General features: G+C 63.3%; 393 protein-coding genes, 6 tRNA genes, 7 pseudogenes and 1 riboswitch (2 of these 407 running past the window's edge). Of the genes and pseudogenes, 210 read left to right on the top strand and 196 right to left on the bottom strand.

The window, feature by feature from the left end:
• The 9 genes from M2361_RS25610 to M2361_RS25570 form a co-directional block, all read left to right on the top strand.
• A protein-coding gene (locus tag M2361_RS25610) for a phenylacetate--CoA ligase family protein (RefSeq protein ID WP_259252581.1) crosses the window boundary here: on the top strand, window positions 1–1,197 show its 3' portion. The gene continues 183 nt to the left of window position 1, outside the view; the window shows 1,197 of its 1,380 coding nt (coding positions 184–1,380); its start codon lies beyond the left edge, outside the window; its stop codon occupies window positions 1,195–1,197.
• Window positions 1,194–2,267 carry an Ldh family oxidoreductase gene (locus M2361_RS25605; RefSeq protein ID WP_259252580.1) on the top strand — a complete coding sequence of 358 codons (1,074 nt, stop codon included), beginning with the start codon at window positions 1,194–1,196 and terminating at the stop codon, window positions 2,265–2,267. Before M2361_RS25610 ends, M2361_RS25605 begins: the two co-directional genes overlap by 4 nt.
• Window positions 2,264–3,043 (top strand): HpcH/HpaI aldolase/citrate lyase family protein, encoded by a 780-nt coding sequence (locus M2361_RS25600; protein WP_259252579.1) that lies wholly within the window; start codon window positions 2,264–2,266, stop codon window positions 3,041–3,043. Before M2361_RS25605 ends, M2361_RS25600 begins: the two co-directional genes overlap by 4 nt.
• Window positions 3,044–3,108: 65 nt before the next feature.
• A tRNA-Thr gene (locus M2361_RS25595) sits at window positions 3,109–3,182 on the top strand.
• 132 nt (window positions 3,183–3,314) lie between these two features.
• Entirely contained in the window at window positions 3,315–4,844 is a 1,530-nt protein-coding gene (locus tag M2361_RS25590) for a hypothetical protein (RefSeq protein ID WP_259252578.1), read from the top strand.
• A 63-nt stretch (window positions 4,845–4,907) separates the two neighbouring features.
• Window positions 4,908–6,107: an aminoacyl--tRNA ligase-related protein gene (locus M2361_RS25585; protein ID WP_259252577.1), complete on the top strand. Its 1,200-nt coding sequence runs from the start codon at window positions 4,908–4,910 to the stop codon at window positions 6,105–6,107.
• Between the two features lie 79 nt (window positions 6,108–6,186).
• Window positions 6,187–7,413 carry an acetyl-CoA carboxylase biotin carboxylase subunit family protein gene (locus tag M2361_RS25580; RefSeq protein ID WP_259252576.1) on the top strand — a complete coding sequence of 409 codons (1,227 nt, stop codon included), beginning with the start codon at window positions 6,187–6,189 and terminating at the stop codon, window positions 7,411–7,413.
• On the top strand, window positions 7,413–8,177 hold the full coding sequence (locus tag M2361_RS25575) for an aspartate/glutamate racemase family protein (protein ID WP_259252575.1): 765 nt from the start codon (window positions 7,413–7,415) through the stop codon (window positions 8,175–8,177). Before M2361_RS25580 ends, M2361_RS25575 begins: the two co-directional genes overlap by 1 nt.
• A gap of 27 nt (window positions 8,178–8,204) precedes the next feature.
• On the top strand, window positions 8,205–9,413 hold the full coding sequence (locus tag M2361_RS25570) for a multidrug effflux MFS transporter (RefSeq protein ID WP_259252574.1): 1,209 nt from the start codon (window positions 8,205–8,207) through the stop codon (window positions 9,411–9,413).
• Window positions 9,414–9,433: 20 nt separating this feature from the next.
• Here M2361_RS25570 and M2361_RS25565 read toward each other — a convergent pair whose 3' ends face one another.
• Window positions 9,434–10,132, bottom strand: coding sequence for a peptidase E (locus M2361_RS25565; protein ID WP_259252573.1), 699 nt, complete (start codon window positions 10,130–10,132; stop codon window positions 9,434–9,436).
• A gap of 312 nt (window positions 10,133–10,444) precedes the next feature.
• Here M2361_RS25565 and M2361_RS25560 point away from each other — a divergent pair, with 312 nt between their 5' ends.
• Window positions 10,445–11,290: a MurR/RpiR family transcriptional regulator gene (locus tag M2361_RS25560; RefSeq protein WP_259252572.1), complete on the top strand. Its 846-nt coding sequence runs from the start codon at window positions 10,445–10,447 to the stop codon at window positions 11,288–11,290.
• Between the two features lie 4 nt (window positions 11,291–11,294).
• Here the strand turns inward: M2361_RS25560 and M2361_RS25555 are convergent, their stop codons facing one another.
• The 5 genes and pseudogenes from M2361_RS25555 to M2361_RS25535 all read right to left on the bottom strand — a co-directional run.
• Complete coding sequence (locus M2361_RS25555) at window positions 11,295–12,029, bottom strand: aspartate/glutamate racemase family protein (RefSeq protein WP_259252673.1); 735 nt, start codon at window positions 12,027–12,029, stop codon at window positions 11,295–11,297.
• A 116-nt stretch (window positions 12,030–12,145) separates the two neighbouring features.
• Window positions 12,146–13,504, bottom strand: a complete 1,359-nt coding sequence (locus M2361_RS25550) for an ATP-grasp domain-containing protein (RefSeq protein WP_259252571.1) — start codon at window positions 13,502–13,504, stop codon at window positions 12,146–12,148.
• A gap of 30 nt (window positions 13,505–13,534) precedes the next feature.
• Window positions 13,535–14,749, bottom strand: coding sequence for an MFS transporter (locus M2361_RS25545; protein WP_259252570.1), 1,215 nt, complete (start codon window positions 14,747–14,749; stop codon window positions 13,535–13,537).
• Window positions 14,746–15,264, bottom strand: a complete 519-nt coding sequence (locus tag M2361_RS25540) for a hypothetical protein (RefSeq protein WP_259252569.1) — start codon at window positions 15,262–15,264, stop codon at window positions 14,746–14,748. Before M2361_RS25540 ends, M2361_RS25545 begins: the two co-directional genes overlap by 4 nt.
• A 959-nt stretch (window positions 15,265–16,223) precedes the next feature.
• Window positions 16,224–16,454: pseudogene (locus M2361_RS25535) on the bottom strand (IS30 family transposase); the annotation flags it as partial.
• Here M2361_RS25535 and gmhB (M2361_RS25530) point away from each other — a divergent pair.
• Window positions 16,453–16,896: pseudogene (gmhB, locus tag M2361_RS25530) on the top strand (D-glycero-beta-D-manno-heptose 1,7-bisphosphate 7-phosphatase); the annotation flags it as partial. The pseudogenes M2361_RS25535 and gmhB (M2361_RS25530) sit on opposite strands and share 2 nt — an antisense overlap.
• 4 nt (window positions 16,897–16,900) lie before the next feature.
• A pseudogene (locus tag M2361_RS25525) lies at window positions 16,901–17,452 on the top strand (lysophospholipid acyltransferase family protein); the annotation flags it as partial.
• Window positions 17,453–17,457: 5 nt separating this feature from the next.
• Here the strand turns inward: M2361_RS25525 and M2361_RS25520 are convergent.
• The 5 genes from M2361_RS25520 to M2361_RS25500 all read right to left on the bottom strand — a co-directional run bounded on the left by M2361_RS25520 (window position 17,458) and on the right by M2361_RS25500 (window position 21,964).
• Entirely contained in the window at window positions 17,458–18,084 is a 627-nt protein-coding gene (locus tag M2361_RS25520) for a tyrosine-type recombinase/integrase (RefSeq protein WP_175185077.1), read from the bottom strand.
• Between the two features lie 729 nt (window positions 18,085–18,813).
• Complete coding sequence (locus M2361_RS25515; RefSeq protein WP_259252568.1) at window positions 18,814–19,194, bottom strand: hypothetical protein; 381 nt, start codon at window positions 19,192–19,194, stop codon at window positions 18,814–18,816.
• Window positions 19,195–19,905: 711 nt separating this feature from the next.
• The gene (locus M2361_RS25510) at window positions 19,906–20,829 is read right to left on the bottom strand and encodes an alpha/beta fold hydrolase (RefSeq protein WP_259252567.1); all 924 of its coding nucleotides are present in this window, start codon (window positions 20,827–20,829) and stop codon (window positions 19,906–19,908) included.
• Window positions 20,816–21,121, bottom strand: coding sequence for a helix-turn-helix transcriptional regulator (locus M2361_RS25505; protein WP_127184404.1), 306 nt, complete (start codon window positions 21,119–21,121; stop codon window positions 20,816–20,818). Before M2361_RS25505 ends, M2361_RS25510 begins: the two co-directional genes overlap by 14 nt.
• A gap of 687 nt (window positions 21,122–21,808) precedes the next feature.
• Entirely contained in the window at window positions 21,809–21,964 is a 156-nt protein-coding gene (locus tag M2361_RS25500) for a hypothetical protein (protein ID WP_259252566.1), read from the bottom strand.
• Between the two features lie 158 nt (window positions 21,965–22,122).
• Here M2361_RS25500 and M2361_RS29020 point away from each other — a divergent pair, with 158 nt between their 5' ends.
• Entirely contained in the window at window positions 22,123–22,389 is a 267-nt protein-coding gene (locus M2361_RS29020) for a CrpP-related protein (RefSeq protein WP_310508929.1), read from the top strand.
• Window positions 22,390–22,676: 287 nt separating this feature from the next.
• Here the strand turns inward: M2361_RS29020 and M2361_RS25495 are convergent, their stop codons facing one another.
• Together M2361_RS25495 and M2361_RS25490 are read right to left on the bottom strand one after the other, a co-directional pair.
• Complete coding sequence (locus tag M2361_RS25495) at window positions 22,677–23,339, bottom strand: SOS response-associated peptidase (protein WP_259252565.1); 663 nt, start codon at window positions 23,337–23,339, stop codon at window positions 22,677–22,679.
• 63 nt (window positions 23,340–23,402) lie between these two features.
• Entirely contained in the window at window positions 23,403–23,777 is a 375-nt protein-coding gene (locus M2361_RS25490) for a hypothetical protein (protein WP_259252564.1), read from the bottom strand.
• Window positions 23,778–24,332: 555 nt separating this feature from the next.
• Between M2361_RS25490 and M2361_RS25485 the strand changes: the two genes are divergently transcribed.
• The 4 genes from M2361_RS25485 (at window position 24,333) to M2361_RS25470 (ending at window position 27,350) form a co-directional block, all read left to right on the top strand.
• On the top strand, window positions 24,333–24,743 hold the full coding sequence (locus M2361_RS25485; RefSeq protein WP_259252563.1) for an antirestriction protein: 411 nt from the start codon (window positions 24,333–24,335) through the stop codon (window positions 24,741–24,743).
• A 308-nt stretch (window positions 24,744–25,051) separates the two neighbouring features.
• A complete protein-coding gene (locus M2361_RS25480) occupies window positions 25,052–25,951 on the top strand; it encodes an SAM-dependent methyltransferase (RefSeq protein ID WP_259252562.1) in 900 nt (299 codons plus the stop codon).
• Window positions 25,952–26,250: 299 nt separating this feature from the next.
• The gene (locus M2361_RS25475) at window positions 26,251–26,898 is read left to right on the top strand and encodes a DNA methyltransferase (RefSeq protein ID WP_259252561.1); all 648 of its coding nucleotides are present in this window, start codon (window positions 26,251–26,253) and stop codon (window positions 26,896–26,898) included.
• Window positions 26,895–27,350 carry a DUF6900 domain-containing protein gene (locus M2361_RS25470; RefSeq protein ID WP_259252560.1) on the top strand — a complete coding sequence of 152 codons (456 nt, stop codon included), beginning with the start codon at window positions 26,895–26,897 and terminating at the stop codon, window positions 27,348–27,350. The genes M2361_RS25475 and M2361_RS25470 overlap by 4 nt, the downstream gene beginning before the upstream one ends.
• Before the next feature lie 101 nt (window positions 27,351–27,451).
• Here M2361_RS25470 and M2361_RS25465 read toward each other — a convergent pair whose 3' ends face one another.
• On the bottom strand, window positions 27,452–27,658 hold the full coding sequence (locus M2361_RS25465) for a hypothetical protein (RefSeq protein WP_259252559.1): 207 nt from the start codon (window positions 27,656–27,658) through the stop codon (window positions 27,452–27,454).
• Window positions 27,659–27,798: 140 nt separating this feature from the next.
• Here M2361_RS25465 and M2361_RS29095 point away from each other — a divergent pair, with 140 nt between their 5' ends.
• The 10 genes and pseudogenes from M2361_RS29095 to M2361_RS25415 all read left to right on the top strand — a co-directional run.
• Window positions 27,799–28,134 (top strand): ClpX C4-type zinc finger protein, encoded by a 336-nt coding sequence (locus M2361_RS29095; RefSeq protein WP_370641303.1) that lies wholly within the window; start codon window positions 27,799–27,801, stop codon window positions 28,132–28,134.
• 453 nt (window positions 28,135–28,587) lie between these two features.
• A complete protein-coding gene (locus M2361_RS25455) occupies window positions 28,588–29,019 on the top strand; it encodes a hypothetical protein (RefSeq protein ID WP_259252558.1) in 432 nt (143 codons plus the stop codon).
• 13 nt (window positions 29,020–29,032) lie between these two features.
• Window positions 29,033–29,263, top strand: coding sequence for a hypothetical protein (locus M2361_RS25450; RefSeq protein WP_259252557.1), 231 nt, complete (start codon window positions 29,033–29,035; stop codon window positions 29,261–29,263).
• Between the two features lie 19 nt (window positions 29,264–29,282).
• Window positions 29,283–29,705: a hypothetical protein gene (locus M2361_RS25445; RefSeq protein WP_259252556.1), complete on the top strand. Its 423-nt coding sequence runs from the start codon at window positions 29,283–29,285 to the stop codon at window positions 29,703–29,705.
• 72 nt (window positions 29,706–29,777) lie between these two features.
• Window positions 29,778–29,927 carry a hypothetical protein gene (locus tag M2361_RS25440; protein WP_164741215.1) on the top strand — a complete coding sequence of 50 codons (150 nt, stop codon included), beginning with the start codon at window positions 29,778–29,780 and terminating at the stop codon, window positions 29,925–29,927.
• 30 nt (window positions 29,928–29,957) lie between these two features.
• Window positions 29,958–31,943 carry a ParB/RepB/Spo0J family partition protein gene (locus M2361_RS25435; protein ID WP_259252555.1) on the top strand — a complete coding sequence of 662 codons (1,986 nt, stop codon included), beginning with the start codon at window positions 29,958–29,960 and terminating at the stop codon, window positions 31,941–31,943.
• Between the two features lie 86 nt (window positions 31,944–32,029).
• Window positions 32,030–32,341: a hypothetical protein gene (locus tag M2361_RS25430; RefSeq protein ID WP_056560124.1), complete on the top strand. Its 312-nt coding sequence runs from the start codon at window positions 32,030–32,032 to the stop codon at window positions 32,339–32,341.
• Window positions 32,334–32,615, top strand: coding sequence for a BrnA antitoxin family protein (locus tag M2361_RS25425; protein WP_056560122.1), 282 nt, complete (start codon window positions 32,334–32,336; stop codon window positions 32,613–32,615). The genes M2361_RS25430 and M2361_RS25425 overlap by 8 nt, the downstream gene beginning before the upstream one ends.
• Before the next feature lie 228 nt (window positions 32,616–32,843).
• A complete protein-coding gene (locus M2361_RS25420) occupies window positions 32,844–33,275 on the top strand; it encodes a GNAT family N-acetyltransferase (RefSeq protein WP_259252554.1) in 432 nt (143 codons plus the stop codon).
• Window positions 33,276–33,960: 685 nt separating this feature from the next.
• Window positions 33,961–34,530, top strand: a pseudogene (locus M2361_RS25415) (helix-turn-helix domain-containing protein); the annotation flags it as partial.
• Window positions 34,531–34,691: 161 nt separating this feature from the next.
• Here the strand turns inward: M2361_RS25415 and M2361_RS25410 are convergent.
• A complete protein-coding gene (locus M2361_RS25410; RefSeq protein WP_259252553.1) occupies window positions 34,692–35,345 on the bottom strand; it encodes a DUF1120 domain-containing protein in 654 nt (217 codons plus the stop codon).
• 1,764 nt (window positions 35,346–37,109) lie between these two features.
• On the opposite strand from M2361_RS25410, the gene M2361_RS25405 reads away from it, so the two are divergent.
• The gene (locus M2361_RS25405; protein WP_259252552.1) at window positions 37,110–37,913 is read left to right on the top strand and encodes a DUF1120 domain-containing protein; all 804 of its coding nucleotides are present in this window, start codon (window positions 37,110–37,112) and stop codon (window positions 37,911–37,913) included.
• Window positions 37,914–39,467: 1,554 nt separating this feature from the next.
• On the opposite strand, the gene M2361_RS29090 is transcribed toward M2361_RS25405, so the two are convergent.
• Window positions 39,468–39,908 (bottom strand): DUF3455 domain-containing protein, encoded by a 441-nt coding sequence (locus M2361_RS29090; protein WP_404976452.1) that lies wholly within the window; start codon window positions 39,906–39,908, stop codon window positions 39,468–39,470.
• Between the two features lie 475 nt (window positions 39,909–40,383).
• Here M2361_RS29090 and M2361_RS25400 point away from each other — a divergent pair, with 475 nt between their 5' ends.
• Genes M2361_RS25400 through M2361_RS25385 form a run of 4 tightly spaced genes read left to right on the top strand, consistent with a single transcriptional unit; the run spans window position 40,384 to window position 45,792 of the window.
• Window positions 40,384–41,784 carry a glutamate decarboxylase gene (locus M2361_RS25400; protein WP_259252551.1) on the top strand — a complete coding sequence of 467 codons (1,401 nt, stop codon included), beginning with the start codon at window positions 40,384–40,386 and terminating at the stop codon, window positions 41,782–41,784.
• Window positions 41,785–41,842: 58 nt separating this feature from the next.
• The gene (gadC, locus tag M2361_RS25395) at window positions 41,843–43,411 is read left to right on the top strand and encodes a putative glutamine/gamma-aminobutyrate antiporter GadC (protein WP_259252550.1); all 1,569 of its coding nucleotides are present in this window, start codon (window positions 41,843–41,845) and stop codon (window positions 43,409–43,411) included.
• A 56-nt stretch (window positions 43,412–43,467) separates the two neighbouring features.
• Window positions 43,468–44,403 (top strand): glutaminase A, encoded by a 936-nt coding sequence (gene glsA, locus M2361_RS25390; RefSeq protein WP_259252549.1) that lies wholly within the window; start codon window positions 43,468–43,470, stop codon window positions 44,401–44,403.
• A gap of 30 nt (window positions 44,404–44,433) precedes the next feature.
• The gene (locus M2361_RS25385) at window positions 44,434–45,792 is read left to right on the top strand and encodes an MFS transporter (RefSeq protein ID WP_259252548.1); all 1,359 of its coding nucleotides are present in this window, start codon (window positions 44,434–44,436) and stop codon (window positions 45,790–45,792) included.
• Window positions 45,793–45,873: 81 nt separating this feature from the next.
• Here the strand turns inward: M2361_RS25385 and hdeA are convergent, their stop codons facing one another.
• The gene (gene hdeA, locus M2361_RS25380) at window positions 45,874–46,176 is read right to left on the bottom strand and encodes an acid-activated periplasmic chaperone HdeA (RefSeq protein ID WP_259252547.1); all 303 of its coding nucleotides are present in this window, start codon (window positions 46,174–46,176) and stop codon (window positions 45,874–45,876) included.
• Window positions 46,177–46,607: 431 nt separating this feature from the next.
• Here hdeA and M2361_RS25375 point away from each other — a divergent pair, with 431 nt between their 5' ends.
• The 18 genes from M2361_RS25375 (at window position 46,608) to M2361_RS25290 (ending at window position 67,618) form a co-directional block, all read left to right on the top strand.
• Window positions 46,608–47,255 carry a response regulator transcription factor gene (locus M2361_RS25375; protein WP_259252546.1) on the top strand — a complete coding sequence of 216 codons (648 nt, stop codon included), beginning with the start codon at window positions 46,608–46,610 and terminating at the stop codon, window positions 47,253–47,255.
• A 443-nt stretch (window positions 47,256–47,698) separates the two neighbouring features.
• On the top strand, window positions 47,699–49,102 hold the full coding sequence (locus tag M2361_RS25370; protein ID WP_259252545.1) for an amino acid permease: 1,404 nt from the start codon (window positions 47,699–47,701) through the stop codon (window positions 49,100–49,102).
• Between the two features lie 225 nt (window positions 49,103–49,327).
• Complete coding sequence (locus M2361_RS25365) at window positions 49,328–49,726, top strand: hypothetical protein (RefSeq protein ID WP_259252544.1); 399 nt, start codon at window positions 49,328–49,330, stop codon at window positions 49,724–49,726.
• Window positions 49,727–49,790: 64 nt separating this feature from the next.
• The gene (locus tag M2361_RS25360) at window positions 49,791–50,321 is read left to right on the top strand and encodes a fimbrial protein (RefSeq protein WP_259252543.1); all 531 of its coding nucleotides are present in this window, start codon (window positions 49,791–49,793) and stop codon (window positions 50,319–50,321) included.
• A 227-nt stretch (window positions 50,322–50,548) separates the two neighbouring features.
• Window positions 50,549–51,088, top strand: coding sequence for a fimbrial protein (locus tag M2361_RS25355; RefSeq protein WP_259252542.1), 540 nt, complete (start codon window positions 50,549–50,551; stop codon window positions 51,086–51,088).
• A gap of 99 nt (window positions 51,089–51,187) precedes the next feature.
• On the top strand, window positions 51,188–51,937 hold the full coding sequence (locus tag M2361_RS25350; RefSeq protein ID WP_259252672.1) for a molecular chaperone: 750 nt from the start codon (window positions 51,188–51,190) through the stop codon (window positions 51,935–51,937).
• 35 nt (window positions 51,938–51,972) lie between these two features.
• Window positions 51,973–54,447 carry a fimbria/pilus outer membrane usher protein gene (locus M2361_RS25345; protein ID WP_404976444.1) on the top strand — a complete coding sequence of 825 codons (2,475 nt, stop codon included), beginning with the start codon at window positions 51,973–51,975 and terminating at the stop codon, window positions 54,445–54,447.
• Window positions 54,438–55,613, top strand: a complete 1,176-nt coding sequence (locus M2361_RS25340) for a fimbrial protein (protein WP_259252541.1) — start codon at window positions 54,438–54,440, stop codon at window positions 55,611–55,613. Before M2361_RS25345 ends, M2361_RS25340 begins: the two co-directional genes overlap by 10 nt.
• A gap of 160 nt (window positions 55,614–55,773) precedes the next feature.
• The gene (locus tag M2361_RS25335) at window positions 55,774–56,187 is read left to right on the top strand and encodes an acyl carrier protein (protein WP_259252540.1); all 414 of its coding nucleotides are present in this window, start codon (window positions 55,774–55,776) and stop codon (window positions 56,185–56,187) included.
• Window positions 56,177–57,403, top strand: coding sequence for a beta-ketoacyl synthase (locus M2361_RS25330; protein ID WP_259252539.1), 1,227 nt, complete (start codon window positions 56,177–56,179; stop codon window positions 57,401–57,403). The genes M2361_RS25335 and M2361_RS25330 overlap by 11 nt, the downstream gene beginning before the upstream one ends.
• 118 nt (window positions 57,404–57,521) lie before the next feature.
• Window positions 57,522–59,156: a Na+/H+ antiporter gene (locus M2361_RS25325; protein WP_404976443.1), complete on the top strand. Its 1,635-nt coding sequence runs from the start codon at window positions 57,522–57,524 to the stop codon at window positions 59,154–59,156.
• 64 nt (window positions 59,157–59,220) lie between these two features.
• The gene (locus tag M2361_RS25320) at window positions 59,221–59,490 is read left to right on the top strand and encodes a YtcA family lipoprotein (RefSeq protein ID WP_259252538.1); all 270 of its coding nucleotides are present in this window, start codon (window positions 59,221–59,223) and stop codon (window positions 59,488–59,490) included.
• Between the two features lie 2 nt (window positions 59,491–59,492).
• Window positions 59,493–60,542 (top strand): multidrug transporter subunit MdtN, encoded by a 1,050-nt coding sequence (mdtN, locus tag M2361_RS25315; RefSeq protein WP_259252537.1) that lies wholly within the window; start codon window positions 59,493–59,495, stop codon window positions 60,540–60,542.
• A gap of 10 nt (window positions 60,543–60,552) precedes the next feature.
• A complete protein-coding gene (locus M2361_RS25310; protein ID WP_259252536.1) occupies window positions 60,553–62,388 on the top strand; it encodes an FUSC family protein in 1,836 nt (611 codons plus the stop codon).
• Window positions 62,375–63,895, top strand: coding sequence for a TolC family protein (locus M2361_RS25305; protein ID WP_259252535.1), 1,521 nt, complete (start codon window positions 62,375–62,377; stop codon window positions 63,893–63,895). Before M2361_RS25310 ends, M2361_RS25305 begins: the two co-directional genes overlap by 14 nt.
• A gap of 36 nt (window positions 63,896–63,931) precedes the next feature.
• Window positions 63,932–65,407, top strand: a complete 1,476-nt coding sequence (locus M2361_RS25300) for an amidohydrolase family protein (RefSeq protein ID WP_259252534.1) — start codon at window positions 63,932–63,934, stop codon at window positions 65,405–65,407.
• 171 nt (window positions 65,408–65,578) lie between these two features.
• On the top strand, window positions 65,579–66,274 hold the full coding sequence (locus M2361_RS25295; RefSeq protein ID WP_259252533.1) for a response regulator transcription factor: 696 nt from the start codon (window positions 65,579–65,581) through the stop codon (window positions 66,272–66,274).
• 249 nt (window positions 66,275–66,523) lie between these two features.
• Window positions 66,524–67,618, top strand: coding sequence for an EAL domain-containing protein (locus M2361_RS25290; RefSeq protein ID WP_259252532.1), 1,095 nt, complete (start codon window positions 66,524–66,526; stop codon window positions 67,616–67,618).
• Between the two features lie 469 nt (window positions 67,619–68,087).
• On the opposite strand, the gene M2361_RS25285 is transcribed toward M2361_RS25290, so the two are convergent.
• Complete coding sequence (locus tag M2361_RS25285) at window positions 68,088–68,750, bottom strand: response regulator transcription factor (RefSeq protein ID WP_259252531.1); 663 nt, start codon at window positions 68,748–68,750, stop codon at window positions 68,088–68,090.
• 267 nt (window positions 68,751–69,017) lie between these two features.
• Here M2361_RS25285 and M2361_RS25280 point away from each other — a divergent pair, with 267 nt between their 5' ends.
• The 6 genes and pseudogenes from M2361_RS25280 (at window position 69,018) to M2361_RS25265 (ending at window position 78,740) form a co-directional block, all read left to right on the top strand.
• A complete protein-coding gene (locus tag M2361_RS25280) occupies window positions 69,018–71,738 on the top strand; it encodes a hybrid sensor histidine kinase/response regulator (protein ID WP_259252530.1) in 2,721 nt (906 codons plus the stop codon).
• Window positions 71,739–71,813: 75 nt separating this feature from the next.
• Window positions 71,814–75,167, top strand: a complete 3,354-nt coding sequence (locus M2361_RS25275; RefSeq protein WP_259252529.1) for an ATP-binding protein — start codon at window positions 71,814–71,816, stop codon at window positions 75,165–75,167.
• 704 nt (window positions 75,168–75,871) lie between these two features.
• Complete coding sequence (locus tag M2361_RS29015; protein ID WP_310508928.1) at window positions 75,872–76,249, top strand: transposase; 378 nt, start codon at window positions 75,872–75,874, stop codon at window positions 76,247–76,249.
• Window positions 76,134–76,580, top strand: a complete 447-nt coding sequence (tnpB, locus tag M2361_RS29085) for an IS66 family insertion sequence element accessory protein TnpB (RefSeq protein WP_404976442.1) — start codon at window positions 76,134–76,136, stop codon at window positions 76,578–76,580. The genes M2361_RS29015 and tnpB overlap by 116 nt, the downstream gene beginning before the upstream one ends.
• Before the next feature lie 82 nt (window positions 76,581–76,662).
• Window positions 76,663–77,082: a hypothetical protein gene (locus tag M2361_RS25270; RefSeq protein WP_259252528.1), complete on the top strand. Its 420-nt coding sequence runs from the start codon at window positions 76,663–76,665 to the stop codon at window positions 77,080–77,082.
• A gap of 197 nt (window positions 77,083–77,279) precedes the next feature.
• A pseudogene (locus M2361_RS25265) lies at window positions 77,280–78,740 on the top strand (IS1182 family transposase).
• Window positions 78,741–79,038: 298 nt separating this feature from the next.
• On the opposite strand, the gene M2361_RS25260 reads toward M2361_RS25265, so the two are convergent.
• The 4 genes from M2361_RS25260 to M2361_RS25245 form a co-directional block, all read right to left on the bottom strand.
• Complete coding sequence (locus tag M2361_RS25260) at window positions 79,039–79,662, bottom strand: hypothetical protein (RefSeq protein WP_259252527.1); 624 nt, start codon at window positions 79,660–79,662, stop codon at window positions 79,039–79,041.
• Entirely contained in the window at window positions 79,622–81,952 is a 2,331-nt protein-coding gene (locus M2361_RS25255) for a fimbrial biogenesis usher protein (protein ID WP_259252669.1), read from the bottom strand. Before M2361_RS25255 ends, M2361_RS25260 begins: the two co-directional genes overlap by 41 nt.
• Window positions 81,953–82,511: 559 nt before the next feature.
• The gene (locus tag M2361_RS25250; RefSeq protein WP_259252526.1) at window positions 82,512–83,165 is read right to left on the bottom strand and encodes a DUF1120 domain-containing protein; all 654 of its coding nucleotides are present in this window, start codon (window positions 83,163–83,165) and stop codon (window positions 82,512–82,514) included.
• 203 nt (window positions 83,166–83,368) lie between these two features.
• Window positions 83,369–84,085 (bottom strand): fimbria/pilus chaperone family protein, encoded by a 717-nt coding sequence (locus M2361_RS25245; protein ID WP_259252525.1) that lies wholly within the window; start codon window positions 84,083–84,085, stop codon window positions 83,369–83,371.
• A 343-nt stretch (window positions 84,086–84,428) separates the two neighbouring features.
• Here M2361_RS25245 and M2361_RS25240 point away from each other — a divergent pair.
• A pseudogene (locus tag M2361_RS25240) lies at window positions 84,429–84,848 on the top strand (transposase); the annotation flags it as partial.
• Window positions 84,849–85,198: 350 nt separating this feature from the next.
• Here the strand turns inward: M2361_RS25240 and mobF are convergent.
• From mobF to M2361_RS25060, 37 genes and pseudogenes are all read right to left on the bottom strand, one after another.
• Window positions 85,199–88,072, bottom strand: coding sequence for a MobF family relaxase (gene mobF / locus M2361_RS25235; RefSeq protein WP_259252524.1), 2,874 nt, complete (start codon window positions 88,070–88,072; stop codon window positions 85,199–85,201).
• A 56-nt stretch (window positions 88,073–88,128) separates the two neighbouring features.
• Complete coding sequence (locus tag M2361_RS25230; protein ID WP_259252523.1) at window positions 88,129–89,757, bottom strand: type IV secretion system DNA-binding domain-containing protein; 1,629 nt, start codon at window positions 89,755–89,757, stop codon at window positions 88,129–88,131.
• A 479-nt stretch (window positions 89,758–90,236) separates the two neighbouring features.
• The gene (gene stbB, locus M2361_RS25225; protein ID WP_259252522.1) at window positions 90,237–90,944 is read right to left on the bottom strand and encodes a StbB family protein; all 708 of its coding nucleotides are present in this window, start codon (window positions 90,942–90,944) and stop codon (window positions 90,237–90,239) included.
• A gap of 9 nt (window positions 90,945–90,953) precedes the next feature.
• The gene (locus M2361_RS25220) at window positions 90,954–91,382 is read right to left on the bottom strand and encodes a hypothetical protein (protein ID WP_259252521.1); all 429 of its coding nucleotides are present in this window, start codon (window positions 91,380–91,382) and stop codon (window positions 90,954–90,956) included.
• 44 nt (window positions 91,383–91,426) lie between these two features.
• The gene (locus tag M2361_RS25215) at window positions 91,427–92,323 is read right to left on the bottom strand and encodes a hypothetical protein (RefSeq protein ID WP_259252520.1); all 897 of its coding nucleotides are present in this window, start codon (window positions 92,321–92,323) and stop codon (window positions 91,427–91,429) included.
• Between the two features lie 734 nt (window positions 92,324–93,057).
• Entirely contained in the window at window positions 93,058–94,107 is a 1,050-nt protein-coding gene (locus M2361_RS25210) for a helix-turn-helix domain-containing protein (RefSeq protein ID WP_259252519.1), read from the bottom strand.
• Between the two features lie 64 nt (window positions 94,108–94,171).
• The gene (locus tag M2361_RS25205; protein WP_046804256.1) at window positions 94,172–94,441 is read right to left on the bottom strand and encodes a hypothetical protein; all 270 of its coding nucleotides are present in this window, start codon (window positions 94,439–94,441) and stop codon (window positions 94,172–94,174) included.
• A 293-nt stretch (window positions 94,442–94,734) separates the two neighbouring features.
• Window positions 94,735–95,754, bottom strand: a complete 1,020-nt coding sequence (gene virB11 / locus M2361_RS25200) for a P-type DNA transfer ATPase VirB11 (RefSeq protein ID WP_259252518.1) — start codon at window positions 95,752–95,754, stop codon at window positions 94,735–94,737.
• 115 nt (window positions 95,755–95,869) lie between these two features.
• Window positions 95,870–97,033 carry a type IV secretion system protein VirB10 gene (gene virB10, locus M2361_RS25195; protein ID WP_259252517.1) on the bottom strand — a complete coding sequence of 388 codons (1,164 nt, stop codon included), beginning with the start codon at window positions 97,031–97,033 and terminating at the stop codon, window positions 95,870–95,872.
• Window positions 97,030–97,848 (bottom strand): TrbG/VirB9 family P-type conjugative transfer protein, encoded by an 819-nt coding sequence (locus tag M2361_RS25190; protein WP_259252516.1) that lies wholly within the window; start codon window positions 97,846–97,848, stop codon window positions 97,030–97,032. Before M2361_RS25190 ends, virB10 begins: the two co-directional genes overlap by 4 nt.
• Entirely contained in the window at window positions 97,845–98,432 is a 588-nt protein-coding gene (locus M2361_RS25185; RefSeq protein ID WP_120156626.1) for a hypothetical protein, read from the bottom strand. Before M2361_RS25185 ends, M2361_RS25190 begins: the two co-directional genes overlap by 4 nt.
• A 5-nt stretch (window positions 98,433–98,437) precedes the next feature.
• The gene (locus tag M2361_RS25180) at window positions 98,438–99,133 is read right to left on the bottom strand and encodes a virB8 family protein (protein WP_259252515.1); all 696 of its coding nucleotides are present in this window, start codon (window positions 99,131–99,133) and stop codon (window positions 98,438–98,440) included.
• Between the two features lie 624 nt (window positions 99,134–99,757).
• Window positions 99,758–100,651, bottom strand: coding sequence for a type IV secretion system protein (locus tag M2361_RS25175; protein WP_127183532.1), 894 nt, complete (start codon window positions 100,649–100,651; stop codon window positions 99,758–99,760).
• A complete protein-coding gene (virB5, locus tag M2361_RS25170; protein ID WP_259252514.1) occupies window positions 100,651–101,400 on the bottom strand; it encodes a P-type DNA transfer protein VirB5 in 750 nt (249 codons plus the stop codon). The genes M2361_RS25175 and virB5 overlap by 1 nt, the downstream gene beginning before the upstream one ends.
• Before the next feature lie 2 nt (window positions 101,401–101,402).
• On the bottom strand, window positions 101,403–103,889 hold the full coding sequence (locus tag M2361_RS25165) for a VirB4 family type IV secretion/conjugal transfer ATPase (RefSeq protein WP_259252513.1): 2,487 nt from the start codon (window positions 103,887–103,889) through the stop codon (window positions 101,403–101,405).
• The gene (locus tag M2361_RS25160) at window positions 103,886–104,287 is read right to left on the bottom strand and encodes a type IV secretion system protein VirB3 (RefSeq protein WP_259252512.1); all 402 of its coding nucleotides are present in this window, start codon (window positions 104,285–104,287) and stop codon (window positions 103,886–103,888) included. The genes M2361_RS25165 and M2361_RS25160 overlap by 4 nt, the downstream gene beginning before the upstream one ends.
• Entirely contained in the window at window positions 104,287–104,616 is a 330-nt protein-coding gene (locus M2361_RS25155; protein ID WP_259252511.1) for a TrbC/VirB2 family protein, read from the bottom strand. The genes M2361_RS25160 and M2361_RS25155 overlap by 1 nt, the downstream gene beginning before the upstream one ends.
• A 108-nt stretch (window positions 104,617–104,724) precedes the next feature.
• On the bottom strand, window positions 104,725–105,390 hold the full coding sequence (locus M2361_RS25150; RefSeq protein ID WP_259252510.1) for a lytic transglycosylase domain-containing protein: 666 nt from the start codon (window positions 105,388–105,390) through the stop codon (window positions 104,725–104,727).
• Window positions 105,391–105,393: 3 nt separating this feature from the next.
• Window positions 105,394–106,017 (bottom strand): TrbM/KikA/MpfK family conjugal transfer protein, encoded by a 624-nt coding sequence (locus M2361_RS25145; protein ID WP_259252509.1) that lies wholly within the window; start codon window positions 106,015–106,017, stop codon window positions 105,394–105,396.
• Between the two features lie 16 nt (window positions 106,018–106,033).
• On the bottom strand, window positions 106,034–106,864 hold the full coding sequence (locus M2361_RS25140) for a hypothetical protein (protein ID WP_259252508.1): 831 nt from the start codon (window positions 106,862–106,864) through the stop codon (window positions 106,034–106,036).
• Window positions 106,865–106,925: 61 nt separating this feature from the next.
• Window positions 106,926–107,879 (bottom strand): hypothetical protein, encoded by a 954-nt coding sequence (locus M2361_RS25135; protein ID WP_259252507.1) that lies wholly within the window; start codon window positions 107,877–107,879, stop codon window positions 106,926–106,928.
• A gap of 222 nt (window positions 107,880–108,101) precedes the next feature.
• Window positions 108,102–108,203 (bottom strand): annotated as a pseudogene (locus M2361_RS29080) (prepilin-type N-terminal cleavage/methylation domain-containing protein); the annotation flags it as partial.
• A gap of 66 nt (window positions 108,204–108,269) precedes the next feature.
• The gene (locus tag M2361_RS25130; RefSeq protein ID WP_259252506.1) at window positions 108,270–108,893 is read right to left on the bottom strand and encodes a type II secretion system protein; all 624 of its coding nucleotides are present in this window, start codon (window positions 108,891–108,893) and stop codon (window positions 108,270–108,272) included.
• Between the two features lie 78 nt (window positions 108,894–108,971).
• A complete protein-coding gene (locus tag M2361_RS25125; protein WP_259252505.1) occupies window positions 108,972–110,072 on the bottom strand; it encodes a hypothetical protein in 1,101 nt (366 codons plus the stop codon).
• The gene (locus tag M2361_RS25120) at window positions 110,069–111,862 is read right to left on the bottom strand and encodes an ATPase, T2SS/T4P/T4SS family (protein WP_259252504.1); all 1,794 of its coding nucleotides are present in this window, start codon (window positions 111,860–111,862) and stop codon (window positions 110,069–110,071) included. The genes M2361_RS25125 and M2361_RS25120 overlap by 4 nt, the downstream gene beginning before the upstream one ends.
• Window positions 111,859–112,395 carry a hypothetical protein gene (locus tag M2361_RS25115; protein ID WP_259252503.1) on the bottom strand — a complete coding sequence of 179 codons (537 nt, stop codon included), beginning with the start codon at window positions 112,393–112,395 and terminating at the stop codon, window positions 111,859–111,861. The genes M2361_RS25120 and M2361_RS25115 overlap by 4 nt, the downstream gene beginning before the upstream one ends.
• The gene (locus M2361_RS25110; RefSeq protein ID WP_259252502.1) at window positions 112,379–113,740 is read right to left on the bottom strand and encodes a type 4b pilus protein PilO2; all 1,362 of its coding nucleotides are present in this window, start codon (window positions 113,738–113,740) and stop codon (window positions 112,379–112,381) included. The genes M2361_RS25115 and M2361_RS25110 overlap by 17 nt, the downstream gene beginning before the upstream one ends.
• A 2-nt stretch (window positions 113,741–113,742) precedes the next feature.
• Window positions 113,743–115,434: a type II secretion system protein GspD gene (locus M2361_RS25105; RefSeq protein ID WP_259252501.1), complete on the bottom strand. Its 1,692-nt coding sequence runs from the start codon at window positions 115,432–115,434 to the stop codon at window positions 113,743–113,745.
• A gap of 24 nt (window positions 115,435–115,458) precedes the next feature.
• Window positions 115,459–116,196 carry a toxin co-regulated pilus biosynthesis Q family protein gene (locus M2361_RS25100; protein WP_259252500.1) on the bottom strand — a complete coding sequence of 246 codons (738 nt, stop codon included), beginning with the start codon at window positions 116,194–116,196 and terminating at the stop codon, window positions 115,459–115,461.
• A gap of 15 nt (window positions 116,197–116,211) precedes the next feature.
• Complete coding sequence (locus M2361_RS25095; RefSeq protein ID WP_259252499.1) at window positions 116,212–116,538, bottom strand: hypothetical protein; 327 nt, start codon at window positions 116,536–116,538, stop codon at window positions 116,212–116,214.
• Between the two features lie 743 nt (window positions 116,539–117,281).
• Window positions 117,282–120,206, bottom strand: a complete 2,925-nt coding sequence (locus M2361_RS25090) for an autotransporter outer membrane beta-barrel domain-containing protein (protein WP_259252498.1) — start codon at window positions 120,204–120,206, stop codon at window positions 117,282–117,284.
• 373 nt (window positions 120,207–120,579) lie between these two features.
• The gene (locus M2361_RS25085; protein ID WP_259252497.1) at window positions 120,580–123,276 is read right to left on the bottom strand and encodes an autotransporter domain-containing protein; all 2,697 of its coding nucleotides are present in this window, start codon (window positions 123,274–123,276) and stop codon (window positions 120,580–120,582) included.
• Between the two features lie 491 nt (window positions 123,277–123,767).
• On the bottom strand, window positions 123,768–124,055 hold the full coding sequence (locus M2361_RS25080) for a ClpX C4-type zinc finger protein (RefSeq protein WP_259252496.1): 288 nt from the start codon (window positions 124,053–124,055) through the stop codon (window positions 123,768–123,770).
• A gap of 149 nt (window positions 124,056–124,204) precedes the next feature.
• Window positions 124,205–125,815, bottom strand: coding sequence for a methyl-accepting chemotaxis protein (locus M2361_RS25075; RefSeq protein ID WP_259252495.1), 1,611 nt, complete (start codon window positions 125,813–125,815; stop codon window positions 124,205–124,207).
• Between the two features lie 214 nt (window positions 125,816–126,029).
• Window positions 126,030–126,941: a LysR family transcriptional regulator gene (locus M2361_RS25070; RefSeq protein WP_259252494.1), complete on the bottom strand. Its 912-nt coding sequence runs from the start codon at window positions 126,939–126,941 to the stop codon at window positions 126,030–126,032.
• Window positions 126,942–127,246: 305 nt separating this feature from the next.
• Window positions 127,247–127,666 (bottom strand): hypothetical protein, encoded by a 420-nt coding sequence (locus tag M2361_RS25065; protein WP_259252493.1) that lies wholly within the window; start codon window positions 127,664–127,666, stop codon window positions 127,247–127,249.
• The gene (locus tag M2361_RS25060) at window positions 127,663–128,103 is read right to left on the bottom strand and encodes a Fur family transcriptional regulator (RefSeq protein ID WP_100853081.1); all 441 of its coding nucleotides are present in this window, start codon (window positions 128,101–128,103) and stop codon (window positions 127,663–127,665) included. The genes M2361_RS25065 and M2361_RS25060 overlap by 4 nt, the downstream gene beginning before the upstream one ends.
• A gap of 108 nt (window positions 128,104–128,211) precedes the next feature.
• On the opposite strand from M2361_RS25060, the gene M2361_RS25055 reads away from it, so the two are divergent.
• Window positions 128,212–128,997, top strand: coding sequence for an AraC family transcriptional regulator (locus M2361_RS25055; RefSeq protein WP_259252668.1), 786 nt, complete (start codon window positions 128,212–128,214; stop codon window positions 128,995–128,997).
• A 30-nt stretch (window positions 128,998–129,027) separates the two neighbouring features.
• On the opposite strand, the gene M2361_RS25050 is transcribed toward M2361_RS25055, so the two are convergent.
• Window positions 129,028–129,489, bottom strand: coding sequence for a YkgJ family cysteine cluster protein (locus M2361_RS25050; RefSeq protein WP_259252492.1), 462 nt, complete (start codon window positions 129,487–129,489; stop codon window positions 129,028–129,030).
• 204 nt (window positions 129,490–129,693) lie between these two features.
• Between M2361_RS25050 and M2361_RS25045 the strand changes: the two genes are divergently transcribed.
• Window positions 129,694–130,299 carry a DNA-3-methyladenine glycosylase I gene (locus tag M2361_RS25045; protein ID WP_259252491.1) on the top strand — a complete coding sequence of 202 codons (606 nt, stop codon included), beginning with the start codon at window positions 129,694–129,696 and terminating at the stop codon, window positions 130,297–130,299.
• 72 nt (window positions 130,300–130,371) lie between these two features.
• On the opposite strand, the gene M2361_RS25040 is transcribed toward M2361_RS25045, so the two are convergent.
• The gene (locus M2361_RS25040; RefSeq protein ID WP_259252490.1) at window positions 130,372–132,294 is read right to left on the bottom strand and encodes an LTA synthase family protein; all 1,923 of its coding nucleotides are present in this window, start codon (window positions 132,292–132,294) and stop codon (window positions 130,372–130,374) included.
• Window positions 132,295–132,565: 271 nt separating this feature from the next.
• Here M2361_RS25040 and M2361_RS25035 point away from each other — a divergent pair, with 271 nt between their 5' ends.
• Window positions 132,566–134,641 (top strand): AsmA family protein, encoded by a 2,076-nt coding sequence (locus tag M2361_RS25035; RefSeq protein WP_259252489.1) that lies wholly within the window; start codon window positions 132,566–132,568, stop codon window positions 134,639–134,641.
• Between the two features lie 82 nt (window positions 134,642–134,723).
• Here M2361_RS25035 and M2361_RS25030 read toward each other — a convergent pair whose 3' ends face one another.
• Complete coding sequence (locus M2361_RS25030) at window positions 134,724–136,322, bottom strand: sensor domain-containing diguanylate cyclase (protein WP_259252488.1); 1,599 nt, start codon at window positions 136,320–136,322, stop codon at window positions 134,724–134,726.
• 11 nt (window positions 136,323–136,333) lie between these two features.
• On the bottom strand, window positions 136,334–136,981 hold the full coding sequence (locus tag M2361_RS25025) for a TetR/AcrR family transcriptional regulator (protein WP_259252487.1): 648 nt from the start codon (window positions 136,979–136,981) through the stop codon (window positions 136,334–136,336).
• Between the two features lie 115 nt (window positions 136,982–137,096).
• Between M2361_RS25025 and M2361_RS25020 the strand changes: the two genes are divergently transcribed.
• Window positions 137,097–137,843: a 3-oxoacyl-ACP reductase family protein gene (locus tag M2361_RS25020; protein ID WP_259252486.1), complete on the top strand. Its 747-nt coding sequence runs from the start codon at window positions 137,097–137,099 to the stop codon at window positions 137,841–137,843.
• A gap of 176 nt (window positions 137,844–138,019) precedes the next feature.
• Window positions 138,020–138,095: transfer RNA gene (locus M2361_RS25015), tRNA-Lys, on the top strand.
• A 158-nt stretch (window positions 138,096–138,253) separates the two neighbouring features.
• On the opposite strand, the gene M2361_RS25010 is transcribed toward M2361_RS25015, so the two are convergent.
• Entirely contained in the window at window positions 138,254–139,246 is a 993-nt protein-coding gene (locus M2361_RS25010) for a polysaccharide pyruvyl transferase family protein (protein ID WP_259252485.1), read from the bottom strand.
• A gap of 164 nt (window positions 139,247–139,410) precedes the next feature.
• Here M2361_RS25010 and M2361_RS25005 point away from each other — a divergent pair, with 164 nt between their 5' ends.
• Both M2361_RS25005 and M2361_RS25000 read left to right on the top strand, forming a co-directional pair.
• Entirely contained in the window at window positions 139,411–139,776 is a 366-nt protein-coding gene (locus tag M2361_RS25005; RefSeq protein WP_259252484.1) for a type II toxin-antitoxin system RelE/ParE family toxin, read from the top strand.
• Window positions 139,769–140,083 carry a helix-turn-helix domain-containing protein gene (locus M2361_RS25000; RefSeq protein WP_259252483.1) on the top strand — a complete coding sequence of 105 codons (315 nt, stop codon included), beginning with the start codon at window positions 139,769–139,771 and terminating at the stop codon, window positions 140,081–140,083. The genes M2361_RS25005 and M2361_RS25000 overlap by 8 nt, the downstream gene beginning before the upstream one ends.
• A 55-nt stretch (window positions 140,084–140,138) precedes the next feature.
• Here the strand turns inward: M2361_RS25000 and M2361_RS24995 are convergent, their stop codons facing one another.
• From M2361_RS24995 to M2361_RS24980, 4 genes are all read right to left on the bottom strand, one after another.
• Window positions 140,139–140,924 (bottom strand): slipin family protein, encoded by a 786-nt coding sequence (locus M2361_RS24995; RefSeq protein ID WP_259252482.1) that lies wholly within the window; start codon window positions 140,922–140,924, stop codon window positions 140,139–140,141.
• Between the two features lie 39 nt (window positions 140,925–140,963).
• Window positions 140,964–142,475 carry a nodulation protein NfeD gene (locus M2361_RS24990; RefSeq protein WP_259252481.1) on the bottom strand — a complete coding sequence of 504 codons (1,512 nt, stop codon included), beginning with the start codon at window positions 142,473–142,475 and terminating at the stop codon, window positions 140,964–140,966.
• 152 nt (window positions 142,476–142,627) lie between these two features.
• Window positions 142,628–142,897, bottom strand: a complete 270-nt coding sequence (locus M2361_RS24985; RefSeq protein WP_259252480.1) for a PAAR domain-containing protein — start codon at window positions 142,895–142,897, stop codon at window positions 142,628–142,630.
• Window positions 142,898–142,966: 69 nt separating this feature from the next.
• Complete coding sequence (locus M2361_RS24980) at window positions 142,967–143,221, bottom strand: hypothetical protein (RefSeq protein ID WP_259252479.1); 255 nt, start codon at window positions 143,219–143,221, stop codon at window positions 142,967–142,969.
• Window positions 143,222–143,412: 191 nt separating this feature from the next.
• Between M2361_RS24980 and tssA the strand changes: the two genes are divergently transcribed.
• Window positions 143,413–144,561 (top strand): type VI secretion system protein TssA, encoded by a 1,149-nt coding sequence (gene tssA, locus M2361_RS24975; RefSeq protein WP_259252478.1) that lies wholly within the window; start codon window positions 143,413–143,415, stop codon window positions 144,559–144,561.
• A 93-nt stretch (window positions 144,562–144,654) separates the two neighbouring features.
• Here tssA and M2361_RS24970 read toward each other — a convergent pair whose 3' ends face one another.
• The 5 genes from M2361_RS24970 to M2361_RS24950 all read right to left on the bottom strand — a co-directional run bounded on the left by M2361_RS24970 (window position 144,655) and on the right by M2361_RS24950 (window position 152,552).
• Window positions 144,655–145,449 (bottom strand): OmpA family protein, encoded by a 795-nt coding sequence (locus tag M2361_RS24970; RefSeq protein WP_100853066.1) that lies wholly within the window; start codon window positions 145,447–145,449, stop codon window positions 144,655–144,657.
• Between the two features lie 3 nt (window positions 145,450–145,452).
• Entirely contained in the window at window positions 145,453–146,436 is a 984-nt protein-coding gene (gene tagF, locus M2361_RS24965; protein WP_259252477.1) for a type VI secretion system-associated protein TagF, read from the bottom strand.
• Window positions 146,433–150,230: a type VI secretion system membrane subunit TssM gene (gene tssM, locus M2361_RS24960; RefSeq protein ID WP_259252476.1), complete on the bottom strand. Its 3,798-nt coding sequence runs from the start codon at window positions 150,228–150,230 to the stop codon at window positions 146,433–146,435. Before tssM ends, tagF begins: the two co-directional genes overlap by 4 nt.
• Before the next feature lie 65 nt (window positions 150,231–150,295).
• Window positions 150,296–151,699, bottom strand: a complete 1,404-nt coding sequence (locus M2361_RS24955; RefSeq protein WP_259252475.1) for a hypothetical protein — start codon at window positions 151,697–151,699, stop codon at window positions 150,296–150,298.
• A 10-nt stretch (window positions 151,700–151,709) separates the two neighbouring features.
• Complete coding sequence (locus M2361_RS24950) at window positions 151,710–152,552, bottom strand: M15 family metallopeptidase (RefSeq protein WP_404976451.1); 843 nt, start codon at window positions 152,550–152,552, stop codon at window positions 151,710–151,712.
• Between the two features lie 192 nt (window positions 152,553–152,744).
• Here M2361_RS24950 and M2361_RS24945 point away from each other — a divergent pair, with 192 nt between their 5' ends.
• The 12 genes from M2361_RS24945 (at window position 152,745) to M2361_RS24890 (ending at window position 166,654) form a co-directional block, all read left to right on the top strand.
• On the top strand, window positions 152,745–153,620 hold the full coding sequence (locus tag M2361_RS24945) for a hypothetical protein (protein ID WP_259252474.1): 876 nt from the start codon (window positions 152,745–152,747) through the stop codon (window positions 153,618–153,620).
• Window positions 153,621–153,693: 73 nt separating this feature from the next.
• Window positions 153,694–156,642 (top strand): type VI secretion system Vgr family protein, encoded by a 2,949-nt coding sequence (locus M2361_RS24940; protein WP_259252473.1) that lies wholly within the window; start codon window positions 153,694–153,696, stop codon window positions 156,640–156,642.
• Window positions 156,643–156,647: 5 nt separating this feature from the next.
• Window positions 156,648–157,628, top strand: a complete 981-nt coding sequence (locus tag M2361_RS24935) for a DUF4123 domain-containing protein (RefSeq protein ID WP_259252472.1) — start codon at window positions 156,648–156,650, stop codon at window positions 157,626–157,628.
• 62 nt (window positions 157,629–157,690) lie between these two features.
• The gene (locus tag M2361_RS24930; RefSeq protein ID WP_259252471.1) at window positions 157,691–158,470 is read left to right on the top strand and encodes a DUF3304 domain-containing protein; all 780 of its coding nucleotides are present in this window, start codon (window positions 157,691–157,693) and stop codon (window positions 158,468–158,470) included.
• The gene (locus tag M2361_RS24925) at window positions 158,463–160,781 is read left to right on the top strand and encodes a DUF2235 domain-containing protein (protein WP_259252470.1); all 2,319 of its coding nucleotides are present in this window, start codon (window positions 158,463–158,465) and stop codon (window positions 160,779–160,781) included. Before M2361_RS24930 ends, M2361_RS24925 begins: the two co-directional genes overlap by 8 nt.
• A 95-nt stretch (window positions 160,782–160,876) precedes the next feature.
• Window positions 160,877–161,578: a DUF3304 domain-containing protein gene (locus tag M2361_RS24920; RefSeq protein WP_259252469.1), complete on the top strand. Its 702-nt coding sequence runs from the start codon at window positions 160,877–160,879 to the stop codon at window positions 161,576–161,578.
• Window positions 161,571–162,350, top strand: a complete 780-nt coding sequence (locus M2361_RS24915; protein ID WP_259252468.1) for a hypothetical protein — start codon at window positions 161,571–161,573, stop codon at window positions 162,348–162,350. The genes M2361_RS24920 and M2361_RS24915 overlap by 8 nt, the downstream gene beginning before the upstream one ends.
• Before the next feature lie 63 nt (window positions 162,351–162,413).
• Window positions 162,414–163,193: a hypothetical protein gene (locus M2361_RS24910; protein WP_259252467.1), complete on the top strand. Its 780-nt coding sequence runs from the start codon at window positions 162,414–162,416 to the stop codon at window positions 163,191–163,193.
• Window positions 163,194–163,258: 65 nt separating this feature from the next.
• The gene (locus M2361_RS24905) at window positions 163,259–164,038 is read left to right on the top strand and encodes a hypothetical protein (protein ID WP_259252466.1); all 780 of its coding nucleotides are present in this window, start codon (window positions 163,259–163,261) and stop codon (window positions 164,036–164,038) included.
• Between the two features lie 65 nt (window positions 164,039–164,103).
• Window positions 164,104–164,964: a hypothetical protein gene (locus M2361_RS24900; protein WP_259252465.1), complete on the top strand. Its 861-nt coding sequence runs from the start codon at window positions 164,104–164,106 to the stop codon at window positions 164,962–164,964.
• The gene (locus M2361_RS24895; protein WP_259252464.1) at window positions 164,949–165,809 is read left to right on the top strand and encodes a hypothetical protein; all 861 of its coding nucleotides are present in this window, start codon (window positions 164,949–164,951) and stop codon (window positions 165,807–165,809) included. Before M2361_RS24900 ends, M2361_RS24895 begins: the two co-directional genes overlap by 16 nt.
• Window positions 165,794–166,654 (top strand): DUF3304 domain-containing protein, encoded by an 861-nt coding sequence (locus M2361_RS24890; protein ID WP_259252463.1) that lies wholly within the window; start codon window positions 165,794–165,796, stop codon window positions 166,652–166,654. The genes M2361_RS24895 and M2361_RS24890 overlap by 16 nt, the downstream gene beginning before the upstream one ends.
• Window positions 166,655–166,726: 72 nt before the next feature.
• Here the strand turns inward: M2361_RS24890 and M2361_RS24885 are convergent, their stop codons facing one another.
• From M2361_RS24885 to tssJ, 5 genes are all read right to left on the bottom strand, one after another.
• Window positions 166,727–167,227, bottom strand: a complete 501-nt coding sequence (locus tag M2361_RS24885) for a hypothetical protein (RefSeq protein ID WP_259252462.1) — start codon at window positions 167,225–167,227, stop codon at window positions 166,727–166,729.
• Window positions 167,228–167,251: 24 nt separating this feature from the next.
• Window positions 167,252–175,936, bottom strand: coding sequence for a type VI secretion system tip protein TssI/VgrG (tssI, locus tag M2361_RS24880; protein ID WP_259252461.1), 8,685 nt, complete (start codon window positions 175,934–175,936; stop codon window positions 167,252–167,254).
• A complete protein-coding gene (icmH, locus tag M2361_RS24875; protein ID WP_100853056.1) occupies window positions 175,933–176,712 on the bottom strand; it encodes a type IVB secretion system protein IcmH/DotU in 780 nt (259 codons plus the stop codon). Before icmH ends, tssI begins: the two co-directional genes overlap by 4 nt.
• A 16-nt stretch (window positions 176,713–176,728) precedes the next feature.
• Window positions 176,729–178,075, bottom strand: a complete 1,347-nt coding sequence (gene tssK, locus M2361_RS24870; protein ID WP_259252460.1) for a type VI secretion system baseplate subunit TssK — start codon at window positions 178,073–178,075, stop codon at window positions 176,729–176,731.
• Between the two features lie 64 nt (window positions 178,076–178,139).
• Window positions 178,140–178,757 carry a type VI secretion system lipoprotein TssJ gene (tssJ, locus tag M2361_RS24865; protein ID WP_259252459.1) on the bottom strand — a complete coding sequence of 206 codons (618 nt, stop codon included), beginning with the start codon at window positions 178,755–178,757 and terminating at the stop codon, window positions 178,140–178,142.
• 156 nt (window positions 178,758–178,913) lie between these two features.
• On the opposite strand from tssJ, the gene M2361_RS24860 reads away from it, so the two are divergent.
• The 14 genes from M2361_RS24860 (at window position 178,914) to M2361_RS24795 (ending at window position 197,171) form a co-directional block, all read left to right on the top strand.
• Complete coding sequence (locus M2361_RS24860; RefSeq protein ID WP_259252458.1) at window positions 178,914–179,609, top strand: hypothetical protein; 696 nt, start codon at window positions 178,914–178,916, stop codon at window positions 179,607–179,609.
• A gap of 73 nt (window positions 179,610–179,682) precedes the next feature.
• A complete protein-coding gene (tssB, locus tag M2361_RS24855; RefSeq protein WP_006226593.1) occupies window positions 179,683–180,198 on the top strand; it encodes a type VI secretion system contractile sheath small subunit in 516 nt (171 codons plus the stop codon).
• Window positions 180,191–181,705 (top strand): type VI secretion system contractile sheath large subunit, encoded by a 1,515-nt coding sequence (gene tssC / locus M2361_RS24850; protein ID WP_259252457.1) that lies wholly within the window; start codon window positions 180,191–180,193, stop codon window positions 181,703–181,705. The genes tssB and tssC overlap by 8 nt, the downstream gene beginning before the upstream one ends.
• Window positions 181,706–181,750: 45 nt before the next feature.
• Window positions 181,751–182,254 carry an Hcp family type VI secretion system effector gene (locus M2361_RS24845; RefSeq protein ID WP_006226591.1) on the top strand — a complete coding sequence of 168 codons (504 nt, stop codon included), beginning with the start codon at window positions 181,751–181,753 and terminating at the stop codon, window positions 182,252–182,254.
• Window positions 182,255–182,321: 67 nt separating this feature from the next.
• Window positions 182,322–182,807 (top strand): type VI secretion system baseplate subunit TssE, encoded by a 486-nt coding sequence (tssE, locus tag M2361_RS24840; protein ID WP_100853052.1) that lies wholly within the window; start codon window positions 182,322–182,324, stop codon window positions 182,805–182,807.
• A gap of 52 nt (window positions 182,808–182,859) precedes the next feature.
• The gene (tssF, locus tag M2361_RS24835; RefSeq protein WP_259252456.1) at window positions 182,860–184,698 is read left to right on the top strand and encodes a type VI secretion system baseplate subunit TssF; all 1,839 of its coding nucleotides are present in this window, start codon (window positions 182,860–182,862) and stop codon (window positions 184,696–184,698) included.
• Window positions 184,662–185,753: a type VI secretion system baseplate subunit TssG gene (gene tssG / locus M2361_RS24830; RefSeq protein WP_259252455.1), complete on the top strand. Its 1,092-nt coding sequence runs from the start codon at window positions 184,662–184,664 to the stop codon at window positions 185,751–185,753. The genes tssF and tssG overlap by 37 nt, the downstream gene beginning before the upstream one ends.
• 22 nt (window positions 185,754–185,775) lie before the next feature.
• Window positions 185,776–188,490 carry a type VI secretion system ATPase TssH gene (gene tssH / locus M2361_RS24825; protein ID WP_259252454.1) on the top strand — a complete coding sequence of 905 codons (2,715 nt, stop codon included), beginning with the start codon at window positions 185,776–185,778 and terminating at the stop codon, window positions 188,488–188,490.
• Between the two features lie 16 nt (window positions 188,491–188,506).
• Window positions 188,507–191,236, top strand: coding sequence for a type VI secretion system Vgr family protein (locus M2361_RS24820; protein ID WP_259252453.1), 2,730 nt, complete (start codon window positions 188,507–188,509; stop codon window positions 191,234–191,236).
• Entirely contained in the window at window positions 191,233–192,243 is a 1,011-nt protein-coding gene (locus tag M2361_RS24815) for a DUF4123 domain-containing protein (RefSeq protein WP_259252452.1), read from the top strand. Before M2361_RS24820 ends, M2361_RS24815 begins: the two co-directional genes overlap by 4 nt.
• A complete protein-coding gene (locus M2361_RS24810; protein ID WP_259252451.1) occupies window positions 192,240–195,404 on the top strand; it encodes a T6SS effector BTH_I2691 family protein in 3,165 nt (1,054 codons plus the stop codon). Before M2361_RS24815 ends, M2361_RS24810 begins: the two co-directional genes overlap by 4 nt.
• A 12-nt stretch (window positions 195,405–195,416) precedes the next feature.
• Window positions 195,417–196,025 carry a hypothetical protein gene (locus M2361_RS24805; protein WP_259252450.1) on the top strand — a complete coding sequence of 203 codons (609 nt, stop codon included), beginning with the start codon at window positions 195,417–195,419 and terminating at the stop codon, window positions 196,023–196,025.
• 162 nt (window positions 196,026–196,187) lie between these two features.
• Window positions 196,188–196,835 (top strand): OmpA family protein, encoded by a 648-nt coding sequence (locus tag M2361_RS24800; protein WP_100853044.1) that lies wholly within the window; start codon window positions 196,188–196,190, stop codon window positions 196,833–196,835.
• A gap of 9 nt (window positions 196,836–196,844) precedes the next feature.
• Window positions 196,845–197,171, top strand: a complete 327-nt coding sequence (locus tag M2361_RS24795; RefSeq protein WP_050447524.1) for a 4a-hydroxytetrahydrobiopterin dehydratase — start codon at window positions 196,845–196,847, stop codon at window positions 197,169–197,171.
• On the opposite strand, the gene M2361_RS24790 is transcribed toward M2361_RS24795, so the two are convergent.
• The 6 genes from M2361_RS24790 to M2361_RS24765 form a co-directional block, all read right to left on the bottom strand.
• The gene (locus M2361_RS24790; RefSeq protein WP_259252449.1) at window positions 197,168–197,617 is read right to left on the bottom strand and encodes a MarR family winged helix-turn-helix transcriptional regulator; all 450 of its coding nucleotides are present in this window, start codon (window positions 197,615–197,617) and stop codon (window positions 197,168–197,170) included. The two genes, M2361_RS24795 and M2361_RS24790, sit on opposite strands and share 4 nt — an antisense overlap.
• A complete protein-coding gene (locus M2361_RS24785; protein WP_050447522.1) occupies window positions 197,614–197,841 on the bottom strand; it encodes a hypothetical protein in 228 nt (75 codons plus the stop codon). The genes M2361_RS24790 and M2361_RS24785 overlap by 4 nt, the downstream gene beginning before the upstream one ends.
• Complete coding sequence (locus M2361_RS24780) at window positions 197,838–199,466, bottom strand: FAD-dependent monooxygenase (RefSeq protein ID WP_259252448.1); 1,629 nt, start codon at window positions 199,464–199,466, stop codon at window positions 197,838–197,840. The genes M2361_RS24785 and M2361_RS24780 overlap by 4 nt, the downstream gene beginning before the upstream one ends.
• Before the next feature lie 119 nt (window positions 199,467–199,585).
• Window positions 199,586–200,284 carry a DUF6776 family protein gene (locus tag M2361_RS24775; protein ID WP_100853040.1) on the bottom strand — a complete coding sequence of 233 codons (699 nt, stop codon included), beginning with the start codon at window positions 200,282–200,284 and terminating at the stop codon, window positions 199,586–199,588.
• A 153-nt stretch (window positions 200,285–200,437) separates the two neighbouring features.
• Window positions 200,438–201,124, bottom strand: coding sequence for an N-acetylmuramate alpha-1-phosphate uridylyltransferase MurU (murU, locus tag M2361_RS24770; protein ID WP_259252447.1), 687 nt, complete (start codon window positions 201,122–201,124; stop codon window positions 200,438–200,440).
• Entirely contained in the window at window positions 201,124–202,164 is a 1,041-nt protein-coding gene (locus tag M2361_RS24765) for an aminoglycoside phosphotransferase family protein (protein WP_259252446.1), read from the bottom strand. Before M2361_RS24765 ends, murU begins: the two co-directional genes overlap by 1 nt.
• A gap of 168 nt (window positions 202,165–202,332) precedes the next feature.
• Between M2361_RS24765 and M2361_RS24760 the strand changes: the two genes are divergently transcribed.
• Genes M2361_RS24760 through rsmA form a run of 3 tightly spaced genes read left to right on the top strand, consistent with a single transcriptional unit; the run spans window position 202,333 to window position 207,098 of the window.
• Window positions 202,333–204,732 (top strand): LPS-assembly protein LptD, encoded by a 2,400-nt coding sequence (locus M2361_RS24760; protein ID WP_259252445.1) that lies wholly within the window; start codon window positions 202,333–202,335, stop codon window positions 204,730–204,732.
• Window positions 204,729–206,294 carry a peptidylprolyl isomerase gene (locus tag M2361_RS24755; RefSeq protein WP_259252444.1) on the top strand — a complete coding sequence of 522 codons (1,566 nt, stop codon included), beginning with the start codon at window positions 204,729–204,731 and terminating at the stop codon, window positions 206,292–206,294. Before M2361_RS24760 ends, M2361_RS24755 begins: the two co-directional genes overlap by 4 nt.
• A gap of 18 nt (window positions 206,295–206,312) precedes the next feature.
• Window positions 206,313–207,098, top strand: a complete 786-nt coding sequence (rsmA, locus tag M2361_RS24750; RefSeq protein ID WP_259252443.1) for a 16S rRNA (adenine(1518)-N(6)/adenine(1519)-N(6))-dimethyltransferase RsmA — start codon at window positions 206,313–206,315, stop codon at window positions 207,096–207,098.
• A 705-nt stretch (window positions 207,099–207,803) separates the two neighbouring features.
• Here the strand turns inward: rsmA and M2361_RS24745 are convergent.
• Window positions 207,804–208,946 carry a glycerate kinase gene (locus tag M2361_RS24745; protein ID WP_259252442.1) on the bottom strand — a complete coding sequence of 381 codons (1,143 nt, stop codon included), beginning with the start codon at window positions 208,944–208,946 and terminating at the stop codon, window positions 207,804–207,806.
• 105 nt (window positions 208,947–209,051) lie between these two features.
• On the opposite strand from M2361_RS24745, the gene pyk reads away from it, so the two are divergent.
• Complete coding sequence (gene pyk, locus M2361_RS24740) at window positions 209,052–210,494, top strand: pyruvate kinase (RefSeq protein ID WP_259252441.1); 1,443 nt, start codon at window positions 209,052–209,054, stop codon at window positions 210,492–210,494.
• Between the two features lie 40 nt (window positions 210,495–210,534).
• Here pyk and M2361_RS24735 read toward each other — a convergent pair whose 3' ends face one another.
• Entirely contained in the window at window positions 210,535–211,764 is a 1,230-nt protein-coding gene (locus tag M2361_RS24735) for a nucleoside recognition domain-containing protein (RefSeq protein WP_259252440.1), read from the bottom strand.
• 148 nt (window positions 211,765–211,912) lie between these two features.
• Here M2361_RS24735 and M2361_RS24730 point away from each other — a divergent pair, with 148 nt between their 5' ends.
• The gene (locus M2361_RS24730; protein ID WP_259252439.1) at window positions 211,913–214,291 is read left to right on the top strand and encodes an acyl-CoA dehydrogenase; all 2,379 of its coding nucleotides are present in this window, start codon (window positions 211,913–211,915) and stop codon (window positions 214,289–214,291) included.
• On the opposite strand, the gene def is transcribed toward M2361_RS24730, so the two are convergent.
• From def to glyQ, 7 genes are all read right to left on the bottom strand, one after another.
• Entirely contained in the window at window positions 214,288–214,821 is a 534-nt protein-coding gene (gene def / locus M2361_RS24725) for a peptide deformylase (RefSeq protein ID WP_259252438.1), read from the bottom strand. The two genes, M2361_RS24730 and def, sit on opposite strands and share 4 nt — an antisense overlap.
• A 15-nt stretch (window positions 214,822–214,836) precedes the next feature.
• Window positions 214,837–215,232, bottom strand: coding sequence for a lactoylglutathione lyase (gene gloA, locus M2361_RS24720; RefSeq protein WP_006217551.1), 396 nt, complete (start codon window positions 215,230–215,232; stop codon window positions 214,837–214,839).
• A 75-nt stretch (window positions 215,233–215,307) separates the two neighbouring features.
• Window positions 215,308–216,345 (bottom strand): M48 family metallopeptidase, encoded by a 1,038-nt coding sequence (locus tag M2361_RS24715; RefSeq protein WP_259252437.1) that lies wholly within the window; start codon window positions 216,343–216,345, stop codon window positions 215,308–215,310.
• The gene (locus M2361_RS24710) at window positions 216,338–217,060 is read right to left on the bottom strand and encodes a 1-acyl-sn-glycerol-3-phosphate acyltransferase (RefSeq protein ID WP_259252436.1); all 723 of its coding nucleotides are present in this window, start codon (window positions 217,058–217,060) and stop codon (window positions 216,338–216,340) included. Before M2361_RS24710 ends, M2361_RS24715 begins: the two co-directional genes overlap by 8 nt.
• A gap of 4 nt (window positions 217,061–217,064) precedes the next feature.
• The gene (gene gmhB, locus M2361_RS24705; protein WP_259252435.1) at window positions 217,065–217,604 is read right to left on the bottom strand and encodes a D-glycero-beta-D-manno-heptose 1,7-bisphosphate 7-phosphatase; all 540 of its coding nucleotides are present in this window, start codon (window positions 217,602–217,604) and stop codon (window positions 217,065–217,067) included.
• Window positions 217,601–219,739 (bottom strand): glycine--tRNA ligase subunit beta, encoded by a 2,139-nt coding sequence (gene glyS / locus M2361_RS24700; protein ID WP_259252434.1) that lies wholly within the window; start codon window positions 219,737–219,739, stop codon window positions 217,601–217,603. The genes gmhB (M2361_RS24705) and glyS overlap by 4 nt, the downstream gene beginning before the upstream one ends.
• Window positions 219,740–220,651 (bottom strand): glycine--tRNA ligase subunit alpha, encoded by a 912-nt coding sequence (gene glyQ, locus M2361_RS24695; RefSeq protein ID WP_259252433.1) that lies wholly within the window; start codon window positions 220,649–220,651, stop codon window positions 219,740–219,742. It abuts the gene before it with no gap.
• A 279-nt stretch (window positions 220,652–220,930) separates the two neighbouring features.
• Between glyQ and M2361_RS24690 the strand changes: the two genes are divergently transcribed.
• Both M2361_RS24690 and M2361_RS24685 read left to right on the top strand, forming a co-directional pair.
• Window positions 220,931–221,698, top strand: coding sequence for a crotonase/enoyl-CoA hydratase family protein (locus tag M2361_RS24690; RefSeq protein WP_127183572.1), 768 nt, complete (start codon window positions 220,931–220,933; stop codon window positions 221,696–221,698).
• Window positions 221,699–221,822: 124 nt separating this feature from the next.
• Entirely contained in the window at window positions 221,823–223,346 is a 1,524-nt protein-coding gene (locus M2361_RS24685) for a fumarate hydratase (RefSeq protein ID WP_050447499.1), read from the top strand.
• Window positions 223,347–223,588: 242 nt separating this feature from the next.
• On the opposite strand, the gene M2361_RS24680 is transcribed toward M2361_RS24685, so the two are convergent.
• From M2361_RS24680 to M2361_RS24670, 3 genes are read right to left on the bottom strand one after another with little or no spacing between them, the layout of a single operon-like run.
• On the bottom strand, window positions 223,589–224,821 hold the full coding sequence (locus M2361_RS24680) for a CaiB/BaiF CoA-transferase family protein (RefSeq protein WP_100853025.1): 1,233 nt from the start codon (window positions 224,819–224,821) through the stop codon (window positions 223,589–223,591).
• Window positions 224,818–225,678 carry a MaoC/PaaZ C-terminal domain-containing protein gene (locus tag M2361_RS24675; RefSeq protein ID WP_259252432.1) on the bottom strand — a complete coding sequence of 287 codons (861 nt, stop codon included), beginning with the start codon at window positions 225,676–225,678 and terminating at the stop codon, window positions 224,818–224,820. Before M2361_RS24675 ends, M2361_RS24680 begins: the two co-directional genes overlap by 4 nt.
• A 7-nt stretch (window positions 225,679–225,685) precedes the next feature.
• Complete coding sequence (locus tag M2361_RS24670; RefSeq protein WP_100853023.1) at window positions 225,686–226,600, bottom strand: SDR family NAD(P)-dependent oxidoreductase; 915 nt, start codon at window positions 226,598–226,600, stop codon at window positions 225,686–225,688.
• A 151-nt stretch (window positions 226,601–226,751) separates the two neighbouring features.
• Here M2361_RS24670 and M2361_RS24665 point away from each other — a divergent pair, with 151 nt between their 5' ends.
• From M2361_RS24665 to M2361_RS24645, 5 genes are all read left to right on the top strand, one after another.
• Window positions 226,752–227,651, top strand: coding sequence for a LysR substrate-binding domain-containing protein (locus tag M2361_RS24665; RefSeq protein WP_100853022.1), 900 nt, complete (start codon window positions 226,752–226,754; stop codon window positions 227,649–227,651).
• A 256-nt stretch (window positions 227,652–227,907) separates the two neighbouring features.
• On the top strand, window positions 227,908–228,903 hold the full coding sequence (locus M2361_RS24660) for a tripartite tricarboxylate transporter substrate binding protein (RefSeq protein WP_259252431.1): 996 nt from the start codon (window positions 227,908–227,910) through the stop codon (window positions 228,901–228,903).
• Between the two features lie 177 nt (window positions 228,904–229,080).
• Window positions 229,081–231,591 carry a type VI secretion system Vgr family protein gene (locus tag M2361_RS24655; protein ID WP_259252430.1) on the top strand — a complete coding sequence of 837 codons (2,511 nt, stop codon included), beginning with the start codon at window positions 229,081–229,083 and terminating at the stop codon, window positions 231,589–231,591.
• A gap of 73 nt (window positions 231,592–231,664) precedes the next feature.
• Window positions 231,665–234,016, top strand: a complete 2,352-nt coding sequence (locus M2361_RS24650; RefSeq protein ID WP_259252429.1) for a DUF3274 domain-containing protein — start codon at window positions 231,665–231,667, stop codon at window positions 234,014–234,016.
• Between the two features lie 176 nt (window positions 234,017–234,192).
• Window positions 234,193–235,659: a DUF2875 family protein gene (locus tag M2361_RS24645; protein WP_259252428.1), complete on the top strand. Its 1,467-nt coding sequence runs from the start codon at window positions 234,193–234,195 to the stop codon at window positions 235,657–235,659.
• 15 nt (window positions 235,660–235,674) lie between these two features.
• Here M2361_RS24645 and M2361_RS24640 read toward each other — a convergent pair whose 3' ends face one another.
• Genes M2361_RS24640 through M2361_RS24620 form a run of 5 tightly spaced genes read right to left on the bottom strand, consistent with a single transcriptional unit; the run spans window position 235,675 to window position 240,819 of the window.
• Window positions 235,675–236,643 carry a nitronate monooxygenase family protein gene (locus tag M2361_RS24640; RefSeq protein ID WP_259252427.1) on the bottom strand — a complete coding sequence of 323 codons (969 nt, stop codon included), beginning with the start codon at window positions 236,641–236,643 and terminating at the stop codon, window positions 235,675–235,677.
• A gap of 19 nt (window positions 236,644–236,662) precedes the next feature.
• On the bottom strand, window positions 236,663–237,637 hold the full coding sequence (locus M2361_RS24635) for a tripartite tricarboxylate transporter substrate binding protein (RefSeq protein ID WP_259252426.1): 975 nt from the start codon (window positions 237,635–237,637) through the stop codon (window positions 236,663–236,665).
• A gap of 58 nt (window positions 237,638–237,695) precedes the next feature.
• Window positions 237,696–239,216, bottom strand: a complete 1,521-nt coding sequence (locus tag M2361_RS24630; protein WP_259252425.1) for a class I adenylate-forming enzyme family protein — start codon at window positions 239,214–239,216, stop codon at window positions 237,696–237,698.
• Window positions 239,217–239,245: 29 nt separating this feature from the next.
• A complete protein-coding gene (locus M2361_RS24625; RefSeq protein WP_259252424.1) occupies window positions 239,246–240,418 on the bottom strand; it encodes a thiolase in 1,173 nt (390 codons plus the stop codon).
• On the bottom strand, window positions 240,415–240,819 hold the full coding sequence (locus M2361_RS24620) for a Zn-ribbon domain-containing OB-fold protein (RefSeq protein WP_259252423.1): 405 nt from the start codon (window positions 240,817–240,819) through the stop codon (window positions 240,415–240,417). The genes M2361_RS24625 and M2361_RS24620 overlap by 4 nt, the downstream gene beginning before the upstream one ends.
• Window positions 240,820–241,027: 208 nt before the next feature.
• Here M2361_RS24620 and M2361_RS24615 point away from each other — a divergent pair, with 208 nt between their 5' ends.
• The 3 genes from M2361_RS24615 to paaG are packed head-to-tail and all read left to right on the top strand — an operon-like array spanning window position 241,028 to window position 244,193.
• The gene (locus M2361_RS24615) at window positions 241,028–242,218 is read left to right on the top strand and encodes an acyl-CoA dehydrogenase family protein (RefSeq protein ID WP_259252422.1); all 1,191 of its coding nucleotides are present in this window, start codon (window positions 241,028–241,030) and stop codon (window positions 242,216–242,218) included.
• 29 nt (window positions 242,219–242,247) lie between these two features.
• A complete protein-coding gene (locus tag M2361_RS24610; RefSeq protein ID WP_259252421.1) occupies window positions 242,248–243,378 on the top strand; it encodes an acyl-CoA dehydrogenase family protein in 1,131 nt (376 codons plus the stop codon).
• Window positions 243,375–244,193: a 2-(1,2-epoxy-1,2-dihydrophenyl)acetyl-CoA isomerase PaaG gene (gene paaG, locus M2361_RS24605; protein WP_259252420.1), complete on the top strand. Its 819-nt coding sequence runs from the start codon at window positions 243,375–243,377 to the stop codon at window positions 244,191–244,193. The genes M2361_RS24610 and paaG overlap by 4 nt, the downstream gene beginning before the upstream one ends.
• Window positions 244,194–244,222: 29 nt before the next feature.
• Here the strand turns inward: paaG and M2361_RS24600 are convergent, their stop codons facing one another.
• Window positions 244,223–245,116 carry a LysR family transcriptional regulator gene (locus tag M2361_RS24600; RefSeq protein WP_259252419.1) on the bottom strand — a complete coding sequence of 298 codons (894 nt, stop codon included), beginning with the start codon at window positions 245,114–245,116 and terminating at the stop codon, window positions 244,223–244,225.
• Window positions 245,117–245,280: 164 nt separating this feature from the next.
• On the opposite strand from M2361_RS24600, the gene M2361_RS24595 reads away from it, so the two are divergent.
• The 4 genes from M2361_RS24595 to M2361_RS24580 are packed head-to-tail and all read left to right on the top strand — an operon-like array spanning window position 245,281 to window position 249,024.
• A complete protein-coding gene (locus M2361_RS24595) occupies window positions 245,281–246,111 on the top strand; it encodes a MaoC family dehydratase N-terminal domain-containing protein (RefSeq protein WP_259252418.1) in 831 nt (276 codons plus the stop codon).
• Window positions 246,108–247,301 carry a CaiB/BaiF CoA-transferase family protein gene (locus M2361_RS24590; RefSeq protein ID WP_259252417.1) on the top strand — a complete coding sequence of 398 codons (1,194 nt, stop codon included), beginning with the start codon at window positions 246,108–246,110 and terminating at the stop codon, window positions 247,299–247,301. Before M2361_RS24595 ends, M2361_RS24590 begins: the two co-directional genes overlap by 4 nt.
• Window positions 247,298–248,131: a CoA ester lyase gene (locus M2361_RS24585; protein ID WP_259252416.1), complete on the top strand. Its 834-nt coding sequence runs from the start codon at window positions 247,298–247,300 to the stop codon at window positions 248,129–248,131. Before M2361_RS24590 ends, M2361_RS24585 begins: the two co-directional genes overlap by 4 nt.
• The gene (locus M2361_RS24580; RefSeq protein WP_100853009.1) at window positions 248,128–249,024 is read left to right on the top strand and encodes a sugar kinase; all 897 of its coding nucleotides are present in this window, start codon (window positions 248,128–248,130) and stop codon (window positions 249,022–249,024) included. Before M2361_RS24585 ends, M2361_RS24580 begins: the two co-directional genes overlap by 4 nt.
• Before the next feature lie 208 nt (window positions 249,025–249,232).
• On the opposite strand, the gene M2361_RS24575 is transcribed toward M2361_RS24580, so the two are convergent.
• Genes M2361_RS24575 through hda form a run of 4 tightly spaced genes read right to left on the bottom strand, consistent with a single transcriptional unit; the run spans window position 249,233 to window position 252,505 of the window.
• Entirely contained in the window at window positions 249,233–249,721 is a 489-nt protein-coding gene (locus M2361_RS24575) for a 2-amino-4-hydroxy-6-hydroxymethyldihydropteridine diphosphokinase (RefSeq protein ID WP_259252415.1), read from the bottom strand.
• Between the two features lie 4 nt (window positions 249,722–249,725).
• Entirely contained in the window at window positions 249,726–251,108 is a 1,383-nt protein-coding gene (pcnB, locus tag M2361_RS24570) for a polynucleotide adenylyltransferase PcnB (RefSeq protein ID WP_259252414.1), read from the bottom strand.
• A complete protein-coding gene (locus M2361_RS24565) occupies window positions 251,109–251,807 on the bottom strand; it encodes an HAD family phosphatase (protein ID WP_259252413.1) in 699 nt (232 codons plus the stop codon).
• Complete coding sequence (gene hda / locus M2361_RS24560; protein WP_259252412.1) at window positions 251,804–252,505, bottom strand: DnaA regulatory inactivator Hda; 702 nt, start codon at window positions 252,503–252,505, stop codon at window positions 251,804–251,806. Before hda ends, M2361_RS24565 begins: the two co-directional genes overlap by 4 nt.
• A 392-nt stretch (window positions 252,506–252,897) precedes the next feature.
• Between hda and purM the strand changes: the two genes are divergently transcribed.
• Complete coding sequence (gene purM / locus M2361_RS24555; protein ID WP_259252411.1) at window positions 252,898–253,947, top strand: phosphoribosylformylglycinamidine cyclo-ligase; 1,050 nt, start codon at window positions 252,898–252,900, stop codon at window positions 253,945–253,947.
• A gap of 76 nt (window positions 253,948–254,023) precedes the next feature.
• Here the strand turns inward: purM and miaA are convergent, their stop codons facing one another.
• Together miaA and mutL are read right to left on the bottom strand one after the other, a co-directional pair.
• Window positions 254,024–254,965, bottom strand: coding sequence for a tRNA (adenosine(37)-N6)-dimethylallyltransferase MiaA (gene miaA, locus M2361_RS24550; RefSeq protein WP_259252667.1), 942 nt, complete (start codon window positions 254,963–254,965; stop codon window positions 254,024–254,026).
• Between the two features lie 26 nt (window positions 254,966–254,991).
• Window positions 254,992–257,007: a DNA mismatch repair endonuclease MutL gene (mutL, locus tag M2361_RS24545; RefSeq protein ID WP_259252410.1), complete on the bottom strand. Its 2,016-nt coding sequence runs from the start codon at window positions 257,005–257,007 to the stop codon at window positions 254,992–254,994.
• A gap of 100 nt (window positions 257,008–257,107) precedes the next feature.
• Here mutL and M2361_RS24540 point away from each other — a divergent pair, with 100 nt between their 5' ends.
• On the top strand, window positions 257,108–257,740 hold the full coding sequence (locus tag M2361_RS24540) for a VTT domain-containing protein (protein WP_259252409.1): 633 nt from the start codon (window positions 257,108–257,110) through the stop codon (window positions 257,738–257,740).
• A gap of 128 nt (window positions 257,741–257,868) precedes the next feature.
• On the opposite strand, the gene M2361_RS24535 is transcribed toward M2361_RS24540, so the two are convergent.
• Both M2361_RS24535 and tsaE read right to left on the bottom strand, forming a co-directional pair.
• Window positions 257,869–259,242, bottom strand: a complete 1,374-nt coding sequence (locus tag M2361_RS24535; RefSeq protein ID WP_259252408.1) for an N-acetylmuramoyl-L-alanine amidase — start codon at window positions 259,240–259,242, stop codon at window positions 257,869–257,871.
• The gene (tsaE, locus tag M2361_RS24530; RefSeq protein WP_259252407.1) at window positions 259,170–259,709 is read right to left on the bottom strand and encodes a tRNA (adenosine(37)-N6)-threonylcarbamoyltransferase complex ATPase subunit type 1 TsaE; all 540 of its coding nucleotides are present in this window, start codon (window positions 259,707–259,709) and stop codon (window positions 259,170–259,172) included. Before tsaE ends, M2361_RS24535 begins: the two co-directional genes overlap by 73 nt.
• Before the next feature lie 161 nt (window positions 259,710–259,870).
• On the opposite strand from tsaE, the gene fumC reads away from it, so the two are divergent.
• Complete coding sequence (gene fumC / locus M2361_RS24525) at window positions 259,871–261,265, top strand: class II fumarate hydratase (RefSeq protein WP_259252406.1); 1,395 nt, start codon at window positions 259,871–259,873, stop codon at window positions 261,263–261,265.
• A gap of 137 nt (window positions 261,266–261,402) precedes the next feature.
• Here fumC and M2361_RS24520 read toward each other — a convergent pair whose 3' ends face one another.
• The gene (locus M2361_RS24520; protein WP_259252405.1) at window positions 261,403–262,296 is read right to left on the bottom strand and encodes an AEC family transporter; all 894 of its coding nucleotides are present in this window, start codon (window positions 262,294–262,296) and stop codon (window positions 261,403–261,405) included.
• 244 nt (window positions 262,297–262,540) lie between these two features.
• On the opposite strand from M2361_RS24520, the gene M2361_RS24515 reads away from it, so the two are divergent.
• The gene (locus M2361_RS24515) at window positions 262,541–263,533 is read left to right on the top strand and encodes a tripartite tricarboxylate transporter substrate binding protein BugE (protein WP_100852998.1); all 993 of its coding nucleotides are present in this window, start codon (window positions 262,541–262,543) and stop codon (window positions 263,531–263,533) included.
• A 114-nt stretch (window positions 263,534–263,647) separates the two neighbouring features.
• On the opposite strand, the gene M2361_RS24510 is transcribed toward M2361_RS24515, so the two are convergent.
• Window positions 263,648–264,553 (bottom strand): LysR family transcriptional regulator, encoded by a 906-nt coding sequence (locus M2361_RS24510; protein ID WP_259252404.1) that lies wholly within the window; start codon window positions 264,551–264,553, stop codon window positions 263,648–263,650.
• Between the two features lie 114 nt (window positions 264,554–264,667).
• On the opposite strand from M2361_RS24510, the gene ggt reads away from it, so the two are divergent.
• Entirely contained in the window at window positions 264,668–266,425 is a 1,758-nt protein-coding gene (ggt, locus tag M2361_RS24505; protein WP_404976441.1) for a gamma-glutamyltransferase, read from the top strand.
• A 9-nt stretch (window positions 266,426–266,434) separates the two neighbouring features.
• Here the strand turns inward: ggt and M2361_RS24500 are convergent, their stop codons facing one another.
• The 4 genes from M2361_RS24500 to M2361_RS24485 form a co-directional block, all read right to left on the bottom strand.
• Window positions 266,435–267,841, bottom strand: a complete 1,407-nt coding sequence (locus tag M2361_RS24500) for an APC family permease (RefSeq protein ID WP_259252403.1) — start codon at window positions 267,839–267,841, stop codon at window positions 266,435–266,437.
• A 634-nt stretch (window positions 267,842–268,475) separates the two neighbouring features.
• On the bottom strand, window positions 268,476–269,588 hold the full coding sequence (locus tag M2361_RS24495) for a CaiB/BaiF CoA-transferase family protein (RefSeq protein ID WP_259252402.1): 1,113 nt from the start codon (window positions 269,586–269,588) through the stop codon (window positions 268,476–268,478).
• A gap of 12 nt (window positions 269,589–269,600) precedes the next feature.
• Window positions 269,601–270,584: a tripartite tricarboxylate transporter substrate binding protein gene (locus tag M2361_RS24490; RefSeq protein WP_259252401.1), complete on the bottom strand. Its 984-nt coding sequence runs from the start codon at window positions 270,582–270,584 to the stop codon at window positions 269,601–269,603.
• 50 nt (window positions 270,585–270,634) lie between these two features.
• Window positions 270,635–272,335 (bottom strand): acyl-CoA dehydrogenase family protein, encoded by a 1,701-nt coding sequence (locus M2361_RS24485; protein ID WP_259252400.1) that lies wholly within the window; start codon window positions 272,333–272,335, stop codon window positions 270,635–270,637.
• A 114-nt stretch (window positions 272,336–272,449) separates the two neighbouring features.
• On the opposite strand from M2361_RS24485, the gene M2361_RS24480 reads away from it, so the two are divergent.
• Window positions 272,450–273,361 carry a LysR family transcriptional regulator gene (locus M2361_RS24480; RefSeq protein ID WP_259252399.1) on the top strand — a complete coding sequence of 304 codons (912 nt, stop codon included), beginning with the start codon at window positions 272,450–272,452 and terminating at the stop codon, window positions 273,359–273,361.
• An 11-nt stretch (window positions 273,362–273,372) separates the two neighbouring features.
• On the opposite strand, the gene purU is transcribed toward M2361_RS24480, so the two are convergent.
• The 6 genes from purU to M2361_RS24450 all read right to left on the bottom strand — a co-directional run bounded on the left by purU (window position 273,373) and on the right by M2361_RS24450 (window position 278,567).
• Window positions 273,373–274,227 (bottom strand): formyltetrahydrofolate deformylase, encoded by an 855-nt coding sequence (gene purU, locus M2361_RS24475; protein WP_259252398.1) that lies wholly within the window; start codon window positions 274,225–274,227, stop codon window positions 273,373–273,375.
• Window positions 274,228–274,274: 47 nt separating this feature from the next.
• On the bottom strand, window positions 274,275–275,384 hold the full coding sequence (locus M2361_RS24470; RefSeq protein ID WP_259252397.1) for an NAD(P)/FAD-dependent oxidoreductase: 1,110 nt from the start codon (window positions 275,382–275,384) through the stop codon (window positions 274,275–274,277).
• The gene (locus M2361_RS24465; protein WP_050448957.1) at window positions 275,381–275,905 is read right to left on the bottom strand and encodes a flavin reductase family protein; all 525 of its coding nucleotides are present in this window, start codon (window positions 275,903–275,905) and stop codon (window positions 275,381–275,383) included. The genes M2361_RS24470 and M2361_RS24465 overlap by 4 nt, the downstream gene beginning before the upstream one ends.
• A 39-nt stretch (window positions 275,906–275,944) precedes the next feature.
• The gene (pdxH, locus tag M2361_RS24460) at window positions 275,945–276,574 is read right to left on the bottom strand and encodes a pyridoxamine 5'-phosphate oxidase (RefSeq protein WP_259252396.1); all 630 of its coding nucleotides are present in this window, start codon (window positions 276,572–276,574) and stop codon (window positions 275,945–275,947) included.
• Between the two features lie 117 nt (window positions 276,575–276,691).
• Entirely contained in the window at window positions 276,692–277,354 is a 663-nt protein-coding gene (locus M2361_RS24455; protein WP_404976440.1) for a gamma-glutamylcyclotransferase, read from the bottom strand.
• Between the two features lie 4 nt (window positions 277,355–277,358).
• Window positions 277,359–278,567, bottom strand: coding sequence for an MFS transporter (locus M2361_RS24450; protein ID WP_259252665.1), 1,209 nt, complete (start codon window positions 278,565–278,567; stop codon window positions 277,359–277,361).
• Window positions 278,568–278,948: 381 nt separating this feature from the next.
• Here M2361_RS24450 and M2361_RS24445 point away from each other — a divergent pair, with 381 nt between their 5' ends.
• The 4 genes from M2361_RS24445 to M2361_RS24430 are packed head-to-tail and all read left to right on the top strand — an operon-like array spanning window position 278,949 to window position 284,429.
• Window positions 278,949–280,154 (top strand): efflux RND transporter periplasmic adaptor subunit, encoded by a 1,206-nt coding sequence (locus tag M2361_RS24445; protein ID WP_259252394.1) that lies wholly within the window; start codon window positions 278,949–278,951, stop codon window positions 280,152–280,154.
• A gap of 1 nt (window position 280,155) precedes the next feature.
• Complete coding sequence (locus M2361_RS24440; protein ID WP_259252393.1) at window positions 280,156–282,114, top strand: MacB family efflux pump subunit; 1,959 nt, start codon at window positions 280,156–280,158, stop codon at window positions 282,112–282,114.
• Window positions 282,115–282,119: 5 nt separating this feature from the next.
• Window positions 282,120–283,541, top strand: a complete 1,422-nt coding sequence (locus tag M2361_RS24435; RefSeq protein ID WP_259252392.1) for an efflux transporter outer membrane subunit — start codon at window positions 282,120–282,122, stop codon at window positions 283,539–283,541.
• Between the two features lie 48 nt (window positions 283,542–283,589).
• Window positions 283,590–284,429, top strand: a complete 840-nt coding sequence (locus M2361_RS24430) for a tRNA threonylcarbamoyladenosine dehydratase (protein WP_259252391.1) — start codon at window positions 283,590–283,592, stop codon at window positions 284,427–284,429.
• Window positions 284,430–284,496: 67 nt separating this feature from the next.
• Here M2361_RS24430 and M2361_RS24425 read toward each other — a convergent pair whose 3' ends face one another.
• From M2361_RS24425 to M2361_RS24415, 3 genes are read right to left on the bottom strand one after another with little or no spacing between them, the layout of a single operon-like run.
• Entirely contained in the window at window positions 284,497–284,808 is a 312-nt protein-coding gene (locus tag M2361_RS24425; RefSeq protein ID WP_259252664.1) for a non-heme iron oxygenase ferredoxin subunit, read from the bottom strand.
• Window positions 284,809–284,833: 25 nt separating this feature from the next.
• Window positions 284,834–285,307: an aromatic-ring-hydroxylating dioxygenase subunit beta gene (locus M2361_RS24420; RefSeq protein WP_259252390.1), complete on the bottom strand. Its 474-nt coding sequence runs from the start codon at window positions 285,305–285,307 to the stop codon at window positions 284,834–284,836.
• Between the two features lie 2 nt (window positions 285,308–285,309).
• Window positions 285,310–286,548 (bottom strand): aromatic ring-hydroxylating dioxygenase subunit alpha, encoded by a 1,239-nt coding sequence (locus tag M2361_RS24415; protein ID WP_259252389.1) that lies wholly within the window; start codon window positions 286,546–286,548, stop codon window positions 285,310–285,312.
• Between the two features lie 112 nt (window positions 286,549–286,660).
• Here M2361_RS24415 and M2361_RS24410 point away from each other — a divergent pair, with 112 nt between their 5' ends.
• Complete coding sequence (locus M2361_RS24410) at window positions 286,661–287,599, top strand: LysR family transcriptional regulator (RefSeq protein ID WP_259252388.1); 939 nt, start codon at window positions 286,661–286,663, stop codon at window positions 287,597–287,599.
• 90 nt (window positions 287,600–287,689) lie between these two features.
• On the opposite strand, the gene M2361_RS24405 is transcribed toward M2361_RS24410, so the two are convergent.
• The 3 genes from M2361_RS24405 to uvrA form a co-directional block, all read right to left on the bottom strand.
• Window positions 287,690–288,322 (bottom strand): aminotransferase class IV family protein, encoded by a 633-nt coding sequence (locus M2361_RS24405; RefSeq protein ID WP_259252387.1) that lies wholly within the window; start codon window positions 288,320–288,322, stop codon window positions 287,690–287,692.
• 376 nt (window positions 288,323–288,698) lie between these two features.
• Window positions 288,699–289,835: an aminodeoxychorismate synthase component I gene (locus M2361_RS24400; protein WP_259252386.1), complete on the bottom strand. Its 1,137-nt coding sequence runs from the start codon at window positions 289,833–289,835 to the stop codon at window positions 288,699–288,701.
• 5 nt (window positions 289,836–289,840) lie between these two features.
• Entirely contained in the window at window positions 289,841–295,621 is a 5,781-nt protein-coding gene (gene uvrA / locus M2361_RS24395) for an excinuclease ABC subunit UvrA (protein ID WP_259252385.1), read from the bottom strand.
• 254 nt (window positions 295,622–295,875) lie between these two features.
• On the opposite strand from uvrA, the gene M2361_RS24390 reads away from it, so the two are divergent.
• The 3 genes from M2361_RS24390 to M2361_RS24380 are packed head-to-tail and all read left to right on the top strand — an operon-like array spanning window position 295,876 to window position 298,262.
• The gene (locus tag M2361_RS24390; protein ID WP_259252384.1) at window positions 295,876–296,661 is read left to right on the top strand and encodes an IclR family transcriptional regulator; all 786 of its coding nucleotides are present in this window, start codon (window positions 295,876–295,878) and stop codon (window positions 296,659–296,661) included.
• 22 nt (window positions 296,662–296,683) lie between these two features.
• Entirely contained in the window at window positions 296,684–297,331 is a 648-nt protein-coding gene (locus tag M2361_RS24385) for a bifunctional 4-hydroxy-2-oxoglutarate aldolase/2-dehydro-3-deoxy-phosphogluconate aldolase (protein ID WP_100852978.1), read from the top strand.
• Window positions 297,324–298,262: a sugar kinase gene (locus M2361_RS24380; protein WP_259252383.1), complete on the top strand. Its 939-nt coding sequence runs from the start codon at window positions 297,324–297,326 to the stop codon at window positions 298,260–298,262. Before M2361_RS24385 ends, M2361_RS24380 begins: the two co-directional genes overlap by 8 nt.
• A gap of 24 nt (window positions 298,263–298,286) precedes the next feature.
• On the opposite strand, the gene M2361_RS24375 is transcribed toward M2361_RS24380, so the two are convergent.
• Window positions 298,287–298,451, bottom strand: coding sequence for a hypothetical protein (locus M2361_RS24375; protein ID WP_259252382.1), 165 nt, complete (start codon window positions 298,449–298,451; stop codon window positions 298,287–298,289).
• Between M2361_RS24375 and M2361_RS24370 the strand changes: the two genes are divergently transcribed.
• Entirely contained in the window at window positions 298,450–298,578 is a 129-nt protein-coding gene (locus tag M2361_RS24370) for a hypothetical protein (protein ID WP_006226408.1), read from the top strand. The two genes, M2361_RS24375 and M2361_RS24370, sit on opposite strands and share 2 nt — an antisense overlap.
• A 106-nt stretch (window positions 298,579–298,684) precedes the next feature.
• Here the strand turns inward: M2361_RS24370 and M2361_RS24365 are convergent, their stop codons facing one another.
• Window positions 298,685–299,650, bottom strand: a complete 966-nt coding sequence (locus M2361_RS24365) for a LysR family transcriptional regulator (protein WP_259252381.1) — start codon at window positions 299,648–299,650, stop codon at window positions 298,685–298,687.
• Between the two features lie 224 nt (window positions 299,651–299,874).
• Between M2361_RS24365 and M2361_RS24360 the strand changes: the two genes are divergently transcribed.
• Window positions 299,875–300,810 (top strand): glycosyltransferase family A protein, encoded by a 936-nt coding sequence (locus M2361_RS24360; protein ID WP_259252380.1) that lies wholly within the window; start codon window positions 299,875–299,877, stop codon window positions 300,808–300,810.
• On the opposite strand, the gene M2361_RS24355 is transcribed toward M2361_RS24360, so the two are convergent.
• From M2361_RS24355 to M2361_RS24290, 14 genes are all read right to left on the bottom strand, one after another.
• Window positions 300,807–301,592, bottom strand: coding sequence for an ABC transporter ATP-binding protein (locus M2361_RS24355; RefSeq protein WP_259252379.1), 786 nt, complete (start codon window positions 301,590–301,592; stop codon window positions 300,807–300,809). The genes M2361_RS24360 and M2361_RS24355 overlap by 4 nt on opposite strands.
• Window positions 301,592–303,385: a branched-chain amino acid ABC transporter ATP-binding protein/permease gene (locus M2361_RS24350; protein WP_259252378.1), complete on the bottom strand. Its 1,794-nt coding sequence runs from the start codon at window positions 303,383–303,385 to the stop codon at window positions 301,592–301,594. The genes M2361_RS24355 and M2361_RS24350 overlap by 1 nt, the downstream gene beginning before the upstream one ends.
• On the bottom strand, window positions 303,382–304,422 hold the full coding sequence (locus tag M2361_RS24345; protein ID WP_100852972.1) for a branched-chain amino acid ABC transporter permease: 1,041 nt from the start codon (window positions 304,420–304,422) through the stop codon (window positions 303,382–303,384). The genes M2361_RS24350 and M2361_RS24345 overlap by 4 nt, the downstream gene beginning before the upstream one ends.
• Window positions 304,423–304,440: 18 nt before the next feature.
• Complete coding sequence (locus M2361_RS24340) at window positions 304,441–305,592, bottom strand: ABC transporter substrate-binding protein (protein WP_259252377.1); 1,152 nt, start codon at window positions 305,590–305,592, stop codon at window positions 304,441–304,443.
• 186 nt (window positions 305,593–305,778) lie between these two features.
• Complete coding sequence (locus M2361_RS24335) at window positions 305,779–306,507, bottom strand: SDR family NAD(P)-dependent oxidoreductase (protein ID WP_259252376.1); 729 nt, start codon at window positions 306,505–306,507, stop codon at window positions 305,779–305,781.
• Between the two features lie 35 nt (window positions 306,508–306,542).
• Window positions 306,543–307,328 carry a cyclase family protein gene (locus M2361_RS24330; RefSeq protein ID WP_100852969.1) on the bottom strand — a complete coding sequence of 262 codons (786 nt, stop codon included), beginning with the start codon at window positions 307,326–307,328 and terminating at the stop codon, window positions 306,543–306,545.
• Between the two features lie 92 nt (window positions 307,329–307,420).
• Window positions 307,421–308,662 carry an SDR family NAD(P)-dependent oxidoreductase gene (locus tag M2361_RS24325; protein ID WP_259252375.1) on the bottom strand — a complete coding sequence of 414 codons (1,242 nt, stop codon included), beginning with the start codon at window positions 308,660–308,662 and terminating at the stop codon, window positions 307,421–307,423.
• Entirely contained in the window at window positions 308,659–309,828 is a 1,170-nt protein-coding gene (locus tag M2361_RS24320; protein ID WP_259252374.1) for a thiolase family protein, read from the bottom strand. The genes M2361_RS24325 and M2361_RS24320 overlap by 4 nt, the downstream gene beginning before the upstream one ends.
• Entirely contained in the window at window positions 309,825–311,474 is a 1,650-nt protein-coding gene (locus M2361_RS24315; protein WP_259252373.1) for an AMP-binding protein, read from the bottom strand. The genes M2361_RS24320 and M2361_RS24315 overlap by 4 nt, the downstream gene beginning before the upstream one ends.
• A gap of 9 nt (window positions 311,475–311,483) precedes the next feature.
• Window positions 311,484–311,975 (bottom strand): aromatic-ring-hydroxylating dioxygenase subunit beta, encoded by a 492-nt coding sequence (locus tag M2361_RS24310; RefSeq protein ID WP_050448931.1) that lies wholly within the window; start codon window positions 311,973–311,975, stop codon window positions 311,484–311,486.
• Window positions 311,972–313,291, bottom strand: coding sequence for an aromatic ring-hydroxylating dioxygenase subunit alpha (locus M2361_RS24305; protein ID WP_259252372.1), 1,320 nt, complete (start codon window positions 313,289–313,291; stop codon window positions 311,972–311,974). Before M2361_RS24305 ends, M2361_RS24310 begins: the two co-directional genes overlap by 4 nt.
• 30 nt (window positions 313,292–313,321) lie before the next feature.
• Window positions 313,322–314,299 carry a PDR/VanB family oxidoreductase gene (locus M2361_RS24300; RefSeq protein WP_259252371.1) on the bottom strand — a complete coding sequence of 326 codons (978 nt, stop codon included), beginning with the start codon at window positions 314,297–314,299 and terminating at the stop codon, window positions 313,322–313,324.
• Window positions 314,300–314,333: 34 nt separating this feature from the next.
• The gene (locus M2361_RS24295) at window positions 314,334–315,878 is read right to left on the bottom strand and encodes an indolepyruvate oxidoreductase subunit beta family protein (RefSeq protein WP_259252370.1); all 1,545 of its coding nucleotides are present in this window, start codon (window positions 315,876–315,878) and stop codon (window positions 314,334–314,336) included.
• Window positions 315,879–315,891: 13 nt separating this feature from the next.
• Window positions 315,892–318,138, bottom strand: coding sequence for an indolepyruvate ferredoxin oxidoreductase subunit alpha (locus tag M2361_RS24290; RefSeq protein WP_259252369.1), 2,247 nt, complete (start codon window positions 318,136–318,138; stop codon window positions 315,892–315,894).
• 369 nt (window positions 318,139–318,507) lie between these two features.
• Here M2361_RS24290 and M2361_RS24285 point away from each other — a divergent pair, with 369 nt between their 5' ends.
• From M2361_RS24285 to M2361_RS24260, 6 genes are all read left to right on the top strand, one after another.
• Window positions 318,508–319,014 (top strand): MarR family winged helix-turn-helix transcriptional regulator, encoded by a 507-nt coding sequence (locus tag M2361_RS24285; RefSeq protein WP_259252368.1) that lies wholly within the window; start codon window positions 318,508–318,510, stop codon window positions 319,012–319,014.
• A gap of 201 nt (window positions 319,015–319,215) precedes the next feature.
• Window positions 319,216–320,787: an ABC transporter substrate-binding protein gene (locus M2361_RS24280; RefSeq protein WP_259252366.1), complete on the top strand. Its 1,572-nt coding sequence runs from the start codon at window positions 319,216–319,218 to the stop codon at window positions 320,785–320,787.
• 67 nt (window positions 320,788–320,854) lie between these two features.
• Window positions 320,855–321,844 (top strand): ABC transporter permease, encoded by a 990-nt coding sequence (locus M2361_RS24275; RefSeq protein WP_100852959.1) that lies wholly within the window; start codon window positions 320,855–320,857, stop codon window positions 321,842–321,844.
• Entirely contained in the window at window positions 321,844–322,758 is a 915-nt protein-coding gene (locus tag M2361_RS24270) for an ABC transporter permease (protein ID WP_259252364.1), read from the top strand. The genes M2361_RS24275 and M2361_RS24270 overlap by 1 nt, the downstream gene beginning before the upstream one ends.
• Before the next feature lie 7 nt (window positions 322,759–322,765).
• Window positions 322,766–323,746: an ABC transporter ATP-binding protein gene (locus tag M2361_RS24265; protein ID WP_259252362.1), complete on the top strand. Its 981-nt coding sequence runs from the start codon at window positions 322,766–322,768 to the stop codon at window positions 323,744–323,746.
• Window positions 323,743–324,732, top strand: coding sequence for an ABC transporter ATP-binding protein (locus tag M2361_RS24260; RefSeq protein ID WP_259252360.1), 990 nt, complete (start codon window positions 323,743–323,745; stop codon window positions 324,730–324,732). Before M2361_RS24265 ends, M2361_RS24260 begins: the two co-directional genes overlap by 4 nt.
• 96 nt (window positions 324,733–324,828) lie before the next feature.
• On the opposite strand, the gene M2361_RS24255 is transcribed toward M2361_RS24260, so the two are convergent.
• Window positions 324,829–325,350 carry a hypothetical protein gene (locus M2361_RS24255; protein WP_259252357.1) on the bottom strand — a complete coding sequence of 174 codons (522 nt, stop codon included), beginning with the start codon at window positions 325,348–325,350 and terminating at the stop codon, window positions 324,829–324,831.
• A gap of 316 nt (window positions 325,351–325,666) precedes the next feature.
• On the opposite strand from M2361_RS24255, the gene M2361_RS24250 reads away from it, so the two are divergent.
• The 4 genes from M2361_RS24250 to M2361_RS24235 all read left to right on the top strand — a co-directional run bounded on the left by M2361_RS24250 (window position 325,667) and on the right by M2361_RS24235 (window position 329,627).
• Entirely contained in the window at window positions 325,667–326,593 is a 927-nt protein-coding gene (locus M2361_RS24250) for a DMT family transporter (protein WP_259252356.1), read from the top strand.
• A gap of 86 nt (window positions 326,594–326,679) precedes the next feature.
• Window positions 326,680–328,353, top strand: coding sequence for an energy-dependent translational throttle protein EttA (gene ettA, locus M2361_RS24245; RefSeq protein WP_100852953.1), 1,674 nt, complete (start codon window positions 326,680–326,682; stop codon window positions 328,351–328,353).
• A 326-nt stretch (window positions 328,354–328,679) separates the two neighbouring features.
• Entirely contained in the window at window positions 328,680–329,213 is a 534-nt protein-coding gene (locus M2361_RS24240; protein WP_259252352.1) for an isochorismatase family protein, read from the top strand.
• Between the two features lie 189 nt (window positions 329,214–329,402).
• Entirely contained in the window at window positions 329,403–329,627 is a 225-nt protein-coding gene (locus M2361_RS24235; protein ID WP_259252350.1) for a glycine zipper 2TM domain-containing protein, read from the top strand.
• Between the two features lie 73 nt (window positions 329,628–329,700).
• On the opposite strand, the gene minE is transcribed toward M2361_RS24235, so the two are convergent.
• From minE to M2361_RS24215, 4 genes are all read right to left on the bottom strand, one after another.
• Complete coding sequence (gene minE / locus M2361_RS24230; protein ID WP_259252348.1) at window positions 329,701–329,961, bottom strand: cell division topological specificity factor MinE; 261 nt, start codon at window positions 329,959–329,961, stop codon at window positions 329,701–329,703.
• Window positions 329,962–329,964: 3 nt separating this feature from the next.
• Window positions 329,965–330,780, bottom strand: coding sequence for a septum site-determining protein MinD (gene minD / locus M2361_RS24225; protein ID WP_100852948.1), 816 nt, complete (start codon window positions 330,778–330,780; stop codon window positions 329,965–329,967).
• A 153-nt stretch (window positions 330,781–330,933) separates the two neighbouring features.
• Window positions 330,934–331,827 (bottom strand): septum site-determining protein MinC, encoded by an 894-nt coding sequence (minC, locus tag M2361_RS24220; RefSeq protein ID WP_259252345.1) that lies wholly within the window; start codon window positions 331,825–331,827, stop codon window positions 330,934–330,936.
• A gap of 158 nt (window positions 331,828–331,985) precedes the next feature.
• Window positions 331,986–333,755 (bottom strand): glutamine--tRNA ligase/YqeY domain fusion protein, encoded by a 1,770-nt coding sequence (locus M2361_RS24215; RefSeq protein WP_259252343.1) that lies wholly within the window; start codon window positions 333,753–333,755, stop codon window positions 331,986–331,988.
• 136 nt (window positions 333,756–333,891) lie between these two features.
• Between M2361_RS24215 and M2361_RS24210 the strand changes: the two genes are divergently transcribed.
• Window positions 333,892–335,235, top strand: a complete 1,344-nt coding sequence (locus M2361_RS24210; RefSeq protein WP_259252339.1) for a cytochrome ubiquinol oxidase subunit I — start codon at window positions 333,892–333,894, stop codon at window positions 335,233–335,235.
• Window positions 335,232–336,287, top strand: coding sequence for a cytochrome d ubiquinol oxidase subunit II (locus tag M2361_RS24205; RefSeq protein WP_259252337.1), 1,056 nt, complete (start codon window positions 335,232–335,234; stop codon window positions 336,285–336,287). Before M2361_RS24210 ends, M2361_RS24205 begins: the two co-directional genes overlap by 4 nt.
• A 430-nt stretch (window positions 336,288–336,717) precedes the next feature.
• Here M2361_RS24205 and recQ read toward each other — a convergent pair whose 3' ends face one another.
• Window positions 336,718–338,547: a DNA helicase RecQ gene (gene recQ, locus M2361_RS24200; protein WP_100852943.1), complete on the bottom strand. Its 1,830-nt coding sequence runs from the start codon at window positions 338,545–338,547 to the stop codon at window positions 336,718–336,720.
• 134 nt (window positions 338,548–338,681) lie between these two features.
• On the bottom strand, window positions 338,682–339,980 hold the full coding sequence (locus M2361_RS24195) for a fimbrial protein (RefSeq protein WP_259252331.1): 1,299 nt from the start codon (window positions 339,978–339,980) through the stop codon (window positions 338,682–338,684).
• Between the two features lie 227 nt (window positions 339,981–340,207).
• Between M2361_RS24195 and M2361_RS24190 the strand changes: the two genes are divergently transcribed.
• The 5 genes from M2361_RS24190 (at window position 340,208) to M2361_RS24170 (ending at window position 345,737) form a co-directional block, all read left to right on the top strand.
• Window positions 340,208–340,909: a response regulator gene (locus tag M2361_RS24190; RefSeq protein WP_259252330.1), complete on the top strand. Its 702-nt coding sequence runs from the start codon at window positions 340,208–340,210 to the stop codon at window positions 340,907–340,909.
• On the top strand, window positions 340,909–342,498 hold the full coding sequence (locus M2361_RS24185) for an ATP-binding protein (RefSeq protein WP_259252325.1): 1,590 nt from the start codon (window positions 340,909–340,911) through the stop codon (window positions 342,496–342,498). The genes M2361_RS24190 and M2361_RS24185 overlap by 1 nt, the downstream gene beginning before the upstream one ends.
• A 53-nt stretch (window positions 342,499–342,551) precedes the next feature.
• Window positions 342,552–343,625, top strand: a complete 1,074-nt coding sequence (gene ruvB / locus M2361_RS24180) for a Holliday junction branch migration DNA helicase RuvB (protein WP_100852941.1) — start codon at window positions 342,552–342,554, stop codon at window positions 343,623–343,625.
• A 90-nt stretch (window positions 343,626–343,715) separates the two neighbouring features.
• Complete coding sequence (locus M2361_RS24175; RefSeq protein ID WP_259252323.1) at window positions 343,716–344,681, top strand: threo-3-hydroxy-L-aspartate ammonia-lyase; 966 nt, start codon at window positions 343,716–343,718, stop codon at window positions 344,679–344,681.
• 129 nt (window positions 344,682–344,810) lie between these two features.
• A complete protein-coding gene (locus M2361_RS24170) occupies window positions 344,811–345,737 on the top strand; it encodes a complex I NDUFA9 subunit family protein (protein WP_259252321.1) in 927 nt (308 codons plus the stop codon).
• On the opposite strand, the gene ruvA is transcribed toward M2361_RS24170, so the two are convergent.
• From ruvA to M2361_RS24140, 6 genes are all read right to left on the bottom strand, one after another.
• Window positions 345,734–346,306 (bottom strand): Holliday junction branch migration protein RuvA, encoded by a 573-nt coding sequence (gene ruvA / locus M2361_RS24165; protein WP_100852938.1) that lies wholly within the window; start codon window positions 346,304–346,306, stop codon window positions 345,734–345,736. The two genes, M2361_RS24170 and ruvA, sit on opposite strands and share 4 nt — an antisense overlap.
• A gap of 140 nt (window positions 346,307–346,446) precedes the next feature.
• Window positions 346,447–346,995: a crossover junction endodeoxyribonuclease RuvC gene (gene ruvC, locus M2361_RS24160; protein ID WP_046803487.1), complete on the bottom strand. Its 549-nt coding sequence runs from the start codon at window positions 346,993–346,995 to the stop codon at window positions 346,447–346,449.
• A complete protein-coding gene (purH, locus tag M2361_RS24155; protein ID WP_259252317.1) occupies window positions 346,995–348,584 on the bottom strand; it encodes a bifunctional phosphoribosylaminoimidazolecarboxamide formyltransferase/IMP cyclohydrolase in 1,590 nt (529 codons plus the stop codon). Before purH ends, ruvC begins: the two co-directional genes overlap by 1 nt.
• A gap of 105 nt (window positions 348,585–348,689) precedes the next feature.
• Entirely contained in the window at window positions 348,690–348,929 is a 240-nt protein-coding gene (locus M2361_RS24150) for a helix-turn-helix domain-containing protein (protein WP_006217670.1), read from the bottom strand.
• Between the two features lie 36 nt (window positions 348,930–348,965).
• Window positions 348,966–349,991, bottom strand: coding sequence for a tRNA dihydrouridine synthase DusB (gene dusB, locus M2361_RS24145; RefSeq protein ID WP_259252663.1), 1,026 nt, complete (start codon window positions 349,989–349,991; stop codon window positions 348,966–348,968).
• 152 nt (window positions 349,992–350,143) lie between these two features.
• Window positions 350,144–351,313, bottom strand: coding sequence for a UbiH/UbiF/VisC/COQ6 family ubiquinone biosynthesis hydroxylase (locus tag M2361_RS24140; RefSeq protein WP_259252311.1), 1,170 nt, complete (start codon window positions 351,311–351,313; stop codon window positions 350,144–350,146).
• A 90-nt stretch (window positions 351,314–351,403) separates the two neighbouring features.
• Here M2361_RS24140 and M2361_RS24135 point away from each other — a divergent pair, with 90 nt between their 5' ends.
• Window positions 351,404–351,868: a TM2 domain-containing protein gene (locus tag M2361_RS24135; RefSeq protein ID WP_259252309.1), complete on the top strand. Its 465-nt coding sequence runs from the start codon at window positions 351,404–351,406 to the stop codon at window positions 351,866–351,868.
• 7 nt (window positions 351,869–351,875) lie between these two features.
• On the opposite strand, the gene M2361_RS24130 is transcribed toward M2361_RS24135, so the two are convergent.
• Window positions 351,876–353,219: an aminopeptidase P N-terminal domain-containing protein gene (locus M2361_RS24130; protein WP_259252307.1), complete on the bottom strand. Its 1,344-nt coding sequence runs from the start codon at window positions 353,217–353,219 to the stop codon at window positions 351,876–351,878.
• A gap of 135 nt (window positions 353,220–353,354) precedes the next feature.
• Window positions 353,355–353,597: riboswitch (yybP-ykoY riboswitch) on the top strand.
• Window positions 353,598–353,599: 2 nt separating this feature from the next.
• Here M2361_RS24130 and M2361_RS24125 point away from each other — a divergent pair.
• From M2361_RS24125 to M2361_RS24105, 5 genes are all read left to right on the top strand, one after another.
• Entirely contained in the window at window positions 353,600–354,607 is a 1,008-nt protein-coding gene (locus M2361_RS24125) for a sodium:calcium antiporter (RefSeq protein WP_259252306.1), read from the top strand.
• 458 nt (window positions 354,608–355,065) lie between these two features.
• The gene (locus M2361_RS24120) at window positions 355,066–355,404 is read left to right on the top strand and encodes a hypothetical protein (RefSeq protein WP_050447311.1); all 339 of its coding nucleotides are present in this window, start codon (window positions 355,066–355,068) and stop codon (window positions 355,402–355,404) included.
• 434 nt (window positions 355,405–355,838) lie between these two features.
• Window positions 355,839–358,643 (top strand): magnesium-translocating P-type ATPase, encoded by a 2,805-nt coding sequence (gene mgtA / locus M2361_RS24115; RefSeq protein WP_259252304.1) that lies wholly within the window; start codon window positions 355,839–355,841, stop codon window positions 358,641–358,643.
• 62 nt (window positions 358,644–358,705) lie between these two features.
• Window positions 358,706–359,812, top strand: coding sequence for a porin (locus tag M2361_RS24110; protein WP_404976439.1), 1,107 nt, complete (start codon window positions 358,706–358,708; stop codon window positions 359,810–359,812).
• Window positions 359,813–359,910: 98 nt separating this feature from the next.
• The gene (locus M2361_RS24105; RefSeq protein ID WP_127183631.1) at window positions 359,911–360,783 is read left to right on the top strand and encodes a cytochrome c oxidase assembly protein; all 873 of its coding nucleotides are present in this window, start codon (window positions 359,911–359,913) and stop codon (window positions 360,781–360,783) included.
• 19 nt (window positions 360,784–360,802) lie between these two features.
• Here the strand turns inward: M2361_RS24105 and galU are convergent, their stop codons facing one another.
• Complete coding sequence (gene galU, locus M2361_RS24100; RefSeq protein WP_100852926.1) at window positions 360,803–361,654, bottom strand: UTP--glucose-1-phosphate uridylyltransferase GalU; 852 nt, start codon at window positions 361,652–361,654, stop codon at window positions 360,803–360,805.
• A gap of 57 nt (window positions 361,655–361,711) precedes the next feature.
• Between galU and M2361_RS24095 the strand changes: the two genes are divergently transcribed.
• Complete coding sequence (locus tag M2361_RS24095) at window positions 361,712–363,235, top strand: M48 family metalloprotease (protein ID WP_310508927.1); 1,524 nt, start codon at window positions 361,712–361,714, stop codon at window positions 363,233–363,235.
• 42 nt (window positions 363,236–363,277) lie between these two features.
• Here M2361_RS24095 and M2361_RS24090 read toward each other — a convergent pair whose 3' ends face one another.
• From M2361_RS24090 to M2361_RS24080, 3 genes are read right to left on the bottom strand one after another with little or no spacing between them, the layout of a single operon-like run.
• Window positions 363,278–364,378 (bottom strand): YheT family hydrolase, encoded by a 1,101-nt coding sequence (locus M2361_RS24090; protein ID WP_259252299.1) that lies wholly within the window; start codon window positions 364,376–364,378, stop codon window positions 363,278–363,280.
• A 17-nt stretch (window positions 364,379–364,395) separates the two neighbouring features.
• The gene (locus tag M2361_RS24085; RefSeq protein ID WP_050447305.1) at window positions 364,396–364,818 is read right to left on the bottom strand and encodes a nuclear transport factor 2 family protein; all 423 of its coding nucleotides are present in this window, start codon (window positions 364,816–364,818) and stop codon (window positions 364,396–364,398) included.
• 46 nt (window positions 364,819–364,864) lie between these two features.
• On the bottom strand, window positions 364,865–365,083 hold the full coding sequence (locus M2361_RS24080) for a zinc-finger domain-containing protein (protein ID WP_100852924.1): 219 nt from the start codon (window positions 365,081–365,083) through the stop codon (window positions 364,865–364,867).
• Window positions 365,084–365,392: 309 nt separating this feature from the next.
• Between M2361_RS24080 and M2361_RS24075 the strand changes: the two genes are divergently transcribed.
• From M2361_RS24075 to M2361_RS24065, 3 genes are all read left to right on the top strand, one after another.
• Complete coding sequence (locus M2361_RS24075) at window positions 365,393–366,142, top strand: AzlC family ABC transporter permease (RefSeq protein ID WP_167400933.1); 750 nt, start codon at window positions 365,393–365,395, stop codon at window positions 366,140–366,142.
• Entirely contained in the window at window positions 366,139–366,474 is a 336-nt protein-coding gene (locus M2361_RS24070) for an AzlD domain-containing protein (protein ID WP_100852923.1), read from the top strand. Before M2361_RS24075 ends, M2361_RS24070 begins: the two co-directional genes overlap by 4 nt.
• A 382-nt stretch (window positions 366,475–366,856) precedes the next feature.
• Window positions 366,857–368,353 carry a DEAD/DEAH box helicase gene (locus M2361_RS24065; protein ID WP_259252298.1) on the top strand — a complete coding sequence of 499 codons (1,497 nt, stop codon included), beginning with the start codon at window positions 366,857–366,859 and terminating at the stop codon, window positions 368,351–368,353.
• Between the two features lie 73 nt (window positions 368,354–368,426).
• On the opposite strand, the gene M2361_RS24060 is transcribed toward M2361_RS24065, so the two are convergent.
• Window positions 368,427–368,810, bottom strand: a complete 384-nt coding sequence (locus tag M2361_RS24060; RefSeq protein ID WP_259252294.1) for a thioredoxin family protein — start codon at window positions 368,808–368,810, stop codon at window positions 368,427–368,429.
• 63 nt (window positions 368,811–368,873) lie between these two features.
• Between M2361_RS24060 and M2361_RS24055 the strand changes: the two genes are divergently transcribed.
• The 3 genes from M2361_RS24055 (at window position 368,874) to M2361_RS24045 (ending at window position 371,517) form a co-directional block, all read left to right on the top strand.
• On the top strand, window positions 368,874–369,683 hold the full coding sequence (locus M2361_RS24055) for an EI24 domain-containing protein (RefSeq protein ID WP_259252292.1): 810 nt from the start codon (window positions 368,874–368,876) through the stop codon (window positions 369,681–369,683).
• Between the two features lie 31 nt (window positions 369,684–369,714).
• The gene (locus M2361_RS24050) at window positions 369,715–370,530 is read left to right on the top strand and encodes a molybdopterin-binding protein (protein WP_259252288.1); all 816 of its coding nucleotides are present in this window, start codon (window positions 369,715–369,717) and stop codon (window positions 370,528–370,530) included.
• A 123-nt stretch (window positions 370,531–370,653) separates the two neighbouring features.
• Complete coding sequence (locus M2361_RS24045) at window positions 370,654–371,517, top strand: IclR family transcriptional regulator (RefSeq protein ID WP_100852918.1); 864 nt, start codon at window positions 370,654–370,656, stop codon at window positions 371,515–371,517.
• 73 nt (window positions 371,518–371,590) lie between these two features.
• Here M2361_RS24045 and M2361_RS24040 read toward each other — a convergent pair whose 3' ends face one another.
• Window positions 371,591–372,568, bottom strand: a complete 978-nt coding sequence (locus M2361_RS24040) for a tripartite tricarboxylate transporter substrate binding protein BugD (protein ID WP_259252286.1) — start codon at window positions 372,566–372,568, stop codon at window positions 371,591–371,593.
• A 383-nt stretch (window positions 372,569–372,951) separates the two neighbouring features.
• On the opposite strand from M2361_RS24040, the gene M2361_RS24035 reads away from it, so the two are divergent.
• Window positions 372,952–373,530: a phasin family protein gene (locus M2361_RS24035; protein WP_100852916.1), complete on the top strand. Its 579-nt coding sequence runs from the start codon at window positions 372,952–372,954 to the stop codon at window positions 373,528–373,530.
• Between the two features lie 205 nt (window positions 373,531–373,735).
• On the opposite strand, the gene M2361_RS24030 is transcribed toward M2361_RS24035, so the two are convergent.
• From M2361_RS24030 to M2361_RS24010, 5 genes are all read right to left on the bottom strand, one after another.
• Window positions 373,736–374,779 carry a quinone-dependent dihydroorotate dehydrogenase gene (locus tag M2361_RS24030; RefSeq protein ID WP_259252282.1) on the bottom strand — a complete coding sequence of 348 codons (1,044 nt, stop codon included), beginning with the start codon at window positions 374,777–374,779 and terminating at the stop codon, window positions 373,736–373,738.
• A gap of 64 nt (window positions 374,780–374,843) precedes the next feature.
• A complete protein-coding gene (locus M2361_RS24025; RefSeq protein ID WP_259252281.1) occupies window positions 374,844–375,578 on the bottom strand; it encodes an arginyltransferase in 735 nt (244 codons plus the stop codon).
• Between the two features lie 40 nt (window positions 375,579–375,618).
• Complete coding sequence (gene aat / locus M2361_RS24020; RefSeq protein ID WP_259252277.1) at window positions 375,619–376,392, bottom strand: leucyl/phenylalanyl-tRNA--protein transferase; 774 nt, start codon at window positions 376,390–376,392, stop codon at window positions 375,619–375,621.
• Window positions 376,389–376,970, bottom strand: coding sequence for an NUDIX hydrolase (locus M2361_RS24015; RefSeq protein ID WP_100852912.1), 582 nt, complete (start codon window positions 376,968–376,970; stop codon window positions 376,389–376,391). The genes aat and M2361_RS24015 overlap by 4 nt, the downstream gene beginning before the upstream one ends.
• A gap of 10 nt (window positions 376,971–376,980) precedes the next feature.
• Window positions 376,981–377,913, bottom strand: a complete 933-nt coding sequence (locus tag M2361_RS24010; RefSeq protein ID WP_259252269.1) for a LysR family transcriptional regulator — start codon at window positions 377,911–377,913, stop codon at window positions 376,981–376,983.
• Between the two features lie 128 nt (window positions 377,914–378,041).
• On the opposite strand from M2361_RS24010, the gene M2361_RS24005 reads away from it, so the two are divergent.
• Window positions 378,042–378,443, top strand: coding sequence for a DoxX family protein (locus M2361_RS24005; RefSeq protein ID WP_259252268.1), 402 nt, complete (start codon window positions 378,042–378,044; stop codon window positions 378,441–378,443).
• Window positions 378,444–378,462: 19 nt separating this feature from the next.
• Here M2361_RS24005 and M2361_RS24000 read toward each other — a convergent pair whose 3' ends face one another.
• The 5 genes from M2361_RS24000 to M2361_RS23980 all read right to left on the bottom strand — a co-directional run bounded on the left by M2361_RS24000 (window position 378,463) and on the right by M2361_RS23980 (window position 381,007).
• Window positions 378,463–379,053 carry a DUF2946 family protein gene (locus tag M2361_RS24000; protein ID WP_259252266.1) on the bottom strand — a complete coding sequence of 197 codons (591 nt, stop codon included), beginning with the start codon at window positions 379,051–379,053 and terminating at the stop codon, window positions 378,463–378,465.
• A 2-nt stretch (window positions 379,054–379,055) separates the two neighbouring features.
• A complete protein-coding gene (locus tag M2361_RS23995) occupies window positions 379,056–379,376 on the bottom strand; it encodes a hypothetical protein (protein WP_259252660.1) in 321 nt (106 codons plus the stop codon).
• A gap of 162 nt (window positions 379,377–379,538) precedes the next feature.
• Window positions 379,539–379,612, bottom strand: a tRNA-Cys gene (locus M2361_RS23990).
• Window positions 379,613–379,667: 55 nt separating this feature from the next.
• Window positions 379,668–379,743 (bottom strand) — tRNA-Gly (locus M2361_RS23985).
• Between the two features lie 136 nt (window positions 379,744–379,879).
• A complete protein-coding gene (locus tag M2361_RS23980) occupies window positions 379,880–381,007 on the bottom strand; it encodes a GlxA family transcriptional regulator (RefSeq protein WP_259252264.1) in 1,128 nt (375 codons plus the stop codon).
• Window positions 381,008–381,298: 291 nt separating this feature from the next.
• On the opposite strand from M2361_RS23980, the gene M2361_RS23975 reads away from it, so the two are divergent.
• Genes M2361_RS23975 through M2361_RS23930 form a run of 10 tightly spaced genes read left to right on the top strand, consistent with a single transcriptional unit; the run spans window position 381,299 to window position 393,438 of the window.
• Window positions 381,299–382,576 (top strand): serine hydroxymethyltransferase, encoded by a 1,278-nt coding sequence (locus tag M2361_RS23975; protein ID WP_259252262.1) that lies wholly within the window; start codon window positions 381,299–381,301, stop codon window positions 382,574–382,576.
• 27 nt (window positions 382,577–382,603) lie between these two features.
• Window positions 382,604–383,590: a dipeptidase gene (locus M2361_RS23970; RefSeq protein ID WP_259252259.1), complete on the top strand. Its 987-nt coding sequence runs from the start codon at window positions 382,604–382,606 to the stop codon at window positions 383,588–383,590.
• Between the two features lie 12 nt (window positions 383,591–383,602).
• Complete coding sequence (locus M2361_RS23965; protein ID WP_259252258.1) at window positions 383,603–384,124, top strand: 4-vinyl reductase; 522 nt, start codon at window positions 383,603–383,605, stop codon at window positions 384,122–384,124.
• 8 nt (window positions 384,125–384,132) lie between these two features.
• A complete protein-coding gene (locus tag M2361_RS23960; RefSeq protein ID WP_259252257.1) occupies window positions 384,133–386,196 on the top strand; it encodes an NADH:flavin oxidoreductase in 2,064 nt (687 codons plus the stop codon).
• A 2-nt stretch (window positions 386,197–386,198) separates the two neighbouring features.
• Window positions 386,199–388,097 (top strand): (Fe-S)-binding protein, encoded by a 1,899-nt coding sequence (locus M2361_RS23955; RefSeq protein WP_259252255.1) that lies wholly within the window; start codon window positions 386,199–386,201, stop codon window positions 388,095–388,097.
• Window positions 388,097–389,203, top strand: coding sequence for an electron transfer flavoprotein subunit alpha/FixB family protein (locus M2361_RS23950; protein ID WP_310508935.1), 1,107 nt, complete (start codon window positions 388,097–388,099; stop codon window positions 389,201–389,203). Before M2361_RS23955 ends, M2361_RS23950 begins: the two co-directional genes overlap by 1 nt.
• Window positions 389,196–389,957 (top strand): electron transfer flavoprotein subunit beta/FixA family protein, encoded by a 762-nt coding sequence (locus M2361_RS23945; protein ID WP_259252253.1) that lies wholly within the window; start codon window positions 389,196–389,198, stop codon window positions 389,955–389,957. The genes M2361_RS23950 and M2361_RS23945 overlap by 8 nt, the downstream gene beginning before the upstream one ends.
• Window positions 389,958–389,966: 9 nt before the next feature.
• Window positions 389,967–391,244: an aromatic ring-hydroxylating dioxygenase subunit alpha gene (locus M2361_RS23940; protein ID WP_259252249.1), complete on the top strand. Its 1,278-nt coding sequence runs from the start codon at window positions 389,967–389,969 to the stop codon at window positions 391,242–391,244.
• Window positions 391,245–391,253: 9 nt separating this feature from the next.
• A complete protein-coding gene (locus M2361_RS23935) occupies window positions 391,254–392,369 on the top strand; it encodes a hybrid-cluster NAD(P)-dependent oxidoreductase (protein WP_259252248.1) in 1,116 nt (371 codons plus the stop codon).
• 16 nt (window positions 392,370–392,385) lie between these two features.
• Window positions 392,386–393,438: a GlxA family transcriptional regulator gene (locus M2361_RS23930; protein WP_259252247.1), complete on the top strand. Its 1,053-nt coding sequence runs from the start codon at window positions 392,386–392,388 to the stop codon at window positions 393,436–393,438.
• 21 nt (window positions 393,439–393,459) lie between these two features.
• On the opposite strand, the gene fdhA is transcribed toward M2361_RS23930, so the two are convergent.
• Complete coding sequence (fdhA, locus tag M2361_RS23925; RefSeq protein ID WP_259252246.1) at window positions 393,460–394,656, bottom strand: formaldehyde dehydrogenase, glutathione-independent; 1,197 nt, start codon at window positions 394,654–394,656, stop codon at window positions 393,460–393,462.
• A gap of 231 nt (window positions 394,657–394,887) precedes the next feature.
• Between fdhA and M2361_RS23920 the strand changes: the two genes are divergently transcribed.
• The 6 genes from M2361_RS23920 (at window position 394,888) to M2361_RS23895 (ending at window position 401,895) form a co-directional block, all read left to right on the top strand.
• A complete protein-coding gene (locus tag M2361_RS23920) occupies window positions 394,888–396,132 on the top strand; it encodes a sarcosine oxidase subunit beta family protein (protein WP_259252245.1) in 1,245 nt (414 codons plus the stop codon).
• A gap of 15 nt (window positions 396,133–396,147) precedes the next feature.
• A complete protein-coding gene (locus M2361_RS23915) occupies window positions 396,148–396,426 on the top strand; it encodes a sarcosine oxidase subunit delta (protein ID WP_259252243.1) in 279 nt (92 codons plus the stop codon).
• On the top strand, window positions 396,423–399,443 hold the full coding sequence (locus tag M2361_RS23910; protein ID WP_259252241.1) for a sarcosine oxidase subunit alpha family protein: 3,021 nt from the start codon (window positions 396,423–396,425) through the stop codon (window positions 399,441–399,443). Before M2361_RS23915 ends, M2361_RS23910 begins: the two co-directional genes overlap by 4 nt.
• Window positions 399,433–400,038, top strand: a complete 606-nt coding sequence (locus M2361_RS23905) for a sarcosine oxidase subunit gamma (protein ID WP_259252240.1) — start codon at window positions 399,433–399,435, stop codon at window positions 400,036–400,038. The genes M2361_RS23910 and M2361_RS23905 overlap by 11 nt, the downstream gene beginning before the upstream one ends.
• A 165-nt stretch (window positions 400,039–400,203) precedes the next feature.
• A complete protein-coding gene (locus M2361_RS23900; protein ID WP_259252237.1) occupies window positions 400,204–400,545 on the top strand; it encodes a helix-turn-helix domain-containing protein in 342 nt (113 codons plus the stop codon).
• 33 nt (window positions 400,546–400,578) lie between these two features.
• A complete protein-coding gene (locus tag M2361_RS23895) occupies window positions 400,579–401,895 on the top strand; it encodes a type II toxin-antitoxin system HipA family toxin (RefSeq protein WP_259252236.1) in 1,317 nt (438 codons plus the stop codon).
• A 102-nt stretch (window positions 401,896–401,997) separates the two neighbouring features.
• On the opposite strand, the gene M2361_RS23890 is transcribed toward M2361_RS23895, so the two are convergent.
• Window positions 401,998–402,073: transfer RNA gene (locus M2361_RS23890), tRNA-Gly, on the bottom strand.
• A gap of 78 nt (window positions 402,074–402,151) precedes the next feature.
• A complete protein-coding gene (locus M2361_RS23885; protein WP_259252234.1) occupies window positions 402,152–402,805 on the bottom strand; it encodes a cytochrome b in 654 nt (217 codons plus the stop codon).
• 339 nt (window positions 402,806–403,144) lie between these two features.
• Here M2361_RS23885 and gspG point away from each other — a divergent pair, with 339 nt between their 5' ends.
• The 17 genes from gspG (at window position 403,145) to M2361_RS23800 (ending at window position 420,946) form a co-directional block, all read left to right on the top strand.
• Complete coding sequence (gene gspG, locus M2361_RS23880; RefSeq protein WP_046803437.1) at window positions 403,145–403,573, top strand: type II secretion system major pseudopilin GspG; 429 nt, start codon at window positions 403,145–403,147, stop codon at window positions 403,571–403,573.
• Complete coding sequence (locus M2361_RS23875) at window positions 403,551–404,045, top strand: lytic transglycosylase domain-containing protein (RefSeq protein ID WP_259252230.1); 495 nt, start codon at window positions 403,551–403,553, stop codon at window positions 404,043–404,045. Before gspG ends, M2361_RS23875 begins: the two co-directional genes overlap by 23 nt.
• 1 nt (window position 404,046) lies before the next feature.
• Window positions 404,047–405,240, top strand: coding sequence for a type II secretion system F family protein (locus M2361_RS23870; protein ID WP_259252229.1), 1,194 nt, complete (start codon window positions 404,047–404,049; stop codon window positions 405,238–405,240).
• 41 nt (window positions 405,241–405,281) lie between these two features.
• Entirely contained in the window at window positions 405,282–406,880 is a 1,599-nt protein-coding gene (locus tag M2361_RS23865; protein WP_259252227.1) for a GspE/PulE family protein, read from the top strand.
• Window positions 406,861–407,616: a hypothetical protein gene (locus tag M2361_RS23860; protein ID WP_259252226.1), complete on the top strand. Its 756-nt coding sequence runs from the start codon at window positions 406,861–406,863 to the stop codon at window positions 407,614–407,616. Before M2361_RS23865 ends, M2361_RS23860 begins: the two co-directional genes overlap by 20 nt.
• On the top strand, window positions 407,604–408,131 hold the full coding sequence (locus M2361_RS23855; RefSeq protein ID WP_259252225.1) for a hypothetical protein: 528 nt from the start codon (window positions 407,604–407,606) through the stop codon (window positions 408,129–408,131). Before M2361_RS23860 ends, M2361_RS23855 begins: the two co-directional genes overlap by 13 nt.
• Window positions 408,128–408,700: a hypothetical protein gene (locus M2361_RS23850; protein WP_259252223.1), complete on the top strand. Its 573-nt coding sequence runs from the start codon at window positions 408,128–408,130 to the stop codon at window positions 408,698–408,700. The genes M2361_RS23855 and M2361_RS23850 overlap by 4 nt, the downstream gene beginning before the upstream one ends.
• Before the next feature lie 11 nt (window positions 408,701–408,711).
• Window positions 408,712–409,167 carry a hypothetical protein gene (locus M2361_RS23845; protein WP_259252221.1) on the top strand — a complete coding sequence of 152 codons (456 nt, stop codon included), beginning with the start codon at window positions 408,712–408,714 and terminating at the stop codon, window positions 409,165–409,167.
• Window positions 409,168–409,216: 49 nt separating this feature from the next.
• The gene (locus M2361_RS23840; RefSeq protein WP_259252219.1) at window positions 409,217–411,052 is read left to right on the top strand and encodes a secretin N-terminal domain-containing protein; all 1,836 of its coding nucleotides are present in this window, start codon (window positions 409,217–409,219) and stop codon (window positions 411,050–411,052) included.
• A gap of 9 nt (window positions 411,053–411,061) precedes the next feature.
• A complete protein-coding gene (locus M2361_RS23835; RefSeq protein ID WP_259252217.1) occupies window positions 411,062–411,538 on the top strand; it encodes a type II secretion system protein in 477 nt (158 codons plus the stop codon).
• Window positions 411,513–411,902 (top strand): type II secretion system protein, encoded by a 390-nt coding sequence (locus tag M2361_RS23830; protein ID WP_100852870.1) that lies wholly within the window; start codon window positions 411,513–411,515, stop codon window positions 411,900–411,902. Before M2361_RS23835 ends, M2361_RS23830 begins: the two co-directional genes overlap by 26 nt.
• A complete protein-coding gene (locus M2361_RS23825; RefSeq protein ID WP_259252216.1) occupies window positions 411,877–412,368 on the top strand; it encodes a type II secretion system protein in 492 nt (163 codons plus the stop codon). Before M2361_RS23830 ends, M2361_RS23825 begins: the two co-directional genes overlap by 26 nt.
• A 267-nt stretch (window positions 412,369–412,635) precedes the next feature.
• Window positions 412,636–413,322 (top strand): response regulator transcription factor, encoded by a 687-nt coding sequence (locus tag M2361_RS23820; protein ID WP_259252215.1) that lies wholly within the window; start codon window positions 412,636–412,638, stop codon window positions 413,320–413,322.
• Window positions 413,323–413,477: 155 nt separating this feature from the next.
• Window positions 413,478–414,650 carry a HAMP domain-containing sensor histidine kinase gene (locus tag M2361_RS23815; protein WP_259252211.1) on the top strand — a complete coding sequence of 391 codons (1,173 nt, stop codon included), beginning with the start codon at window positions 413,478–413,480 and terminating at the stop codon, window positions 414,648–414,650.
• Between the two features lie 214 nt (window positions 414,651–414,864).
• On the top strand, window positions 414,865–416,409 hold the full coding sequence (locus tag M2361_RS23810) for a lytic polysaccharide monooxygenase (protein WP_259252208.1): 1,545 nt from the start codon (window positions 414,865–414,867) through the stop codon (window positions 416,407–416,409).
• A 272-nt stretch (window positions 416,410–416,681) separates the two neighbouring features.
• Window positions 416,682–418,187 (top strand): lytic polysaccharide monooxygenase, encoded by a 1,506-nt coding sequence (locus M2361_RS23805; protein ID WP_259252205.1) that lies wholly within the window; start codon window positions 416,682–416,684, stop codon window positions 418,185–418,187.
• 134 nt (window positions 418,188–418,321) lie between these two features.
• Entirely contained in the window at window positions 418,322–420,946 is a 2,625-nt protein-coding gene (locus tag M2361_RS23800; RefSeq protein ID WP_259252197.1) for a S8 family serine peptidase, read from the top strand.
• A 224-nt stretch (window positions 420,947–421,170) separates the two neighbouring features.
• Here the strand turns inward: M2361_RS23800 and M2361_RS23795 are convergent.
• Window positions 421,171–421,246 (bottom strand) — tRNA-Gly (locus M2361_RS23795).
• A gap of 210 nt (window positions 421,247–421,456) precedes the next feature.
• Between M2361_RS23795 and murB the strand changes: the two genes are divergently transcribed.
• A complete protein-coding gene (gene murB, locus M2361_RS23790) occupies window positions 421,457–422,503 on the top strand; it encodes a UDP-N-acetylmuramate dehydrogenase (RefSeq protein WP_259252193.1) in 1,047 nt (348 codons plus the stop codon).
• A gap of 66 nt (window positions 422,504–422,569) precedes the next feature.
• Here the strand turns inward: murB and dapB are convergent, their stop codons facing one another.
• Window positions 422,570–423,361, bottom strand: coding sequence for a 4-hydroxy-tetrahydrodipicolinate reductase (dapB, locus tag M2361_RS23785; protein ID WP_259252187.1), 792 nt, complete (start codon window positions 423,359–423,361; stop codon window positions 422,570–422,572).
• 17 nt (window positions 423,362–423,378) lie between these two features.
• The gene (locus M2361_RS23780; RefSeq protein ID WP_259252183.1) at window positions 423,379–423,915 is read right to left on the bottom strand and encodes an outer membrane protein assembly factor BamE; all 537 of its coding nucleotides are present in this window, start codon (window positions 423,913–423,915) and stop codon (window positions 423,379–423,381) included.
• A gap of 156 nt (window positions 423,916–424,071) precedes the next feature.
• Between M2361_RS23780 and fur the strand changes: the two genes are divergently transcribed.
• Window positions 424,072–424,491, top strand: coding sequence for a ferric iron uptake transcriptional regulator (gene fur, locus M2361_RS23775; RefSeq protein ID WP_259252181.1), 420 nt, complete (start codon window positions 424,072–424,074; stop codon window positions 424,489–424,491).
• A gap of 154 nt (window positions 424,492–424,645) precedes the next feature.
• Here fur and recN read toward each other — a convergent pair whose 3' ends face one another.
• Both recN and M2361_RS23765 read right to left on the bottom strand, forming a co-directional pair.
• Complete coding sequence (gene recN, locus M2361_RS23770; protein WP_259252178.1) at window positions 424,646–426,307, bottom strand: DNA repair protein RecN; 1,662 nt, start codon at window positions 426,305–426,307, stop codon at window positions 424,646–424,648.
• Between the two features lie 13 nt (window positions 426,308–426,320).
• Window positions 426,321–427,220: an NAD kinase gene (locus tag M2361_RS23765; protein WP_100852855.1), complete on the bottom strand. Its 900-nt coding sequence runs from the start codon at window positions 427,218–427,220 to the stop codon at window positions 426,321–426,323.
• A 141-nt stretch (window positions 427,221–427,361) separates the two neighbouring features.
• Between M2361_RS23765 and hrcA the strand changes: the two genes are divergently transcribed.
• The 7 genes from hrcA to dnaJ all read left to right on the top strand — a co-directional run bounded on the left by hrcA (window position 427,362) and on the right by dnaJ (window position 434,111).
• Entirely contained in the window at window positions 427,362–428,366 is a 1,005-nt protein-coding gene (hrcA, locus tag M2361_RS23760) for a heat-inducible transcriptional repressor HrcA (RefSeq protein WP_050447240.1), read from the top strand.
• Between the two features lie 45 nt (window positions 428,367–428,411).
• Window positions 428,412–429,536, top strand: a complete 1,125-nt coding sequence (gene hemH / locus M2361_RS23755) for a ferrochelatase (protein WP_259252173.1) — start codon at window positions 428,412–428,414, stop codon at window positions 429,534–429,536.
• A complete protein-coding gene (locus M2361_RS23750) occupies window positions 429,526–429,762 on the top strand; it encodes a hypothetical protein (protein ID WP_259252169.1) in 237 nt (78 codons plus the stop codon). The genes hemH and M2361_RS23750 overlap by 11 nt, the downstream gene beginning before the upstream one ends.
• A gap of 123 nt (window positions 429,763–429,885) precedes the next feature.
• Window positions 429,886–430,443, top strand: a complete 558-nt coding sequence (gene grpE / locus M2361_RS23745) for a nucleotide exchange factor GrpE (protein WP_050447236.1) — start codon at window positions 429,886–429,888, stop codon at window positions 430,441–430,443.
• Between the two features lie 17 nt (window positions 430,444–430,460).
• A complete protein-coding gene (locus tag M2361_RS23740; RefSeq protein ID WP_259252168.1) occupies window positions 430,461–430,865 on the top strand; it encodes a thioredoxin family protein in 405 nt (134 codons plus the stop codon).
• 80 nt (window positions 430,866–430,945) lie between these two features.
• Entirely contained in the window at window positions 430,946–432,871 is a 1,926-nt protein-coding gene (gene dnaK / locus M2361_RS23735) for a molecular chaperone DnaK (RefSeq protein ID WP_050447234.1), read from the top strand.
• 109 nt (window positions 432,872–432,980) lie between these two features.
• Entirely contained in the window at window positions 432,981–434,111 is a 1,131-nt protein-coding gene (gene dnaJ / locus M2361_RS23730) for a molecular chaperone DnaJ (RefSeq protein WP_259252165.1), read from the top strand.
• Window positions 434,112–434,457: 346 nt separating this feature from the next.
• Here dnaJ and M2361_RS23725 read toward each other — a convergent pair whose 3' ends face one another.
• Both M2361_RS23725 and M2361_RS23720 read right to left on the bottom strand, forming a co-directional pair.
• Window positions 434,458–434,847 (bottom strand): DUF4148 domain-containing protein, encoded by a 390-nt coding sequence (locus tag M2361_RS23725; protein WP_259252162.1) that lies wholly within the window; start codon window positions 434,845–434,847, stop codon window positions 434,458–434,460.
• A gap of 284 nt (window positions 434,848–435,131) precedes the next feature.
• Window positions 435,132–437,888 carry a pitrilysin family protein gene (locus tag M2361_RS23720; RefSeq protein WP_259252659.1) on the bottom strand — a complete coding sequence of 919 codons (2,757 nt, stop codon included), beginning with the start codon at window positions 437,886–437,888 and terminating at the stop codon, window positions 435,132–435,134.
• Window positions 437,889–437,987: 99 nt separating this feature from the next.
• Here M2361_RS23720 and M2361_RS23715 point away from each other — a divergent pair, with 99 nt between their 5' ends.
• From M2361_RS23715 to M2361_RS23705, 3 genes are all read left to right on the top strand, one after another.
• Window positions 437,988–438,587, top strand: coding sequence for a GNAT family N-acetyltransferase (locus M2361_RS23715; RefSeq protein WP_259252160.1), 600 nt, complete (start codon window positions 437,988–437,990; stop codon window positions 438,585–438,587).
• Window positions 438,588–438,837: 250 nt separating this feature from the next.
• Window positions 438,838–439,215 (top strand): hypothetical protein, encoded by a 378-nt coding sequence (locus tag M2361_RS23710; RefSeq protein WP_259252159.1) that lies wholly within the window; start codon window positions 438,838–438,840, stop codon window positions 439,213–439,215.
• A 113-nt stretch (window positions 439,216–439,328) separates the two neighbouring features.
• Window positions 439,329–439,886 (top strand): GNAT family N-acetyltransferase, encoded by a 558-nt coding sequence (locus M2361_RS23705; protein ID WP_259252158.1) that lies wholly within the window; start codon window positions 439,329–439,331, stop codon window positions 439,884–439,886.
• Between the two features lie 3 nt (window positions 439,887–439,889).
• On the opposite strand, the gene M2361_RS23700 is transcribed toward M2361_RS23705, so the two are convergent.
• Complete coding sequence (locus tag M2361_RS23700) at window positions 439,890–441,062, bottom strand: VWA domain-containing protein (RefSeq protein ID WP_100852847.1); 1,173 nt, start codon at window positions 441,060–441,062, stop codon at window positions 439,890–439,892.
• A gap of 25 nt (window positions 441,063–441,087) precedes the next feature.
• Window positions 441,088–441,969 (bottom strand): MoxR family ATPase, encoded by an 882-nt coding sequence (locus M2361_RS23695; RefSeq protein WP_100852846.1) that lies wholly within the window; start codon window positions 441,967–441,969, stop codon window positions 441,088–441,090.
• Window positions 441,970–442,145: 176 nt separating this feature from the next.
• Between M2361_RS23695 and M2361_RS23690 the strand changes: the two genes are divergently transcribed.
• On the top strand, window positions 442,146–442,499 hold the full coding sequence (locus M2361_RS23690; RefSeq protein WP_100852845.1) for a cytochrome c: 354 nt from the start codon (window positions 442,146–442,148) through the stop codon (window positions 442,497–442,499).
• 10 nt (window positions 442,500–442,509) lie between these two features.
• Window positions 442,510–442,872 (top strand): cytochrome c, encoded by a 363-nt coding sequence (locus M2361_RS23685; protein ID WP_259252155.1) that lies wholly within the window; start codon window positions 442,510–442,512, stop codon window positions 442,870–442,872.
• Window positions 442,873–442,879: 7 nt separating this feature from the next.
• Here the strand turns inward: M2361_RS23685 and M2361_RS23680 are convergent, their stop codons facing one another.
• Window positions 442,880–443,305 (bottom strand): DUF1841 family protein, encoded by a 426-nt coding sequence (locus tag M2361_RS23680; RefSeq protein ID WP_259252154.1) that lies wholly within the window; start codon window positions 443,303–443,305, stop codon window positions 442,880–442,882.
• 201 nt (window positions 443,306–443,506) lie between these two features.
• Here M2361_RS23680 and icd point away from each other — a divergent pair, with 201 nt between their 5' ends.
• From icd to M2361_RS23665, 3 genes are all read left to right on the top strand, one after another.
• Complete coding sequence (icd, locus tag M2361_RS23675; RefSeq protein WP_050447222.1) at window positions 443,507–444,763, top strand: NADP-dependent isocitrate dehydrogenase; 1,257 nt, start codon at window positions 443,507–443,509, stop codon at window positions 444,761–444,763.
• A 121-nt stretch (window positions 444,764–444,884) separates the two neighbouring features.
• Window positions 444,885–446,150 (top strand): O-antigen ligase family protein, encoded by a 1,266-nt coding sequence (locus M2361_RS23670; protein ID WP_404976438.1) that lies wholly within the window; start codon window positions 444,885–444,887, stop codon window positions 446,148–446,150.
• A gap of 218 nt (window positions 446,151–446,368) precedes the next feature.
• The gene (locus M2361_RS23665; RefSeq protein ID WP_259252149.1) at window positions 446,369–447,910 is read left to right on the top strand and encodes a methyl-accepting chemotaxis protein; all 1,542 of its coding nucleotides are present in this window, start codon (window positions 446,369–446,371) and stop codon (window positions 447,908–447,910) included.
• On the opposite strand, the gene M2361_RS23660 is transcribed toward M2361_RS23665, so the two are convergent.
• The 9 genes from M2361_RS23660 to kdpF form a co-directional block, all read right to left on the bottom strand.
• Window positions 447,888–448,856: a 4-hydroxy-tetrahydrodipicolinate synthase gene (locus M2361_RS23660; RefSeq protein ID WP_259252143.1), complete on the bottom strand. Its 969-nt coding sequence runs from the start codon at window positions 448,854–448,856 to the stop codon at window positions 447,888–447,890. The genes M2361_RS23665 and M2361_RS23660 overlap by 23 nt on opposite strands.
• Before the next feature lie 9 nt (window positions 448,857–448,865).
• Window positions 448,866–449,186: a hypothetical protein gene (locus tag M2361_RS23655; protein WP_259252142.1), complete on the bottom strand. Its 321-nt coding sequence runs from the start codon at window positions 449,184–449,186 to the stop codon at window positions 448,866–448,868.
• A 143-nt stretch (window positions 449,187–449,329) separates the two neighbouring features.
• Window positions 449,330–450,097, bottom strand: a complete 768-nt coding sequence (locus M2361_RS23650; RefSeq protein WP_259252141.1) for a TorF family putative porin — start codon at window positions 450,095–450,097, stop codon at window positions 449,330–449,332.
• A 126-nt stretch (window positions 450,098–450,223) separates the two neighbouring features.
• A complete protein-coding gene (gene kdpE, locus M2361_RS23645) occupies window positions 450,224–450,916 on the bottom strand; it encodes a two-component system response regulator KdpE (protein ID WP_259252138.1) in 693 nt (230 codons plus the stop codon).
• Between the two features lie 13 nt (window positions 450,917–450,929).
• Window positions 450,930–453,728, bottom strand: coding sequence for a sensor histidine kinase KdpD (locus M2361_RS23640; protein ID WP_259252135.1), 2,799 nt, complete (start codon window positions 453,726–453,728; stop codon window positions 450,930–450,932).
• Window positions 453,729–453,779: 51 nt separating this feature from the next.
• On the bottom strand, window positions 453,780–454,400 hold the full coding sequence (gene kdpC / locus M2361_RS23635) for a potassium-transporting ATPase subunit KdpC (protein ID WP_259252133.1): 621 nt from the start codon (window positions 454,398–454,400) through the stop codon (window positions 453,780–453,782).
• A 58-nt stretch (window positions 454,401–454,458) separates the two neighbouring features.
• Window positions 454,459–456,618 carry a potassium-transporting ATPase subunit KdpB gene (kdpB, locus tag M2361_RS23630; RefSeq protein ID WP_310508926.1) on the bottom strand — a complete coding sequence of 720 codons (2,160 nt, stop codon included), beginning with the start codon at window positions 456,616–456,618 and terminating at the stop codon, window positions 454,459–454,461.
• A 22-nt stretch (window positions 456,619–456,640) separates the two neighbouring features.
• Window positions 456,641–458,437, bottom strand: a complete 1,797-nt coding sequence (gene kdpA / locus M2361_RS23625) for a potassium-transporting ATPase subunit KdpA (protein ID WP_259252130.1) — start codon at window positions 458,435–458,437, stop codon at window positions 456,641–456,643.
• Window positions 458,437–458,526 (bottom strand): K(+)-transporting ATPase subunit F, encoded by a 90-nt coding sequence (gene kdpF / locus M2361_RS23620; protein ID WP_050447213.1) that lies wholly within the window; start codon window positions 458,524–458,526, stop codon window positions 458,437–458,439. Before kdpF ends, kdpA begins: the two co-directional genes overlap by 1 nt.
• A gap of 742 nt (window positions 458,527–459,268) precedes the next feature.
• On the opposite strand from kdpF, the gene M2361_RS23615 reads away from it, so the two are divergent.
• The gene (locus tag M2361_RS23615) at window positions 459,269–459,559 is read left to right on the top strand and encodes a DUF4212 domain-containing protein (protein ID WP_259252657.1); all 291 of its coding nucleotides are present in this window, start codon (window positions 459,269–459,271) and stop codon (window positions 459,557–459,559) included.
• Window positions 459,559–461,373, top strand: the 5' portion of a protein-coding gene (locus M2361_RS23610; RefSeq protein ID WP_259252127.1) for a sodium:solute symporter family protein. The gene runs 276 nt beyond the window's last position; only the first 1,815 of its 2,091 coding nucleotides appear in the window; its start codon is at window positions 459,559–459,561; its stop codon lies beyond the right edge, outside the window. The genes M2361_RS23615 and M2361_RS23610 overlap by 1 nt, the downstream gene beginning before the upstream one ends.

Here is a 461,373-nt window from a genome sequence, read left to right as displayed (position 1 = left end):
CAGCGCGTTTTTGCGGAAAGAGGGTTGACCCCCGGAGACATCACGGAAATCCCGCACTTGCAAAAGCTGCCAACCCTCGATCGCAGTACCCTGCTGTCCGAGCAGGGCTCCTTGATAGCCGAAAACGCGGATTTCGCCACCCTCACCGAGAATTTCAGCTCCGGCACTACAGGGCGTAGGGCTTCTTTCAAGCAGGACGAGAACTTTCGGCTCTGGATGCGCGCCCATCAGCTACGTACCTACAAGTGGTGCGGTGGTTGGAAGGTAGGTGAGCGATTTGCGCTGCTGTGGGGCTCGGAAATGTACTGGAAGATGAAGAGCGCGACGGACCGGTTCTTGAACCTTCTGAGCAACCGCAAAGAATTCAATACATTCCGTCTCTCCGGGGATTTCATCTCAAAGGTCGTCGATTCACTCGAGAGGTTCGACCCCGTCTTGATCAGCTCCTATTCAAATGCGCTCCATCTGGTTTCGCGAGAGCTGGAGCGCAAGGGCATAAGGCTCAACTCGACTAGGGCGGTTCAGGCGACCTCTGAGGCTATCACACCGGAAATGAGGGAGCGCCTAAAGCGAACCTTCAATTGCGAGGTGTATGACAAGTACGGCTCGCGTGAAACCAATATCATCGCGCACGAAAGCCCCGACCACGACGGAATGTTCGTTCAGTCCGAGAACGTGGTCGTTGAAATCTTGCGGGATGACGATACGCCAGCGGCGCCTGGTGAGACGGGCCGCCTCGTTGTGACGACGCTGAATAATTTTTCCATGCCGCTCATTCGGTATGAGATGAACGATATGGCGAGTTGGATTCTCGGTCACAGCGACACCAGCTTCCAATTTCCGCGCATCAGCGAGGTCGCCGGGCGGCTGCAGGACCTCGTCGTCACCCCTGACGGCGAATTCCTCGACGCCTATTTTTTCTCTTTCCTATTTATGCGCCTGCCCGCAGTGGATTGGTTCCAGGTTATTCAGGAAAGCATCGACGAATTGCGTATCCTTGTTGTCGCGCGGGATGGTCTTCAAGAAGATTGGCAAAGGCAAGTGCGCGAGCGGATCGGTCATCACACGAAATGCAGTTTTAGAATCCGATTCGAAGTTCTAAAGCAGATGCCCGAATCGACTAACGGGAAGTTCCGCCTGTGCGTCTCCGAGGTCGATAAGGCGCAATTCGTGCGCAAGGCTGTGGAGGGGGCATGACCACAGTCCACGCCTCGGTCGGGAGGCTGATTGCCGCTGCGACCTCTCTGCTCGTTCAAGCCGGAGCATCCGATGCCACGGCGTCACTTGTGGCGCTTCAGTTAATAAAGAACGACTTGGATGGCTACCCGTCTCATGGATTGCAGCGGCTGCCCGATTATTTGGCCGACATTAAGAAGGGATTTTTAGATCCTACGGCCACTCCGAGGGCTTCACGCACGGGACGGACCGAACTGACTATCGACGCTGGCCGAACATTCGGGGCTCTCGTCGTACCAGCGATAACCGAAGGTCTACGAGAAATTGTCAGCGAACACGGCGCTGGGATCGTTCTCTTGCGAAATTCCCACCATCTTGGCCGCTTGTCCTCCATCGGATTCTCCGCAAGCGCCCATGCGTCTCCATATGTTTTGATAGGCTTTTGCAATTTTGCAGGCTGCGGTGCTCGCGTGGCCTACCCCGGGACATCTAGCGCAACCTTATGCACCAATCCACTTTTGATCTCCATTCCCATACCTGGAGAAGATCCTTTCGTCCTGGATATGAGCACGACGACCGTGGCAGAAGGAAAGGTCCGCGCCGCTGTCAACGCCGATCTGCCGATTCCCACGGGATGGCTGATTGATCGCGACGGCAATAGCGTTACTGATCCTACCGCGCTCTATGCCGATGAAAACAAGGCAACAATGACGCCGCTGGGTTGGCCGAGCGCCGCCCACAAGGGATTTCATCTTGGACTGGCCGCCGAAATGCTGGTTGGCGCTTACGCAGGTGCGGGAAATATCCATAACCCCAGTTCGCCGGGCAACGGGGCGCTTTTCGTGGGGTTCCAAACCTCAATAGGACAACGCAGCGGCGGCGCCGAAAATGCTGTATCTATCGTTGCCGCGGCCACCGGCGGAGCGAGGTATCCCGGCTCTACAGCCGGAACGACCGCGTCTGTCGAGGAGATTCGACGGTCCTGTTCAGGCAACGTGCAGATCACCGAGTCGCTAGAACGCTTCTTGGACTCAGCAGTCAACTACGGTGCCCTATCCAAGGGTTCTTCGCAAGGAGTACGGCGCGCATGAATACTCGACACCCACTGCTTAATCGGACGGACTTCCGGGATCGACTCCTGAGCGAGACGTCGTATGGAATCTTTATTGTTTCCGGTTCTGCCATCATGGCGGAGGCATGCTCGACACGCGCGCTCGACTTTATCGTACTGGATATGGAGTCCTCTCCTTTAAACCGGGAGACTCTCACATATAGTTTGCAGGCGCTGACCGGAACGTCCGTGGCCGCACTGGTCAGGGTAGCGACCGGTGAGCGGTTCAACATAGAAAGTGCATTGGATGCGGGCGCTCTCGGAATCATCGTCCCAAAAGTGTCAACTGGAAGAGAAGCCAAGGCGGTGGTCAGTGCGGCTAGCTACCCGCCAGAAGGCACGCGAGGTCTGAATCCCATTCGCTGCTCGGGATACTTCTCCGCTTTGGCGGACTATCTCGCCTCGGCCAATTCGCGCGTGATTAAGGCGATCCAGATAGAAACTGCCGAGGGGCTCGACAACATCGAAGAGATCGCGAGTGTGGAAGGAATCGATTTGATTTTCGTTGGGTGCGGAGACCTTTCGGCGGAACTGGGCTGCATGGGAAACATGACCAGTCCCCAAATGCTGGAAGCCGTCGCGACGGTGCTAGATTCCTGCCGCAGGCACGGCAAGATTCCGGGGATCTTTGCGTATTCGGATGAGTTGGCAAAGCAGTACGCGAACATGGGGTACAGGTTCATCTCGTTCAGCAACGATGTGAAGCTCTTGATGTCATCGCTGGAGCGGACACTGGCGCATATCCGTCCGCGCTGATCCACTCATATTTGCGGCTTTGTAATGGGCCGCTCTGTTGTCTAGGTTTTGGCTGTGTCAAGCATGGCGGGTTAGTTCTAAAGCAAAACACCTGTCCCGTATTCAGGAGATGCAGGCTCGCAACCTGCACCCGCCTCCATCGACACCATGGTTGGTAAAGCTGCAATGAGATTTATCTTTTCACAGGACGCGCATGACTAGCCCGCTCCCAGAACCATGTGAGCCCGATGCGCTGCGTCGTACGTTGCCGACGGACGAGCCGAGCATCGCCATGCCTGACGACCGGATGCGGCATGCCATGCTTTTTGATGTCAATGACATACTAAGGCCCGGCGTTGCCAGCATGGCGGGCACGGCAAACGATTGGCAGGAGCCACGGCTCGAGCCGGATCGTATCCAGCCCACGATGCAATCCTTCAACGCTTGGCTAGCGCTAGCGGATATTGCCGACATAGATGCGGTAGATGTGCCAGGCGCTTATGTTCTTTTGCCATGGGGCGTTCGCTTGGCCGAACATTTTGCCGTGCTGGTCCGGGCATTGGCAGCGTCGGAGAACTATCCTGAGGTGGCGTTTCCGCATGTGGTCCGCGCGCACGTGTTCGACCCCGTTTCTGATTTGGTGGACACCGAAAGGGCATTGCTGAAAGTTGGAAATTCAGCGGGTCGGGAGCGTTTGGTTCTGTCGCCGACGGGCGAGCAGCAGGTTTATACGTATTGGGCCAGATCCTTGCGCGCGCGAGAGCATTATCCTGCGCGGGTTTTCCAGCGAACGAGATATTTTAGGCCGACGTCGTCCCATCGTAGGTCTGGCGGCGGCGTCTTCAAGTCGCTGGAGGCCGTGGATGTGTTCGAGTTTCACGGCTGCGATCTGGCAGAAGCGGTCGCGGAGTCCGCGAGTGAGCTGTTGAGTCTCCGCCTAGCTGGGTTCTGCGCACGCGTTGGTGTGCCCATGATATGGAGCGCGCGACCACCGTGGACCAATAATGGGCATCTTTACAGCTGGTGCGCGGGCGGCGACGCGCTCCTGCCGTCGGGTCAGACCGTGCAGGTTTCGGGGGCATATTTCCAAGCTCAGAAATACTCTCGCAGATTTGACATTGGGGTTGGCCGTCAACCCTCGCGCGATTATGCATGGCAGCACTGCGGCTTTGTTACCCGACGACTGATGTGGGCGGCACTATTTAATGCAGCCGCGCGTGGAACCTGCCTCCACCCAATCATCGCTCCTGTGGAGGCGGTTGTGTTGGCCACCAATCTCTCTAGCACTGAGGCCGGGCTAATTTCATCCGCAATTGCAGACACAGGACTTGCCGGAAGACGGGTGCACGCCGAATTGCGCTTAAACAGGCAACAGCTGAATAGACAGCTCAAGCTTTGGACGCAAAGAAAGACCCCTCTGGTGATCCTGATCTTCGGTTCCGGAGCAGGACGTCATGACGTCAGCCGTTGTGTAGCGATGCGAGGGGATTCTGGGCGGGAGTTACAGATGCAGGACTTAACGCAAATTGGCCATTTCATTCCTTCGGTTTTGGACGAAATTGCAGCCACACTCGAGCGCGGGGGCCGGGTAGAAGTGCGCGACGCTTGCGCTTGGGCGCAGAGCCTGCGACAGGTTGCGCGCACACGCGACGACGCCAAAATTGCGGTTGCGCCGATCGTAGGGAACGAGCGCTGCATTCGGGCTCTCGAATCCGAGGTTCGAGGGGAGATTTTGGGATTGACGGCGAGCCTAGACGACCAGGCCTGTGTGGTAAGTGGAGAGCTGTCCCGTTTGCGCGCCATCATCGCTCCGCGCCTCTGAATTTCGCCCTCCATGGTCAATGGATCTGGGCGCCACGAAGTACCCTTCTAGGAAAGGTCGGCTGTGTCAAGCAAAGCTACGCTCGCAAAGCTAATTGAAATGAACTGGGTCAGGAAGGCACCCCTGGCGGCGCGCGGTCAATATCACTTATTGCCCGATGGCGCGCTGGTCTTCCGCGTGTTGGCGGACTTTCTAATGGAGTGGATAAGCTACAACCTGGACGCTCGAGAAATCCGCACGCCGCTGGCATACAACTGGGCTGCAGAACCCATTAGAGGGCACTCGGGGCAGTTTGAGCAGCGCCTATTTATAGCTGGTTCTGATGGCGGTGAAGTCGTATTCCGGCCTGGCGGAGACTTCGGGGTGATGAGTATGCTGCAGACGGAGCAGCTCAGCGCGAAACGGCTGCCCATGACGTTCCTCGAACTGTGTCCAAGCCTGAGACACGGTATGCGTGGTGAACTAGATGGCATCAGCCGTGCCCGTTACTTCACATTGATCGACCTGCATACCCTGGCGTTGGGTGAGTCGTCGGCCTTGGAATGCTATTTGTCAATTGTGCGGGCGCAGCACCGCCTGGGTTTGCTGTTCGGGTTCAAAAGTGTCTTGACCTGGCAGGTGCCGAAGGTGCTACCCGACACGATGAATCGGGTCGTCGAGAAGGCGAGTGCAGACCTTGGCGATGCCGTGTTGTTCGATACCTACGACCAACAGAAAAATTATTGGACGATTCAGCATCACTTTCACACGGAGGATGGCATTGGCTATGCCGATGGTCAGTTTGATATGGAGACGCCGCAAACCTTTCATCTGCGGGCCGTTGGCATGAATCCTGACGAGCAACGCATGTATCTATTGCACGGCGCGTTCGATTCCGTCGAGCGCTGGATCGTTAACTTGGCGACGCGTTGCCTTAACGGACGGGGCGACTTTCCCCTTTGGCTGTGTCCTGTGCAGGTCAGATTGCTTGTGTTGCACGATAACGCTTGGAACTCCGCTCGTCGGCTTGACCGCTTTGCAGCTCGGTCAGGAGTTCGCCTACGCGCCGAGATGTGCGGGGACTCGGTTGCCAAACGCATCAACCGTTCAATCGAAGATTGGACGCCGTTCACGGTGGTCTTTGGGAGCCGTGAGGCCACGCCGAATGCATTGACCGACGTTTACGGCCGGGGAGGGGAAAAATTCCAATCCACGATTGAGGATCTTGTGATGCGAATCGCCCGCGAGACTGAACCCTGGCGTACGCCAGCTATTGATCACTAGAGCTTGACGTCGTTCGTATTTCTTAGCCTCGAACCACTGCCACCGAACAATGGGTGGCTTTCATAACAGGACCGGACAAATGTGCATCGTTATCCTCAACCGCTGGGGCCATGTGGCTGAAGACTATGCGAAGTGGCTTGCTGGGACGAAGTCGAACATTCGAATGATCGCTCCCACCGCCATCGCTCAGAGCCTGCGCGATAGTCCGCTGTACGCAAGTGTCCACGGAGTGGAGGATTATGAAGGGGACGTTGACATCGAGCAGACCTGCCAGAGCATTGCGGCTCGTGAGCCGATCACCTACATAGTTGCTTTGCAGGAGTCCGATCTTTACAAAGCGGCGCGTTTGCGCGAGTTCTTCGACCTGCCTGGGCAAGATCCGGAAAGCGTCGAGGCATTTCGTGACAAGGTCCGGATGAAGCAGTGTCTCAAGGCCGCCGACATTGAGGTCGATCTCTTCCAGCCGGTAGGTAGTTATAGCGAAGCGCTGGCGTTTTCCTCCCGGGTGGGATATCCGGTGGTCCTGAAGCCGCGTGATTCCGCGGGGTCCGTTGATGTACAGATAGTGGCGTCGGCCGACCAATTGGGGCCTGCCATTCACAACATGAAGACCTGCCGGCTAGGTCTCAGATCGAATGTGATGATTGAACGCTTCATCGCTGGGAAGCTGTTTCATGTGGACGGTTTCGTGCTCGATGGCGACCTCTTGTATGCCCAAGCGTTTCGATTCTTCGGATCGCAGCTGAAATTCGATGAAAGCAATCCGCGTGGCAGTGTCGCCATGGACCCATCCTCATTGCGCACCGAGCTGGAGCGATTTGCCCACCGTGCGGCCATGGCGCTCCCGCACCCGAAATCCTTTGCTTTCCATGCAGAGGTTTTTGTTCGTCCGAACGGGACCCTCGTCCTGGGCGAGATTGCTAGCCGAGTTGGCGGCACGGGGATCGCACGCGCCGTTCATCTCGCGTGCGGATACTCCCCAAATGAGATCTACAGCCGCGTGCAGGCCGAGCTGAGCGTGACGTCAAGCATGAAGCACTCGACTGGCAAGACCGTCGCATGGGGGCTAATCGCCAGGCGTCAAGGGCTGATCGCGAGTCTGCCTCACGAACTGCCATTTGACTGGGTGACGGATTACGTTTGCATTGTCCAAGAGGGTCAGGTGATGCAGGCCTCCACCAACTACTTCGCTGAATTCCTGGCGATCCTGCATGTTCAGGGAGACAACGAGCAGCAGGCGATGGATCGCTTTCAAATCGCTGCGGCCTGGATCCAGGATCATGTGGTCATGACGCAGGTGCAGTAATGGCCAGCTCCTCATCGCAAGACTCAGCTGCCCTGTTAGGGCAGCGGGCCGTCGGCATCGTCGGCGGCATGGGGCCCGCCGCTGGCGCAGACTTCTTGAGGCTTTTCCTTGATGCTTGCACGTTGACCATTGCGCGCAGTGGTCGGCCACTTCGGGATCAGTCTTATCCGGAACATTGGCTCGCCCAAGTTCCGGTGCCCGACCGTCAGGAGATCCAACCCGGGGGCACGCCCCCACAAGGAAGGATCCTAGAGACGCTCGGCCGCATGCAACGCGCGGGAATTCGGACGGTGGCCATCGCGTGCAATACGGCGCATGCATGGCATGGGGAGTTCGAGCGCGCGCTCCCAACCCTCGAAATACTGCACATCGCACGCGAAGCCATGGTCGCTTTGGCACGCGATGGCGCGCGCCGCGTCGGTGTGATGGCGACTTTGGGGACGCACCAATCATTAATATACGAGACGGCGGGGTCGGCATGCGGGATAGAGTGTTTTGCCCCCCCGGAGCATGATCAGGCGTTAGTAATGCGTGGAGTCTTCGAGGGCGTCAAGAAGGGGAATTTCGGACTAGGAAAGCAGTGCTTTGAGACTGTGGCTCGTAGGTTGATTGAGTCCCAGAGGTTGGACGCGGTCCTATGCGCCTGCACGGAAATTCCCTTGGCAGTCGGTGCCGACCAAATCGACAGCGTTCCTTATGTCAATCCCGCACAGGCTCTGGCCGTCGCACTGGCCCAGCGCGCGCTGGGCGCCGTACATCAGTAGATCGGCGCAATTTGACAGGAGGCGAGGATGACCACGTCGATGGCTAGAAAAATTTGGATTGGCCCGACGTGGGCCTTAGCGGTCTTGTTATCCTCGCTCAGCATGTTGGGCCCGTTCGCGGTGGATACTTACATTCCCGCGTTCGCCCCCATGATGGCGGATCTCAGTGCATCGCCAGTTCAGTTGCAACAAACGCTGTCCGTGTATTTGGTGGGTTTCGCTGTAATGAACCTGTTTCACGGTGCTATTTCGGATAGTCTAGGCCGTAGGCGCGTTGTGTTGTGGGGCCTGGTAGTTTTCTCGCTAGCTTCGCTGGGCTGCGCCAACGCACGGTCTATTGAGTTTTTAATCTTCTTTCGCGCTTTACAGGGGATGGTGACAGGAGCGGGAATAGTAGTGGGGAGGGCCATACTGCGCGATATCCTCGCGCCCGAGGATGCGCAACGGGCCATGAACCAGGTTACGATATTCTTCGGAATTGCTCCGGCGTTAGCACCTATGCTCGGCGGGCTAATATCGGAATATTTTGGCTGGCGAGTGATTTTCCTCTTTCTCGCTGGTTTGGGCCTAATGCTCTGGGCGCTCAACTATCGCTTTCTACCAGAAAGCCTGCAAAGGCCACAACGTCAGCCTTTCAGCATGTCAAATTTGCTGTCAGGATATGGAACGCTGTTTACGGATCGGCGAGTCGTCCTGCTGTCTTTGGCTAGCGGGCTGCCCTTCACCAGCATGTTCCTGTACATATTGGCCGCGCCTGCTTTCCTGGGAGAGCATCTGCAGTGGCCAACCACTGATTTTTACCTGTTTTTTTTGCTGACGATCAGTGGGGTCATGCTTGGCGCGTGGGCAAACGGCTTCGCTGCCGGAAAGCTCAGCCGGGGCAAGCAGATCGGAATAGGATTTTCCTTGATGTTCTTGGGCGCTGCGCTAAATGTGGGTTTTAACCTTTACGGCACTATGCAGCTCAGCCTGCTGCTGTTCCCCATTTGGCTACTCTCATTCGGATGGGCTCAAACGGTGCCGTTGCTGACAATAATGCTGCTAGACTTGCATCCGAATCGGCGCGGCATGGCTTCGTCGGCGCAATCCTTCGTCGGTTCGATCGCGAACGCAGTTGCAGCTGGTGTTGTCGCGCCTGTGGCAATGGGTTCAGTGTTGGGCTTAGCGACGGCTTCGACGGCATTGCTCCTTTGCGGGTTGCTCACTTGGATGATGGTGCGGCGCTGCATAGTGTGAGCCCGTCAGGGCCTGTTCGCTCACATAGTGCATATTCGTGGGGTCGATGGGGGCGTTGATGTGCTTGGTTTTGCTGCAAGCAGCTGGCCCGTCGCTCCTTCCAACACATAGGCGTCGCCGTCTCGCATAGCTATGTACGGCAGGCGTTCTGCTTTCATGAAGGCGACCGCCTGGTCTGCTAAATGACTTTCCGGATGATCCGAGGCGAAGTGCGGCACTATGGAGAAGTCGACCAGCCCCAAACCGTCCCACACGATCTCACGATCATATCGATCGGCTAACTGGGAGGGATCGTCCATTAGATCTACCCCTCTCAAGTGCGGGGTGGCGGCAATCGCACCAGCGCTGAACCCACCATAGGCAACTTGATCTCTTCGCAACAGTTCCCGGATGACTGTAGTGAACCCGCTTTGTCGCATGGCGCGCACCAACAGGAAAGCATTGCCACCGAGCACCCAGACTAGTCCGAACTTTCTAAGATCCTGCGCCAAATCGTCCTGGCGGCCAAAGTACTCGCGCAGATCCAACTCCTGTGCTTCGAGTCCAAGGGTGTTGAATTCGGCCGAAGGACTATAGACGTTTGATTCGTACTCCTGTCTGGCATCGAGCGGGATGAAATCCAGTGCATTTCCTATTATCGCGACCTTGCCATTACGACAAAAATCGGTAACTTTCTCGGCATGGTCGCCGAGTCGGTATGAAGACAGATAAAGTCGCATGCGTGGATCCTCTACATAGGCCATCCGGGGCGGGAAAAAAAAGCCCCGCAGATTGGGCGGGGTGGGTTGAACGGGTTCTTTTTAAAGTACTAAGACCATATCCCACACCTTCGGGCGAGGGTTGTGATCGGCGAGCAGGTCGAACGGATCGTCATGCTTTGACTTTGTCACACGCCACGTTCGCTGTCAATGCGCTCGCGGGGTTAATTTCTGGTGTTGAAAATATTGTCGTTGATTCAGGGATGTCCGTAGTAATCTTACGCGTCGCAGTCCTATCAAATAATGGCGTGCCTCCGGACAAGGCACTCCTAAATGGAGGATTCTCAATTGGAATCAAGCGCATGTTTGCCGGTCAACCCGACCGGCAGCATAGTGGCTCGACGTATTGGCGAAAAAAAAGAATGCATGCCAACAAGCCATCGGGCGTTAGCCGCAATTTGCCTTCAGCGACCGCTACGCGTCGCGTTCATGACCATTGGAGAACTGGCCCGGGAGGCCGGCACTTCTATTGCCACAGTCACGAGATTCGCCAGAGCGCTGGATTTTGAAGGATACAGCGACTTGAGAGCATGCTTGCTGCGAGAGGCTGAAATCGCTGCGGGCGCATTCCCAGCAGCGCCCGGGCCTTCTCTGTCGTACCCGACGGACCAGAGCACGGCAATACACACGTTGATGCAGCAACTACCCGGGTACGGCCAGTTGGAAGCGCTGGTGGATCAGATTAGAAGTGCAGCGCATATAAGTATTATCGGCCTCAACGCGCCGCATAGTTTCGTGGATTTGCTGTATGAAACCTTGATCGCACGCCGGCTAGGGGTTTACCGCCTTGGTCCAGCACAGCTTTCCAAACATATGACTGGGGACCTGCCGCCGCCTGCCGCTGACGGTCTGTATATCTTTCTAGGTCCTTGTGGTGCGCCGGGGGAGGTACAAACGTTGATAACGCTTATTCAAGCGAGTAGAGGAACGGCGGCTTATCTATCGGCGGGTCGAATGGATTGTCCAAAACTGCCTTGGGACGTTTACGTCGCTCCTGGATCCGCCGTGCCTCGGGACGAGGGTGATGCCGCATTCCTCCTGGTGATGTACATGTTGATCCACTGCTGGCAGTCCAAACGGATAGAAGCCCCCCCGTCCGTATCCGCCACCGTTCAATAGCGGGCTACCGGACGTTGTGGGCTGCAGACATAGAAAACTGCTGGTCGATCACTCGCGCGCGGTCAGGCCGGTGGGTGATGGCGGCGCGCGCCAAGGCATCGATGGAATCGGCTATTGGGACGGCTGTTCTGCGATATTGGTCAGGCACCGCCAGCGGCAACTCGGTGCATCCGAGCACCACTGCTCTGGCGCCTTGCCGGCACATGTCGTCTATGGCCTGTTGTGCTGGCCGTATGGCTAAATCGGGTCGATTCGCTTTGACCGCGAGAATGGCCGTCGAGCAGGCATGATGGGTCTGTGCAGAATCCGGTAGCAAACATGTGTAGCCTCGGCGCGCTAAATGCTCTTGATACAGGCCCAGCGCTAGCGTGGCGGGCGTGCCCAGGATTCCCACCGGGCCAGAGGTTATGCCCTGACGGGCAAGCTCGTCGGCGACCGCGTCCACGATGTGAAGGATTGGGACCGATACAGCAGCGGCCAATTCGTCGTACCAAAAGTGCGCGGTATTGCAGGGAATGACTATCACGCCCGCACCTGCGGTTTGCAGTGCGTACACGCCCTGCAACATTGAGGCCAGTGGCGACTCTCCATCCGCGATCTTGGCTTGGCTTCGATCCGGAATGCGGGGATCGTTTCGCAGTAGTGTCGGGATGTGGGCTTGGTCAGCGCACGCTGGGGTCAACGCTACCAGGCGCATAACGAACGCGGCGCCGGCCATAGGCCCCATACCTCCAAGCACCCCGAGGTACGAGCCAGCAAGCGATGGACGTTGCTGTTCCTGCTCGTCTAGTTTGGTCCACGGGGAAGCGATGCGCGCTCCTCCCGCCGGCGCCGTAGTAGGCTGTTGGTCGCCAATCATACGCCAACCTCTTGCCTTGCGTTTATCGTGTGCAACGAGCGGGTCGGTTGTTGCTCAGCAGTCGTGCGAAAGGTGGCCAAATCCTTATCCGAACTGAGCGGCCCGGGCTGCAAATCCAGTTGCGCGTAGAAGCGCTTTTCGACGTCGCGCAGTACGCCGTAATCCCGCCATAGATCGTCTCGCGACCGCGCATACAGAAACACCACTCCCGGTGAGGATGGCATATCACGGGTGACGTGAATTGGGCCGCCGCGGTCGAGTCGTCGATACGAACTGAGATATGAGGGGATGTGTGTGAAGCATGCCCAATCGGGCTCATTGATGATTGTCCCGGAGAAGTTTGAAACCAAAGTCACTTTTAGTCCATAGCCCCGTCTTGTCACTGGCTGATTCCAATGATCAGGCTTCTTCGCGGCGCAGAAGGATCGGGCCAGCTCCTCTACTTGATTGGTGCCCAGGCACATACGAGGCAAGGTCTGGTCCAAAGTCCCATGGCATCGCGCATTGAGTTCGACGATATGGGGCTCGCCATGAGCATCGACGATGACTTCGGTGTGAGCAGGTCCAAATCGATATTGGCAACTGTCGAGTACGGAGGCGACGTAGTCGCTGACGACGTCGAATTCCGGTTCTCCTGGTGCGATCAGCTCCTGTACGTAGGCAAACGGGGCCGCTCCCTTGTCCCGCGTTGCGCGCCACATGCAAAGAAAACGGTGGTGGCCGTCAAAACTCATTGAATCGATCGCGTATTCCGTGCCGCTCAGATACGACTGCACCAACGCTTGTGCATTGAGCGTCTTGTAGCGGTCTTCGTGGTCAACCACGCGCTCAAAGCCGGTTTTCAGGTCGGCAAGGTTGTGGCACACCGTCACGCAATCAGTGCCGGCACTGTTACGTGGTTTCACAACGACCGAACGCTGTCCGGCCCCCTCGAACCACCGCTGGACTTCATCCCAGCAGCCCGACAAGAGTTGTCTTGGCGTCGCGATGCCGTTCTGACTCAACCATTCGATAAGCTCATATTTGTCGTGCCGAATGGAGGAAAGGGCGATGTCGTTGGCGAGGGGCAACCCCAAATGATGGGCAAGTTCATCTGCGAGGCGCAGCCCGAGATGTGATCCTGCCACCACGAACTTGAACTTGCCGACATCGGCAAGCTGTTCGCCCATTGCCGCTAAATCTCCTGAGTAGTCGAAAACGCTGGAAAAGTCCTCGCGTTTGAATAGATGAGAAAGATCCGCCGCATACTCCGATGTCCGAATGGCCACACTATCGAGGCCGTGGGCGCGAAAGCTAGAGGCAAACAAGGAACCCGTCGAAATGGGGTCGACTATCAGGCAACGCTCTTGGATCATGGCTAACTCAGAAAGGGTGAGAAACTCAGACTAAAGCTTGAGATCATCGCTCGCGGGTCGCTGGATCAACCTGCCGCTGCGCGACCGTGGAAGCACGGCTTTGCCGTGAAGTATGAACAGGGAGAGCGCCGATGCTACGGCCATTGAGACGAAGAGGCCTGCCGGCCCGAGGACAGTAGCGGCGGTGCTAAACAGTAGCGGTGTGCCTGCGCCGGCCGAATTTATCGCCGCGGAACGGATCGCCAGAGCAGATCCGAACCTCTCTTTCGGCGCCAGATCATGGAGCACGGTCATTATGTAGGGCTGAGTCACTCCCAAAGCTGCGCCCGTCATAAATACAAGCACTATGAGAAAAATAGGGGAACTCGCGAACGCGTATAGGGGAAATGCGACAACCGTATAAAGCAGCACAAATTCATTGGTTTTGGCGCGCAAAAGCAGAGGTGCTAGACGCGGCAGCACCAAGCGCACGCACACGACGGCCATTGAAAATGCGCCTAGGGCGATTCCGGTCGTTGCGGAAGGCCAGCCGAAATGATGCCCAAGCAAAGGTATGGCAAAGTCATGCACGTCCCAACAAGCATTCAAAACGAGGTTTGTAGCGAGCAATCGGGACAAGCCAGGTAGTCTCAGGGTGTCGAGCAAACGGCCGTGTTGAGCGTTCACCGCGCCGGGGTGTGGCGGTTGGCGGCTGGCGGCTTTACTGAAGACTAGGGCAAGGACAGGAAAGATAGCGAACGAAGCGAATGCGGTAGCAAAGCCAAGGCGATCAATCGCCAGCCCCATAAGAACTGGGCCGACGGCGCTCGCCGCCGCCGGCGCTATGCTAAGCCAGCCGAAAAGGCTCATGCGGAGTTCACGAGAGGAGGCGTTCGTCGCAATCAACCGCTGCGAGGTCACTAACCCTACATTGGCGCCCCCACCTATCAGAAGTGCGGCTCCGATGGTTGCGACCACCTGATGCGAAGAGCCTTCTCGCGTTCCCGCTGCCACCGCGAGGCCAAGGACAATCATGGTTGCAGCTAGCGCCGCTGAGCTGCGAAAAGAGGCGCGCGCGGCAAGACTAGCGCTTATGGGAAGCCACAGCGCTGCTGCCAACGCGAATGCCGCGACCAGCAATCCCGCTCCGATCCCCCCGGATCCGTTTTGCAACGCATATAGAAGCGTGGCAAAGCGTGATCCGGCCAAGGATGCCTGGAAACAAAACAGAGCGGCCAAAACTCCACCCAGCCGCAGGGATGTCATGAGTTAGCGTTGTCAAGGAGACGCCGGTTTCTGATTCCATCCAGCAGCTCGGAGAAATATCCAGTCATGCGTGATTTGCCATAGCCGGTGAGGCAAACCAAGGTCCTGCGGCCGTCGAGCGGGTCCGGGTAACGCGATATCCACCCGCTTTCCTCAAGATCGTCTATTCGCCGCAATGCTGTGCTGATCGGAACTTCAGGGATTTGGTAGAGCGAAGATACCGAAACGGGCCTGTCCAGCAGATCATTTTCAAATAAGTCGAGCAGCATCGACCAAATCGGCTCCACAAACATCCGTTCACCGAAATGTCCTAGTCGGATGCGATGGAGTTCAACCAGCCTGCGCAGTTCTTGCCGCTCTCGCGTCGACGCTTTCGACGACGGAATCAACCCGGCGCCATCATGCGTTGGAACGTCATCAACGGCCGCTATTGGGACATTAGAACGTCCCCGTGACAAGAGCTCGATTTGGTGAATGACCGGCTGTTGCCTTAGCATCGCCTTCAATTCGTGCATCCTTGAACTCCTAACAAATAGTTTTCAATGTGCCGGCAGGAAAACTCTATGTGCTGCTGTAGCCTCAGCGCCTGCAAATCGCTGGGCTACACAGATTCCACAGCGTCACCTCGAACGGGCGATTCAATGTGGGGGTAAGGAGGAGCTTCGGTATCATGCCAAACCAATTGCGATTCAATGGACGACTTTGTACTAGAGAGTCATAAGGGAGTGATCAACCAGAGGTTGTGCACGCTCGCGTATATTTGATCTCCGTCGAATCGTCGACTGGTCCCAGTTGATATGGACTGCGATCTTGCTGTGCGACCATGAAGAAAACACCCCGGCGCTCTAGAAAATTCGCAGTAAAAGACTGTCTGTCTTGTAGGCCTTGAGTCGATATTTGTTCGGGTGTATTAATTGTCGCGGCCATCAGAAGGTTTGACTCGCATGTTCCGAATAAAAATATCGTATCAAGGCCGGCCCAGGAGATGCTATGAGAATTACTGTCAAATTGGCAGGAAAAATATGCGACACTCACGCCCAGCGGTTACGCCGTTACTGGCCTGCTGAATTTTTAGTCTTCAGGCACCGCTGGGCGAGGCTTCTTTCTACACGAGCATGGGACGCAGCGCGTCGGCTGGCCGGTTCATCTGATAAGTCGCACCCACGGGGATACGCTCGAGAGACCGGGCGGCTATTCCTGTACAAGGCACCGCTATGCTGTTTGTCGGCACGAAGTCGCCCGCTATTCATGGAACATCTAACCTCGTCGCAAAGCCTCCGAGCACAATGGCTTAGGCAAACAGGCTTCTCGTTGTCCGGGCGCGACTCGCGTTGCGATTGAGCACGTGTACAGCTGAACCAACCTCACTTCGGGATTGATGTAGAGGTTGATTAAGAGGGCTTAGACCTAAGGGGAAAGAGGTCAGAGAGCAGGTGACCCTAACCCAGTTTTTAGTACCTGTGGATTCAGACGGTCAGTGCAACATTGCGTCCAGCGCTTCAGCCGGGGTCTTGAATCCCAACGTTTTTCTGGGCCGGGAGTTTAGCTTGGCGGCAACTGCATCAAGCTCGCACTGCGTATAGTTTGCCAAGCCTGTTCTTTTTGGGAAGTACTGGCGTAGCAGGCCATTCGTATTTTCGTTGGTGCCTCGCTGCCAGGGGCTGCCCGGATCGCAGAAGTAAACGACCATATTGGTGGCAATACTGCAAGCCATTGCCCGGCTGACGCAGGCCGACTGGAAGGTGGTGGTTGCCAGCAACCAGTCCGGCTTGGCGCGCGGCCTGTTCGACATGGACACGCTGACCGCCATCCACACCAAGATGCGGCGTGAACTGGCCGCCGTGGGCGGCGCGATCGACGCGGTGTTCCTGTGCCCGCACGGGCCGGATGACAACTGCACCTGCCGCAAGCCGCGTCCCGGGCTGTTTGAACAGATCGGACACCGCTACGACATCAACCTGGCCGGCGTGCCGGCGGTGGGCGATTCGCTGCGCGATCTGCAGGCGTCGTCCGCCGTGGGTTGCGCGCCGTGGCTGGTGCAAACCGGCAACGGCAAGAAGACGCTGGCCAAGGGCGGCCTGCCCGAGAACACCCGCGTGTGCGAAGACCTGTCGGCCGTGGTCGACATTCTGCTTCAGGACAATTGATTCAATGGCCCGGCTACGTTCGCTGCTGTATTTCCTGTTCCTGGCCATCACGGTCATCCCCTACGCCTTCCTCTGCATCCTGTGGGCGCCGCTGCCGCCGCACTGGCGTTACAAGCTGACGGTGGGCTGGCCGCGCCTGGCTATCTGGGGCGCCAAGGTGTTCTGCGGTATCCGCTGGCAGGTCAAGGGCTGGGAAAACCTGCCCGAGGGCCCAGCGGTGATCCTGTCCAAGCACCAATCGGCCTGGGAAACCCTGTTCTTCCCGGCGCACATGCCGCGCGAGGTGTGCTTCGTCTACAAGAAAGAACTACACATGGTGCCGTTCTTCGGCTGGGGCCTGGCGCTGCTGCGCATGATTGCCATTGACCGCTCCAAGGGTCGTGACGCTTTCGAGCAGGTGGTCAAGCAAGGCCAGACGCGCATGGACGAAGGCCGCTGGCCGCTGCTGTTTCCCGAAGGCACGCGCGTGCCGCCGGGCAAGACGGCGCGCTTCAAGATGGGCGGGGCGCTGCTGGCGTCGCGCACCGGCGCGGTCGTCATTCCCGTGGCGCATAACATGCATCAAACCTCTGTTTGTTCAGCCATCTCAAGAGCATCGTCTACCTCGATGCCAAGGTAGCGAACTGTGCTTTCCAGCTTCGTATGCCCGAGCAGCAGCTGTACAGCCCGAAGATTCTTCGTCCGGCGGTAGATCAGCGAGGCTTTTGTACGGCGCATAGTGTGGGTTCCATATGCGGTATCGTCGAGGCCGATCGATGCGACCCAGCGATGCACAATCCGGGCGTACTGCCGCGTCGACAGATGCGGCGACGTATGCAACCGGCTCGGAAACAGAAAATCCGACGCCTTTAGCCCTCGCGCTTCGATCCATGCTTCAAGGCTCTCACGGGTTTGCTCCGTAATCTCGAATTGGACCGGACGCTGGGTCTTCTGTTGCATGACGGTAGCTCTCGCGGCTACGTGGCTTCCGTGACGGATGTCCTGCACCTGCAATCGCGTGAGATCGCACGCTCGAAGCTTGCTATCAATTGCGAGATTGAACATCGCGAGTTCTCGGGTGTTCGAAGCCATCTGAAGTCTCATTCGAATTGCCCAAATTTCTCGGAGCTTTAGGGGCGGCTTCTGCCCGGTGAGCTTTCCCTTGTTCCATGGCACACGACGGTCAACGGCGGCATTCGCGGATTCCATGACAATCTCCTTTTGAGTAAAGGGAGATTCAGTGTGCTCCTACGGAGGGGCGCTATCCGACCCGTTGCAGCCCTCCAATCCGCGTAAGCCTGTGCCTACAGCGTGGTGAAATCGGTCATTCATAGTCAGCTGCTTCTGACACACTCCCGACATGGGCTAGCGCCAAATAAAAAGGAATTAGTAGGCGCGCGGGTCTGCCCCAAAGCACATACCTGTCAATTAACTCCAAACTTCGCCGCGCGGTATTGGTCATTCCACCAGCGCACTAGTTCAATATGCTGCGGGTGAGAAAGCCAAGTCACATTGTCGTCGGCTTGCGGATCTCCCCCGAAAACTAGCGGCTTTATGAGCCACCGTACCTTCCCGCAAAGGCCGGGGTCCGACTCAAGTTCCTGACTGGTAGGCGGTTCGAATCGGGAGAGATACTTGGCATCGAGCGGGACAGTAGGAATCGTAAATGTAGTCCCCGACAAGTCTCTGACAATGAAGTCCTGCCATCCGCGCAACCCTACAAGCGAAAAGCCGGGCAAAGTCGAATCAAGCTCGCAAGTTTTTGCGAAAGCCTGCGCTTGGTCGAGTGAAAAAAAGACTACGTAGTCGTCGCCGTACCAACCCTCCTGCATGCATGTCCTCATATCTAAACTAACTACATCCGGTTTTAACCGGGCTTTTCCCTCAATACTCTGGGGTGCTGCTGCGGCTGCGCCTGGCCGCAGGCAGCCAATTGGGTTAGCTCGCTGATTTGCGCTCAATGCGAATCACCTGGGGGTCAACGGCATCCATGAACATGTAGCAGCGGCCAAAGAGAGCCGCCTTTCCCTGGTCGTCAAACACATTCGGCCCGGCGCCGGTAATCAGAACCTCATCAGTGGCCAGGGCGTCCAGATGCCGCGTCTGAATTTCTGCCCAATGGTCGTCAACCAGCTCCCTAAGGACGACCGTCGCGACGTCGTGGTTGTAGTGAACAACGATGTTGCCGTCCCTCATTGCGACCGGATTCATGTCAATGTGAGCGTGAAAAACGCTTCTAAGGGCGGCCAACGCATGCGCCTCGGCGCCAGTGTCGGACAGCCCGTCCGGCAGTATGGAAATGGTGCCCTCGCGAAACACAGCGAAATCTCGTAATCCGTTGCAGTACGTGTGGGTTCTATCCACGACCCTATTGATGGGTATCGGGCAGGTCGGCCGCCACGCGGAAACCGGAGGAAACTGCCTATCCGCAGGCGCTTGTGGCGGGCTCAACCGAGGGGCGTGACGCGGCTCGCTAGCCTTCTTCTTGAATGGCCAAATCATGCTATCTGTTCGATTCAATACATGGTGGTGGACAGCCAACACTATAGATCGAGCGGCAGTTCCTGCCGTCTGCTCCTGGCCGAAAACGGGCCCAGACCGACGTCCGAGTTCGACCCGGAGCGGAGCCGCTCTCGATCCGAAGTCGATCGATGCGATCGTTCTGGGCTTTATCCGCTGGTATCAGAAAAGCGTTAAGCGCCAGTCCCTGAATCCGGCAAGCATTCGAATATTTCGCCACTTGCTGCAATCCGTAGAAACTCTAGCTGATCGCTTCCGACCCGCGCCGCTGGGGAGTTTCCGTATTTATCCGGAGGTGCCGTGAGAAAAGTGAGTGCCCGTCGAGCCGCAGCAGAAAATGCGGCTCGCTCTTCTGTCATCATTTCCTCTAGATATGCTGGAATTACCTGACACAAGCTGGAGGCATCGTCAGGGTCAAGTGGACCCTCAAAAATGAGTAAGCAAAAATGGTCAATGGCGATATCGGCAAGAGTGTTCACGGAACTTCCAAGGAAAAGTTGAACGGCCGATTTAGGCCGATATCTGTCCTTCGGTAAGGAAGGGGCGGAGCGCGGTTAAGGCTTCGTGGGGGGCCTCTTCCGGAATGAAGTGACCGCTTGGCATGGACGCAAAGCGAGCGTCCTCGCACCACGCGTTCCAAATCGTTTCAAGGTCGAAATGGCGTCCAGTCACGCCCGCGTCGCCCCAAAGGACAAGCGTGGGGCAGCCAATCTTGCGGCCCGCAGCCCGGTCCGCCGCGTCATGCTCTCTGTCGATGCCAAAGCCCGCGCGGAAGCACTCGCACATCGCGAAGATGGAAGCTGGTTCCGTGGACCTTTCTAAATACACCGCTAGCGCGTCCTCGTTGTAGGGCACTGGCTTGTCACCGAGCCCAAAAAGGATCTGGCGCTGAAACGCCTCTGCGTCGCCTTCGATCAGACGGTCGGGTTGCGGGTAAGGCTGGGTCAGGAAATAGAAATAAAAATAGTCCTGCGCGATCTCGGCCGTCGCGTTTTCGTAGAAGTCCAGTGCGGGCACAATGTCCATGACGCAGAGGCGTTCGATGGCGTGGGGATAATCCAGGGCCATGCGACGGGCAACCCGTGCTCCGCGGTCGTGGCCGACCAGCGAAAACCGCTCGAAACCCAATTCACGCATGACAGCTATCTGTTCAGCGGCCATGGTGCGCTTCGCAAAAGGGTTTGGCGACTGTCCTGCTTTTGGCTTGTGGCTCTCGCCCCGACCCCGAATGTCGGTCAGCACGACCGTGAAGCGGTCGGTCAGACTCGGTGCGATATCGTGCCAGCAGAGATGAGTCTGTGGATCGCCGTGCAACATCAGAAGGCCCGGGCCGGACCCGCCGACAAGTGCCAGGATTTTGTTGCCATCGATCTCGACGAACTGTCGTTTGAATCCAGGTAGTAGCTTTGCATCGGCCGCCTCAGAGATGTTCACGGAGCCACTCCTTGTAAGCGGCAATGGCCGCCTCGTTGCGTTTGAAAAAGGCCCACCGGCCGATGCGATGGACCGTCACGAACTCCGCCCGGCGGAGCAACTCGAGATGGCGGCTGACAGTGGGCTGCGCCATGCCCAGCTTCTCGGTCAGTAACGTGACGCAGACCCCGATCTCGCGTGGATCGCCGGTGACCTGATGGGAGAAGTGCTCGTGCGGCGTTCGCAACCAGTCGAGAATCGCCACACGAGATTCGTTGGCAAGTGCCTTGGATTGTTCTATGGGATCTGTCATGCCGTACATTAAATAGTAATATAGCTATATGTCAATATTTTACGGTAAATTTGAGTCGGGATGCTGGATCAGGAAATGTCAGGGGGCCATCATTGTTGCGACACGGGCGCCGTGCAACTGCAGGCCAATAAGGAGGCCCGGACCGCGAGGTCAGGGCCGTTCAGCGCAAAGACGCACGCTGTCTGAGACATGCATCTTACGGACAGTCCTAGCAAGTGATCATGGCGTCCGAGCTGTGCCGCGCGAGAAGCGAGCGGCACAATCGGTTTGGTTCAGCAGTTGAACCCTGTCCGAGCCCGTGGCTCGGCGGATGCCATCCGCAGGTACAACCGGCCTCTGGCCGTCCTCACTTCCACGCAGACCTTGGCGAGTGCCCGGTCATGACCGATTGCAGACCTTTCGGTCTGTTTAGCCGCTAAACACCCCATTCAAAACACGTTTATCCGGACCCGTGGATATGTGGATGATCGCTTCGCGACCGCCCGGCTCGCTGTGCTCGGCCCGTGGACAACCGCTGATGGACAAACGGTGGACAGGCGCCGCCTGACCACGCGCTTGACCACAGGGTATGCCCACCGGCTACCCAGGCTTCTCCCACATACCCACCGGCCCCCATCGACCATCAATTGGAACTAAAAGTCGAAACCGGCTCCGGCGAGGTATTGAGCGCTACGTATTTCGCGCCGATCACGGGCGGCCTGCCGCGTCGGCCTGAAGCCCGTGCAGTTCATCGGCGATTTCGTCCAGTCTCGTGCGCAGCGCCGCCAGCTCAGGGGAAGCAAGATAGGCCGAATCTAACGACTGCGTTTTGAGCGCACACGCCGTCGTAAGGAGAATATTCATTAGCTCCTCCGCATCTCGGGCGGCAACTCTGGTCCAGAGCTTCGGTGACGGAAATGCCACGCCAACCAATTTGTCAGTTACGCCGCAAAATGTTGCATCCGTTGACCCAAGCGCGCTGAATTCGGGAAACTGAGCGAACCGTCTATCGGAGAACCATCATGCATAGCGTTATGGAACTGGGCGCGATGGCCGCGCGCCGAGGCGAGTCGATATTGTCTTGCCCCTTCTTGAAGGCCCACAACATGCCGGGGCATAGCGGGCAGCCAATTCATGAGTGGCAGGCAGCTGTGGACGCTTGGGAAGCGGGGTGGCTATCCGCTCAGGATGTTCGCGGTTCGCAGCCGGCGTCACGTGTCCTTGATGATGTCCTTCCGATAGTCTTCCGCACGCGCCAGCGTTCGATAGAACATCGCGCCGACGTCTAATAGGCGGTCGAGTTCTTCGGCGTCTAGCTTCCCACTGCATTTTTCTAGGCAGAAGGCGTATTCATTTAGGATGTCCACCCAATCCCCGAAATGGCGTGGAGGTGTGGAGCGAAGGACATCTTTGCAAGATATTCATCTGAGTTCATCGTCATCTCTTCCGCGCGCTGACGCTGTTTAGCCAATGATGTATCTCTGCAAAGCGCGTTCCAGCCTAGATGCTGGAAGTTGTTCAGCCGCTAAACTCGGGGCGGACTACAAGTCGGGGACGCAACGAACCGCTGGCGCCGTTATATTGGTTCAATAGCGTCCGGAAGCTGATATTTCGAATTTCCCACCTCTTGTCGCACCGGATGCCAGGTGAAGGCGTCTTCAGGCACGCTTTCGTTCAATAGCGACCGGGCGTCGGGCGTAGGGTAGGACGGATCGACCCATCGCCGAGCGACATCCGGCGGCAGCGCCACAGGCCGTCTGGCGTGGACATCCACCATCCCGCCCCGGGCGTCGTTTGTCACGATAGCGAACCCATGCGCGGCATCGAGCTCAGCGCCCGGTTCCCACGCCGTGAGCGCCGCAAAGTAGAGCGGGGCTTCGCCATGTATGTAATACGGTTGTTTGTTGCCGTCCGGCTGCACGGGCCATTCATACCACCCATCGGCAGGCACCAAAATTCGACCGGCGCCGATCAGGAAGCGCCAGGGCCACCCGTTCTTCAAGATGGTCTCCAGCTTCGCGTTGCTCATAAAGTGCTTGGAGTCGGGGGGCTTATAGCCCCAGGGCAGGCGTTCCATCGCTTCCGCTCCCTCGGCCAGGCGATGCAAAGCGAGCGGGCGTGTGCCCGGGGGTATGTTGAATCGCGGCCCCGTTGGGTCCGCGAAGATCTGGCCCAAATTGGTAAAGATCCGCTCGACGTAATCCAGCGGACCCGACTTCTGGACAATTCGACCGCACATCGCTGACCTCGTCGGAAGGAGCTGTCAGTTCAGTATAGGCCGGGCTCTTTTAGGCCCCCGCCTCTAGCCCTCTCCCGGCCCCAAAGATTCCGCGATCCCTTCTTGCACATCGAGCAGGAAAGCGCTGGATTCGGGCGTCTGGATCATTGATGGCACGGCGAGTTCAACTAGGCAAGTGAGCAACTCAGTGAACCACCATTTCACATCGACTCCAACTGGAGCGACATGGGTATAGGTCAGGTAGCTGACCGCACGTGTGACTATGTTGGGATCTCGACCGCATTCGATCACGTCAGCGACTTGCGTAGCTACGATTCGCATGAATTCGCCCGCAAGCTTCGCCACGGCAATCTCGGGTGTTCCCTGTTCTGACCATAGGGCGCCTCTCGCCAAATTCCGGCAGGCGATCTGCAATGCAGCAAGGTCAACGTCTTTCAAAGGCCTTCCTTGCAGGTTTGGTGTGACATGACCGAGAGTGGCCTGATTCTGGCGGCTGACAGTACTTGTATTCCGCCCAGCAAATTCCGGCAAGTGATTGTTTAGGCCGAAGAAAATCGGCGGGCAGGGGCGATATGCGGCATAGACAGCGCACCCAAACGATTCCACGTCTGGCGCGCACGTGGCAAGCAGAGTAGCTTCCGTCTCGGGCTAGATTTGTTGGTGCGACTCGCTCACAACCTCCTCGGAAGAAGGGATCGCCCGCCACAACGACGATCACGTTCCGCCTCTCAACCGCCGAACTTGCTGTCATTCGGACGCTATCCGATTCGGAGAAGGCGGACGGCATGGTGCTGGGAACGGGACCAGCCTGGGTGTCAGGCCCGGGCGCATCTTGGCCCTGCGTGCGCCAGGCTCAAGGGGCTTTCGCGGCATATAGCCGCTCGCTACGCGCGCTTTATATTCCACGTCCCCTTGCCCCCGGCGCTTGTTCCGCAGGGCGCCAGTGCTCCCGTCCCGCCACCCCGGCTGGGGCCCTCTTCCAAGGAGCACTACATGACGCACTCCACCCTCGCTGAAGCCCGCCTGGTTCCCGATCACGATCGTCTGGCCTTCTTGCCCAAACACTTCGGCATCCGCCTGATGCTGCGCGGAGAAATCTCCGTCTACAACTGGCTGGATCGCCTGTCGCAGGAGTACAGCGGCGGCTTCTGGCACTACTACGAAATCCCGAACGGCTTCTACATGGCGCCGGCCGACTACGAGACGCTTCACATCGTATGGCCCATGAACTGGTGCGACCGGACCATGTCGGCGGACGCCGCCGGCATCGTGGCAACGCTGTACGCCCTGTGCGAACTGTGCAGCCAGTACCGCAGCGACGACCTGGCCGAGAAGTACCACGCCCTGCGCGACTTCGCCGGCGAACACGCCGAGGCAAATGCCATCTTCGCGGCGATCGATTGACGCCATTCCGGCCCGCTTCGGCGGGCCTTTCTTCTTCTGAGCACCATCAGGCCATCGTGGCTCAGCCCCTGCTAAGTGACGCTGCAGGGGAACGCCTGCGCTTTGAAGTTGGACCGTTGAAAGCCATACGGGGTGGCGGGTCTGCATTCCCGGTCAGTGTGCCACGGCGTTCTCGCGTTCAAGTGCGGCGCGGCGCCGGCTGCGCCGGCGCCACTTGCGGCCGTTGGCCGTCTTCGACACTTGAGCGCTGCGCTGCGCCGTGCCTCTCAAGTTCCGGGCATTCCCGCCCTGGCAACCGGAGAGACCACATGGCCAAAACCTCAAATGCACAACAACGCCGTTTCCTGAACAGCGCCGACGCCCATCAGAAGGAAATCGTCAGCCTCATTCGGCAGGTCGCGCGTACACGCGGCATCGACCGCGTGTGGAGCGATTGGGTAGAGATCTGCGCGATCGCATTGGCCCGTGCCGATCTCGCGCAGCGCGACGCACGCGAGCAGCGCTACCTGCAGGTGATCGCTCAGTACGAGCGATCTGAACTCGACCAGCTCGTCCAAGCGTTCTCGCACCTGGTCATGGCCTACGAGGTCCGGGTTCAGGCAGCAGACTTTGGCGACGTGCTGGGGAGCACGTTCATGATGCTAGACATGGGCAACGCCGGCACCGGCCAGTTCTTTACGCCCTATGAGGTGTCGCGCCTGATGGGCAACATGATGATGGGCAATGGCCAGGATCTGGTCGACAAGACGAGCGCGCAGGAGTTCGTCCGCGTACTGGAGCCGGCGTGCGGCGCCGGCGGTATGTTGATCGCGGCGGCGCACGCGATGCACGATGCGCAGCTGAACTATCAGCAGTGCATGCACGCGACTGCAATCGACATCGATCAGCGGTGCGTGCATATGACATTCATTCAGCTGGCGCTCTTGCACCTGCCGGCCGTGGTGATTCATGGCAACGGCCTCACGGGCGAGTGCCGGGAGCAGTGGTTTACGCCCGCACATATCCTGGGCGGCTGGGGCGCGCGGCTTCGCCATCGCGAAGCGGAAGAGGGCGCTCGAGCGCTCCTGCAGGCGCCGGCGGCCGCAGACCAGGGCCAAGTCGACGAGACCATCGCCGGGGATATTTCATCTGAGGTTGAGCAGCCGCTGCAGGCCATTCCGAAAGCCATTCGCCAAGCAGCCGCCGGTGGCCAGATGTCGCTCTTCTAGCAAGGTGCGATGGCCCCTTTCGGGGCCTGGCGCGCTAGCCACGCGCCAACTGCCGACCATGTAGAGCCACAAGCACTGCACGGAGCATACAGTCGCATCCCACTCCCGCACGGACGCTAGGGCCGCTGCGCGCGGCTTTGTAGCCGCGGCCCCATCTTCAAGGGCTTTCGCGGCATAAACCGCTCACTGCGTTCACTATTTATTCCACGTCCCTTGACCGCGCTTTCGTGGGCTGCGCCCGCCTGCCCCGTGCAGTGCAATGCAGATCGGCTGACATTGCTGCACGCAAGGAGCCAACCATGAGTCGTGTTGTCCTGGGCGATTGCCTGTCCGTTCTTCCCACCTTGCCGGATCGCTGTGTTGACCTGGTGTTGACCGATCCGCCGTACCTCGTCAATTACGTGGACCGCTCCGGCCGGAGTATTGCCAACGACCGCACCGATGAATGGATGACGCCGGCGTTCGCACAGATGTTCCGCGTGCTTCGCGACGACGCGTTTTGCATTTCGTTCTACGGCTGGAACCGCGTTGATCGGTTCTTTGCCGCCTGGCGGGCGGCGGGCTTTCGTGTCGTCGGCCACATGGTATTCGCCAAGCAATACCAATCCAAGGCGCGGTTCTTGGCGTACCAGCACGAGTCGGCCTATCTGCTGGCCAAGGGCCAGCCGGCCGTGCCGGCCACGCCCTTGCCCGACGTGATGCCGTGGAAGTACAGCGGCAATCGCCATCATCCGACCCAAAAGCCGGTCGAATGCTTGGCGCCGCTGATCGAAACCTTCAGCCGCCCGCGCGACATAGTTCTAGACCCGTTCGCAGGCTCCGGCTCGACGTGCGTGGCCGCCCGCCAGACCGGCCGGCGCTTCTACGGGATCGAAATGGACCCGAAGTATCACGACGCCGCCGTGCGGCGCCTGGCGCTGGCCAACCAAGAAAGGATTGCAGCATGAGCCGGGATGAAAGCGAAATGAAGCGGGGGCTGATTGCATACCTGCAAGGCTACGGCGGCAACAACCTGGCCGGCTTGTCCGCGATCGCTGCCTGCGGCGCCTGGCCGGCGCTGGCGGCGCGGGAAAGCGAGCGGCGCATGGCGCAGTTCCTCGAATCCTTGCCTCTGGACGAGGTGCAAGCTATCGCCCAGTCGAAGATCAACCTCAACGAGCTGGCCAGCATGGTGCTGGGCCAGCAGAACACGGAGTCACCACCCATGGCAATGCCGCAACTATCCGAGGCCGCAGAGCAGGCCATCGAGAACATAGGGCTTGAGATCCTGGACGTTGAATCGTTCGAACTTCGGCGGATCCGTTCGAAGGACTATCGCGAAATACCGGTGTGGACTCTTTGGAGGGCATTGCGGGCGGCGTACCTGGCAGGCATGGTCGACCACTATCGCCAAGAGTGAAAAACGCAGGCGCCGGCTGGGCGGCCGGCGCAGCGCTTGCGTGGTAGCGAGCGAAGCTCGCTACCATCATTCTGTTCCCTCGCGCTTAGACTTCCAAAGCCTCATATCTCGACGATACGGCCGCCCAGCGGCGATAGCTCGTGCAAAAGGTCATCAAGGTACTCGGCTAGGTCCTCCGCAGCGATGTCCGGCGGAATGACGATGTCGGTTTCCGGCACGCGCTTGCCGGCGCTATTCCGGTACACAACCCACCCATTGGGGGTTTGCGTCACTTCCAGCGAGAATTTTCCGTAAACATCAAACTTCATGATGTCACCAATGAACGCCAGGATTTCAATGAGAAAAGTAGCCGGATACTAGGAAAAACACCCATCCGGGCTGTTGGGCCTTGTGCTAGATTTCGCACCTACTCTGACCTAGCGACGCGTTGACGCGGACCCTGCGCCCAATGGACGAAAACAATAAAAAGAGCCCTCGGCGAAAAAAGCAGCCGACCGTGCTGCATTGCGCATTTTGCGATAAGTCCCAGGACGAAGTCCACAAGCTGATCGCGCGGGAAAACGGCCCTGGCGCCAGCGCGCTCACGATCTGCGACGAGTGTGTTGAATTGTGCAACGAGATCATCAACGAGCAAGGTTTGGTCGAGGCCGAAAATAGCCCCAAAGCGCTGTACAAGTACATCGTTCGGCAAAATCAAATCATCGACGACGCACGAGATAGGGCGAATAAGGCCCTGGATTTGCTGAATGTCTCGATGCCGCCCGGATCCCAATCTCAGCACTGATTTTTTGATCACGACTCCCCATTGGGCGTGCCCCTGCGGCTGCGCCTACGGGTCGGGCCATCGCGCTTCGCGTTGAGCCTGGCCAACCCCCGCCAGTCTCACCCCCTTGCGGGGCTTCAGTCCTACCCTCCCTACGGTCGGCTCACGCAGGCCGCCTTGCGGCCAGGTTGACCCGCGCTGCGCGCGGGTAGGGGCGCTCGGCGCGCGCCTGGCTTTGGTGTCGCCGCCCTGTCTCTCGCAATGCATCCATTCCCGCGAGCCCTGTCCTAAAACGCCGACCGTACCACTGCGTTCCTCCCTCCAAGGGTCCGGTGCTCACCCGTTCGGTGCTCGCCTTCGGCTGCGCTCCGCATGCGGCCTCTGCTCCGGCCCTTTCCAGTCGTCACTACGTGGCCACGGACGGCACGGACAGGCCTCACAGGAACGGATGCGAATAACGCGGAGGGAAAGACCATGAACAACCAAATCCAACAAACCTACGCTCGGACGACTTCTTCAGGATCGGTCAGCGCTTCAAAAACGCTCTTGAATGTAAAGGAAATAACCATGGCAAACACTGTTCAGACAATCGCAACGCCGAAGCCCGCAGTGGTGTTCCTTCGCGGCCTGGACGCCCGCGTCGCTCGCACCAAAGCAGCAGGGATGTTCGATGAAGACAGCCGTTTCTTGGAGCTTGATCACGCGCAAATCCTCGCTCACGTTCAAGGCCGGGAAGACTTCACCCGTGGCCGTGACGCCGACGACGTACCGCCGTTGCTGGCCGATGTTGCCGAACTGGCAAGCGCATGGGTGGACGGCTGGGACGCAGCAGAAGAGTCCGTAGTGATGGCGGCGTGTTCGGGTTGCAACGATGGTTCTGGCAATCCTTGCCCGCACCACGGCTGAGAGGGGAACCCAGATGCTTATCAAGTACGTAACGGACCAGATGGAAGGCGAGCCGGACATTCTGACCGCACTGCGCCACCAGCCTTTGCTCCTGCGCGGCCTGGATGGGTCGACCCTGCACGTCCAGCAGGCACCGGCACACGGCTGGACACATGAGGGGCTTTGCGCTGTGCAACCTGAATCGGCCGTGATCGGCTGCGATGCGTTCCTGGGCACGTCCTGGGTCGGTTCAACCGAAGTCTAGTCAAACAAGGAAATCCGCCATGTCTTGCGACGTCGTTCTGTACACCCACCTGGCTTGCGTCCAGTGCGAGCTTTCCAAGGATGATCTTGCCGCGCGCGGCATCGACTTCACCGAACGCAGCGCTGCCGAATTCGCTCAAGCGCTCGCGGCAAAAGGCTATGACACCGCGCCGGTCTTGGCCGTCGCCATCGAAAACGAGTTGGTCGCATGGCAAGGCCACAGGCCCGACATGATTGAACTGCTCGCGGACCTATTCGATCTCGGGCCGGTTTCGGCCCGGGGCCTGCGCGATAGGGAATCGGCGGATGAAGCCGTGGTGACGCGCATCCAGGTCATGGAAGAAATCGGTAGGCATCAATTGAACGCTCAAGAGTTCTTTGCCGACTGCGGCAATCACCCGCTGTATCGCGGCCACGTGCTGCTGGAATGGCTTGGCTATTAAACGAAAAAGCCCCTGATCGGCGGCAACCGACAGGGGCTTGCACCTCGACCCACCCTTCGAAGGAGAACCGTGATGAACCACGACTTTATCAGATTGGCGAACGACATGCGCCGCGCCCACGTGCTGGGCCTTTCCTACCGCCTTCCGGCGATGACGGTGCGCGACCTTGCCACCCTCATCGCCGCGATGCAGGACGCGCCGGTCACTGCACAGCTGCACTAATTCCGATAAATCGAAGCAAGAGCACACACCATGAAGATCGACTCCAAAGAACTCGCCGCCATTCACGCCGCAAGCACCCGCACGGAGATCCCGCATTCCCAACTGCGCCTGAGCGAAAGCTATCAGGCTCGTCGTCCGCTGGATCCGAAGAAAGATCCTGAACTTTCGGAACTGAAGGCCACGATCAAGGCCATGGGCGGGCTGTTGCAAAACCTCGTGGTCGTTGCGTGCGCCGATGGCTTCTACGAAGTCTGCGCGGGCGGTCGGCGCTGGGCAGCGCTGGGGCTGTTGATCGAAGACGCCGTGTTCCCGGCAGACTACAGCGTTTCGTGCCTCGTGATTCCGGCCGAATACGCCCACCACGCCAGCCTGATCGAAAACATCGCCCGCAAGGCTATGCACCCGGCAGACGTGTATGAATCGTATGCCCGTATGCGCGCGGAGAAAAACTGGACCATCGAAGCCATCGCGGCCGCGCACGGCGCAACGGAATCCGCCGTAAAAAAGCTGCTGGCTCTCGGCGCTGTTTCGCCCAAGCTCATGCAGCTATTCCGCGATGGCAAGATTGAAGTTGCCGATATGCAGGCGTTGGCGTCGGTTTCGGACCACGCCCGCCAGGAAGCGGCATGGAAGGCGGCGCAGTCGGAACACTGGAACCGCGACGTTCATATCCGCAACCTCCTGGCGGAAACGGAAATGCTGGGCGACTCGGCCGTTGCCCGCTACGTGACAGTTGCTGCGTATGAGAAGGCGGGTGGAGAAGTGCGCCGCGACCTGTTCGAGAACGACACCTATCTGGCTGATCCGGATATGGCGCGAACGATGGCCCTGGCGAAGATGCAACGGTCCAAGCTTTTCAAGGCGATATCGACCGAAGGCTGGCTGTGGGTGGAATGCCGGGTGTCTTTCGCATACGACGACAAGAAGCAATTCGGGGAAATCCAACGCGCCCACCTGGACCCGAGCAAGGCCCAGGCCAAGCAGATCGACGGACTGCAAAAGAAGATGGAAGCGGCGCGGACAAAGCTTGCTGAATTGCAAGAGTCCGAAGGCCACGACGCGGCAAACCTGGACAAGGCTCGCGGCGTGATTCGCGGCTACGAAGGGCAGATTCGTGAAATCCGGGCCGAGCTTTACGACTACCCGGCCGACCTGAAAGCCCTGTGCGGCGCGATTGTGCACCTGGACTATCAAGGCGACTTGACCGTCACTCGGGGCCTGATCCGCCAGGACGAGCGCGACGCCGTGGCACAAGCCACGCGAAGCAACGACGCAGATGGCCAGAAAACGGCGGGCGTAGACTTGCCCCCCGTTATGACGCGGCCCGTGCATTCTGAGGCGCTGACCAACCGGCTCCAAGCACAGCGCGTCATTGCGCTCCAAGCCGAAATCATGGTGCGCCCGACGCTCGCCCTCTGCCTGCTTATCGAACAAATGCTGGGGGATTTCGACAGAAGCCGCCGCAGCAGCGCAGGAGATACCTTCGATTTTTCGTTGCGGACAGCGCACGACGAGCTGGCGAAGACGGACGAAGGCATCAAGGACAGTTCGGCATGGGCAGCGGTGCACGCGCACATTGAAGCCGTCACGAAGCAGATTCCAGATGACGGCGTGGCGGTGCTGCCCTGGTTGCTGGAGCAGCCGCACGCGGACCTAATCGAGCTGCTGGCCGTGCTGACGGGCGCTTCGATCTACCGCCGCAAAAGCAATTCCTACGGTGAAGAGCCCCGGCACCTTGATCGCTTGGGCGAACTGGTCGGGGTGGACATGAGCAAATGGTGGAAGCCCACGGCGCAGTCCTACCTCGCACACGTGTCCAAGGACCGAATCGCGGGTGTCGTTACCGATGCGGTCGGTGCCGAACAGGCCAAACCCCTGCTGGCGATGAAGAAGGCCCAGGCCGCCGCCGCAGCCGAGCAACTGCTGGACGGCAGGGGCTGGGTGCCGGAACTGATGCGCGGCAAGCCTCTACTGACCAATTCCGAGCCGGAAAGTAAGGACGAAGCGATGGAGTAAAGGCGCGGAGCCAGCCCGGGGGATCACTGGCTGGCGGCCCACTAAAACATCTTGCCCCACCAATAAAATGTTAGTACAATTAATTCATGCTAACCGTTATCGAAACTGATGAATTCAGCACCTGGGCCGCGAAGGTCTGGAGCGACTCCGAACGGGAGGCATTCGTAGACTGGATCGCGGCGAACCCGGAAGCAGGGGATGTTATCCCTGGCTCGGGCGGATGCAGAAAGGTGCGCTGGTCGCGCGCCGGTATGGGAAAGCGGGGCGGGGCGCGTGTGATCTATTACCTTCGGTTGGCCAGCGGCGAGGTGGTGTTGCTGATCGTATACGCCAAAGCCAAGTTCGATAACCTGCCGGCGTCGTTTCTCGCCAAACTCAAGGAGTGCTTTGATGCCTAAGAAACCAGATGCTGAGATGGCTGAGTTTGAAGCTGCGCTGTTGCGCAGTGCCAAACAGGCTGTTGACGGTCAATATGCCCGAGTGCATACGCCCGATGAGATCGTGCGGCGGCGTGGTCGGCCCGTTGGTAGTACCGCCGCTGTGCGTAAATCTGCTACTACCATCCGCCTGGATGAAGAGGTTTTGGCTGCTTTCAAGGCAACCGGCCAGGGGTGGCAGACCCGTATGAACAATGCGTTGAAGGACTGGCTGAAGACTCACCAGATGACCTGACCGCCTTCCACGTCTCCCTGCACAGCGATTGTGAATCGCGTCGTCCAGTTTCCCTTGGCTGCGCGTCCGAATCCCGGGGCGGACATTGGTCGGAACCGGCCGCTTCCGACCGAGGCTGTCAGCGGTCGTCGACGCTGGCGGTTTTCGAGCCAATGCGGACTTAGCATTCTTTCACACGATAGACTCACCGTTCTTCCCTTCTGATGCGCGGCGGCTTTGCTTTCCGATATGAACGTTCGACTAGCCTCTCGTCAAGACATCGACTCGATCATTGAACTGGACCCGCTAGCCAAGCGAGAACAGGGCCGGAGTGCATTTATCACCAAAGCGGTGGCCGCTGGCCAATGCTGGGTCGCGGTAGAGGCGGGGGATGCTAAGGCGCTGATCGGTTACGGGGTACTGAATAAGTCCTTTTTCGAGAACAACTTCGTCCCGCTGGTTGTCGTCAAGATCACGGCACGGCGTCGGGGGGTGGCTACAGCGATCATGACAACGCTGGAGTCGCAATGCGCGGGAAAATTGTTCACGTCCACAAATACTTCGAACTTCGCGATGCGCCGATTGCTGATGCGCCTAGGCTTTGTCGAAAGCGGTCAGATTGAAAATCTGGATGACAACGACCCCGAACTTGTGTTTGTAAAGCTTCGTTCATCTTTTTGATTTCTCCATAGGCTGGAGATGTCGGGGCAGTCCGCCGGGTGGGTGGCCCGGGGCTGCCTCCGCCAAGCAAAGGGCCGCCCTAGGGGCGGCCCTTTGCTTTGGATGTACGGCGTCTTGGATCGGGGCGTCCAGTCCCACCGGCTGCGCCGGCGGGGCCGTCCTTCGGACTTCGTGAGCGTCCCCCGGACGCTCACAGGTGCCCTTAAGGCCCCCGCCGCCAGGGCGGCGGCGTGTCCCTTAAAGCCACCACACAGGACGCACCCTCCGGGTGGGTTCATCTCCTTGATTTTTTTGGGTTTTCGTTGCGGCAAGGTTGTTATCTTTTGTCTGACAACTGACCGCCAACAAATAGTATGGGCCGCCAGAGTCGCTGTTTTGCGCGGGTTTCCGCCGTATACATCTGTCCGATTTTCAGCAGTTTCGGAGTTCGGCGCCCCGCGTCGAGACATCAATGAGACACAAGTGAGACACAAATGAGATATACATAAGACAGGTGTGAGACAACATTCACACAACATTGGGACAACGTTGAAACCAACCCGTTGCCGAAGTTCATTCAACTGGAAATTTGGCTCACTGACTGTTGATTGCAGGCAGAGTTGACCCACTTTTACGTTTAATTTGCATCCAATCCTGACCCACCTCGTGAACACTATCCTGCGCGGTACCCGTGCAGCAGACAGGAGTGATCGACGTGGCTCTTCTCAGCATTATTCGCCGTTGGGATTTGCGTGATCATGTCTCTTTACGAGAGATTGCCAAGCGACTTGGCATATCGCGCAACACGGTGCGACGCTATCTGCGCTCGGGCACCATTGAACCAACCTACAGCCGTGCGGCTGGGCCTATCGTTCTAGACGGCTATGCGGAGAAGCTTTCGGCATGGCTTAAGGCCGAGGCCAACCGCACACGCAAGCAGCGACGCTCGCTATTGCAGCTGCGCCAGGTCTCTGCGCTCTAGGCTACACGGGGTCTTACGACCGCGTTGCCGCTTTCGCTTGATGATAGCGACAGGAACAAGGAGCGGTCTCAGACTTCAGGACGGGGCACCTTCGTGCCATTGGCGTTCGCAGCGGGCGACGCCTTTCATTTTGACTGGAGCGAGGAGAGCGCGGTGATCAACGGCGAGCGCACCAAGTTCCAAATCGCGTAGTTCAAGCTTTGCCACAGCCGCGCCTTCTTCCTGCGCGCCTGTTGGCTCCAGACGCACGAGATGCTGTTCGATGCTCACCATCATGCTTTTGTGGCGTGGGGGAGGCACAAGTCGTTGCTCGTGCAGGCGCGCCCGCGGTTGAGGGGTCGCGGCAGCAATGAACGTTGCGATGGAAGGTTCCTTGGTGAAACCCATAGGTCGGTATTTGGTGAACGGGAGTGAGAACCCCGGCGTACATGCGTAACGCCGAGGTTGGATTCGCCTTAGAGGTAGACCATTTCCAAAGTGGCGAGGCCATCCAACTGGATCTCGTCCTTCAAAGGCAACCCTTCGGCTTTGTTGATCGCTGCGGTGATGGCCAGAGTGCCGGCCAAGGTGGTAAAGGCGACAGGCGTGCCACCGGACTTCAACGACCAGGATCGGAGCTGGTTCTTTTGCAGGCGTCCTTTACCGGAGTTCAACCAAGTTGCGCCGTTGTCGGTACTGGCCGTCGTGAACGCAGCACTACCATCCGCAGTGAACGTGCCCTGCTCCATGTCCAGGACATAGCCCCCGATCTTCGCTTCGCCAGCCTTGCCAAGACCAAAGTTGTTGGCGTCGTCTGCTGCCAGGATGCCCGTGACGATGCTATCGGCGCGGTTGTCGACGACGGCGACTGCGACTTGGGTCGGCGCGTCGCAAGTGATGGAGAACGGCACGCTCTTCTTGGGGAGTTCCGTGAAAGATGTGACGTTCAGCGAGGCAGCCGGGATCACGCCAAAGTCGACCACACCCCCGCCCGCAATGGTGGGAGTGCAAGCGGCAGGGGTAATGGTGCCAATGACGCGCACGTCGATGGATTGGGCATGAACCCCAGCCGCGGCGGTGAGGGCGGTGGAGAGGAAAGCTGCAATCGAGAGTTTCTTGGTGAAAGCCATTTTTTGAGTGCTAGAAGTTTGAAGGCACGCCTTCGTTGGTAAACCGCTCGGACGCGAAAGCCCTGCGGGAAGAACATGCATCCCGATAGTTATGGTGGAATGTTTGCAAGAAGGGGATGCGCGATCCGTCACGAGCGCGTATCTGTTAAGCCGCGCACCCATAGCGAACGGCCCCCTTCACAAGGATGATTACTATTTCGCGGACAGCGCCAAAGGCGCGTCGTAGGAACCGACCGCGTATCCATAGACGGTGGCGGGTCGAACCGTGACGGTCAAAGCTAAGCTCGCGCTGAATAGCGTGGCATGTTCGCATTTCTTTAGTAAATAGTTCATTAAATCCTGTCGCTATGTAAGCCCTGAACAACGCAACGGGCGGCTGAGAATGGCTTATTGGTTAACGGAGTGAATTGTGAGGCCTAGAGTAGAAGACGTTTATCAGACTAGTTCTAAAGAAGCTCAAGAATTGTAAATCTTGTCTGATTTTTCGCGGGACGGGTCCAGTCAGGCGTTGTCTTCGATAGGCCCTCAACCTATTTATCCGAGCCGATCCGTAAATGCGAGCTTCGTAGCGGCTCATTTCGGCTCGAGACCGATGCAAAGACCTTTGCTTTTCGCTCTAACGGAGCCCATATCGCGAGGCAACGCCGGTGCGGGCAAAGCCCCTCGCAGGCATGGGCGCTTCGCGCCCCGGGGGAGCGCCTTGCACACCTGCGTCCGCAAAGTTAAACAGACCTCGCGTTGGTTGCGCATTTCCACCTGAAAAACGTGTCAGTGCTCAAAAATTCCGACTGCGCGCCGGAGAAGTCCGGCGCGGAGGGATTGTCTTCCCTGCTGTGTCGGCGTTTTATCAAGTAGCCTCGGCGCCGGCGATGCCAGATGCCTCCGATACAAGACTGGAAGAGTTACCCGGCCAGCCACTGACGCTGAGACTCGGTTGGCCATTGATAGTGAGTGCGCCAAAAGCGGCGCACGATTGGAGGTGCTGTCATGACGACTCACAGCAGCGCGCTTGTGGTTTTCGCGACCGATGCTTCGGTCGGAGGAATCGGCGCCCGGCTCAACGGCTATGGAGCTGCTCCGTCTCACGGTGGAAGTCAACGGACGCTCCTACGTTGGTTGCAGTGTTTGTAGTGAAGAGTTGCCTTCCTTGAGGGATTTTTAGAACTGGTCCTATTCGCATGGCTCCGCCAAAAATCCATAATTTATCTATTCAAACCCGCGCCGTGTCTGCAAGTAGGTGAATTAGGCTCGCATTCACAACCCGGAACCACGGGCGAATTTATATCGCAAAAGAACCTTCACACGCTGTGGCGGGGGAGGCTTTTCGCTTCAGCGTAAGTGCGCGCCGCGCCGAATATGCCGCACGAAACCAAGTGTCATCCCTAATAATCCAGACGGCGGAACTCTCATCAACAACTAGACCGCGGGCAAGCAGGCAAATTTTTTTACGATGACGGCACTCAACAAAATAAAGTACCCCACTCGCGGTTTCTTTCCTGAATTGCGCAAGTGGTCCGGCGGCCTGGGGCGCAAGCGTGATCATTGGGCCCGGAAGAGGGAAGGTTCGCTCGGCAAATGTTTTGTTTGAAAAACACGTGCTGCCTGGTAAAACGCCTTCCATTCCGGTGGAGGGACGAATGGCGACAATACCGTCGGAGGGTGCGGCCGTGTAGGCTACACCGTCGGCTCCCACGAACGCTATTAGGACGCAAACCAAGTATTCGTTTGCGAATTCGCGCGGTCTGCGTCGACGGCGCGCCGACAATGCTGCCTCGCGCTCTTAAATTCGCTGATGCCATCGGGCATGCCCATCGGCTAAGTACCGCTGACACCGGCGTTCTTCCGCGCGGGCTAATGCCGGCCGCGCGCTTTTTCAACGAAGGCTCGCCTTCATTTCTGTTAATTCACAACTATATGTCTCTCACCAAGAAACTCTCAACCGTGGCCTTTACCGTTGGTGCTATTGCCGCAGTTGCGGGGGCATACGCCCAGTCAATCGATGTGCGGATCATCGGCACGATCACACCTGCGGCGTGCATTCCGGTCATTGGCGGCGGCGGCGTCGTTGATTTCGGCTTGATTCCAGCCGCGTCGCTTAATTTAACCGCCACTACCGAGTTGCCGAAAAGGCGCGTGCCGTTCGCGATCACCTGTGAGGCACCCACGCGAGTAGCAATTTCCGTCGTTGACAACCGCGCCGGCAGCCAGATTCCCAACATCATTGCACCAACTCCCGGCGCCGTGTTTGGTCTTGGCAGTGCCAATGGCGCCAACATTGGTGGGTATGTCATGGACATGGAGCAGGGTTCATTTACCGCTGACGGCACGCCGGCGTTTACCGTAGGTAGTCAAACCAATGGCGAAATCTGGCTTGCATCAACTTTTGGGCGCCTACAAGGTGGGCAATTGCGTTCTTGGTCGCTGACGGCCACCGGCGCACCGGTGGCCTTTACTAACCTATCTGGCATCCTCGCCGTAACTGCTGCAATCAACGAAGCGCAAAAATTGCCACTGAAGGACGAAATCCGGCTCGATGGTCTTGCTACCTTGGAAATGGTCTATCTGTAACAGAGTGACATTTACGGGGCGACGTCTGTCGCCCTGTGCTGCGGCTTTGCACAAAGAGCAAAGGATGTCAGATGTGAGTCCACACAGCCTGCCGTCGGGCAAAACGCGACACGCTCAAGCTAAATCGAACGACGTACGAGATATGGCTCACAACCTTCGACCTTTGCATGAGCATAGATCAGTCCTGCTCGATAAGCTCACTGTGGTGCCGCGTTAGAGGAGGCGGTCGCGTTGAGCGAGCACGTGTTCAGGAGGACATTCACCCGCCCATGGCCGAGAATGTCGCTACATCCGGCCGGTCCTGGGTCAGCGCAATTCGAACACATCGGATATGTAGATTAGCAAAGATCGGCGAGAAATAGAGTAATCATATGAGCTCCAATCTCACCAGGAGCCAGTCTCCAAACCGCGTCTTCGCCGGGAGGGCACTCCGTCCACTCCGCGCCATTTTTTTAAATCCTCTCGGAAGCCGTTGGACCGTTCTAGGCGCAGGGCGCGAGGGATTTTGGCTGCGGTTGTTCAATTCAAGTGCGTAGCTGTCCTGCTGCTCTTGACATATGCAGTTAGAAGGCTGCGTTTCCTGCTATTGCGAACATGGCGTGGGCTATGAACGCTCCCGGTCCGGTAGCCAAAGAGGAATGCCGAGGCAGCGCGACGGCTCATGTGCGGGATATCACATTGTCGGAGGGGCGGGGAGCGGCCGAACTGGCTGCGCCGGGCGGCAATAATTGAGAGGTAGTTCCCGCGCCCGCTGACGTGGAGGGCTGCGGAAGATCGGATGTGCTCCCGAAGTCACCCCAATGGTTGAATGACGCACACCAATTTCCTGATCTTTAACAGCTGTCCCGCCTGTCCGGTATTTTAATCTTCGAGGCTGCTTCGTAGTTGGGACTATGCACCGGGGCGGCTGCAAACACATCCGAAGGCCGGTGGCCTCCAACCTCCTTAGCTAGGGCGTTCCTCTTCCTTGGTATTGGGACTGGCTCGCCCACGTCTTTAGAAATGATACACACCTCTGGAATTGGAGAATGCAATATGAGCAGAAGGTCACCGTGGCAGCCGAAGGCAAGAAGTCAATGCCGGTCATGGCCTCATTGGTTAAACCGTGGGCTTCCGGGAGTAGGACAATGATGGAGTCCGCTGCGTGCGGTGTCCAAGGTCCGAAAAAAAATATCTGCGCGGCTTCGATCTCAAGATCGCGATTGACCTGATCCACTCGAAGGCGTTCCCAGTACCGCGGCGCGCCAATCTGCAAAACACGACGGCCAGAATGGGTGGCGGTATCAATCATGCGGGGCGAGCACCATACTCGCGGGTGCCGCGGTGGCGCTCACGTTATCGCCAAGATGCGCGACATCGACTGAAACTGGCGCATGTCTATGGTCTGAGCGAAGCATGCGGCCCCCCCCCCGCCCCGGAACGTCAGGGAAAGGCGGTGTAATAAATTGGCCGCGAAGGCTCGGCGAGCGCCATAAATCAAGCTGCTCGATAAATGACAGCTCTTCCAACCGTTCAAGTCGCGCGCCAAAATACGTTCGCCCCTCCTGCTTGGCTCTATTCCGGCTTCCAAAACACATAATTCGCCTGAAAGGCCACCTGCTCCATGCTGCCGAGGTTGGAGAACGTGCAGGGCCGCGTCGGAAGGCCGCCTCCACTTATAACCAGCCTTTGAATATACGTGACGCCAGTTAGAATACCGGGCCCTATCGCCGGATTCGCTAGCACTAATTGGTCATAAAGCTGATCATTTGCAGAGGACACGTGTGCGATTTCCATACCAGTCACCTGTGACCCGTCCGCGCTCTTCCACGTCTCCGGGGGACTTGCGTATGTGCCCCTAGGACCGCCGCTGGCCTGATTGCCTAGGGATGCCGACGCTGAAGACATCTTCCATCTTTGTTTGGCTCCGTCTGTATGAATCGTCTGGCAAACATAAGTGATGTGACCCGAGGTCGGAGCATCCCACACGATGTAGTTGCCAGCAGGAACTCGCATTAATGGCGGTTGCTTACTCTCAGCTGAGGCTCCGAGGGCAAATGTTGTCAAACTCACAAACATGACGACGATAGGCGCACACAGCTTATGCAATTGGCAAATCTTCATTGTGATATTGATCCATGGTCAAGATTGGGTGATCAATCGTTAAACAGAGGGTAATGTCAATCGACCTGCTCGGCGATTCGTCCAAACGGACGTAAAGCTTACCCAAGGAATGTTGTTTATGCGAGGACGTACGTTTTGGAACGATTGTATGACAAAGACACACAATAGTTCTTTAAGGAGGCGAAGAGTATCTAGAATGTGTTGTAACGCGCGTCCACCCGATGTTACTTGTTACACCATTTGTTTGAATACGCACTCCTTGTTGTCGCCATTGCAGAGCACCGCATGACCCATACACGTTCTCCACTCCCTAGTCTTTCAGGAGCGGGGTGAGGTCGTCAGACCCAGTTCATTAGAGAGGTAAGTTATGCAAGACAAGCCAGCCTTTACCAGATCGCCCGACGCGCTTGATTCCCGTTTCGGTGCAGAAGTCATGGGCCATGTCGCGGAATCAATGGTCTTCCCCAAGGGTCAAATGCGGGAAGACGTTGCGTATCAGATGATTACTGACGAATTGTTTCTGGACGGCAACGCCCGTCAGAATCTGGCGACCTTCTGCCAGACGTGGGACGACGAGAACGTCCACAAATTAATGGATTTGTCGATCAACAAGAATTGGATCGATAAAGAAGAATATCCGCAGTCCGCCGCCATCGATTTGCGGTGCGTGAACATGATGGCCGACCTCTGGAATGCGCCCAAGCCGGAAAACGGCCAAGCGGTCGGCACCAATACCATCGGCTCTTCCGAGGCCTGCATGCTGGGCGGGATGGCCATGAAATGGCGCTGGCGCAAGCGTATGGAGGCGGCTGGCAAGCCTACCGACAAGCCGAATTTCGTCTGCGGTCCTGTTCAAGTGTGCTGGCACAAGTTTGCCCGCTATTGGGACGTCGAGATCCGTGAAATTCCGATGGAGCCCGGCAAGCTCTTCATGGACGCCGAGCGCATGATTGCCGCTTGTGACGAAAACACGATCGGGGTCGTCCCCACGTTCGGTGTGACATACACCGGCAACTACGAGTTTCCGTTGGCCTTGCACGACGCCTTGGACAAGCTGCACAAGGAAAAGGGTTGGGACATCGATATGCATATCGATGCGGCAAGCGGCGGCTTTCTTGCCCCGTTTGTGGCACCTGAAATTGTTTGGGATTTCCGGCTTCCCCGAGTCAAATCGATCAGCTCGTCGGGCCACAAGTTCGGGCTGGCTCCTTTGGGATGTGGCTGGGTCATCTGGCGCGATGCCGCGGCGCTGCCTAACGAACTGGTGTTCAACGTCGATTACCTGGGCGGGCAAGTTGGCACTTTCGCCATCAATTTTTCCCGCCCCGCTGGGCAAGTCATTGCTCAGTACTACGAATTTCTGCGCTTGGGCCGGGAGGGCTATACCCATGTGCAGACCGCGCTATACCAGGTTGCTGGCTACATCGCGGAAGAAGTCGCCAAGCTCGGTCCCTACGAGATGATTTGCAGCGGCGATCCCAAGCAGGGTATTCCCGCCGTCTGCTTCAAAATCAAGGAAGGCGCAAAGGTTGGGTACACGCTGTACGACTTGTCCGAACGTCTACGGCTTCGAGGCTGGCAAGTGCCGGCGTTCGCACTGAACGGAAAGATGTCTGACACGGTCGTGATGCGCATCATGTGCCGGCGTGGATTCGAGATGGACTTCGCAGCGCTGCTGATCGATGACATGAAGGGCGCGCTCGCCTATCTGGCCGAGCACCCGTCGTTGCACGGCATTGCGAGTGAAGAGGGCTTCAACCACACCTGAACGGTGGTTTGAAACCAGCCAACCCGATCAATAGATCTCCATCCTGGGGGAATGATCTATGCCTGACTCGCTTCCAAACAAATCGGTAAGTAAGCCGTCGCTCAAAAAGCTGGGCATTGGCACCGTCGCGATCATGAACATCGTCGCGGTGGTTAGTCTGCGCGGCTTGCCGGCAGAAGCCGAATACGGCTTGAGTTCTATTTTTTACTACTTGTTTGCCGCGGTGTTTTTTCTGATTCCCGTCTCGCTGGTCGCTGCTGAACTGGCGACGGGCTGGTCCGAGAAAGGCGGGATCTTCCGCTGGGTGGGGGAGGCATTCGGGCCGCGCCTGGCGTTCCTGGCCATGTTCATGCTGTGGGTCGAAGTAACGGTCTGGTTTCCCACCGCGCTGACATTCGGCGCCGTTTCCTTGGCGTTTATCGGGCCCGATCAACGCTGGGACGAGGCGCTTTCCGCCAACAAGTATTTCATCCTGGTCATCGTGCTGGGCATTTATTGGCTAGCCACATTTATTGCATTCCGTGGCGTGGAGACCTTTGCCAAGGTATCCAAATGGGGCGGGGTGGTCGGCACGATCATTCCCGCGATCATCCTGATCGTGCTGGGGTTCTCTTACCTGTTTGCCGGCAACACCCCGCAAATCACGTTGTCATGGGGTGAAGTCGTGCCCGACTTCACCAACTTTGACAACATCGTGTTGGCGGCAAGCATTTTCCTCTTTTATGCCGGCATGGAAATGAACGCCATCCACGTGCAGGAAGTGGACAACCCGAAGCGGAACTACCCCATCGCCATCATGTTGTCGGCCGTGGGCACGGTGTTGATTTTCGTGTTGGGCACATTGGCAATCGCATTTGTCATTCCCCAGTCGGACATCAATCTGACGCAGAGTTTGCTGGTGGCCTACAACGACATGTTCAAGTGGGCCGGCCTGGGATGGTTGGCGCCCATCGTCGCCGTGGCCTTGGCCATCGGGGTGCTCGCGGGAGTGGTGACTTGGGTTGCGGGTCCTTCTTCGGGTTTGTTGGTGGTTGCCAAGGCGGGTTACCTGCCGCGTTGGTGGCAGCACACCAACAAGCACGGCATGGCCACGCACATCCTGCTCCTGCAGGCGGTCATTGTCAGCCTGTTGGCAGTGCTGTTTGTGGTGCTGCCTTCGGTGCAGGCCGTGTACCAGATGCTGAGCCAGCTTACGGTCATCCTGTATCTGGTGATGTATCTGTTGATGTTCTCCGCGGCAATCTATTTGCGCCGTAGCCAGCCGGATCGTCCTCGGCCCTACCGCATACCCGGAGGCGATTTTGGCATGTGGATCATTGGCGGCGCTGGGTTCATTGGATCGTTGCTGGCATTTGTCTTCAGCTTCATTCCGCCCAGCCAGATCTCCGTTGGCAGCCCAACCACCTATGTCGAAATACTGGTTGGCCTGACCATATTGTTCTGCATTATTCCGTTCTTGATCTACCTGGTGCGCAAGCCTGGCTGGCGTGACGAGAACAGCGATTTCGCTCCCTTCACCTGGCAAGAAAAGGCCGCTTCACCCAGCGGCACGGCCTCGCCCTCGGGCACGACGGGCACCTTGCCAGGCGCGAGCGCGTCAGCCCGCTCACCTTCCGCCAGATCCTGATACGCGGACCCGGGAAACTCCCTTGATGGATTTCCCGGGTGCTGCCGGAGACATTCATGGCTATTGATCTCAATGCGCTCAGGGCGGCGGTTGATGCTGCCTACGCTGAACACCACGCCGCAGTAGGCGGCGCGAACGCCGACTACATTCCCTATCTGGCCAAAGTGCCGTCCGAGCTCTCGGGCATCGCCGTGGTGACTGTCGACGGCGACATCTTCGCCGCCGGAGACAAGGACTATCCCTTCGCCATCGAGTCAATTTCCAAAGTCTGCACGCTGGCGCTGGCCTTGGAAGATGTGGGACCGCAAGCCGTGCAGGAAAAGATAGGCGCGGATCCGACCGGGCTGCCGTTCAATTCAGTCATCGCTTTGGAGTTGCACGGCGATAAGCCGCTGTCTCCCTTGGTCAACGCTGGCGCGATGGCGACGACCAGCGTAATCAAAGCGAGCTCCGTAGAGGAACGCTGGACACGCATTCTGGACATGCAGTCACGGCTTGCCGGCGCAAAGCTCGAGATGTCGCACGACGTCAATCAGTCTGAACAAAGCACGAATTTCCATAATCGCGCCATCGCCTGGCTGCTGTTTTCCGCCGACGCCATGTATTGCGATCCCATGGAAGCGTGCGACGTCTATACGCGCCAGTGCTCGACGCTGGTATCGACCGTGCAATTGGCGACGATGGGGGCCACATTCGCCGGCAGGGGTGTCAATCCCGTTACCAAGGAATCTGTACTGACTGCGTCCAACACGCCATTTCTGCTTGCGGAAATGACGATGGAAGGCATGTATGGCAGCTCGGGCGATTGGGCCTATACGGTTGGACTTCCCGCCAAAAGCGGGGTCGGCGGCGGCATCCTGGCGATCGTTCCCGGGAAGATGGGAATTGCGGCGTTCTCGCCACCTTTGGATCCGGTGGGAAACAGCGTCAGGGGGCAACTGATGGTGGCCGCGGTTGCCAAGGCCATGGGATACAACCTTTACGCCGCCTGAGCCAACCCTTTCCGGTGAATGAGGCTGCCCATGACCGATAGCACGCGAAATTCGCCGTCGAGTGACGGGATACTCGTCATCGTCTGCGCGGCGGCGGCCACATATGTTGGCGCGTCCATGGGCGGGGCGGTGAGCCTGGCGCTGCCCCGTATCGCATCCGACTTGCACTTTAGCGCGGAACAAATCCAGTGGATTATTGCGGGCTATCTGCTGGCGCGGATTGCCGGTTTGCGTCCAGGCGGCGCCTTGTGCGACCGCCTTGGAGCGCGCCGCATATTTCTCTTGAGCATGATTGGCTTTGCCGTGGCCTCAATTTTCTGTGCGCTGGTTAGCTCGGAGTCGCTCATGATCGGCCTGCGCTTCGTTCAGGGGGCTTTCGCCGCCCTGATGTCGCCATCCGCGCTGGTGCTGCTGCGATCGAAGACACCCGCGGACAAACTTGCGTCGGCGATGAGCGTTTGGTCAGCGGCTGGCATGGCGGGATTCGGGCTGTCGCCTGTGCTCGGAGGCATTTTGCTGGACGCTTGGGGCTGGAAAGCGATCTTTATCGTTACTGCCATCGCCGCCATTCCCGTCGTCATTCTCGGCTTCTGCCTGCGTAAAGATGCAGTGCCGCAAAGCTCTGGCCGCAAACCGCCGATCTCAGGGGAATTGGCGGTGGCCGCCGTCTTGGCAGCCCTGGCGTATTTTGTCGGTCAGCATGACTGGACCAGACTGTTCTATGGCGCCGCCTCGGCGCTACTTGCTTGGCTGCTTATCAAGCGCGGCGCCGCATTGCAGCGCGACACGTGGGCGCGCGGGCTGGCGATCGCGCCACAAATATGCGTTGGCGTGTTCAGCTTTGCGGCGATTGTCGGTGCGATGGTGTGGGCGTCGTACTTCGTCCAGGTCGACTTGCGTGAAAGTGGGCTGGTTTATGGATTGGGTTGCCTGCCCATGGCGGCGGCTGGCTTTATCGCGTGCTTCATCACGGAGCCGCTGCTGGCTTCCAAAAAATCAAATCTCGCCTTTCTACTTGCCGGTCTTTCGATTGTTGGCTTGGGAGGCGTGGCCTACCTGGCTGAACGCAATGGCTCGGCATCGTGGGCTTTCACCGCGCTGGCGTTCGCCGGCATGTGCTACGGATTTTCCAATGCATCCGTTACCGCAGTCATCATGAGCGCTTTCCCTGCTTCGCAATCCGGAGATGCATCTTCGATCGCAACGCTGTCTAAACAATTTGGGCAATTGCTGGGCATTACCGTGGTGGCGTCGTTCCGGGACTTGTCGGGAAAAGGAGGAGGATCCGATCCTACCTTTTTTTACTTCCTGGTGGCATGTGGATTGGCCGTCATAGCTTGTTCAAAATTGGGCGCGGTGCAGTCGCGTCGGCTGGCAAGCCGGGCATAACAAACAAAAGAGGCCAAAAAAGGGCCTGATGGAAAAGGACTGCCCACTTAAGAGGATTGTCTTAAGTGGGGCTGATACGGATTACTGCTTGTTCATGCCGACAAGTGCGTCACGCAGCTTGATTTTGGGGTTTTCGGTGCAGTGCTTGACCAAAAGCGGGGTCTTTGTGGTGATGCCAGCGATGTCGAGAACGGCATCTTCCGGCTTGTTCTTGTTGTTAAGGGCTTCAGCGTAGCTGACGACGATGGGCCGATAGGATTCCTGGACGCCAAGAAAATCCTGGCACTCCCAGAGGGCGAGAGGCTTCTTTGCATCGGCCGCAACGCTGATTCCCGAAAATGCCAACGATCCGATAAGGCCAATTATCAACAACGGCTTCTTCATGGTCGAGCTCCTAGTCGTAATGCAAGCATCAGATTAACGTGGGAAGCAATGTGAGCTTAAGCTCACTCTAGGAAGCTTACTTAATGGGTCGGACGCAGTCAATGATCACCCATGGGTTTTAAGTAAACGTGCTCGTTGCGTGTTGACCATCGTGGCAGGCGGCGTGCCGGACAGGGTTAAATTCGTCGATGTTAGTCAGTCCCATGCCTGCTGTGCGAAGTTCGTTCGAGTCCGATTGTCGTGCTGCCGAATCGTGGATAGGCTCCCCATAATTTCTTTAATTGACCATCAGGAATTGAGATGCGCGACATAGCGGGCGTTCTGCTTATCAAGACTATGCTTAACCCTGGCGTTGCGTGTTCAGAGGCGACAGCCGCTGCCTGGTGCGAAGGACTCCGCCTCATCGATGGCCTCGGAAAGTGAACGGCGCAATGCGAGACCGCGTCCGTGTCGTTTTGGCAGATGGTCATCCGGTATGCGTCAAAGGTGTGCAAATGGAACTGTCCCTTGCAGGGGGTGCTACGGTGGTGGGTTGCGCCTTCAACTCGACCGAGCTGTTTGACGTTCTCGACAACCACAATTGCGACGTGCTCGTCAGCGACTACGTGATACAAGGCGAGGATTTCGGCGATGGCCTTGGCCTGTTTACTCGTTTACGAGGGCGGTATCCCAGAGTGAATGTGGTGGTGTTGACCTCTATCGTCAATTGCAACGTATTGGACGCACTGGAAAACCTTGGGGTGAGTGCAATTGTCAGTAAGGCGGATAGCTCCGAACACCTCCGTCGAGCCGTGCAGGCCGTCGGCGGCGGAAAGCTTTACCTGTCGCCGCAGATTCAACACGCGTTTGATAGGCGCGTCCGAGAGCCGTGCAGCGAACGGCTCGGTTCCTTGAGCATGTACGAAATGGAGGTGCTGCGTCTATTCCTGTCCGGTCTTTCATTGAGCGAAATCGCGGCGAAATTCAACGTAAGCAAAAAAACCATTGGCGGACAAAAGCGCGCAGCGATGCGCAAGCTGAATGTTATCAATGATATTGACTTGGTTCGTTATGGCGTCGGCTCCGGACTGGCCGCGTGAATTATCGCATCCGTATGCTGTGCTCATTCGGAGTCTTCAATAATACTAAGTTTGCTCAACAGCAACGCTTATGTCACGGCGCTGCCTGTAGCTCGCGATTTATTAGCTCGGCGCCATGAGGCATGGCGATCCACCCGACCGGGCGCCAGCACCGCCCTTGCTGTGCCCGTGGGACGGTGATTGCAGAGTGTCAGCGGAGAATGTCGGACCGTCCGGGGCTATCGTGGCCATCCTGTGCTGCATGGGTAGCAAAGAAACCGTTGAAAATGTGCCGGCATGAGCGGGTCTTTCTGAGCCAACGTTGAGCGACTCGGCGCAGCCACTACGCACCGGCCCGCGCCGCAGCATTATGCATCGTACCCGTCTTATTGCATGTGTCTACTGGATGCTGCAAGCTCTCCCGCATCCTGTTCTGCTGGCTGCGGCTGCACTCTCCTCCTGCCGTGTCGCGCCTCGCCGACCGCAAGGAATATCGTTACCTTGGCTGCGCACGCGCCCAAACTTCCCTCTTCATGAGAATCGATCATATTATTAGCCGTGAGTCCGGCATGCCGGCAGTATTTTCACGTGGGCAGTTGACGGTTATCGCCCTGGGCGCCGTTATCAGTCAAGGCATTATTTCCGGCAGCGGTTTCCCTATCACGGTTGCAGGGCCTGCAGCAGTGTTGAGCTATGGTGCGGCTGCCATTGTTGCCATGCTGTTGATGCGCTGTCTGTCGGAACTGGCGACCGCGCACCCAACCCCGGGCGCGTTTGGTTCCTATGCCGAAGCATTTCTGGGCCGGCGTGTCGGCTTTGTCGTTCGCAGCGCCTATGTTCTGTCTGTCTCGGGGATTGTCGGCACGGAGGTCGTCATGCTGGAATCAACTTTGGCATGGTGGCGCACGCCGCTACCGCCTGCGGTCATGGCGGTGGGCGTCTTAGCAGGCATAAACCTGGTGCACTTGGCGGGTGAGCGAATGTTTGCATGGCTGGAGATCGCCTGTGTCGTGATCAAGACACAGGCGCTGCTTGCGTTGATTGCGTTCGCTTGTCATCACGCGTTTGGCGCGGCCGACTTTTCTTCCGGGGCCGTGCGCTACGCCGCCGAAACGTTCATACAGGGCGTGCAGGCTTCCACCGTTTGGCAGGCTTTCTCTATTGCGACGATGGGCTTCATCGGCCTGGAGGTTCTGTCTATCGCCGCATCGCAAACTCGTGCCAGCCGTGCTTGCATCGGCCGTAGCATGCGCATTGCAACTCGTCTGGTCGGTCTGCTCGTGGCGGCCAGTGTAGCGGCTTCTGCGTGGTTCCTGGCATATACAGACGTGCCGCTCTCAAATACCCCCTTTTTGTTCCTACTTGAGGTCTCTCAGGTGCAGGGCTCTAAATTGGCATTCGAGGCGTTGTCGACCGTGACTGTTGTATCCGTCTTGAACTGTCAGATCTATGGCGGCTCTCGCATATTGTTTAGCATGGCTAGGGCAGGTCAAGCCCCGGTGATGCTTGCTCAGCCGGGCAAGCTCGGAGCGGCGAGCTCGGTTGTGACGTTGCTCGCAATTCTTGTCTACGCCGCATATAAAGCGTGCCCGAACGTGGTGTACGTCGCAGTGTCGTCCATCGCAATCACTGCGCTACTCGCGATATGGGCGTCCATTTTTCTGGCCTATTTCCAATTCCGACGCGTATCTGGCGACGTGCCCAGAGGCAAGGGTAGCTGGCGTGGGGCCGTTGGCGTCACTGTGGTCGCTGCGATCGCGCTCTCGACACTGCGTATGGACGCATTTGCGCCCACCCTGTTTTACGGAATCCCTTTTTTGTCTTTGCTGGCCTTCTGCTACCCGCCGCATTGCAACGTTCGGAGCTAGGAGCGAGCGGGACGCGATGTCAGATAGACCGACGCGAGGTTCATGGATGATCAAAACACGTGCCGTGTGCGCTATTTACTAGGACTGGTACTAGTGTTTCATCGATCTTCATGTCATTTTCGTTTTTGAATGATGTTAATCGCCCTTTATGGCGTCTAAGATTTAACTTCGCTCAGAATGTTGAGCGAAAAGCGTTTCGTTAAATCACTACATCGAATGCATCGAATGAGCAAAATTGGCATCTGGGTCGATTATCAGCAGAAAATTGTTTGTGCTGAACTGCGACGCCACGGGAAAATTTCTACGTCCGAGTGGGCCCGCGACGCGATGGATTGCTCTAGACGCTTTTCTTTGGTGTCCTACATGGGATACCGCCTGTGGGCAGTACCCTGTGTGCTCTTGATGCGCAAATATCCGTTGTTGTCTCGTGTTCTGGCGGTTGCAGTCCGCGGGATGGTCGCCGATATTAAATATCAGGCCGGGGACAGTGACAAAATGCACCTTGTGGGTCTGCTCATTCGGCGTGGATTGTTTTGGCCTGCAAACCATTTATTGGGAAGTTTGGCGATTATTATGCGCGCTAGCAGGGCTTCAGTCGTGACCGTATTTTTGTCTTTCACCTGATTTCGGTAGTGGTTAGCGGACATGCATCCATTTTACGAGTTACCTAAACAAGGCTAAAAAAACGATGACCAAGATTCTACTGAGCACTTTGCTCGGCGCGTCTTTTGTGGTGGGGGCCAGCACGGCCGTCGCAGACTCCGGCACGATCTCATTTCAGGGTGATATCACCCAGTCGGCTTGCTCGATCGGGGGCGGTCAGCAGGGTGCCGACATGATAGTGAAAATGGGCAGCATCTCCACCAATATGTTCTCTGGAGTCGGGTCCAAAGGCCCGGAGACAAATTTCACGATTGCGCTGATCGGGTGCGATCCTACTGTGTCCACGGCGGCTGCGATCGCTTTCCGCCCCGGTGCGGGCAGCGTGATCAGCAACCGTCTACTGGGCTTGGAAAACGGCAGCGGAGCGAAGGGCGTGGCTGTGGGGCTTGTAACTGAAGACGGTACTGCGATAAACGTGGGTGGGGCAGGCGTGTCGTACGGTTTGGTCAAGGGCACCAATAACTTTAAATTCAAAGCCTTCTACGAAGCAATCGAAAAGGAAGTGGCTGGCGGCAAGGCCAATGCTCAAGCTCTGTTTGAAGTTCAATACTCGTAAGTGGCGTGCGGGGGCGAATTTCAAGCCCATTTGCGAAATTTTTTAGAAACTGCTTCCTCCTTCACCATATGGCGAGATGTTTGCGCATTGGCACGTTCTACAGTGCAGCGCTTCAATTTTCCCGATCGATGAAGGCAACGGGCCGGGTTTTGCTCCTTTTGACGTCATTACACGCGCGTTCGGCATCTTGTGATGCCGGAAACGCGCGGGTGCTATTACGTGTGTTTATGAAAATTAATCTTAGATTCTGTCTAGCTGTAGCTGCACTATGCACGGCCGCAGGCGGCGCCGAGGCCCAGACTGCTACGTTAAGCATCACCGGGAAAATCACAAATACGCCCTGCACAATTGCGGCAGATGTCGTTAACCTCGGCGATGTTCCAATCAGCGAATTTGTCAGCACCCTAGCGCCAGAGAAATACCGAAAGACGTTCAACATCACCCTGAGTGGCTGCGAACTTAGTACGTTGAGTACAGCCTCGCTCAAATTCAATGGAACGACGACCGGAGGCGCTGTAACTACCCTTGCGCTCACGCCAGGAGCGGCGTCAGCGCAAGGGTTTGGCGTCATGATGGTCGCTAACGACTCCACGCACTCGCCGGGTGCTACCGCCGTCAAATTCGATGGAAGCAGTTCCCACAGCTTCAATATCGCCTCGAACAAAAGGACATACGCCTTTCAAGCTTTTTATATGAAGGTAGTCGGTTCGACGCAACGGCCTGGCACGGCCAATGCCACTGCCACGGTGACACTGACGTTCGCCTGACGGTGTTTCCCCATCCTAACGCATTTTAGCGTGCAGCTTGTCCTGCTATTTTGCCAATGCGCGCGAACGTGCGTGTACTCGCTGGATCCTGCTCTGACCATGTATTTAAAATTAAGCCTACGAACTTGTGTGGCGGTTTTCTGTGTGTTCGCTGGTGGGTCCGCCACTGCAGCCATCCAGTTGTCCAGTACTCGCGCAGTAATGAACGAGAAAGATCGAAACGTTGCGGTCTTTGCCCGAAACCTGACGAATGCGCCATTCGTTGTACAGGCTTGGATCGACGGAGATAGCGAGGAAATGGAGACGCCATTTTTCATTACACCTCCGTTAAGCCGCTTCGATCCATCTAGCGAACGTAGCCTGAATATCACACGTGTCGGCGAACATTTCCCGAAGGATCGCGAGTCGTACTATTGGATCAACGTTCTGGAAATTCCACAAAAATCGGACGCGTCTGACAATAGCCTGACGTTGGCCACGCGCACGCGTATAAAGCTCTTCTATCGCCCCGAAGCTATTCAAAAGCTGCCCCGCGGAGCCGAGCAGTCTAAATGGTATTGGGCTCGCGACGGCAAGAACTGCCGTTTGGCGATTCACAACACGTCGGCCTACAACGTGAACCTTGCTCGTATCGAAGTGCCGGGGGAGCCTGAAGACCTCGCCAAAGGGGTCGTCGCCAAACCGTTCGCCACGACTTTCATACCGCTCGAGAAATGCCCCGCAGATGCAGTAAGTGTTACTCCGCAGGTGGTGAACGATTACGGCGTCATTGAAGCGTGGCCCGTAATCTCCGCTGGCGAAGCGGGGGTGCCCGAAACCGCCGAGATTGCGGCGGGAGGTGGCAGGTGATAGCTAGGCGTAGGCTGCTGCATCGCTACTTGCTAATGGGTGCGGCGGCCGTCTTAGGCGTAACGGGAGACCGGTCCATATGTGCAGCCCGATCGCCGGCAACAGCGACGGCATTCGATAACAGCTTTCTGCACAGGGGTAAAAACCAAGACGAAGTGGATTTGTCGGTGTTCGCATTTTCGAACCGGGTGCTGCCTGGAATGAAGGCCGTTTTGTTGCGCGTGAACAGCGAGATCCATGGCGTGAAGGAGATCGAGTTTCTGAAGGTGCGTGACAAGGAGGACGCGCAGCCGTGTCTACCCGCGTCTTTACTGGAAGAGATTGGGATCAATATGATCGCGTTCTCGCTGCTGGCGCAGGCGGAAGATGCCGACTGCACGCGGCGCCTGGAGCGCCTTCCATCAGCTTTGGCTTCTTTCGATGCCGACAAAAACGTGTTGGTTCTTTCTGTGCCGCAAGCTGCGCTAGCCCGCAACGCTCGGGGTGTGGTATCGCGAGATCTTTGGGATTGGGGTGAGACGGCGTTCTGGTCGTCCTACCGTGTCTCGTACAACGACCTGCGCGGCTCCGGAAGTGTCGATAGGTCTAGCAACCGCAGCAGTTTTGTCAGCTTACGCAATGGACTCAATATAGACGCTTGGCGACTGCGCGCGAACGGCACGTATTTTCAAAGCGAAGGTGCATCCAAATGGGACTGGAGCGATTTTTACGCCGAGCGTGACTTAGCCGAATGGCGCGGCTGGCTCCGCGTAGGTGATGGCTCGACTTCGGGTAACGTATTCACGTCGACCCGGCTTCGCGGCGTTCAATTGCGATCCGATGAAGGCATGCTGCCCGATAGCATGCGTGGATATGCTCCTGTCGTACGAGGAGTCGCCCCCGGCAATGCCAAGGTTACCATTCGGCAGAACGGACATGTCATTTATTCTACTTTCGTGGCGGCGGGCCCATTCCTCATCGATGACTTGTATTCAACGCCGGGAGCGGGCGACCTGCAGGTCGAAGTCGAAGAACTTGGTGGCCGCACGACGCGGTTCTTTCAGCCGTTTTCCGAGTTGCCTGCAATGATGCGAGAGGGCATTTGGAACTACAACTTCGCAGCGGGACAGTATCGACCGAACTATGGCGAAGATAAGCCCATCTTGGGTCAGATCACACTTGCCTATGGCCTGCCGTACGGGTTGACGGCATTCGGCGGCTGGACGAGCGCACAGCGTGGTTATCATGCCGGCGCGGTGGGTGTGGCTATGAACATGGAGTCCCTGGGTGCGGTATCAGTGGATACAACTAGCTCACGCTCACGTCAGGCCGATGGTAATGTGTTGGTGGGCACGGCGGCCCGCATTCAGTACGCGAAGTCTTTCCCGGGCAGTGGCACCGATTTCACGCTGGCTGCCTATCGCTATAACTCGAATGGTTTTCGCAGCTTGGATGATTCCATCCGCGATCGTACTGCGAGCGGTATCTTTGACCGGTACATGCGCCAGCATGAATTTCAGCTATCGCTGTCGCAGCGGATCGGCAATTTTGGGTCTTTGTCGTTCAACTATTTCGGCGTTGGTTATCGGAATATCTCGCGCAAAGCGTCGTACGCGCAGTTTGGGTTCTCGAGCGCATTCGGTAGGGTGGGCTATTCCGTGAACGTTGGCATGAACAAGGGTCCCTGGCAGGTAGGGCAATCCACCGTCATGTTTACATTGAGCGTGCCGTTGGGTGCCTCCCACACGGCGAGCTATTCAATGAACCGCAGTTCTGGGCAAGGAAGCAGCCAAGATGTCAATCTGAGCGGCGCCTTGAACGACGATTATTCGGCGACCTATGCTTTGCAGGCGGGGGTAAGCAGGGGCGGCGGTGATAACGGCTCCCACGCCTACGCGTCAGTCGGCTATGCCTCGACGGCGGGCCAAGGAAACCTGAGCCATGCCTATTCGCGCCGTAACTCCAACACTAACCTCGATTTCAGCGGCGCCTTCGTGGTGGACAGGAAGGGTGTTCTTTTGGGGCAATCGCTCGGCGACACGGCCATTGTAGTCGACGCGCCCGGGGCAGTCGGGGTCCAAGTGGACTCCTATCCTGGCGTGCGTACCGACAGTTCGGGGCGGGCGCTGATTCCCTACGCAAGTCCGTACCGTGAGAACCGCATTTCACTCACGCCCAGCCATGACGATCAATCTGCCACGATCAAACAGAACGTGCGTACTGTCGTACCGACGCGGGGAGCCATCGCGGTGGCGCGCTTTGACACAGCAATCGGACACCGACTTATCGTGACATTACGCGCGTCGGATGACCAGAATCTGCCTTTCGGCGCCGCCATCTACGATGAGGAAGGAGAGCAACGCGGAGTCGTGGGACCCGTAGGTCGTGCGTGGCTGACTGGCCTTCAAGGGGCCAGTCGCTTTACGGTTAAGTGGGGCCTCCAACTGGAGCGGCACTGTGCGTTTGTAGTTGATGTATCCGCGAATGATTGGAGGTCGGAGGAAGTGGAAAAGGAGTTGGTATGCAACTAATCACAGGCCTCTACCGCGCGGCGGGTTGCCGCTTGCCGCCAATTATGACTCGTGTGTCCTCGACATTGGCTTTAAGCTTGACGGTCTTCATTAGCAGCATATTTTCGGGTGCGAGCGCCGGCCCCTTGGATACGCGGGCAGTGGCATGTACAGTGAACAGCGGTGGGACGACCAGTAAAGGAAACAAGTATCTGGCTTACTTGTCTGTCAGCAACAATTACATGCTCTCGCCCATTCGGACTGAGCAGCCATTGCCCACGTCTGCGATCCGCGGCGACGTATTGTTCTCAACTTCCGAGCGAACCTATCAAACGCTGGAAGGAGAGTCACAAGGATTAGCCGCACCACTCTATAATTGCCCGCCGGGTACCATGGAATCCTTCACTGGCAGCGGTGCTTATGATTCGGCGTCACGCAGCTACGCCACCGGCCTCCAGGGTATCGGCTACCGTGTATATTATTACATCGGCGGTGGTGAGGAGTTGGCGGCGCCGCAACAGTTTAGTAATCCATACGCACTGGGGGCGTTAGTATTTCCTTTTTCATCAAGCGCGCGGGGAAACTACCGGACGCGAATAGATTTTGTGGCAACTGGTGAAGTGATTAAGCCCGGAACTATCTATGCGAATAGAGTTTACGGTGCCGCGTCGGTTTCGGCGGCGATAAGTGGGATGCCGAGCCTATTCAGAGTGGGACTGGAGCGAAATATCCACGTTAGTACACCGACCTGTACCGTAAAGAACCCCGGGAATCTGGTTCTCAGCCTGGGCGACGTGAGTGTTGTGGATCTGAACGCCGGCCTGGGTGAGAAAAAGATATTCGAGACCGAGTTACAGGTAGCTTGCTCCGCAGCCAGTCAGGTGTCGCCCACAGTAAGGCTCTCGTCGGGTTACATGGCGGGCGCGACTTATCCGGGCGCATTATTAAACCAGGAGCCCAATGGCGCAAAAGGTGTTGGGATTCGGTTGTGGCTTTATGACCCGGCCATCGGCCAACATCGTGCGGCGACGTTTAATAACACCGATGCTAATCGTGGCACCGCAATCGGAGCAAAGCCGACATCGACGTGGTCCTTTAAATTCGGCGCGTCGTATCTACGCGTAGGTGGTATGGTCAACGCTGGAACGTTCAAGTCTACAGCGACTGTGACCTTTACATACAGCTGACACCATTGTAGAAAAGGGCTTCGCGCGACAACGGTAACCGCAAATCCTCACTTTTGGTTAGTTTGCAGCTTTCAGGCGGGCCTGGCAGGAGCCGTATGTCATTCGGTGCATCAAGATAATCCCACGCGAGTTAATAGAGATACAAAGTGATGGTGTTGCAGTGCTAACCCTGCCTGATATTCCTCCCTTGCCAAGTGACGCCCAGCTTCGGAAGAAGCTGGCGACGATCGTCTCGTCGATTGGCCGCTGCAATCGCGACGCACTGATCGAGGGCAAGCTTTTTTCACAAGTGATAAGTGATTTCGACTCCATCCTCGTTCTGGAGATCCTGCTGGAGATAGAAACAGAGTTTCATATCACTACCGACGACATGCTGCCCACGGGTGGCGCCTATAAGCCCCAGGAAATTACGAATGCGTTCCCTGAAGACCTGAATGGTCTGATGGCCTATATGCACTCGGTCATCGCGCGCATCGAAACTGCGAAAAAAGAGGCGGGTTCTTCCCTTGAATCCATGCCTCCTGCGGCGGCTGAGCCGCAAGCGCTAGACTCGGGAGCCCACGATGCCACGTAGAAGAGTCTTCATCACCGCCATCGGCATGGTCTCGCCGCTGGGCGACACAGCGGCAGGAACATTCGATGCGCTCCTCGCTGGCCGCTGCGGCGTTGGCAAGCATCCGGATGCTGCGGTCGACAAACAGGTTGGCGTCATCCGCGAGCCGCTCGTCGTTGACGCCACGCCCAGTCAACTTCGGTCCATGGACCGGGTTGCGTTACTGGCGCAGTATGCGGCCGGCCGTGCTTTGGCCGATGCGGCGCTCACCACGGACCAGCAACGAGAATGCGGCGTGTTCGTCGGAACCGGGATCGGGGGCGTATCTTCCTTGACTGAAGCCGTCGAAATCCATCATGGCCTTGCACCCCGGCATACGTTCCTGGTGGTGCCGTCCGTCATGCCCAACGCCGCTGCCGCGCAAATCGCCCAGACCTTGAGGTCCACGGCCGAGGCGCAGACATACGCCACGGCCTGTTCGGCCGGGGCCGTAGCCATCGGCGAAGCATTTCGGCGGATCCGCGACGGCTACCTGGATGTGGCCATCGCGGGCGGGACGGAATCCATGCTGACTGAGATCATCCTCAGGGCGTGGAAGCAGCTGCATGTGCTGTGCGCGGATATGACAGATGATGCCAGCGCGGGCGGTTGCCGCCCATTCAGTGCCCGGCGTACCGGGTTCGCGTTGGCGGAAGGCGCGGCCATGCTGGTGCTTGAATCGGAAGCGCATGCGCGCGTGCGCAATGCCGTGGCGATTGCCGAGGTGGTGGGCTATGGCGTCAGCAATGACGGCACGCACCCGTTGCGGCCCGACGATGTCGGGCAGGCTCTGGCCATGGCCCGATGTTTGGCAGATGCGGGATTGACGCCCAGCGATATCGGATACATCAATGCGCACGGTACGGGGACCTATGTGGGCGACCGCATCGAAACCACCGCCATCAAGCGTGTATTCGGCGATCGGGTGGGCGCCGTGCCCGTTAGCAGCATCAAGGGCGCTTTGGGGCATACAATCGGCGCCGCCGGCGCCATTGAGGCGGCGGTCACCGCTTTGTCCGTACAGCAGGCGGTGGTGCCACCCACGCTGTTTTTCGAAGCCGGCGATGATCAGTGCGACCTGGATTATGTGCCAGACGCCGCAAGGCCATTGCCGGAGCTGGAGGCAGCGATAAGCAATTCGTTCGGCATGGGGGGCAACAACGCCGTGCTGGCCTTCAGGAAGGCTCGCTTGCGTTAGGCGTCCCGCTTATCCGCGCAAGCGAGGTTGTATTACAACGTCTGACATTGCGTGGCGGTCTTGGCAAGAGTAAGGTCGCATCGTCAGCACCGACGGTGTCCGCTTTTGGGAGTAAACATTGGGGACTTTTACTGTGGTCATGGCGATGCTGGTCGCCGTCTTGCTCAGTGGCGTTCTGGTTCGCCTGATTCCCCTTGCCGTCCCTTTGCCCTTCGTGCAGATTGCACTGGGTTTTTTGATCGCCGCCGTGTTTCAGCGCGGAGTATTGATCGAACCCGACATTTTCTTTTTGTTGTTCCTTCCGCCCTTGTTGTTCCTGGACGGCTGGCGGGTGTCCAAGCTGGCGGTGCTGCGCGAATCTTCGTCCATCCTGCAGTTGGCGTTCGGTTTGGTGTTCCTGACAGTGATCGGCGTGGGGTGTCTGATCCATTGGATGATCCCCGAGGTGCCCTTGCCGGTGGCGTTCGCCATCGCGGCCATCGTCTCGCCCACCGATCCGGTGGCGGTCGAGGCGATCTCGCGTCGGGTCCACATTCCGCGGCGCATGATGGCCATTTTGGAAGGCGAGGCGTTGTTCAACGACGCCAGCGGCCTGGTTGCGTTTCGCTTTGCCGTGGCGGCGGCCGCGACCGGTACGTTTTCGCTGTCGCAGGCGACGCTTTCCTTTTTGTGGGTGTCTATTGCCGGGCTGTCGATCGGCGCCGGGCTGACATGGCTGGTCATGCGGATAAGGACGTTTGTCACGCGAAGGCTGGGGGAAGAGCCGGGCGCCGAGGTGCTGCTAAGCCTGTTGACGCCCTTCTTTGTCTACTTCGTTGCCGAGCACGCCAATGCCTCCGGCATTCTGGCGGCGGTCGCGGCCGGGGTCATGATGAGCTATTCCGAGCTCTCAGGCCGGGCGCTTGCCGCCACGCGCATGGAGCGTCGGGCTGTTTGGGATATGGTGCAGTTCACGCTTAACGGCATGATCTTCGTGTTGTTGGGCGAGCAGTTCCCCACCATCCTGGCCGGCTTGTCGCGCGCCGCGGGCGAGGCCGGTGGCCAGTCGCTTTACTGGCTGCCAATCTACGGCCTGGTAGTGTGCCTGGGCCTGGTCTTCTGCCGACTGCTTTGGGTGACTGTGTCGCTCAAGCTCAGTGCGATGGCCGCCCGGCGGCGCGGAGCGACGACGCCCGAGGTCGGCTTGCGGGTAATTCTGGCTGTGTCGGTGGCGGGGGTGCGCGGCGCGGTGACGCTGGCCGGAGTCATGACGCTGCCCTTCGCACTGGACAGTGGGGCACCTTTTCCCGCAAGGGACCTGGCGGTGTCGCTGGCGGCCATGGTGATTGTGTTTTCGCTGTTGCTGGCCAGTGTGACCCTTCCCGGCCTGATGCGCGGGTTGCACTTCCCGGCCAACAGCCGTGTGCAGCGCGAGGCCTCGCTGGCGCAGGAAGCCATGCTTCAGGCGGCGTTGGACAGCGTGGCGCAAGGCGCCAAGCAGCGCGTCGCAGAGCAGCCAGACCAGGCGTCTCTGTATCTGGAAGTCGCCGATAGCTTGATGGCCACGTTGCGGCGTCAGGCCGGGGAGGCGCCAGACGGGGCGTCGGCCGAAGCATTGGCCAAACAGGCCGCGGTTGAACGGCAGTTGCGGCTGGATGCGATAGCCGCCTCGCGGGAAGCCGTGTTCCAACTGGCCCGCACGCACCGAATTTCAGACGCATTGGCACGCGAACAGGTCCGCTTGCTGGATTTGCATGAAGCGCAACTGCGCTAGCCCCTAGCACTCCAGCGCGAATCCCGATTGGCTGTAAGTCTATATAAGGCGCTAGAAAAGGAACATGGCTCGACTCCTGATGCATTGGCCTGCCGCCGCGACTGGCTTGCTGGCGGGCTGCTCCCCGCGCAGCGCGCCGTACGTCACGGTGTTCGATTCGTATTTTCCCGCTTGGATCCTTTGCGCCGTGATCGGCATGGTGGGCGCATCGCTTGCGCGGGTGCTGTTGGTGCGCTGGGGCATCGACGAGGTGCTGCCTTGGCGCGTGCTGGTGTATCTGTGCCTGGCTGCCGCGCTGATGTTCCTGACTTCGCTCGTCTTTTTCACACGTTGATCATGCCCCCTACACAGTCTGTCCTGAAGCAGCGGCGCATCGCGGTGGCGCTTGCCGTTCTTATCGTGGGGCTGGCCGTTGTGGCCGGCCTGGCGTATGTGGGCCGCATCGGCGCCAAGCCGCTGTCCGAGGATGCGGTGCTCACTACGGATGTGGCGCGTGTCGCCGCGGCAGTGCCGGGCCGCGTCGTGGTCTTGAACGTGCGCGAAAACAGTCAGGTAAGCCGAGGCCAGGTACTGTTCTCGATCGATCCCGAGTTCTATCGGTTGCAGGTTGAGCAGGCCGCGGCCGGCCTGCAAATGGCCGAGGCCGCGTTGAGCTCGCGCGACCGCTCCGTTGTGGCCGAGCACTCCAATGCGTCGATCGCGGCAGAGCAAGTCGCCCGGGCGCAAGCCAATGCGCAACTGTCGGCGCAAACGTGGGAACGGCTCAATGCGCTGTTGCCCAAGGGCTATGTGACCCGGCAGCAGGTGGACGAAGCGGCTACGCTCAAACGCAATGCCCAGACCAGCCTGAAGGAGGCCCAGGCGCAACTGGCGGCCGCGCAAGCGCTGATCGGGAACGCCAAGGGGGCGCAAGCGTTGGTGGCGGAGCGGCGCGCGGCGCTGGCCATCGCCGAACGCCAGCTCCGCGAGACCGAGGTCAAGGCGCCTTTCGATGGCCGGGTTGCCGGCCTGTCAATCACTGTCGGCGACTACATGATTCCGGCACAGTCGGCGTTCTCACTGATCGACACGACCCGCTGGTTTGCGACAGCGACGTTTCTCGAAACCGAATTGCCCTCGATCAAACCCGGCGATTGTGCGACCGTGTACGCCGCGGCCGACCGGCGCCAGGCGCTCAAGGGCGTCGTGGAGTCGACCGGTTGGGGCGTCAGCGACGAAGACCTGATCAATTTGCCTCGCCGCCTGCCCTATGTGCCCAAATCCTTGAACTGGGTGCGCGTGGGCCAGCGCTTTCCAGTCAGGGTCAAGCTCGACGACCCGCCGGCCGAGCTGATGCGGGTTGGCGCCTCGGCAGTCGTGATGGTCGAGCATGAAAAGCGTTGTTGATAACAGCTGGTTGAGCCTGTTGGCGCCGTTTCCGGGCAGGGCGGCGATGGCCTGGCGGATCGCGCTCGTGTGCGCGTTGACCGCGATGGTCGCCATGATCTACGGCATTCCAGAATCGGCGATCAGTTGCTACCTGGTGTTCTTCGTCATGAAGCCAGATGCCGCGGAAAGCTCGCTGCTGGCGGTGGCCTTGTCGGTGCTGGTGGCGATCGTCGTGGTGGTGCTGGTCGTGTTGACCAACCTGACGCTGGACCTGCCACCCATGCGAATCGTCACGTTGGCGTTGTCATCGCTACTTCTGCTTTTCCTGGCCTCGGCCAGCAAGCTGGGTCCCTTGGGTGGGATCATCGCGTTGGTGCTTGCCTTTGCGATGACGCTGCTAGGTTATGTGCCGTTCGGCGAGGCAGCCACTCGCGGCATCCTCTACGCCTGGTTGATGGCTTCCATGCCGATGGCCCTGGTGCTCATCGTCAGCCTGACGGTAGGACGGCGGCCGTTGGATCTGCTGCGGGGGACTTTGCGCGACCGACTCGATGCCATTGCTCGCTATCTGGAAAGCGGTGGACGGGCAGAGCGCGCCCGCCTGCGCGACATGATGGGAGAGGGGCAGGAAGAGTCCATGAAGCGCTGGGGGCTGCTACGAGGACTGGCGCTGGCGCGCCGCGATGAGACGCGCCGCCTGGGGGTGGCCTTGCAGGAGTCTTATCGCATGGTGTTCGCGGCGCTGGCGATGCGAGAGGGCGGGCAGCCCCAGCAGAGGGCGGAGCTGGCGGCGCGAACGCGCGAGGTCGGCCAGGCTCTTTCAGCCGGGCGGCCGGCGCCCGCCGTCATGGTTCCCGACACGGACAGTCCGGCTGCCGAGCAGGCTTGGCGGGCGCTATCGGCCATGGCCGGCGGACCCGACGTGGCGCCCGCCGCGCAACCCGCCGAACCCTTTATGTCGCCGGATGCGTGGCGCAATCCGGAGCACGTGCGCTACGCCGTCAAGACGACGGCGGCGGCGCTGATCTGCTATCTGATCTATTCAGCGCTGGATTGGCAGGATATCCATACCGCCATGATCACCTGCTATGTCGCGGCGTTGGGCTCCGTGGCGCAAACCACGCAAAAGCTCATGCTGCGCATCATCGGCTGCCTGATCGGAGCGGCAATGGGCGTGGGGGCCATCCTGTTCTTGATACCGCATATGAGCAGCGTGGGCAGTCTGATGCTGCTGGTGTTCGCCGGGTCCTTCGTGGCGGCGTGGGTGGCGGTCGGGTCGGAGCGGGTCGCCTATGCGGGCGTACAGATCGCCTTGGCCTTTTTGATGACGGTGCTGCAGGGGTTCGGTCCCAGTATTGACATGTCTGTCGCCTTGGATCGCGTGATCGGAATTCTGCTTGGCAATGTGGTGCTGTATGTGGTGTTCACGCAGCTCTGGCCGGTCAGTGTCGGTCACCGGGTGCGCGGCGACCTCGGGCTGGCGCTGCAAGGCCTGGCGCGCATGGCGCGGTTAGGCGAAGGCGGGCGGGACAAGGCGGTGGCCGAGGCCAGCGTCGTTGCGGGCCGCCTGGCGGGCGTGCGCAGCGCTCTAGGTTTGACTGCGCTTGAGCCGCGTGGACTTCGGCTGGACAGTGAGCGCTTGCGCGAACTCGTTGCGGTCACGCAATCCGTACAGGCGCTGTGTATGCGATTGTTGATTGAACCTCCCGTCTCGGACCCCGCGCTTGCGGTCAGGTTGGAGACGTTAGCGCGCGTGGTGACGAATGACGAGCGGGCCAACGCGCGACGGCCGCCGGTCGCGCGTTCGGCTCCCGAGCGGGTAGGGAGCATCGAGCATCTGAGTCAACTGATTGAAGGACGATGAGATGGAAGGATGGGGCGACGTGGCTTTGCGCACGATGGCACGTGGGATGTTCTTCGTCATGGGGCCGGCCATGCTGACGGCATGCGTGGCAACGGGAGACAAGAACGCGCCCGCATCGGCGCAGCGGCAGTGGCAGTCTTCAGGCGCGCCTGCCGAATGGCGCGCGCTGGCCGTGTCAGGAGCCGGGGTGGGCGGGTATGCGAACACGTCCGCGGCGCAGCCACCGCTTCAGCAGGACCGGGAATACGATCTGCCCGAGCTTATTGACCTTGCCCAGCGCAACAGCCCCGACACCCGGCTGGCATGGAGCCAGGCACGGCAGGCTGCGTCGGCCGTGGGCATTGTGGATGCTACGTTCCTGCCGATGCTGTCGGCGCACGTGGTGGGCGGCTACGTGTCGACTCGCAATCAATTGCCCGAGATTCTTGGGCAGCGTTTTCACGTGGATACCCGTTCCAGTGGCGTGGTGCCGTTGGCGACGCTGCAATGGCTGTTGTTTGACTTCGGGCAGCGTAGCGCGTTGCGCGACAGCGCGCACAGTCTGTCGCTGGGGGCAAATTTCCTCTACAACGGCGCGCATCAAAAGCTGATCTATAGCGTCATGAACGCTTATTACGAACATGATGCGGCGCGTCAGCGCTACGAGATCGCGCAAGCTTCCCTGGGCAACAGCGAAGCCGTTCTGGCTGCGGTCGAGGCGCGGCGCCGCAATGGCCTGGCGACCACCATTGAACTGGCGCAAGTGCGCCAATTAGTGGCGCAGGCACGCTTGCGGGTGGTGACCACCCGCGGCCTGGAACGCAACGCCTACCAGGCGCTGGCGGCGGCGATCGGCGTGGACCCCACGGCGGCGTTGCGCGTGGCGCCCATGGCCCGACGGCCATTGCCGCCCGCCACGGATGTCTCCAGCCAGGAAGTCTTGCGCCAGGCGTTGGCTGACCGTCCCGACGTGATGGCCAGCGTGGCAGCACTGAAGGCGGCCGAGCATTCGGTGGAGGCCGCCAAGGCGGATTTTTTGCCTAAGGTGTATCTGGCGGGATTCGCGGCGGCGGGCAGCCGGAACCTGGATGTGGGCAACTTGCCGGTGCTGGCAGGCCAGTCGAACGCCAACGGGGTGATCGTGGGTATCAGCCTGCCGATTTTCGACGGGGGCTTGCGCGGCGCGCGTTTGCAGGACGCGAACGACAGGGTGCAGGCCTCTCAGGCCGCGCTGGCCAAGATACGCATGGAGGCAATGCGTCAAATCGTGGTGGCGTCCACTACATTGGAATCCGCCTTGCAGGCCAATGAGGCAGCAGTCAGCCTGGAGGCAGCGGCGTTGGTGACCTACGACGCCGCGCTGGATGCGTATCGTCAGGGCGCGGGTACGGTCACCGCCGCCACGGAGGCCGCCAACGGGCTGCTGGCGGCGCGTGGTGCGCGGGCCGATGCCTATTCAGCGGCCATGACCGGCGCCGCCACGCTTGCGTTTTCGCTAGGCCGCATCAATGCCGAAAGCGGCCAATAAGCATTTAACAACGAGTGAAACTCTGGAGAAGTCGCCATGTTCGATGTGGATTCCACGTCCATCAACCGTCTGAGCGCCGTTAATTGCGGCTGCCACAACCCCGCGGCTGCGCGTATCAATGCCCTGTACGCCATTCATGAAGCGACGTCGGGATCAATCGCGACGGCGGGCGCAGCCGTGAAAGCCGCACCGGCCAACACGCACGCCGGGGCCGTGTCGCACGCCGCCACCGCGCCGGCCGAGGTGGGGAGCGGGCCGCTCGCATTCGTCAATGTGCGCATCTTTGATGGCGTGTCGGATCAACTGCTGACCGGGATGCGGGTGGTGGTGCAAGGGCGGCAGATCAAGTCCGTGGAACCGCAATCGTTGCCGTTGCCCGAAGGTTGCCAGTTGATTGATGGCAAGGGTGGGGTGCTGATACCGGGTCTGATCGATGCGCATTGGCATTCGATCCTGGCGCGGCCCAGCATACTGATGGCCATGACGTCGGACTTCAACTACGTGCATACGATGGCGGTAGTGGAGGCCGGGGCAACACTGATGCGCGGTTTCACCACGGTGCGGGACATGGGCGGGCCAGCCTTCGGCCTGAAGCGGGCCATCGACGAGGGCCTGACGCCAGGGCCGCGCATTTACCCGTCCGGCGCTTTCTTGAGTCAAACCTCCGGCCATGGCGATTTCCGCATGCTGTCCGATTTGCCCCGGTCTCCCGATGCCGGCCTGACCTACGCCGAAAAAGTGGGCGTCACCGCAATTTGCGATGGGGCGGATCAGGTCCTCTTGCGCGCCCGCGAGCAACTGATGCGCGGCGCGACCCAATTGAAGTACATGGCGGGCGGCGGAGTGATGTCATCGTTTGACGGACTGGACGTCACCGAAGGATCGCTGCAAGAGCTGAAGGCGGCTGTCACGGCCGCCGAGAACTGGGGCACTTATGTCACGGTGCACGCTTACACGTCGCGCGCGGTCGGCATGGCGCTGGACGCCGGCGTCCGCTGCATCGAGCACGGCCATTTGATCGACGAGGACACCGCGCGACGCATGGCAGACCTTGGAGTGTGGTGGTGCTTGCAACCGTTTCTAGACGACGAGGATGCGGTTCCGACCCAATCGCCTGCCTCGCGGCAAAAGCAATTGACCATGGTGGCCGGGACGGACCGGGCCTATGAGATGGCGCAGCGTCTGGGTATCAAGACGGCGTGGGGCACTGATACTTTGTTCGACGCCCGGCTTGCCACCCGCCAAGGGGCACAGCTGGCGAAGATGGTCCGTTGGTATGGCGCCGCCGAAGTATTGCGAATGGCCACGAGCGTTAATGGCGAACTGTGCGCGTTATCGGGCCCGCGCAATCCCTACCCGGGCAAGCTGGGCGTAGTGCAGAGCGGCGCTATGGCCGACTTGTTGCTCGTCGATGGCAACCCGCTGGAGGACCTTCAGTTGCTTGCCCGACCCGAGCAGAGTTTGTCGCTGGTTATGAAGGGAGGCAAGATCTGCAAACAACGTACGGCATAAGGGGCCGACTCGCGGCGCCAGGAAGCGGCGTCGCTCCATCCCCCCCCCCAATTCTCCCCGCTTTCGTACTTGTCAGTATTGTCTTATCAAAGATAAGGACAAGTACGAGATAAATCCAGGGGGGCGAACACTACATTGGCTGCTCTGACCAAATCGGGAAGCTGATCCGCCATGAAAATATCCCTCATCATCGCCGATGATCATCCCGCCCTCATCACCGGCGTCAAACATGAACTAGTAGGGTTCCACACTATCTCGATTGTAGGAACCGCCAGCAACTCCACGGAGATCGTTGAGCTGTTGGCGAAATCGCACTGCGATGTCTTGGTTACGGACTACGTCATGCCGGGCGGCGATTTCGGCGACGGTTTGACCATGCTGTCTTTCATGCGCCGCCGCTACCCATTCTTGAAGATCATCGTCTTCACAACGATCGATAACCGGGCGATGGTGGGCGAGATGGTTAACGTCGGCGCGCATGCGGTGTTGAGTAAAGTGGATGTGATCGGCCACCTGATTTCCGCCATTCACGCGGTGTACGCCGGTGCCACGTACTTTTCCCCAAAGTTCAGATCGCCGTCCGCGGTGGGCCAGCTTGCGCAAATCGACCCGGTGCAGAAACTCACCCGACGCGAATCGGAGGTGGTCCGCCTCTACGTCTCTGGCGTATCAATCAACGAGATCGCGAGACAATTGAACCGCAGCAAGCAGACTATTAGTTCGCAAAAAGTCAGTGCGATGCGCAAGCTGGGTATCGAACGGGACGTCGAGCTGTTTCGCTTTGCCTATGAAATGGGGCTGTTAACAGAAGGGGGCACGCAGACCGAAAACTCCATTACTGCCGACGAGCTCTTGAGGCAGGGCTAGCATCCCGACGGTTTTGGTACTAGTCCGATTGTTCGTCATAAGTGGTCGGATCATAATGGGTCCATTATGCGAGACCTCAATTTGAATTTTCCTCCCCACGCCCCATCGTCAAGGCCTGTGCCCGGGATGGCCGTGCTTACGCTTGGTCCCGCCACCTCATCTTCAGATGCGTTGAACACGCTTCTGACCAGCGGTGTGTTGCGGGAGGTACGAACTTGTTGGGGGCTGGGTTCCCTAACAGAAGTACTGTTGCAGCAGGACGTAGATGTGGTGGTGTGCGAAGTGCGAGGCGTTCCTTGTGAAGGACTGTCATTGCCCGCTCGCCTTCAACGAGAATTCGAGGCGGGGCGCCTGCGACGTCTGCCCGCCGTGTTGTGGATCAGCGATCTGCCGCGAAGCATTTTGGAGGCGTGCGCCGACCCCTTCCGCACGATAGGCGGGGCCCTCGAAACGGTCACGACAGCCATCGGCGTAGCCTCGTTTCTTACCAGCCTTGGTCAAGGGGGCGACGCGGTTGCACTAAATGCGGACGGAGCCCAATTCAATGACAAGGACCTGGTCCTTGCGCTCTGCGCCGAGGATGGTCTTCGCGTGGTGTTGCAGCCACAAGTGGACCTGACTACTGGACAGATCCTGGGCGCTGAAGCTCTGATTCGTTGGCGGCATCCGCAGGTCGGTGAAGTACCTGCCTTTGAGGTGGTCGAGGCGATTAGCCGCCTTTCGATGGATCCACGGCTGTTTCACGTCGTCACCGAACGGGTGCTCGACCTGCTGGCGCATCTTGCCACGAAAGGCACTTCCACGCGAATTTCGGTTAATGCGGCCGCGCCCACGCTGACAGTGCCCGGCGTTGCACACTGTCTATGGGAACGCACGCTGCGGCGAGGCATTTCCCCCGATAAAATTACGATTGAGCTCACAGAGAGCGAAACCACTCAGAATAAGACAGCATTGGTGGCCGAGCTCCGGCGGCTGCGTGCGTTCGGGTTCGGTGTCAGCATGGACGATTTTGGAACGGGCGCGTCTACGCTGGAGCGCTTAAGCCACCTCCCGTTTTCCGAGATCAAAGTGGACCAAACGTTTGTTCAACGGTTCCATTCCGAGTCGGCCGCGCGCGCCATCGTGGCCGCTGCAATTGAGTTGGGACGGGCGATGGATCTGGTGGTCGTTGCCGAGGGCGTCGAAACGCCAGAGCAGGCAGCCCTGTTGCGATCGCTGGGCTGTCGGATCGGCCAGGGATTCGGTTTGGCCCAGCCTATGGAAGTTGCCGCATTCGTAGAAAGGTTGCTCGCAACGCCTTCAAATATCGCGAGGCGGCTGCATTGTCAGAAGGGGTTTTTGTGAGCGATGCGCGGTGTCATCGCCTCATGGAGCGTGGTAATTATCCCGCTATGCGTGGTGCTCACACGTACGTACGTTGCCGCCCGGCTGATGGCGAGAGACCTAAGCAATGTCGTGGAATTAGGAGCGACCGCCTGCCTTACCACCTCCGCGTTGTCATCACCCGGCTTGTGGGCCGCGGAATTCGCCTGCCTTTACCTTGCTGGCGAGGCCGCTTGTGCTGCGCTATTGATCGTTGGCGCTTTCACCCGTAGCACGTGCGCGGCGTTGCTAATGTTCAATGTGATGACGCTGTATGTGGATCCGTCGATCTTGAATCTGTCGCGGCCAGAACCGTTTCTTTTTCTAATGTATTCGTCGGCCTGCCTTCTCGTGCTGACCGCCTATGGGCCAGGCCCGCTATCCTGGGATGCCCAACGCAGGCACGCCGGAGGGCGGTAGTGCATTGAACGCCCGTACCGTAGAACAATGGTTAACTCCCGTTTCTGGCGTCTGGCGTGGCCGCTATTCCGGAGTCAAAGGCGAATCGGAACAAGTCTGCATCGCGTTCGATGCCCAATTTACGCATGGCGCTGCTCTTCTGTGAGCTAATGGTCTGTTTGGACCGATTGAGTTGAGCCGCAATTTCGTTCACGGACATGCCTGACACATAAAGCCGGACGACTTCGAGCTCGCGTTTGGTCAATGCTGGTCCGGTCGCGCCGGACTTGGAAGATGATGTTGACTGTCCGTTTCCGGCTTCGGACGGGTAGTAGCGGGCGCCCGCAAAAACGGCATGAATGGCGGAAATGAGATGGCTCGTTTCGCTCGCCTTCCCCAGAACGGAATGTACGCCCATCTTGGACAGCTCCTGAACTATGCCGGAATTGTCCAACATAGTGAACACGACGATCTTCAGTTTAGGGTAATGGCGCCGTACGTAGGATAGAAAAGTGATGCCGTCGCCGTGGGTGCCGCCGGGCATGGCGTAATCGGTTACGAGCACGTCGCAGGGCGCGCTGTTTAGCAGATGGATGAGTTCGCCAGAATCGCGTGCAGTGCCGTGAATATCGATCGAGGGGACCTCTCCCAGTTCGTGTTTGATACCTGACAAAAGGGCGGGGTGGTCATCGGCAAGCAGAACGCGAATCTTCATGGGGCGCATGCCGTCCCGTATGGGCAGCGAGTCAGCGACTAGGAAGGTAAATATAGCCTAGTCCGCAAGGATCGCGCGTTTTTCCTGGGACGTCGCGGGTCGTCGGGAGTCTCCAGTCCGCACGCTCCCGGCTGGGCCACATGTGGAGCCGTTCGCGGCAGAGCCTGACGCGTAGCGGCTCGCATGATCTTCGAAACTTTATAGGACGGGGCTTGGAAGGGCTCCAAGGTAGAGCAATTGGCGTGTGACAGCAAGCTTGTAACCCTGATGAACCTGCGCCGTTACCAAAGGCGCCTTTTGTTTGGCGGTGGTCTCCTCAGTACGCTGATTGCCCTGGTGATCCTGGGCCTGGGCGTGAGTGTGGGCGTGAATGCGCAAATGGAAGCGCAGCGGCGTGCATTCTCTTTGGGCCACGCGATGGTAGCAAAGTTCGGTCGCGGCGCGCTCGTCGAACCCGCCCGAGTGGCGGGCATGCGAGGCATGGCCGTGATCATCAACACGAGTGGCCACGTGATTGACTTGGTCGGTGATTGCTGCGCAGAACGGTATGGGCCTTCAAGGGCGACGCTCCGGCGTCTAGCCGAACTGTCTGGCGACCGCCTAAAAAGTTGGCATGAGCCCGGGCTGTTCCTTATTTCGCAGCGTCTGAACGAAAACACGGTACTGGTTTATGCGTATGCTCTGAGTAGCATTGCCGAAGCAGTCGGGGAAGATGTGATTGTAGACTTCATGTTGACATTACCTACGTTGTCAATGATGTGGCTCCTGCTGATTTCCCTGAAAATGCGCGTGTTTCGACCTCTACTTGAGTGGTCGCGGCGTGTGTACGAGGGCGAGGAGCTTAACCGGATACTAATAGATACGGCCCCCGTCGGGCTTGGGTTGATCTCACTTGATTCTGGCAAAGTTCTGGTGCGCAGCCCGGCGATGGCACATATAGCAGCGCGAATCGGAACCGGTGCACATGCGCTGCCCGCCACATGCATCAAGTTGCATAAAGCGCACGTGGCGCGCGGGACAGGCAGTCCGCGGCACGGAACGTTTAGCGAGGACGTCCGATTTGAAACGTTGGACCGAATTGGCCTGGATTTATCCATCTGCATGGTTAGGGCGCGATATCAGGGGCAAGAGGTGCTAGTCACGACGTTCACCGACGTGACGTCGAAAAGCCGCGTCGAACGGCAGATGCGCAAAGCGCGACAAGCTTCGGATAAGGCTAATGCAGCAAAGTCCGCGTTCCTGGCCGCCATGAGTCATGAGATTCGTACCCCGCTGAATGCCATTCTGGGCAATCTGGAACTTTTGTCACATTCGAAATTGAATGCGGCGCAGCGAGATCGACTGTGTACCATACGCGCTGCATCGGATGGCTTGCTGGCAATCATCAGCGACGTATTGGACTTCTCAAAGATAGAGGCTGGCGAGTTGCAGCTTGAGTCTGTTAATTTTAACGTTTTGGACGTGGCATCGCACGCGCTTAGGATGTTTGAGCCGGCAGCGCGCCGCCGGGGGCTTACGCTGTCCTGTGATTTTGGTCCGTCCTCATCGATACCTATGTGCGGAGACCCCACTCGGCTGGGCCAGATCGTCAACAATCTGTTGTCCAACGCCGTCAAGTTCACGGAGCAGGGGGCCGTCACGCTAACGCTGTCGGTCGATGCCGGGCGTGAGGCTCTCTTCCTTCAAGTCCACGACACGGGCATAGGCATGTCGCCGGATCAGACGGCGCGTCTCTTCAGGGCGTTCAGCCAGGCCGATCCGACCATCAACCGGAGGTTCGGTGGCACAGGATTGGGCTTGGCGCTTTGTTCACGGTTGGCCCAGGCGATGGGTGGCGCGCTGTCTGCGCAAAGTGAACCTGGACGGGGCAGTCGCTTCACGTTGCGTTTGCCGCTGGGCGATCGCAGCGATAACCGCCGGGCGCCAAGATTTGATGGGCAGAGAGTGGCGCTGCTGGCTGCGTCCGCTTCGGCTCGCTCCGATTTAGGCGGCATCCTGCAATCGTGGGGTTTGAACGTCCACTCCTATGCACATCCGTCCTTGCTGACGGCGGAATCGTTGGGCGACGTTGCGGCGGTGGTGCTCTGGGGTGATCGACGAGCGTGGCGGGCCGAAGACGAGAATCGGCTGGTGGAGCAGGCGCCCCGGGTCATCCTCTGTAGCGAGGACGGGCCATTGGAGCCCGTGACGATGGGGCGAACGGTGAGAGTTTCGACGCTCGGCGTCAAGGGTCTGGAGAAAGGTCTGATGCATGTCTTGCTGGCTTCCCCGCTGAGAGAACCCGAGCTGCGCCTCCCGGCTCTGGCCAGCCGCTTACGTGTCTTGGTAGTGGAGGACAACATGGTGAACCGCCAATTGTTCACCGAACAATTAGAGTTGCTGGGTTGCGACCCCGTCTCCGCCGAGAGCGGGCCGTTGGCGCTGCAATTTCTGCAACGGGAGAAATACGATGTTCTGTTGACGGATCTCGCCATGCCGGACATAGACGGCTACACGCTAGCCCAGAGCGTACGGAAGCATTGGCCCGACGTGCCTATCATAGCGGCCAGCGCCCACATAACGCCCGAGATACAGCGGCGATGTGAGGAGGCGGGCATGGCTATCGTGCTGAGCAAACCATTGTCGCTGGATCGGCTCGCACACGCCCTCACAGCGGTTACTGGCGTACGAAACTTACGCATGGAGGTGAATCAGCCGGGAAGCTTTCTGGGCGGGCGCGCCCTCGGAAAAGATCTCGAGCGGACGTTCCGGCAAGCTTGCGAAGCATCGTTGAATGAGATTAGCCAAAGCCGAATAGCGGGGGATCTGCCACAACTCTTGGCATACTTGCACAAACTTCGTGGAATGCTGGATGTGTTCGGTGCCCATCGCTTGAGCAGGTTGGCGGTGAAGGCCGAAACGCATCTGCAGGCGGGCGGGGGACTGATCGACGCCCGTGACTTGTTGGATGCGCTGGAAGTCGGCTTGGCGCGCGCATCTTCCCAATAAGGAGCGCGTCACGTCATAATCAAACGTACACTCCTCGTAGGCGAGGAGGTTGGCACCATTATATGACCGCGAACCATGACCATATCAGAGCAAAGCGATGTATTGGGGCTCTTGCGCCGCTATCAACAGGTGCTGATTATGGGGGGCGGCGTCGCAATCACCGTAGTCGTGTTGGCGGCGGGCCTGGTCGATGTTGTGGCTTCCGTCAACGCGTATCTTGCACGCATGAAAGAAGAAGTTTCGATGGACGTGCGCAAGGCGCTGGCCTTTAACGCGAGGACGGTCTCTACGCTACGCTACAGCGTCCAGAGCATGGAGTTGGCCTGGAGCGGTGCCGTCGCCGGTGCACAAGACGACGACACTTCAATTGGACGGGACGGCGTGTTGCAGGTGCGGGCGGGTACCGACGGATCTCCGCTGCTTGTACTTCGCAATACCGGGAGATCGGACTCTCCCGAGGCTGCGCAATACGTCCGGCTTGCCCGCAGAATGGCGGCGACGACTGCAGTCATCGCGTCGCGCAATGAAGGCGATCTTACCGTTTATCTTTTCAGTCCGGATCGTCAGTACCTGGTCATGGCAGTGCTCCCTTGGAGGGGGGGCGCGTGGCAAAGTCAGGTGACGTCGAACCGAGCTGGCCTGTTCGACACGCTGACCTCTTCAAACGGCGCACCCATTACGCCTCCCCAAGGCGGCTGGCGAGTTTTTGGAACCTCGATTCCGAAATTTCAGTGGCTGAATCCATATCGGAGCCCGCTGACAGGCCGTGAAGTAGAACGCATCGCAACGGAACTTTTTGCTGAGAATGGCGCACGGATCGGTACGTTGGTGTATGAGCTGCCTCTCAGCAGTCTGGCGGCGAATTTGCCAGAGACCAGCTTCGCGGGTACGTGTTTGGTTCTGGCGCCAGATGGTTCGCTGGTCATGGCGTGCCCGGCTACGCATGCTGATGAACTACTGCCGCTTGCCAGAAAAGCCCTGGCGGACGGGCTTGGCCACACAGTGCAGACGATATTTCGGGACGGGAATGTATTGTCCGGTTGGGCGCTGACGCCGACAGGACAAACCTTGGTGCATGCACAGTCCTGGCGAGAAGTTGCGGCAGGAGTGCGCTTGCAGGTCATCCTCGCGGCGATAACATCGGCCACAATCATTGCCTTGACGTGGGCGCTGTTGTTAATGGTGAAATGGCGCGTCTTCGCCCCAGCGGTGCAGCAGTCGCAACGGGTGTTAGATAGTGAGCAATTGAGCAGAAAGCTGGTGGATACTGCGCCAGTGGGGCTGGGGCTCATTACCGTGCACAGCGGCCAGCCTTTGCTACGTAGCCCGACCATGATAGTTACCGCCGATAGAATCATAGCCACTGGTCTGAGCCTATCGGGTGTTTTTGCGCGACATTACCAGCAAAGAGAAGCACTCCTTACTAGCGCGGAGCGGCCGGGCGAGCCACCCTGTGCGCGTGACACGGAGGTCATCAAAGACGAGCTGACCTTTCGTACCCGCAGCGGTCAGCGATTGGATTTAGCTGTGAGTATGGTGCGCGCTCGGTACCTGGACCAAGACGTGCTGGTCACGGCGTTCACCGATATCACTGCCGACAAGCAGCTGGAGCGTGAGCTCCGCTCTGCCCAACTGGCCGCCGACGCAGCCAGTGCAGCCAAGTCGGCATTTCTGACGGCGATGAGCCACGAAATCAGAACGCCGCTCAATGCTGTGTTGGGCAACTTGGAGTTGCTAGCCTATTCGCCTCTAGACGAACGTCAACGAGACCGTTTGAACACTATTCGCAACGCGTCCGACGGACTGCTGACCGTGGTTAGTGATGTCCTGGATTTTTCGAAGATCGAGGCAGGTGAACTTCAATTGGAAGAGCTGGAGTTTGACGTGTTGGAGCTCGCCTCTGACACTTTGATGGTGTTTTCCCCTATAGCAGAGGCCAAGGGCCTGCCGCTTGCGGCCGAGTTCGGCGAAACCGTCTCCCTGCCGCTGCGCGCAGATCCCACGCGGCTGCGGCAGGTAATGAACAACCTCATGTCTAACGCCATCAAGTTCACTGAGCGCGGTCGGGTGACATTCCGATTGTCGTGCGATCGGGTGGCGTCGCAGGTGCTTATCGAGGTGGAAGACACGGGCATTGGAATGAGCGCTCATCAGGTGTCTCGGCTGTTCCAGGATTTCAGTCAGGCGGATGCGACCATCAGTCGGCGATTTGGCGGGACAGGCTTAGGACTGGCCTTGTCTTATCGACTAGTTCAAGCAATGGGTGGCGAACTCACCGTACGTAGCGAACTCGGAGCGGGCAGCAGCTTCATCTTGCATCTGCCAGTGAGTGCGGGTACGCCGGTCGGCCAGACGCCGAGTTTCGAAGGTCAGAGCATACAGATCGTAGCCGCATCCGACACCTGGCGATCGCGATTGCGCCACACCTTGAATTCGTGGGGCTTGCAGGTGACCTGTTGTTCTCATCCGGCGCTTATCACGCGCGACGAAGTGGACGATGCCGATGTGCTAGTTTTCTGGGGAGAGCGACGGACCTGGCACTTTGATGATGAGAGAAGGCTAGTGGAGCACGCATCGTGGGTGGTGGACTGCGCTAAGGACGGGCCCGCCCAACCGGTGATCAATGGAAGGGTGATCAGCGCCAATGTGCACGGATTGCAGGGACTGGCAAACAGCTTGCGATACGCCCTGCAAGGCACACCGCTGTCCAAGCTTACACCGGAAGGCATGATACTTGGCAACCGCTTGCGCGTGCTGTTGGCAGAAGACAATGTGGTTAATCGCAAGCTGTTAGAAGAGCAACTAGCGTTACTTGGATGCGTGGCGACGGTGGCGAAGGACGCGCAACAAGCCCTGGTCGCGCTGGAGAAAGAGAGGTTCGACGTATTGTTGACCGACCTCTCTATGCCCGGGCAGGATGGATTCGCGCTCACGCGTGAGGTGCGAGAGCGATGGCCAGCGATGCCGGTGATGGCCGTAACCGCCAATGTGACGCCACAGCAACGGGAACAAGGCGAGCGGGTGGGTATGGCGCGTGTGCTGGGAAAGCCCTTATCTCTGGTCCAGCTCCGCGACGCCCTATGCGATGTCGCGAGTCTGGCACCCTTGCGGAGCGAGGCGTTTTCGGACTGCAGTCTATTAGAGGGCCGACCCATCGCCCGAGACACTAAGGAGCTGTTCATTCAATCCTGTCTAGACAGTCTACAGGCGTTGCATCTCGGCCTTCGCGATGATGACGCTCCCAGTCTGCTCGCCGAGCTGCATTCTCTGGGAGGAGCGTGCGGAGTATTTGGGTTGAACGATATTGCAGAGCGGTGTGCCTGCCTGACAGGGTCGATATCAACACGAGGGGTACGTAGCAATGCGGACGGAGTACTTATGTTGTGTTATGAGCTAGTCGGGGTGCTAAAACAACACCGTAGCGTTTGATATGGTTAATAGCTGGTCCTATATGCGAAATGTGTAGCGCACTAGCGAAAAAAATTCATTCTTCGAAGAGCGAAGCTTTGCACTCGCCCTACGCTTTCTCTACAGTTACCCGGCTGTTGGTTTGCAGGGCAAAGTCGGCTCACTTTTACGTTGGTTTTGCATCTAAATCTGACTTACCTCGCGAACTCTATCTTGCTTTGAGGCATCCCGTCCTGTTTAGCTCTAAACAACCACCTCAAAATACGGTTACTCCTAACCCGCGAATACGTGGATGCCCGCTTCGCGACCGTCCGGCTCGCTTTGCTCGCCCCTTGACAACCGCTGATGGACAAACGGTGGACAGGATTCGCTGACCACAGGCTTGACCACTGGGTTGCCCACCGGCTACCGGGGCTTATTCCACATATTCACCTCCCTACGCCAGTCACCATTTATAGCCAAGGGCAAAGTACAGACAGGCCCCCGCTTAGACCGTGACGTTCTTGTTGCCTGACGCACGTAGCGGCTGCGAGAGCTCGGCCGTGATACGCCTGGCCATTAGGCTCCGCGGTGTGTCACGAATCGTGCGATGCGCTGTAAGCGGCTAGGCAACCCATCTTGGCTAAGCCAATGTGCGAAGCGATAGTGTGCACGAGGAGATCGTGCACATCATGTGGAACGAGGTTTTAGTGAATAGGCTGCTTCGTCGGTATTAAAGCGACGAGTTGAAGGCCGAGGTGGTCCGGGCCTGTGGCGCGCCCGGTGCGTCGATTGCGGCCATCGCGCTGTCTCATGGTATCAACGCGAACATCGTGCATCGTTGGGTGCGCGAACGCGGCGAGTCGGTCAAACAGCAAGATTTCTTGCCGGTGCCGATATCGCCGGCGTCATCTGGTGCCGGCGATGCTGCTGGGCAGTCATCGAGATTGAACTGCGGCGTGGCGGCGCGGTGGCGTCGATACGCTCACCCTTGCAAGGTGCCAGTGCATGCGCGACGCTACTACGAGATTGGTTGCGGTGATTCGAAACGATGCCATATGGCTGGCCGTCAACCCGATGGATATGCGTGCCGGCAGTGCCACGGCGCTGGCTCGCGTAGTTAAGGTGTTTGGGACAGCGCGCCCGAATCACGTGTATGTGTTTGCCAACCGGCGCGGCAATCGCATGAAAGTGTTGATACGCGACGGCATCGGAGTGTGGCTTGCCGCGCGGCGCCTGAACAAGGGCCGCTTTCGTCTGGCCGGAGCAGGGTCTGGCGGTAAAGCAGACGCTCACGCGCGAGCAACTCCAGGCGCTGGTCGTGGGCCTGCCCTGGCAACGCATGGGCGAGGACGGCGTCATCACCGTGCTGTGATAGGTCCGAGCGCTGCGCGCAATGGGGTATTGCGCCAATGGGCAGGTGTACCCGTGCTCTGGCACACTACGCCGCAATGACAGCCCTCCCGCCTGACCTCAACGTCTTGGACGCGCAAGCATTGCGCGACTTCACGGCTGGGTTGTTGAACAGGTCGGGGACATGCGCGGCCAACTGTCGGCGAAAAACCGCGAGGTCGTCTACCGCCAGACACGCATCGACCAGCTCACCCACGAAATGGCGGTGCTGAAGCGCTACCAGTTCGGTAAGCGCAGCGAACAGTTGGACAGCACGCAGGCGAGCTTGTTGGACGAGAGCGTCGATGCCGATATCTCGGCCATCGAAGAAGAGCTCGCACAACCGAGTACAAACCCAGTGGCCCCGGCCGACGCGCCGCAAAAGCCCAGGCGCGCGCCGCCGCCGGCGAATCTGGCGCGCACCGATATCCATCACAAGCCCGAATCGACGGTCTGCGGTTGGGGCTGCGCACTGAAACAGATCGGTGAGGACGTGGCCGAAAAACTGGACTACGTTCCAGGCGTGTTTGCGGTCGACTACGAAAATCGATTGGATCATCGCTAGAAATGGTATGGGCCGCCTGTGATGCGGGACCAAACGATGATTTGTGACGGTGCGTTCGTACTGGTTTACGTGAATTGGCGTGTCCCAGCCCAGGTGGCGGGGCGCAACGGTCGCTTGTGGCCGAGGCTGTGTGAAAGTTCTTTGAGGCCGCTACGGTGGAGTAGCGAGAGTTTGGTGTCTCGATTCCGGGAGTCGACATGCCCCGCTTCATCGAAGGTCAGGACCGGCAGCAGGTAGCGTTGATCCCGGAATGCCTGGATGACTTCATCGCTGACGACAACCCGGTGCGAATGATCGACGCATTCGTCGACGAGCTCAACCTGGAATCGCTTGGATTTGAGAAGGCGGCGCGAGCAGCTACCGGCCGCCCGTTGTATCACCCGATCGTGCTGCTGAAGATCTACATCTACGGCTACTTAAATCGGGTCCAGTCCAGTCGTCGACTCGAGCGAGAGTGCCAACGCAACGTCGAACTGATGTGGCTCGTCGGCCGTCTGGCGCCAGACTTCAAGACCATCGCGGATTTTCGCCGTGACAACGGGTCGGGCATTCGCAACGTTTGCCGGCGATTTGTTGCCGTATGCCGAGATCTCATGCCGTTGAGCCAAGCCCCGGTTGCCGTTGCTGAAAGCAAGTTCAAGGCAGTCAACTTCCGCGACAAAAACTTCCCGGCTGCCAAGATAGACAAACGTCAGCAGCAGATTGAGGAGAGCATCCACCGCTATCTGGCGGCGCTCGACACAGCGGACCGAACACAACCTGTCGAGATTGAGGCCAGGACCAATCGGCTCAATGACAAGATCGAACGTCTGCGCAAACGAATGCGCACGCTGGATGACGGCAAGAAGAGGCTCAAAGACAGTCCAGACGGGCAGCTGTCGGTGACCGGCCCGGATGCCCGCTCGATGGCCACCAGCGGCCGGGGCTCGGGGATGGTCGGCTACAACGTGCAGATGGTTGTCGAAGCCAAGCACCATCTGATCGTCGCGCACGAAGTGCCGAACCGAGGACATGACAGGGACTCATTGGCATCAATGACACAAGCCGCGCGGGAGGCCATGGGCAAGAAGCGACTGCGTGCGATTGCCGATCGCGGCTACTACAGCGCGCCTCAGATCAAGGCATGTACAGAGACAGGTATCGATGCGATCTTGCCCAAGCCGACTACTTCCAATGCCAAGGCCGAAGGCCGCTTAGAACATTCGGACTTCATTTACATGGCGAAGGACTATTAGCACCAGTGCCCTCCGGGCCAGCGCGATATCCAGCAGTTTACGCGAGAGGAGCATGGTCTTCAATTGCGGCGCTACTGGAGTTGTGTTTGCCGACAACGCGCAATGAAGGAGCGATGCACACCTTGCGCGTGTCGGCACATCAGTCGATGGGAACATGAGGCCGTGCTTGAGGCTGCGCAGCGCCGTCTAGACCGAATGCCAGATGCGATGAAGGTGCGGCGGCGCACGGTGAAACATGTGTCCGGCACGTTCAAACATTGAATAGGCTATACACACTTCCTAACTCGTCGCTTGGGCAATGTGAGCACGTAAAAGAGCTTGAATGTACTGGCCTATAACCTCAAGCGGGTCATGCGCATCCTAGGCTTCCAGCACACGATGAAAGCGATGCTGTCGATGGGGGGGGCTGAGCCCTTCATGTGACCAATGACGCACTTCATATCGTATCCGCGCCGCTCAAACGGCCGTCGGGGAGTCTCGCGTCGAAAAATCGAAGTGAACACCGCCCAAGTTGATGCGGTTCAGGTGAATTCGTTGTGGTTGTTGGGCGAGAGGAGTTTTCACACAGCCTCGACCCATTGCGGCTGTTCGGTTTCAGTGGGCAATGGCTGCCTTGCAGCGGTTGCAGCAGTCACTCGATGGGGCGGAGCCACGCTGATTGCCATCAGCCAGACCATCAGTCCAGACGCCGGGGCCACCGTGAGCGACAGGCATCGCGCGTTTACGGCTTGCCATCTGCCCTCACCAACTCAAACACCCCACCCCCCTCCAAAATCGTAACGTCCCGAACGCGAGTCGCCGGCTCATCAATACAGGTGTCGAATTCGATTTGAGCCGTGAAGACCTTGCCCGATGCGGCTTGGCCGAGGGCCACGGGGGACACCGCCGATCCTGGCGTCAGTAATACGCTTGCGGACGGCGAGGACAATGCACCGCCCGTGCCCGCGGTTTGGGCGAGTTCGATTCGGTTTCCATCCACGGTGGCATTGCGTAGTCGAATGGTGAAATTGCCATTGGCGGCGAAGCGGTAGCTATTCGGGCCGGCGGCGTCGCCCAGGAAACGTAGAGCCAATGGCGTGACAGTGTCGCATATGGCTGTCAGCGTGAGGTCGCGCCTGTTTAACGCCAGCATCGGCGAGCGGCCTTGCGCCAGGAGCTCACCTCGATACAGCGCGCCGTAGTCGATCTCTGGATTGCTGATCGACAGGCGGCACTCCGCCGACGCCGCGCCCGCCGCAATAAAAAGAAGAAGAATCAACGCCAGCCGTGTCAGCAGGCGCCGGGAAAGGCTCTCAACCCCAGCCTTAATGGCAGACTGCCGGTGCCCTTTCATAGAAGATGTCATCGTTGTTCTCATTGGGATAGTCGATGTTCAAGGTGCAGCTTTTGTCACCCGGCAAGGACACTTTTAGGGTTTGATCGGGGCTGGCGTCGGTCAGGAAAATGGCGCCTTTGTCGAGCACCGTCGTAAGAAAATTGTTTTGGGCGTCCAGCACCGAGGAACCCTTGGGCAAGGCATGGCCCTGGCCATCGACGGCATCGACCATGACCCGGCGCGCTTTGATCACGTCAAAGTTCAGGTGGTTGACGGACCCTCGCCCCGCTTGCACAGACTGAAATCCGTTCCTCAGATCCACACGGCGCGGCAGCGATTTCGGCTGCACCTCCACCCGGTTGTCGCGATACGCATGGAGCTGCGGTACCACCGCCCGCCCAGCTGCATCGGTCCAGACAGGGCCGTTAGGCGTGGTGAGTTTGACCCCGGATAGATCGCCCACGGCGACCAAGCCGAAGGTGTCCTGTACCGCATAGGGCGACAGCGTAACGCCGGACTTGTGAGCAACGATGCCCCCGGAAATCCGGCCAGATTGGGTGCTGCTGGAGCCGCCTTGCGAATAGCCCAGATCCACGCTCGTGTAGCGCGGCACCACCGACACATTGCCGGATGCATAGGTCTGGTCCATGGAGTTATTGCGCTCCACGGACACGCGGTAGTTGAATTGATCGTTCACCACTTCCGACATGGCTGCGCCCGCGCGCGTCGTATCACCGCGCTTGCTGACGTAAGTGCGGACATTGCGCGATCCCAGCGGGATGCTGACGTTCACATACACCGCGTTGTCGTTGCTGTAGCTGCGGCCGTTGTCGCGCTTGTTGGCGCTGCCCATGCTAGTTTCCACGTTCGCTGTCACCGTCGCGTGCTTGAATGTTCTGCCCCAGGAACCGATCAAGCGGTTGTCGGCATTGCCATCGAAGTTGCGGCTGTTGCTGTATGACGCATTGAAGCTTCCCAGCATGTCGTGCGACCAGTTGACCGAGGCGGTGTATTGGCCGTTGTACAACGAGGCGCGCCACGGGGAATCGGGGTCAATAAGTGTATCGGCCAGATCGCGATAACCCGACGTCTGCTGCTTCGCCGAAGCCCCAACAGACAGCCGCTCTGTAGCGCGGACATTCGCCGACACGATAAGCTGCGCGCCTTTGACCCCGCCCCGCGAGGCGTTCGACACCGCGCCGCGCACGCTGGCGCTGGCGTCACGATGCAGGCTTGCATCGATACCGGAGCCGATGGTCTGATACGAGGACGCACCCAGGATGCCCGCAGATACGACCGCGTTGGTGCCAAGATTCCACGTGCCAGTGGCCGCCGCGATCATGGGCTCTTCACCGCGATCGGACGACAGCTCGCGCACCTTTCCGATGGCAAAACTGTATCCCGGCTGGCTCACCTTGGCGTTTCTGAACGTGGCGGCGGGGACCAGAAAGCTACGCGATTGACCACCGGATTCTTGAATCGAGACATCCAGGTCGGTGCTGGTGTTCAGCAGCGGGATGTCCGTCAGCGCGAAGGGGCCTTCGGGCACCATCGTGGAATAGATCAACACACCCGCCTGGCGCACTTCAACGGTAGCCTGGCTTTGGGCGATACCCTGCACCAAGGCGCCGGAGCTTGCTGTGTTGCTGAGTGCGGAATCGGGCATGGTTTGCACGCCGGTAATCGGCGCGCCCGCAAACACCGGGCTATTGACGTTGATCTGCCCGGCCTGGAATACCGCCTTCTGATTCGGAAACGTCCGCTGCGCGTAGGCATAGAGATGATTGAAGCGCTGCTCGTCGCCATCTTTGCTGAACAGCTGGCGGCTGCGAACGATCCAGTCGTCCATATTGAACCCGACTTGCGTGGTCGCATAGGTCGAGTCGCGCCTCGTGTCGCCGAACTTGGACCGCATGGTCATGATGTCGTAGTTGACGATGGCGGCCGTCCCACCCTTGGTGAAGTTCTGGGCTTCCAGCACGTCGCCCCGCATGGCATCTTGCGGCACCACCAGGGATATCTGCTCGCGATTGGGACGCAGTCTCAACGAGGTTTGGGGAAACGCCGCCACGAAGTCATAGCAGGACCGTTTACCTTCGTCTTTGCGCAAGAGAAATGAAGGTGAGGGCACGCGCAGGCGAGCCTTTTGCATCAAGTTTTCGTCAAAGCAAAGACCGCCCTCCTGATCAAAGCGCGCATCGATCTTGCCCACGTTCACGCCATTGACCACCAGCTCCACCACGCGCGCGCCAGGAGAAAAGCGAGGCGCATCGCGCAGGTATTCCGCCAGCTTGGGATCGATGCCGCGATGACGCAGCATTTCAAGGTCGAAGCCGGCAGAGCCGTCGGCCTGAGGCGCTACGTTCGCCGCCAAGGCCATGGTCAACGGCGCAAGCAACAGGACGCTGCCCAGCGCATAGGCGATAGGCGACAACATCGATGCGCGTCTGGCACGCGCAGGAGCGCGCAGGGGCTGGACGCCCTTGCGGGCGGCCCTGTTGGAGTTCTTCATCCTCTTGGCTTTGAGAAAGGTTGCGGTTACGCGGGGAAAGGGCGACGGCGGATCAACGTAGCCGCCGTCCAGTACATGGGTAGTGCGAGGCGTGCTCGGCGGACGACAACGTGCGTCCGCCCGTCTTTGCTTAGAGGTACATCACCTCAAACGTGGCGGAACGGTCCAGCGGGATATCGTCGGCCAATGGCAGATCCATTCCTGTGACGCGCACCTCGATGGATTAGGCGTTAGCGCCAGCCGCTGCGGCGAAGGAAGCGGCGATGAATGCTGCGGTCGAGATTTCCTTGATGAGAATCATAGTGTGATTTATTAGAGAGAGATGGGCGCTACCGCGCTATGCGTCCACGCAGTAGCTGCCAACGGCTTACAGGTAGACCATTTCCAGGGTCGCGAGACCGTCCAGCTGAATCTCATCCCTCAAGGGCAGTTCTTCGGCCTTATTGATTGCAGCGGTCACGGCAAAAGTGCCGGCCAAGTTGGTGAAGGCAACTGGAGTGCCGTTCGAAGTCAACGACCAGGAGCGCAACGCACCCTGTGGCAAGCGCCCATAGGTGGAGACGCCCCAAGTGGTGCCGCCGTCGTTACTGGATACCGTAAGTACCGACTTTCCATCTGCGGTGAACGAGCCTTGCTCCAATTCCATCACGTAGCCGCCGATGTTGGCATTAGCGGCTTTACTCAGGCCAAAAATGTAGTTTTGTTGCGTCCCAATGATGTTCGTGACCGCGCTATCGGCACGGTTGTCTACGGCCGTAATTGCCACATAAGTGGGGGCGTCACACGAAATGGAGAACGGCACGCTCTTCGTGGGAAGTTGAGTGAAAGAGGTCGTGTTCAACGAAGCTGCGGGAATAATGCCAAAGTCAATGACACCACCACCAGCAATAGTGGGCGTGCAGGCGGCCGGCGTGATTGTGCCGATGACGCGCACGTCGATGGATTGGGCGTTAGCGCCAGCCGCTGCGGCGAAGGAAGCGGCGATGAACGCTGCGGTCGAGATCTTTTTGGTGAAAGTCATTTGTTTTGAGAACTAAAAATGTGAAGGCAAGCCTTCTTTGTTAAATCACGCGGACACAAAAGATCGGCGCGACGAGATTTACGCGTCATGAACGATCATAGCGAGAGAGCGTTCAGAGCTGCGAACGGCGGTTCGTCGAACCGTGCGCCGGCTTGCCTGCACCGTGAAGCCTGCGGCCGGGCGAGCTTTTCTCGGGACAGCGACTACTGGGCGGTCGGCCCGAGAGGCGCGTCATAGGAACCCACGGCGTAGCCGTAGACGGTGGCGGGCTGAGAGGTGACGGTTTTGTCGCCGCTAACGCCCTGCAAGGGGATGGACAAGGTTTCGCCGGGCAGCACGTAGGCCCGGGGCAGGCTGACAACTTTTCCTGACGGCTTGAGCTTGAGTTCCTGCGCCATGCGCACCACATAGGCGCTGTCGTTGACCACATTCAAGTTGCCGTCCGTCAGTTCCCACTTCAGAAGCTTCCACGGCTCACGATTGCGCTCGAGGCCCTTGGGATGAATGATCAGCGGCAGGTTCTGCCGCACCGTCACGCCGACCGTGCTTTTTCCATTCGTGTCTGGTCGCATCGGAATTCCCTCGAACACGATGCGCTTGAGGCGCTGAGTGGTGGACGGCGGGCCGGGTTGGCGGATTACGCGAACCAACTGCGTTTCGCCTGGTTCAACTCGAGCCACGGGAGGCGTGACTACGACAAGCGCAGCTCTGTCCTCGGGTACGTCTTCGATCGTGGAATAGAGCAATGACGGGAGGCTGTCCGTGTTGTTGACGTTGATGCTGGTTTCGCCGTCAGCTTCGTTTAGGATGACCACTGACGTTTCGGGCTGCATGCCTGCGGCGTTCGCGGTGGCGGCGATCAGTGCGAAGGTTGCTCCAAATAGAACGCGACTTAGATAGTTTCTGGATGAATAATTCATCTATTCCCCTAGTGTGTTAGCCATCTTCAACGCTGCTGGGCTGTTGAAAAGACGTATGTTTCGACAGGATGAATTTTGAGTTATTCGCGAATTCCGATGTGTAGGACTAGTCCCAAAAAAGCCTCTATGGAATGAAAATTTCTCCTGATCTCTTGGCATTTTGACCCCCGTACTTCCCGCTGCGAGGGCCAACATAAAACCCATGCTGCTTCCTCGACGAGAACGAACAACGAAAGCCGCCTTACAAAGTAGCCCGATGGGGTCCTACACGCGCAGTTGTCTCAACGTTTTGAGCGGTTCCTCAACAAGGCAGGGATGTTTAGTTGAGCCTGCGAGCAACGACAAGACCGACTTCCCATATATCGCGCAGGACGACGAATATCAGTGCCCGGCGGGCGAGCGCGCGATCCATAGATTCGCTACGGTGGAGAAGGATCTTGATCTGCACATTTATTGGCCCAGCGCTTGCCCGATGCCCGCTCAAACAACTGTGCACGACCAGCAGCTATCGACGTATCCGCCGATGGGAGGATGACGATGTGTTGGCGCGAGTTCAGGAACGTCTTGATCGTAAGCCCGACGCAATGACGTTGCGGCGGCGCACCGTCGAGCACGTATTCGGCACGCTGAAACACTGGATGGGTTCAACACACTTCCTGACCCGGACGTTGGCGCATGTGTGCTTGCCTATAACATCAAACGCCCAATGCGCGTATTGGGTATCGCGGGAACGATGACAGCAATGAGATCGGTGGAGGCATGAGCCTCTTTAACGCTGATGAGCCTCCCAGCTACGACTAGACACCAGAAAAGCACGAGGGGGGCGATCAATATATGACTGGATGACGCTGCACGGGCAATGAAGCCCTTGAGCCCGAGCACTCGGCATATTCCTGCATCGCATGCGTTTCCACACAGCCTCGGCCGTGAGTGGTCGTTGCTGAACGGCCGCTTGGGGTCCATGCTCGCGAGCGCGTAGTCGCACCATAGAGCGTGCGGCATCGGGTTGAATTATTTCTGGGCGCGGAGCCCGCCCGGTGCTTTCACAATGAAGGAAAGAGCCCTTGACTGTAAAATTAAAAAGCGGCGTTTGAATGGCCTGCATCGCATATCCTACCTAGACTGGTGTTCCATGGCTGCGGGCGCCTTGTTCGGGCGCCATGGACGGGTAGATTCCAAGCCGATGTCCAACGCCGCCGTTTTCTCCTCCAACCGGTTCACGGCACCGGACAGCTTTGCGGCGTTCTCGGTATAGATTTCCGTGTGAAAGCGTGCCCGGGAAATCGCCACGTAGTAGACGTCGCGCTGCGTGGTGCGGCTAAAACTCTCAGAGTTGATCAGTGCGCGATCGCATGTCAGGCCCTGCGCGCTGTGGCTCGTGGACGCGTAGGCCCGATCCAGATGCAGCGGCGCTGTTGCCGCGCTCATCGTGATCCGTCGGCCGTTGCCGCCGATGGTGACCGTTGTGGGCGTGACGGCGAGCACTTCAAACCGATCACCGTTGGCCAAATCGAGTGCGGCGTTGTGCCTCGTCGCCCGCACCCAATCGCCGGCGGATAATTCTGCCTTGACCGGTTCGTAGACTGACAGCTTGGTGGCTCGAGCAGGATTGAAGGTGGTCTGGACCTTACTTTCCATATGCTCAACGACTAGGTCATTGGGCTTTCCGGCAAGCGCGCCAATAACGCGGTACATCTCGCCCTGCCGCAAATTCCCGATTTTGTAGTCCCGCTCCGGCTGCACAATATCCCCAGCGATGAAATACTTGGCCACTCGCCGTTCTGCCTGCGTAGTATCACGTCGGGTAAGCATCTTGAACTCAAAGCCGCGGCCGCCCAATCCGAGCGCTTGGTGAGTAGCCTCGTTCAACGCATTCCGAGAATCGTTCGTGCCGGTTACGATGAGCGTCTCCCGCCGCTCATCGTCGTTCAGCGTTGCGTATCGCGTAGCTATAGCGTCATAACGTTCGCCGTCGTCCTTGATGGTGTGCACGGCTTTCAGCTTCTGATCTAACACGCCAAGGGAGGCCGACGCCTGACCCTTCGCCGCTCGTTCCACCGCAGCCTTCAATTCAGGCGATTTCTGCCGAATGATGTCGCCCATTAGCGCGGTGGCCATGCCGGCCACTTGCAACTGGCGAAACGGGCGGCCAGCCTCGATGGCTTTGGTTTGGCCCGTGTCGCCCAGCATGACGATGCGCGCGTCGTCAACCTCGGCCATTTTCATCAGACGTTCCATGAGGCGGGCTGGGACCACGCCCGCCTCATCGATGACCAGGACGGTTTTCGGGTCGAGCTTGAAGCGGTCTTTCTGACGTGCCTCCAGAACGGACGCTACGGTCCTGGACTCCATTCCGAGTTCCCGCAGGGCTTCGATCTGCTTGCCGTAGGACGCCACGGCCTGGACCTTGAAGCCCGCTGCTTCAGCGGCCTCCTTGACCTGAGCCAGCATGTGCGACTTGCCGGTTCCCGCCAGGCCTTGGACGCCGATGAACCGGTGGGACGTGCTGAGGATCAGATTGGCGGCCGCCAGCTGGCCTGGCTTGAGCGAGCGGCCAGCCATAGCGCTATGGGCTGCTTGAATATCCAAGATTGGCGCGACCTGGTCACGCCCCTCGCGCTCGATCTGGAGGATTCGCTTTTCGCGCTCCCGTGCCACCTGTGTGGTGTACCTTGCGCCGGTCGGAACAAGCTCGCCTCGAGCAATCGAAATGCGGATTTTTTCTTCCGCATGTTTCTTGCTCATGCCACCGACGACCAGGGCGGCGACTAAGTCCGACCGTGATTCGCCGGCACCGTCTTTGTCCTTCGCGTGCCGGTACTGAATCGTCCCAAGGATCAGGTGGCCTTTATCAAGTGAGCGCTTGACGGCCGATTTGAGGTCGCCCAGCTTTATGCCCATGCCGTGCGAACGGTGCAGCGCGGTCTTAAGCATCTCTTTTCCGTCCATCACGGATTCGCGTTCGGTGTGGTGCTTGATCGCCCACCGAAGACACTCGTCGGCAATCAGAGCAGCCGCTTCCGGCGTCAATTCCTGACGGGGCGGCTTGCCGCTTTCCGATTCGGCTTCCTTTTCCAGTGGTTGCTTTGCTCCATTGAAATCGATGCCGAGTTCAGTCGCCTGTCGTTCCCAGTCACGCTGAAGTTCTTCGCGAGAAATTTCGGGGGCCTTGTCCAGGCGAGTTTTGAGGGCGATAGTTTGCTTGAGCGCTCTGCTCGCAGATTCGCGGGTTTCACCTAATGCCGCCAGTTCAGCATTGATGTCCTGCGAACGCTTGGAGAACCCTTCGATGTGGTCCCGAGAGATATGCGCGAGTTCGAAGCTCTTGCCCTCGTAGCGGATCTGATGGCCGGACTTCTCCAGGCTGCTGGCCAGCTCGGCGTGATACACCGATTCCATCATGGACTTCAATCGATAAATTTCGTCGTTCGATATTGCGACCCAGCGCCCATCGGCGCGTTGGGTGAGGTTCATCAACAGTGCGTGGGTGTGCAGCTGGGGATCCGAATAAGCACCATCGGTGGGCCTGGCCGTCTCGTGCCGAAACTTCGCGATAACAGCATTGCCCGTTCGCTCCGTAGTCGTTATTCCCTGCTCCGTCTGGCGCGCCCGCAGTAGCTCGTGTTCCAGAAATTCCAGCGCCTTGCTTACCGCGTAGTCGTGGGCCTCGATGACTGACGGATCCTTGCCGGCAAGCGCCTGGATGCTGACGCTCTTAGGCGGAGAGAACGTCATATCGAGTGCCGCACGTGCCTCAGCATCCAACCTGATAGAACGCGATAGTTTGACGTCTGGACCAAAGTCACCGCGCAGCGCACGCAGAAATTCTTCCTGTTGAACCGCGCCGGTGAGCCCTAGTGCGTCGGCCGCCTTGCCTTGCCATTGCGCGGCCGTGCCATCGCGACTGTAGTAATCGTCTTTCTGGTCCGCGTAGTAATGCGACGCCTTTGTGGCGGCGCTCCGATGGATCGATTTCAAAGAGATCATTAGATTTCCAAGGCGCGCGGAACCGCCATGCAAGATGACGGCCCGGCGTGAGATGGTTATGCGGCCATGGTCGGGTCTTCAGGCAGGCCGACTTGGGTCCAAGGCTGCGGCTGGGAAACATTCCCGTGCGCGACCTGGTGTGCAGTCTTGCGCTTGGCCTCAACAAAGGGTGCATTGCGGATGGCGTAGTTGCGAGGCTCGAGCACGAACTTGGCGATCGGCCGATCTCCGGAGAACGCAATCCAGCCGGTTAGGTCAGGAAGGGTCTGGACTTGCGCCGGAGTTACAACCCGCTCCGTGGATCGCACCAAGCGCTCGCTGGTGTTCCGTGCACTACCGGGGTTGCGGCTGTCCGTGTATTCGGGGCGCGCGACCTCATGTTCTCCCAGCGCCAGTGACATTGCTTCAGCGGTTTCAGAATCTGTCTTCGATCCGCCCAGGACGACTAAGGAGCGGAAGCTCGCGCGCAACGTCGTCGCCTGTTCCTTGCCATAGATGTCAGTAAGCTGCGAGACTGACTGGAGGCCAGCGATTACCCGAACCCCATGCTTTCGACCTTTGGTGAGGACGTCCTGCAACGAGGCCAGCTTCTCCAAAGAAGCGAGCTCGTCCAAAGCCATCCACCATGCGACGGCCTCGCTCTCCGGCAGTGACAGGGCAGACGAGCCAAATACGTCCACCCAGGCAGAAACGAGTGGCTTCATGGCTTCCTTCATATCCTCGCGCCAGGTGATGAACAGCGATCCTGAACCGTTTTCCATCCAGTCACGAATGCTGAATTTTCCATCCGGCATGCTCATGTGCTCAGCCAGATACTTCGAAAGCACAAACCGAGCACTGGTCAGTGCTTTGCTGGCTTCGGTAGAACCGGCGAACAACGATTCAGCCAGCGTCCCGGCGAGGAAAGTCCGTAGGTCTTTGTCTGACGCAATCGTGGTCCATCGGAATAGCTCCTCAACGGACGGTGTTCCTAGTTCGTAGAGTTTCCGTGCGGTTTCGCGCAACAGCAGGCGTCCATATCCGTTCCACTCCTCCGCGTTGGCATCCGTGCCCAATGGGACAATGGAGAATGCAAGGCGCTTCCAGTCATAGTCCGCACGAACTTCATTGAAGAACGACCATCCCTCAGTTCGTTCGTCATAGGGGTTCAGAATCACGTCTCCCGGCTGCCCAAACGTGCTGTAAAAGGTCCCATTGGGGTCTACGATAATTCCGCGATCCCCGCGCATAAGCGTGGAGAGCAACGTGCCGCGCAACAGCACCGTTTTCCCGCTACCTGTGGCCCCGCCTATCAGGAGATGAAGGTTCTCGATCAAGGTAGGCATAGGCACACCTGCGACATTGATCTGCTGCTTACCCCGCTCGGTGCATAGTTTGCGAAGCGTCTTGATCGGTACCGCTTCTGTGCCGCGGATGTGGATCTTGTAGCCAGCGCCGTCGAACCCGGCCTTGGTCGCGTGCCGTTTTAGCGTGAGCGCCAATGCAAGGGCGATCACGAAGCCGATGCTCGGCGCCGCGATCAGAGCGGGGTAGTCTGGCGTAGAGATGACCCAGTGAGAAAGCACAAGCCAGGTGACTTGCGAAAAGGGAATGCCTGACATGATCTTGGCCGTCAGAAGCCAGGCAGAAAGGGGCAGGAACAAGAGGACGAATTTGATGATTCGCCGGCGTATGTCGGGTGCCATGGAAGTCCTTTGGGAAAATAAATAAGGCGCCCTGGGGCGCCTTTGAGTTTTGGCCAGCGAGGGCTACTGGTGAAGCGCGAGGGCCACTAACGCGCCGCCGAACCCACTCCCGATGAGCGCGCATACCCCGCAAAGCACGCCAGCTCGCCAGGCGGCTGCGGGCAACGCTCGGGTTGCAACGCGCGTCGCGATCCGTGCGTCTGAGGTCGACTTTGCCAGTGTGCGGCTTGCCTCAAGAAGTGAGCGGGCAGCTTGGCCACCGGCATTGACCGCCGCTTCCATGCCTGCTTGGCGCACGGTGGCGGGCAGGGCTTGCATAGCCTGGGCGAGTCCCTCCTGCCGTGCTGTCAGCTGCTCCATTAGTCCGACAAGTTGAGCGCTCTCCTGCAGCATGTCGCGGTATAAAAGCTCCATCCTGCTGCGGGGGATAGCAGAGGAGGAGGCCGGGCTTTCGGGCGGTATTGCGGTCACTGTGATTCCTACATGAAGAGGGCGTCGAATGCCTTGTTCAACTGCCGGTCAACAGGACGCGCCAGCGACTGTAGGGCGTGCATGTCGCTGAGATGGCTGACGAGTTTCACGTCGTCACGATCAGCTTGGCGCAACTCCTGACGGTAGTCGCGCGGGTCAGCGAGGATCTCTTTGATCGTGGTGCGCTTGTTGGCCAGCAGATCGAACACCTCGTTCTCAAAGATCGCGGCCTCAGGATTGGCGCGGAAATCCCCGGACTGCAGGGCGTATCCGAAGATGGCGGCGAACTCCTCACGCACGTCGGAATCGACGCGATTGAAGAGCACGCGTACGCGGTCCGCCGGCACACCCATCTGCGCGAGAACCTGGATCGTTTTGATCGTTTCCCGCTGCGCTTTACCGGAAGTGACCACGGGCAGCACGTAGTAGTCGATCTCGAGATGCGCCTGGTCGTACTTCACCAGCTCCGCCAGGAAGTCCTCAATGTTGGAGGCACCGACGTCGACGATTGCAGCTTCTGCCATGAGCAGTTTGCGAAAAAGGCGGCCGAACTGTCCTCCACGCATCTGTTCGACATCCAGACCAAGATCAGCCGCGCTTTCGTTGGTCGACTCAACGGCGATGATTTCGGCTTCCGGAATGCGGGGCGCCAGCAGGTGGCTGGTCGTGACGGTTTTGCCGACGGAGCCGGAATAGTTGACGGTTGCGATTTTCATGCGGGTTTCCTATTTTTTTCGGCCGAGTTCGGCCAGTTCGTTGAGGTCAATGGGATCTGAAGCTCGGCTAAGCCGAACGAGGTCGGCTTTGCTATTGATGCCGCTCGTCGACGAGGTACTGGTGACGGGGACTGCGGCGGGCAGATCTGCTGCAGTGCCGGGCGTTGAACGGATGTCAGCCCGGTTCTCGTCGATTGGCATAGGCCCGGTCCGCTTACGCCATCGGTAAAGGGCCTGCCGCAGCGACAGGATGGTCACGGGTACGCCAGCGTTGATCAGCGTTTCAACGATCTTGGCGTGGGTGACCCCTCGTCGTACGAGCTGGTCTATCAACGGCAGGAGCGCGCGAAACCGCGCGCGCTGGTCGGTGGCATCCAGCGTGTTTAGCTGCTGAACGATCTCCGCTTTATTCGCAGGCGGTGCGTGATTCTGTTGCATGGAGGCGAGTTCACCAGGTTCGGTAGATTGCGCGGCAGGCCGGGTTAGCGCTCGAAGCCGCCTGCGGACTTCTCAGCGCCCGGCTTCTGCAAACCCGTCGCTCCGAGTGCAAGGGGATCGACCTGGCGCAGAAGGCCGAGCTTGCCGCAGGGATAGCTAATTTCGACTTCCTTGCCCACGTACTGCTGCGGGTTCCTGACGGCCAATGCTCCGAGCCAGTGGGCGATTGGCCTTCCTTGCCCGGCTCTCTGATAGGCCGTGTCGCCCTCGATGGAGACAATCTCCCCGCGATAAGTCGCCCCGATGATGGGGGCCTGCACGTGTTCGGTTCGGATTTGGTGGCGTTCGGCTGCGCCGAGCGTCAGATCTGCGGCGGCGTCGTAATCCCGTAGGAGCTGTGCGGTTCGGTCGGTGGACATGACGGTATAGGACCAGCCTTCAGCATCGCGAGCATCATCGACCACGTATTCCTTGACGAGCGCCTCGCCAAGCCGGTCGACGGCCAGCACCGTGATGCTGGACCGATAGCCATGGTCTTGCGGCGCAGGGTTCCAGCGCTCGGCGCGTGCCTGCTTGGGCACGCTGCCCTGCAGCTCCGTGTGCGTCTCGAGATGCGGATGGTCGTAAAAGCGCTCCGTGTCGATGTCGCGCACTGACTTTCCGTCCCAGCGCTTGAGCGCCTCGGCCGCGGCGCGTTCCAGGTCGTCGTGATACGGGTCGTCGTGATACGGGTCGGGCGAAAAGTAGCGCGGATCGACGACGGCGTCCTCGAGCGAGGGGGCATGTACGAATCGCTCGCCTGTGCTGATGACCGTGATTCCGACCGGCTTGCGGTCGGCGCTGGCGGCGAGGGTACGCGGGCCGTTTGAAAGGGGCGCGTGATCGTGCCTGCCAGGGCGAAATAGCGCCTGGACTTTGGTTTTCCAGTCGGAGATTTTCATGAGATTTCCTCGGGTGTGTGATGGTGCGAAACGGTCCAGGCCGCGCACTGTCGTGGGGTTAAGTTGACGCTGGCGGTGGCACCCCTCCGGCTGGAGAACCAGGGGTTGAAGGAGGGGGAGCCGCGCCCGTGAGCGGGCGCGGGGGAACCGTTGCGGTTCCCCGGGGGGTCGGAAGCGCGGACGCCGCCAGGCGGCCGGCCAGGGGGGCAGCAGCCCCCGCGCTTTTGGGGCCTGCCGATCCCCACCCGGCGGATTCGCCGGGAAGGGGACGGACCTTTTCTCCCGCACGGCAGACACCGGCGCAGCCTCGGAGGGCTGCAGCGGTGGTGTGGCGTTGACGGTGTTCAGCAGGAGGGCGGGGCGCTCGGGGCGGGGCGAGGCCAACGGTCCGCGACGCCCGGGGGGATGCCTTTCCCCCGCCTGGCGGCGCATTGCGCCGGCGGGGAGGGGGACTGAAGCTAAGGGGTTCAGGCCGGCGCCGCAGGCGGCGGGGCGGAGGGAGCGTAGCGACCGGAGGGTAGGCGGATCGGCGCTCGCGACGAGCCAGCGCCTCGCGCGCGACTCTCTCTAAAACCTATAAAACCTATATATACCTATTGGGTACCGTTTTCGGTACTGGCAAAAAGCCGTTTTCGGTACTGGCGAACGAACCAATTGGGACGGGCAAAAACACTTTTCGGACTAGGCCCGAAACTGGGACTGGTCCCGATATGGGTCCAGGCTGTGGACAACTTTTAATGGGACGGCACGAGTCCGGCGGCGAGGAATACGCGCGCCTTGAAATGGGGCGGCGGCTCGTTCGGAGCCTGGTCAACGCCGAGCTTCTTGCCGGTGGCCACGATGCCGGTCCAACTGTTCTGCCAGGCCATGCCCGCCGTCTCTCCGGCGTCGCGTTCCCGGAAAACCCAGAGCCGCCATGACTCGAACCAGTCGGGTGACATGCCCAGTTCTCCGGGCCTGGACCGCATGTAGGCGCTGAAGGTGGCGGCCATGGCGTCGATCTTCTCCTGCGTCCAAAGCGGCCGCTGCTGCTGCGTCCAACTTCGCCACTGTTCCGGCAGGCTCCAGCTCGCTGGAAGTCTGGTCGGGCCAGCGCCGGCACCGCGCGCTTCGGGCGGGCGCTTTCGGCCCTTTCGCTTGGCTCCCCTGGGCGCCTTGCTGGCAGGCCTGTGCCCTGCGGCAGGGGAAGTGGGAAAGCATGCAGCTGCGAAGCCAGCCCCCGTTGCTTCGGTTGATTCGCCCACTGAATGAAAACTCCCGTCCGTCCCGCCGCAGTGCGGCGAAGGTGCGTCCCCCTTGGGAAGAGACAGCGACTCGTCAACTGTGGCCCCACCCCGCTCTGACGGTCCGCTTGGGTTGGCATTCGTCTCGCCGTCGTCGGCTAGAGATACCGGCGGCGCGTTTTCATCGCCGACCTCAAAGCCGTCCTGCAGCGCCAGGTCTTGCTGCGCTGCCTGCGATTCGCCGCCAGCGACGGCGCCCGTAGCCGCAAGGTCGATCAGAGGGACCGCATTCGGGCACAAGCGATAAATGATGCTGCTACGGTTGTCGCCTGCACGTCGCCCTGTGTCCTGGATCGCGCCCAAGTCGCGAAGGCGGCCAAGGGCTTCGATGACCGTCTTGCGATTTAGATGTGTGACCTTGGCCAGGTAGTCGATCGATGCGAAAACTGTCCAGTGGTCGGCATCGTAACGAACGAGCTGTGCCAGGTTCAGCAACACGAGCTTGGATGAGGATTTCTGGACGTCGGCCATTCTGGCCCATTTGGATGCTTCGACGCTCATGTTCGCCCCTTGCGTTGCTGCGAGTTATTACCGGGTAATGGGTCTTGCTGGTACAGCGTGCCGGTCACGAGTCCGTCTCCAGTGATTCAGCGATGGTGCGGCGTGCCCGCAGGGGCAGGCCGTGTGCTTCATAGAATTCGCGGCGGGCCATCAGCCAGGCCTTGTATGGCCACGCGCGGCGCTCACCCCAGGGGTAGGCGTCCTTGATTGCTTGGTGGGTTTGTTCGGCGCTGAGGCCTTCGGCGCGGCAGCGTTCGAAGACGCTTTGCATGATCTTGTAAGCCATGCGGGTGCGTGCTTCCTGCGCGCCGCGTTGGCGGTTCGCTCGGGTCATGGAAGTCTCCGGGAGGAATTGACGGCGGGACGCTGCGGTCGGCCGCCGGCGGCCAAATTTGATTTACAGCCGCTCTTGTCGTTCGATGGCGTGGATCGCGTCCATCAACCCGTCTACAAGCCGGTGCATGTCGGCAGTGGTAAGAGGTGCGGATCCAATCGGCCCGCCAAGCATCTCACGGCACTCCATGGAAAGGAGTGCCGTGTTTCCCTTGCTGCATTCGTGGCGGAGCCGCAGAACACCTGGCAGTCCTACCGGCGATATAAACGGAAGTTCGACTTCTACAAGCGTGCTCATTGCACGCGCCCAGGGTTGAAATAGACCTGAGTGAGCTTGTAGTTGGCGAAGTACAGCGAAATGTCCAGCGTGGAAAAAAGGTAGCGCCGAATCGTGTCGATATCCATCTGGTTGCCGGCCGCGGACTGTTTCACGAGAAGCGCAACGCGCTCAAACGTATCGCGCGCACTGTTAGCGTGGGTGGTCGTCACTGATCCAGGGTGGCCTGTGTTCAAAGCGTTCAGGTAGTCCCACGCTTCGGGGCCGCGCAGTTCGGACAGAAAGATCCGATCGGGCGAGCTGCGCATGGTGGCCTCGATGCACTCTGTGGCCGACATCCGGCCAGCACCTTTGCCGTAGATCATGTGCACGCGGTTGGGATGGTTTGGCAGGAAGAGTTCGTGCACATCCTCGATGGTCAAGAGCCGTTCGAAGAACGGCACGCAGTCAATGAGACTGCGTGCAAACGTCGTCTTTCCTGAGCCGGTCTTGCCCGCGACAATGATGTTGCGGCATTGAATGACTGCGCGTCGAAGAAACTGAAGGATGTCCCCTGCCTTCATGAGGTCGAGCAATTCCTTGTCGTGCTCGGTCAGATTGTCGGCGCTACCCATGGGGCCGCTCACATCGACCCAGTTAGCAAAGGCGCCTTCGGCGGCCAGCTCGTCCAAGGTCTTCACGACGCTGCTGTGCTTGCGAATGTTGATCGAAAGCGAGCCGTCGATCACGGCCGGCGGCTGGGCCACCTGAGCGCGCTCACCGTCGGGCAATAGCAGCGACATGATGGGGCTGAAGTTGACGTTGTTATAGCTGGCCATGGCCGACACCAGCGCTTCCAGGAAGCTGAACGTCAGCTTCGGATCATGGCGTTCGTGCCATTGCCCGTGAGAGCGCGTAAAGATCACGCCGGGCCGCGTAATGGTGATCTCGCGGACGGCGTCATCTGCCATGTAGCCGGAGATGGGTCGCATCATCTGGCGTAACGCCGTGTCACGGCCGTCCGAGTCGATGGGCGATGTGTTGTGGGAATCTTTCATGGGATGCCTAGTCAATGAACGCTGGCCCCGCGACCGAATGGTCAGGGGGCCAGGCGCTTGGTCGAGTAAGAGGTGTCTGTGCGCGAGGCGTCATTAGCGGCGCGCGACCGCGCTGCTACCGCGCGACGGATCTGAGCGTGTAGACCGAGCTGAAGTCCAGATCTCGAGCGACATAAATTCCCAGCCGGCCGCCCTGGTTGCGGTAAAGCGTCGGCGGGATGTTGATGGTGTTGTCGAGCACGGTGGTTACTGCGTTTGTGGCCGCCTCGCCCGTGGTATTGAACTGGACCTGGCTGTTGTCGCTGCTGCCACGCGAAGTTGCCCACGTACCCAAATCGCTGATCAAGCTGACCATGATGGCCCCGCCGAATCGCTCAGCGAAGTGCGTATCGATGAAGCCATCCAAGCCTGCCTCACCCAGGGGGCCCGTGCCCGGAGAATCCAGCTGGATGACGACGCCCTTGGGAGTTTCGAGACGTGACCACACTACGCCGACACGCGGCTGGCCTTGTGCCAAGACACCTTGCTGATAGCCGATGAATCGCGTCCCCTTGTCGATCAGGACCACGCGGCCGCTCGTCGAGCGGATATCGTGCGGCGCAAAGCAGCTGAGCATGCCCGCCTGCGCAGTCACGAGCTTGGTTTCCTGCACACAATCGATCATTGATCCTTGCGTGATCAACATGTCTCGATTGCCAACCAGGCCAGCCCGAGAAGCGGAGAGCTTCATAGGGGTAAGCTTGCCGGCCATCGGGCCGCTGTCCGCTTCGCGAGGCTCCGGCTGGGATGAGCTTTGCTGAGCAGAGGACTGGCCCCCCTCTCCCTTGGTGTTTCGCAGCCCGCTGCTAAGGCGCCGTTGTGTGACGGCATCGGCAGCAACGGTCTCTGCCAGGTTTGAAAGCGTGCCTTTCTGCTCTGTCTTGCCTTCCGGCGCGGGCACCTTGGGCGCCGATTCAGGCGGCTCTGGCGGGGCTGGCGGGGGGGGGGGATCGGGGCGGAGCTTCAGACCGGGAAGCACGTTCTCGATCTTGGCTTGCATCGCCGGCGCGGCCTCTTCGGCGGAAGGCGTATTGAATGCTCGCCAACCCATCGTGGCGATCACCATCAGCGCCATCAACGTGATGAGCCACATGAAGGCCTTCGCACCCTGTTGCATCGGCCTTGCAGTACCCGACAGGTCCGGGCGGCCGCGGCCCCCGATCTGCGCCTGGTGCTCTTCGATCTCCGCCACCGCGTCTATGGTTTGACCGGGTTTTTTTCGCCTTTTGAAGAGATTCATGGCGCAGTTTCCTCGCGAATGACGCGCTCGACCTGTGGCGAGACGGTACCGGTGGCCAGACTGCGTGTGACGGGCGCCCCGTCGTTGTAGACGGCCAAGACCTGGTTACCGATACGCAGATGCCAGCGCTTAGCGACCCGATGAAGCACGACAGTTTGCTCGTCCTCCATATGCCGGTTCACGATCACTTCCTGGCCGTCAGCGTCTACGAAATAGATCGCAGGCAGATCCTGGCCAGGAGCAAACCGAAGCCATGTCTGCGCGCCGTCATCCCATGCGGCGACCGGCGCCAGGCTGGTGTCGCCGCTCATCGAATAGGCCTGCCAGTTGATCGCGACGTCGGCGGTGGCCAGATCGCGCTGCACGCGCTCGCGCTCCTCCTGGGCCGCAGACTTTGCCTGCTCCAGTTCGGGATAGCGCAGTACCACGCGAAAGACGCCGCCGCTCTTACGCGCCTTTTCATACTTCAGCAGGAACGAGTAGTTTCGCTTGGTGGTGATGTAAAGGAGGTTGGTGTCGGCTTGCTCGACGATGGGCTTGAGCAAGAGGTGCTTGCCCACTTGCTGGAAGTCGTACGCCGCCGAATCGCCAAAGGCGTGCGTCACGTAGTCCTCATCATCGTTCAGTTGGACTTGAGTGGCCACACCAAGCGTTGTATCGACCTGAATGACGTCGGCGGCGTCATAGTCCGTCCAGCGGATTCGCTGATCCTTGGGCGAAGCTGCAGGTCGGTCGAGCGACCAGGCAGGCGCTGCGGCCGCGCAAAGCGCGACCGACAGCACCGCCACGGCCAAAGGCCTGAAGCGGATGTTCATCGGGCGTGTCCCATCTCGAGGTTGCTTTCACGTTGGCGCGCCGACTCGTGCGTACGTTGATGGTCCATCCCCATCCCCGCCTGCTTGTCGTGGTCAGCGTCGCGCACCAGGCCCACGCCGCCTACCGCCTTGAAGGGGTAGCTGATGGCGAGCGCCGCTTCCTGGCCGGTCATCTCAAAGGATCGGTTCAGCGTGTTGCGGGCATGGACGATGAGGTCCCCCGTTTCGTTGTCACGCTGGATCAAGCAGTTTGGCGTTGTGCCTACGATCGGACCCTTGTACTCGCGCCCATCTTCCGGCTGACGGATTTGCCGGTCTTGCTCGCCGTACAGCTCCACGGGCCGACGCGCTTCGCGGATGCGCTCTTCAAAGTGCTTGCCGATACGATCGGCAGCCAAGACAGGTGTGGGAAGACGAAGGTTCGCGTCCTTGTGAAGATGGTCCTTGCAGAGGCGCGCGGCGCCGTAGAGATCGCTCTTCGCGTACCGTTCGATGTCGCGCAACAGTGCCGTGCGCTCTGCGTTGCTCATGCGCCCTGCATCTTCGAGGCGGCGGGCGAGTTCGTTGATCTGTGCTTTTTGCATGACGATTACCTCAGCGTTTCGACAGCGGTCGAGTAGGAAATGACTTGAAAGCCCAACGGGTTGTCACGGATCACGCTTTCCGGCATCGGCGCGTTGACAAACCTGTAGGCGATGGTGGCGATGAACTGCTCAGTGTTTGGTGAGCGCTGGGGGCCCATCTCGCTGCGCGTAAACCGGACCGTGGCGGTCTGGTTGGGTCCCGGAGTGATCGACCGCACGTTGATGACCAGGCGTGTGTGCTCCCCATACTTCTTGTCCAGGGCTTCCCGTCCGGTCCTGGGGTCGTCTTCGAACTTGGCGTGGTACTGCTGTTGCACGTCCGGCGAGCTGAACAGTCCGCAGCGGTCGTACATGTTCTGCAGGGTGCGCCAGTCGTAGCCTTCGCAAGACAACACGTACTGAGTGACGAAGTAGCGCGCGATCCGAGGGCCATAGTCCTCCTGTGCGTCGCCGAGCTGGGATACGTTTTCGACCTCGCCTGTCGCATCGTTGACGCGCACGACGTAAGGCGGCTGGGGCGTGTAGCTCAGCATCAGTAAGGCCACGGCGCCGACCGCCAGGAACGCCAGCACGAATGCACCTACTGCGACGCGCCATGCTTTCGCTCTGGATGAAAGGACCTCCGTCAGGAAGTCCTGGTCTAGGCTCCGGTTTCTGTCCAGCTCTTGCTGAAGCGAAAGCTTCGGGTCTTCAAAGGACATGTTGGTCCTCCGATTGGTGGACGGGACGGAGGCGCCGCACGTTTCGTACGGGCGCAAATGGGCGAGCCGCGGCGAGCGCGGCCGAAATGGCGAGCTTCATCTTTTCTCCGGAGAGATGAGGGGATTTAAATCAGAGACGGCTGGCTACTGCGCAGCGCAATGAGAAAGGCACAGCGATTGCTGTGCCATTTACAGGGTCTGGACACTGTCGCGTCCCGACCGGCCTACTAATGATGCTTTGGGAAGCTTTAACGCTCTTGGCGCATGTCCCGAGTCATAGCCTCGGTCATCTTCATGCCCTGCTGGTGGTCATGCTCCCGGCGCCAATCCCAATTGCTCTTTGAGCGGGGCGTTGACATTCCAATCAGGAACAATTGAGACGGCCACTTGAAGCAGAGATACCACAACGGACGGAGAATCCAAGTCCAAGTCGCCTTGGCAAGGCTCATCCATTGGAAAGCTGATATCGGCTGATCGGGCGCAACACCGGGCGGCACCGATAGCGGCACATCCGTGCTCATCAAGGGGTTCTGAGAAAGGGCCTTTCCCAGCGGCTTTAAAGGATCCATCTATATCCTCGAATTATTGTGCTTGTCAGGGAGGGCGGCGATTTGAAACTCAATATTAGCCAATCTTCCCAATGAAGGGAACTGCAATTCCGCCGCCGGCGCCGCTGCCAGTTATTTTGGTAGCCACCACTGAGACCTGTTCTAGCATGAATTTGGAGCACATCATGAAGAACACGATAGCCGTGAGCATGGAAAATATATTGATCTGGTCCGCTTTCGATAGATCGATTAACCCTTGCTGGAGTTGTCCGAACATTCCCATGATGAACATGAAAACGACCATAAAAAGGCCTGCGTAAATAGCATAGTAGAGGGCCTGGCCGAGCCAGCTGTGGAAGAACTGCTTGGTCGGTTCGAACAGCAGCGCCAATATGCAAAGCGGCCCGAGTACGACGACTAAGCCCATCCCAACTTTTACCGTGATCAGCACTAGCATCCCGATCGCGCTCATGACCGCTGAGATAATGGTGATGATGACCGAGACAACCACGAAGACAAAGGCCTGCGCGATTTTCTTCAGACCGCTTGGTGCGCGCTCCTGCAACCGTGTGCCGATTTCTGCGCCATTGTTCGCTGCGTCGTCCATCATTTCGGATGGGGTTTTTACGGTGCCCGTGAACAGCTGGGCCACGGAGGTGGGTAAGTCGAGCATTACACCGACAATCTCCTTTTGGTATAGCCCCCCGGTGCCGGCGATGGACACGATGATCGCTATATTGAAGACCCGCCGACACGCATGTAGGACGGGAGTCTGGATCGCCCCGGCGCAGATGAGCCAACCGTACCAGACAAGCGCAACAGACAGGCCAACCGACACGAACGGCAATAGCTTCGCGGTGATGGACGCGACCATTGGCGTGATGACGCTCGTTAGCATCTTAGTCACCGACTGGTCGATCCAGTTTGCGATCCCACCCAGACTGGCCAGACTGACCGCGGTGGTGGCCATTATCTCGCTCCAGGAAGCGGTGCGCGGATTGCACTAAGGCTGAAGGAGCTATCGGCCAGCTTTTCGGCTTGCTGCTCCATCAGGGCTTGCTCGGCCTCAATCTGGCGGGTGAGCATGTCCGCCCGGGTTTGGTCGGCCTGGATGTTTGCCTGCTCGACGAGCAGCCGGGCCTGCAGGTCAGCGATGGCCTTCGGATCCTGGGCCTGATTGATTTTGGCCTGGAGCTGGTCCACCTGCTTGACGCGTGCAGTCATTGCCTTCTGGGTCTGCTCCATCATCGCCTGGCTGCGAACGGCGAGCTTGTCGGCGCGGGCGTCCAAGTTCTTTTTGTCCTGTTCGTAGTTGCCAGTTAACCGTTCCTCGCGCTCAATGCGCTCTACAACGTCCGAGATTCCACGCAGACCTCCGTTGGAGGCGCGAAGAATATCCCGGGCATCTGCCGGCAGCGCATCGCGGATCGCCGGGTTGTTCAGGATATCGCCGAGATTACGCGTGCCCGTGAGCGCTTCGAGCTGTCGCTTCTGACTTTCGAGTTGGTCCCTGAGGACGGCGATTTGCTCAGCGTACTTAGCCAGCGTTTCGACGTGCTTGATGGCACGGTCCGCGATGCTGGCGGCATCCACTACCGGAATGCCACTTGCATGGACAGGCGTCAGGGAGTTGGAGAGAAGGACAGCAGCCAGGAATGCGGTAAACCGTGCGCGCCGGGCGCGGTTCGGGCGGTGGTTGGGGGTGTGCGTCTGGGACATGATCAGCTCCTTGTCGCCTCTTGGGCGAGCTTGAGGTAATGGGGCAACCAGAGGGCGGGGTCGTCACCATGCTTGGCAACTGCCGCTTCGGCGATTTCGGCCAGGTCTTCGGATCCGGAGAACACCAGCAGCGCCTCGGGACATGAGGCGAGGTCCAGTTCGGCCGTGACGGCAGACTCGTTTTGTTTGACGACGAACTGGCGGCTGAACGGCGGCAGATCCTTGACCATCTTGAAGACAGCGGGAGACAGCTTGAATCCGTCGACGTAGTCCTCGGCAGTGGCCTTGGGATTCTCGAGAAACATGGCGGTCGCGGACTGCTGAATAAGCGAGCGACCTACAGGGTTCTCCAGGATCGCGGCGGGCTCCTGCGTCGCGAAGACCAGGACGCCGTTTTTCTTACGAACCGTGCGGCTGGCATCCTGCATCGACGCCTGGAAGTAGGGCACTTTCAGAGGGTGCTGAACTTCGTCAAAGAAGAGGGCGATTCGCCGCCCGTCCATCATCTGGTCCGTTCGGTAAAGCAAGTACGTTATTGCTGCGTCACGGACGGGGCCTTGCTCGAGGAACTCCGTCAAGTCAAAGCCAAAGAGGTTGTTAGCCGCCAGGTCAAGTTCGTCTTTGGGGTTGTCGAACAACCAGCCATACTCGCCGCCCGCGCACCAGCGTTTGAGGCGCTCCTTCAGGCTCAGCTGACCTTCAGGTGCAGGCGCGGCGGGGAGAAAATTAACCAGGTTGGACAGGCAGCGATCCTCCAGGTCGATGTGCTTCACAAGCTGGTTGACGGCCATGGCGATTTGCTTCTGCTCGGAGGGACTGGCCGCCTCGTCCCCGTTTGCCCCCAACAGCTTCGTCATGCTGGCCATGAACGCGACGTTTGAAGCGGTGTCAGGCAGTTGCAGGTAGTTCCAGCCGGTTATCACGCCCAGGCGCAGCGGGAAATACTTGCCGCCCATCGCCATGACGGTCACCTGCATGCCGCGATCCTTGTCGAACACGATGCCCGTGTAGTCGAACTTGCGTGCCTGGGTGATGAGATGACCCAAGAGGACCGTCTTGCCGGCGCCGGACTGGCCGATGATGGACGTGTTCCCGAGGCGGCGTTTGCCGGTTTCGTCAACGTCCTGAAGCGAGGCGTGAAAGTTCAAGTAGTAAGGCGTGCCGCCCGTCGTCTTCAGCATCGTGACCGCCGGCCCCCATGGATTGCCCGCCGGCTTTCCGAAGAGGTAGTTGTGCATCGAGGAGAAGCTCAGGAAATTCAGCGAGGTGATCGGCGCCGGGCGAGGGCGCCATTTCCAGTTGCCCGGGAACTGGGCGGCCCACGCGGCCAAGGATGAGCGATCACACAGACGACCGATGATTTCTTCGTCAGCCAGCGCGCCGCTGATACTCGCGGCCGCCCGAAGGGCCCCGTCGCTGTCATCACCGAACACCTGGATAGTGGCGTGGTGGTCACCCATGACGAAGCGGCCTGCGGCCAGTTCGTCGCGGGCCTTCTTCAGATCTTCGATCTGGGACGCGGAGTAGTCGCCAGAGTCTTCCAGCCACTTGATTTGGCGAGACAGCGCCTTCAGCCCATCGGGCTTTGACATCGCGCCAAAGGACTGCGACAGCACAAACTCGTGCGGCTGGTTGAGCAGGCAGTTCAGGTGGCCGGCTTTGGTGTTGTTGGAGTACTCCCGAAGTTCCAGCATCACGTAGCGACGTGTCCAGTCAGGCCCCCGCATCTCGGCGAGTTCGCCGTGCGTGGAGAAGAACTGACGACTGGTGGGCAGATAGTTGTACAGGCGCGCGTTCACCAGCGGCACCGGCTGCATCTTGCCGTTGAGCAGAAAGCCGAGGAATTCGGCAGGTTCCGAGAACCGCGATTTCCGGCGCGGCGCCTCCTCGCCGCTCATGTCGTGCGGAGACTCCTCGCCGCCCTTGTCGTGCGGAGACTCCCGCTCGACAATGGTTAGCAGCTCCGGTGAATAGAGCTTGAGCGACCCGCGAAGTTTGCGGTTGACGTCATCGAGCTGTTCGATCGCCTGGTTCTGCCACGCAAGCGCCGAGCGCGCCGTTCGCCTTTCAAAGTTAGACAGCAAGCGCAGAGCGGGATCGATCTGCGCCCGTGTCAGCACGGTCAAGTACATCTCATTGATCATCGGCGGCTTACCGGCGAAGACCTTGCGATACGCAGCATCGTGATCGCGGGAGAACTGGTCCGGATAGTCGCTTTCGGGATACTCGAACACCCTGCGACGGACAAGGTGCGACCAGATCCCGAATCCCGTTGGGAACCCCCGGAACACGTTGTTGAGCTCCTCGACCCAGCGGTAGTGCTCCTCATCGCTGTAGCCTTGAAAGGTGCGCCCGTCGATGCGCCAGACCGAGAGGTACTCCCAGTCGCGGGTTGCGATGATGGTGGGCGTGACGTGGTGCGAGTAGGGAACGTACGTGCTGACCGGCGGCTCATACGCCGGCAGCGTCACGATGGATTGTTGTTTCATCGGTCGTGAACTCCGAGCCAGCGGGCCCATGGGCGCCGCCGGCTGTAGGGTGTTGGCGTGAGGGATATCGCACCCCAAAAGCGCTTGTTCTTAGCCAAGAACTTGGTCTTTACCCAAAGCTCCCAGATCCAGAAGGCGCGGTCATCATGGCGGCTCAGAATGGCCATCACCGGATAAAGGACGGGAAAGAGCAGCCAGCCCCACAGCGTGAATGAAGCGGCGGTGACGGTCACAAAGACCAGTCCAGCAAATGCCCGTGTGGGCACTCCCCCGGGGACGGTGGCGACGCGGGTGGCACCCTTGAAAAGGGGGAAGCGGTTGGGGGGCACTTCTGACCCCACCGCAACTGGGGCGGCTGCAGCTGGGGCTTTGGCCTTTTGCTTGGGCGAGGTGGCCATCAACCGAAGACCAGCTTGATGATGCCGCCAGCGATGGCACCGGAAAAGACGATACCCACTGCCCACTGATAGGCGGTTTCCTTGCGAATCACGTCGAACGAATAAAGGATGCCGATAATGCCGGCGGAAACAAGGCCGATGACGGGGATGATGAGCCACAGCCAGTCTTTGACCTTCTGCACGGTAGTGGTGGCCTTCTCGAACTGCGCCATCGCCAGTTCCGGTTGCAGTAGGAGAAGCAATGCAAGGGTCGCGTATGCCAGGGCGACAAGCGTGCTGCAGCTCCTGGGCTGCGAGTCGACAGGGGAGATACTGGATGCTGCGGTCATTTGAAACTCCAATGGGTGACGCCACCCGGCTGATGAGCGGGGCGGCATTCGTTGAGGTAGATGAGAGGGCCGGTGTTTAGCTGTTAAACACTGGCGAGGGGTGCGCTTCTACTGCGCCGGCAGGCGCGAGGACGGCGTTGGGATCGGCCTGCCGAATGTGGTTTCTGGGCGCGGTTCGAATGCGTCTTTGCGCGGCGCCACAAAAGCGTCGTCGCGGGCCTTCTGAAAGGCATCGGGTTTGGACGGCTTCGGACGCGGGGGGCTACGCGTCTTGGTGTCAGCATTGGCGGGCGCGCCGCCCTCCTTCACGATGGCCGGTACAGCCAGGCCAGCGCCGGCGATGACCTTGCCGACATACCCATTCCTGAAGCCCGAGGTCAGGTTGCCCGTGTTGTAGCAACTGAATGCCGCATACAGCGCGTTCTGTCCGGGGCCGTGCAGCTTGGCGGCTCGCTTGTAGCAATCGACGAGGACGCGCTGGGCGGATGCGAGGTTGACGCACGGGTCGAAGATGCTCTCGGGTGTGACACCGAGCCACTTCCAGTTCCGCACATTGATCTGGCCGTAGCCGACGTCGAAATCCACGCCTTTAGCCATCAGATCGCGCACAGCCTGGATTGCTTCCTCCTTGGACTTCGGGCGGATGCTTACGTGGGGCTTGGCGTTGACGCCAATGGCCAGAGGATTGAATGCGGACTCGTGACGGACCACAGCGCTGAGCGTACTGATGTGCACGTCGGGCGCACACTGCCTGGCGAGGGTAGGGAAGTCCATCGGTCAGTTCCCCACCATGCCGAAGCCAGGCCCCTTGCCGTTCTGCTCGCGCTCTTTGCGTTCTGCAAGCGCCTTTTCGTACTTGGCAAGCTCGTGTTGGTAGTCCCGTGGCTCCGCCCAGTAACCGCCGTCGGCGGGCGTCCCAACGTAAAGCGGTAGACCATCGTCAAAGGCGGTGTATTCGTGCGACTCGTAAACGCTGCAATAGCCGGGGCGTTTGTTGCCGATGATGAGGCTGCCGTCGTCGTTGCCGCCGCGCCAGGTTCGAAGCGCGACGTTCAGCGCAGCGGCGTCGCATCGGCCGGCACCTTGTGAAATGGCACGCACCAAATCGCTCATTTCCTTGGAGTCTTCAGAAGCGGGGCACAACGAAAGAAAGTCCCGTCGTGCTTCCAAGGTGTCGGATAGCTTCTTCATGCTGATGCCGAAGTACCGGGAAAGCGATGGCGCGCACTCGCTTGGACGTGTGCCGCTGGACAGACAAAGAATGGCTTCGCATGCCAAGCGCTTGTCGCCGTCCAGCACCTCACCGAGGTCGACCCTAGGGGCTCCGGCTGAATAGGCCGGCGTGACCACCGGAGTTAGTGTTACCGCCAGCAGCAGTAGCAAGTGGCGAAGGGTTCGCATACGCGTTCTCCTGGATTTAGTTGCAGATACCGTAGTTGCCGACATCAATGAGCTGGCCATGCAGACGAGTTTCAGTCGCGACCGTGCATCCGCTGACGGAGGTGATGTTCACCACGCGAGTCGCGCTCTGGCAGTTGTCGGCATCGCCGCCACTACTGCTGTCGCAGCTACCGTATAAGGTGGCGGTCCGATTTCCGTTGGAGAGCTGGCAGTAGCCCGAAACACCTTTTGTCACGGATGTGCCGGGCGGCATCAGCTGGCCCGTCCACACTCGAGTAGTGTCCCCTGATGTGGTGCCCGATGCGTGTATGCAGTTCAGTTCTGCGGTCGGGCGATAGATGGTGGCGCCGAACATCGTCCCGTAGTTGACTTGCATCTGCGCGGCGATCGTGCCTCCCAAACTGTTGTCGAGAGTCTCGCCGGTTTCGTTGCCACGGGCCTTTGCGATCACAACATCGAGTACGCCGCCGGCGCGGGATGCCGTGCAGCCGTCTTGCCACGGCCCCCATCCCTCGTAGGCCACATCGTTCGCGTTGGCTTGTAGAACGTAGTAGGTCCTGTAGCGGACCTGATTGCCGGTGTACCCGGCAGGGCACTGCGAATACTCGGCCTGCGTCTGGGCGATTCGGCACCCGCCGTAGGTCGTGTGCCAGGAGTAGCCACCGACGCAGCCGCCTGGCGGTAGCGGCGCACCTTGGTCGACACGCACGACCATCGTATTCAGATCGGTCTGCAACTGTACGTCTGCCTGTTTCGGGGTAGACGCCTGGCTGACCGTGGGCACGAGCAGCGCGAACAGCAGGGCGAGCAAAGCCCGGCCCTGTCCTCGCGTGGAGGGAAGGAACATGGATATCTCCGATAGATTTGCCGCTCGATATGCGGCCTGGGGGAACGACCTGCTGGAGGAGCTAGTTCTTGCAGCCTTGAATCACCGACGCGCGGGCGCCCATGTCTGGGGGTGAAATCACGACCCGGTCGCCGGTGATGCTGGCGCGCTGTGCCATGCGGACGTAGCTATTTCCAGAGTTCTGAAATGTGCCACTGAAGGAACCGCCGACCGAAACGGCACCGGCTGCATTGACGTAGCCTGAGCCTTGGATGCTGCCGCCAATCGCGCCACCGATATTGATGTCGCTGCCGCGTGCCGTGGCGTCGGTCGCCTGTAGAGCGACTTGCCGCCAGGGCGACAGACCTGCCGGGCATGTGACAGCCGGGATTGCCGCGTCGTTGGGAAGATCGCCGTACGTGCCGGTAATGACGTGGCCGGTTTGGGCGAACCACACGCCACCGGTGCAGACGGCAAGCAGCTTGTTTGCGGTAGACGCGTATAACCCTTCCGGCGTGCACGCCGAGCCCGGTGCAACGGCCGTGTTGAGCAGGAGGCCCGTGTTGGTCTGAATCGCACCGGCCACCGTCAGGGTGTTGTTGAACGTGACCGGTCTGGTTTCTCCGTGGCGAACAAACTGGCCGAACGGCGTGGCGCCTAGACCGGCCGCCAGGACTGCATGGCCGGGCTCCGCTCCGAAATCGAACCACCCGCGTGGAATGTTCATGAGTGGGCCGCGTACATTGGTCCCGCCGTTGGCGTCATGACCGCCAAATCCTTCGGACGCTGCCATCACCTTGCTGAGCAGCACTTGATTGAACCGAGCCGCCTTACCGGCCGGTGCGGTGCAGGTGTCATTGAGGCGACGACTACGCACATCGCTGATTGGTTGGCAGGTATATACATAGGCGCCCGTGCGGCAGCTGTCGCCGGGGCAGGTTCCTTCGCGGACCAGGATGAAGCGGGCGGTTTCCCCGAGGGACGGAAAGCGGGGCGTGCTAGGTGGTAGGAGGCCCAGCGTTGCGAGATCTGCCACACCACCTCGCGCGACCTGTGCTCCCGGGACGGCGACCCAGCTAAGTGCTGGCGGCGGGGGGTAGGTGCCCGCTGGGGCGCTGGCGATATTCTCTCCGCGAATCCAAGCTTCGTGCTTTACCTGAAGGTCGACCACTGCACCGCGGAGTTGCGCTAAGTAGCGGCCGGTGGATTCCGCAGCGGTCGCGTCAACCTGCCGCTTTAGTGACGGTCCACTCAGGACAACGGCGAGGGTGAGAAGTGCGAGCACGACCATCAACTCGATGAGCGTAAAACCGGCCTGGCGGTGAACTGATCGAGGCACAGTAACTTCGGAAGGGCACATGGCAGGTTCGCCGTCTATGCAATGTCAGGCGAGGCAACGCCTCGCCCGGATTGCGGGTTTACGGATTTATCGCGTGGCGAAGACGAACGTGTTGTTGTCACCCTTCACGCAAAGGTCTTGAGCCGTGACTGCATTGAAGGATCCTGGCTCGTTGTTCGTACCTAGCGTTTTTGCTGCGGTTCCGTTCACGCTGATCGTCTCGGACACGGAGTTCAACGTGGTGGCAAGACCTGGGCACGCTCGGTGGTTCACATTGGTCAACGTCAGCCCAAAGCCGCTGCCGGCAGCGCCACCCCCGAGAGCCACAGGGCCGATAGTGATCGTGCCGTTCGAACCCGCGCCTGAGCCACCCAGTCGGTGGGCCACCGTGGCACCGTTCACTTTGAATACCGAAGACTCGCTCATGGCCGGCGCAAGGTTCGACGCGTTGCTGATGGCTGCGTAGGGCGTTACAGAATCGCCTTCGCCCAGCAAACGGGTCGCCGTCATAAAGCGTTGAAGTTCGGCAGATGCCGGCCCAACTCGGGCTTGAACAAAAATGCCTTTGATGGCGGGCATGCTGATAATCACCAGGAAGCCAATGATCGCGATCACGGCGATGACTTCTACGATGGTGTAACCGCCTTGGCGAAGGCGTTGCCTGGCCGCGTGGCTCTTGAAAGATCGAGGTTGCTTGGAAAAGTGCTTCATGATGAATTCCAGGTTTTTAAAGGCTGAAGTGATGGAACATCTTTGCCGCTTGGGCACGCGTGATGGTTTGGATTTGCACTAGCTCATGGCGTCGAGAACGGCTGCGTTCTGCATGTCGTTCAGAACGCTCAGATGCCAGGCATAGAGGCCTGCCATTGCGAACAAGGCGCAGCCCAAGATGACCCAGCGCAGTACTTGCGCGCGTGCTTCGACGCGCTTGAGGACGACCGTTTCCATCCTGTGGCGGGTCTTCTGTAGAGCGATGTCCAGGCCGAGGGTGCTGGTGAGATCTTCGAGATACCAATAAGTCTCTTGATCCATCAGCCCGACATCGAAAACTTGCGCGCCCGATCTTGAATCTTCAAGACGATTTTGGATGGCCTGCAAACGCCCGGTCAGCCAACGAGAGGCACCGTCGAATTGAAGTTCGATTGCCTCGCGCAATTGCATCGTCTTTCCGGTCCTTGGCTTGACCGCAGTTGCCGCTGTGCTGATAACGCCAATGCCCTGGACATCCCGGTAGAGGCTGTATGGACCCCAGCGATCCAGAAATCTCCGTATTGGTCCGTCGAGGTACGGGAACGACAGTTGGACCGCAATCCCCGCAACGAGCGTGCCCACCCAAACCCGAGCGCCGCTCTGGCGTATCCATTCGGCGAGGTCGAAGAATGCCAGGCTGTATGGACTCAGGTACGCACGTGGAGCCGCCGGTAACGATCCGAGAATCATCGGGGCGGTGAAGTAGGGGATTCCAACCATGATCACAAGCCATAACAACGCCATGGCCATGGCCGAAGTCATGAGCGTGGTGACGAGGATTGTCTTCAGTCTGGAGTTCAAGCGCACAAGGCTGGCCATATCCCGCAGTCCGCTGGCCAGCACGGCTTGGCCCTGGCGTTGCAAAGAAACAAATTCAGCAACCTCCTTGGCAGGTAGTGTGCCGTGTAGGGTTTTGCCGATTTCGCCAGTTTCGACAATCTTGTGCGCCCAGTGGGCAGAGAGGATGCCCCGCGCACTGCGCCCATACCGCTGCGCGTCACTGTCGAGGATATTGAGGATCGTCCGTTGGCCTTGCGTGTCCTCGGTCATGTCGGCCAGATACTCGTACCAATCCGCCCGCTGGCGGGAAAACTTGCGCGCGGCCTGGCCGGCCCGTGTCAGAGCGAAGGGCAGCTTCATTTCCGCTCGCTTTGTCGAAGCAGCGTGGCAAATGCTTGGAAATGCGGCTCAATGTCCCGCGGATCGATCAAGCCTTGACTCATCTTGTAGACAGCGCAGTCCATGGTGGTCTTTCCTTCCATGTCGGGGTGGTCATATGCGGCGGTCCTGTGACCGGCGTAAATCTCACGTAGCCGTAGCTCATCGCCGCTGCTGATGGCACGAAGCGCTTCTGGATCTGACGACGGTTCGAACATTTCCGCGACAACTGTCCGACCGGCGTACCCGAACAGCTCCGGAATCCCCTTGATCCGACATTTCTCACAACCGTCCGGGTTGCGAACTTTGATGCGACTGCTGCCGAAGTCGTAAAGGGTTTCGATGTCGTCGATGTAGCGGGCCCAGTCATCCCGCGTCCGGCGCACTCCCAACCGATCGGCTGCGCCTTCAAGCAGTGAAGCTGCCGGCAGTGCGCAATCGCAGGTGACAGGCATCAGTGCTTGGTGTGAGAGCAGCTTCAGGACGCCGGGCGTGCCCAAGGTTGTTCGGGGAACGCCGATCTCGCTGGAAGCAAATCGCTGCGGAATTGAGAGCGCGTGGCCAACGTGTGTCGTTGTGTAGAGACTGCTTCCCGACAAGACGATGTCCTGAAATGCTGATCCGGTGAGTGAATCGCGGATTTCGCCAAGAAACACGTCGCTCGCGGCAGCCCGCTTCAGTGCCATGAGCTTGGACCGCATCGTGTCGCGGTCCGAGCCATCAAGCGAGCGAGAGACACTGGCGGCCAACGCGCGCGGGATAGTCAGTTCGACGGGATCCTCGATCGTCATGACCTTGCGTGTTGCGGGCAACCGCACGATCAGTTGGGCGTTGGTGACGGTTTTTCCCGATCCGGGAATACCGCCCGTCACGATGGCGCCACCCTGGCTTTGCAGGCATCGTTCAAATTTCGCGACGTGCGAAGGCATAAAGCCCAGCGTTTCCATGTCCACGGGCTCAACTTTGGCATCCATGTCCAGAATCCGAAGGGTGATGGAGGGTCCCTTGTCTGCCACAAATGAGCCCCAGCGAAGCATGTAAGAGCGGTCATCCACAACTTCGTAAAGCCGACCCTGCTGTTCATTGGTCATATCGAGGAATAGCCCGTTGCCGCCGTGGACATCCAGCCATGCGACGTTTCCCATCTCAATGAGCCGTTCGGTCGGCATCGCCAGTTGCTTGGGCGTGGTGTACTGCCCGTCAATCGTTGCGCTTACATGTGAGATGGCCGCCGTGGTGTCAATGTTCAGGTGCATGTCGCTCGCTCCGTTACGAATTCCCCACGCGGACAAATCATGGAACCCCACGCGTACCGCAGAGCGTGCGCCAAGCGCGCGCGTCCTGGATGTGCGCTGCTTAACGTCCTTGGCTTGCATGCGCTCACGGACCAAGGCAAGCAGCACGACGGGATTGACTGTGTACACGTTCACGTTGTCGCGCCCGGCGGCTTCCCGAGCACGTAGCAGGACGGCACGGTACAGATCGGAGTCCTGTTCCCCTTGCTTGACGAAGACCACATACCGCTTGCCTTCGAGTTCTGCCACGCAAGCTTTCGCAGCGGCTTCGGAGCCGCACCAATCCACGCGCAGAAGTTCGAAGGCCGGACGCATGTTTTCCACATCTTCGAAAGAGTCAAGATGGCCTTCCGGAGAGTCGTCAGTTTGGATTGGCGTCACCGACATGCTAAGGACAGGCGCCGGCTCTTCTTCCCGAAACCCGACGCGCAACATACGCGTCATTCGCCGAGCCCATTGGAAAATGCTGAATTTCATGGTGCCCTCTCGTCTAGGCAATAGGTGAACGTCTCTTCCGCTTGAGACAGGAACGTTGCGCAGGGAGGAGAAATCTCCAGCAGACGCATGCCCTGGCCAGCGCCTGTGACCGGAGCTGCCTTCCCGGTCAGATAGACGGCCTGTCTGTTGTCCAGTTGCAGATGAGCGGCGAGGTGGCGTCCAACGCCCACGATCGCAATTAGCCGCGCCAGGTGTTGTTTCGGCGGTGATGCTGAGGGCGCGGCAGCCTGTTCCGCATCCGCCGGCGCGATTCCTGTCACGGACGGCACTGCGGGTGGCGAGCCAGCAAGAGCAGTCTTCGACTTCTCGCGTTCAATGGCGAGCGCCTGTTTTGCGTCATGCTCCAGCAGTTCGCGAACCAGGTGGCTTGGCGGTGCAGCGGGAGCTTCCGGCGCCACGGAGAGAGTGTCGGATTGCGCCGATACCCCGGCAGGTAGGGCAGCCGCCAGGGCGAGGCCCGTCAGACAAAGGGTAAGCCGATTGCGCAGCGACGTTTCACGGCGCGAGTACATAGATATCTCCTTTCAAGGTGGCCGAGAACGCGCTCGCGGCAAGCCCCGGTGCGGAGTCCGGCTGGTAACGCACATGCAGCTGCGTTATCTGGGTTGTCGTCGGCAAGGCCAGGCCATAGAGCGAGCGCAGGGGCGCATTGATCACCAGCGCGCGGCTGGCGGGTAGCTTCGTGCCCGATGGCATTGGCACAGGTTCTTCCAGGCCGTTGGGCAACTTAATGTTCGGCACAAGGATCTGCACGCTTGCCGGTTTTGACAGCGTGAAGTCTTGCAATGCGGGTCGAAGCGCTTGCCAGCTCGGTTCCCAGGTTGTCTGGATCGCCACTGGAGTCGGGAGGTCCCGCAACGGCATCGTGGGCGCGGAGAGCGCCTTCGGAAGTGGCCATGTTGCGGTAGCAGTATCCAAATCCGGATGGACGATGCGAAACGATTCGGCCAGCGCCGCCCGCAGCGTATGGTTGTCGGCTAGACGTGTACGGCGGTAAGTGGCGGTGCACGACCCCGTGCTTGGTCGGCAGTCGACTTCCGCCAACCGCCACCGCCCGGGTTCTACTGGCACCGTCAGGATGACATTGAGCAGTTCGGTCATGCCCGTGCTGCCCTGAGTCTTGACCGACTTCGCCCAGGCGCTGATGGCGTTTTCCCATAGCGCATTGGCGTCGAAATGGGGCTGTTCCGCCTGTGCGTCTTCGTGAAGTTTCGCCTGCCGTTCGTCCCACCAAGCGGATCCGTAATCCCATGCCTCGTAGGCGACGACCGCCGCTATGAGCACCCACCAGATGGGCGACACCATGGACAGCCTAAAGGACGCCCTGCGCAAAGCAGACTGTCCATTCACATGTGCAGTGAGCTGTTGCAAGGAGAACAAGCGCGCTTGCGTGATGTAGTTGCTGTGGACCTGGTGTTCCCGGTAGCGCGCAGTCAGTTCTTCGACGGCGTTCTTTGCCTTGGCCTGGTCGGGAAATATCGTGTCGCCGCCCGTCTGCACCACCCCGTCGATGACCACCGCCAACCATACGGATTGGTCGGGAAGCGTGCATGCAACGATATGCGTGCCATGTCGATGCATCTGTGCAAAAGCAGCGGCGCCAGAGAAAAGCGTTGTTCTGCTCTTTGCGCGTGTTTCGCTTCCTTTGGCAGCCAACAAGCCGACCGACGAACTGCGCGCATCACTCTGCACAAAGTGCGTTGCCCGTGCTTTGCGGGCGGTCTTGAGGGCAAGTTTTTCCAGGTCCTCCCCGAGGACGGTGCGCCACTTGAGCCCGAGGACAAGTTGATTCGGCGAGCCCGGTATCGCGACGAGCTTGTAGCTCGTGCGCCGAGCGACTTTCTGTCGCGTTGCCACGGTCAGAATCCTTCTTCTGGGATTGCGGTTACCAACACCACCGTCAGTAGTTGCTGTTCTTGCGAGGCGTCGGACCCTCCCATGAGCATCGGCGCTTTGTCGTCAAGACGGCGGCGGGTTGAACTGTCGGCAGATTGTTGATATCCGCCAATGACCACTTGTTCTCCGGGGCGAACCATCACCTGTTGGACTCGTCCCTGGCCGCCGATGTTGGTCTGCTGCACAAACGACTGATCGTCACGTGACCCGAGCGGCTGCTTCTTCATTTCGATGAGCCGGGTGTCGTCGTAGGCAATCGTCAAGAGCACCTGGCCGTCGTCCTGGGCATCAGGCACGACGGTGAGGAAGGTGCCGACCGTCTTTTCGTCTTGCGTGACCGTGACCGTCGGCGCCGAGCTGTCGGACGTGCTCTGGGTCTGTTGCAGATCCTTGATGTACTGGAAGGTGTTGCGCGTGTCGTACTTCGCGGGGCGGCGGTTCTGCGACAGAAGCGGAATGCTCTTGTGATTGACGATTGAACCGAGCTGCGAAAGCGCGCTCAGTGCGATGTTGGTGCCGGCGAAGGGGCCGCTGCCCACCGAAGCGCCCACTGAGCCCGCCGCCTGGGCTGCGTCTAGCAAGGGGCCTACGCCGGTTGCCGATGCTGTGTTCCCGCGCCCGAGGCTGTTGAACAGAATTTTCCAGTCGATGCTGCCCTGGTTCAGGCGATCGCGCTGGACGGTAATCTCTTCAAAGACGAGGCGCACCCGACGCGTCATCTGGCGATTCTCAGCGTCCAGAAATTCACCGATCCGATCCTGCGCATCCTTTGTATCGGTGACCACGATGGTGTTGGCCGCACCGTCCGCAGACTTGATTACGCCTGCGCGACTGAGGAACTGGCTGAGCTTGGTGACGACAGCGGCCAGTTCACGGGCTTCTTCCTTCGAACTGTTGGTCGACTTGTCCGCGAGCGTCGAATTCGCCGATTTGATATCGCGTTGGAGGTTCTCTTCAGCGGCTTGGGTCGGCGTGCGGACGACGTAGCTCTTGGTCTCCGTCCGATAGAAGCGAAGCGCACCGATCTTTTCGTCGTAGCGCCAGTAGACGCCCAACCGCAGTGCAATCGAGTCCAGTACGGTGGCGAGGGGCGCTTGGCCCGGGGGCAGGGGAGCCATGTTCGTGCGCGCAACCCCCTGGGGCAGCACCGGGCCTGCGATGCGGTCAACGGCAATACCGGGGATAAGGGCCGGAACCAGCGTGTCGGCTGTGGCCGCCGTAAAGCTGGCACTTGCGGTGGCGATGCCCTGTTCGATTGCTAGGCGCGGAAGGAAATATTCGGCCGGCAGCAACGCGTCTGCCGACACGTGGGTCAAGATGCCGGTGGCGAGTTGGATGCGGTCGGCGAGCGTCTTGAGGTCTGCCGCGCTGTTCTCGAACAACAGCGTCGTGTTGACGTTCGCACGCAGCGCTGGAGGCAGCGTGACATCGCGGGCAAGTGGCTGGGGCCGGCCTGCGATCCACGGTAGTTCAACGACTTGGCCTTTGGCGCGGTCGGTGTCTCCTGCCATGCCCTTGAAGGCGTCCATGGCAAAGGCGCCCTTGGAGCCTTCGTGGTCAGCACGGGCGTTAACTCGGTCTGTGGATTGGAGCGCGGAGCAGCCGGACAGCGCGGCAAGCGTCAGCGCGGCCGCTATAGTGCGGTGTGCAGTCATGGATATTCCTGGTCAATGCCACGGCTAGGATTGCGGGGCGGGGGAGCGATTGCAGCTGCGGGTGAAGGGCAACATGCGCAGGACGCGGTTGCCGTAGAAGCAGGGGCGGATAGGCGATTCGCTCATCGCGACCGCCTGGGACAGCGCCTGGGTGGCCTCCCGGAAGGAGGCCTCCTCGAACTCGGCCGGAGCCTGTATCGGTATGTCGAAATTCAGTTCCCACTGATCAGGCCCAAACGTCCAGTTGGCGTCGGACGCCCAGCGCACGAGCGCTTGGCGGACCGTCCCGTCCTGCGGGCTGATGCGCCAAATTTGCTTGGGCGGTTCCACGATTTCCGGTTCGGCGACAGGCTCCGTCGAAGCGACCTCCACGGTGATGACGGGGCCAGGCGCGGCCGCGACCTGCTGCGGACTTGTGCTCGCCTCAGTGGTCTGTGCCGTCGTCTCGGCAGCCGGTGCCGGCGTCGCGGCGGTGCTGGCGCCAGGGGTAGCAGCCGTTGCATCGGTAGCCATCGGCGACGGGGCGCTGGCGGGCGACGCTGGACTTTCAAGCTTGGGCGGCGCTTCGGGCACCGGGATCGGGGGGATGTCTGCCGAAGCCAGGGCTGTCGGCGAATTACCCGGTAGAACGGTGCGCGGATCCGCGTGGTTGATCAGGATGCGTCCTGAGTCCGGGGGTGTCGGAGGGGCGGGCGGCACGAATCCGCAGGCCGAAAGAAGGCAGGCTGCCGAGACGACGGCCGCCAGAAGGGGTGCTTGCATGGGGGATCCTAAGAGTTACTTGAAAGTCCGGGGCATCACGCCCTGCCGTTCAAGTTCATGATGGACGGCGCGCAACTCGCCGGGTTGGCTCTGTCGCCTCGTCAGTAGCAACAGTTCGAGGAGGATGGGCTGCAGCGAAGCGTCCGATTGCCCGCTCGGAGCGTTGTCCAGCAGGGTGAGGCGCAGCTGCGAGACATGTTCGGCGACCTGGTCGTCGACTTCGAGCCGATCCCGCAGGTACGCAGAAAGCGTCATGCCACGATCCGCAGCTGCTTGCTCGTACCGCCGGCGGGCAGCATCGGAAAGCCGAAACGTTATGGGGCGTTCAAGCAGGGAGCGCATGGAAGCGTGCTTCTTCTACGACGATATGCCCCATAGCTTCGGCGAACGCCTGTCTGAAGGCCGCCCGCCGGATCCTGCGCTCAAGGGCAGAGTCGGGCTTGTCTTTGCAATGGTCCCGGAATTGCTGATCACGGAATTGCGCGGGAGTAAGAGTGGGAGCGGTTTCGAACCATGTCCGGGCTGCGTGACGTGCTACGCGAGCCGTAGAAGGGAATTCAAAGGCGGCGGCCATGGGATAGGCCGTGGGCGACTTGGCCATACGGGGCTCCTGCGTTCGATTTTGACGAGCGCGAACGCTTGCCCCCAATGGGAGGCAAGCGATTCAGTGCACGAGGGGGACGCCGTCCCGTTGGCCTCAATATGGTTTCGGGAGAGCGCGGCGGGGATTGAAGGGTTAAACGGAGGGATTGCTGAAGCGGCCAGAGACGGGATGGCCCACGGGGGGAGCGTGTGACGAGCCTGATGGCGGCTTTGACCAGATCTTGTCCATAATCATTGAAAATGAACCTGAATCTCTGCAAATCCCTGGTTGAATGTCCAGTTGATGGATTGGGGCTATCACTGCAAGTCGTTGATTAAAAAGACATTGTGACTTACAGGGATTTGCAGATCGGCGGACTTTTAATCCGTTGGTCGCGAGTTCGAGTCTCGCTCAGCCCACCACAGAACACCGGAATGAAAAAACGCCGCAGTGAAAAAACGCCGCTATTACTAGCGGCGTTTTTTTTCGTCTGGCGCCGGCCTTAGAACCGCATGGCCAGCTTGAACATGCCCGACTGCTGGCGGTTGCCGCCACCAAACTGCGCATCGTAGGCCACGCCTGCCGTCGTGTTGCGGGTGATGGACACTTCTGCGCCCAGCCCCACCACGGCGGCGTCACGCGCGATGGGAACGCCCGTCACCGAGAACGTGCTGCCACCGTCAAACGCCAGTTGCTGCTTGGGCTTCACATCACCCATGGCATGGCGCCATCCCAACGACGCGGTCAATCGGCCCGGTGCGCGATCAGCGCCGAACTCCCAGGCGCCGCGCAAGCCCAGCGTGGTGCTGGTCACGTCGTCGGTGGCGCCCGACCCGTGCAGGGCTGCCGTACCCCCCGATTCCTGGAAGTCGCGCGTGCGCAACTGGTTCCAGGCCAGGCCGGCGTAGGGCTCGATGCTGGTCGCGTCGTTCAGCGGCAGCTTGTAGCCCAGTTCCGTGAACACTTGCGTGGACGAGGCGTTATACGACGACTTCAGCCGCTGGTTCAGGCTGCCGGCCGCGACGTCGCGTTTCGTGTCGATGTCGTGCCAGGTGTAGGCCGCGCCCGCCATGAAGCGGATGTGGCCGGGCCCAGCGGGGAAGTTTCGTCCGCCGAACATCGTGGCCGTATAGCTGTCGACGCTGGTGCGCGACGCGGCATCCGCGACCGAGCTATGGCTGCCGGTGTAGCCCACCGCGCCGCCCAGGCGCCAGCCGTTACCCACCGCGCCGTCGCCGCCCACAAAGAAGCCGCCGGCCGACTGGCTCACGCTGGATGCGTTGCCGTCACTGTCGAACTTGCTCCAATTGCCAAACGCTTGCGCCCAAAGGGGATAAGCGCCGCTTTGCGGCAGCGCGTCGGATGAGGGCGAACCCAATTGGGCCGTCGCCCGTCCGGCCTGCATCGGTGCGTCAAGGTTGCCGCGCAAGTGGGCCAGCGGCAGCGTGCGCACGGTGTCCGCCTGGCTTTGCAACACGCTGGCGGTGCTTGCGTACGCTTCGCCGGAAAGCATGGCCAATGCCGAGCGTGCTTGCTCCGGCGTCATGGAGAGAACCGCCGTCGTGACCTGGCTGGCGCCGGTATTCTTGCCCGCGGTGCTGCCGCTGGCGACGACCGACGAGCCGGCTTCGGGGGCCGTCGTCGTGGTCTCGTTGCCGTTCCCGGCCGACGTCGATCCATTCCCGGTCGATGACGACTCAGTTCCCGCCGTCGACGATCCGTTCCCGGCCGACGACGACTCATTTCCCGCCGACGTCGATCCATTCCCATTCGACGTCGATCCATTCCCAGCCGGCGACGATCCGTTTCCGCTCACGGGCGGATCTTCCTGGTCCAGCGCGCCGCCCACGCTGCTCTCGTTGCCGGTTTCGCCCACGCTGCCGATCGGCACGTCGTTGCGCGTCAGCGTCATGAAGGCATTTTTCGCGTCGTAGCTAAGCGTGGGAGTCAGGAACGCATACGCGCTGGAAGCGCCGGTGAACGTGCCTTGAATGCCGCCGTCCGCCGTCAGGATGTTGTAGGTGGTGCGCGGCGCATAGTTGCCGTTGGGTCCCACGTGCGCCACGCTGCCATCCAGGGTGGCCACGCCGGTGACGTGGATGCGGTCGCTGGTGTTGCTGGTGGGGTCGGCGTGTACGCGATAGATGGCGTTTTGGCCGAAGCTGAGGTTGCCATTGACGGTGAGCGTGCCCATGGGCGAGCCATCATTGCCCGGCGAGATGACCGCGGTGGGGTAGAGGGTGGTGGTGCCCACTTGGCCGACACCCGCCAGTACGACTTCGCGGCCGATATCCATCGGGCCGTTCAACTTGCCGTCGATTTCCAACGCGCCGTCGGCGATCAGGATGGGGCCGGTCAAGCCGCTGCTGTCGGCGGTCAGGATCACCGATCCCGGGCCGGTCTTGACGAAGCCTTCAGTGCCTTGCAGCGGGTTGTCGATGATGTCGACGAACTGGCCCGACGCATAGGTCCCGTCGCCAACGACGATGACCGGCGGGTTGCCGCCGCTGCCGACCAGGTTGATGGGCGCGCCTTGCAGGCGATAGCGGTCGGTGGCGAATTGAAGGCCCGACACGCGGACGGGGCCCGCGCTGCCATCCACGGTGACCGTGCCGGCCGCGCCCGTGAAGATGGCGTAGCCGCCGTCGGGCAGGGCGCCGGTGGCATTGCTGGGGCTGTTCCAGTTGGTGCTTGCGGCGCTCCAGGTGCCGTTGCCGCCACCCGCGCGCGACGCGGATGCCGCGCCGTCGCCGTTCCACAGATTGGTGGTGCTGGGGCCAAGGATCAGGTTGATATGCTTGTCGCCTGTCAGCGTTTGAATGGTGGCCGCGGGCGTGGAGTCGCCGCTGACGCTGCCCAGCGTCAGGCCGTTGCCACTCAAGGTGCCGCCGTACGACAGGATCCGGTAATAGCCGGCGTTCACGCCCAAGGTATTGACCGTGACGTTCAACGTCGTGTTGTTAATGGCGGCGTTGCCGCCGACCGTGATGTTGTCGCCGGTGCCGGGCTGCGTAATGGGCAAGCCCGCGTAGCCGGTCTCGAAGGCGAACTCGGCGTTGTTCATCGACAGGTCGCCGTTGACGACCAGGTTGCCGTTGGAGACACCGGTCGGTGTGCCGACTTCGTAGCCGGGGGCGACTCGCGCGCCGCTCACGTTGAGGTCGCCGTTGATGGAGCCGAAGCCCGCGACGATGCCGTTTGATGTCGCGTTGACGTTTCCACCCAGCGTCACGCCGGATCCGCCACCGTTGCCGCCTATCACCAGCGTGCCGCCGTTGACATCGATCCCGCCCGGAAAGTTGACCGAGCCATCGAATACTTGGGTATTCCCCGGGGAAACCGTCAGGTCGGCGGCCATGACGCCGCCGCAGTAAGTCGTGCCCAGCGCCAGCGTCGCCGTCAGCCACTTCTTCGTGCCGTAGTTCAAAACTGCATCCTTTATCTCGATTAATAATCCGAAGCTCAAACATTGCTGGATTGCTTTAAACGTATTGCTACGTAACAGACCAATCTGCTTGAGCCAAATGGGCTACCCAAAAAAAAGGACGCAATTTATACCAGTTTTTTTATATAACCAAGGGTTAATGAATGGATACCATCCTGATTAAAAATACCTGGGAAAACGGATACCAACCGCAGCGTTGATTAATAAATGTTGGATACCATCCGTACTACATATATCGGATGAATTGAAACATTAATTATTATTGAAAGACAAATTAGCGCTGAAATACTTTGACGCAAGCCATGTCAAATTTACTCATCCCCGCATTCAGTTTCCTGAATGCGGGGACGGGTAATCAATACCGCCAGGTCATATGAAGCGAACCGGCGTTTTCGCGGTTGCCGCCGCCGAATTGACCGCTGTAGGTCAGGCCAAGGGTGGCGTTCTTGGTGATCGCGGTTTCGACGCCAAGCTCGGCCAGCGCGGCGTTGCGTGCGATGGGCGCGCCTGCCACGCTGAAAGCCTGGCCGCCGTCGAAGGACATGATGGTTTGCGGCTGCACATCACCAAATGCGTGCCGCCATCCCAAGGTGGCCTGCAGACGGCCTTCGGTTTGGCCAACCGTGAAGTTCGTCAATGCGCGCAAGCCCAGCGTGCTGGTGGTCTGCTTGGTGCTGTCGCTTTGCCCGCGCAACGCGGCGGAACCGCCGGACTCCGAGAACCCACGGGTGCGCGTGTCGCTCCAGGCCAGGCCGGCGAAGGGCTCGATACTGACGTGCTCCGACACGGGCAGCGTGTAGCCCAGTTCGCCGAACAACTGGGTGGTGCTGGCGCCGTAGTCGGCAGTCAGCTTCTGGGACACGCCGGAAACGCTGGCGTGGCGTTCGGTGGAGATGTCGTGCCAGGTGTAGGCCGTACCGGCCATCAGGTTCAACTTGCCGGGGCCGACATCGAATACCTTGCCGCCAAACAATGCCGCGCTGTAGCCGCCAACGTCCGCCTTGGACGAACGGTCGTCCACCTGAATGTTGCTGTCGGTGAAGCCCAGCGCACCGCCCAGGCGCCAGCCGCCGCCCAAGGCATGGTCGACGCCGGCGAAGACGCCGCCTGTCTTCTGGCGCACTTGCGCGGAATCGCCGTTGCCTTTCATGGTCTGCCAATTGCCGATGACTTCGGCCCAGGCGGGCTGCGCGTTCGAGGATGGCAAGGCCGAGGCGGACGGGGTGCCGCCGGCTTGCGCGGTGGGGGCGCCCGGCCGCATGCCCGCGCCCAGATTGGCGCGCAGGTAGGCCAGGGGAATGGCGCGCACCGTGTTGTTAAAGCCCGTCAAGCTGGACGTCACGCTGGCGTGCGCTTCGCCGGACAGGCTGTTGAAGGCGTCAGACGTCGCGCCCTCGGGCAGCGTCAGGATGTAGTCGTGCAGCGGGTTGCCGGCGGGCAGGCTGTCCAGGGCGTTGGCCACGGCGCGCTCGTTGCCGCTTTGCGCCGCGTCTGCGAAGGCGATGGGACGGGTCGGCGTTTCAGGCGTTCCGGGCGTTCCCGGCGTTCCGGGCGATTCCGGGGTGCCCGGGTCCACGGGCACCTGCTTGCGGCCAAGCTGCATCACGACGTTCTGGGCGTCGTAGTGCAAGGCCGGGTCCAGGAAGGCGTAGTTGGACGATACGCTGTCGAACTGCCCATTGACCGCGCCCGCGCTAAGAATGGTGTATTCGCGCTGGGTCTGGAACCCATTGTCTGGGCCGATATGGACGGCCGACCCCGCCAGATTCGCCGTGCCGCTGACCACTACGCGGCTGCTTGCCGACGACTGCGAATCGGCCGCCACCTGGTAGATGGAGCCCGGCGAGAACGTCAGGTCACCCGCCACGTTCAAGGTGCCGCCGACATGGCCTGGCGCCAGCGTAGCCCCGCTTTGCAGCGTGGTCGTGCCAACCTGGCCCACGCCGTGCAGTGATGCGCCGCTGGCCACGTTCAGCGTGCCGCCCAAGCTGCCGTTCACCGTCAAGGCGCCGCCCAGCACATTGGTTTGCCCGCTGAAAGCGCTTGAATCACCCGTCAAGATGGTTGCTCCGGCCAGCATGTCGATAGTGCCCATGCCCGGCGACAAGGAACTGATGGCGGGGGCGAAGACATAGTCTGAACTGGAATGGTTGAAGACCAGCTTGCCGGTCCCGTTACCAAAGCGCACGCCCAGTGCTGCCTGAAGCACACCCGGCGCCGTGGGGGCACCGCCCGCGGCGGCGCCGATATTCACGGTGCCGGTCGAACCTGCGGCGTCTGCGATCCGGAGGCGGTTTGCCGTTTCGATGGCGGCGCCGTTGGACACGGTGGCGGTGCCATCGCCGTTATAGCCAACGAGGAAGAGGCCGGAGGTTCTGAGCCTGGTTTGCGGGCCGTCGGCGATGATGGTGCCTTCCGTGGAGGCGTTGAAGCCCGCGATGATTTGAAAAGCATCGACCAGCGCGCCGTCGGTCGCGGTCAGTTCGCCCTTTGATCCTGTGTTCAGGCCCAGGGCGACATAATCATTCAACGAGGAAAACTGGCTGCCCGCGCCGGAAACCAATAGTTTGCCAATACCGCCATCGTACGTACCGACGTAGGTTCGGCCTCCGGACGTAGCCGAGGCGCCATCTTTGATATTCACGGTGCCCGTACCGCGTAAGCCGATCGTCATGCCGCCGCTGGTTGTCAGCGACGCTCCGGGGCCGGTGATTTCGACTGTGCCCTCAGACCCTGCGCTATTGCCCATCAGCAAGCCGGAAGCTTGCGCCGTGCCGTTATTGGATATCGTGACAAGGCTGACGCCGTTATCGCTGACGGTAAGTTGCCCGGCCTGCAAAGAACTACCCGCGCCCGTGATATTCAAGGTGCCGTGGGATCCCACGTGGGATCCCAACGAAACAGTGTTGGTCGCGATGGCTTTGCCGCCCGCCGTAAGGTTCAGCGTGCCCGTGCCATAAAAGCCGACATTGAAGGCGTTTGCATCCCATTGGGAACCCGCGCCGTTGATGGTGGCCGTGCCCGATTGAAGTTCAGAAACTCCGGGCGTCATACCGTTGGTGGAGTTACTGATAATGGCGGTGTCGCTGGTTAATTGCCCGCTATTTTGCAGCGTAAGCGATGGCCCGCCGATTGCGCCAATATAAATAACGCCTGCCACTGCACTACTGTTCTCGATAATCGGTACATTAGGCGTCACGCTATTAATAAATAGATTGCCGCTTGAGCCGGGAAGCGCCCCCGTCGACCAATTTAGTGTGTCTTGCCAATCATTGCTTTGCGTACCGTTCCACGTAATGCTCTGGGCCAGCACCGGCGTAGCGGCGGCCAGGCTAAGTGCTTGCAAGGCGAGAACGATCGCCCGCTTTTTTAGTTCGTAAGGAGGCATTGTTCGCTTTTTATTAGGGTTGATGGGCGACCGATGCAAACAATCTTACGGATAGCTGACAGGCTCAAAGCCTTAAAGAAGGCAGGTTCAGGTGCCTATATATCGATTTATAATGCGTCCCTAAAAAAATAATGTCTGTCGATATTTGTTATGTATCAGGACGGTGTGCGCGTCGACGCTCCCGACAAGGCATGCAGACTTAATCCACAACTGCGGGCGCGTTCGGATAGCGATTCACTTTGCGCCAATGCGCGCCGGCTTTCTTCCAGCAGCACATCCAACTGTTCTTCCAGCGTGGCCGCCATCACCCAGGCGCGTTCGGTAAAACGTTCCGAGAATTGATCCACGCAGTTTTTGCAGATGGCGGCGCCGTTTTTTTCAAGCAGCGGCGCGCCCTGTGCCAGCGTCGAATGGCAAAAAATACAGGCAAGTGCGCGATTCATGCGGCGGGCGGCTCGTTGTCGGTGGGCGGGGAGCGCCGCGGAGTCGCGGCGCCTTACCCTTAGACAACGGCCTGCCGGGCCAACTCTTAAGCCGACATTCGCCCTAGGACGAAGGTATTAATACAAAAGTATGAAATCGGCGCCGAGCCTCAGCTTGCGTAGGCGCGGTTTAACGCTACCGGCTGCGGCGTGACGTCGATAATGGTTTCGGCGGGCACCTTGAAGAACGCGGCGGTTGCGGCCAGCCGTTTGGCCTGATCTTCCAGCGACGAGGCAGCGGCGGCGGCTTCCTCCACCAGCGCGGCGTTCTGTTGGGTGACGTCGTCCATCTGCGTGACGGCGCGGTTGATCTGGTCGATGCCAAGCGACTGCTCCGTCGACGCTTCCGTGATTTCGGCCATGATCTGGGTCACGCGCTGCACCGACGAGACGATCTCCTGCATGGTTTCACCGGCTTGGCGCACTTGCTCGGCGCCGCTGTCCACGTTGCCCGTGGATTGCTCGATCAGGTCCTTGACCTCGCGCGCGGCTTGCGCGCTGCGCTGCGCCAGCGACCGCACTTCGCCCGCCACCACCGCAAAGCCCTTGCCTTGCTCGCCAGCCCGGGCGGCTTCCACCGCCGCGTTCAGGGCCAGGATGTTGGTCTGGAACGCGATGCCGTCAATGACGGAGACGATCTCCGCGATGCGGCGCGAACTGTCCGAGATGCGGGACATGGTTTGCACCACCTGACTCACTGCGTCGCCGCCACGCATGGCCACGCCACGGCTCTCGGCGGCCAGCGCGTTGGCCTGGTGGGCGTGTGCGGTGTTCTGCTTCACGGCGGTGGCCAGCTCTTCCATGCTGGCGGCGGTTTCTTCCAGCGAGGCGGCCTGTTCCTCGGTGCGCGAAGATAGATTGGTGTTGCCCGATGCGATCTCGGCCGAGCCGGTGTTGATTTCATTCACGCTGCGGCGGATTTCGGCCACGGTGCGCGTCAGGCTGTCCTGCATGCGCTTCAAGGCCGCGAACAACACGCCAATCTCGTTGTCGGCTCCGGCGGCCACGCGATGCGTCAAGTCGCCCGAGGCGATGCGGTCAAAGTGCACGGCGGCGTCTTTCAGCGGCGACAGCACTTGGCGGCTGATGAACCGCCAGCACCCGATTGCCAGGATCAGGGCCAGGCCCAACATGATGATCGCGGCGGTTTCGGCTTGCAGGTAGCGTCGGTCCGAAGCGTCATTGATCTCGATGGCGCGACGTTCGGTGTGGTTCAGGAGGGCGCTGATCCGCTCTTCAAATTGGGCATCGGCGGTACGGGCCTGCGCCACGGCGTTGACGTAGTTGTCGGTGGACTGCTTCTGCAGCGCTTCCGCCAGCGCATCGATGCTGCGGACATAAGCGTGAAACACGCCGTCCAGGTCCGCCGTCATTTTCCGGGCGGCGTCCGACAGCTTGGGCACCCGCTGAAAGACGGTATAACGCTGGCGCGCGTCGCCCAGGAACTTGGCGGCCTGGTCCACGCTGGCTTGCGCCTGGGACGCGCGGCCGGCCTGCACATCCAGGTAAGCGGCCACAAGCGTGATGCGGGTGCGCAGTAGCAGCACCTGGGTCTCGTAGAGCGGGCGGGTCTGTTCCGTGGACACCCTGTTCAAGTCGTCAATGGCCTCGTCGGCCACCTTGGCAAAAGACCAACCCATGGTGGTGGCGCCCGCCAGGGCCAGGACAAAGAGAGTCAGGACGGCGAACAGTCCGGTTCGAATTTTCAGGTTCTTAAACATGCGCGAGGCTCCTGCAAGGGCGGCCGGCTATCAGGCGGCTACCGTGATCTGGTGATAAACCCGCGTCAAATGTAAATAGTCATTACAAATTTAACAATTGATCATTTTTCACTGGGACGTTCTTGTTTCGGCAACGCAAGGGCAGCGAGCCGCGATGCAGGACGGCGTCAAAGCCGCCAGGAGGACCGCCCCGAGGACCACATTGCGCAAGCGCTCAGAACAAGTCGGCGGTGTCGCTGCGCATGAAACGCAGGAAGCGGTGGGCGGCATCGGGCAGCGGCCGGGACACATGGGTCTGGACCTGGATTTGACCGCCATTGAGCAGGGCGTCGTCGACCGGCCGGCAGATGAGCTTGCCGTCGTTCAGTTGCGCGGCCGCGGTCAGTCGCGCACACAAGCTCACGGCATTGCCGGCCAGCACATAGTGATAGACGGCCTCGGGATAGTTGGACGTGAACGCCGGCGACAGCGTGGTGTTGTACAGGCTTGCCGCCGTGTCCAACAACCGCCGCAATGCGCTACCGCCTTCGGGCAGGGCCAGCGGATACGCCGACAGTTGGGTCAGATGCACCGTGCCCTGCGAGGCCAATGGATGGCCGGGCCGCATCACTGCAACGATCTCGGCAGGGCGGGCGTAGACCACCGCGATGTCCTTTTCGGCGGCATGGCTGTAGGTCACCCCGATGTCGGCCTGCGCGGAGCGCACCCGCTCGGTGACCAGGCCGGCATCCAGCACCGTCAAGTGAAAGCGCACGCTGGGATGATGGGCCTGGAACGCGGCAAACTTCGGCGGCAGCGCACGGGCCGCGACACCATGGGCGCCGGCGATTTTCACGGTCTGCGTGTAGCGGCCGTTGTGCCCGCCGATCTCGGCATAGGTGCGCGCCGCATCGGCTTCCACCCGGCGCGCGTGGTCGGCCAGGATGCGACCCACTTCGGTGACGCGCATGCCCTTGGGATGTCGCTCGAACAACTGGTTCTGCAGGCGCTGTTCTAAACCTGCGATCTGCCGGCTGACGGCCGAACTGACGACGTTCAGCCTCGCGGCGGCGCCGTTGACGGACCCCGTGTCGACGACGGTAAGGAAGTAACGAAGCGCTGTGCTATCGAAGTGGAATCGCTTCATTGATGTGGATGCCGTAAATCTCAATGTCGAGTCCAGGTGCTTGGCAGCCGCAAATTCGGCGCGCGCGGGCGGATGGCATCGGAAACGGCCTTCGCAAGCGTGGAATTTATGCCAGCAACACCTTCTGCCACAATCGCAAAATTATCAATATTGCATTCTAATTTCGGCAATCGCCGGGATATGGGCGCATCGTGGGCCACCTCATGGGCAGCGTCGCCAGCAGCGTCACCAACCCATCGGCGGCGCGCCAGAAATGCAAAGCGCGCCCGAAGGCGCGCTCAGTAAACCGGCATTAAACCAGCAGATCAGTCCACGACAAATCCGCCCGGGCCGCTGTGCCCCAGCAGCTCACGCGCGCATTGCAAGGCTTCGGCGGGCGTGGCCACGGCCAGGAATGGCATACCGAAGGCGCGCGCCATTTTTTCGCCGCGCTTGCGGATCTTGTCCAGCGCCTGCGGTTCGCGTTCCACGGCGATGAAGGCGCGGCAACGTGCCTTCAAGCGCGGCATGTTGAGCGTCTGCCATTCGATCATGGCTTTGCGGTCGTCGTGGCCGGCTTCCTGGCTCATGTCCGGCACCACCATGACGAAGGACTGCGGGTTGTCCACCAGCATCTCCATTTCGCGTATCCAGGTGGCGGCGTAGCCCTTGGGGGCGCCGCCGTGCTTGGCGGTCACGATGGGAAAGCGGGATAGGTCGTGAAAGAAAAAGTGGTCGCGGTTCATTCGAATTCTCCGTGGGCAATGGCGGGTGCGCCGGGTTTGCAGCCGCAGCTTCCGTAGAGCACCAGGCTGTAGGAGTCCAGCAGGAAGCCGTTCTGCTTGGCGATCTTGCGCACCAATTGCGCCACGGCGGGGTCGCTGGACTCCAGGATCTGTCCGCAGTGCGTGCAGACCAGATGGTCGTGGTGTCCCTTGTCGTTAAGTTCGAACACCGTGGTGTGGGCGTCAAGCTGCGTTCGTTTGAGCAGCCCGGCGTCTTCAAGTTGCGTAATCACGCGATACACCGTGGCCAGGCCGATATTGCTGCGCTCTGAAAGCAGGTTGCGGTAGATGTCGGCCGCGCTCATGTGCTGATTCGCGTGCTGATAAAAGAGGTCAAGAATCTTGAGGCGGGGGAAGGTGGCTTTGATGCCGGCGTCGCGCAGCCGCGTGGTGTCCATATGATTTCTCCATTCGGGGGGCTGATGCCCGACTAATGAGAATGATGTACATTTTCATGTGCGCCCGCTAACGGGAACCCGTCAACCTGTAGCTCAAACTTGCCAACCATGCTTCACGTGGCTATCGCGCCTGCCCGGCCAGACATGCTGCTGACTCCGTTCAGCGTGCAGGGCCGGCGGGAATCCAAAGGAATTGCCGTGCCCTCGCATGTCCATGACGAGGGCATGCTGGTGCTGGTGCACGAAGGCTTGGTGGTGGTGCAGGCAGGCAGCGAGGTTTGGACGGTGATGCCTGGCAGCCTGGGCTGGATTCCGCCCGGCACGCCGCATGGCGCGCGCTGGTTTGGCGAGGCGCGCGGCTCGTTCCTGTACGTGCGGCAAGACGTCTGCGGCCGTTTGCCGGCGCGTTGCTGGTCGTGGCCCTCGTCCAAACTGATCGAGGCCCTGATCGACCGCTTCACCAGCGGCCAGCCCGGCGACATCTCCGACGCTTATCTCGCGCAGCTATTCGATGTACTGCTGCATGAACTGGATACGCGCGCGCATGCGCCGCAGCCCTTGCCCATGCCGGTTGATCCGCGGTTGCAGGATCTTGCCCATACCTTGCTGGATACGCCGGATGACACGGCGGGCATCGACGAATGGGCGCAACGGCTGAACATGTCGTCGCGCACCTTGATGCGGCGCTTTCGCCAAGAGACGGGTGTGACGTTGGGGCAATGGCGCCAGCAGGCGCGCTTGCTGCGCGCCCTGGAAATGCTGTGCCGGGGCGGCTCGGTGACGCAGGCTGCGTTGTCGGTTGGATATGAAAGCACCAGCGCGTTCATCGGCAGCTTTCGCGCCGCCTTCGGCATGACGCCCACGCGCTATCTAGCTGGATTGCGGCCGCTTTAACTTTAAGTTGCTGAGCTGCATCAACCCGCTTTATGCCGCCGCCGGCTGATCCGGATGCATCGGCCCTTGCGGGTCGTTTTCCGCATCGGGGCGGGGCGCCACGGGCGGCAGGCCCAAGCCCAGCCGCAGCCGCTGGCAATCCGGGTTGGGTGAGCCGTCCGGCATCCAGATATCGAATTCCCGACAGGGCGTGGGGCGATTTTCGTAGATGGCGCAGTGGATGCCGGGCTGCCCCAGTTCACCGCGCAACGACACGCAGCGGCCGCCGCCCATCTCAGTGCCCTTCATGCAGGCTCGCAAGGGGCTCATCTGGGTCACCAGTTCCAACGGCACCTGGCCGCCGTTTTCACCCGCCAGTTCGCCGACATAGAACGACACCCTGAAATGCGAGCAACAGGCTCCGCAATCCAGGCAAGGGTTGGCGTCCGGCTTGTCACCGGCCAGAACGGCGGGCGACACGAACGTAAGGACAGCGGTCTCTAGGAGCGACATGTTGGGGGTGGCGACATGTGGGGGAGTAGACGCAAAACGGGCTTGCATCGGCGCAAGCCCGTCGGGGATCCGGGGCGCGCTGGGACATGGCCGGCGCGGGATCTGCGCTGCAAATAGTAGCGGGATTCCGACTGCGGCCGCTACGACTTTTTTCAGGGACGTTGCTGCGGTAGCATCGGTGCCTGACCGCCGCCTGGAGCTACCTTGAACGCCAAAAACGATTTTCCCGATGGCCTTGCCCGTTGCGGCTGGGTGGATACGTCCGCCGAATACATGGCCTATCACGACACCGAATGGGGCCGCCCGCAGGGCGACGATCGCGCGCTGTTCGAACAGCTCTGCCTGGAAGGTTTTCAGTCGGGGCTCAGTTGGCGCACCATCCTGAACAAGCGCGAAGCGTTCCGCCGTGGGTTCGCCAATTTCGATCCCGCCAGGGTGGCGACGTTTGGCGACAAGCAGGTGCAGGCCTTGCTGGCCGATGCGGGCATCGTGCGCCATCGCGGCAAGATCGAAGCCGTGATCAACAATGCGGGCCGCGCGCTGGAAATGATCGACAAAGAAGGGTCGCTGGCCGCGTTCTTCTGGCGCTTCGAGGCACCGGCGGGGGCGCCGCCCACCTTGGGCGCCTCAACCTCGGAACAGTCCATCGCCCTGTCCAAGGCGCTGAAGAAACTCGGCTGGAAATTCGTGGGCCCCACCACCGTGTACGCGTTCATGCAGTCGGTGGGCATGGTCAATGACCACAGCCCGGGCTGCCATTGCCACGCGCTTAGTGACAAGGCGCGCCGGGGTTTCAAAAGGCCGGTGTAGTCACGGCTCTTGTATTGAAGGCCCTCGTATCTAAGGCCGCTATCTAAGCGCCGCTATCAAAGGCCGCTGTCGTTATTGCGAGCTTGTCGGCAAGGGTGCGGCCGTTTCGGGCGTGAGCCCCGGCAGGCAGTAGCGGCCTTCGCGATACGCCCAACTGGGCCACAGCGCATGCGCCAACGCTTCGGTGGCAAGTTCAGGGTTCAGCGCGACGGGCGCGTAGTCTTCCGGCGCGGTGTAGCGGTACTGCACCGGCGTCTTGTTGGGCGCCAGCACCAGCAGGTCGTTTTCTTTCAGATAGCCGTAGGTGCTGTCGTACTGCATGATGGCCCGGCCCGGGGTGCTGCGCGTCAGGTCGTGGCCAATCATCGGATGCTCGGTGTCCACGCCAATCAAGGACAGCAGGGTGGGGGGCAGGTCGATCTGGCTGATCAGGCGGTCGTCGCGGCGCGCTTCAATGCCCCCGCCCAGAATCACGGCAGGAATATGGAAGTGGCGCACGGGCACCAGGCTGGCGCCGAACACGCGCGAGTCATGGTCGGCCGCCACCAGGAACACGGTGTTCTCCCAATAGGGCGAGGCCTTGGCGCGTTCAAAGAACTGGCCCAGCGCCCAGTCCGCATAGCGCACGGTGTTTTCCACGGTGGCCGGGTTGCCTTCGGTCTGGATGCGCCCGGCGGGGTATTCCCAAGGGGTATGGTTCGATACGCTGAAAGCCAGCGTGAAGGTGGGCTTGTCGCCGTCTTCGCGCAGCAGGCGGTCAAGCTGATTGAACATGTCTTCGTCCGAAGCGCCCCAGGTGCCCACGAAGGCGGGGTTGACGAAGTCGGCGCGGTCAACGATCTGCTTGAAGCCGTTGCCCAGGAAAAAGCCCTTCATATTGTCGAAGTGCGATTCGCCGCCGTAGATGAAGCGCGAATGGTAGCCATGGCGCCCCAGCAGATCAGCCAACGAGAAAAAGCCGCGTTGTGAACGGGGCAGTTTCAAGACAGCTTGGGCTGGCGTTGGAAGAAAGCCGGTGGTTACCGCTTCCAGCCCGCGCACCGATCGGGTGCCGGTGGCATAGGCGCGGGTAAAGGTCCAGGCCTCGCGCGCCAGCGCGTCCAGTTCCGGCGTCAGGTTGGCGCCGCCCAGCCCCGCGCTGTACTGCGCGCCCAGGCTTTCTTCCAGGATGATCACCAGGTTCAGCGGGCGCGCCGTCTTGCGCGTGGCGGGCTGGCGATGCAGGCTGGGGTAGTCGGGGTTGGCGGGCGGGTTGGGCAGGCCGGACTGCGCCAGCACCAGCGCATGCATCTTGGCTTCGTCCATGCCGCCGTAAACCGCCGACGCCGACTTTTCGTTCTTCATGCTGTAGACGGCATAGAACACGTTGTAGAGCGAATTCAACGCCAGCGTGTTGAGCATGCCGTCCGAGCAATAGGCCACTGAAGAAGGGTTGATGGGCCGGTGGCTCAGCGTGCCGCGTATGGCAAGAATGACGATCGCCAGGATGACCACGCTGGCGATCGGCATTTGCCACCACGCAAGCTGCGCATCGGGTTGGGCGTGGCCGAACAGATTGAATGCGCCCCATCCAATGATGGCCAGGGCGCCAAAACCGCCTAACAGCGCCAGCTTGTAGCCGCGCCAAAGCATGCCCGAGACCTCGCGCGGATGCTTCAGGTATTCGACGAACAGCCGGTTGGGGCGTGAGTCGTATTCCAGGATGAAGGGCGGCGAGGCCACTTCAAGGAAGGCCAGCAGGATGAAGGCGACCAGATACCAGTAGCCGGCTATCGATGCGGCAATGGGGAAGTGGCCCAGGAAGGGGGACAACACCGCCGGCAAGGCGGCCAGCACGGCGATCTGGTGCGCGTCGATGCGCAGCCCGCCCACCAGCAAGGGGACCAGGCCGCCGGCATTGCGCACGCGCTGCCACTGCCAGGCGGCCAGCGCCAGGCGGCTAAGCGTCAGTAGCGCAAACGCCGCCACGACAAAAATCAAGGTTGAATGCCGCATTGGGCCTCCAGGTTATGCAGAACGACCGAAGCCATTTCGCTTTGTAACTGCGTGGCAGTGCGCCGAGCGCGCCAGGCACGCCGCATGCTGCGCGCAGACGCGACGGCATGGCGTTGCCGTGCATTGTCACCCCGCCCGCGCCGTATTCATCTGGAAAGATCCGCACACATTATGGGGCCGGGAAGCTTAATCCTTCTGATGGGCCGCGATACCCTTGATGGTAACGAGCGCCGGCGGTCAAAGGCTGGCCATAACGCCAAGGATGATAACCATGACGCGCACAAGAAAAATAGCGATCGGGATTGTAGGGGCTCTGGCCCTCATCGTGCTGGTGTTCGTGGTGGTGATAGCCACCTTCGATTGGAACCGGGCCAAGCCCATGATCAACGAACGCGCCAGCGCCGCCATCGGACGCCCCTTCGCCATCAATGGCGACCTGAGCGTCGAATGGGGCCGCGAGCCGGCAGAGGGCGGATGGCGCGCCTGGGTGCCATGGCCGCATGTCGTCGCCAACGATATTTCGGTGGGCAACGCGCCGTGGGCAAAGGCGCCGTATTTCGCCACGCTCAAGCGCGGCGAATTCAGCTTGGCGCCATTGCCGCTGCTGCGCCAGCGCGTGGTCATCCGCAAGATCCAACTGACCGAGCCCGCCGCCGACCTGGAACGCCTGGCCGATGGCCGCGCGAACTGGGTCTTCACGCTGCCCGAATCCGGCGAACCGTCGCCGTGGGTGCTGGACATCAACGAAATCGGATTCGACAAGGGCCGGGTCGGCTACGTCGACGAAGTCCTCAAGGCGGATTTGACGGTGCTGGTAGACCCCTTGGGCAAGCCCGTGCCTTTCGCTGACGTGGCCGGCGCCGCCTTCGTGCCGCAGGACGGGCAGGCGCCCGCGCCCCGCGACTACGTCTTCGGCTGGAAAGTGGATGGCAAATTCAAGGGCCTGACGACCCAGGGCGAAGGCAAGGTCGGCGGCATGCTGGCCATGCAGGATCCCAAGCAACCATTTCCCGTACAGGCCGACGTGGCCATTGGCGGCACCAAGGCGTCGGTCACCGGCACCTTGACCGACCCCGCGAACCTGGGCGCGCTGGACCTGCGCCTGAAACTGGCGGGCGCGTCGATGGCGCAGTTGTATCCGCTGACCGGCGTGACGCTGCCTGACACGCCGCCGTATTCCACGGACGGTCACCTGGTGGCCAAGCTGAAAAATCCCGGCGGCGCGGTGTTCGACTACAAGGATTTCAACGGCAAGGTCGGCAATAGCGACCTGCACGGCGACATCACGTTCGCACTGGGCGCGCCTCGGCCCAAGCTCACCGGCAAATTGATATCCAAGCAACTGCGCATGGTGGACCTTGGGCCCTTGATCGGTGTGCCGGCCGACGGGACCAAGGCCGCTCCCGCGGACAAGGCCAAGGACGCGCCGGCCAAGCCCAAGGGTGGCAAGGTGTTGCCCACGCAGGCATTTCGCACCGACCGCTGGCGCGACATGGATGCGGACGTTGAGCTCGACGCGGGGCGCATCGTTCACGACAGCAAGCTGCCCTTGTCCGATCTGTCGGTGCATGTGCTGCTTCAGGACGGCAAGCTGACGCTGGACCCGTTTCGCTTCGGCATCGCGGGCGGCACCATCGGCGGCACCATCAAGCTGGATGGCGCCCGTGAAGTCATGGATGGACGCGTGGACCTGCGCGCGCGCCGCCTGCGGCTAAAGCAACTGTTTCCCGCCACCGACGCCATGCAGAAGACGCTGGGTGAACTCAATGGCGACATGGCCGTCAGCGGCACCGGCAATTCGGTGGCGGCGCTGTTGGGCACGGCCACCGGCGACGTCAAGATGCTGGTCAACGACGGCGTCATCAGCCGCAGCCTGATGGAGATTGCCGGCTTGAACGTGGCCAACTACGTGGTGTCCAAATTGTTCGGCGACGACGAAGTGAATATCAATTGCGGCGCCGCCGACCTTGTCATGAAGAACGGTCAGATGACGCCGCGCGTCTTTGTCTTCGACACCGAAAATGCCTTGATCAGCATTACCGGCAGCGCCGACTTCAAGAACGAGAAGATCGACATGGATATCACGCCCGACAGCAAGGGCTTCCGCATCTTTTCCCTGCGTTCGCCCTTGTACGTGCGCGGCACCTTCGGCGACCCCGATGTGGGCGTACACGTGGGGCCGCTTGCCGCGCGCGGCGCGGGCATGGTGGCGCTGGGCGTGTTGCTGACGCCGGCGGCAGGCTTGCTGGCGCTGATCGCGCCCAGCACGAACGATGAGAACGCCTGCGGACCCTTGCTGGAACAGATGCGCAAGCCGCCGACCGCGCCCGCGCCGAAGGGAAAATAGGCCGCTTGCGCGGCAGCCGTCAGGTGGAATGAAAGCCGCCACTTGGCGCTTGCGGCTTGGCGCCCCCGGCTTGGCGCCCCCGCTATTCCCCCGGCGTCACCCGCCGCGCGCCGTCGGGCGCGGTGTCGTCGACGACGTAGACCCCGTCGCGGCCGTGGTTCTTGGCGTGGTAAAGCGCCTGGTCCGCGCGTTGGTAGACGGTTTCCAGCGTGGCGCCATGGTCGGGAAAGCGCGCCACGCCCACCGATACCGTGATGCGCGTACCAATGGCGTCGGGCATCTGCTGGTTGGCAATGCGGTGGCGCAGGCGTTCAGCGGCCGCCGCCGCGGATCGCAGCGATGCGCCCGGCATCAGCACCACGAACTCTTCGCCACCGGCGCGCGCCAGCGTGTCGCCCGCGCGCGAGCCTTCGTTCATGACCGCGGCCAGTGCCTGCAACGCGCGGTCCCCCGCGACGTGGCCAAAGCGGTCATTGATGGTCTTGAAACGGTCGATGTCGATGGCCAGCAAGGCCACGGGCGAGCCCTCCGCTTGCAGCAGCGCCATCGCTTCGTCCAGGCCACGGCGGTTCAACAGGCCCGTCAGCGTATCCGTCGTGCTTTCGCGGCGCAGGTCACGAATCTTGTGATGTATCGGCGCCAGGCCGATGAGCAACGCACGCTTGAGCTCGGCCGCCTCGAAATACCAGGACCGCACGCCGCGCAGGCTATCGGCGGAATCGGGGTCCTGCATGCGCCGGGCAATGCCCGCCAGCTCGCCAAGCGGGCGCGCGATCCAGCCCGACAACAGCCAGATCGTGGCGATGGACAGCAGCAGCAAGGGCAGTGTGTTGCGGGCGGTGGCGATCAGCAAGTCGACCAAGGGGCGCAAGGTGCTGGCCACGGGCCGTTCCGCGATGATGCTCCAGCCGGTGCTGGGCACCGGCGCGTAGCCGGCCAGCATGTCGTTGCCATGCGTGTCCGTGAAGCGTCGTTCGCCGGTTTCACCGCGCCGCGCGGCAGCGAAGCCTTCGTTGTCGGGCGCCTTGCGGCCAAGCAGGCTGCGATCCGGGTGATAGATCAACGTGCCATTGCGATCCATCACGTAAAGATAGGAATCGTCACGGTAGAAGTGCTTGTCCAGCAGGCGATCCAGCACGTTGTCTTCATGCAGGTACAGCGTGCCGGCGATATAGCCCAGGTAGCGGTAGTCGCGCGAGAAAATCGGATGCGAATACAGAATCACCCAGCGGCCGGAGTTGGCTTGGTAGGGTTCGCTGATGGCGGGCTGCTGCGTACTGATCGCGTGTTGCGACGCATCGCTGGCCAGATGCTGCCCCAGCAACTGCGGGTATGCCGATGACACCGCGATCACCTTGCCGGCCGGCGACACCACCATGCTGGAATTGAAGTGGCCTAGCTGCGCTTGCTGTCGCCGCGTTTCCTCGACCATCAATTCGGGGCGCGCTTCCATATCGGTCAGCACGTCGGCGCTGTACGCGAGGTATCGGCGCAGGTCGGCCAGGAACAGGTCGGTGGTGACGGCAAGCTTCGAAGCGTAGGCGCGGTTGGCCTCAAGCGCGTTGTGCAACAACAGATCGCGCTGCACCAGATAGCTGGCATGCAGCCCGCCCGCCAGCACCAATACCACCGACAGCAAGCAGATCCACAGGATCAGGCGCCGAAGGTCAAGGCGGAACATGGCGGTATCCGTCAGGAACGGGCGTTTCCGGCCGGCGGAACACCCGACGGCGGGCGGCTGCCCGTCAGCGCGTCCCAGGCGCACATGGCCTGGCGCGCCACGGATTGCAGCGTCTTGCGGCTGGCACCATCGCGCGCCTGGATCGACATGCCGTGCAGCACCGTCGTGTAGAAGGCCGCCAGGCCTTTCACGTCGGCGCCGGTCGGCAACTCGCCGTTGTCTACGCCAGCCGACAAGCGAGCCTGGATGCGGCTTTGCATTTCACGGCGGCTATCGCAGAGGAATCCACCGACGCTGTCGTGGTGCACGCTGCCGGACGGCGCGCCCAGCACAATCATGCAGCCGGGCGGGGTGCCGGGCGCGGTAAAGCGTTCGGCTGCCGCCATCAACATGGCCTGGACGCCGTCGCGCGCGGTGGCGCCATCTTGCAACGCGCGCCGCGACGACCCGCCCGTTGTGTCGCGATACAGCGCCACGGCTTCGCGGAATAGTCCTTCTTTTGAGCCGAATGCGCCGTAAAGGCTGGGCGAGTTGATCCCCATCGCCTCGGTCAAATCCGCAAGCGATGCGCCTTCATATCCCTTTGACCAGAAAACCTCCATGGCCTTTTGCAAGGCCTGGTCCCGGTCGAAGTTCCGGGGACGCCCACGTTCTGCCATGGCGGGATTTTACTCGTGTCGCCTATTTTGTGTTGATCGATAAAAAAATGGTTGACGAAAGAAATGCCGCGCGGCGATGATATTTGTACTGATCACTACAAATTAAGGATGAAGCATGGGCAACTTGAACGGGAAAGTGGCATTCGTTACCGGCGGCAGCCGCGGCATTGGCGCGGCCATCGTGCGACGCCTGGCCGCCGACGGCGCCAACGTGGCCTTTACCTACGTCAGCGCGTCCTCCGCCGACACGGCGCAAGCACTGGCCCAGGAACTGTCGGTGGACGGCCGCCGCGCCGTCGCCATCCAGGCCGACGCCGAAGACGCACTGGCGACACGGCAAGCGGTGGAGCAGGCCATCAGCGCGCTGGGGCCGGTGGACGTGCTGGTCAACAACGCAGGCATATTCGTCACCGGCGAAATCGGTGACACCAGCCTGGATGACTACGAGCGCACGATGAACATCAACGTGCGCGCACCCTTCGTCGCCATCCGCACCGCGCAGGCATCCATGCCCGACGGCGGCCGCATCATCAACATCGGCAGCTGCCTGGCCATGCGCGCCGGCCGCCCGGGCGTGGCGCTATACGCCGCCAGCAAGTCCGCGTTGATCGGCCTGAGCCAAGGCCTGGCGCGCGACCTGGGCCCGCGCGGCATCACCGTCAACGTGGTGCACCCCGGGCCAATCAACACCGACATGAATCCGGCAAATGGTGACCACGCGAGCGAACTGGTGGCCGTGCTGTCCCTGCCGCACTACGGCGACCCCCGCGACATCGCCGGCATGGTCGCGTTTCTGGCCGGCCCCGAAGGGCGCTATGTGACGGGCGCAAGCCTGTCGGTGGATGGCGGATACGCGGCTTGATGTCGCGGAGATGAAAGTTTTTTGCGTGTGACTTGCACAAACGAAAAAACCTACATATAATCTTGCTTCTTCGCACTGCACACACAACGAAACGCAGCCAGCGGCACCGAATACCGATAGCAAATATCGACTAAACGGCGCAGTTGAAAACGAATCAAAGTGGCGTGAATTGCGCAGGGCTGTTAGCTCAGTTGGTAGAGCAGCGGACTCTTAATCCGTAGGTCGAGTGTTCGAGCCACTCACAGCCCACCAGAATTTCAAAGGCCGTTAGCGCGCAATCGCTAACGGCCTTTTTGTTTTCCGCGTGTGTCCCTCCGCCTGTATCCCCGGCGGGTGTCTTCCACGGGCTAGAGGCGTTCTTCTGGATGCGTTCTTCGTCGGCATCGCCTGCCAACGAAGAACAGCGCCCATCACCCTCTGGAAAACAGCCTCTTCAGCAACGACCGATGTTTCCGTCGTTTAGCCCCTTGCAGAATCGGCGGCGCGTCATACGTCTTGGCAAGCACCGCCAACGCTTGCGCCCCGGGTTTGCTTCCTTGAACCAAGGCCCCAGCCACGTCGAACATCGCCTGCTTCAAGCCTTCAATCTCAAGCGCCCGCACGTTCCATTCAATCGTCGAAAACGCAGCCGGTGTGTACAGCGGAAGCAGGCGGTCGATCGCGGTGAAGCGGTCATCGTGGTCACGCCGTGCCAACACCACGGGGATGCCCATCGCCAGGCAAGGGCTTGCCACATGCAGCAAGGGCGTCACCACGATGCTGGCTTCATTGCGGTACAGATCCAGGTAGCTGGCCGCCAGCTCGTCCATCTGGGTCACGGCCTGGTCCGAGAGCGGAATCTTGGGCACCGGCTCCCGTTGAAAAACCAGGGACGCGCGTTGCAGCAGGGATCGGGGAATGTATTCGTACAGGTTCTGGTGCAGCACGCCCGCGCCGGAGCCGAAGGCGATGACCGGCTTGCTGCCGGTAACCTGCGGGTCGCGGCGCTTTAGCGTCAGCGTCGCACAGCCCGTGACGAAGGCCGAGATTCCGTGCTTATCGAACATCTGCTTCGTGGCATTGTCCCTGCACCCAATCGGCTGGTGTTCCTGGAACAGCTTCTTGTTCGCCGTGATGACAGATTCGGTTTCCGCGTTGAATCCGAAAAACACCGGTTCGATCTGGGGCGGAAGCGGGAAGCAGTCGTCATGAAAGCAGCCATTCATGATCAGCTTCACGGGCGGCCCGGCGTAGTTCCGCAGCGAATCACGATCCACCCCCACCATGTCGGCCGGGTCAACATTCAGGTGCGCCAGCAGCCTGCGTACCGCGATCGACTGGATGTTGTCGCCCACATTGACGGTGCGCCGCTTGGGGTCGTTCCCGTATCGAAATTCCAGGTATCCGAATTTTTGGGCTTGCATAAGTTCTGGTTTAAAGGACGCGAATGGTCCGGCTGGCGAAAAGTTGGGGTCGCACTTTATCACGGGCGGTTTGGGCAGAACCGCAGGCGCCCAAGCTGATATTCCTTTGATGGAATATTCCTTCGGGGCTATAATTCGGCCACTTGCGCACAAGGGGAAGTGGGATGGCCTGGGAGGTTGAATTCACCGACGAATTTGAGGTCTGGTGGAATAGTCTGTCCGAAGGCGAGCAGGAATCTGTCGCCGCTACAGTCGGCCTTTTGGAACAGCGGGGCACTACGCTAGGATTCCCGCATTCGAGCGGCATCAATGGATCCCGGCACGAGCACATGCGCGAGCTTAGAACGCAAGCGGGAGGTCGTCCGCTACGTACGTTGTATGCCTTTGACCCCAGGCGAGCAGCGATCCTGCTGATTGGCGGGGATAAAACCGGGAACGATCGTTGGTACGAGGAATTTGTGCCATTGGCAGACAAGCTATATGACGATCATTTGAATCTATTGCGAAAGGAAGGGCAGATAAATGGCTAAGAAATTTGGAACGCTCCGTGCCGCCATGTCGCCGGAATCGCAGCTTCGTGCCAAGGCGGCTACTGAACAAATGCTTCGGGAAATGCCGCTTCATGAATTGCGGCAGGCGCGGGGCTTGTCGCAGAAGGTTCTGGCTGATGTGTTGCATGTCCAACAGCCGTCCATCGCAAAAATGGAGAAGCGCACCGACATGTATATCTCAACGCTACGCAGCCACATTGAGGCAATGGGAGGCGAACTTGAGGTGATCGCTCGGTTCCCGGACGGAGCCGTAAAGATCACCAACTTCTCCGACCTGGCCGCGTAAAGCTCCCGGCGTCGCGTCAGTGTCTTCACTTCCGCGACGCGCACTCCCCCCAGATCTACCCCGCCGCCGTCACATCCCCCTGATTCTTCCCCACCATTCCCTTCAACACCTGACCCAGCTCAGTAGGGAAGGGGAACACGATGGTGGAGTTGTTCTGGGCGCCGATCATGGCCAGGGTGCTCAAGTAGCGTAACTGCATGGCTTCGGGTTGCTGCGCCAGCGTGCGGGCGGCGTTCAGCAGCATTTGGGCCGCTTGTTCTTCGCCTTCGGCGTGGATGATCTTGGCGCGCCGTTCGCGTTCGGCCTCGGCTTGGCGGGCGATGACGCGGATCATGCTTTCGTTCAGATCGATGTGCTTGATTTCCACGTTCGCCATCTTGATGCCCCATGCGTCGGTCTGCGCATCCAGAATCTCCTGCACGTCGTTGTTCAGCTTGTCACGCTCGGACAGCATTTCGTCCAGGTCGTGCTTGCCCAGGACCGAGCGCAGGGTCGTCTGGGCCAGTTCGCTGGTGGCTTGCCGGAAGTTCTCTACCTGGATCACCGAGCGTTCCGGATCAATCACGCGAAAGTAGATGACGGCGTTCACTTTGACCGAGACGTTGTCGCGCGAGATGACGTCCTGGCTGGGCACATCGAAGACGCTCATGCGCTGGTCCACGCGCACCATTTGCTGGATCACCGGAACCATCAGGATCAGGCCGGGGCCTTTGACGCCGGTGAAGCGGCCCAGCGTGAAGATGACACCGCGTTCGTATTCGCGCAGGATCCGGACCGACAGGGCGAAGATGCCGACTATCAGGACAACGATAGGGCCGTAGAAGGCGAGTTGCGTGAACATGGCAGGCTCCTGAAAAAAGGTTGGCGTTGCGTCGAAGCTTCATCCTCTCCGGGCAGGCTCGGGCGGTAACAGGTGGGTGTCCGCGCGCACATGCAAGGTCACGCCGTGCACGGCCGTGATCACGACCGTGTCGCCAGCCGCCAGGCCCGCCGGCCCCACCGCGCGCCAGCGTTCTCCGGCCGCGGCGACATGGCCTTGCTCTCCGTTCCAGCTAAGTACTTTGATGCGCTGCCCGATCAGCGCTTCGGCCCCGCTGACGATCGGCGCGCGGCGCGATCGCAGCGCCAGCCGGGCAATCAGGAACGTCATCCCCAGGCTGGCCACGGCCACGCCCGCCACCAGCGGAAGCGATACCTCATAGGCGGGTGACTCCGTGTCGACCAGCAAGAGCGAGCCCAGCACGAAAGCGATGGCGCCGCCGATTCCCAGGATGCCGATCGACGGCGTGAATATTTCCGCCACCATGAGCGCGGCGCCCAGCAAGACGAGCGCGAGTCCGGCATAGGTCAGCGGTAGCGCGGACAAGGCGTAGAGGCCGACCAGCAGACATATCGCGCCGACCACGCCGGGATAGAGGGCGCCCGGGTTCATGAATTCGAATATCAAGCCGTACACGCCAACCATCAACAGCATGAGCGCCAGGTTGGGATTCGTGATGACGCTCAGCGCGCGCGTGCGCCAGTCCGGTTCTCTGTGCTGCACGCTCAGCCCCTTGGTTTGCAGCTCGGTCTGGGAATTGCCGACCCTGACGGTGCGCCCGTCGGCTTGTTCCAGCAGGTCCGGGATGTCGTCGGCGATCAGGTCAATCACCTGCTGCGCGTGGGCTTCGCGGGCTGACAGGCTGGCCGCCGAGCGCACGGCGTCTTCCGCCCAGTCGGCATTGCGCCCGCGCAAGGCAGCCAGTGAACGGATGTAGGCGACTGCGTCGTTGATGGCTTTGGATTCGCTGGCGTCCTTAGGGGCCGCAGCCGGCGGCTTGTCTGCGGCTCGCTTTGCCGAGGACTTGTCGCCATTGCTGTCCGTGGCCTTATCTGTGGCCTTATCGGCAGACTTTGCGGGCGACGTCTCGGGCGACTTATCGGACGACGTCTCGCCGGCCTTGTCGCCAGAACCGGGCTCTTTCTCGTCCGGTTTGGGAAACCCACCGCCCAAGGCAACGGGCGTCGCAGCGCCCAGGTTGGTGGCGGGGGCCATTGCCGCGACATGGCTGGCGTAAAGGATGTAGGTGCCGGCGCTGGCCGCGCGTGCGCCGTTGGGACTCACATAGGCAATCACGGGGACGGGCGATGCGAGTATCGCGCGGATGATCTCGCGCATCGACGTATCAAGCCCGCCGGGCGTGTCGATGCGCAAGATGACCACCGCGGCATTCTGTCCGTGTGCCGCGGCCAAGCCGCGAATCAGATAATCCGCCGTGGCGGGGCCGACGATGCCGTCCAGGGATAGCACGATGGCGGATCGCCGCTGGGCGCTATCTGGTGGGGTTTCGCCCCAGGCGCTGGCGATGGCCAACATCCACAACAAGGCGATGCCGCAAAAAATGCGAAGCATCGAGGGCGTTCGGACCGCCGGCCGCTGAGGTCGACCAATGACCATGAGCTGGGTCCCTCCGTGGTGCATGGGGGAATTGCTGCCTCCCATACTTATGCACGGTACTCCGATTATTGGCGTGCGGCCAATAGCAGGAGGAAGGGTTCCGGCCCCTAGCCAAACTCAAGCTGATAGAAATTCTGGCTGGCAATCAGTGTTGCCCCGCAGGACGTGCGCATGCCTTCCAGCGCCGTCATGCGGTCCGAACTGACGTTATGCACGCCTTCCACGATGGTGTGCGTGTCGCCGCATTTGGGGCAGGTGACGCGGTCGCCAACCCGCGCCATGGGTTGGCCGAAGATGATGACGGTTTCATCGCCGGTCACGACGACGCCACCGTGCGACGTCTTGTCGCCTTTGCGGATCACAGAGCGTTGGGGCATGGCTGGGCGAGTGCTTGGGGTTATGGCTTGGGCTACAGCTTGAGCGACAGCATGAGCTACAGCGGGGGCCTACAGATACGTGCCGTCCGGCGCTCGCCGGGCCGGGCCGACCACGAAGGTGCCGTCGGGCGCCATGCGCACGGGGCCGCCGCCGCCTTTGTAGGTGCCGTCCGGTGCGCGCTGCGGGGTGCCGGCCACGTAGGTGCCGTCGGGCGCTCGGGTGATGGGGCCTTCGCCGCCCACATAGGTGCCGTCGGGCGCACGGCGCGGTGTGCCGGCGATGAAGTGCCCGTCGGGCAGCATACGAATCGATTTCGTCGTCATGGACGCTCCTTGGGATAGGAGCGCAAATAATACCGATGCATCGTGATGCGCCTTGTAATAGGACGTGTCATCTTTGAACGTTATGCGTAAGCGAATGTGGGATGATTTCCGCCATTGCCGCCGCTGGCCGCCTGTCCGCACCGCCTGTCTGGCCGTGCCGCCGCCAGCTTTCGTCACCTCTCCGTTGCGATATGACCGACATCAACGCTTTGTTGCTACCGATACCCGGCGATGCGCCCTGCGGCGTGGACCTGGTGTTTTCCCCCGAGTTCGACGCCATCCGCGAAGCGCGCCGGCACGACGACCCCCAGCTGGACCAAGGCGATTGGGTCATCGACCTGAAAGAAGCCGATTGGCCGGAAGTCGCGCGCATCTGTTCCGAAGCCTTGCGCAACCGCAGCAAGGACATCCGCATTGCCTCGTGGTTGGCCGAAGCCTGGGCCAAGACGCGCGGCTTTGCGGGGCTACGCGACGGTTACCTGCTGATCGACGGCCTGTGCCGCGACTATTGGGAAGGCCTGCATCCGGTGCCCGAGGATGGCGACGTGCAGCAGCGCGTGGGCAACCTGGCGTGGCTGTTGTCACGATCCCAGCAACTGATCGGCGAGATTCCGCTGACGCAGGCCGACGGCGCGCGTTACGGCGCGGTGCTCTGGGAAGCTGCCAGTCAACTGGCCAACGCCGTGAAGCGCACGCCCGACAATGCCAACGAGTTGACGCGGGGCAAGCTCACGCTTGATCGCTTTGACGCCGCGCGGCGCGACACCCCGCCGTCGTTCTATTCCGAACTGGACACCCAGTTGGAGGGTTGCGCCCAGGCGCTGGCGCAGCTTGAGCGCACGCTGGACGAGCGGCTGGGTGATGAAAGCCCGGCGTTTTCGCGGGTGCGTGAAGCGCTGCGCAACGTTACCGAACTGGCGCACCGGTTCGCACGCGACGCGGGCCTGCTGGTGCGCGCCGACATCACGCCAGCGCCAACACCAACGTCGACTTCGGGGGCGCCCGCCGTTCCCACCCGCGTGGAGCCCACCTTGACTGCTGTCAACGCATTCCCCGGCGCCGAAGCCCTGCCCGCTGGCGCACCTGCCGTAGACGCCGTGCCGCATGCCGCGCGTGGCCCGATCCAGACGCGCGAGCAAGCCCTGGCGCAGTTGCGCGAGGTGGCCGATTTCTTTCGCCGCACCGAGCCGCACAGCCCCGTCGCCTATCTGGCCGACAAGGCCGCAAGCTGGGGCGAGATGTCCTTGCACCTGTGGCTGCGCACCGTGGTCAAGAACGACGAGACCCTGTCGGGCCTGGAAGAGTTGCTGGGCATCAAGAAGGCGGGCGAGAACTCCTGAAGTCCGGGGCCTGAGGCCCCCAGGCCCAGGCCCAAGCCCAAGCCCAAGCCGAAGCCGAAGCCTCAAGGCCGAAACGTCAAACCCCGCTCCGCCTCAACGCGCGGCGCGGAACTCGATGCGCCGGTTCTTCGCGCGCCCCTCCGCCGTCGCATTCGTCGCCACCGGCTGGTCGGGGCCCGCGCCCATAGCCTCGAAGCGCGACACAGGCAGGCCCTTGTCCACCAGATAATCACGCACCGCATCCGCGCGCGCCTGGCTCAGCGCCAGGTTGGTGCTGCGGCTGCCCGAGCTATCGGTATGCCCGATGATCTGGATCTTGTCGGCGCGCAGCTTGGGCACCGCGTCGGCCACGCGGTCCAGCAGTTCGCGGCCACGCGAGGTCAGGCGCGTGCTGCCGGTCTCGAACTCCACGACGCGGTCGCTCAGCAGGTTGTCCAGCACATCCTGTTCGTCCTTGCTGGCCGATACGCGCAGGCCGTTGACGATCTTGTAGGTGGGGTTCAGGGACGTGGCGAACGTGCTGGCAATCTGCTGCCGCGACGCTTCGTTATCGACCTCGCCGCGCAGGCGGATCTGCGTGCCGTCGATTTCAAGCTGGCCACGGTTGATCTGCTTGAGCGGGCTGTCCAGCAGCTTGCTCACATGTTGCGACCAGTTTGGCGGCGCCACCACGCCGCCCACGTCGATGCGGTCGATCACGTTGCCCACGCCGTAGACCTTCTGCAGACGCGCCAGCACGTCGGCCTTGGTGGCCTCGTCGGGCACCGCGCCGCTGGCCACCACTTGGCCGGGCTGGGGAATGACGTTGGCCGGAACCACCGTGGCGGCATCCTGGGCATGGGCCGCGCAGGACAGGGCGGCGGCCAGGGCAAGAATAAGCGTGCGCATGCGCTAGGCTCCGATAAAGACTTCGCGGAACGTTTCCAGCGCCTGGCGCAAGGAAAGCCGCGGTTGATCCAGATAGCTCGACAGCTTGGCCAAGCCATGGCTGGCGCTGACGTGGTCGCGCACCCAGGGGGCGTTTTCCAGCACGATGTAGTGCTGCGCCAAGGTCTGCGGCGTGGACAGCAGGCTGGCCAGCGTCTGCGGCGAGGCGCCGCGAAAGCCCACTACCAGCCGATGCTTGCCCGCCACCTGCCCGACGAACATCGCAATCTCGAAGTCGGCGCGGGTCAGGAACGGCGCAATCAGCGTCATCCAGTACGTGGCGACCAAGTTGATGTAGAGCGGGTCGTCCGGCAGCGGCAGGGCCAGGCCCGTGTCCAACTGCGACGATCCGCTGGACATCACGGGCGCCAGCAGTATGCCCAGCGCCAACACGATGTCGTGCACGCTGGCGGCGTGGCCGTTGCTGCGCAGCATGGCCTCGACCCGTTCAATGGTTTGCAGGTCGACAAAGGCGTCAAAGCCGTCGTCGGCGGCGGTGCGGATTTCACCTTCCAGATCGTTCAGCGTCTGTAGCGCGGCGGCCGGGTCGCCGGGCAGCATCAGTTGCGCGGCGGCGCTACCCATGCGGTTCCACATGCGGCTGAACGCCAGCGGGCTGCGCGCAATGAAATCCAGCGGGCGCGCCACTTCCACCGACGTCGCGGTGATGAACGGAAAGCGCCGCCCGGACTGGTCGCGGCTGGGCTGCAAGTGGCCGGCTATGGCCAGCTTGCCGCGCGAGCCCAGCACCGCGAAGGGCACGGGCTGGGCCTCGTCGTACAGCGTCTTCCAGTGGGGATCCTGCGCCAGGATCTCCATGGTGTTGGCAACCCACGCATCCAGCGTCGCCATCAGCTGGGGGTGCGAGGTGTTCTTGACGAAGTCGCCACGCGACGGGATTTTGCCGAAGTATGCCGTACGAAACATGGGTGACTGCGGATGGCTCATTGCTGCGCTCCGGCAGGCGTCGGGGCGACGGGGGTTTGAGGGGAAGCGCCCACCACCGTGGCGGGAAGGCGCAGGTTGCGCAGGCCTTGGCTGCCCGGCTCGGTGCCGCCGGCGCTGGCCGCTTGGGCGTTGCTGATGATGCGCAGCTTGACCGGCACCGTGATGTTGGACTTGGTCCAGCTCATCTCGAAACTGCCGTCGGCATTGGGCTTGCGCTGCGATCCGGAGATCAGCCGTTCCAGGCCGAAGCGGCCGGGTTCGTTGACGATCTCGACCACGGTGCCGTCAAAGGCGGTGGCCGTGATGCGCGCGCCCGGCGCGCCTTGTGCGTTGGGCCACACGAAGTTCACCCATTGCGGTGGCGTGTTGCGGTAGCGCAGTTGCTGCCCGTCGATTTCAATCGTGTATTCCGTCACGCCGCTGGCCGGCTTGGGCTGAATCTGGAACAGCGTCTGCGGCTGGCTGGCGGCGCCGGAACCCGCCGCGCCACCGGCCAGCGGGGCAACCCACTGTGCGAAGTTGGCGGTGAACGAGGGTTGCAGGTCGATGCCCATGTCGCCCCAGGTGCGCGCGGTCAGGATGTCGCCCCGGCGCACGGTCAGCGGGCCCAGCGTGTCGTTCACGTACTTGGCAATGCTGCCTTGCGGGCCGAAGACCTGGCCAATCTCTTCACCGCTGGCCTCGATGCCGGCCTTGGTCGAAAACGGGTATTTGTCGGCCAGGCTTTGCGAGAAGGGTTGGAACACTTGCGCGTTCCAGACCTTGTTCAGCTCGGTCTGTGCCGGTTGCATCGCCACGGCATAGCCCTGGATCAGCGGGCGCACCAGCAGCGGCCGCAGGGTCTCGCGCTGCGCCGGGGTCAGGCCCGCCAGCAACTGCTCGTCAACCAGCTTCAGCGCGTCGGCCAGCTCGGAGTCCTTGCCTTCCAGCGTTTGGCGCATCAGCAGCAGCGCGCCGGGGCCGGGGTCGCCCTGGTTGTTGATCAGGTTGAAGCGCGTGCGGATCTTCGACAGCGCGGTCATGTAATTGCCCAGCAGCGACTGGTTGTCGCGCGTGACCACCAGCCGCGCCACGTCCGAGAACTCGCGTCCCACGGGGCCCATCGGGATCTGCTCGCCGTTCGCCATCGTTGCCGCCGGCTTGGGTTGGCCTTGACGCAGGATCACGCGCTTGAACCACGCGACCACGCCCGTCTGCGCTTGCGCGATGCCGGTGTTGATCAGCGAAGGGTTGTCCCAGGACGTCTGTTCGTAGGTGGTGTTGATCAGTTTCACCAGCGGCGAATTCTGCGGGTCGCCCAGCCGGTTCATGCCATGCACCGCCTGCTCAAAACTGTTGAAGGGCTTGATCGAGACGCCGCGCAGCATCTTCTGCCATTCCTGCGCGTACTCGGTCTTGTACATCGTGGCCAGGCTCTTCTGGATCTGCTCCGGGCTGCCTTCCAGGGTGAGGTCGTCGCGGGCGTTCACGCCCAGCACCCAGTCACTGGTCTGCACTTCGCGGCGCGCGGCTTCGCCAATGGCCGGCTCGATGTATTGCTCCCACGCTTCGCGGGTGAACGTGCCCGGCACGGCGTAGCTGCCGGCCACCACGGCGGCGTCGGCCTCGCCCATGATGCGCGCCACCGTCATGGCCGGGAAGCGCGTGGCGGCCCGCGCCTTCAAGGTGGAGTACGCCCGCTCACGCGCCGGCATGCCCTGCATCACGCTGCGCAGATTGCCACGGGTGCGCTCGACCAGCGCCAGGTTGGTGTCGATCTGCGGCCAGTCCGCATCAGCGGCGCGCGCCACGTAGAAAGAAATCAGCCGTTCGGCGCTGCGGATCAACTGGTCCCGCGGCATGGCGCCGCGATTGGTTTCCAGCCAGCCGCGCCAGAAACGGGTGATCTGGTCCGACAGGTGGGTGGGATCCACGTGTTCGCGGTTCGCCATCATCAGGTACGTCTTGAGCGCGTTGTAGGCGTCATCGACGTTGGTGGGGGAGGCGTCCTGGAACAAGGTGTCGCCGGCGTTGGCGCGAGCGGGTTGCGCTTGGGCTTGGGCTTGGGCTTGCGCCTGCGCCACGGCCGGCGTGGCGGTGGCTGTCGCGCCAGCGGCGGCAACCTGCGACACGTCGACGCGGCCCAGATAGTCTTCCAGGCTGGCCTTCACCGGCACCAGCATGAACTGGCGCAGGCCGTTGTAGTACTCGGCCAGCAGGCGTTCCTTAAGCACATCTCCCTGATACAGGCCCAGGCCCAGCGACAAGGGACGGCTGGAGGAATAGCGATCAAGCTGCTCGATACGGTCCTGCAAAATCTCCATGGCTTCCAGGCGGCTTTGCAGGTCGGTGCGTTCGCTTTGCAGGCGCACCACCTTGTCCAGATCCGCCTGCACGTTGGTGGCCAGTTGCCGGTTGCCCAGGTACGACCAGCTCCAGCCGCCCAGCACCAGCCCCAGCGCCAGCACCAGACCGAAGAAGCTCAGGTAACGCATGCGCACCTTGTTGGGGCTGGCATGCTGACGCACCAGTTTCTTGTCCGCGAAGATGACGCTGGAAAACAGGTCGCGCAGGAACAGGCCCTTGTGCGACGGCGTAGCCTGCGTGGCTTCGCGGGTGGCCGGGCGCAGGCTGAAGCGTTCGGCAAGCTTCTCGGTGGACGTGCTGCGCGAGGCGCCTTCCTGCAAGGCGCTGGTGAAGTAAAAGCCTCGGAACACCGGCTTGTACTGGAAGGGGTTGGTCTCGAACAGGGTCGACAGAAAGGTGCGCAGCGCGGGTTTGATCCCCGCGAACTCGGGCGGGAACGTCAATAGCCCCGGGGGCAGGGGGCCGGTGCGCCGCAGCGAAATCTGCGCCGTGCCCATTTCCTTCAGGCCTTCATACAGCTCGTCGAAGCGCTCGTCGAACTGCGTCAGCACGTCGCGGCTTTCGTCGGCGCCGTAGGGCAGCGTGGCGCCCCAGACGCGATCGCGCTCGCGCGGGTCGGCATCGGCAAAGAATTCCGAGAAGCCGGCAATCAGGTCCGCCTTCGTGAAAATCACGTACACCGGCGCAAACACTTCCAGCCGGTCGGTCAGTTCCTGCACGCGCTGGCGCAGGTTCTTGGCCAGGTTGATGGCGAATTCCGGGCCCGAATCCGTCAGTTCGCTGATGCTGGCGGCAACGATGATGCCGTTGATCGGCGCCTTGGGTCGATGCCGCTTGAGCAGGTCCAGAAAGCTCATCCATTCGTTGCGGTCTTCTTCATGCACCGAATAGCGGCCCGCCGTGTCCAGCAGAATGCCTTCGGTGGTGAAGAACCAGTCGCAGTTGCGCGTGCCGCCCACGCCGCGCACGGCGGCGCCGTTCTTGTCGGCAAAGGGAAACTGCAAACCCGAATTGATCACCGCGCTGCTCTTGCCCGCCGCCGGGTTGCCGATGACGATGTACCAGGGCAATTCATACAGCGCTTCGTTGCCCGAGGCCTGGCCAATCTTCGACGTCTTGATCGTGCGCACCGCCTGCGTCAGGCGCTGGCGCAGGGCATCGATTTCATTGCGGTTGGCGGCCGGGCTGGCGGCGGCACCCGTCTGCACCTGCTGCTCCAGCATGTCGCCCAACTGCTGGTTGGCGCGCCGCGTGCGCCGCCTCCGCCACAGATGCACGCATAGCCACAGGACGAGCAGCACGCCCAGCAGCAGGCCGGCCCAGACCAGCGCAATCTGCATGGTCTGCGCGAACAGGAACAGAAACACGATAAGCGCGATCAAGCCGATCACCATGAAGGTGCGCGGGTTGGCGAACACGCGTGAGCTCCAATAGCGGATGTCGCTCATGGAACTGGAAAGGCGGGATAGGAATCCTGAGGGGCTACGCATGGTTTTCGCTGTTATTTTCCGAGTCAGGCGGTAGTGCTGGCGGCGGGTCGGTAGACCAGGGACGCGCAGCGCAATGCGGGGTCTTGCAGGGTAAGGGTCACGACGGCGGGTTGGGGCTGTGGTTCAGCCTGCATGCAGGCTTCGCTGGCCACGGCCAGGGTCAATAGCGATGCGGCCACGCCGGTATGGCCGCAGGCAACGCCCACGGCGTGGCAGTCCTTGGCGGTGTCCAGATGTTCAAACAATTGCGAGGCCACGTTCAGCGCTTCAAGCGGGCGGCTGCCGCGATGGTCGGCGTCGCTGATGACGTGGATGACGCTGTCGGGCGCGATCGCGGCGCGCTGCATCAGGTCGCGCGTCAGGTCGGCAAGCGCGGGTTCGGCTTGCGCGCCCCGGGCATCGGCGGGCTTCTGGCGATGCGTCACGGGCGAGAGGGCCACATGCACGTCGCCGGCGTCGGTGGCCGAGGCGGTTGATGTGGCCGACGTGGAATGAGCCTGGCCCAGCAGCACGCCCGCGGCGGCTTCGCCCGGCACGCGGCCTTGCGGATTCGCGTGCGTCAGCAGCAGGGCGTCGGCGTCCCATTGCGCCACCAGGTCCTGGTCGACATAACCGTCGGCCGCCAGCACGATGCGCCACGTCGGTACGTCGTTGGCGTTGCCTGATGCCGAGGCCAGTTCGCGCAGCAGCATGTCGACGGCCATGGCGTCGCGCGCGCTGTGCTCGGTGGCGCTGACGCGCGTATCGGGCCATACCCCGGCCGCCGCCAGCACTTGCGCACGCGCGCGCTCGCGTGCTGCCTGCGGCCAGCTTGCGGGCAGCACGATGTCAAAGCGCAGCAAGGGCCAGTCTTCGTCGCGGGCCGGCACATCCAGTTCGGTCACGCGGCGGTGTGCGTCATTAGTAAGCGTGGCGGCAATGTCGGCCAGCAGGGCCGTTGCGCGCAGGCCGGCCGTGGCCAGCGCCTCGGCGGGCGCGCCCCGTTCGCGTGCGGCGGCGTAGAGTTCAACGTCATCCAACTGCGGCACGCGCGCCGCAAATATGGGAAAGCCCTGCAAGGTCTTGAGTTCAGGGTCCAGCTCGGGGCGTTGCTGTTCAACCAGCGCCTCCGCGATTCCCGCCGCGTCCGGGCCGGCGGCTGCGCGCGCCGCCACGGCGACGATGCGCAGTTGGGCCAAGGCCGCCGGCGCTTCGTCTGCGGCGGGCGCGGATGCCAACGGCTCTGGTTTGGGCGCACGCGCGGCACGCACCGCCCGCGCACCCAGCCACAGCGCGCCCAGCACGGCCAGCGGCAGCGCGAACAGATACAGCCCGATGTCCACGCCGGTGGGCAAGGTGCGCGACTCTTGCCACCAGATGATGACGGCCAGCCACACCACGGCGAACAGCGCCAGAACCAGCAGACTTTTTTTCAGCAAGCGTCCCATGGGTGTCCGGTCAGCCTCCCGACCGTTGCATCACGCCGGGCCGGCGCAGTTCTACGTGGCCGAAGTCCATCATCTTCCAGCGCCCGCCCCAGGTCAGCCCGACCAGTTCGGCGGTCTGGCCAAACAGTTCATAGCCGCGCATGGCCCAGGGGTCTTTTTCCGAGATGACGATCTTGCCGTCGCGATAGAACGCGCTGTCGGCGGCAAGACCATATTGGTGATAGCTCTGGAACGCACCCGCGTTCGTCACGTGCGAGCCCATGCCCGCCAGTTCTTCCTGCCGCTCGGGGCTGCGATAGCCCTCGATCAGCGCCATTTCGTAGCCGTGCTGCTCGCGCATGATGCGGTAGGCCAGCAGCAGGCGCTGACGGAAATCGGCATCCAGCAGATCCCAATTGCGGCTGGCGCCGCCCAGCTTCGGACGCACCAATTCCACTTCGCGCGTGGTGAACGCTTCGGGGGGCAGCGGGGCGGGTGTCGCCAGCCGTTCGCCCTCCAGCAAAGCCTGGATTCTGCGGTCCGGACCCGTCATTTGAGGGCTGTAAACGAATGTGTGATTGTGTCGCATGAGGAAAGCAAAAAGTGACGGAAGCAATACAACTGTTAGCCCGATTGCCACCTGCCAACGATGCCGCGCGACCCATCCCGCAGACACTTTCAGCCCACCTTGCACGGCGCCCGCCGTACCGCCCACGGCACCGCCCGCATGGCTTGCGCCACGCGTCGCGCCCCGTGCCACGCCCTGTGCGCACGCGCGCAAACTCCGCACCGCGCCTTGGCGCAGAGCCGGAAAAAACAGGAGAGCGGAGACGCCCACCGCCAGTAAAAAATACAGGGGCAGTAGCAGTAACAAGATAGGTCCCTCATGTGAAGGCGTAATCTTTTGTTCTATTCGCCCTTGAGGCAAGCGATCCGGCGTTGCAAACCGCGTCGGTCCCTTAGAAATCGTAACAAGGAAGAGTGATCGAAAAGAGGTGTTCGGGTATTCTCGACGGGCTTGGTTACAGGGGGGCTGCACACGCCTCCTGCTGACACGGGAACCCGCATGGCAGAAGACGAAAAAGAAGCTCGCCCTACGACGACCGCGCCGAGTTTGCTCAGTGGCTCCGCGCGTGCGCGTGGCGATGCCGAGCCGACGCGCATCCTGGCCGCGCTTGAAGGGCGCGCGCCCGAAGCCGAGGTCAAACACCTTGCGACGCAGCGTGGAACGCGCGCCGGTCGCTGGGTGACGCTGGCATTGCTGCTGGCGTTGTTGGCGGGCGGCATCACTTGGTTCATACATCAGGACACGGCAGCGCCGTTGCAGGCGCAGGCCAACGACCCGTCCGTCGCGAAGGGTCCTTCAACTGCGCCCGTCGCCAGCGTGGCGCCCGCGCCTGTTGATAAACCGCCAGAGGTCGCCGCCATCATCGATGAGTCGCCACCCGCGCAAGACGCGGACCTGGGCCGTGGCGATCCCGAACCCTTGGGCGAACCCACCAACCCGCTGTCCGTGCTGGCGATGACGCCGCCCGCTACGGCGGCCGCGCCTGGTCCCACGCGCCAGGCGGCCGAACAGCGCGCGCGGCAAGCCGGCACGCTACATGGCAACGACGCCCCGCGCGCGGCCAAGTCCGCAGCCAGCCCGACCGCGACAAGCAACCCCGCGCGCAAGTCCGCCAAGCCGGCCGATACCGATGCGGCCTTGTTGTCGGCATTGATGAACTACGGCCTGCCGCCTGCTTCGCCACCCGGCACCCGCGTGTACAAAACCGACGGCATCTTCATGCGCGTGATGCCGGGATCATCGTTGTCCGAGCGCTTGAAGGAATGCCGCCAGCTCAGCTTTATTGAAGGCGAGCAATGCCGGCTGAGAGTATGCGCGGGCCAGTGGGGCACCGCCGCCGAATGCCCCACGCCGCAGGCCAACGTCGAACCCTGAATCGCCATCGTTTAACCGTCATCGTCCCATTGCGGCCCTTATCACCGACGTCCCCCCTTAAGGTTTTTGCTCCATGGCTGTGAACCCAAGCAACAGCAGTGCCAGCGCCGAATCCCGCCTTTACCGCTTGGACGGTGAGGGCGCGTTGGCGTCCCTGCAAGTGGAAGGCTGGGTCGCGCGCGAAGGCCTGTCGGATCTGGGCGAAACACGCGTGGTGGCGCTGTCGCAAGACGCGGGCCTGGACCTGAATGACATGGTGTCGCGCCCGGCCACGCTGTGGGCCACGCGCGCCGATGGCAGCGAAGCCGGACGCAGCGGCATCGTGCGCGCCGCCGAAATGCTGGGCGGCAATGCGGGCAAGGCGCGCTACCGCGTCACGCTCGCGCCCTGGTTGTGGCTGGCCACTCAGCGGCGCGACAGCCGCATCTACGAGAACCAGCCGGTGCTGGACATCGTGCGTCACGTGCTGGACAGCTACGAGGGCTACACCTATAAAGTCGCCGACGATGTCGAGCGCCATCTGGCCGATCTGCCCGCGCGCCCCTACACCACGCAGTACCGCGAAACGGACTACGCCTTCCTGTCCCGCCTGCTTGCGGAATCGGGCCTGGGCTGGACCACCGTGGAAGACAGCGGCGCGCCCGCGCGCCATGCCGTGCTGATCTTCGCCGATAGCCGCGGCTTGCCCGAAGACACCGAATCCGCAAGCGCGGGCGTGCGCTTTCAACGCGCGCACGCCACGGAAACGCGTGACGGGGTGCAGGCCCTGGTGCGCAGGCAACGCCGCGCGGTCGAGCGGGTAACGGTCCTGGCGTGGCACGACAGCGGCAAGCACGCCGTGACCGGCCAGGCGCTGGCCGGCCCCGCCCATGGCTCAGATGAAGACAGCGCCGGCCTGGAATGGTTTGAACCGCTGGGCCACGGCGGCTTGCTGAACCAGGCACACGCGCAGTTTCAGGCCAGCCTGTTGATGCAGGCTGCTCAGGCCAGCGCCGAGACCTTCATCGGACGCGGCAACGTGCGCACCTTCCGATCGGGCACGCGCTTCACGCTGCAAGACATGTCGCCGCTGGGGCCAGCGGGCGAGGCAGGGTTCGAGCCTGCCTTCGCGCTGGATCGCCTGGAACACGTCGGCATCAACAACTTGCCCGGGCAGGCAGACGCCAGCCTGGCCGACAAGCTGGGCGGGCTGGACAACTTCCTGTGCTTTGAAGACGACGCGGCGTCCGAGTCGGAACACGGCGCGGACAGTGGCCACGCGATCAACTACGCCATCGACGACGCAAGCGACGACGCCATAGCCCCCAACCTCCATCAAGACGATGCTCAAATCGGCGCAAGCCGCCCCGACGCCGCCGTGCTGGCGCGCGCGCACGAGGTCGGCTATGCCAATCGCTTTCGCGCCGTGCGCTGCGACCGCCCTTGGCGGGCCTTGCCCGCCGCTGCGCGCGGGGCAAGACTCGCGGGCGCGCCGTCCGCCGTGGGCGTACACACCGCCATCGTCACCAACGCAGAAGGCGCCACCGAGGCCAGCGGCGAAGACGAGATCCACCGCAACGCGCGCGGCGACGTGCGCGTGCGCTTTCATTGGCAGGCCGATGGCGATGGCCTGGCTAAAAGCCGCTGGGCGCGCGTGGCGCAACGCCAGGCGGGCGCGGGCATGGGCATGAGCTTCGTGCCGCGTATCGGCCAGGAAGTGCTGGTGCGCTTCTTGGATGAAGACATCGATCAGCCCCTGGTCGTTGGCGCGCTCTACAACGGGCGCGGCGAAGGCGGCATTCCGTCCACGCCCGGCGGCAAGTCCGGCGAGCCCATGAACACCGAGGTTTACGCGGCCGCCATGGACGGCAAGCCCAGCGCCCAGGCCAACCTGGCCAGCGGCAACGCACCAGCCTGGCATGGCGCGGCGGCCGGCGACGAACAGCATCGCAACGCGGCGGCGCTAAGCGGCTTCAAGAGCAAGGAATTCGGCGGCGACGGCTACAACCAGATCGTCTTCGACGACAGCGACGGCCAGCTGCGCATGCAGATCAAGTCCACACAGTCCGCCAGCGAACTCAACCTGGGCCATCTGATCCACCAGGCCGGCAACTATCGCGGCAACGTGCGTGGCGTGGGCGCGGAATTGCGCACCGATGCGTTCGGCGCCTTGCGCGGCGGCGCGGGCGTGCTGCTCACCACCTACACGGCCGGCGGCAGCGAACCCGCCGGTGACGCGGCGGCGCCCCTGGCGCTGGCCGGACAGGCCGACATCATGGCGCAGTCGTTTGATGGCGTGATCGGCGCGCACCAAGGCGTGCGCCTGGCCTCGGCACGCGGCACCACGTCGGCGGGCGCCAGCCGCCTGGACGGCGAACGCGCGCCCCTGGCCGCCATGACGCACGCCGTCTCCGGCACGGTGGACGGCCAGGCTGTCGGCGGCGCGGCGGGCGACGCCTCGGCCAAGCACACGGAAGTGGTCGACGGCAAAGTGCCGCACCTGACCGACCCCTTGGTGCTGATGGCGGGCCGCGCCGGCTTGACGCAGGCGGCCGGCCGCAATGTGCAGGTGGCGGCGGGCGAACTGGTGCATTGGTCGGCCGGACAAGACCACAACCTGGCCGTCGTCGGCTCGCTGCGCGTGCATACGGGCCAGGCGCTGGGCATCGTGGCCGGCGTACAAAAGGGCGGCGCCGAGTCGGGCCTGGATCTCATCGCCGGCACCGGCGAAGTCGACGTGATCTCGCAGCACGACGTGCTGACCGTGCAGGCGCAGCAGGACTTGCGCATGATCAGCGCCAACGCCGGCATTGAATACGCCTCGCCCAAGCGCATCCGCATCGCCAACGCGGCGGGCGCCAGCATCGTCATCGAAGGCGGCAACATCACGGTCACCGCGCCGGGCCGCATCGACGTCAAGACCGGCAACAAACAATTCTCCGGCCCCACGCAGATGCCGTATCCGTTTCCGCAGTTCACGGTCTGCAAAAGCTGCGTGCTGGACGCCCAGGAGAGCGTGCAGTCCATCACCGACAAGGCGTAAGGACGATGGCTTATTCCTGGCAGCAGGCGCTGCTTTCCACTTTCGCGGAATTGCCGCATCACCGTGGCCCCTACGGCGAAGCCGCGCGGGCGTACGTGATCATTGATTTTCGTGGCCACCCCGATCTGCTGGCCCGCATCACCGCCACCGAAGACATGAGCTTCGGCTCGGTCTGGGCGCAGACCGGGCTGGACATCTACGGCGATGTCGCGCCCCTGCTGATTGAAGTGGACGGCGCGTCCCAGGGCGTGCTGCGCGGGCCGCCCCGGGTGGATTTCAGTACGCCGCTGGTCCGCGTACTGAATGCCCTGCACGAACGCAGCAGCGGCCGCTACGCCATGATGAGCTTCGCGTCCGCCGTGCCCCTGGAAAAACTGATCGCGCACTTCGGCCGCTTCTGCGACTACGCCTTACCCGACGCCAGCGAGTTCTTCCTGCACTGGTACGACACCCGCATCCTGGCGCGCGCCCTGCAAGTCTGGACCGCCGAACAACGCGCCCGCTTCGCCTCGCCCCTCATCACCTTGCGCTACGCACTGCGTGACGGATCGCTGGCTGAACTGTCGGGCACCGGCAGGCTGCCCGCAGACCAACCCGACGGCATCCAACGCTTCTCGCCCGAGCAGCACCAGATGCTGTTCGACCTGGACTACCCCGACAAGCTCGCGGTGCAACTACGCCGCCTGTATCCCGGTCTGCTGCCCGGCGACCCGGATCAGGACGCGCTGGTGCCGCGCGTGCAAGCGCAGTTGGAACGCGCGCGCGCACATGGCGTGGCGGGCGACAAGGACACGTTTGATTATGTGGCGTGGGGCATATCGATTTCGCCGCGCTTTGATGAGCATCCGCTGATCCGTGAGGGCTTGCTGGGGTATCAGCCAGGTGATGACGGCGCGCTGGCAAAGGCGCTGGCGGGCGTGCCGGATGCGGTGTGGGATGAGGTGCAGGCCTTGCATTGGGCCGGTCGGGATGGTCGTGATGCGTAGGGGCGTGACCACCAGGCTGGCGGCCTTAACCGTGGCGCCGAATTTCGATTCAGGAGATACGAATGCGTAAGGGATTGATCGCCGCGCTGTTGTGGCTGGGCATGCTGGCGGGTTGCAATAGCGAGCCGGTCTACCAAGGCGTCAGTTTCATCGCCTATAACTACACGCCGTGGAATATCCGCAGCATCAGCGTCAAGGACAAGGGTGATGGCGTGGCGTCGACGATGCAGGTCAGCCCGGGGGGCGGCGAGGGTTCGGTGACCTGCTGCTTCACGCTTAAAGGTACCGAGTTCACTGTGGATTGGCGCGGCGTCGACGCCGAGTTGCTGCGCAAGCATTTGCACGATGGCAAAGCCGACTCGCTCTATTTCGACCGGCAGGGCGCCATCAACTTTCCGGCCGCCGAGATCCCGGCGGGTGATGGCCCGCTGTATCTGGAACTGCACATTTACCCTGACGAACACATGGAGCTGGCGCTAAGCCGCAAACTGCTGGGCCAGACGCGGATTCCCATCGTCGATACCGTGGATTGGCTGTGGCGCGAGCATCGCGCATCGCTTGGCGCCTACCGCAGCGACGCCGAACTGCTGCGCGCGACCGCGAAGGTGTTGCAGGCGGCATGGAAGAAATATCGCATCGAAGACAAGCAAGACCTGCGCCAATACATGTTGTTGTACTTCACGGTGGCATCGAACTTCGATTCGGATGCGCAGGTGAAGGCGATCCTGGACAAGCCGGGCCGCGCGCCGGGCGATTTCGCCCGGGAGGTCGCGGCGTTGCCGCAGGCGAAGCTGGAGCAGATCAAAGCCATGGGTACCCCGCCGGGAGATAAGAATGTCTGACGCGCAATCCAGTGATTTGCCGCCGGAGAACCGTACGCCGGCATCGGTGCTGAAGGCGATGGCCCAGAATGAGGCGGCTTACCCCAAGGACGACTGCAATGAATGCGGTGCGGTTCTGCGGATGGGGTTCTTCTTTGATGGCTTTGGCCGTAGCCGCGATGAAGATGCGAAGCACCCGACGTACTACTCGAACATCTGCCGCTTATGGGAAGCGCACTACGTCCAGAGCGATCCCGGTCGCCCTGAAAAGCACCACTGGTTCCGGTTTTACTACTCGGGCCTGGGCACGGATCTGAATGCCGATGCGGAGAATGACGACATGATCTATGCCGCCGCGAAGGCGGGCATGAAAGCGGCCAGCAACGCGCAAAAGGCGATATCGGCCAACGTCGGTAATGTCTTGCGCACGGATGAGATTCCGAACCATAAGCTCACCGGGCGCCTGACGGCGGCGGTGAAAAAGTCGCTGCGTGAGTCGTCCTATCAGCCGATGGTCAAGGCGTACAAGGACGTCGTGAAAGATGTGCGAACGCTGCCCGAAAAGGCCGTCCGGATCTGGAATGCGTGGGACCCCGAGCGAGTGGTGAACCGCGCGCGCGCGACCATTCGCGGCTTCTGGTCGGGCTTCAAGAAGAATCCGCTGAAGGTCGCATGGACGGCCGGCAAGGAAGCGGCCAAGTCAACCATGATGGAAACGGTGCCGATCATCCGCGATCAGGAAACGGTGGCCTACCTGATGGGTACGGGCGTTGACGTGCGCGTGGACTCGGCATTGCGGCAGTTCAAGGCGGCCTACGACGCCGTGAGCGAAGGGCAGAATGTGCGCCGCATTGAAATCACCGTGTTCGGCGCGGACCGGGGGGGCGTGGTCGCGCGCCAGTTCGTCAATGATTTGGTCAAGAAGTACCGCCGTCGTCACGATGCAGACCTGGCGGTGATTGGCGACCGAACAAAGAACAAGTCAGATGCCGATATCCAGATCCGCTTCATGGGTCTGCTTGATTCGGTCGCGTCCATCATGGACGAAAACACGTTCCTGGGCTTCTTTCCTGTCACTGACCTCATCAAACAGACGCACAAGGATCGGACGCTGACAGTGCCGGCCGCCGTGCAGATGTGCGTGCATTACGCGGCCGCGCATGAGCTGCGTCGCAACCAGCGCATGGACAGCCTGGAGAAGACGCGCGGCCTGCAGTATCTGTATCCGGGGTCCAGTGGCGATGTGACGGGTGTCAGTCCGCCCGGGTCGCTGAATGCGCGCGTAGAGCTGTCGCGCGTGGCGCTGCGCGACATGATGAACCAGGCCCTTTCGCACGGCGCGGCCTTTCATAGCATGGAGCGGCTGGCCGACCTGAAGCCCGATACCTATCTGCAGTTTTCGCTGTCCGAACCGATTGTGGATGGCAGTACGAAAAACCAGATCCTGGATCTGGTCAAAGCGTATCGCGAGGTGGTCAAGTACGAGCCCGGCATAGACTTCATGCCGCATATGGAGGCATTCCTGCGTTGGCTGGCCGTGCGTTATCAAGACCCGACGTTCCGCGCCGAATTGTCGGATCCGGCCGAGGCGTGGATTAAGGATCGCGATTTCTTCACGCCGGAACAGGAGTACAACGAAGAGCTGCGGCGCGTGTCGGCATTGCCCGCCGAGGAACGCAACAAGCCGGAAAATACGGCCCGCTTGCGCGAGCTGGAGGCGCTTAAGAATGAGCGTTGGCAACGCGCCTCGGAAAGCCGTGGCGAATTGCCGCCGCAACGATTCAAGCCGCTCTGGGAGCGTCTGGAAGAGGAGTACAAGAGCCTGGAACGCGCGGAACAGCAGGATGCCGATACCGCGCAGCGCCGCGCGGACCTGGAGCGCAATAGCCCGCAAGTGTTGCGCACCATGGAGTTGATGGACCAGGACATGCGCGACCGCGAGAACATGCGCAACGACTTGATCAAGCGCGGCGGCGGCACGCCAGAAAAGGCGGCCGATCCCCTGGCCGACATCAAGGTCGAGCGCGCGGTTCAGCAACGCCTGCTGACCGCCTGGCGCGACGCCCGCGACGGCAAAACGCAGTTGCCCCCCAAGGTCATGACCTTGTTCGACTGGCTGGTGCACGACGCCATGTTGAGCAGTTGGCCCGATCACCTGCTGGCCAGCACCACGATGTACTTCCGCGTCCGCGACAAGGATGTGTTCGCCAAGACCGACGCCAAGGCGGAAATGTCGCAGCGAGCCAAGGACATGCGCAACGCGGAAAAGGTCGAGGCCCAGGCCGCGCGAGCAGAGCAGAACATTCAACAGATGACCCCCGTGCGGCCTTGACGGGGCGAGCGACAGACATGCGTAGGGCATGGATCGCGATGCTGTGTTGCCTGGGGTTGTTGGCCGGCTGCAATGCCGAGCCCACGTACCAGAACGTGAGCGTCATCACCTACAACTACACGCCCTGGGACTTGACCTCCGTTCGAATTATCGACGCTTCAGGCGCTATAGCCGGAAGCGGCATGATTCGGTCTGGCGGCGGTGAAGGCAGCGTGTCGTGCTGCTACACGCTTAAAGGAACGGACTTCACGGTCAGGTGGCGCGGTGGTGACGCTGACCTGATGCGCAAGCATATGTTCGATGGAAAATTCGACGACGTGCTCTTCGCCAAAGAAACGAAGGTGCATTTCCCGTATCAGGAAGCCCCTGCGGGCGAAGGCCCGCTCATTGTGGAATTGCACATCTATCCCGATGAGCACATCGAGCTTGCCTTGAGTCGACAGCTATTGGGTCAGGCCAGAATTCCAATTCCTGACACGACCCGTTGGCTTTACGAGCATCATCGAGATGAACTGGTCGATTACGAAGACATACATGAGTTGCGTTATGTCCTCGCGAAGGTCGCCAAGCAAGCATGGACGAAATACAAGATCGAGGACGCGCAAGACATGCGCCAGTACATGCGGCTGTACTTTACCGTCGCCTCGAACTTCGATTCGGATGCGCAGATGAAGGCGATTCTGGAGCGGCCGGGACGAGCGCCGGGCGACTTTGCCCAGGAAGTCGCGGCGTTGCCGCAGAGCAGGCTTGATCAGATCAAAAAGTCGGGCACCCCACCGGGAGACAAGAATGCGTAGGGCGGCGGTTGGCGCGCTGTTGGGGCTTGGCATATTGGCCGGCTGCAATGCCGAGTCGACCTACTCAGGCGTCAGCTTCATTACGTACAACTACACGCCGTGGGAGCTGGCCTCGGTTCGCCTGGTCGACGCCTCGGGCGCGTCAGCCGGAACTGCCGCCGTCCCACCCGGGGGAGGTGAGGGAAGTGTCTCGTGCTGCTACACCCTAAAGGGCACGGATTTCACCGTGCAATGGCGCGGTGGAGATGTGGACGTAATGCGCCAGCATTTGTTCGACGGAAAGCTTGACGAAGTGATGTTCAAAAAAGCGACCAAGGTGCATTTCCCTGCTGCGCCTGCGCCGGCCGGCGACGGCCCTCTCATCCTTGAGCTGCATATATATCCCGACGAACGCATGGAGCTTGCACTGAGCCGAAAGCTGTTCGGCCAGGTAAGAATTCCGATCATCGATACGACGCGGTGGCTCTATGCAACGCACCGCGATGCGCTGAACGATTACCGCAATATTCATGAGGTCGGGCTTGTGTTGGGCAAGGTCGCCAAGCAGGCTTGGATGCAATACCGCATCGAAGACGTCGAGGACATGCGCGGCTACATGTATCTGTACTTCGTTGTCGCATCGGATTTCGACAAGGACGCGGAGATCGCTGCGCTGTTGAATGACGCGAACAGAAAGCCGGGTGATTTTGGTCGTGCGGTGTCTGCGCTATCGAAAGAAAAAATCGAGCACATGAAGGAGAACGGCGCGCCTCCGGGAGACAAGAATGCGTGAAGTCGGGCTTAACGAGACACCGCTTTGGTGGACTACGGTGCGTTTGGCAACACGGGGCCGTGAATGCATAAAGGGCTGATCGGCATGCTGATAGGGCTGGGCCTGTTGGCCGGCTGCAATGCCGAGCCGACCTACTCAGGCGTCAGCTTCATTGCGTACAACTACACGCCTTGGAACTTGGAGCCAGTTCAGCTCAGTGACGCATCCGGCAACGTGGCTGGTTCCAGCACGCTAATCCCAGGCGGGGGCGCTGGAAGCGTCTCTTGCTGCTACACCTTCAAAGGCACCGAATTCACCGTGAAATGGAGCGGCGGCGATCCGGATCTGCTTCGCAAGCATCTGTTTGACGGCAAGTTCGACGAGGTGAAATTCAAGAAGGAAGCGGCGGTACATTTTCCCGCCACGAAGATACCCGACGGCGATGGCACGCTCATCCTGGAACTGCACATCTATCCCGATGAACACATGGAGCTTGCGCTAAGCCGCAATCTGGCGGGACAAGTCAGGATCCCGATCGTCGAAACCACGCGCTGGCTGTACAAAAATCACCGCGACGAGTTGGCCAATTACGAGCACTCAGACCAGGTGAACGATGTGCTCTCAAAGGTCGCGAAGCGCGCCTGGATGCAATATCGCATCGAAGACGCCGGGGACATGCGCGGCTACATGTATCTGTACTTCCTTGTGGCATCGGATTTCGACACGGATGCGGAGATCGCCGCGCTGTTGAATGACCCAAATCGAAAGCCTGGCGACTTTGGCCGGGCAGTGGCTGCACTATCTGAAGAAAGGACCGCGCAAATGAAGGCGACTGGCGCGCCGCCGGGGGACAAGAATGTGTGAGGTGACGCGCAGCGAGACACCGCGACAGCGATCTTGCGGGGAACAGGGCTCCACGGAACTCGTCAATGCGTAAAGGGCTGATCGGCGTACTGATATCGCTGGGCCTACTGGCCGGTTGCAATGGCGAGCCTACCTATTCCGGCGTCAGCCTCATTGCGTACAACTACACGCCTTGGAGTTTGGAGCCGCTGCGCCTCAGTGATGCATCGGGAAGCGTCGCCGGTTCCAGCACACTGCCTCCTGGCGGGGGCGAGGGAAGCATCTCTTGCTGCTACACGTTTACGGGAACTGACTTCACCGTGAAATGGAGTGGAGGCGATCCCGTATTGATGCGCAAGCATATGTACGACGGCAAGTACGGCGAGGTGCTCTTCAAAAAAGAAACGTCGGTGCATTTCCCCGCGACGAAGGTGCCGGATGGCGACGGCTCGCTCATTCTGGAATTGCACATCTATCCCGATGAGCACATGGAACTAGCGTTGAGCCGCAAGCTGGAGGGACAAACCAGGATTCCGATCGTCGACACCACGCACTGGTTGTATGAAAAGTACCGTAGCGAACTGGTGGGCTACGAGCACGCTTATCAGTTGAGAGACGTTCTGGCAAAAGTCACGAAGCGGGCTTGGATGCAATACCGCATCGAAGGCGCCGAAGACATGCGCGGCTATATGTATCTGTACTTCGTCGTTGCATCGGATTTTGACAAGGATGCGGAGATCGCTGCGTTGCTGAATGACTCGACGAGAAAGCCCGGAGACTTCGGACGGGCCGTTGCTGCGTTGCCGGCTGAAAAGCTCGCGCGTATGAAGGCATCGGGGGCGCCTCCGGGAGACAAGAATGTCTGACGAGAAATTCAAAGCGATGCGGCGGCAGTATGAAAGCTGGGCGCTAGGTGGCTTGGGGGCGACCCATGCGTAAGGGATTGATCGGCGTGCTGATATGGCTGGGCCTACTGGCCGGCTGCAATGCCGAACCGACCTATTCAGGCGTCAGTTTCATTACGTACAACTACACGCCCTGGAACCTGGAGCCGGTTAGCCTTAGTGACGCATCCGGCAACGTGGCCAGTTCCAGCACACTGGCTCCCGGCGGAGGCGCGGGAAGGGTCTCCTGCTGCTACACGTTCAAGGGCACCGACTTCACCGTTGAGTGGAGCGGTGGCGATCCGGATTTGCTTCGAAAACATCTGTTCGACGACAAATTCGACGAGGTGCTCTTCAAGAAGGAAGCGGCGGTGCATTTCCCGGACACGAAGATACCCGGTGGGGATGGCACGCTCATCCTGGAACTGCACATCTATCCCGATGAACATATGGAGCTTGCGTTGAGCCGCAAGCTAACGGGCAACGCCAGGATCCCGATTATCGACACCGCTCGCTGGCTGTACGGCGAATACCGGAATGAGCTGGGCGGATACGAGCACGCGACCCAGTTAAAAAATGTTCTAGCAAAGGTCACGAAGCAGGCGTGGCTGCGGTACCGCATCGAAGATGCCGGGGACATGCGCGGCTACATGTATCTGTACTTCCTTGTGGCATCTGATTTCGATAAGGACGCGGAGATCTCCGCGCTGTTGAATGATGCGAATCGAAAGCCCGGCGACTTTGGCCGTGCGGTGTTTGCACTGTCAAAAGAGAAGATCGCGCAGATGAAGGCGACTGGCGCACCACCTGGAGATAAGAACGTGTGCAATGAGGTTCGAGGAATCGTCGCGGCAACGAAAGTGCATGCAGTGGGAATGGTCGGAGATACGGAATGCGCAAAGGACTGATCGGCGCGCTGATATCGCTGGGCCTGCTGGCCGGCTGCGATGGCAAGCCCACCTATTCAGGCGTCAGCTTCATTACCTACAACTACACGCCGTGGAACTTGGCGCCGGTTCACCTCAGTGACAGCGCGGGGAATGTGGCGGGTTCCAGCTCGCTCGCTGCTGGCGGGGGCGCGGGAAGGGTTTCTTGCTGCTACACGTTTTCAGGCACTGATTTCACGGTCACGTGGAGCGGGGCCGACCCCGATTTGATTCGCAAGCACATGTTCGACGGCAAGCTCGACGAGGTGATGTTCGAGAAGGAAACGTCGGTGCATTTTCCGGCGACGGAAATGCCCGACGGCGATGGAATGCCAATCCTGGAGTTGCATATCTATCCCGATGAACATATGGAGCTTGCGTTGACCCGCAACCTGGCAGGGGATGCCAGGATCCCCATCGTCGATACCGTTCGCTGGTTGTATAGGAAGTATCGCGACGAGCTGGTCGAATACGAGCACGCTGATCAGTTGGGAGATGTTCTTGCAAGGGTCACGAAGCAAGCCTGGATGCGTTACCGCATCGAAGATGCCGGAGACATGCGCGCCTACATGTATCTCTATTTCATGGTGGCGTCCGATTTTGAAAAAGATGCAGAGATAGCGGCGATGTTGAAAGCGCCAAACCGAAAGCCTGGCGACTTTGGTCGCGCGGTGGCTGCGTTGTCAAAAGACAAGATCGCGCAAATGAAGGCGACTGGCGCACCGCCCGGAGACAAGAACGTGTGCGATGAGGTTCAAGGAGTCGTCGCGGCTGCGAAAGTGCATGCGGTTGGAATGATGGGAGATCAGGCATGCGTAAAGAACTGATCGGCGTGCTGATTTGGCTGGGTCTATCGGCTGGCTGCAATGCCGAGCCTACTTACTCAGGCGTCAGCTTCATTACGTATAACTACACCCCTTGGAACCTGGAGTCGGTACGCCTTCGCGACGCCTCTGGTGGCATGGCCGGTTCGGGCGCCATTCCGCCTGGCGAGGGTGCGGGGAGAGTGGCGTGCTGCTACTCGTTGAAGGGAACGGAGTTCACGGTGACATGGAGCGGCGGGGACGCCGTTCTGATGCGCAAGCACCTGTTTGACGGCAGGTACAAAGAGGCGCTCTTCAAGAAGGAAACGAAGGTACATTTTCCCGCCACGAAGATCCCCAAAGGCGATGGCCCTTTGATCCTGGAATTGCATATCTACCCCGACGAACACATGGAGCTTGCGCTAAGCCGCAATCTGGTGGGACAGGTAAGAATTCCGATCGTCGATACCCTGCGATGGCTGTATGCGGATCATCGTGATGAACTGGTCGAATACCAGGATATCCACGACTTGGCGGACGTGCTTCCGAAGGTCGCCAAGCAGGCCTGGCAGCGGTACCGCATTGAAGATGCAGAAGACATGCGTGGGTACATGTACCTTTACTTCACGGTCGCTTCGGACTTCGAAAGCGACGCACAGATTTCGGCAATCCTGAAAGACAAGAACCGAAAACCGGGCGACTTTGGCCGCGCGGTGTTTGCACTGTCAAAAGAGAAGATCGCCCAGATGAAGGCGACTGGCGCTCCGCCCGGAGACAAGAACGTGTGCAGCGAGGTTCAAGGAATTGCCGTAGCCACGAAAGTGCATGCGGTGGGCATGCCTGGAAGTGAAGCATGCGTAAAGGGTTGATCGGCTAAAACTGGAGCGAGTTCGCCTCAGCAACGCTTAAGGCAGCGCCGCAAGATCCCCCCTTTGCCACCCTTACTTCTTCCCCGCCTCCACCTCGATCGTCACCGTATTCGACTTCACGTTCTCTGCCTCGATATACACCTCGTACGTCGCGGGCGTGGCGGGCAGGTGCAGTACGCCGGCCATATCAGTGGTGAAGCGCGTTTCTACCGTCATGCCGAGCGGTAGCGGGATCTTGGGCGGGGGTGCACCCTCGCTGGGGTCGACCGACACGTTGGGCAGCTTGGGTCGGACGTAGTTGAACGCGATGCCGCGGTACACCTTGCCGGTGCGCGTATCCACCGCCACAAAACGCGGCAGTTGCGGGTTTTCCACCACGGGCAGGATGCCGCGCGCGCACACGGGGATGGTCAGCGTGCTGCCGTCGCGGATCGTCACGCGGGTGGGTGCGGCGATGCGCATTTGCGCGTCGTAGCCTTGCAGCGGCGGCATGCAGGCGTGTTCCTTCTGCGAGTGCGCGGGCACCGAAGCGAAGGTGGCGGGTTCAATCCAGTCGGTCGTCATGATGGGCATGTCGGTTTTCTAAAAAGGGCGGCGTTAGAACGCCGTCCAGCCTTCGGAGCAGTCGACCTTGCGCACGGCCTTGCTGCAACTTGGGCAGAAATGAATGTTCGCGCAGGTGATGCCGTACATCACGCACTGCCCGATTTCTTCGTTGTACTCGCCGTTCTGGTCGGGCAGGCCGTAGTAGCAGTGGCCTCCTGCGTTGTAGTAGAAGTGCGGCGGCGGGTCCAGCTTTGAATCGTCCGCCGAATCGTCCTGAGTGCGCAGGCCGGGCCAGTCGGGGCCGCTGGGCACCATGCCCAGCAAGTGGCCCATTTCGTGGGCAAGGGTCTCGGTCAGGTAGGCCTGCGAGTTGGGCTCGTAGGGGTCCAGCGTCGAGACGAACAGCAAGTTGGTGCCCGTGATGGCAAGGCCGGCGTAGCTGGCAGCCACGGTGTTGAACTGGATGTTCAGTATGCCGGTCAGCGGCGTGGGCGACACGCGGGTCAGGTCCACCGACACCGACCAGACCGAGCCATTGCTTTCCCGGATGGGGGTGATCAGGTGGCGCGGTATGGGAATCGAGCGCTCGGCGCCCGAGGCGTCCGTGTGGATGTAGCGGGCGTGCACCAGCCAGTCGTCGCTGGCGTCGAACTCGTACCAAAGGCCGGATTGGGTTCGGTCGTCGTTGACGATGGGCACGGTCATGACGCGCCCGCCCGGGCCGGCGGGCACTGGCAGGCGCATGTCGCCGCTGACGCCCGGCGCGGCCAGGCGGTCGACGTGGCAGACCACCAGCGTATACGGCTCGCGCTGCTTGCCGGCGGAGCCGGCGTAGACGGCGCGGACAGCGTCCATGATGGCGTGCTGGGACTCGGGGGTGTCGGCGGCGTCAACCGCCGAGCGGCCCCGGAATTGCAGGCGCGGAAGCTGGATCATGTCGATGCCGTGCAGCGCGAATTCCGCGGTGACCGGCGTGACGTCGGCCAGGTGATGCGCCGGACGCGCGCTCATGCACATGACTTCCTGGATGTACAGGCGGCGCACGGTCTCGACGCGCTCGGTCTTGATCAGTTGGCCGCGTTCGTCGCGCACCTCGAACAGGTACAGGTTCAGGCCGGCGGCGGGCAACGCGATGTCGTCCACGATGCGGGTGCCATCGGCGTTGGTGACGTAGCTGCGCGGGTTGCTGTGCGGTTCCTGATAGCTGGCACGGCGGCCGCGTTCACGGGCGGAGTAGGGGATGTTGGCCGGGTCGGCCTTCACGGTGATGGTGAAGCGGTGCTGGCCGGGCCGGTTGAACTCCACGTGGATGCGCGGGCGGTTCGACTGCCGTTCAGTGGTGGTCAGCGCGTTGCCGTCGTTCCAGCGTTCGGCAACCTGGTCCAGGTTCACGTATTGCAGGCGCGCGCCGTCCTGGCGGGCGCGATAGGTCGATACGCCGGGAACGACGCGGCCGGAGCCATCGGCAGGCGGCGTGCCGCCGGGCAGGTTCGTGCCCTGGGTGCGCGCCACGGGACCTAGCCCGACCGAGTCCAGCACGTCGCGCGCAATCTGCGGCAGCGGGGAATCGGCCACGCCGGGAATCTTCATCAGCACCTCGGCCACCTTGGGCAGCGTCTCGGTGGCCAGCGTGGGCGATTGCAGGATGGCGCCGATCACGCTCGGCACCGACGACGAAGACAGGCCCGGCATGCTGAGGATGGCGCCTGCCACCGACGGGATGTTGGCTTGCTTGACGTCGGGCAGGGTGAAGAGCGTGTCCACGGCGGAACTCAGGGCCGCCATGCGGTCGCCACTGGCGTTCAGCGCCTGCGTCATGACCGGCACGATGGCCGCGCTGACGTTGGCGCTGACGCCGCCCGCCGCAAACGTGGACGCGCTGGATAGGGCGGTGGACGCGGCGCTGGCTTGCTGCGCGAACGTCGCCAGCCCGCCAGCGCCCGCGACGGCGGCGATGCCCGACGCGCCGGAGCCGCTTGCCGTGGTGGCGGCGGCCGATGCGCCCGCGCCGCCCACGGCGGAAAGATCCGTGGCGCGGGTGGCGGGGGTGCTGTCGGACATGCCCGCCGCGCGCGCGGTAGCGCTGCCCAGGTTCGCGTCCGGCGTGGCGGGGGCGGCGGTGATTGCCGTGCCTGCCGAGGCGGGAGGGGTTGCGGTGGGCGCTTTGGGAACGGGAGTGCTGGTGACGGGCGAGGTGGGGGTGGCTGAGGCCGACGCGCCGTTGGTGGAGGCGGTGCTGGCCGTTGCTGTCGCGGGCGAGGTGGCGGTGGCGGGTGCGTTGGCCGCGCCATGGCCGGAGCCGCCAGTCGGTGTGTTGGTTGACGGGCTGGCGGATGGGCTGGCCGATGCGTTGGCCGATGCGTCGGCGGAAGCACTGGCGGGCGCATTGGCCGATGTATTGGCTGATGACGCGCTGGCCGACGCGTTGCCGGCCGCATTGCCCGTTGTGTTACCGGTCGCATTGGCTGGTGCGTGGGCAGCGCTGCCAGCGGTGTCCGCCGAGGCATCCGGCGCCGTGCCGCTAACGGCGTTGGTCGAGCTTGCACCCGCAGCGGCGGCTGGCGTGTTGGCGCCCGCGCCTGCCGAGGCGACAGAGGCGGATTCGCTTCCGGACCCACCGGCAACCTTAGCGTCTCCGGCGACGGAGGCTGTGCCGGCGTTCGCGTGGGCGGAGGCTGCTGCGCTTGTGTCGGCGCCAGTCTGGGCTGTCGAGGGAGCGGCGGCGGTGGCGGCACTGTTGGTGGAGCCGGTAGCGGCGCTGGTCGCGGCGGTAGTCGTCGCGGTGGTCGAGCCTGCCGCGCTGCTGCCGGAGGCTCCCAAGCCCGCGCTGCTGGCACCAGCACCAGCACCAGCACCAGCACCCGCACCCGCACTCGTACCCGCACCCGCACCGACGCCCGCCACGCCGGACGCCGCGCTTGCGCCAGCAGAGGCTTGTGTGCCGGGAAGGTTCAGCCCACCGTCGCCTGAACCGCCGGGCAGGCCCGCGCCTTGCGGCAGGGGGCTCTGCGTGTTGGAAACGAAGCCAGGTGTTTGCGTGGAGACGCCGGGCGTCAGGGGTGGGGTGTCGCCAGACAGGCCGCCGGTGGTCGGCATGGTGTTGCTTGATGCCAGCAACGTGTCGGTATCAGGTGAGGCAACGCTTGCTGCATCAGCAGAGACATCGGCGGAAGTGATCGCCGCCAAGTTCGTGCTGTGGTCCGCGCCAGTCAGTTGCGCAAGCGTTTCGTCATGCGCCATGCCTGCGGCGGACGACGCCGCCGCGCCGCTTGTGGCGTCGGGCAGGTTGACGCCTTGCAACGTGGCCGGGGCCTGTGCATCAACGTTGCCCAGGTCGATGGCGCCAGACATCGCGCCGCCAGCAGCGGTGGCCGACGATGCCGCGTTCGCCGCATTGCTGGTTGCATTCGCCGCGCTGGCAAACAATGCGCCTGCGCTAGCCGCCAGGGATGCAAGCACCGCGGTACTGGGCAATGCGGACTCGCTCTGCGCTGCGCGAGCATCGGCGTGAGCGTCGACTGAAGCCGCGTCTTGCACAACGGGCGTGCCGGGGGCGGTGAAGGACGATGACGAAGGTGTCGTCGCGGCGGCTGTGGGGCTGGCGGCGTGCGCCGAGCGTGCGGCACTGCCGTTGGCCTGGGCGGACGCGGTGTCGGATGTGACGTGAAGCGCGGCAGAGCCGGCCCCGATGCGGGCATCAGCCGGCCTCGGTTCCGACGGCGCGCGCGTCGTCAATTCGGCGCTTGCCGTCGCGTGGAACGCAGCCGCAGCCGCAGTCGCAGCCGCAGTCGCAGTCGCAGTCGCAGCCGTAGCCGCAGCCGCAGCCGCTGGGGTATCGCTGGCAATCGAATCGACGGATCCAGTTGGGCTGATGGAAGCAGGGGATGAGGCCGAAGAAGAAGAGGAGTCCGACGCCGAAGTGGCAGCCGACGCAGAAGAATGAGTCGAGCCAGGCGTGTTGGCCAAAGCAGGAGCAGCGGCCGACACATCAGATGTAGCAGACGTGCCAGATGCATCGGAAGCGCCGGTGCTGCGCGCTTGGCCTTGGTCATCCGCGTGCGTACGCAGCGAGGTGGCTGCGCCTGTTGTTGCGACGGCGACGGCGGCGGCGAGCAGGCCATTGCCACTGCCATTGTCGCTGCCGGAAGCGCTCGCGAGCGTTGCGGCGGCAGCTATCGGCGTGTGGTCCGCTGTCGCCGGCGTCGATGTGGCGTCCGACATCGTGGGCGTCGGGTTGTCTTGTACAGACGCCAAGGCATCGGGCGTGCCTGCGGCGTCTTGCGTGGACCACTGCGTGCCTGCCGCATTGGATGTCGTCGATGCGCTTGCCACGTCCAGCGTCGTGTCGGACGCGCTGGCAAGCGTCGTGGCTACCGTGCTGGCATCAGCACCGGAAAGCGAGCCGGCAGGCAAGGCATTGATGGTTGCGTCGGCTGGGATGGACGTTGCGATCTGGCTGGTGCCGACAGTTGGCATGCCTAGGTCTGTCGCGACGATCGTCTGAGGCGTTGTGGTGGCTGCCATGACGCCGCCTATTGCCGGGTCGGTTTGCGTGGGCGCGGCCGAAGCGGCAACGTCGGGCAAGGCGGCGCTTTCCGTGGACGCCGTGAAGGCGGGGGAGGAAGGCAACGTGGAGGGCGATACGGCGGTTTGACCGGTAGGTGCTACGAAGGAATCTGAAGCCGAACCCATGGAGGGCGCATCGAAAGACGCACCCGTGGGTACGGCCGAAGCGGTCAATGAAGACGCATTGCCCGCCGCGCCGGTAGCCAGAATCGTGGGGGCGGCGGAAGATGCGCCAGCCGCCGCGATCGACGGAGCAATCGACGAAGCGCCGGCCGTTGCAATCGAAGGTGCAATGGAGGAAGTTCCGGCCGTTGCAACCGACGGAGCAACTGAGGAAGCTCCAGCCGCCGCAACCGAAGGGTCAACGGCAGACGCTCCCGCGCCTGCAACCGATGGTGCGACAGACGCTGCACCTGCTGTGGCAACCGAAGGCTGATCCACGGACGCAACGGACGAGATGGGTACATCGGACGATGGCGCTGATGCGGAACCCGCCGTTGCCACGGGTGACGTGCCAAGCGCACCGGCGGGAGGAGTATCTACCGCCGCAGCCCCAGCGGCGTGCTCACCCGTAGCGGCATTCGCCGGTGCCGCGCCGGTTGCGGAGCTGGCAGCACTAGCCGTCGCCGTCGGGGACGTGCTTGCAACCGAAGGTGCTGAGGCGACGGCGGGCGAGCTGGCAGCCGGATCAGCAGCGGAGGGCGCGGCGGATGTGGCAGATGCAGTAGCTGTGGATGCGGCAGATGCGGCAGGTGCAGTAGATGGGCTGGATGCGGCAGGCGCCTGCGGTGCTTGCACCGTACCGCCAGTCGCCGCACTCGGCGCATCGGCCGTAGCCGGTGCGGCGCCAGCCACGGACGTGGCTTCGGCAGCAGATGCTTGCGAGGCAGTTCCGCCCGCAACAGCGCTTGCGCCAGCGTCTGTTCCAACACCCGACCCCACACCCGACCCCATTCCCGCGAACGACGCCGCTCCGGAAATCATCTTCGATGCCCCTTCCGGCGCAACCGAAGCCAGCATTTCCGTGGCAGCCGGCAGTGCGGCCGACGGGTCCTTGATCAGTGCGGCGGCTTGTGACACCTTGCCGGCCGCTGATGCGGCGGAATCGATCATGCCGCTTGCACCCGGGGCTACCGAGCCAAGTAGCTTCGACCCAGTCGGCAGGGCCGACATGGGATTCGCGGCCAGCGCCTGCGCCTGCGAGACCATGCCCATGGCGCTCTTGGCGCTACTGAGCAAGCCGCCCATGGCAGGGCTGGTGTTGCCCAGCAAGCCCGGCGCGGCAGACAGCGCGCCCATCGGATTCTTGGCCATCCCGGCCAGCGTGTTCGCCTGGCCGGCAAGCTGCGATAGCTTGGACGCGGCGCCCGCCGCCTTCTGGCCCAGTTCCGCCAAACCGCTGGGCATGATGTCGCCTAGCCCGGCAGTCCCAACGCCGGCAGCGCCAGCGCCGGCTGCACCGCCGAAGCCCGCCATTAATCCAGAAGCCGCCTTCTTGGCGGCAGAGGCCATCGCGCCGTCCTTGTGGACCAGTTCCGCGCTGACGATCAACGGGTCGTCGACGGTGGTGCTGGGCAAGGCGGGCAGGTTGGCGGCGTCGCTGCCGGGGCCCACGAAGTTGTGCGTGGCGCCCTTGACCGAGAACAGGCCCGGCCCCTTGAATACGATGTCAGCGCCGTCCAGCGTGACGCTGCCGCCCGCGGCCTGCAAGGTCACGCGCTGGTTGCCCAGGATCTCGATGCCTTCGGCTGACGAGGTCACGGTGATGTCCTGGCCTGCCAGCGCTTCCAGGATGTCGGTGTGCGCGTGCAGCGACACCGGCGCTTGCGCCGAGATGGCGCGAATGGGGCCTTGCTGCGCGAACACGCTGGCCGAGCGCGCTGAGACCGCCGAATACGTTTGCTGCGCGGCCACGTGCGCGTCCGACTGCGCGGTGGCGTGCAGGTGTTCGCCCGCATGCAGCACGGCGCTGGCGGGGGTGGCCAGGTTCAGGGAATTCGGTGCGTCGATCAGCAGATGCGGGCCGTTGATGCGTTCAACGGCGGCCGAGTCGGTGCGTTGGCCGCTCGCGCCCTTGCCGGCGGCCTGGCCGTTGACCTGGGCGGTATAGCGCCCGTCTTGTTCTGGGTCCAGCGCGGCAAGCAGTTCGTCGTAGCCCTCGGCCGCCGCCATCGGGCGTGCCTGATGCTGGCCGGCGCTGTCATTCAAGCGGCGCGATGCGTCTTGTGCGCCGCGCAGCAGCAGCAAGGCTTCTTGCGCGTCTGCCTGGGTGGACTTGGCTTGTTCGCGCGCGGTGGCCGACACCAGCATGCCCTGGCCCGAGCGCACGATCGTCCAGGCGTCCGAGCGCAGTTCAAAGCCCGTGCCGCGCCATGCGCCACGGTTGGCGTCGTCCAGGTCCTGTTCAACCAGATGGCCCAACCCAAGCTGGGTGGCGGCGGTGGAGCTGGCCAGCCGCGTGCGCAGTTTGCCGCGCGTATCGTCAAAGACCCATTGGTTGCGGCCCGCGCCGTCCAGGCCTTGGCTATGCCATCCGCTCAGCACGCCCGCATGATTGGTCTCGGCATTCTCGCCGGCGGACCAGGGCGGAAGATCGGCGTCGTTATAAAGCTGACCGGCAACAACCGGCCTGTCGATATCGCCATCGATAAATTCCACGATGACCTCGGTGCCGCCCCGGGGCAGGTGATGCGCGCCCCAGTTGGGGCCGGCTTGGGCGCTGGCCACGCGCAGCCAGGTGCCCGAGCGTTCGTCGCCGGGGGCGTTGCCGCTGGCGTCGCCATGCGTGCGATGCGGCAGGCCGCCCGTCAGGGGCTTGTCGCCGCGCTGCCAGGGGAATTGCACCTTGACGCGCAGGTCGCGGTCCGACGTGATGGGGGCGTCGCTGGCGCTGACCACCACGGCGGCCAGGCTTTCGGGGGCGGTGGGGCGGGGGCGCCAGGCGGGAATCAGCGCGGCGGCTTCGGGCTGCGCGGTGAAGCGGTTGCGGTAGGTGCCGCGTTCCATGTCGGCGGTGTTCAGCACCTGGGTGGCCTGGGAACCCAGGTTGTTGCTGGCTTCGTGCACCACCTCCAGCACTACATAACGGTTGCCGCCCAGTTCATCGACCGCCTGCTTGCTGTCTCCTTCGCCGCCACCACTGCCGCCGTCGGCATAGCGCTCATGCTGGGTCATCGCGAACAAGCGGCCGGGGGCCAGGGACCGCGCGGTGCCCGCGCCCGCGAACCGCACGATGCGCGATTCATGGGCGCGCAGGGAACGCGCCGCGCTTTGTTCGGCGGCGTCGTCATCGGCGTAGCGGCCGTGTCCGGCGTAGTCGTAGTCTTCCAGCACCGGCAAGGCTTCCACCTGCACGGGCGAGCGGCTTTGCGCGGCATGCGCGGTCAGCGTGCGTTCGTTCCAGGCGGCGCGCGCCACGGCGTTGGGGCGCACGGCCTGCGCCGCCGAGAAATGCGTGATGCTGTCGCGGGTTTCAGTGGCGTCGCTGCGATGAAAGCGCAGGGGCGACGCCGGGTCTTCGGGGCGCGCCGCGCCCGCGTCGAAGATCACGACGCGATGGCGCGCGCCGCCACCCGCCGCCTGGCCGTCGTCTTGTTGATGTTCAAAGCGATACGACAGGCCCGCTTCGGCCAGGATGCGCTGGACGAATTGCAGGTCTGACTCGCGGTACTGCGTGCAGGTCGCAAGCGGGGGCAGGGTGTCGCTAAGTTCAAACGCAAAGGCCGCCTGCGGATAGTCCGCGAAAATCTCGCTGACGATGTCCTGCACCGACCTGTCTTGATAGATGAAGCTGTCGCGCCGCAAGGCCAGCGCGGCCAGCCAGGGCGCGGCGTGCAGGCGGTAACGGGCCAGGCCGCCATCGGCGCCCAGCGCATCCACGCCTTCAACGACGGCATGCCAGCGGCGCATTGAACCGTCCGCCAGCAGCAGACTGACGCTGATCTCCTTGCCCAGCAAGGACGCCACGTCAAGCTCGGCGCTGGCCGCCAGGCAGTCCAGCGTCAGCGTGAACAGGCGCGATACGCCTTCGCGCAACGTCATCTGTTCGGCCACCAGTTCAGCATCCAGCGGCGCGCTGACGCGCAGCATGCGCGCTTGTTGCGACAGGGTGGCGATGTTCATCGACGAGTAGGCCGACGCGGTTGACGGGTTCGAAGGCAAAGCGTTCATGGCAGCGAGATGGTCAGGTGCGCGGCGCGGGGACCCAGCTTGACGATGTCGTGATACGGCGCCATCGCCGTCTGCATTTCCGTATTCAGGAAGTGGCCCATGCCCAGGAAGGCCAGCAGGCCCAGCAGGGCGAACACCGTCATGATCGACCACAGCGGCACGTCGCGCTTGAGCGTGTGGGCAACCTTGTCGGGCAGGGGCCAATGCGGCGCGAAGCCGGTGCGCTTGCCGCGCAGCAGCGCGATCTCATCGCCCAGCCGCGCCGTCAGGTAGCCCAGCTTTTCCTGGCCTTCGATCAGGTACTTGCCCTGGAAGCCCAGCAGCAGGCACATGTAATAGATCTCTAGCGATTGCAGGCGCGGCGCGCCTTGCGCTCGCAGGTCTTCCAGGCGCGCAAAGAAGTTCTCGCCCGCCAGTTGCTCACCGAACAAGGTCAGTTGCAGCGGTTGCAGCATCCAGGCGTCGCGTATCGCGAAGCCGGAGTTCAGCACGGTTTCGTCGACGGCGGCGCAGAAGGCGTACTTGGTGGCGTAGATGTCTTCCGCCGCAATATCCAGCTTCTTGGCGGCGCGTTCGTAGTCGGCCAGAAACTGCTGCACGCGCGCCGAGAACGCGGCGGCGTCGGTGGGCTCCTGCCCGCTCTTGACCAGGAACAGCATCAGGAAGCCGTCGTAGAGCAGGTCCAGCAAGGACTTGGCGGGCCGGCTGGCATGGAATTCGGCGGCACGTTGAGGCAGCGTTGCGCCGGGCATCAGAGAGGGGGCGTCAGCGGTCATGGCGATGTCGTTCCTGTCAGCGGGTAACTGCGATCAAATCCAGCTTGAGTTCGGGAATGCCGGCGGGGGCATAGATGGCGATGCTGCGCGCTTGCAGCATGCGGTCGTAAAGCGAACCACGCGTTTGCAGCGCGAAGTACACCGCGCCGGGCTTCACGGGCACGGCGGGCGGCACTTGCGGCGTATAGGTCAGCGGCACGCCCGGCATGGCGGACAGCACCAGCTTGTCGACGTCTTCCGGGGCGCCCACCTTGAAGCGCATGGGCACGCTTTCCGAGAGCTCGCGGGCCGGCATCGCGGCTTGTACCGACAGGTAGAGCGAGGTCGTCTCGTCGAGCTTGTCGGAATCCAGCCGACCCATGTGGAACGACGGCCGCAGCTCTTCCAGCACGATGGAGAAGTAGCGCGTCGAGATCACCGTTTCCAACAGGTCGCGCAGAATTTCATCCATGCGGGCAAACGCCGGCCCGGGGGCGTCGTGGCGGTACACCGGCAGGTCGGCCAGCGTATGCACTTTCGAGAACGTCATCAACGCGCCCGCCAGCCGCGCCAGTTCCTGGAACAGGCGTTCGGGATGCAGTTGCGGGTGATGGAACAGGTGCGACAGCGTGGCGTAGGCTTCGTTGGCGGTGTGCAGCAGCCAGAAGGAAGCCACGTCGCCCGAGCGGAACTCAATGATGTTCTTGCTGGGTTCGCGATGAAAGCCGTACAGCGCGTTGACCTTGGCCTGTAGCGCGTCCAGCAGGCGGCGCAGTTGTTCGTGCAGCGCGCCCGAGGCCGTCAGCGACAAGCTGGGCGCGATGAACGAGGTGTCCAGTTCGTAGCCGGCGCTGGCCGTGCGGCGCACGCGCGCCACCGGAATCGCCAGCAGTTCGTCGCGCGGCTCGAATTCGGAAATCAGCCGCACGTCTTTGCGCAGGTAGGTCAGTTCGGCGGTGGTGGCGCCGGTATATAGATCGGGCGCGGGGGCGTTGGCGTGCGTGTAGCGGGTGTCGAAGCTGGCTGCCGCCTGGCCGTCGCGGTAGTTGCCGCCGATGGCCTTGAGCGGATGAATGGCCAGATAGAACACCGCTTCGCTCACGCCATCCAGCGCGGTCAGCGCAACGGGCGGGGGCAGCTCGTCGCCGTGGGGCGCGTTGTAGAGCTCGCCGTCGGGAAACACGGCCGTCATTTCAATGGCGCGCAACATGCCGTTGGCCAATGCCGAGGCATCGAAACGCGCCGAGCGCAGGCCCCAGGCATAGGGATGCAGCGCGCGGGCCATCTCGGCCAGGCGGTCTTCGTGATACGCATCCTGCCGCTGGAAATGCTGCGGGCGGAGGAACAAGCCCTCACCCCAGAGGACTTTGGCTGAATAACTCAAGTGACGCTCCTTCAGGTCTTTCTATCTCTATATATATAGAAGGCGGGCAGTCGCGCGGTGCGCGTCAACCGGGACACTGCACGCCGGAAAGGCGGGACGGGTCGTAGGGTGGCATGCCCGCCGGCAACGTGGGTTTGCCAGTGGCGACTGTCAGCGCGCAGGCGTGCGCGCCCAGGACAATGCCACTGTCTTCAACGTCGTCGACTTTGAATACGTACTTCCAACGCATCGGCGCCGGCGCATAGAACAGCCCGGCAACCGCGATGTATTCCGCCTGCTTGGGGACTTTTTCAACGGTCTCGACACGCTGTCCCGGCGTGAGCGTGAGCTCGCGCGAACCCAGCACCGTTTCCCCCAGCGCGGTTTTCTCCTGCGCAGTGTCTATCAATTGCGTGAGCGGCGCACGTTGGAATTGCTCAGGATTCTTCAGGTAGTATATTTTTGTAACTACCGCCGTCGCTTGTCCGCTGCCGGCGTTCAAATTTTCTCCGGCGTGCACCGTCAATTTCACATCAACGGGCGCGTTTTCCTGCTTTTTCAAGCCCGCCATCTCCATCGCATTACCGGTCAAACCCGCCACCGCGCCGATGGCCGAAACGGCCGCACATCCAGTGATGGCGGTGCTTGCGAGCGTGCAAGCGGCCACTGCGAACAAACGTGATAAATGGATATGTTTGGACATGGCCCTTTATACCGGAAGTGTGTGAAGCAATACAGATGGCTGCACGATGCGTGCAAATTCGACGCACGTAACATGAAGACACGCGCTGTAGCGCTGTACTAACAAAAGGTTGTTGAAATACGGCCCCTAGTTACAACCTTGCTAGGTGCTTAAAAAATGCCCTTTCCCCGCCTCGTCGTTGTTGCCGGCCTCATCGCTTTGATGGCCGGTTGTGCGTCGGTAAAACCGCAGTCGGATGCGGAATACAAGCAGTCCATGGCCGCAGCGGAAAAGACGCTGGAGCAGAAGGGCGCGGATCAGGCCGTCGCGCAGTTTGAAGAGATTGCCCAACGCAATCCGACCAAGGGCGAGCCCTGGTCCTACATTGCGAAGATCCGTTTTGACGAACAGAAATACGGCCAGGCCATTGTTGCCGCCGACGAAACGCTAAGCCGCGATCCGCAGGATTTCGTGGCCAAGACGGTGCGTGCGGTGGGCGGCTTGCGTGTGGCGATGCAGTCCCTGGCTGACCTGCGCGCCGATGCGTTGCTGGCCGGCAATGCGCGTGCGGATGCCGTGGCGCTGGCCGCTGCCATGCGTGAAACGCTGGGGCAGGACGTGCTGTTTCCTGAAGGCCGCCGTCCGCCGCCGCGTCGCCAACAACAACGCAAGGTGGAACCCGCCGTGCCCGCGGCTACGGCGCCTGCGGGAAGCACCGCAACGCAAGCCGCTACGGCGCCTGCGTCCGCTGCGCCCGCCGCTGCGCCCGCCGCTACACCCGCCACTACACCCGCCGCGCCCAAACCCGCTAATCCACCCGCCCCGCAGCCTAATCGCGCGCCGAATCCCTTCGGCGATCTGCTCACCAAGTAATTCGCCTCAGCGCGCGCCGCGGCCTGCGGCGCACGGCTGACCGATAGACAAGATCCTTTGCACGGAGCCTTCCATGGCCAAGAAAGAAAGCGTTCAGAAACGACTGCAGAAAGTCCGCCCGCCGCGTGTTCAGCTTACGTATGACGTGGAGAAGGGCGACGCCATCGAACAGAAGGAGCTTCCGTTCGTGGTCGGCGTGGTGGGTGACTTCAGCGCGCAATCCGAAGCCGAACTGCCGCGTTTGAAAGACCGCAAGTTCGTCAACATCGACGTCGATAATTTCGACGACGTGATGCGCGGGCTGGAGCCGCGCGCGGCGTACCGCGTCAAGAACAGCCTGACCGAAGAAGGCGGCACGTTTGGTGTCGACCTGAAGTTCCGTTCCATCGAGGATTTCCGTCCGGAAGCCGTGGTGCAGCAGGTGGACCCGCTGCGCGAACTGCTGGACATCCGCACCAAGCTGGCCGACCTGCGCAACAAGCTTGCGGGTAACGACAAGCTTGAAGACCTGCTGGGCGAAGTGCTGACCAGCACGGAAAAACTGCAACAGTTGACCAGCGAGACCGACAAGGGAGGCCGCAATGAGTAATTCCGCCGCCGCACAGAACGCCACCGGCGCCGCCGCCGCCGCCGACTCGGCATCGGCCGCCGCACAGAATGGCCTGTTGGATCAGATCGTTGAGCAGAGCCGCGTGGCCAAGTCCACCGCCGAGCACGACCGCGCCAAGGACATCATTGGCGAACTGGTGCGCGAAGTGATGAAGGGCACCGTGGTTGTCTCCGACAACCTGTCGGCCATGCTGGACGCACGCGTTGCCGAACTGGACCGCCTGATCTCGGCGCAACTCAGCGAAGTGATGCACGCGCCCGAATTCCAGAAGCTGGAAAGCACCTGGCGCGGCCTGCACTATCTGTGCCAAGAGACCGACACCAGCCCGATGCTGAAGATCAAGGTGCTGAACACCACCAAGCGTGATCTGGTTCGCGACTTCCAGACTGCGATCGACTTTGATCAAAGTTTGATGTTCAAGAAGGTCTACGAAGAAGAGTTCGGCACCTTCGGCGGCGCGCCCTTCGGCGCCTTGCTGGGCAACTTTGAAATCACGCGCCAGCCCGAAGACATGTACTTCATCGAGCAGATGTCGCACGTGGCGGCGGCCTCGCACGCGCCGTTCATCGCGTCGGCCTCGCCGGAATTGCTGGGGCTGGACAGCTTTGCCGACCTGGGCCGCCCGCGCGACCTGGCCAAGGTGTTCGACACGGTGGAATACACCAAGTGGCGCAGCTTCCGCGATTCGGAAGACTCGCGCTACGTCGGCCTGACCATGCCGCGCTTCCTGGGCCGTCTGCCCTATGACCCGGTGGAAGGCACCACGGTTGAAGGTTTCAACTTCGTGGAAGACGTGGATGGCACCGACCACTCCAAGTACCTGTGGTGCAACGCCGCGTGGGCGTTCGGCGCCCGCCTGACGGCCGCCTTCGCGGACTTTGGCTGGTGCGCGGCGATCCGTGGCGTGGAAGGCGGCGGCCTGGTTGAAAACCTGCCGACGCACACCTTCAAGACGGACGACGGCGAAATCGCGCTGAAGTGCCCGACCGAAATCGCCATCACCGACCGTCGCGAAAAAGAACTGAGCGACCAGGGTCTGATCCCGCTGGTGCATTGCAAGAACTCGGACTACGCGGCCTTCTTCGGCGCCCAGTCGGTGCAGAAGGCAAAGAAATACAACACGGACAGCGCGAACGCCAACGCGGTGTTGTCGGCGCAACTGCAATACATCTTCTCGGTGTCGCGCGTGGCGCACTACCTGAAGGCGATGATGCGCGACAAGATCGGCAGCTTCGCGTCGGCGCAGTCCGTAGAGAGTTTCCTGAATCGCTGGGTCTCGCAGTACGTGCTGCTGGACGACAACGCGACGCAGGAACAAAAGGCGCAGTTCCCGCTGCGCGAAGCTTCGGTGCAGGTGGCCGAGGTGCCTGGACGTCCAGGCGTCTTCCGGGCCGTGGCGTTTTTGCGGCCGCATTTCCAGCTTGACGAACTCTCGATCTCGTTGCGCCTGGTTGCCGAATTGCCGGCGCAGGCTCAGAAATCCTGATCGTCGTTGCACTGACCATTCATCCATTCAAAGAGGTTTACAACAATGAAGGACATCTACGTCAAGTTCGGCAATCCGGCGCTCAAGGGCGAATCGCAAGACAAGGACCACCCGGATTGGATCGAAGTCAGCTCGTGGCGTCACGAGATCATCCAGCCGCGTTCCGCTACGGCGTCGACCTCGGGTGGCCATACCGCCGAACGCACCGAACATGGCGAAATGGTCTTCACCAAGGACCTGGATGTCGTCAGCCCGCTGCTGTATCAGCACGCCTCGGGCGGCACCACGTTCGATGAAGTCACCATCGATTTCCTGCGCGCCGACGGCGAAGGCAACCGCGTCAAGTACCTGGAAATCAAGCTCAAGTACGTGATCATTGCGCGCGTGGCGCCCGAAGTGGTTGCCGAAGGGCTGCCGCACGAGTCGTTCTCGCTGAAGTACGCCGCCGTGCAGTGGAAGTACACGCAGCAGAAGGTGGGCGGCAATCAGGGCGGTAACGCCCAGGGCGCCTGGAGCCTGACCAAGAACGACAAGACCTACTCGGTCTGATCGCGGCCTGGCAGGCAGAAGACCGCGGCCCGAGCCGGGTCGCCGTCTTTTTTTGTTTGAGGCCCCGATGAAAGGATTCGAACCGAGTCTGTTCGACAAGCTGTTCGAAGGCGAGGGCCAATCGCCCTACGCGCTTCGGCGCCTGTCGATCGAGGAAATGAAGGAAACGGTGGCGCGCGATATCGAGGCGCTGCTGAACACCCGCATGGTGTTCACCGAGGAAGACCTGCGGCGCTACCCGAACTGCCAGCGCTCGTTGCTGACCTATGGGCTGTCGGATTTTTCGGGGCTCAGCCTGGCCAGCCATTACGACCGCGAGTTCATCTGCCGTTCGCTGGAGCAGGCCATCGCGCGGCACGAGCCCCGGCTGACCCATGTGCGGGTGATGCTGCAGGTGGACAGCCGGGCAACCTCGGTACTGTATTTCGCGATTACGGCCATGCTGGACGTGGGCCCCGCCCACGAACCCGTGACCTTCGACGCGACCTTGCAGCCGTCGACCTTGCAGTACTCCGTGACGCGCGGCTGGGCCAAGAGTCCCGCCACGGTCTGAAGAATAAATTTGTCGTGCGGATGCACCTTGCGCGCTGGAAGGGAAGACAACAATGGAAGAATTGCTGCCTTATTACGAGCGCGAACTAGGGTTTTTGCGAACCTCGTCGCGCGACTTCGCCGAGCGCTATCCGAAGATTGCCGCGCGGCTGGGCTTGTCGGGCGAAACCTGCGAAGACCCGCACGTTGAACGCATGATCGAATCGTTCGCCTTGTTGAGCGCCCGCATCAACAAGAAGCTGGACGACGATTACCCCGAATTCACCGAAGCGCTGTTCGAGGTGATGTACCCGCATTACCTGCGGCCATTTCCGTCATGCAGCGTGGCGCAGTTTGACCTGGGCGGCGCGGGCGCGCAGTTGTCCGCGGCGGTGCGCATCGCGCGCGGCACCGAATTGAAATCGCATCCGGTGCGCGGCGTGTCTTGCCGCTTTCGCACGGCCTACGACGTGACGCTGGCGCCCATCGAGGTTCTGCGCGCGGGGTTTTTCTCCAGCGCGAATGCGCCGGCCACGGCCAAGCTGCCGGCTGGCGTCACGGGCCGCTTCACCGTCACGCTGGGCTGCCAGGGTGAAAACCAGCATTTCGGCATGCCGGGGTTGGACAAGCTGCGCGTGTACCTGCACGGCGAGCCCTCGTTCGTGGCGGCGCTGCGCGACGCCTTGTTCCTGCGCACGGCGGCGGCCTATGTCGAGCTGCAACCCGGCCGCTGGGACCGGCTGCCCGAGATTCCGTTGGCCCAGGTGGGCTTGGCGGAAGAAGACGCGCTGATTGATTTTCCGGCCAGCTCGCATCCGGCCTATCGGCTGCTGGCCGAGTACTTTGTTTTCTCCGAGAAATTCAATTTCGTCGATATCGACCTGGCCGCGCTGCGCCCCTACCTGGGTACCGTGCGCCAATTCACGCTGCATCTGCCGGTGGCGGGCCTGCGCGCTGATTCCAACACGGCGCGCCTCTTGGAATCCATCACGGCCGACAACCTGCGGCTGGGCTGCACGCCGGTGGTGAATCTGTTTGCGCAGCGCGCCGACCCGATCCGGGTGACGCACGCTTCCGCCTCGTACCCGGTGGTGGCGGATGCGCGGCGCGCCTATGGCTACGAGGTCTATTCCATCGACCGCGTGCGCCAGGTGCGGCAAAACGCCCAAGGCGACGCGGTGGTGGACTTCCGCCCCTTCTATTCGCTGCATCATGGCGAATCGCCGGAATCCGCCGGGCACTATTGGACGATGCGCCGCGATGCCGCGATGGCGCAGCGCAGCCCCGGCTATGAAACCGAGATATCCATTGTGGACATCGATTTCGATCCGTCGATTCCGCAAACCGAAACCTTGAGCCTGGACCTGACCTGCACCAACCGCGACCTGCCGTCCCAAATTGCGGTGGGCCAATCAGGCGGCGACCTGTTCATGGAAGGCGGCACCGTGGCGCGCGCCATCCGCATGCTGCGTCGCCCCACCCACACCCATCGCTTTCAACAGGGGCGCGCGGCGCATTGGCGCTTGATCTCGCATCTGGCGCTGAACCATTTGTCGCTGGTGCAAAGCGGCTTGCCCGCCTTGAAAGAAACGCTGCGCCTGTACGACCTGTCGGGCTCGGCGGTGGCCGCGCGCCAGATCGAAGGGCTGGTCGGATTGGACTACAAGCCGGCCACGCACTGGATGCCGGGCGAACCTTTCGCCACCTTCGTGCGCGGCATTGAAATCCGGCTCACGGTCAACGAAGACCACTTCGTGGGCACCAGCCTGCACACCTTCGTGGCCGTCATCAACCGCTTCTTCGGCCTGTATGTGCACGCCAACAGCTTTGTGCAGTTGGTGGTGCTGTCGCGCCGTGGCGCAGAGGAATTACTACGATGCCCCCCATGCAACGGCGACGCCATACTAGCGTGATGGACGCGCTGCTGGCAGAGCCGCAGCGCTTCAAGTTTTTCCAGGCGGTGCGTCTGCTGGAGCAGTGCTTTGCGCGCCAGGAACGCGGCGGCACGCGCCATACGGTGCCGGTGCATTTGCGGTTTCCAAATTCGCCCGGGCTGGGGTTTCCGCCCAGCGAAATCGTGGACGCCGTGGCCTACGACAAGAACGGCGAGGTGCTGGCCGACGAAGCGTCGCGCCAGGCGGCGGTGGCCGAAGGGCGGCTGGGCCGCGTGGACCTGACGCCGGCGTTCTTCGGACTGCTGGGCGCGCAGGGCGCCTTGCCGCTGCACTATTCCGAAATGCTGGCCAACCGGGAAAGCCTGCGGCGCGACCGTGGCGCCCGCGCCTTTTTCGATATTTTTTCGAACCGGGCCGCCGCGCTGTTCTACGCGGCCTGGAAGAAGTACCGCATGCCCTTGCGGCATGAAACCGAGCAAGACCACCACTACCTGCCGCTGCTGCTGGCGCTGGGCGGCATCGGCCATCCCGCGCTGCGCGACCGCTTGCACAATGGCGCGGGCCGCATCTTTGACGAGTCGGTGGCGCACTACGCGGCCGCCGCCCGGCAACGGCCGGTGTCTGCCCCCTTCTTGCAGCGGGTGTTGCAGGACTACTTCGGCGTGCCCTTGCGCGTTGAGCAGTTCGTGGGCCGCTGGTATGACGTGCCCCCGCAGAACCGCACGCAGTTGGGAAAACCCGGCGCCGTGCTGGGCGTGTCGGCGCTGGCGGGTGACCGTATCTGGCAGCGGGACCTGCGCATCCGCTTGTGGATAGGCCCCTTGTCGCGCCAGGCCTTTGCCGATTTCCTGCCGGGCGGCGAACGCGCCCAGGCGCTTGAAAAGCTGCTGACGATGTTTGGCGGCATGACCTTTGAATACGAAGTGCGGCTGGTGCTGGCGCGCGAGGCCATCGGCCCCAGCCGCCTGGGCGAAGGCGGCGATGTGCGGCTGGGCTGGAATTCATTCCTGAGCACCGAACCCGCCACGGCCGACCGCGACGACGCCAGCTACGAACTCCACACGATCCACTGATCCACAGACCAAGAACAAACTCATGGCCACACCGCTGAAGACCTTGATTGGGAAGTTGAACCAAACCTGCCGCCAGGCCGCCGAGCGCGCCGCCAGCCTGTGCATGGCGCAAGGCCATTACGAGGTGGACCTGGAACACCTGTTCCTGGCGCTGCTGGAAAAGCCCGCCAGCGACGTGAGCATCATTGCGCGGCGTTGCCACATTCACACCGATGCGTTGGAAGCGGACCTGAAGGCGGAAATCGGCCGCTTCAAGAACGGCAACACGCGCACGCCGGTGTTCTCCGCGCACCTGCCCAAGCTGTTCGAGCATGCCTGGCTGATTGCCTCGCTGGACACGCAGACGACGCGCATCCGCTCGGGGCACCTGCTGCTGGCCTTGCTGACCGAGCCAGACTTGGCGCAGTTGGCGCGCCGGGGCTCGTCGTTGTTCGAATCGTTCCGCCTGGATGCGTTGAAGCATGACTTCGCCGCGTTGACCGAAGGCTCGGAAGAGGCAGGGCAGGCGGTGGGCTTTGCCGACGCGGCGTCGCCCCAGGGGGATGACGGCCAGCCCGCGCCCGCCTTGTCGCCGTCGCCCGCGCTGGATCAGTACACGGCCAACCTGACCGAGCGCGCGCGCGACGGCAAGATTGACCCGGTGATCGGACGCGATGCCGAGATCCGCCAGATGATCGACATCCTGACGCGGCGGCGGCAGAACAACCCCATCCTGACCGGCGAAGCCGGCGTGGGCAAGACCGCCGTGGTGGAAGGCTTGGCGCTGCGCATCGTGGCGGGCGATGTGCCGCCCGCGCTGGCGGACGTGACGCTGCGCGTGCTGGACATGGGCTTGTTGCAGGCCGGCGCCAGCGTCAAGGGTGAATTCGAGAACCGGCTGAAGAACGTGATCGACGAGGTAAAGAAGAGCCCGTCGCCCATCATTCTGTTCATCGATGAGGCTCACACCATGATCGGGGCCGGCGGGCAGGCGGGCCAGAACGATGCCGCCAACCTGCTCAAGCCCGCGTTGGCGCGCGGCGAACTGCGCACCATCGCCGCCACCACCTGGAGCGAATACAAGAAGTATTTTGAGAAAGATGCGGCATTGGCCCGGCGCTTTCAGGTCGTGAAGGTGGAAGAGCCCGACGAAGCGCTGGCCGCCTCGATGCTGCGCGGCATAGCGCCGCTGATGGAGCGGCATTTTGGCGTGCGCATTCTGGACGAGGCCATCAGCGCGGCGGCCCGCTTGTCGCACCGCTATATCACGGGGCGGCAGTTGCCCGACAAGGCGGTCAGCGTGTTGGACACGGCTTGCGCCAGAGTGGCGCTGGGCCGTAGCGCCACGCCCGCGTTGATTGACGATGCGCGCCATCGCCTGACGCGCTTGCGCACCGAACAGGCGGCGCTGCGCCGCGAAGCCGCCACCGGCGCACCGCAAGCGCGTTTGACGGAACTGGATGCCGAGATCGCCACGGTGGAACAGAGCTTGGCGGACGCCGAAGCGCGCCATGTGGCGGAGACGGGCCTGGTCGAACGGATCCATGCGCTGCGCGCCGAGCTGGAAGCGCAGGGGCAGGATGCGTCTGCCGCTGATGCCGATGCCGCCGCCCCGGCCCCGGCATCTACAACCTCACGCCGCAAGGCCGCAAAGCCCGCCCTGACGCCGGAACAGCAGCGCCTGGCCGGCCTGATGGATGAGCTGCGTGCGCTGCAAGGCGAACAGCCGCTGGTGCCCGCCTGCGTGGACGGGCAGATCGTGGCGGAGATCATTTCGGCCTGGACCGGTATTCCCTTGGGCCGCATGGTCAACGATGAGATCCGCACCGTACTGCAATTGCAGCCGATGCTGGCCGAGCGCGTGATCGGGCAAGACCACGCGCTGCACGCCATCGCACAACGCGTGCGCACGGCGCGCGCCGGCCTGGAAGACCCGGACAAGCCCAAGGGCGTGTTCCTGTTCGTAGGGCCGTCGGGCGTGGGCAAGACCGAGACGGCGCTGGCCCTGGCCGACATTCTGTACGGCGGCGAACGCAAGCTGATCACCATCAACATGAGCGAGTACCAGGAAGCGCACAGCATCTCGGGCTTGAAGGGTTCGCCGCCGGGCTACGTGGGGTATGGCGAAGGCGGTGTGCTGACCGAAGCCGTGCGGCGCCAGCCCTACAGCGTGGTGCTGCTGGATGAAATTGAAAAAGCCCACCCGGACGTGCTGGAAATGTTCTTCCAGGTGTTCGACAAGGGCGTGATGGACGACGCCGAAGGCCGCGAGATCGACTTCCGCAACACGCTCATCATCCTGACGTCCAACGTGGGGTCCAGCACGATCATGCAGGCCTGCCTGAACAAGCCCGCTGAAGAGCGCCCGACGCCGGAACAGTTGTCGGAACTGCTGGCGCCGCAGTTGTACAAGGCGTTCAAGCCCGCGTTCCTGGGACGCATGAAGACCATTCCCTACTTCCCGGTGGATGACGACGCGCTGGCGCACATCATCGGCTTGAAGCTCGGCCGCATCGCGCGCCGCGTGCAGGCCACGCACCGCGCGGTGTTCGAGTGGGACGACGCGCTGGTGGAAGCCGTGCTGGCGCGCTGTACCGAGGTGGACACCGGGGCGCGCAACGTGGACCACATTCTGAATGGATCGCTGCTGCCCGAGATTGCCGAGCAGGTGCTGGGCCGCATGGCTCAGGGCGAAGCCATCGCCAAGATCCGCGTGGGCGCGGGCAAGAATGGCGATTTCCGTTTTCGCATGAGCTGAGCCGGGAGACGTCGACATGGCCCTTGAACTTGCCGCCGCCAGCCTGTTGGGTGCCGGCTTCACGCAGGCCGATCGTTTGCTCGACCTGAGCACGCCGTTGGGCCAGGACAAGCTGCTGGCCGAACGGCTGCACGCCACCGAGCAGTTGAGCGACGGCGGCTACACCTTGCACGTGGATGCGCTGTCCGATGACGCGCATATACCGCTGAAGTCGCTGATCGGCCAGCCGGTGCAGGTCGCCTTGCAGACGGCCCTGGGCCGGGATGAACCCCGGGTGTGGTGCGGGCTGGTTTCCGAGGCCCGCTTTGAAGGCGCCAACGGCGGCTTTGCGCGCTATCGGCTGCGCATCGAGCCGTGGCTGGCGCTGCTGCGCCAGCGGCGCGACAGCTTTGCCTTTCAGGACCTGTCCGTAATCGACATCGTTGACCGCGTCTTTGGCGACTACAACGGCCAGGGCGCCGTGGCGCCGCAATGGCGTTGGGAACTGAAAGACCGCGACGGCTACGCCAAGCGCAGCCTGACTATCCAGTATCGCGAAACCGACTACGCCTTCGTCGAGCGGCTGCTGGCCGAAGAGGGGCTGTTTTACTGGGTGGAGCATGAAGCGGGCGACGGCGAGCCGGGCACCCATACCGTCGTCATCGCCGACCACAACGGCGCCTTCAAGAACGGCCCGCAAGCCAGCGTGAAGTTTCAGCGTGCCGATGCCACCGAAAGCGAGGACACCATCCAGGGCTGGCGCAAGCGGCGCGCCTGGCGCACGAACGCGGTGCGCATCGCCACTTGGGACTATCGCGCCATGCAGGCCCGCCAGGCCAGCGCGCAGGTCGATGACAAGATGCCGAACACGCTGGAATTGGCCGACTCGGACTATCCCGGCCAATACTTGTTTGAAGACAGCGGGCAGGGCGAGCGCCTGGCCCACAATGCGTTGGCCGCGCAGCGCGTGGGCCAGTCCTTGTACGAAGGCGACGGCACGGTGCGTACGCTTGCGCCGGGCCAACGCTTTACCCTGACCGGCCATTGGGCGCCGTCGCAAGGTGAAGGCGGCGATTTCGTGGTGATGCGCATGCAGCACGAGGCGCGCAACAACTTCGATGAAGACCTGGGGCGGGCGGTGGCCCAGGCGTTGGGCGCCGCCGGTACGCAAGAGGATGGCGATACGGAGTTCTATCGCAACCGCTTCGAGGCGATTGCCGCCACGCTGGAATATCGGCCCAGCACGCGGGACGGCCACGGGGCGCGGCTGCATCCGCGGCCCACGGTGCACGGCGCGCAGACCGCGCTGGTGGTGGGCGCGGCCGACCCCGTTCACACCGATCGCGACCACCGCGTGAAGATCCAGTTTCATTGGCAGCGGGGCAGCGCGTCCAGCAATCGGCAGGCGCATCCCGCCGGGGATGACAACGCGCCCGCGTCGGACGCGCTGGGCACCTGGGTGCGCGTGGCCGAACCGGTAGCCGGGTCGGATTGGGGTGGGCACTTCATCCCGCGCCTGGGCCAAGAGGTACTGGTGCAGTTCTTGCATGGTGATATCGACCGCCCGGTGGTGGTGGGCGCCTTGTACAACGGTGCGGGCACGGAGAATGCCGCCAACAACCAGGTGCAGGGCGGCGCGGCCAAGGCCACCGGCAACGCGCCGGCGTGGTTCGCCGGCACGCAGGACGGGCACGCGCACAACGTGGTGATGTCGGGCTTCAAGACGCAGGCTCTGGCCGAAAGCGGCCGAGGCATGGGCGGCTACAACCAACTGGTGCAGGACGATACGCCGGGCCAGTCGCGCCTGACCGCGTCGACCACCCAGGCCGAGGCGCGGCTGAACCTGGGGCACCTGAAGCAGCAGCGCGACAACGAACGCTTGTCAGACCTGGGTCATGGCGCGGAACTGGCGACCAGCGAAGCGCTGGCGCTGCGCGCGGGCGAGGGCTTGCTGATCAGCGCCGACAAGCGCGAAGGCGCGACAGGCGGCCTGCTGGACAGCGAAGAAGCCATCCAGCAAATGGAAAAGGCCATCGAGCAAGCGGCCGAGCTGTCCGCCTCGGCGGGCCGTCAGGAGGCGGGCTTGTCCGGCGATGGGGACAAGACGCGGGCGGTCAATGAGTTGGAGACCGTGCGCAAGGTGATTGAAGGCATGAAGGAGGCTGAAACCCAGGGCGCTGCAACCCAGGGTGCGGAAGCCTCGGCGGTACCCGCTTACACGCTGCCGCACATACAGGTCAGCGCGCCCAAGGGCATCGGCCAGTACACGCCGCACAACGCCTACACCGTGGCGGGCGCGACCTTGTGCCAGGTGGCCCCGGACGTGAATTGGGCGGCGGGCGCGAACCTGGCGATCTGTGTCGCGCAAGGCGTGGTGCTGTTCACCAAGGGCCTGGGCGGCAGCGGGCGCGCGGTAGAAGAGCAAGGCATCCGCTTGCACGCGGCGGGCGGCAAGTTGCGCTTGCAGAGCCAGAAGGCGCGCATGCGCCTGGCCGCCGAAAAGGCGGTGACGCTGGTGTCGGCGCAGGGCGCGGTGGATGTGAACGCATCGAAGAAGGTCTTGGCCACGGCGGCGGGCGCTTACCTGCGCGTCGAAGGCGGCGGCATCCAGTTGCACGCGCCGGGCAAGGTGGAGCTGAAGGCGGGCGTGCACAGCTGGGTGGGGCCGCAAAGCGGCGCCGGTCCGGCGCAGCCGCCGCAGGGTGATTTGGAAGGCTGCGCCGCGGCGCTGGAAGACGCGGCCGGCAGCGGAGCGCTGGCGGCATGAGGATAGACCCGACGCACCCGGTGCATCCGACGGACCCGGCTCGCCCGACGCATCCGACGCACCCGAAGGACCCGGCACAAGCGGTCGCCGCGTCCCGGTCGACGCGCGCGGAGGCCGCCGTCGAACACGCCATTGCCGGCTTGCGCGCGGTGCTGGACGCGCGCGCCAGCCGCCGCGTGCTGCTGCTGTGCGATTCCACGCTGGCCGACCCCTTGGCTGACGAGATCGCCACGGCGGGCCTGGCGCGGCGCGCGGTTGACTTGATATCGCAGGGCGCGTCCGCGCCGCCCTTGTATCTGGCCGAGGTACCCGACGAGATCCGGTACGAACGGTTGGTCAACGCCAGCATCCGGCTGGCGGTGGAAGAAGCCATGCGCCCCGCGCCCGCGGTCAAGCGAGCGCGGTCGATGTCGGCGTGGCTGGCCACCGACCTGCCGCTGGCGGAAGTGGCGCAGCGCCTGATCCTGCGCGCGCGGCTGCGCGACGCGCAGGGGCGCATGCGCATCCTGCGGTTCTGGGATCCGCGCACGACGCAGTTTCAAAGCGAGCTGTATGCGGGCTGCGCGCCCGCGTCGTGGATTGCGGGCGCGGCGTGGATGTGCATCGACGGCTTTGCGCGCTGGCAGGCGCTGCCGGACACGCCCGGCCCCATGCAGACGGCCACGCCGGACTGGCCACGGCTGGCGCGCTTGGGCCAGGTGAACGCGGTGCTGCAACGGTTGAACGCGGGCGGGTTGGACTACGGCCCGTCGGCGCTGGAGCCGATACGTCGCGCGCTGGATGTGGCCAGCGCCTGCGGCATCAACGACGACGAAGACGCGGCGCTGTTCGCGGCCTGGCGCGTGCGCCTGGACGCGCCGCTGGAACGCGCGCCGTCGTTTGCCGCGCTGCTGCGCGAGATTCAAGAAGAGGGCGGCCGCTTGCGCAACGCGGCCGAAGACATGGATGACGAGGATTGGCGGTTGTTTGCGCGGCAGGCGCAGGCACGGGAGGATCGACAAGCATGACGACTGACTACGACGCGCTTCCCTGCAAGGGCAAGTTTTGCGGCCGGCCGGGTTTGCCGATCCTGCCGATGCGGGTGGCGTATGTGCCGGGCGGCCGGAACGATCTGCCCAACGGCGTGTACGCGGACGCCGAACTGCACTACGAAACCATGCGCCAGGGCGCCTACATGCTGCGCGCCATCACGGCGGGTTATGTGTACGTGTGGGACCCGCGCCGCAGCTACGGGTGGCGCGCCTTCGCGGCCACCGCCACGGGCCAGATGAAGGAAGTGCCGGTGGACGACGACAACCGTCCGTCGGAGCAGCCCACGTTTACCTGCACGCGAGAAGGCCACGGCCTGGAATCGGCCTTGATCAACGTCGAGGCGCCGGCCAATGCATCGCGCTCGGTGTGGGTCGGCTATTCGCGCGTGTGGTGGACCCGTGACATCCGCCGCGAGCTGACGCGCGACGATCGTTGGCGCGGCAAGATCATGGTTGAACTTGATGCGCGCGACGTCTGGGGCGGCGGGCATCCCAAGCCGGATACCGGCTACCGCGTGACCGAAGACGGGGCCAACCTGGCCGCGCATTCCATCGAGTTTCGCGATGCGGCCGGCGCCGCCACCTTGTTCAACAACACCTTGAGCCCGGGCGTGACCACCTTCGGCGGAAAGGCCGCCGAGATGGCGACCAAGATGCGGCAGATGACGCCCAAGGGCGGCGTGGTGCTGGCGCTGCGCGACCCGGTGGGCTTGCTGGCCGACATTTCGACGTGGCGCAACAAGCGCATGGGCGAACTGGCCGAGCACCACATGGACCCGACGCGGCTGCGCGAAGTGGGCGTGGCGCAGATCATCCTGGGCCTGGAAAAGCAGATGGACTCGTCCGGCGATGAGATCCGGCGGATGCACGAACGCATCAACATGAGCAAGGTCTCCAGGACCATCAGCGACAACCGCGCCAGCGTCGACCGCATGAAGGACCTGATCGAAGGGGCGGGCAAGGACTGGGCGTGGTGGTACGGCCGCGAGGCCTTCTGGATGACGTTGAAGGCGTATTCGCCCAATGACGCCGTGGCGGGCCAGCGGCTGGAGGAAGACCTTGCGCTGTGCGTGGACGGCGCGGGCGCGGTGCACAGCGAGCACAAGGCCATCGATGATTCCTTGAAGGAAGACGACAAGGACGGGTTGTATGAAGCGATCTGGCGCGGGCTGGCCTCGAACGACGGCGAACTGCTGGCCTTCCTGCAAAAGGAGGCGCGCGGCAAGCTGTCCAAGCAGATCTCCAACGTCCGCAAGATGATCAAGAGCTACAACGACTGGCTGAAGGATCGCCGGGCAAAGGGCTTGCCGACGCCAAGCCGGGCGGCCACGACCGCGATCGGCCGCTTCATGGCGACCCAATTGCTGCGGCTGACGCTGGCGCGCGACCCGATCGCGGAACGGGTTGCCGCGCGCGTGTCCATGACGATGGCGGCGCGCATGAATACCGTTCTGGTGGTGCGCAGCCACACGACCACGGTGCCGCGCATGATCGCGGACATGCACGAGATCATCTGGGAGCCCAACAACCGGTCCATGACGATTACGGCGGGGGGCGGCGTCAGCGCGACCCAGCACATGAACGCGGGGTGGATGGGCACGCAGTCCGAGGCGTCGCGATCGGTCACGATCAACTACGTGATTCCGGAGGAAGTGGACGCGCAGATGAATGCGGCTTCAACGAATGCGGCTTCAACGAATGCCGCATCCACGACGCGCCCACGACCCGGGGCGGGCGCATCGCCGCCCTTGGGCCTGCCCGCGCCGCCGCCGGTGCTGGCCTTGCCGGCGCCGACCATGTCGCCCATGGCGGGGCTGATCAAATACGCCAAGTCGCGCGACGCCTCGTATGCGGGCGCCACGGGCGTGATGGCGCTGGTGGCCATCTATACATCGGTGTCGGAGCTGAATGCGGCGCAAGCTGTCCAGGATGCGAAGAAGGAACGCAAGGCCTGGTTCGGCATCACCACCGGCGTGCTGGGGGTGGGCAGCGTGGCGATTGAAGTCACCACCGGCGCGATCGGCGCGCGCGTGGGCGCGAACACCGCGTTCACGATGAACCTGCGGCTGAATATGCGGCTGGCCACCTTCCGCACGGCGGGCGCGGTGTTCGCCACTGCCGCGACCTTCGTCGACAGCGCCAACAACGCGCTCAACGCCAAAGACCAGTACGACGTCCACAACTACGAAGCGGGCGGCGCCTATGCAACGTCGTCCGCCTTCCTGTTGATGTCCAGCCTGACCGGGGTGGCCACCGCTGTCATCGCGGTGGGCGGCGCGTTCAGCACGGCGGGCGTGGCGGCGGGCGCGGGCGGCTTCGGCGGCGCGATGGTGGGCCTGACCAGCGGCGGCACGGTGCTGCTGGGCATTCCGGTGTGGGGGTGGATCGCGTTGGGGCTGTGCCTGCTGGTGGCCGGCCTGTACTTCAAGTTCTGGGGCGACAGCGCCACCGAAAGCGAGCTTGAGGTCTGGTATACGCGCTGCTGCATGCGGGCCGAAGAGTTCGAAGGCGTGGAGGGCCGCGAGGTCTACGCGACGCGCGAGGACGAACTGGACGACTTCAACCGCGCGGTGTTCGGCGTGCGTGTGTCGCTGCAATGGTATGGCTTCTGGAGCGGGGAAGTCCTGGGCCGCGACCGGCTGGTGCTGGAAGTGATCATGCCCGGCTACACCCAAAGCAGCGACTACGCCTACAGCCTCAAGCTGGGCGGGGCGGGCGTTACCGCCGTGGTGTCCAGCAAGGGCTCGGTGCGCGCGCAGGACCCGGAGCTGCAACCGCGCGGCCCGTCGCAAGCGCAGATGGTGGCCGGCCGGCCCGACCCCAAGACGTGGATGGACAAGGCGGACGACTATGTGAACAGCCTGAGCTCGCGCCCCGGGTGGGCCGACATCTGGCGCTGGGTACGCAAGGACCGCAGCCAGTCCATCGAATTCACCAGCAAGCCGTGGGAAGATTCGGTGCAGTTCCAAGTTCATAATGGCTACGCGGTGTTGCGCACCGAGGTCCTGGTTGATGACGATATCTTCACCGAAGCGTTTCTCAAGGTGGAATTCTGGCCGGATCCGGAACGCATGCCGGAAGTCCGATCGCTGCCGGTGGGCGGCAACGGCACCAATCTTGTAAGAGCGGAAAATTGACAAGGTCCAAGCATGAATAGCAACGAAGGCATCCAGGCGGCCGTCTACACGCGCTGGCATCAACTGTCGGTGCCCCTGGCCTTTGCCTTGGCGGCCGGCAGCTTCATGCTGGTGGTGTTCAACCGGGGGCCGATCGTGCTGGCCATCGTGCTGGCGGTGTTGGGCCTGCTGGTGCCGCCGCTGGTGGCGTTCAAGGGCTTTCCTACCCGCAATGCTGTCAAGGTCACGCCCGATGGCCTGGAGTTTTCACGGCGGGGGCCGATTGCCTTTGCCGACCTGAAAAGCTGGGGTACGGACGACTACCTGAAACTGATCCGCCCGGGCCTGCCGACGCTGCTGGTCAGCGCGGTGGATCTGCCCAGCCGCGAGCGCTTGCTGCGCGAATTCGAACAGGCGTTGAACGCCTGGCAACAGCGCCAGCCCGCCGGCACCGAGTCCGCGCGCCGCACCCATTTCTATGGATCCACTGGCGGCCGTCTGGTGGGCGCGCTCATCACCGGGCTGGGCGTCGCGGCGGCGGCGATGGCGCTGAACATGCGCGAGCCGTCGATCTCGCTGGCGATCGTGGGCGGACTGGGCGCGTTGTTCGGCTTGGCGATGCTGGTCGGCAGGCGCGGCTGAACCGCCGCGGGGTGTGCCTCTGCGTGACGTGGCCCTGCGGGCTGAACCCAGGAGGCGTGCCGCCCGCCGCCAGTACAAAATGTTGCGGGTCGCGCCGCATGCCCTTGCTAGCATGGACTACGCCGGAATGACCCGGCGCACGTAGGAATCGTGGAGGTTGCCATGAACTCAAGAACAATGCTCAACCGGATGGCGGTGGTTGCGGCGGCCGGGGCCTTGCTGGCCGGTTGCGCCACGCAACAGCAAACCAATACCGCCGTGGGAACGGGCGCGGGGGCGGCGGTGGGCGCCGGTATCGGCGCGCTGATCGGGCACGGCAAGGGCGCGGCCATCGGCGCCGGCATCGGCGCCGTGGCGGGTGGCCTCGTGGGCTACAACTGGAAGGTCGTCAAGGAAGACGTACAGCAATCGGGCGCATCGTCCTTGGGCATCGATGTCGTCGAAATGCCCGATGGCAGCCTGAAGGTCAACATCCCCAGCGGCGTGTCGTTCGATACGGACAAGACGCAGTTGAAGCCGGCCTTGCTGCCGGTGCTGGACAGCGTGGGGCGTTCGCTCAACCAGCATCCCGAATTGCGCGCCAAGGTTGTTGGCCACACGGACAGCACCGGCGCGCTGGCGCATAACCAGACGCTGTCGGTCAACCGCGCCAAGAGCGTGACGGACTACCTGGCCAAGCAGGGCGTGGCCGCCGGCCGCATGAGCACGGAAGGGCGTGGGCCAAACGATCCCATCGGCGACAATGCCACCGCCGAAGGGCGCGCGCTGAACCGGCGCGTGGAAATCTACTTGTACGCCGTCAAGCAATAAGGCCTAGCCATGAGCATGCTTCCCCCCGCCCGTATCGGCACCGATACCGCCGTGGCCGCCCTGACCGGATGGCAGGCCGTGGCCATGCGTGACGCCATTGAAAAACGCTTCCGTTTTCCAAATTTCAATGCGGCATTCGGGTTCATGGCGCGTGTGGCCATGTTCGCGGAAAAGCTGAACCATCATCCAGAATGGACCAACGTCTACAACCGGGTGGACGTGACGCTGACCACGCATGACGCGGGCGGGGTGACCGAACTGGATGTGCGCATGGCGCAGTTCATGGACGAAGCGGCTGCGCAGATGGGCGCCACGGCGCCGAAGTCCGACGCCTAGCCGTCGTTTTCCTGTGCTTGCAGATGCTCGATCAGACGGTCGAGCATCTCTCCCAGCACCTGCTGTTCGCTGGCGCTCAGGCAGCCGAAGATCTCTTCATTGCGCTGCGCAATCAGGTCGATGATGCGCTGGTATTGCGCCATGCCCGCCTGGGTGGGCGTCAGCACCACGCCGCGCCCGTCGGACGTGGACAGCGCCTTTTCAACCAGCCCGCGATCCACCAGCGCCTGCGCCGACCGGCTGGCCTGCCCTTTATTCAGGTTCGCCGCGCGCGCCAGGTCGTTGACGGACAGCGGCGCATAGCGCCCGATCGCGGCCAGGCAGCGCGCTTCACCCAAGGGAATGCCGCAGTCTTCCAGATAGGCGCGATTCGTATCCCGGTCCGTGATCTTGTTGAGCACGTGCAGGCGATACGTCAGGAATCGTTCCAGGGCAGGCGGTTTCACGTTGGGCGGGCAGGAGTGGTGGCGGGGTAGTTTGCCACAGCGGCTTCGCCCTGGCAGGCGCTTTCGGCTTCGGCCAGCAGCGCCAGCGCCGTGGCCGCGTCTGGCTGCCGGCTTAACAGCGACAAGCCCAGTATCGATAGAAACAGCGGCGCCTGGGATTCCCCCACGCGCGTCAGCGTCTGCGCCATGCGGGTGTAGACCTGGTCAAGTTCGTCGTTGTTCATGCTTGGCCTTCCTGTGTTGCGGACTGGGCGATCAAGGGGTAATAGGGCGCCAGGGCGGCACGCAGTTGCGCGGCTTGCGGCGCGGACCAGCGGCCCAGCACATAGCCGTCGGGGCGGATCAGGATGACGGCGCCCGCGCTGGCGCCATAGCGCTCGCGCAACTGGCCGTGTGCATCGTTCAAGCCGCCGTCGCCAACGCTAAGCACCCGCAGCGGATGCGGCGCATCTTGCGTGTCGGCGGCAAGGGCGTCCAGTTCGCGCGCCAGATTCGATTCCAAGGGTGACACTGCCAGCAGCACGAAACCACGGCCGAAGCTCTCGCTGACATAGCGCGGCGTGTCGCCGTCTTGCAGGCGCGCGTCGGGCGCGGGCTGGCCGGGGGCGGCGGCGGGGCCGGCCTGCGGTGCGCCGTCGGTCAGGTTCAAGGGTGAGGCGTCGTAGGAAATGGGCGCGGACTGGCGCGGGTTGATCAGCGGGCGCACCGTTGCGTCCACCAAGGCGAGGCGCAGCGCAGCTTCGCGCATCAGGCGAAAACCAAAGTCGGGCGGCGCCATGAATTCGGTGCTCTTGGCGCCGTAGGCCAGGTTCTGGCGGGTGGCGTGCACGCGCTCGGTGCTGTAGCTGTCCAGCAGGCTGTCGGGCGCTTGGCCTTTCAAGACCCAGGCCAGTTTCCACGCCAGGTTGCCGGCGTCGTCCAGGCCGGAATTCAAGCCGCGCACGCCGAAGATCGGCACCAGGTGGCCGGCGTCTCCGGCGAACAGCACGCGCCCGTGGCGGTACTGGTTCAGCGTGAGGCACTTGGCGTTGTAGACCGAAATCCACAACGGTTTCCACGGCGCGGTTTCGCCGATCATGTCCAGATGGCTTTGCACGCGCGGCAGTACGTTTTCGGGTTTGACGGCTTCTTCGGGGTCTTCGTCGTCGCGGATCTGGTAGTCCACGCGCCAGACGTTGCCGGGCTGGCGATGCATCAGCAGGGTGGAACCGGGGTTGGATGGCGGGTCGAACCAGGCCAGGCGTTCCACGGGGCGGTTGGAGGCTTGTTCGATATCGACGATGACGTAGCGGCCTTCGTACTGCATGCCTTCCAGCTTCAGCCCCATGGCCTCGCGCACGGTGCTGCGTCCGCCGTCGCAGGCAATCAGCCAGTCGGCGCGCACGGTCTGGCGTTGGCCGTCGGTGTCGATGTCGACGCTGACGCCGTCCGCGTCGGTACGCAGGCCGGCCACGCGAGCCGACCATTGCAAGGCCGCCAGGTCCGGGTGGCGCTGCATGGCCTGATGGGCGTATTCCTCGATCGAGTACTGCTGGATGTTGACCATCGGCGCATAGCGTTGCAGCGGGTCGTGCGGCATTTCGAAGTGCAGGACTTCGCGGTCACGGTAGTAGCTGCGGCCGCCAGTCCAGGGCAGCCCGGTGGCTACCAGCGGCTTGTCGGCGCCGGCCCACGCCATGATTTCCTGCGAGCGGCGCGAAATGCAGATGGCCCGGCTGCCGCTGCAATAGTCGTCGTCCGCCTCCACGGTGAGCGAGGCGATGCCGTATTCGGCCAGCAAGGCGGCCAGGGTCAGCCCGACGGGGCCTCCGCCGGCAATCAGAACGGGTACGTGCGAGGGAAGCGGCATCTTGTCTCTGGAATTTGGTTGTTTGCGCAACTATATGCTTAATAAGTTGCGTACGCAACGATTTTGCGAGGACGTAAAAAAACCCGCCGAGGCGGGTTTTCGGGGCCAGCGCGGCGCGCTTACTTGCGCACGTTATAGATGCGCATCGCCTGCTGCTTCTGGTTGCCGTCCAACACGCGCAGCACCACCACGCGGGGGTTGAAGCCGTCGGGCAGGGTAAGGTCGCCCAGCGCGTAATCGTACCGGTCGACATTCAGTGCCGGGCCTTCGGGGGTGATCGTGGCGGCGCGGCCGTTTGGGTAGCTGCCTTCGATGGCGAACGTAAGCGTGCCCTGGAAGGGCGCGCCCGACGGTTCGTCGCGCATGACAAGCACTTGGTAGCCGAGTTGGCCGGTGCCGCGCTTGAAGGTGGCCGAGCGGATGCCCAGATTGCCGCCGCGCGGGTCCGGCGGCATGGCGTCCTGGAACAGGACCAGTTCTTTGTTCAACGTGTCGATCTTGGCGCGGGCGTCGGCCAGTTCGGTCGTCAGTTTTTCATGGCCGGATTTATTGGCGTCGCGCTGCTGGGTGGCTTCTTCCAATTGCGTTTGCAGGCGCTGGCGCTCCAGATTGGAGGCGCTCAGCTCGCTGTGCAACGACTCGGACTGCTCGACCGTCAGGCGTTGCGGGCCGTAATTGGTTTGCAGGAAGAGCACGCCGCCCGCACCCAAGGCAATTCCCACCAGAAGCAGGACAAGCCAGCGCGGCAGGCGCCGCGTGCGTTGACCGGGTTGGTATACGGAGGGCTTGAACACGGCCCGTTGCGATCTTCCAAACATCCCCATTCCTAGAAAACTTCCTGTGTGTGTGCTTGTCCGCCGCGACGGTGTCCGCGCGCGCGTCAAAGCGTCAGAGAATACCCCGTTAGCCAGGGCGGTTGGGTGCGCGGAAAATCCTGGTTGCGCACCTTGATATTGTGAAATATGTGAGCGTCAGCGTGCCGCTGCGAGAAGCTCCGCGTCCAGGTCGGCAAGCCGTTGCGGGGTGCCGACGTCGGTCCATCGGCCATCATGATGCGCGCCGCGCGCCAGGTTCCGGCTCATTGCTTGCCGAAGCAAGGGCGCCAGGGGCGCCGCCGTGCCGCGCTGGACATCCGCGAACAACGAGGGATGGTAGACGCCGATGCCTGCATAGGTCAAACGCGGGTTGCCGTCGGCATGCAGGCCGCCGTCCGACGACAGCCGGAAATCGCCGTTCGGGTGCTGGACGGGGTTGTCGACCATCAGCAGCCAGGCGCCGCCGTCGGGCACTTCGGCCGCCAGGGCAGGGGCCAACGCGGGATTCCAGTCGCACCAGACGTCGCCGTTCATGACCAGGAACGGCGTGTCGCCCAGCAGGGGCAACGCCTGCGCGATGCCGCCGGCGGTTTCCAACGCGGTGGCTTCGGCGGAATAGCGAACCCGCACGCCAAACGCGCTGCCGTCGCCCAGCGCGCGTTCGATCTCGTGGCCGAGCCAGGCGTGGTTGATGACCACGTCCCGGAACCCCGCCGCGGCCAGCCGTTCCAGGTGCCAGACGATCAGGGGCTTGCCGCCCACCGCCAGCAAGGGCTTGGGCAGGTGGTCGGTCAAGGGGCGCATGCGTTCGCCGCGGCCCGCGGCAAGAATCATGGCCCGCATCAGAACGTGTACCCGACGCGGACCTGGCGGTCGTCCAGCTTGTCCAGCAGGCGCAGCAAGGGCGTGAAGACGCCGTAGCGCTGGGCCACCTGGCGCACGTAAGCGTTCATGCGCGGCATGTGCGCCAAGTAATGCGCCTTGCCGTCGCGGTGGTTCAGGCGAGCAAATACGCCCATGATGCGCAGGTTGCGCTGCAAGCCCATCCATTCATAGGCGCGGTGGAAATCAGCGAAGTCGGCATCGACGGGCAAGCCCGCGGCGCGCGCCATTTCCCAATAGCGGATCGCCCAGTCCAATTGCTGCGGTTCTTCCCAGGTGGTGCGCGCGTCGGTCACCAATGACGCCAGGTCATAGGTGATGGGGCCGGCCAGCGCGTCCTGGAAATCGATGACGCCCGGGTTGGGGCCGTATTGCGGCTGGTCGCAGACCATCAGGTTGGGGGAATGGAAGTCGCGGTGCACCAGCACTTGCGCCTGGCCGCCATTGCTGGCCGACAGCAGGGCGAAGATTTTTTCCAGCGCGTTGGCGGTCTTGTCGTCCAGCGTCACGCCATGGTGCTTCTCGACGTACCACTGGGGAAAGAGGGTGAGCTCGTCGGCCAGGCGGGGGGTGTCGTAGGTGGCCAGGCCGGTGGTGGCGGCTTGTTGCAGCCGGACCAGCGCGGCCAGCGCTTCGCGGTACATCGTTTGAAGCTGGCTGTCGGACAGGCCGGCCTGGATGCGCTGGTAGTAGGTCTGCTCGCCCAGGTCGGACAGCAGCAGCAGGCCTTGGTCAAGATCCTGTGCCAGCACCTTGGGCACGTTCAGGCCGGCATCGGCCAGCAACTGGCCCACGTGCAGAAAGGGACGGCAGTCTTCGTGGGCGGGGGGCGCGTCCATGACAATCAGGGTGCGCTCGCCGGCGTCCAGCCTGAAGTAGCGGCGGAAACTGGCGTCGGCGGAGGCCGGGCGCAGCGAGTCCACGGCCAGGTTCAAGGCGGCGGGCAGGCTATCCAGCCAGTTGCGGATCTGCGCCAGGCGGGGGTCGTGATCGTTTTTCAAGGATGATCCGTGTCAGAAGGGCAATATTGCTGAAATTTGCGTTCGGCGCACATAAGGCTGGGCGTATGGCGCGGCTTCTCTATAATACCGGCTCGATTCCACCAGCATCGGCGGTTCTTTGTCGTCGGTGCCAGGCATTTCCATCGTCAAAAAGGGCTGTTTTCACTCGTGCGCAAGGTTCGGTGGTTGATCCTCTCTGCTGTCAGCGTTGCCGCCGGAGCCGTCCAGGCTCAAGGTAGCCAAGGTTCGACTCCCGCTGCACCCTCGGCAAGCTCGGCAACCGCCACCCCCGCGGCTCCCGTGTTGCGCACGTCGCCCGGTTTGCGCATGCATCGCCTGCCGGACGACAGCATCCCCGCTTACATGGAAGCGGACAGCATCGAGGGCGATCCGGAGTCCGACCTGACCCTGAGCGGCAGCGCGCAAGTGCGCCGCATCGACGGGATCATCAAGGGCGACCGCATCAACTATCGCAAGGACACGGGCGAAGTCGACGTCCAGGGCAGCGCGCGCATGATGCGCGACGGCACCTTGGTGACCGGCCCGAACGCGAAGTTCAACGTCGACAAGTATTCAGGCGAAGTCGAACAGCCCAATTTCTGGATGGGCGCCACCGGCGGCTTTGCCGTGGCCGAACACGCCGACATCTTCAGCAAGTCACAGATGCGGCTGCATACGGTCACGTATAGCGGCTGCTCGTGCGAAACGCCGTCCTGGTACATCAAGGCCAAGACGGTCGATATCGACTTCGACGAAAACGAAGGCGTGGCGCGCAACGGCGTGCTGTATTTCAAGGACGTGCCGATCCTGGCGTCGCCCTACATGACCTTCCCGGTCAAGAAAGAGCGCAAGTCGGGCTTCCTGATGCCGACCTACGGCACCACCAGCCAGGGCGGCTTTGACTTTTCGCTGCCGTACTACCTGAACCTGGCCCCCAATTACGACCTGACCTTGCAGCCGCGCTATTTCTCCAAGCGCGGCATGCAGTTGGGCGGCGAATTCCGCTACCTGGGGTCGTCCTATGTGGGCACCATCGACGGCGCCTATCTGCCCAACGACAACGTCACCAGCGAAGACCGCTGGATGTACTGGTGGCGCCATCAGCAGACGTTTTCGCACGGCTTCTACGCCGACTGGGATCTTGCCAAGGTATCGGACGACGACTACTTCCGCGACATCTCGCAGTTGGGCCTGAACCAGGCGTCCACCACCTACCTGCCGCAGCGCGGCCGCGTGGGTTGGGCGTCCAACTACTGGAGCGCCTACGCCCAGGTCTACAAGTACCAGACGCTGCAGGATCCGGACGCGCCGCTGGTGCCGCCGTATGACAAGGAGCCCGAGCTCTACCTGCGTGGCGCACGCTACGACTGGGGCGGCTTCGATGTGGACTGGACCTCGACCGCCGTGCGTTTCCGCCGTCCTGATTTCGGCTCCACGGTGCGTTACCCCGACGGCGACCGCCTGCAGTCCTACCCGACGGTGTCCTACCCGATCGTGCGGCCGGGCTGGTTCATCATCCCGAAGGCGGGCGTGAATTACACCCAGTACCAGACCAAGTGGTATGGCGAGGACGCGCTCGGCCTGAACGGCGGGTCGGCCGACGGCCTGCCGCGCTCGCAATCGCGGACCGTGCCGATCATGTCGCTGGACGCGGGCTTGATTTTCGAACGCGACACGAGTCTGTTCGGCAAGGCCTCCACGCAAACGCTGGAACCGCGCCTGTACTACCTGCGCGTGCCGTATCGCGACCAGTCCAAGATGCCGGTCTACGACACGTCGCTGGCTGATTTCAGCTTCTCGCAGGCGTTTGAAGAAAACATCTACACCGGTGGTTGGGACCGTATTTCCAACGCCAACCAACTGACCGCCGCGCTGACCACGCGCTGGCTGGACGCCAACACCGGCTTCGAGCGCATGTCGCTGGCCGTGGCGCAGCGCCTGTACTTTGAAGACCAGGAGGTCACGCTGCCCGGCGAAACGCCGCGTGAAAACGTCCGTTCCGACTTCCTGGTGGGCGCCAGCGCGGCGCTGACCGACACGCTCAGCACGGATGTGGCGGCGCAGTACAACCCCTACGACAACCAGTGGTCGCGCGGCCTGGTCAGCGCCCGCTGGTCACCGCAGCGCCTGACCACGGTGGCGGTGTCGTATCGTTATCAGCGTGACCCGCAACCGGGTGTCCAATACCAGCCCCAGGGCCAGAACCAGGTCAGCCTGGCGGTCCAATGGCCGTTCAGCAAGCGCTGGTACGGTGTGGGCCGGGTGGACTATTCCTTGCGCTCCGGGCCGTCCAGCACGGTCGCCAATACGACGGAATCTCCCCGCGTGACGCAGGCCATCGCTGGTCTGGAGTACAAGGGTGATTGCTGCTGGGTGGGCCGCGTGGTCTACCAGCGCTATGCCGTATCGGCAACGGACGCCAACTCCGCAGTGTTCTTCCAGCTTGAGCTGAGCGGGCTGGGTTCCCTGGGAACCGACCCGATGAACCTGCTGAACAGAAGTATCCCCGGCTACACCAGCATTACACCGCCCGTGCCGGCTGGGACCACATTTGAAAGGTATGAATGATGCGTAGGTTGCACTCTTTGCGCCGCCTGTCCGGCAGTGCGCTGTTGTTGGCCCTTTGCGCCGGTCTGTCCGCCGCGCCCGTGGCCGCACAGACAGGCCGGGCCGCGAACAACGGCGCCAAGGCCGCGCCCGCCGCGCCGCAGGGCGAGCAGTTCGTGGACGGCATTGCCGCGGTGGTCGACAAGGACGTGATCACGCTGCGCGAACTGCGCGAGGCGTCGACCCGCATTTCGGCCGAACTGAAGGCGCGCGGCATCCAGGTGCCCGACGACCAGACGCTGCAGCATCAAGTGCTGCAACGCCTGATCATGGAGCGCGTGCAGCGCCATGAAGCCGATCGTCTGGGCATTCGCGTGGACGACGCGCAAGTCGATCAGGCCATCCAGACGATCTCCAGCCGCAACAAGATCAGCGTGGCGCAACTGCGCGCCGAAATCGAAAAGTCGGGCACGACCTGGGATAACTACCGCAAGTCGTTGCGCGACGAGATCCGCACGGACCGCCTGCGTCAACGCGCGGTGGATTCCACGATTGTCATCTCGGACAACGAAGTCGACGCTTTCCTGAGGGACCAGCGTCGCAACCCGGCGTTTGGCGCCGCGCCCCAGGCTCAGCCCCAACCGCAGGCGCAGCCCCAGCAGGCGCCCGAGCAAGCCGCGGCGCCTTCGGGCCCGATGCTTTATGCGCTGGCGCAGATTCTGGTGCGCGTGCCGGAAGGCTCGTCGCCCGAACAGTTGGCGGTGCTGCGCAAGAAGGCCGAAGACATCCTGGCGCGCGCCAAGCGTGGCGACGACTTCGCCAGCCTGGCGGCCGCTGCGTCTGACGGCCCGGAAGCGCTGCAAGGCGGCGTCATGGGCGTGCGTCCCCTGGACGGCTGGCCCGATCTGTTCGTCAAGGCCATCAGCGATCTGCAAAAGGGCCAGGTCAGCAACCTGATCCAGAGCGGCAACGGTTTCCACATCATCAAGGTGATGGACCGTGGCACGGCACAGCCGGCCCCGGGTCGCACCGCGCGCGCCCCGGCTCCCACGCCCGCGCCGCAGCCCGCCGCGCGTCCGCAAGCCGCCGCCGCGCAGCAAGGCCCCACCGAAGTGATGCAGACCCGCGCGCGTCACATCCTGATCAAGACGTCCACCGTCATGAGCGACGAAACCGCGCGCCAGCGCCTGGAACAGGTGCGTCAGCGCCTGGTGTCGGGCACCGCCAAGTTCGAAGACATGGCGCGCCAGTACTCGCAGGATTCCACCGCGCCGCAGGGCGGCGAGCTGGGTTGGCTGAACCCGGGTGAAACCGTGCCGCCGTTCGAAGCCGCCATGAACGCCCTGAAGCCGGGCGAGATCAGCCAGCCGGTTCAGTCGCCTTTCGGTTGGCACTTGATCCAGGTTGAAGAACGCCGCCAGCATGACGCCACCGACGACATGGCCCGCATGAAGGCGCGCCAGACCTTGTTCGAGCGCCGCGCTCAACCGGCTTTTGAAGATTGGCTTGAGCAGTTGCGCGCTCAGGCTTATATCGACAACCGGCTTGAAAAGCAGCAGAAGATCCAGCAGAACAACCGCTAAACGCATTACAGGCTTTTCATGTCTCAACACCAGGCGCGCAAGCGCTTCGGCCAGAACTTCCTGACCGACGAAAGCGTCGTCGAGTCCATCGTCCGGGCGGTTGCACCCGCCCGCGATGATGCCGTGGTCGAGATCGGCCCAGGTTTGTCTGCGCTTACCCGGCCGCTGCTCGAGCGTCTGGACCACCTCACCGCCGTTGAAATCGACCGCGACCTGGCCGCGCGCCTGCGCAAGCAGTTCGAGGCGTCCCGCCTGACCGTGGTCGAGGCCGACGCGCTGACGGTGGATTTTTCGCAGTTCGGCAGCGCGCTGCGTGTCGTGGGCAACCTGCCGTACAACATTTCCAGCCCGCTGCTGTTTCATCTGATGACTTGGGCCGACCACATCCGCGACCAGCATTTCATGCTGCAACGCGAAGTGATCGACCGCATGGTGGCGAAACCGGGTTCGGGTGATTTCAGCCGTCTGTCGGTGATGCTGCAATCGCGCTACCGCATGCACAAGCTGTTTGATGTGCCGCCCGAAGCCTTCGATCCCCCGCCCAAGGTGGTGTCCGCGATCGTGCGCATGGTGCCCTTGCCGGCAGACCGCCTGCAACCGGTCAGCGTCCGCGCCTTTGAAACGGTGGTGTCCCGCGCGTTCTCGCAGCGCCGCAAAATGCTGCGCCGGGTGCTGGCCGACTGGGCGCCGCAAGTCCCCTGGGAAGCCCTGGACATCGCCCCCACCGCCCGCGCCGAAGACATTTCGGTGGACCGCTACATCCGCCTGTCAGACGCATTGGTCCAGGCCGGCCTGCTCTCGTAGGATGGGTGCAGCGCGAAGATCACGTCAATATTGAGCAGACGCCCAACGCGCGGAACCCATCAGACGTAGGTGGAATTCAGGCGGAATCCGCCACATAGGCATCGCTGGATTTCGAACCGGGATCAGCCACACCGCCGACGCCGCCCGATGGGTTACGCGCGACCGGCGTCATTTCCCTTCTGCCCGCTTTCCCGCGCTTCACCCATCCTACGACCAACCACGACACGTTGCCATGTAGGATGGGTGCAGCGCGAAGATCACGTCAATAAAGAACAGACGCCAAACGCGCGGAACCCATCAAACGAAGGTGGAATTAAATCCGGATTCAGCCACATAGCCAACGCCGGACCAAGAAACGTTGCCATGTAGGATGGGTGCAGCGCGAAGATCGCGTCAATATTGAGCAGACGCCCAACGCGCGGAACCCATCAAACGAAGCCGGAATTAAATCCGGAGTCAGCCACATAGTCAGCGCCGGACCAAGAAACGTTGCCATGTAGGATGGGTGCAGCGCGAAGATCGCGTCAATATTGAGCAGACGCCCAACGCGCGAAACCCATCAGACGAAGGTGAAATTAAGGCGGAATCCGCCACATAGGCATCGCTGGATTTCGAACCGGGATCAGCCACACCGCCGACGCCGCCCGATGGGTTATGCGCGATCGGCGTCATTTCCCTTCTGCCCGCCTTCCCGCGCTTCATCGCTCACAGCATCCGTTTCTGCGCCGCCATCCATAGCTGCATGACGTCTCTGGCGCGCTCCGTCAGCAGTTTCTCTGCGTCCGCCAGCGCTTGCTGCAAGGTGATGGGGCCGGGGGCCAGGCTGAAGGCGGCGGTGATGCCGCCGGCGTGCAGCGCTTCGTAGCCGTCACCTAGCGACCCCGCCAACGCCACGACAGGCACGCCGGCTTGCTGCGCGATTTTGGCGACGCCGGCCGGGGTTTTTCCGCGCAAGGTTTGGGCGTCCATGCGGCCTTCGCCGGTGAACACCAACGTGGCGCCTTCGACGGCTTCAGCCAGGCGGCCCAATTCCGCCACGATTTCCACGCCTGGGCGAAAGTGCGCCTGCAGGAACGCCTTGGCGGCAAAGCCCAGGCCGCCCGCCGCGCCTGCGCCGGCTTCGTTGCGATGGTCCACGCCTAGATGCCGCGCGCAGACATCCGCGAAATTCGACAGCATCTGGTCCAACGCCAACACCTGTTCCGGCGTGGCGCCTTTTTGCGGCCCGAACACATGCGAGGCACCCTGCGGCCCGCACAGCGGGTTGTCCACATCCGAAGCGATATCGATACGGATCTTGGCCAGACGCGGGTCCATCCCGCGCGTGTCGATGCTGGCCAGTTTGCCCAGCGCGCCGCCGCCGGGTGGCAGGCTGTTGCCGGCGGCATCCATCAAGCGCACGCCCAGCGCCGTCAGCATGCCGGCGCCCGCGTCGTTGGTGGCCGACCCGCCCAGACCCAGAATGATGCGCGTGGCGCCCGCGTTGACGGCGGCCAGCATCAGCTCGCCCACGCCGTGGCTGCTGGCGCGCATCGGGTCTCGCTTGGATGGCGAGATCAGTTCAAGCCCCGCGGCCGCCGCCATTTCAATCACGGCGGTGCCGTCTTCCAACAAACCCCAGACGGCGTCGACCTTGTAGCCCAGCGCATCGTTCACCGTAAGCTGGCGCGCCTTCCCGCCGGTTGCGGCCAGTACGGCTTCAACCGTGCCTTCACCGCCGTCGGCCATGGGAATGCAGACAGTGTGGGCGCCGGGGCAGGCGGCTTTCACGCCGCGTGCAATGGCCGCCGCCGCGTCAGGCGCGGAAACGCTTTCTTTGAAAGAGTCGGGAGCAATGACGATTTTCACGGTGTCGGAGAGGCTGGTTATGGGTCGGAGTGCTGACCATGATACCCGTGCCGACGCAGGCGGCGTACCATAGCGCTTTCGTTGTTTTTGCGAGAGTGGACCGTCATGCCTGTATTGCGCCGCACCAAAATTGTTGCCACCCTGGGGCCTTCGACGTCGACGCCCGAACGCATTGAAGCGTTGATCCGCGCGGGCCTGGATGTGGCCCGTTTGAACTTCTCGCATGGCAGCGCGGACGACCATCGCGCCCGCGCACAGTTGGTGCGCGACATCGCTGCCCAGCAAGGCCGCTTCGTCGCCATCATGGGCGATCTGCAAGGCCCGAAGATCCGCATCGCGCGTTTCACCGACAAGCTGGTGCAGTTGCAAGTCGGCCAGCCGTTCACGCTGTCGCGCGTGCATCCGAAGGATGCCGGCACCGCCAGCATCGTCGGCATCGACTACCCCGAACTGGTCACCGATTGCCGCGTGGGCGACGAGCTCTTGCTGGACGACGGCCGCGTCGTGCTGGTGGTGGACCGCGTTGAAGGCGACGAAGTCCACACCACGGTGACGGTGGGCGGCCCCTTGTCGAACAACAAGGGCATCAACCGCCGTGGCGGCGGTTTGTCCGCACCCAGCCTGACCGACAAGGATCGCGTCGACATCAAGCTGGCCGCTGAGATGGAACTGGATTACGTGGCGGTGTCGTTCCCGCGCTATGGCAGCGACATCGACGAAGCCCGTGCCTTGCTGGCCGAAGCCGGCAGCCAGGCCTGGATCATCGCCAAGATCGAACGCGCCGAGGCCGTGGCCGATGACGAAGCGCTGGACTCGCTCATCCGCGCCAGCGATGGCGTGATGGTGGCGCGCGGCGACCTGGGCGTGGAAGTGGGCGACGCGGAATTGGTGGGTATTCAGAAGCGCATCATTCAGCACGCGCGCACGCTGAACAAGGTGGTCATCACCGCGACGCAGATGATGGAATCCATGATTTCCAGCCCCATGCCGACCCGCGCCGAAGTGTCGGACGTGGCCAACGCGGTGCTGGACTACACCGACGCCGTGATGCTGTCGGCGGAAAGCGCGTCGGGCCAGTATCCCGTTGAAACCGTGCAAGCCATGGCGCGCGTTTGTCTGGGTGCCGAAAAGCACCCCACGTCCACCGTGTCGCACCACCGCATGGGCGAAACCTTCACGCGCTGCGATGAAACCATCGCGCTGGCGGCCATGTACGCGGCCAACCACTTTCCCGGCGTGAAGGCCATCATCGCGTTGACCGAAAGCGGGCACACCCCGCTGATCATGTCGCGCATCCGTTCGGGCGTGCCGATCTACTGCTACAGCCCGCACAGCCTGACGCAGAATCGCGTGGCGATGTTCCGTGGCGTCTACACCATTCCGTTCGCGCCGTCGGACTACGAACCGGCCGAGCTCAGCGAGGCCGCCATTGAAGAACTGCGCAAGCGCAACCTGGTGAAGACGGGCGACTGGGTCATTCTGACCAAGGGCGATTTCTACCGCGACAGCGGCGGCACCAACGGCATGAAGATCCTGATGGTGGATTGACGCAAGGGCCAGGGCGGGGCACGTCCCGCCCCGCAGGCCCTTAGCCGAAGAACCAGTAGCACACGCCGATGGCGGCCATCACGCCGGCCGCATCGGCCACCAGCGCGCAACCCACCGCGTGGCGCGCGCGCAAAATTCCCACCGACCCGAAGTACACCGCCAGCACGTAGAAGGTGGTTTCCGTGCTGCCCTGCATCACGGCCGCCAGCAGCGCGGGAAAGCTGTCCACGCCGTAGTGCGTCATGGTCTCAAGCATCATCGCGCGGGCCGCGCTGCCCGAGAACGGCTTGACCAGCGCGGTGGGCAGGGCGTCAACGAATCGCGTGTCCCAGCCGGCCCGCAGCGTCATCCAGCGGATACCGTCCAGCAGAAAATCCAGCGCGCCCGATGCGCGCAGCACGCCCACGGCGCACAGCATGGCCACCAGATACGGCAGCAGGCTCTTGGCGATGTCGAAGCCTTCCTTGGCGCCGTCGATGAACGCTTCATAGACCGGCACCTTTTTCCACGCGCCCACGACCAGAAACGCCAGCAGGATGCCGAACAGCGCCAGGTTGCCCATGAGCGAGGACAGCGACGCAATCGCCGCCGCCGACATGCTGGCCAACAGCGCCATGAAGCCGCCCAACACCAGCGCCGCGCCGCCCAGCCAAAGCATTACGATGGGGTCGGTCAAGCGCAGGCGCTGGCACGCGGCCACGGCCAGGAAGCCGGCCAGCGTCGACGCGCTGGTCGCCAGCAGAATGGGCAGGAACACCAGGGTGGGATCGGCCGCGCCCTGTTGCGCGCGGAACATGAACAAGGTGACGGGCAGCAGCGTCAGCGACGACGCATTCAGCACCAGAAACAGAATCTGCGCGTTGCTGGCGGTTTCCGGCGTGGGGTTCAGCGATTGCAGTTCGCGCATGGCGCGCAGGCCGATCGGCGTGGCGGCGTTGTCCAGCCCCAGGCCGTTGGCGGCGAAGTTCAGCGTGATCAGGCCGACTGCCGGATGGTTGCGCGGCACCTCGGGCATCAAGCGCGCAAACAGCGGCCCCAAGAGGTGCGCCAATTTTTCCACCAAGCCGGCGCGTTCGGCAATGCGCAGGAAGCCCAGCCACAGCGTCAACGTGCCGAACAACAGCACCATGACTTCCACCGACACACGCGCCATGTCGAACAGGCTGGCCACCATCAGGCGGAAGACGTCGGGGTCTCCAATGGCCAGCCAGCGGTAGAGCGCGGCGGCGGCGGCGGTCAGGAAGAAGCCCAGCCAGAGTTTGTTCAGCATGCGTGGCGATGCCCGGATAGCGGTTGATTGCGCACCAGCGCGGGGACGCTCATTGTCGCAGAGTCAGCCCTTGCGAGCTTGGCCGCGCGCTGTCAATTCTGGTACTTTGCACCGACACGCCCTAGGGCCATAACAGTGAGGGACACTCATGGACTTCAATGCCTGGCGCCGTCGCCGCATCACGGAACCCGCGTATCGCTGGGCGCGCAACGCCTTGCCGCCCATGTCGGCAACCGAGCGCGAGGCCATCGAGGCCGGAGACTCGTGGTGGGACGCCGACCTGTTCACCGGCAACCCCGATTGGCAGAAGCTGCTGGACGTGCCCGTCGCCACGCTCACCCCGCAGGAACAGGCGTTCATCGATGGCCCCGTGGCGCAGCTGTGCGCCATGCTGGACGAATGGGACATCACCTGGAACCGGCGTGACCTGCCCCCGCGCGTGTGGGACTTCCTGAAAGCGCAACGCTTTTTCGGCATGATCATTCCGCGCCGCTACGGTGGCCTGGGTTTTTCCCCCTATGCGCATTCCGAAGTGGTGCGGCGCATTTCCGCCTATTCGATCACGGCGGGCGTCACGGTCATGGTGCCCAATTCATTGGGGCCGGGCGAATTGCTGATGCAGTTCGGCACGCCCGCGCAGCGCGATTACTGGTTGCCGCGCCTGGCCGACGGCCGCGAAGTGCCGTGCTTTGGCCTGACCAGCCCCGAAGCGGGCTCAGATGCCGCGTCCATGGTGGATACCGGCGTGGTGTGCCGCCAGGTGGTGGACGGCCGTGAACTCATTGGCATCCGTCTTAATTGGCACAAGCGCTACATCACCCTGGGGCCGGTGGCCACGGTGCTGGGGCTGGCGTTCAAGATGTCGGACCCCGATGGCATTCTGGGTGGCCCCAAGGACATCGGAATTTCGGTGGCGCTGGTGCCCACCGAGGCGCCGGGCGTGGAGATCGGGCGGCGCCATCTGCCGGCGATGCAGGTGTTTCAGAACGGCCCCAACCAAGGCCGCGACGTGTTCGTGCCCCTGGATGCGCTGATCGGCGGCGAGGCGCGTGCCGGCCAGGGCTGGCAGATGCTGATGAGCGCGTTGGCGGCGGGGCGCGGCATTTCGCTGCCGTCGCTGTCGGCCGCGGCGGCCGTCATGTGCGCGCACACCACGGGCATGTACGCCCGGGTGCGCGAGCAGTTCGGCATTCCCATCGGCAAGTTCGAAGGCGTACAGGAACAACTGGCCCGCCTGGCGGGCAACGCCTATCTGGTTGAAGCCGCGCGGCGCCTGACCTGCGCCGCGCTGAACCAGGACGTGAAGCCCGCCGTCGTGTCGGGCATCATGAAATACCACGCCACCGAACGCATGCGCGAATCCGTGAACGCCGCGATGGACGTACACGCCGGACGTGCCGTCATGGACGGGCCCAGCAACTACCTGGGCGCGCTGTATCGCGCGGTACCCATTGCGATCACGGTCGAAGGCGCCAACATCCTGACGCGCAACCTGATCATCTTCGGGCAGGGCGCCATCCGCGCGCATCCGTACCTGATGCCGGAAATGATGGCCCTGGCCAACCCCGACGAGGAGCGCGGCATCGAGGTCTTTCACGATGTCTTCTGGCGCCACTTGCGGCACGCCGGCAAGAACGCGCTGCGCGCCATCGGCCGCGCGTGGACGGGCGGCTTGCTGGCACCATCGCCGGTGTCCGGCCCCACGGCGGGCCACTATCGGCGGCTGGGGCGCTATGCATCGGGCTTCGCCTTGCTGGCCGACGCCACTTTGGCGCAGTTGGGCGGCGGGCTGAAGCGGCGCGAGATGATCTCGGCGCGCCTGGGCGACGTGCTGTCGCAGCTCTACCTGCTGTCGGCGGTGCTCAAGCGCTGGGAAGACGAAGGCCGCAAGCACGACGACCTGCCGCTGGTGCATTGGTGCATGGCGCAGGGTTACGCCAGCATCGAAAAAAGCCTGGATGAAGTGCTGCGCAATCTGCCGGGGCGGGTGATGGCCTGGGGCTTGCGCGCCGCCATCCTGCCGCTGCGCCTGGCGCGGGGCCCGGATGACGCCTTGACGCGCGCCTGCGCCGAGCTTCTGTTGAAGCCGTCGCCCACGCATGCGCGGCTGGCGGCGGACTTGCAACGGGAACCCAGTAGCGGCACCGGGCCGGAGGCCGGCGTGCTGTTGGGCGGTGGCCGCGCGGGAAGCGACCCCCTGGCGGACCTGACCCGCGCGTTTGCGCTGGTGGAGTCCGTGCAGCCCCTGCGCGACCGTCTGCGCCAGTCGAACGTGCGCAATTGGCGCGAGGCGCATCAGCGTGGCGCCGTCACCGATGCGCAGGCCGCGCAGTTGGAAGCGGCCGAGGCCTTGGTGTTGAAGGTCTTGCAGGTGGATGATTTTGCGCCGGAAGCGCTGTCGCCGCAGGCGGCACGCACACCCGATGCGGCCGCCGGGGCACATCCCGAAGCGAATCCCGAGGCTAAGCCCGAAGCAAATTCGGAAGCGAAGCCCAAGGCGAACCCGGACCCCGAACCGGATGCTTAATCGTCCGCGTTCGGGTCCATGCCGGGGAACAGGATTTCCGTGAAGCCGAACTTCGAGAAATCCTGGATGCGCGACGGGTACAGGCGGCCGATCAGGTGGTCGCATTCATGCTGCACCACGCGGGCGTGGAAGCCTTCGGCTTCGCGCTCGATCAACTGGCCGTAGGGGTCGCGGCCGCTATAGCGGATGTGGCGATAGCGCGGCACCAGCCCGCGCAGGCCGGGCACCGACAGGCAGCCTTCCCAGCCGTCTTGCATCTCGTCCGACAGCGGCGTGATGACCGGGTTGCACAGGATGGTCTGCGGCACGGGCGGCGCGTCCGGGTAGCGCTCGTTACGCTCAAAGCCGAAGATCACCACTTGCAGGTCCACGCCGATCTGTGGCGCGGCCAGCCCCACGCCCTGCGCGGCCGCCATGGTTTCAAACATGTCGTCGATCAGGGCGTGCAGTTCGGGCGTATCGAAGCGCTCCACCGGCGGGGCCACGCGCAAGAGGCGCGGGTCGCCCATTTTCAGGATGGGGTGGATCATGGCGGGCTTTCCTGCTTAGTCCTGACGGCCTTTCTTCTGGATGAACTCGATCTTGTAGCCGTCCGGGTCTTCCACGAACGCGATCACGGTCTTGCCGTGCTTCATCGGGCCGGCTTCGCGGGTCACCTTGCCGCCGCGTTCCTTGACCTTGTCACAGGCTTCATAGGCGTTGTCGACTTCCAGCGCGATGTGGCCGTAGCCGTTGCCCAGGTCGTACTTGTCGGTGTCCCAGTTGTGGGTCAGTTCAATGACCGCGCCTTCGGACTCGTCCTGATAGCCCACGAAGGCCAGCGTGAACTTGCCGTCCGGGTAGTCGTTGCGGCGCAGGACGCGCATGCCGAGCACGTTGGTGTAGAAATCGATGGACTTGTCGAGGTTGCCGACTCGCAGCATGGTGTGGAGCATACGCATGGAAATCTTCCTTAAAGCGATGAGGGGTTGGGGAAAGAACCAGGAGGGCGCCGGTGCTTTTCCGAATAAAGCGTCTTAGAACTGAGGCAGCGAAGCCGGGTCGTGACGCCGCAGGATGTTCTTGGCGTCTTCGAAGTCGGGCAGGATCTGGCCCACTTCACGCCAGAAGTCCTGGCTGTGGTTCATCTCGCGCAGATGCGCGAGTTCATGCGCGATAACGTAATCAATGATGCCGGGCGCGAAATGAATCAGGCGCCAGTTCAGCATGATGTTGCCGTCGCTGGTGCAGGAGCCCCAGCGCGTGGCCGCCGACGACAGCCGCCAGCGGCGGATCTTCAGGCCGCTGATCTGCAAAAAATGCGCCAGCCGCGCGCCGAACCAGGCGCCGGCGCGCTGCTGCAACCAGGCTTGCGCCGCATCGCGGATACGGCTTTGATCGGCCGCGGACGGCAGCGCCAGCAACAGGGTGTCGCCGTCTTGCGGTGCGTCGGCATCGCCGGACAACCGGGACTGGCGGCTGTCGCCACCCACGCCAAGCACGATGCGCTTGCCCAGGTAAGGCAGTTCGCCACCGGCCTGCCAGCGCGTGTGCGCGATGGCCAGTTGCTGCTTGCGGGCATGCCATTCGCGCAGCTTGGTGAGGATCCAGCGGGCTTTCTCGCGCACCGCGTCGTCAATCTGTGTCAGCGTGACCCAACTGGGCGCCGTCACCCGCAGGCCGTCGTCGGTAATGACAAAACCAATGCTGCGCCGACGAGAGCGCAGCAGCACGAAACCAATCGGCTGCTGTTCGGTGGGCACTTCACGCCAGCGCGCGCCGGGCGGCAGCGGATCCGGACAGGGCGTGGGCACGCGCGACGAGGCATTGGGCGACGGCGTCAGCAGCGGCTCGCCCTTGGGCGTGTCGGCCGTGGCGGCGTCGGGAAACAAGTTGGTGGGGGTGACGGGCTGCGGGCTGTCCGCCTGGGAGGCGGGCTCGGGCCGCGCGGCAGGCGGCTTCGGCGTGGCGATCAGCGGCGACGCGCCCTGGAGCGCGATCAGTGGCGACGCGCCTTGGGGCGCGTCGTGGTCTTGTACGTCGAACAGGAGTTCGAGCTGATCAGTGCTAGGCATACCTTTCGGGGTTGAGACGCCGCATTTCCCCTTCGATCCAGTCCTGAACCTTCTGGTTCAGTTCGTCGGGGGAGAGTCCTTTGGATTCTATCGCGGGACCGATCGACAGGGTAACCATGCCGGGGTATTTGACGAAAGCATTGCGCCGCCAGCACTCGCCGGCGTTATGCGCCACGGGAATGACGACCGCGCCGGTGCGCGACGCCAGCAGCGCCCCGCCCATCTTGAAGCGCGCCGTCTTGCCCGGCGGCACGCGCGTGCCTTCGGGAAACAGCAGCGGCCAGCGGCCTTCGTCCATGCGCGTCTGGCCTTGCTTGACCACCTGCTCGAAAGCATCACGGCCCTTGGAGCGGTCAATGGCAATCATGCGCAGCAGCGCCAGGCCCCAGCCGAAGAACGGCACCATGTGCAGTTCTTTCTTGTAGACGAAGCACACCTCGCGCGGCATGTGCGCCGGGAAGAACAGGGTTTCCCAGGCCGATTGGTGCTTGGACAGGATCACCGCCGGGCCCTCGGGCAGGTTTTCCCAGCCCTTGACCTGCCAGCGGATGCCACAGAACACCTTGGCGCCCCAGATGGCCAGGCGCGGCCAGCCCGCCGTCAGCTTGTACCGCAAGTGCAGCGGCAGCGGCGCCCACAGGATGCAGAGGAAAGCGTAGGGGATGACCGTGACGGCCAGGAACAGGAAATACAGCAGCGAACGTAGGCGGGCCATTGAATCAATTGTCCTGAAGCAGAATGTCGACCACGGCCGACAGGTCTTCGCACACGCGTGTGTTCTCGGGCAGGCCGCCCTTGGCCAGCGTCTTCTTGCCATTACCGGTTTGCACCAGCCACGGCGCGCAACCCACGGCAGACGACGCCTGCAGGTCGCGCAGCGAATCGCCCACCGCCGGCACGCCGGCCAGGTTGATGTCGTAGCGGTGTCCGATCTGTTCAAACAGGCCGGGACGCGGCTTGCGGCAGGTGCAGTTGTCATCCGGCCCGTGCGGGCACAGGAACACCGCGTCGACCGCGCCGCCCACGGCGGCCAGTTCACGCCGCATCTTGGTGTGGATGGCGGTCAGGGTGTCCATGTCGAACAGGCCGCGCGCCAGGCCGGACTGGTTGGTGGCAACCACCACCTTCCAGTCGGCCTGCGTCAGCCGGGCAATGGCTTGCAGGCTGCCGGGCAGGGCAATCCATTCGTCGGGATTCTTGACGAACGCATCGCTGTCCAGATTGATGACGCCGTCGCGGTCTAGGATGATGAGTTTCACTGTGCCAGCCTGGAAATGTCGGCCACCTGGTTCATCAGGCCATGCAACTGGCTCAACAACGCCAGGCGGTTGGCGCGCACGGCCGGGTCTTCGGCCATGACCATGACGTCGGCAAAGAAGGCGTCCACCGGTTCGCGGGCTTGCGCCAGCGTGGACAGGCTGCCGGCAAAGTCGCCCGCGGCCAATTGGGCTTCGGCTTGCGGGCGCAGCTGGGCGACGGTGGCGGCCAGCGCTTTTTCCGCGGGTTCGACCAGGGCGGCCTCGTTCACCGCGCCGATCTCGCCTTCGGCCTTCTTCAGCAGGTTGCCGATGCGCTTGTTGGCGGCGGCCAGGCTGGCGGCTTCGGGCAGTTGCGCAAACGCAGCGGCGGCGCGCACGCGCTCGGCCACCTGATGCAGCGGCGGCGTCAGCGCAATCACGGCTTCCACCGCGTTGCGGTCGAAGTCGTTGATGAGCTGGTTGCGGTAGCGCTCGTAGATGAAGGTGCGGACTTCAGCCAGCGTGTCGGCGGGGATCTTGCCGGCGGGGAACGTGCCCGCAGCCAGTTCCAGCAGGCCGTTGAGCGACAGCGGGCCGTCCTGGCTGACCTTCAGCCAGCCACCGGCCGCCAATTGTTCAAACGCGCTGATCAGGCCAAGCGCCGCGCGGCGCAGGCCGAAGGGGTCGCGTTCGCCCGTGGGCGCCAAGCCGATGGCCCAGATGCCGACCAGCGTTTCCACGCGCTCGGCGATGAACAGCGTGGCGGCGGTCAGGGTGTCTTGCGTGACGGGGGCGTCGTAGCGGTTGCGGTACTGCGTGCGCAGCGCCTCGACGACGCTGGCCGGTTCGCCGTCACCCGCTGCGTAGTAGGCGCCCATGATGCCTTGCAGCTCGGGGAATTCGCCCACCATGTTCGAGCCCAGGTCGGCTTTGGCCAGCATGGCGGCGCGGTCGGCGGCGCTAACGTCGCCGCCCAGTTGCTCGGCCACGCCACGCGCGATGGCGCGCACGCGCTCGACACGCTCAAGCTGGGTGCCCAGCTTGTTGTGATAAACGATGGAACCCAGTTGTTCCACGCGCGAGGCCAGCGGCGTTTTGCGGTCGGTTTCGAAGAAGAACTGCGCATCCGCCAGGCGCGGGCGCACCACGCGCTGGTTGCCTTCGACGATGTTCACCGGCTTGTCCGTGTGCATGTTGCTCACGATCAGGAAGCGGTGCGTCAGGCGGCCGGTGGCTGGGTCGAACAGCGGGAAGTACTTCTGGTTCAAGCGCATGGTCAGGATCAGGCATTCCTGCGGCACTTGCAGGAACTGCTCTTCAAACTGACCCACATAGACGGTGGGGTGTTCGACCAGCGCCGTTACTTCGTCCAGCAGCGCGGCCACTTCCGGGTCGTCGCCCAGCGTGGCCGACAGGCGGCCGGCATGGTCCAGCAATTGGCGCTGGATGTCGTCGCGGCGACCTTCGAAGGATGCCACGACGCGGCCCTTCTCAGCCAGCGTGGCGGCGTAGGAATCGGCGTCGGTGAACGATACCGGGCCCGCGCACATGAAGCGGTGGCCCAGAGTGTCGCGGCCGGCCTGCATGCCCAGCGCGGATACCGGCACCACGTCGGCGCCGAACAGCGCAACCAGGCCGTGCGCCGGGCGCACGAACTTGACGGTGGTGACGCCGTCGGCCAATTGGTAACGCATGACCTTGGGGATCGGCAGGCTGTTCAGCGCTGTGTCGATGCCTTCCTGCAAGCCGGCGGCCAGCGACGAACCGGGGGCGGTACCGCGAGCCACCAGGTAGTCTTGTTTGCCGTCGGATTCGCGCTCCAGCGTGGCCAGGTCGATATTTTCCAGGCCCTTGGCGGCCAGCTTCTTTTGCAGCGCCGGCGTGGCCTTGCCGTCTTCGGTCAGGCCGATCTTGGCGGGCATCAGCTTTTCGGCATAGGGCTGGTCGGGCGCCTGCGCCAGCACGGCGGACAGGTGCACGGCCAGGCGGCGCGGCGTGGAATATGCGGTGACCGCGCAGCCTTCGGCCAGCAGGCCGTGGCGCTCCAGCGTGGCGCGCACGCCTTCGGCAAAGGCCTGGCCCAGCTTTTGCAGGGCCTTGGGCGGGAGTTCTTCGGTCAGCAGTTCGACCAGCAGCGGGCGGATGTTCGTCGTCATTTATGCAGCCTCCCCGGCGGCCTGATTGCGGCGCAGCATGGGAAAGCCCAGTCGTTCGCGGGAATCGAAATAAGCCTGCGCGACGGCGCGCGACAGGTCGCGGATGCGGCCGATGTAGGCGGCGCGCTCGGTCACGCTGATGGCGCCACGCGCGTCCAGCATGTTGAAGGTGTGCGCGGCTTTCAGCGCGGCCTCGTAGGCCGGCAGCGCCAGCGGCACGTCCATCAGGCGCTTGGCTTCGGCTTCGTAGTCGTTGAAGTGCGCAAACAACATGTCGGCCGACGAGTGCTCGAAGTTGTAGGTCGATTGTTCGACCTCGTTCTGGTGGAACACGTCGCGGTACAGCACGCGGTTGCCGTTGGCGCCTTCGGTCCAGACCAGGTCGTACACGCTTTGCACGTCCTGCAGGTACATGGCCAGGCGTTCCAGGCCGTAGGTGATTTCACCCGTGGTCGGCGTGCAATCCAGGCCGCCGACTTGCTGGAAGTAGGTGAACTGCGTGACTTCCATGCCATTCAGCCAGACTTCCCAGCCCAGGCCCCAGGCGCCCAGCGTGGGGTTTTCCCAGTCGTCCTCGACAAAGCGGATGTCGTGCTGGGTGGGGTCGATGCCCAGCGCCTTCAGCGAACCGATGTACAGGTCCAGGATGTCGGGCGGCGCGGGCTTGAGCACCACCTGGTACTGGTAGTAGTGCTGCAGGCGATTGGGGTTTTCGCCGTAGCGGCCATCCTTGGGGCGACGCGACGGCTGCACGTAGGCAGCGCGCCACGGCTCGGGGCCGATCGCGCGCAGGAACGTGGCCGTGTGCGAGGTGCCGGCGCCGACTTCCATGTCGTAGGGTTGCAGCAGGGCGCAACCCTGCTTGTCCCAGTATTCCTGGAGCGTAAGGATGATTTGCTGAAAGGTGAGCATAGGATTCTTGGAATTCGGCCGCCGGGCAAGGCCTGCCGTGGGCGTGGGAAACCGGGCATTTTAACTGGCCCGGGGCCGTCCCGTTTGGCGGGCGCCGCTGGGCGGTTACATCTATGCCCGGACGGCATCCCCCAGGCGGGCCGAGTGTGCCCCTGGCGGACGCTCAGGAAGCCGCCCGGCTGCGCCTGGAAACCAATGGTCGTATGATTCCGGGTTACGTCCCAAGTCTTATATAAAACCCGGAACCCGATTCCGAGAAATCCCGGAAGGAGCAGTCCTATGTCAGACCTGATCACGGTGGAAGTTACCGACGGCATCCAGATCATCACGATCAACCGCCCCGAAGCCAAGAACGCCATCAACCTGGAAACCGCCCAGGCCATGGCCGCCGCGCTGGACCAACTGGACAGCCGCGACGACATCCGCATCGGCATCCTGACGGGTGGCGGCGGCACGTTCTCGTCGGGCATGGACTTGAAGGCATTCGCCAAATCCGGGCAGCGCCCCTATGTTGAAGGCCGTGGTTTCGCCGGCCTGAACGAACGCCCGCCCAAGAAGCCGCTGATCGCCGCCGTGGAAGGCTACGCGCTGGCCGGTGGCTGCGAAATGGCCTTGGCTTCCGACCTGATCGTGGCCGCCAACAACGCCAAGTTCGGCCTGCCGGAAGTCAAGCGCGGCCTGGTGGCCGGCGCCGGCGGCATGCTGCGCCTGCCGCGCCGCCTGCCGTACCACATCGCCATGGAAGTGATCCTGACGGGCGAAATGCTGACCGCCGAACGCGCGCATTCGTTTGGGCTGGTCAACCGCCTGACCGAACCGGGCGGCGCGCTGGCCGGTGCGTTGGAACTGGCGCGCGCCATCGTCGAAAACGGCCCGCTGGCCGTGCAGACCGCCAAGAGCATCGTGTCGCAGGCCGTTGATTGGGAACAGGAAGGCATGTTCGACCGCCAACGCCCGTTGATCGCCCATATCTTTTCGTCGGCCGACGCGAAGGAAGGCGCGACCGCTTTCGCCGAAAAGCGCAAGCCGGTCTGGCAAGGTAAATAATCGGTATCCCCGGCCGCTGCCCAAGGCGGCCGGGCAGCAATAACGATCTGTGCTCACTTGTGGTTGGCTTCACCCGCCAACCACGTTTTCAATATCCAGTTTTCATCTAGACCCGCAAATCGCCATGTCCGTCATCATTAAAGAAGAAGACTTCATCCAGTCGATAGCCGATGGCATCCAGTTCATCAGCTACTACCACCCCGTCGACTACATCCGCCATCTGGCGCGCGCCTATGAGCGCGAGGAAAGCCCCGCCGCGCGTGACGCGATGGCGCAGATCCTGACCAATTCCCGCATGTGCGCCGAAGGCAAGCGTCCGCTGTGCCAGGACACCGGCATCGTCAACGTCTTCCTGAAGATCGGCATGAGCGTGCGCTTTGATACCAAGCGCACCTTGCAGGAACTGTGTGACGAAGGCGTGCGCCGTGGCTACCTGAACCCGGACAATCCGCTGCGCGCTTCCGTGCTGGACGACCCGCTGTTCGCGCGCAAGAACACGCGCGACAACACGCCCTGTATCCTGCACGTCGAGCTTGTCCAGGGTGACAAGGTCGACGTGCAAATCGCTTCCAAGGGCGGCGGTTCGGAAAACAAATCCAAGTTCGCCATGCTGAACCCCAGCGATTCGCTGGTGGACTGGGTGCTGAAAACCGTCCCGACGATGGGCGCCGGCTGGTGCCCGCCGGGCATGCTCGGCATCGGCGTCGGCGGCACCGCTGAAAAAGCCATGCTGATGGCCAAGCAGTCGTTGATGGAAGACATCGACATGTACGAGCTGCTGGCCCGTGGCCCGCAGAACAAGCTGGAAGAGCTGCGTATCGAGCTGTACGAAAAGGTCAACGCGCTGGGTATCGGCGCGCAGGGCCTGGGCGGCCTGACGACCGTGCTGGACGTCAAGATCAGCACCTTCCCGACGCACGCGGCTTCCAAGCCGGTTGCGATGATCCCGAACTGCGCCGCCACGCGCCACGCGCACTTTGAACTGGACGGCTCGGGCCCCGCGCGCCTGGATCCGCCGTCGCTGTCGGAATGGCCGGAAGTGCACTGGGCGCCGGACTACAACAAGTCCAAGCAGGTGGACCTGAACACGCTGACCAAGGAAGAAGTGGCCAGCTGGAAGCCGGGCCAGACGCTGCTGCTGTCGGGCAAGATGCTGACCGGCCGCGACGCCGCGCACAAGCGCATCCAGGACATGCTGGCCAAGGGCGAGCCGCTGCCCGTGGACTTCACCAACCGCGTGATCTATTACGTGGGCCCGGTGGATCCGGTGGGCGACGAAGTGGTCGGCCCCGCCGGCCCCACCACCGCCACCCGCATGGACAAGTTCACCGACATGATGCTGGAGAAGACGGGCCTGATCTCGATGATCGGCAAGTCCGAACGCGGCCCGGTCGCGATTGAAGCCATCAAGAAGCACGGCTCGGCGTATCTGATGGCGGTGGGCGGCGCGGCGTACCTGGTGTCCAAGGCCATTCGTGGCGCCAAGGTGCTGGGCTTTGCCGACCTGGGCATGGAAGCCATCTACGAATTCGACGTGAAGGACATGCCGGTAACCGTGGCGGTAGACGCCAAGGGCACCTCGGTCCACACGACGGGTCCGAAGGAATGGCAAGCCAAGATCGGGAAGATTCCGGTCGCGGTTGCGTAAACGGTGGTTTTGGTGGGTGGGTATGACCCACCCATTTTTAATTCGGCGACGGACGCGCACGCCCATCGTAGGATGGGTGAAGCGCGCACGGACGCGGAAAAGAACGCTGATGTTTAACGCGCGGAACCCATCATGCAACGGCGGTGCTGTGGCTGATTTGGTTAAGGACCCGGCGCTGCTTGATGGGTTTCGCGCGATCGGCTTTGGGGTTCTTGCCCTGGGCCTGTCGCGCTTCACCCATCCTACCTTCCATCTGCCGATTTTTTTAATTCGGCGATGGCGGCGGGGGATTTGTTCAATACCTCGCGCAGCACTTCTTCCGTGTGCTCGCCCAATAGCGGCGGGGCGCGGCGGTAGACCACTGGCGAATCCGAAAATCTTAACGGACTCGCCGTGACGGGTGCCGTGCCACCCAAGGGATGCGGCAAATCGCGGCGCAACTGTCTGGCTTCGGCTTGTGGATGCGCGAAGGCCTGTGCGATGTTGTTGATCGGGCCGCACGGTACCCCCACCGCTTCCAGCTTCGCAATCCAATCGTCGCGGCGGCCTTCCTGCATGATCGCCGTCAGGATTCCGATCAATTCCTCGCGGTTCGTGACGCGCAAGCGGTTGGTGGCAAAGCGCGGGTCGTCGCCCAGCTCCGGCACGCCGATGGCGCGGCAATACGCCCGATATTGCGATTCATTGCCCGTGGCCACGATCAGATGGCCGTCGCTGGCCGCGAACACCTGATAAGGCACCACGTTCTGATGCGCGTTACCCGCGCGCGTGGGCGCCACGCCGGAATTGAAGTAGTTGGAATTCTGGTTCGCCAGCAACGCCACATGGCTATCCAGCAGGGCGATGTCCAGATGCTGCCCCAAGCCGCTACGATGCCGTTCCTGCAACGCCGCCAGAATCGCGACCGTAGCGTACATGCCCGTGACGATATCCGTCACCGCCACGCCCGCCTTCTGCGGGCCGCCGCCGGGCAGGTCATCACGTTCACCGGTGATGCTCATCAGCCCGCCCATGCCCTGGATCATGAAGTCATACCCAGGGCGCTGCGCAAAGGGTCCGTCCTGCCCAAAGCCCGTCACCGAGCAATAGATCAGGCGTGGGTTGATGGCCTTCAGGCTGTCGTAGTCCAGCCCGTATTTCTTCAGCCCGCCCACCTTGAAGTTCTCGACCAGGATGTCGCTGACAGCCGCCAACTCGCGGATCAGCGCCGCGCCCGCGGGCGTGGCCATGTCGGCTTCCACCGAACGCTTGTTGCGATTCGTGCTCAGGTAGTAGGCGGATTCACTCGTGTCCTGGCCGTTCGCATCCTTCAGGTACGGCGGCCCCCAGGCGCGCGTGTCGTCGCCCACGCCCGGGCGTTCGATCTTGATGACGTCGGCACCCAAATCAGCCAGGTTCTGCGTGCACCAGGGGCCGGCCAGTATGCGCGACAAGTCCAATACTCGGATGCCGTCCAGCGCGGGCGGCCGCGTCATGCTTGCACCGTCGCGGTACCGTGGCTCATCACCACCACGTTGCGTTCACGCGAGCGCGCCAGGAACTGGATCTGCCCGTCCGGCTGTCGCCAGATATCGCATTGCAGCGTTTCGCCGGGATACACCGGCGCCGAAAAGCGCGTGTTCAAGCTGGTCAGCCGCGAGGCGTCGTAGTCGCAGCAGCTTTTCACGATGGCGTGCGCGGCCACGCCGTACGAGCACAGCCCGTGCAGAATGGGCCGCGGATACCCCGCCTGGCGCGCTACCTCGGGGTCCACATGCAACGGATTGGGATCGGCGTTCAGCCGATACAACAGCGCGGCATTGGGCGCGATGCGCAGTTCGCAGCGCAGGTCCGGCTCACCATCGGGCGTGGCGGGCAGGGGCTCGGGGCTGGCATCGCCCTGGCCGAAGCCGCCGTCGCCCCGGCAGAACGTACTTTGCCGCAAGGTGGCCAGGCAGGCGCCGTCTTCGCCATGCAGCGTGCGCTCGTTGATGACGATGGCGCCCTTGTCCGCGCCCTTGTCGATCACATGCGTGTTGCGGGTGCGGCTGACGACCATGCCCGACGCCGGCAAGGGCGCGTGCACGGTGAGCCGCTGCTCGCCATGCACCACCTTCACCCAGTCGATGCCGGTGCGCGGGTCGCGCACCCAGAAGCCGGGGTAGGCCAGCACCACGCCCATCGTGGGAAACGCCTGCAAGCCCTCTTCGTACACGTAGCGCAACTGGCGGGTGTCCTCGGGGTCTTGGCCCAGCCCGATGCCCAGCGCGTACAGCATGGTGTCTTTCTGGTCGTAGCGCTGACGGACCTCGTCAAAGCGCCAGTCTTTCACGGTGGCGTAATCCAGCGGCATGGCGGTCTCAGATAGGGTCCCAGTCGATCACGTCGGGCGAACGCTCCAACGCGTAGAAGTGCTTGCGCATCGCCGGCACGGCAATGTCGGCAATGCGTTCGGGTGTCCAGCCTTCGCTGTGATGCACCGTGCGCAGCGGACGCGGCTGGCTGATCAGCATGATTTCGTTGGCGCGCACCGCGAAGATCTGCGCGGTGACTTCGCTGGCCGCGTCGCTGGCCAGGAACACGGCCATTGGCGCCACCTTGCCCGCTTCCATCTTCTTCAACTTCTCGACGCGCGCTTTTTCTTCGTCGGTTTCCGCCGGGATGGAACTCGTCATGCGGCTCCAGGCGAAGGGCGCAATGCAGTTCGAACGCACGTTGTAGCGCGCCATGTCCAGCGCGATGGATTTGGACAGCGCCACGATGCCCAGCTTCGCGGCGGCGTAGTTGGCCTGGCCGAAGTTGCCGATCAGACCCGAGGTGGACGTCATGTGCACGAACGCGCCCGATTCCTGCTCGCGGAAGTACGGCGCCGCCGCGCGGCTCATGAAGAACGAACCGTTCAGGTGCACGTCGATCACCTGGCGCCATTCCTCTTCGCTCATCTTGTGGAAAACGCGGTCGCGCAGATTGCCCGCGTTGTTGATGACGGCGTCGATGCGTCCGAAGGCGTCGATCGCCGTCTGCACGACGCGGCTGGCGCTGTCGTAGGCCGCCACGCTGTCGGTGTTGGCAACGGCCTGTCCGCCGGCCGCCACGATTTCGCGCACGACTTCCTGCGCCGGCCCTTCCGCGCCGCCTTCACCCGTCAGCGACACGCCGATGTCGTTCACCACCACCTTGGCGCCCGCTTCGGCCATCGCCAGCGCAATGCTGCGCCCGATGCCGCCGCCCGCGCCGGTGACGACCACTACCTTTCCGGAAACGATGCCGCTCATTGACTCTGACTCCTTTGCTGCGGCGCACGCGCCGTCGTTGGAAAACAGTTCCGCATCAACCGGTCTGGTTCATGGGAATGCCCCATGGTAGATTCGTGACGGCATTCGAAGAATTCAAAATTAGAAATGCCCCCCTTCTGCGTGGTGGAACATGAGACATGATTTGACCGACCTGCGTTTGTTTTTGAACGTGGGCGAAACCCTTAACCTGACCCGGGCGGCGGAGCGCACGTTCCTGTCCTTGCCGGCGGCAAGCGCCCGGGTCAAGCACATGGAAGAAGCCTTCAAGGCGCGCCTGTTGGTGCGGCTGGCCACGGGCGTGGCGCTGACGCCGGCGGGCGAAGTGCTGCTGAAGCACGCCAACGCCGTCTTCCGCCAACTGGAATGCCTGAACGCTGATCTTCAGCCCTATGCCAGCGGCCTGAAAGGGCGCTTGCGGCTGCTGGCCAACACCACGGCCACCAATTCCTTCCTGGCCGACGCCTTGTCCACCTTCCTGGCGGAAAACCCTGACGTGGATGTCGAGCTGGAAGAAAAAATTTCTGGCGACATCGTCATCGCCATCCGCGCGGGCGCGGGCGACCTGGGGCTGGTGGCCGGCAATATCGACGTGGAAGGGCTGGACGTCACGCCGCTGTTTCGCGACGAGCTCACCGTGGTGACGTCGCTGGACCACCCGCTGGCCGCGTCCAAGTCCGCGCACTTTGTGGACCTGGTCGACGCCTATCAATTCGTGGGCATCCACCCGGACAGCGCCATCCAGACCTTTCTGGAGGACATCGCCAGCGGCCTGGGCAAGCGCATCTGCCAGCGCGTGCATGTCGGCAGCTTTGAAGCGGTGTGCCGCATGGTGGAAGCAGGCGCCGGCATTGCCGTGGTGCCACGCGCCTGCGCCGCGCGTTACAGCCGGCCCGATGCGCTGCACGTATTGAAGCTCGAAGACCCCTGGGCGCTGCGCGACCGCTTGCTGTGCCGACAGCGCGGCCGAGACCTGCCCAGCTTTGCCGAATGCTTCATCGAACACGTGCAACGCGCCGCGCGCGGACAGTAGGCGCACGGGTTCAGTACGCGTTGCCTGTCGTCCCTTTGGCCTGCGCCGGATGTCGTATCCGCGCCAGGCCCTAGGGAAAATCCTGTCCGCTCACCGAACATTCAATTCGTGCGAAAGAGGGGCTTTTGAAAATGTGTAGCGGCGAATCCGGGCGCTCGGCAAATAATAAAAAAAGCGCAATCAGCAAGCGCGCATAAAAACGGCGGGCGGCAGTACCAAGCTTGACCGTGCATAACACCAAGACCTGGAGACTGCAGTGATTGATCCTCAACGCCGCCGCGTGCTCGCGGGGCTGGGCGCCACGTGCGCCTCGGCCGTACTGCCCACCTTGTTCCCTTCCGTTGCCCGCGCCGCCACCTGGCCCGGCCATGCCGTGACGTTCATCGTGCCGTTTCCGGCGGGTGGGCCGGTGGACACGACCGCCCGCTTCACCACGCAGCCCTTGGGCCAGATGTGGTCCGTGCCCACCGTGGTGGACAACAAGTCGGGCGCGGGTGGCATCGTCGGCGCGCAGTTCGCGGCCAAGGCGGCGCCGGACGGCTACAACTTCTTCTTCGCCTCGATCCACCACGCGGTGTTGCCCAGCCTGCGCAACAACCTCACTTACGACATCACCACCGACTTTGTGCCGGTGGGCATGGCGGCGGTGTTTCCCATCGTGCTGGTGGTGAATGCGTCGGTGCCGGTGAACACGGTGAGCGAACTGATCGCCTATGCCAAAAAAAATCCCGGCAAGCTGTCGTTCGGCTCATCGGGCACGGGCGGCGGCACGCATCTGGCCGGAGAGCTGTTCAACGCCATGGCCGGCACGCGCATCCAGCACGTGCCCTATCGCGGCAGCGCGCCCGCCATGCAGGACTTGCTGGGTGGACAGGTGCAGGTGATGTTCGCGGATGGCCCGTCCGCAGTGCCGCACTTAAGCGGCGGCAAGGTGCGCGCGCTGGGCGTGGGCAACCCCACGCGGTCCAGCATGCTGCCCAACGTGCCCACCATCGCCGAGTCGGGCCTGCCCGGCTATGAGGCCTATTCGTGGAGCGGCGTGATGGCGCCCAAGGGCACGCCGCCCGACATCGTCAAGCGCATGAACGCCGACATGGTGAAGGTGCTGTGGGACCCGGCCACGGCCAAGGGCATGATCGCGGCAGGCGCCGAACCCAAGCCCGGCACGCCCGAGCAGTTTGGCGAATTCGTGCGCAACGAGATTGTGAAATGGCGCGACTTGATCAAGACGGCGGATATCAAGCTGGAATAGGGCAGATGAGATAGCGCAGATGAAATAGCGCAGACCGCATCGGGCAGACCGCATCGGGCAGATTGATGAACGCCGGATACGGGCTTCGGATTGTGGTCCCGCATTTCAGAATTGTTCTATATCTGTTTGGCGTGGGGTCGGCTAGGCTCCTGGCAGGAAATCCATACGGACTCTGCCATGCCCAGCCAGTCGACTTTCCGTTTCACCTTTCAGCCTGCGAAGGCAAGTGCGATCGGCGTTGCCTTCGACGTCATCGAGTTCACGCTGGACGAAGCGCTGTCGGAAACGTATCGCTTGACGTTGTGGCTATCCAGCACGGAATCCGACATGGATTTCGGCGCCATGCTGGACGGAGCGGCCTTGTTCACGATCTGGCATGGGGCGCAAGCAGCGCGCTACGTACACGGCATTGTCACTGAATTTGAACAAGCCGGCACCGGCTTTCGCCGCACCCGCTATCGGGTCGTGGTTGAACCGTCTTTGGCGCGCGCCGCGCTATGTTCCGATTGGCGCATCTATCAGCACCTGTCCGCGCCCGAGATCATGGCCGACGTGATCAAGCGCCAGGGCATCACCGACTACGAACAGATCAGCACCTGCGAACACCTGCCTCGCGAATATTGCGTGCAGGCAGGCGATACAGACTTGGCGTTCCTGGACAGGCTTGCCGCCGAGGAAGGCTATTTCTATTACTACGCGCATTCCGACGCGGGACATCGTCTGATACACGGCGACCGCATCACCCTCAACGACGACATCCCGGGTGGTCCGGTCATCTACCACCCCACTTCCGGCGGCGACCCGCCCGCGCCCGGCTTGCGGCGTTTCAGCTATGCCGAGCGCGTGCGCACCGCCATCCAGACGCAACGCGACTACACCTATACGAACCCCCGGTACCAGCAGGAACACAGCGCCGCCGCCGCGGCTCAGCCCCATCAAGACACCCGTTACGAGCGTTATGACTATCCCGGCCGCTACAAGCGCGACGAGGCCGGTAATCCCTACACCCGAACCCGCCTGCTTGGACGGCGTAACGACACTTGCACCGCGTCCGTCGAAGGTGACGACCCGCGCCTTGTTCCCGGCCTGGCCTTTCTGTTGCAGGGCCACGCGCGCACCGAGTGGAACCGCAAGTGGCGCCCGGTACGTATGCGTCACCACGGCGTTCAGTATGTCAGCCAGGAGCAGGACGGCGCGGACGCCAATCTAGGCACGCACTACGGCTACACGGCTGAACTCGTGCCTGATAAAACCGACTGGAAGCCGGCGCCGCGCGGCAAGCCGTGCATCGATGGCCCACAAACGGCCACCGTTGTCGGTCCGCCCAACGAAGAAATATTCTGCGACGCCCATGGCAGGATCAAAGTGCAATTTCCGTGGGACCGCCTGGGCCGCAACAACGAACACAGCTCTTGCTGGATCCGCGTGTCCCAGGACTGGGCGGGCGCGCAGTGGGGGCATATGGCGGTCCCGCGTATCGGTCAAGAGGTCATCGTGAATTTTTTGAACGGTGATTGCGACCAGCCAATTGCCATGGGGCGGCTATTCCGCGAAACCAACCTGCCTCCTTACGCGCTGCCTCGCCACAACACGCTCAATACCGTCAAATCGAAAGAGCACAAGGGGCACCGGGCGAACGAACTGCGGCTGGACGATACCTCGGCACAGATCAGCGCGGCGCTGATGAGCGACCATGCCGCATCCCAGCTGCATCTGGGTTATCTGACGCAGCCCAGACCCGAAGGCGGCGCGCCCCGTGGTGAAGGGTTTGAGCTGCGCACGGACGGACAGGGCGCGGTGCGGGCGGCAAAGGGACTATTGTTGACCACGGACGAACAAGCCCACGCCAAGGGCGGGCAGCTATCCCGCAACGAATTGGTGCAGGGCCTGGAAAGCGCTCTGGAACTGGCCCGCAACCTGGGCGAATACGCGGCGGGCCATGAGGGGCTGACGCATGATCCAACACGCCAGCAGCGGCTGACTGACGATGTGCGGCATCTTGGGCACGGCGCCAACGACGAAGCACAGGGCAGCAACGGAGGTCAACCCGTTATTGCGTTGAGCAGCCCGGCGGGCATTGCCATGGGGGCAGCGGCGTCGGTCACCCTGGCCGCAGGCGGCAACGTCGACACCGTTGCGCAGAAGAACCAGCACCTGACGGCGGGGCAATCCGTCGTCATGAATGCGGGGCAGGGAATCAGTCTATTCACGCAAGGCGGGGATATGCGGCACATCGCCCATCAAGGCCAGATGCTGTGGCAGGCGCAGCATGGCAGCGTACGCGTGCAAGCCGATAAAAGCGTTGAAATTTCATCGGCCGACGCGCATGTCCTGGCGGTTGCCGACAAGCACATCACGCTGTTGTGCGGCGGGGCCTACATCAAGATGCAGGATGGCCAGATTGAGTTCGGCTGCCCCGGCGCGTTCACAGTCAAGGCGGCCAGCCATCAGATGCTTGGGGCGGCCAGCTTGGCGGCGGAGCTCCCTAAATTCGACCTTGGCCAGACCCAACGAAAATTCATCGTGACCCTGCCGGACGGCGTGCGCCCGGTGGCCCACCGCCGCTACACGATCACATTGAACAATGGCGAAACCGTCCACGGCGTTACCGATGCGGAAGGCGCGACGCAGTTGATGGAAAGCGATGCGATGCACATCGCAAAGCTGGCTGTGCACGACGCCGATTGACGCGGCCATGTCGGGCCGTGATGCGATCGGCGTGGCTGCCTGCGGGCCAATTCACTTCGACCAAGGAGGTTCCATGGCAACAAGTTCCGTCCCATTGACGGGCCAGCCCGAGGCGCTGCTGTTGCCCGGCGCGCGTCCTGCGGTCGTGCGGGTGCAACAGGCAAAGCCCTGCGTGGTGATTCTGATTCACGGCGTGAATGATCTGGCAGGCGTGTATGACGACCTGGAAACCGGCATTTGCATGGGCTTGAATGAGCGGCTGGATCACTTGAAGGCCGCAGACGGCAGTAGAAGCTGCGCCGCGCTGAATCCCGCCAGATACCGATTGCCCGCCGAGGATCAGGGCGCGGCGCCTAACCCCGACGCCGTCTACTATCGCCGCCGAGCGTCGGTTGGCAAGTTCGGCGGCGCGTCGCGCAGTGTCGTCATACCGTTCTATTGGGGCTTTCGCGAGGAAGAACAATACATCGACAAGAAGACCGAACACGGCGAGTGGCTGGACCGCTACCACAACAGGCTCGACAAAGACGGCATCAAGCAGGGTGGGATGTTCGCGAACGCCACGACTTCCATACCGGATATGTGGGGTGAGGGCTTCTCCGGCAAGCTGATGGGCCTGCTGCCGATCAACCCCTTATTTGGTTCGCCTGATCATCCTCTGGTTATGGCGCCCAGCCGCAAGTACATGCTGCTGGCGGCCAAGCGCCTGGCCATGCTGGTGAATATGATTCGCGCCTATCGCCATCCTGACGGCAAGACCACCGGCGAGAACGACACGATCAATGTGGTCGGCCATAGCCAGGGCACGCTGATCACCCTGTTGGCCAACGCCTTGCTCAAGGACGAAGGCAAGCGGCCCGTGGACGCGGTCATCATGATGAACCCGCCATACAGCCTGCTGGAATCCCGCTTCGAACGCATGGAGATGTCCGAGGCGCAGCAGACCACCGAGGCGCGCGTGACAACGCTTGCGAACATCGTCGGTTTCATCGGCGCCAATCCTAACCCGGTGCCCACCTTTGTCCAGATGGCCGACCCATCAAGCCCTGCCTGCATCGGTGGGTTGCGTTGGAATGGACAGCAATGCCAGACCACGCTGGAGGGCAAAGACGTTGCCTTTCCCGAACGTGACAATCGCGGCCGCGTGTTCCTCTACTTCACGCCCGAGGATAAAACCGTCGGCATGCGCAACGTGCAGGGTATCGGCTGGCAAGGCGTTGCCGACACCTTGACTTACCAAGCCATCCCTGCGCGCAGGCCTCGGACGACGGTGGATTTTGTGCCCACGATGGTGGGCAACATGGCGAAGCAGTGGGCAGGCGATATTTACGGCCCCGGATTGTCCGCGCTGGGAAGCCATTTTCATCAACGCGTATTCACGATGCGAACGCGCGATGGCGAGGGCCAAGCCATTGGTCTGCCACCCACTCAGGACTACGTCTTGCGCCATCAACATGAAAGCACATGGGAGGGTTCGGGCATGGGCTTGCCGCAGCGATGGGCGGCCAGCGCTGACTTCGCGCCCGGCCAGTCGGTGCCCATCAACGCGCCAGCCCTGCCGCTGCCATTCCTGGCCGACTTCAGGTCGGGCGGCGTGGTGATGGCCGAGCAGGCATCGGCGGGTATTGCACCGGTACACGCGCCGGATGATCCGATTGATGCATCGATTGCCATTACGAACAAGGGAATACGTGTGGCGGGTACCCGCGTGGTGACCTTGCCGCAAAGCGCCGGGCCTGTCCCGCAAACCTATAGCTCCCGCAGTGGGGGCATGGCGTATGCGCCATTGCTTGAAGCTGAACTCACGGGTTTGAACGACCCGTTGCGTAACCCATACAGCGCGCCGGAGAACAACGAATGGGCGGCGGACTGGCACCGGATCACCCAGGTCGACCACGTGGGCGGACGTCGCTTTAACGTGACATATCAGGAAAGCCCGAACGAAGCGCGCCGCCGAAGAATGGACGCGGGGGTGGACGAGCAGAGCCCGATTTCCTTTCATTCCTCCATCCCCGCGAATGCCATGCATAGCCAGCGGGCGATGGCGTATGACTTGGCGATAGGGCAGGCACGCAGTATTGATGATGAGCCGTTCTATGCGTATCTGTGCAGGGTGGCGGATTGGAGGATGGCTTGGGTGGAGTTGGATGAAGAAGCCGACACCGAAAAACTGCCCGACGAAGCGATCCAGGAGTACTACAAAAATGAAAGCTCCGACAACCTCGAACTCATCAATGCTACCGATCTCTATCGAAGTAGGAAGATTGCGCTCTATGGCGAAGATGGGACGTTGTCGAGTAGGGGAGGCGGCAGCTTGCCTGCCTCGATCCATCAAATGAAGTTACCCACCTTGGTGTCTACGCAGACCCGAAAGGGCAGAGATGCCGGCCGCCGTCTCACGGCTGGGGACGGGGGGGCGGAATGAAGTTCATATCTTGCACTATGGCTCTTATGTTGGCCGCTACGCTCCAGCAGGAGGTGTTCGCCGAGGCTGGAAGCTTGAAGAAGTCTTCCGAGCGGAAGGAAGTGGCTTGCGAATTACCGCCAGCGCCTGACGCGTGGATTCCCGTTGTCTCCATTCCGCAAACCCCAGGAGTCGCGATGTCTACTTCCTCTGCTCCCTCCTCATCCCCTCGCCTGGAAACTCTGGATATCGTCCGCGTTGGATTAAGCCTGGACGTCTATCGTCAAGGCCAGGTGTGGGCGCAACTGCTACAGCAGAATTCCGCGCAAGCCGAGGTTTTGCATGTTGGAACGGCGTTGCAGGTGGACCCTGCATTCTATCCAACCATCGCGGAAGACAAGACGACTGCCTGGGTGCAGCGTAAAGCCAACGCGTTGGAGTTGGCGCTGCGCGGCTTTCCTGAGCGCTGGATGATCCCCTCGTTAACGGTCGTGCGCGATTACGATTCGAAGCAGGATCAACTGCGCCATTCTCCGGAAAGGGTGTCAATTTTCCTGAACGGGATGGCCGATCGAGCGATGGGGCCTGCGGGCTTACATTGGCACCGCAGTAAGCCGCTCAGACCGGGCGTGATCTGCAATAACACGCCCGAGGAATTTGTGGGCTATTTGTTCAGAGTCTTTGAACAGAATCTCGATATGCCGGCGCTTCTTGTCTACGCGTTGGACTCCTATGCAATGCACTCCGCCCTGGGCACTCGAGACGACAAGCCCATCGGCCTGGCTTCCGGCCCTCGCCAACCCGGCGAACTCACAGACGCCGTCACCGCCATCGTCTTCGCTCGCCCCGAGCGTCTGGACTGGCTGCGTGGCTTCGCCAAATACACCAAACCGCACAAGAACGACATCGACCCCGCCTTCACCGGTTGGCGCCGCAACCCGCCATACTCCTTCCAACCCAGCCCCTGGTTCCCTCAACCCATCACCGAACGCGGCTTCCAGCAATGGGACCGCCTGACACCGTTGGCCCGGTTGCACCGCCCGGTCGAAGTCTCGCTGCAATCCGACGGCATTCCCCTGAAAGGCGAGGTTCGCCATGCGGCAATCGCAAACGCCTGGACACAGGCCGTGACGCCTTTGTCCCACGCGCCTACACGAGTCTTCTACGACGCAGGCTTGAACCGCTCTGCCTTGGCAGATCTGCTCCCCGCTTTGCAACTAGCCGACAGCCCGCTGGACCTGCTGGCTTCTGACCAAAGCTATGACCTGACTCAGCGCCTGGGCGACACGGGCGCGGCGTCTCCCTTCGTGGGAATTGCGCTAGCCACCATGGCCAGCTATCTGAACGCCGACACCAGCGCCATCGTCCCGCTGCGCCGTGACGACCGGGTCACGGTGATCACCATCAGTTCGCCCACGCCGGGCCAGAAGCCGGCGGACGATCCCTTCGGCGTGAAGCTGCGCCCGCAAACCCGCACCTTGAGTGAAGCGCTGTCACCAGAGTTTCTGCAGCGGTTTGCGGACCTGACGCAAGAAAGCCGGCGCAATGCCCCGCCACCTGCTCGGTATGTGGACCCGGAGAAAATCGCGGCCGAGCAGCGCTTGCTGGATCAGTTCATCGCTGGCGGGCCGAGTATGGATTTGTTGGGGAATACGGAAAATTGATGGCGCCGGTACAAGCTAGCCCGCTGCCACCACCAGCGCCGCCCGTGCACTGCGATATTCCGCTTCCAACTGATCTACCAGCGTCGCTATCGACAGGATCTCCTGCGCCGCGCCCACGCCTTGCCCGGCGCTCCAGACATCTTTCCACGCCTTGGGCCGTGAGTTCTTGTCCATGTTCGCGGGGGGCGCTTCGCCATTGCGGGACAAGACCACGGGGTCCAGTCCCGCCGCCAGAATGCTGGCCGACAAGTAGTTCGCGGGTACGCCCGAAAAGTACGGGGTGTAGGTCACGTCAGCCGCTTGCGCTTGCAGCACCATCTCGCGGTACGCGTCGCCCGCCAGGGATTCCTGCGTGGCGATGAAGCGCGTGCCCATGTAGGCAAAGTCGCAGCCCAGGACTTCGGCGGCAAGCACATCCTTGCCATGGCTGATGCAGCCCGATAGCGCCAAGGGGCCATCGTAGAAAGCGCGGATTTCGTTGATGAGCGCAATGGGGTTGATCTGGCCCGCGTGGCCGCCCGCGCCCGCCGCTACGAGGATCAGGCCGTCGACCCCCGCCTCCAGTGCGCGCTTGGCGTGCCGTACGTTGGTGACGTCGTGATAGACCAGCCCGCCGTAGGGATGCACGGCTTGCACCACGGCTTCGGGGGCATGCAGTGACGTGATGATGAGCGGCACGCGCCGTTCGGCGCAGATGGCCAGGTCGCCCTGCCAGCGCGGGTTGCTGGGGTGGATGATCAGGTTCACGCCGTAGGGCGCCACCTTGGCCGTGGGGTGGGCGCGTCGGCGGGCGGCCAGGCCGTCTTCGATGCGGGTGAGCCAGTCTTGCAACTGTTCCTGCGGACGGGCGTTCAGGGATGGAAAGGTGCCGATGATCCCCACCGCGCATTGCGCCACGACCAGCTCGGGCCCAGAGACCAGAAACATGGGGGCGCCGATGATCGGCAGGCGGGTCTGGGCGCGTAGCGCAAGCGGAGGATGCATCAGTGGGCTCCGGTAGAGGTCAGTTGGCCTGGATGTTGGCGCTTTGGATGACGTCCGACCACAAGGCGTACTCGCGGTCGATACGGGCTTGCAGGGCTTTGGAATCACCCGTGTTGATGGCGTAGCCGCCTTCGGTCATGGCTTTGCGGAACGCGGGATCTTTCGACACGTCTTGCAGCGCGCGGGTCAGGCGGGCCGAGACCGCGTCAGGCAATTTCTTCGGGCCGACCAGCGCGTACCAGCCCACGACTTCGTAGTCCTTCATGCCGGCTTCGATCATGGTGGGCACGTCCGGCAATTCCGGATTGCGGGTCTTGGACGTGACGGCCAGCGCGCGCGCCTTGCCGCTCTTGATGAAGGGAATGGCGGTGCTGGTGATGTCGAACATGAACGTCACCTTGCCGCTGACCACGTCCATCATGGCGGGCGAGTTGCCTCGGTAGGGCACGTGCAGCATGGGTACGTCCGCCTGCTTTTTCAGGAGCTCGGCCGACAAGTGGTTCGAGGCGCCGATGCCGGCTGACCCAAACGACACCGCATCAGGATGCGAGCGCGCGTAGTTGACCAGGTCGCCGACATTCTTGGCGGGAATCTGCGGGCCGATCAGCAGCACGTTGGCGTAATCAACCACCAGCCCGATCAGCGAGAAGTCGCTGCGCGGATCGAACAGCTTGCTGCGCTGGACCAAGGGCGACATGGTCAGGGTGGGGCTGGCGGCAAAGCCCAGCAGGTAGCCGTCGGGCGTGGCCTTGGCGGTGGCGTCCGACGCAATCATGCCGCTGGCGCCCGCGCGGTTTTCCACCACGACGGTCTGGCCCAGCTTGTCGCCCAGGTATTTGGCGAAGACGCGGGCCGTGGTGTCGACGGGGCCGCCGGGCGCGTAGCCCACCAGCAGGCGGATGGGGCGATCGGGATACGCCTGGGCGCTGGCCGAGGACGCCACGGCGAAGGCTGCCGTGGCGGCGGCCACGGCAAAAAGGGTCTTGAGTTTCACGCTGTTGTCTCCTTGTGGTTAAGAGGCCGGTCGTGGAGCGGAAACAGCGAGTCCGCGCCTACGCCAGCCTTTCTTTCAGCGGTTGCTTCAGAATTTTTCCGCTGACGGTCGTGGGAATGGTGTCGATGGGAATGATTCGAGCGGGCCGCTTGTACGGCGCCAGTTGCGCGCGCAGGTGCAGCATCAAGAGTTCGGTGTCGACCTTGGCGCCGGGCAGGGGCTCGACAAAGGCGATGACCTCTTCGTTCTGGTCGGCGGTGTTGCGGCCCACCACGGCGGACAGGCGCACGCCCGGGAACGCGTTGATGACCGACTCGACTTCGATGGGGTAGACGTTGAAGCCCGAGCGGATGATCAGGTCCTTGGAACGTCCCGCGATGAAGAGCGCGCCGCTGTCGTCGACGTAGCCGATGTCGCCCGTATTGAGCCAGCCGCCGGGCAGCAGCGCTTGCGCCGTTTGTTCAGGGCTGCGGTAGTAGCCCAGCATGACGCCGGGGCCACGGATCAGGATGTCGCCGCGTTCGCCGGGCTTGGGAGCGTCGGCGTCGGGGCTGCCCAGGCGCAGCTCGACACCGTCCACCGCATAGCCCGCCGAGCAGTCGTCGCGCGGTTCGTCGATGCGGGTGATGAACATCGAACCCGCGTATTCGGTGATGCCGTAGCCGTGATGCATGGCCACGCCGAAGTAGCGTTCGGCGTCGCGCTTCAGCGTGGGGTCCAGCGCCGCGCCGCCGGTGTACAGGTAGCGCAGGGCGGGGGCGCGCAGGTCGGCGCGGGGCGGGGCCACGGCCATCATGCGGCTGAACATGGTGGGCACGCCCTGCAAGATGCTGACGCCGGGATGCGCCAGGGCCTTGAAGGCGTCTTCAGCGTCAAAGCGGCTGCGCAGCACCAGGCTGGCGCCCGCGTGCACGGTCGCCATCAGCACGGTGGCGATGCCAAAAATGTGCGACATGGGCAGCGCCGCGTAGCCGATGTCGTGCGGCGTCAAGCGCCGCGACGCCGCCGACACGCGCGCGAAATGCAGCAGGCCCCGATGTGGCACCAGCACACCCTTGGGCGCGCCGGTGGTGCCGGACGTGTAGATGACGGTCGCCACTTCCGTGGCCAGCGCACCGGTTTCCGCGTGGGTGGGGGTGGCGGCGCGCGCGGCCTGCACGCCCGGCCCCCAGACGGCGGGGTCCGCATCCACCGCGCCGGCAGCAGAGGCGTGGTCGGCAGCCGCGCCCGATACGCCCGTGGTGTAGAGCAGCAGTTCGGGTTGGGCGTGTTGGCGGATGTTGTCGACTTCGCGCGCCGACAGCCGCGCGTTCACGCCGACCGGCCACGCGCCCACCACGCCGCAACCGAACAGCGCCGCGATCATCGCCGTGCAGTTTTCCCCCACCATCAGCACGCGGTGGCCCGGCTGCACGCCTTGATCACACAGCCATTCGGCCACGGCCTGCACGCGCTGCCACAGTTGCGCGTAGGTCAGGGTGCCGCCGCCTTCTTCGTAAAGCACAACAGCGTCGGGTTGCTGGCGCGCTTGCCGCGCCAGCAGTTCATGGATGCGGGTGAGGGGTTCTGCGTGAGACATCGATAGTGCCGTGTGGGTCAACGTGTAAATCAGAGCGTGGCCTGGGTGCCCAGGATGGCGGTTGATTGGCTGGACAGCGTGCCGCCGTTGCCGTGCACCAGCGCGAGTTGCGCGTCCGAGACCTGGCGCGCGCCGCATTCCCCGCGCAATTGGCGCACGGCCTCGATCATGATGAAGACGCCATACATGCCGGGATGCACGCAGCACAGCCCGCCGCCGTTGGTGTTGACGGGCAGCCTGCCGCCCGGTGCAATGGCGCCGTCCGCGATGAAGTCCTTGGATTCCCCCTTGGCGCAAAAGCCCAGGTCTTCCAGGAACAGCAAGGTGTTGATGGTGAAGGCGTCGTAGAGTTCGACCACATCGATGTCGCGCGGCGACACGCCTGCCATCTCAAAGGCGTGCTTGCCCGATTGCGCGGCGGCGGTGACGGTCAGGTCATGCATGGACGAGATCTGCCGGTTCCATACCGCGGTGGCATTGCCCAGCACGTAGACGGGCGGGCGCGGCAGGTCGCGGGCGCGGTCGGCGCGCACCAGCACAAAGGCGCCCGCGCCGTCGGTGACCAGGCAGCAATCGCGCACGCTCAAGGGGTCGGACACCATGCGCGCCGACAAAATCTGGTCCAGCGTGGTGGGTTCACGCAGTTGCGCTTCGGGGTTCAGCTGCGCCCATTGGTTGGCCGCCAACGCCACCTGCGCCAGATGCTCGCGGCGCGTGCCGTACTGGTGCATGTGGCGGGCGGCGGCCAGCGCATAGGACGACAGCGGGCTTAGCGGGTCGTAAGGCGTTTCATAAGGCTGCGGGTCGAACTGCTTGCGCACGCGGCCCACTTCGGCGCGGCTCAGCGTGGACGTGCGCTGCGTGCTGCCATAGCAGACCAGCACGGCATTGCACTGGCCCGACGCCAGCGCGTGCATGGCCGGCAACAGGTGCGCCACGAAGCTGGAACCGCCCAGCATGGTGCTGTCGATGAAGGTGGGGCGGATGCCCAGGTGTTCGATCACCGGCATGGCCCACATCGGCGCGGCGACGCTGGCGGTGCAGATGCCGTCGATGTCGCGCAGCGTCAGGCCGGCGTCGGCCACGGCGCGCTGCGCCGCCTGCACCAGGATTTCCATTTCGGTAAAGCCGTTGGCTTGCCCCAGGCCCGCATGGCCCACGCCGGCAACGGCGACGGCGCCGCGCAAATCGTTAAGCGTCATGCCGCCTCCTGATAGGGGTCAAAGACTACAAGGCCGTGGCCGTCTTGTTGAATGACACGGGCGCGCACGGCCATGCCGATACGCACGTCGGCGGGGGCGATGCCTTCCACGCGGCTCATCAACCGCACGCCTTCTTGCAGGTCGATCAGCGCCACGTTGTAATCACCGCCGGCCTCGGGCTTGCGGCGCACGACGGTGGTGGAATAAACCGTGCCGCGTCCGTCGGCCGGTGCAAAAGCCAGTTTGTCGGCGCCGCAGTGCGGGCAGACCATGCGCGGATAGAACACGGCGCGGTCGCAGCCGCCACAGTGCTGAATAAGAAAGCGGCCCTGGTCGAGCGCCTGGCGGTACTGCGCCTCGACGCCCTGCGACACGCTTTCCTTGGGATCGGAAACAGTCATGGTGCGATGGGATTCCAGTGGATGACGGCTGCTAGTGTCGGCACTGCGGCCGGGTTCTGCCATTCTTCATTGCTGAAGCAGGCCTTTTGCGTATCGGTAGTGGGGACGGCGTGCCTTGCCCTACATCCAGCGCGAAGCCGGTCTTCGGAAGAGGCAGATTGTCCGGCCGCGCGCGCCATGGCTAGATACCGGGCAAAGGAGGTAGACCATGAACCTGACCTGGACGCCGCAAGAGCGCCAATTTCGCGACGAGGTGCGCGCGTTCGCCAGCACGCACTTGCCCGCCGACATCCGAGACAAGGTGGTGCGCCATCAGCGCCTGGAGCGCGACGATTACGTGCGATGGCACAACATCCTGGCGGACCACGGCTGGGGCGCGCCCAACTGGCCCGTCGAGCATGGCGGCACGGGATGGAACGCCTTGCAGCGCCTGATCTTCGAAGTGGAATGCTTCAAGGCAGGCGCGCCGCGCCTGCTGCCGTTCGGCTTGTCGATGATCGGCCCCGTGTTGATGAAATACGGCAGCGCGGAACAACAGGCGCGTCTGTTGCCGCGCATTCCGCGCGTGCAGGACTGGTGGTGCCAGGGCTATTCCGAACCGGGTTCGGGTTCCGACCTGGCGTCGCTGAAAACGCGCGCCGTGCGCGATGGCGATGACTACGTCGTCAATGGCCAGAAGACCTGGACCACGCTCGCGCAGTACGCCGACTGGATGTTCTGCCTGGCCCGCACCGACCCCGACGCCCGCGCGCAGCGCGGCATTTCGATGCTGCTGCTGGACATGCGCGCGCCTGGCGTGACGGTGCGCCCCATCCGCACGCTGGACGGCGGTCACGACGTCAATGAAGTGTGGCTGGAAAACGTGCGCGTGCCGGTGGCCAATCTGGTGGGCGAAGAGAACCAGGGCTGGACCTACGCCAAATACCTGTTGGGCCATGAGCGAACCGGCATCGCCGGCCTGGGCCATTGCCACCGCGAACTGGGCATCCTGAAACAGATGGCGGCGCAAGCGCGCACACGCGGCAAGCCACTGCTGGCCGACAGCCGTTTCCGCGACCGCATTTCGCGTATTGAAGTCGACATCATGGCGCTGGAAATGCTGCTGCTGCGCGTGGCCTCCAGCAACGACGGCACGCCGGGCCCCGAGGCTTCGGTGCTGAAGATACGCGGGTCCGAGATCCAGCAGGACCTGGCCATGCTGCAAATGGAGGTGGCGGGGCCGGACGCCTGGCCTTACGACCCCGACTGGCTGCTGGCCGACCACGACACACACGGACCCGGCCCCGAGATGGCCGCCGCCGCCGGGGCGGGCTATGCCGATATGCGCAAGACCTCCATCTACGGCGGCACGACCGAAGTGCAGAAGGGCATCATCGCCCGCCTGGTGCTGGGCCTGTAGGCCCCGCGCAACCCGACAGGAAGACACGCATGGATTTCCTCTATACCGAAGAACAGCGCATGCTGGCCGACAGCCTGCGCCGCCTGGTGGACCAGGCATGGACAACTCCCCAACGCCGCGCGCGCCAAAGCACTGGCGTGCTGGACCCCAAAGCTTGGGGCGCATTGGCCGAACTGGGTGTGCTGGGCCTGAATATCTCGCAAGACTTTGGCGGCTTTGGCGAAGTGCCCGCCAGCTTGCTGCCCGTGCACGTGGAGCTGGGTCGTGGGCTGGTGTCCGAGCCGGTCATTCCCAGCGCGGTCATGGGCGCGGCGCTGCTGGATGCTTGCGGTGACGCCGCGCGCGGCCGCTGGTTGCCGGCCATTGCGTCGGGTGAGGCGATTGTCAGCGTGGCCTATCAGGAACCCGGCCGCCGCTACGACACCCGGCCGCAAGATTGCCGCGCCGCCAAATCCGCCCAGGGCTGGCGGCTGGACGGCGCCAAGCACCTGGTGTGGCACGGCGCGGCGGCAAGCGCATGGCTGGTCAGCGCCTTGGGGGCAGACGGCCAGACGGTGCTGCTGGCGGTGCCTGCTGATGCCTCGGGCGTGCGGGTTACCGACACGCCCACGCTGGACGGCGCCCGCTGCGCCCGGCTGGATTTCAACGCGGTGGGCCTGCCCGCCGACGCCTTGCTGGCGGAAGGCCCGCAGGCCGACGAGGCCTTGGCCCAGGCCTTGCAGTGGGGCACGGCGGCGCTGTGCGCGCACGCGGCCGGCGCCATCGACCGCCTGCTTGAAATCACCGTCGACTATCTGAAAACTCGTAAGCAGTTCGGCCAGCCGCTGGCGTCGTTCCAGGCCTTGCAGCACCGCCTGGCCGAGATGCTGGTGGCCAAGGAACTGGCCTTGTCGATGGCCTACGTGGCCGTGGCCGCCCTGACCGAACCCGATGCCGTGCAACGCCGCCGCATGATTGCGTCGGCCAAGCTGGAGGCCGCGCGCGCCGGACGCCAGGTGGCGCAGATGGCGGTGCAACTGCACGGCGGCATGGGCATGACCGACGAACTGGACGTGGGCGATTACTTCAAGCGCTTGACCGTTGTGGATCAGTTGCTGGGCGACACGGCCGAGCAATTGGCGGTGCTGGAGGAATTGGCGATTCTTGAGGAGCAGGCATGAGCGCAACGCACAACGCCACGGGCGAAGATTTCACGCAGATTCAGTTCACGCTGTCGGACGGCGTTGGCGTCATTACGCTGAACCGGCCAGACCGACTCAATAGCTTTACCGAGGTCATGCACGCCGAACTGGCGCGCGCGCTGGACGTCATGGAGGCGTACGCGGGCTTGCGCGGCCTGGTCATCACCGGTGCGGGCCGGGGCTTTTGCGCGGGGCAGGACTTAAGCGAGCGCAAGCCCGCCGAAGACGGCGCGCGGCGCGACCTCAGCCAGATGCTGGAGAAATGCTACCGACCCTTGATCACTCGTTTGCGCGCGCTGCCGGTGCCGGTGGTGTGCGTGATGAACGGCGTGGCGGCGGGCGCCGGGGCCAGCCTGGTGCTGGCGTGCGACGTGGTGTTCGCCGTGCAGTCGGCGCGTTTCGTGCAGGCGTTCAGCAAGATCGGCTTGTTGCCCGATGCGGGCGGCACGTGGTTTTTGCCGCGATTGGTGGGTTCGGCCCGGGCCATGGGCGCGGCCTTGTTCGGCGAGTCGGTCAGCGCGACCCAGGCGGAAGCGTGGGGGCTGATCTGGCGCGTGGTGCCGGACGAGGCCTTGGCGTCCACCTTGTCGGACATCACGGCCACTTTGGCCACGGGCCCCACGCGCGCGCATGCGGCCACCAAGGCCGCGCTGCATGCGTCCAGCGGCAATACGCTGGCGCAGCAGTTCGACCTGGAATGCCAGTTGCAGCGCGAGCTGGGCTACACCGACGACTACCTGGAAGGCATGCGCGCCTTCGCGGAAAAGCGGCCGCCTGCGTTTACCGGAACCTGAGCGCTGAGCCTGCCCAGCGCTTCGCGCGCCTAGGGCGTGCGCGGTGTCTGGATCTGTTCGATCAGTTCGCGCGCGCAGCCGGGCAGGGCGTCGATGTCGCGCACCAGCAGTTTGCGTTCGCGCACCACCCAGGGTTCATCAAGCTCTACCACGCGCAACTTGGTGTCGGCGCCATAGCGGCGGGCGGCGGAATCGGGAATCACGCCGATGCCCACGCCCGCCTGCACCATGCGGCAGATGGAATCGAAGCTGTACAACTGGATGCGCTGCGGCAGGCGCTGCCCGCCGCGCTCCAACTGGTCGCGCAAAAAGGCCACCAGTGTGGAGCCTTCGTGCATGGTGATGAACGGGTAGCGCACGGCGTCCACCAGCTTGACCTTGTCCTGGTCTTGCAGCGGATGGCCGTTGGGCACCACCAGCACCAGCCGGTCGGTGCTGAAGTGGATGGCTTGCAATTCGGGGGCGTCCACCGGGCCGGCGACGATGCCCAGGTCGGTGGTGCCGTCCAGCACGCCGCGCACGATGTCGCGCGTCAGGCGTTCTTGCAGGTCGACCGTGACCCCCGGATGCACCGACAGGAACTGCGCCAGGATGTCCGGCATGAATTCGGTGACGGCCGTGGTGTTGGCGAAGATGCGGATATGCCCGGCGTCGCCATCGGATTGTTCCTGGAAGTCATGCTTCAGGTGGTCGACCTGCCGCATGATGACGCGGGCGTGCTGTAGCAGCTTCTGGCCGGCGGGCGTGATCTCCACCCCCCGGCTGTCGCGGTACAGCAAGCGGGAATTGAGCTGGTTCTCAAGTGCCTTGATCCGCACGCTGACGGCGGCCAGGGACAGATGCGCGCGTTTCGCAGCCTGGGTCAGGCTGGGAGATTCGGCGATGTGGATGAACAGGCGTAGGTCGGCGAGGTCGAAGTGCATGCGGCATAGTTTACGGCGCGCCGCGCCGGGGCTGGGGCTGGCTTGTCGATTCAGGCGCCGCAAACCCCGCCTTGAGGAAAAACGAATTCACAACGGGGACGGCTTGCGGGCATGCTTGATGCCTGAGTAAACCCCAACAAATAAACCCACCAAAGGATATAGGCATGACTTCTACGGATCCGGCAGCCTGGATCGGCAGCGGCGAACGCAAGCCGGACGCCATGGACCCCGGCCACGCCGCGCGCATCGCGGCCACCCTGGGCGGCGTGGCCCCGGCGCAGGGCGAAGCCTTGCCGCCCTTGTGGCAGTGGGCGTTTTTCATCAGCACGGTGGGCATGGATGGCTTGGGGACAGATGGCCACCCCTCGCGCGGCGGCTTCCTGCCGCCCGCGCAGGACCGCAACCGCATGTGGGCGGGCGGCCGGGTGGAATTCCGCCAGCCCTTGAAAGTGGGCGTACCGGCCGAGCGTGTATCCACGGTGATCAAGGTTGAAGAGAAAGCGGGCCGCACCGGCGCCTTGCTGTTCGTGACCGTGCGCCATGAATACCACCAGGCGGGTGACATCGTCATCCAGGAAGAGCAGGACATCGTCTACCGCCAGCCGTCGCCGCCCAAGCTTGTGGGCAGCGAACCCGCGCCCGAAGCCCAATGGCAGGACACCGTCAACCCCACGTCCGTGCTGCTGTTCCGCTATTCGGCCGTGACGTTCAACGGCCATCGCATCCACTACGACCACCCCTATGTGACGGACGTCGAAGGCTATCCCGGCCTGGTCGTGCACGGCCCGTTGATCGCCACGGAAATGGTGGCGGCGTTCACCCGCGCCCATCCGAAGGCACGCCCCACGCACCTGAGCTACCGCGGCCTGCGTCCGCTGATTTCGCCCACCCCCTTCCAGGTGGCCGGCCGCTTGACCGAGCCGGGCGTCGCCCAGTTGTGGGCCGAGCAGGACGGCACGCTGGCCCACCAAGCTGAACTGAGGTTTACCGAATGAGCACACCGGCATCCCGCCCCTTGGACGGCATTACCGTCGTCAGCCTGGAACACGCCATCGCCGCGCCGTTTTGCACCCGCCAACTGGCGGACATGGGCGCGCGCGTCATCAAGATCGAACGGCCCGGCAGCGGCGATTTCGCGCGTGGCTATGACGAGCGCGTGCGCGGCCTGTCGTCGCACTTCGTCTGGACCAACCGTTCCAAGGAAAGCCTGACGCTGGACCTGAAACGCGACGAGGCCGGCGACGTCATGCAACGCCTGCTGGAGTCGGCCGACGTGCTGGTGCAAAACCTGGCGCCGGGCGCGGCGGCACGCCTGGGCCTGTCGTTCGACACCTTGCATGAACGGTTCCCGCGCCTGATCGTCTGCGACATCTCGGGTTACGGCGAAGGCGGCCCGTACCAGGACAAGAAGGCGTATGACCTGCTGATCCAGAGCGAAAGCGGCTTTTTGTCGGTCACCGGCACGCAGGACGACCCGGTCAAGGCCGGGTGTTCCATCGCCGATATCGCGGCGGGCATGTATGCGTATTCGGCCATCCTGAACGCCTTGCTGCTGCGCCAGAAAACCGGGCTGGGCAGCCGCCTGGACGTGTCCATGCTGGAGAGCATGGTCGAGTGGATGGGCTTTCCCATGTACTACGCCTTCGAAGGCGCCAAGCCGCCCGTGCGCGCGGGCGCGGCGCATGCATCCATCTACCCCTATGGCCCGTTCCCGGTGGGCGACGGCTCGACCATCATGCTGGGCCTGCAAAACGATCGCGAATGGCGGGTGTTCTGCGCGCAGGTACTGCGCCAGGCCACGCTGGCCGAAGACGCGCGCTTTATCTCGAATTCGCAGCGCACCGCCAACCGCGACGCCTTGCGCGACCTGATCGTGGCGGCGTTTGCGGACCTGACCATCGAACAGGTCACGCTGCGGCTGGAAGACGCGCAGATCGCCAACGCCCGCGTCAACGACATGGCGGGCGTGTGGGCGCACCCGCAATTGCAGGCGCGCGCGCGCTGGAGCCAGGTCGACAGCCCGGCCGGCATGCTGCCCGCCTTGCTGCCGCCCGCCAGCAGCAACGCCTTCGCGCCGCGCATGGCGGCGGTGCCCGGCGTGGGCCAAAACACGGATGCGGTGCTAGCATCGTTGGGATACGCGCCGGATCAGGTGGCGCAATTCCATGCATCGGAGGTCGTGTGACGCATTCCGTCGTTCGTAGCGCCCTGTTCGTGCCGGCGTCCCGCGCCGAGCGCATCCCCAAAGCGCTGGCCGCGGGGGCTGACACCGTTATCGTGGACTTGGAAGATGCGGTCGAGCATCTGGCCAAGGCGTCCGCCCGCGAGGCGCTGTGCGACTTCCTGGGGACGCATCGCGACGTCCGCCTCTGGGTGCGCATCAACGATGCCTCCACGTCGTGGCATGACGATGACTTGAAAGCGTGTCGCGGCCGGCCCAACATTGCCGGCATCCTGCTGCCCAAGGCGGAAACGCTGGCGCAGGTGCGGCATGTGGCGCAGACCGGGCTGCCGGTCATTCCCCTGATCGAAACCGCGCGCGGGATGTTGAATGCCGGCGAAGTCGCGGCCACACCCGGCGTGGCGCGGTTGGCTTTCGGCAGCCTGGACTACGCGCTGGACATGGGCCTGACGCCCGACACGCCCGGCGCCGAGACGGTGCTGGACCATGCGCGTGTGCAGGTATTGCTGCATACCCGTTCGGCGGGTCTTGCGCCCGCGTTGGACGGCGTGTTTCCCGGCGTGCAGGACACCGCCGGCCTGAATCAGGCGGCCAGCCGCGCGCAGCAGATGGGATTCGGCGGCATGCTGTGCATCCACCCGGCGCAAGTGCCGGTCATTCACGCCGCCTTCGTGCCGGCGCGCGAAGAGCTCGACTGGGCGCGCCGCGTTATCGCCGCGCATCGCGATACGTCGGCAGGCACCTTCATGTTGGACGGCAAGATGGTCGATGCCCCCGTCATCGCGCGCGCGCGCCTGGTGCTCGCGCAAGCGGGCGAGCAGGCGCCCACATGAGCGACGCGCTCTTTATCGGGCACACCTATATCGACGTGACCGTGCTGGCGGATCAATGGCCAACCGGTGATGAAAAAAGCGTGGCGCGGGACTACGCCGTGTCCTTCGGCGGCAACGCCGTCACGGCGGCATTCGCCTGCGGTCGGCTGGGCACGCCGCCCGATCTGATCTGTTCGCTGGCGCCCGACTGGCTGGGTCATATGTACACCGACATGGCGGCGGCGCACGGCATCACGCTGCATGCGCGGCATGTGCGCCGTTCGTCGCTGTCGTTCATCATGCCCAACCACGGCAAGCGCGCCATCGTGCGGGCGCGGGACGTTGAATACCTGAATGAGTTTCCGAAGCTGGATATCAGCGGCTATCGCGCGCTGCATCTGGACGGCCATCAGCCCGACGCCGCGCTGCATTACGCGCGCGCGTGCCGGCAGGCGGGCGTGCTGACGTCGCTGGACGGCGGCGGCATGCGCGAGAACACCGACGAGCTGCTGCGGTTTATCGACGTGGCGGTCTGCGCGGAGCGCATGTGCGAACAATTGGGTTTAAGCCCGGAAGGCTTGCTGGACCTGCTGAAAGCCCGAGGCTGCCGCATCGGCGCCGTCACGATGGGCGAGCGCGGCATGCTTTGGTACGACGAGACGGGGCGGGTGGATACCCTGCCGTCGCTGAACGTGCCGGGCGATCGCATTGTGGATACGTCAGGGGCGGGCGACGTGTTCCATGGGGCTTATGTGTGGTCGTATTTGAACCGGCCTGAATTGCCCTGGCTTGAACATTTCACCTTCGCACGCGCGGCGTCGGCGCACAAGATCCAGTATCTGGGGAACGAGGCGGGGTTGCCCCGGGTTGAAGATGTGGAGCGCGCGATGATGGGGTTTGCGGCGAAGGGCTGATTGTTTGGGGGCGTAGGGCGGGGCGGTGGGATGGGTTGCGCGATGGGGCTCGGCCGATGGGTTCCGCGCGATGGGGGCTTGGGTATTTTTGACCCGGTTCTCGCGCTTCACCCATCCTACGGTGCGTGTTGGCGCCCTGTCCTTCGTAGGATGGGTGAAGCGCGGGTTGGCCGTTGTGCGAAAACCAGCTTTAAACGCGCGTAACCCATCAGGCGGGCATCTGCTCAATCGCCTGATCCCGAATTTCATCAATCCATGCCGAAATCGGCCGGCCAAGCACCATCATGTCCGGCGCCAGATCCCGCAGCGGCAGCAGCACGAACGCGCGTTGATGCATCCGAGGGTGCGGCAAGGTCAGCCGTTCGTGATTCAACACCGCGTCCCCATGCATCAACAGGTCCAGGTCCAGCGTGCGAGGCGCGTTCCTATACGGACGCTGCCGCCCATGCAGATTCTCCAGCGCCTGTAGCGTATCCAGCAACGCCACGGGCGGAAGATCCGTATCCAGCGCCGCGACGGCATTCACGAAATCGGGGCCGGTGGCCTCGACCGGGGCGCTGCGGTAGAACGGCGATGCCGTCACCGTCTTGATGCCGTCCGAGGCTTGCAGCTCGGCCAGCACGCCGCGCAAGGTGGCGGCGCTGTCGCCCAGATTGGCGCCCAGGCCGATATAGGCGCGGACCAAGCGGGGCGACACGGGCTTACTCGGGGGTGGACGGGCCGCGCGACGGCGAACGGCGCGGGCGCCGACGCTTGCGCGTGGACGTCGACGAGGCCGGGCCGCTGGGGCCGCCGTCGCCGGCTTCGCGCGGCAGGCGCGAGACTTCTTCGATCATGTCGGCGCGAGTGACGTCGTCGGCATTGGCCAAGTCCATCCACCACTGCGCCAACACGCTGTCGAACTCGCCGGCGGCGGCGCGCAACTGCAGGAAATCGCAGGCGGCGCGAAAGCGCGGTTGTTCGATCATGCGGAAAATCGTCTTGCCCATGCGGCGTTCAAAACGCGGCTGCATGAACCAGATTTCGCGCATGTCCGACGAGAAGCGGCGCTGAATGGCCAGCTTTTCGGTTTGCTCGTCCAGCACCGAATCCGCGGCTTGCGACAGCGCCGGAATGGTGTGCTCGCCTTGCGCGCGCAACTGCTTCCAGCGCACGTCCACCTGCTGCCACAGCAGCGCGGCAAACAGGAAGCTGGGGCTGATCGTCTTGCCGGCGCGCACGCGCGCGTCGGTGCGTTCCAGCGCCAGTTCCACGAAGTGCTCGCCACCGGGCTGTTCCAGCACCACGTCCAGCAAGGGCAGCAGGCCGTTGTGCAGGCCGTCGGCGCGTAACTGGCGCAGGCAGTCCATGGCGTGGCCGCAAGTCAAGAGCTTGAGCATCTCGTCGAACAGGCGCGAGGCCGGCACGTTTTCGATGAGCTCGGCCATGGTGCTGATCGGCTGGCGCGTGGCCGGGTCGATCGTGCCGTTGAGCTTGGCGGCGAAACGCACGGCGCGCAGCATGCGCACCGGGTCTTCGCGGTAACGCTTGACCGGATCGCCAATGATGCGGACCTGGCGCTTTTTCAGGTCGGCCACGCCATTGTGGTAGTCGATGACTTCCTCGTTGTGCGGGTCGTAGTACAGCGCGTTCATGGTGAAGTCGCGGCGCTTGGCGTCTTCTTCCTGCGAGCCGAATACGTTGTCGCGCAGGATGCGGCCGTGCTCATCGGTTTCCTGGTCTTCGGACGCCGGGGCGCGGAAGGTGGACGTTTCGATGATTTCCTGGCCGAAGACCACGTGCACCAACTGGAAGCGGCGGCCAATGATGCGGGCGCGGCGAAACAGCGGGCGGATCTGTTCGGGCGTGGCGTTGGTGGCCACGTCGAAATCCTTGGGCTCAAGCCCAACGATCAGGTCGCGCACCGCGCCGCCCACGATATAGCCTTCATAGCCGTGCTGGCGCAAGACTTCGCAGACCTTGATGGCGTGGCGAGAAACGTTACGGCGGTCAATGCCGTGCTTGTCGCGCCCAATGCGCAACGGCCCCCGAGGTGCCGGCGCGAACAAGCGGCCGACGAATTTTTTTATGGTTTCAGTGATCATTTATGACTTCGAGTCTTCCATGTGGTCGAACAAGTCGATCACTTGCCAGCCACGGTCCTGCGCGATGGTGCGCAGGGTTGGGCTGGGGTTGGCGGCGATCGGACGGGTCACCTTTTCGAGCAGGGGTACATCATTGACCGAATCGCTATAGAAAAACGATTCGGGGAAATCCGCAAGCCCAAATCCCATATTGGCCAGCCAATCGTTCACGCGCACCACCTTGCCTTCCTTGAAGCTGGGCGTGCCCAGGATGCGGCCGGTGTAGCGGCCGCGCAGGTATTCGGCGTCGGTGGCCACCAGGTGCGGCACGCCGAAGGCGCGCGCGATGGGAGCGGTAACGAAGCTGTTGGTGGCCGTGACGATGGCGCACAGGTCGCCGGCGTCCAGGTGCGCTTGAACCAGCGCGCGCGCGTCGGCGGTGATGGACGGGCGGATGACTTCGCGCATGAATTCCTCATGCCAGTCGGCCAGGTCAAACGGCGAATGTGCCGCCAACAGGCCCAGCATGAACTCGGCGGCCTGTTCGGCGGTGAGTTCGCCGCGGTTGTAGCGGTCCATCAGGTCGTCGTTCTGGCGGCGGGCTTCGTCGGGATCGCCCGCGCGGCCTGTGCGGGCCAGATAGTCGGCCCATTGATAGTCGCTATCCAGCGGCAACAGGGTGTGGTCCAGGTCGAACAGGGCGAGACGTCGGGATGTCATGTGCGTTGCGAATCAGGATCTGCGAGCATGGCGCGCAGCAATGGCAGGGTGATGGGACGGCCGGTGGCCAGGGAATAGCGGTCAAGCGCGTCGATCAATGCGGCCAGCTTGCGGATGTCGCGCTCGTGGTGGATCAGCATCCAGTTGATGATTTCAGGCGCCAGGTGCATGCCGCGTTCGGCGGCTTGCGCGGACAGGGCGGCCAGCTTGTCGGCGTCGGACAGCGGGTCCAGGCGGAACACCAGGTCCCAGCCCAGGCGCGTACGCAGGTCTTCACGCAGCGGCATCGACAGCGGGGCGCGGTCGCCCGCCAGCGCCAGCGCAAAGGCGCGGCCCGTGGCGGCGGATTCACGCCAGCGGTTGTACAGCGCAAACAGGGCGGCTTGGCGGCTGTCGTCCATGCGGTGCACGTCGTCAACGGCCACGAACTTCGGCATGGGCGATTTGGAATCGGCTTCGGCCAGGCGGCGCAGCATGGTTTCGCCCTTGGCGGGGTCGATGAAGACGGCGTCCGGGCGCGCGGTCAGCGCACGCAGCAGGTGGGTGCGGCCGCAGCCCGCGGCGCCCCAGATGTACAGCGCGCGGCCCGGATCGAGCGCGCGCACGGCTGCCAGCGCTTCCCCGTTGGGGCCGGCGATATAGTTGTTCAGCGATGGCGCTGGCGCGGGAAGAACGTCAAGCAACAGCTGGCGGTTCATGAGAGGTTATCAATCAGGCTTGTTCGGTACTTCCAAGGCCCCGCGCAGTATTGATTACGCGGGGCTCGCTGCGGCGCGATGGGCAGGCCGATGTTGCCGGAAAAGCCAAAAAACGGTGATGCACGGGGCCGATTCGGGTATTGCCCGCCAGAAACTGGCAAAATCCAACCCAGCCAACCCAACACTTTAAACCACCTGGGGGCATGGTGTCGCGCTCAAGGGCTTTGCCAGGCTTGGGTTTGCGCCCTTTTGGCCCCGGCGGTGGCCCAGTCCGCCCGCATTGCTTTCGCCACGCGCGGCCGGCCGGAACCCTGCACAAGCCCACAACATCGTAAAATGCGGGGCGTTCCACCAAATTCCCAGCAATTGTTACATACCCCACGGCATTTCTCATGACGAATCAACCTAAAGCCCCCTTGACCTACCGCGATGCCGGTGTCGACATCGACGCAGGCGACGCCCTGGTCGACCGTATCAAACCCCTCGCGGCGCGCACCATGCGCCCCGGGGTGCTGGCCGGTATCGGCGGCTTTGGCGCGCTGTTCGAAGTGCCCAAGAAGTACAACGAGCCCGTGCTGGTGTCGGGCACCGACGGCGTGGGCACCAAGCTGCGCCTGGCGTTCGAGTGGAACCGCCACGACACCGTGGGTATCGACCTGGTCGCCATGAGCGTCAACGACATCCTGGTGCAGGGCGCCGAGCCCCTGTTCTTCCTGGACTACTTTGCCTGCGGCAAGCTTTCGGTGGACACGGCGGCGTCGGTGGTGGGCGGCATTGCCAAGGGCTGCGAACTGTCGGGCTGCGCGCTGATCGGCGGCGAAACCGCCGAAATGCCGGGCATGTATCCGGACGGCGAATACGACTTGGCCGGCTTCGCGGTGGGCGCGGTGGAAAAGTCCGCCATCATCGACGGCAAGTCCATCAAGCCGGGCGACGTGGTGCTGGGCCTGGCTTCCAGCGGCGTGCATTCCAACGGCTTTTCGCTGGTGCGCAAGATCATCGAACGTGCCGGCGCCAAGCCGACGGACGACTTCCACGGCCAGCCGCTGGTTGACGTCGTGATGGCGCCCACGCGCATCTACGTGAAGCAAGTGCTGGCCGCGCTGGCCAAGCATGGCACCGACATCAAGGGCCTGGCCCACATCACCGGCGGCGGCTTGCTGGACAACGTGCCGCGCATCCTGCAAGCCGGCCTGTCGGCCAAGTTGCATCGCGACGGCTGGGAAATGCCCAAGCTGTTCCAGTGGCTGCAAGAGCAGGGCGGTGTGGAAGACACCGAAATGCACCGCGTCTTCAACTGCGGCATCGGCATGGTGCTGGTGGTGGACGCGGCCCAGGCCGACGCCATCGCTGAAACCTTGCGCGAGCAGGGCGAAACGGTCAGCAAGATCGGCGAAATTGTCGAGCAGACCGAAGGCATGGCGCAGACCTTCGTGGTGTAAGCCCGACAGGTTCCGCGTGAACGAAAAACCCGCCGCTGGCGGGTTTTTTCATGGGCGGACGGCGTGCACGTTGCCGCTAGCGCTTGCCCGCCAGCGCCATCGCCACCGCGTCGATGGTTTGCGCCACCGCGTCGCCGGCCAGGCAGTCAACGATGACGCGGTCGGGCTGGGCGCGCAGCCAGGTGATCTGGCGCTTGGCCAACTGGCGCGTGGCGGCAATGCCCTGTTCGCGCGCGGTGGCCAGATCAACCTCGCCATCCAGATGCGCCCACATCTGCCGATAGCCCACGCAGCGCACGGACGGCAGGCCAGGATGCAGGTCGGGCCGGGCGCGCAGCGTGCGGACCTCATCAAGCAGGCCCTTGGCCAGCATGGCGTCAAAGCGCTGTTCGATGCGCGCGTGCAGCGCGGCGCGGTCGGAGGGTTCCAGGCTGATGGTCAGGTAGTGGTTGGCGTCGTCATCCGGCTTTTGTTCGCCGCGCCGCAGCAGGGTCGACATGGGCTGGCCCGTCAGTTGGCAGATTTCCAGGGCGCGCTGGATGCGCTGGCTGTCGTTGGGCGCCAGGCGCGCCGCGGTGACGGGGTCAAGCAGCGCCAGTTCGGCGTGCAGCGCGGGCCAGCCGTGGATGGCGGCGCGGGCTTCGATCTCGGCGCGCAGGGCAGGGTCGGCCTGGGGCAGGTCGTCCAGCCCGTCGCGCAGCGCCTTGTAATACATCATGGTGCCGCCCGCCAATAGCGGAATGCGCCTCCGCGCGCGGATCTCGTCGATCAGGCTTCGTGCGTCGGCGCGGAATTCCGCTGCTGAGTACGACTGCGCGGGGTCCAGGATGTCCAGCAGATGTTGAGGAACGCGCGCCTGTTCCTCGGGCGAGGGCTTGGCCGTGCCGATGTCCATGCCACGGTAGATGGTGGCCGAATCGACGTTGACGATTTCCATGGGCCAGCGCTCGGCCAGCGCCAGCGTGGACGCGCTTTTGCCGGCGGCGGTGGGGCCGGCCAGACAGATGACCGGCGGCATATCGGGAGGAAGTGAAGAGGGCAAGCTTATTGTCCGCGCAGAAAGAGCTTGTCCAGGTCGGACACGGACCATTGCACCCAGGTCGGACGGCCGTGGTTGCACTGGTCGGCGCGTTCGGTGGCTTCCATTTGCCGCAGCAGCCCGTTCATTTCTTCGAGGGTCAGCTTGCGGTTGGCGCGCACGGAACCGTGGCAGGCCATGGTCGACAGCAGTTCGTTGCGCTGTTCGGTCAGCAAGCGCGACACGCCCACGGCGCCCAGGTCACGCAGCACGGCGCGCGCCAGCGTTTCGATGTCGCCGCGCGCCAGGATGGCGGGCACGGAGCGCACGGCAATCGACGCCGGGCCGGACGGGCGCATCTCGAAACCCAGATCGTTCAGTTGGGTGTCGAATTCCTCGACCAGGGCCACGTCTTTTTCCTGGGCATGGAACACCACGGGCACCAGCAGGTCCTGGCGCGGCAGGCTGCGGGCATCCAGCGCCTGCTTCAGTTGTTCGTAGACGACGCGCTCGTGGGCGGCATGCATGTCCACCAGCACCATGCCCCGGCGGTTCTGCGCCAGGATGTAGATGCCGTGCAATTGCGCCAGGGCCATGCCCAGCGGGTGTTCTTCGTCGGCGGGTAGCGTGGGGGCGGGCCGGGGCTCGCTGACCGGCGTGACCTTGGCCGCCGTGTCGTCGGTCAAGGGGCGGTATAGCGATTGCCAGTCCGCGGCGGGGATGCCGGCGGGTTCGGCGTGCAGGCGGAACGGCACCTGGGTGTGGGCGCGCTGCGGGGCGGGTGACGGGCGCAGGCCATAGGCGGCGGGCTGGCCGGTGTAGCCGGGGCGGGGCGCGTTCGGCGCGGGGGCGGTGTGGCCGTGTTGGAGGCCCGCGCGGGCGGAGGACGCGGCGGCGTCCGCGCTTGCCCTCGCGTCGTCACCCAAGTTGGAGCCGGAGCCTGAGCCGGAACCCGAACCCGAACCCTGGCCCAAGCCCGTGGTGCCGGTTGCTACGGTTTCAAAGCCGCCGTCTTCCGCTTGATCTTGCCGGGCGGGTGCAACCGCCGACGAGCCGCCTGTCTGCGCCAGCGTCTGGCCAACCGCGTGAGACACGAAACGGTGCACGGCGCCACTGTCGCGAAAGCGGACCTCGTGCTTGGCCGGGTGCACGTTCACGTCCACGGCGGCGGGGTCGATGTCCAGGAACAGCACGTAGGCGGGCTGGCGGTCGCCGTGCAGCACGTCGGCGTAAGCGGCGCGCAGCGCGTGGCTGACCGTGCGGTCGCGCACATAGCGGCCGTTCACGTACAGGTATTGGCGGTCGGCGCGGGCGCGCGCGGCGGTCGGGCGGGTGATCATGCCGGCCAGGCTGACGGCGCCGACCGCGTGCGACAGCAAGAGGCCGTGTTCGGCGAATTCCGCACCGAGTACGTCGCGGATGCGCTGAGGCGGTTCGGCCGGCAGCCACTGGCGCTGCGCGCGATCGTGATGGAACAGGCGGAACGCAATCTGCGGATGCGCCAGCGCAATGCGTTCCATGGCATCCACGCAATGGCCGAACTCGGTGGCCTCGGACCGCAGGAACTTGCGCCGCGCGGGCACGGCGTCGAACAACTGGCGCACGTCCACGGTGGTGCCGGGGGGGCCGGAAGCGGGGCTGACCTGCATGCTGCCGGCATCGATCTGCCAGGCGTGCTCGCCGTCACGGGTGCGCGAAATGATGGTGACCTGGGCCACCGAGGCAATCGAGGCCAGCGCTTCGCCACGAAACCCCATCGACGCCACGGATTCCAATTCGTTCAACGACCGGATCTTGCTGGTGGCATGGCGGGCCAGCGCCAGCGGCAATTCGTCGGGCGGAATGCCGCCGCCGTCGTCCGTCACGGCGATACGGCGAATGCCGCCGCCCTCCAGGCGCACTTCGATGGCGCGGCCGCCCGCATCGATCGCGTTCTCAAGGATTTCCTTGAGCACGGAGGCAGGCCGCTCGATCACCTCGCCAGCGGCGATCTGGCTGATGAGCAGGTCGGGAAGCGCAAGAATGGAACGGCGTTCTGTCATTAGGCGTAGGTCTGGTGGGGCTGTGTGGAGGATTTTAGCGTCATGGCCTGCTGGGCTATAGTCGCGAAGGTTTAACCTTCTTCCGAACTCCGGGCCGCTGATGCTTGAATTTTTCAATATGGTGCTCCACATCGACAAGACGCTGGGCGTCTGGGTCGCGCAATATGGCGTGTGGGTGTACTTGGTGCTGTTCCTGATTGTCTTTGCGGAGACGGGGCTGGTCGTCATGCCCTTCCTGCCCGGCGATTCGCTGTTGTTCATCGCGGGCGCGTTCGGCGCCACGGGGCATATCGATCCGGTGCTGATGGCGGTGCTGTTGATCGTGGCGGCCATTACCGGCAACACGCTGAACTACATGATAGGGCGCTACATCGGCCCGCGCGTGTTTTCCATGAACATGCGATTCCTGGACCGTGGCGCACTGATGCGCACGCATGCGTTCTATGAAAAGCACGGCGGGAAAACAATCGTGATGTCGCGCTTCATCCCGGTCGTGCGCACGTTCGCGCCGTTCGTGGCGGGCGTGGCGGACATGGCGATGTCGCGCTTTCAACTGTTCAATATCCTGGGCGCGTTGCTGTGGGTGGTCAGCCTGGTTGCGGCCGGATACTTCTTCGGCAACATCCCCCTGGTGCGCGAACACCTGAACACCATTGTGTTGGTGGGCCTGGCCGCGGCCATCGTGCCCGTAGTAGGCGCCGGCGTATTCAAGCTGATCAAATCCCGCCGGTAGGATGGGTGCAGCGCGGCAGGGCGGTTGCAAGAACACCACCGTATGCCGCGCGAAACCCATCAAGCAGCGGTGGAGCGGACAATGCACCACCCACATGAACGACGTAACCTATCAGCAGCGCGCTGATATCACCCCAGCCGCGCCAGCGGCGGGTTTGCGGTGAAGTAGCGTTGGATGCCGGTCATCATGGCTTGTGCCAGCTTGTCCTGATGCGAATTGCTCCGCAACAAAGCTTCTTCCTGCGGATTGCTGATGAAGGCGGTCTCAACCAGAACCGACGGAATGTCCGGCGCTTTCAGCACGGCGAAGCCGGCTTGTTCGACGCTGTTCTTGTGCAGACGGTTGATCTTCTTGATCTCGTCCAGGAAGGCGTTGCCGACCTTGAGCGAATCATTGATCTGCGCGGTGGTGGACAGGTCCAGCAGCACCTTGGCGACCTGGCGGTCGTGGCTGCCCAGGTTGACGCCACCGATCAGGTCGGCCGCGTTTTCCTTGTCAGCCATCCAGCGCGCCTGAGCGCTGGTGGCGCCACGCTGCGACAGCGCAAACACCGATGAACCATTGGCCGACGGCTTGACCCAGGCGTCCGCGTGGATCGAGATGAACAGGTCGGCATTCACCCGGCGCGCCTTCTGCACGCGCACATGCAGCGGCACGAAGTAATCGTCGTCGCGGGTCAGGTAGGCGCGCATGTAAGGCTGACTGTCGATCAGCGCTTTCAGGCGTCGCGCAATGCGCAACACCACGTCTTTTTCGCGCAGGCCGCTGCGGCCGATGGCGCCCGGGTCTTCGCCGCCGTGGCCCGGGTCCAGCGCGATGGTCAGCGTGCGCTGCTTGCCGCGGCTGGCGGTGCCGGTAGGCGGCTTGGGCGCGGTCGGCAGCGGCGGGGCGGGTTGCTGCCCGCGCACGCGCGGAGGTTCGGGCGGGTCGGCACGGGTGACCGGATTGCGCTGGATATCTTCCAGGATGCGCGCCAGCGGATCGTCGACGTCGGGGCCGCTCTGGTTCAGGATCGCGATAAGCGGATCCTGGGCGACCTTCGGATACAGGTCCAGCACCAGACGGTACTGGTAGTCGGCCACGGGCTTGAGCGTGAACACCTGAGGCGCGACGGGCTGCTTCAGGTCGAACACCAGCCGCACCACGTTCGGGCGGTTCTGCGCCACGCGCAGGCTTTGGATATAGGGGTCGTCGGGCCGGACCTTGGACACCAGGTCATTCAAGGCGGAGCTAAGGGTCAGTCCCTCGATGTCGACCACCAGCCGGTGGGGATTTTCCAGCGTGAATTGTTCAGCCTTGAGCTCGCTGTCGAGCTCCAGCGTGACGCGGGTGTATTCGTCGGCCGGCCACGTCCGGACAGCCAGAATCGTTGCCGCCTGCGCCAAACGGGGCAGGACCGGCAAGACAAGCAGCGTGGCGGCGACGCTGATCAGGCGGCGCCGGGTGGCGCCTGCGGAGGGAAGGGCGCCGTCTGGGGCGGGGGGACAATCGCGTTCAACCATGTTTGTCCTCGAGCGGTGTACGCGGTCAGGGTGGCGTCGCGGCCGTCATCGGCATATGCCAGGGAAATGAGCAAGTCGGGAGGGGGCAAAAGGCCCTCGGCCCGCTCTGGCCATTCGATCAAAACCACCGCGTCTTCACGCAGTAAATCCCGAAATCCTGCGTCTAACCATTCGCGCGAATCACTAAATCTATAAAAATCAAGATGATAGAAGTATAAGTTAAAAACTTTATAGGATTCAAGCAGCGCGTAGCTGGGGCTTTTGATTCGGCCCGTCACGCCGCATTCGCGCAACAGGGCCCGGGTGAAGGCTGTTTTGCCCGCGCCCAGGTCTCCTTGCAGGTGTATGCAAGCGCCCGCGGGACCAGTCTGTCCCCCTGAAACCAAGGGGGCAAGCTGGCGCGCAAGCGATTCCGTGGCGGCTTCGTCGGGCAGGTGCAAGGTCAGGGTGCAAAGAGGGGCGGACATGGCGCGGGGCGAGTGGTAAAAAACGGTGGAGAGATCACGGATTGCCGCAATTATAGGAATGCGGGTTTCTGCTAATCTTATAAGTGATTGCTATTCTCAATTGTCGCTTCGGGCGGACACCGCCACTTGCGACTGACAGCCGCCACGGAGTTGTACGCGCCATGAAGACCCGCATCGAAAAAGACACGTTTGGACCCATCGAAGTCCCCGAGGATCACCTCTGGGGCGCCCAAACGCAACGTTCGCTGCATTTTTTCGCGATTTCCACCGAAAAAATGCCTGTGCCGCTGGTTAACGCGATGGCCCGCTTGAAGCGCGCGGCCGCCAAGGTCAACGCCGAACTCGGCGAACTGGATCCGACGATCGCCGACGGCATCATCCGCGCGGCCGACGAAGTCATCGCCGGCAAATGGCCCAACGAATTCCCGCTGTCGGTCTGGCAAACGGGCTCGGGCACCCAAAGCAACATGAACATGAACGAAGTGCTGGCCAACCGCGCGTCCGAAATCTTGGGCGGCGTGCGGGGTGAAGCGCGCAAGGTGCACCCGAACGACCACGTCAACCGCGGCCAATCGTCCAACGACACCTTCCCGACCGCCATGCATGTGGCGGCTGCCGTCGAAGTCGAGCATCACCTGCTGCCTTCGCTGAAGCAGTTGCGCGGGACTCTGGCCGAGAAAAGCGCCGAGTTCTATGACATCGTCAAGATCGGCCGTACCCACTTGCAGGACGCGACGCCGTTGACGCTGGGCCAGGAACTGTCGGGCTATGTGGCGCAACTGGACCTGGTTGAGCAGCAGATCCGCGCGACCTTGCCCGGCTTGCATCAACTGGCCATCGGCGGCACGGCGGTGGGCACGGGCCTGAACGCGCATCCGCAATTCAGCGCCAAGGTGTCGGCCGATCTGGCGCATGCCACGGGCACGGCTTTTGTGTCGGCGCCCAACAAGTTTCAGGCGCTGGCCTCGCACGAAGCGCTGCTGTTCGCGCACGGTGCGTTGAAGTCGCTGGCGGCCGGCCTGATGAAGATCGCCAACGACGTGCGCTGGCTGTCCAGCGGCCCGCGCTCGGGCCTGGGCGAAATCAGCATTCCGGAAAACGAACCGGGCAGCTCCATCATGCCGGGCAAGGTCAACCCGACGCAGTGCGAGGCCATCACCATGCTGGCCGCGCAAGTGCTGGGCAACGACGTGGCCATCAATATCGGCGGCGCCAGCGGCAACTTTGAACTGAACGTATTCAAGCCGCTGGTGATCCACAACTTCCTGCAATCGGTGCGCCTCTTGACCGACGGCATGGCCAGCTTCAATGCGCATTGCGCGGCCGGCATCGAGCCCAACCACGAACGTATCGCCGAACTGGTGGATCGTTCCCTGATGCTGGTGACGGCGCTGAACCCGCACATCGGCTACGACAAGGCCGCGCAGATTGCCAAGAAGGCACACAAGGAAGGCTTGTCGCTGAAGGAATCGGCCCTGGCGCTGGGTTACGTGACCGAAGCGCAGTTCGCCGAATGGGTGGTGCCTGGGTCCATGACCAACGCGCACAAGTCGTAATCGGCACGACCGCGGCCGCTGTTGCCGCGGGGGGCGCCCAGATGGCAGCCCCAGATGGCAGCCCTAGATGGCTGCGATAGATGCCCGCCCCAGATGGTCGCCCTTGATGGGCGGCCATTTTTTTGCAGTGATCCAGCCTACGCGGTCAGCATCAGCCACAGCGGAATCGTGGCGGCCGAGAACAGCGTGCCCAGCGAAATCAGCACCGCCACCATCCGCCCGTCGCCGCCCATGCGCATGGCCAGCACGTAGGCGGCGGACGCGGTGGGCAAGGCGGCAAACAGCAGCAGCATGCGCGCTTCCAGCGGGGGCAGGCCCACTAGGCGCGCCACGCCCAGGGCCACCGCGGGCAGCGCCACGAGCTTCACGGCAAGCATCCATGTGATCAATGCGCCGTAGCCCTTGCCGCCTTCCCACGCCAGGCTGGCGCCCACACACAGGATGCCCAGCGCCAACGCCGCCGCGCCCAGGCGCGCCAGCACCGTGTCCACCGGGCCGGGCAGTTGCAAGCCGGCCAGGTTGCAGGCCAGCCCCAACAGGGTTGAGACAACCAGTGGATTGCGCGCCAGTTCACGCAGCAGATTGCCGCCGTTGTGACGCGCCAGCCCGTAGACCGCGGCCACGTTGGCCATGGGCACCGCGAAGCCGACGATCAACGCCATCACCGTCTGCCCTTGCGAACCGGCCAGGCTGGCCGACAGCGCCAGCCCGATATAGGTATTGAAGCGGTAACCGCACTGCGCCGATGACGCCAGCCCCAGCGAGGACGGCCGCAGCACCAGGCCCGCCAGCCACGCCATGGCCACGCCCGCCACGATCACGGCCGCCGTGGCCTGCAGCAGCAGGACGGCGTTGCCGGCCGTGATGGGGGTACGAAGAATGGATTGGAACAGCAGCGCGGGGAACAGCACGAAGTACACAAGGCGCTCGGTGCCCGCAAAGAACTCGCGTGAAAAACCCAGCTTGTGACGTAGCGCCCAACCCAGCGCAACCAGCATGAAATCAGGGAAAACCAGAAGGGCAACCGACATGGGACCAGGGTGTTTTTGTAGGGGCGCGGGCCGGGATCGGCGCGCTATGCGGGTGTAAGCATTTGCTGCTATTCTCCGTCATTCTGGCGGGCGCGTCTGCCACAAGCAATTCATAAAAGCAGCGCCACACACGCTGCACAGAAGCAATGCGCTCCCACCGTTATCTGCTGGCCCGTCTACAGACGAGACCATCTCAAAACGGTCCGTTTACATACGGGCTCGCACTCTTGGAGGAAACACACCTATGAATAAAGTTCGCTCCCTGGCCTTGGCTATCGCCGTGGCGACCGGCGCCGCCGGCACGCTTGGCGCCTCCGTCGCGCATGCCGCCGACAAGTACCCCAGCAAGCCGATCCGCGTGATCGTTCCTTTCGCGCCGGGCGGTTCCACCGACATCATCGCGCGCCTGGTGACCCAGCGCATGAGCCAGGAACTTGGCCAGCCGATGGTTGTGGAAAACAAGGGTGGCGCAGGCGGCGCCATCGGCGCGTCGGAAGCCGCGCGCGCCGATGCCGACGGCTACACGCTGTCCATCGCCACGGTGTCGACCATGGCCGTCAACCCGGCCTGCCGTCCGAAGGACCTGCCGTACGACCCGATCAAGGACTTCCAGCCGGTCACCAACTTCGCCAACACGGCCAACGTGGTTGCCGTGAACCCGAAGTTCCCGGCCAAGGACTTCAAGGGCTTCATCGAAGAACTGAAGAAGAACCCGGGCAAGTACTCCTATGGCAGCTCGGGCACTTGCGGCGTGCTGCACTTGATGGGCGAGTCGTTCAAGATGGCCACGGGCACCGACATCGTGCACGTGCCGTACAAGGGTTCGGGCCCGGCCGTGGCGGATGCCGTCGGCGGTCAGATCGAAATCCTGTTCGACAACCTGCCGTCGTCGATGCCGCAGATCCAGGCGGGCAAGCTGCACGCCATGGCCATCGCCTGGCCTGAGCAAATCTCCTCGATCAAGGGTGTGCCCACGTTCAAGGAAGCCGGTTTCCCGGTGCTGAACCAGCCGGTCTGGTACGGCCTGCTGGCCCCCAAGGGCACGCCGATGGAAGTCGTGAACAAGCTGCGCGACGCCGCTGTCGTGGCCCTGAAGGACCCGAAGGTCATCAAGGCGCTGGACGACCAAGGTTCGGCGCCGTCGGGCAACACGCCGGAAGAGTTCGCCAAGGAAATCAAAGAGCAGTTTGATTGGGCGCAAGACGTCGTGAAGAAGCAAAACATCAAGCTGGATTGATGCGGCATGGGGCCGGCCCGTGGGCCGGTTTCCAACGCCAATAAAAACGGGCGCCTTGAATTTCAAGGCGCCCGTTTTATTTTGGTGGCGTTTATTTTGGCGACGTCGCGTCCCTCACGCGGGCGTGTCCAGCGAGGCCATGCGCGCGGCGCAGGCGGCGCGCAGCCGGTCGATCAGGTCGCGGTGCAGGGCGGACAAGGGGTCCTGGTTGCGCACCATGATGCTGATCGGCACGCGCAGCGCGGGGTCCAGGCGGCGCAGGCTCATGCCGGGGCGCAGCATGGCCTGGGCGGTGATGGCGTCGACGATGGCGTCGCCGCAGCCCGCGTCGACCAGCGCGCAGGCCACGTAATGCGTCTGCACCTGAATAGCCACTTGTGGCGCCAGGCCTTGCGCATCCAACGCCATCTGCAGCAGCGCGCCCGAGGCATCGCCCGCGTCCAGCACGATAAGCGTATCGCCCTTGGGGTCGGCCAGTTCAGACAGGCGCATCGGTCCGGTGGCGGGCCTGCGGCTCAGGTGCACCAGCTCGGTATGGCCCAGGCCCATGCGCGTCAGGCCGGGGTAGTCGTTGGTGTCGAAGGTAATGGCCAGGTCCAGTTCGCGCGTCAACAAACCCTGCACCAGTTCCGCGCTGTGATGCGTATGGATGTCGAAGGTGATGCCGGGTTGCGCATCGCGGCTTTCGCGCACCACGTCGGGCAGCAAGCCCAGCCCCAGCGCGGGCGCGCAGCCCAGCCGCAAATGCCCGTTCGGCCGGTCGCGCAGGCTGGCGACCAGCCGGCGCACGCTGTTCAAGTCCTGATTCAGGCGCGCGACTTCGGGCGTCAGGATTTCGGCCTCGCGCGTGGCAACCAGGCGACCCTTCACGCGCTCAAACAGCTTGAAGCCGAGTTGGGTTTCGGCGTGCGCCAGCAGTTTGCTGGCGGCGGGCTGCGAGATATGCAGCGCGGCGGCGGCCTCGGTCAGGGATCCGGTACGGCGGATCGCTTCGAAAATCTCGATGTGGCGCAGGCGCATGTCAGGGCAGGGAAGAGGGACCGGAACCGCGATTCTATGTCGGGTTGACGGCGCGGGACACCCGGGCCGATGATGAACGCCTGCCGGCATGCCGGCGCCACCTTGGAGTTGACCATGCGCGCTTGCCGCCACGCCGCCGCCATTCTTCTTGCCGCCACCCTGGCCGCCATGCCGGCCGTTTGGGCGCGAACCCCAGCGGCGGTTGAGGATCTCAACCCCGAAGCGGCCAGCGGCGCCCAGGCGCGCGAACTGGTCCGCGCGCCGCAGTACATGATGGTGTCCGCCAACCCGCTGGCCACGCAGGCAGGCGACGACATGCTGCGCGCGGGCGGCTCGGTGGTGGATGCCGCCATCGCCACGCAGTTGGTATTGAATCTGGTTGAGCCGCAATCGTCAGGCATTGGCGGGGGCGCGTTCCTCGTGCTGTATTCGGCCAAGACCGGTCGCATCCAAACCTATGACAGCCGCGAAACCGCGCCAGCCGCAGCGCGCCCGGATCGCTTCCTGGACGCCGAGGGCAAGCCGCTGCCTTTTGCGCAGGCCGTGAACAACGGCATGGCGGTCGGCGTGCCGGGCTTGCTGCGCGGCCTGGAACTAGCGCACAAGGAGGCGGGCGTGCTGCCCTGGGCCGACTTGTTCCAGCCCGCCATCCGGCTTGCCGAACAAGGCTTTGCCGTGTCGCCGCGCTTGCATACGCTGCTGGCGGGCAACAAGGAGCTGCCGAAACAGACGGCCGCAGCCGCGTACTTCTATGGGCCGGACGGCTCGCCCTGGCCGGTGGGCCATGTGTTGAAGAACCCAGAGTTCGCGCGGACCTTGCGCGCGGTTGCCGCGCAGGGCGCCGATGCGTTCTACCAAGGTGATATCGCTCGCGACATCGTGGCGGCGGTGCACGGCCACGCCACGCCCGGCGACCTGAGCCTGGCGGACTTGGCGAACTACCGCGCCAAGACGCGCGACCCGGTGTGCGGCGCGTATCGCGGCTACCAACTGTGCGGGATGGCGCCGCCCAGCAGCGGTCCCATCGCCGTGTTGCAGATGCTGGGCGAGTTGGAACAGTATCCGATGTCGACGTATGCGCCGGGTTCGGTGCAGGCGGTGCATTACTTTTCCGAGGCCGGCCGGCTTGCGTTCGCTGACCGAGATTTCTATGTGGCGGATCCGGACTTCGTCGATGTGCCGGTACGCGCACTGCTGAACCCGGCCTATCTGCGCGCGCGCGGTGCGTTGATCCAGCCGGATCGCAGCATGAAGGTTGCGCTGCCGGGCGATCCGGAAGGCAAGCTGCTGACGCTGGGCCGCGACAACGCGCTGGAGCTGCCGTCCACCAGCCATCTGGTGGCGGTGGACAAGCAAGGCAATGCGCTGTCCATGACGACCACCATCGAAAGCGAATTCGGCAGCAAGATTTTTGTGCGCGGCTTTTTGTTGAACAACGAAATGACGGACTTCTCTTCGTCGTTCAAGGACCCTGAAGGCAGGCTGGTGGCCAACCGTGTCGAACCGGGCAAACGGCCGCGCAGTTCGATGGCGCCGATCATCGTGTTGCGTGACGGCAAGCCCGTGATGTTGGTGGGTTCGCCGGGCGGCAGCGCCATCATCAACTACGTGGCCAAGACGATTGTGGGCGTGCTGGATTGGGGCTTGGACATCCAGGCCGCGATTGCGCTGCCCAACATGGGCAGCCGCAACAAGGAAACGGAACTGGAAAAAGGCACGGCGCTGGAAGCGCTGGCGCCTGCCCTGGAAGCCATGGGGCACCCGGTGCGCATCACCGAATTCCCCAGCGGCATCCATGGCATTGTCATCGACGCCAAGGGCTTGCAAGGCGGGGCGGACCCGCGCCGTGAAGGCTTGGCGAAGGGCGGTTGAGCCGGCGTTTTATTCCAGCGCGGACGGGTCGATTTCCATGCGCGCTTCCTTGCGACGCGCCAGATAGGTCACGCCCCACATCACCACCCCCAGCAGCAAGAGCCAACCCGCCACTTGATACTGGATGACGTCGCGGCCGGTCAGCGGCGTGACCAGGAACAGGCAGGCCGCCGCGCCCAGCCACGGAATGATGCGGTTGATGCGGAAGTGTTCGTGCTTGACCTCGTCGCGGCGTAGGACCAGCACCGCGACGTTGACGAAGGCGAACACGCCAAGCAGCAGCAACGCCGTGGTGCCGCCCAGCGCGCGGATGGCTTCCGAATCGGCCAGGGCCACCAGGATGATCAGGCCAAAGGCAAGCGCGGTGGTGAACAGGATGGCCGTCCAGGGCGTCTGGTTCTTGCGATGCACGTGCGCCAGGAACGACGGCAGCACGCCTTGGCGCGACATGCCGTAAAGCAGGCGGCTGGCCATCATCATGTTGATCAACGCGGAGTTGGCCACGGCAAACATCGAGATCACGGGCATGATGTATTCCACCGGCAAGTCCGGCGCGGCGCGCTTGACCACCAGCACCAGCGGCGTGGAACTTTTGGCCAATTCGCCCACCGGCACCAGCGCCACCGCGCAGATCGACACCAGCACGTAGATCACGGCGGTGATGCCCAAGCCGGTCAGCATGACCTTGGGAAAGATGCGGCTGGGTTCGTGCGTTTCTTCGGCCATGTTGACCGAATCCTCAAAGCCCACCATGGCGAAGAACGCCAACGCGGTAGCGGACGTGACCGCCAGGAATACGCTCTTGTCCTCGGGCGTGTCGAACGCGATCACGCGCGAGAAATCCGCCTGCCCGCCCGCCATGGCGTAGAAGCCCAGCAAGATCACCATCAACAGGCCCGATAGTTCGATCAGGGTCAGCACGACGTTGGCCTTGACGCTTTCGGCCGCGCCGCGCAGGTTCACCAACATCACCAGCAGCATGAAGCCCAGCGCGCCGAACGTGATCCAGGCTTTGTCGGCTTCGATACCGAAGGCCGCGAACAGGTTGGCCGCAAAAGCCTGTGAAGCCGTGGCGGCGGATGTCAGCCCCGAGCTCATGACGGTGAAGCAAACGATGAAGGTCAGGAAGTGCACGCCGAAGGCTTTGTGCACATAGAGCGCCGCGCCGGCGGCCTTGGGGTACTTGGTGACAAGCTCCAGGTAGGACAGCGCGGTCAGCAACGCCACGGCGAAAGCCACCAGGAAAGGCACCCACGCCGCGCCGCCGACTTCGGCGGCCACCTGGCCGGTCAATGCATACACGCCAGTACCAAGAATGTCGCCAACAATGAACAGCAACAATAGTTTGGCGCCCATCACGCGCTTGAGCGGCGCATGCTCCGTTGTGGAAGGGGCAGTCGTTTCGTTCGTGGCCATATTCTTTTCTCCTCTTTCTTGGACTTGGGGGGGAGGCGACCCGAAAAGTCTAAGGCGAGGAGGGTGCAGACAGTGCTACAGCGGTGCAACGAAATGTCTTAGTTGTTGGGATTCGTAGGATGGGTGCAGCGCGAGAGGCAGGTCAGAAAAACCCAAGTGCAGATCGCGCGAAACCCATCAAGCAGCGGCGGAGATTGGGGTGCCATGGCCACACCGATGTGGCTGGATTAGCGCTAGGTTCAAGCGCTGCATGATGGGTTTCGCGCGAACGGCTTCAGCGTTCTTCTGATCTTTCCCGCGCGCTGCACCCATCCTACGATTCATATCCGGTTGGGATTCGTAGGATGGGTGCAGCGCGAGAGGACAGGGCAGAAAGACCCAAGTGCGGATCGCGCGAAACCCATCAAGCAGTGGCGGAGATTGGGGTGCCATGGCCACACCGATGTGTGGCTGGATTAGCGCTGGTTCCTGTGCTGCATGATGGGTTTCGCGCGAACGGCTTCAGCGTTCTTCTGATTTTTCCCGCGCGCTGCACCCATCCTACGATTCATATCCGATTGGGGTTCGTAGGATGGGTGCAGCGCGAGAGGCAGGTCAGAAAAAACCAAGTGCGATTCGCGCGGAACCCATCGATTCACGCCTTCAATTCTGGTGGCAGTTTCCGCAGGCTAGCCGGTGTACGCGATAGCTTGATGGGCGAGCCTACGCCTTTGTATTCGCCTTGCTCCAGCACCATGCCGCGATGCTTCGTGTGCGGGTGCGCCAAGGCCTGGTCCACCGTTTGCACGGCGGCGGCGGGGACGCCTGCGCGTAGCAGGCGGTCGGCCAGCGCGGCCGCGTTTTGGCTTGCCAACAACGCCGACAATTCATCGCGCAAGGCTTGCCGGTTTTGCAGACGATCGGCATTTGTCGCATAGCGCGCATCCGCCGCCAGCCCCGGCGCTTCCAGCACCTGCGCCATCAATGCAAACTGGCGGTTATTGCCCACGGCAAGGAACAACGGGCCGCTGGCGGTGGGCAGTGTTTCGTACGGCGCGATGTTCGGGTGCGCGTTGCCGCTGCGCTTGGGCACATTACCGCTGTAGAAAAAATTGGCCGCGTGCGGGTGCAACAGCGACAGCGCGCAGTCGTACAGCGTGATGTCCAGGAATTGGCCCAGCCCGCTTCGATGGCGTTCGTTCAACGCCAGCAGCACGGCGACCGCGGCGTTCAGCCCGGTCACCATGTCCACTACCGGCAGACCCACGCGCGTGGCCTCGCCGTCGGCTTCACCGTTCACGCTCATCAAGCCGCACATGGCTTGCGCGCAGGCGTCGTAGCCGGGCAGCCCGCCCAAGGGGCCATCGGCGCCGAAGCCACTGACGCGGCAATGCACCAGCTTGGGAAAGGCCTGGCTCAATCTGTCATAACCCAGCCCCCACTTTTCCAGCGTGCCTGGCTTGAAGTTCTCAACCAGCACGTCGGCGTCGGCCAGCAGATGGCGCAGCAGTTCCTGGCCGGCAGGCTGCGACAAGTCCAGCGTCATGCCTTCCTTGTTGCGGTTCACGCCGATGAAGTACGACGCCGTGTCGCCCAGGAAGGGCGGGCCCCAGCCACGGGTTTCGTCGCCGCCCGGGGGCTCGATCTTCAGCACGTCGGCGCCGTGGTCGGCCAGTATCTGCGTGCAGTACGGGCCGCCCAGCACACGCGACAGGTCGATCACTTTGCAGCCGGCCAGTGCGCCGGCGTTCGGAAGAGTAGGGGCCATGGAATCTCTGCTTCAGTCGATGGAAACGTTGGCGCTCTTGATGAGCTCGCGCCACTTGGGCACTTCGGCGGCGATGAAGTCGGCCAGGCCTTGCGGCGTCTGGTCCTTGGCCGCCACGATGCCTTGCGAGCGCAGCGCCTGCTCGACGGCGGGGTCCGACAGTGCAACCTTGAACGCCTGGTTCAAGGTATTCACCACGTCGGCCGGCGTGCCCTTGGGCGCGACGATGCCGAAGAAGACGCTGACGTCATAGCCCTTGAGCCCTTGCTCGGACAAGGTGGGCAAATCCGGCAGCGCGTCCGAGCGTTGCGCGCTGGCCAGGCCGATGGCGCGCAGCTTGCCGGCCTTGACGTGGGGCAAAGCCGTGAGGATGTCGGTGAACGACATGGACACCTGGCCGCCCAGCAGGTCGTTCAGCGCAGGCCCCGTGCCCTTGTAGGGAATGTGCATGATGTCGGTGCCCGCCATCTTGTTGAACAGGATGCCGGCCAGGTGCGACGACGCGCCGTTGCCCGACGAGGCATAGCTGAGCTTGGTGGGGTTCTGCTTGGCGTAGGCGATCAGCTCTTGCACGTTGTTGGCCGGCACTGACGGGTTCACCACCAGGATGTTGGGCAGATGGCCCAGGCGGATGATGGGCGCGAAACTGGTCTCGGGGTTGTAGCCCTGGTTCTTGTACAGGCTGACGTTGATGGCCAACGGGCCGGACGTGCCGAACAGAATCGTGTAGCCGTCGGGCTTGGCCCCCGCCACGTATTCCGATCCGATATTGCCGCCCGCGCCGCTGCGGTTTTCAACAATCACGTTTTGCTTGAGTGGCTCGCGCAGCTTCTCGGCCAGGCGGCGCGCCATGGCGTCGGTCGGCCCGCCGGGCGGGAACGGCACGATCAGCGTGATGGGGCGGGCGCTGGGAAAGGCGTCGGCCGCCAGCGCGGACGTGGCTGGCATGACGGCGGTGGCCGCGGCCAGCAGCAAGGGGGCAAGAATGCGTTTCATGGTGGTGTCTCCTGTGGGGAAGGCGCGCCGGCTGTGCCGCCGGCGTCGGATTACAGCGCGTACTGCAAGATGGCCTGGCAGGCCGCGCTTTCGTTGGGGGGAATGGCGTAAGGGTCGCGCGGCGCCAGGCGGTGCAGCAGCACCTGGTCGGCCAGTTGCGCGCGGCTTTCCAGCCCGGCGCCCGTGGCTTCCCAGCGCAGCGCGGCCATGGACACGGCGTGGTACAGCAGTGATGCGGCCTGGCGGGCCAGTTCGTCATGGTCGCCTGCCGCCGCCTGCTCGGCCAGCGCAAAGCTCTTGGCCAGCGCGTCTGCTTGCAGCGCGGCCAGGGCGGGCGGGCAGGGCACGCCCGCCGCCAGCAACTGGTCGATGTGGGCACGCAAGGCGGGCAGCGAATTTTCTTTCTTGATGGAACGCAGCACATCCAGCGCCACGATGTTGCTGGTGCCTTCCCAGATGGAGCCCAGATGCGCGTCGCGCACCAGGCGAGGCTCGGTCCATTCCTCGATATAGCCGCAGCCGCCACGCACTTCCATCGCGTCGCCCGTCACCTTGCGGGCGTCGCGGCAGGCGCGGAACTTGATCAGCGGCGTCAGGATGCGGGCAAGCGCCGGGTCGGCCATGCCCTGATCGGCGTCCGCCAGCGCGCGCGCCGTCTGGAACATGACGCTGCGCGCTTGTTCGGCCCACACCGTCATCTTGACCAGTTGGCGCTGCATCAGCGGCATGTCGATCAGACGCTTGCCGAAGGCGCGGCGGTGCTGCGACACGTAGATCGCTTCGGTGACCGCGCGGCGCATCAGCCCGGCCGCGCGCATGCCGTTGGACAGGCGTGAATTGTTGATCATGTCGGCCATCTGCTTGAAGCCGCGACCACGTTCGCCCACCAGCCAGGCTACGGCCCCTTCCAGGCGAATCTCGCCGCTGGCCATCGAGCGCGTTCCCAGCTTGTCCTTCAAGCGCAGGATGCGGTAGTGGTTGTGGCTGCCATCGTCCAGGTCGCGCGGCAGCAGGAAGAGCGACACGCCCTTCAGGCCCGGCTCCGGCTCGCTGCGCGCCAGCACCATGGCAAAGCCCGCGTCGGGATTCGAGCAGAACCACTTGTCGCCATGAATGCGCCAGGTGCCGTCGGCTTGCGCTTCGGCGGTCACTTCCGTGGCGCTGACGTCCGACCCCGCGCCCTGTTCCGTCATGAACATCGCGCCTTGGCGCAGCGCGTCGAAATCCTGGGTGGTGACTTGCGGCAGCACGCGCTCGACCAGCGCTTGGTCGCCGAACTTGCGCAGCGTGCGCGCCAGCGAATCCGTCATGCTGACCGGGCAGCACAGGCCGAATTCCGCCTGCACGAACAGGTGGCTCAGCGCGTACTTGGCGCTGGCCGGCATGGGTTCCGGCCAGCCCAGCACGCCGCCACGATGCGACAGCGCGGCCAGGCCGAATTCGCTGTAGGCCAGGCGTTCCAGTTCCACATAGGCGGGATGCTTGTCGACGCGGGACTCGTCCGCGCCCGCGCGGCTGCGCACCGACAGGGTGGGCGGATGCTTGTCCGCCGTGGCGGCCAGTTCGTCCATCACGCCGCCTGCCAAGCCGCCCAGCCGTTCCAGGTGCGGCAGCAGATGCGCGTGCAGCGCGGCGGGCAGGTAACGCTGGCTCAGGGCGGCGGCATAGGGGTCCGCGCTGAACAGATTCAGGCCGCGTGAATCCGGAACGGGCGTGGCGGCGGGGGCAACGGGGTGGGCGGGGGCATCCATGGCGGCATCCTGCGGAAAACGGGGAAGATGGCCGATGTTGCGTGGGTACATTAATCTATGCAAATACCGATTTTGTGTAGAACAATCCATAAAAAATATAGATAAGGGGAGACCATGGATCTGGACCCGCGCCTTTTGCGCTACTTCATCGCGGTGGCCGAAGAGCGCCACTTCAGCCGCGCCGCCACGCGGCTGCATATTTCCCAACCCCCGCTCAGCTACGCCATCCGCCAATTGGAAGACAACGTCGGCGCCCGCCTGCTGGCGCGTACCAGCCGGCACGTGGAACTGACCGACGCGGGCCACGTGCTGTACCGCGAGGCCCTGACGCTATTGCGGCAGGCAGAAGAGGTGCGCACGCTGGTGCAGCGGGTGGACGCGGGCTTGCGGGGCCGGCTGCGCATCGGCTTCGTGGGGTCGATGCTGTATCGCGGCTTGCCGACGCTGTTGAACGCGATGCGGGCCGAGTTGCCCGACGTTGAGCACGTGCTGACCGAACTTAATTCGCATGAGCAGATTGAAGCCGTGCGGCGCGGTGAACAGGACCTGGGCTTCATCCACGCCAACCCGGTGCCCGACGAGGTACTGGCGCGCGACCTGATCGCCGAGCCGTTCGTGGTGTGCCTGCCGGACTCCCATCCGCTTGCCGGGCGCCAGTCGCTACGTCTTGCCGAATTGGCTAGCGATGACTTTGTCTTTTTCGCCCGCGCGGCGTCCCCCAGCTATTACGAAACCGTGCTGTCCATGTGTGTGGCGGCGGGCTTCATGCCGGTGATCCGGCACGAAGTGCGCCACTGGCTAAGCGTGGCGTCGCTGGTGTCGCAGGGCTTGGGCGTGTCGATCGTGCCGGCCTGCCTGTCGCGCAGCGGGTTGGCCGGCACGCGCTTCATCACCTTCGCGCATGAAGCGCGCTCGATCAGCCAGGTGATTTGGCACGCCGGCGCGCGCACGCCCTTGCAGCAAAGGGCGATGGCGCTGGTGGAACGCCAGTTTCCACCGGACGCGGCGCAGGCTGCGTCCGACTGAAGATCAACGAATCAGCGGAACACCACGGTCTTGTTGCGGTTCAGCAGGATGCGGTGTTCCACATGGCTGCGCACCGCGCGCGACAGCACCAGCGATTCAATATCGCTGCCCACCTGGGTCAGGTCGGCCGCCGTCATCGTGTGGTCGACCCGTTCGATGTCCTGGTCGATGATCGGGCCTTCGTCCAGGTCCGACGTCACGTAGTGCGCGGTGGCGCCAATGATCTTCACGCCGCGTGCATGCGCCTGGTGATACGGGCGCGCGCCCTTGAAGCTGGGCAAGAAGCTGTGGTGGATGTTGATGGCGCGGCCGTTCAGCGCGCGGCACATGTCCGCCGACAAAATCTGCATGTAGCGGGCCAGCACCACCAGGTCGGTGTTGGACTGGTCGGCAATCGCTAGCACCTGCTTTTCCTGTTCCGCCTTGGTGTCCGGCGTTACGGGCAGGTAGTGGAACGGAATGCCGTAGGACGCGGCCAGGCTGGCGTAGTCGTTGTGGTTCGACACAATCGCAGCCACTTCCGCGTGCAAATGCCCGCTATGCACCCGGAACAGCAGGTCATTCAGGCAGTGGCCCTGCTTGCTGACCATGATCAACAGGCGCTGCTTGCGGCGCGCGTCGTGCAGCTTCAGGTCCATGCCGTAATCCGCCGACAGCGTATCCAGCCGGGCCCGCAGGTCGTCGGGGTTCACGGCCACGGGCAAGTCGAAGTGCACGCGCAGGAAGAACTGGCCGGTTTCCTCGTCGCCGAACTGCTGCGAATCCAGGATGTTGCAACCCAATTCGAACAACAGGCCGCTGACGCGGTAGACGATGCCGGTGCGGTCGGGGCAGGACAGGGTCAGGATGTAGTCGTTGTGCTGCATGGTGCGGGAATAGGCCAGGGTAAGGATAAAGGGGGGGATGGGCGGAATCAGGCGGCCAGGCGCGCCAGGGTTTCTTCCGCCAGGGCCAGGCTTGAGGTCAGCCCGGGAGATTCAATGCCGAACAGGTTCACCAAGCCGGGCACGCCATGCACGGCGGGGCCGGCAATGACGAAGTCGGCGGCGGGTTCGTGCGGGCCCGAGATCTTGGGCCGGATGCCGGTATAGCCTGGCGCCAGCGCGTTGTCGGGCAGGGCCGGCCAGTAGCTGCGCACGGCTTCATAGAACACATCGGCGCGGGCCGGGTCCAGCGTGTAGTCCTCGGTGCCGATCCACTCGGTGTCGGGGCCGAACTTCGCCTGGCCGCCCAGGTCCAGCGTCAGGTGGACGCCCAGGCCGGCGTGTTGCGGCACGGGGTAGATCAGGCGCGAAAACGGGGCGCGACCGGACAAGGTGAAATAGCTGCCCTTGCACAGGTAGTCGGTGGGGATGCTGGCCGGCGGCACACCGTCGATGCGGCGGGCCAGCGCGGGCGCTTGCAGCCCGGCTGAATTGATCAGGACGTTGCAGGTCAGCGTCATGGCTTCATCGCCGCCGAATTGCAGCTCGAAGCCGCCTTCGGGGCGCACGCGGCCAGACACCAGCGGCGTGTGAAAGACGCACTGCGCGCCGGCGTTTTCGGCGTCGCCCTGGAACGACAGCATCAGGGCATGGCTGTCCACGATGCCCGTGGACGGCGACACCAGCGCGGCGGTGCATTGCAGCGCCGGTTCCAGGCGCATGGCTTCTTCGCCCGAGATGAATTGCAGGTCGTCAACGCCATTGGCGCGGGCGCGCTGCGCAATGCCTTCCAACTGGGCCGCCTGGTCGCGGTCGGTGGCGACGATCAGCTTGCCCAGGCGCTTGTGCGGCACGCCGCGTTCGGCGCAATAGGCGTACAGCAGATGCTTGCCGCGCACGCACAGGCGCGCCTTCAGGCTACCCGCGGGGTAGTAGATGCCGGCATGGATGACTTCGGAATTGCGCGAGCTGGTGCCGGTGCCGATGGCCTCGGTGGCTTCGGTCACCAGCACTTCGCGGCCAGACTGCGCCAGCGCGCGCGCGATGGCCAGGCCGACCACGCCCGCGCCGATCACGATGCAATCCACATCCGCGCTCATGGTGCTTTCCTTTCAGAGCGTGTGCCGGCCGGCGTCAGGTCGAAGCCGCCCGCGTGAAATACCAGCGGCGGCTCGTGGCTGTGGCCGCAGCGTTCCACCTCGCCCACCATGATGATGTGGTCGCCCTCTTCGTAGCGGCTGCGGTTGCGGCATTCGAACCAGGCGGCGCAATGGCCGTCCAGCATCGGCGTGCCGCCCGGCGCGTAGTGCACCGTCAGGCCGGCATAGCGGTCGGGCGTCTTGCCAGTGGCGAAGCGCCGCGCCAGCGCGATCTGCTCGGCGCTCAGCACGTTGACCACGTACCGTTCGCATTGCTCGAAGATTGCCAGCGACGACGAGGCGCGCGACAGGCTCCAGAGGATCAGCGGCGGGTTCAGCGATACCGAATTGAACGAGCTGACCGTCAGGCCGATGGGGGCGCCATCAAGCCCGGCGGCCGTCACGACCGTTACGCCGGTGGCGTAGCGGCCCAGCGCGGTGCGGAAAAAAGCGGCGTCAAAATCAGGGGAGGAGGCGGGCATGCAATCGGTAATTGGGCGGGCGCGACAGGGCGCCCGACATCAGGGCGACAGGCGTTCGATCTTCCAGGCCGAGCCGTCGGCAACATAGCGCAGACGGTCGTGCAGGCGCGAGGGCCTGCCTTGCCAGAATTCAATGGCGGTGGGCTTCAGGCGGTAACCGCCCCAGTGCGGCGGACGCGGCGGTTCTGCGCCGAAACGTTCGCGGAATTCCTTTTCACGGGCTTCCAGCGCTTCGCGGGTAATGGGCTGGCTCTGGGGCGAGGCCCAGGCGCCGATGCGCGAACCGGCGGGGCGGCTGTGATAGTACGCATCCGATTCCTCGGGGGCGACTTTCTCCACCACGCCTTCGATGCGGACCTGGCGTTCCAGCGGCTGCCAGAAAAACAGCAGGCTGGCGCGCGGTTCGGCCAGCAGGTCCTGGCCCTTGCGGGATTCGTAGTTGGTGAAGAACGTAAAGCCGCGCTCGTCAAAGCCCTTGATCAGGACGATGCGGGCGCTGGGCTGGCCATTGGCGTCAACCGTGGCCAGGGTCATGGCGTTGGGTTCCGGCACCTTGGCGGCCAGGGCTTCGTCGAACCAGCGGGTGAATTGCTCGAACGGCGAGGCGGCGGCCTGGCTTTCCAACAGGACGTTCTTTTCGTAGCTTTGACGCAGATCGGAGACGGACATGGAGGCGTGGGATTCAGCGTGGATAACAGGGAGTTTATACCGCCCGCGCGGTCGCTCCCTTATTGACCCCGCGCAGTCTCGGGCATGTTTTCCGCCTGGTGGCGACCAGCGGCGCGCTCAGGCGCCTTCCGGCAGGGTGTGTCCGTCTGCTTCCAGCAACCGCGCGATGGCGTCCAGGCGGGCGTCATGGATGCCGGCGGCGCGCAGCGCCTGGGCCGTCTGCACCACGTAATCGGTGCAGGGGCCGTACCGACCGGCCGCGCGGCGCACGATGGCCAGCAGCTCGGCGTCGGGCAGCGCGCGGATGTAGGCGGGGTTGTCGCGGTTCATGATGAACACCAGCGCGCGAACGGGGCCGGCGTCGGTCGTGCAGTTGATCCAGCGGGGCAGGTAGGCGCCGGTGGACATCTCGCGCTCCCAAAGCGCCGGGAAATAGGTGGGCACCTGGTTGCCGGCCAGGCGGTAGACCACCCCCCGGCACGAGCCGCCACGGTCCAGGCCGAACACCAGGCCCGGGCATTCCGGCGTGCCCCTGTTCACGCGCGACCACAGGCACAGCGCCCGGTGATGGCCGCGCAGAGTCGCCAGCCGGCGCTCCATGAAGTCGAAATCAGGGCGCCAGATCAGTGATCCGTACCCATATACCCAGACGTCGTCCCCGGCTTGCCAATGGCGCAGCGCGTCATCCAGCGAAGCCTGCCTTTCCTCTGGCGTCCAAAGACGGAAGGGCAGGCTGGCGCCGGCAATGCCGGAGGCGGGGGGAGAGGACTGCATGGTCAAAGCTCTACGGTTTCCGTTCAGATTCGAGCGGGGGATTGCGATTGGCCCAGCCGCCCGCCATCAAGGCCAGCGAATAGGCCCAGAACAACGGGGCGACGCCAATTACCGCACCCAGCGCGCCGAAGGTCAACGGCAGCGATACCTGCGAGCCGTTGATCAGCGCCATGCGCAAGCCCACGGCTTCGGCCGCGCGCCCGGGCGGACTGTGCTGGTGCAAGAGGGAAAGCATACTCGGTTGGCAGCACCCCAAGGCAAGCCCCAGGATGAACGACAGCACGATCAGGACGGTAACGTCGGTGAACAGCGGGTAAAGCATGAAGTCAATGGCGGCGGTGGCCATGGCCACCCGCACCAGCGTCCACGAACGCACCCGGCGCATGATCAGCGGCAATACCAGGCGGATAACGAACGTTGCCGCCGCGAAGGACGCCAGAATGACGCCGATGGTAGTGGCGGACAGCCCGATCGCCACGCCAAAGATCGGCACCACGAACAAATGCGTGTCCCACGCGCCGGACAAAATGGTGTTGACCATCAGGATGCGGCGCAGGGCGGGCACCGCCAGCAATTCGGTCACCCGGCGGCGCTGCGCTTCCTTGGCGCCCGACAGTTGCGAATCCACGGCCTTCAATTGGTGACGCAAGGCATACAAGCCGATACCGGACAGGATGGGGCCCAGCGCCAGCAGGCCGAATGCGGTGCGCGTGCCCAGGTTGTCGATGGCCAGCCCGGCGATCAGCGGCCCCGAAAATCCGGACGCGGCGAGCGCCAAGGACAGGAAGGAGAAGTTGCGCATCCGTTGCACGGGTTCGGCGTGGCCCAGCAGATCCTGGGTGGCCACCTGATGCAGCATGAAGCCGATGCCGATACAGCAGGACGCAATCAACAAGGCCGTCTGTGTTTGCGAGATAAACGGCAAAGCGGTGCCGATCGCCACCAATGACGTGCCGATGACGAGCGGGCGCACGATGCCCACCCGGTCAACCCAGCGTCCCGCGCGCACCGAAAACAGCATCGGCAGCACCGCGAACACGGCAACCAGCATGCCTACCTTGAAGGTGGACAGCCCCATTTGCAGGGCCGTCAACGACACGGTGATCCGTCCGCCCGTCAACGCCACATGGTTCATCATCGCCAGCAGGCACAGCAGCACCGCCCCGGAAAATTCCGGGGAACCAGAGGGCGAGGAGGGGGATCTGTTGGAGGTAGACACGGCGTTAACTGCATTCATTCTGTTCGTATCGTCCCCCTATGTCGAGGCGCGCTTTTTTTGCAGTGCCGCATAAAGTTCCTGCGCGTGTTAACAAGATAGGCGCCATCTAGGGGCCAAGTCGCGCGCTTACGGTGCAAGATGCGGCAGGTTGGCGGCATGATGGCGGCGGGCGCCGGCGGCGGGTTTCACCCGCGGACCGCTGCCGTTGTATCGTTCTCGCAACGGAACAATCAGATGCGCGTGGCGCCGCGCGGCGCCGCCCTAGTATTTTTTTCCCGTTTCAACCGACGACAGTCCGTTGATTGGCCATCCAGCCCGTTTAGGATGGCGTCCTGGTTCCGAAATAAGGGCGGCGTGGCTCGCCCCTCATCCTCTGGTGCAATGAAAAAGTCCCGCAGTAAGTTCAAACGCTACGCAATCATCGCCGTCGTCATCCTCTTGGGGGTGTGGGGCTTGCGCGCCATGTTCTTCTCGGCGCCGCCGCCACCCACCTTCGCGGTGGCGGAAGTCAGCCGGGCTAACTTGGAAGACAGCGTGCTGGCCAGCGGCACCATCGACGCCATCGAGCGCGTCAGCGTGGGCGCCCAGGCCACCGGCCAGTTGAAGTCCTTGAAAGTGGAACTGGGCGACCGGGTCAAGAAAGGCCAACTGGTTGCCGAGATCGACGACCTGACCCAGCAGAACGACCTGCGCAACGCCGAAGCCGCCTTGCAGACCCGGCGCGCCGAGCGGGCCGCCAAGGTCGCCATGCTGAAACAGGCCGAACTGGCGTTCAAGCGCCAGCGCCAGATGCTGGCGGCCGACGCCAGTTCGCGCGAAGCCTATGAATCCGCCGAAGCCACGCTGGGCGTGACCCGCGCCGAGATCGCGTCGCTGGACGCCCAGATCGCGCAGGCCGAAATCCAGGTGGATACGGCCAAGGTCAACCTGGGGTACACGCGCATTGTGTCGCCGATTGACGGCATGGTGGTGGCGGTGGTGACTAAGGAAGGGCAGACGGTCAACTCGATCCAGAGCGCGCCCACCATCATCAAGGTGGCCCAGGTGGACACCATGACGATCAAGGCGCAGATTTCGGAAGCCGACGTCACCCGGGTCAAGCCGGGGCTGCCGGTGTACTTCACCATCCTGGGCGAACCCGACCAGCGCTATCACGCCACCTTGCGCGCGGTGGAACCCGCGCCGGACTCCGTCCAGAAAGACGACGCCACCACGTCGATGACCTCGTCCAGCAGCAGCTCCACCACCGCCGCCGTGTACTACAACGGCCTGTTCGATGTGCCCAACCCCGACGAAAAGCTGCGCATCTCGATGACCGCGCAGGTGTTCATCGTGCTGGGCGAAGCCAAGGATGCCGTGGTGGTGCCCGCCTCGGCGCTGGGCAAGCGCGGCGACGATGGCCGCTATGCGGTGCGCGTGGTCCTGCAAGACAACAAGACCGAGGTGCGCCAGGTCAAGATCGGCATGAACAACAACGTCCAGGCGCAGGTGCTGGAAGGGCTTGAGGTAGGCGACCGGGTCGTGTCGGCGGATTCGGCGGCGGCGGCTGGTGCCGCGGCGGCCGGCCCGGCAGCGCCGGGGGCCTGACATGAGCGGTCCGCTGATCGCCCTGTCCGGGGTGCGCCGCGAGTTTCCCGCGGGCGACCAGACCATTGCCGTCCTGAAAGACGTCAACCTGACCATCGAGGCCGGCGAAATGGTCGCCATCGTGGGCGCGTCCGGTTCGGGCAAGTCCACGCTGATGAACATCCTGGGCTGCCTGGACCGCCCGACCCGGGGCGACTACCGCGTCGACGGCCGCAGCATGGGCGAGCTGGACCCGGACGAACTGGCCGAACTGCGCCGCGAACATTTCGGCTTCATCTTCCAGCGCTATCACTTGCTGTCCGACCTGAGCGCGCAGGGCAACGTCGAAATGCCCGCCGTCTACGCCGGCAAGCGCCGCGAGGCGCGCATCGACCGCGCCGACCAACTGCTGGAACGGCTGGGCCTGGGCGACCGCTCGGAACACCGCCCCGGCCAGTTGTCCGGCGGCCAGCAGCAGCGCGTGAGCATCGCGCGCGCGCTGATGAACGGCGGCGACATCATCCTGGCCGATGAACCCACCGGCGCGCTGGACACACACACCGGCCAGGAAGTGCTGCGCATCCTGGAAGAGCTGAACGCCGCCGGGCACACCATCATCATCGTCACGCACGACATGAACGTGGCGCGCCACGCGCAACGCATCATCGAGATCAGCGACGGAGAGATCGTGGCGGACAAGCGCAACCCCGACGCCCCACACCGGGACGCCGCGCGCGACGCACCGCCCGAATTGCCCAGGCGGCCCGCCTGGCAGTCGTACCTGGACCGCTGCGGCGAAGCCTTGCGCATGGCGCTGTTGTCGATGAACGCACACCGCTTGCGCACGTCGCTGACCATGCTGGGCATCATCATCGGCATTGCCGCCGTGGTGTCGGTGGTGGCGCTGGGCGAGGGCTCGCGGCGCAAGATCCTGGAAGATATCAGCGCCATCGGCACCAATACGGTAGAGGTCTTTCCCGGCAAGGATTTCGGCGACGAGAAAGCCGTGAATATCCGCACGCTGGTCGCGGCCGACGCCGATGCCCTGGCGCGCGAACCCTATGTGGATAGCGTCACGCCGGAAGTCGCCACCAGCAATACGCTGCGCTATCGCAACGTGTCGGTCAACGGATCCATACAGGGTGTGGGCGAACAGTACTTTCGCGTGCGCGCCATCAAGCTGGCACAGGGCAAGTTCTTCGACGAGACCAGCGTCGTGCGCCGGGCGCAGGAAGTGGTGATCGACGACGGCACGCGGCGGGCGCTGTTCGGCTCGCACACGGAGCCCATCGGGCAGGTCATCTTCCTGGGGTCCATGCCGGCGCGCGTGATCGGGGTGACCGCCAAGAAGGACTCGGTGTTCGGCAACAACGAATCCCTGAACGTCTGGATTCCCTACACCACGGCCTTGTCGCGCGTACTGGGGCAGCAGCACCTGAAGAGCATCACGGTGCGCGTCAGCGACGCCACGCCGCCCGCCGCCGCCGAGAAGGCCATCGAGCGCGTGTTGATGCGCCGCCACGTGGTGAAGGATTTCTTCGTGTTCAACACGGACGCCATCCGCAAGACCATCGAACGCACCACGGCCACCATGACGCTGCTGGTGTCGCTGATTGCGCTGATCTCGCTGATGGTGGGCGGCATTGGCGTCATGAACATCATGCTGGTGTCGGTCACCGAGCGCACCCGGGAAATCGGCGTGCGGATGGCGGTGGGCGCGCGGCGCAGCGACATCATGCAGCAGTTCCTGATTGAAGCCGTGCTGGTCTGCCTGATCGGCGGGGCGCTGGGCATCATTTTGTCGCTGGCCCTGGGCGTGCTGGTGTCCAAGGCCACCGGCGGCTCGTTCCAGATGATTTATTCCACGGCATCGATGGTGGCGGCATTTACGTGCTCGACGCTGATCGGTGTGCTTTTTGGCTATTTACCGGCGCGCAACGCGGCGCGCCTGGATCCCGTCGAGGCGCTGGCCCGGGAATGAGGACGATGAAAGCGGTTTCCCTGATTTGCAAACCTGTCGCGCGGACGTTGGCGCTGGCCTTGGCCCTGCCTTTGGCTTTAGCGGGATGCGGCAGCCTGCTGCGCACCGACTACGAACCCCCGCTGACGCAGACGCCCGCCGCGTGGACCTACGGTGGAGCGGCAGACGGACAGGCCGGCGCGCAAGCCCCCCTGGCAGACGGCGGCGCCTGGTGGCGCAACTTCAACGACCCGGTGCTGAACGGGCTGGTCGACGCCGTTCTGGCGCGCAATAACGACCTGGCCGCGGCCGCCATCCGCGTGCGCCGCGCGCAATACCAGGCGGGCCTGACCGAAGACAAGCTGATCCCGCAGCTAGGCGGCGACGCCAACGTGACGCGCAACCGCAACCTGTATGGCGACCGCGCCATCACGCGCGCCAACCAGGCCCAACTGACCGTCAGCTACGAAGTGGACCTGTGGGGCAAGCTGTCGCGCCAGCGCGATGCGGCGCAATGGGAAGCGCTGGCCACCGAGCAAGACCGCCAGTCCGCCGCCTTGTCGCTGGTGGGCACCACCGCCACGCTGTATTGGCAAACGGCCTTCATCAACCAGCGCATTGCCAGCAGCGAGGAAAGCATCGCCTACGCGCGCCGCACGCAAGACCTGGTGCGCGCGCAATACGCCGCGGGCGGCGCGTCGGCGTTGGAACTGGCCGAAGCCGAGCAGACCGTGGCCAGCCAGCAGGCAGCGCACACCTTGCTGGTGCAGCAGCGCGTGGAATACACCAATGCGTTGACGATTCTGTTCGACGGCCCGCCAGACCGCAGCATGGCCAACCCCCCCCGCCTGCCGGAATACCCGCTGCCCGAGGCGCGCGCCGGGGTGCCGGCAGACCTGCTGGGCCGCCGCCCCGACCTGCGCGCCACCGAGCTGCGCCTGCGCGAAGCACTGGCCACCGTGGACGCCACCCGCGCCAGCTTCTATCCGCCGGTGACGCTGACGGGCGCGGTGGGCAGCGCCAGCCCCACGCTGTCGAACATGCTGCAAAACCCCGTGGCCACGCTGGGCGTGGGCCTGACGCTGCCGTTCCTGCAATGGAACCAGATGCAGCTGAACATCAAGATATCGAAGGCCGATTACGAAGAGCGCGTCGTCAATTTCCGGCAGTCGCTGTATCAGGCCATGGCTGATGTGGAAAACGCGCTGTCGAACCGAACCCAGTTGGCCTTGCAGGCCGAGCAGCTTGCGGTGTCGTTGCGCGCGGCGCGCGAGGCCGAACGCCTGTACGAAGTGCGGTATCGGGCGGGGGCGGTGTCCTTGAAGGATTGGCTGGATGCGCAGGAAAAGCGGCGCACGGCCGAGATTGCCCGTGACGAGAACGGCCTGAACCGCTTGGTGAACCAGGTGACGGTGTACCGGGCGCTGGGCGGGGATGATGCGGGCTGAGGCTGGGGTTGAAGTTACAAGCTTGATGCCTGCTCTAAAATAGCCGCCATGAACTCGCCCGACCACCCAGCCCCCTCCGCCGACTTGGACCGCCGTTTTGGCGGTCTGTCCCGTTTGTATGGCCCCCAGGCGCCCGCCCGGCTTCAACAGGCACACGTTGCCGTCGCCGGACTGGGCGGGGTGGGGTCCTGGACGGTCGAGGCCCTGGTGCGATGCGGCGTGGGCGCGTTGACGCTGATCGACCTGGACCACATTGCCGAATCCAACGTCAACCGTCAGATCCATGCGCTGACGTCCACGCTGGGGCAGTCCAAGGTTGATGCCATGGCCGAGCGGGTGTTGGAGATCAACCCCGAATGCCGGCTGACGCGCATTGACGACTTTGTGTCGCCCCAGAACGTGGCCGAGGTCTTGCCGGGCCCGTACACCGTCATCATCGATTGCACCGACCAGGCGGACGCCAAGATCGCGATGATTCTGCATGCGCGCGCGCTGGGCGTGCCCATGCTGCTGTGCGGCGGCGCGGGCGGCAAGACCGACCCGCTGGCCTTGCGGGCGGGCGACCTGTCGGCGGCGGTGAACGACGCCTTGCTAGCCAAGCTGCGCAACAAGCTGCGCCGCGAGCACGGTTTTCCCCGCGCGTCCGACCAGAACGGCAAGGCGCTCAAGCGCGTGCCGAAGATGGGCGTGCATGCCCTATGGTTCGACCAGCCGGCCATTCTGCCCGACGCCTGGACCCGCCCCACCGAGGGCGAAGACGATATGGGCGCGGCGGCGCAGAGCCCCGCGCCGCAGGGTTTGTCTTGCGCCGGTTACGGGTCGGTGGTGACGGTGACCGCGGCCATGGGCATGGCGGCGGCCAACGAAGCGTTGCGGATGGCGATCTGAACGCGGGGCGCTCGGGTTGCTATCGCGGTGGCCACGTGGGCTGCGGCGTCGGTAGTCGCAGCGGCCGCTACATTCCCACGAACACCATCCCGTCTTCGATCCTGACCGGGTAGGTCGCCACGTTGTCGCGCAAGGGCGAACATAGCGCCCGCCCGTCGCGCACGTCGAAGCGGCCCTGATGCAGCGGGCATTCGATTTCATGGCCGGTCAAAAAACCATCGCATAAGCGCGCGTTGCCGTGCGTACAGAGGTTGTCGGTGGCGTAGACCTGGCCGTCCACGCCGTACAGCGCGATTTCGCGGTCGCCTGCCTGCACGGCGATCACGTCGTCTTCCGGCACATCGGCATGGGCGATGGCCTTGATCCATTGGGTAGTCATAGTCATGGCGGTGATCCTGGCTAGGCTAGATGGGGTAGATAAGCGAATTGGGCACGAGCTCGCTGTCGAAGATGCACAGCCGCGATTCAAACTTCAGCCCGTCCAGCGTGCTGCGCACCACGTCCAGGTAGCGGCCCACGTTGAACACCGTGGTGAACTGGTTGGGCTTGGTGCGAAAGACGGCGTAGTTGGCTTCGGATTCGATGCGGTCACCTTGCACCGACAACACGCGCGGCGCGCCCACCACATGGCGCTGGTAGTAGGGGTCGTGGAAGATCGTTTCGGTGGCGCCGTAGATACGGTCTTTCAACATGGCGCGGCTTTCGAACGCCATGGTGGCCAAGGGGTAGCCGCGTTCGTGGTTTTCGCGGGGCAGCACCTTGTAGGTGCAGTCTTCCAGAAAGAAGTCCGGCCATTTCTCCCATTGCTCGGCATCCAGCGCGGCGGCGTAGTCGGTGTACAGGCAGGTCAGGCGGTAGTAGAGCGGAAAGTCCAGCATCGTCATGCCTCCATCACGCGGCGCCAATACGCATACATGCCGCGGATCAGTGTTTCGGTCACCATGTGGTCGGTGTTCTCGGCGGTCTTGCCGCCCAGTTCCGCCACGCTGCGATGCCACGGTTTCTGTTCAAAACCCGATTGCGAAAATTCAATCACTTCGCCGTCGTCCGCCGATACGAAGCCGGCCGGGCCGAACAGGTTGGCCTGGCGCAGCCGCCGGCGCGTCATCTCGGGCGTGTCTTCGGCAAAACCGAAGTGCGTCCAGACGAAGTCAAAGGCGTCGTGGCCCACGGGCTGGATGTGGCGGGTGGATAGCGAATTGACCTGCTGCTGGATGATCACGCTGGGAAACAGCGTCATCAGCACGGCGGTGGGGCCGTTCCACCAGGGCTCCGGCACGATGTCCAGGAATCGGTCGTCGTTCAGCGACATCTGCTCCTTGAAGCTGGACACGCCGCTGGTGACGCTGCCCTTGCCGCCCTGACCGCGCGTGGAAATCATGGCGGCGTGGCGAAAATGGCGGTCCATTTTCAGTTCCGACCGGTTGTCCGCGCGCCACAGGCCGAAGGTGACGAACCAGGTGTGCAGCAGGCCGGGGTGATAGGGGTCCTTGATGTTCTCCTGCATCAGCTTCCAGTTGCCCGGGATGCGCTGGCGGCTGTAGCCATGGATGACCAGTTCACGGCCATCGAAGACACGGTCGAAATAGTGCAGGATGTCTGGTCCCAGATAGTCTTCCAGCGATTCGGCGTCGTGGTCGAACGAGGCGAACACCACGCCGTTTCGACAGGCCACCGCCAGCTTGGTCAGGCCGTGGTCTTCGGTCTTGAAATCGGGCGGCATGCCGCCGTTGACCTTGCCGTCTTGTTTGACACCGCGCCGGAAGGGCACGCCGATCAGGTTGCCTTCCAGGTCGTAATTCCATTGGTGATAGGGGCAGACGAATTCGCTACGGTTGCCGGCGCGTTCGCGGCAGAACTGCACGCCGCGATGGGCGCACACGTTTTCCACCACGCGCACCTGGCCGCTCTGGTCGCGCAGCAGAATCACCGAGCGCTCGCCGACGGCGGTGCGCTTGAAGTCGCCTGGGTTGGGGATTTCGGCTTCCAGGCCGACGTAACACCAGTGCGCCCGGTAGAAGAAGCGTTCCAGCTCGCGCTGGTGCAAGGCGGCGTCGGTGTAGACGCCGAAGGGAATACGGTGGGAACCGTCGCCCTGCCAGGGCGGGTCGATGTGCATGGTTTGTCTCCTATTTTTTTATCGCTTCATCATCGGGCAGGCGATGAAATAAATAAATAGAATCTGATCAATAGAAGACATCACCAACATCAATATTGGTGGAGACAAGCGCATGAACCTGAAAGACGTGGACCTGAACCTGCTGGTCGTCTTCAACGAACTGCACAAGCACGGCCGGGTGTCGGCCGCCGCGCAGAGCCTGGGTATTTCGCAACCCGGCGTCAGCAATGCGCTGAGCCGCTTGCGCAAGCTGCTGGGCGATGAATTGTTCCTGCGCACCTCGCGCGGAATGGTGCCGACGCCCTATGCCGAGGCGCTGGCGCAGCCCATTGCGGATGCCTTGGGCGCGTTGCATGGCACGCTGAACGCACGCGCCATGTTCGACCCGGGGCGCAGCGAACGGGCGTTTGTGATCGGCGTGAACGATGTGGGCGAAACCTATTTCCTGCCGCGCTTGATGCGGGCCCTGGACACCGCCGCACCGGGCGTCACGATACGCACGGTGCGTACGACGTCGATTGATGTGCGCGATGAAATGGAACGCGGCCGTATCGACCTGGCCATGGGCTTTCTACCCAGTCTGCAAAGCGGCTTCTTCCAACGCAAGCTGTTCAGCCAGCCCTATGTGTGCATCTTTCGGCGCGACCATCCGCTGGCCCGCTCGGGGGTGACGGCCAAGCAATTCCGTGCGGCCGAGCACGTGGCGATTGTGTCCGAGGGCACGGGGCATGGCGTGGTGGACGAGGTGATTGCCCGCGCCGGCATCCGCCGCCGCTTGCGGCTGACGGTGCCGCACTTCATGGCGGTGGGGCCGGTGCTGCAAGCCACCGACATGATCGCGGTGGTGCCGCGGCGCTTTGCCGACTGCGCCTGTACGCCTTTCGGGCTGGCCACGGCGCCCTGTCCGGTGAAGATTCCCGAGTCGGTCATCAATGTGTTCTGGCACGCGCGCAACCACCGCGAGCCGGCCAATCAATGGCTGCGCCAGGTGGTGGTGGAACAGTTCGCGGATCAGGACGGAGGGGGCAGGCTTCCCGCAGCGCGGCGGTGAACGGCAGGGGGAGTCAGGTTTCGCGTCGCGTGGTGGTGAGACGGCAGGGGAGTCAGGCTTCCCGCGGCGCGGCGGTGAACGGCAGGGGAGTCAGGTTTCCCGTAGCGTGACGGTGAACCAGCCGCGCAGCGCGTTGGACAGGCGGATTTCGTCGGCCTCGTGCAGGTCGGCCAAGGTCAGCACGCGCTCGCTCGCGTTGGCGGTGTCCAGCAGTTCGCCGCGTTGCACGCCGGGCAGGCAGCCGCTGGATACGGGCGGCGTGTACCAGCGGCCGTCCAGCAGCAGGTAGACGTTGCTGCGGCTGCCTTCGCAGAGCTCGCCGCGTTCGTTCAGGTAGAGCAGGTCAAAAATGTTGGGATGCGCGGGCAGCCATTCGATGGTCTTGGTGTACCAGGGCCGGTGCGTGGTCTTGTAGCGCAGCAGCGGTTCGGAAGACCGCAGCGTTTCGGGCGCCAGCATCACTTCCTGCACGGCGGGCAGCGGAGGCAGCGGGGCGGTCTGGATATGGCGGCTGCCGTCGCGCGCCACCAGCAGGCGCAGGCGGTGCGGGCCCGGCGTGACCAGGCCCATGGCGGCGATCATGATGTCGCCTTCAACGGCGCGCCCGGCCCAGGCATAACCCAGGTCCTTGCAGGCTGCCTCCAAGCGCTTCAGATGGCGCGCCAGCAAGGGCACGCGCTGTTCGGCATCGACCAGGATGGTCTCGATCAATTCGGGTTGCATGGGACGCTCCTGGAAAATCGCGGTTGTGGACCGCGCTCTATGCTACTACCGAGTGGTGGATCGCGGGACATGGTCGTAGGATGGGTGAAGCGCGGCACGCCCGCCCCAAGAACACCTTCGTCAATCGCGCGTAACCCATCAATCGGCGCCGGATACATCGCAAACGCTGCATGATGGGTTACGCGCGGCAGATGTTCGCGTTCTTGCGCACCCCATCGCGCGCTTCACCCATCCTACGATTGCCATCGCGCCATCGCGCCGTTGCGCCGTTGCGCCGATGGGCCAATGCGCCGATGGGCCGATGCGCCGTTGCACCGATGGGCCGTTGCGCCAACACGCCGCTGCGCCCACACGCCGACACGTCGTCGCCCTTCCATCAACCCCGCAATATCCGCGCTTTCCAATGGCATTCCTGCCATTCCTCCGCGGGGTCGGAATCATGCACGATCCCGCCGCCTACGCTATACACGCCGTGGCCGTGCGCATCCAGCACCAGCGTGCGGATCGCGACGTTCAGTGAAAAATCGCCATTCGGCGCCAGCCAGCCAACGCTGCCGCAATACAAGCCGCGCGGGGCGGTTTCCATTTGGCGGATCCGGCGCATCGCGGCTACCTTCGGGGCGCCGGTAATCGAGCCGCAAGGAAACAGCGCATGCAACACCTCTTGCAGCCCGGCCCCCGGCGCCTCGGCGGACACCGTGGACGTCATGGTCCACACAGTGGGGTAGCGTTCCAATGACAACAGCGCATCCACCTTGACCGAGCCCGGCTGCGCCAGGCGGCCCAGGTCGTTGCGCAGCAGGTCCACGATCATCAGGTTTTCGGCGCGGTTCTTCTCGCTGGCCAGCAAGGCCTGGCCCAGGCGCGCGTCTTCGATCGGGTCGGGATGGCGTGGCGCGGTGCCTTTCATGGGGCGAGTCGTCAGCCGCGATCCCTCACGCCGCACAAAGAGTTCAGGCGAAAACGACAGCACCGTGCGCTCGCCATCCTGAATGAACGCGCCGTGCGCCACCGGGTTGCGCGCGGCGATGCGCCGGTACAAGGTAGCCGGGTCGCCCTGGTATTGCAGGTCCAGCGGCTGGGTGTAGTTGACTTGATACAGCTCGCCGTCTTCGATCAGTCCGCGTATGGCGTCAATCTGGCGCACGTACTCGGCCTCGGTCATGCGTGGCGCGGGCAGGCTGATGGCGGCGGAGGGGCTGTCGGCGTCCGGCGCGTCCCAGGGGGTGTCGTCCACCTTGCGTTCGAAGACCAGCGCCGTCAGCCGGGGCCGGCCATCGTCTTGCGGAGGCGTCCAGAGGCCGGCCGGCGCCGCCAGGGTGGCTTCGGGCAGCAGCCATTCACCCAGTTCATAGTCCAGCAACAGGGCCACCCAGCGCCCCTGTTGCCGCGCGGCCTCGATGGCCGCCAGCGCGGGCGCGACGTCGGCGGCGGTGCGCGCTTCGATCCGGGAGCAATAGCCCTCGAACCGAAACGCGCGGCCGGCCAGCCGGTCTTCAAAACGACAATCCATGCTTGCTACCGCGCTTGATGTGCCAGGAATTCCGTCAGGACACGGCCGGTGTGGGAATGATCGGCCAGGGTCATCACATGTTCCGGCGAGCCTTCGGCCACCAGTTGGCCGCCGCCCGTGCCGCCTTCGGGGCCCAGGTCCAGCAGCCAGTCGGCTTCGGCGATGACGTCCAGATTATGCTCAATCACCACCACCGTATTGCCGGCTTCCACCAGGCGATGCAGCACGTGGATCAGCTTTTCGACGTCGGCCATCGACAAGCCCACCGTCGGTTCGTCCAGCACGTAGAGCGTGTGCGGAATGCGCGAGGCGCGGCCGGTCTTGATCAGGCCATCGGTCAGACGCGCCTTGGACAGCTCGGTCACCAGCTTGATGCGCTGCGCCTCGCCGCCCGACAGCGTGGGCGACGGCTGGCCCAGCGTCAGGTAACCCAGGCCCACGTCTTGCATCAGTTGCAGCGGGCGATGGATCTTCGGGTGCGCCGCGAAGTAGCCGATGGCGTCATCCACTTCCATGGACAGCAGCTCGCCGGCGTTCTTGCCGCGCATCTGCACGCTGAGCGTGTCGCTGTTGAAGCGCGCGCCGTTGCAGGCGTCGCACGGCACTTTGACGTCGGGCAGGAAGTTCATTTCGATGGTGCGCATGCCCTGGCCTTCGCAGATGGGGCAGCGGCCGTCGCCGGTGTTGAACGAGAAGCGCGCCGCCGTCCAGCCGCGCATGCGGGCTTCGCGGGTGTCGGCGAACTGCTTGCGCACGTCGTCCCAGAAGCCCACGTAGGTGGCCGGGCACGAGCGCGGCGTCTTGCCGATGGGGGTCTGGTCCACTTCCAGCACGCGGTCGATGGCTTCCCAACCCTTGATGCTTTCGCAGCCGGCCCAACCCGGCGCCTTGCCTTGGGACACGGCTTGCATCAGGTTGTCCAGCAGCACTTCGCGCGCCAGGGTGGACTTGCCGGAACCGGACACGCCCGTCACCACGCTCAGGCGGCCCACCGGGATGTTGGCGTCCACGCTGCGCAGGTTGTGCAGGCGCGCGCCACGGATCTCGATCATCGGCGTGTCCGCTTCCACCGGACGGCGGCCTTGCAGCGGATGCGCAAGCGGCGTCTTCAGGTAGCGGCCGGTGATGGATTCCGGCGCGTTCATCACGTCTTCCACCGTGCCTTGCGCCACGACCCGGCCGCCACGGATGCCCGCGCCCGGTCCGATGTCGATCACGTGCGAGGCGCGGCGGATGGTGTCGTCGTCATGTTCCACCACCACCAGCGTGTTGCCATTGCCTTCCAGGCGCGCCAGCGCGTCCAGCAGGATGCGGTTGTCGCGCGGGTGCAGGCCGATGGTGGGCTCGTCCAGCACGTAGCAAACGCCTTGCAGGTTGGAACCCAGTTGCGCGGCCAAGCGGATGCGCTGCGCTTCGCCGCCAGACAGCGTGGGCGCGGCACGGTCCAGCGCCAGGTAGTTCAGGCCCACTTCCTGCATGAAGTTCAGGCGTCCGCGGATTTCGGTCAGGATGTCGCGGGCGATCTCGCTTTCGCGGCCGCGCGTCACCAGCCCGGTGAAGAAGGTGTGCGCGTCCGACACCGGCAGCGACGCCAGTTCGGCAATGGACTTGTCGCGCCAGCGCACGGCGCGCGCCACGCGGTTCAGGCGCTGCCCGTCGCATTGCGTGCAGGCCTTGGCCTCGCCTTCATACCAGGCGTTCCAGGCGGTTTCCTCGCCGGTCTGTTCTTCGTCAAAGCCCTGCAATTGCAGGCCCGTGCCAAAGCAGCCCGTGCACCAACCGTGCTTGGAGTTGTACGAGAACAGGCGCGGATCGGGTTCGGGGAAGCTGGTGCCGCAAGACGGGCACGCGCGTTTCACCGAAAAATGCTGCTGCTGCAAATCGCTGTTCAACGCCTCGTGCAGCTTGTTCACCGGCCACACCACCGACATCACGCCCTGGCCGTTTTCCAGCGCGCTCTTGACGGCGGCGCGCAGGTCGGCTTCGTTGGCCGGGTCTACCACCACGTCCGCCACGGGCAGTTCAATGGTGTGTTCCTTGTAGCGGTCCAGGCGCGGCCACGGGGCCACGGGAATGAACTCGCCGTCCACGCGCAAATGCGAATGGCCCTTGGAACCGGCCCACTTGGCCAGGTCCGTGTAATAGCCTTTGCGCGCGGTCACCAAGGGGGACAGCAGCCCGATGTGCACGCCCTTGTGGTCGCGCAGCAGGCGGGCCACGATCTGGTCCGTGTTCTGCGGTTCAACGGCCACGTTGCAATCCGGGCAGTACTGCGTGCCCAGCTTCACATAGAGCAGGCGCAGGAAATGGTGGATTTCCGTCATCGTGGCCACGGTGGACTTGCGGCCCCCACGGCTGGTGCGCTGTTCGATGGCCACGGTGGGCGGAATGCCGAAGATGGCGTCCACGTCGGGCTTGCCGGCCGGCTGCACGATGGCGCGCGCGTAGGCGTTCAGCGATTCCAGATAGCGGCGCTGGCCCTCGTTGAACAGAATGTCGAAAGCCAGCGTCGATTTACCCGAGCCGGACACGCCGGTGATCACGGTGAACTTGTCGTGCGGGATTTCAACGCTGATGTTCTTCAGATTGTGCTCGCGCGCGTTGCGGATTTCGATCGCCATATTGCCCTGGCGGCGGGCACGCATCACGGATTGCAGCGGCGTGCCGTCACCCGCGCCACTGGCTTCGTTGTAGGTCGCGGTGGGTTCGGCGATGCGCGCGGTCAGGCCGGCTTGCTCGACTTCTTGCGCATCGATGTCGCTGGTGACCACCACGTCGGCGGGCAGGATGCTGACTTCGTAATCGCGCAGCGCCGCGCCCGTGTGCGACTTGGGGTTGTCCATCAAGTCTTGCGGTGTGCCCACGCCGATCAGCAGGCCGCCGGCGTCGCCGCCTTCTGGGCCCAGGTCGATCAGCCAGTCGGCCGCGCGGATCACGTCCAGGTTGTGTTCGATGACCAGCAGCGTGTGGCCCGCGGCCAGCAGCTTGCGGAACGCACGCATCAGCCGCGCCACGTCATCAAAGTGCAGGCCGGTGGTGGGTTCGTCGAACAGGAACAGGCTGCCCTTCTTGGCGACCTTGGCCGTGGAAATACCGCTGCGGGCGGCTTCGGCCAGGTGACCGGCCAGCTTCAGGCGCTGCGCCTCGCCACCGGACAGCGTGGGCACGGGTTGCCCCAGCCGCACGTATTCCAGGCCCACGTCGGCCAACGGCGCCAGGCCCGTCTGCACATCGCGCAGGCCCTTGAAGAAGTCCAGCGCTTCGCTGACCGTCATGGCCAGCACTTCGTCGATGGATGCGCTCTTGCCCAGGTGTTCGACACGCACTTCCAACACTTCGGGGCGGAAGCGCTTCCCGTCGCAGTCGGGGCAACGCAGGTACACGTCCGACAGGAACTGCATTTCCACGTGTTCAAAGCCGGTGCCGCCGCAGGTGGGGCAGCGGCCGTCGCCACCGTTGAAGCTGAACGTGCCGGCCGTGTAGGCGCGTTCGCGCGCCAGCGGGGCTTGGGCGAACAGCTTGCGGATGGCGTCAAAGGCGCCCACGTAGCTGGCGGGGTTCGAGCGCGCGGTCTTGCCGATGGGGGTCTGGTCCACCATGACCACGTCGGCAATCTGTTCGGCGCCCAAGAGGCGGTCGAACGCGCCGGGCGATTCCGACGGCTTGCCCTTTTGCTTCAACAGCGCGGGGTACAGCACGTCCTGCACCAGGGTGGACTTGCCCGAACCGGACACGCCGGTCACGCAAACGAGACGGCCCAGCGGCAGTTCGACGGAGACGTTCTTCAGGTTGTGCGCGTTGACGCCCTCCAGCAGCAGGCGTGGCGTGTTCGCCGCCACCGGCATGGGGCGCGGCGCTTCCACGCGCTGGCGTCCGCCCAGGTAGTTGCCCGTGAGCGTGTCGGCCGCGCGCAGTTGCTTGGGCGTGCCATCAAAAACGATGTAGCCGCCGCGTTCGCCGGGGCCGGGGCCGATGTCGATGATGCGATCGGCCGCCACCATGACTTGCGGGTCGTGCTCCACCACCACCAGCGTGTTGCCGGCGTTGCGCAAGCGGTGCATGACTTCAACCACGCGGTGCATGTCGCGCGGGTGCAAGCCGATGGACGGCTCGTCCAGCACGAACAGCGTGTTCACCAGCGAGGTACCCAGCGCGGTGGTCAGGTTGATGCGCTGCACTTCGCCGCCGGACAGCGTGCGGCTCTGGCGGTCCAGCGTCAGGTAGCCCAGGCCCACGTCGCACAGGAACTTCAGGCGCGCGCGCACCTCGGTCATGAGCAGGTCGGTGGCCGCGTCCAGCGCGCCCGAGAACGACAGCTCGTCAAAGAAACGCCGCACCCGTTCAATGGGCAGCAGCATCACGTCATGGATAGACAGCCCGCCGATATTGTTGAGTTGGTCGCGCGACCAGTTGGCGCCCACCGGCATGAAGCGCTGATAGCGGCCGTCTTCGGGTGGCAGCACGGTGTCGGCTTCTTCTTTCGTGCCCAGGCGCCACAGCAGCGCGTCGGGTTTCAGGCGCGCGCCGTTGCAGGTGGGGCAGGGCGTGTAGCTGCGGTACTTGGACAGCAGCACGCGCACGTGCATCTTGTAGGCCTTGGTTTCCAGCCAGTCAAAAAAGCGCTGCACGCCGTACCACTGGTGCTTCCAGGCGTCGTTGCCGCCCTTCCAGTCAGGCGTGCCGTACAGCACCCAGCGCTTGTGTTCTTCGCTAAGGCTTTTCCAGGGCACGCCCAGCGGCACGCCCGCCCGCGGCGCGTACTTTTGCAGTTCGTCCTGGCATTCCTTATAGGACGGCGTGGTCCACGGCTTGATGGCGCCTTCCATCAAGGTCTTGTTTTCGTCGGGGATGACCAGGCCGAAGTCGATGCCGATCACACGCCCAAAGCCCCGGCACGCTTCGCAGGCGCCCAGCGGGGAATTGAACGAGAAGCTGCTGGGCAGCGGGTCGGTGTATTCGATGTTGCAGTCGGCGCAGTGCAGGCGGTCGCTGTATTTCCAGATATGCGCGTTGTCGCCGTCGGCGTTCACGACGTACACGGCCAGGTGCCCGGCGCCCATGCGCAGCGCGGTGTCCAGCGCTTCCATGACGCGTTCGCGTTCCGTGCCGGCAAAGCGGAAGCGGTCCTGGATGACGTGCAGGATGCGGCGTTCTTCGCCGGCGTCCTTGGCGGCTTTCGCTTTCTTGGCGCCTTTCGCGGGCTTGGCGACGGTGGCGCGCGGCACGGCGGTTTCCTCGGCGTGCACGCGGGTATAGCCCTGCTGCTCAAGAAAGCCGCGCACTTCGTCTTCGGTGAAGTTGGCGGGCACGGCGATGGGAAAGGTCACCACCAGGCGCGGGTCGCCGGCCACGGCGGCGCGTTCGGCCAGCGAGTGGTAGATGGAATCGGGCGTATCGCGCCTGACCACCTTGCCGCAACCTCGGCAGTACAGCCGGGCGCCGCGCGCGAACAGCAATTTCAGGTGGTCGTTCAGCTCGGTCATTGTGCCGACCGTGCTGCGCGAGCTGCGCACCGGGTTGGTCTGGTCAATGGCGATGGCGGGCAGGATGCCTTCGATGCGGTCAACCTGCGGCTTGTCCATGCGGTCCAGGAACTGGCGCGCATAGGGCGAGAAGGTTTCCACGTAGCGCCGCTGCCCCTCGGCGTAGAGGGTGTCGAAAGCCAGGGAGCTTTTGCCGGATCCCGACACACCGGTCACAACGACCAGTTCGCCGGTGGCAAGGGTAAGGTCCAGGTTCTTGAGGTTGTTCTGGCGTGCGCCAACGATGCGGATTTGGGAGCTCATGGACGGTATCGTAGCCTGAGGTAGGCGCCTGCCCGAGCGATAACCCTTCGCTGGTTCCAAGCGCGGCGATATGGAATAATTGCCTATATTGTGAGGCGCTTGTCCATATTATGGACAAACTTAGGCGATGTAGCTGTACAAATAAACAGTATCGCAGATTCGTCTGATTTTCGTACTGTCAGCCTTGCGAATTCTGCGGATTCATTGTGGATGGCGCTTTGTCGTCACGCATGGGTCTTGATCTGGGGACGAACTTGTTGGAAACCAAGGTCGCGGGCGCCGCGGCGTTCGCGAAATTCATGGCGGTGCTGCAAGCCGTGGCCGACGCGCCCGAGCCGCCCACGGCCGCGCTGCTCGCGCGCACTTGCGGCTATCCGCGTCCCACCGTCTACCGCATCGTGGCGGCGCTGGCCGAGCAGGGCATGCTTACCGAGTCAGGCGGCGCCTATCGCCTGGGCACACGCCTGATGTCGCTGGCCAGCCGCGCGTGGTCGCAATTTGACCTGCGCGCCGCGTTGGCGCCCGATTTGCAGGCGCTGCGCGACGCCACGGGCGAAACCGTGCATCTGGCCGTGCCCGCCGGCCAAGAAATGATCTATATCGACAAGCTGGAAAGCCCCGGCCCGGTGCGCATGGTGTCGCGCGTCGGCTCGTCGGTGGCCTTGCATTCCAGCGCAGTCGGCAAAGCGTATCTGGCCGCGCTGGATGAGGCCGCACGCGAACGCCTGCTGCGCGGCCTGGCGCTGCCCGCCCGCATGCCCGGCACCGTCACCAGCCTGCCTGCCTTGCGCGCCGTGCTGGACGAAGCGCGCGGCCGTGGCTACGCCATGGACGACCAGGAAAATGAACCCGGTATCGTCTGCTATGGCGTGGCGCTGTGCGACGCGGCCGGCCGGCCTGTGGCGGGCGTCAGCGTCAGCACGCTGCTGTTCCGGCGCCAGCCTGACCCGCAATCCGCCTATATCGATCCCTTGCTGCGGCTGCGCGATGCCGCCGTGGCCAAACTTGCCGTCTTGCCGGTGTCAGCCGGCGGCGCCTGACCGTCAGCCCCAGAGGAATTCCATGACCGCATCCGCTCCCCTCGCATCGAAGCTTTCCGCCCTGCTGGCAGCCCGGGTCGTGCCCGTGCTGCGCTATACCGACGCCGCCACCGCCGCCTATGCCGCCGAAGTGGCCGTGGCGGCCGGCTGCACCACCTTGGAACTGACCTGGACGATTCCCGGCGTGACCGACCTGGTGCGCGCGCTGCGCGACAAGCACGGCCCCAGCCTGCTGTTGGGCGTGGGTACGGTGTTGGACGAAAGCCAGGCGCGCGACGCGCTGGTGGCCGGCGCCGACTTCCTGGTGTCGCCCGCCCTGGCCACCGACATCGTCGACCTGGCGCACGCCGCCGACGCCCTGTGCCTGCTGGGCGCCTTCACGCCCACCGAAGTGCTGGCGGCGCGCCGCGCGGGCGTGGACGTGGTGAAGGTGTTTCCGGCCGACACCGGCGGCCCCAAGCATCTGGCCGCGCTCAAGTCGGTGTACCCCGACACCATCTTCTGCCCCACGGGCGGCATCACGCAGGACAACATGGGCACGTATTTCGCGGCCGGCGCCGGGCTGGTGGGCATCGGCAGCAATCTGTATGACAAGGCCGCGTTCGCCGCGCGCGACACCGCCGCCCTGGTGGCGCAAATCACCCGCACCCGCGAGGCCGCCCATGGCTGACTTCGACTTCGACATCGTCGCGCTGGGCGAGCCCCTGGTTGAACTGAACCAGACCCACAAGGGCAGGCAGCAGTATCTGCAAGGCTTTGGCGGCGATACGTCCAACGCCGTCATCGCGGCGGCCCGGCAGGGCGCGCGCTGCTCTTATCTGACGCGAGTGGGCAACGACGCCTTCGGCGCGCAATTCCTGGACCTGTGGAAAACCGAAGGGGTGGATACCTCGGGCGTGCAAAGCGATGACGACGCCCATACCGGCCTGTATTTCGTGCAGCACGGACCAGACGGCCACGCCTTCAGCTACCTGCGCCGTGGTTCGGCCGCCAGCCTGATGACGCCGGCGCTGCTGCAAAGCGGCCTGATCGAGCGCAGCCGTTTCCTGCACGTGTCCGGCATCAGCCTGGCCATCAGCACCAGCGCCTGCGACACGGTGTTCGCCGCGATCGAACGCGCCCATGCCGCGCAAACGCAGGTCAGCCTGGATTCCAATCTGCGGCTGCGCTTGTGGCCCGTTGACCGCGCCCGAGCCATCCTGCGCGAAACCATGCGTCAGGCAGACCTGTTCCTGCCCAGCATGGACGACATGCAGCACCTGACCGGCAACAACGACCCCGAACGCACGCTGGACTGGATCCGCGACGGCGGCGCAACCGGAGTGGTGGTGTTGAAGCTGGGCAAGGATGGTTCCATCATCGACGACGGCAAGACGCGCACGCCGGTGGCCGCGCTGCGCGTGGACGCGGTGGACGCCACCGGGGCGGGCGACTGTTTCGCGGGCAGCCTGCTGGCGCGGCGCAGCCAGGGCGATAGCTGGGAAGACGCGGTGCGTTACGCCAACGCCGCGGCGGCGCTGTCCACGCTGGGCTATGGCGCGGTCGACCCGCTGCCCCGGGCTGAACAGGTGCGGGAACGGCTGAAATCGCTGGGCGGCTGAACACCGCCCGGCAGGGAAGGGCAGTTACGGGGACAGATTCAGTTCCGCCCCTGATCGTCCCTTTTCCCTGCCATTGGCGCAGCCTTTGAATTTCAGGCTAAAATGCCAAGTTATCCGAATTTTTTCCGCCAGCCAGATTTCCGGTTGTGCGGTGACTTTTTTCCGCAAAATCAACAGGAGAATCAACATGGCTGAACGCAAACGCGTGCGTCGTAACACCCTGGAACGCCGTTGCCTGGGCAAGGCCTTCAAGCGCTTGTTCGTCAAGTCGCCCAAGGGTGTTTTCAAGATGCTGGAAAAGATCAAGCGCGTCTAATCAACGCTCTTGGTTTTGAAAAATCCCCGCAGGGCTCGCGCCTTGCGGGGATTTTTCTTTGGGGGCGTACTTCGTTGGGGTGTACTTCTTTGCGGGCGTTCTTCCATCAACCGCCCGCCGGCCCCAGTTTCGGGGTGATGAAATCCATGAACGCGCGCGTCTTCGCGGGTTGGATGCTAGACGGGAACACCACGTAAATCGAGATCGGGTCCACGGACCAGCCCGGCAGCACCCGCTTGAGCGAGTTGCGCTTGATGATCGGGTCCAGCGCCTGGCAGTGCGGCATGCGCGTGATGGCCAGGTCCAGCCCGGCCAGCATGCCGGCGATGCTCATGTTGTTGGCCGCCAGGTGGCCGCTGACCGGCACCACTTCGCTGACGGTGCCGTTATGCAGCGTCCAGTGCGAATGGGCGTCGTCGATGGTGGTGCGCAGGCATTGGTGTTGCGTCAGTTCGCCGGGCGTCTTGGGTTCGCCATGGCGTTCCAGGTAGCGGTCGGACGCATACAGGTAGTTGTCCAGCGACACCAGTTCCTGCACCACGGCGCCGGTGGGACGCCCGGAGGCGCCGCCATTGCCATTGCCGTTGTCGCTCGTGGCGGTGGAAAAGTCCGAGTCGCGGCCAAAGCGCAGCACCACGTCAAACGGCGTGCCTTGCGCGTCGGACGCGGTCATCATGCTCAGATCAAATTCGCATTCCACGTCCGGGTAGCGGTCGGTGAAGTCCTTGATGGTTTCCGGCAGCAGCCAGATCGCCAGGCTGAAGGGCATGGACACGCGCAGGTTGCCCGACGGGCCGCCCGACAATGACAGCAGTTGTTCATGCGCCAGCCGTGCCTCGTCAATCAGCCCTTGGCAGCGGCGCATATAGGCCGCGCCCGCCTCGGTCAGGTCCAGCCTGCGCGTATTGCGGTTGATCAGCCGCAGCCCGATGGCGCGTTCCAGCTCGCTGATGCGCCGCGAGAGCGTGGACGTGGGCATATCCAGCGCGCGCGCCGCCAGGCTGAAGCTCTTGCGCTTGGCAACCTCTACGAACAAGGCGATGTCATTGAGCTGGACGGTCGAAGCTTCCATAGGCATTCCGGTTTTTGGCCGCACGAGTTTACGCCACTCCCGCCCGCGTCCCCATGCAAAAAAAACGCGAAGAGCGCCCAAAAAATCCACGGGTTGACAGATTTGATTGCAAATTTGCATGCCATGGCATCGGTTAGCGGGGGCATATCCCCTACACTTCAGGCGAAAAGAAGCAGACCAAGACCGCAGCGGTGGCACGTCGATCGCAAAGGGGCATAGCAGGCATGACCGATACACCAACGTTTTTCACCGTTCTTACGCCCACCTACAACCGGGCGGGCACGCTGCACCGGGTGTATGAATCGCTTTCCCGGCAGACTTTCAGGGACTTCGAATGGGTGGTGGTGGACGACGGTTCCACCGACAACACGCACGAGTCGATTCTGGCCTGGCAGGCGCGCGCGGATTTCCCCATTCGCTACATCTGGCAGAACAACCAGCACAAGAAAACCGCCTTCAACCGGGGCGTGCGCGAAGCGCAAGGCCAGATGATCGTGGCCCTGGACAGCGACGACGAAATGCCGCCGGACGCGCTGGCCATCTTCAAAGAGGCGTGGGACGCCATCCCGCCCGCGCGCCGCGACTCCTATGTGGCGATCACGGGTCTGTGCGCGCGGCCCGACGGCAGCATCGTGGGCGATCGCTATCCGCAGGACGTGTTCGACAGCACGGCGGTGGACGTGTATTTCCGCTATCGCATCAAAGGCGAGAAATTCGGCTGTATGCGTACCGACATCCTCAGGAAGTTTCCGTTTCCTGAAGACGTGGCCGGTTTCGTGCCGGAAAGCCTGGTCTGGTGGGCGGTGGCGCGCGCGGGCTATCTCAGCCGCTTCATCAACCGCGTGGTGCGCACGTATCACGACACGCCGGGCGGCCTGTCACAAGGCGCCGTATCGGTGGGCAGCAACGCACAGGGCCTGTATCTGCTGGCCTGGGACATGCTGCAGCATCACCTGGAATTTTTCCGCTACCGGCCGCGCGAATTCATCATGGCGGCCGCGCGGTACACGCGCTTTCGCCTGCACCTGAAGCACTCCGGCGTGCCCACGGCGGTAGGCACGTACCGGCTGACCAACCCCATGGCGACCTTCATGGTGGCGGCGATGTGGCCCTTGGGCTATGCGCTGTACCGCCGCGACCGGCGCCGCGGCGTGGCTTAGGGCGCGGTGGGGGCAGTGGTCGCCGCGGGTGCGGTGGGCACGGCAGGCGCAGGCGCCCCATGCCCCAGGCCCAGATACACCTCGACCACGCGCGGGTCCACCGCCACCTCGGCGGCGGGGCCTTCCAGCGTGACGGCGCCCGTTTCCAGCACATAGGCGTAGTCGGCCACTTGCAGCGCCGCGCGCGCGTTCTGCTCGATCAGCAAAATCGACACGCCCATCTCGCGCAGCCGTGCCACGATGCGGAACACTTCGCGCACGATGCGCGGCGCCAGGCCCAGGCTGGGTTCGTCCAGCATCAGCAGGCGCGGCTTGGCCATCAGCGCGCGGCCCACGGCCAGCATCTGGCGTTCGCCGCCCGACAAGGTGCCGGCCAATTGCGCATGCCGCTCTTGCAGGCGCGGAAAAAGCTCATAGACTTCCGCCAGCGTCTTGTCCTGGTCGCGCAACCCGCTGCGAAAGCGGTGAAAGCCGCCCAGCATCAGGTTGTCTTCCACCGTCATTTCGGCGAACAGTTCGCGCTTTTCGGGCACCAGGTTCATGCCGGCGGCCACCATTTCCTCGATCTCGGCATGTTCTTGCGGCTTGCCGCCGAAGACGATGTGGCCGGTGGACGGCAGCACGCCCATGATGGCGGACAGCAAGGTGGTCTTGCCCGCGCCATTGGGGCCGATCACGGTCACGATCTGGCCTTCGCCCACCGTCAGGCTGACGCCCGATACGGCTTCCACCTTGTCGTAGGCCACGCGCAGGTCGCGCACTTCCAGCAGATTCGCGCTCATCACTCCACTCCGCCCAGATAGGCTTCAAGCACCGCAGGGTTGTTCTGGATCTCGGCGGGCAGGCCCTCGGCGATCTTCTCGCCAAAGTCCATGACCACCACGCGGTCCACCAGGCCCATCACGAAGTCCATGTCGTGTTCAACCAGCAAGATGGCCATGCCTTCCGCGCGCAGCTTCTTCAGCAGGTCGGCAAGCTCGCATTTTTCTTGATAGCGCAGCCCGGCCGCGGGTTCGTCCAGCAGCAGGATGCAGGGGTCGGACGCCAGCGCGCGCGCGATTTCCAGGATGCGCTGTTGCCCCAGCGCCAGCGAGCCCGCTTCGTCGTGCAGGTGCTTGCCCAGCCCAACCCGCTCGACCTGGCGCGCGGCCTCGGCCAACAGGCGCGCCTCTTCGGCCCGGTCCAGGCGCCAGGCGGCCGGCAGCACGCCGCGATGGCCGCGCAGGTGCGCCCCGATGGCCACGTTTTCCAGCACGCTCATGCGGCCCAGCAAGCGCACGTGCTGGAAGGTGCGCGACAGGCCCAGCCGCGCGATCTTGCGCGCGCCCGCGCCGGCCACGGACTGGCCCAGCAGCGTCACTTGCCCGGACGTGGGCGTGTCCACCCCCGAGATCTGGTTGAACATGGTGCTCTTGCCCGCGCCATTAGGGCCGATCAGCGCCAGGATTTCGCCTGCGCGGATCTCCAGGTTCATGGCGTTATTGGCGACCAGGCCGCCGAACTTGCGCGTCACGTCCACCGCCTTCAACACCACCTCGCCCCGCGCCGGCATGGGTTTGCGCGGCAGCGGTTCGGCATTCATGTCCAGGCGGCGCACGGGCTTCTTCACGCGTATCCAGCGCGTCAACAGCGGCCACAAGCCACTGCGAGCGCGGTGCAGCAGCAGCACCATGCCGAAGCCGAACACGATGACTTCAAAGTTGCCCGTCTGGCCCAGCACCTTGGGCAGCCAGTCTTGCAGCCATTGCTTGGCCACCGTGAACACGCCCGCGCCGACCAGCGCGCCCCAGACCTGGCCCGCGCCGCCGATGACGGTCATGAACAGGTATTCAATACCCATCTGCAAGCCGAAGGGGTTGGGGTTCACGAAGCGCTGCATGTGGGCGTACAGCCAGCCCGATGCGCAGGCCTGCAACGCCGCGATGATGAAGATCACCATGCGCGAACGCGCCGTGTCCACGCCCATGGATTCCGCCATCACGCGCCCGCCCTTGAGCGCGCGGATGGCGCGGCCTTCGCGCGAATCCAGCAGGTTCTGCGTGGACCACACCGCCAACAGCAGAAAGGCCCAGATCAGGTAATAGATGTTGCCGCCTTCATGCAGCGACCAGCCGAACAGGCTGATGGCGGGAATGTCGGGAATGCCGGTGTGGCCGCCCAGCCCTTCGACGGAGCCGAAAGCGAAGTACAGCGACAAGCCCCACGCAATGGTGCCCAGCGGCAGGAAGTGCCCGGACAGCTTGAGCGTGATTGCGCCCAGCAAATAGGCGATGACCAGCGTCAACACCAGCCCGGCCAGCAGCGTCAGCCAGGGCGAGGCGCCCAGCCACGCCAGCCAAGACGGCAGGGAGTCGGCGCGCGTGGTCAACAGCGCCGTGGTGTAGGCGCCCACGCCCACGAAGGCGGCCTGGCCGAAGCTGGTCAAGCCGCCCACGCCGGTCAGCAGCACCAGGCCCAGCGCCACCAGCGCGTACAGCCCGATGTAGTTCAGCAAGGTCACATAGAAAGGCGGCAGGGCCAGCGGCCCCAGCGCCAGCAGCGCCAGGAACACGAAGAGGATGATGCGGGGATTCATTCGTCTTCTTCCTCGACGTGGTGGCTTTTCAACGAGCGCCAGAGCAGCACGGGAATGATCAGCGTGAAGACGATGATTTCCTTGTAGGCGCTGGCCCAGAACGACGAGAACGCTTCAATCAGGCCGACCAGCACCGCGCCGGCCGCGGCCAGCGGGTAGCTGACCAGGCCGCCGATGATGGCGCCCACGAAGCCCTTCAGGCTGACCATGAAGCCGGAATCGAAATACATGGTGGTGATGGGGGCGATCAAGATGCCCGACACCGTGCCGATCAGCGCGGCCAGAAAGAACGTGGCGCGGCCCGCGAAGATGGGCGAAATGCCCATCAGCCGCGCGCCCAGCCGGTTGAATGCCGCCGCCCGCAACGCCTTGCCGTACATCGAGCGTTCAAAGAACTGATACAGCACGATGATCAGCAAGGCCGACACCGCCACCACCCACAGCGCCTGGCTGTTGACGTTGATGGGTCCCAGCGCCAGGCTGGCGTCGGAAAACGGCGCGGTGCGCGCACCCTCGGCGCCGAAGGCCAAGAGGCCCAGGCCAACCAGCGCCAGGTGCACGGCGATGGACACGATCAGCAGCACCAGCGTCGAGGCCGAGGCGATCGGCTGGTAGAACAGCCGGTACAACTGCGGCCCCATCGGCACCACCAGCAACAGTGTCAGCAAGGCCTGCACGGCCATCGGCAGTTGCGCCAGCGGCAGCCGGTACAGCAAGGCCGCCAGGATCAGCGGGTAGATCGCCTTGGCCGCGATGCGCCAAAGCCCTCGGGACCGGCCCGGGCGCTTGGCCCGGGCCATGAGGTCGGCCACGGCTTCCGCCAGCGCGAACGCCAGCAGCAACCAGACCAGCAGCACGGGCTTGCCGGCCTGGATGGCCGCCATGGTCAGCGCGCCGAAGGCGACGAACTCGCCCTGGGGGATGAACAGCACGCGGGTAACGGTGAAGACCAGCAGGATCGACAACGCCAACAACGCATAGATCGCGCCGTTGGTGATGCCGTCCTGCCCGAGTATCAAGGCGATCTGAGCATTCATGCGAAAAGGTCCAAGCCGTTACTTCACGAGCGTCCAGTTGCCGTCTTTGACGGTGATGAGCTCGCGGCCGCGGTCATCAAAGCCGCTGTGGTCGGCGGCGCTCATGTTGTAGACGCCCTGCGTGCCCACCAGCTCCTTGGTTTGTTCCAGCGCGTCGCGCAAGGCGCTGCGGAATTCCTTGGTGCCCGGCTTGCCGGCCTTTTCCGCGATGGGTACGGCCTTTTCCAACAGCAGGCCGGCGTCGTAGACGTTGGCGCCGAAGGTGGCGGGCTTGGAACCGTTCAGCTTTTCGTACGCGGCGATGTAGTCGGTGGCGACTTTCTTGGACGGGTTGCTGTCGGGCATTTCCGGCAGCACCAGCATCAGGCTGGCGGCCAGCACCGTGCCTTCAACCTTCTTGCCGCCCAGCTTCAGGAAGTCGGGCAGGGCCGCGCCGTGGGTCTGATAGAACTTGCCCTTGTAGCCCTGATCGAACAGCGTGGTTTGCGGCAGCACGCTGGCGGCGCCGGGGGCGGCCACCAGCACGGCGTCGGGCTTGGCGGCCAGGATCTTCAGCGCCTGGCCCGTGACCGAGCTGTCAAAACGCAGATAGCGTTCGTTGGCGGTGATCTTGATGCCTTTCTCGGTGGCCAGGCCCGAGAACACCTTGTACCAATTCTCGCCATACGGGTCGTTCAGGCCGATGAAGCCCACCGTCTTGATGCCGGTCTTGGCCATGTGGTCGACCAGCGCGCGGGCGATGATGTCGTCGTTCTGCGTGGTCTTGAACACCCACTTCTTCTGGTCGTTCATGGGCAGCACCACGGCCGCCGTGCCCACCGGCGCCAGCATCGGCACGCCGGCTTCGGCGGCGAACTGGATCACGCCCATGGCGTTGGGCGAACCCGACGGGCCGATCAGCGCATCCACCTTCTGTTCCGAAATCAGTTTCTTGAACGCCGTGACCGAGTTGGTGGAGTCGCTAGCGTCGTCCAGCGAGATGTATTCCACGGTCAGGTCGCCGATTTTCTTGGGCAGCAACGGCACGGTGTTCTTCTGCGGAATGCCGACCAGCGCGGTCGGGCCGGTGGAAGACGTGACGACGCCGACTTTCATTTGCGCCAACGCGGGCAGGGCGAACAGGGCGGCAACGGCGGCGGCCGTGACCAGGGGGAGTTTCTTCGACAGCATGGCAAAACCTCCGGATAGGGAGCAGAGTGGGGGTGCAGCTGAAAAGCGGAGAAAACAGGAACAGCGTGGGGACTGCGGGGATTACTTGTTGCTTAAAATTTCTAACCTGCAAGGATCAGCACTGTAGACGGGCTCTTGGTGCTTACCTATCCGTCAAAACCCGAAGCATGCATGGTGCAAGGCTCACTAGATGGTGATGGAGCTGACGCTCGCGCCGCCGCAGACGAACAGCGTCTGGCCGGTAACGAAGCTGTTGGCGGGGTCGGCAAAGAACATCACGGCGCGCGCCACGTCGTCGGACCGGCCCAGCCGCTTGACCGGAATGCCGTTGGCCAACTGCTTTTCGCGTTCGCTGCCGGGTTCGATCACTTCGTAGAACATGTCCGTCTGGATGGGGCCGGGCGCCACCACGTTGACCGTGATGCCGTAGGGCGCAAGCTCCAGCGACCAGGTGCGCGCCATGCCGACCATGCCGGCCTTGGTGGCCGAATAGGCGGTGCGGGTGGGCAGGCCCAGCGCGCCACGGGACGACATCATCACAATGCGGCCGAAATGACGTTCCTGCATGCCGGGCAGCGCCGCCTGCACCAGGCTGATCGCCGCGCCCAGGTGAATCTGGGTCAGACCGTGCAGCTCTTCCTGCGTGACCTGCGGCAGCAGGTTCGGCCAGATGACGCCGGCGTTGTGGATCACGTGGCTGATGGGGAATTTGGCGGCCGCTTCCTGGCCCGCCTGCGCGGTGGCGTCGGCGTCCAGCAGGTCCACCTGCATGTTGTGCAGGCGCGGGTGGCTGAAGTCGGCAGCGCGGCGCGCCATCGAAATCACTTCATAGCCGGCATCCAGCATGCTGCGGCAGATCTCGGCGCCAATGCCGGCGCTGCCACCCGTGACCAGCGCTACGTGTTGTTGAGTCATGCGTGTCCTTGGTTACGTTGCCGTCTTCATCGGGCTCAGGCTTTCGGCGCCAGCGCCAGCACGCGCAGCGGGCTGCCCGAGCCGCTGCGGATCTTCAGCGGGGCCGAGAAAATCACCGCGCCCGTTGGCGGCAACTGGTCCAGGTTGGTCAGGCACTGCAAGCCGTAGCGGTTGTTGCCGTGCATGTAGTAGTGGCAGGGGTAGGGCGGGTTCAGGTGGTGGGCCTGGCCCGCGTCGGTGCCCACGGATTCCGTGCCGAAGCCATGCACATCGCGTTCCTTGATCAGCCACGGCACCACGTCCGCGTCGGGGCCGGGCGAGTGCGCGCCGTCTTCCTGCATGTTCAGGTACTCAACCGGCTTGGCGCGCTTGGACCAGTCGGTGCGCATCAGCACCCACGAACGCGCGGGGATGCGGCCATGCTTTTCTTCCCAGGCCTTGACGAAGTCGATGGTCAACAGGAAGTCCGGGTTGTCGCGGGCCTCGGCGGAACAGTCGATGACGCAGGCGCTGGCGATGAAGGCGTCGATAGGTATGGTGTCGACCGTGTTGTCGGGCTGGTCCTTGCCCGACACCCAGTGCGCGGGTGCGTCGAAGTGGGTGCCCGTGTGCTCGGAACACGAGAAATTGTTCCAGTACCAGGCGGGACCGCGCTCGTCATAGCGCGAGATCTCTTCCATGCGGAAGGGCCAGGCCTGGCCGAACTCCGGCGGCAGCACGATGGTGGGGAATTCCGGCGTCAGCGTCTCGGTCAGGTCCACCAGGCCGATGCGGCCGGTGACGAGTTCCGTCATGAATTGGGCAAGAATGTTCTGGCTCATGCTGCGGCTCCTGGGTGTGGGCGCGTCGCTTGCGCGGTGCGCCGGAGGGAATCTGGGGCGTTGTCTTGGGGGCAGTGGCGTGGCGGGCGCGGTCAGGCGCCGAGCTCGCGTTCCAGCCCCTTGGGGTTGTCGGCTAGGCGTGCACGGAATTCCTGCGCCACGTCACCCACATACACGTCTTCCACGCCGTCCTTCAGGGCCCGCACGATGGCGGAGGCGATGGCGGCGGGGGCGACGCGCGGCGGCGGCGTGCGCTGTTCCCATTCGTGGTCGACCGGGCCGGGGAATACATTCACCACCCGCACGCCCGCGCCGCGCATTTCCGCGCGCAGGCATTGGGCCAGCGACAGCGCGGCGGCCTTCGACGCCGACCACATGCCGCGTGACGGCAGGTTCATGTGCGCGTAGATGGACAGCACGTTGACCCAGGCGGTGGCGTTGTTCACGCCGTCGGCGGCGCGGCCGCACAAAGCGGGGCCGAAGCTTTGCGCCAGGCGCATCAGGCCCAGCACGTTCACGTCCATGGCGTCGCGCGCGGTGTTCACGTCCTTGCGGTACAGCAGGCCGCCTTCGCGTTCCAGGTCGGCCGTGTTCACCAGGATTTCCACCTTGCCGCCGATGGAGGCGGCCAGCCGGTCCACGGAATCGGAGTCGGTTACGTCCAGGGCAACCGACTGCACGCGCGGGTCGGCGGCCAGCGCGTCAAAGGCGGCGTCGCGCTTCCAGGCCTGGGCGTCGCCCAGGAATACGGTGGGGCAGCCCGCGTCCAGCAAGGCCCGCGCCACGGCCTGGCCCACGGCGGTCTTGCCGTCGGTGACCAGCGCGCGGCGGAATTTCGGGTCGCACGAGGTCTCGCGCAGGGTCTTGTCGTCTTCCATGTTGGGCGTGTTCCTTTCAGGCAGGGCGATCATCACGGCTTGGCCGCTGCGGTCCAGTTTCAGCGCCAGCCGCACGCGCGCGCCGTCGGCGCAATCCTGGTGCACGTGGGCCACGACTGACGGGCCGGCGTCCATCACCACCGTGCCGACGCGCCAGGGCAGGCGTTCGCGGAAATACAGGTCGTTGCTGTGATGCAAGGTGGTGCTGACCAGCAGCACGCCGTTGGGGTCGGCAGGACGCCAGGGCAAGTGTTCCGACAGGCAATGGCCGCAGACTTCGCGCGGCGGGTATTGCACCGCGCCGCAATCGGCGCAGGTTTGCAAATCAAAGCGGCCTTCGGCGGCGGCGGCTGTCAGCCCCAGGGCCGTGCGGCTGCGCGAGCCGGGCGGCAAGGTGGGCTGGCGGGTGCGCGCAACCGGGTTCTTCCGGGGCGGCTTGGCTAGCGGCTCGGTCATGCGTCGCTCCTTGCCAGGATGGCCGCGGCGGTGCATAGCCCACGGTCGTAATTGATCATGCCAAAGCCGCTGACCATGCCGATGCGGGCGTCGGCCACTTGCGTGCCGCCCGCCGTGCCGGTCAGTTGTCGCAGCGCCTCGACCATGCCCAGGTAGCCACCGGCGGCGCCCGCCTGCCCCACCGACAACTGGCCGCCGTTGGTGTTGAAGGGAAAGCTGCCGTCCACGGTGAACGTGTGCTCGCGGACGAATGCCGGCGCGGCGCCTTTTTCGCAAAAACCCAGGTCTTCGATCTGCATCAGGTTGATGACGGGGTAGTCGTCATAGGCTTGCAGGAAGTCCATGTCGGCCGGCGCGGCCTTGGCCTGGCCGTAGAGTTCGTCCACATCCATGGTCCAGCCGCCGCGCGTCTGGATGGGGTCTTCGATCCAGGCGTTGTGGCGTTCGATGGTGGACAGGATGCGGGCGTAGGGCAGGTTCAAGGCGCGGGCCTGTTCCTCGCGCATCACCAAAAATGCGTCGGCGCCCGCGCAGGGCATCACGCAGTCGAACAGATGGATGGGGTCGGTGATGACGCGCGCGTCCAGGTACTGCTGCAACGTCAGCGGCTTTTTCATCAGGGCGTGCGGATAGCGCAGCGCGTTGTCGCGTTGGGCCACGCACAGCTTGCCGAAGTCTTCGCGCGTGGCGCCCGTAGCGCGCATGTAGTGCGCGGTCAGCAGCGCGAAGCTGGCGTTGGGCCCGCCCGCGCCATAGGGGTAGACGGCGTCCTGAGCAAAGCGCGAGAACTGGCTGACGGTGTTGCGAAACGAGTCGACGTGGTTGGTGTCGCCGGCGATGCAGGCCACGATGTTCGCGTCGCCCGCCTGCACCGCGCGGGCCGCGCGGCGCAAGGCGGCCACGCCGCTGGCGCCGCCCATGGGGATGTGGTCCAGCCAGCGCGGGCTCATGCCCAGGTGCTGAACCAGACCCACGGCGGTGTCGGGCGCCAGCGTGAAGCTGGACACGCACAGGCCATCGACATCGGTCTTGGCCACGCCGGATTGCCGGATCAGCGCGCCCAGCGCGCGGCCCAGCCACCAGTGCGCGGCGTGAGTGGAATAGCGTTCATACGGAATGGTGACGGGCAGGGCCGCCACGATGCCGTCGTATCCCAGGCGGCTCATTTGGCAGACTCCAGGCGGGCAGGCTCCTGGCGCTTTTTCATGGCGTTGGTGTCGATGCAGCGCGCCGTGCCGGGCAAGGTCGGCGCCAGCGTTTTCATTTCGCCGCGCTGGATCTTGTTGGTGGTGGTCAGCGGCAGGCTGTCCACAAAGGCCACGTAGCCGGGCGCCTTGTAATAGGCCAGTTGCTGCAGGCACCACTGCACGATGCCGCGCGCGGCCTCGGCCATGGCGGCGTCATCGGCGGGCAGGGCTTCGGGCACGACGCAGGCCAGCACTTCGTCGCCACGCACCGGGTCGGGCACGGCGGCCACGGCCACGGCCTTGACCAGCGGATGCTGCATCAGCACGCTTTCCACTTCCACGGCCGATATGTTTTCGCCGCTGCGGCGGATCACGTTTTTCTTGCGGTCCACGAAGCGCAGCGCGCCGTCGGCTTCTCGGCGCACGATGTCACCGGTGTGGAACCAGCCGTCCTGCCAGGCTTCGTCTGTGGCGGCCTCGTCCTTCAGATACCCGGCAAAGAAGCCGTAGCGCGGGTCGTCGCCCGCGTGGCGCACCAGCAGTTCGCCGGGCTCGCCCACGGCGGCGGGCTGGCCGGCGTCGGTCACGATGCGGACCTGCACATCGTCTTCCTCGCGGCCGAAGCTGCTGGTGCCGATGTAGCGGGGTTCCTGGTTGGCGATGATGACGGCGCCCGCGCCGGTCTCGGTCATGGCCCAGGCTTCCAGCAAGGGGAAGCCGAAGCGCGCTTCAAAAGGCGCGTGCAGGGTGCGGTCCACGCCCGCGCCAAAGCCGAAGCGGATGGCGGGCTGCAAGTCGCGGTCGGACGGCGCGGCCTTCATCAGGATGGCGGGCATCACGCCCAGGTAATGCAGCACGGTGGCGCCGGAGTCGCGCACGCTGTCCCACCAGGTCTTGGGGTGGAAGCGGTCTAGCGGAATCAGGCAGCCGCCCGTCAGCACCATGGCCATGGCGGAATACGCCATGGCGTTCATGTGCACCAGCGGCAGCGGGGTCAGCATGCGCTCCTGACCGGGGCGCAGCGCGGCCAGCCCGCCGATGCGCGCATACCAGCCGCCCGCGTGCAGGAAATAGCGGTTGGGCAGGATGCAGCCCTTGGGGCGGCCCGTGGTGCCGGACGTGTACAGCAGGGCGCATTCGCTCAATTCGGTGGGCGCGGTGTCGGCCAGCGGCGCGGCGAAGGGCGCTGGCGGGGGCGCGTCGTCCGGGCCCATCACACGCAAGGGGCGGCCGGCGCGTTCGGCGGCGGCCATCAGGTCGGCGTGGCGCTGGGGCAGGGCGACGGCCAGGGCGATCTCGGAGTGGCCCGTCAGATACTCAAGTTCGGCCGCGCGCAGGTCCGGGTTGATCGGCACGACCGACACGCCCAGCGCGTTCAACGCGAACCAGTGCAGGAAGAAGGCGGGGCGGTTTTCCAGCAGCAGCCCCACGCGGTGGCCGTGGCCGTAGCCGGCTGCCGCGTAGGCGGCGCGCAGCGTTTCAATGGCGTCGGCCGCGCGGCCATACGAGAGTTCGCCGGCGGCTATGCCATAGACGTCGGCCGTTTCCGGCAGGATGCACAAGAAGGGCTGGGCGCCGTAACGGGCGGCGGTGTCGCTGAAAGCCTGATGGACGGTGGTGCTCACAAGCCGCTCCTACATGAACAATTGAATGTTGCCAAAGGCGGCATCGCAGTTGACGAGGTCAACGCGCTTCAAGCGGATGCGCAGCGCGCCGTCCTGTTCCACCAGATGGTGCGTGGCCCAGCCGGCGAATAGCGTCTGCGTGTCCTGCCGGGTTTCAACATAGTGAAAGGCGGTGCGCACCACATGGCGGCCTTCGGCGGGCGCGGCGTCAGGGTGGTCGTGTTCCACCGTGGGCGCTTGCAGCAAATGATGGCAGCGGCTTTTGGGCTGCTGCGAAAAGGTGCGCTGGCCGGCCAGGCGTTCCACGCGCACGCGCAGCAGCAGCTTGTCTTCGTACATCAGGGAAGCGTGCAGCTTCGGGTCCGTCTGGCCATGCGCCAGCGGCATCCAGTAGTAGCCGTCTTCGGTGTACAGGTTCAGCCAGTCTTCAAAGCGCAGCTCGTCCAAGAGGCGCGCTTCGGCGTAGACAAAATCGATCAACTCGCGGTCGCTTGCGCTCATACCGACTCCGGTCCGGTCATGTAGCGGCCCCATGCGCGGTATTGGTTGCGCATCTGCCATTCGTTGGTGCCGTTGGTGGTGACGTTTTTCTGGCCGGCCTCGTCGGGCGTATACAGCCGGCCCACGTTGACCCAGTCGCGCGCGCGCGAATTCAAGCCGTCTTGCGCGCGTTCGTACATTTCCAGGTCGTCATGGCCGACGACGGACGTGGGCGCGTTGATCAGCCGGTTGTACATCAGCGTGCGTTCCAGCAGCAGGTCGGGCGCGCCCACCAGGCGGAACGTCCAGGACTCCACCAGCGTGCGGTCGGCGGCGATGGGCTTGAAGATGCGCAGCGTCTGGATCGGACCTTTCACCATGATGTTGGGGAAGTACACGGTGTTGTGGCGCACGTCGCCCAGGATCTGCTTGGCGCGTTCTTCGCCGTAGGCGGCAACCATCGAATCCCAATAGCCCGGCACGCCGGAATACGAGGCATGGATGGAGTCCGACACGCCGGTATGGCCGTGGCCGTTTTCCCACACCCGGATGCCCATGTTCTCGAAGAATTCATAGGGCGAGATAAAGGGCGCGAACAATTCCACCGCCATGGGCTTGGGCGTGCCTTCGGGCGCTTGCTCCCACACCTTCACCGCCGTGCCCGCCGACGATTCATGCGCCACCATCGGGTGGCAGGTGTCGGTCTGGTTATCGACCAGCATCTTCCAGTTGCAGCGGTGCATGTAGCGCAACACGCCACCGGCCACTTCCAGGCGGCCTTCGGGTGAGCGGTCCACCATGTTGTCCAGCGTGGACAAGGATTCGCCAAAGAAGTCCTCGAACGACTGGCCTTCCGGGTTCAGGCGGCAGAACACGAAGCCGCGATGGTTCTTCACATCCTTGACGGCCGCCATGCCCTGGCTGGCTTCGCAGTTTTCCAGGCCGGTGTTCTCGTAGCCTTTCTTCAGCGGTATCGACAGCAGGCTGCCGTCGGTCTTGAACGTCCAGGCGTGGTAGGGGCAGCGGAAGAACTTGCCGGTGTTGCCGCAGGCATCGCCCGCCACCATCGTGCCCTTGTGGGGGCAGCGGTTGTGCAGCACGCGCACGCTCTTGTCGCTGTGGCGCACCATCACCACGGGCTGGTTGCCGACGGTGGTGGTGATGTAGTCGCCGTTGTTCGGCACCTGGCTGTCGTGGCCGACGTAGACCCAGGTGTTAGCGTACAGGCGCTCCATTTCCAGGTCGAACAGTTCCTGGTCGATGAACAGGTCTTTGTGGACTTCCGTGTCGCGCAGCAGGGCGCGGATGGCGTCGGGGTTGTCGCGGTATTTGGCCATGGTCGCTTCCTTGTCGTCGGGCCGGCGGCCTTACAGGTCCAGCACCAGGCGCTGCGATTTCGCGCGCGAGATGCAGATCTGGATGATCTTGCCGCTGGCCTTCTCGGTGTCCGAGAGGTAGTAGTCGCGATGGTCGGGTTCGCCTTCCAGCACCGTCGCCTGGCAGACGCCGCATTCGCCGCGCTTGCAGTCGTACATCGGGTCGCAGCCTTCTTCTTCCATGACGTCGACGATGGTCTTGTCGGCGGGGATGGTCAGCGTGCGGCCGGATTGGCGCAGTTCCACTTCAAAGGCTTGGTCGCCGGCTTGCGCGGCGGCGGTGACGAAGAGTTCAAAGTGGATGTGGGCATCCGGCCAATGGCGGGCCTTGGCGCCGGCGATGACGGCGTCGATCAGGCCCTTGGGGCCGCACACGTACAGGTGCTGGCGTGGGTTGGAGGCGGCCAGCAACGCTTGCAGGTCGAAGCGGCGGGCGGGGTCGTCGTCCGCGTGCACGGTCAGGCTGCTGCCTGCCAGCGCTTCCAGTTCGGGCAGGAAGGCCAGTTGATCCTTGCTGCGGCCACAGTAGTGCAGATGAAAGTCGCGGCCAGCGGCTTTGAGCGCGGCGGCCATGGAGGCAACCGGCGTGATGCCGATGCCGCCCGCGATCAGCACCACGGGCTCGTCGCCTGCCGGGGATTCATGCAGCGGGAAATCGTTCTTGGGGCCTTCGACGCTAAGCGTGTCGCCGTCGGACAGCGCGTGCATGTGGCGCGATCCGCCCTGGCTGGCTTCCTCCAGCCGCACACCCAGCCGGTATTCCGTGGGCTGCGCGAACTGGCCGGCGTCGGGCGTCAGTTGCACCAGCGAATAGCAGCGCGGTTCGCGCAAGCCCGGCACCGTTACTTTCAGGTGCGCGCCGGGGCCGAAGGCGGGTAGCGGCCCGGCGTCTTCGCGCGCCAGGCGGAAGGATCGGATCAGCGGCGACTCTTGCCGGACTTCGCGGATGATGAGTTTCAGTGTCTGCACGGCGTTTGTCTCTATCGGTATTCGGGTCTTTGGATCAGGCCGCCAGCTTTTCGGCCAGTTGGCGTTCCATGGGGCCGCACTTCTCGTCGGCCAGCGCGGTGTCGCGCAAGGCGCGCAACGAGGCGGCGGCGTCGGGCCGGCCCACCAGTTGCTCGGCCGCCGCAAGCAGTTGGCGATACTTGCCGCCACCGCGCACGTGCGTATCGCTATAGCCCTTGACCAGGCGGCGGCAGTTGACGGCTTCAACCGCCAGCGCGTAGTCCCGTGGCGCCAGCCGGGTGATCAGGTCCAGCCATTGCCGCAAGCCTTCGGCTTCGATCTGATGACGCAGCGTGCGACGGCGAAAGCGGCGCATGCCGGCCAGCGAATACAGCATCAGAAAGCCGCTTAGCGTGCCGCTTTGCATCAGCCGGCCCTTGCCCAGACGGCGTTCCACAAAGCCGCCGAAGGACTTGGAATTTTCCAGCCAGCGGCCCAGGCCCGTGGGCAAGGTGCCACAGATTTCTTCCAGGCGCGGGTGCATGTAGTCGGTGGTCATCACCAGTTGATCCGGCCGTGCACCCACTTCGTTTCGCACCCGTTCAAAGCGCGTGCCACGTGTTTTCAGATCGGCCACGCGGATCACGTCGTCATAGGCCATGGCGGTGGCGACGTAGCGCGCGGCGGCACAGGTCAGCGCCCAGCCTTGGGCGTCGCCGCCGTGTTGCGCATCCAGGTCGCGTAGCGCCTTCATGTGGCGCAGATAGTCGGCGGCGTAGGCGGCGTCCTGGAATTCAAGCTGGCGGCGCACGCCGGCCGTCAGCATGGGCTGCGCACAGGCGGGGAAGTCGCGCTTGATGGTGTCCAGCAGCGCTTGCGTCTTCGGGCTGGCGGCGCGTTCGGGCACGTCGGGCACGGGGCGCGTCAGGTCGATGGCGGCGGGTTGGGCGGGCGCCTGATGCGCCGCGTCGAAACCCAGCGCGAAGGCGCACAGGCTGGCGTCCACGCCCAGTCCGGCGCGGCGCACGGTGGCTTCGAAATCTTCGCGCGTGAAGGGCAGTGAGCCGCTGCCGGCCACCGCGCCAAACAGGCTGGCGCTGATGACGCTGCCGGCGCGGTCGGCCAGGTCTTGCAGGTCGAAACACAGGAAGCGCTTGGCGGCGGCGCGGCCGGCTTCCAGCACCTTGTTGGGGTCGGCAATGCCGTTGCCGGGCGCCGACTTTTCGCTGACGGCGTAGCTGCGATGTGATGAGGACAGCAGTACGGTGCGTTCCGGCGTGACCAGGCCGCGCTGGATGGCGCGGCCGCCTTCCATCAGTTCAGCGGCCACCACCAGGTCCACGTCGCCCGGCGTGGGCATCAAGGCCAACGCGGGTGCGCGGCCGGCGCGTGCCACGTCGGCTTCGGGCAGCAGTTCCAGGTAGTAGATGGTGGCGCCGGTGCGCTGCGCCACCCCGGGCACCGAGGTGGTCTGCGCCCACCAGCCGGCGTGCTCGGCCATGTCGACGATCCAGTCGGCCAGCACGCCGCCGCCCTGGCCGCCCATGGCCAGGATGGCGATCTTGATCGGGTTGCCTTGCTGCATTGCCACCGGGTTCATGAAGGGCTTGTCCTTACAGGGCGTATTGAGCCAGCCGCGCGGCGCGGCGGCGTTGCAGGAAACCGATGACCGCGCCGCGCACGCGCGCCAGGAAGCGGTCGGTGCCGGTTGGGTTGTGCACGATGTCGGCGCGGTAGAAAGACGGGCACAGCACGGCGGCATGGGCCACTTCGCCGCAGTTGCCGCAGCCCACGCAACTGCTTTCCACGTGCGCCACGGGGTCTTCCTTCAAGGGGTCGCCGCTGTCCTTGACCGACAAGGACGGGCAGCCCGACAGCCGGATACAGGCGTGGTCGCCGGTGCAGACGTCGGGGTCCACGCCAAAGCGTTCCTTGACCATGCGGCGGCCTTCCTTGACGGCCTTGTTGAACAGCGGCTTCACACGGCGCTGCTTGTTCAGCATGCATTCCGACTGCGCAATGATGACCTTGGGGCCCTTGATGTCGGTGGTCAGCGCTTCTTCGATCGTGGCGCGCACCTTGGCCACGTCATACGTGCGGTCCAGCGTGCGCACCCACTTCACGCCCACGCCGCGCACGGCATGGTCGATGGGATTGTTGGTGGACCGGTCGGGGTTGTCGGCGCGCGACGACAGGATGTCCTGCCCGCCCGTGGCCGAGGCGTAGAAGTTGTCGACGATGACGATGACGCCGTCGTACTTGTTGAAGACCGCGTTGCCAATGCCGGACGACAAGCCGTTATGCCAGAAGCCGCCATCACCCATGATCGAGATGGGCCGCTTGGCGGCGGGCACGTTGAACGCCGCCGCGCTGGACGCGCCCAAGCCGTAGCCCATGGTGGTGGCGCCCAGGTTGAAGGGCGGCAGGATGGAGAACAGGTGGCAGCCGATGTCGCAGGAAATATGGTGCTGGCCCAGCGTTTCCTGCGCCAGCGTCAGCGCGGAAAAGATGGGGCGTTCGGGACAGCCCGTACAGAAGCCGGCGGGGCGCGGCGGCACCACCGACGCCAGGCCCTGCACCTGCTTGTGGAAGGTGATGGGCTGTTCGACCGGTTTGGTGGGCGGAGTGGCAGGCTTCGGTCGCGAGACTTCGGTGATTTCAAGTTGGCTGCTGGGGGCCTGGGCTCCGGCCACCGCATCCACCGCCACCGCCGCATGCGTCTGTAGCGATTCGGGGCGATGGCGCTTCAGGAATTCGCGCAGGCCGTCGCGCATCACCTGCGTGGTGTATTCGCCCGCCATCGGCAGCACGTCCTTGCCGGACAGATGCGTGTCGATGCCCGCCTTGCGCAGCACGGCATGCAGGTTCTGTTCGATGTAATCGGGCTGGCCTTCTTCCAGCAGCAGCACGGCGCGCTTGCCACGGCAGAACTCGGTGACCTCGTCTTCGATGACGGGATAGGTCACGTTCATGACGTAAAGCGGAATGCGGCTGTTGCCAAAATTGTCGGCCAGGCCCAAGAGCTGCAGCGAGCGGATGACGCCGTTGTACAGGCCGCCTTGCAGGATCAGGCCGATGTCGTTCTGGTCGCCGTCAAAGTGCTCGTTCAGCTTGTGCTCTTTGATGTAGCGGATGGCGGCGGGCCAGCGGTCCTTGATCTTTTCCTGTTCGTGCAGGAAGGACGCGGGCGGCAGCACGATGCGGCTGGTGTCGCGCGCCGGGCTTTCCAGCGCCTGGGCCAGCGAGAACGTGGGCCGCTTGTTTTCCTTGGCGATGAAGCGGCCATGCACGTGGCAGCCGCGAATTCGTAGTTGCAGCATGACCGGCGTCTTGCTGGCTTCCGACAATTCAAAGCCGTCTTCCACGGCCTTGACCATGCTTTCCAGGTTGGGGCGCGGGTCCAGCAGCCAGATCTGCGATTTCATGGCGAACGCATGCGAGCGTTCCTGCATGATGGACGAGCCTTCGCCGTAGTCTTCGCCCACGATGACCAGCGCGCCACCCGTGACGCCGCCTGATGCCAGGTTGGCCAGCGCGTCCGAGGCCACGTTGGTGCCCACGGTGGACTTCCACGTGACGGCGCCGCGTATCGGGTACATGACGGAAGCGGCCAGCGTGGCGGCGGCGGTGGCTTCCGAGGCGCTGGCCTCGAAGTGCACGCCGAGCTCTTGCAGGATCTCGTTGGCGTCCGCCAGCACGTCCATCAGGTGCGAAATGGGTGAACCCTGGTAGCCCGCCACATAGCCCACGCCCGATTGCAGCAAGGCCTTCGTGACGGCAAGTATGCCTTCGCCGCGAAACTCTTCGCCGGCGCCAATTCGCAACTGCTGGACTTCTTTCTTGAAAGACCTTTCAGCCATCTCGAACTCCTGGTCGGGCCGGCTTACCGGTCCTCAAGCCTTGCTGCCGTGCAGCATCGTCGTGTCACGAAATTTCCGTCTAAAAAATACTTTAGGAGTCAACGTTTTAGCTGTCAACAAAAAAGATGAAATTTCATGGAAATCAAAAAATATCACGCGAAAACAAGGATGTATATACTGGTTGTTCTCTAGCTACCTGCCGTGTTTTCATCCCCGGCATGGTGCAAAAACGGGTTGCGATTCGGGGTATACCCTGTGCTGCGCAACAGCATTGCGGCACAACATGGCGCGCGTTTGCGCCGTCGTGGTGCAATGCGCTTTCCGGCCCTGGGCCGTTCACGAAATTCCGGTGCGTGGGAGCACAGCAACATGCGGTTGGACAAGCAGCGGGACACACTTCTGACCGGTCGCGGTACGTCGGGGCCGCGTTTCGTTGACGGCTACCTGGCCTATCTGCTGGCGCAGGCCAGCCAGCGCATCTCGGCCGAATTTCATTTGCAGGTGAAGGCGGCCGGGTTGTCGGTGACTGAATGGCGGGTGCTGGCCAGCCTGGAAGGCAGCCCCGGCGAAACCATCGGCACCCTGGCGGTGCTGGCCATCACCAAGCAGCCCACCTTGAGCAAGGTGGTGCAGCGCATGGAAGCCGATGGCCTGGTGGCACGCACGGGCGTGCGGGCCGACCGCCGGCAAACGCGCGTGTGCATCACCACCAAGGGCACCAACCTGATCGCCGGCTTGTGCGAGCAGGCCTTGCAGCATCAGAAAGCGGTGCTGGCGCCATTCGGCGAAGAAAAAGCGGCGCTGCTGATCGACATGCTGGAAGTGCTGATGACCGAGCACGTGCCGCTGGAGTTGCCGATCGACGACGAGGAATGAGCAGCGAGGCATCCTCGTCCGTTGCATCGGCGCACTCGAACGCTGTTCGACCCAATTATTTTGTTACTTGCATATACGTCCCTTAATAGATCTTCCTCTGTGAAAAGGGGTCACGGTACGCATAAACCCTGAATTGACGGGGGTCTTGGCGCTAGGCACACTCGCGCCGGTATTCAGACTAATGTCAGGAGTTAACCCACTATGCGCCGCACTTTGATTGCTATCGCGATCGCCGCCGCCGTGGCCGTGCCCTCGATCGGGCAGGCCAAGACTTTCCGTTGGGCCGCCCAGGGCGACATTCTTACGTTCGACCCGCACTCGCAAAACGAGGGCATGACGATCGCCGCCAACAGCTACATCTACGAACCGCTGGTGGACTACGACAAGACGTTCAAGGTGGTGCCGCGCCTGGCCACGGAATGGGAACAACTGTCGCCGACCCTGTACCGCTTCAAGCTGCGCCCCGGCGTGAAGTTCCATGACGGCGCCGCCTTCACGGCGGACGACGCGGTGTTCTCGATTCACCGCGCCATGGCGCCCACGTCGAACTACAAGGCTTACACGACCGGCATCAAGGAAGCGCGCAAGGTTGACGACCTGACGATCGAGATCGAAACGTCGGCGCCCAACCCGGTGCTGCTGCGCCAACTGACCAACGTGTTCATCATGAACAAGGCCTGGTCGGAAAAGAACAACATCGCCAAGCCGCAGGACTACGTCAACAAGGAAGAGACCTTCGGCGCGCGCAACACCAACGGCACCGGCCCGTACAAGCTGAAGACGCGCGAAGTGGACGTGCGCACCGTCTTTGAAGAAAACAAGGACTGGTGGAACAAGGCCGGCAAGGTTGGCAACGTGACCGAAGTGGTGTTCACGCCGATCAAGCAGAACGCCACCCGCACCGCCGCGCTGCTGTCGGGCGAAATCGACTTCGTGCTGGACCCCGCCGCGCAAGATCTGGAACGCCTGCGCCAGGCGCAGAAAGTGGTGGAAGGCAACGAATACCGCACCATCTACCTGGGCCTGGACCAGAAGCGTCCGGAGTTGCAGTACTCGAACATCAAGGGCAAGAACCCGTTCCAGGACATCCGCGTGCGTGAAGCGCTGTACCGCGCCATCGACGTGGACGCCATCAAGCGCGCCGTGATGCGTGGCCTGTCCGCGCCCACCGGCACGATGATCGCGCCGCAGGTGCATGGCTGGTCGGAATCGGTGCACAAGCGCGTGCCCTACGACCCCGCAAAATCCCGCGCGCTGCTGAAGGAAGCCGGCTACGACGGCACCCTGAACTTCACGCTGGACTGCCCCAACAACCGCTACATCAACGACGAAGCCATCTGTCAGGCGGTGGTTGGCATGTGGGCCAAGGTGGGCGTGAAGGCCACGATGAACGCCATGCCGCGTTCCACGTACTTCCCCAAGGTGCAGTCGTTTGACACCAGCGCCTACCTGTTCGGCTGGGGCGTGCCCACGTTCGACGCCATGTACTCGTTGCAGAACCTGATCCGCACCAAGGGTGAGGGCGCCGACGGCATGTACAACCTGGGCGGCTACAGCAACAAGGAACTTGACGTGATCATCGATCGCATCAAGACCGAGACCGATCCGGCCAAGCGCGACGCCGACATCATCACCGTGCTGCAAGGGCACGCCAAGGACTTCGGGCATATCCCGCTGCATGACCAGGTCATCCCCTGGGCGATGCGCAAGAACGTCACGGTCATCCACCGTGCCGACAATCGCCTTGTTGCCGATTGGGTCAAGGTTGACTGATCCCGGCTAACCAGACGGCGTGGAGCCTACCCGGCTCCCGCCGTTTTGCTTTTGGTTTTTCCCGCCTATGTTTGCTTTCATACTGCGTCGCCTGTTGCAGGCCGTAGCGGTGATGCTCACCGTCGCGCTACTGGCCTTTGTGCTTTTTCAATACGTCGGCGACCCTGTCACCATCATGCTGGGGCAGGACGCCACCGATGCCGAGCGCATCGAGCTGCGTGAGCGCCTGGGGCTGAACGAGCCCGCCATCGTTCAATTCGGCCATTTCGTGGCCAATGCCGCGCAAGGAAATTTCGGCATCTCCCTGCGTCAGAGCGAACCCGTTTCCACCCTGTTGAAATCCCGCTTGCCGGCCACGCTTGAGCTATCCATGGTGGCGGCCTTGCTGGCCTTGGTGGTGGGCGTGCCGCTGGGCGTGTACACCGCGCTCAAGCGCAACAGCCTGGTGTCCCAGATGCTGCTGGCCGGATCCTTGTTGGGCGTATCGCTGCCCACCTTCCTGATCGGCATCCTGCTGATCCTGGTGTTCTCCGTGCAACTGGGCTGGCTGCCCAGCTACGGGCGGGGCGAAACCGTCGCCGTGGGCTGGTGGACGTCGGGCCTGTTCACGGCCACCGGCTGGAAGCACCTGATCCTGCCGTCCATTACCTTGTCGCTCTTTCAGATGACGCTGGTGCTGCGCCTGGTGCGTTCGGAAATGCTGGAAGTGCTGCGGTCGGACTACATCAAGTTCGCCCGCGCCCGGGGCTTGAAGCGCCGCGCCATCCACTTCGGCCATGCGCTGAAGAACACCATGGTGCCCGTCATTACGATTACCGGCTTGCAGTTGGGCGGCATCATCGCCTTCGCCATCGTCACGGAAACCGTGTTCCAGTGGCCGGGCATGGGCTTGCTGTTCATCCAGGCGGTGCAATTCGCCGACGTGCCGGTCATGGCCGCGTACCTGTGCCTGATCGCGCTGGTGTTCGTGGTGATCAACCTGGTTGTCGATCTTCTTTATTTTGTCGTAGACCCGCGCTTGCGTTCGGGGATGACTCGCGCCGGGGGGGCTCACTGATGCGCGCCGTACTCAAACGCTGGTGGGACAGCGACATTGCCTGGGCCTGGCGCCGGGCGCCCGTGGCCATTCTGGCGACGCTGCTGTTGGCAATCTTGCTGATCGGCTCGTTCGGCGCCGGCTGGGTCGCGCCCCACAACCCTTTCGACCTGACCACGGTAGAACTGCTGGACGCCTTGTTGCCGCCCGCCTGGGAGGACAACGGCCAGGCCAACTATCTGCTGGGCACCGACAGCCAGGGCCGCGATCTGTTCTCGGCCATTCTGTATGGCACCCGCGTATCGCTCTTGATCGGGTTGGCGTCGGTGCTGCTGTCGATGCTGATCGGCATTGTGCTGGGCCTGATCTCGGGCTACGCGGGCGGACGCATCGACGCCTTCATCATGCGTGTGGCGGACGTGCAGTTGTCGTTCCCCGCCATTCTGATTGCGCTGTTGATCGATGGCGTGGCGCGGGCCGCGGTGCCGCGCGACATGCATGAACTGATCGCGTTCCCCGTGCTGATCGGCGCCATCGCGCTGGCCGGCTGGCCGCAGTACGCACGCACGGTGCGCGGTTCCACGCTGGTGGAGAAGAACCGCGAATACGTGCAGGCGGCGCGCGTGATCGGCGTGGCCTCGCCCGTGATCATGTTCCGCCACGTGCTGCCCAACGTGCTGGGGCCGGTGCTGGTGCTGGCCACGGTGCACCTGGCCACCGCCATCATCACCGAGGCGACGCTGTCGTTCCTGGGAGTAGGGGTGCCGCCGACCGCGCCGTCGCTGGGCACGCTGATCCGTATCGGCAACGACTTCCTGTTTTCCGGCGAATGGTGGATCACCATTTTCCCGGGCGCGGCGCTGGTGCTGCTGGTGCTGTCGGTCAACCTACTGGGTGACTGGCTGCGCGATGCGCTCAACCCGCGGCTGAATTGAGGTAACCATGAGCGCACTATTAGAAGTCCGCAACCTGCGCGTGGAATTTCCCACGCGCCGCGGCACGCTACGCGCCCTGGACGACGTGTCCTTTTCCATCCAGGCCGGCGAAGTGCTGGGCGTGGTGGGCGAATCGGGCGCGGGCAAATCGCTGACCGGCGCGTCCATCATCGGCCTGCTCGAACCCCCGGGGCGCATCGCCGCGGGCGAAATCCTGCTGGCGGGCCGCCGTATCGACAACCTTCCCGACGAGCAGATGCGCCGCGTGCGTGGCCGCGAAATCGGCGCGGTGTTCCAAGACCCGCTGACGTCCTTGAACCCGCTGTACACGGTGGGCCGGCAATTGGCAGAAACCATCGTCACGCACCTGGACATGACGTGGTCGCAGGCGCGCAACCGCGCGGTGGAATTGCTGGCGTCCACCGGCATTCCGGCCGCGCGCGAACGCATCGACCACTATCCGCACCAGTTCTCGGGCGGCATGCGCCAACGCGTGGTGATCGCGCTGGCGCTGGCGGCCGAGCCCAAGCTGGTGGTGGCCGACGAACCGACGACCGCGCTGGACGTGTCCATTCAGGCGCAGATCATCGAACTGCTGAAACGCCTGTGCCGCGAGCATGGCACGGCGGTGATGCTGATCACGCACGACATGGGCGTGATCGCCGAAACCGCCGACCGCGTGGCGGTGATGTACGCGGGCCGCGTGGCCGAGATCGGGCCGGTGGCCGACGTGATCCACAAACCGCGACATCCGTATACGTCGGGGCTGATGGGGTCGATTCCGTCCATGGACGGACACACGGAACGGCTGGTGCAGATTGACGGCAGCATGCCTCGGCTGAATGCCATTCCGCCGGGCTGTGCGTTCAACCCGCGTTGCGGCCAGCGCTTGCCGCGCTGCGCGACCGAGCGCCCCGAATTGATGCCGGCGGGCACGTCCCGCGCGGCCTGTTGGTTGCATGACGATAAAACGATGGTGGCCGCATGAGCACGCCTTTGGTGGAAGTTAAAGACGCGGCGCGCTGGTTCGATGTGTCGCCGCCCTGGCTGGAACGCAAGCTGGCCGGCAAGCCGCGCGTGATGCTGCGCGCGGTGGACGGCGTGTCGTTCGACATCGCGCGCGGCGAAACGCTGGCGCTGGTGGGCGAATCGGGCTGTGGAAAATCCACGGTCGCGCGCATGCTGGTGGGCCTGTACGGGCTGACGCGCGGCGATATCCGTTTCGATGGCCAGCCGTTGTCGCGGATGTCTGAGAAAGGCGGGCGCAACTTGCGCAAGCGCCTGCAGATGATTTTCCAGGATCCCTATGCCAGCCTGAACCCGCGCTGGCGCGTGGGCCGCATCATTGCGGAGCCGATGCTGACGCATACGCAGATGACGGCCGACGAGCGCGTGGCCCGCGTCAGCGAACTGCTCAAGCAGGTGGGCCTGGACCCGGCGGACCAGGGCCGCTATCCGCACCAGTTTTCAGGCGGCCAGCGGCAACGCATTTCGATTGCGCGGGCGCTGGCGGTGAACCCGGAATTCCTGGTGTGCGACGAGCCTACCTCGGCGCTGGATGTGTCGGTGCAGGCGCAGGTGCTGAACCTGATGAAAGACCTGCAGCGCGAGCTGGGGCTGACCTACCTGTTCATTTCCCACAACCTGGCGGTGGTGCATCACGTGGCCGACCGGGTGGGCGTGATGTACTTGGGCCGCATGGTGGAAGTGGCGCCGCGCGACGAGCTGTTCGCGCGGCCACGGCATCCGTATACGCGCATGCTGCTGGAAGCCATTCCGGACATCAACGGGGCCGGAAAATCGCGCACGGCGGTGGCGGGGGAGGTGCCGAACCCGTTGAATCCGCCATCAGGGTGCACGTTTCATCCGCGTTGCCCGCATGCGAATGACCGGTGCCGGGCCGAAGCGCCGGTGGCGATGCTGGCGGGGGTTTCAGTCGTGGCGTGCCACGCGGTGGAGGAAGGCCGCGCGTAAATGCAGGGGCGGGCCGGAGGTGGAGGGGCGCGCCGCAATAGCGCGCCGGAGGGTCGCGCGTGGGCCGTCAGGGCCAACGCCGACCCCGCCCAAGTTTCAGTGGCGGGGCTCGTGGACCGAGTCATACGGCGTGTCGTCGTCCTCGTCATCTTCATCGTCTTCGTCCTCTTCGTCTTCCTGCGCGGTCGGATCCGGCTGCGGTTCCTCGGTCAGGGCGAAGGGCAGGACGTCTTCCAGAGTGTCGGACCACGCGGACTCTTCGCCGTCGTGGTCCAGCTTGATGAAGCGTTCGCCTTCATTCAAAGAAATTTGCACGGCCCACAGGTAGAGGCAATCGTAGGTGTCGTCATCGGCATGCGGCAGGCCGCCGCGATTGCCCAGCAGGCGCGAGCCCGCGCCGCCCATCTGCACGTGGGTCTGCTCTTCGTCCGCTTCGGCGCCTTCGTCCAGCGGGACACCGAACGTGACCCACTCGGTGCCTTCGTCGCCCAGGATCACTTCGGCCAGCACGGGCTTGCCCAGGTAGGCGCTGAGCGCATCGGCGGTCTTGGCCAGCATGTCCAGTTCGGGTGCACTGAAATGGGTCACGGAGGCGGGGGGAGTGGCAGAGGCGGACATGAAGGGGATTCCTGGGCGCGATGAAGCCGCGACGGCACGGCAAGATACATAAAGTCAGGCGCTATTGTCGCGCGATCGGCGTTGCGTTGCATCAGGCGCTTGGATGACGCGGCGTGACAAGGCTGTCAGGCCGGCGCGGGCGTGGGGCGCAATCGTGTTTCAGGCGTAATGCCCTGCGCCTTCTCTTGCCCTTCCTTCTGGCGGTATTGCCAGGCTTGCGGCGGTATCCAGATGGCGGATGGCGGTGACACACGGTCATTCGAACAGGGCCTACACTTGCGGCCTGTTCCCCTATTCCCATTACGCATCACCGCCCATGACGCGCTCCGAACCTATCGCAATTCCCGCCCGCTATTTGCTGTTTCCGCTGCTGGCGGCCCTGATCTGGTCGGTCAATATGATCGTTACCAAGATGGCCGCCGGGGTCATTTCGCCTGCCGTCATCGGGTTTTACCGCTGGGCCCTGGCCGGCGCCGTGCTGACCCCGTTTGCCCTGCGGGGCGTGTGGACGCAGCGCAGGCTGATCTGGCCCTATCTGCCGAAATTCGCCGTGCTGGGCGGCTTGGGTATGGCGCTATACCAGGGGCTGGCCTATGTGGCGGCCTCCAGCACCACGGCCACCAACATGGGCATCATCACCGCCATGATCCCGCTCTTGACCATCGCGGTGGGCACGGTGGTGTTGCGCCAGCGGCCCACGCTGATGGCGATGCTGGGCGGCCTGGTGTCGCTGGCGGGCCTGGCGCTGCTGATCGGCGAAGGCGACCCGGCCCGGTTGCTGTCCGTGGGCGCGAACCCCGGCGACCTGCTGATGGGGCTGGCCGCGCTGGCCTATGCGCTGTACGGGGTATTGCTGCGCCGCTGGGGCTTGCCGGTGGGGCCGTGGGGGTCGTTGTACGTGCAGATCGGCTTCGGCGTGCTGTTCCAACTGCCGGCGTTCCTGATGGCCGCGCCGTCGCCGCTGAATGCCGACAACGTGCCGCTGGTGCTGTATGCCGCGATCTTTCCGTCCCTGTTCGCGCCCTTCCTGTGGATGCAGGGCGTCAAGCACCTGGGTCCCAACCGCGCCAGCATTTTCCTGAACCTGATGCCGGTGGGCACGGTGGCCATCGCGTCTGTCTTCCTGGACGAAAAGCCACATCTGTTCCACATCGTGGGCGGTTTGCTGGCGCTGGCCGGTGTGATGCTGGCGCAGATGCGCACGCCTCGCCTGGGTGGGCGCGCAGGCAAAGCGGCGGGTTGAACGGGCGGTTCCGTCCCTGACGCGCGCCTGTCAGGGTTCCGGCCTACAATCGACGGTTCATCAGCTTTCTTTCCCTATACGAGCCCATGGCCCAATACGTCTACACCATGAACCGCGTCGGCAAGATCGTGCCGCCCAAGCGGCAGATTTTGCGTGATATCTCGCTTTCGTTTTTTCCTGGCGCCAAGATCGGCGTGCTGGGCCTGAACGGCTCGGGCAAGTCGACGCTGCTGAAGATCATGGCTGGCGTCGATAAAGAGATCGAAGGCGAAGCCATCCCCATGCCGGGCCTGAACATCGGCTATCTGCCGCAGGAACCGCAACTGAACCCCGAGCACACGGTGCGCCAATCGGTCGAGGAAGGCCTGGGCGCCGTCGTCACCGCCAAGAAGCGCCTGGACGAGGTCTACGCCGCCTACGCCGAGCCGGACGCCGACTTCGATGCGCTGGCCGCTGAGCAAGCCGACCTGGAAGCCATCATCGCCGCCGCCGCCTCTAGCGGTTCGGACGACATCGAACACCAGATGGAAATCGCCGCGGACGCACTGCGCCTGCCGCCCTGGGACGCCATCGTCGGCAACCTGTCCGGTGGTGAAAAGCGCCGCGTGGCCCTGTGCCGCCTGCTGCTGTCCAAGCCCGACATGCTGCTGCTTGACGAACCCACCAACCACTTGGACGCCGAAAGCGTGGAATGGCTGGAGCAATTCCTGCACAAGTTCCCCGGCACCGTGGTCGGCGTGACCCACGATCGCTACTTCCTGGACAACGCCGCTGAATGGATCCTGGAACTGGACCGTGGCTACGGCATTCCCTGGAAGGGCAACTACAGCTCGTGGCTGGAACAGAAAGAAGACCGCCTGAAGCAGGAAGAATCGTCGGAATCGGCCCGCCAGAAGACCATCAAGAAAGAACTTGAATGGGTGCGCCAGAACCCGAAGGGCCGTCAGGCCAAGGCCAAGGCGCGTCTGGCCCGCTTCGAGGAACTGTCGTCCTACGAATACCAGAAGCGCAACGAAACCCAGGAAATCTTCATTCCCGTGGGCGAGCGCCTGGGCAACGAGGTCATTGAATTCAAGAACGTCAGCAAGGCCTATGGCGATCGCCTGTTGATCGACGACCTGAGCTTCAAGATTCCGCCCGGCGCCATCGTTGGCATCATCGGCCCCAACGGCGCCGGTAAGTCGACGCTGTTCCGCATGATCGCGGGCCGCGAACAGCCGGATTCGGGCGAGGTCACCATCGGCCAGACCGTGAAGCTGGCTTATGTGGACCAGTCGCGCGATGCGCTGGAAGACAAGAAGACGGTGTTTGATGCCGTGGCCGACGGCGCCGACATCCTGACCGTGGGCAAGTTTGAAATGTCGTCGCGCGCCTATCTGGGCCGCTTCAACTTCAAGGGCGGCGACCAGAACAAGGTGGTGGGCCAACTGTCCGGCGGTGAACGCGGCCGCCTGCACATGGCCAAGACGCTGATCGCCGGTGGCAACGTCCTGCTGCTTGACGAACCGTCCAACGACCTTGACGTTGAAACGCTGCGCGCGCTGGAAGACGCCTTGCTGGAGTTCCCCGGCAGCGTCATGGTCATCAGCCACGATCGCTGGTTCCTGGACCGCATCGCCACCCACATCCTGGCATTCGAAGGCGATTCGCAAGTGGTGTTCTTCGACGGCAACTACCAAGAGTACGAAGCCGACAAGAAGCGCCGCCTGGGCGAAGAGGGCGCCAAGCCCAAGCGCCTGCGCTACAAGGCTCTGAAGTAAGCCTTGCAGTAGGTGGTTGAAAACAATCCCGGCATTGCCGGGATTTTTTTGTGTATGCCTTGTAGGACTTGTATGCCTTGTAGGATGGGTGAAGCGCGGAACGGTTTGCACAAAAACCCCGCCGCCCCAACGCGCGCAACCCATCACGCAACCCACCGCGCAACCCCATCACGCAACCATCGCGTTATGGCCAATCTTCCCCATGGTCCACCGTTGCTTGATGGGTTGCGCGCGTTTGATATCGCATTCTTTTCTTTGTCGTATCGCGCTTCACCCATCCTACGACCTGCTGTAGATTCTAGGCATCCACTTGGGAGCCACTCATCATGCTGCTGCAAGCCTCAGACTCCACGTTACTCATCGTCGATATGCAGGGCCGGTTGATGCCCGCCATTCACGATAACGAAGCCGTGCTGCATACCGCGCACAAACTCGCGCAAGCCGCGCGGATACTTGATGTGCCGGTTGTCGCCACGGAACACCACGGCAAGATGCTGGGCGTTACCGTGGATCCCCTGCGTGACCTTGTGCAGTCCACTTTCCAGAAAATGCACTTCTCTTCCACGCGCGAACCTGGCTTTGAAGCGTGGTTGCCGGCCGCGCGAAAAACGATTCTGGTGGCCGGTTGCGAAGCGCATATCTGCGTGCTGCAAACGGTGATCGGCTTGGTGGACATGGGCTACAAGGCCGTGCTGGTGTCGGACGCGGCGGGGTCGCGCAAGCCCTCGGATCATCACGCTGCCCTGCGGCGCGCGCGGGCGCATGGCGCCGATATCGTCACCTCGGAAATGGCCATATTTGAGTGGATGGAAACGTGCGAGCACCCACGCTTTCGCGATGTGTTACGTCTGGTCAAATAGCCGACGGCGCTTGCAACATCGTCCCAGGGGCGCGCAAAGATTCTCTCGCTGTTTGACACAATTCCTGGGCAAACCTAACACCGCGCGCACCAATATTTTGAGATCCTGAAGTTTCTAAACCCATATGGGGATCGCGCGCTCGCGTCAGGTCCATGGTGCGGCCCCTGGGATAAGAATAGGAGCCTCAACATGAAAATCGCATCTCTTTCCAAAACCTGTGTCGCACTGGCGATGACCGCCGCCATGGCGGGCTGCTCGTCCTGGGACGGCATGAGCCATCGCCAAAAGAGCACGGTGGGCGGCGCCGCATTGGGCGGTGTCGCAGGCGCCGTGATCACCAACGGCGGCGTCTTGGGTACGGTGGGTGGAGCGGCGATCGGCGGCGTCATCGGCGATCAGGTCGGCAAGCGCTAAGCGCCTGCCCCAGACGCAAAAAGCCCGGCAATGCCGGGCTTTTTTTTATGGCCGCGAGGGCGGCCAAGCTGCATTACGGTTGTTCGTTTTGCGGCATCTCGATCTTCACTTCCAACACCTCAAGTGTGTCCTGGCGTTCCAGGTGCACCTTGATGTCTTCAGGGTTGATCTTCACGTATTTTGAAATCACCGCGATAAGTTCCTGCTGCAACTGCGGCAGGTAGTCGGGCGAGTCGCCGCGGCCCCGCTCGTGGGCCAGGATGATCTGCAACCTTTCCTTTGCAACGGAAGCGGAAGTTTTCTTTTGACCAAGCAGAAACGACAGGAAGGACATTGCTTACTTGCCTCCGAACAGGCGTTTCAGGAAACCGGGCTTTTCGTAGTCGGTAAAGCGCAGCGCTTTGTCTTCGCCCAGGTAGCGGGCCACGACATCCTTGTAGGCTTCGGAAACGTCGGTCTCTTTCAAGTGAATCGCCGGCAGGCCTTGGTTCGACGCTTGCAGCACGGCTTCCGATTCGGGAATGACACCGATCAGCTTGATGCGCAGGATGTCTTCGATATCGCCCAAGGACAGCATTTCACCGTCGACCACGCGCTTGGGGTTGTAGCGCGTGAGCAGCAGGAATTCCTTGACGGGTTCACCGCCATCCACCGCGCGCTTGGACTTGGCCGCGAGGATGCCCAGGATGCGATCGGAGTCGCGCACCGACGAGACTTCCGGGTTCGTCACGACCAGCGCGTCGTCGGCAAAATAGGCGGCCATCAGCGCACCCGTTTCGATACCGGCGGGCGAGTCGCAGATGATGTATTCGAAACCCATTTCCTTCAGGTCGTTGATGACCTTTTCCACGCCTTCCTGCGTCAGCGCATCTTTGTCGCGCGTTTGCGAGGCGGGCAGGATGAACAGGTTTTCAAGCTGCTTGTCCTTGATCAGCGCCTGGTTAAGGGTGGCTTCGCCCTGAATCACGTTGACGAAGTCGTACACCACGCGACGCTCGCAGCCCATGATGAGGTCGAGATTGCGCAGGCCGACATCGAAGTCGATGACAGCGGTCTTGTGGCCCCGCATCGCGAGGCCCGCGGAAAAACTGGCGCTCGTCGTGGTTTTACCCACGCCGCCTTTGCCGGAAGTCACCACAACAATGCGTGTCATGACGATCAAACCCTTATGTTCGAAGAAACCGCGTTATCGTAAAGCAAAAAGCCTGTGTAAGGCTTCTTACAGAATGTGTTGAGACTTGATGTTCGATGCTGATGTTCGACTGCGATACCGCGCCGGCGCACACGCCGCGCAGCAGTCACCGCGTCAGCTTTTCAAAGCTTCGATCCGCAGCGTGTCGCCATCCAGGCGCACCAGCGCCGGCTGGTTTTGCAACGTGCGGTCCAGCTTGTCTTCCACGACACGGTACACCCCGGCCACGGCCAGCAGCTCGGCGTCCAGATGCGTCGTGAAAATGCGGGCCGATGTGTCGCCGCGCGCCCCCGCCATGGCCTTGCCGCGCAAGGGGCCGTAGACGTGCACATTGCCATCGGCAATGACTTCCGCGCCCTGGCTCACCATGCCGATCACGACCAGGTCCGTGTGGCGCGCGTACACGCGCTGGCCCGATCGCAAGGGTTTGGTGATGACGAGTGCCGACGCCGAATGCGGCGCGGCCTGCGTGGGCGTGGCGGCGGAGGTGGTGCCGCTGGCTTCGCGAGCCGGCAGCGGTTCGGCCGAGGCGGGCTTGGCCGGCGTGTCCGTGGCGGGGGTGTCGCTTGATGCGCCATCGGCAGCCGATGTGTCGGTGGGCGCGGGCGCGGTTTCAACGGCGGCGGCCGGCACCGACGGCACGGGCGTCGACACATCGTTGGGCGGCGCCGTATCCACGACGGGAGCGGGGCGCGCGGGCGGCGTGGAAAGCTCAACCGGCGTCAGGCCGGCTTCGCGCGCGGCCGCAAGGTTGGCGCCTTCGGCCACCACGCCGATCGCGGGCAGGTTGTGCGCGCGCAGCGCGGCGACAAGCGCTTTCCAGTCGACCGCTTCGTCGACGCGGCTGGCGTCGATGACCACGGGTTCATTTTCGAAGAAGCTGCCGGCGTCGGCCATGCGCTTGGCAAGGGCGGCGGCGAGCCGTTCGGGGTCCGCGCTGTGCAGTACCACCCGGATGGCATAAAGGGTGGCGCTTTTGAAGTCCAGGGCTAGGGATTCAGTGTTCATCTTGATGTTGGCTGGCGGTCCGGGCGCCGAAAAAAGGCGCGTTCAACCGGCTGCGGGATGTCGGGCATGATAACCCGCCCAACGCCGGGGCGCGCGGGCTGAAAACTGAAAGAAAAAGGCGCACAAGGCGCCTTTTCCCGTGATACGCGCGCGGATGCCTAGCCCTGAGCCCAGGAGTCGCGGAGCGTCACGATGCGGTTGAGCACCGGAGCGGCCTCCGTGGAATCCTTGAGGTCGGCCGTGAAATAGCCCAGGCGCTCGAATTGCCAGGTGGCGCCCGGCGTGGCGACGGTGCCCGGTTCCAGCCAGGCCGTGACGGTCTGCTTGGAGTTCGGATTCAGGCAGGTCAGGAAGTCCTTGTCGCCGCCGTCGGGACGCGCGTCGGCGAACAGGCGGTCGTACAGGTGGATCTGGGCAGCTACCGCATGGGCCGCGCTGACCCAGGTGATGTTGCCCTTGACCTTGACGCTGTCCGCGCCCGGGGTGCCGCTCTTGGTTTCGGGCAGGTATTCAGCCTGGACTTCCACGACTTCGCCCGCTTCGTTCTTGGTGAAGCCGGTGCATCGCACCACGTAGCCGTACTTCAGGCGCACGGTGTTGCCCGGGAACAGGCGGAAATACTTCTTCGGCGCTTCCTCGCGGAAGTCGTCGCGTTCAATCCAGAGCTCGCGCGACAGCGGGAATTCACGCACGCCGGCTTCCGGGTCATGCGGGTTACGCGGGGCGGTGCAGAGCTCGGTCTGGCCTTCCGGGTAGTTGGTGATCACCAGTTTGATCGGATCCAGCACGGCCACGGAGCGGGCGGCGATGGGGTCGAGGTCGTCGCGCACGGCTTGTTCGAGCAGGCTGTAGTCGATACGCGAATCCGACTTGGACACGGCGGTACGGTCGCAGAACAGGCGGATCGAGGCCGGCGTGTACCCACGGCGGCGCAGGCCGAAGATGGTCGGCATGCGGGGGTCGTCCCAGCCGTCCACATGGCCTTCGCGCACCAGTTGCAGCAGCTTGCGCTTGCTGGTGACGACGTAGCTCAGGTTCAGGCGGGCGAATTCATATTGGTGCGGCAGCGGCTGGGCCAGCTTGCCCAGTTCGGCCAGGCGCGTCAGGATCCAGTCGTAGAACGGGCGCTGGTCTTCGAATTCCAGCGTGCAGACGCTGTGCGTGATGCCTTCCAGCGCGTCTTCCACCGGGTGCGCCCAGCTGTACATCGGGTAGATGCACCATTGGTTGCCCGTGCGGTGGTGGGTGGCGTGGCGCACGCGGTACATGACCGGGTCGCGCAGGTTGATGTTGGGCGACGCCATGTTGATCTTCGCGCGCAGCACCAGGCTGCCGTCCGGATGCTTGCCGTCGCGCATTTCGCGCAGCAGCGCGATCGATTCCGCGGCCGGGCGGTTGCGCCAGGGCGAATCGGTGCCGGGTTCGGTCAGGGTGCCACGGTTGGCGCGGATTTCTTCGGGGCTTTGCGCATCGACGTAGGCATGGCCGGCTTCGACCAGGGCTTCGGCGAACTCGTACATATAGCCGAAGTAGTCGCTGGCGAAGTACAGGTTTTCCTGGCCGTTGTCGGCCTTCCAGTCAAAGCCCAGCCAATGCACGGCTTCGATGATGGCGTCGACGTATTCCTGGTCTTCCTTTTCGGGGTTGGTGTCATCAAAGCGCAGATGACAGACCCCGCCGAAGTCGCGCGCCAGGCCGAAGTTCACGCAGATGCTCTTGGCGTGACCGATGTGCAGATAGCCGTTGGGCTCCGGCGGGAAGCGGGTGCGGATGCGGGCCGGATCGGCCGTCCCCTGCGCCTGCACGTCGGCCGGGCCAGGCTTGCCCGCCCAGCGTTTGCCCTGGAAGCGGTTGGCTTCAAGGTCGTCCTGGACGATGTTAAGCAGGAAATTGGATGCAGCTGGGGTCGGCGTCGTGGCGGAGGTCATTCTTGAAAGAATAGGAAAAAGCGGCGACAAAGCGTCAATTTTGCCACGTTCCGCAACCGGGGCCTTTTTGAACCCGGTGCAACCGGTTTCAAACTGTCCCCACAGCCATGTAACTGGCTCTACACTACGGGCCATCATGGATATATCCACCCTTTCCCTGGCCCGTGCGCAGTTCGTGGCCAGCCTGAGCTTTCTGGCGCTGTTCCTGGCGGTTTCCCTGGCCCTTGCCTGGGTGCTGCTGTTTTTCAAGGTGCGCGCCCGCTGGTCCGGCCGCCCGGGCTGGACCGCCGCCTACCGCTTCTGGGTGCGCATTTTCGCCCTGGCTTTCGTCCTGACGCTTGCCGCCAGCGTGCCCGTGCTGATCCAGATCGGCAGCCTGTGGGCGGGCCTGATGGACAAAATCGGCAACGTGGCCGGCCCCTTGCTGGGCTACGGCATCCTGTCGGTCTTCATCCTTAAGTCATGCTTCCTGGGTGTGATGCTGTTTGGCCAGCGCCGCGTGTCCGATACCGCGCACACGCTGGCGGTGCTGATGGTGGCGGTGGGCCAGTTGGTGGCGGTGTTCTGGGTGCTGGCCTTGCAATCCTGGATGCAGACGCCCGACGGCGCCATTCTTGTCGACGGGCGCTACCAGGTCTACGACTGGGTGGCCGTGGTGCTGAATCCGTCGGTGGGTTGGCGCATGGCCATGGTGGCGGTGGGGGCGGCGCTGGCCGTCTCGTTCCTGATGATGGGCGTGACCGCGTTGCAGGCCTTGCGCCGCCCGCTGGGTGATGGCGAGCGCAACGCGTTCAAGACGGCGCTGGTCATCGGTGTGGTCGCCGCATTCATGCAGATTCCGGTCGCCACCGGCACCGGCCATGTCATGGCCAAGCTGCAACCCGCCAAGGCCGCGGCGGCGGCGGGTTTCTGGCAAAGCGGCCCCGAACCGCAACTGGTGCTGTTCGGCTGGCCCGATGCGCGCAGCCACACCAATGTGTCTGACGTGACCCTGCGCAATGCGGGCGGCGCTTGGCTGCATCGCAATGCGGAAGGCACCTACGAGGGGCTGGATAAATTTTCCGGGATGCTGCCGCCCGTGGCGCTGACGTTCTGGTCGCTGCGCGTGGCCGTCGCTTTGGGCCTGCTGATGCTGGCCGTGGCATGCGTGACGTTTCTGTGGACGTTCCGACGCGGGATGGACCCCTCGACCCTGCCGGTGTGGTGGCAGCGCGTGCTGTGCGGCATGATGTTTTCGGGCGGTATCGCCGTGGTGGCGGGCTGGTGGGTGTCCATCATCGGCCTGCAACCCTTCGTGGTGAACGGCACCATTACGCAGTCCGAAGTGCTGGGGCAGGTGCCGGCAAGCACGGTGCTTTATGGATTGGTGGGCTATGGCCTGCTTTACGCCCTGCTATTGGCCGCTTTCACGGGCATGCTGTTCCACGCGGCCCGCTACGGCGTGGTGCCGGTGCGTAAATTGGCCGGAGGTACGCCATGATCGCCATGTTGGCCGCGTCGCAGGGGCTTAGCCCCGAAGACCCATCATTCTGGATGCCACTGGCCTTCATGGGGCTGTTGTTCGTGGTGATTGCCGCGGGCATGGTGCTGGATGGCTTTGACCTGGGCGTGGGCATTTTGCTGCAACTGGCCCCCGAACATGAGCGCGGCCGCATGATGTCGCTCTTGAGCCCCTGGCGCGATGCCAACGAATTCTGGTTGCTGCTGGGCATGGGCCTGTTCGCGTCGGCCTTCCCCTTTGCATGGGGCGCGGTGCTGGGCAAGCTGTACGGGCCGCTGACCTTCATGGTGCTGGGCGTGGTGCTGCGCAGCGTGTCGTTCGAATTCCGCATCCGCGCGCGCAACGAGATGAAGCCGCGCTGGATCTTCGGGTTCTGGGCCGGTTCCATCATTACGGCGTTCGGGCAGGGAATGCTGCTGGGGCGTATCGCCACCGGCTATCAATCCGACGCGGGCTATGGCTGGTTCGCGATGTTCGTGGGCCTGTGCGCCGTGGCGGCCTATGTGCTGCTGGGCGCGTCGTGGCTGGTCATGCGGGTGGACGGCGATCTTCAACGCCGCGCGTCCTATTGGGCTCGGCATGCCATCCGCTGGACGGCGGTGGGCATGGTGGCGATTGCGGTGACGCTGGGGCTGGCCAACGCGGGCATCTTCTACAAGTGGAGCAACATCGCTCACCTGAGCCTGGCTGCAAGCGTGTGGGTGTTGATGCTGGCGGGGTATGTCGCGGCCGAAATGCTGCTGGCCCGCTTGCCCGGCCGGGCGGAGCGTTTCAGCTGGCTGCCGTTCGTGCTGTGCGTGGGGCTGTTCTTGCTGATGCTGAGCGGCCTGGCCTACAGCCTGTTCCCGTATCTGATCCTGGATGACATGACGCTCTGGGACGGCGCGGGCGCGCTCGGTTCGATGCGCCTGGTCATGGCCGGCGCGGTCGTGGGGGTGCCGGTGGTGCTGGTGTTCAACATCCTGGCGTACCGGTCGGTCTTCGGCAAGGAACGCGCACCGGTCCCGCTATTGCCGCCACCCTCGTATTGATATGGTCCGAACAGTAGGATGGGTGTAGCGCGACAAGGTCGATGCAAAATCCCCGGCATCGATCGCGCGAAACCCATCATGCAACGCCCCGAATTTTTTGCAATGCGGGCTACGGTGGGGCGGCCGCCTGATGGGTTACGCGCGATTCAGGTCGGCATTCTTCTATGAGGCCTGCCGCGCTTCACCCATCCTACAATCGACGATCAAGATCAAGATCAAGATCACGGATCACGACCGCGGATCACGACCGCGGATCACGGACCACGGCCACGGACCACGGCCACGGACCACATCACGGACCACGGCCACGGACCACATCACGGATCACGACCGCGGATCACGGACCACGGCCACGGATCACATCCCGGACCACCCCCCCCCGCCCCATGACGACCCATCCACCTCCGCGCACGCCGTGGATGTCCCTCCGTCACAACACCGGTCTTGCCACCCGCTGCAGTATCTCTTCGCCGTAGGCTTCCAGCTTGCGGGCGCCCACGCCGCTGATGTGGCTTAGGGCATCCATCGAATCCGGCTGCGCCAGGGCGATTTCGCGTAGCGTGGCGTCGTGGAAAATGACGTAGGCCGGTACGCCGTGGCTCTTGGCGACTTCGCCGCGCCAGGCGCGCAGTGCTTCAAACACCGGTTGCAATTCAGCCGGCAGGTCAATTGCCGCCGCCTTGGTACGGCCACTGCTCGTCTTGCCCGACTTTGTCTTCTTTTCGGATTCCCGGCGCAGCATCAACTGGCGTTCGCCCTTGAGCACGGCGCGGCTGCCTTCTGTCAGCGCCAGGGTGCCGAAGCCTTCGTTGTCGACGGTCAGCAAGCCTTGCGCCAGCAACTGGCGCAGCACGCCGCGCCAGGCGGTGTCGCTCAGGTCTTCGCCCACGCCGAATACGCTCAGGGTTTCATGGCCGTGCTGCTTGGTGCGGTCGGTGACCTTGCCGCGCAGGATGTCGATGATGTGGCCCGCGCCGTAGCGCTGCCCGCGTTCCTTCCACAAGCGATAGACGGCCGACAGCACTTTCTGCGCGGCCACGGTGCCGTCCCACGCTTGCGGCGGTTCCAGGCAGACGTCGCAGTTGCCGCAGGCGGTGATCTGCTGGCCGAAGTACGCCAACAGGCGCACCCGCCGGCATTCCACCGTTTCGCACAGGCCCAGCATGGCGTCCAGTTGTTGGCCCAGGCGCCGGCGATAGGACTCGTCGCCCGGGGATTCGTCGATCATGCGGCGCTGCTGCACCACGTCTTGCAGGCCGTAGGCCAGCCAGGCCGTGGCGGGCAGGCCATCGCGGCCGGCTCGGCCGGTTTCCTGGTAGTAGCCTTCAACGGATTTGGGCAGGTCGATGTGCGCCACGAAGCGCACGTCCGGCTTGTCGATACCCATGCCGAAGGCAATGGTGGCCACCATGACCACGCCGTCTTCGCGAAGAAAGCGGGACTGATTGGCCGCGCGCACCTGCGGGCTGAGGCCGGCGTGGTAGGGCATGGCGTCAATGCCCTGGTTGCACAGGAATTCGGCCGTCTCTTCGACCCGCGCCCGCGACAAGCCATACACCACGCCGGATTCGCCGTCGTGTTCGGTGCGGATCATTTCCAGCAGTTGCTTGCGAACCTCGTTCTTTTCGACGATGCGGTAGCGGATGTTGGGGCGGTCAAAGCTGGACACGAAATGCCGGGCATCGTCCAGCGACAGGCGCTGCGCGATCTCGGTGCGGGTGTCCGCCGTGGCCGTGGCGGTAAGCGCGATGCGCGGCACGTCGGGCCAGCGCTCGTGCAGCATGGACAGGCCCAGGTATTCCGGCCGGAAATCATGCCCCCATTGCGACACGCAGTGCGCCTCGTCGATGGCGAACAGGGCGATGCGGCCGCGCTCAAGCAGTTGCAGGCAGCGGTCGGTCAGCAGCCGTTCGGGCGCGACGTAAAGCAAATCAAGTTCGCCGGCCAGGAACGCTTGTTCAACGTCGCGAGCCACGCGCCAATCTTGCGTGGAATTCAGGAAGGCCGCGCGCACGCCAAGTTCGGTCAGGGCGTCGACTTGGTCCTGCATCAGCGCGATCAGGGGCGACACGACGATGCCGGTGCCTTCGCGCACCAGGGACGGTATCTGGTAACAGAGCGATTTCCCTCCGCCCGTGGGCATGAGGACCAGCGCGTCACCGCCGTCGATCACTTGTTCGACAATGGCTTGCTGGTCGCCGCGGAAGGATTCGTAACCGAAAACGCGCTGCAGGACGCCAAGGGCGCGCGCGTCAGACATGGGGGTAGGCCGGAAGCATCATGGCCGGGATTTTAAGCCGCAATTCCATGGCGGCTATTTTCGGGGGGATATTTCCGTCCGGTTTGCGGTCCGAGTTCCGGTAACACCTCGTGGCCCGCCGGCCTACTGGCTCACTACCAGCTCAACCACGTGCCGCGCATGAAGGTGTCCACGGGCATGCTGAGGTTCGCGCGCCATTCGTAGTTGCCCGACACGATGTCGCGGTCGGCGCCCACCGCCAGTTGCACCTTGGGCGCCACGAACATGCTGTGCGACAGGCCCACGCGCTGCTCGGCAAGGGTCGAGCCCTCGCGCAGCCCCGAATAGGTGCCGCTGAAGGTGCCCCAGCCGGTGATGGGCACGCCCGCCGACAGCGTGTTGCGCGTCTGCGGCGCCGAGGCCACGCCGCCGGAGTAGGTGGACAGGTCGCCGAACCCCGCGCCGATCTGTTCGTTGGTGTAGCCCAGGTTGACCATGTCGGCTACGTCCACGTTGTAGCCGAAGCGGTAGCGCCAGGCGTTGGAAGCGTCAAACGAGCTTTGCGTGGCGCCCGCCTGGAACGTGCCGTATTCGCCCGCCGCATAGGTCGTGCCCATGCCGCGCGTGGTCAGCGCGGGCGCGCTCTGCATCTGGCCTTCAAGGGTGAGCGCCGGCGTCAGCCCGTATCGCACGCTACCGGAGCCCACCGACGCGCCGTAATCCACCGCGCCCGACCGCGCGGTGGGATCCATCAGGTTCAGCTTGCCGACCGACGACGAGTAGCCGAAGCTGCCTTCCGGCACGGTGGCGGCCGAGCCGGCCCAGTTGGAAATCTGCACTCCGCCCACCGGCGCGCTGCTGCCCCAGACGGGCGCATTGGCGTTGATATTGCCCACGGTCAGCGACGGGCCGGCTGTGTTCCGGTATACCCAGTTGCGGTCGCCACCGTAGCGCAGGCCGTCCTGGCCGCTGACCGACGCGAACCAGGGGCGGGTCGGGCGCGATACGCCCGAGATCACCACCACGGGCACGCGCGGGATGTCGCCGTCTTCCAAGGCGAAGGAATAGTCGGGCGTGTCCTCCACAACCGCCGCAGGGGTGTTCTCGCATTCCAGCGGGATGTCTTCGCTGCTTCCCGACAGGCTTGAGCCCAGTCCGGGGATCAAACCGTAGCTCTCACCCTCGTCTTCGCCCCCGCGCACGCTGGTGTCCATGGCGGGTTCGGCAACTTCCAGACCGCACAGGGGCGGGTCCAGGGGAACGGCGCGCGAAGCGATCGACGGCGCCGGGCGCACGGGAATAGGCTGCACCGGCGACAGCACGCCGATGCCGCGTGCCATCAGCACCGGCGCACCCGGTGCGGGCGACGTGACAGAAGAGGGGGACGCATCAAGCGTGTCGGCAAACGCGGCCGACAGTGGGCAAACCACCCCCGCCGTCAGCGCCGCGTGCAACAACCGTCTGCGCCAGATTGCAGGGGCGACCATAAAAATCAGTGTAAAGAGGGGACGCTGCCGTAGCTGTAAACGATTTTTAGTAAACCGGACCAGCGGCAAGACCAAGGGCATCATTTTAGGACCGATCACGCGCGCGACAAGACACCGTACATCATGCAACAGCTCTATTTCAGTTGATTTCTTGCCCCTTGCGGTTGGACGCGCCGCGCCGCACTATGGCGTCCATGGACAATCCTCATACCAAGCTGCTGGTCGTTGACGACGACCCGGCCCTGCGTCAGTTGCTGGCCGACTACCTGAATCGGCACGGCTACGACACCTTGCTGGCGCCGGACGCCACCGACCTGTCGACGCGCATCACCCGCTACGCCCCCGACCTGCTCGTGCTGGACCGCATGCTGCCCGGCGGTGACGGCGCCGACGCATGTCGCCGCCTGCGCGAGCAAGGCGAAGACATCCCCGTCATTCTGCTGACCGCGCGCGACGAGGCCGTGGATCGCATCATCGGTCTGGAAGCAGGCGCCGACGATTACGTCGGCAAGCCGTTTGACCCGCGTGAGCTGCTGGCCCGCATTGAAGCCGTGTTGCGCCGCAAGCGCGGCCCGTCCGCCTTGACCAAGGACGCGCCGGTCACCTTCGGCCCGTTCCTGTTCGACCCGTCCTCCCGGCAGTTGTCGCGCGATGGGACGGTGGTCAAGCTGACGGGGGGCGAGATCAATTTGCTGGAAGCCCTGGTGCGCAACGCGGGCAAGCCGCTGTCGCGCGAACGCCTGCTGGCGCTTGCGCGCGACGATGACTCCGGTGAACGCAACGACCGCGCCATCGACATCGCCATCCTGCGCTTGCGCCGCGTGATCGAAGACGACCCGAAACAGCCGCGCTGGATCCAGACCGTTTGGGGCATTGGCTACCGGTTCTCGCCCTGATGCGTTTTCTTGCCCGCTTCCTGGTGCCGCGCTCGCTGCGGGCGCGCTTGATTCTGCTGATCCTGGGTTCCGTCCTGCTGACGCAAGCGGCCACGCTGGTGACGGTGTCGTACTTCCGGCACAAGTTCATGGAAGACGTGGCCATCGGCTACATCGTCACCACCATCCGCACCCTGCGCGCCGCCTTGTCCGAAGTGCCCGCCGAGGACCGCGCGGATTTCGTGCGCACGGCGTCTCAGAACCAATGGCGCCTGTGGTCGCGCGTGCTGCCTGCCGAAGCCAAGCTGCAACGCTTCAATGGCCGGCGTCCGCCGCCGCCTCCCCGCTCCGCGCCTCGGCCGCCACCCCCGCCGCCTTCGGACGCCCGGCCTGGCGACATGCAGCCGCCGCCCGATGGGCATGGCGACGACCGTGGCGGCGAGCACGAGGCCGATGCCGACCAGGCTGACACGCGCACCGCCCAGCAACGCGAGGCCGACCGCGCGGCGCACGAAGAGCGCATGCGGCGCCATAACAAGCCCGAGCCCGACGACATCCGCCGCGACCTGAAGGCGCTGGTGCAGTTGCTGAACGAACGGCTGAACGACGGCACCCGCGTGGCCTTGTCGCGTGGCCCCACGCCCGAGATCTTTATCTCGCTGGCGCCCAATTCGGCCAGCGAAGACGTACCGCGCCTGCGCGAATGGCTGGTGATTCCCCTTGAGCGGCTGGACCCGCCCGTGGCCACGCCCTTCATCGCCGCCTGGCTGGGGGGACTGGGCCTGTTGCTGTTGCTGGCCGTGGGTTTCTCCTGGCACATCACGCGGCCCATCACCCGGCTGGCGGACGCCGCTGACCGCTTGGCCGCCGGGCAACCGCAACGCGTGGAACCCTCGGGGCCGCATGAAACCCGCGCCTTGGGCGAACGCTTCAACGCCATGCTGGACGCGCTGGCCGAGTCTGACTCGGTACGCCGCACGCTGCTGTCCGGCTTGCCGCACGATCTGAAAGGGCCGTTGTCGCGCATGTGGCTGCGCATTGAAATGGCCGACGATTCCAAGCTGAAGGAAGGCCTGCGCACCGATCTGCAAGACATGCAGCACATGGTGGACCAGTTCATTGGCTTCGTGCGCGGCACGGATCCGGCCGCCTACCGCTATGCGCCCATCGTGCTGTCCGAATGGTTGGTCGAGCGTGTCGGCGCATGGCATGGCGCCGGTACCGACATCACGCTGAAGTCGGTGGACGACGACGCGCCGCTTGTGGTGCAGGCCGACGCGGTGGCCTTGGGCCGCCTGCTGGACAACCTGATCGGCAACGCGCTGAACCATGGTGCCCCACCGGTAGACGTCAGCCTGCGTCGCGAAGCGCGCGAGGCGGTGCTGGATGTGGCGGACCACGGCCCCGGTATCGTGCCCGAACGCCGCCAGGAGGCGCTACGCCCGTTCAGCCGCTTGGACGATGCGCGCACGCGCACCGGCAGCGTGGGGCTGGGCCTGGCGCTGGCCGAAGCCATTGCGCGCGCGCACGGCGGTTCGCTGGAGCTTCGCCAGGCGGAATCCGGCGGCCTGTGCGTGCGGGTAAGGCTGCCGCTTTCGGAAAACGCATAGCCCCACCATACGGTACGATGCATCCTGCTTCGTCCCTTGTCGTTTTCCGCACCATGGCCATCCAGTCCGATTCCCTTTCCTCTCGTCCCGACGCCCCCCGCATTGTGGCGCCGCAGCCGGTATCGCCCAACGAGGAATCGATCGAGCGCGCCTTGCGGCCCAAGGCGCTGCAGGAATATGTGGGCCAGCAGCGCGCACGCGAGCAGCTTGAAATCTTCATCGCCGCGGCGCGCAAGCGCGGCGAAGCCCTGGACCACGTGCTGCTCTTCGGCCCGCCCGGGCTGGGCAAGACCACGCTGGCCCACATCATTGCGCACGAAATGGGCGTGCAACTGCGCCAGACTTCCGGCCCCGTGCTGGAACGCCCGGGCGACCTGGCCGCGTTGCTGACCAACCTGGAAAAGAACGATGTGCTGTTCATCGACGAAATCCACCGCCTGTCGCCCGTGGTTGAAGAAATTCTCTATCCGGCGCTGGAAGATTTCCAGATCGACATCCTGATCGGCGAAGGCCCGGCCGCGCGCAGCGTCAAGCTGGATTTGCAGCCGTTCACGCTGGTGGGCGCCACCACGCGGGCGGGCATGCTGACTAACCCGCTGCGCGACCGCTTCGGCATCGTGTCGCGGCTGGAGTTCTACAACGCCACGGACCTTGGCCATATCGTGACGCGCAGCGCGGGCTTGCTCAACGCCGTCATCACGCCCGACGGCGCGGCGGAAGTGGCGCGCCGCGCGCGCGGCACCCCGCGTATCGCCAACCGCTTGCTGCGTCGCGTGCGCGACTACGCCGAGGTCAAGGCCAGCGGCACCATTGATGCCGACGTCGCCGGCCGCGCGTTGGCGATGCTGGAAGTCGACCCCCAGGGCCTGGACCTGATGGACCGCAAGCTGCTGGAAGCCATCATCCACAAGTTCGATGGCGGCCCGGTGGGCGTGGACAGCCTGGCGGCCGCAATCGGCGAAGAGCGCGACACCATCGAAGACGTGATCGAGCCCTACCTGATCCAGCACGGCTATCTGCAACGCACGCCACGCGGCCGCACCGCCACGCTGTCCACCTGGCGCCATCTGGGCCTGGCGCCTCCCGCTGGCGCGGCCACCGGCACCGGCGAGCTCTTCAACAAGTAGGCGGGTTGGGTCGCGTGCGCGGCGCGATCGGCGTGGCGGGTTTATGATCCTTGGGTTTCGACATCCCCGCTATCAAAGGACCGGATTCCCATGCTGCCCGAACTGCCTACCTATGATGACGTCGTGCGCGCCAGCGAGCGCCTGGCCGGCAACGCCCACCGCACGCCCGTCTTGACCTCGGCCACGGCCGACGCCATCAGCGGCGCGTCGATCTTCTTCAAGTGCGAGAACTTCCAGCGCATGGGCGCCTTCAAGTTCCGCGGTGGCTACAACGCCATCGCGCGCCTGACGCCCGAGCAGCGCGCCGCCGGCGTGGTGACGTTCTCGTCGGGCAACCATGCGCAAGCCATTGCGCTGGCCTCCAAGCTGCAGGGCGTGTCGGCCACGATCATCATGCCGCTGGACGCCCCGGCGGCCAAGCGCGCCGCCACCGAAGGCTACGGCGGCAAGATCGTCACCTATGACCGTTACACCGAAGACCGCGAACAGATCGCGCGGCGTATCAAGGCCGAAACCGGGGCCACGCTGATTCCGCCCTACGACCACGAAGACGTGATCACGGGTCAGGGCACGGCGGCCAAGGAATTGTTCGAGGAAGTGGGCGAACTGGACTACCTGTTCGTCTGCCTGGGTGGCGGCGGCCTGTTGTCGGGATCCGCCTTGTCGGCTTTTGCGCTCAGCCCGCGCTGCCTGGTGTACGGCGTTGAGCCCGAAGCCGGCAACGACGGCCAGCAGTCGCTGCGCAAGGGTGAAATCGTCCGAATTCCCGCCCCCAAAACCTTGGCCGATGGCGCCGCCACCACCCACCTGGGTAACCTGACCTTCCCGCTCATCCAGAAATATGTGCGCGACATCGTCACGGTGTCGGACGCCCAACTGGTCACCACCATGAAGTTCTTTGCCGAACGCATGAAGATGGTGGTGGAACCCACGGGTTGCCTGGCCGCGGCCGCGGTGATGCAGAACGTGGTGCCGGTGCAAGGCGCGCGGGTCGGGGTCATCATCAGCGGCGGCAACGTCGACCTTCCGGCCTACGCCAAGCTGCTGGCGTCCTGACCCCGCCAGAATGACGCCCCTATGACGCGCATCAAGCGGCCCGCACCCCGGGCCGCCGATGCGTGCTTGCGGTTGTTGTCCGTGCAGGGCAGAATCGGGTCTCGATCCTGACGAACAGGGGGCTGCGGCATGCGTATCCTTGTCATCGGCGGCACCGGTTTCATCGGCCGTCACCTGATTGCCCGGCTTTCCGGCGACCTGCACCAGATCATCGTGCCGACCCGCCTGTTGGCGCGCGGCAGCGAACTGCAAGTCCATCCCACCACCACGCTCATCCAGACCGACATCCATGACGATGCCGCGCTGGACCAACTGGTCACGGGTTGCGACGTGGTGGTGAATCTGGTGGGCATCCTGCACGGCAACGTCGGCAAGCCCTACGGCTCTGATTTTGCGCGCGCGCACGTCCATCTGCCGCAACGCATTGCGCGGGCCTGCCAGCGCCATGGCGTCCGCCGCCTGCTGCATATCAGCGCGCTAGGCGCCGATTCGCAGGGCGACAGCATGTACCAGCGTTCCAAGGGCGATGGCGAAGCCGCCATCAAAAGCGAGTTTTCATCCAGCAACGACGGTGGCTGGACCATTTTCCGTCCGTCGGTCATCTTCGGCCCGGACGACAATTTCACCAATATGTTTGCATCACTGGCCCGCTGGCTGCCGGTCTTGCCCTTGGCGGGCGCGCATGCGCGCATGCAGCCGGTGTATGTGGGCGACGTGGTGGCAGCCATGGCGACCGCGCTGGGTGATACCCACACCTGCGGCAAGACGTACGAGCTGGGCGGCCCGCAGATCTACACGCTGGGTGAGATCGCCCGCTTGTGTGCCGCCTGGAGCGGCAACCCTCGGCCCGTGATTCCCGTGCCCATGGGTGTCGGGCGCATGCAGGCGCGCCTGTTCGAATGCATGCCGGGCGAACCCTTGATGTCGCGCGACAACCTGGATTCCTTGCGCCGCGACAACATCTGCGTAGGCCCGATCGCACCCGAATTGCATGTGGTGCCGACGGGTCTTGAGGCCGTGGCGCCGCGTTATTTGCAGCGCACTACCCAGACCTAGCGCGCCAGTGCCTTGAGCGCCTGCTTGATGCCGTCGGACACGCCCACGCCTTCGGGCAGCGTCTTCAGCGCCGACAGCGATTCCTTTTCCGAATAGCCCAACGCCAGCAGGGCATTCAGGATGTCCGACTGGTTGTCCGGCGTGGCGTGCGAGGTGGCGCCGATGTCCGCGCCGAGCTTGCCGCGCATTTCCAACAACAGCCGTTCGGCGGTTTTCTTGCCGATGCCCGGCACGCGCGTCAGACGGCCCGTTTCCTGCAAGGTGATGGCCTGCGCCAAGTCCGCCACCGACATGCCGGACAACACCGACAGCGCCGTGCGCGCGCCAATGCCGCTGACCTTGATCAGCTCGCGAAACGCGCTGCGTTCGCTGGCCGTGCCAAAGCCATAAAGGATGTGCGCGTCTTCACGCACCGTCAGGTGCGTATACAGCGTGACGCGCGCGCCGGTTTCCGGCAGCGAGTACAGCGTGCTCATGGACACGTCGATGTCATACCCCAAGCCGCCCACGTCCACGCAGATGGTGGGAGGCAGCTTTTCGATCAGGGTTCCGGTAATGCGTCCGATCATGGTGATGATGGCCTGGTAGCAATGGCGCGCGCGGAATGCGCGGCGAATGCGGGCATTCTATACGTGCAAGAGTCGGTACGAGGCGGGTAGGGGGTGTCCGGGCGCAGCGCTTGAACGCCGCGCGGCCTGGCGGGCAGGAATCAGCCGATCAACCGGCCGTTGCGCAAGCGCGTCTTGCCGCCCATGCGCAATGCCGTGCCCAGCCGTTCCAGCTTGTCCTGCAAGGGCCCGACGTGCGCGTGGCAGATGGCGCAGGCCAGCGCGTCGGCGGAGTCGGGCGCGGGCACACCGTCCAGCGACAGCAGATGCTGCACCATCATCTGCACCTGCTCCTTGGCGGCTCGCCCGGTGCCCACCACGGCCTTCTTGATCTGCAAGGCGGTGTATTCGTGCACCGCCAGCGAACTGTCCGCCAATGCGCACAGCGCCGCGCCCCGGGCCTGGCCCAGTAGCAGCGTGGATGCGGGGTTGGTGTTCAGAAAGACGATTTCAAGCGCGGCGACATCGGGTTGCGTGTCGCGCGCCACTTCGCGCAGATTGTCCAGAATGACTTTCAGGCGCTCGGCCAGCGTTAGCGCCGGCGGGACCACGATGGTCCCGCTGGCCACATAGCGCAGCCGCGAGCCCTCGGCATCGATCACACCGAAGCCGGTGCGGCGCAAGCCGGGATCGATGCCCAGGACGCGCATCAGTGGCGGAAGTGGCGGGTGCCGGTCAGCACCATGGCGATGCCATGCTCGTCGGCGGCGGCGATGACTTCATCGTCACGCATGCTGCCGCCGGGCTGGATGACGCAGGTTGCGCCCGCCGCCACCACCACGTCCAGGCCGTCGCGGAACGGGAAGAAAGCGTCCGACGCCACGGCCGAACCCTTCAGCGTCAGGCCGGCGTTTTCCGCCTTGATCGACGCAATGCGCGCCGAGTCGATGCGGCTCATCTGGCCGGCGCCCACGCCCAAGGTCATGCCGCCGCCCACGAAGACGATGGCGTTGGACTTGACGTACTTGGCAACCTTCCAGGCGAAAGCCAGGTCGTTCATTTCCTGTTCGGTGGGCTGGCGCTTGCTGACCACCTTCAGCGCGTCGCGCGGCACGTTGTAGGCGTCCGGGCTTTGCACCAGCCAGCCGCCGCCCACGCGCTTGATGTCGAAGGCGTTCTGGCCCACGCCCATCGGCACTTCCAGTACGCGCACGTTCTTCTTGGCGGCCAGGATGGCCAGCGCGGCGCCGTCGTAGGCGGGCGCCAGCAGCACTTCCAGGAACTGGGCGCTGACGGCTTCGGCCGTGGCGGCGTCCACCGGACGGTTAAAGGCGATGATGCCGCCGAACGCGGAGGTCGGGTCGGTCTTGAACGCTTGCTGGTAGGCACCCAGCGTGTTGGCCGCCACGGCCACGCCGCAGGGGTTGGCGTGCTTGACGATGACGCAGGCAGGCGCGTCGAAGCTGCGCGCGCATTCCCATGCGGCGTCGGCGTCGGCGATGTTGTTATAGGACAGTTCCTTGCCCTGCAGTTGGCGGTAGTTGCCCAACAGGCCGGCGGGACGCTGCGCGTCCACATAGAAGGCGGCGGTCTGATGGGGGTTTTCGCCGTAACGCAGCGCCTGCTCTTGCTTGACCTGCAAGGTCAGCGTGCCGGGCCATTCGTTACGCGCCGGCACGGCTTCCTGGGCCGGTTCGGCTTCAGTCAGGCTGGTCAGGTAGGCGGCGATGGCGCCGTCGTAGGCGGCCGTGTGGGCATACACCTTCGAGGCCAGCGCCAGGCGCAGGCCATAAGACGTGCTGCCGTTCTTGTCCATTTCGGCCAGCACGCGCGAATAGTCCACCGGGTCGATCACGACCGTCACGCCACCCGCTTCGGTGCCGTGGTTCTTGGCGGCCGCGCGCAGCATGGCCGGGCCGCCGATGTCGATGTTCTCGACCGCGTCGGCGAACGTGCAATCAGGCTTGGCCACCGTCTCACGGAACGGGTACAGGTTGACCACCAGCATGTCGATGCGATCGATGCCCGCTGCCTTGATGGTGTCCATGTGCTCGGCGCTGTCGCGACGGGCCAGGAGGCCGCCGTGAATCTTGGGGTGCAGCGTCTTGACGCGGCCATCCAGAATTTCCGGCGAACCCGTGTGGCCGGCCACTTCGGTGACGGTCAGGCCGGCGTCGGCCAGCAACTTGGCGGTGCCGCCAGTTGACAGCAGGCGCACGCCACGCGCGGCCAGGGCGCGGGCAAATTCAACGATGCCGGTCTTGTCGGACACCGAAAGCAGGGCGGTTTCGATTTTCATGGTGGGGGACGGGAGTCGGGCGGTGCGCCTTTCTCGTTCAGGTCAGGATGGGAAATCGGCGTAGAAGAGGGCGGCGCCCGCCGGGGGGCCGCCCTCGCGGAAAAGCTATACCTGGATATTGTGCGCCAGCAACTTCTTGCGCAGGGTGTTGCGGGTGATGCCCAGCATTTCAGACGCGCGCGACTGGTTGCCGCCCGATCGCTCCAGCGCCACTTCAAGCACCGGGCGTTCAACGCAGCGCATCACCATGTCCCACATATCGTGGGGCTCGGATTCACCCAAGTCTTCGAAATAGCGCTCCAGGCTGGCGCGCACGCATTCTTCCAGGACATCTTTCTTGCTCATTTGAGTACAGATATTTTTATGTTGGTGTTGAGGCGGTCATGCCGCCAGCAGGGCTTCTGCGACCGGCGCCGGGTGGGGCTCGCCGTCGCGCGAGAGGGTGTCGAACCAATCCGACACCGCCCGCCACTGGTCGCGGGTATTGTCGATCAGGTTCATGCGGGCGCAGAACGAATCCGCGCCCGGCAGGCCGTCCAGATACCAGCCGATATGCTTGCGCGCCGTGCGTACGCCGGTGTGCTCGCCATAGAAGCGGTAATGGTCGTCGAGATGTTCAAGCAACAGCTCGCGCATTTCCCCATGGGAGGGCGGGGCCAGTGATACGCCCGTGCGCAAATAGTGATCGATTTCGCGGAAGATCCAGGGACGGCCCTGTGCCGCCCGGCCAATCATGACCGCGTCGGCGCCAGTGTAATCCAGGACTTGCTTGGCTTTTTCAGGAGAGTCGATATCTCCGTTTGCGATCACGGGGATGCTCAGCTCGGCCTTGACGGCGCGGATAGTGTCATATTCCGCCTCGCCCGTATAGAGGTCGGCGCGGGTTCGGCCGTGCAGCGTCAGGGCCGCGATGCCGGCATTTTCGGCCAGCTTGGCCACGCGCAAGGCGTTGCGGCTATCGCGGTCCCAACCCGTGCGGGTCTTCAAGGTGACCGGCACGCCCAGCGGCGCGCAGGCCGACACCACGGCGTCCAGGATGCGGACGATCAGGTCTTCATGGCGCAGCAGCGCCGACCCCGACGCCACGTTACACACTTTCTTGACCGGGCAGCCCATGTTGATGTCGATGATGCGCGCGCCCTTGCCGGCGTTGAAGACGGCGGCCTCGGCCATCATGGCCGGGTCGGCGCCCGCGATCTGGACCGAAATGGGCGCAATTTCGCCATCGTGGTTCAGGCGGCGCGACGTCTTGACGCTGTCCCACAGCTTGGGGTTGCTGGCGGCCATTTCGGACACGGCATAGCCCGCCCCCAACTTCTTGCAAAGTTGTCGGAACGGACGGTCCGTCACGCCCGCCATGGGCGCGACTAGAACGTTGTTGGGAAGGGTCCACTGGCCTATGCGCATGGTCACATTTTAACCGGCTCGATCAAACCCCCATTTTTCGAGGGCGACAGCTTGGTAACAAGAAGGGAGAAATCAGGCGGATCCGACCCTATTCCTGGGTCCCATTTCAGGGCCGGGTGGCGGGGCCGGATTGTGCTTGGATCGCGGGGGGATCAGGCGCGAAAGCCTTGCAGCAGATGCTGGGCCAGCGGGGCGCGCAACGGCGACGCCAGATCCATTCCCAGCAAGGCCAGCCCGCAGGCATGTTCAACCGGGGCCAGACCGGTCGCGAACACGCGCGGCATCAGGTCGGTCAGGCCCGCGGTGATGGCGCGGTCGACCTGACGGGCCTGGGCAAACTCGGTCAAGAGGGAAGTCGGGCTGGACTCGGGCCGGGCCAGCCAGCCGGCCAGCGTCTGGGCCAACCTGGCGGCGTCGCGCAAGCCCAGGTTCAGGCCCTGGCCTGCCACGGGATGCAGGGTCTGGGCGGCGTTGCCGATGGCGGCCACGCGCCCTTGCACCTGGGCGCGGCGGGCGGCCAGCGCCAGCGGAAAAACGTGGCGGGGCGCTTGGCTCGACAATCTGCCCAGGCGGTCGCCAAAGGCGGCGGACAGCGCCGACGAGAACGCCGCGTTGTCCAACGCGGCCAGTTCTTGGGCCCGTTCCGGCGCGCTGCACCAGACCACCGAATAGGCGTCCGGCGTCTGCGGATGCGGCAGCAGGGCCAGCGGGCCTTCGGAAGTAAAGCGTTCCCAGGCCCAGCCTCGGCGCGGCAGCGTGGCGTGGGCCGTCGTCAGTACGGCATGCTGGCCATAGTCGCGGCGCACGTCGGTGGCGCCCGCGCCGTCAGACTGCACGGCAACTTGGCACAGCAGGGTGTGGTCCCCTTGCGTGATGCGCACCCCGTCGGCGTCCTGGCCTTCGATCAGGGCGCCGGGGCCGGGCAGCACGGTGACTCCACAGGCCGCCACGCGCTCGTCCAACTTGGCGTGCAAACCGGAATAGGCCACCACGCTGCCCAACTGCGGCACGCCGAAATCCGTGTGCTGAATGACGGTGCGGCCCAGACGTCCGCGCTGCGATACATGGATGTTGCGAATATCAGCCGACCGCTCGGGCCAGGCCTGCAACGATTCCAGCAGCACGCGGCTGCCGTGGTTCATGGCCAGCACGCGGGGGTCCGCGGCAGGCACGGCCGCCGCGGGGGTGGCCGGGGCCGGCGCGCTGCCGGCGAGCAGGGCGATGCGCGCCGGGTCCGGCGCCACGCGCGCCAGCATCAGGGCAAGCACGCGGCCCACGGGGCCGGCGCCAAGAATCGCAATGTCGAAGGCGGATGCAGTCATGGCGGGATTTTAACCGTCCACTACAATCCGGCACAGCCAGCGCGGCTAGCCGCGCCTCACCCTTTACGGTTGATCCCGAGGTTGATTCCCATGACGCAGGTTCAGGCTTCACCTTCACTGTCCGCCGCACCCGCCCGGCGTCCGCGCGGCAAGGTCGCCGTGGGGCTGCTGGCTTGCCTGTTTGGGTGGCTGGGCGCGCACTGGTGGTATCTGGGCCGCCGCTACGCCTGGGCCGTGACACTGCTGGCCGTGGTCAGCCTGTTCTGTGCGTTCCGCTATTACCCCGTCTGGTACGACAACCCCGCCTTCTTCCTGTTGTTCATTCCGATGATCGACGGCTTCATCGAAAGCGCGGTGTTTTCGCTGATGTCCGACGAAAAATTCGACCGGCGCTACAACCCCGGGCAGGGCCGGCCCACGTCCACGGGCTGGGGGCCGGTGCTGGTGGCGCTGCTGGCGTGCCTGGTGGGCTCGGTGGTGTCGATGTTCGCCATCGCCATGGTGGTGGTCTACGTCTGGGTGGCCATGGGCTGGCTGGACGGCCTGAAGCTGTAGCCCGCGCCTATTCGCGCATCAATGCCTCGATCTCGCTGGCTTCCACCGGCACGCCGCGCGTGATCAGTTCACAGCCTTCATCCGTAACCAGCGCATCGTCTTCCGTGCGGATACCGATGTTCCAGTAGCTTTCCGGCACGTCGTCCGCCGGACGCACGTAGATGCCCGGTTCAATCGTCAGCATCATGCCGCGCTCCAGTGTGCGCCACGGGCGGTCGCCGCCTTGCGCGGGGCCGGGCTGGCGGTAGTCGCCCGCGTCGTGGACGTCCAGGCCCAGCCAGTGGCCGGTGCGGTGCATGTAGAAGCGGCTGTAGTCGCCGGACTCCAGCACGCCGTCAAGCGATCCCTTCAACAATTTCAGGTCCAGCATGCCTTGCGCCAGCACGCGCAATGCGGCCTCGTGGCCGTCATTGAACGTGCGCCCGGGCGCGGTCGCGGCCGCGGCGGCTTGCTGGGCGGCCACGGTCAAGTCATACAGCGCGCGCTGCGGGCCGCTGTAGCGTCCGTTCACGGGAAAGGTCCGGGTGATGTCGCTGGCGTAGCTGTCGACTTCACAGCCTGCGTCGATCAGGACCAGGTCACCGTCGCGCAGCACGGCCTCGCCGGCCGGGTAGTGCAGCACGCAGGCATTGGCGCCCGCCGCCACGATGCTGTTGTAGGCCACGGCCTGCGCGCCGTGGCGGCGGAATTCATACAGCAATTCCGCTTCCAGTTCGTACTCGTGCATGCCGGGGCGGGTGACCCGCATGGCGCGCGCGTGCGCACCGGCCGATATCTTGGCGGCCCGCCGCATGGTGGCGATTTCGGCCGGGTCCTTGACCAGGCGCATTTCCGCCAACACCGCGCGGATGTCCTGTTGGCGGACGGGCGGAGCGTGGCCCGCGCGGCCAGCGTCGCGCGCGGCGGCCAGCCAGCGATGCAAGTGCCCGTCACTGCGCTTGTCGCCCGCCAGCGGCGCATAAAGCGTGGGATGGTCCAGCATCAGTTTGGGGATCAATTCATCCAGTGCATCGATCGGATGGGCGTCGTCAAAGCCGAAGTAGTCGGCCGCCGCCTCGGGGCCGAACCGCTTGCCTTCCCAGACTTCATGTTCCACATGGCGCGGCCGGCAGAACAGCACCGCGCGGTCCGTGGCGCCCGCGATCAGCACCAGCCAGGCCCCGGGTTCGGTAAAGCCGGTGAGATAGAAAAAGTCGCTGTCGTGGCGGTACGGGAATTCGGCGTCGCGGTTGCGGATGGCTTCGGGGGCGGTCGGCAGGATGGCGATGCCGCCGCCATCGGCGCGCATCCGTTCCATCAGGCGTTGGCGGCGGGCGACGAACGGGGCGATGTCAGCGGGAGGCAGGCTCATGGCGGGCAGGGGCGCGAACCCCGCGAAAGATGTGGATGCGGCCTACTTTACCCCGCTATCGCGCGCAAACAACAGCAGATGCGCATCACGCGAACCCCGCGCGGGATTCACTGGACGGCCCGATTCGCGCTGCTACAATCGCGGCTCTGTCATTGGGGAGTAGCCATCCTTTGTCCCCAAAGGAGTTAGCGTCAACAGACTTGGTGGTTCAGTGCCGCGTAGCGGTTGCTAGAACTCCATGGCGCTAACGGTTTCCATGCAAGCGGCATCGCCCGTCGCATGGATCAGCCAGGCGAGACCTTTGGCCGCGTAGCGTTCACCCTAGCCGGGCGAGCCGTTGCGTCGCGCCAATTGGTTTCTGCTCGTCCGGCTGCATTCATATGTTGCTCACCCTGTTTCTGTTTTTCCTGTCCGCGGCAGTGATTTACTTCGCCTGCGAATTCTTCGTCAATGGCGTGGAATGGGTCGGACACCGCTTCCACCTGGGCGCCACCGCCACCGGCACGATTCTGGCGGCCTTTGGTACGGCGTTGCCGGAAAGCGCGGTCACCTTCATGGCGGTCGTGTTCGGCGACACCCCTGAACAGAAAGACATCGGCGTCGGCGCGGCAATGGGCGGCCCGCTGGTGTTGGCCACCTTGGCGTACGCGGTGGTGGGTATTGCCCTGTGGCGCGCACGCCGCGGCGGCCAGCCGGAAAAAGCCAACTGTATCAACGCGGACCAGCGCCGGTTGGCCCGCGACCAGGCCTGGTTCATGGGCATCTTCCTTTTCAAGGTGGGCCTGGGCTTGCTGGCCTTTGCGTGGAAGCCCTGGCTGGGCATCCTGTTCCTGGCCACCTACGGCATGTACGTCAGGCGCGAACTCAGCCATGACGAGGCGCGTGCGGATAGCGAAGACCTTGAGCCGTTGAAGCTGCGCCCCAGCGACACCGACCCGTCCATGTTCTGGGCCGCCACGCAAACCATCCTGGCGTTGCTTGTCATTGCCGGCGCGTCGCACGTTTTCGTGAACCAGATCGAGCTGTTGGGCATCGCCATGGGCGCATCGCCGCACGTCGCTGCCTTGCTGCTGGCGCCGGTTGCCACGGAACTTCCGGAAATCATGAACGCGCTGATCTGGGTGCGCCAGGGCAAGGAACGCCTGGCGCTGGCCAATATTTCGGGCGCGATGATGATCCAGGCAACCATTCCCAGCTCACTGGGAATCTTCATGACGCCGTGGTTGCTGGACGCCCCCTTGCTGGCGGCCGGCCTGTTCACCATGTTGTCGATCGGCCTGCTGTGGCTGCGTTTCCGCCGCTCGGTGATGACCGTGCCGGCGCTGTCGGCGGTGGGTGGTTTCTATGCCTTGTTCGCCACCTATCTGGGGTGGCATTTCTACGCCTGACGCTGGCAAGGTGAATGGGAAAAGCGGCGCGAGGCCGACGCGCTTTGCGCCGCTTTATCTTTTTTGCATCGTTGTGACGTTAAACCGCAAAAACCTTGTCCATCAGTGGAAACCCGCGTAAAATCCGTCCGTTATCCATCTCAGGAGCAGTCTTCGTGAATACCGATTCCGGCGAAAGTAGTCGATCTTGCATCGACATCGCTGTCTGACAGGAAACACGCAGAGCTCCATCTGCCGCATCCTGTCATACAGGTTGCGGCGTATCCCAAGCTTCGGGCTTCTACCCGGGCAATAGCGCAGGCCTTCGGCTTGCCGGGAAATTCCCCAACGTAAACCGCCAGAACCGCCGCTAGTCGCAGCGTCAGCGTTCGTGCACGTCTTGTGTTCGTCCGCCATGCGCCGCGTCCGGCTGCTCGCGTACTCGCGATACCGCTCCCCATCTTGCAATGGAGGTCGTTATGCGTTTCTTCGACTTGTTCCTACGCCGCGCTGGCGTAGACCGTGCCACCGCCCTGAGCCGCCGTCGCGGCACGTCGCGTTTGACGGTCATTTGTCCGCGCGACGAATTGGGCGCCTTGCGCAAGCAGATCTGCCTGGACTTCAGCGCCGCCGGCCTGGATGTCTCGCAAGTGCAGGTCGACCAAGGCCGCGACCCGAACCTGGCGTCAGCTTGCATCACCGTCAATTGCCCGCCCGAATTGCGCGCTGAATTGATGTCGCAAGCGCGCCGCCTCAGCGCCAACCCCGCCGTTCGCCACGTGCATTTTGGCGCGCAAGCCGCCGCAATGGCCGCTTGAGAACCGCTGCTTCCCCCAGGAGAAATCATGCCTAGTGCCTTAGACCCCGACCCTCGATTGCGCCCTGTGTGTGGCGCCGGCATGCCTGTCTGACCTGTCTACTCTTGCGAGCCGACCGGCCGGACAGCTATTCCGGTTCTGGCGGACTCCGCAGCAATGAATCCCCGGCCAAGGCCCCGTCTTTGACGACGGACGCGCCCTAAGGCGTCGGACTCGATTCCTAGCTAGCTCCCTTTCCGTTTTCCGCACTCCGGCGCGACTTCACCGCGATCCGGACACCGGCAACTTCGCCCCGGTGCCTGCGCACGCCCATCAGGGGTGGCTTGACGGCTTTCAGCGTGAAAGCCGTGGCCCGCCGCTGCCCGCGTGTCAGGCCCAGGGGCAGGGGCGCCCGTGTCTCCGACAAGAAATCAAACAAGAACCGGAGCACTCCGATGTTTACCTTCCTGAAATCTTTTTTTTCGTCCGCCTCGGGCCGGCGGCGCGCAAGCCGGCATTTCCGGCGCACTCCCATTCTTGAACAGGGCAGCCAAAACGGCGCCGTGTCGACGCCGTCCGAGGCCTCGCGCCGCGCCAACCGCCATATGCTGGAGCGGTCGCGCATGGGGCTTGATGCCTTGTTCTCGCAGCTGGCCAGCGGGCGTGGAGGCCTGTCGGAAGCCCAGGCGCAAGCGGCGCGTGAACGCCATGGCGCCAACGAGGTCGACCACGAAAAGCCGCTCTCCTGGGTTTCGCACCTGTGGCTGTCCTATCGCAATCCCTTCAATCTGCTGCTGACCGCATTGGCCGGCCTGTCGTGGCTGACCGATGTGCGCATGGCCGAGCCTGACGACAAATCGTGGACGGCGGTGGGCATCATCGGGTCGATGGTGCTGATCTCCACCGTGCTGCGCTTCGCTCAGGAATTGCGCTCGAACCGCGCGGCCGAAGCGCTGAAAGCCATGGTGCAGAACACCGCCACCGTGCTGCGCGTGAACGCCGAGGCGCCGACGACCGGCAACGCCCGGCGATTGTTCGGCGCCCCCCTGCATGACTCAGGCTCGCACCAGATGGAAGTGCCACTGGCCGAGCTGGTGCCGGGCGATGTGGTGCTGCTGTCCGCGGGCGACATGATTCCCGCCGATTGCCGGATCCTGAACGCCAAAGACCTGTTCGTCGCTCAAGCTGCGTTGACGGGCGAGTCACTGCCGGTTGAAAAGCATGCCGTCCAGCGCGAAGCGACCGAGAACTCGCTTGAGCTGGAAAACATGGCATTCATGGGTACCAACGTGGTCAGCGGTTCGGGCAGCGCCTTGGTCATCGCCACGGGCGCCAATACCTATTTCGGCCAGTTGGCCGGCCGGGTGACGCAGGCCAGCCGCGCGCCGACGCAGTTTCAGCAGGGCATCAACCGCGTCAGCTGGGTGCTGATCCGCTTCATGCTGGTGATGGCGCCCATCGTGTTGCTCATCAACGGCTTCACCAAGGGAGACTGGCTGGAGGCGCTGCTGTTTGCGCTGGCCATTGCCGTGGGCTTGACCCCCGAAATGCTGCCGATGATTGTCACGGCCACGCTGGCCAAGGGCGCCTTGCGCATGTCGCGCCGTAAAGTCGTGGTCAAGCGGCTGGACGCCATCCAGAATCTGGGCGCGATGAACGTGCTGTGCACGGACAAGACCGGCACGCTGACGCAAGACCGCATCGTGCTGGAACGGCATACCGACGTCTATGGATCCAGCAGCGACGACGTATTGGCCTATGCCTATCTGAACAGCTACTACCAGACCGGCCTGAAGAATCTGCTGGACGTGGCGGTGCTGCAGCACGCGGAGGTCAAGCGCAGCCTGAACCTGGCCGCCAGGTATCGCAAAGTGGATGAAATTCCCTTTGATTTCTCGCGTCGCCGGATGTCCGTCGTGGTCAATGAAACCGAGAACGGCCGCGACCATCACGAACTGATCTGCAAGGGCGCGCTGGAAGAAATGCTGCTGGCTTGCACTCGGCTGCGCGTGGGCGACTCGGTGCTCCCGTTGACGGATGCGCGGCGCGCGGATATCCGGCGCGTGACGGCGGAACTTAACCGCGACGGACTGCGCGTGATCGCGGTGGGCGTCAAGGAAATGCCGCCCACGCAGTTGACCTATGGCGTGGCCGACGAATCCGACTTGGTGCTGGTGGGCTACATGGCCTTCCTGGATCCGCCAAAAGAATCGACCGCCCCGGCCCTGGCGGCGCTGAAAGCATCAGGCATCGAGGTCAAGGTGCTGACCGGCGACGTGGAACTGGTCACGCAGAAGGTCTGCCGCGAAGTCGGTTTCGACGTGCGCCACGTCTATCTTGGCGCGGAGATCGAGGCCATGGACGACGCGCAACTGGCTGTTGCCGTGCGGGAAGCCAATGTCTTCGCCCGGCTGACTCCCGCGCACAAAGAGCGCATCGTGCGCAGCCTGCGCGCGCAAGGCGACACGGTGGGCTTCATGGGCGACGGCATCAACGATGCGCCGGCGCTGCGCGCCGCCGACGTCGGCATCTCGGTGGATTCAGCGGTGGATATCTCGAAGGAAGCCGCCGACATCATCTTGCTGGAAAAGAGCCTGATGGTGCTGGAGGACGGCGTGATCGAAGGCCGCAAGACCTTCTGCAACATGCTCAAGTACCTGAAGATGACGGCCAGCTCCAACTTCGGCAACGTGTTCTCGGTCTTGGTGGCCAGCGCCTTCCTGCCGTTCCTGCCGATGTTGCCGATCCATCTGCTGCTGCAAAACCTGATGTACGACATTTCGCAAACGGCGATTCCTTTCGACAACGTCGATGAAGAACTGCTGAAGAAGCCGCAGCAATGGGACGCGGATGGTTTGGGGCGCTTCATGGTGTTCTTTGGTCCGATCAGCTCGCTGTTCGACATCGCCATGTTCGCCATCATGTGGTTCATCTTCCAGGCCAATGCGCCCGAGCATCAGACGCTGTTCCAGTCCGGCTGGTTCGTGGAAGGCCTGCTGTCGCAGACCCTGATCGTGCACATGATCCGCACACGCCGGATTCCCTTCCTGCAAAGCCGCGCGGCGTGGCCATTGCTGGCCATGACGGGAATGGTGGTGGTGCTGGGCCTGGCACTGCCGTTCTCGCCGTTGGCTGAGTACTTCCAGTTGCAGGCCTTGCCGTGGGCGTACTTCCCTTGGCTGGTGGGGGTGTTGCTGAGCTATTGCGTGCTGACGCAGTTGCTTAAGGGCATCTGGGTACGCCGCTACGGCTGGCAATAAGACCACGATAGGGTCACATCTGACAGGGCGGGCGCGGGTGTCCGCCCTGATAGGAGAAGAGCATGAAAAAAGCATTTTGCACCGCGCTCATGGCGGGCCTGAGCATGCCGCCGGCGCTGGTTGCCGCGGCGGCGGTCGAAGACATCGGCCTGCACTTGTACGGCGTGGTTGACGCCGGCGTGGCGGTAACCCGGGTGTCCGGCCAAGGTAGCGGCGCTAGCGTGTTGAACGGGGGTCTGACGGATTCGCTGTGGGGGCTGTCCGGCACCGAAGATCTGGGCGGCGGCTGGCGTACTCGCTTTCGCCTGGAAAGCGGCTTCGATCCGTCCAGCGGCAAGGCGGAAGATGATGGCCGCCTGTTCAACTACGCGGCCTGGGTGGGCGTGGGCAGCGACCGCTACGGCGAGGTCCGCATCGGGCGCCAATCCACGATCGGCCAGATCTACGGGTCCGCGTTGGAGATCGCCTCGTGGAAGGACATGGGCATGGGCGCCACGTTCAAGGCCTCGGACAACTTCCAGTTCGGCAATATGGTGAACGTTACGTCGGCGGACTGGAACGGTTTTCAAATCGGCGTCGGCTATTCCTTCGATCCCGACGACCAAAATCATTTTCGGACCCGGCAGAACCCGCGCGCCGCCAGCGCCGGCTTGAAGTTCGAAAGTGGCCCGCTGCTGGCCGTGGCTACCTGGGACCAATTGCAGTTGGCGGATTCCCCGGCAGGCAGTGGCAAGCGACCGCGCGCCGTGCAATTGGGCGCGGCGGTCGACTTTGATGTGCTCAAGGTCTCGTTGGCCTGGACGCGCCAGAAAAATGGCTATGTGGGCCTGAACGGGGGTGACCCCGACACGCCGGGCCAGGGGCTGGGTCCGGCCCCGTTTGTGCAGGGCGGGGCCATCAATGCCTGGCTGCTGGGCGCCAGCGTGCCCGTGGGCCCCGGCGCCGTGCTGGTGCAGTGGTCGATGGCGCGGCCCGACTGGCAATGGGACAACGGCATGACGGCGCGCAAGGCGCAGGTGGCCACCTTGGGCTATACCTATGCCCTGTCCGCGCGCACGACGCTCTACGGCTTTGCCGGCTATGCGTCCAACTACACGCTGGATACGCAGTTTGACTCCGCCCATTCCCACACCACGCGCGTCGGAGCGGGCGTTTCGCATCACTTCTGATCCTGCCGACCCACCGGACCACGGGCCGGCGCGGTCTACTACAATCAGCGCACGGGTTGGCGCCTGTCGCCGCCTTTGTCTTCCCCGGTGTCTTTCGGATGGCCCGCATGGATAGTCTTGAATGGCTCATACCTTGGGAGTTCTCTCCCACGCTGGTCGCTTCCTTCGTGGTGGCGATCGTGCTGTTCGTGCGCGGCCAGCGTGTGCATCATGTGACCGGGGCGCGCCGCTTCCTGTTCTGGGCCGGGCTGGTGCTGTTGTATTTGTCGCTGCACACCCGGGTGGATTACTACGCCGAACGGATGTTCTTCATCCATCGCATCCAGCATCTGGTGCTGCACCACCTGGGTCCGCTGCTGGTGATGGCGGCCTTTCCGGGGCAAGTCATGCGCGCCGGCCTGCCGATGGCCTGGCGTATCCGCCTGCGTGATTTTCTGCGCACGCGCAGCGGCCGGGTCACGGTCGCGGTGCTGACCAATAAAATCTTCGTTCCCGCGCTGTTCGTCTTCCTGGTGCTGATCTGGCTGATTCCGTCGGTGCAGTTCTATTCCATGCTGGACTGGCGGCTGTACCGCCTGATGAACTGGTCGGTCGTGATCAGCGGTTTCATGTACTGGAACCTGATCCTGGACCGTCGCCCCGCGCCGCCCGCGGCCATGACGCCGGGTGGTCGCGTCATATCCCCCGTGCTGACCATGCTGCCGCAAATGGTGGCGGGCGCCGTCATCGCCTTCACCGAAAGCGATATCTATCCCTTGTTTGAACTGTGCGGTCGCGCCATCGCGATGTCGGCCCAAACGGACCAGACCATCGGCGGCCTGACCATGTGGATTCCCGCCGCGCTGGTCGAGGTGATTGGATTGATGGTGGCGCTGGGCACCCTGATGCGCCTGTCCGCCAAGGGGCGGCTGCGCAAGGTGGACCGCGATGCGCGCGCCCGGGCCAAGGCTCGGGCGGCGCTATCAGGCTAGCGCGGGCCTTGGCTCGGGCTTATTCCGGTATCAGGCCGTGGTATTTCTTGCCCAGGGCCACGGTGGCCTGGAACATGCCGGCCTTGTTGCCGCAGTCGTAGCGCACACCCTCGAAACGGTGCGCGAACACGGCGCGTTCGCGCATCATCGAGGCAATGCCATCGGTCAACTGGATTTCATTGCCGGCGCCCATTTTGGTTGAGCGCAGATGGTCGAAGATGGCGGCTTCCAGCACGTAGCGGCCCACGACGGCAAGCGTCGACGGAGCGACATCGGGTTCGGGCTTTTCAACAATGTGCGTGACGCGCTCGGTGCGGGGATCCAGATGGGTTTCGCCGGCGCGGGTGGCCACGATGCCGTACTTGCGGGTATCGGCGCGGGGCACGTCCTGCACGCCCAGCACACTGGCGTTCTGGGCAACGGCAACATCCACCAACTGCTTCATGGCGGGCGTGTCGGCGTCGATCAGGTCGTCGGCCAGCAACACGGCAAAGGGCTCGTCGCCCACGGCGGGGGCGGCCGACAGCACGGCGTGGCCCAAGCCCAGCGGGGCGGACTGGCGAATGTAGAGGCAATTCACATGCGCGGGTAGAATGCCCCGCACCATGGCCAAGAGCTCATGCTTGGCCTTGCTCTCCAGGTCGGACTCAAGCTCGGGGGCGGAGTCGAAGTGGTCTTCGATGGCGCGCTTGTTGCGGCCGGTCACAAAAATCAGGTCGGTGATGCCGGCGGCCACGGCCTCTTCAACGGCATATTGAATCAACGGCTTATCGACCACGGGCAGCATTTCCTTGGGCATCGCCTTGGTGGCGGGCAGGAAGCGGGTGCCCATCCCGGCGACGGGGAAAACGGCTTTACGGACGGGACGCATTGAGACCTCGTTGGGAGTATCGATGAAACATTTTAAGCTCATCGCTATCATAGGCTTATGAACCGCAGGAAAATGCCATCCATTTGCGCTATTGCGAAACGCAGCGCGATTCTCGGCCTGAGCGCCGCCTTGATCGCCCCCTCCATTCCGGTTGCTGCCTGGGCGCAACCGGTTGGCCTGCCATCCATGGGCGCGGCATCCGCCGCCGAGCTCTCCCCGATGCTGGAACGCAGCCTGGGCGAAGCCATCATGTCGCAGGGCAGGCGCGACCCCACTTACGTCGATGACCCTGAACTCAGCCAATACCTGACGACCATGGGCCGCAAGCTGGCCGCGTTTGCGCCCGGCGCCGTGCCCGAGGTGGAAATGTTCGGCGTGCGCGACCCCGAGATCAACGCCTTCGCCATGCCCGGCGGATTCATCGGTGTGAATACCGGCTTGATTGTGTCGTCGGCCAGTGAGTCCGAATTGGCCGCTGTGCTGGCGCACGAAATCGGCCACGTCGTGCAGCGCCACATCGCGCGCGGCATGACGCAGCAGAGCCAGAACAGCATGGTGATGCTGGCCAGCCTGGCGGGGGCGCTGCTGGCGGCGCTGGCGGGCGGCGGCGGCAACCTGGCGATGGGCGTCGCGGCGTTTGGCCAGGCGGCGGCCATCAACCGCCAACTGGGTTTTTCACGCGATGCCGAACGCGAGGCGGATCGCGCCGGCTTCCAGATGCTGACCAAGGCGGGCTACGACGCCGAAGGCATGTCCCAGATGTTCTCGCGCCTGATGAACGCCTCGCGCCTGAACGAGGGCGCGGGCGGGGGCTCGTGGGCCAGCACCCACCCGCTGTCCATCGAGCGTATGTCTGACGTGCAGAACCGCGTGCGCTCGCTGCCACCCTCGCGCCATATTGATAGCGACGACTTCTGGTACGTGCGCGCCAAGATGCGCGTGGTGCAGGGGCGCGATGCCGTCAGCTTGCGGTCGGCCGGCCAGCAATTGCAGGATGAGGCGCAGGCGCTGTCCGGCGTACGCCAGTCGGCTGCCTACTATGGGTTGGCCTTGCAGGCGTTTCAGCGCAACAACCTGACGGAAGCGGAGCGGCTCTGGAATCTGGCCACGGCCGGGGGGCGCAATTCCGCTCAGCTTGCCAAGCTCAGCGTCGATATCGCATTAGCCCGCAAGGACTATCCGCGCGCGCTGGAGCTTGCCCAATCGGCCACCAAGCGCTGGCCCGACCAGCGGGCGCTGGGCATCGCCTACGCCCAGGCGCTGCAAGGCAATGGCCGCCATGCCGACGCGCAAGACTATCTGCGCGCGAAGATCAAGCAATGGGGTAGCGACGAACCCAGTCTTTATCAGATGCTGGCGCAAAGCGAAGAGCGCAACGGCAGACCGGTGCAGGCGCGCCGCGACCTGGCGCGCTTTTATGTGATGACCGGCGCGTTTGCCGCCGCGGAGTCGCAGTTGCAGCAGGCGCGCGGGCTGTCCACCGATTTCTACGAGCAATCGCAGATCGACGTGCAGATCAAGGAAGTGAAAGACAAGCTGGCCGAAGAGCGGCAGTTGCTGGAACGCTTCAAATCGGGTTGACGCGGCAGGCGCGCGGCCCGGCTGAAAGCCGGGCGCGTTGCCTTACAGGCCCGTTTCGAAGAAGCGCCCCAGGCGTTGCGGCAACCAGTTCAGATGCGCGGGAAACGCGCCCGTGGGGAATCCGGCATGCCCGCCGTCGCTGGGTTGGTGCAGCAAGATCACAGGCGAGCAATCTTCCGGCTTGGGCAGCGAAGCCGCCGGGATGAACGGATCGTTGCGCGCGTTGAGCACCAGTGTGGGTACCGAGATCTTGGGCAACCAGGGTTTGCTGGACGCGCGTGTCCAGTAATCCAGCGCGTTGCGAAAGCCGTGCATGGGCGCGGTGTAGGTGTCATCGAATTCGCGCAGGTCATGGGCGTGCGCGATACGCATCACGTCAATGGAACCCGGAAAGCGATGTGCCTTTTCCAGCACCTTGTGCTTGAGCGTCTTCAGGAAATGGGCGGTGTACACGCGCCGGTTGAAGATGCCGGTGGATAAGGTCTTGCCGCAGGCGACCAGGTCCAGCGGTACCGACACGCCCGCGGCGGCAGTCAACCAGGGGGTGTCTTCCTGGTGTTCACCCAGGTATTTCAACAGCGCGTTGCCGCCCAGCGAAACGCCCACCGCGTGCCAGCGCGCATGGGGTATGCGGTCGCGCACGGTTTTCAGCAAAAAGCCGACTTCGGCGGAATCGCCGGAGTAGTACGCACGGGCCAGCCGGTTGGGAACCCCCGAGCAACCGCGAAAATGCGCGATCACCACGATCCATCCGCGCGCGCGGAAATAGTGGGCGATGGACTGGGCATAGCGGCTGTTGCTGCCGCCTTCCAAACCATGCAGCAGTATCAGCGCGGGCGTGTCGGGCGTCTGCGGCAGGGACTGCCAGTCGGGCGCCGTCATCCAGCGCGCCGCGGCGGTTTTGCCGTTGGCGACAGGCCCCTGTCCGCTGACGGGCGCGCCATCGGCGGCCTTGTGCGGAAACAGCCCTGGGCCGGTCCAGTCAAAGTCCACGAAATCGGTGTCGGGCGTGTCCACCCGATCCCGCACGAAGGCGATCCGATGGTATTGCGCGAACAGGGATGCGTAGACCGTCTGGCTGTCGCCTCCGGGCAACCAGGAGGGAACGGGGCAGGGGGACGAGTCAAGACGAGCAGCGGCCAACTAAAAATCCACCCGATTCAATGCAGCATGTCGGGTACGTCGTGCAAGTCGAGCACCCCGGCTTCCGTGGGCGCCGAAGACGAATGGTGCATGACCATGCGCCAGCCGGTTGGGCCCTTGTGGTAGATGTTCGTCGCGTAGCAGTTTGCAAACTGCATGCCTTCCCGTGTGCGCACGGCCACCTGTTCAACCAGCACGTGCACCGCGCACATCATGCTCAGCATGACCAGTGGGCGCAATGGGCGTACGTGCAGCGGGCCATTGGACAGCACCTGTTGCCAGGATTCCTGCACCGCCGAGTGTCCGACGATGCGCAGGCCGCCAGGGTGGATGCAGATGACTTCTTCGTCGTCGGCCCACACCTGCATCAGACGGACGCTGTCCCCCTGTTCGAGGGCTTCGTAGAATGCGTGTTCGGCTTCTTCGGGTGTGGCAAACATGGCTGCTGTGACGGTGGCGTTGTGCGGCGGGTCGGCGTCGGCGTGCTTAGTGGTGGCCGTGCAGCACCGTGCCGGCCTTCAGGCGGTACTGCGCGCCACAGTAGGCGCAACTGGCGGAGCCGGTGCGGGCCACGTCCAGGAAGACGCGGGGGTGCATGCTCCACAGCGGCGCTTTCGGGCCGGGACAGAAAACGGGCAGGTCTTCAGCGCCGACTTCAATGACTTCGTGAGCGTTGGGGACGGCGGCCGGAGCAGCAGCGGTCATGGATATTCCTGAATAAAAAACCGATAAACGGCAGGTTGGGCAGGGTGGCCGGTCTGGGACCGCCCGCGCGAATGACGAATTAAGATCGCATCTTACGTAGCCAGTGATGGTACTTCGGGACGCGGCCATTCACCACGGCCGATTTTGGAGTGCGCCAGGCCGCCACCAGCCAAGAAATTTCAGGCGCTTATTGTATCAAGCGACGGGGTTACAATACTGGCCTATTCGCGCACCGGCGTGGTGCCATTCGGCCCACGCAATCCGTAAGAGTTCCCATGTCGTCCTGTCCGAATCGCCAGGGGTCAGCCGTTGTCCTCTGAATCCGCGTTTCCTGAATCCGAAGATCCCGGTGCGGTTCGCCAGCAACGTCTGAACGCGTTTCGCTCGGGCGTCCACGCCATCGTGCCCGCGCTGATCGCCACCGCGACCTGGGGCTTGGTAACCGGCGTGGCCATGGTCAAGTCCGGCCTGACGGAATCCATGGCGCTGGCCATGACCCTGCTGCTGTACGCGGGCTCGGCCCAACTGACCTCGCTTCCGCTGATCGCCACGGGGGCGCCGCTGTGGCTGATTTTCGCGGCGGGTTTCGTGGTGAACCTCCGCTTCATCATCTTCGGCGCGGCATTGCAACCGTACTTCCGCCACCTGTCCTGGCCCAAGCGCCTGGGGCTGGGCTACTTCACCACCGACATGGGCTTCGTCCTGTTCATGCCGCGTTACGGGGATTCGGCCGAACGCGGCACGCGCGACCAGCTGTGGTTCTTCCTGGGCACGATCGTGCCGGGCTGGCTGGTCTGGCAATCGTCTTCGATCGTGGGTATTTATCTAGGGACCATGGTGCCCACCGGGTGGTCGCTGGATTTCGCCGCGGTGCTGGCGCTGCTGGCAATCACCGTGCCCCTGGCCAGTTCCAAGCCGATGCTGGTGTCCATGCTGGCTGCCGGGGTGGTCGCCTGGACGGGGCAGGTGCTGCCTTTGCGGTTGGGGCTGGCGGCGGCCGTCGTGGCCGGCGTGGTGGCCGGCATGTGGGCCGAACGATTCTTCAAGGCGCGCCCATGACCCTCTGGCCCTCTGAAATCTACGTCTATTCGGCCATCCTGTTGCTGGCCTTGTGCAGCGTGTTGACGCGCGCCGGCTTCATGCTGTTTGGCGACTACATTCCTTTGCCCGATGGCGTGCGTCGCGCGTTGCGCTATGCGCCCGCCGCCGCGCTGACCGCCATCGTCGTGCCCGACCTGCTGCCCTGGAAGGCGGGCTTGGGCCCGGTGTTCGATTACAAATTGGTGGCCGGCCTGGTCGCCATCCTGGTTTTTTTGCGTACCCGCAGCGCCGTGTTGGTCATTGTGGCGGGCATGCTGGTGTTGTGGGGACTACGCTGGTTAGCCGGTTGATGTCCGGTCTTTAATCATGATTAGTCCATCTGATGGACACTCCGAATCGCCGGGAAGCGGGCGCGCCCATTGCCCGGCGATGCTTCGTGCCCCCGCTTGAAACCACGGTTTGACCTTGTGGTAAGGCGCCTGCGCTAAAATCCAAGTTATCCACAGCAATCCGGGCCTGGTACTGCCCTCATAAGTATCGAATCCAGAATGCGCCCGCTGGCCTGCATGGCAGGGTGCCGATTGCCCGCGAAGCCGTATCTGCTTCGCGTCAATTTGCGTGCCGTCGCAACGCGACCACGTGTATTCAGATTGCCCGATGCGTATGTAGTGCAGTGCATGTAGCACTCTCGTTTTGTTCTTTTTCACTGGTCCCGGTATCTGCCAAACCCTGATGACTGAATCCACTCAATCCGTAGCACCCACCGCCGACGCTCCCGCGCCGACGTTTGCCGATTTTGGACTGCACCCGTTGTTGCTGCAGTCCATCGCCGAAACCGGCTACACCATTCCGACGCCCATTCAGGCGCAAGCCATCCCTGTCGTGGTGGAAGGGCGCGACGTCATGGGCGCCGCCCAGACCGGCACCGGCAAAACCGCCGCGTTCACCGTACCCATCCTGCATCGCCTGATGCCGTTGGCCAACGCCAGCGCGTCGCCTGCACGGCACCCGGTGCGCGCACTGATTCTCACGCCCACGCGCGAGTTGGCGGACCAGGTGTTTGAAAGCGTCAAGCGCTATAGCAAGCAGACGCCGCTGCGTTCGGCCGTGGTGTTTGGCGGCGTGGATATCGGTCCGCAAAAAGAAGCGCTGCGTCGCGGTTGCGAAATCCTGGTGGCTACACCTGGCCGTCTGCTGGACCACGTTGAACAAAAGAACGTGAACCTGAGCCAGGTCGGCATTCTGGTGCTGGACGAAGCGGACCGCATGCTGGACATGGGGTTCTTGCCGGATCTGGAACGCATCATCCGCCTGTTGCCCGCGCAGCGTCAGGGCCTGCTGTTCTCGGCGACCTTCAGCAACGAAATCCGCAAGCTGGGGCGTTCGTACCTGAACCAGCCGGTGGAAATCGAAGTCGCGGCGCGCAACGCCACTGCCACGAACATCACGCAGATCGCCTACAAGATGCCCAGCGACGCCAAGCGCGCCGCGGTCGTGCATCTGGTGAAGTCGCGCGGGCTGAAGCAGGTCATCGTGTTCTCGAACACCAAGATCGGCACGGCGCGGCTTGCCCGCGAACTTGAACGCGATGGCGTCAGGGCTGAATCGATCCACGGCGACAAAACGCAGGCGGACCGCATGAAGGCGCTGGAAGCCTTCAAGGCCGGCGACCTGGAAGTGCTTGTCGCCACCGACGTGGCCGCTCGCGGCCTGGACGTGGCCGGCGTGCCGTGCGTCATCAACTACGACCTGCCGTACAACGCCGAAGATTACGTTCACCGCATCGGCCGTACCGGGCGCGCGGGCGCCTCGGGCGAAGCCATCGCGCTGTTCACACCCGACGAAGAACGGTTTTTGCTCGACATCGAAAAGCTGATCAAGCGCGAAGTGCCTCGCGGCACGCTCGACCTGCCGGCAGACGCCGTGGCGCGCAGCCACCGCCGCAGCGACGAACGTTCCGGCTCGTCCTCGCGCGAAGGGCGTGAGGGACGTGAAGGGCGCGAAGGCGGCCGTGACAGCCGTGGCGACCGCGGTAGCCGTTCGTCGGATCGTCGTTCGGGTTACACCTCCAGCGGCCCGCGCCAGCCCGTGGACGATTTCTTCCTGAAGCCTTACGAGCCTTCACCCTCGGCCACGTCCGCCGAAGAGCAAGCGCCTAAGAACGATAGCAGTTCGTCCGCGCCCAAGCGCCAGGTGGCGGTACTGCTGGGCGGTTCGCGCAAGAACTGATCGCCAGCCAGTACGCATGAAAAAACCCGCAACGCCCAAAGGCCTTGCGGGTTTTTTATCGGCAGCGTGGGAATCAGGCCGCCAGCAGCCTGGGCAAGTCAGGTAATTCGGTGGCCACGGCCGGGCTGTCTGCGTTCACGCTTTCAAGCAGGCGTTCCAGATGCCCGATATGCGGCAGCATGGGGCCGTAGAACACCACGCGCGATCCAATCTGCACGAGCAGAGTGGGGAAGTTTTCGACGTCTATGTCGCCAAGCAATTCAGCGTGGTCTTCGATGTCGATCCAGGCAAAGACATGTTGCGGCAGCGCGTCGGCCAGCGCTTGCAGCTTGGGCTTGTATTGTTCGCAGGTGTCGCACCATGCCGCGCAGAAGCAGGCGACGAGCCAGGTGTCGGGGGTGGTGCCAAGACGCGCGCGCAGGGCGGCCAGGTCGTTGCCGGGTACGAGTAGAGACATGTGAGCAGATCGGGGCGTGTTTGACTATCATACCCGGGATGTCCACCCCCTTTTTCCGCTCCCATGACCGTTTTGCGCACTGATACCGCCACGCCCGGCAATGGCCGATTCTCTGGCGCGGCCGGCGGCGCCGTCAGCGTCGGCCAGGCGTTCAAGCGCGCCCTGGTATCCCAATGCCACCCGACAATGCTGTTCGCGGTGCTGCTCCCCTTCCTGATTGCGCTGGTTGGCGCGTTCCTGTTGCTGTACCTCTTCTGGACGCCGTTGACGGACTGGTTGCGCGCCGAGGTATCGCACTGGGACATGGTCAACCAGGCCGACGAATGGATGATCGCCATGGGCTTGTTTTCGCTCAAGATCTATCTCATTCCCGTCATTGCCGCCGCGATCTTGTTGCCCGTGTCCGGCATCCTGGGCCTGGCGATTGCCGCGGTGTTCGTGATGCCGCTGGTGCTGCGCCACGTGGGGCAGCGCGAATACGCCAGCGTCACGCGGCGGGGCAAATTTTCAACGGCGGTCAGCGTGTGGAATGCGGTCTGGGTGTCGGCCGCATTCGCCGTCGGCTGGGTGCTGACGCTGCCCTTGTGGCTGGTGCCGCCCATGGCGATCATCCTGTCGATCTTCTGGTGGGCCTTCGCGTTCTCGCGCATGATGCGCGTGGACGCCATCGTCGAACATGCCAGCCCCGAAGAACGCAAGTTGATCCTGGATCGCAATAATCGCGGTTTCTGGACCATCGGCCTGATCTGTTCGCTGCTGAACCTCTTGCCGCCCGCCTGGATTATCCTGCCGGTGTTTTCGGCGCTGGTTTACGCCCACTACGGGCTGGACGCGCTCAAGCGCCTGCGCCAGGACAATGTCATCGACGTCTGACCGCAACTTTTCTTACCTTCTGGAATTGGACATGGCCGCAGAATCCGCCGCCCGCCGCATTGGCCTCATCATCGTCGGGGATGAAATCCTCTCGGGCCGTCGTCAGGACAAGCATTTTTCGAAAGTCGTCGAGCTGCTAAGCGCGCGCGGCATGCAACTGGGCTGGGCCGAGTTTCTGCCCGACGACCGCGACACCTTGGTGGCCGCGTATCGGCGCAGCTTCGCCACCGGCGACGTGGTGTTTTCGTGTGGCGGCATCGGCGGCACGCCCGACGACCATACCCGTCAGGCGGCGGCCGCCGCTCTGGGCTTGCCGCTGGCCTTGCACCCGGAAGCCGAGCAAGCCATCGCCTTGCGCACCGCTGAAATGGCCGAGAAGGGGCAGGGCACGGCCGACATGAGCGCGCCCGAGAACCAGCAGCGCCTGCAGATGGGCATGTTCCCGGAAGGCTGCGAGATCGTGCCGAACCCGTACAACCGCATTCCGGGCTTTTTCATTCAGGATCACACCTTCGTGCCCGGCTTTCCCGTGATGGCCTGGCCGATGCTGGAATGGACGCTGGACACTCGCTATCGTGCGCTGCAGCATGTGCGGGCCCACGTCGAGCATTCTTTCCTGGTGTTCAGCATGCCGGAATCACGCATCACACCGGCCATGGTCAGCGTGGAAAGCCGGTGGCCGGACGTGCGCGCGTTCAGCTTGCCCAGCGTCGGCGAAGCTGGCGGGACGCCCCATATCGAGCTGGGTGTGAAGGGTGAACCGGTCGGTGCCGCCGAGGCGCTTGAGTTCCTGCGTGCCGAGGTCTTGCGGCTGGGTGGAAAGCTGGCTCCGCCGGCCGCCGCATAGGAAATCTTGCAAAAAGCCATTGCAAAATAGCGTCGTAAATTTCACAATACGGGAAAGGACTGTTTGCTGCGTTGCCGCAAGACCGGGCTTTTTCGGTGTTGCGGCGCTAGCCTTATCTAACCTATGCCCCGTCTTTCGACACCCCGCACTCCCTTGGACGCCGAGACCGAAGGCGCGTCCAGCCATCCCATCGCCATCCAGGTGATCGAGCGCGCCATGCGTCTGCTGGATGCCCTGGCCGCGCAGCAGGATCCCGTCACGCTGAAGGAATTGTCGGCCACCACGGGGCTGCATGCGTCCACCGCGCACCGCATTCTTAATGACCTGGTCGTGGGCCGCTACGTTGAGCGCGTCGACAACGGCCTGTACCAGTTGGGCATGCGGCTGCTGGAATTGGGGTCATTGGTAAAGGGCCGTCTGAATGTTCGCGAGGCCGCCATTTCGGCCATGCGTTCCCTGCACAAGCTTACCGGGCAGACGATCAACCTGTCGGTGCAGCAGGGGGATGAAATTGTCTATATCGACCGGGCCTGGAGCGAGCGCTCCGGCATGCAGGTGGTGCGCGCCATCGGGGGGCGCGCGCCGTTGCACCTGACGTCGACGGGCAAGCTGTTCCTGTCCACCGGCGACACGCGGCAGGTGCGCGCCTACGCGCTGCGTACCGGTCTTGCCGGCCATACGCGCAACAGCCTGACCGACCTGGACCGCCTGGAACGGGAATTGGCGCTGGTGCGACGCCACGGCTATGCGCGCGACAACGAAGAGCTTGAGCTGGGTGTGCGTTGCATCGCCGCGGGTATTTTCGATGACACCGGCAAGTTGGTGGCCGGGCTGTCCATCTCGGCGCCCGCCGAACGCTTGCAGGACGATTGGATCAAGGCGCTGGTCGACACCGCTGCCAGTATTTCCGAAGCGCTGGGTTACGAGCCCTCGGTTTCCACCGGCTTCAATGGTTTGGGTATGGCCGCGGAAGCCCTGCGGCCTTAGAGCGGGCAGAGCTTGCCCCCATGAGGAAAAAGAAAAGCCCCTTGCGGGGCTTTTCTGGTTCTTGCCTACTGCATTATTGGGGCTCAAGGCCCGCTTTCTTGAACAGTTCGGCCCATTGCGGGACTTGCTGCTTGACCTTGGCCTCAAGCGCCTGCGGGTTGGCTTCCGCGGTCAGCACCGAGGCGCCAAGCTGCTTCATGCGTTCCTGGAACTTGGGGTCGGCCAAGCCGGCTTGCAGGCTCTTGACCAGTTTGTCCACCACCGGCTTGGGCGTGCCCTTCGGCACCCACATTCCGTGCCAGATACCCACTTCGAATCCCTTGTAGCCGGACTCGTCCATGGTGGGCAGGTTGGGCAGCGTGGGCACACGCTTCAGGCTGGTCACGGCGTAGGCCTTGACCTTGCCGCTTTCGATCTGCTGCGTGGTGTTGGTGGTCTGGTCGCACATCAGGTCCACCTGCTTGCCCAGCAGGTCGTTCATGGCCGGGGCCGTGCCCTTGTATGGAATCGTCAGCAACTGGACGCCGAGTGCTTCAACCAGCATGGTGCCGCACAGATGGCTGGCCGCGCCGATGCCGGCGTTGGCAAGCGACACCTTGTCCTTGTTCTTTTTGACGTAGTCGGCCAGTTCCTTGATGTTGTTGGGCGGGAAGTCCGACCGCGCGACGATGGTCATGGGCACGTCAACCACCAGGCCGACGGGCTCGAAGCCCTTGAACGGATCGTAGCCAGGGTTCTTGTACAGCGAGGGCGCGGTCGTGAAGCCGGCGTGCATCAGCAGGACGGAATAGCCGTCCGGCTGGGCGCGTGCAACCTGCGTCGTGCCGATGGTGCCACCGGCGCCGCCCTTGTTTTCGACCACGACCGTCTGTCCCAGGCTTGGCCGCATGGCTTCCGCCAGGGAGCGGGCAACGTTGTCGGTGGGGCCACCCGCGGCGAACGGCACGACCATATTGATGGGGCGTTCCGGATATTCCGCTTGGGCGGCGCCGGCCGCGAACATGGCGCTGGCCGCGAGCAGGGCCGAAAGCGTGCGGGGAATTAGGGTCATGAAGTCTCCAATTGCAGGGTTTTGCTTGCTGCGATTTAGTTATTGACCGCTGATTTATGGTTTGTTTTTTCTGTCATCAGCGTGCAAGCAGTTTAGAAAAGAATTGATACGCCGTCATGTCCGGTATTTCCCGAATCATGGGAAAAACTTGTCTAGGATCAAAGACGTGCGAACCTGTGCACCGTTAAAGTGCAAATACTTGTTGCGTTGCACAAAAACTGCTTGACAACAATTTCTGCCAGTCTAGAATGTGAATTGTGCAGTGCATCAAACGGGCCGGCGGTAGCTTGTAGTACCAGTTTCCGCGCACGTTTTTATCTTTCGTCGCAGACAACCAATCCTTCTTGCCGGAAAGCGTCCGGCTACCTCTAAAGGAGCATTCTATGAGCGCAATTCCGCAACAAGTCCTGGACCGCCAAAAGGCCAGCATCAACACTTTCGTGGCTGCCCAGTCCGCCGTTTTCGCTGGCTTTGAAAAGCTGGTCGAACTGAATATGAAGGTCGTGCGCGCCACGCTGGACGAAGTCGCCCAGAAGTCGCAGCTAGCCTCTGAAGTCAAGGATCCGCAGGAAGCCGCCGCGTTTGCCTCGGGCCTGCTGCAGCCGGGCGCTGAAAAGGCCATGGCCTACACCAAGCACGTGTATGACATCGTTGCCGGTGTGCAAGGCAGCCTGGTCAAGCTGACCGAAGAGCAAATCGCTGAAAGCCAGCAGCAACTGAGCGAAGCCGTCGACCAACTGTCGAAGAACGCTCCGGCTGGTTCCGAAAGCGCAGTCGCCCTGATCAAGTCCTCGCTGGCCACCGCGACCAGCGCTTACGATTCCGTGACCAAGGCCGCCAAGCAGGCTGCTGAAGTTGCCGAGTCGAACCTGAATGCCGCCGCCAACGCGACCTTCAAGGCAGCAACGGATGCCGCCGATGCCGCCACCAAGGTTGCCAGCCGTAGCCGTCGCACCGCCTGAGTCTTGGCGCGCGATGCTGCGCAAATCCCAGTAATGTAGTACTGTTGAGTGACAGAGCAGAGCTGGAATTAGGGCCACCCACAGGGTGGCCCCTTTTTTTTGCCTGGCGCTATTGGCCGGGTGCACAGGGGAAGCACTCCCTGGGTGCACTCGGGAAGCCCCAAGTGCGCACTTCGGAAGCACCCGGGGCACACCTTTTTGACTTCTAGCGCTTTGCCGTCGCCCGCACGCACTCGCCGACCAGGGCGGGGCCGCGGTAGATCAGGCCCGTGTACAGCTGCACGGCATCCGCGCCGGCCGCCATTTTTTCGCGCGCTTGCTGGCCCGACAGCACGCCGCCCACGCCAATGATTGCCAGGCTGTCGCCCAGTTGTTCCTTCAGGCGGCGTATCACTTTCAATGACAGTTCATGCACCGGCGCGCCCGACAGGCCGCCGGCTTCTTCGGCGTGCGCCTGGCCCGCGACTGCGTCGCGCGACAGCGTGGTGTTGGTGGCGATAACGCCGTCGATGCCGTGGCGCGGCAGCGTATCGGCAATGGCGTCGATCTGTTCTTGCGTCAGGTCCGGGGCGATCTTCACCGCCATGGGCACGCGGCGCTGGTGCTGGTCTTCCAAGGCCCGGCGCTTGTCGGCCAACTGCGCCAGCAACGCCGATAGTTCGTCGCCGCTTTGCAGCGCGCGCAGATTCTTGGTGTTCGGCGACGAAATATTCACCGTCACGTAGTCGGCATGCGGGTACACCCCTTCCAGGCCGATCAGGTAATCGTCGGCGGCGCGCTCGATGGGCGTATCCGCGTTCTTGCCGATATTCAGGCCCAGGATGCCGCCTTGCTTGCGCCACTGGCTGCGTTGCACGTTGGCCAGAAAGGCGGGCAGGCCCTGGTTATTGAAGCCCAGGCGGTTGATCAGCGCATTGGCGCGCGGCAACCGGAACATGCGCGGCTTGGGGTTGCCGGGTTGCGCGCGCGGGGTCACTGTGCCCACCTCGATAAAACCAAAGCCCAGGTTGCCCAGCGCATCGATATAGGCGCCGTTCTTGTCCAGCCCCGCCGCCAACCCGACCGGGTTTTCCAGCTGCATGCCCATCAGCGTGCATGGCGCCTTGGGCTGCGCATGCATCAGCTTGCGCGTGGCGCCGCATTCATACGCGCGTTGCAGGCCCGACAGCGTAACTTCGTGGGCGGTTTCCGCGTCCATGGCGAACAACGCCGGGCGGGCCAGGGGATAGGCGTGGAAGAGGATAGACATGGGGCGGAATTGTAGAGCGAATTTCGCCGCGCTTGCGCTAAACCCAGGCTACCCCGGAATCAAGTCAAAGGGACGGATTGGCCTGGTCCCGCCATTCGCCATCGACCAGGAACTGCGCGGGATGGAAGCTGGACTTATAAGACATCTTGCGGCTCTCGGCGATCCAGTAGCCCAGATAGAGCCAGGGCAGGTTCAGCGTGCGGCACTGCTCGATCTGCCACAGGATGCTGTAGGTGCCCAGGCTGCCTTCGATGTCGGGGTCATAGAAGGTGTAGACCGACGACAGCCCGTCATCCAGCACGTCGATGATCGACACCATCATCAGCACGCCCTCGGGGTCACGAAATTCCACCAGGCGCGTGTTGACCCGGCTGGTCAGCAGGAACTGCGCGTACTGCGTGCGGCTGTCTTCGTCCATGCCGCCGCCCGGGTGCCGGCCCTGCTGATAGCGCGTGTAGAGCCGATAGTGTTCGGGCGACCAGGCCAGTTCTGCCACGAACGACTGCAGGGATTGATGGTCACGCCAGGCGCGCCGTTGGCTGCGGTTGGGCGCGAAGCCCGCCGTGTCCACGCGCACGGGCACGCAGGCACGGCAATTGTCGCAATGGGGCCGGTACGTGAACAGCCCGCTGCGGCGAAATCCTTGTTCGACCAACTGCGAATAGGTGCCCGCGTTGATCAGATGGCCCGGCGCGGCAACCTGCGACCGCGCCTGGCGACCCGGCAGATAGCTGCAAGGGTAGGGAGCGGTTGCGTAGAACTGCAGCGTGGAGAAGGGGAGTTCTTTGAGCTGGCTCATGGAGTAGTGCGCATCGCGCGGTACGTCCGCGATGAGATGGCTACATATTAACGCTTAAGTCGCCGCCGGATGGGGCGTCCGGCAGCAGGCGCGCGGCGCTGTCCAGGGTGCCCCGCGCCCAGAAAATCGGGGGCTGTGCCGTGGCATGGCGGACGTACTCGAGGAACTGCGCGCGCGGGATCGGGCGGGCGCCCAGGCTGGCCAGATGCTGTGTCTGCTGCTGGCAATCAATGCGTTCCACGCCTTGCGCCGCCAGATAGCGCACCAGGTAGGCCAGGGCGATCTTTGACGCGTTGGGCGCGCGGGTGAACATGGATTCGCCGAAGAACATGCGGCCCAGGCTGATGCCGTACAGGCCGCCGGCCAGTTCGCCGTCGATCCACGTTTCGATACTGTGCACATAGCCCGCCCGGTGCCAGTCCGCATACGCCTGCTGCATGGCGCTGGTGATCCAGGTGCCCGGCTGCCCGTCGCGCGGGGCCGCGCATTGCGCCATGACGTCGGAAAAGACGGTGTCCACCCGCACCTGCACGCGCGGCTGCGCGTCAAGTTCCTGGCTGGCAATTTGCCGCAGCAGCTTGCGCAGTGAATGGGAGGGGGAAAAATCCTTGATCGCCAGCACCATGCGCGGGTCCGGGCTCCACCACAGCACGGGCTCGCCTTCCGAATACCAGGGAAAGATTCCGTTGGAATACGCCTGGATCAGGCGGTCGGTGGATAGGTCGGCACCAGCCGCGAGCAGGCCGTCAGGTTCCGTCAGCGCATATTCCGCGGGCGGAAACGGAGTGTCGACGGCAAGCCAGGGAAGCTTCAACGGTGCGATTCTAGGGTGTAGTGATGGGGGACGAACGCGCCTTGCTTGCGGTCGTCGAAGTAATGGCGCAGCGTGGTCGCCACGGTGCGAAACGCCAGATCGTCCCAGGGAATGTCGGCTTCGTCGTACCAGCGGGCTTCCAGGCTTTCGGGGCCGGGATCCAGTTCGGGCCCCAGCGCCTGGGCCAGGTAGAACACGTGTACCTGATCGATCTGCGGCAGGTCGATCATGGTGTAGAGCTCGCCCAGTTGGATGCGCGCACCCGATTCCTCAAGCGTTTCGCGGGCCGCGCCTTGGGCCGTGCTTTCGCCCAGCTCCATGAAGCCGGCCGGCAGCGTCCAGGTGTTGTATCGCGGTTCGATCGCGCGCCGGCACAGCAGCACGCGGTTTTCCCAAACGGGCACCGTGCCGACCACCAAACGCGGGTTTTGGTAGTGGATGGCGCCGCAGTGATCGCAGATGTCGCGTTCACGGTTGTCGCCTTCCGGCACCCGGCGGTTGACGGGCGTGCCGCACTGGCTGCAAAAAAGCGAACGGCGGGGGGCGGGGAAGTATTCGATGGACGATTTGGCGGTCATGGGCTCGATTCTAACGGCTGCGGCGCGGACCGGCGCGTCCCCCGGTGGCGGCTGGGGTGGCGCCGCCGAACCGTTCTTCCAGGTGCTCGACGAACGACCTCACCTTGGGCGACAGAAACCGGCGATGCGGGTAGATGGCGTACATGGAAATCGGGGTGTGCGCGTAGTCGGCCAGCAAGGCCACCAGTCGGCCGGCGCGGATATCGTCGCCGACCAGGAATTCGGGTTGCAGAATAATGCCATGGCCGGCCAGCGACGCGGTGCGCAGCACGTCGCCGTTGTTGGCGCGTAACGCGGCGGTGATGCGCACCAGATGCGTGACCCCGTCTTTTTCGAAGTGCCATTCATTGCCGGTACTGGCATAGGCGTAGTGCAAGCAACGGTGCTGCTTCAGGTCTTCGGGCGTCTTTGGCGTGCCATGGTGCTTCAGGTAGGCGGGGGCGGCGCAAACCAGCAATTGCTGCGGGGCCAGGGGGCGTGCCACCAGCGACGAGTCTTGCAGCGGCCCGATCCGCACCGCCACGTCGTAGCCGTCTTCCACCAGGTCCACCACGCGGTCGTTCAGGTCCAGGTCGATGACTACGTCGGGATAGCGTTGCAGATATTCCGCAATGGCGGGCCCCAGATGCAGAATGCCGAACGACACCGGCGCACTGACCCGAAGGCGCCCGCTGGGGCGCTGGCCCTCGGCCTGTAGCGACAACTCCAGATCCGCCACCTCCGCCAGAATCGGGCGCACCCGCTCGTAGAACGCGCGCCCGGCGTCGGTCATGCTGAGTTTGCGCGTGGTGCGGTTCAGCAGGCGTACACCGTACTTCTGTTCCAGATAGGCAATCTGCCGCGTCACAACGGAGCGCGCCTGGCCCATCTTGTCGGCCGCCGCCGCAAAAGAGCCCAATTCAACGACCTTGGCGTAGGTCTGCATCGCGGTGTGGGTATCCAAGATTGTTTCCTAACGGGGAACAATAATTTGCAATTCTGCAGGTTTATCTTTGTTTTTGGAATCGCAAGAATAGCGCCCTTGGAAGGATCTCCCGTGTCGGGAGATTCCCAACCGCACAAGGAATTGCAATGATCGATACCCGTACCGCGCCTTACGCCGCGCTGCTGCTGCGCGTGGCGCTTGGCGTCATGTTCCTGGCCCACGGCCTGACCAAGCTGCTGGTGTTCACGCTGCCCGGCACCGCGCAGTTCTTCGCCAAGATCGGTTTCGCCGGCTGGCTGGCCTATCCCGTCACGTTCTTCGAAGTGGGTGCCGGCGTGCTATTGATTTTGGGCATCGTGCCGCGCTGGGTGGCGGCGATCGCGGTGGTGCAATTGTTCGTGGCGTCCACCGTGCACTTTGGCAATGGCTGGGGCTTTGGCAATGCCGGCGGGGGTTGGGAATATCCGATCTTCCTGACCATGGCCGCCGCCGTGCTGGTGCTGCTGGGTGATGGCAAGTTTGCCCTGGTCAAGAGCGGGCGCGGCTGACAGAACCCGCGCTGGCGAATCAGCCAGCCGGATTGGGATCGAACCCCAGGCGTCGCGCTACATCCTGCCGCGTAATCGCGCACAGGGGCGCGGCGGCGTACACGCCAGGCCAGGAAACCGAGATCGTCGTGTCAGGCGCAAGGTCGGCCAAGGTCTCAATCAGTGGGGCCCCATTCTCGGTACACAGTTTGTCCAGCACCGCGGGCAGGTCGCGGTCCAGCAACAAGCCGGCGCCTGCCTGGGTGACCGCGTACAACTGGCCCGCGTCGTCCAGCCACCAGCTACTGATGGCGTCGACCGCCACATCTGTGTGCGTGAGCAGGCGCCGGTTGTCGTCGCTCAGGCGAAGCACGAACGGCGCGCCGTCCAGGCGCACGAAGACCCGCTGCGGCCCATTCTGGAAATACCAGCGGCCCGCGTCGTCATGTTCATAGTTGCGGTTGATGAAGTCCAGGATCTGGGTATTGGTAATGGATTCGCCCGCGCCGCCTTGCGCGGCCTGGCCCTGCGGATGCAGGCGCCACCGGCCGCGTCCGTCCAGCGACAGCCAGCCAAACACCGCCGGCACGTTGGGCCAGCGGGCGAGCGCGTCCTTTACCGATTGATCCATGTTCAGGGCCGAATGATGATGGAAGGCGGCGTGATGACAATGGCGGGGGCCGCCATCGGCACGACAACCTGAGGCTGTGCATAGTACCCGTGCCGATAATCATCGCGGCACTTGCGCTTTTCCTGGTATTCGCCGTTGCGCTTCCATTTGCGCTCGACCTTGCACGCGCCGTCCCAGTATTTTTCCTTGTACTCGCGTCCGTGGCGATGGTGATGGCGGTCGTCGTCATCGGCCTGGGCAGCTATCGGTGCAAGCGACAGCAAGGCGGCGGTCGACAGGGCAAGCATGGGCGAACAGGCGCGGGAAATCAGAATGCGGTGCATGGCGTCGACGTGAGTGGAAAACGGCGTCACCTTAGCAATCATTCGATTGTCAGCGCGTAGGGATGCGTAACGAGTTGCGAGAGGCGGGGGGCGGGGTAGGAGGCTCGACTGTGCCGCGCCAGAAAACAAAAAGGCCCGCATCGCTGCGAGCCTTAAAGATACTGGAGGCGCAAGCCGGAATCGAACCGACGTACACGGATTTGCAATCCGCTGCATAACCACTCTGCCATTGCGCCAGCACTTGCAAGAAAAAAGGAAGCGCGGTGTTGGCCGATGCTTCCTTCTTGTATTTGGAGCGGGAGACGAGTCTCGAACTCGCGACCTCAACCTTGGCAAGGTTGCGCTCTACCAACTGAGCTACTCCCGCGTTGTACTACTGTCGTACAGCTATTGCTGCACTGCCACTGCTGAAATTCATGAAAATTTTCAGCGGGTTTCGGTGAAATTCGAGAAGCTTTCCTCGAAGGCCGTGTTCACCAAAGACAGCGATTATACACAGAATCTCAGGCTTGTGTAGCGCTGCGGGTGGCGCGGGGAAAAAAGGCGTTCGGGTCCAGGTCCGTGCTCAGGCCAGCCCCCAATCTGGCATCCAACCCGGCCCCCGATCCCGGCGCCGATCCTGGTCCCAACGCCGGGCCATGCCGATCGTGGTCAAACGACTGCGGATTGCGTCGTTCCGAGCTGGGGGCGGCCCCATACAGCGCCCGGTACGTCTTGCTGAAATGACAGGCCGACTGGAAGCCGCAGGCGGACGTGATGCTGGTGATCGACATCGGCGTCTGGCGCAGCAGTGCGCGTGCGTGGCGCAACCTCAGGCTTAGATAGTGCTGCTTGGGCGTAGTGCCAAGGTGTTCGCGGAACAACCTTTGCAATTGCCGCTGCGAAGCCCCCGACAGATGCGCCAGCTCGTCCAGCGACAGCGGCTCTTTCAGGTTGACCTCCATCAGCGCGATGACCTCGGCCAGCGCGGGATGCGCGGCGGGCATGCGCATCGATGCGGGCATGCGCTGCTTGTCCTTGTGGTCGCGCACATGTCCGATGGTGAACTGGTTGGCGATCAGGGCGACGATGCTGGCGCCGACCGATTCCCCCACCAGGTTCAACATCATGTCCAGCGGCGCGGTGCCGCCCGTGCACGTGATGCGGTCGCGGTCGATCACGAACAGGTCTTGCGACAAGCGGCTTTTGGGGAATTCACGTTGCAGCATTGCCAGGTCTTCCCAGTGCGTCGCGCAACGGTAGCCGTCGAGCAGCCCGGCACGCAGCAGCGCGTGGGCGCCCGTGCACAGACTGCCCAGCGTCACATCGCGCGCGGCCAGGTGTTGCAGCCATTGCAACGTGGCGCGGTCGAAGTCGGCGTTTGCGCGCGTGCCGCCGCAAACGAACACGGCGTCGGGCGGATCGGCATCGTTCGGCACGCTGGCGTGTACGGCCAGCCCGTTGCTGGCCGCGACCGGCCCGGATGAAGCGCTGACGATGGACCATCGGTAATAAGGCCGGCCCAGCAAATGGTTGGCCATGCGCAGCACTTCAATCGCGGTCATGAACGACAGCATGGTGAATTGCGGCAAGGGCAGGAAACCGAAGTGCCGAAGATGCTGGCGATCCGGGCTCGGCAAGCGTGCATTCATGGCGAGGCTCCTTGGTCGGATGTGGGCGCACTGGGATGCCGGCTCGAAGGATTCGGCATGGGACCGTTGCATCGTAGGCCAGCCGCGCGCTCGTGCCCTTAGGACGAATACGAAAATTTGCAGAACATTGATGCAGGCGGCTTGCCGGCCCATGGCGATTGCCGTTGTCGTAATCGGACAAGATCTGGTCCGGTTCAGATAACAGCGTCCAGGACCTTTGGGAAAGAATGCTCCACACGGCCGGTTCATGCCGGATTTCCGAACGTCATTGCTACCGAAGGCAGGGTCGTCATGTTCCAGTCCTCGTCGTCTTTTTTCTCCGCGCCGCTGGCCAAGCGCGACCCTGTCGTGATGGCCATGCAGGAACGCGAACTGCGCCGCCAACAGACGCAAATCGAACTGATCGCATCTGAAAATCTGGTGTCCCGCGCCGTGATGGAAGCGCAGGGCTCGGTGTTGACCAACAAGTACGCCGAAGGCTATGTGGGGCGGCGCTTCTACGGTGGCTGCGAACACATGGACGAGGTGGAATCGCTGGCGCTGCTGCGCGTCCGCGAGCTGTTCCAGGCCGACTACGCCAACGTGCAGCCGCATTCGGGCGCCCAGGCCAACGGCGCGGTCATGCTGGCCTTGCTGGAACCCGGCGACACCGTCCTGGGCATGTCGCTGGATGCCGGTGGGCACCTGACCCACGGCGCGCGGCCCGCGATGTCGGGGCGCTGGTTCAACGCCGTGCAGTACGGCGTGCGCCAATACGACAGCCTGATCGACTACGACGAAGTGCGGCGCCTGGCGCTGGCGCACCGGCCCAAGCTCATCATCGCGGGCTTTTCCGCCTACCCAAGGCAGCCGGACTTCGCCCGCTTTCGCCAGATTGCCGACGAGGCCGGGGCGCTGCTGATGGTGGACATGGCGCATATTGCCGGCCTGGTCGCGGCCGGCAAGCATCCAAGTCCGTTCCCGCATGCGCACGTCGTGACCTCGACCACGCATAAGACGTTGCGCGGTCCAAGAGGCGGCTTCATCCTGACCAACGACGGCGCAATCGCCAGGAAGATCAATTCCGCGGTGTTCCCCGGGCTGCAAGGTGGCCCGCTGATGCATGTGGTGGCGGCCAAGACGGTGGCCTTCGGCGAGGCCCTGCAAACGGACTTCAAGCGCTACATCGACCGCGTCCTGATCAATGCGAAAACGCTTGGCCACGTGCTGATGGCGGGCGGCATCGACCTGGTTTCGGGCGGCACGGACAACCACCTTCTATTGCTGGACCTGCGTTCCAAGGGGCTCACGGGCGCCCATGTCGAGCGCACCCTTGAGCAGGCGGGTATCACCTGCAACAAGAACGGCATTCCTTTCGATACGCAAAGCCCGTCAGTGACTTCCGGCATCCGCCTGGGCACGCCGGCAGCCACGTCGCGCGGGTTCGGCGAGGACGAATTTCGCGCCATCGGGGAAATGATCGTCCACGTGATCGACATGCTGGCCACCAGCCCAGACGAGCACGAAGCCACCGAGCGACGGATCCGAGCCGAGGTCCAGGCGCTCTGCCAGCGCCATCCCATCTACTGAACGGCACCTTTCCCGGGGGGGAACCGCATGACTACGCTTCATCAGAAAAGTATGGTTATCGACGGCCTGATCATCTCGAAATGGGACCGGTCCGTGTTCAAAGACATGAAGCGGGGCGGGTTGACGGCCGCCAACTGCACGGTGTCGGTATGGGAAGGGTTCGAACAAACCGTCGCCAACATCGCCGCCATGAAAGCGCTGATTCGCGCCAATGAAGACCTGGTGACCTTGGTGCGCACCACCGAAGATATCCGCCAGGCCAAGCGCGACGGCAAGACGGGCATCATCCTGGGCTTTCAGAACGGCCACGCATTCCAGGACAACCTGGGCGCGGTTGAAGCCTTTGCCGACATGGGGGTGCGCGTGGTCCAGCTTTGCTACAACACCCAGAACCTGATCGGCACGGGATGCTACGAACGTGACGGCGGCTTGTCCGGCTACGGCCGCGAAGTCGTCGCCGAAATGAACCGGGTCGGCATCATGGTGGACTTGTCCCACGTAGGCGCCACGACGTCCGAAGAGGCGATCCTGGCTTCTTCCAAACCCGTGTGCTATTCGCACTGCCTGCCGGCCGGGCTGAAAGAGCACCCGCGCAACAAGAGCGACGCGCAGTTGCGCTTTATTGCAGAGCGCGGCGGGTTCATCGGTGTGACGATGTTTCCGCCCTTTCTCAAGCGCGGCGTGGAATCCACCGTGGACGACTATGTCGAGGCCATCGGCTATGTCGTCGACCTGGTCGGCGAAGACGCGGTGGGCATCGGCACCGATTTCACGCAAGGGTATGGCCAGCCATTCTTCGATTGGCTGACGCACGACAAGGGCCGCCATCGTCGGCTGACGGACTTCGGCGCCATCCGCAACCCCGAGGGCATTCAGACCATCGGCGAATTCCCCAATCTGACCGCCGCGATGCAGCGCGCGGGCTGGAGCGAGATCCACATCCGGAAAATCCTGGGCGAGAACTGGCTGCGCGTGTTTGGCGAAGTCTGGCCCTCGGGCGTGCAGGCAGCTTAAGGAGCGGTGAAGATGAATCCCCAGGTTCCGATCAACGTCAACGAGCAGACGGGCGTCTGGAGCACGGACGGCATGCCGATGCTGTATGTGCCACGACATTTCTTCATCAACAACCATGCGGCTGTCGAAGCCGCGCTGGGGCACGAGGCCTACGCGCGCATCCTGTACGGCGCCGGACATCGTTCCGCTTACCACTGGTGCGAGCAGGAAGCGCGCGAACATCGCCTGGCCGGCCTTGCCGTCTATGAGCACTATCTGACGCGGCTGTCGCAACGAGGCTGGGGCCTGTTCAGGCTGACCGATGCCGATCCCACCGCGATGACCGCGCGCATCGTGTTGCGCCATTCCGCCTTCGTGCTTGGCCAACCACAGGCGGCCGGCAAGTGTTGCCACATGTTCTCGGGGTGGTTCGCGGGGGCCATGGACTGGCTTGCCGACCAGCACGGTGGCGCCACGCGGGCGCAGTGCGTGGAAAGCCAGTGCGCCGCGGAAGGGCACGCGCACTGCGAATTCACCGTTAGCCCTGTCGCCTGAGGCCGGTCATGCGTTATCCCCATTTGTTTGCGCCGTTGACGCTGAACCGGTTGGTGCTGCGCAACCGCATCGTCAGTACCGCACACGCCGAGGTGCATGCGGAACCCGGCGGCCTGCCCGGTGACCGCTACATCGCCTATTACGAGGAAAAGGCGAAGGGCGGCCTGGGTCTTGCCATCTGCGGCGGGTCCAGCCCGGTGTCGCAAGACAGTCCGCAAGGCTGGTGGCGGTCGGTCAACCTGACGACCGACCGCGTCATCGAACCGCTGGCAAAACTCAGCGGCGCCATGCACCGCCAGGGCGCCAAGGTCATGATCCAGGCAACGCACATGGGAAGGCGATCGGCCTGGCATGGCGAACACTGGCCGCATCTGCTGTCACCGTCCGGCGTGCGCGAGCCCGTGCACCGGGGCAACGCCAAGACCATCGAAGTGGAAGAGATCGGGCGCATCATCGGCGACTTCGCCGCGGCCGCCAAGCGGGTGCAGCAGGCGGGCATGGACGGCATCGAGATATCGGCCGCGCACCAGCATCTGATCGACCAATTCTGGAGCCCGCGCACCAACTTCCGCAACGACGCCTATGGCGGCAGCCTGCGCAATCGTCTGCGCTTTGGGCTGGATGTGTTGCAAGCCGTCCGCGAAGCCGTGGGCGCGGATTTCTGCGTGGGCCTGCGCATGTGCGGCGATGAATTCCACGACGACGGCCTTGACCACGAAGCCTTGCGCGAGATTGCGCAAGCCATGGCCGAGACGGGGCTGATCGACTACCTGGGTGTGATCGGGTCGGGGGCGGACACGCACAATTCCCTGGCCAATTGCATGCCGCCGATGGCGCTTCCGCCCGAACCCTTTGCGTATCTGGCGGCCGGCATCAAGTCGGTGGTGCGAATACCGGTGATGCACGCGCAAAGCATCCGCGACGCGGTGCAGGCCGAGCGCCTGCTGGCCGCGGGCCACGCCGACCTGGTCGGCATGACGCGCGCCCACATTGCGGACCCGCACCTGGTCGTGAAAATCCGCGACGACCGCGAAGACGAGATCAAGCAGTGCGTCGGTGCCAATTACTGCATCGATCGGCAGTACGACGGCCTGGACGTGCTGTGCATCCAGAATGCGGCGACCGCCCGCGAAGAGACCATGCCGCACGTGGTTCCACGTTCACGCGGCCCACATCGAAAAATAGTGGTGGTGGGCGCCGGCCCGGCAGGCATGGAGGCCGCGCGCGTCTGTGCTGAGCGCGGGCACGACGTTGTGCTGTTCGAGCGGGGCGCGGCCATGGGCGGCCAGATCCTGCTGGCGGCAAAGGCGCCGCAGCGCGAGCAGATGGACGGCATCGTGCGGTGGTTTGCGCTGGAACTCAAACGCCTGGGCGTGGACTGCCGGCTGGATACGCTGGCCACCGAGGACATGGTGTTGGCGCAGCGTCCCGATATCGTGGTGCTGGCCACGGGCGGCTTGAGCCACGTGCACGAACAGCCGGACTGGGGCGTCGCACGCGGGCTGGCGGTCAGCGGCTGGGACATCCTGTCGGGCGCGGTCGAGCCCGCTCGCAACGTATTGGTCTATGACGGCGTCAGCACGCACGCAGGCGCGGGCGTGGCCGACTTTCTGGCCAGCCGGGGCGCACAAGTAGAGATCGTGACGCCCGACCCCAAGGTGGCCGACGACGTGGGCGGCACCACCTTCCCGATCTTCTATCGCCGCCTGTATGCGCGGCAGGTTGTGTTAACCCCCAACCATTGGCTCCTGCGTGTCAGCGCCGAGGGTGACAAGAAAGTCGCGCTGCTGCGCAACGAATACACCGAAGAGCGCGAAGAACGCCTGGTCGATCAGGTGGTCATTGAAAACGGCATCACGCCCAACGACGCGCTTTACGGCATGCTCAAGCGCAAGTCCGCCAACATGGGGCAGACCGACGTGCATGCGCTGTACGCGGCCGACCCGCAACCCGCGCTTGGCCAGCCCTTGGGCGATGGCCGATTCCTGCTCTTTCGCGTGGGCGATTGCGTGTCGATGCACAACATCCACGCGGCCATCTACGACGCTTTGCGGCTGTGCAAGGACTTCTGATCATGCAACCGTTCGCCATCGCCATTACCGTGCTGTTCTGGCTGTCGCTGCTGGGTCTGGGCGTGGGTGGCTTGCGCCGGGCCGCGCTATGGCGCGTGGGCCGTGCCGCACCGGTGCGCTGGCGCGACCTGCTGGCCGTGCCCAAGCGGTATTTCGTCGATCTGCATCGCGTGGTGGCGCGCGATCCCTACATCGCCCGTACGCACGTGGCGACGGCCGGCGCCGCCGTGGCCGCGATGGCGCTGGTGGCAGTGAACTACGGCCTGGCGTTGTACGTTCCGGCCTTGGACCATGCCATCGCCGTGGCGGCGCTGGTGATGCTGGGCGGCCTGCTGTTCGTTTGGCATCGGCGTCGCCAGCCGCCCGCGCGCTTGTCGCGCGGGGTGTGGAGCCGTCTGCCCTGGATGCTGGGCGCCTTCGCGTTGGGTCTGCTCTTGCTTGGTGGGGTGTCGACGACGTTGCTATCGGGCGCGGCGGGCGTCGCCACCGTGGCGCTGCTGGCGCTGGGCGCGTGGGAACTGACGGTGGGCGTGGCCCGTGGGGGGCCGATGAAGCACGCGTTGGCGGGCCTGCTGCATCTGGCTTTTCATCCTCGGCCAGAACGATTCGGCTGCGCGTCACCCGGCCAGAAGGCGGCCTTGCGCCCGCTGCCGTTGCTTGCCGACCCGGCGTCCGCGCCCTTGGGCGTGGGCAAGCCGGCGTCCTTCGCCTGGAACCAACTGCTGAGCTTTGATGCCTGCGTGCAGTGCGGCAAATGCGAAGCCGCCTGCCCGGCGTATGCGGCGGGCCAGCCCTTGAATCCCAAGAAACTGATCCAGGACATGGTGGTGGGCATGGCGGGCGGATCGGACGCCGCGTACGCCGGCAGCCCCATGCCGGGCCGGCCCGTGGGCAACTGCAAGGGCGGGGCCCATAGCGCCATCGTGCCGGGGCTGCTCGCCGCCGAATCGTTGTGGGCCTGCACCACCTGCCGCGCCTGCGTGCACGAATGCCCCATGCTGATCGAACACGTCGACGCCGTTATCGACATGCGTCGCCAGCAGACGCTTGAGCATGGCGCGGTGCCTGGCACGGCACCCACGGTGCTGGCCAACTTGCGCGAAACGGGCTCGGCCGGGGGCTATGACCTGGGCGCGCGCTACCACTGGGCAGTGGACCTGGATGTGGCGGAGGCTCAGCCCGGCAAACCCGTGGACGTGTTGTTGATTGCCGGCGAGGGCGCATTCGGTCTGCGCTACCAGCGCAGCCTGCGGGCACTGGTCAAGGCGATGCGCGCGGGTGGGGTGGACTTTGCGGTGCTGGGCGCTTGCGAGACCGACACCGGCGACGTCGCTCGACGCCTGGGCGATGAGGCCACCTTCCAACTTCTGGCCGGCCGCCTCATGCGGACCTTGTCGCACCTGACGTTTGAGCGCATCGTCACGGCCGACCCGCACATCTTGCACAGCCTGCGCAACGAATACCCCGCGCTGGGCGGCCATTACCACGTACTGCACCACACCACCCTGCTGGCGCAGTTGGCGGGCACGGGCCGCTTGCGGCTGAAGCCGGCCGACAACTCCGCGCCCCTGACCTATCACGACCCCTGTTATCTGGGCCGCTACAACGGCGAGACCGAGGCGCCGCGTGAGCTATTGCGCCACTTGGGTATGACGGTCAACGAAATGACACGCCATGGGTTGAATGGGCGCTGCTGCGGAGGTGGTGGCGGGGCCGCGCTGACGGATATTCCGGGCGAACGGCGCATTCCCGACATTCGCATCCAGGACGCCCGCGACGTGGGCGCACACCGGGTGGTGGTCGCCTGCCCAAACTGCACGGCCATGCTGGAAGGCGTGGTTGGGCCAAGGCCGGACGTGCGCGATATCGCGGAACTGGTGGCCGACGCCTTGGAGGCATGATGCATCGCATACGCAGAGTCGATCCGCGCAGGCCCCACACCGTAACGGAAGCGGGAATCCGGCGCATCGTGCTGGGCGAAGGCAGCCCGTCATCGGGCCCGAACATGCAGGCTGATACCGAAATAAAGCCCTTACGTGCCGCCGAGGCACGGCGCGGCATGCTCGCCGTGGCGCACAGCGACCGTGGCCAACTGGACTCGCACGCGCGTCAGGCCGTGGCCGCCGCCGCCCTGCTTGCCGAGCAAGACACCTTCGTGCATTTGCTGGTTTTCGGCGAATTCGACGGCGATGCCGGGGCACTGGGCGCGGACCGCCTCACCGTCATCACCGCGCCGCCCGCCTATGCGCCTGATGCCGAACTGGCCATCTTGATGGCGCTGATGGAGCGTGACCGCCCGCTGCATGTCTTCCTGCCTGACAACGGCCTGCCCGACGGCGACCTGGGCCGGCGCTTGGCGGCAGCCACGGGCGATACCGCGGCGGCCCATGTGGTGGAACTTAGCGCCGATAGCGTGGCCAGCCCCTATCTGCGGGCGGGCCTGCGCCGGGCGCGCCAGGCCTTGCCGCGCATCGTGCTGCTGGCGCCGGACGCCATCGATGACCGTCTGCCCTTCGTCGGGCAGGGCGAGAGCGCGCGCGTCATGCCGCTGCCGATGAACTCGGCCTACCGCGATCAGGGCACTCGCACGCTACCCGCAACGGAAGTGGGCCTGGAAGAGGCCGACCTGATCGTGTCGGCGGGCAATGGCGTGCGCGACTTGTCCGGCTTCCAGGCCTTGGCCGACGCGTTGGGCGCAGCGGTGGGCGCCAGCCGGGTCGCGGTTGACGATGGGCGCTTCTCGCGGGGCCAGCAAATCGGCGCCACGGGCAAGACGGTCAGCGCCAGCGCGTACCTGGCATTCGGCATCTCGGGCGCGGTGCAGCATCTGCAAGGCATCAAAGATTGCCGGCACGTCATTGCAGTCAACCTGGACGCCAGCGCGCCGCTGGTCAGGCGCGCCGATCTCAGCATCATCGACGACACCAAACGGGTAGCCGAGGCACTACTGGCCGAAGTCAGGCAGGCGCGTGCCGCCCGTCGCAACCCCAAGGCCAGCCATGACTAAGCCGCGCATCGTGGTGCTGGTATCGGTGGGCGAACACCCCGTCAGCGCGGTGGCGCGCTCAAGCCGCAATGACGCGCTTGCGCTGGCATTGGCGCGGATGCTTGCGGGCGGTGACGTGGATGTGGTCCACGCGGGCGACCCCGCCGCCCCGGCGCTGCGCGACTACCTGGCGCTGGGCGCAGCCGTGATCGAGGCGATTGACGTTGCCCCTGGCCGCGACGTGCTGCAAGCATTGGCTGAGCACGTGCGCGACTACGACCTGGTGCTCTGCGGCACGCGGGCGGAAAGTGGCGCGGGCAGCGGCCTCCTGCCTTATCTGCTGGCGCAGGCGCTGCACAGGCCGCTGTTGCCCGCCGTCTTGTCGGCCGAGAACCACGCGGGCAGCGTCGTCACGCAGCAATGGCTGCCCAAAGGCAGGCGGCGTGAAGTCGCCGCCACGCTGCCGGCAGTGCTGGCGGTGCATCCCCTGGCCTCGTTGGACCTGCGCCACGTCTATGCACGGCAGCGCGCCGGCCGGATCGTGGCGCGCGAGTCAACGGCGGTGGCCGCTCCGCTTGCCCCGCTGCGGATCGAAGCGGCGCATGGGCGCCCGCGCAAGCTGGCGGCGCGCGAATCTCGGTCGGGCCACGCCCGGCTATTGGCCGCGATCACGATGGAAAGCCGCGGCGGGGCCGTCATCACCGACGGCAGCCCTCTTGAGAAGGCGCAGGCGGTCATCGCCTATCTGCGCACCCACAGCCTGATCGATTACTGAGGTGGATCAATGACCTTCATCAAGCAGATTCCCGTTGTTCGCCAGCCTGTAGACGACTCGGTCCGCGCGATGATCGCCCGGCGCCGTCAGGGCTACAGCCTTGAGGCCGATTTCTACCTGAGTCCAGCCATCTTCGATGTAGACATGGAAGAGATATTCGGGCGCCACTGGATATTCGTGGCCGTCGAACCTGACATTCCTGAACCCGGGGACTATCTGGCGGTGGAGGTGGGGCGGCAGTCCGTGGTGTTGGTTCGCGACGACGAAGGGCAGGTGCGTGCGTACCACAACGTATGCCGGCATCGCGGCGCGCGCCTTTGCGTGCAGCCGCAGGGCTCGGTTGGCAACCTGGTGTGTTCCTACCATCAATGGACGTACACGCTGAACGGCAAGCTGGCCTACGCCGAGCATATGGGCGACGGGTTCGACAAGAGCGGCTACAGCCTGAAGCCCGTGCGGGTCCAGAGCCTGAGCGGCCTGATCTTCATCTGCCTGGATCCGGACGCACCGGACGACTTCGCCGTGATGCGCGAACAGGTGGAGCCCTACCTGCGGCCGCACCAGATACGCGACTGCAAGGTTGCCGCGCAGATCGACATCATTGAAGAGTGCAACTGGAAGCTCACCATGGAGAACAACCGCGAGTGTTATCACTGCGCGGTGAATCATCCCGAGCTGACCGTGTCGCTGTTCGAATTCGGTTTTGGCTATCAGCCATCGCCAGCGAACGCCGAGCAAATGGCGCACTTCGACCGGATATCGGCAGAGCGTTGCCAGGAATGGGAGGCCGCCGGCCTGCCCTCGGCCGAGCTTGAGGCGCTGGACGGCTGTGTCACGGGCTTCCGCGTTCGGCGGCTGCCGCTGGACCTTGCCGGGGAATCCCAGACGCTGGACGGCAACGCGGCGTCGAAGAAGTTGCTGGGCGGGTTGTCGCGGCGCGACCTGGGGGGCTTGTCTGTATGGACGCAGCCCAACGCCTGGTTTCACTTGATGAGCGACCACATCGTGGCCTTCTCGGCGCTGCCGCTGGGGCCCGAAAAGACGCTGGTGCGCACCCGTTGGTTGGTACACAAGGACGCGGTTGAAAACGTGGACTACAGCGTCGACAACCTGACCGCCGTGTGGCGCGCCACCAATGCGCAAGACCGCGCGCTGGTCGAGCTTTCGCAGAAGGGGGTGCGCAGCCCGGCGTATCAGCCCGGACCTTATTCGCCTTACACCGAGAGCCTGGTCGACAAGTTCTGCAATTGGTATGTCGGCCGCCTGGCGGCCCGCTACGTGGATTAAGAGGCCGCCATGCCGCACGCGCTTTTACGCATCCATCAGCCCGGCTTCTGGCAGCGGCTGCCTTCACCGTGGGACAGCAACGTCGAGGAAACCCTGCTTTGCTGCCAGGTGCGGCAAGAGACGGCCGATGTAAAGAGCTTCTACTTTCGCTCGCGTGCCGGGCATGCGTTTCAGTTTTCGCCCGGACAATTCCTGACGCTGGAGCTGGACATCGACGGCGAACCGTTCAACCGCTGCTACACGATTTCGTCTCCGCCGACTCGGCCGCACACCTTGTCCATTACGGTCAAGCGGGTGCCGGGGGGAAAGGTGTCGAACTGGTTGCATGATTGCCTGGAAGTGGGGGATGTGTTGCGGGTGCTGGGTCCGGCGGGCGAATTTTCGTCGGCCCTGCATCCCGCCCCGCGATATCTTTTCCTGTCGGCCGGCTCCGGTATCACGCCCCTGATGTCCATGGTGCGCACCCACCGCGATCTCTGCGATGACCGCGATACGGTGTTCGTGCATAGCGCCCGCACGCCGGACGACATTATTTTCAGCCGCGAGCTAGCCCTGCTGTCGGCAAGCCAGCGCCACTTCCGCGCGCACTTCGTCTGCGAATCGCTGGGCCAGCACGCAGGATGGCACGGGCTGACCGGGCGCCTGAGCCTGCCGCTGCTGGAACTGATGGCGCCTGATTTCCTGCGGCGCGAAATTTTCGTTTGCGGGCCCGCGCCCTACATGCTGGCGGTGCGTGACATGCTGGAGTCGGCTGGCTTTGACATGGCGCACCATCACGAAGAGAGCTTCTCGTTTGAAGCGCTGTCCAAGCCAACCGAGGCCGCCGATTCCACCGACACCGCATTGGCAAGCGCGGCCGAACCCGCCTTCAGCATCCACTTCCAGAAAAGCCAGCGCACCATACAATGCGCGGCCGGTCAGCCTTTGCTGGACGCCGCGCGTGACGCGGGCCTGCGGCTGGCGGCGTCTTGTACGCAGGGCCTGTGCGGCACCTGCAAGGTGCGCTTGCTGGATGGGCGGGTGGATATGCGGCACCAGGGCGGAATCCGCCAGCGCGAGATCGATCAAGGCATGGTGTTGCTGTGCTGTAGCCGTCCGCTAAGCAATTTGCTCATCGATAAGTGATGGGGATCAAGATTCAATGACTACGCACCGAGCTTTCGCGCGCCTTTCTGCTGAGTCCTGGCCCGAGTCTCAACCCGAGCTACAGCCCGATCCCGAGCCCGCGCGGCACACCGCCGGCGCGCCCCAGCTGCATTTCGGATTCTTGCTGCTGCCGAAGTTTTCGATGATTGCGTTTTCCGGGGCGGTGGAAGTGCTGCGCATGGCCAACTACGTCAGTCGGCGCGAGCTCTACCGCTGGTCGGTCATGACGCTGGATGGCGCGGAAGTCGAAGCCAGCAACCACTTGCCGATCGGGCCACTGGCTCCTTCCGGAAGGGAAGACGGCTGGGACGCGGTATTCGTCTGCGGCGGCATACAGGTGCAGGACCACGTCACCGAGCCCGTCGTCAGGCTGCTCCACGGCCTGGCCCGGCAAGGCGTGGCGCTGGGCGGCATCTGTACAGGCAGCTATGCGCTGGTCAAGGCTGGCCTGATGGCAGGTTATCGCTGCGCCATGCACTGGGAAAACCTGTACGCCGTGCGCGAGGAATTCCCTTCCGTTGAACTGACCGACGAACTGTTTGCGATCGACCGCGACCGCCTGACCAGTTCGGGCGGCACCGCGCCCATCGACCTGATGCTGGGCATTACGGCGGAGCGCTTCGGGATGGCGCTGGCCGACGGCGTGTCAGAGCAGTTCGGCCTGGATCGGATCCGCGCGTCCACCGAGCCGCAGCACATTCCCATGGTGGCCAGGGTCGGGTTCAACCGCGAAGAGCTGGTCAACGTGGCCCAACTGATGGAAGCGCATATCGAAGACCCGCTGACGTTCAAGCAGATTGCCGGCCAGATAGGCCTGTCGCAGCGGCAGTTGCAGCGCATGTTCAAGTACTACCTGGGGATGTCGCCGATGCGCTACTACCTGTGGTTGCGGCTGCTGCGCGCCCGCGAACTATTGCTGCAGACGCGCATGACCATCATGGGCGTGACGGTAGCCTGTGGTTTTCAGTCGCCTTGCCATTTCAGCAAGGCGTACCGCGCTCGCTTCGGCCGTTCGCCCAGCAGCGAGCGGCGCTTCATTCGAGGCTAGGGCGGGGCCGGGGCGGAGACATCAGGCGGGCAGCATGGCGTGCGGGTCGATCACGAATTTCTTCGGCGCGCCCGCATCGAAAGCCGCGTAGCCATCGGGCGCGGCGTCCAGCGTGATGACCTGAACCCCCACCACCTGCGCGATATTGATGCGGTCCCACAGAATGGCTTGCATCAACGCGCGGTTGTATTTCAGCACCGGTGTCTGGCCGGTGTGAAAACTATGCGCCTTGGCCCAGCCCAGGCCGAAGCGTACCGACAGGTTGCCGCGACGGGCGGCGGGGTCCTCGGCGCCCGGGTCGTCCGTGACGTACAAGCCGGGGATGCCGATGCGGCCGGCCACCCGGGTCACATCCATCAAGGCATTCAATACGGCGGCGGGTGCTTCCGACTGCGACCCGGTAGCGCCGTGTCCGCGCGCTTCGAAGCCCACGGCGTCGATGGCGCAATCCACTTCCGGCGTGCCCAGCAGCGCCGCAATCTGTTCGCCCAGCGTGGCGTCCAGGGACAGGTCTGCCGTTTCGAAGCCGACCTTGCGCGCATGTTCAAGCCGCAAGGAGTTCATGTCGCCCACGATGACCACCGCCGCGCCCAGCAGGCGGGCGGAGGCGGCGGCGGCCATGCCCACCGGGCCCGCACCAGCCACATAGACGGTGCTGCCGGGGCCAACGCCCGCGCTGACGGCGCCGTGGAATCCCGTGGGCAGGATGTCCGACAGACAGGTCAGGTCGCGGATCTTGGCCATGGCGTGGTCGCGATCGGGGAAGCGCAGCAGGTTGAAGTCGGCATACGGCACCATGACGTACTCGGCTTGGCCGCCTATCCAGTCGCCCATGTCCACGTAGCCGTACGCGCCGCCCGCGCGCGCCGGGTTCACGGTCAGGCAGACGCCGGTGTCTTGTTCCTTGCAGGTGCGGCAGCGGCCGCAGGCCACGTTGAACGGCACTGAAACCAGGTCGCCCGCCTTCAGCGTTTCAACGTCGCGGCCCACCTCGATGACTTCGCCGGTGATCTCGTGTCCCAACACCAGGCCCTTCTGCGCCGTGGTGCGTCCACGCACCATGTGTTGGTCGGATCCGCAGATATTCGTGGACACCACTTTCAGGATCACGCCGTGCTCGACCTTGCGGCCACGTGGGTCCACCAGTTTTGGAAAGCTGATCGATTGCACTTCGACTCGCCCGTCGCCCACATACACCACGCCTCTGTTCGCTGCCATGTCTGCGTCTCCCTGCCGGCCGGGCCGGATGGATGCGGGCCCGTGCCCGCCAATGGCCGATTTTGGCAAGCCGGCTAGCGGGCAACGCAGCCCGGCGCGACACGAACCAGCGGGTACGCGACAGGCGCCCTGGCCACCCGGCCATTGGCGGAATCAGGCAAGTTCCCGTCCGGCGGGGGAAGGTGCGGCGCGCGCCTTCAGAGAAGAATGGGACCCTGCCTAGGAGCCACGATGAGCCGCTATTCCCTGTTCAGCCTGATCCGCAATGGGTTGTCGAACCATGATCGCTGGCCGCGCGCCTGGCGCAGTCCGGAGCCCCGGCGCGTCTACGACATCGTGATCGTGGGCGGCGGGGGCCACGGCCTGGCCACCGCGTACTACCTGGCCAAGGAGCACGGGCTGAAAAACATCGCCGTGCTGGAAAAGGGCTGGGTGGGCGGGGGCAACACCGCTCGAAACACCACCATCGTGCGCTCCAACTACCTGTGGGATGAATCGTCCCAGTTGTACGAAAAGTCGATGCAGCTATGGGAAGGGCTGTCGCAGGCCTTGAACTACAACGTCATGTTCAGCCAGCGCGGCGTCATGAACCTGGCGCACAACCTGCAAGACGTGCGCGACACCCAACGCCGCATCACCGCCAACCGCTACAACGGCATCGATGGCGAATGGCTGACGCCCGCGCAGGTCAAGGAAATCGTGCCGGCCATCAACCTGGACTGCCGCTACCCCGTGCTGGGCGCCTCGTTTCAACGCCGCGCCGGCGTGGCGCGCCATGACGCGGTGGCGTGGGGCTATGCGCGCGCGGCCGATCGGCTGGGCGTGGACATTATTGAAAATTGCCCGGTCACCGGAATTCGACGCGAAAACGGCGAGGTGCGTGGCGTGGAGACGGGCCGTGGGTATATCCAGGCCGCCAAGGTCGCCGTGGTGGCGGCAGGCCATTCCAGCGTGATCGCGGACATGGCGGGCATCCGGCTGCCATTGGAAAGCCACCCGCTGCAAGCCCTGGTGTCCGAACCGCTCAAGCCGGTGTTGGACACGGTGGTGATGTCCAACGCCGTGCACGCCTACATCAGCCAGTCGGACAAAGGCGATCTGGTTATCGGCGCGGGCATCGATCAGTACGTCGGCTATGGGCAGCGCGGCAGCTTCCACCTGATAGAAAGCACGCTGCAGGCCATCGTCGAGATGTTCCCCGCATTTAGCCGGGTGCGCATGAACCGCCAATGGGGCGGCATCGTGGATGTGTCGCCCGACGCCTGCCCCATCATTTCAACGACGCCCGTCAAGGGGCTGTACTTCAACTGCGGTTGGGGCACGGGCGGCTTCAAGGCCACGCCGGGGTCGGGGTGGGTGTTTGCGTACACAGTCGCCAACAATGCGCCGCACCGGCTCAATGCGCCTTTTTCCCTGGCCCGCTTCCAAACCGGCCATTTGATCGACGAGCACGGCGCCGCCGCCGTCGCGCACTGATTGCGGAGCTTGATCATGCTGATGCTGACTTGTCCCTATTGCGGCCCGCGCGCCGAAACCGAATTCACTTGCGGCGGCGAAGCCGATATCGTGCGCCCAACCGATTGCGACACGCTCACCGATGCCCAATGGGCGGACTACGCCTTCATGCGCAAGAACGTGCGCGGCCGGTCGCGCGAGCAGTGGCAGCATGCGCATGGGTGCCGGCGCTGGTTTCTGGCCGAACGCGACACCATCAGCCATGAGTTCCATGCGTTTCACACGTTCGAGCACGCGGCCGGAGATCGCAAATGACGCAGCCCAATCGGCTTGCACGCGGCGTCAGCATCGACCCCGCGTCTTCCATCGAGTTCACCTTCAATAACCGCACGTACTTCGGGTGCCAGGGCGACACCCTGGCATCGGCGCTGCTGGCCAACGGCGAACATTTCGTGGCGCGCAGTTGGAAGTATCACCGGCCGCGCGGCATCATGACGGCGGGCGTCGAAGAACCGAACGCGCTGGTGCAGTTGGAAGAAGACGGTCACACCGTGCCCAACCCGTGCGCCACCACGATCGAACTCTACGAAGGTTTGCGCGCCGTCAGCGTCAACGCGGCTCCCGACCTGGAGCGCGATCGCATGGCGGTGTTTCAGCGGCTCGGCCGCTTCATCCCTGCGGGCTTCTATTACAAGACCTTCATGTGGCCCCGGCGCTGGTGGCCCCACTACGAACGCCTGATCCGCAAAGCGGGTGGCCTGGGCCGCGCGCCCGGGCAACCTGACCCAGACCACTACGACAAGCGCTACGCCCATTGCGACGTCTTGGTGGTGGGCGCCGGGCCGGCTGGCCTGGCCGCGACGATGGCGGCGGCAATGACGGGCGCCCGCGTGATGCTGGTCGACAACCAGGCGGAACTTGGGGGCAGCCTGCTGTCCAGTCCGGCATTGATCAATGGCGCGGCCAACCTGGACTGGATCCGCCAGACACAGGCCCAGCTGCAAGGCATGAAAGACGTCCGCATCCTGACGCGCAGCACGGCGTTCGGCTATTACGACCAGAATCTGGTGACGGTGTGCGAACAAGTCACCGACCATCTACCCCTGTCGCAGCGTCGGGGCGTGCGCCAACGGCTATGGAAAGTGCGCGCCAGGCAAGTCGTGCTGGCCACCGGTGCACACGAGCGGCCACTGCTGTTCGGCAATAACGACCTGCCGGGCATCATGCTGGCCTCGGCAGTGTCGACGTATGTGCGCCGCTACGCGGTGCTGCCGGGGCGGCGGGTGGTGCTCTATACGAACAACGACGGCGCCTACCGCACCGCGCTCGATCTGCGTGAGCAAGGCGCAAACGTCACCGTGATTGATCCGAGGCCGCCGGGGCGCGGCGCGCTGCCCGATGCGGTGCGCAGCGCGGGCATCGAGGTTCGCAATGAATCGGTGGTGTTGCAGGCGCGCGGCGGGCGGCAGGTGTCCGGCGTGGTGGTGGCGTCGTATACCGCCGGCCAGGCTGGCCCGCCGAACGCCAAGCTGCCCTGCGATCTGGTAGCGGTGTCGGGCGGTTGGAACCCGGCCTTGCACTTGCACGCGCAGTCGGGCGGTCAGACGCGGTGGGACGATGCCCGGGCCTGCTTTGTTCCCGAGGGTTCACGGCAGGCGCAGGTCAGCGCGGGTGCGGCCAACGGGGACTTTTCGCTGGCGCAGGCGCTGCATGGCGGCGCCATGGCGGGCGAGCTCGCGGCAACGCGGGCAGGGCTGAACGGGGCGACGCCGTTATCGTGGCGCACCGCCGATATCGCCGAAGATCCGCTGCTGCCGATTTGGCAGGTAGCGAGCCGGCAGCGCCCCGGACGCGGCGCCAAGCAGTTCGTTGATTACCAGAACGACGTGACCGTGGCCGACATCCACCTGGCGGTGCGCGAGGGCTATCACTCGGTCGAGCATGTGAAGCGCTACACCGCCATGGGATTCGGTACCGACCAGGGCAAGCTGGGCAACATCAATGGCGCGGCCGTGTTGGCCGACGCGCTGGGCCAGACCATCGCGCAGACCGGCACCACCACCTACCGGCCCAACTACACCCCGGTTACCTTTGGCGCGCTGGCGGGCCGCGAGCTGGGCGACTTTTTCGACCCCATCCGCAAGACCTGCATACACGAATGGCACGTGTCCCAAGGGGCGGCATTCGAAGATGTGGGCAACTGGAAGCGGCCTTGGTATTTTCCGCTGGCGGGCGAGAGCATGCAGGCTGCCGTCGCCCGCGAATGCCTGGCCGTGCGCAATGGCGTTGGCATGCTGGATGCCTCCACCTTGGGCAAGATCGACGTGCAAGGCCCGGATGCCGCCACCTTGCTGAACTGGGTCTACACCAATATGTGGACCAAATTGGAAGTGGGAAAAGGCCGCTACGGGTTGATGCTGGATGAAAACGGCATGGTGTTCGACGACGGCGTCACCATGCGCCTGGGCGAACAGCACTACTTGATGAGCACCACCACCGGCGGCGCGGCGCGCGTGCTGACCTGGATGGAACGTTGGCTGCAAACGGAATGGCCGCATCTGGATGTGCACCTGACCAGCGTCACCGACCATTTCGCCACTTTCGCGGTGGCGGGGCCGCGGTCGCGCGAGGTGCTGCGCGCGGTCTGCCCCGATATTGATTTTTCCAATGCGGCGTTTCCCTTCATGACGTTTCGCGAGGGCACGGTAGCCGGCGCCGGCTGGTCCACCCCGGCGCGCATCATGCGCATCAGCTTTTCGGGGGAACTGTCCTACGAGGTCAACGTGCCCGCCAATCTGGGTCAACACGTGTGGAATGCGTTGATGGAAGCTGGGCACCAATACGGCATCACGCCCTACGGAACCGAAGCCATGCACGTCCTGCGCGCGGAGAAGGGCTACATCATCGTGGGCCAGGACACGGACGGGTCCGTGACGCCGCAGGATCTGGGCATGGGCGGCATGGTCGCCAAGTCCAAGGACTGCCTGGGTAAGCGCTCGCTCTTGCGCGAACACACGGCCAGCGACAAGCGCAAACAGTTTGTCGGCCTGCTGTCGCGGGACCCGGCCATCGTGCTGCCGGAAGGCAGCCAGATCATGAACCGGGCGAGCCACGCGCCGATAGCGCCGATCATGCCGATGGTCGGCCACATCACATCCAGCTATATGAGCCCCACCTTGAATCGTTCGATCGCGCTTGGTTTGGTGCAGGACGGCCTGCAACGCATGGGGCAGCAGGTCGAGGTGGCGTTGCCCGGCGGCGGCTTCCTGCCGGCCACGATCGGCAGCCCCGTGTTCTACGACCCCGAAGGAGCACGCCAGCATGTGGACTGAAACGTATCTGGAATCGCCTCTGAAGGGGCTGGATTCCGTGCACCGAACTGCCGAGACGGCAGACGCCCGGCGCTTGGAACTTCTTGAAAGGCCATTCCTGGACTTGGCCGTGCTGCGCGGCAACGCGCGGTCGCCAGACTTTGCGAAGGCGCTAGAACGCGCCCTGGGCACGGCGCCTCCCCTGGCCCCCAACACCGTGGCGCATGGCCACCGACACCTGTTGGCCTGGATGGGGCCGGATGAATGGTGGTTGCAATCGCTGGCGCCCGCACACCCCGCGCTTGAACAAACGTTGCGCCCGGTGCTACAGGGCTTGTCCGCCTGCGTGGTGGACGTCAGTAGCGGGTACACGGTGCTGGAACTGACGGGCGAACACGCGCGCGACGTGCTGGCAAAAGGCTGCCCGCTGGATCTGCATCCGCGCGTCTTCGGCCCTGGCCAATGCGCGCAAAGCCACTACTTCAAGGCCGGCGTCATGGTGCGCGCGCTTGATGAGGGTGGCGTTGAAGTGGTGGTGCGCCGCAGCTTCGCGGACTATGTCGGACGCATGCTGTTGGAGGCGGGGCGGGAATACCAAGTTGAACCGTTCGAATAGAGGAAATGCGGGGTAATCCTGGCAGCAATACTCATCGAAAGTCCCTAAAAAACGTTATTAAACCAATTAAGATCGTTTTTACGATCATATTGCTCAAACACGCTGCCAAACGTTAATATGCTCGTAAAAACAATCTTTATACGGCTAATAACTGATTTTACGAGCATGAAAGTATCCCAGGCTTCCGCTCTATCCCCTGAGCTTGCCCAGCAGGCGGCCCACATCGGCCAGCTTCTGGCACGTCTGCGACTTGCCCGCCACATCAAGCAGGCAGATGCCGCTATACGCGCCGGCCTGTCCCGCAACACGGCTTACCGAATCGAAAAGGGGGATCCCGGCTTGGCATTCGGTCAGGTGCTTCGCTACCTGGATGCGATTGCGCCGGGGGCAACTCTGGCGAGCCTGCTGGCGCAAACGGACCCGGCACTCAAGGCGCTGCAGTCGCGCGAGGCGACCAAGCGCGTGAGAGGCCTGTCGGCCTCGGAACTGCAAAGCCTGGACTTTTAGGGGCCAATATCGATGGTCAAAGACCAGCTACTGATGACTTTCGCCTATCTGGGGGAAGGTTGGGCTCCTTGTGGTCAGCTCACGCTGACGGAGGAAGGGTCGGCGCTGCTTGCCTCGAGTTTCGCCTATGGCCTGCGGTATCTGGATCGGCCCGATGCGATCGAAGTTGATCCTGTGAGCCTGGGTATCCATGGTGAACCGGTAAAAGGCAGCAGGCTTCTACCTGTCAACGGTTTGACGGGGTTTGGCGGTATTCGCGATGCGGCGCCAGATGCCTGGGGACGTAGAGTCATCGAAGCCAAGCTGAAGGTGCCGGCCAATAGCCTGCCGGAATCACAGTATCTGTTGCATGCGGGAAGTGACCGTGTGGGCGCGTTGGATATTCGTACAGACATCCACACGCCCGCGACCGGCGCGGTAGGCAATGTCCATGCGATCGAGTACTTGATGGAAGCGGCGGAGCGCATCGAGGCAGGCTTGCCGGTTCCCGCCAGTCTTGAGCTGATCTTCGTGCAAGGCACCGCGCTGGGCGGTGCCAGACCAAAGGCATCCGTTCGGGATGACGCGGGGCACCTGGTTCTCGCCAAGTTTCCTAGCAAGACCGATACATTCGACGTGCCTCTGATTGAGGCTGCGTCATTGCGGTTGGCCACGGAAGCGGGGCTCGATGTTCCTGTGGTGGAGACCCGTATGTTGAACGGTCGTTGGGTCATGATGATCCGCCGCTTCGATCAGTTTTGGCTTGACCGGGGAGCGACGCCGCAGGTGGATAGCGATCTTTCGGTGGCGCCTGCCACGAGCCGGACTGAGCGCCGGATGCCCTTTGTCAGTGGGCTGACCCTGCTGGGGTGCGACGAGACAGAATCGCATACCAAAGCCTACGCTGACTTGGCCACGGGGATACGCCGGTACTGCCATCCTTCGGTCATCCGCGCCGACAACGAGGAATTGTTCAAGCGCATGGTGTTCAACATCTTTGTGAGTAATGACGACGATCACCTGCGCAACCATGGATTCATCTGGGATCCCCGATTGCCGGGTTGGCGACTAAGTCCTCTTTATGATGTGCTGCCGCGGCCATCGCATGCCACCGAGCGTCTGCTGCATCTTGAAATCGGACCGCAAGGACGGATCGCATCGATTGATAACGCGCTGGCAGGTTGCCAACGGTTCTCGATCAGCAAGGAGCGTGCAGGTAGGCTGATCGCTCAGGTCTGGACTGTTGTGCGGGAGTGGAGGATGTGCTTCGAGCAGTATGGGGTTTGTGCACGAGAGTGCGACAAGATTGCTTCAGCGTTTCGGCATTTGGACGAGGTAAGCAGTGCCGTGACGCGGCGCGCTCTCTCCTGAGTTGAGCGCGAGGCTCAGAGAAGGTCCAGAAATAGAAAAAGGAGCCGAAGCTCCTTTTCTCTACACACCATGGAATCTATTGATCTCCATGGAAAAAAATCCTGGAGCGGGAGACGAGTCTCGAACTCGCGACCTCAACCTTGGCAAGGTTGCGCTCTACCAACTGAGCTACTCCCGCAGGGGTGTTTCTTTGCTTGCTCTTCGCTTGCCGCACTGTCTTTCGACGTCGTTTTTTGCAAGCGAGGCGGAAGTATACCTAATTTTTTGAAAAATGCACGCCGGCCGTTTGGGCTTGCCGTGGCGAACGTGCGTGCGCGGGTTTGGCCGGCCCCTTGTCGGCTAGCCGGCGCGCCGGGCGGCGCCACGCCATGCGAGCCAGCGTGTCGTCCCGCACGATGTAGTGATGCCCAAGCGCCGCAACGATGTGCAAGGCCAGCAGGCCGTACAGCGCCCAGGTAAGCATGTTGTGTAGCCATACCGTCGTGGCGACCAGGGCGGGGTCGGCCGAGACCAGCCGGGGGAACTCCAGGCTGGTGAAGGGCACGGGCACGGCCAGGCCCTTCGCGTTGACGACGACCCAGCCCACAAGACACGACGCGAAGATGAACGCGTAGATGCACAGATGCACCGCGTGGGCGCAGGCGTCCTGCATGCAGAAGCCGTCGCCCACGGCGCGGCGGCGCGTGATGCGCACTACCGTCCGCACCAGCGTGACCAAAAGCAGGGCCATGCCGCAACCAATGTGCACGATCATCACCGAGCGCATGGACACGCCCGTCTGCGCTGTCAGCAGATGGCGCAATTCACCGGCAAGCACCAGGATGCTCATCAAACTGACGCTTAGCCAATGCAGGGCGATCTGCGCTTTCGTGTAGGCCTGAGTGGCCAGGGCGGCGGGGGGGGATTGCATGGTCTTCCTTCTAGCGGGGCCAGCCTGCTCCCGCTTGCGGCGGGGCCTGGCTCAAGAGGCGAGATTGAAGCGCCGCCCATGCCGCCGCGCCATCTTCCTCAACACTTCTTGAAGCCCGTCCTGCCCCCTCTGGCAGGCGATTGAGGCTCTCTTTAGAAACGTTGTTGGCCTATCGCCCGCATGGAAATATGCCGGCCTGCGTAGAGATTTTTCCGCCTTTGAAGCGTCCGGTCACGCCGGCGCTCGGACCCGCGTCGTTCCTCACGATGCTCGCCTCTGCCCGCACTTCACTCCAGGTCGCCGCCGCGCGGTGATCGCTCAATCAGAAAAAGTGGACTCATGAAGACTCTTACCTTCCGACGCCGTCTTGGCCTGCAACAGGGGTTTACCTTGTTGGAATTGCTGGTCGTGCTGTTGATCATCGCGTTGCTGGCCGGCTATGTCGGCCCCAAGCTGTTCTCTCAGGTTGATCGCGCCAAGGTGCGCGCCACGCAGGCGCAAATGAAGACGCTGGGCGACGCCCTGACGCAATACCGCCTGGACGTGGGCAGCTATCCCACCACCGAGCAGGGCCTTGAATCCTTGGTGAAGGCACCCCAGGGCGCGCCCAACTGGCATGGCCCGTACCTGGCCAAGGACGTGCCTGCTGATGCGTGGGGCCGTCCCTATGTCTTGAACGTGCCCGGGCGCAGCTCGGACGCTGAAGTGGTTTCTTTCGGCGAGGAAGGCCGGGCAGGAGGCAGCGGTGAGCTGGTTTATGGCCTCTAAGTCGGCGGCGGCCGTGCTCGTCGGGATGACGTTGTCCACCGCCGCCGCCGCCAGTTGCTGGCAGCAATCAGGCGACCGCCATGGCGTGGACCCGCTGCTGCTGTATTCGATTGCGAAGGTGGAGTCGTCCCTGAACCCTCGCGCCATCAACAACAACACCAACGGCACCCAGGACGTCGGGTTGATGCAGATCAACAGCATCCATCTGCCCGGCCTGGCCAAGCGCGGCATCACCCGCCAGCGCTTGCTGGACGAACCCTGTCTGTCCATCGACGTGGGCGCCGAGATCCTGGCGGGCTTCGTCAAGCGCTACGGCTACACCTGGCGCGCGGTCGGGGCGTACAACGCCGGCGGCGCGGCCAATCGCGAAGCGGCACGCAAGCGCTACGTGAGCCGCGTGTGGCAACACTATCTGCAACTGAGCCAGGCGCGCGACGCCCGCTATCGCCAGTCGCAACACGCGGAGCGTTGATATGAATGAGTTCCGGATCCGTTTGCTCAAGCAAGGAACGCTGCGCGTGCACACCGTGCGCGCCTCCAGCGAAAACGAGGCACGCGCGCAGTTGAGCGATGCCGACGGCATGGTTCTGGACATTCAACGTTCGGCCGTGCGCCGTGGCATCAAGCCGCGCGGCAAGAAGGCCTTTTCGCTTGGGCTGCTGCTGCAAGAACTTTCCACATTGCTGGACGCCGGGCTGGCCTTGATCGAAGCGCTTGAGGCGCTGAGCGACAAGGCCGGCAAGGGCAATAAGGCGTTGCAGGCATCGCTGGGCCAGCTGCTGCGCTCGCTGTATCAGGGCCAGCCGCTGTCCAAGGCGATGGAGGCGCAGCCCTTGGTGTATCCGGCGCTGCTGGTGGCAACCGTGGCGTCAGCCGAAGGCAGCGGGCAATTGCCGGTGGTGCTCAGGCGCTATCAGTACTACGAAACGCGGATCGAGAACATCCGCAAGAAAGTGGTGGGCGCGCTGGTGTACCCGCTGGTAGTGATTGCGGTGGGCTTTGGCATTTTGCTGTTCATGCTGTTTTTTGTCGTGCCGCGCTTTGCGGTCGTATTCGAAAGCATGCGCACCTTGCCGGCCACCGCCGAGGCCATGTTGTGGTGGGCGCGTCTGGTGCAGTCCGACGGTCATTTGCTGGGTGCGGGCATCGGCGCAAGCCTGCTCGCCGCCGCGTTGGCGCTGCGCACGCAGACGGTGAAGGCGGCGTTGATGAATCTGTTCTGGCGGCTGCCCAAGCTGCGCGACGTGGGCAACCTGTTCGTGCTGGCGCGCTTTTATCGCACCGTCGGCTTGTTGATTGAAGGCGGCACCCCCGCGTTGCAGGCCTTTGAACTGGCCGACCGCATCCTGCCGCCCGCCTACGGCGAACGCCTGGACCTGGCGTTGCAGGAATTGCGGGCGGGCCGCAGCGTGTCGGAAACCTTGGCGCGCCATGGCTTGACGACAGCGGTGGCTGAACGGCTGCTGCGCGTGGGCGAGCAAAGCGGGGACCTGGGCGGCATGTGCGAACGCATCGCGCAGTTCCACGATGGCACGCTGGATCACGCCATCGAAGTATTTGGAAAGGTGTTCGAGCCGCTGCTGATGCTGGTTGTCGGCGGGCTGGTGGGCACCATCGTCATCTTGCTGTACATGCCCATCTTCGAGATGGCCGGGAGTCTTGGATGAACGTAATGCACGAATTCGAAATCAGTCAGGAGGATGGCGCAATGGAAAGCACGACCGTGGCCGACGAGGCATGGTGGCTGTGGCGCGAGCGCGCGGCGGAACTGAGCCTTTCCCTGGCCGACTATCTGGACGAGGAATTGGCGCGCCGCCCGCAACTGCTGCCGGTGCTGGCGCAGGCCTTGGGCATGGAGCCCTTGACCGCCCAGCAATGCCGCCAGGCTTCGCCGCGCTTTGACGTGTTGCCGTTGGCGGACGCCATGGCGTGCCGCGTGGCGCCCTTGCAGGTGGATGGCGAATTCCTGCTGGCCATGGCCGCGCCGTTCTCGCGCGAAGCGCGTCTGAAGCTGCAAGCCATGCTGTCCGCTCATGCGCTGCGCTTTGCCGTGTGTCCCACCGGCGTGGTGGATGCCTGGTTGAAGCAGGCCGAGGCCACCGAGCGCGTGCTGGACGGCGTGTCCGTGGACATGGCGGACGACTCGCTGGCCAAGGCGGTCGAATCGATTTCCCTGGCCTCGCTGGCCAAGGACGAAAGCCCGGTGATCCGCCTGGTGAACATGACGCTCTACGACGGCCTGCAAAGCCGCGCCAGCGACATCCATCTGGAGTCGGACGAGGAAGGGCTGTTGATCCGCTACCGCATCGACGGCGTGATGCTGCGCATCCGCAAGGTGCCGGGGCAGGTCACCGCGAACCAGGTGATGTCGCGTCTGAAAGTGTTGTCCAGCCTGGACATCGCTGAAAAGCGCGTGCCGCAGGACGGTCGTTTCAAGGTGGTGCTGCAAGGGCGGGAAGTGGATTTCCGCGTGTCCATCATGCCGGGCAACCATGGCGAGAACGCCGTCTTGCGTCTGTTGGACCGTTCGCAGCGCGGCGACAAGCTCAGCCTGGACACCTTGGGTTTTCCGGCGGAAACGGCGCGCCGCATCCGTGCGCTGGCGCAACTGCCCTATGGGCTGACGCTGATCACCGGCCCCACGGGTAGCGGCAAGTCCACCACCTTGTATGGCGCCTTGTCGGAACTGAACAGCGGCGACGAAAAGCTGATCACCATCGAAGACCCGGTGGAATACGAGATGAACGGCATCCTGCAGATTCCGGTGAACGAGAAGAAGGGTCTGACCTTCGCCCGTGGCCTGCGTTCCATCTTGCGCCACGATCCGGACACCATCCTGGTTGGCGAAATCCGCGATGCCGAAACGGCGGCCATTGCCGTGCAATCTGCGTTGACCGGCCACCGCGTGCTGTCGTCGGTACACGCCAACGATGCGTTCAGCGTGATCGACCGCTTTCTGTACATGGATGTGGAACCCGCGACCTTCCTGGAATCGCTCAATGGGGTCGTGTCGCAGCGGTTGGTGCGGCGCTTGTGTCCGCATTGCGCGCCGCCGGGCGAGGCGCGTGCCGGCCCGGGTTGCGAGGCCTGCCGCCACACGGGGTTCCTGGGCCGCATTGCGCTGGCCGAGGTCTTGCGCCTGGATAGCCGCATGAAGACCGCGCTGCTGGATCGCTCGCCCGAGCGTCGGCAAGAGGCGCTGGCGCAATGCGCCGATTATCAATCGATGCGCGACGCCGCCCACGAGGCCATCGCGCACGGACTGACGACTTATCAGGAGGTTTGCCGTGCGGTCGCTATGGAATGATCAAGCCGTTCTGATCGATGCTGAACATGTCAGCCTGTTGTCGCCGACGAAGGCGGTGGATGACCGTCTGAAGTGTGGCCACGGCGGTGAACCGGCCGAGGCCGTGGTCGCCTTGCTCGCCACTTGCGCGCGGCTGCGGCCGTGGTGGCGCAACCGCGTGCATGTCTGGCTGGGCTACCCGTGGACGCACACCCTGCTGCTGCCCTGGCAGCCGGGCCTGCCCGGCGGAGATACGCACTGGCGCGGCTACGCCCAGGCGCTGCTGCGCGAACGCGGCATCACCGTGCAGACGCGCGTGCGGCTGGGGCCGGCGCGCCATGGGCATGCGCGGCTGGCCGTCGCGGCGGACGCACTGATGCTGGATGCGCTGGAAGGCAAGCTACGCGAACAGAAGTGGGCGCTGGCAGCCTGCCGCGACCTGCTGTCCGCAAGCCTGCAACGTTATCACCGACCTGCGCGCACCGAAGGCGCCTGCCTGGTGCTGGCGGAGGCCAGCGCAGTGACGTGTCTGTGGCCGTCGGCGCAGGGGTGGGACGACATGATTACCTTGCAGCGGTCGCCCGGCCAGTCGCACGCCTTTGCGGTTGCCGGCGCGCAGGCGCTGTGCAACCAGCCCATCGTGCCGGAATGCAGTTGGACGTCAACCTTGGCGCCGGCGGATCTGTCCTTGCCGCCGCAAGCACGTTGGCTGGGCTTTCCGCACGCCATGTTGGGAGCGCGATCATGCCCGGTCTGAAGATGAGCAAGCTGGATTTCACCAAGCGCGGCGCCACGCAACCCTGGGCCGCCATCGTCGTGCTGCTGTTGCTGTGCGTGGCGCTGTTGAGCGCATGGCGGGAATGGGACCTGTGGGCGTTGCGCGTGGAAGTTACCCGCTCGGAGAGCCAGTTGGTCGAGCGTCGCATGCAGCACGAACGCGAGCAGCGCCGTGCCCTGGCGCAGTCGCCGGAGGAAAAGAGGGTTGATGCAATGGTTTCCGCGCAACGCGCCGAGACCCGGCTGCGGCCCGTCCTGCTTCGCGCCATCGAGCACGCCTGGAGCCCGCGCCTGGCCGTGATGAACCTGAAGATCGAGGGGGCTGGCAAGTCCGTCCAGCTTGAATTGATGACGGTGGACCTGACCGAAGTATTCGCCTTTGCGGCCCGCTTGAACGCCGAGCCCGACATGCGCGCCACGGTAGTTCGCCACGGTATCAAGTCGGGTGATCCCCACCTGGCCACGATGTCTACGGTGCGGGTGGAGCTGCGATGAAATCCATTACCGAAATTCGTCGCCGCCTTGCCGCGCTGCGCCAGCGCGAAGCCGGTTCGCGTTTGCGGTGGCATTGGCAGTGCTGGGCCGAGCGGCTCGGGCGTGGCGGGCTCCTGGCGCTGGTGGCCTTGTGGGTCTTGATCGTGCATTTCGTTGTGGTGTTGTGGCCGGAGAAGGGTGAGCTGCGACTACGTGCCTTGGAACTGCATGCCGAGATCAATGCCTGCACCCCGCACGTGGCTCCGTCCGGCAACGACATGGACGAACTGCGCGTGCAACTGCGCCTGGACCCGGACGAACGCAAGCTGGCCGTGATGGAACAGTTTGTGCGGTCGGGCTTGTTGCTGGTCGACATCCAGTATCAAGGCGAAGAGACCATCCAGGGCCGGTTGCGCCGTACGTCGGTGGACATCACCGCCGTGGGTTCCTACCAGGACCTGAGCGCGGGCTTGCGCAAGCTGACCGATGAGCCGCTGCTGCGTCTGGAGTCGCTGTCACTGGACCGGCAACGGCCGGAGAACATGCTGGTGAACGTGAAGATGCGCTTGAGCATGTTGGGGGTGGTGTGATGAAGCGATGGATGACCGCGGTGTTTGTCGCCCTGGCGCCCGGCGCCGCCGTTCTGGCCGAGCCGGCACGCGAAGTGGATCTGTTTCCGTCGCAAAGCTGGGCCTCGTTGTTGGATCGTGGCAATGCGCAGGCGCAGGGCGACGCCGCCGACGCCGCCACGGCGCAGGCCGAGGTCCCGGCGCTTGACCTTGCCCTGCCGACCACGCCCGAGGGTAACGGCGCGGCCAGCATGCCGGCGTTCATGGCCATTGGCGAATGGTCTGACACCGGACGCCGCATCGTGGTGCTGGCGCATCAAGAGCAAACCTATTTGCTGTGCCAACGCTGCGACATCGCCGGTGCGGTGTGGCCCGGCGGCATGGTGGCGTCGCAGTACCGGTTCAAGGCGCTGGAACCGCAGCGCGTGGTGCTGCTGGATGCGCAGGGTCGGGAACTGCATGTGGACTTGGCGCCGCTGGCGCAATGAGCAAGACGCTCATCGAAACGAAAAATTATTTTGGGAATGGCAAGACATCATGATTGCAAAACCTGTTGTATTGGCCGCATTCCTCAGCCTGTTGCTGGGTGGATGCGCGGCCCCGGAATCCCTGAAGCGTGCGCTGGGCGGCGAGCCCGCGTCGACCGCTGACCGCCTGGCCGCCGGCCGCGCAAAGCTGGACAAGAACCCCAACGATATCGAAGCGGGCAAGGATGTGGCGCGTGACGGCGTCGCGCTGTCGCGCGAGATCCTGCAACGGGTACGCGTCAAGATGGAAGCGGGCGATGACGAGGCCGCCCTGCAGGACGTGATGGAGCTGTTGACGATCACCCCCGGCAATATGCGCGCCCAACAGCTCAAGACGCAGTTGGAGCAGCGTGTGCATCTGAACGCCGAGCTGGCCGAAGCGGTCAGGCTGCAATTCGACCACCCGCGCGAGGCGCTCTACAAGGTCAACCGCATCCTGCAGGAGCAGCCGGGGTTTCCGTCGGCCGAAGCGCTGCGCACGCAACTGCAGCGCCGCGATGTGGGCCGCCAGTCGGTCAAGCCGCGCTTGGCGGACGCGCTGCGCAAGCCCGTTACGCTGAACTTCAAGGCGCAACCCATCGTGCAGATCCTGGACACCATTTCGCTGGCGGCGGGCGTGGACTTCGTGCTGGACCCGGACGTGCAGACCAGCATGCCGGCCAGCATCATGGCGCGGCAGACCACGGCGGAAGATGCCATCAACCTGCTGTTGCGCACCAATCAGTTGGAAAAGAAGGTGCTGGATGCCCACACCTTGCTGATCTACCCGTCGCGTCCGGACAAAGACAAGGAATACCGCGAGCTGATGGTGCGGGTGTTCTACCTGAACCATGCGGATGCCACGCACGTGCTGGCGGCGTTGCGGCAGATCAGCGCGCCCAAGAACGTGCATCTGGACGAACGCGCCAATGCCGTGCTGGTGCGCGACACCCCGGAAGTCATGGCGGTGGTGGAGCGCGTGGTGGCGGCGCTGGACATCGCGCAGTCCGAAGTGACGATGGACGTGCAAGTGCTGGAAGTCAACGCCAGCGACGAGCTTGAAATCGGGGTGGACTACCCCAGCGACTTGCGCTTTTCCGTGCTGCCGCAAGGCGAAAACGGCAGGATCACGGTGGGTGACCTGTTGGGGCTGAACCAGGGCAAGATCGGCGTGACCAGCCGCAATGATCTGTCGGCGGCGCTGAACCTGCTGCAAAAGCGTGGCAAGACCAAGGTGTTGGCGAACCCGAAGATCCGCGTGCGCAACATGGAAAAGGCCAGCATCAAGATCGGTGAGAAGGTCCCCGTCGTGACGACGACCAACGCCAATGGCGTGGTGACGGAATCCGTGAACTACCAGGACGTGGGCCTGATCCTGCAGGTGGAACCGCGCATCAGCCTGAGCAATGAAGTCAGCGTGAAGGTCAGCATGGAAGTCAGCAACCTGAAGGGCGAGGTCAAGACGGCGGGCGGCGGCATCGTCTACCCGATGAGCACGCGCAACGCGGAAACCGTGATGACGGCACGTGACGGTGAAACCCAGGTGCTGGCGGGGCTGGTCAACCAGCAGCAGACGCGCAGCAGCAGCGGTGTGCCTGGACTGAGCGTGATGGGCTGGCTGGGCAGCCTGTTCGGGGGCCAGAAAAAGACGGATCAGAACACCGAGATAGTGCTGCTCCTGACGCCGCACATCGAACGCTCGATGGCGTTGCCGTCGGCGGCCGACAGCTACTTTCCGTCGGGCACGGAAGCGCGGGTCACCGTGATGCCGATGACCACCCAGGCGCCCGCCGCGGCGCCGGAAGCACCGGCTGCGGCGGGTGTTGCCCCGGCGCTGGATGCGGCGCTGACCAAGCCGCCTTTCTAAGGAAGGGTCATGCGCAAGCAATCGGGTTTCACGCTGATCGAGATGATGGCGGCCATGACCTTGCTGGCCCTGCTGTTGAGCGTCGCGCTGCCGTTCTCATCGCTGGTCAAGCAGCGCGCGCTGGAGCGCGAGCTACGCCAGAACCTGCACACCATGCGCGACGCGATAGACGCCTACTACCAGGCCAGCCGCGAAGGCAAGGTCGACAAGCCGCTGGACCGCAGCGGCTACCCCCCCGACCTGGAAGCCCTGGTCAAGGGCGTGCAGAACAAGACGGACCCCAATGGCGGCATGTTGTATTTCCTGCGCCGCCTGCCGGCCGATCCCATGTGCGAGAACTGCGAAAACCGCTCGGCGGCCGACACCTGGGACACCCGAAGCTATGACAGTTCGGCCGACTCATTCTCATCGGGCCGTGATGTGTTCGATGTGCGTTCAAAAAGTCAACGTAGAGGTCTCAATGGCGTTCCGTACAAAGATTGGTAAGCGCGGCTGCGCCGGCTTCACGCTGATTGAACTGATGGCGGTCATGGCCATCATCGGTGCGCTGATGTCGCTGGTAGCGCCGTCGTTTTTCAAAAGCAACGACCGCGCGCGCGAAACGGTGCTGCGTCACAACCTGCAATCGATTCGTCACGCTATCGACGATTACCGCGCCGACCATGGCAACAATCCCGATTCGCTGGATGTGCTTGTCGCCGATAAATACCTGCGCGAGCTTCCCATGGACCCGGTGACAGGCAAACGCGACAGCTGGTTGCCGCAGAACGGGGATGCGCCGGGCGTGAACGATGTAATCAGCGGCGCGACCGGCAGGGGGCTGGATGGGTTGGACTATGCGCGGTGGTGATCGCGGTGCGTTGTCGCGCCGTCAGGCGGGCTTCGGCTATCTGATGGTGCTGATGCTGGTGATGGCGGTGGCGACCGGGCTGACCGCGGTGGTGCAGCCATGGTCGATGCAGAAGCTGCGCGACCAGGAGGCCGAGCTGCTTTTCGTCGGTCAGCAATATCAACGAGCGTTGGCCTCGTATTACCTGTCCGGCACCGCGCCGGCGTATCCCAAAACCATGGACGCGCTGCTCAAGGACGACCGCGTGTCGTTCACGCGTCGCCATCTGCGCCGTCTTTATGCCGACCCGATTACCGGCGGCACCGAGTGGGGCATCGTCAAATCACCGGATGGGGGAATCATGGGGGTATATAGCCTGTCGGAACGAAAACCGATCAAACAGGACGGGTTTGCCGCGGAGCTGGGGGATATGTCGGGGAAATCCAGTTATCAGGACTGGAAATTTGTCTTCATGGGGATTAATTAAAAGCCTGCTTGGCGATTTCTAAAAGGTGGTTAAAGGCGCGCCAGGAATTTGTTGATAATCACCGGGTTATCTTTTGTCTTTCACGAAGAAGTAGCCGCATATTAAGGTTTTATTTTCATATATTGACATTTGGCTTTCCAGTTTTGGCTTTGAGAAATTTCTTATTGTTGTGTCTATCCCGGCATGAAATCATTCTGTCGGGGTATCAATGTGATTGCCGTAATAATAAAAGTCTTCGGGAATTGCGCTTACATAAGATCGGACTCAATGATTGTCGCCATTCTTGAAGATTCGCCCACTCAAGTCGAGTGGGTCACCAAGCTGCTGCAAAGCCACGGCCACCAGGCCTTCTCCCGCCGCGACGGCGATGGCTTCATCGCGCTATTGCAACAACAGAAGGTTGACGTTGTGCTGCTGGACTGGGAAGTGCCTGGCGCATCGGGCCTGGCCGTCTTGAAGTGGGCGCGATGCAACCTTGCGCCCAACATGCCCATCTTGATGCTGACGCAGCGCGACGACGAAGAGAGCATCGTGCAGGCCCTGAACATGGGCGCCGACGACTACCTGCAAAAACCGGTTCGCGAACGCGAATTGCTGGCCCGCATGAGCGCCCAGTTGCGCAAGTCGCAACGCGGCGAAGCCTCCGCGTTGCAGTTTCAGGTTGGCCATTTCGCCTTCAACCTGGAAGCCAAGACGCTGACGGTGGATGGACGCCCCGTGACCCTGCCCACGCGTGAATTCGATCTGGCCACGATGTTGTTTCGCAGCCCTGGCCGCATCATCACCAAAGACGCCTTGTGCCAGCAGATCTGGGGCACCGTTGACCGTAAATACGACGCGAGCCTGGCGACGTACGTCAGCAACCTGCGTTCGGCGTTGGGCTTGCGCTCACGCAACGGCTATGTGATCGCCACTGTGTACAACTACGGCTACCGCCTCGAACGCATGTATTGAGCCGGCGGGCATTCGCCCCGGCTTGCCTTGTGCGTGACCATTTGCAGCAACGTTTTTGCTGCGCACCCATCCCTTCCAATCGCTGTCCGCGCCTTCCGGGCGCCGCCGGTCCGACCGCGCGCTGCACGCGCCGCCGACAACTTCCGAGCCTGACGATGAAATTCCTGATTTGGCCTTATGCGCGCCTGGGCGCCAGAAAAAACGATGCGCTGCTGTTCTGCAATCTGGGCATCATCTTGCTTTGCTTCGCCGTGCCCAGCGATGGGCGGCCACTGACCGCCGCCGCGCCCGGCGTGCTGGCCGACTTTGGAATCCTGGCTGGCCTGGCCTTGTTCAGCGTGATCGCCGGGCAATCAAAAATGCGCTTTCGCGCCTTGGCCTGGCTGATCGGCTTTTGGCTGCTGGCGGCATTTGTCGTGATCACGGCGCGCCGTTGGACGCCGATGGTGGCGCCGGTAGTGGGTCTTGCGTTGGCGTACATCTGCGTGGTCCGGTGGCGCATGGCGACCCGCAACGCTCGCCGCGAACGCGTCTTGTCCGACGGCGCTGCATCGACGGCGCAGCTCGCCACGCAAAACGCCAAAGCCAACTGCGCCCGTGATAACGAAGTGATGCTGCAGATGATGCATGACCTGCGCAGTCCGCTGTCGACGATCCTGGTGATGGTGGACAAGCAAAGCGCGGAAAGCAACGATCCCAAGCAGGAAGCCTTTGCGGAATCGGTGCGGGAGCTGGCTCAGTACAGCTTGACCGTCGCCCAGGACTTCATGCATCTGTCCCGCGCGGAACGCCTGGACAAGGCCAATTTCCTGCCGGTTTCGCTGTTGGACATCGGCCAGGAAGCGGCCGATCAAGCCATGCTGTTGGCCGAACGCAAGGGCATCGACGTGCAAGTTCGCGAGTGCGGCGAGAAGCTGTGGGTGTCGGGCGACTATTGCATGTTGCAGCGCGCTGTCATGAACCTGCTGGACAACGCGATCAAGTATTCGGAAGCCGACACGCGGATTACGTTGTGCCTGAAGCGCCAAGGCGATATGGCGCGCATCAGCGTGATTGACGAAGGTATCGGCATTGCCGAGTCCGTCATGCCGCAACTCTGCCAGGCGTTTTTCCAGGTGGATCCGGGTGCTCGGGATGGTGTGGGCATGGGCTTGGCGCTGGTGGCAACGGTGGTCGACGCCCATGGTGGAAAGCTGTCGGTCGATTCCCGACCAAATGAAGGAAGCGAGTTTGCGCTCACATTTCCGGTGATGGTGATGCCATGCGTCGAAACAGATTATCGAGAGCCTCGGTCTGCATTTCGAACCGGCCTTAACGCCGCCTCATGAACAAGCGCCCTTGCGGCGCTTTTTTTTCGCGTGCGCGCCGCAATCTGCTTTTCATCTCGTATTGCGGCAACGGTGCAACACCTGCTTTTAATAGTGTGTTGAGAAAGGTTTTGCCGTTTTGGAGCGCCGGGAATAATGGCTTCGCTTTCACGAGAACCGTGCGATTTCCGGTTCACGGGGACGCAAAAACAATCCACTAAACGAAGGATATTTGATGACTAAAACCACTTTGCGCGGTGCAACCGCCAAGCTTGCCTTGCCGGTCGCGGCGCTGACGCAGGCTGTGCTGATGGCGATGGCACCCACGACGGTGTCCGCTCACGGCTCCGTGATCGATCCCCCCAGCCGTGAATACGCTTGCAACACGATGGACACGCCGTGGAACAACCCCAAGCACTCGGGTTGCGGCAAGATTGCCAACCAAGCGAGCAACTGGCAGTCCAACGCCATCCTGGGCGTCCGCAGCGACCACAAGGAACGCATCCGCGACGGCTTGCTGTGCTCTGGCGGCAAGGAAAGCTGGAAGGAACTGGACGCCGACCACGTGTGGCCCTCTACGGTGATCACGCCGGACGCCAACGGCAACGCGCAGTTCAAGTACCTGCAGACTGCGGCCCACATCTCCTCGTACTTCAAGACCTACATCAGCAAGGACAGCTACGATCCCAAGCGCGGCCTGCGTTGGGACGATCTGGAGCTGATCGGTGACACGGGCGCGCTGCCGCGTCCCGAGAACAACACGATCACCCCGCTGAACGTCAAGATTCCCGCCCACTTCACTGGCAAGCGTGTGATCTATAGCGTGTGGCAACGTGACCCCGTCAATGACAACGCCGAAGCGTTCTACGCATGCTCGAACGTGGAAGTTATGCCTGCCAACGTGCAGTGGCAAGCCAGCGGCGCGCTGCAAGGCGGCCAGGTGCAAGCCGGTTCGAAGATGACCCTGCGCGTATTCAACCTGAGCCGCGCCGGCGACCTGGAAAGCCATTCGATCATCGTCAAGGCCGGTGAAGAACAGGCAGCCCAGTGGATGTACGCCCTGGCCAAGGAAGTCAACAGCAAGTCGTCGGTCATCAAGGTCGGCAAGATGCAGTCCAACGGTCAGGTGACGCCGCAGCAAAGCGACACCGAAAATCAGGTCTATGGCCTGAACAAGAAGGTGGGCTTCGCGATCGACAACAAGGGCGTCGAGCCGGTGGATCCGCCGCCCGTCGTCATCAATGCGCCCACGGCTCAACTGACTGGCCCGGCAACGGCCAATGCTGGCGAGCGCGTTTCGCTGTCGGCCAAGGGTTCGAACAACGGTGGCGGCACCTTGAAGTTCCAGTGGACCGCTCCGGCTGGCATCACCGCTTCGGCGCTGAACCAGGCTGACCTGAGCTTCACCGCTCCGGCGCTGACGCAAGACAAGTCCTACTCGTTCACCGTCAAGGTCACGAACGAAAAGGGTTCGTCGAGCAAGACGCATTCGGTTCTGGTCAAGAAGCAAGCCCAAACCGGCGGCGGCACTGACGGTGGCAACACCGGCGGTAACGAAGGCGGCAACGGTGGTACCGATGGCGGCAATGGCGGCCAGACCGGCCAGTACCCGGCCTACAAGGAAGGCACCACGTACGCAGCCGGCGACAAGGTCACCAACGGCGGCAACGTCTACGAGTGCAAGATCTGGCCCGTGACCGCATGGTGCAGCGCTTCGCCGTTGCACTACGCACCCGGCAAGGGCATGGCTTGGCAGCAAGCTTGGGACCTGGTGAAGTAATTCCCTTCACTGTTCTCAATCTGAGCTGAAATTGCTTGAAAATCCGCAGTAAATAACGCGGAAAAATGAAGTTCCTGGTCCCTCGTGCGAAAGCGCGGGGGATTTTTTTTGCCGCCAGATTATTTTCTTAATGAGTGTGGGGAAAGTGCTTTAAGGAATCGTTTATCAACTTTGATTATCAAAGGGCTTCCGGCCGAGAATGAATTCACCTTGTCCTGCGTGCTGCATGGAAGGTGATTTATTCAACCTCACTCTGAAGCGTTTATAAAAAAATGGCGAAATTCAAATTAACTCTGGTGGGCGGCCTGGTACTGGCGGCCGTATCCGGTTCGGTCCTGGCTCATGGCACCATGTCGCATCCGAAGGCGCGCATCCTGCATTGCCACGCGGGCAGTCAGAGCGAAGGTTGCGCCGCATTCAAGGCGCAGGGCGGCAGCGTGTACGACTGGCGTGAAGTCTGGCAGAAGCCGGGCGGCGAAAAGACCGTTGCCTCCACGCCGGGCGATCGCCTTTGCGACGGCGGCACCAAGGCATCGCATCGCGGCCTGAACGCGTTGGCCCAATGGCCCATCACCACGCTCAAGCCGGACGCCAATGGCAATGTCACGCTGAAGTGGAACCACACCGTCGCCCACCGCACGAAGTCGCTGCAATTCTTCATCACGAAGATGCCGTACGACTCGACCAAGCCGCTGCAATTTTCCGACTTCGAAAAGTTCTGCGAACAACGCGACTTCACGCCGGCCGCTGCGGGCGAAGGCCGTGAGCAGGAATATAGCTGCACGCTACCCGCCGGCAAGACGGGTCGCCACCTGATCATGAGCGTCTGGAACACCAACCACGTGGGTGATGGCGTCACCTCGGGCGAGTCCTATCGCGCGTGCGGCGACGTGAATATCGAAGGCGTCAGCAACGTCATCAAGCCGTCCGATATCGGCGCGCTGTATTCGATTGGCGAAACCAAGGTGGGTGAAACGCTGGTCTGGCGTCTGGCCGACCCCAAGCGCAACGGCGAATACCTGGAACAACTGCGCGTGCCGCTGGACGAGAACGCCGTGCAAGGCGAGCGCTGGACGCAAGTGTTGGGCAATGCCGTCAACGGCTCGTCCAAGCGCGTGCGTGTCGGCCAACTGGGCGCCGACGGCAAGACCGTGACGCCGATCGTGGGCGTGGACAAGTCGCACGTGTATTCGATGGACGGCAACAAGTACCACTTCGTGGTCACCAAGGAAGCGGCTGATATCAAGCCGGATCCCGTGGTCATCCCGCCGCAGTCGAGCATCATCGGCCCGGTCAATGTCCAAGCGGGCCAGAAGGTGACGTTGTCGGGTTCGGCGTCGACCGGTACCGATCTGAAGTTCTCGTGGACGGTGCCGGCCGGCATCAGCGCCGCGGTGAAGGATCAGCCCACGCTGAGCTTCGTGGCGCCCACGTTGACCAAGGACCAGCAGTACTCGTTCACGCTGACGACCCGCAACGACAAGGGCACTTCGGACGCCTCGCACCTGGTGACGGTCAAGGGCAAGCCGGTCGTCGATGAAGGCGGCAATGGTGGTAGCGGCGGTACCGGCGGCAATGGCGGCAATGGCGGCACCGGCGATACGCCGCCCGCCTACAAGGCCGGCACCGCCTACAAGGCGCATGAGCGCGTGACGAACCTGGGCAAGGTCTACGAGTGCAAGCCGTGGCCCTACACCAACTGGTGCGGCCAGTCGCCGTTCCACTACGAGCCCGGCAAGGGCGGCTACTGGACCCAGGCCTGGAACCTGATCAAGTAAGCCGTCGTTATTGAGGCGGGCCAAGGCGGTAGACGTCTTGGCCCGCGCTGGACGCCAGCCCCCTCTCAGTGATGGGAGGTGGGCTTTCTTTTTGCGTTGTTGGATCCGCCGTCAAGGCGGATCACTGAATAGCCATGAAAAACAAAATACAGTTATCGATGCTTGCGCTGATGCTCGGCACGGCATTTTCGGCTCCGGGGCACGCCGCACAGGGTGATGAGCCTCGGCCCATCTACATTCGGCTGAAGGCCGAGGCTCCCAATCCGGCCCAGCGCACCGCGCCTGCGCCCGAGGTGGCCAACGCGATGGACGCGCTGACTCGCCTGACCCCCGGCATGGAGCCCTTGGTGCCCCTGTCGCCCATGATGCGCAGCCACGAGGATATTGCCGCGCTGGAACGGCATAACCTCACGCGCTACTACAAGATTTCCGCCGAGATGATGCGCGGCCGCGATGCGGAATTGCTGGTCAAGCAGTTGTTGGAAAATCCGCTGGTGGAAAGCGCCCAGATCGAGCCTGTGCCGATGTCGATGGGCGAGGGCCTGGAGGCCGAACCCGCCATGGAGATTACGCGCGCCGCGTCCGGCACGCCGGACTACAGCAAGTGCGACGGCGCTCTTGCGCCGACTTGCCAAAACTATATGCAGTCGCCCACGCCCGGTTATTGGCCGCTGGGTGGCGTCAACGCCTTCGAGGCGCAGCGCCTGACCGGTCACTATGGCGAAAACGTCCGTGTCATTTCCAACGAGATCGGGCATTGGGACTTCGATCATCTGGACCTGCCCAAGCCTTTCCTGCACCACGGTAGCTATGTGCAGAAGCCTGATTCCCACGACACCATGTCGGCCGGCATCATGTTCGGCCAGAACAATGGCTATGGGGTGACCGGCATCGTGCCGCAAGCCCAAGCCGGCTATACCAAGTACAGCCCCAGCGGCATGATCGACCTGCGCAACGTGCTGCAGGCTGGGGACGTGGTGCAGATCGGCGTGCAATACAAGTTCAGCAATGGCTGCGGGCCCACCACCGCTTGCTTCCTGCCGGTGGAGCACGTGGATGTGGTGTATGACGCCATTTCTTATTTGACCCAGGAAAAGGGCGTGCACGTCATCCTGGCGGCGGCCAATGGCAGCGCCAACCTGGATGATCCCTATCACCGTGGGCGCTATGACCGTACCAAGCGTGATTCAGGCGCCATTTATGTGGGCGCGGCCGATCCGATGCTGGGCAGTACTGCGTGGTTCTCGGAATACGGCAGCCGCGTGGACACTTTCAGCTGGGGCGGGCGCGTGACGACCACGGACTGGAAGGACGGTCAGCACAATCTGTACACGACGGCTTACAGCGGCACGTCGTCCGCCAACCCCATCATCGCAGGCAGCGTGGCGTGGTTGCAGAGCCTGGCGCGCGAGCGTGGCCTGGGCAATATTCCCCCCAAGGTCATGCGGCAGATCCTGGTGGACAGCGGCAACCCGGTGCCGATCGTTGATCCGGCTCGCCCCATCGGCGTACAACCCGATCTGGTCCGCGCGGCGGAACTGCTGGGCGGCGACAGCATCGGTGGCCAGGCGCCGCAGGCGCATGTCAACGGTTCGGCGCAAGCCAATGCGGGCGACAAGGTAGTGCTGTCGGCAACTGAATCGACCGGCAAGGACCTGGCCTATGCCTGGAGCAGCCAGCCTGCGCTGAAGTTCGTCGAACAAGGCGTCAAGGCCAGCTTCGTCGCGCCGGAAAACACGAAGGACGTTGCCTACCGCATCACGCTGAAAGTGACCGACTCGCAAGGGCGCAGCGCCACTGCGCACCATGGCGTGCTGGTCAAGGCGAAGGCGGCCGGTGTGTGCGCCAACGCGCCTGCCTGGGATGCCCGCAAGGTGTACAACGTGCCGAACGAGGCCGTGTCGTACAACGGCAAGGTGTATCACCAGAACTACTGGAACGTGGATGCCGCGCCGGACAAGAACTCGGCCCAGTACGGCAAGCCGTGGAAAATGCCCGAAGCCTGCGACCTGGAGCCGGCACCCGTGCCGCTTCCGGTTGCGCGTATCAGCGGCCCGACCGAAGTCAAGGCGTTGCAAGTGGCCACGTTGTCAGCCACCGGTTCCACGGGCCAGGGCCTGAAGTATGTGTGGACGAGCCTGGATGACATCGCTTTGCAAGGCAATGGCGCAACCGTCACGTTCTATGGCCCGCCGCTGGGCGAGGACCGTAACCTGACGTTCAAGCTTGCCGTGACCGACGATCGCGGTCGTACCGCCACCGCCAGCCACGTAGTCAAGGCCAAGGCCAAAGAGGTGGTGCCCGAAGTGATTGCGCCGCAAGCCAAGCTGAGCGGCCCTGCCACGGTCAAGAGCGGCGAGCGCGTCGTCTTGTCGGGCAAGGCGTCCACCGGTACGGACCTGCGCTACCGCTGGACTGTGCCCGCGGGCATTTCCGCCGGGGCGCTGGACCAGGCGGACATCAGTTTCGTCGCACCGTCCACCGCGAAGGACACGCCTTACCGCTTTACGCTGACGGTCAGCAACTCGCGTGGCGAAGTCCAGGCCAGCCACACCGTGACGGTGTTGGCGAAGCCTGCCGTGGGCGGATACCCCCAGTACAAGGCGGGCACGATCTACAAAGCGGGTGATAAGGTCGTGAACGTGGGCAAGACGTTTGAATGCAAGATATTCCCCTACAGCGGCTGGTGCAGCCAGTCGCCTTCGCACTATGCACCCGGTACGGGTTCGCATTGGCGCGATGCGTGGATTCAGCGATAAGTCTTCCATCGACCAAGCCTGACGCGATTGCCGCGTGAAGCACCGCAGCCTCTGCCGGTTTTCTGGCGGGGGCTGTTTTTTTTGGGGAAGGAGTAGGGGGCTCGCGCGCGAACGCGAATGCGCGGCGGAAATGAAAAAAGGGCCGGACAACGTGTGTCGGGCCCTTTTTGGTGACTTTCAGTGTTCATGAACGCTTGGATTCTTGAACGCTGCAAATCTGAATTTGGAGCGGGAGACGAGTCTCGAACTCGCGACCTCAACCTTGGCAAGGTTGCGCTCTACCAACTGAGCTACTCCCGCATGGGTTCCGTCATGAACTACTCAGAACCTGTTTCTTATTCACTCTGATCAACTTGGTTATCGATCAGAAGGCGCGCATCTTACATGATTTTTTTGAGCTTGTCATTTGAGTTTGGTACTTGGCCGAACCAATGGCCAGTGGGCTAAACCCAAACACTCAATCAAGTAATATGAGCGAAGACAGAAACTATAGCATAACCCGTAGCACCCATGTCAACTCACTCTGCTATCGAATCGGCGCCAAACGCGCTGACTCCCGTTGCCCAAGACCTGAGCCCGCTGAATACGCTGGGATTGGCGTCACGAGCCGAAGCGTTCGTATCGCTGGACGACGTGTCCCAACTGCCGGCCTTGTCCGATCTGGCGCGGCGCGCGGATAGCCTCTTGGTGCTGGGCGGCGGCAGCAATCTGGTGTTGCCCGAGCGCGTTCCCGGGCTGGTGGCCAAGGTGGCGTTCAAGGGCGTGCGCCTGCTGCAAGACCTGCCGGACGCCTGGCTGGTTGAGGCGGCGGGCGGGGAAAACTGGCACGGCTTTGTCGAACAATGTGTGGCGCAAGGTTGGGACGGGCTGGAAAACCTGGCGCTGATTCCGGGCACGGTTGGGGCAGCGCCGGTACAGAACATTGGTGCGTATGGGGTTGAGTTTGAAGAACGATTTCACAGCCTGACCGCCTGGGATGTGCCGGCGGGGCGGTTTGTTGAGATGGGGCCGTCCGACTGCCGCTTTTCCTATCGCGACAGCGCCTTCAAGCATGACGCGCCGGGCCGCTGGATCATCGTCAGCGTGCGCTTCGCCTTGCCCCGGCCTTGGCGTCCCGTGCTGGGCTATCCCGACCTGCAACGTCACGAGCGGCTTGCCCAGGGCGCGCCCACCGCGCGGGGCATTTTTGATGCGGTCTGCGAAATTCGCCGTGCGAAGTTGCCCGATCCTGCCGTGACCGGCAACGCCGGCAGCTTTTTCAAGAACCCGATCGTTGAGGCGGATGTCCGCGACAGTCTGGCCCAGCAGTTCCAGGGCTTGGTGTCCTACGCGCAGCCCGACGGCCGCTACAAGCTGGCGGCGGGCTGGCTGATCGACCAATGTGGTTGGAAAGGGCAGGCGCTGGGAGCAGCCGGCGTGCATGACCGGCAGGCGCTGGTACTGGTGAACCGCGGCGGCGCCAAGGCTGCCGACATCATGGCTCTGGCGCGTGCGATTCAAGCGTCGGTGCAGGCGCGATACGGTGTCAGGTTGGAGCCTGAGCCGGTGGTGGTCTAGGGCAATTCGGTGCGCGCATTAAAAAAGGATCCCGTGGGGATCCTTTTTTGTTGGAAGGGCGCAGGCTTAGAGGCCCAGCACGGATTGCATGTCGTACAGGCCGTTGTGCTTGTCTTCCAGGAAGCGGGCGGCGCGCAGCGCGCCTTCCGCGTAGGTGGCGCGGCTGCCGGAGCGATGCGTGATTTCAATGCGCTCGCCAATGCCGCAGAACGATACGGTGTGGTCGCCCACGATGTCGCCGCCCCGCAGGACCGAGAAGCCGATGGTGCCGGGCTTGCGCACACCGGTGTCGCCATGGCGGCTCCAGGTGGCCACGTCGGGCAGCGCCACGTCCCACGCGGACGCGATGGTTTCGCCCATCTTCAGCGCGGTGCCCGAGGGGGCGTCGACCTTGTTGCGGTGATGTGCTTCGAACACTTCGACGTCGTAGCCGGAATTCAGGATGCGGGCAGCCATGTCCAGCAGCTTGAGCGTGGCGTTGACGCCCACGCTCATGTTGGGCGCGAACACGATGGCGATTTTTTGCGCGGCCACTTCGATGGCGGCGCGGCCGTTGTCGTCGAAGCCAGTGGTGCCGATGACGGCGCGCGTGCCGTGCTTCACGCAGGCTTGCAGATGTTCGAGCGTGCCTTCGGGCCGCGTGAAGTCGATCAGGCAATCCGCATTGGCCAGCGCGTCGAGATCATCGGTAATGAGCACACCGGTTTGCTGACCCAGCGGGGCGCCCGCGTCCTGGCCCAGGGAGGTCGAGCCCTTGCGGTCCAGCGCAACCGTCAATTGCAGGTCGGAGGACTTGAGGATGGCGTCGATCAACATCTGGCCCATACGGCCGCTTGCGCCGGCAATTGCAATACGCATGAAAAAATCCTTGGAAGTTACCGGAGCGGCTCGGGCGCGTTGCCGGGCTGGCCGGGATACTGGTTCAGCGGGCTGACGGGGGCGTCGGCATCACGCTTTTCCAGGTCTTGCTCTTGCTTGATCCGGGCTTCGTCCTGATCCAGGCGCTTGTCCGCCTTTTCGTCGGCGGTGCTGCTGGGCGTGTTCAGCTGATAGGGTTGCAGGTCAGGCTGCTTGTCGCCTTCCCAGCGGGTCAGGCGGTCGTTTTCGAACCAGACGGTGAACTTGCGTTCACGCGCTTCGCCGTAGCCGGGCTTGTAATAGTAGGGGTAGTCCCAGCGGTTGGCGTGCAGCACGCTGGTCAACGTGGGGCTGCCCAGCGCAAAGCGGACTTGCTCGCGGGTCATGCCGGGCTGCAACAGCGCAACTTGTTCCTGGGTGATCCAGTTGCCTTGCTGGACACCGGCTTTGTAGGGGAAGCCCCACTTGTCCCCCGAGCAGCCGGCAAGGGCGATGGCCAGGGCGGCAACGGCCAATCCGGTCTTCAGCGAGCGGGAGGGAATTCGTGCAATCATGGACACTACGCGCCCCTATTATTTGGAAGCAGACAAAACCGTTATCATAAAGGTTTCATAAGGATAGTTCCGCGAGGCGGCATGAAATCAGGTGAGCCGGCTCGCGGTGCACCCTTGAACCTGCCCATGCCTACGCGGACGGAGAGCGATTACACCATGAGCGACCAAAGCGAACTGAAGAACATGGGTTTGAAGGCGACGTTTCCGCGCCTGAAAATTCTTGATATTTTCCGCAAGTCCGACCTGCGCCACCTCAGCGCCGAAGATGTTTACCGCGCCCTGATCGGCGAAAACGTCGAAATCGGCCTGGCGACGGTCTACCGTGTGCTGACGCAGTTTGAACAGGCAGGCATCCTGGCTCGCAGCCAGTTCGACAGCGGCAAGGCCGTCTTCGAACTGAACGACGGCGACCACCATGATCACCTGATCTGCACGAATTGCGGCACGGTGGTCGAGTTCTCGGATCCGGACATCGAAAAGCGCCAGCAGAAGATCGCCAAGGACAACGGTTTCGCGCTGGAAAGCCACGCGATGGTGTTGTACGGCGTGTGCAGCACGTGCTTGAAAGGGCGCTAAACCGCTAGCGTTCGCCCCACGGTCTGTGGCCGCGCTCGCTGCGGGCCAGTGAGATCAAAAGCCCCTTTTAGAAGAAGGGGCTTTTTTTGTGCGCGCTTTTTCTGCGCGCTTTTTTGTACGCATTGGGTACGCATTAACCTGAACCCGCGTGGCATCAGGCGGCAGGCTGGCCGAAACCTTCCAACATTTCGCGGGCGTGTTCGCGGGTGGTCGCGGTGAGCTTGATGCCGCCCAGCATGCGGGCGATTTCCTCGACGCGCGCCGCGGCGTCCAGCTCTTCGATGCTGGAGCGCGTGGTGCCGCGCGATTCCGCCTTGCTGACCAGGAACTGGTTGTTGGCGCAAGCCGCCACTTGGGGCAGGTGGGTCACGCACAGCACTTGATGGCGTTCGCCCAGTTCGCGCAACAATTTGCCCACGGCTTCGGCCACCGCGCCACCCACACCGCTGTCGACCTCGTCGAAGATCAGCGTGGGCACGCGCGCCGCGCGGCTGGCGATGACGGACAGCGCCAGCGAAATACGTGACAACTCTCCGCCCGAAGCCACTTTGGCCAAGGGGCGCGGCGTGGTGCCGGCGTGGCCGGCCACCAGGAATTCCACCTGCTCGTTGCCGTGCGCGGACGGCGCGCCGGGCGTCAGCGTCGGTTCAAACTTGCCGCCTTGCATGGCCAGCGTCTGCATGGCCAGCGTGACTTGCTTGCCAAGGTCTTTGGCCACCTTGCGGCGGGCCGTCGTCAGCTTGGCGGCGGCGGCGTCGTATTGCGCTTGGGCGGCTGTCGACTGGGCGCGCAGCGCGTCGATGTCGCCCGCCGCCTGCAGCGCAGTCAGTTCGGCATGCAGGGAATCGCGCAGTTCGCATAGCGCGTCGGGCTCGACCCGGAATTTCCGCGCGGTTTCAAACACCAGGCCCAGGCGCGCTTCCACGTCGGCCAGCCGCTTGGGGTCAAGGTCGACACGGCTGACATAGTTGTTCAAGTCGGACACGGCTTCGCTGATGGCGATGCGGGCGGACTCCAGTTCGTCGTACACCCCTTGCAGGCCGGGGTCGTGCCGCAGCAGTTGGTGAATGCGGTGATTGGCGGCGGTGACGCGGTGGTGCGCGGAATCGCCTTCGCCATCCAGCCCTTCCAGGATTTGCGAGGCGCCGTCCAGCAGCGACTGGGAATGCGACAGGCGCGTGTGCTCGGATTGCAGGGCGTCCCATTCGTCCGGCCCCAGCGCCAATTGGTCAAGCTCATCAACCTGCCATTGCAGGCGGTCGCGTTCGTTAGCCAAGCTAGCGGCGTCTTTTTCGGCGGCTTCCAATTGGCGTGCCAGCGCACGCCATTGCTTCCAGGCCTGGCCCACGGCCTGGCGCAGATCGCCATGGCCGCCGTGGGCGTCAAGCAGATCGCGTTGGGCGTCGGGGCGCATCAGGCTTTGATGGGCGTGCTGGCCGTGGATGTCGACCAGGCTGTCGCCCAGCTCGCGTAATTGCCCCACGGTGGCCGGCGTGCCGTTGATATAGGCGCGGCTGCGTCCTTGCGCGTCGATGACGCGGCGCAGCGACAGTTCGTCGTCGGCGTCTATTTCGCGTTCGGCCAGCCAGGCGTGCAGTGACTTGGGGGTGTCGAACACCGCGGTGATGTCGGCGCGCGGCGCCCCTTCGCGCAGCATGCTGGCGTCGCCGCGTTCGCCAAGCGTCAACGCCAGGGCGTCCACCAGGATGGATTTGCCGGCGCCGGTCTCGCCGGAGAACACGGTAAAACCCGAGCCGAAATGGATCTCGGTTTGCTCAACAATGACGAAGTCGCGGATATGCAGGGTGCGCAGCATGTCGGGGCGCTTACTACTCTACGTTGTCGGTGGCTTGGGGCATCAGGTTCCAGTGCAGCTTGCGGCGCAGGGTGGAAAAGAAGCTGTAGCCCTCGGGATGCACGAAGCGGATGGTGTGCGGCGCGCGCTGCACGACGATACGGTCGCCGGGTTGCAGGTCCGACCAGGTCTGCATGTCGAAATGCACGCTGGCGCCGACTTCCACGCGGCCCATGGCGGTAAGCGTCATGTTCAGCACGCCGGTGTCGGGTATGACGATAGGGCGGTTCGACAGCGTTTGCGGCGCCACGGGCACCAGCACCATGGCGTTCAAGCCGGGGTGCAGGATGGGGCCGTTGGCCGACAGCGCATAGGCCGTTGAGCCGGTGGGCGTGGCGATGATCAGGCCGTCGGCGCGCTGCGTGTACATGAAAGCGCCGTCCAGTTCGACGCGCACTTCAATCATGCCGCCGCGTCCGGCGCGGTTCAGCACGACGTCGTTGAGTGCCGACGCCGAATACATTTTCTGGTCGCCGCGCCACACGCTGCCTTCGAGCAGCATGCGTTCTTCGATCTGGAAGCTGCCTTCCAGCACGCGGGCCAAGGCGCCGTGCGCGTCCTGCAAGGGAATATCGGTAATGAAGCCCAGCCGCCCATGGTTGATGCCCACCAGCGGCACACCGTAGGGTGCCAGATGCCGGCCCGCGCCCAGCACGGTGCCGTCGCCGCCCATCACGACGGCCAGCGACGCATTCTGGCCAATCTCTTCGAGGGTAGCCACCGGGTATTCAGTCAGGCCCGTGTTGCGGGCGGTGTCCGCATCGATGAGCACATGCCTGCCCGCTTGCGTCAGCGCGTGCGCAAGGGCTCTCAGCGGGGTGTCCAGGCCGGTGTCCTGGTATCTGCCGATCAGGGCGACGGTAGGAAAGTGCATGGATGCGGGCGAATCAAAAAGGCGGGACCCGAAGGTCAAAATCTACCCGGAATGGGCGGATTAGCCGATTATATGGGGCCGCATATCGGCTTGCGGGACAAAAATCGCCTTAATTGGAAAAGATTCCCTAAAATACCTGCTATGGATGACCGCGCACGCGCACTACTGAAAGCGTTGATAGAACGCTACATCGCCGATGGGCAGCCTGTCGGCTCGCGGACGCTATCGAAAGTCTTCGACTTGTCCCCAGCCACCATCCGCAATGTCATGGCGGATCTGGAAGAGCTGGGGCTGATCCATAGCCCGCACACCTCCGCCGGCCGCGTTCCCACGCCGCGGGGCTATCGCATGTTCGTCGATTCCCTGCTGGCCGTTCAGCAGTATCAATTGCAGCCTCACAACATCGGCGAAATGCTGTCGGCCGCGGAACCCACCCGTGCCGTCAATGCGGCCGCCGCCTTGCTGTCGAACCTCACGCAGTTTGCCGGCGTGGTGCTGACGCCCAAGCGCGCCCAGGTGTTTCGCCAGATTGAATTCATCCGTCTGTCCGACAAGCGCGTGTTGCTGATCATCGTCACGCCGGACGGCGACGTCCAGAACCGCATTCTCTTTGTACAGCGCGACTACGCCGAAGCCGAATTGCTGGAAGCCGGCAATTTCTTCAACATGCACTTCGCGGGCAAGTCCTTCAACGCGGTGCGCCAGACGCTGTCCACGGAACTGGCACAACTGCGCGAAGACATCTCGCGCTTGATGCAGGCGGCGGTCGAGGCCAGCGCCGAAGCCGCCGAGGACGGCGACGCGATGGTCATTTCCGGCGAGCGCAAGCTGCTGGACGTGACCGACATCGCGTCCGACATGGACCGCCTGCGCAAGATGTTCTCGCTGTTCGAAAAAAAGACCGATCTGCTTCAACTGCTGGACGTGTCCAGCCGCGCGCAGGGCGTGCAGATCTATATCGGTGGCGATTCCCAGTTGGTGCCGATGGAAGAGGTTTCGGTCATCACGGCGCCTTACGGCGTGGACGGCAAGGTGGTGGGCACGCTGGGAGTCATCGGCCCCACCCGCATGGCGTACGAGCGCGTGATTCCCATTGTGGACATTACCGCTCGCCTGCTGTCCAACGCGCTCAGCCACAATCAGTAGTTCCATTCAAAGCTGCATCCTCCTTGCGGAGGAAGGGGAGTTTTTGTGTTTCTTCGCCTGTTCAAGTATTTGTGGCCTGAACGCTACCTGCCGGAAGCCGAGCAGGACGACCCCTTCAACGAAGACCCGCCTGCCCGCGCGCCCAGCAAGGTCGGGGTGCTGCTGGTCAACCTTGGCACGCCTGATACCCCGGATATCCCGGGCATCCGCAAATACCTGGGTGAGTTCCTGTCCGACCCGCGCGTCATTGAAATCCCCCGCTATCTCTGGAAGCCCATTCTGCATGGGCTGGTACTGACCTTGCGTCCCAAGAAGCTCGCGCCGCGCTATGCCGGCGTCTGGCTGAAGGACGGCTCGCCGCTTATGGTTTACAGCCGGCGGCAGGCGGATGGCGTGCGTGCCGCGCTGGAAGTGGCGGGCATCGACGCCGTGGTCGAATTGGGCATGCGCTATGGCAACCCGTCCATTCCGGACGCGATCTCCCGCCTGCGCGCGGCCGGTTGCGAGCGCATCCTGACCGTGCCGCTGTACCCGCAGTACGCCGCCAGCACCACCGCCACCGTGGTGGACGCCGTGACCCGGCATGCCGCGCGCTTGCGCGACCAGCCCGAACTGCGCTTCACCAAGCGGTTTCACGAAGACCCGCTCTGGCTGGACCCGCTGGCTGCCCGCATCGAATCCTTCTGGCGCGACCACGGCAAGCCGCAGAAACTGGTCATGAGCTTCCACGGTTTGCCGCGTTATTCCATTGAGCTGGGCGACCCTTATTACCGCGATTGCATGGAATCGGCACGCCTGCTGTCGCAGCGCCTGTCCCTGCCGCGTGAGCAGATTGAAGTGACCTTCCAAAGCCGCTTCGGCACGGCCCGTTGGCTCGAACCCTATACCGAGCCCACGCTTAAGGCCTTGGCCGCTTCGGGGGTCACCGAGGTGGATGTGGTGTGCCCGGGATTTGTGGCAGACTGTCTGGAAACCCTGGAAGAGATCAGCCTGGAATGCCGCGACGCCTTTATCGAGGCGGGCGGCAAGCAGTTTCGGTACATCCCCGCGCTGAACGACGATCCAGCGTGGATCGCCGGCTTGGCCACCTTGGTGGAACGAAACTTGCAGGGTTGGCCGTTGAAGATCCAGGTCAACACGGACTTGAAGGAGAAGGCGCATGCACCATGATCCCAAGAGCGGCAAGGATGTAAAAAAGGGGACGGTTGCGACCCCGGTGGACGAGGATCAGGTCGAGCACGACCTGGACGAAGCGCTGGCGGAGACCTTCCCGGCCAGCGACCCCATCGCGATCCGTCCGGAACCGGACGACGACGACAAGCAGGTTGACCGCGCGCTGAAGGAAAGCTTTCCGGCCAGCGACCCGGTTGCGCCCGCACAGCCCCACAAAAAGTAAGCGGCCCAGCCCGCCCAGGCCTGGGCGGGCGCCGTCAGGGAATATTTCGCTTTCCCGGGCTTGAAATAGGGGTATTGGCCCCCATTCATGTCTGCGAAAGCCATTCTTTTTGGAGGATTCCCCATGACGGCACCCCACGAGCCTGCAGATCAGACGCCCGAAGTCGGCCAGAACGCCGACGCGGCCCCCGCCGCCCAGGACGACGCTCAGGCCGAGCTGAACGAGTTGCGCGCCCAGTTGGACGCCGCCCAGGCTACCGTCAATGAGCAGCATGACCAGCTTCTGCGTGTGCAAGCCGAAGCTGAAAACGTGCGCCGCCGCGCCCAGGAAGAAGTGTCCAAGGCGCGCAAATTCGGCATCGAATCGTTTGCCGAGAGCCTGGTTCCGGTCAAAGACAGCCTGGAAGCCGCGTTGGCCCAGCCCGACCAGACCGTTCAGACCCTGCGCGAAGGCGTCGAAGTGACCCTGAAGCAGTTGTCCGCCGCGTTCGAGCGCAACATGCTGAAGGACATCGCGCCGGCCCAGGGCGACAAGTTCGACCCGCACCTGCATCAGGCAATTTCGTCGATTCCCCATGAGCAGCCGGCCAATACCGTGGTGCAGTTGCTGCAAAAGGGCTACGTCATTGCCGACCGCACGTTGCGCCCGGCGCTGGTGGTTGTGTCTGCCGGCCAAGGCTGAACCGCTCCCCGCGCGCCATGACCGACCCCCGCTTCGATCCGGCTCAAGTCTTCCAGGTGTTCGGCATGCGTCATGTCGACACCGCGGGATTCGACGCCGCCGTGGTCCAGGCGCCGGGAACGGATCTGCGTTGCGTGTTTTTGTGGGGGCAGGATTGCTATAACTGCAATCTTTTCAAGCAGGCGGCGCTGCTGCACCAGGATAGTTTGTTGAACCTGGGCTTGACTTGGTTCGAGGCTGACGTCTACGCCGACGAACCCTTGGGCCGGCGCTTTTCGCTGCATGGTGTCCCCACTTTTGTGCTGTATCGGGCCGGCAAACGGTTGGGGCGCATCACCGGTTGGCCCGGATTGCCCCAATTCACGGCGGCGATCCAGCGCTTGCAGGATCCGATTGCGGAAAATTCAAGCCAGACGTCTTGAAAACCCTGCGAGCAACCCCAGTTATGTGGGGACAAGAAGTTTTCCTCTATTTTCATAGATTTAATTCAAGGTAACCCACCATGAGCAAGATTATTGGCATTGACCTGGGCACGACCAACAGCTGCGTGGCTGTCATGGACGGCGGGCAGGTCAAAATCATTGAAAACGCGGAAGGCACTCGCACCACTCCCTCGATCGTCGCCTACATGGACGACGGCGAGACGTTGGTCGGCGCGCCTGCCAAGCGTCAGGCCGTGACCAACCCGCGCAACACGCTGTACGCGGTGAAGCGCCTGATCGGCCGCAAGTTCGAAGAAAAGGCAGTGCAAAAGGACATCGATCTGATGCCCTACACCATCGCCCGCGCCGACAACGGCGACGCCTGGGTGGAAGTGCGCGGCAAGAAGATGGCGCCTCCCCAAGTGTCGGCCGACGTGCTGCGCAAGATGAAGAAGACCGCCGAGGACTACCTGGGCGAAGAAGTGACCGAGGCCGTCATCACGGTGCCCGCCTACTTCAACGACAGCCAGCGCCAAGCCACCAAGGACGCCGGCCGCATCGCCGGTCTGGAAGTCAAGCGCATCATCAACGAACCCACCGCGGCTGCATTGGCCTTCGGTCTGGACAAGACCGAAAAGGGCGACCGCAAGATCGCCGTCTATGACTTGGGTGGCGGCACGTTCGACGTGTCCATCATCGAAATCGCTGACGTCGACGGTGAAAAGCAGTTTGAAGTGCTGTCGACCAACGGTGACACCTTCCTGGGCGGCGAAGACTTCGACCAGCGCATCATTGACTACATCATTGCCGAGTTCAAGAAAGAACAAGGCGTTGATCTGTCCAAGGACGTGCTGGCCCTGCAACGCCTGAAGGAAGCGGCTGAAAAGGCCAAGATCGAACTGTCTTCGGCGCAGCAAACCGAAATCAACCTGCCGTACATCACGGCGGACGCCTCGGGTCCGAAGCACTTGAACCTGAAGATCTCGCGCGCCAAGCTGGAAGCGCTGGTCGAAGAACTGATCGAACGCACGATCGAACCCTGCCGCGTCGCCATCAAGGACGCCGGCGTTAAGGTTTCCGACATCGACGACGTGATCCTGGTCGGCGGCATGACCCGCATGCCCAAGGTTCAGGAAAAGGTGAAGGAATTCTTCGGCAAGGAACCGCGCAAGGACGTGAACCCTGACGAAGCCGTCGCCGCTGGCGCCGCCATTCAAGGTTCCGTGCTGTCGGGCGACCGCAAGGACGTGCTGCTGCTGGACGTGACGCCGCTGTCGCTGGGTATCGAAACCCTGGGCGGCGTGATGACGAAGATGATCCAGAAGAACACGACGATCCCGACCCGGTTCTCGCAAACCTTCTCGACCGCTGACGACAACCAGCCGGCCGTGACGATCAAGGTGTTCCAGGGCGAACGCGAAATCGCCGCGGGCAACAAGGCGCTGGGCGAGTTCAACCTTGAAGGGATCCCGCCGTCGCCGCGTGGCATGCCGCAGATCGAAGTCACGTTCGACATCGACGCCAACGGCATCCTGCACGTGTCCGCGAAAGACAAGGGCACCGGCAAGGAAAACAAGATCACCATCAAGGCCAACTCGGGTCTGTCGGAAGACGAGATCCAGCGCATGGTCAAGGATGCCGAGGCCAACGCCGAGGAAGATCACCGCGTTGCCGAGCTGGCTCAGTCGCGCAACCAGGCCGACGCGCTGGTGCACGCCACCCGCAAGTCGTTGACCGAGTACGGCGACAAGCTCGAGGCTTCCGAAAAGGAAAGCATCGAGGCCGCCATCAAGGACCTGGAAGACACGCTGAAGGAAGGCGACAAGGCCGCGATCGACGCCAAGGTGGAAGCCCTGTCGACCGCATCGCAGAAGCTGGGCGAAAAGATGTACGCCGACATGCAGGCGCAGCAAGCCGCCGGCCAGCAGCAAGCGGCCGATAACGCGAAGCCGGTGGACGACAACGTCGTTGACGCCGACTTCAAGGAAGTCAAGCGCGACCAATAATGGCCGGGCGCTGACCAGCCTCTGCCGCCCGGTAGCCGGAGAAATCCGCCTACCGGGCGTACTCATTCTGTAGCACTGAAAAGATGGCTCTTTTTTGAGCCCACGGATCATGGCAAAACGCGACTATTACGAAGTTCTGGGCGTGGCAAAGAACGCCTCGGACGACGAACTCAAGAAGGCCTATCGAAAGCTGGCCATGAAATACCACCCGGACCGCAATCCGGACAGCAAAGAAGCCGAAGAGAAGTTCAAGGAAGCCAAGGAAGCCTACGAGGTCCTGGGCGATGAACAGAAGCGTGCCGCGTATGACCGCTACGGCCATGCGGGCGTGGACCCCAATTCCGCCGGCATGGGCGGGGCGGGGATGGGCGGCGGTTTCGCCGACGCCTTCGGCGACATTTTTGGCGAGATATTTGGCGGCGGCGGCGGTGGCCGTCGTGGCGGCGGCCCGCAGGTGTACCGCGGCGCCGACCTGAAGTACGCGCTGGAAATCACGTTGGAACAGGCCGCGGCCGGGTTCGACACTGAAATCCGCGTACCGAGCTGGGAACACTGCGATACCTGCCACGGCTCTGGCGCCAAGGCCGGCACATCGCCCAAGACCTGCCGCACCTGCGGGGGTTCGGGCGCGGTGCGCATGCAGCAGGGTTTCTTCAGCGTGCAGCAAACCTGCCCGACCTGCCACGGCAACGGCAAGGAAATCACTGATCCCTGCCCGGCGTGCGACGGCGTGGGTCGTATCCGCCGCAACAAGACGCTGCAGGTGAAGATTCCGGCCGGTATCGATGACGGCATGCGTATCCGCTCCAGCGGCAATGGCGAACCGGGCATCAACGGCGGTCCTCCGGGCGACTTGTATGTGGAAATCCACATCAAGCAGCACAAGATCTTCCAGCGCGATGGCGACGACCTGCACTGCGAGCTGACCATTCCGTTCACCACGGCGGCGTTGGGCGGCGAATTGCAGGTGCCGACGTTGGGCGGCAAGGCCGAGATTTCGATTCCCGAGGGCACGCAGTCCGGTAAAACCTTCCGTTTGCGCGGCAAGGGTATTCGCGGCGTGCGGGGCAGCTATCCGGGTGATCTGTACTGCCACGTGGTGGTGGAAACGCCGGTGCGCCTGAGCGAGGACCAAAAGAGCATCCTGCGCCAGTTCGAGACGTCGCTGAACGACGGGGGCGATCGCCACTCGCCGCAAAGCAAGTCCTGGACGGATCGGGTGAAGGAGTTCTTCAGCTGATAGGGCTGAAGGATGGGAAAAAGCCGCGAATTTGGTCGCGGCTTTTTTTTGGGTTTTTGCGGGGGATTTTTTTGGTTCTTGAGGGGATTTGTGTGGGGTTGGGGCGCTGCTTGATGGGTTGCGCGCGGTGGATGTTGGGATGCTGATGACGGGGGGTGCGCGCTTCACCCATCCTACGTAATAGAAAGGCCGCGGTTTTATGCCGCGGCCTTGGTGCTGCTACTGCTACTACTGCTACTACTTCTACTGCTACTACTTCTACTGCTACTGCGGTTGCCGCTGTGCCTTAAAAAACCGGTCCCAGGCCATGATGCCGCCTGAGACCGGCCGGGCTACAGCAAGCAGCTCACCGGGTGGTCGGCGGGTAGTCGAGCTCGCCGAACGTATATTGGCCGCTGGCCTTGGCTTGGGCCAGTTCTTGCTGGACGTCGGCGCGGGTCTTCACGCTGGCCGGCGCTGCATGGGTGGGCGGGTATTCGAGTTCGCCGAAGGTGTATTCGCCGCTGATCTTGGCTTGTTGCAACTGGGCTTGCACGTCTTGCGCGCTCAAGCTGGCGGCTTGGGGCAGGGCGGGCGGGTAGTCCAGTTCGCCAAACGTGTATTGGCCGTTGGCCTTGGCTTGCTGCAATTCGGTCGCGACCTGGTCGCGGGTCTTGGCTTGTTCAACGCCGGCGGCTTGGGCGCCAACGCCAACCAAAGCCAGGGATAGCAGCAGGGTGGTGGTTAGGGTTTTCATGATTGAGACCTCCGTGTCATCTTGGATGGGAGCGAATCCGGCATTACCGTCGTGGTTCGTTTTTTGTTCCCGATGACCGAATTCTGCGCGCTATCTCACCTGGGATAAACCCTTAATACTTGAAAACATCTTTCCAAATAGTCGAGTAATACGTTCGATTTTGGAAAATCTCCCCGTTTTTCGTAGGGTTATGCATGCCGGGCAAGCTGATGGATAGCCCTGTGCATATCCGCTGATGCAAAAAAACCCCTGCACATGGCAGGGGTTTGTGGGGTGCCTATTGTTCAGGGCGTGGCTTTCTTCGTGAAGTCGCCCGCAACCGCGGTGCTGAACCCGTCGGCGCGCAGGTACTTGCGTAACGCCGCGTTGACCACATCGGGCGTCAAGGCGGAGATCTTCTTGTCCATCTCGGCTGACCACTCAAACGTGCGGCCGCGTTGCAGGTAGTCAAGCCAGGTGCTGGCCAGGATGTCGTCTTGTGCGCGGGCCAGATTGCGGTAGTTCAGCAGCGCGTTGATGCCGTCCTGCACTTCCTTGTCGGAAAAGCCGTCCTTCAGCACACGCGCCAGTTCCTCGTTGATAGCCTTTTCCAGGCGTTCGCGATTCTGGGGGGCGTAAATGGCGTACATGGTCCAGCTGGCGCTGGGTTCGAACGACGACACCGACAGCGAGCTGCGCACGTTGTAGGACAGGCCCTCGGTTTCGCGCACGCGGTTCCACAAGCGTGACGTTTCCGACGCACCGAACAGATAATTGGCCAGATACAGGGCCGCGTAATCCGCATCCGTGTCTTGCAGCTTCAACGGCATGCGCGACACGTAGAAGGCGTTGGCCTTGTCGGGCGTATTGATGTCGAACTGCTTGGCGGGAATGTCGCGATACGGGTTGGGCACGCGGGTGTAGGCGGGCGCCTTCTTCCAACCGGCCAGGCCTGTGGTGATGGCCTTTTCAACAGCCGCGGGCTCGAAGTCGCCCACGGCGGAATACTCGATCTTGCCGGCGCCGTAGAACTTGGCGTGGAACTTGGCGAGCGCGTCGCGGTTCAGGCCGCGCACGCTGGCCAAGGATTCTTCAAACGTCGGCACATAGCGCAAGTCGTCAGCGGGCCACGGGTTGTCCTGGCGGGCCAGGGCGCGTCCGGCCAAGGCCGTGGGCTCGGTCATGGCGTTCTGGATCGAGGTTTCAAGCTGGCGCTGGTATTCGTCCAGCTGTTCCTTGGGGAAGTTGGCGTTGCGCACGATTTCCAGAGCCAGCGCGGTCAGCTCGGGCAGGTTCTCGCCCTTGGTCGACATGGCGATTTTCAGGGTCGTGCCGCCGCCGCTGAAGCCCAGCTCGGCTTGCAGCTTGTCCAGGCGGTCCTGGATTTCCTGGCGCGACAGCTTGGCCGTGCCTCGGATCAACAGATCCGCCGCGGCGCTCGAGTTCACGCGCTGGCCAAGCAGGTCTTTTTCATTGCCGAACTGAATCAGCATCTGCGCCTGCACGCGGCTGCCACGCGTGGCCTTGGGCAACAGCGCCAATTGAACCGGCCCGTTGGCGAGCTCCAGTGTCTTTCTTTGCGTCAGCTTGTCGATGTTTTCGGGCGTGGGATCAAAGGCGGATGCCGCCTTGAAGTCCGGATCACCCTTGTAGTCCTTGAACACGGAAGTCAGGTCCACACGTTGCGTTTGCGGCGCGCGCAGCGGCTTTTCCGTGGGGATGTAGCGGCCTTCGATGCGGTTGCTTTGCAGCAGATAGGTGGTGGCGACTTGTTGGACTTCAGTCAGCGTGGCCTTGCGGGCGCGGTCGCGTTGCAGGAAGAACAAGCGCCAGTCGCCGGCGGCGATGGCTTCGGACAGCGCCACGCCAACTTGCTCGGGATCGCTGTAGGTTTGTTCCCAGGCGGTCAGCCATTTGCTGCGCGCGCGGTCCAGTTCCTGTTGCGTGAAAGGCGTTTTACCCAGCGATTCCAGCGTGCTGGTCAGCGTCTTCATGGCGGCGTCCAGGTCTTTGCCGGGCGGCAACTGCGCGCCGAACATCGCCAGGCCGGGATCGCGGTTTTCCATGGTGAAGCCGAACACGCCCGAGGCCATCTTCGTGGCGACCAGTGCGTGGTAAAGGCGGCCCGACGGGGTATCCGACAGGATGACGGTGGCCAGGTCCAGCGGCACGAAATCGGGGCTGCCGGCGGCGGGGATGTGGTACATGGCGGCTACCAGAGGCGTGCCGCCGGTACGGCGCAAGGTGACCGAACGTTCGCCGTCCTGCACCGGTTCAACGGTGTACTCGGGCGGCAATTTGCGGTCGGGCTTGGGCAGCTTGCCCAGCGTTTGTTCGATGTCCGCCAGGGTGGCCTGGGGGTCGAACTTGCCGGCCACGATCAGCACGGCGTTATCGGGCTGGTAGTACTCGTGATAGAAGGCGCGAAGCTGGCCGATGTCCACGTTTTCAACGTCGGAGCGGGCGCCGATGGTGTTCTTGCCGTAGCTGTGCCACTGGTAGGCAGCCGCCTGCATTTTTTGCATCAGGATGCGCGACGGGCTGTTTTCGCCGCTTTCCATTTCATTACGGACCACGGTCATTTCCGAATCCAGGTCTTCCTTGGCGATCAGGGAATTGACCATGGCGTCGGCTTGCCAGCCCAGGTACCACTTGAGGGTGTCGGGGTTGGCGGCGAAACTGGCGAAGTAGTTGGTGCGGTCGCTGGAGGTGGACCCGTTGGCCTGCAGGCCACGGCGGGAAAACTCGCCCATGGCGTTGCGCGTGGTGGACGTCCCCTTGAACAGCATGTGTTCCAACAGGTGCGCCATGCCGGTCTGGCCGTAGTTCTCGTTGCGCGAGCCCACCAGGTAGGTCATGTTGACGGTGGTCGACGGCTTGGACTCGTCGGGTACCAGCAGCACCCTGAGGCCATTGGCCAAGCGATATTCAGTGATGCCTTCAACCGAGGCGGCCTCCGAGACGCCCGCCGGAAGATCGGCGGCGCCGGCCTGAAAGGCCAGGAAGGAGGAGAACAGCAGCGCACCCAATGGGCGCGGCAGCTTCGACAGGGACAGGCGCATGGCAAACAATTCCTTTCGCATGGCAGAATCCGTTGGAGTGTATACGTTGGCAATGGTTCAGGCGCTGCAAGCCTGAGACGCAATACAAGGAAGTGCGACATGTCGTTATCGCTGGAAGTAGAAACGTCGCGTCTGGTGCTGCGGCAATGGCGCGCGGATGACCGCCAGCCGTTCGCGGAAATGAACGCGGATCCGCGCGTGACCGAGTTCCTGCTGCCGCTGTCGGCACAGGAAAGCGATGCGCTGGCCGGACGGCTGGCGGCGGGCATTGACGAGCATGGCTGGGGGTTTTGGGCCGTTGAAGCGCCCGGTGTGGCGCCTTTCGTCGGCTTTGTCGGTATCAAGCCCATGCCGGCGATGCTGCCGTTCGCGCCGGGGGTCGAAGTGGGCTGGCGTCTGGCGCAGCCGTTTTGGGGGCGTGGCTATGCCAGCGAAGCCGCTGAAGCGGCATTGCGCGTCGGGTTCGAACAGATCAGGCTGGATGAAATCGTGGCGTTCACGGCGGTGGGCAATCAGCGCTCGCGCGCGGTGATGGCGCGGCTTGGCATGCAGGCCGATGCCGGCACGTTTGATCATCCGGCGTTGTCCCCGGGCCATCCGCTGCGTGAGCATGTGCTTTATCGCCTGCGCCGCGAGCATTGGATGGGTCGGAATAACGGTGACGCAGAGCCAGGCGGCATGCCGGTTGCGGCGGCATAAGGCGCGGAAAGCAGCGCCACCAGAGGGTGCTGCACTGCAATATCCTTCGTGCGCAAGGCAAATTTGAGGTCGTCCGGCTTGCGGGTGTAAGCTTTTCCAGACGTAGTAGCTGTTGCCGACGGGATGCGCGACAGCCGTCTACCCGGCTTCCCGTCCAACGCCAGACGCCGCCGCAAGCGCGGCGCCGGTGCTTGTCGTTCGCGCCTTCGCTGCCGGCATCCTGCCGGCGCATTTTTCGGAGGAACGACCCATGCTGACCGAAATCGTCACGCGTGCTCTGTCCCAATTGACCGGTAGCGCCTTGAGCGGCGACGGAATCAAAGGGCAGTTTCAGTACGCCTATGCCAGTGATGACGGCCAATTCGTGGCCATACTGACCCATGATATGACCACCTATGTGGTGGACTTGAACGCACAACGATACTTCGCGGAATGCGGCGGTTCGCCCCGTGGGTTTGCCGGACATGTGCTTGAGATGGAAGGCGCGGCCGTGCGCAGCCATCCGTGGCCGGCCGCCAATGATCTGTTTGACCTGGACATGGATGCGGACGAGCTTTCATGGCGCAAGTGCCCCGGCCCGCGGCACGCGTCCGCCACCAACCGATCTGTGGAGAGCCGCGCCGCCTGAGAGTGGCCAGAAGCGGCAACACCTTACTGAACCGCCGGATCGGCGGTTTTTTTTGTGCCCAGGCCCGTTGCCAGCGGCTACAAATGCGGGCCGTGACAGTACAATTTTTCGCCATGAACTCGCCCGCTGACACCCACGCGCCCGACGGCGCAACCCTTGTTGATTGCACGTACGAACGCCACGCGGATCAGATACTGGCCATTTTCAACGACGCCATCGTCAACTCCACCGCGCTGTACGACTACAAGCCCCGCCCGCGCGAAGCGATGCAGGGATGGTTCCAGACCAAGCAGCAGGGCGGCTTTCCGGTGGTCGGGTTTGAAAACGCGGCCGGCGAGCTGATGGCGTTTGCCAGCTATGGCACCTTCCGCGCCTGGCCCGCGTTCAAGTATTCCGTCGAGCATTCCGTCTACGTGGACGGGCGTTTTCGCGGCCGGGGCCTGGGCGAAGCGATGATGCGCGTGCTGATCGAGCGGGCACGCATCAATCAGGTGCACGTGCTGGTCGGCGGCATTGATGCCTCGAACGACGGCAGCATCCGCCTGCACGAGAAGCTGGGGTTCAAACACGCCGGCACAATCCGCGAAGCGGGCTTCAAGTTCGGCCGCTGGCTGGACCTGGCTTTTTATCAGTTGACGCTGGATACGCCTGAGCAGCCGGTGGACGGGTAAGGCTTATTTGGAGAGGACCCGCATCGCTTGTTCCAGACCCGCGACGGTGACCGGATACATGCGGTCCTGCATGATGTCGCGCATCAGCGCGATGGACTGACGGTATTGCCACGACGCGGTGGGTTCGGGGTTGAGCCACACCGATTTCGGCCAGGCATCCAGCAGCCGCCGCATCCATTGCGCGCCCGGTTCCTTGTTGTAGTGCTCGACGGACCCGCCGGGTTGCAGGATTTCGTACGGGCTCATGGTGGCGTCGCCGACGATGATCAGCCGCCAATCCGGGTTGTACTTGCGCAGCACGTCCCAGGTGTCGAAACGTTCATTCTGGCGGCGGCGGTTGCTTTGCCACAGGCTTTCGTACGGGCAGTTGTGGAAGTAATAGACTTCCAGATTGCGGAATTCGCTGCGCGCCGCTGAAAACAATTCTTCCACCCGGCCGATGTGGTCGTCCATGCTGCCGCCCACGTCCAGCAGCATCAACACCTTTACGGTGTTGTGGCGCTCGGGCACCATGCGCAGGTCCAGATGGCCGGCGTTGCGCGCGGTGCTGGCGATGGTGTCGTCCAGGTCCAGCTCCATGTCGGCGCCTTGGCGCGCAAAGCGGCGCAAGCGCCGCAGCGCCACCTTGAAGTTGCGCGTGCCTAGTTCGACCTGGTCGTCGTAGTCCTTGAACTGGCGCATGTCCCAGACTTTGACCGCCGAGCGGTTGCCCGCCGACGCGCCGCCCACGCGGATGCCTTCAGGGTGATAACCGCCGTTGCCGAACGGCGAGGTGCCGCCGGTGCCGATCCATTTGCTGCCGCCCGCGTGGCGCTCTTTCTGCTCTTCCATGCGTTCCTTGAAGAGCTCCATCAGCTTGTCCCAGCCGTGCTTTTCAATGGCGGCTTTTTCTTCGGGCGACAGGTTCTTCTCGAACTCCTTGATCAGCCAGTCCAGCGGAATTTCCTTGTCCGCCGGCAGGGCTGCCTGGATGCCCTTGTAGTAGGCGCCAAAGGCCTTGTCGTAGCGGTCGTAGAGCGATTCGTCCTTGACCAGCGTGGCGCGCGCCAGGAAGTAGAACTCGTCCAGCGTGGGCGCCATCAGGTCGTGGCGCAGGGCGTCCACCAGGGTCAGGTATTCCTTGACCGAGACGGGCAGCTTGTGTGCCCGAAGGTGGTAGAAGAAGTCGATCAGCATGGGCAGGCGGCCGGTGGCGTGGGGATCAGCGGCGCTGGCCGCCGCGGGTCATGGCCGCCAGGCGTTCCAGCAGGTGCACGTCTTGCTCGTTCTTCAGCAGCGCGCCGGCCATCAGCGGCACGGCGGTGGCCGTGTGGGCGTCGATCTCGGCCGCCGTGGCGTTTTCGGCCAGCAGCAGGCGCAGCCAGTCCAGCAGTTCAGAGGTGGACGGCTTTTTCTTCAGGCCGGGCGCATCGCGCAGCGCAAAGAAGGTGTCCAGCGCCGCGCGCAGCACGTCCTGCTTCAGGTGCGGGTAGTGCACGGCGACGATGTCGCGCATGGTGTCGCGGTCGGGGAAGCGAATGTAGTGGAAGAAGCAGCGGCGCAGGAATGCGTCGGGCAGGTCCTTCTCGTTGTTGGACGTGATGATGACCAGCGGGCGATGGCGCGCGGAGATGGTCTCGCGCGTTTCATACACATGGAATTCCATGCGGTCCAGTTCGCGCAGCAGGTCGTTGGGGAATTCGATGTCGGCCTTGTCGATCTCGTCGATCAGCAGCACCACCGGTTCGTCCGCCTGGAACGCTTGCCACAAGGTGCCTTGCACGATGTAGTTGCGGATGTCGCGCACTTTCTCGTCACCCAATTGCGAGTCGCGCAGGCGCGAAACGGCGTCGTATTCGTACAGGCCCTGATGCGCCTTGGTAGTGGACTTGATGTGCCATTGCAGCAGCGGCCGGCCCAACGCGCGCGCCACCTCTTCGGCCAGCATGGTTTTGCCGGTGCCCGGCTCGCCCTTGATCAGCAGCGGACGCTGCAAAGTCAGGGCGGCGTTGACGGCCAGTTTCAGGTCGTCGGTGGCGACGTAAGAGTCGGTCCCGTTGAAGCGGGCAGGCGTGGCGGAGTGTGCGGACTGGGCTGCGGACATAGGCTGATGGCTTCCGAGGATTGACGGTGATCAATACCCAACGCAAGGTATTAATCCTGAGCAATTATCGTACAATCAGGCGGTTTTGCAGTTGGGTTCGACCCGCAACGTGTTTGCAGGGGGCCGACGTGTGAGCAGGCCCTAGTCCTTAAGCCATACCAAGAAGAGCCATTCCAATGAAGTTGCGAACCTCTCTGAAGTGCACGGTTTCCGTGTTGGCCGCGATAGCATCCTGTGCGATCGCCGGCCAGGCTGTTGCTGCTGACGCAGCGCCTGTCGGTAACATCCAAAACGCCCGCGACAAGGTTTCCATGTGCATCGGTTGCCACGGCATCGAAGGCTACAAGGCGACGTTCCCCGAGCTCTATCACGTGCCGATGATTGCTGGCCAAAACGCCAAGTACATCGAAACCGCCCTCAACGAGTACAAGAAAGGCGCGCGCAGCCATCCCACGATGGACGCCATTGCCGGCAGCCTGTCCGACCAGGACATCGCCGATCTGGCCGCGTACTACGCGAATCTCAAATAAGGGGCAAACAATGAATCGCACGATGCTTGCCCTTCTGGGCGCGACTTTCGCCATGGCGGGCGCTACCGTCCAGGCGCAGGACCTGGCCGCCGGCAAGGCCGTTTTCGATAAATTCAATTGCGCGTCGTGCCACGGCGCCGACGCCAAGACCGCGGTGGACCCGTCCTACCCCACGCTGGCCGGCCAGCACGCTGATTACCTGGTCCACGCGCTGAAGGCCTACAAGCGCGGAGCCTCCGGCAGCGCCGCCACCGCCAACGTGCGCAAGAACCCCATCATGGGCGCTTTCGCCACGCAATTGTCCGACCAGGATATTTCCAACGTGTCGGCATGGCTGGCGTCCCTGCCCAGCGACCTGGGCGTGCGCAAGTAATTACGCCTTACAGGCTGGCGCGGCGGCGGATCAGGTCGATATAGCTGTCGCTGTCCAGCGGCGTGCCCAGCCGCTGCGCTTCCCACACCACTTGCCCCAGGCATTCCATGATTTCGTGGGCTGCGTGGTGGGCGTCCGAGCGTGCGGTCAACTGCTGGTAAGCCAGACGGATGCCGGGCGGATGGTCGATGGACAATTGTTCCGCGATGGCCAGGTGCATGGACAGGTGCAGGAACGGATTGGTGCGCCCCTTTTCCACCGCGTATTCCATGGTCATGGCCTCAGGGCTTTCAAGGTCGCCGTGGTATTCGGGATGCTCGATGATCCAGTCCAGCGCGATGGCCTCGAGCGGAGTCAGCACCTCGTTGGCGCGGTGCTTGCGCCAGGTGTCGATAAAGAATTCGCGGACTTGGTCGCGTGAGGGATTGAACATCGGTGGGGACGGAATGCGGTGTAGGACGCATTATTTTACCGCGCGCCCGATGGCGGCCGCTTGCCCCGGGGCCTTTGCGATATAGAATTGGTTGCTATCCGCCATCCGGTGTGCGGTTCGCGAGGGCGATTTTCCCTGCGGAATCGGACGCTTTCCGATGCGGCGCGTGCAGAAAAACCACCCGGAGCAAATGGAGCATTCATGTCCTACCAACATATCAAGGTTCCCGCTGGCGGCCAGAAAATCACGGTCAACGCTGATTTCTCGCTGAATGTGCCTGAACAACCCATCGTTCCCTTCATTGAAGGCGACGGCACGGGCGCTGACATCACCCCGGTGATGATCAAGGTTGTCGACGCCGCGGTGCAAAAAGCCTATGGCGGCAAGCGCAAGATCCACTGGATGGAAGTCTATGCCGGCGAGAAGGCCACCAAGGTCTACGGCCCGGACGTCTGGCTGCCCGACGAGACCCTGGAAGTCGTCAAGGACTACGTGGTGTCCATCAAGGGCCCGCTGACCACCCCGGTTGGCGGCGGCATCCGCTCGCTGAACGTGGCGCTGCGCCAGCAACTGGACCTGTACGTCTGCCTGCGTCCGGTGGCGTACTTCAAGGGCGTGCCCTCGCCGGTGCGTGAACCCGAAAAGACCAACATGGTGATCTTCCGCGAAAACTCGGAAGACATTTATGCGGGCATCGAATACATGGCCGAAAGCGAGCAGGCCAAGGAACTGATCCAGTTCCTGCAGACCAAGCTGGGCGTGAAGAAGATCCGCTTCCCGAACACCTCGTCCATCGGCATCAAGCCTGTGTCGCGCGAAGGCACCGAGCGCCTGGTGCGCAAGGCCGCGCAGTACGTCATCGACAACGACCGCACGTCGCTGACGCTGGTGCACAAGGGCAACATCATGAAGTTCACGGAAGGCGGCTTCCGGGACTGGGGCTACGAGCTGCTGCAGAAGGAATTCGGTGCGCAACTGATCGACGGCGGCCCGTGGTGCAAGTTCAAGAACCCCAGGACGGGCCGCGAGATCATCGTCAAGGACGTGATTGCCGACGCCTTCTTGCAACAGATCCTGCTGCGCCCGGCCGAATACGACGTGATCGCCACGCTGAACCTGAACGGCGACTACATCTCGGACGCGCTGGCCGCGCAAGTGGGCGGCATTGGCATCGCGCCGGGGGCCAACCTGTCGGACTCGGTCGCCATGTTCGAAGCCACCCACGGCACGGCGCCCAAGTACGCGGGCAAGGACTACGTGAACCCCGGTTCCGAAATCCTGTCGGCCGAAATGATGCTGCGCCACATGGGCTGGACCGAAGCCGCCGACCTGATCATCTCCAGCATGGAAAAGTCCATCCTGTCCAAGAAGGTCACGTATGACTTCGCCCGCCTGCTGGAAGGCGCGACCCAGGTGTCGTGCTCGGGCTTTGGCCAGGTCATGATCGAAAACATGTAAACACGCGGACCCTCCCGCGATGTTCCGCTGAACCCGTCCGCCGTCATGGCGGGCGGGTTTTGTCTACCTAATCCGCATGAAGCGCGCTGTCGCTTGCGCTGTTCTTTCCAGGCTGATCGCTGTGCCCCGAATGTATGTTTCCTTAGCCACCTGGCTGGTGTTGCTGGTTCCCGCGCTGGCCCTGACCAGCCCTGTGGGCGGACCCGCCGTGCTTTATCTAAGCGCCCCGATCGCGTTGGCCGCGTTGGTGATGAACGCCATCAAGCGGTACGAGCCCATGAATTTCGGCGCTTTATGGCCGATGTCATTGGTGCTGCTGCTGCCACTGGCCTGTATGTTCACCACGTCCGCGGTGCGAGGCGTGTGGAGTAATTCCGAACTTGAAAAGCTGCTGCGCTTTGCGTTGGCGCTGCCGGTGCTATGGCTGTTGCTGCGCGCGCCGCAGCGGTGGCTCAAGCTGGTGCAGTGGAGCATTCTGGCGGGCGCGCTTGCCGGGTCGGTGCTGCTGATCGTCACCATGCAGACCGAGGGCCGCGCCGCCATGGTCGACGTGGGCGGGCGCTATAACGCCGTGGCCTTCGCGAACATGACGCTGTTGTTCGGCGCCATGACGCTCTTGTCCCTGGGCTTCGGTCCCGCCACGCGCTGGCCACGCCTGGAGACGGCGGTGAAGCTGCTGGTGGTGGTGTTGTCCGTCATCGCCACCTGGATGTCTGAAACGCGTAGCAGTTGGATGCTGCTGCCCATCTTGGGGCTGGTGTTCCTGCTGGGCCTGCGCAACTGGAAGCGCCGCCACAAGGTGTACTGTGCCTTGGCCGTCTGTGTGGCGCTGGTGGCCAGCGCCGCCGCCATCTGGACATTCAGCAGCCGGATGCACGAGATCTCGAAAGACGTCCAGGGTTTTGCCACGTCGGCCAACCGCGATACGTCCTTCGGCATCCGCTTGCAGTTGTGGCATGCGTCGATCCTCATGTTCGAAAAGAGCCCCATCGTGGGCGTGGGCCCCAGCAAATTCCGCGATGAACTGCGCACGTTGCAAACCCAGGGCATCGTCACGCAGGAAGTGGTCGAGGGCTTTGGCGAGCCCCACAACGACATGCTCGGGGCCTTGTCTGGGTATGGCGTGCTGGGCCTGCTCACGATTCTTATCCTGTACCTGGTGCCGGCGGCCGTATTCTTCCACCGGCTGGCTAGCGATGACCGGGTGATTCGCGTTGGCGCGCAGTTGGGGTTGCTGTTCTGCCTGGGTTTTTGCGCCTTCAGCTTGACCGAGATGATGTTCCGCAACATGCGCAGCGTGCCCAACTATTCGCTGATCGTGGTGACGCTGATTGCGTTGACGACGCCGCGCGCCGCGCAGGCGGCCCAAAGCGCATTGCGGCGTTGACGAGAAGCGGAGAAATCTCCGCAATGCAAGCACTACCGAACGCAAGGCCCACGGGCCTTGCGTTTTTCTTATGGGCCTTGCGTTAGATCAATGGCCCTACGTCTTACTAGTGAAAACCCTGCTGTGTCCCCGTATCCTGACGGATCGCAATACATAAACCGTCACATTCTGCCGTCAAAAGTTTCATTCGGCAGATTGGAAAATAACGAGGAGAGGCTATGAAAAATTCCAGTCTGCGCAGGGAGCTGTTGTGGTTCGTATTCGCCATTGGCGCGGTGGTTCTGATGCTGGGTGCCTGGGATGCCTGGCAGCGCCGCGCCGAGATGGTGGCCGAGCGCAAGACCGAATTGCGTCATGTGCTGGACCTGTCGGCAGGCATCCTGCGCAATGGCAAGCAAAGCGTCAGCGAAGGCATGCCGCTGGCGCAGGCCAAGCAGAATGTGGCGCGGCGCCTGGCGCAACTGCGCTACGGTGACGACGGTTACGTGGGCGTGTTCGGTGATGACTATGCGCTGCTGGTGCACCCGGACGCCAAGCTGGTGGGCACGAACGTACGCGCCATCAAGGATGTGGACGGCCTGCCGATCTTCGAAAACCTCTATGCCGAAGGCAAGGCGGGCGGCGGCTATGTGGACTACCGCTTTCCGCGACCGGGCGCCGACGAGGCCTTGCCGAAGATCAGCTATGCGGCCTATGACGCGGAGTGGGGCTGGCTGATCTTTACCGGGCTCTATGTGGATGATGTCGACGCCGCGTTCACCGGCACCTTGTGGCGCCAGGGGGGCGTGACGCTGGGCCTGCTGGCTTTGCTGCTGATCGGGGCGTTGCGCTTCTTCCGCACGCATGTGATCGGCCCCTTGGATGAGGCCGTGGCGCTGTGCGAGCGCGTGGCCAATGGCGACTTGTCGGGCAGCGTGTCGCACCACCATCGCGGCGAGATAGGCCGCCTGTTCGAAGGAATGGGGCGCATGCAGGACCGCCTGCAAGCCGCCTTGCGCACGATCGTGCAGTCCACGGGATCCATCGCGGCGGCCTCGCGCCAGATCGCGGCCGGCAGCATGGATCTGTCCGACCGTACCGAGAAGCAGGCCGCGGCGCTTGAGCAAACCGCCGCCAGCGTGGAAGAGATTACGGCCACCGCCAAGCAAAGCGCGGAACACGTGCGCGAAGTCAGTTCCCTGGCCGGCCAGTCGGCGCAACTGGCCCGCCAGGGCAGCGAAGAAACACAGCACGCCATCGACGCCATGCGCGAGATCTCACACAGTTCGCAACGCATCGGCGAGATCATCAGCGTGATCGACGGGATTGCCTTTCAAACCAATATCCTGGCCTTGAATGCGGCGGTCGAGGCAGCCCGGGCGGGCGAGCAGGGACGCGGCTTTGCGGTGGTGGCGGGCGAAGTTCGGGCATTGGCCCAGCGTTCCGCCACGGCCGCCAAAGAGATCAAGGGCTTGATCGAGACCTCGTCGGACTCCGTTGCGCGCGGTAGCGAACGGGTGGGCCAGGCCAGCGCAACCATGGGCAGCGTGCTGGAATCGGCGGCCACCAGCGCGCCGCTGATGGGCGAGATTGCCACCGCGTCGGCCGAGCAAAGCGTGGGTATCGAACAGATCAACCAAGCTGTCACGCACCTGGACAGCGTCACGCAGCAGAACGCGGCGCTGGTCCAGGAGTTTGCCGCGTCAGCGGCCACGCTGCACGAGCAGGCCGATGGCCTGGCGCGCGCGGTGTCGGTATTCAAGCTGTCTGCAGCCGGCTAGGCAAGTCTTGCAGGGCGTTCATTGCGCGTTGCAGGCGCGGGGTGAGGTCACGGCTGGCGGGCATCATGGGCATGCGTAGTTCGTCGGCGATCAGCCCCTGCATGGCAAGTGCACGCTTGATCGGCGCGGGATTCGGCTCGGCGAACAGTAGCCGGATCAGCGCGCGCAGCGGCTCGAAAAGCTCGCGCGCGGCTTGCGCCTGGCCTGCGTGCGCCAGGCGCATGATTTCCACATAGCGCTCGGGAAACAGGTGTGCGGCGGCCGGGATGGCGCTGCGCCCGCCGGCCAGCCAATGGTCCAGCAAGGACAGGTCGTCGCCGCACAGCGCGTCCAGTTTGCCGCGCGCGTTCAGGGCGGCGAGCACTGCCGGGTTGCATTCCTTGACGGCGGAAAAGTTGGGCAGCAAGGCCAGCGATTCCATGGTCTCGACCGTCATGGTCACGCCCGTGCGCTTGGGGATGTTGTAGAGAATGATGGGGCGTTCGGTGGCCCAGGCGATCTGCCGGTAATGCCACAGGATGCCGGCTTGCGAGGGGCCCAGATAATAAGGCGGCGGCACCAGATAGCCCGCCGGGCCGTGCTTGTCCAGACGCCGGATGGCCGTGGCCACGCCTCGTGTGTCCACGCCGCCCGCGCCGAATATCAGCGGCAGCGCATGCGGGTCGCTGGCAATGGCCTGGGCCATCTCGATTTTCTCGGACAGGCTGAGCAGATTGCCTTCGCCGGTGGAACCGAACAGCACCAGGCCGGCGATGCCCGCGTTGCGGTAGTAGCGGGCCAGCGCCTGCGCGGCGTCCATGTCCACGTAGCCGCCGCGCAGCGGCGTGACCATGGGCAGCCAGATGCCTTCAAAACGCGAAGGCAGTGGCATGCGAGTCGGCGGCATGTCAGTCAGCGGTACGTGAGCCAGCGGATTGTGAGTCAGCGGATTGTGAGTCAGCGGCATGTCCATGGCCTAGCGTCTCGTGATGGTGGTGGCCGCGCGCACCGGTCCGAATTCTGCCTGGGGCAGCCCACGCATGACGGCATGCATCATGTCGTCCAGTTCGTCGCGGGCGCATTGCAGTTGCAGCGTGCTTTGCGCGTGCGCGTGGTCCACCGACAGCAGGTAGATGCCGATGCGATTACCCAGTGCCTGGTGCAGCGCAAGGCGCACCTTCAACGCATCCAGCGTATCGATCCTGACCGTCAACGCTACCTGCTGGCTATGCGCCAGTGGCAAGCTTGCGGTGAGATTGCGCGAAGCAGGGCGGCTCGTATGCAGTCGGGGAATCATGGCGGGGGTCGGAGCGGAGGCGCCGCTTGCGGCGATCCGCGTTTCCTGTTGGTTGATGACGATTCCACTATAGGAATCGCGCCGTAAATCCTGCCGAAAAAGGCGGGCGCGGCGCGTAAAAATCGCGTCAACGCCCCGGACGTTCAGAAGGTCTTGGTCAGCGACAGCAAGCCGGTCGCGCGGCCCATGTCGCGGCCGTGCGTGTTGGTGTAGACGGCACGGTCCGCGTTGGTGTCCAGGTAGGCCAGCGACACGGACAGGCCCTGTCCAAAGTCCTTGGTCAGCCCAAGCTTCCAGTCGGTGTAGGAACCGTTGTCCACGTTCTTCACGAGCTGGCGTCCCACATGGGCGTTGAGCGTCAGCCCCCATACGCCGGTATCAACGTTGGCGGCCACATCGAAGTACTGGCTGTATTTGCTGTCGGCGAAGCCGAACAGGTTGGTCAGGGCGATGGAGTACTTGAACATGACCGGGCCGTAGCCGATGCCGGCGTACAGCTCGGTGGTGTCGGGGCTGGTGTAGCCCGAGGGAAAGTCGCCCGGGTAGTAGTACTGCAAGATGCCCAGATCCACCGGCACGCCTTCGGCCAGATTGCCCTTGTAGCCGCCGTAGAAATCCATTTCGACGGGGGCGGACACGTCGGGGTTGCTGTCGCCCAGCCAACTGATGCTGGAGTTCCAATTGCCCAGATAGAAGCCGCTGGCGTGGGCCAGGTCAAAGCCGCCTTGGATGGCGGGCTTGTTGTTCGTCTGCATCAGGCCGCGATAGCGGTATTGGCTGGCCAGCGTAAGGTTGGCCGACAGCGTGAAGTCGCTGACGGCGGGGGCGGCAGCGGGGGCGGGCATGTCGCTGGCCTGCGCGGTGGCGGCCAGGCTCAGCAGCGCGAGCGCGGCGACGGAATTGCGGAACATGGAGTACTCCTGGTGTTGAACGGGATCGCAACAATAGGAGGATCGGCATAAACCGCGAGACAAGACTCGCGCTGCCCGCGTAAAGGCGGGATAAAGGCCTAAGAAAAAAAGATCAATGCCGCGCGATCAGCCCGCGAAGCGGTAGCCCACGCCGATCTCGGTCATCAGGAAGACGGGTTGCGCCGGGTCCGCTTCCAACTTCTGACGCAGATGCCCCATGTAGATACGCAGGTAGTGGTTGCTTTCGATGTGCGAGGGGCCCCAGACCTCGCGCAGCAACTCGCGGTGCGTCATGACTTTGCCGCGATGTGCAAGCAGCGCGGCCAGCAGGCGGTATTCCATGGCGGTCAGGTGCACGTGCTGGCCGGCGCGTTCGACGACGCGCTTGGCGAAGTCGATGCGGACGTCGCCGAACGTGATCTCGGCCGCGTTGCCGGCGCCCGCCCGCGCATGGCGGCGCAACAGCACGCGCAGCCGGGCCAGCAGTTCGCTGACGCCGAAGGGCTTGGTCAGGTAGTCGTCTGCGCCCGCGTCCAGCGCGGCCACCTTGTCAGGCTCGGCGCTGCGGGCGGACAGGACCAGCACGGGCACTTGCGTCCAGCCGCGCAGTTCGCGGATCAGCGTCATGCCGTCTTCGTCGGGCAGCCCCAGGTCCAGCACGATGGCGTCGGGCTGGCGCGTGCCGGCCTCGATCAGGCCGCGCTTGACGGTGTCGGCCTCGTGCACGACGCAGCCCTCGCTTTCCAGGGCCTGGCGCACAAAGCGCCGGATGTTGGCGTCGTCTTCGATGATCAGAACGATAGGCTGGTAGTCGAACATGCTGCGCGTGTCTTCAAGGAATGTCGGATTGAATTTCGGGTTGAACGTCGGGGGGCGTTCCCAGCGGCAGGCTGAAGACGAATTGCGCGCCCGAGGCTTGGCCGGGTGCGTGCTCGACCCAGATGCGGCCGTGGTGGGCCTGGATGATGGCCTCGCACACGGCCAGGCCCAGGCCCACGCCGGGCGTTGCGGACTCGCGGTCGCCACGCGTGAATTTTTCGAAGATGCGGCGTTCGGCGCCCGGCGCGACGCCAGGGCCGTTGTCGCACACGGCCACGCGCATCATGCCATCGAGAACCGTTGCGTGGATGTGCACGGTGCTGCCGGGCGGCGTGTACTTGGCCGCGTTTTCAAGCAGGTTGCACAGCACGCGTTCGATCAGCACGCCATCGCACTCCACCAGCGGCAGGTTCGACAGCGGGGCCACGGTCACGCGGTGCGCGGCCAGGGGTTCGCGCATGGCGGCCAGCGACGCGCCTACCAGCTCTTCGATGGATTGCCATTCCAGACGCAGCGGCGTGTCGTGGCTTTGCAGCCGCGCCATATCCAGCAGATTGACGACCAGCGCATGCATGCGCTGGGCTTGGTCGCGCATGGCGCGGATGGTTTCCTGTACATCGTCGGGCAGCGTGCCCGGCCGGCGCGTCAGCGTGTCGGTCATGCCGACCAGGCTGGTGAGCGGTGTGCGCAGGTCATGCGACACCGCCGCCAGCAGCGAGTTGCGCAGCCGTTCCGATTCCATGCTGACCAGCGCCTGCTGCGCCACCTCGACGTAGTGCAGCCGTTCCAGGGCAATGGCGATAAGCGTGGCGTAGGCTTCGATCTGGCGGCGCGAATCGGGATGCGTGAACAGGCTGCGGCGGGGCGCGGCCAGGGCCAGCACGCCGCGTGTGCGCATCGGCGCCTTCAAGGGCAGATACAGCAGTTCGCTGTTGGACAGCGTGGTGGTGCCCGCGCCGGCGGGCTGGCCGTGGTCATACACCCATTGGGCCAGCGCCGATTCCAGGGCAGGCATGTCGGCGGCGGCGGGCGAGGCCAGCTTCAAGCGGTCGTCCAGTCCCAGGATATACAGCGCGCAACGCGAGCCGAAGGTGGCGTGTACGAATGCCCCGGCCAGGGCCACGATCTGCTCGGGCAACAGCGCCGACGACAATTCGCGCGCGAACTCATACAGGCTGCGCGCGTCGGCTTCGCGCTTGACCGACACCTGCGCCTGTAGCCGCAGCCCCGCGGTCAGTTGCCCGATCAACAGGCCCACGGCCAGCAGCACGGCGAAAGTCAGCAGGTATTGCACGTCCGACACGGCAAACGAGGCCAGCGGCTGCACAAAGAAAAAGTCGAACAACCCGACGCTGACGACCGACGCCAGCGCGGCAGGGCCGCGCCCATGCCGCAGCGCCACCGCCACCACCGCCAGCAGGAACAGCATGACGATGTTGGTCTGGTGCAGCGCGGGAAACGCCAGCATCGACAAGCCGGTGGCCACCGCGCAATAGCACAGCGCCCAGGCATAGCCCAGCCAGGGGCTGGCGCCACGGTCGTCGGCGTTGATGCGCGCGCCACGCCCCAGTGTCAGCGGGTCGCGCCCTGGCGGGGCGCTGGCGGGCAGCGGGGGGGCGCCCAACCGGATGATGTCGATTTCAGGGCAGCCCGCGGCCAGCATGTCGGCAAAGCTGTGCCGGCGCCATAGCCATCCCGGCGCGAGGGCGGCGGACAGTAATGCGGACAGGGATACGCGCAGGCGCTGCAGGCCGCTGGCGCGCGTACGGCCCACGACGGCCTTGGTGATGTTGTGCCGGCGCACGTAGCGCACCACCGCGTCGACCATGTCGCCACCCGCCAGCGTTTCCGTGCGCGCGCCCAGGCTGTCCGCCAGCGCCAGGCTGCGTTGCATGCGGTCTTGCTCGGCTTGAGGCGTGGGCGCCGCGCGCGGCGTGTCGATGGTGACCACGTGCAGGTCGCATTCCAGTTGCTGGCTCAGGCGGTGGGCGCTGCGGATGACATATTCGGCGTCAGCGTCCGGGCCGATGCAGGCCACCACGGCTTCGCGCGTGCGCCATACCGGTTCGATGGCGCGGTCGCGCCGATACGCCTGCACGTCGTCGTCCACGTGGTCGGCGGTGCGGCGCAGCGCCAGCTCGCGCAAGGCGATCAGGTTGCCTTTGCGAAAGAAATTGCGCGTGGCGTGGCGAGCTTGTTCGGGCAGATAGACCTTGCCTTCTTTCAGCCGCCTTAGCAGTTCATCGGCCGACAGGTCCACCAGGATGACTTCGTCGGCGGTGTCGAAGACCTCGTCGGGCACGGTTTCCCAGACGCGCACGCCCGTGATGCTGCCGACCGCTTCGTTCAGGCTGTCCAGATGCTGCACGTTCAGCGTGGTCCAGACGTCAATGCCGGCGGCCAGCAGTTCGTGAATGTCTTGCCAGCGCTTGGCGTGGCGGGAACCGGGCGCGTTGGAATGCGCCAGTTCGTCCACCAGCACCAGGCCGGGGCGCGCGGCCAACGCGCCGTCCAGGTCGAACTCTTTCAGTACGTGGCCCCGGTACGCCACGTCTTTCAGCGGCAGGGCTGCGATGCCTTCCAGCAAGCTGGCCGTTTCGCGACGGCCGTGGGTTTCGACGATGCCGGCCAGCACGTTCACGCCCTGGGCCGCTTGAGCGCGGGCGGCCACCAGCATGGCGTAGGTCTTGCCTACGCCGGCCGACGCGCCAAAGTACACGCGCAGCTTGCCGCGCGCTGCCTCGCGCGCGGCGTCGTCCAGCGTTTTCAAAAGCGCGTCCGGATCGGGACGCTCGCCAGCAATGTCAGCCATGAACGCGCAAGAGTGGGGTGGGAAAGGCTGGCGATACTATACGCCGCGCCATCATTGTGCCGGGTGCAATTTGTCCAGCGCCAGGTTCAGCGTCAACACATTGACGACCGGTTCCCCCAATACGCCCAGCCAGGGCTTTTCCGTGTGGGCCTGGATCAACGCATCCACCTGCGCGCGCGGCACATGGCGGGCCCGCGCCACCCGTGCAGCTTGATAGTTGGCGGCGGCGGGGCTGATGCTGGGGTCCAGGCCACTGCCGGACGCGGTGACCAAGTCCACCGGCACCGGCGTGGGGTTGTCGGGATCGGCCGCTTTCAACGCCGCGATGCGGGCCTGGATGGCCTCGGCCAACGCGGGGTTGCGCGGACCCAGGTTTGAACCACCCGAGGCCGTGCCGTTGTAAGGCATGGGCGCGGTGGCGGACGGCCGGCCCCAGAAGTACTGCGGCGCGGTGAACGACTGGCCGATCAGTTCCGACCCGACCACCTTGTCGCCTTGCGTGATCAGCGAACCTGCGGCCTCGTGTGGGAACACCACGGCGGCCACGCCGCGCGTCAGGAAGGGGTAGGCCAGGCCCGTCACCAATGACAGCGCGGCGAAAACGACCAGCGCGGGACGCAGCACGCCGCCTTGGCGCGCTTGGGCGGGGGTTGGGGTAGTGATGGATTTCATGATGGATTCCTTGTTTGTGGGGGAGGCGGCGGCCAGGCCAGGCCTGGCCGGCTCAGGCCTAGGCCCAGCCCAGCGCGGCCAGCACCATGTCGACCAGCTTGATGCCAACGAAGGGCACCAGCAGCCCGCCCAGCCCGTAGATCAGCAGGTTGCGGCGCAGCAGCACCGATGCGCCCAGGGGCCGGTAGCGCACACCCTTGAGCGCCAGCGGAATCAGCACCACGATGATCAGCGCGTTGAAGATCACGGCCGACAGGATGGCCGAGGCGGGCGTCGTCAGGTGCATGATGTTCAGCACGTTCAACTGCGGGAAGACGGTGGCGAAGGCGGCGGGGATGATGGCGAAGTACTTGGCCACGTCATTGGCCACGCTGAACGTGGTCAGCGCGCCGCGCGTCATCAGCATCTGCTTGCCGATCTCGACAATCTCGATCAGCTTGGTGGGGTTGGAGTCCAGGTCCACCATGTTGCCGGCTTCCTTGGCGGCCTGGGTGCCCGAGTTCATCGCCACGGCCACGTCCGCCTGCGCCAGCGCGGGGGCGTCGTTGGTGCCGTCGCCCGTCATCGCCACCAGGCGGCCTTCGGCCTGATAGGCGCGAATCAGTTGCAGCTTGGCCTCGGGCGTGGCCTCGGCCAGGAAGTCGTCGACGCCGGCTTCGGCCGCGATGGAAGCGGCGGTCAGCTTGTTGTCGCCGGTGATCATCACGGTCTTGATGCCCATGCGGCGCAGCTCGGCAAAGCGCGCCTGGATGCCGGGCTTGACGATGTCTTTCAGTTCCACCACGCCCAGCGCGCGGTTGCCGTCGCTGACCAGCAGCGGCGTGCTGCCGCGTCGAGCCACGTCTTCGGCCTGATGCAACACGGCGTCGGGCACGCTGGCGTCCAGCGCCTTGAGCCAGGACTGCACGGCGTCGACCGCGCCTTTGCGGATCATGCGTTCGCCCAGGTTCACGCCGCTCATGCGGGATTGCGCGGTGAAGGGAACGAACTCGGCGTCTGCAACACGCGCGGCGGGGGCGTGGGTGGTCTTGTCGGCCAGCGCCACGATGCTGCGACCTTCCGGCGTTTCGTCGGCCATGGAGGCCAGGCGGGCGGCGTCGGCCAATTCCCGGGCGGACACGCCCGGCGCGGGCAGGAATGTGGATGCCTGGCGGTTGCCGAAAGTGATGGTGCCGGTCTTGTCCAACAGCAGCACGTCCACGTCGCCCGCCGCTTCGACCGCGCGGCCGGACGTGGCAATGACGTTGGCGCTCATCATGCGGCTCATGCCCGCCACGCCGATGGCCGACAGCAGGCCGCCGATGGTGGTCGGAATCAGGCAGACCAGCAGCGCCACCAATACCGTCACCGTGACCACCGCGCCGCCACCGGCCGCGTTGACCGCGTAGATGGAGAACGGCATCAGCGTCACGACCACCAGCAGGAACACCACGGTCAGCCCGACCAGCAAAATGGTCAGCGCCAGTTCGTTGGGCGTCTTCTGGCGCTTGGCGCCTTCCACCATGGAGATCATGCGGTCCAGGAAGCTCTCGCCGGGGTCGGCCGCGATACGGACGAAGATCCAGTCGGACAGCACCCGGGTGCCCCCCGTGACGGACGAGAAGTCGCCGCCCGACTCACGGATGACGGGCGCGGATTCCCCGGTGATGGCGCTTTCGTCCACGGAAGCAACACCGGCGATGACCTGGCCGTCGCCGGGGATGGTATCCCCCGCTTCGGCCAGCACCACGTCATTGCGACGCAGCAGTCCCGAGGCCTGGCTCGTGGCCTGGCTGCGCCATTGGGCCGGGTTCGCGTCGCGGACATCCCCGTCGCGAAAACCCTTGAGCAAGCGCGCGTTGATGGTGGTGCGCAAACCGCGCAGGGTCGCGGCCTGCTGCTTGCCCCGGCCTTCGGCCAGCGCTTCGGCGAAGTTGGCGAACAGCACCGTGAACCACAGCCATACGGCGATGGCCAGGATGAAGCCCGCCGGGGCTTCTGCCTGGCCGCGCAGGGCCATGACCCACAGCACGGTGGTCAGGATGCTGCCCACGTACACGACGAACATGACGGGGTTCTTCAACTGCGCGGCGGGCGAGAGCTTGCGCAGGCTGTCCAGCAGGGCGGGGGCGACCAGCGAGCGGGACCACATGCCGAATGGGCGCTCTTCCGGGGTGACCGCGGGGGCGTGGGCGGCGGCGCCGCCAGCGCTTGAGGTTGGCATTTCAATCTTGGCCATGTTGTTTCCTAGCCTGTTGCATTCAGGGTTGCAGGTGTTCGGCGACGGGCCCCAAGGCCAGCGCCGGCACATACGTCAGCGCGCCTACCAGCAGCACCGCGCCGATCAGCAGCACCACAAAGAGGGGGCCGGTGGTGGGCATGCTGCCGGGGCCGGCGGGCAAGCGCCGTTTGGCCGCCAGCGAGCCGGCCATGGCCAGCACCGCGACGATCACGGCGAAGCGGCCGAACCACATGGCGATGCCCAGCAGCACGTTGTAGAAGGGCGTATTCGCGGACAGCCCGGCAAAGGCGCTGCCGTTGTTGTTGGCCGCCGAGGACAGCGCATACAGAATTTCCGAGAAGCCGTGGATGCCCGGGTTCAGCACACCGGCCTGTCCCGCCGAGACGGAGACGGCCAGGGCGGTTCCGCCCAGCACCAGCAAGGGCGTGGCGAGGATGATGATGGACACCATCTTCATGTCGTAGGCTTCGATCTTCTTGCCCAGGTATTCCGGGGTGCGCCCGATCATCAGGCCCGCAATGAAGACCGCCAGCACCGCGAAGGCCAGCATGCCGTACAGCCCCGAGCCCACACCGCCATAGACCACTTCACCCAACTGCATTTGCAGCATCGGCGGCAGCCCGCCCATGGCGCTGAATGAGTCGTGCATGCCGTTCACGGCGCCGCAGGACGCGGCCGTGGTGATGATGGCAAAGAGTGAGGTGGCCGCGATGCCGAAGCGCGATTCCTTGCCTTCCATGTTGCCGCCGGGTGTCAACGCGGACAGCGCGCTGTCGGCGCCTGCCTGCGCGGCCATGGGGTTGGGCTGCTGTTCGAAATAGGCGGTGGTCAGCGCGAAGACGGCGAACAGCACCGTCATGGCCGCCAGGATGGCGATGCCCTGGCGGCGGCTGCCGACCATTTCGCCGAACGCGAAGCAGAGCGCGGCGGGAATCGCCAGAATGGCCAGCATCTCCAGGAAATTAGACAGCGGCGAGGGGTTCTCGAACGGATGCGCCGAATTCGCATTGAAGAAGCCGCCGCCGTTGGTGCCCAGCAGCTTGATGGCTTCCTGCGAGGCCACGGGCCCCATCGCGAGCGTCTGCGTCGAGGTCGTCACGGGATCCATAACGGGCTGGCCCGCGGCATCAAGCACGGGCTGGCCGTCGGCGTTCATGCGCGGCTGCTCGTAATGCAGGGCTTCAACGGTCTGTACGTCTTGGTAAGGGCTGAAGTTCTGGATGACGCCCTGGCTCACCAGGGCAAGCGCCAGCACGAAGGACAGCGGCAGCAGCACATACATCGTGCAGCGGACCATATCCGCCCAGAAGTTGCCGATCGTGGCCGAGCTGTGGCGCGACAAGCCGCGTATCAGCGCGAACAGCACGGCGATGCCGGTGGCGGCGGACACGAAGTTCTGCACCGTCAGCGCCAGCATCTGCGTCAGGTAGCTCATCGTGGCTTCGCCGCCGTAGCCTTGCCAGTTGGTGTTGGTGACAAAGCTGATGGCGGTGTTGAGCGCCGAATCCGGGGTGACGGCGCCCATGGCGGCGGGATTCAGCGGCAGCATGCCCTGCAAGCGTTGCAGGCCATAGACCATCGCGACGCCGATCAGGTTGAAGGCCAGCACTGCCACGGCATAGCGCTTCCAGCCCATTTCAGCCTGCGGGTCGATGCCCGCAAGCCGGTAAATGCCGCGTTCCAGGGGGCGGCCCCAGGCGGTCAGCCTGGATTGGCCGTTTTCCATGGCGATGCGGATGTAGCGCCCCAGCAGCGGCGCGATCGCAAGCAGGACTGCCAGGTACAAGACCAGCAGCCCGATGAATTCGGCGGTCATCAGAATTTCTCCGGTTTGAACAGCGCCACCAGCAGGTAGACGAACAGCGCCGCGGCCGTCAGGCCGCTGAATGCATAGAGCCAGTTCATGACGGCTCTCCCGACGACAAGCCGGCGCAGAACTGCAGCAGGCCGAATGTCAGCCCAGCCATGACGGCGAAGGCGGTGATATAGATGGCATCCACGTTTTTCCTCCCGGGAGCGGCGCTCCCTTCGAACGACGGGCCTGCGCGGCAAAAGCGGATGCGCGCCGGGCAGGCCAGGTGACCAAAGCAGGACACCGGCAGGTTACGGAGCGGGGGGTAAAAACGGGATATAGCTTCGGGGGCGGGGCGTAAACAAGAAATAAACGCCGCCGTGGCGGGCTGAAATGCAGCGGGGGGGCAGATGGATGCGGCGCGCCCGATTCCGGGCATGGCGCGGTGGCAAGCGTCATATTCCGGGACGGGCGAGATTCCTGAATTCAGCTCAATTCCGGGATTTCAGCCAGAAAATCCCAATATTTAGAACTTTGTGGTCATTTCGCACCACGATGGGGCATGGAATATGTAAATGAATGCTCCGTCTTAGGGCATTCCCCTAGTGTGACATTCCCGCACATGGTGCAGAATCTCTTCCCATGCAGGCGAGGAGACAAAGCCCTGCATGGGCAAATACCGGCGGCACCGGTAAAAAAAAAAAGTAAAGCAGTACTCAAAAAAAGCAAAACGCACAACGGCTGGCACCAGGCAGTGCCAGCCGTTGTCGCATAAAAAGCCTGAATTTTTGCCGCATGGGCTTTTCAGACGCAGCGTTTCGCGCTATCCAGGTAGGGTCTGAAAACATCCTAGCCATGCCGAAATCCCGCGCACCTCTTCCTGTTTCCACCCCGACTCCCTATTGGCGCCGCAATTTGCGGCTGATTCTGTTGCTGCTTGTCGTCTGGGCGGCGCTGACGTTCGTGCCTACCTTCTTCGCGCGCAGGCTCAGCTTTGATTTCATCGGCTGGCCGTTCGCCTTCTGGATGGCGGCTTATGGGGCACCCCTGGCTTATCTGATCATCATTGGTATCTACGCCCGGGTCATGAACAGCGCTGATGAGTTGGCTGAAGAAGATGCCGACGCCGCCAGGGGAGACCGCTGATGCCGTTTTTCAGCGGAGACACACCCCAGGAATTCAAGATCCGGCTGCGGCGTATCTACGTGCTGTACACGGCGGGCTTTGCGCTGATGATTCTGATGCTGGCGCTGGCCGAAGTGCTGGGCATGCCGCGCAACTGGATCGGCTATGTGTTCCTGCTGGTCACGGTGAGCCTGTACGCCGGCATCGGCATCGTCTGCCGCACGTCTGATCAGGTGGAATACTACGTGGCCGGGCGGCGTGTGCCCGCCATCTACAACGGCATGGCCACGGCGGCCGACTGGATGTCCGTGGCCTCCTTCATCGGCGTGGCGGGCACGTTGTACCTGACGGGTTACGGCGGCCTGGCCTACATCCTGGGCTGGACGGGCGGCTATGTGCTGGTCGCCATGCTGCTGGCGCCGTACCTGCGGCGTTTTGGTCAGTACACCATCCCCGATTTCATGGGCGCGCGCTACGGCGGCAACTTGCCGCGCCTGGCCGGTGTGGCCTGCGCCATCCTGTGCTCGTTCACCTATCTGGTCGCGCAGATCTACGGCGTGGGCATCATCACCACGCGCATGACCGGCATTTCGTTCGAATTGGGTATCTTCGTTGCGCTGGGCGGCATGCTGGTGTGTTCGTTCCTGGGCGGCATGCGCGCCGTTACGTGGACGCAGGTGGGCCAGTACATCATCCTGGTCATCGCCTATCTGGTGCCGGTGGTGTGGCTGTCGGTCAAGCATACGAACATGCCCGTGCCGCAGTTGTCCGCGGGCGTGGTGCTGCAGCAGGTGACCGAAAAAGAGATCTATCTGCAGAATGATCCGTCCGAGATCGAGGTGCGCCGGCTGTGGCAGCAGCATGCGGATGAAATGGCCAAGCGTGTGCAGACGTTGCCGGAATCCTGGACGCTGGAAAAAGACAAGCTGCGCAGCCGCCTGGCGCAATTGAGCGCCACCGAGGCGCCCATGGTCGACATCCGCTCGGTCGAGCGCGAACTGGCCGCCTACCCCGCCAGCGTGGAAGATGCGCGGGTGGCCTGGTCGCAGGCGCGCGCCACCTTCGAGGCGCGGGCGGCGCCCGCCACGCCGCACGCCGAACCATTCCCCGCCAAGGATCCCGAGGAACAGCGCAACATGCGCATCAACTTCCTGGCGCTGGTGCTGTGCCTGATGTTGGGCACGGCGGGCATGCCGCACATATTGATGCGCTCATACACCACGCCCTCGGTGATCGAGGCGCGCAAGTCGGTGTGCTGGTCGCTGCTGTTCATCCTGTTGCTGTATTTCATGGCGCCCGCGCTGGCGCTCTTGGTCAAGTACGAGGTCTACACGCAAGTGGTCGGCTCCAACTTTCTTAGCCTGCCCAACTGGGTGCATGCCTGGAGCGCGGTCGACAGCAACCTGCTGGATGTCACCGACATCAACCGCGACGGCGTCGTGCAATTAAGCGAAATCAGCATGGGGGCGGACGTCGTGGTGCTGGCCATGCCGGAAATCGGCGGCCTGCCTTATGTGATTTCGGGGCTGGTCGCGGCGGGCGGCTTGGCCGCGGCCCTGTCCACGGCCGACGGCCTGCTGCTGACCTTGTCCAATTCCCTGTCGCATGACATGTGGTACCGGATGGTGTCACCGCGCATGTCGGCCGCGCGCCGTGTGATGGTGTCGAAGATTCTGCTGCTGGTGGTGGCATTCGGCGCGGCCTGGGTGGCGGCGCGCAAACCCGCCGACATTCTTTTCATGGTGTCGGCGGCGTTCTCGTTCGCGGCCTCGTCGTTCTTTCCCGCGCTGGTGATGGGCGTGTTCTGGCGGCGCGCCAACAAATGGGGCGCCACC

The organism is Achromobacter sp. JUb104 (assembly GCF_024806975.1).
GTDB classification, from domain to species: Bacteria; Pseudomonadota; Gammaproteobacteria; order Burkholderiales; family Burkholderiaceae_B; genus Achromobacter; species Achromobacter spanius.
The sequence above is the reverse complement of the archived record's forward strand: the minus strand, read 5'-3'. Positions and strand labels throughout refer to the sequence as shown.

Bases quoted from the DNA above. Each gene is read 5' to 3' on its own strand.
- M2361_RS25450 (WP_259252557.1), top strand. From the start codon at position 29,033: ATGCTTATCAAGTACGTAACGGACCAGATGGAAGGCGAGCCGGACATT.
- M2361_RS24415 (WP_259252389.1), bottom strand. From the start codon at position 286,548: ATGCACATCGACCCGCCCTGGCAGGGCGACGGTTCCCACCGTATTCCC.
- M2361_RS25355 (WP_259252542.1), top strand. From the start codon at position 50,549: ATGAAAATTAATCTTAGATTCTGTCTAGCTGTAGCTGCACTATGCACG.
- M2361_RS24240 (WP_259252352.1), top strand. From the start codon at position 328,680: ATGCTGCTGCAAGCCTCAGACTCCACGTTACTCATCGTCGATATGCAG.
- M2361_RS23930 (WP_259252247.1), top strand. From the start codon at position 392,386: ATGACTACGCACCGAGCTTTCGCGCGCCTTTCTGCTGAGTCCTGGCCC.
- M2361_RS23845 (WP_259252221.1), top strand. From the start codon at position 408,712: ATGACCGCGGTGTTTGTCGCCCTGGCGCCCGGCGCCGCCGTTCTGGCC.
- M2361_RS25470 (WP_259252560.1), top strand. From the start codon at position 26,895: ATGAGCCGGGATGAAAGCGAAATGAAGCGGGGGCTGATTGCATACCTG.
- M2361_RS23720 (WP_259252659.1), bottom strand. From the start codon at position 437,888: ATGCGCCTGTCCCTGTCGAAGCTGCCGCGCCCATTGGGTGCGCTGCTG.
- M2361_RS24755 (WP_259252444.1), top strand. From the start codon at position 204,729: ATGATGCGTAGGTTGCACTCTTTGCGCCGCCTGTCCGGCAGTGCGCTG.
- M2361_RS24000 (WP_259252266.1), bottom strand. From the start codon at position 379,053: ATGGATCAATCGGTAAAGGACGCGCTCGCCCGCTGGCCCAACGTGCCG.
- M2361_RS24385 (WP_100852978.1), top strand. From the start codon at position 296,684: ATGACCGCATCCGCTCCCCTCGCATCGAAGCTTTCCGCCCTGCTGGCA.
- M2361_RS24420 (WP_259252390.1), bottom strand. From the start codon at position 285,307: ATGCTGGACTTTCCGCTCTACTACCGCCTGACCTGCCTGTACACCGAC.
- mdtN (WP_259252537.1), top strand. From the start codon at position 59,493: ATGCCCCCTACACAGTCTGTCCTGAAGCAGCGGCGCATCGCGGTGGCG.
- M2361_RS24175 (WP_259252323.1), top strand. From the start codon at position 343,716: ATGCTGCCCGAACTGCCTACCTATGATGACGTCGTGCGCGCCAGCGAG.
- M2361_RS25605 (WP_259252580.1), top strand. From the start codon at position 1,194: ATGACCACAGTCCACGCCTCGGTCGGGAGGCTGATTGCCGCTGCGACC.
- M2361_RS24440 (WP_259252393.1), top strand. From the start codon at position 280,156: ATGAGCGGTCCGCTGATCGCCCTGTCCGGGGTGCGCCGCGAGTTTCCC.
- M2361_RS24735 (WP_259252440.1), bottom strand. From the start codon at position 211,764: ATGCTGAACAAACTCTGGCTGGGCTTCTTCCTGACCGCCGCCGCCGCC.
- M2361_RS23885 (WP_259252234.1), bottom strand. From the start codon at position 402,805: ATGCAATCCCCCCCCGCCGCCCTGGCCACTCAGGCCTACACGAAAGCG.
- kdpE (WP_259252138.1), bottom strand. From the start codon at position 450,916: ATGTTCGACTACCAGCCTATCGTTCTGATCATCGAAGACGACGCCAAC.
- M2361_RS25095 (WP_259252499.1), bottom strand. From the start codon at position 116,538: ATGCGCTCCCTGCTTGAACGCCCCATAACGTTTCGGCTTTCCGATGCT.
- M2361_RS25545 (WP_259252570.1), bottom strand. From the start codon at position 14,749: ATGACATCCCTGCGGCTGGGTGGAGTTTTGGCCGCTCTGTTTTGTTTC.
- M2361_RS25185 (WP_120156626.1), bottom strand. From the start codon at position 98,432: ATGCAAAAAGCACAGATCAACGAACTCGCCCGCCGCCTCGAAGATGCA.
- M2361_RS25050 (WP_259252492.1), bottom strand. From the start codon at position 129,489: ATGTCGCTCCTAGAGACCGCTGTCCTTACGTTCGTGTCGCCCGCCGTT.
- M2361_RS24665 (WP_100853022.1), top strand. From the start codon at position 226,752: ATGAGACATGATTTGACCGACCTGCGTTTGTTTTTGAACGTGGGCGAA.
- M2361_RS23945 (WP_259252253.1), top strand. From the start codon at position 389,196: ATGACTAAGCCGCGCATCGTGGTGCTGGTATCGGTGGGCGAACACCCC.
- glyS (WP_259252434.1), bottom strand. From the start codon at position 219,739: ATGACGACGAACATCCGCCCGCTGCTGGTCGAACTGCTGACCGAAGAA.
- M2361_RS24080 (WP_100852924.1), bottom strand. From the start codon at position 365,083: ATGACCGCTGCTGCTCCGGCCGCCGTCCCCAACGCTCACGAAGTCATT.
- M2361_RS23970 (WP_259252259.1), top strand. From the start codon at position 382,604: ATGACTACGCTTCATCAGAAAAGTATGGTTATCGACGGCCTGATCATC.
- M2361_RS24005 (WP_259252268.1), top strand. From the start codon at position 378,042: ATGATCGATACCCGTACCGCGCCTTACGCCGCGCTGCTGCTGCGCGTG.
- M2361_RS24930 (WP_259252471.1), top strand. From the start codon at position 157,691: ATGCGTAAGGGATTGATCGCCGCGCTGTTGTGGCTGGGCATGCTGGCG.
- M2361_RS24615 (WP_259252422.1), top strand. From the start codon at position 241,028: ATGAACCTGACCTGGACGCCGCAAGAGCGCCAATTTCGCGACGAGGTG.
- M2361_RS25125 (WP_259252505.1), bottom strand. From the start codon at position 110,072: ATGAAGCTGCCCTTCGCTCTGACACGGGCCGGCCAGGCCGCGCGCAAG.
- murB (WP_259252193.1), top strand. From the start codon at position 421,457: ATGTCAACTCACTCTGCTATCGAATCGGCGCCAAACGCGCTGACTCCC.
- M2361_RS24800 (WP_100853044.1), top strand. From the start codon at position 196,188: ATGAACTCAAGAACAATGCTCAACCGGATGGCGGTGGTTGCGGCGGCC.
- M2361_RS25330 (WP_259252539.1), top strand. From the start codon at position 56,177: ATGCCACGTAGAAGAGTCTTCATCACCGCCATCGGCATGGTCTCGCCG.
- M2361_RS24775 (WP_100853040.1), bottom strand. From the start codon at position 200,284: ATGTTTGGAAGATCGCAACGGGCCGTGTTCAAGCCCTCCGTATACCAA.
- M2361_RS24650 (WP_259252429.1), top strand. From the start codon at position 231,665: ATGGCAACAAGTTCCGTCCCATTGACGGGCCAGCCCGAGGCGCTGCTG.
- M2361_RS25295 (WP_259252533.1), top strand. From the start codon at position 65,579: ATGAAAATATCCCTCATCATCGCCGATGATCATCCCGCCCTCATCACC.
- M2361_RS23710 (WP_259252159.1), top strand. From the start codon at position 438,838: ATGCTGACCGAAATCGTCACGCGTGCTCTGTCCCAATTGACCGGTAGC.
- M2361_RS23905 (WP_259252240.1), top strand. From the start codon at position 399,433: ATGTGGACTGAAACGTATCTGGAATCGCCTCTGAAGGGGCTGGATTCC.
- M2361_RS24620 (WP_259252423.1), bottom strand. From the start codon at position 240,819: ATGACTGTTTCCGATCCCAAGGAAAGCGTGTCGCAGGGCGTCGAGGCG.
- M2361_RS25120 (WP_259252504.1), bottom strand. From the start codon at position 111,862: ATGAAATTCAGCATTTTCCAATGGGCTCGGCGAATGACGCGTATGTTG.
- kdpF (WP_050447213.1), bottom strand. From the start codon at position 458,526: ATGAACTGGCTCTATGCATTCAGCGGCCTGACGGCCGCGGCGCTGTTC.
- M2361_RS23830 (WP_100852870.1), top strand. From the start codon at position 411,513: ATGGCGTTCCGTACAAAGATTGGTAAGCGCGGCTGCGCCGGCTTCACG.
- M2361_RS24255 (WP_259252357.1), bottom strand. From the start codon at position 325,350: ATGTCCGCCTCTGCCACTCCCCCCGCCTCCGTGACCCATTTCAGTGCA.
- M2361_RS24380 (WP_259252383.1), top strand. From the start codon at position 297,324: ATGGCTGACTTCGACTTCGACATCGTCGCGCTGGGCGAGCCCCTGGTT.
- M2361_RS25010 (WP_259252485.1), bottom strand. From the start codon at position 139,246: ATGCAAGCCCAAAAATTCGGATACCTGGAATTTCGATACGGGAACGAC.
- M2361_RS24015 (WP_100852912.1), bottom strand. From the start codon at position 376,970: ATGACCGCCAAATCGTCCATCGAATACTTCCCCGCCCCCCGCCGTTCG.
- M2361_RS24275 (WP_100852959.1), top strand. From the start codon at position 320,855: ATGTTTGCTTTCATACTGCGTCGCCTGTTGCAGGCCGTAGCGGTGATG.
- M2361_RS23810 (WP_259252208.1), top strand. From the start codon at position 414,865: ATGACTAAAACCACTTTGCGCGGTGCAACCGCCAAGCTTGCCTTGCCG.
- M2361_RS24895 (WP_259252464.1), top strand. From the start codon at position 164,949: ATGCGCAAAGGACTGATCGGCGCGCTGATATCGCTGGGCCTGCTGGCC.
- M2361_RS25160 (WP_259252512.1), bottom strand. From the start codon at position 104,287: ATGGCCACCTCGCCCAAGCAAAAGGCCAAAGCCCCAGCTGCAGCCGCC.
- M2361_RS24935 (WP_259252472.1), top strand. From the start codon at position 156,648: ATGGCTTATTCCTGGCAGCAGGCGCTGCTTTCCACTTTCGCGGAATTG.
- M2361_RS23680 (WP_259252154.1), bottom strand. From the start codon at position 443,305: ATGTTCAATCCCTCACGCGACCAAGTCCGCGAATTCTTTATCGACACC.
- M2361_RS24320 (WP_259252374.1), bottom strand. From the start codon at position 309,828: ATGAGCCGCCTGGGATACGACGGCATCGTGGCGGCCCTGCCCGTCACC.
- M2361_RS23960 (WP_259252257.1), top strand. From the start codon at position 384,133: ATGCGTTATCCCCATTTGTTTGCGCCGTTGACGCTGAACCGGTTGGTG.
- M2361_RS24085 (WP_050447305.1), bottom strand. From the start codon at position 364,818: ATGTTTGCCACACCCGAAGAAGCCGAACACGCATTCTACGAAGCCCTC.
- pcnB (WP_259252414.1), bottom strand. From the start codon at position 251,108: ATGATCACTGAAACCATAAAAAAATTCGTCGGCCGCTTGTTCGCGCCG.
- M2361_RS25560 (WP_259252572.1), top strand. From the start codon at position 10,445: ATGGAGGATTCTCAATTGGAATCAAGCGCATGTTTGCCGGTCAACCCG.
- M2361_RS23815 (WP_259252211.1), top strand. From the start codon at position 413,478: ATGAAATTCCTGATTTGGCCTTATGCGCGCCTGGGCGCCAGAAAAAAC.
- M2361_RS24205 (WP_259252337.1), top strand. From the start codon at position 335,232: ATGATCGCCATGTTGGCCGCGTCGCAGGGGCTTAGCCCCGAAGACCCA.
- M2361_RS25570 (WP_259252574.1), top strand. From the start codon at position 8,205: ATGACCACGTCGATGGCTAGAAAAATTTGGATTGGCCCGACGTGGGCC.
- minD (WP_100852948.1), bottom strand. From the start codon at position 330,780: ATGACACGCATTGTTGTGGTGACTTCCGGCAAAGGCGGCGTGGGTAAA.
- M2361_RS25190 (WP_259252516.1), bottom strand. From the start codon at position 97,848: ATGAACATCCGCTTCAGGCCTTTGGCCGTGGCGGTGCTGTCGGTCGCG.
- dnaJ (WP_259252165.1), top strand. From the start codon at position 432,981: ATGGCAAAACGCGACTATTACGAAGTTCTGGGCGTGGCAAAGAACGCC.
- M2361_RS24915 (WP_259252468.1), top strand. From the start codon at position 161,571: ATGCGTAGGGCGGCGGTTGGCGCGCTGTTGGGGCTTGGCATATTGGCC.
- ruvC (WP_046803487.1), bottom strand. From the start codon at position 346,995: ATGCGCGTCCTGGGCATCGATCCCGGCTTGCGCCGCACCGGCTTCGGT.
- M2361_RS25105 (WP_259252501.1), bottom strand. From the start codon at position 115,434: ATGACTGCACACCGCACTATAGCGGCCGCGCTGACGCTTGCCGCGCTG.
- dusB (WP_259252663.1), bottom strand. From the start codon at position 349,991: ATGCGCATAGGCCAGTGGACCCTTCCCAACAACGTTCTAGTCGCGCCC.
- M2361_RS25435 (WP_259252555.1), top strand. From the start codon at position 29,958: ATGAAGATCGACTCCAAAGAACTCGCCGCCATTCACGCCGCAAGCACC.
- pyk (WP_259252441.1), top strand. From the start codon at position 209,052: ATGCCTGTATTGCGCCGCACCAAAATTGTTGCCACCCTGGGGCCTTCG.
- M2361_RS25220 (WP_259252521.1), bottom strand. From the start codon at position 91,382: ATGCAACAGAATCACGCACCGCCTGCGAATAAAGCGGAGATCGTTCAG.
- mgtA (WP_259252304.1), top strand. From the start codon at position 355,839: ATGTTTACCTTCCTGAAATCTTTTTTTTCGTCCGCCTCGGGCCGGCGG.
- M2361_RS24285 (WP_259252368.1), top strand. From the start codon at position 318,508: ATGCGGTTGGACAAGCAGCGGGACACACTTCTGACCGGTCGCGGTACG.
- tssH (WP_259252454.1), top strand. From the start codon at position 185,776: ATGGCCACACCGCTGAAGACCTTGATTGGGAAGTTGAACCAAACCTGC.
- M2361_RS24860 (WP_259252458.1), top strand. From the start codon at position 178,914: ATGCCCTTTCCCCGCCTCGTCGTTGTTGCCGGCCTCATCGCTTTGATG.
- M2361_RS24065 (WP_259252298.1), top strand. From the start codon at position 366,857: ATGACTGAATCCACTCAATCCGTAGCACCCACCGCCGACGCTCCCGCG.
- pdxH (WP_259252396.1), bottom strand. From the start codon at position 276,574: ATGTCCGTCTCCGATCTGCGTCAAAGCTACGAAAAGAACGTCCTGTTG.
- M2361_RS25205 (WP_046804256.1), bottom strand. From the start codon at position 94,441: ATGACCCGAGCGAACCGCCAACGCGGCGCGCAGGAAGCACGCACCCGC.
- M2361_RS25250 (WP_259252526.1), bottom strand. From the start codon at position 83,165: ATGACTTTCACCAAAAAGATCTCGACCGCAGCGTTCATCGCCGCTTCC.
- M2361_RS24135 (WP_259252309.1), top strand. From the start codon at position 351,404: ATGACGCAGGTTCAGGCTTCACCTTCACTGTCCGCCGCACCCGCCCGG.
- M2361_RS23715 (WP_259252160.1), top strand. From the start codon at position 437,988: ATGTCGTTATCGCTGGAAGTAGAAACGTCGCGTCTGGTGCTGCGGCAA.
- M2361_RS24190 (WP_259252330.1), top strand. From the start codon at position 340,208: ATGGACAATCCTCATACCAAGCTGCTGGTCGTTGACGACGACCCGGCC.
- M2361_RS24485 (WP_259252400.1), bottom strand. From the start codon at position 272,335: ATGGATGCCCCCGCCCACCCCGTTGCCCCCGCCGCCACGCCCGTTCCG.
- kdpC (WP_259252133.1), bottom strand. From the start codon at position 454,400: ATGAAATCCATCACTACCCCAACCCCCGCCCAAGCGCGCCAAGGCGGC.
- M2361_RS25140 (WP_259252508.1), bottom strand. From the start codon at position 106,864: ATGTTCCTTCCCTCCACGCGAGGACAGGGCCGGGCTTTGCTCGCCCTG.
- M2361_RS24400 (WP_259252386.1), bottom strand. From the start codon at position 289,835: ATGGATTGTCGTTTTGAAGACCGGCTGGCCGGCCGCGCGTTTCGGTTC.
- M2361_RS24675 (WP_259252432.1), bottom strand. From the start codon at position 225,678: ATGCCGCTGGATTACGCCACCGTGAAAGACTGGCGCTTTGACGAGGTC.
- M2361_RS23940 (WP_259252249.1), top strand. From the start codon at position 389,967: ATGACCTTCATCAAGCAGATTCCCGTTGTTCGCCAGCCTGTAGACGAC.
- M2361_RS25115 (WP_259252503.1), bottom strand. From the start codon at position 112,395: ATGTACTCGCGCCGTGAAACGTCGCTGCGCAATCGGCTTACCCTTTGT.
- ruvB (WP_100852941.1), top strand. From the start codon at position 342,552: ATGGCCATCCAGTCCGATTCCCTTTCCTCTCGTCCCGACGCCCCCCGC.
- M2361_RS25100 (WP_259252500.1), bottom strand. From the start codon at position 116,196: ATGCAAGCACCCCTTCTGGCGGCCGTCGTCTCGGCAGCCTGCCTTCTT.
- M2361_RS25345 (WP_404976444.1), top strand. From the start codon at position 51,973: ATGGGTGCGGCGGCCGTCTTAGGCGTAACGGGAGACCGGTCCATATGT.
- stbB (WP_259252522.1), bottom strand. From the start codon at position 90,944: ATGAAAATCGCAACCGTCAACTATTCCGGCTCCGTCGGCAAAACCGTC.
- ettA (WP_100852953.1), top strand. From the start codon at position 326,680: ATGGCCCAATACGTCTACACCATGAACCGCGTCGGCAAGATCGTGCCG.
- M2361_RS24215 (WP_259252343.1), bottom strand. From the start codon at position 333,755: ATGACCTCCGCCACGACGCCGACCCCAGCTGCATCCAATTTCCTGCTT.
- M2361_RS25340 (WP_259252541.1), top strand. From the start codon at position 54,438: ATGCAACTAATCACAGGCCTCTACCGCGCGGCGGGTTGCCGCTTGCCG.
- M2361_RS24110 (WP_404976439.1), top strand. From the start codon at position 358,706: ATGAAAAAAGCATTTTGCACCGCGCTCATGGCGGGCCTGAGCATGCCG.
- def (WP_259252438.1), bottom strand. From the start codon at position 214,821: ATGATCCACCCCATCCTGAAAATGGGCGACCCGCGCCTCTTGCGCGTG.
- kdpA (WP_259252130.1), bottom strand. From the start codon at position 458,437: ATGACCGCCGAATTCATCGGGCTGCTGGTCTTGTACCTGGCAGTCCTG.
- gspG (WP_046803437.1), top strand. From the start codon at position 403,145: ATGAAGACTCTTACCTTCCGACGCCGTCTTGGCCTGCAACAGGGGTTT.
- M2361_RS25465 (WP_259252559.1), bottom strand. From the start codon at position 27,658: ATGAAGTTTGATGTTTACGGAAAATTCTCGCTGGAAGTGACGCAAACC.
- murU (WP_259252447.1), bottom strand. From the start codon at position 201,124: ATGCGGGCCATGATTCTTGCCGCGGGCCGCGGCGAACGCATGCGCCCC.
- M2361_RS25040 (WP_259252490.1), bottom strand. From the start codon at position 132,294: ATGCGGCATTCAACCTTGATTTTTGTCGTGGCGGCGTTTGCGCTACTG.
- M2361_RS25575 (WP_259252575.1), top strand. From the start codon at position 7,413: ATGGCCAGCTCCTCATCGCAAGACTCAGCTGCCCTGTTAGGGCAGCGG.
- M2361_RS25445 (WP_259252556.1), top strand. From the start codon at position 29,283: ATGTCTTGCGACGTCGTTCTGTACACCCACCTGGCTTGCGTCCAGTGC.
- tssF (WP_259252456.1), top strand. From the start codon at position 182,860: ATGGAAGAATTGCTGCCTTATTACGAGCGCGAACTAGGGTTTTTGCGA.
- M2361_RS25430 (WP_056560124.1), top strand. From the start codon at position 32,030: ATGCTAACCGTTATCGAAACTGATGAATTCAGCACCTGGGCCGCGAAG.
- M2361_RS24810 (WP_259252451.1), top strand. From the start codon at position 192,240: ATGACGACTGACTACGACGCGCTTCCCTGCAAGGGCAAGTTTTGCGGC.
- M2361_RS24670 (WP_100853023.1), bottom strand. From the start codon at position 226,600: ATGAGCGGCATCGTTTCCGGAAAGGTAGTGGTCGTCACCGGCGCGGGC.
- M2361_RS24785 (WP_050447522.1), bottom strand. From the start codon at position 197,841: ATGAACAACGACGAACTTGACCAGGTCTACACCCGCATGGCGCAGACG.
- recN (WP_259252178.1), bottom strand. From the start codon at position 426,307: ATGCTGCGCACCCTGCATATCCGCGACTTCGTCATTGTTGAGCAAACC.
- M2361_RS24940 (WP_259252473.1), top strand. From the start codon at position 153,694: ATGGCTGTGAACCCAAGCAACAGCAGTGCCAGCGCCGAATCCCGCCTT.
- M2361_RS24655 (WP_259252430.1), top strand. From the start codon at position 229,081: ATGCCCAGCCAGTCGACTTTCCGTTTCACCTTTCAGCCTGCGAAGGCA.
- grpE (WP_050447236.1), top strand. From the start codon at position 429,886: ATGACGGCACCCCACGAGCCTGCAGATCAGACGCCCGAAGTCGGCCAG.
- M2361_RS24430 (WP_259252391.1), top strand. From the start codon at position 283,590: ATGAACTCGCCCGACCACCCAGCCCCCTCCGCCGACTTGGACCGCCGT.
- M2361_RS24780 (WP_259252448.1), bottom strand. From the start codon at position 199,466: ATGCCGCTTCCCTCGCACGTACCCGTTCTGATTGCCGGCGGAGGCCCC.
- tssM (WP_259252476.1), bottom strand. From the start codon at position 150,230: ATGAGCGACATCCGCTATTGGAGCTCACGCGTGTTCGCCAACCCGCGC.
- M2361_RS25410 (WP_259252553.1), bottom strand. From the start codon at position 35,345: ATGGCTTTCACCAAGAAACTCTCGATTGCAGCTTTCCTCTCCACCGCC.
- M2361_RS23865 (WP_259252227.1), top strand. From the start codon at position 405,282: ATGGAAAGCACGACCGTGGCCGACGAGGCATGGTGGCTGTGGCGCGAG.
- M2361_RS25030 (WP_259252488.1), bottom strand. From the start codon at position 136,322: ATGTTCCGCCTTGACCTTCGGCGCCTGATCCTGTGGATCTGCTTGCTG.
- M2361_RS25080 (WP_259252496.1), bottom strand. From the start codon at position 124,055: ATGAATCGCGCACTTGCCTGTATTTTTTGCCATTCGACGCTGGCACAG.
- M2361_RS24365 (WP_259252381.1), bottom strand. From the start codon at position 299,650: ATGGAAGCTTCGACCGTCCAGCTCAATGACATCGCCTTGTTCGTAGAG.
- M2361_RS24795 (WP_050447524.1), top strand. From the start codon at position 196,845: ATGAGCATGCTTCCCCCCGCCCGTATCGGCACCGATACCGCCGTGGCC.
- M2361_RS24360 (WP_259252380.1), top strand. From the start codon at position 299,875: ATGACCGATACACCAACGTTTTTCACCGTTCTTACGCCCACCTACAAC.
- M2361_RS24280 (WP_259252366.1), top strand. From the start codon at position 319,216: ATGCGCCGCACTTTGATTGCTATCGCGATCGCCGCCGCCGTGGCCGTG.
- M2361_RS24140 (WP_259252311.1), bottom strand. From the start codon at position 351,313: ATGACTGCATCCGCCTTCGACATTGCGATTCTTGGCGCCGGCCCCGTG.
- M2361_RS24690 (WP_127183572.1), top strand. From the start codon at position 220,931: ATGTCAGACCTGATCACGGTGGAAGTTACCGACGGCATCCAGATCATC.
- M2361_RS25130 (WP_259252506.1), bottom strand. From the start codon at position 108,893: ATGAAGCACTTTTCCAAGCAACCTCGATCTTTCAAGAGCCACGCGGCC.
- tssI (WP_259252461.1), bottom strand. From the start codon at position 175,936: ATGAACGCTTTGCCTTCGAACCCGTCAACCGCGTCGGCCTACTCGTCG.
- M2361_RS24900 (WP_259252465.1), top strand. From the start codon at position 164,104: ATGCGTAAGGGATTGATCGGCGTGCTGATATGGCTGGGCCTACTGGCC.
- M2361_RS25215 (WP_259252520.1), bottom strand. From the start codon at position 92,323: ATGAAAATCTCCGACTGGAAAACCAAAGTCCAGGCGCTATTTCGCCCT.
- M2361_RS23915 (WP_259252243.1), top strand. From the start codon at position 396,148: ATGCTGATGCTGACTTGTCCCTATTGCGGCCCGCGCGCCGAAACCGAA.
- M2361_RS23935 (WP_259252248.1), top strand. From the start codon at position 391,254: ATGCCGCACGCGCTTTTACGCATCCATCAGCCCGGCTTCTGGCAGCGG.
- M2361_RS24335 (WP_259252376.1), bottom strand. From the start codon at position 306,507: ATGACTCAACAACACGTAGCGCTGGTCACGGGTGGCAGCGCCGGCATT.
- M2361_RS24625 (WP_259252424.1), bottom strand. From the start codon at position 240,418: ATGACGCTTAACGATTTGCGCGGCGCCGTCGCCGTTGCCGGCGTGGGC.
- M2361_RS25035 (WP_259252489.1), top strand. From the start codon at position 132,566: ATGACGCGCACAAGAAAAATAGCGATCGGGATTGTAGGGGCTCTGGCC.
- M2361_RS23895 (WP_259252236.1), top strand. From the start codon at position 400,579: ATGACTTTCGCCTATCTGGGGGAAGGTTGGGCTCCTTGTGGTCAGCTC.
- M2361_RS24805 (WP_259252450.1), top strand. From the start codon at position 195,417: ATGAATAGCAACGAAGGCATCCAGGCGGCCGTCTACACGCGCTGGCAT.
- M2361_RS25540 (WP_259252569.1), bottom strand. From the start codon at position 15,264: ATGCACGAATTGAAGGCGATGCTAAGGCAACAGCCGGTCATTCACCAA.
- M2361_RS25425 (WP_056560122.1), top strand. From the start codon at position 32,334: ATGCCTAAGAAACCAGATGCTGAGATGGCTGAGTTTGAAGCTGCGCTG.
- M2361_RS23660 (WP_259252143.1), bottom strand. From the start codon at position 448,856: ATGCCGCTGACTCACAATCCGCTGACTCACAATCCGCTGGCTCACGTA.
- M2361_RS23835 (WP_259252217.1), top strand. From the start codon at position 411,062: ATGCGCAAGCAATCGGGTTTCACGCTGATCGAGATGATGGCGGCCATG.
- M2361_RS24465 (WP_050448957.1), bottom strand. From the start codon at position 275,905: ATGCCCGCCTCCTCCCCTGATTTTGACGCCGCTTTTTTCCGCACCGCG.
- M2361_RS24050 (WP_259252288.1), top strand. From the start codon at position 369,715: ATGGCCGCAGAATCCGCCGCCCGCCGCATTGGCCTCATCATCGTCGGG.
- purM (WP_259252411.1), top strand. From the start codon at position 252,898: ATGACGAATCAACCTAAAGCCCCCTTGACCTACCGCGATGCCGGTGTC.
- M2361_RS25150 (WP_259252510.1), bottom strand. From the start codon at position 105,390: ATGGACTTCCCTACCCTCGCCAGGCAGTGTGCGCCCGACGTGCACATC.
- fdhA (WP_259252246.1), bottom strand. From the start codon at position 394,656: ATGGCAGCGAACAGAGGCGTGGTGTATGTGGGCGACGGGCGAGTCGAA.
- mobF (WP_259252524.1), bottom strand. From the start codon at position 88,072: ATGATCTCTTTGAAATCGATCCATCGGAGCGCCGCCACAAAGGCGTCG.
- M2361_RS29090 (WP_404976452.1), bottom strand. From the start codon at position 39,908: ATGCGAGTTCCTGCTGGCAACTACATCGTGTGGGATGCTCCGACCTCG.
- M2361_RS24445 (WP_259252394.1), top strand. From the start codon at position 278,949: ATGAAAAAGTCCCGCAGTAAGTTCAAACGCTACGCAATCATCGCCGTC.
- M2361_RS23700 (WP_100852847.1), bottom strand. From the start codon at position 441,062: ATGCTGATCGACTTCTTCTACCACCTTCGGGCACACAAGCTGCCCGTC.
- M2361_RS23650 (WP_259252141.1), bottom strand. From the start codon at position 450,097: ATGTTCCGCAATTCCGTCGCCGCGCTCGCGCTGCTGAGCCTGGCCGCC.
- M2361_RS24985 (WP_259252480.1), bottom strand. From the start codon at position 142,897: ATGCCCCAACGCTCTGTGATCCGCAAAGGCGACAAGACGTCGCACGGT.
- M2361_RS25055 (WP_259252668.1), top strand. From the start codon at position 128,212: ATGCTTCACGTGGCTATCGCGCCTGCCCGGCCAGACATGCTGCTGACT.
- tssA (WP_259252478.1), top strand. From the start codon at position 143,413: ATGACCGACATCAACGCTTTGTTGCTACCGATACCCGGCGATGCGCCC.
- M2361_RS24490 (WP_259252401.1), bottom strand. From the start codon at position 270,584: ATGAAACGCATTCTTGCCCCCTTGCTGCTGGCCGCGGCCACCGCCGTC.
- fur (WP_259252181.1), top strand. From the start codon at position 424,072: ATGAGCGACCAAAGCGAACTGAAGAACATGGGTTTGAAGGCGACGTTT.
- dnaK (WP_050447234.1), top strand. From the start codon at position 430,946: ATGAGCAAGATTATTGGCATTGACCTGGGCACGACCAACAGCTGCGTG.
- M2361_RS24710 (WP_259252436.1), bottom strand. From the start codon at position 217,060: ATGGCCCGCCTACGTTCGCTGCTGTATTTCCTGTTCCTGGCCGTCACG.
- M2361_RS23750 (WP_259252169.1), top strand. From the start codon at position 429,526: ATGCACCATGATCCCAAGAGCGGCAAGGATGTAAAAAAGGGGACGGTT.
- M2361_RS24885 (WP_259252462.1), bottom strand. From the start codon at position 167,227: ATGCCCATCATGACGACCGACTGGATTGAACCCGCCACCTTCGCTTCG.
- M2361_RS25005 (WP_259252484.1), top strand. From the start codon at position 139,411: ATGGCCTGGGAGGTTGAATTCACCGACGAATTTGAGGTCTGGTGGAAT.
- M2361_RS23975 (WP_259252262.1), top strand. From the start codon at position 381,299: ATGTTCCAGTCCTCGTCGTCTTTTTTCTCCGCGCCGCTGGCCAAGCGC.
- M2361_RS24040 (WP_259252286.1), bottom strand. From the start codon at position 372,568: ATGACCCTAATTCCCCGCACGCTTTCGGCCCTGCTCGCGGCCAGCGCC.
- M2361_RS24345 (WP_100852972.1), bottom strand. From the start codon at position 304,422: ATGAATGCTCAGATCGCCTTGATACTCGGGCAGGACGGCATCACCAAC.
- virB11 (WP_259252518.1), bottom strand. From the start codon at position 95,754: ATGAAAGATTCCCACAACACATCGCCCATCGACTCGGACGGCCGTGAC.
- M2361_RS25455 (WP_259252558.1), top strand. From the start codon at position 28,588: ATGAACAACCAAATCCAACAAACCTACGCTCGGACGACTTCTTCAGGA.
- M2361_RS25485 (WP_259252563.1), top strand. From the start codon at position 24,333: ATGACGCACTCCACCCTCGCTGAAGCCCGCCTGGTTCCCGATCACGAT.
- M2361_RS24815 (WP_259252452.1), top strand. From the start codon at position 191,233: ATGAGGATAGACCCGACGCACCCGGTGCATCCGACGGACCCGGCTCGC.
- hdeA (WP_259252547.1), bottom strand. From the start codon at position 46,176: ATGAAGAAGCCGTTGTTGATAATTGGCCTTATCGGATCGTTGGCATTT.
- M2361_RS25175 (WP_127183532.1), bottom strand. From the start codon at position 100,651: ATGGCCACCACCGCGGTCAGTCTGGCCAGTCTGGGTGGGATCGCAAAC.
- tnpB (WP_404976442.1), top strand. From the start codon at position 76,134: ATGCGCGACGCTACTACGAGATTGGTTGCGGTGATTCGAAACGATGCC.
- M2361_RS24045 (WP_100852918.1), top strand. From the start codon at position 370,654: ATGCCCCGTCTTTCGACACCCCGCACTCCCTTGGACGCCGAGACCGAA.
- M2361_RS23870 (WP_259252229.1), top strand. From the start codon at position 404,047: ATGAATGAGTTCCGGATCCGTTTGCTCAAGCAAGGAACGCTGCGCGTG.
- M2361_RS24890 (WP_259252463.1), top strand. From the start codon at position 165,794: ATGCGTAAAGAACTGATCGGCGTGCTGATTTGGCTGGGTCTATCGGCT.
- M2361_RS25210 (WP_259252519.1), bottom strand. From the start codon at position 94,107: ATGAGCGTCGAAGCATCCAAATGGGCCAGAATGGCCGACGTCCAGAAA.
- M2361_RS24270 (WP_259252364.1), top strand. From the start codon at position 321,844: ATGCGCGCCGTACTCAAACGCTGGTGGGACAGCGACATTGCCTGGGCC.
- M2361_RS24290 (WP_259252369.1), bottom strand. From the start codon at position 318,138: ATGGCTGAAAGGTCTTTCAAGAAAGAAGTCCAGCAGTTGCGAATTGGC.
- M2361_RS24260 (WP_259252360.1), top strand. From the start codon at position 323,743: ATGAGCACGCCTTTGGTGGAAGTTAAAGACGCGGCGCGCTGGTTCGAT.
- M2361_RS24565 (WP_259252413.1), bottom strand. From the start codon at position 251,807: ATGACATCCCGACGTCTCGCCCTGTTCGACCTGGACCACACCCTGTTG.
- M2361_RS24595 (WP_259252418.1), top strand. From the start codon at position 245,281: ATGACTTCTACGGATCCGGCAGCCTGGATCGGCAGCGGCGAACGCAAG.
- M2361_RS25550 (WP_259252571.1), bottom strand. From the start codon at position 13,504: ATGATCCAAGAGCGTTGCCTGATAGTCGACCCCATTTCGACGGGTTCC.
- M2361_RS24150 (WP_006217670.1), bottom strand. From the start codon at position 348,929: ATGAGCAAGAAAGATGTCCTGGAAGAATGCGTGCGCGCCAGCCTGGAG.
- recQ (WP_100852943.1), bottom strand. From the start codon at position 338,547: ATGTCTGACGCGCGCGCCCTTGGCGTCCTGCAGCGCGTTTTCGGTTAC.
- M2361_RS23800 (WP_259252197.1), top strand. From the start codon at position 418,322: ATGAAAAACAAAATACAGTTATCGATGCTTGCGCTGATGCTCGGCACG.
- hrcA (WP_050447240.1), top strand. From the start codon at position 427,362: ATGGATGACCGCGCACGCGCACTACTGAAAGCGTTGATAGAACGCTAC.
- M2361_RS24435 (WP_259252392.1), top strand. From the start codon at position 282,120: ATGAAAGCGGTTTCCCTGATTTGCAAACCTGTCGCGCGGACGTTGGCG.
- M2361_RS23855 (WP_259252225.1), top strand. From the start codon at position 407,604: ATGCCCGGTCTGAAGATGAGCAAGCTGGATTTCACCAAGCGCGGCGCC.
- M2361_RS24955 (WP_259252475.1), bottom strand. From the start codon at position 151,699: ATGGGACGCTTGCTGAAAAAAAGTCTGCTGGTTCTGGCGCTGTTCGCC.
- M2361_RS25165 (WP_259252513.1), bottom strand. From the start codon at position 103,889: ATGAAACAACAATCCATCGTGACGCTGCCGGCGTATGAGCCGCCGGTC.
- M2361_RS23980 (WP_259252264.1), bottom strand. From the start codon at position 381,007: ATGAATGCACGCTTGCCGAGCCCGGATCGCCAGCATCTTCGGCACTTC.
- M2361_RS24980 (WP_259252479.1), bottom strand. From the start codon at position 143,221: ATGACGACGAAATCGATTCGTATGCTGCCCGACGGGCACTTCATCGCC.
- M2361_RS25590 (WP_259252578.1), top strand. From the start codon at position 3,315: ATGCCTGACGACCGGATGCGGCATGCCATGCTTTTTGATGTCAATGAC.
- M2361_RS24250 (WP_259252356.1), top strand. From the start codon at position 325,667: ATGACGCGCTCCGAACCTATCGCAATTCCCGCCCGCTATTTGCTGTTT.
- M2361_RS23910 (WP_259252241.1), top strand. From the start codon at position 396,423: ATGACGCAGCCCAATCGGCTTGCACGCGGCGTCAGCATCGACCCCGCG.
- tssJ (WP_259252459.1), bottom strand. From the start codon at position 178,757: ATGTCCAAACATATCCATTTATCACGTTTGTTCGCAGTGGCCGCTTGC.
- M2361_RS24095 (WP_310508927.1), top strand. From the start codon at position 361,712: ATGAACCGCAGGAAAATGCCATCCATTTGCGCTATTGCGAAACGCAGC.
- M2361_RS24480 (WP_259252399.1), top strand. From the start codon at position 272,450: ATGGATCTGGACCCGCGCCTTTTGCGCTACTTCATCGCGGTGGCCGAA.
- M2361_RS24640 (WP_259252427.1), bottom strand. From the start codon at position 236,643: ATGCATCCTCCGCTTGCGCTACGCGCCCAGACCCGCCTGCCGATCATC.
- rsmA (WP_259252443.1), top strand. From the start codon at position 206,313: ATGTCTCAACACCAGGCGCGCAAGCGCTTCGGCCAGAACTTCCTGACC.
- M2361_RS24500 (WP_259252403.1), bottom strand. From the start codon at position 267,841: ATGGCCACGAACGAAACGACTGCCCCTTCCACAACGGAGCATGCGCCG.
- M2361_RS25475 (WP_259252561.1), top strand. From the start codon at position 26,251: ATGAGTCGTGTTGTCCTGGGCGATTGCCTGTCCGTTCTTCCCACCTTG.
- tssE (WP_100853052.1), top strand. From the start codon at position 182,322: ATGAAAGGATTCGAACCGAGTCTGTTCGACAAGCTGTTCGAAGGCGAG.
- M2361_RS24685 (WP_050447499.1), top strand. From the start codon at position 221,823: ATGTCCGTCATCATTAAAGAAGAAGACTTCATCCAGTCGATAGCCGAT.
- M2361_RS24105 (WP_127183631.1), top strand. From the start codon at position 359,911: ATGGCCCGCATGGATAGTCTTGAATGGCTCATACCTTGGGAGTTCTCT.
- M2361_RS24405 (WP_259252387.1), bottom strand. From the start codon at position 288,322: ATGCAACCCGAATTGATCGAGACCATCCTGGTCGATGCCGAACAGCGC.
- fumC (WP_259252406.1), top strand. From the start codon at position 259,871: ATGAAGACCCGCATCGAAAAAGACACGTTTGGACCCATCGAAGTCCCC.
- M2361_RS25280 (WP_259252530.1), top strand. From the start codon at position 69,018: ATGAACCTGCGCCGTTACCAAAGGCGCCTTTTGTTTGGCGGTGGTCTC.
- paaG (WP_259252420.1), top strand. From the start codon at position 243,375: ATGAGCGCAACGCACAACGCCACGGGCGAAGATTTCACGCAGATTCAG.
- M2361_RS24845 (WP_006226591.1), top strand. From the start codon at position 181,751: ATGAAGGACATCTACGTCAAGTTCGGCAATCCGGCGCTCAAGGGCGAA.
- M2361_RS24310 (WP_050448931.1), bottom strand. From the start codon at position 311,975: ATGAGCGCAAGCGACCGCGAGTTGATCGATTTTGTCTACGCCGAAGCG.
- purH (WP_259252317.1), bottom strand. From the start codon at position 348,584: ATGAAAATCGAAACCGCCCTGCTTTCGGTGTCCGACAAGACCGGCATC.
- ggt (WP_404976441.1), top strand. From the start codon at position 264,668: ATGCGCGCTTGCCGCCACGCCGCCGCCATTCTTCTTGCCGCCACCCTG.
- M2361_RS23695 (WP_100852846.1), bottom strand. From the start codon at position 441,969: ATGTCCGCAGCCCAGTCCGCACACTCCGCCACGCCTGCCCGCTTCAAC.
- purU (WP_259252398.1), bottom strand. From the start codon at position 274,227: ATGCAGCACAACGACTACATCCTGACCCTGTCCTGCCCCGACCGCACC.
- M2361_RS25600 (WP_259252579.1), top strand. From the start codon at position 2,264: ATGAATACTCGACACCCACTGCTTAATCGGACGGACTTCCGGGATCGA.
- M2361_RS23955 (WP_259252255.1), top strand. From the start codon at position 386,199: ATGCAACCGTTCGCCATCGCCATTACCGTGCTGTTCTGGCTGTCGCTG.
- icmH (WP_100853056.1), bottom strand. From the start codon at position 176,712: ATGACCGCTGACGCCCCCTCTCTGATGCCCGGCGCAACGCTGCCTCAA.
- M2361_RS24305 (WP_259252372.1), bottom strand. From the start codon at position 313,291: ATGGCCAAATACCGCGACAACCCCGACGCCATCCGCGCCCTGCTGCGC.
- M2361_RS25320 (WP_259252538.1), top strand. From the start codon at position 59,221: ATGGCTCGACTCCTGATGCATTGGCCTGCCGCCGCGACTGGCTTGCTG.
- M2361_RS25495 (WP_259252565.1), bottom strand. From the start codon at position 23,339: ATGTGCGGTCGAATTGTCCAGAAGTCGGGTCCGCTGGATTACGTCGAG.
- M2361_RS23965 (WP_259252258.1), top strand. From the start codon at position 383,603: ATGAATCCCCAGGTTCCGATCAACGTCAACGAGCAGACGGGCGTCTGG.
- M2361_RS24265 (WP_259252362.1), top strand. From the start codon at position 322,766: ATGAGCGCACTATTAGAAGTCCGCAACCTGCGCGTGGAATTTCCCACG.
- M2361_RS24330 (WP_100852969.1), bottom strand. From the start codon at position 307,328: ATGAGCCAGAACATTCTTGCCCAATTCATGACGGAACTCGTCACCGGC.
- M2361_RS24910 (WP_259252467.1), top strand. From the start codon at position 162,414: ATGCATAAAGGGCTGATCGGCATGCTGATAGGGCTGGGCCTGTTGGCC.
- gadC (WP_259252550.1), top strand. From the start codon at position 41,843: ATGCCTGACTCGCTTCCAAACAAATCGGTAAGTAAGCCGTCGCTCAAA.
- M2361_RS24510 (WP_259252404.1), bottom strand. From the start codon at position 264,553: ATGCGCCTGCGCCACATCGAGATTTTCGAAGCGATCCGCCGTACCGGA.
- M2361_RS25565 (WP_259252573.1), bottom strand. From the start codon at position 10,132: ATGCGACTTTATCTGTCTTCATACCGACTCGGCGACCATGCCGAGAAA.
- M2361_RS24630 (WP_259252425.1), bottom strand. From the start codon at position 239,216: ATGTCTCACGCAGAACCCCTCACCCGCATCCATGAACTGCTGGCGCGG.
- M2361_RS24120 (WP_050447311.1), top strand. From the start codon at position 355,066: ATGCGTTTCTTCGACTTGTTCCTACGCCGCGCTGGCGTAGACCGTGCC.
- M2361_RS25360 (WP_259252543.1), top strand. From the start codon at position 49,791: ATGACCAAGATTCTACTGAGCACTTTGCTCGGCGCGTCTTTTGTGGTG.
- M2361_RS25075 (WP_259252495.1), bottom strand. From the start codon at position 125,815: ATGTTTAAGAACCTGAAAATTCGAACCGGACTGTTCGCCGTCCTGACT.
- M2361_RS25350 (WP_259252672.1), top strand. From the start codon at position 51,188: ATGTATTTAAAATTAAGCCTACGAACTTGTGTGGCGGTTTTCTGTGTG.
- M2361_RS23900 (WP_259252237.1), top strand. From the start codon at position 400,204: ATGAAAGTATCCCAGGCTTCCGCTCTATCCCCTGAGCTTGCCCAGCAG.
- tssB (WP_006226593.1), top strand. From the start codon at position 179,683: ATGGCCAAGAAAGAAAGCGTTCAGAAACGACTGCAGAAAGTCCGCCCG.
- ruvA (WP_100852938.1), bottom strand. From the start codon at position 346,306: ATGATCGGACGCATTACCGGAACCCTGATCGAAAAGCTGCCTCCCACC.
- M2361_RS25400 (WP_259252551.1), top strand. From the start codon at position 40,384: ATGCAAGACAAGCCAGCCTTTACCAGATCGCCCGACGCGCTTGATTCC.
- M2361_RS25000 (WP_259252483.1), top strand. From the start codon at position 139,769: ATGGCTAAGAAATTTGGAACGCTCCGTGCCGCCATGTCGCCGGAATCG.
- M2361_RS25480 (WP_259252562.1), top strand. From the start codon at position 25,052: ATGGCCAAAACCTCAAATGCACAACAACGCCGTTTCCTGAACAGCGCC.
- M2361_RS25060 (WP_100853081.1), bottom strand. From the start codon at position 128,103: ATGGACACCACGCGGCTGCGCGACGCCGGCATCAAAGCCACCTTCCCC.
- M2361_RS25085 (WP_259252497.1), bottom strand. From the start codon at position 123,276: ATGACGCCCGGAGTTTCTGAACTTCAATCGGGCACGGCCACCATCAAC.
- M2361_RS24520 (WP_259252405.1), bottom strand. From the start codon at position 262,296: ATGTCGGTTGCCCTTCTGGTTTTCCCTGATTTCATGCTGGTTGCGCTG.
- M2361_RS24325 (WP_259252375.1), bottom strand. From the start codon at position 308,662: ATGACCGAGCCGCTAGCCAAGCCGCCCCGGAAGAACCCGGTTGCGCGC.
- M2361_RS24350 (WP_259252378.1), bottom strand. From the start codon at position 303,385: ATGAATCCCCGCATCATCCTCTTCGTGTTCCTGGCGCTGCTGGCGCTG.
- M2361_RS24355 (WP_259252379.1), bottom strand. From the start codon at position 301,592: ATGAGCGCGAATCTGCTGGAAGTGCGCGACCTGCGCGTGGCCTACGAC.
- M2361_RS23840 (WP_259252219.1), top strand. From the start codon at position 409,217: ATGATTGCAAAACCTGTTGTATTGGCCGCATTCCTCAGCCTGTTGCTG.
- M2361_RS25420 (WP_259252554.1), top strand. From the start codon at position 32,844: ATGAACGTTCGACTAGCCTCTCGTCAAGACATCGACTCGATCATTGAA.
- M2361_RS24820 (WP_259252453.1), top strand. From the start codon at position 188,507: ATGGCCCTTGAACTTGCCGCCGCCAGCCTGTTGGGTGCCGGCTTCACG.
- M2361_RS24070 (WP_100852923.1), top strand. From the start codon at position 366,139: ATGACCCTCTGGCCCTCTGAAATCTACGTCTATTCGGCCATCCTGTTG.
- kdpB (WP_310508926.1), bottom strand. From the start codon at position 456,618: ATGGCCAAGATTGAAATGCCAACCTCAAGCGCTGGCGGCGCCGCCGCC.
- M2361_RS25375 (WP_259252546.1), top strand. From the start codon at position 46,608: ATGCGAGACCGCGTCCGTGTCGTTTTGGCAGATGGTCATCCGGTATGC.
- uvrA (WP_259252385.1), bottom strand. From the start codon at position 295,621: ATGAGCTCCCAAATCCGCATCGTTGGCGCACGCCAGAACAACCTCAAG.
- M2361_RS25065 (WP_259252493.1), bottom strand. From the start codon at position 127,666: ATGAACCGCGACCACTTTTTCTTTCACGACCTATCCCGCTTTCCCATC.
- M2361_RS25500 (WP_259252566.1), bottom strand. From the start codon at position 21,964: ATGAATATTCTCCTTACGACGGCGTGTGCGCTCAAAACGCAGTCGTTA.
- minC (WP_259252345.1), bottom strand. From the start codon at position 331,827: ATGAACACTGAATCCCTAGCCCTGGACTTCAAAAGCGCCACCCTTTAT.
- tssC (WP_259252457.1), top strand. From the start codon at position 180,191: ATGAGTAATTCCGCCGCCGCACAGAACGCCACCGGCGCCGCCGCCGCC.
- M2361_RS24600 (WP_259252419.1), bottom strand. From the start codon at position 245,116: ATGCACTTCGACCTCGCCGACCTACGCCTGTTCATCCACATCGCCGAA.
- M2361_RS24235 (WP_259252350.1), top strand. From the start codon at position 329,403: ATGAAAATCGCATCTCTTTCCAAAACCTGTGTCGCACTGGCGATGACC.
- icd (WP_050447222.1), top strand. From the start codon at position 443,507: ATGTCCTACCAACATATCAAGGTTCCCGCTGGCGGCCAGAAAATCACG.
- M2361_RS25505 (WP_127184404.1), bottom strand. From the start codon at position 21,121: ATGACAGATCCCATAGAACAATCCAAGGCACTTGCCAACGAATCTCGT.
- M2361_RS24185 (WP_259252325.1), top strand. From the start codon at position 340,909: ATGCGTTTTCTTGCCCGCTTCCTGGTGCCGCGCTCGCTGCGGGCGCGC.
- M2361_RS24680 (WP_100853025.1), bottom strand. From the start codon at position 224,821: ATGACGCGGCCGCCCGCGCTGGACGGCATCCGAGTATTGGACTTGTCG.
- M2361_RS25155 (WP_259252511.1), bottom strand. From the start codon at position 104,616: ATGACCGCAGCATCCAGTATCTCCCCTGTCGACTCGCAGCCCAGGAGC.
- M2361_RS24580 (WP_100853009.1), top strand. From the start codon at position 248,128: ATGAGCGACGCGCTCTTTATCGGGCACACCTATATCGACGTGACCGTG.
- tagF (WP_259252477.1), bottom strand. From the start codon at position 146,436: ATGAGCCATCCGCAGTCACCCATGTTTCGTACGGCATACTTCGGCAAA.
- M2361_RS25365 (WP_259252544.1), top strand. From the start codon at position 49,328: ATGAGCAAAATTGGCATCTGGGTCGATTATCAGCAGAAAATTGTTTGT.
- M2361_RS25440 (WP_164741215.1), top strand. From the start codon at position 29,778: ATGAACCACGACTTTATCAGATTGGCGAACGACATGCGCCGCGCCCAC.
- M2361_RS25520 (WP_175185077.1), bottom strand. From the start codon at position 18,084: ATGGAATCCGCGAATGCCGCCGTTGACCGTCGTGTGCCATGGAACAAG.
- M2361_RS25180 (WP_259252515.1), bottom strand. From the start codon at position 99,133: ATGTCCTTTGAAGACCCGAAGCTTTCGCTTCAGCAAGAGCTGGACAGA.
- minE (WP_259252348.1), bottom strand. From the start codon at position 329,961: ATGTCCTTCCTGTCGTTTCTGCTTGGTCAAAAGAAAACTTCCGCTTCC.
- M2361_RS24340 (WP_259252377.1), bottom strand. From the start codon at position 305,592: ATGCTGTCGAAGAAACTCCCCCTGGTCACGGCCGCCGCCGTTGCCGCC.
- M2361_RS24535 (WP_259252408.1), bottom strand. From the start codon at position 259,242: ATGGTTGAACGCGATTGTCCCCCCGCCCCAGACGGCGCCCTTCCCTCC.
- M2361_RS24025 (WP_259252281.1), bottom strand. From the start codon at position 375,578: ATGAGCCAGCTCAAAGAACTCCCCTTCTCCACGCTGCAGTTCTACGCA.
- M2361_RS23920 (WP_259252245.1), top strand. From the start codon at position 394,888: ATGAGCCGCTATTCCCTGTTCAGCCTGATCCGCAATGGGTTGTCGAAC.
- M2361_RS24295 (WP_259252370.1), bottom strand. From the start codon at position 315,878: ATGAACCCGGTGGCAATGCAGCAAGGCAACCCGATCAAGATCGCCATC.
- M2361_RS24210 (WP_259252339.1), top strand. From the start codon at position 333,892: ATGGATATATCCACCCTTTCCCTGGCCCGTGCGCAGTTCGTGGCCAGC.
- M2361_RS25230 (WP_259252523.1), bottom strand. From the start codon at position 89,757: ATGGCACCCGACATACGCCGGCGAATCATCAAATTCGTCCTCTTGTTC.
- mutL (WP_259252410.1), bottom strand. From the start codon at position 257,007: ATGACAGAACGCCGTTCCATTCTTGCGCTTCCCGACCTGCTCATCAGC.
- M2361_RS24715 (WP_259252437.1), bottom strand. From the start codon at position 216,345: ATGCCTAGCACTGATCAGCTCGAACTCCTGTTCGACGTACAAGACCAC.
- M2361_RS24125 (WP_259252306.1), top strand. From the start codon at position 353,600: ATGTTGCTCACCCTGTTTCTGTTTTTCCTGTCCGCGGCAGTGATTTAC.
- M2361_RS23725 (WP_259252162.1), bottom strand. From the start codon at position 434,847: ATGAAAACCCTAACCACCACCCTGCTGCTATCCCTGGCTTTGGTTGGC.
- M2361_RS23850 (WP_259252223.1), top strand. From the start codon at position 408,128: ATGAAATCCATTACCGAAATTCGTCGCCGCCTTGCCGCGCTGCGCCAG.
- M2361_RS25270 (WP_259252528.1), top strand. From the start codon at position 76,663: ATGCGCGGCCAACTGTCGGCGAAAAACCGCGAGGTCGTCTACCGCCAG.
- M2361_RS24370 (WP_006226408.1), top strand. From the start codon at position 298,450: ATGGCTGAACGCAAACGCGTGCGTCGTAACACCCTGGAACGCCGTTGC.
- virB5 (WP_259252514.1), bottom strand. From the start codon at position 101,400: ATGTCCCAGACGCACACCCCCAACCACCGCCCGAACCGCGCCCGGCGC.
- miaA (WP_259252667.1), bottom strand. From the start codon at position 254,965: ATGCCGCCGGTCATCTGTCTGGCCGGCCCCACCGCCGCCGGCAAAAGC.
- hda (WP_259252412.1), bottom strand. From the start codon at position 252,505: ATGAACCGCCAGCTGTTGCTTGACGTTCTTCCCGCGCCAGCGCCATCG.
- M2361_RS25255 (WP_259252669.1), bottom strand. From the start codon at position 81,952: ATGCTGCGTCATCGCGGCATCGATCCCAAGCTGGCGGAATACCTGCGC.
- M2361_RS24425 (WP_259252664.1), bottom strand. From the start codon at position 284,808: ATGACTACCCAATGGATCAAGGCCATCGCCCATGCCGATGTGCCGGAA.
- M2361_RS23780 (WP_259252183.1), bottom strand. From the start codon at position 423,915: ATGATTGCACGAATTCCCTCCCGCTCGCTGAAGACCGGATTGGCCGTT.
- tsaE (WP_259252407.1), bottom strand. From the start codon at position 259,709: ATGTCCGCCCCTCTTTGCACCCTGACCTTGCACCTGCCCGACGAAGCC.
- M2361_RS25020 (WP_259252486.1), top strand. From the start codon at position 137,097: ATGGGCAACTTGAACGGGAAAGTGGCATTCGTTACCGGCGGCAGCCGC.
- M2361_RS23705 (WP_259252158.1), top strand. From the start codon at position 439,329: ATGAACTCGCCCGCTGACACCCACGCGCCCGACGGCGCAACCCTTGTT.
- M2361_RS24970 (WP_100853066.1), bottom strand. From the start codon at position 145,449: ATGCGCACGCTTATTCTTGCCCTGGCCGCCGCCCTGTCCTGCGCGGCC.
- M2361_RS23825 (WP_259252216.1), top strand. From the start codon at position 411,877: ATGGGTTGGACTATGCGCGGTGGTGATCGCGGTGCGTTGTCGCGCCGT.
- M2361_RS25300 (WP_259252534.1), top strand. From the start codon at position 63,932: ATGTTCGATGTGGATTCCACGTCCATCAACCGTCTGAGCGCCGTTAAT.
- M2361_RS24905 (WP_259252466.1), top strand. From the start codon at position 163,259: ATGCGTAAAGGGCTGATCGGCGTACTGATATCGCTGGGCCTACTGGCC.
- M2361_RS24170 (WP_259252321.1), top strand. From the start codon at position 344,811: ATGCGTATCCTTGTCATCGGCGGCACCGGTTTCATCGGCCGTCACCTG.
- M2361_RS25285 (WP_259252531.1), bottom strand. From the start codon at position 68,750: ATGAAGATTCGCGTTCTGCTTGCCGATGACCACCCCGCCCTTTTGTCA.
- M2361_RS25070 (WP_259252494.1), bottom strand. From the start codon at position 126,941: ATGAAGCGATTCCACTTCGATAGCACAGCGCTTCGTTACTTCCTTACC.
- gloA (WP_006217551.1), bottom strand. From the start codon at position 215,232: ATGCGTATGCTCCACACCATGCTGCGAGTCGGCAACCTCGACAAGTCC.
- M2361_RS24470 (WP_259252397.1), bottom strand. From the start codon at position 275,384: ATGAGCGCGGATGTGGATTGCATCGTGATCGGCGCGGGCGTGGTCGGC.
- M2361_RS23995 (WP_259252660.1), bottom strand. From the start codon at position 379,376: ATGCACCGCATTCTGATTTCCCGCGCCTGTTCGCCCATGCTTGCCCTG.
- M2361_RS24130 (WP_259252307.1), bottom strand. From the start codon at position 353,219: ATGAGCCTGCCTCCCGCTGACATCGCCCCGTTCGTCGCCCGCCGCCAA.
- M2361_RS25405 (WP_259252552.1), top strand. From the start codon at position 37,110: ATGCTGCCTCGCGCTCTTAAATTCGCTGATGCCATCGGGCATGCCCAT.
- glyQ (WP_259252433.1), bottom strand. From the start codon at position 220,651: ATGCTCACCTTTCAGCAAATCATCCTTACGCTCCAGGAATACTGGGAC.
- M2361_RS24945 (WP_259252474.1), top strand. From the start codon at position 152,745: ATGGCAGAAGACGAAAAAGAAGCTCGCCCTACGACGACCGCGCCGAGT.
- M2361_RS25025 (WP_259252487.1), bottom strand. From the start codon at position 136,981: ATGGCAGAACGTGGGCGTCCCCGGAACTTCGACCGGGACCAGGCCTTG.
- M2361_RS24495 (WP_259252402.1), bottom strand. From the start codon at position 269,588: ATGGCCCCTACTCTTCCGAACGCCGGCGCACTGGCCGGCTGCAAAGTG.
- M2361_RS24925 (WP_259252470.1), top strand. From the start codon at position 158,463: ATGTCTGACGCGCAATCCAGTGATTTGCCGCCGGAGAACCGTACGCCG.
- M2361_RS24645 (WP_259252428.1), top strand. From the start codon at position 234,193: ATGTCTACTTCCTCTGCTCCCTCCTCATCCCCTCGCCTGGAAACTCTG.
- M2361_RS25145 (WP_259252509.1), bottom strand. From the start codon at position 106,017: ATGCGAACCCTTCGCCACTTGCTACTGCTGCTGGCGGTAACACTAACT.
- M2361_RS23765 (WP_100852855.1), bottom strand. From the start codon at position 427,220: ATGCACTTTCCTACCGTCGCCCTGATCGGCAGATACCAGGACACCGGC.
- M2361_RS25275 (WP_259252529.1), top strand. From the start codon at position 71,814: ATGACCATATCAGAGCAAAGCGATGTATTGGGGCTCTTGCGCCGCTAT.
- M2361_RS23640 (WP_259252135.1), bottom strand. From the start codon at position 453,728: ATGGCTGACATTGCTGGCGAGCGTCCCGATCCGGACGCGCTTTTGAAA.
- M2361_RS23690 (WP_100852845.1), top strand. From the start codon at position 442,146: ATGAAGTTGCGAACCTCTCTGAAGTGCACGGTTTCCGTGTTGGCCGCG.
- M2361_RS23615 (WP_259252657.1), top strand. From the start codon at position 459,269: ATGCCGAAATCCCGCGCACCTCTTCCTGTTTCCACCCCGACTCCCTAT.
- M2361_RS25580 (WP_259252576.1), top strand. From the start codon at position 6,187: ATGTGCATCGTTATCCTCAACCGCTGGGGCCATGTGGCTGAAGACTAT.
- M2361_RS25260 (WP_259252527.1), bottom strand. From the start codon at position 79,662: ATGACATCTTCTATGAAAGGGCACCGGCAGTCTGCCATTAAGGCTGGG.
- virB10 (WP_259252517.1), bottom strand. From the start codon at position 97,033: ATGAATCTCTTCAAAAGGCGAAAAAAACCCGGTCAAACCATAGACGCG.
- M2361_RS23805 (WP_259252205.1), top strand. From the start codon at position 416,682: ATGGCGAAATTCAAATTAACTCTGGTGGGCGGCCTGGTACTGGCGGCC.
- M2361_RS24610 (WP_259252421.1), top strand. From the start codon at position 242,248: ATGGATTTCCTCTATACCGAAGAACAGCGCATGCTGGCCGACAGCCTG.
- M2361_RS25245 (WP_259252525.1), bottom strand. From the start codon at position 84,085: ATGAATTATTCATCCAGAAACTATCTAAGTCGCGTTCTATTTGGAGCA.
- M2361_RS24030 (WP_259252282.1), bottom strand. From the start codon at position 374,779: ATGTCTATCCTCTTCCACGCCTATCCCCTGGCCCGCCCGGCGTTGTTC.
- M2361_RS24055 (WP_259252292.1), top strand. From the start codon at position 368,874: ATGACCGTTTTGCGCACTGATACCGCCACGCCCGGCAATGGCCGATTC.
- M2361_RS24730 (WP_259252439.1), top strand. From the start codon at position 211,913: ATGGACTTCAATGCCTGGCGCCGTCGCCGCATCACGGAACCCGCGTAT.
- M2361_RS23820 (WP_259252215.1), top strand. From the start codon at position 412,636: ATGATTGTCGCCATTCTTGAAGATTCGCCCACTCAAGTCGAGTGGGTC.
- M2361_RS23740 (WP_259252168.1), top strand. From the start codon at position 430,461: ATGACCGACCCCCGCTTCGATCCGGCTCAAGTCTTCCAGGTGTTCGGC.
- M2361_RS24990 (WP_259252481.1), bottom strand. From the start codon at position 142,475: ATGCTTCGCATTTTTTGCGGCATCGCCTTGTTGTGGATGTTGGCCATC.
- galU (WP_100852926.1), bottom strand. From the start codon at position 361,654: ATGCGTCCCGTCCGTAAAGCCGTTTTCCCCGTCGCCGGGATGGGCACC.
- dapB (WP_259252187.1), bottom strand. From the start codon at position 423,361: ATGCGTATTGCAATTGCCGGCGCAAGCGGCCGTATGGGCCAGATGTTG.
- M2361_RS29020 (WP_310508929.1), top strand. From the start codon at position 22,123: ATGCATAGCGTTATGGAACTGGGCGCGATGGCCGCGCGCCGAGGCGAG.
- M2361_RS23655 (WP_259252142.1), bottom strand. From the start codon at position 449,186: ATGATTCCCCGACTGCATACGAGCCGCCCTGCTTCGCGCAATCTCACC.
- M2361_RS24060 (WP_259252294.1), bottom strand. From the start codon at position 368,810: ATGTCTCTACTCGTACCCGGCAACGACCTGGCCGCCCTGCGCGCGCGT.
- M2361_RS29095 (WP_370641303.1), top strand. From the start codon at position 27,799: ATGGACGAAAACAATAAAAAGAGCCCTCGGCGAAAAAAGCAGCCGACC.
- M2361_RS23665 (WP_259252149.1), top strand. From the start codon at position 446,369: ATGAAAAATTCCAGTCTGCGCAGGGAGCTGTTGTGGTTCGTATTCGCC.
- M2361_RS24375 (WP_259252382.1), bottom strand. From the start codon at position 298,451: ATGTTGATTCTCCTGTTGATTTTGCGGAAAAAAGTCACCGCACAACCG.
- glsA (WP_259252549.1), top strand. From the start codon at position 43,468: ATGGCTATTGATCTCAATGCGCTCAGGGCGGCGGTTGATGCTGCCTAC.
- M2361_RS23685 (WP_259252155.1), top strand. From the start codon at position 442,510: ATGAATCGCACGATGCTTGCCCTTCTGGGCGCGACTTTCGCCATGGCG.
- M2361_RS24995 (WP_259252482.1), bottom strand. From the start codon at position 140,924: ATGTTCACGCAACTCGCCTTCTACGGCCCTATCGTTGTCCTGATAGTC.
- tssG (WP_259252455.1), top strand. From the start codon at position 184,662: ATGCCCCCCATGCAACGGCGACGCCATACTAGCGTGATGGACGCGCTG.
- M2361_RS24515 (WP_100852998.1), top strand. From the start codon at position 262,541: ATGAATAAAGTTCGCTCCCTGGCCTTGGCTATCGCCGTGGCGACCGGC.
- M2361_RS24590 (WP_259252417.1), top strand. From the start codon at position 246,108: ATGAGCACACCGGCATCCCGCCCCTTGGACGGCATTACCGTCGTCAGC.
- M2361_RS24035 (WP_100852916.1), top strand. From the start codon at position 372,952: ATGAGCGCAATTCCGCAACAAGTCCTGGACCGCCAAAAGGCCAGCATC.
- M2361_RS24540 (WP_259252409.1), top strand. From the start codon at position 257,108: ATGCTTGAATTTTTCAATATGGTGCTCCACATCGACAAGACGCTGGGC.
- M2361_RS23950 (WP_310508935.1), top strand. From the start codon at position 388,097: ATGCATCGCATACGCAGAGTCGATCCGCGCAGGCCCCACACCGTAACG.
- M2361_RS25385 (WP_259252548.1), top strand. From the start codon at position 44,434: ATGACCGATAGCACGCGAAATTCGCCGTCGAGTGACGGGATACTCGTC.
- M2361_RS24410 (WP_259252388.1), top strand. From the start codon at position 286,661: ATGAACCTGAAAGACGTGGACCTGAACCTGCTGGTCGTCTTCAACGAA.